Annotated in this window: 421 protein-coding genes, 2 tRNA genes, 1 other RNA gene, 1 pseudogene and 1 riboswitch (2 of these 426 cut by a window edge); of the genes and pseudogenes, 222 read left to right on the forward strand and 203 right to left on the reverse strand. The window is 59.7% G+C overall.

What is annotated here, in order from left to right:
* Positions 1-396, reverse strand: the 5' portion of a protein-coding gene (locus ACRWA7_RS16695; RefSeq protein WP_167353903.1) for a pyrimidine 5'-nucleotidase. Its footprint begins 333 nt before the window's first position; only the first 396 of its 729 coding nucleotides appear in the window; the start codon lies at positions 394-396; its stop codon lies beyond the left edge, outside the window.
* A 26-nt stretch (positions 397-422) separates the two neighbouring features.
* Positions 423-1,322 (reverse strand): acetylglutamate kinase, encoded by a 900-nt coding sequence (argB, locus tag ACRWA7_RS16700; protein WP_060817518.1) that lies wholly within the window; start codon positions 1,320-1,322, stop codon positions 423-425.
* Positions 1,323-1,536: 214 nt separating this feature from the next.
* On the opposite strand from argB, the gene ACRWA7_RS16705 reads away from it, so the two are divergent.
* Positions 1,537-1,731, forward strand: a complete 195-nt coding sequence (locus ACRWA7_RS16705) for a cysteine-rich CWC family protein (RefSeq protein WP_438395023.1) — start codon at positions 1,537-1,539, stop codon at positions 1,729-1,731.
* A gap of 65 nt (positions 1,732-1,796) precedes the next feature.
* Here ACRWA7_RS16705 and ACRWA7_RS16710 read toward each other — a convergent pair whose 3' ends face one another.
* On the reverse strand, positions 1,797-3,512 hold the full coding sequence (locus ACRWA7_RS16710) for a tetratricopeptide repeat protein (protein WP_438395024.1): 1,716 nt from the start codon (positions 3,510-3,512) through the stop codon (positions 1,797-1,799).
* Positions 3,513-3,620: 108 nt separating this feature from the next.
* Here ACRWA7_RS16710 and ACRWA7_RS16715 point away from each other — a divergent pair, with 108 nt between their 5' ends.
* Together ACRWA7_RS16715 and ACRWA7_RS16720 are read left to right on the forward strand one after the other, a co-directional pair.
* Complete coding sequence (locus ACRWA7_RS16715; protein WP_438395026.1) at positions 3,621-4,955, forward strand: ATP-binding protein; 1,335 nt, start codon at positions 3,621-3,623, stop codon at positions 4,953-4,955.
* Positions 4,952-5,494 carry a response regulator transcription factor gene (locus tag ACRWA7_RS16720; protein ID WP_060817516.1) on the forward strand — a complete coding sequence of 181 codons (543 nt, stop codon included), beginning with the start codon at positions 4,952-4,954 and terminating at the stop codon, positions 5,492-5,494. The genes ACRWA7_RS16715 and ACRWA7_RS16720 overlap by 4 nt, the downstream gene beginning before the upstream one ends.
* A gap of 77 nt (positions 5,495-5,571) precedes the next feature.
* On the opposite strand, the gene hslU is transcribed toward ACRWA7_RS16720, so the two are convergent.
* The 9 genes from hslU to ACRWA7_RS16765 all read right to left on the reverse strand — a co-directional run bounded on the left by hslU (position 5,572) and on the right by ACRWA7_RS16765 (position 15,134).
* Positions 5,572-6,909 (reverse strand): ATP-dependent protease ATPase subunit HslU, encoded by a 1,338-nt coding sequence (gene hslU, locus ACRWA7_RS16725; RefSeq protein WP_060817515.1) that lies wholly within the window; start codon positions 6,907-6,909, stop codon positions 5,572-5,574.
* Positions 6,910-6,925: 16 nt separating this feature from the next.
* Positions 6,926-7,462: an ATP-dependent protease subunit HslV gene (gene hslV / locus ACRWA7_RS16730; RefSeq protein ID WP_060817514.1), complete on the reverse strand. Its 537-nt coding sequence runs from the start codon at positions 7,460-7,462 to the stop codon at positions 6,926-6,928.
* A 398-nt stretch (positions 7,463-7,860) separates the two neighbouring features.
* On the reverse strand, positions 7,861-8,280 hold the full coding sequence (dksA, locus tag ACRWA7_RS16735; RefSeq protein WP_060817774.1) for an RNA polymerase-binding protein DksA: 420 nt from the start codon (positions 8,278-8,280) through the stop codon (positions 7,861-7,863).
* A 752-nt stretch (positions 8,281-9,032) separates the two neighbouring features.
* Positions 9,033-10,121, reverse strand: a complete 1,089-nt coding sequence (locus ACRWA7_RS16740) for a CobW family GTP-binding protein (protein ID WP_438395027.1) — start codon at positions 10,119-10,121, stop codon at positions 9,033-9,035.
* A 173-nt stretch (positions 10,122-10,294) separates the two neighbouring features.
* Complete coding sequence (locus ACRWA7_RS16745; RefSeq protein ID WP_438395029.1) at positions 10,295-11,500, reverse strand: class I SAM-dependent rRNA methyltransferase; 1,206 nt, start codon at positions 11,498-11,500, stop codon at positions 10,295-10,297.
* Positions 11,501-11,589: 89 nt separating this feature from the next.
* On the reverse strand, positions 11,590-12,510 hold the full coding sequence (gene xerC, locus ACRWA7_RS16750) for a tyrosine recombinase XerC (protein ID WP_438395031.1): 921 nt from the start codon (positions 12,508-12,510) through the stop codon (positions 11,590-11,592).
* Between the two features lies 1 nt (position 12,511).
* Complete coding sequence (locus ACRWA7_RS16755) at positions 12,512-13,231, reverse strand: DUF484 family protein (RefSeq protein WP_060817773.1); 720 nt, start codon at positions 13,229-13,231, stop codon at positions 12,512-12,514.
* Between the two features lie 29 nt (positions 13,232-13,260).
* Positions 13,261-14,145: a diaminopimelate epimerase gene (dapF, locus tag ACRWA7_RS16760; RefSeq protein ID WP_438395033.1), complete on the reverse strand. Its 885-nt coding sequence runs from the start codon at positions 14,143-14,145 to the stop codon at positions 13,261-13,263.
* 104 nt (positions 14,146-14,249) lie between these two features.
* Positions 14,250-15,134, reverse strand: a complete 885-nt coding sequence (locus ACRWA7_RS16765; protein ID WP_060817509.1) for a lipid A biosynthesis lauroyl acyltransferase — start codon at positions 15,132-15,134, stop codon at positions 14,250-14,252.
* Positions 15,135-15,423: 289 nt separating this feature from the next.
* Between ACRWA7_RS16765 and metK the strand changes: the two genes are divergently transcribed.
* Entirely contained in the window at positions 15,424-16,611 is a 1,188-nt protein-coding gene (gene metK, locus ACRWA7_RS16770; protein ID WP_060817508.1) for a methionine adenosyltransferase, read from the forward strand.
* A gap of 825 nt (positions 16,612-17,436) precedes the next feature.
* Positions 17,437-18,201 (forward strand): phytanoyl-CoA dioxygenase family protein, encoded by a 765-nt coding sequence (locus tag ACRWA7_RS16775; RefSeq protein WP_060817507.1) that lies wholly within the window; start codon positions 17,437-17,439, stop codon positions 18,199-18,201.
* A gap of 1 nt (position 18,202) precedes the next feature.
* On the opposite strand, the gene ACRWA7_RS16780 is transcribed toward ACRWA7_RS16775, so the two are convergent.
* The gene (locus tag ACRWA7_RS16780) at positions 18,203-18,409 is read right to left on the reverse strand and encodes a DUF3185 family protein (RefSeq protein ID WP_438395035.1); all 207 of its coding nucleotides are present in this window, start codon (positions 18,407-18,409) and stop codon (positions 18,203-18,205) included.
* Between the two features lie 74 nt (positions 18,410-18,483).
* A complete protein-coding gene (locus tag ACRWA7_RS16785) occupies positions 18,484-19,320 on the reverse strand; it encodes a mechanosensitive ion channel family protein (RefSeq protein ID WP_438395037.1) in 837 nt (278 codons plus the stop codon).
* A gap of 262 nt (positions 19,321-19,582) precedes the next feature.
* On the opposite strand from ACRWA7_RS16785, the gene mgrA reads away from it, so the two are divergent.
* The 4 genes from mgrA to ACRWA7_RS16805 all read left to right on the forward strand — a co-directional run bounded on the left by mgrA (position 19,583) and on the right by ACRWA7_RS16805 (position 25,099).
* Positions 19,583-20,626 carry an L-glyceraldehyde 3-phosphate reductase gene (mgrA, locus tag ACRWA7_RS16790; protein ID WP_060817771.1) on the forward strand — a complete coding sequence of 348 codons (1,044 nt, stop codon included), beginning with the start codon at positions 19,583-19,585 and terminating at the stop codon, positions 20,624-20,626.
* A 484-nt stretch (positions 20,627-21,110) separates the two neighbouring features.
* Positions 21,111-21,881, forward strand: a complete 771-nt coding sequence (locus ACRWA7_RS16795; protein ID WP_060817505.1) for a ferredoxin--NADP reductase — start codon at positions 21,111-21,113, stop codon at positions 21,879-21,881.
* Positions 21,882-22,249: 368 nt separating this feature from the next.
* Positions 22,250-23,647: an amino acid permease gene (locus ACRWA7_RS16800; protein ID WP_438395039.1), complete on the forward strand. Its 1,398-nt coding sequence runs from the start codon at positions 22,250-22,252 to the stop codon at positions 23,645-23,647.
* A 432-nt stretch (positions 23,648-24,079) separates the two neighbouring features.
* Complete coding sequence (locus tag ACRWA7_RS16805) at positions 24,080-25,099, forward strand: XdhC family protein (protein ID WP_438395040.1); 1,020 nt, start codon at positions 24,080-24,082, stop codon at positions 25,097-25,099.
* A gap of 68 nt (positions 25,100-25,167) precedes the next feature.
* On the opposite strand, the gene ACRWA7_RS16810 is transcribed toward ACRWA7_RS16805, so the two are convergent.
* From ACRWA7_RS16810 to ACRWA7_RS16830, 5 genes are all read right to left on the reverse strand, one after another.
* The gene (locus ACRWA7_RS16810) at positions 25,168-25,923 is read right to left on the reverse strand and encodes a glycosyltransferase family 2 protein (protein ID WP_438395041.1); all 756 of its coding nucleotides are present in this window, start codon (positions 25,921-25,923) and stop codon (positions 25,168-25,170) included.
* Between the two features lie 822 nt (positions 25,924-26,745).
* A complete protein-coding gene (cas7c, locus tag ACRWA7_RS16815) occupies positions 26,746-27,618 on the reverse strand; it encodes a type I-C CRISPR-associated protein Cas7/Csd2 (RefSeq protein WP_438395043.1) in 873 nt (290 codons plus the stop codon).
* The gene (gene cas8c / locus ACRWA7_RS16820; protein ID WP_438395044.1) at positions 27,618-29,429 is read right to left on the reverse strand and encodes a type I-C CRISPR-associated protein Cas8c/Csd1; all 1,812 of its coding nucleotides are present in this window, start codon (positions 29,427-29,429) and stop codon (positions 27,618-27,620) included. The genes cas7c and cas8c overlap by 1 nt, the downstream gene beginning before the upstream one ends.
* Entirely contained in the window at positions 29,426-30,100 is a 675-nt protein-coding gene (gene cas5c, locus ACRWA7_RS16825; RefSeq protein ID WP_438395045.1) for a type I-C CRISPR-associated protein Cas5c, read from the reverse strand. The genes cas8c and cas5c overlap by 4 nt, the downstream gene beginning before the upstream one ends.
* Before the next feature lie 100 nt (positions 30,101-30,200).
* A complete protein-coding gene (locus tag ACRWA7_RS16830; RefSeq protein WP_438395047.1) occupies positions 30,201-31,523 on the reverse strand; it encodes a CRISPR-associated endonuclease Cas3'' in 1,323 nt (440 codons plus the stop codon).
* A gap of 638 nt (positions 31,524-32,161) precedes the next feature.
* Here ACRWA7_RS16830 and ACRWA7_RS16835 point away from each other — a divergent pair.
* A complete protein-coding gene (locus ACRWA7_RS16835) occupies positions 32,162-33,283 on the forward strand; it encodes a PepSY-associated TM helix domain-containing protein (protein ID WP_438395049.1) in 1,122 nt (373 codons plus the stop codon).
* A gap of 69 nt (positions 33,284-33,352) precedes the next feature.
* Here the strand turns inward: ACRWA7_RS16835 and ACRWA7_RS16840 are convergent, their stop codons facing one another.
* The 3 genes from ACRWA7_RS16840 to ACRWA7_RS16850 form a co-directional block, all read right to left on the reverse strand.
* Positions 33,353-34,078 (reverse strand): PepSY-associated TM helix domain-containing protein, encoded by a 726-nt coding sequence (locus ACRWA7_RS16840; RefSeq protein ID WP_438395051.1) that lies wholly within the window; start codon positions 34,076-34,078, stop codon positions 33,353-33,355.
* A gap of 108 nt (positions 34,079-34,186) precedes the next feature.
* Positions 34,187-35,248, reverse strand: a complete 1,062-nt coding sequence (locus ACRWA7_RS16845) for a serine/threonine protein kinase (protein ID WP_438396863.1) — start codon at positions 35,246-35,248, stop codon at positions 34,187-34,189.
* A gap of 116 nt (positions 35,249-35,364) precedes the next feature.
* Positions 35,365-35,577: a hypothetical protein gene (locus ACRWA7_RS16850; protein ID WP_060817770.1), complete on the reverse strand. Its 213-nt coding sequence runs from the start codon at positions 35,575-35,577 to the stop codon at positions 35,365-35,367.
* Between the two features lie 340 nt (positions 35,578-35,917).
* Between ACRWA7_RS16850 and ACRWA7_RS16855 the strand changes: the two genes are divergently transcribed.
* The 4 genes from ACRWA7_RS16855 (at position 35,918) to ACRWA7_RS16870 (ending at position 39,787) form a co-directional block, all read left to right on the forward strand.
* Positions 35,918-37,153, forward strand: coding sequence for an MFS transporter (locus tag ACRWA7_RS16855; protein ID WP_438395053.1), 1,236 nt, complete (start codon positions 35,918-35,920; stop codon positions 37,151-37,153).
* 235 nt (positions 37,154-37,388) lie between these two features.
* Positions 37,389-37,574: a hypothetical protein gene (locus tag ACRWA7_RS16860; protein WP_047895389.1), complete on the forward strand. Its 186-nt coding sequence runs from the start codon at positions 37,389-37,391 to the stop codon at positions 37,572-37,574.
* Between the two features lie 294 nt (positions 37,575-37,868).
* Positions 37,869-38,651, forward strand: coding sequence for a DUF1295 domain-containing protein (locus ACRWA7_RS16865; protein WP_438395055.1), 783 nt, complete (start codon positions 37,869-37,871; stop codon positions 38,649-38,651).
* Between the two features lie 23 nt (positions 38,652-38,674).
* A complete protein-coding gene (locus ACRWA7_RS16870; protein ID WP_438395056.1) occupies positions 38,675-39,787 on the forward strand; it encodes an SAM-dependent methyltransferase in 1,113 nt (370 codons plus the stop codon).
* Between the two features lie 4 nt (positions 39,788-39,791).
* Here ACRWA7_RS16870 and ACRWA7_RS16875 read toward each other — a convergent pair whose 3' ends face one another.
* A complete protein-coding gene (locus ACRWA7_RS16875; RefSeq protein ID WP_438395057.1) occupies positions 39,792-41,264 on the reverse strand; it encodes an amidase in 1,473 nt (490 codons plus the stop codon).
* 70 nt (positions 41,265-41,334) lie between these two features.
* Positions 41,335-42,030, reverse strand: coding sequence for a dienelactone hydrolase family protein (locus tag ACRWA7_RS16880; protein ID WP_438395058.1), 696 nt, complete (start codon positions 42,028-42,030; stop codon positions 41,335-41,337).
* A gap of 611 nt (positions 42,031-42,641) precedes the next feature.
* Between ACRWA7_RS16880 and ACRWA7_RS16885 the strand changes: the two genes are divergently transcribed.
* Positions 42,642-43,787, forward strand: coding sequence for a branched-chain amino acid ABC transporter substrate-binding protein (locus ACRWA7_RS16885; protein ID WP_060817487.1), 1,146 nt, complete (start codon positions 42,642-42,644; stop codon positions 43,785-43,787).
* 106 nt (positions 43,788-43,893) lie between these two features.
* Here the strand turns inward: ACRWA7_RS16885 and ACRWA7_RS16890 are convergent, their stop codons facing one another.
* Entirely contained in the window at positions 43,894-45,117 is a 1,224-nt protein-coding gene (locus ACRWA7_RS16890) for an MFS transporter (RefSeq protein WP_438395061.1), read from the reverse strand.
* 180 nt (positions 45,118-45,297) lie between these two features.
* On the opposite strand from ACRWA7_RS16890, the gene ACRWA7_RS16895 reads away from it, so the two are divergent.
* The 3 genes from ACRWA7_RS16895 to ACRWA7_RS16905 all read left to right on the forward strand — a co-directional run bounded on the left by ACRWA7_RS16895 (position 45,298) and on the right by ACRWA7_RS16905 (position 48,052).
* A complete protein-coding gene (locus ACRWA7_RS16895; RefSeq protein WP_438395063.1) occupies positions 45,298-45,963 on the forward strand; it encodes a HugZ family protein in 666 nt (221 codons plus the stop codon).
* Positions 45,964-46,337: 374 nt separating this feature from the next.
* On the forward strand, positions 46,338-46,643 hold the full coding sequence (locus tag ACRWA7_RS16900; RefSeq protein ID WP_060817484.1) for an H-NS histone family protein: 306 nt from the start codon (positions 46,338-46,340) through the stop codon (positions 46,641-46,643).
* A 215-nt stretch (positions 46,644-46,858) separates the two neighbouring features.
* Entirely contained in the window at positions 46,859-48,052 is a 1,194-nt protein-coding gene (locus ACRWA7_RS16905) for a cation diffusion facilitator family transporter (protein WP_438395064.1), read from the forward strand.
* A gap of 67 nt (positions 48,053-48,119) precedes the next feature.
* On the opposite strand, the gene ACRWA7_RS16910 is transcribed toward ACRWA7_RS16905, so the two are convergent.
* The 3 genes from ACRWA7_RS16910 to ACRWA7_RS16920 all read right to left on the reverse strand — a co-directional run bounded on the left by ACRWA7_RS16910 (position 48,120) and on the right by ACRWA7_RS16920 (position 49,964).
* Entirely contained in the window at positions 48,120-48,578 is a 459-nt protein-coding gene (locus ACRWA7_RS16910; RefSeq protein ID WP_031357026.1) for an Lrp/AsnC family transcriptional regulator, read from the reverse strand.
* Positions 48,579-48,672: 94 nt separating this feature from the next.
* Positions 48,673-49,323 (reverse strand): exonuclease, encoded by a 651-nt coding sequence (locus ACRWA7_RS16915; RefSeq protein WP_438395066.1) that lies wholly within the window; start codon positions 49,321-49,323, stop codon positions 48,673-48,675.
* A complete protein-coding gene (locus ACRWA7_RS16920; protein WP_438396864.1) occupies positions 49,320-49,964 on the reverse strand; it encodes an MBL fold metallo-hydrolase in 645 nt (214 codons plus the stop codon). The genes ACRWA7_RS16915 and ACRWA7_RS16920 overlap by 4 nt, the downstream gene beginning before the upstream one ends.
* Before the next feature lie 673 nt (positions 49,965-50,637).
* Between ACRWA7_RS16920 and ACRWA7_RS16925 the strand changes: the two genes are divergently transcribed.
* On the forward strand, positions 50,638-51,267 hold the full coding sequence (locus ACRWA7_RS16925; RefSeq protein WP_438395067.1) for a septal ring lytic transglycosylase RlpA family protein: 630 nt from the start codon (positions 50,638-50,640) through the stop codon (positions 51,265-51,267).
* A gap of 79 nt (positions 51,268-51,346) precedes the next feature.
* Here the strand turns inward: ACRWA7_RS16925 and rsmI are convergent, their stop codons facing one another.
* A complete protein-coding gene (gene rsmI, locus ACRWA7_RS16930) occupies positions 51,347-52,246 on the reverse strand; it encodes a 16S rRNA (cytidine(1402)-2'-O)-methyltransferase (RefSeq protein ID WP_438395068.1) in 900 nt (299 codons plus the stop codon).
* On the opposite strand from rsmI, the gene ACRWA7_RS16935 reads away from it, so the two are divergent.
* The 6 genes from ACRWA7_RS16935 to ACRWA7_RS16960 all read left to right on the forward strand — a co-directional run bounded on the left by ACRWA7_RS16935 (position 52,245) and on the right by ACRWA7_RS16960 (position 55,555).
* Entirely contained in the window at positions 52,245-52,673 is a 429-nt protein-coding gene (locus tag ACRWA7_RS16935; protein WP_438395069.1) for a YraN family protein, read from the forward strand. The genes rsmI and ACRWA7_RS16935 overlap by 2 nt on opposite strands.
* Before the next feature lie 169 nt (positions 52,674-52,842).
* Positions 52,843-53,430 (forward strand): SIS domain-containing protein, encoded by a 588-nt coding sequence (locus ACRWA7_RS16940; RefSeq protein ID WP_060817477.1) that lies wholly within the window; start codon positions 52,843-52,845, stop codon positions 53,428-53,430.
* Between the two features lie 19 nt (positions 53,431-53,449).
* Positions 53,450-54,256, forward strand: a complete 807-nt coding sequence (locus ACRWA7_RS16945; RefSeq protein WP_060817768.1) for a BON domain-containing protein — start codon at positions 53,450-53,452, stop codon at positions 54,254-54,256.
* Between the two features lie 74 nt (positions 54,257-54,330).
* Positions 54,331-54,615 carry a c-type cytochrome gene (locus tag ACRWA7_RS16950; RefSeq protein ID WP_438396866.1) on the forward strand — a complete coding sequence of 95 codons (285 nt, stop codon included), beginning with the start codon at positions 54,331-54,333 and terminating at the stop codon, positions 54,613-54,615.
* Positions 54,616-54,683: 68 nt separating this feature from the next.
* Positions 54,684-54,759: transfer RNA gene (locus tag ACRWA7_RS16955), tRNA-Ala, on the forward strand.
* A gap of 475 nt (positions 54,760-55,234) precedes the next feature.
* Positions 55,235-55,555, forward strand: coding sequence for a hypothetical protein (locus ACRWA7_RS16960; RefSeq protein WP_438395071.1), 321 nt, complete (start codon positions 55,235-55,237; stop codon positions 55,553-55,555).
* A 277-nt stretch (positions 55,556-55,832) separates the two neighbouring features.
* Here the strand turns inward: ACRWA7_RS16960 and ACRWA7_RS16965 are convergent, their stop codons facing one another.
* Positions 55,833-57,512 carry a Na+/H+ antiporter gene (locus ACRWA7_RS16965; RefSeq protein WP_060817443.1) on the reverse strand — a complete coding sequence of 560 codons (1,680 nt, stop codon included), beginning with the start codon at positions 57,510-57,512 and terminating at the stop codon, positions 55,833-55,835.
* 430 nt (positions 57,513-57,942) lie between these two features.
* Between ACRWA7_RS16965 and ACRWA7_RS16970 the strand changes: the two genes are divergently transcribed.
* Positions 57,943-59,262, forward strand: coding sequence for a sensor domain-containing phosphodiesterase (locus tag ACRWA7_RS16970; protein ID WP_060817764.1), 1,320 nt, complete (start codon positions 57,943-57,945; stop codon positions 59,260-59,262).
* 78 nt (positions 59,263-59,340) lie between these two features.
* On the opposite strand, the gene ACRWA7_RS16975 is transcribed toward ACRWA7_RS16970, so the two are convergent.
* Positions 59,341-62,910: an indolepyruvate ferredoxin oxidoreductase family protein gene (locus ACRWA7_RS16975; RefSeq protein WP_438395072.1), complete on the reverse strand. Its 3,570-nt coding sequence runs from the start codon at positions 62,908-62,910 to the stop codon at positions 59,341-59,343.
* 255 nt (positions 62,911-63,165) lie between these two features.
* Here ACRWA7_RS16975 and ACRWA7_RS16980 point away from each other — a divergent pair, with 255 nt between their 5' ends.
* Positions 63,166-63,789 carry a glutathione S-transferase family protein gene (locus ACRWA7_RS16980; RefSeq protein ID WP_060817763.1) on the forward strand — a complete coding sequence of 208 codons (624 nt, stop codon included), beginning with the start codon at positions 63,166-63,168 and terminating at the stop codon, positions 63,787-63,789.
* Here the strand turns inward: ACRWA7_RS16980 and ACRWA7_RS16985 are convergent.
* The 9 genes from ACRWA7_RS16985 to ACRWA7_RS17025 form a co-directional block, all read right to left on the reverse strand.
* Positions 63,786-64,031 carry a hypothetical protein gene (locus ACRWA7_RS16985; protein ID WP_060817441.1) on the reverse strand — a complete coding sequence of 82 codons (246 nt, stop codon included), beginning with the start codon at positions 64,029-64,031 and terminating at the stop codon, positions 63,786-63,788. The genes ACRWA7_RS16980 and ACRWA7_RS16985 overlap by 4 nt on opposite strands.
* Before the next feature lie 90 nt (positions 64,032-64,121).
* The gene (locus ACRWA7_RS16990; protein ID WP_060817440.1) at positions 64,122-64,352 is read right to left on the reverse strand and encodes a hypothetical protein; all 231 of its coding nucleotides are present in this window, start codon (positions 64,350-64,352) and stop codon (positions 64,122-64,124) included.
* Between the two features lie 91 nt (positions 64,353-64,443).
* Positions 64,444-65,364: a carbohydrate kinase family protein gene (locus ACRWA7_RS16995; RefSeq protein ID WP_438395074.1), complete on the reverse strand. Its 921-nt coding sequence runs from the start codon at positions 65,362-65,364 to the stop codon at positions 64,444-64,446.
* Positions 65,361-66,635: an AGE family epimerase/isomerase gene (locus ACRWA7_RS17000; protein ID WP_438395076.1), complete on the reverse strand. Its 1,275-nt coding sequence runs from the start codon at positions 66,633-66,635 to the stop codon at positions 65,361-65,363. The genes ACRWA7_RS16995 and ACRWA7_RS17000 overlap by 4 nt, the downstream gene beginning before the upstream one ends.
* Entirely contained in the window at positions 66,632-67,663 is a 1,032-nt protein-coding gene (locus ACRWA7_RS17005) for a LacI family DNA-binding transcriptional regulator (RefSeq protein ID WP_438395078.1), read from the reverse strand. The genes ACRWA7_RS17000 and ACRWA7_RS17005 overlap by 4 nt, the downstream gene beginning before the upstream one ends.
* 201 nt (positions 67,664-67,864) lie before the next feature.
* Positions 67,865-68,470 (reverse strand): class I SAM-dependent DNA methyltransferase, encoded by a 606-nt coding sequence (locus ACRWA7_RS17010; protein ID WP_438395079.1) that lies wholly within the window; start codon positions 68,468-68,470, stop codon positions 67,865-67,867.
* Positions 68,467-69,255, reverse strand: a complete 789-nt coding sequence (locus ACRWA7_RS17015) for a PIG-L deacetylase family protein (protein WP_438395081.1) — start codon at positions 69,253-69,255, stop codon at positions 68,467-68,469. The genes ACRWA7_RS17010 and ACRWA7_RS17015 overlap by 4 nt, the downstream gene beginning before the upstream one ends.
* On the reverse strand, positions 69,243-70,292 hold the full coding sequence (locus tag ACRWA7_RS17020) for an acyl-CoA dehydrogenase (RefSeq protein WP_438395082.1): 1,050 nt from the start codon (positions 70,290-70,292) through the stop codon (positions 69,243-69,245). Before ACRWA7_RS17020 ends, ACRWA7_RS17015 begins: the two co-directional genes overlap by 13 nt.
* 320 nt (positions 70,293-70,612) lie before the next feature.
* The gene (locus tag ACRWA7_RS17025) at positions 70,613-71,632 is read right to left on the reverse strand and encodes a bile acid:sodium symporter family protein (RefSeq protein WP_438395084.1); all 1,020 of its coding nucleotides are present in this window, start codon (positions 71,630-71,632) and stop codon (positions 70,613-70,615) included.
* Between the two features lie 511 nt (positions 71,633-72,143).
* Here ACRWA7_RS17025 and ACRWA7_RS17030 point away from each other — a divergent pair.
* Positions 72,144-72,590, forward strand: a complete 447-nt coding sequence (locus ACRWA7_RS17030; protein WP_438395086.1) for a hypothetical protein — start codon at positions 72,144-72,146, stop codon at positions 72,588-72,590.
* A gap of 779 nt (positions 72,591-73,369) precedes the next feature.
* Positions 73,370-74,392, forward strand: coding sequence for a porin (locus ACRWA7_RS17035; protein WP_244163945.1), 1,023 nt, complete (start codon positions 73,370-73,372; stop codon positions 74,390-74,392).
* A gap of 88 nt (positions 74,393-74,480) precedes the next feature.
* Here ACRWA7_RS17035 and ACRWA7_RS17040 read toward each other — a convergent pair whose 3' ends face one another.
* A complete protein-coding gene (locus tag ACRWA7_RS17040) occupies positions 74,481-75,446 on the reverse strand; it encodes an NAD(P)H-dependent flavin oxidoreductase (RefSeq protein WP_438395087.1) in 966 nt (321 codons plus the stop codon).
* 194 nt (positions 75,447-75,640) lie between these two features.
* Here ACRWA7_RS17040 and ACRWA7_RS17045 point away from each other — a divergent pair, with 194 nt between their 5' ends.
* A complete protein-coding gene (locus ACRWA7_RS17045) occupies positions 75,641-76,534 on the forward strand; it encodes an alpha/beta fold hydrolase (protein WP_438395089.1) in 894 nt (297 codons plus the stop codon).
* 197 nt (positions 76,535-76,731) lie between these two features.
* On the opposite strand, the gene ACRWA7_RS17050 is transcribed toward ACRWA7_RS17045, so the two are convergent.
* The 5 genes from ACRWA7_RS17050 to ACRWA7_RS17070 are packed head-to-tail and all read right to left on the reverse strand — an operon-like array spanning position 76,732 to position 80,685.
* The gene (locus tag ACRWA7_RS17050) at positions 76,732-77,640 is read right to left on the reverse strand and encodes an MBL fold metallo-hydrolase (protein WP_438395091.1); all 909 of its coding nucleotides are present in this window, start codon (positions 77,638-77,640) and stop codon (positions 76,732-76,734) included.
* The gene (locus ACRWA7_RS17055) at positions 77,637-78,239 is read right to left on the reverse strand and encodes a DUF1289 domain-containing protein (protein ID WP_438396869.1); all 603 of its coding nucleotides are present in this window, start codon (positions 78,237-78,239) and stop codon (positions 77,637-77,639) included. Before ACRWA7_RS17055 ends, ACRWA7_RS17050 begins: the two co-directional genes overlap by 4 nt.
* A complete protein-coding gene (locus ACRWA7_RS17060) occupies positions 78,239-78,739 on the reverse strand; it encodes a YbaK/EbsC family protein (RefSeq protein WP_438395093.1) in 501 nt (166 codons plus the stop codon). Before ACRWA7_RS17060 ends, ACRWA7_RS17055 begins: the two co-directional genes overlap by 1 nt.
* A 57-nt stretch (positions 78,740-78,796) precedes the next feature.
* A complete protein-coding gene (locus ACRWA7_RS17065; RefSeq protein ID WP_438395094.1) occupies positions 78,797-79,720 on the reverse strand; it encodes a hydroxymethylglutaryl-CoA lyase in 924 nt (307 codons plus the stop codon).
* Positions 79,721-79,743: 23 nt separating this feature from the next.
* The gene (locus tag ACRWA7_RS17070) at positions 79,744-80,685 is read right to left on the reverse strand and encodes a 2-hydroxyacid dehydrogenase (protein WP_438395096.1); all 942 of its coding nucleotides are present in this window, start codon (positions 80,683-80,685) and stop codon (positions 79,744-79,746) included.
* Between the two features lie 223 nt (positions 80,686-80,908).
* On the opposite strand from ACRWA7_RS17070, the gene ACRWA7_RS17075 reads away from it, so the two are divergent.
* Both ACRWA7_RS17075 and ACRWA7_RS17080 read left to right on the forward strand, forming a co-directional pair.
* Entirely contained in the window at positions 80,909-81,529 is a 621-nt protein-coding gene (locus ACRWA7_RS17075; protein ID WP_438395097.1) for an RBBP9/YdeN family alpha/beta hydrolase, read from the forward strand.
* Between the two features lie 92 nt (positions 81,530-81,621).
* Complete coding sequence (locus ACRWA7_RS17080) at positions 81,622-82,620, forward strand: sulfate ABC transporter substrate-binding protein (RefSeq protein ID WP_060817760.1); 999 nt, start codon at positions 81,622-81,624, stop codon at positions 82,618-82,620.
* Positions 82,621-82,697: 77 nt separating this feature from the next.
* Here the strand turns inward: ACRWA7_RS17080 and bioB are convergent, their stop codons facing one another.
* The 15 genes from bioB to ACRWA7_RS17155 form a co-directional block, all read right to left on the reverse strand.
* Positions 82,698-83,747: a biotin synthase BioB gene (gene bioB / locus ACRWA7_RS17085; RefSeq protein ID WP_438395099.1), complete on the reverse strand. Its 1,050-nt coding sequence runs from the start codon at positions 83,745-83,747 to the stop codon at positions 82,698-82,700.
* A 35-nt stretch (positions 83,748-83,782) separates the two neighbouring features.
* Positions 83,783-84,508, reverse strand: a complete 726-nt coding sequence (gene bioD / locus ACRWA7_RS17090) for a dethiobiotin synthase (RefSeq protein ID WP_438395101.1) — start codon at positions 84,506-84,508, stop codon at positions 83,783-83,785.
* Positions 84,505-85,725 carry an 8-amino-7-oxononanoate synthase gene (bioF, locus tag ACRWA7_RS17095; protein WP_438395103.1) on the reverse strand — a complete coding sequence of 407 codons (1,221 nt, stop codon included), beginning with the start codon at positions 85,723-85,725 and terminating at the stop codon, positions 84,505-84,507. Before bioF ends, bioD begins: the two co-directional genes overlap by 4 nt.
* Positions 85,722-87,113, reverse strand: coding sequence for an adenosylmethionine--8-amino-7-oxononanoate transaminase (bioA, locus tag ACRWA7_RS17100; RefSeq protein WP_438396870.1), 1,392 nt, complete (start codon positions 87,111-87,113; stop codon positions 85,722-85,724). Before bioA ends, bioF begins: the two co-directional genes overlap by 4 nt.
* A gap of 48 nt (positions 87,114-87,161) precedes the next feature.
* The gene (locus tag ACRWA7_RS17105) at positions 87,162-87,947 is read right to left on the reverse strand and encodes an enoyl-CoA hydratase/isomerase family protein (protein ID WP_438396871.1); all 786 of its coding nucleotides are present in this window, start codon (positions 87,945-87,947) and stop codon (positions 87,162-87,164) included.
* Positions 87,948-88,286: 339 nt separating this feature from the next.
* A complete protein-coding gene (locus tag ACRWA7_RS17110; RefSeq protein WP_438395105.1) occupies positions 88,287-88,565 on the reverse strand; it encodes a hypothetical protein in 279 nt (92 codons plus the stop codon).
* Positions 88,565-89,461 carry a hypothetical protein gene (locus tag ACRWA7_RS17115; RefSeq protein ID WP_438395107.1) on the reverse strand — a complete coding sequence of 299 codons (897 nt, stop codon included), beginning with the start codon at positions 89,459-89,461 and terminating at the stop codon, positions 88,565-88,567. The genes ACRWA7_RS17110 and ACRWA7_RS17115 overlap by 1 nt, the downstream gene beginning before the upstream one ends.
* Positions 89,462-90,655: 1,194 nt before the next feature.
* A complete protein-coding gene (locus ACRWA7_RS17120) occupies positions 90,656-91,909 on the reverse strand; it encodes a dienelactone hydrolase family protein (protein WP_438395109.1) in 1,254 nt (417 codons plus the stop codon).
* A 368-nt stretch (positions 91,910-92,277) separates the two neighbouring features.
* Entirely contained in the window at positions 92,278-92,697 is a 420-nt protein-coding gene (locus tag ACRWA7_RS17125) for a YchJ family protein (protein ID WP_438395111.1), read from the reverse strand.
* A complete protein-coding gene (locus ACRWA7_RS17130) occupies positions 92,694-93,302 on the reverse strand; it encodes a glutathione S-transferase family protein (protein ID WP_438395112.1) in 609 nt (202 codons plus the stop codon). Before ACRWA7_RS17130 ends, ACRWA7_RS17125 begins: the two co-directional genes overlap by 4 nt.
* 48 nt (positions 93,303-93,350) lie before the next feature.
* Positions 93,351-94,028, reverse strand: a complete 678-nt coding sequence (locus tag ACRWA7_RS17135; protein WP_438395114.1) for an SDR family oxidoreductase — start codon at positions 94,026-94,028, stop codon at positions 93,351-93,353.
* 10 nt (positions 94,029-94,038) lie between these two features.
* Complete coding sequence (locus ACRWA7_RS17140; RefSeq protein WP_438395115.1) at positions 94,039-95,232, reverse strand: acetyl-CoA C-acetyltransferase; 1,194 nt, start codon at positions 95,230-95,232, stop codon at positions 94,039-94,041.
* Complete coding sequence (gene can, locus ACRWA7_RS17145; RefSeq protein ID WP_060817413.1) at positions 95,225-96,010, reverse strand: carbonate dehydratase; 786 nt, start codon at positions 96,008-96,010, stop codon at positions 95,225-95,227. Before can ends, ACRWA7_RS17140 begins: the two co-directional genes overlap by 8 nt.
* A 5-nt stretch (positions 96,011-96,015) precedes the next feature.
* Positions 96,016-97,839, reverse strand: coding sequence for a bifunctional isocitrate dehydrogenase kinase/phosphatase (aceK, locus tag ACRWA7_RS17150; protein WP_438395117.1), 1,824 nt, complete (start codon positions 97,837-97,839; stop codon positions 96,016-96,018).
* Between the two features lie 111 nt (positions 97,840-97,950).
* Positions 97,951-98,403 (reverse strand): MerR family transcriptional regulator, encoded by a 453-nt coding sequence (locus ACRWA7_RS17155; protein ID WP_438395119.1) that lies wholly within the window; start codon positions 98,401-98,403, stop codon positions 97,951-97,953.
* A gap of 110 nt (positions 98,404-98,513) precedes the next feature.
* Here ACRWA7_RS17155 and ACRWA7_RS17160 point away from each other — a divergent pair, with 110 nt between their 5' ends.
* The gene (locus ACRWA7_RS17160) at positions 98,514-99,593 is read left to right on the forward strand and encodes an MBL fold metallo-hydrolase (protein WP_438395121.1); all 1,080 of its coding nucleotides are present in this window, start codon (positions 98,514-98,516) and stop codon (positions 99,591-99,593) included.
* A 49-nt stretch (positions 99,594-99,642) separates the two neighbouring features.
* Here ACRWA7_RS17160 and ACRWA7_RS17165 read toward each other — a convergent pair whose 3' ends face one another.
* Entirely contained in the window at positions 99,643-101,229 is a 1,587-nt protein-coding gene (locus tag ACRWA7_RS17165; RefSeq protein WP_438395122.1) for an ABC transporter substrate-binding protein, read from the reverse strand.
* 247 nt (positions 101,230-101,476) lie between these two features.
* Positions 101,477-101,652: riboswitch (yybP-ykoY riboswitch) on the forward strand.
* Between the two features lie 97 nt (positions 101,653-101,749).
* Here ACRWA7_RS17165 and ACRWA7_RS17170 point away from each other — a divergent pair.
* Positions 101,750-102,760 (forward strand): sodium:calcium antiporter, encoded by a 1,011-nt coding sequence (locus ACRWA7_RS17170; protein ID WP_060817409.1) that lies wholly within the window; start codon positions 101,750-101,752, stop codon positions 102,758-102,760.
* A 107-nt stretch (positions 102,761-102,867) separates the two neighbouring features.
* Here the strand turns inward: ACRWA7_RS17170 and ACRWA7_RS17175 are convergent, their stop codons facing one another.
* From ACRWA7_RS17175 to ACRWA7_RS17185, 3 genes are all read right to left on the reverse strand, one after another.
* The gene (locus ACRWA7_RS17175) at positions 102,868-103,167 is read right to left on the reverse strand and encodes a flagellar protein FliT (protein ID WP_438395124.1); all 300 of its coding nucleotides are present in this window, start codon (positions 103,165-103,167) and stop codon (positions 102,868-102,870) included.
* Between the two features lie 12 nt (positions 103,168-103,179).
* The gene (gene fliD, locus ACRWA7_RS17180; protein WP_438395125.1) at positions 103,180-104,709 is read right to left on the reverse strand and encodes a flagellar filament capping protein FliD; all 1,530 of its coding nucleotides are present in this window, start codon (positions 104,707-104,709) and stop codon (positions 103,180-103,182) included.
* A 182-nt stretch (positions 104,710-104,891) separates the two neighbouring features.
* The gene (locus ACRWA7_RS17185; RefSeq protein ID WP_438395126.1) at positions 104,892-106,457 is read right to left on the reverse strand and encodes a flagellin; all 1,566 of its coding nucleotides are present in this window, start codon (positions 106,455-106,457) and stop codon (positions 104,892-104,894) included.
* A 285-nt stretch (positions 106,458-106,742) separates the two neighbouring features.
* On the opposite strand from ACRWA7_RS17185, the gene ACRWA7_RS17190 reads away from it, so the two are divergent.
* Positions 106,743-107,690: an aldo/keto reductase gene (locus ACRWA7_RS17190; protein ID WP_438395127.1), complete on the forward strand. Its 948-nt coding sequence runs from the start codon at positions 106,743-106,745 to the stop codon at positions 107,688-107,690.
* Between the two features lie 363 nt (positions 107,691-108,053).
* Entirely contained in the window at positions 108,054-108,266 is a 213-nt protein-coding gene (gene rpsU, locus ACRWA7_RS17195) for a 30S ribosomal protein S21 (RefSeq protein WP_031357080.1), read from the forward strand.
* Between the two features lie 155 nt (positions 108,267-108,421).
* Here the strand turns inward: rpsU and ACRWA7_RS17200 are convergent, their stop codons facing one another.
* The 3 genes from ACRWA7_RS17200 to ACRWA7_RS17210 form a co-directional block, all read right to left on the reverse strand.
* Positions 108,422-108,781 carry a hypothetical protein gene (locus ACRWA7_RS17200; RefSeq protein WP_060817404.1) on the reverse strand — a complete coding sequence of 120 codons (360 nt, stop codon included), beginning with the start codon at positions 108,779-108,781 and terminating at the stop codon, positions 108,422-108,424.
* Positions 108,782-108,891: 110 nt separating this feature from the next.
* Positions 108,892-109,317, reverse strand: coding sequence for a hypothetical protein (locus ACRWA7_RS17205; protein WP_060817403.1), 426 nt, complete (start codon positions 109,315-109,317; stop codon positions 108,892-108,894).
* Positions 109,318-109,788: 471 nt separating this feature from the next.
* Entirely contained in the window at positions 109,789-110,436 is a 648-nt protein-coding gene (locus ACRWA7_RS17210; RefSeq protein ID WP_438395128.1) for a DNA-3-methyladenine glycosylase I, read from the reverse strand.
* A gap of 172 nt (positions 110,437-110,608) precedes the next feature.
* Here ACRWA7_RS17210 and ACRWA7_RS17215 point away from each other — a divergent pair, with 172 nt between their 5' ends.
* Positions 110,609-111,511, forward strand: coding sequence for a BadF/BadG/BcrA/BcrD ATPase family protein (locus ACRWA7_RS17215; RefSeq protein ID WP_438395129.1), 903 nt, complete (start codon positions 110,609-110,611; stop codon positions 111,509-111,511).
* A gap of 40 nt (positions 111,512-111,551) precedes the next feature.
* Complete coding sequence (locus tag ACRWA7_RS17220; protein WP_438395130.1) at positions 111,552-112,358, forward strand: Cof-type HAD-IIB family hydrolase; 807 nt, start codon at positions 111,552-111,554, stop codon at positions 112,356-112,358.
* A gap of 110 nt (positions 112,359-112,468) precedes the next feature.
* Here ACRWA7_RS17220 and ACRWA7_RS17225 read toward each other — a convergent pair whose 3' ends face one another.
* Complete coding sequence (locus ACRWA7_RS17225; protein WP_438395131.1) at positions 112,469-112,753, reverse strand: PXPV repeat protein; 285 nt, start codon at positions 112,751-112,753, stop codon at positions 112,469-112,471.
* Positions 112,754-113,100: 347 nt separating this feature from the next.
* Positions 113,101-113,820, reverse strand: a complete 720-nt coding sequence (gene aqpZ, locus ACRWA7_RS17230; RefSeq protein WP_060817398.1) for an aquaporin Z — start codon at positions 113,818-113,820, stop codon at positions 113,101-113,103.
* Between the two features lie 293 nt (positions 113,821-114,113).
* Between aqpZ and ACRWA7_RS17235 the strand changes: the two genes are divergently transcribed.
* A complete protein-coding gene (locus ACRWA7_RS17235) occupies positions 114,114-114,419 on the forward strand; it encodes an H-NS histone family protein (RefSeq protein ID WP_060817397.1) in 306 nt (101 codons plus the stop codon).
* 193 nt (positions 114,420-114,612) lie between these two features.
* On the opposite strand, the gene ACRWA7_RS17240 is transcribed toward ACRWA7_RS17235, so the two are convergent.
* On the reverse strand, positions 114,613-115,677 hold the full coding sequence (locus tag ACRWA7_RS17240; RefSeq protein ID WP_060817396.1) for a glycosyltransferase family 4 protein: 1,065 nt from the start codon (positions 115,675-115,677) through the stop codon (positions 114,613-114,615).
* Positions 115,678-116,376: 699 nt separating this feature from the next.
* Between ACRWA7_RS17240 and motA the strand changes: the two genes are divergently transcribed.
* The 13 genes from motA to ACRWA7_RS17305 all read left to right on the forward strand — a co-directional run bounded on the left by motA (position 116,377) and on the right by ACRWA7_RS17305 (position 129,492).
* The gene (gene motA / locus ACRWA7_RS17245; protein ID WP_060817395.1) at positions 116,377-117,237 is read left to right on the forward strand and encodes a flagellar motor stator protein MotA; all 861 of its coding nucleotides are present in this window, start codon (positions 116,377-116,379) and stop codon (positions 117,235-117,237) included.
* A gap of 42 nt (positions 117,238-117,279) precedes the next feature.
* Positions 117,280-118,251, forward strand: coding sequence for a flagellar motor protein MotB (motB, locus tag ACRWA7_RS17250; protein ID WP_438395134.1), 972 nt, complete (start codon positions 117,280-117,282; stop codon positions 118,249-118,251).
* 48 nt (positions 118,252-118,299) lie between these two features.
* Positions 118,300-118,680, forward strand: a complete 381-nt coding sequence (locus ACRWA7_RS17255) for a response regulator (RefSeq protein WP_438395136.1) — start codon at positions 118,300-118,302, stop codon at positions 118,678-118,680.
* Positions 118,681-118,758: 78 nt separating this feature from the next.
* Positions 118,759-120,993, forward strand: coding sequence for a chemotaxis protein CheA (gene cheA / locus ACRWA7_RS17260; protein WP_438395137.1), 2,235 nt, complete (start codon positions 118,759-118,761; stop codon positions 120,991-120,993).
* Between the two features lie 44 nt (positions 120,994-121,037).
* Positions 121,038-121,568: a chemotaxis protein CheW gene (gene cheW, locus ACRWA7_RS17265; protein WP_060817391.1), complete on the forward strand. Its 531-nt coding sequence runs from the start codon at positions 121,038-121,040 to the stop codon at positions 121,566-121,568.
* Between the two features lie 50 nt (positions 121,569-121,618).
* The gene (locus ACRWA7_RS17270; protein ID WP_438395139.1) at positions 121,619-123,415 is read left to right on the forward strand and encodes a methyl-accepting chemotaxis protein; all 1,797 of its coding nucleotides are present in this window, start codon (positions 121,619-121,621) and stop codon (positions 123,413-123,415) included.
* A 56-nt stretch (positions 123,416-123,471) separates the two neighbouring features.
* The gene (locus ACRWA7_RS17275; protein ID WP_438395141.1) at positions 123,472-124,398 is read left to right on the forward strand and encodes a CheR family methyltransferase; all 927 of its coding nucleotides are present in this window, start codon (positions 123,472-123,474) and stop codon (positions 124,396-124,398) included.
* Positions 124,395-125,114, forward strand: a complete 720-nt coding sequence (gene cheD / locus ACRWA7_RS17280) for a chemoreceptor glutamine deamidase CheD (protein ID WP_438395142.1) — start codon at positions 124,395-124,397, stop codon at positions 125,112-125,114. The genes ACRWA7_RS17275 and cheD overlap by 4 nt, the downstream gene beginning before the upstream one ends.
* Positions 125,115-125,116: 2 nt before the next feature.
* Complete coding sequence (locus tag ACRWA7_RS17285) at positions 125,117-126,226, forward strand: protein-glutamate methylesterase/protein-glutamine glutaminase (protein ID WP_060817387.1); 1,110 nt, start codon at positions 125,117-125,119, stop codon at positions 126,224-126,226.
* A 79-nt stretch (positions 126,227-126,305) separates the two neighbouring features.
* Complete coding sequence (cheY, locus tag ACRWA7_RS17290; RefSeq protein WP_060817386.1) at positions 126,306-126,701, forward strand: chemotaxis response regulator CheY; 396 nt, start codon at positions 126,306-126,308, stop codon at positions 126,699-126,701.
* A 12-nt stretch (positions 126,702-126,713) separates the two neighbouring features.
* A complete protein-coding gene (gene cheZ / locus ACRWA7_RS17295; protein WP_438396677.1) occupies positions 126,714-127,412 on the forward strand; it encodes a protein phosphatase CheZ in 699 nt (232 codons plus the stop codon).
* A 235-nt stretch (positions 127,413-127,647) separates the two neighbouring features.
* On the forward strand, positions 127,648-128,178 hold the full coding sequence (locus ACRWA7_RS17300) for a DUF2844 domain-containing protein (RefSeq protein WP_374728602.1): 531 nt from the start codon (positions 127,648-127,650) through the stop codon (positions 128,176-128,178).
* Positions 128,179-128,205: 27 nt separating this feature from the next.
* Positions 128,206-129,492: a DUF3443 family protein gene (locus tag ACRWA7_RS17305; protein ID WP_438396679.1), complete on the forward strand. Its 1,287-nt coding sequence runs from the start codon at positions 128,206-128,208 to the stop codon at positions 129,490-129,492.
* Positions 129,493-129,612: 120 nt separating this feature from the next.
* Here the strand turns inward: ACRWA7_RS17305 and ACRWA7_RS17310 are convergent, their stop codons facing one another.
* Complete coding sequence (locus tag ACRWA7_RS17310) at positions 129,613-130,458, reverse strand: helix-turn-helix domain-containing protein (protein WP_438395144.1); 846 nt, start codon at positions 130,456-130,458, stop codon at positions 129,613-129,615.
* Between the two features lie 316 nt (positions 130,459-130,774).
* Between ACRWA7_RS17310 and ACRWA7_RS17315 the strand changes: the two genes are divergently transcribed.
* The 4 genes from ACRWA7_RS17315 to ACRWA7_RS17330 all read left to right on the forward strand — a co-directional run bounded on the left by ACRWA7_RS17315 (position 130,775) and on the right by ACRWA7_RS17330 (position 134,424).
* Positions 130,775-131,473 (forward strand): serine O-acetyltransferase, encoded by a 699-nt coding sequence (locus tag ACRWA7_RS17315; protein WP_438395146.1) that lies wholly within the window; start codon positions 130,775-130,777, stop codon positions 131,471-131,473.
* Between the two features lie 4 nt (positions 131,474-131,477).
* Positions 131,478-132,257, forward strand: coding sequence for an alanyl-tRNA editing protein (locus ACRWA7_RS17320; protein ID WP_060817382.1), 780 nt, complete (start codon positions 131,478-131,480; stop codon positions 132,255-132,257).
* 146 nt (positions 132,258-132,403) lie between these two features.
* Positions 132,404-133,498, forward strand: a complete 1,095-nt coding sequence (locus tag ACRWA7_RS17325; protein WP_438396680.1) for an MFS transporter — start codon at positions 132,404-132,406, stop codon at positions 133,496-133,498.
* Positions 133,495-134,424: a PLP-dependent cysteine synthase family protein gene (locus ACRWA7_RS17330; RefSeq protein ID WP_438395148.1), complete on the forward strand. Its 930-nt coding sequence runs from the start codon at positions 133,495-133,497 to the stop codon at positions 134,422-134,424. Before ACRWA7_RS17325 ends, ACRWA7_RS17330 begins: the two co-directional genes overlap by 4 nt.
* 48 nt (positions 134,425-134,472) lie before the next feature.
* On the opposite strand, the gene ACRWA7_RS17335 is transcribed toward ACRWA7_RS17330, so the two are convergent.
* The 4 genes from ACRWA7_RS17335 to argS form a co-directional block, all read right to left on the reverse strand.
* The gene (locus ACRWA7_RS17335) at positions 134,473-135,264 is read right to left on the reverse strand and encodes an SDR family oxidoreductase (protein WP_438395149.1); all 792 of its coding nucleotides are present in this window, start codon (positions 135,262-135,264) and stop codon (positions 134,473-134,475) included.
* A gap of 4 nt (positions 135,265-135,268) precedes the next feature.
* Complete coding sequence (locus ACRWA7_RS17340; RefSeq protein WP_438395150.1) at positions 135,269-135,922, reverse strand: thiol:disulfide interchange protein DsbA/DsbL; 654 nt, start codon at positions 135,920-135,922, stop codon at positions 135,269-135,271.
* A gap of 150 nt (positions 135,923-136,072) precedes the next feature.
* Positions 136,073-136,831: an SPOR domain-containing protein gene (locus ACRWA7_RS17345; protein WP_060817755.1), complete on the reverse strand. Its 759-nt coding sequence runs from the start codon at positions 136,829-136,831 to the stop codon at positions 136,073-136,075.
* A 117-nt stretch (positions 136,832-136,948) separates the two neighbouring features.
* Positions 136,949-138,733 carry an arginine--tRNA ligase gene (argS, locus tag ACRWA7_RS17350; RefSeq protein WP_438395151.1) on the reverse strand — a complete coding sequence of 595 codons (1,785 nt, stop codon included), beginning with the start codon at positions 138,731-138,733 and terminating at the stop codon, positions 136,949-136,951.
* Between the two features lie 378 nt (positions 138,734-139,111).
* On the opposite strand from argS, the gene ACRWA7_RS17355 reads away from it, so the two are divergent.
* Entirely contained in the window at positions 139,112-139,438 is a 327-nt protein-coding gene (locus tag ACRWA7_RS17355) for a DUF1840 domain-containing protein (RefSeq protein ID WP_060817376.1), read from the forward strand.
* Between the two features lie 99 nt (positions 139,439-139,537).
* Here ACRWA7_RS17355 and ACRWA7_RS17360 read toward each other — a convergent pair whose 3' ends face one another.
* The 6 genes from ACRWA7_RS17360 to ACRWA7_RS17385 form a co-directional block, all read right to left on the reverse strand.
* A complete protein-coding gene (locus ACRWA7_RS17360; protein WP_438395152.1) occupies positions 139,538-139,753 on the reverse strand; it encodes a hypothetical protein in 216 nt (71 codons plus the stop codon).
* Between the two features lie 139 nt (positions 139,754-139,892).
* Complete coding sequence (gene metH / locus ACRWA7_RS17365) at positions 139,893-142,610, reverse strand: methionine synthase (RefSeq protein ID WP_438395153.1); 2,718 nt, start codon at positions 142,608-142,610, stop codon at positions 139,893-139,895.
* 49 nt (positions 142,611-142,659) lie between these two features.
* Positions 142,660-143,748 (reverse strand): homocysteine S-methyltransferase family protein, encoded by a 1,089-nt coding sequence (locus tag ACRWA7_RS17370; protein WP_438395155.1) that lies wholly within the window; start codon positions 143,746-143,748, stop codon positions 142,660-142,662.
* Positions 143,749-143,917: 169 nt separating this feature from the next.
* Positions 143,918-144,175 (reverse strand): BTH_I0359 family protein, encoded by a 258-nt coding sequence (locus ACRWA7_RS17375; RefSeq protein ID WP_056358215.1) that lies wholly within the window; start codon positions 144,173-144,175, stop codon positions 143,918-143,920.
* Between the two features lie 534 nt (positions 144,176-144,709).
* The gene (locus ACRWA7_RS17380) at positions 144,710-145,912 is read right to left on the reverse strand and encodes a DUF3108 domain-containing protein (protein WP_438395158.1); all 1,203 of its coding nucleotides are present in this window, start codon (positions 145,910-145,912) and stop codon (positions 144,710-144,712) included.
* 212 nt (positions 145,913-146,124) lie between these two features.
* Positions 146,125-146,979, reverse strand: coding sequence for an IclR family transcriptional regulator (locus tag ACRWA7_RS17385; RefSeq protein ID WP_438395160.1), 855 nt, complete (start codon positions 146,977-146,979; stop codon positions 146,125-146,127).
* A 105-nt stretch (positions 146,980-147,084) separates the two neighbouring features.
* Between ACRWA7_RS17385 and ACRWA7_RS17390 the strand changes: the two genes are divergently transcribed.
* The 4 genes from ACRWA7_RS17390 (at position 147,085) to ACRWA7_RS17405 (ending at position 150,920) form a co-directional block, all read left to right on the forward strand.
* On the forward strand, positions 147,085-148,083 hold the full coding sequence (locus tag ACRWA7_RS17390) for a fumarylacetoacetate hydrolase family protein (protein ID WP_438395162.1): 999 nt from the start codon (positions 147,085-147,087) through the stop codon (positions 148,081-148,083).
* Between the two features lie 89 nt (positions 148,084-148,172).
* Complete coding sequence (locus ACRWA7_RS17395) at positions 148,173-149,354, forward strand: ABC transporter substrate-binding protein (protein WP_438395163.1); 1,182 nt, start codon at positions 148,173-148,175, stop codon at positions 149,352-149,354.
* 22 nt (positions 149,355-149,376) lie between these two features.
* On the forward strand, positions 149,377-150,204 hold the full coding sequence (locus ACRWA7_RS17400) for an enoyl-CoA hydratase/isomerase family protein (protein ID WP_438395164.1): 828 nt from the start codon (positions 149,377-149,379) through the stop codon (positions 150,202-150,204).
* A gap of 47 nt (positions 150,205-150,251) precedes the next feature.
* Positions 150,252-150,920 (forward strand): PhaM family polyhydroxyalkanoate granule multifunctional regulatory protein, encoded by a 669-nt coding sequence (locus ACRWA7_RS17405; RefSeq protein ID WP_438395165.1) that lies wholly within the window; start codon positions 150,252-150,254, stop codon positions 150,918-150,920.
* Between the two features lie 39 nt (positions 150,921-150,959).
* Here the strand turns inward: ACRWA7_RS17405 and ACRWA7_RS17410 are convergent, their stop codons facing one another.
* From ACRWA7_RS17410 to ACRWA7_RS17425, 4 genes are read right to left on the reverse strand one after another with little or no spacing between them, the layout of a single operon-like run.
* The gene (locus ACRWA7_RS17410) at positions 150,960-151,466 is read right to left on the reverse strand and encodes a chalcone isomerase family protein (protein ID WP_438395167.1); all 507 of its coding nucleotides are present in this window, start codon (positions 151,464-151,466) and stop codon (positions 150,960-150,962) included.
* Positions 151,467-151,516: 50 nt separating this feature from the next.
* Complete coding sequence (locus tag ACRWA7_RS17415; RefSeq protein WP_438395168.1) at positions 151,517-152,806, reverse strand: class I SAM-dependent methyltransferase; 1,290 nt, start codon at positions 152,804-152,806, stop codon at positions 151,517-151,519.
* 7 nt (positions 152,807-152,813) lie between these two features.
* The gene (locus ACRWA7_RS17420) at positions 152,814-153,659 is read right to left on the reverse strand and encodes a DUF1365 domain-containing protein (protein WP_438395170.1); all 846 of its coding nucleotides are present in this window, start codon (positions 153,657-153,659) and stop codon (positions 152,814-152,816) included.
* A gap of 17 nt (positions 153,660-153,676) precedes the next feature.
* Entirely contained in the window at positions 153,677-154,969 is a 1,293-nt protein-coding gene (locus ACRWA7_RS17425; RefSeq protein ID WP_438395171.1) for an NAD(P)/FAD-dependent oxidoreductase, read from the reverse strand.
* Positions 154,970-155,259: 290 nt separating this feature from the next.
* On the opposite strand from ACRWA7_RS17425, the gene ACRWA7_RS17430 reads away from it, so the two are divergent.
* From ACRWA7_RS17430 to rfaE2, 3 genes are all read left to right on the forward strand, one after another.
* Complete coding sequence (locus ACRWA7_RS17430) at positions 155,260-156,261, forward strand: MerR family transcriptional regulator (RefSeq protein ID WP_438395173.1); 1,002 nt, start codon at positions 155,260-155,262, stop codon at positions 156,259-156,261.
* A 462-nt stretch (positions 156,262-156,723) separates the two neighbouring features.
* Positions 156,724-157,596: a ferritin gene (locus tag ACRWA7_RS17435; protein ID WP_060817365.1), complete on the forward strand. Its 873-nt coding sequence runs from the start codon at positions 156,724-156,726 to the stop codon at positions 157,594-157,596.
* Positions 157,597-157,737: 141 nt separating this feature from the next.
* Complete coding sequence (rfaE2, locus tag ACRWA7_RS17440; protein ID WP_438395175.1) at positions 157,738-158,220, forward strand: D-glycero-beta-D-manno-heptose 1-phosphate adenylyltransferase; 483 nt, start codon at positions 157,738-157,740, stop codon at positions 158,218-158,220.
* A 12-nt stretch (positions 158,221-158,232) separates the two neighbouring features.
* On the opposite strand, the gene ACRWA7_RS17445 is transcribed toward rfaE2, so the two are convergent.
* The 3 genes from ACRWA7_RS17445 to ACRWA7_RS17455 are packed head-to-tail and all read right to left on the reverse strand — an operon-like array spanning position 158,233 to position 160,255.
* On the reverse strand, positions 158,233-158,472 hold the full coding sequence (locus tag ACRWA7_RS17445) for a hypothetical protein (protein WP_060817363.1): 240 nt from the start codon (positions 158,470-158,472) through the stop codon (positions 158,233-158,235).
* 35 nt (positions 158,473-158,507) lie between these two features.
* Positions 158,508-159,311: a type III pantothenate kinase gene (locus tag ACRWA7_RS17450; RefSeq protein ID WP_438395177.1), complete on the reverse strand. Its 804-nt coding sequence runs from the start codon at positions 159,309-159,311 to the stop codon at positions 158,508-158,510.
* Positions 159,308-160,255 carry a biotin--[acetyl-CoA-carboxylase] ligase gene (locus ACRWA7_RS17455; RefSeq protein WP_438395178.1) on the reverse strand — a complete coding sequence of 316 codons (948 nt, stop codon included), beginning with the start codon at positions 160,253-160,255 and terminating at the stop codon, positions 159,308-159,310. Before ACRWA7_RS17455 ends, ACRWA7_RS17450 begins: the two co-directional genes overlap by 4 nt.
* A 183-nt stretch (positions 160,256-160,438) precedes the next feature.
* Here ACRWA7_RS17455 and ACRWA7_RS17460 point away from each other — a divergent pair, with 183 nt between their 5' ends.
* The 9 genes from ACRWA7_RS17460 to ACRWA7_RS17500 all read left to right on the forward strand — a co-directional run bounded on the left by ACRWA7_RS17460 (position 160,439) and on the right by ACRWA7_RS17500 (position 168,472).
* A complete protein-coding gene (locus ACRWA7_RS17460; RefSeq protein ID WP_060817360.1) occupies positions 160,439-161,572 on the forward strand; it encodes an MlaE family ABC transporter permease in 1,134 nt (377 codons plus the stop codon).
* Positions 161,572-162,450 carry an ABC transporter ATP-binding protein gene (locus ACRWA7_RS17465; RefSeq protein ID WP_060817359.1) on the forward strand — a complete coding sequence of 293 codons (879 nt, stop codon included), beginning with the start codon at positions 161,572-161,574 and terminating at the stop codon, positions 162,448-162,450. The genes ACRWA7_RS17460 and ACRWA7_RS17465 overlap by 1 nt, the downstream gene beginning before the upstream one ends.
* 63 nt (positions 162,451-162,513) lie before the next feature.
* Complete coding sequence (locus ACRWA7_RS17470) at positions 162,514-163,473, forward strand: MlaD family protein (protein WP_060817358.1); 960 nt, start codon at positions 162,514-162,516, stop codon at positions 163,471-163,473.
* A 90-nt stretch (positions 163,474-163,563) separates the two neighbouring features.
* Positions 163,564-164,202 carry an ABC-type transport auxiliary lipoprotein family protein gene (locus ACRWA7_RS17475; protein ID WP_438395180.1) on the forward strand — a complete coding sequence of 213 codons (639 nt, stop codon included), beginning with the start codon at positions 163,564-163,566 and terminating at the stop codon, positions 164,200-164,202.
* A 46-nt stretch (positions 164,203-164,248) separates the two neighbouring features.
* Positions 164,249-165,415: a VanZ family protein gene (locus tag ACRWA7_RS17480; protein ID WP_438395182.1), complete on the forward strand. Its 1,167-nt coding sequence runs from the start codon at positions 164,249-164,251 to the stop codon at positions 165,413-165,415.
* A 67-nt stretch (positions 165,416-165,482) separates the two neighbouring features.
* Positions 165,483-165,815 carry a (2Fe-2S) ferredoxin domain-containing protein gene (locus ACRWA7_RS17485; protein ID WP_060817356.1) on the forward strand — a complete coding sequence of 111 codons (333 nt, stop codon included), beginning with the start codon at positions 165,483-165,485 and terminating at the stop codon, positions 165,813-165,815.
* A 10-nt stretch (positions 165,816-165,825) separates the two neighbouring features.
* A complete protein-coding gene (locus ACRWA7_RS17490) occupies positions 165,826-166,458 on the forward strand; it encodes an alpha/beta hydrolase (RefSeq protein ID WP_060817355.1) in 633 nt (210 codons plus the stop codon).
* A gap of 433 nt (positions 166,459-166,891) precedes the next feature.
* On the forward strand, positions 166,892-168,103 hold the full coding sequence (locus ACRWA7_RS17495) for a D-alanyl-D-alanine carboxypeptidase family protein (RefSeq protein WP_060817354.1): 1,212 nt from the start codon (positions 166,892-166,894) through the stop codon (positions 168,101-168,103).
* A 96-nt stretch (positions 168,104-168,199) separates the two neighbouring features.
* Complete coding sequence (locus ACRWA7_RS17500) at positions 168,200-168,472, forward strand: DUF493 family protein (protein WP_438395185.1); 273 nt, start codon at positions 168,200-168,202, stop codon at positions 168,470-168,472.
* On the opposite strand, the gene ACRWA7_RS17505 is transcribed toward ACRWA7_RS17500, so the two are convergent.
* The gene (locus ACRWA7_RS17505; RefSeq protein WP_438395187.1) at positions 168,456-169,442 is read right to left on the reverse strand and encodes a transcriptional regulator GcvA; all 987 of its coding nucleotides are present in this window, start codon (positions 169,440-169,442) and stop codon (positions 168,456-168,458) included. The two genes, ACRWA7_RS17500 and ACRWA7_RS17505, sit on opposite strands and share 17 nt — an antisense overlap.
* Before the next feature lie 125 nt (positions 169,443-169,567).
* On the opposite strand from ACRWA7_RS17505, the gene ACRWA7_RS17510 reads away from it, so the two are divergent.
* From ACRWA7_RS17510 to ACRWA7_RS17535, 6 genes are all read left to right on the forward strand, one after another.
* A complete protein-coding gene (locus tag ACRWA7_RS17510) occupies positions 169,568-169,894 on the forward strand; it encodes a DUF2917 domain-containing protein (protein ID WP_060817352.1) in 327 nt (108 codons plus the stop codon).
* Between the two features lie 61 nt (positions 169,895-169,955).
* On the forward strand, positions 169,956-170,729 hold the full coding sequence (gene lipB / locus ACRWA7_RS17515) for a lipoyl(octanoyl) transferase LipB (protein WP_438395189.1): 774 nt from the start codon (positions 169,956-169,958) through the stop codon (positions 170,727-170,729).
* Positions 170,730-170,742: 13 nt separating this feature from the next.
* Positions 170,743-171,744: a lipoyl synthase gene (gene lipA, locus ACRWA7_RS17520; protein WP_438395191.1), complete on the forward strand. Its 1,002-nt coding sequence runs from the start codon at positions 170,743-170,745 to the stop codon at positions 171,742-171,744.
* 445 nt (positions 171,745-172,189) lie between these two features.
* Positions 172,190-173,497 (forward strand): dicarboxylate/amino acid:cation symporter, encoded by a 1,308-nt coding sequence (locus tag ACRWA7_RS17525; protein ID WP_060817349.1) that lies wholly within the window; start codon positions 172,190-172,192, stop codon positions 173,495-173,497.
* Between the two features lie 46 nt (positions 173,498-173,543).
* The gene (locus ACRWA7_RS17530) at positions 173,544-175,577 is read left to right on the forward strand and encodes a sensor histidine kinase (protein WP_438395192.1); all 2,034 of its coding nucleotides are present in this window, start codon (positions 173,544-173,546) and stop codon (positions 175,575-175,577) included.
* A 24-nt stretch (positions 175,578-175,601) separates the two neighbouring features.
* Positions 175,602-176,942 (forward strand): sigma-54-dependent transcriptional regulator, encoded by a 1,341-nt coding sequence (locus ACRWA7_RS17535; RefSeq protein ID WP_060817348.1) that lies wholly within the window; start codon positions 175,602-175,604, stop codon positions 176,940-176,942.
* A gap of 105 nt (positions 176,943-177,047) precedes the next feature.
* Here ACRWA7_RS17535 and ACRWA7_RS17540 read toward each other — a convergent pair whose 3' ends face one another.
* Complete coding sequence (locus ACRWA7_RS17540; RefSeq protein ID WP_060817347.1) at positions 177,048-177,584, reverse strand: peroxiredoxin family protein; 537 nt, start codon at positions 177,582-177,584, stop codon at positions 177,048-177,050.
* 220 nt (positions 177,585-177,804) lie between these two features.
* Here ACRWA7_RS17540 and ACRWA7_RS17545 point away from each other — a divergent pair, with 220 nt between their 5' ends.
* A complete protein-coding gene (locus tag ACRWA7_RS17545; RefSeq protein WP_060817346.1) occupies positions 177,805-178,392 on the forward strand; it encodes a hypothetical protein in 588 nt (195 codons plus the stop codon).
* Between the two features lie 378 nt (positions 178,393-178,770).
* Here the strand turns inward: ACRWA7_RS17545 and ACRWA7_RS17550 are convergent, their stop codons facing one another.
* On the reverse strand, positions 178,771-180,348 hold the full coding sequence (locus tag ACRWA7_RS17550; RefSeq protein ID WP_438395195.1) for a YifB family Mg chelatase-like AAA ATPase: 1,578 nt from the start codon (positions 180,346-180,348) through the stop codon (positions 178,771-178,773).
* A 102-nt stretch (positions 180,349-180,450) separates the two neighbouring features.
* Complete coding sequence (locus tag ACRWA7_RS17555; protein ID WP_060817344.1) at positions 180,451-180,717, reverse strand: accessory factor UbiK family protein; 267 nt, start codon at positions 180,715-180,717, stop codon at positions 180,451-180,453.
* Between the two features lie 469 nt (positions 180,718-181,186).
* Here ACRWA7_RS17555 and ACRWA7_RS17560 point away from each other — a divergent pair, with 469 nt between their 5' ends.
* The 7 genes from ACRWA7_RS17560 (at position 181,187) to ptsP (ACRWA7_RS17590) (ending at position 188,839) form a co-directional block, all read left to right on the forward strand.
* Entirely contained in the window at positions 181,187-181,525 is a 339-nt protein-coding gene (locus ACRWA7_RS17560) for a P-II family nitrogen regulator (protein WP_031364354.1), read from the forward strand.
* 35 nt (positions 181,526-181,560) lie between these two features.
* Positions 181,561-183,048 carry an ammonium transporter gene (locus tag ACRWA7_RS17565; RefSeq protein WP_060817343.1) on the forward strand — a complete coding sequence of 496 codons (1,488 nt, stop codon included), beginning with the start codon at positions 181,561-181,563 and terminating at the stop codon, positions 183,046-183,048.
* Between the two features lie 286 nt (positions 183,049-183,334).
* Positions 183,335-184,624 carry a glutamate--cysteine ligase gene (gshA, locus tag ACRWA7_RS17570; RefSeq protein ID WP_438395198.1) on the forward strand — a complete coding sequence of 430 codons (1,290 nt, stop codon included), beginning with the start codon at positions 183,335-183,337 and terminating at the stop codon, positions 184,622-184,624.
* 159 nt (positions 184,625-184,783) lie between these two features.
* Positions 184,784-185,758: a glutathione synthase gene (gene gshB, locus ACRWA7_RS17575; protein ID WP_438395200.1), complete on the forward strand. Its 975-nt coding sequence runs from the start codon at positions 184,784-184,786 to the stop codon at positions 185,756-185,758.
* Positions 185,759-186,058: 300 nt separating this feature from the next.
* On the forward strand, positions 186,059-186,547 hold the full coding sequence (locus tag ACRWA7_RS17580) for a PTS sugar transporter subunit IIA (protein WP_060817339.1): 489 nt from the start codon (positions 186,059-186,061) through the stop codon (positions 186,545-186,547).
* A gap of 52 nt (positions 186,548-186,599) precedes the next feature.
* Positions 186,600-186,869: an HPr family phosphocarrier protein gene (locus ACRWA7_RS17585; protein ID WP_060817338.1), complete on the forward strand. Its 270-nt coding sequence runs from the start codon at positions 186,600-186,602 to the stop codon at positions 186,867-186,869.
* Positions 186,870-187,078: 209 nt separating this feature from the next.
* A complete protein-coding gene (gene ptsP / locus ACRWA7_RS17590; RefSeq protein WP_208603240.1) occupies positions 187,079-188,839 on the forward strand; it encodes a phosphoenolpyruvate--protein phosphotransferase in 1,761 nt (586 codons plus the stop codon).
* Here the strand turns inward: ptsP (ACRWA7_RS17590) and ACRWA7_RS17595 are convergent.
* From ACRWA7_RS17595 to gpmA, 4 genes are all read right to left on the reverse strand, one after another.
* A complete protein-coding gene (locus ACRWA7_RS17595) occupies positions 188,827-190,053 on the reverse strand; it encodes an autotransporter strand-loop-strand O-heptosyltransferase (protein ID WP_438395203.1) in 1,227 nt (408 codons plus the stop codon). The genes ptsP (ACRWA7_RS17590) and ACRWA7_RS17595 overlap by 13 nt on opposite strands.
* A gap of 115 nt (positions 190,054-190,168) precedes the next feature.
* On the reverse strand, positions 190,169-190,927 hold the full coding sequence (locus ACRWA7_RS17600) for a HesA/MoeB/ThiF family protein (protein ID WP_438395204.1): 759 nt from the start codon (positions 190,925-190,927) through the stop codon (positions 190,169-190,171).
* Positions 190,928-191,060: 133 nt separating this feature from the next.
* Positions 191,061-192,638 carry a S41 family peptidase gene (locus ACRWA7_RS17605; RefSeq protein WP_060817334.1) on the reverse strand — a complete coding sequence of 526 codons (1,578 nt, stop codon included), beginning with the start codon at positions 192,636-192,638 and terminating at the stop codon, positions 191,061-191,063.
* Positions 192,639-193,076: 438 nt separating this feature from the next.
* Positions 193,077-193,823 carry a 2,3-diphosphoglycerate-dependent phosphoglycerate mutase gene (gene gpmA / locus ACRWA7_RS17610; protein ID WP_438395205.1) on the reverse strand — a complete coding sequence of 249 codons (747 nt, stop codon included), beginning with the start codon at positions 193,821-193,823 and terminating at the stop codon, positions 193,077-193,079.
* Positions 193,824-194,024: 201 nt separating this feature from the next.
* Here gpmA and ACRWA7_RS17615 point away from each other — a divergent pair, with 201 nt between their 5' ends.
* From ACRWA7_RS17615 to ACRWA7_RS17630, 4 genes are all read left to right on the forward strand, one after another.
* Complete coding sequence (locus tag ACRWA7_RS17615) at positions 194,025-194,450, forward strand: rhodanese-like domain-containing protein (protein ID WP_438395206.1); 426 nt, start codon at positions 194,025-194,027, stop codon at positions 194,448-194,450.
* Entirely contained in the window at positions 194,447-194,707 is a 261-nt protein-coding gene (grxC, locus tag ACRWA7_RS17620) for a glutaredoxin 3 (protein WP_056358080.1), read from the forward strand. The genes ACRWA7_RS17615 and grxC overlap by 4 nt, the downstream gene beginning before the upstream one ends.
* 90 nt (positions 194,708-194,797) lie before the next feature.
* Positions 194,798-195,271 (forward strand): protein-export chaperone SecB, encoded by a 474-nt coding sequence (secB, locus tag ACRWA7_RS17625; RefSeq protein WP_056358077.1) that lies wholly within the window; start codon positions 194,798-194,800, stop codon positions 195,269-195,271.
* 22 nt (positions 195,272-195,293) lie between these two features.
* Entirely contained in the window at positions 195,294-196,292 is a 999-nt protein-coding gene (locus ACRWA7_RS17630) for an NAD(P)H-dependent glycerol-3-phosphate dehydrogenase (protein WP_438395207.1), read from the forward strand.
* 21 nt (positions 196,293-196,313) lie between these two features.
* Here ACRWA7_RS17630 and trmL read toward each other — a convergent pair whose 3' ends face one another.
* Both trmL and ACRWA7_RS17640 read right to left on the reverse strand, forming a co-directional pair.
* The gene (gene trmL / locus ACRWA7_RS17635) at positions 196,314-196,784 is read right to left on the reverse strand and encodes a tRNA (uridine(34)/cytosine(34)/5-carboxymethylaminomethyluridine(34)-2'-O)-methyltransferase TrmL (RefSeq protein ID WP_060817330.1); all 471 of its coding nucleotides are present in this window, start codon (positions 196,782-196,784) and stop codon (positions 196,314-196,316) included.
* An 18-nt stretch (positions 196,785-196,802) separates the two neighbouring features.
* A complete protein-coding gene (locus ACRWA7_RS17640) occupies positions 196,803-197,519 on the reverse strand; it encodes a ComF family protein (protein WP_438396682.1) in 717 nt (238 codons plus the stop codon).
* 232 nt (positions 197,520-197,751) lie between these two features.
* On the opposite strand from ACRWA7_RS17640, the gene ACRWA7_RS17645 reads away from it, so the two are divergent.
* The 9 genes from ACRWA7_RS17645 to ACRWA7_RS17685 all read left to right on the forward strand — a co-directional run bounded on the left by ACRWA7_RS17645 (position 197,752) and on the right by ACRWA7_RS17685 (position 206,975).
* A complete protein-coding gene (locus ACRWA7_RS17645) occupies positions 197,752-198,723 on the forward strand; it encodes a methyltransferase domain-containing protein (RefSeq protein ID WP_438395208.1) in 972 nt (323 codons plus the stop codon).
* A gap of 305 nt (positions 198,724-199,028) precedes the next feature.
* A complete protein-coding gene (locus tag ACRWA7_RS17650) occupies positions 199,029-199,505 on the forward strand; it encodes a DUF2244 domain-containing protein (RefSeq protein WP_060817328.1) in 477 nt (158 codons plus the stop codon).
* A 102-nt stretch (positions 199,506-199,607) separates the two neighbouring features.
* Positions 199,608-201,227 carry a cytochrome c oxidase subunit II gene (coxB, locus tag ACRWA7_RS17655; RefSeq protein WP_438395210.1) on the forward strand — a complete coding sequence of 540 codons (1,620 nt, stop codon included), beginning with the start codon at positions 199,608-199,610 and terminating at the stop codon, positions 201,225-201,227.
* 90 nt (positions 201,228-201,317) lie between these two features.
* On the forward strand, positions 201,318-202,943 hold the full coding sequence (gene ctaD / locus ACRWA7_RS17660) for a cytochrome c oxidase subunit I (protein WP_060817326.1): 1,626 nt from the start codon (positions 201,318-201,320) through the stop codon (positions 202,941-202,943).
* A 100-nt stretch (positions 202,944-203,043) separates the two neighbouring features.
* Complete coding sequence (locus ACRWA7_RS17665) at positions 203,044-203,181, forward strand: cytochrome oxidase small assembly protein (protein ID WP_438395212.1); 138 nt, start codon at positions 203,044-203,046, stop codon at positions 203,179-203,181.
* A gap of 477 nt (positions 203,182-203,658) precedes the next feature.
* Positions 203,659-204,987: a group II intron reverse transcriptase/maturase gene (gene ltrA / locus ACRWA7_RS17670; RefSeq protein ID WP_438395213.1), complete on the forward strand. Its 1,329-nt coding sequence runs from the start codon at positions 203,659-203,661 to the stop codon at positions 204,985-204,987.
* 195 nt (positions 204,988-205,182) lie between these two features.
* Positions 205,183-205,755 carry a cytochrome c oxidase assembly protein gene (locus tag ACRWA7_RS17675; protein WP_075643234.1) on the forward strand — a complete coding sequence of 191 codons (573 nt, stop codon included), beginning with the start codon at positions 205,183-205,185 and terminating at the stop codon, positions 205,753-205,755.
* 80 nt (positions 205,756-205,835) lie between these two features.
* Positions 205,836-206,042 carry a DUF2970 domain-containing protein gene (locus ACRWA7_RS17680; RefSeq protein WP_099050486.1) on the forward strand — a complete coding sequence of 69 codons (207 nt, stop codon included), beginning with the start codon at positions 205,836-205,838 and terminating at the stop codon, positions 206,040-206,042.
* Positions 206,043-206,117: 75 nt separating this feature from the next.
* Positions 206,118-206,975, forward strand: a complete 858-nt coding sequence (locus ACRWA7_RS17685; RefSeq protein WP_060817323.1) for a cytochrome c oxidase subunit 3 — start codon at positions 206,118-206,120, stop codon at positions 206,973-206,975.
* Positions 206,976-207,258: 283 nt separating this feature from the next.
* Here the strand turns inward: ACRWA7_RS17685 and ACRWA7_RS17690 are convergent, their stop codons facing one another.
* Complete coding sequence (locus tag ACRWA7_RS17690) at positions 207,259-207,468, reverse strand: twin transmembrane helix small protein (protein ID WP_060817322.1); 210 nt, start codon at positions 207,466-207,468, stop codon at positions 207,259-207,261.
* On the opposite strand from ACRWA7_RS17690, the gene ACRWA7_RS17695 reads away from it, so the two are divergent.
* The 6 genes from ACRWA7_RS17695 to ACRWA7_RS17720 are packed head-to-tail and all read left to right on the forward strand — an operon-like array spanning position 207,467 to position 211,758.
* On the forward strand, positions 207,467-207,601 hold the full coding sequence (locus ACRWA7_RS17695) for a hypothetical protein (RefSeq protein WP_438395215.1): 135 nt from the start codon (positions 207,467-207,469) through the stop codon (positions 207,599-207,601). The genes ACRWA7_RS17690 and ACRWA7_RS17695 overlap by 2 nt on opposite strands.
* The gene (locus ACRWA7_RS17700) at positions 207,598-208,341 is read left to right on the forward strand and encodes an SURF1 family protein (protein ID WP_438395216.1); all 744 of its coding nucleotides are present in this window, start codon (positions 207,598-207,600) and stop codon (positions 208,339-208,341) included. The genes ACRWA7_RS17695 and ACRWA7_RS17700 overlap by 4 nt, the downstream gene beginning before the upstream one ends.
* A 48-nt stretch (positions 208,342-208,389) precedes the next feature.
* Complete coding sequence (locus ACRWA7_RS17705; RefSeq protein ID WP_438395218.1) at positions 208,390-209,052, forward strand: SCO family protein; 663 nt, start codon at positions 208,390-208,392, stop codon at positions 209,050-209,052.
* A 46-nt stretch (positions 209,053-209,098) separates the two neighbouring features.
* On the forward strand, positions 209,099-210,250 hold the full coding sequence (locus tag ACRWA7_RS17710; protein ID WP_438395219.1) for a COX15/CtaA family protein: 1,152 nt from the start codon (positions 209,099-209,101) through the stop codon (positions 210,248-210,250).
* Between the two features lie 6 nt (positions 210,251-210,256).
* On the forward strand, positions 210,257-211,162 hold the full coding sequence (gene cyoE / locus ACRWA7_RS17715) for a heme o synthase (protein ID WP_438395221.1): 906 nt from the start codon (positions 210,257-210,259) through the stop codon (positions 211,160-211,162).
* On the forward strand, positions 211,159-211,758 hold the full coding sequence (locus ACRWA7_RS17720; protein ID WP_438395223.1) for an SCO family protein: 600 nt from the start codon (positions 211,159-211,161) through the stop codon (positions 211,756-211,758). Before cyoE ends, ACRWA7_RS17720 begins: the two co-directional genes overlap by 4 nt.
* 82 nt (positions 211,759-211,840) lie before the next feature.
* On the opposite strand, the gene ACRWA7_RS17725 is transcribed toward ACRWA7_RS17720, so the two are convergent.
* Positions 211,841-212,743, reverse strand: a complete 903-nt coding sequence (locus tag ACRWA7_RS17725) for a bifunctional helix-turn-helix transcriptional regulator/GNAT family N-acetyltransferase (RefSeq protein ID WP_438395224.1) — start codon at positions 212,741-212,743, stop codon at positions 211,841-211,843.
* A gap of 666 nt (positions 212,744-213,409) precedes the next feature.
* Between ACRWA7_RS17725 and nagA the strand changes: the two genes are divergently transcribed.
* From nagA to cyoD, 9 genes are all read left to right on the forward strand, one after another.
* Positions 213,410-214,513 carry an N-acetylglucosamine-6-phosphate deacetylase gene (gene nagA / locus ACRWA7_RS17730; protein WP_060817315.1) on the forward strand — a complete coding sequence of 368 codons (1,104 nt, stop codon included), beginning with the start codon at positions 213,410-213,412 and terminating at the stop codon, positions 214,511-214,513.
* Positions 214,506-215,513, forward strand: a complete 1,008-nt coding sequence (locus tag ACRWA7_RS17735) for an SIS domain-containing protein (protein ID WP_060817314.1) — start codon at positions 214,506-214,508, stop codon at positions 215,511-215,513. Before nagA ends, ACRWA7_RS17735 begins: the two co-directional genes overlap by 8 nt.
* Positions 215,514-215,527: 14 nt before the next feature.
* The gene (gene ptsP, locus ACRWA7_RS17740) at positions 215,528-218,119 is read left to right on the forward strand and encodes a phosphoenolpyruvate--protein phosphotransferase (protein WP_438395225.1); all 2,592 of its coding nucleotides are present in this window, start codon (positions 215,528-215,530) and stop codon (positions 218,117-218,119) included.
* Positions 218,120-218,225: 106 nt separating this feature from the next.
* Entirely contained in the window at positions 218,226-219,995 is a 1,770-nt protein-coding gene (gene nagE, locus ACRWA7_RS17745) for an N-acetylglucosamine-specific PTS transporter subunit IIBC (protein ID WP_060817312.1), read from the forward strand.
* Between the two features lie 339 nt (positions 219,996-220,334).
* Entirely contained in the window at positions 220,335-221,723 is a 1,389-nt protein-coding gene (locus ACRWA7_RS17750; RefSeq protein ID WP_438395227.1) for a DUF1996 domain-containing protein, read from the forward strand.
* A gap of 252 nt (positions 221,724-221,975) precedes the next feature.
* Complete coding sequence (gene cyoA, locus ACRWA7_RS17755; RefSeq protein ID WP_060817310.1) at positions 221,976-222,869, forward strand: ubiquinol oxidase subunit II; 894 nt, start codon at positions 221,976-221,978, stop codon at positions 222,867-222,869.
* Between the two features lie 15 nt (positions 222,870-222,884).
* Positions 222,885-224,876, forward strand: coding sequence for a cytochrome o ubiquinol oxidase subunit I (cyoB, locus tag ACRWA7_RS17760; RefSeq protein ID WP_060817746.1), 1,992 nt, complete (start codon positions 222,885-222,887; stop codon positions 224,874-224,876).
* Positions 224,876-225,484 carry a cytochrome o ubiquinol oxidase subunit III gene (gene cyoC, locus ACRWA7_RS17765; protein WP_060817309.1) on the forward strand — a complete coding sequence of 203 codons (609 nt, stop codon included), beginning with the start codon at positions 224,876-224,878 and terminating at the stop codon, positions 225,482-225,484. The genes cyoB and cyoC overlap by 1 nt, the downstream gene beginning before the upstream one ends.
* The gene (gene cyoD / locus ACRWA7_RS17770) at positions 225,485-225,817 is read left to right on the forward strand and encodes a cytochrome o ubiquinol oxidase subunit IV (RefSeq protein WP_060817308.1); all 333 of its coding nucleotides are present in this window, start codon (positions 225,485-225,487) and stop codon (positions 225,815-225,817) included. It abuts the gene before it with no gap.
* Positions 225,818-225,973: 156 nt separating this feature from the next.
* On the opposite strand, the gene rpoH is transcribed toward cyoD, so the two are convergent.
* Positions 225,974-226,909: an RNA polymerase sigma factor RpoH gene (gene rpoH / locus ACRWA7_RS17775; RefSeq protein ID WP_438395228.1), complete on the reverse strand. Its 936-nt coding sequence runs from the start codon at positions 226,907-226,909 to the stop codon at positions 225,974-225,976.
* A gap of 395 nt (positions 226,910-227,304) precedes the next feature.
* Between rpoH and ACRWA7_RS17780 the strand changes: the two genes are divergently transcribed.
* Positions 227,305-227,871, forward strand: coding sequence for an acyloxyacyl hydrolase (locus ACRWA7_RS17780; RefSeq protein ID WP_060817306.1), 567 nt, complete (start codon positions 227,305-227,307; stop codon positions 227,869-227,871).
* A 46-nt stretch (positions 227,872-227,917) separates the two neighbouring features.
* Positions 227,918-228,313: a nuclear transport factor 2 family protein gene (locus tag ACRWA7_RS17785; protein ID WP_060817305.1), complete on the forward strand. Its 396-nt coding sequence runs from the start codon at positions 227,918-227,920 to the stop codon at positions 228,311-228,313.
* 121 nt (positions 228,314-228,434) lie between these two features.
* Here the strand turns inward: ACRWA7_RS17785 and leuA are convergent, their stop codons facing one another.
* Entirely contained in the window at positions 228,435-230,093 is a 1,659-nt protein-coding gene (gene leuA / locus ACRWA7_RS17790) for a 2-isopropylmalate synthase (protein WP_438396684.1), read from the reverse strand.
* Between the two features lie 443 nt (positions 230,094-230,536).
* Positions 230,537-231,496 carry a DNA-binding protein YbiB gene (gene ybiB, locus ACRWA7_RS17795; RefSeq protein WP_438395230.1) on the reverse strand — a complete coding sequence of 320 codons (960 nt, stop codon included), beginning with the start codon at positions 231,494-231,496 and terminating at the stop codon, positions 230,537-230,539.
* A gap of 239 nt (positions 231,497-231,735) precedes the next feature.
* Here ybiB and ACRWA7_RS17800 point away from each other — a divergent pair, with 239 nt between their 5' ends.
* Genes ACRWA7_RS17800 through ACRWA7_RS17810 form a run of 3 tightly spaced genes read left to right on the forward strand, consistent with a single transcriptional unit; the run spans position 231,736 to position 233,708 of the window.
* The gene (locus tag ACRWA7_RS17800) at positions 231,736-232,434 is read left to right on the forward strand and encodes a fumarylacetoacetate hydrolase family protein (RefSeq protein ID WP_060817304.1); all 699 of its coding nucleotides are present in this window, start codon (positions 231,736-231,738) and stop codon (positions 232,432-232,434) included.
* Positions 232,435-232,455: 21 nt separating this feature from the next.
* Positions 232,456-233,100: a maleylacetoacetate isomerase gene (gene maiA, locus ACRWA7_RS17805; RefSeq protein ID WP_438395232.1), complete on the forward strand. Its 645-nt coding sequence runs from the start codon at positions 232,456-232,458 to the stop codon at positions 233,098-233,100.
* The gene (locus tag ACRWA7_RS17810; RefSeq protein ID WP_438395234.1) at positions 233,097-233,708 is read left to right on the forward strand and encodes a LysE/ArgO family amino acid transporter; all 612 of its coding nucleotides are present in this window, start codon (positions 233,097-233,099) and stop codon (positions 233,706-233,708) included. Before maiA ends, ACRWA7_RS17810 begins: the two co-directional genes overlap by 4 nt.
* Positions 233,709-233,753: 45 nt before the next feature.
* On the opposite strand, the gene ftsY is transcribed toward ACRWA7_RS17810, so the two are convergent.
* A complete protein-coding gene (gene ftsY, locus ACRWA7_RS17815) occupies positions 233,754-235,025 on the reverse strand; it encodes a signal recognition particle-docking protein FtsY (protein ID WP_438395236.1) in 1,272 nt (423 codons plus the stop codon).
* A 328-nt stretch (positions 235,026-235,353) separates the two neighbouring features.
* Between ftsY and rsmD the strand changes: the two genes are divergently transcribed.
* From rsmD to ACRWA7_RS17830, 3 genes are all read left to right on the forward strand, one after another.
* Positions 235,354-236,046, forward strand: coding sequence for a 16S rRNA (guanine(966)-N(2))-methyltransferase RsmD (gene rsmD, locus ACRWA7_RS17820; RefSeq protein ID WP_438395238.1), 693 nt, complete (start codon positions 235,354-235,356; stop codon positions 236,044-236,046).
* 156 nt (positions 236,047-236,202) lie between these two features.
* The gene (gene coaD, locus ACRWA7_RS17825; protein WP_060817300.1) at positions 236,203-236,706 is read left to right on the forward strand and encodes a pantetheine-phosphate adenylyltransferase; all 504 of its coding nucleotides are present in this window, start codon (positions 236,203-236,205) and stop codon (positions 236,704-236,706) included.
* Between the two features lie 566 nt (positions 236,707-237,272).
* Positions 237,273-239,255 (forward strand): putative bifunctional diguanylate cyclase/phosphodiesterase, encoded by a 1,983-nt coding sequence (locus ACRWA7_RS17830; RefSeq protein ID WP_438395239.1) that lies wholly within the window; start codon positions 237,273-237,275, stop codon positions 239,253-239,255.
* Here the strand turns inward: ACRWA7_RS17830 and ACRWA7_RS17835 are convergent.
* The gene (locus tag ACRWA7_RS17835) at positions 239,244-240,830 is read right to left on the reverse strand and encodes an FAD-dependent monooxygenase (protein WP_438395241.1); all 1,587 of its coding nucleotides are present in this window, start codon (positions 240,828-240,830) and stop codon (positions 239,244-239,246) included. The genes ACRWA7_RS17830 and ACRWA7_RS17835 overlap by 12 nt on opposite strands.
* Before the next feature lie 364 nt (positions 240,831-241,194).
* On the opposite strand from ACRWA7_RS17835, the gene ACRWA7_RS17840 reads away from it, so the two are divergent.
* The gene (locus ACRWA7_RS17840) at positions 241,195-242,181 is read left to right on the forward strand and encodes a site-specific integrase (RefSeq protein WP_438395242.1); all 987 of its coding nucleotides are present in this window, start codon (positions 241,195-241,197) and stop codon (positions 242,179-242,181) included.
* 146 nt (positions 242,182-242,327) lie between these two features.
* Here the strand turns inward: ACRWA7_RS17840 and ACRWA7_RS17845 are convergent, their stop codons facing one another.
* Positions 242,328-242,513 (reverse strand): hypothetical protein, encoded by a 186-nt coding sequence (locus tag ACRWA7_RS17845; RefSeq protein WP_187619207.1) that lies wholly within the window; start codon positions 242,511-242,513, stop codon positions 242,328-242,330.
* Between the two features lie 112 nt (positions 242,514-242,625).
* The gene (locus ACRWA7_RS17850) at positions 242,626-243,864 is read right to left on the reverse strand and encodes a hypothetical protein (RefSeq protein ID WP_438395244.1); all 1,239 of its coding nucleotides are present in this window, start codon (positions 243,862-243,864) and stop codon (positions 242,626-242,628) included.
* A 248-nt stretch (positions 243,865-244,112) separates the two neighbouring features.
* On the opposite strand from ACRWA7_RS17850, the pseudogene ACRWA7_RS17855 reads away from it, so the two are divergent.
* Positions 244,113-244,316, forward strand: a pseudogene (locus ACRWA7_RS17855) (IS30 family transposase); the annotation flags it as partial.
* Positions 244,317-244,332: 16 nt separating this feature from the next.
* Here ACRWA7_RS17855 and ACRWA7_RS17860 read toward each other — a convergent pair.
* Together ACRWA7_RS17860 and ACRWA7_RS17865 are read right to left on the reverse strand one after the other, a co-directional pair.
* Positions 244,333-244,776, reverse strand: coding sequence for a DUF6641 family protein (locus ACRWA7_RS17860; RefSeq protein WP_438395246.1), 444 nt, complete (start codon positions 244,774-244,776; stop codon positions 244,333-244,335).
* A gap of 160 nt (positions 244,777-244,936) precedes the next feature.
* Positions 244,937-247,366 carry a hypothetical protein gene (locus ACRWA7_RS17865; RefSeq protein WP_438395248.1) on the reverse strand — a complete coding sequence of 810 codons (2,430 nt, stop codon included), beginning with the start codon at positions 247,364-247,366 and terminating at the stop codon, positions 244,937-244,939.
* Between the two features lie 476 nt (positions 247,367-247,842).
* Here ACRWA7_RS17865 and ACRWA7_RS17870 point away from each other — a divergent pair, with 476 nt between their 5' ends.
* Positions 247,843-248,409 carry a tyrosine-type recombinase/integrase gene (locus ACRWA7_RS17870; protein ID WP_438395250.1) on the forward strand — a complete coding sequence of 189 codons (567 nt, stop codon included), beginning with the start codon at positions 247,843-247,845 and terminating at the stop codon, positions 248,407-248,409.
* A 472-nt stretch (positions 248,410-248,881) separates the two neighbouring features.
* On the opposite strand, the gene ACRWA7_RS17875 is transcribed toward ACRWA7_RS17870, so the two are convergent.
* Entirely contained in the window at positions 248,882-249,229 is a 348-nt protein-coding gene (locus ACRWA7_RS17875) for a winged helix-turn-helix domain-containing protein (RefSeq protein ID WP_438395252.1), read from the reverse strand.
* A gap of 98 nt (positions 249,230-249,327) precedes the next feature.
* Here ACRWA7_RS17875 and ACRWA7_RS17880 point away from each other — a divergent pair, with 98 nt between their 5' ends.
* Positions 249,328-249,876: a hypothetical protein gene (locus ACRWA7_RS17880; protein WP_438395254.1), complete on the forward strand. Its 549-nt coding sequence runs from the start codon at positions 249,328-249,330 to the stop codon at positions 249,874-249,876.
* A 15-nt stretch (positions 249,877-249,891) separates the two neighbouring features.
* Here the strand turns inward: ACRWA7_RS17880 and ACRWA7_RS17885 are convergent, their stop codons facing one another.
* Positions 249,892-250,650, reverse strand: a complete 759-nt coding sequence (locus ACRWA7_RS17885; RefSeq protein ID WP_438395255.1) for a hypothetical protein — start codon at positions 250,648-250,650, stop codon at positions 249,892-249,894.
* 580 nt (positions 250,651-251,230) lie between these two features.
* On the opposite strand from ACRWA7_RS17885, the gene ACRWA7_RS17890 reads away from it, so the two are divergent.
* Both ACRWA7_RS17890 and ACRWA7_RS17895 read left to right on the forward strand, forming a co-directional pair.
* The gene (locus ACRWA7_RS17890; protein WP_438395256.1) at positions 251,231-251,905 is read left to right on the forward strand and encodes a hypothetical protein; all 675 of its coding nucleotides are present in this window, start codon (positions 251,231-251,233) and stop codon (positions 251,903-251,905) included.
* A gap of 109 nt (positions 251,906-252,014) precedes the next feature.
* A complete protein-coding gene (locus ACRWA7_RS17895) occupies positions 252,015-252,878 on the forward strand; it encodes a hypothetical protein (protein WP_438395257.1) in 864 nt (287 codons plus the stop codon).
* Between the two features lie 306 nt (positions 252,879-253,184).
* Here ACRWA7_RS17895 and ACRWA7_RS17900 read toward each other — a convergent pair whose 3' ends face one another.
* From ACRWA7_RS17900 to ACRWA7_RS17930, 7 genes are all read right to left on the reverse strand, one after another.
* Positions 253,185-254,081: a hypothetical protein gene (locus ACRWA7_RS17900; RefSeq protein ID WP_438395258.1), complete on the reverse strand. Its 897-nt coding sequence runs from the start codon at positions 254,079-254,081 to the stop codon at positions 253,185-253,187.
* A gap of 424 nt (positions 254,082-254,505) precedes the next feature.
* Positions 254,506-255,270 (reverse strand): hypothetical protein, encoded by a 765-nt coding sequence (locus ACRWA7_RS17905; protein ID WP_438395259.1) that lies wholly within the window; start codon positions 255,268-255,270, stop codon positions 254,506-254,508.
* On the reverse strand, positions 255,267-256,013 hold the full coding sequence (locus ACRWA7_RS17910; protein ID WP_438395260.1) for a hypothetical protein: 747 nt from the start codon (positions 256,011-256,013) through the stop codon (positions 255,267-255,269). Before ACRWA7_RS17910 ends, ACRWA7_RS17905 begins: the two co-directional genes overlap by 4 nt.
* Positions 256,014-256,078: 65 nt before the next feature.
* Positions 256,079-256,663: a hypothetical protein gene (locus ACRWA7_RS17915; RefSeq protein ID WP_438395262.1), complete on the reverse strand. Its 585-nt coding sequence runs from the start codon at positions 256,661-256,663 to the stop codon at positions 256,079-256,081.
* A gap of 126 nt (positions 256,664-256,789) precedes the next feature.
* On the reverse strand, positions 256,790-257,113 hold the full coding sequence (locus ACRWA7_RS17920; protein ID WP_438395264.1) for a hypothetical protein: 324 nt from the start codon (positions 257,111-257,113) through the stop codon (positions 256,790-256,792).
* Positions 257,097-257,807: a nucleotidyltransferase domain-containing protein gene (locus ACRWA7_RS17925; RefSeq protein ID WP_438395265.1), complete on the reverse strand. Its 711-nt coding sequence runs from the start codon at positions 257,805-257,807 to the stop codon at positions 257,097-257,099. The genes ACRWA7_RS17920 and ACRWA7_RS17925 overlap by 17 nt, the downstream gene beginning before the upstream one ends.
* Positions 257,804-258,682, reverse strand: a complete 879-nt coding sequence (locus ACRWA7_RS17930; protein WP_438395266.1) for a pentapeptide repeat-containing protein — start codon at positions 258,680-258,682, stop codon at positions 257,804-257,806. The genes ACRWA7_RS17925 and ACRWA7_RS17930 overlap by 4 nt, the downstream gene beginning before the upstream one ends.
* Positions 258,683-258,984: 302 nt before the next feature.
* Here ACRWA7_RS17930 and ACRWA7_RS17935 point away from each other — a divergent pair, with 302 nt between their 5' ends.
* From ACRWA7_RS17935 to ACRWA7_RS17945, 3 genes are all read left to right on the forward strand, one after another.
* On the forward strand, positions 258,985-259,362 hold the full coding sequence (locus tag ACRWA7_RS17935) for a hypothetical protein (protein WP_438395268.1): 378 nt from the start codon (positions 258,985-258,987) through the stop codon (positions 259,360-259,362).
* A gap of 32 nt (positions 259,363-259,394) precedes the next feature.
* Positions 259,395-259,700, forward strand: a complete 306-nt coding sequence (locus ACRWA7_RS17940) for a hypothetical protein (RefSeq protein WP_438395269.1) — start codon at positions 259,395-259,397, stop codon at positions 259,698-259,700.
* A gap of 287 nt (positions 259,701-259,987) precedes the next feature.
* Positions 259,988-260,245, forward strand: a complete 258-nt coding sequence (locus tag ACRWA7_RS17945; RefSeq protein ID WP_060817297.1) for a YfhL family 4Fe-4S dicluster ferredoxin — start codon at positions 259,988-259,990, stop codon at positions 260,243-260,245.
* A gap of 17 nt (positions 260,246-260,262) precedes the next feature.
* Here ACRWA7_RS17945 and hisC read toward each other — a convergent pair whose 3' ends face one another.
* The 8 genes from hisC to ACRWA7_RS17985 all read right to left on the reverse strand — a co-directional run bounded on the left by hisC (position 260,263) and on the right by ACRWA7_RS17985 (position 267,464).
* On the reverse strand, positions 260,263-261,327 hold the full coding sequence (gene hisC / locus ACRWA7_RS17950) for a histidinol-phosphate transaminase (RefSeq protein WP_438395270.1): 1,065 nt from the start codon (positions 261,325-261,327) through the stop codon (positions 260,263-260,265).
* 27 nt (positions 261,328-261,354) lie between these two features.
* Positions 261,355-261,957: an aminoacyl-tRNA hydrolase gene (gene pth, locus ACRWA7_RS17955; protein WP_060817295.1), complete on the reverse strand. Its 603-nt coding sequence runs from the start codon at positions 261,955-261,957 to the stop codon at positions 261,355-261,357.
* Positions 261,958-262,108: 151 nt separating this feature from the next.
* Positions 262,109-262,738 (reverse strand): 50S ribosomal protein L25/general stress protein Ctc, encoded by a 630-nt coding sequence (locus ACRWA7_RS17960; RefSeq protein ID WP_060817294.1) that lies wholly within the window; start codon positions 262,736-262,738, stop codon positions 262,109-262,111.
* Positions 262,739-262,900: 162 nt separating this feature from the next.
* Complete coding sequence (locus ACRWA7_RS17965) at positions 262,901-263,854, reverse strand: ribose-phosphate pyrophosphokinase (protein ID WP_060817293.1); 954 nt, start codon at positions 263,852-263,854, stop codon at positions 262,901-262,903.
* Between the two features lie 49 nt (positions 263,855-263,903).
* Positions 263,904-263,980, reverse strand: a tRNA-Gln gene (locus ACRWA7_RS17970).
* Between the two features lie 55 nt (positions 263,981-264,035).
* Positions 264,036-264,911: a 4-(cytidine 5'-diphospho)-2-C-methyl-D-erythritol kinase gene (ispE, locus tag ACRWA7_RS17975; RefSeq protein ID WP_438396686.1), complete on the reverse strand. Its 876-nt coding sequence runs from the start codon at positions 264,909-264,911 to the stop codon at positions 264,036-264,038.
* A gap of 52 nt (positions 264,912-264,963) precedes the next feature.
* Complete coding sequence (gene lolB, locus ACRWA7_RS17980; protein ID WP_438395271.1) at positions 264,964-265,584, reverse strand: lipoprotein insertase outer membrane protein LolB; 621 nt, start codon at positions 265,582-265,584, stop codon at positions 264,964-264,966.
* Between the two features lie 11 nt (positions 265,585-265,595).
* Positions 265,596-267,464, reverse strand: a complete 1,869-nt coding sequence (locus tag ACRWA7_RS17985; RefSeq protein WP_438395272.1) for a tetratricopeptide repeat protein — start codon at positions 267,462-267,464, stop codon at positions 265,596-265,598.
* Positions 267,465-267,549: 85 nt separating this feature from the next.
* Between ACRWA7_RS17985 and mutM the strand changes: the two genes are divergently transcribed.
* Positions 267,550-268,380 carry a bifunctional DNA-formamidopyrimidine glycosylase/DNA-(apurinic or apyrimidinic site) lyase gene (mutM, locus tag ACRWA7_RS17990; RefSeq protein ID WP_438395274.1) on the forward strand — a complete coding sequence of 277 codons (831 nt, stop codon included), beginning with the start codon at positions 267,550-267,552 and terminating at the stop codon, positions 268,378-268,380.
* A gap of 5 nt (positions 268,381-268,385) precedes the next feature.
* On the forward strand, positions 268,386-269,444 hold the full coding sequence (mutY, locus tag ACRWA7_RS17995) for an A/G-specific adenine glycosylase (protein ID WP_438395276.1): 1,059 nt from the start codon (positions 268,386-268,388) through the stop codon (positions 269,442-269,444).
* A gap of 18 nt (positions 269,445-269,462) precedes the next feature.
* On the opposite strand, the gene ACRWA7_RS18000 is transcribed toward mutY, so the two are convergent.
* From ACRWA7_RS18000 to kdsD, 11 genes are all read right to left on the reverse strand, one after another.
* Positions 269,463-270,095, reverse strand: a complete 633-nt coding sequence (locus tag ACRWA7_RS18000; protein ID WP_438395278.1) for an LON peptidase substrate-binding domain-containing protein — start codon at positions 270,093-270,095, stop codon at positions 269,463-269,465.
* Positions 270,096-270,129: 34 nt separating this feature from the next.
* Positions 270,130-271,026: an RNase adapter RapZ gene (gene rapZ / locus ACRWA7_RS18005; protein WP_438395280.1), complete on the reverse strand. Its 897-nt coding sequence runs from the start codon at positions 271,024-271,026 to the stop codon at positions 270,130-270,132.
* Positions 271,027-271,115: 89 nt separating this feature from the next.
* Positions 271,116-272,084, reverse strand: a complete 969-nt coding sequence (gene hprK / locus ACRWA7_RS18010) for an HPr(Ser) kinase/phosphatase (protein ID WP_031357600.1) — start codon at positions 272,082-272,084, stop codon at positions 271,116-271,118.
* Between the two features lie 162 nt (positions 272,085-272,246).
* Positions 272,247-272,702 (reverse strand): PTS IIA-like nitrogen regulatory protein PtsN, encoded by a 456-nt coding sequence (gene ptsN / locus ACRWA7_RS18015; RefSeq protein WP_056357931.1) that lies wholly within the window; start codon positions 272,700-272,702, stop codon positions 272,247-272,249.
* Positions 272,703-273,157: 455 nt separating this feature from the next.
* Complete coding sequence (gene hpf / locus ACRWA7_RS18020) at positions 273,158-273,511, reverse strand: ribosome hibernation-promoting factor, HPF/YfiA family (protein ID WP_060817284.1); 354 nt, start codon at positions 273,509-273,511, stop codon at positions 273,158-273,160.
* A 173-nt stretch (positions 273,512-273,684) separates the two neighbouring features.
* Positions 273,685-275,202: an RNA polymerase factor sigma-54 gene (locus tag ACRWA7_RS18025; protein ID WP_438395281.1), complete on the reverse strand. Its 1,518-nt coding sequence runs from the start codon at positions 275,200-275,202 to the stop codon at positions 273,685-273,687.
* 175 nt (positions 275,203-275,377) lie between these two features.
* The gene (gene lptB, locus ACRWA7_RS18030) at positions 275,378-276,145 is read right to left on the reverse strand and encodes an LPS export ABC transporter ATP-binding protein (RefSeq protein WP_200945735.1); all 768 of its coding nucleotides are present in this window, start codon (positions 276,143-276,145) and stop codon (positions 275,378-275,380) included.
* A gap of 11 nt (positions 276,146-276,156) precedes the next feature.
* Positions 276,157-276,855 (reverse strand): lipopolysaccharide transport periplasmic protein LptA, encoded by a 699-nt coding sequence (gene lptA / locus ACRWA7_RS18035; RefSeq protein ID WP_060817282.1) that lies wholly within the window; start codon positions 276,853-276,855, stop codon positions 276,157-276,159.
* Positions 276,856-276,903: 48 nt separating this feature from the next.
* Positions 276,904-277,503 carry an LPS export ABC transporter periplasmic protein LptC gene (gene lptC / locus ACRWA7_RS18040; RefSeq protein ID WP_438395282.1) on the reverse strand — a complete coding sequence of 200 codons (600 nt, stop codon included), beginning with the start codon at positions 277,501-277,503 and terminating at the stop codon, positions 276,904-276,906.
* Positions 277,504-277,508: 5 nt separating this feature from the next.
* Positions 277,509-278,072, reverse strand: a complete 564-nt coding sequence (locus ACRWA7_RS18045) for a KdsC family phosphatase (RefSeq protein ID WP_438395284.1) — start codon at positions 278,070-278,072, stop codon at positions 277,509-277,511.
* Positions 278,072-279,055: an arabinose 5-phosphate isomerase KdsD gene (gene kdsD / locus ACRWA7_RS18050; RefSeq protein ID WP_060817279.1), complete on the reverse strand. Its 984-nt coding sequence runs from the start codon at positions 279,053-279,055 to the stop codon at positions 278,072-278,074. Before kdsD ends, ACRWA7_RS18045 begins: the two co-directional genes overlap by 1 nt.
* A 172-nt stretch (positions 279,056-279,227) precedes the next feature.
* On the opposite strand from kdsD, the gene ACRWA7_RS18055 reads away from it, so the two are divergent.
* The 5 genes from ACRWA7_RS18055 (at position 279,228) to purU (ending at position 284,560) form a co-directional block, all read left to right on the forward strand.
* A complete protein-coding gene (locus ACRWA7_RS18055; RefSeq protein ID WP_060817278.1) occupies positions 279,228-281,231 on the forward strand; it encodes a monovalent cation:proton antiporter family protein in 2,004 nt (667 codons plus the stop codon).
* Between the two features lie 18 nt (positions 281,232-281,249).
* Positions 281,250-281,825, forward strand: a complete 576-nt coding sequence (locus tag ACRWA7_RS18060; RefSeq protein WP_438395286.1) for an adenine phosphoribosyltransferase — start codon at positions 281,250-281,252, stop codon at positions 281,823-281,825.
* Between the two features lie 18 nt (positions 281,826-281,843).
* On the forward strand, positions 281,844-282,458 hold the full coding sequence (locus ACRWA7_RS18065) for a LysE family translocator (RefSeq protein WP_438395288.1): 615 nt from the start codon (positions 281,844-281,846) through the stop codon (positions 282,456-282,458).
* 364 nt (positions 282,459-282,822) lie between these two features.
* The gene (locus ACRWA7_RS18070) at positions 282,823-283,707 is read left to right on the forward strand and encodes a DUF4743 domain-containing protein (protein ID WP_438395290.1); all 885 of its coding nucleotides are present in this window, start codon (positions 282,823-282,825) and stop codon (positions 283,705-283,707) included.
* Positions 283,691-284,560: a formyltetrahydrofolate deformylase gene (purU, locus tag ACRWA7_RS18075; protein WP_438395292.1), complete on the forward strand. Its 870-nt coding sequence runs from the start codon at positions 283,691-283,693 to the stop codon at positions 284,558-284,560. Before ACRWA7_RS18070 ends, purU begins: the two co-directional genes overlap by 17 nt.
* A 61-nt stretch (positions 284,561-284,621) precedes the next feature.
* Here the strand turns inward: purU and ACRWA7_RS18080 are convergent, their stop codons facing one another.
* Positions 284,622-285,695, reverse strand: a complete 1,074-nt coding sequence (locus tag ACRWA7_RS18080) for an AI-2E family transporter (RefSeq protein ID WP_060817273.1) — start codon at positions 285,693-285,695, stop codon at positions 284,622-284,624.
* An 88-nt stretch (positions 285,696-285,783) separates the two neighbouring features.
* On the reverse strand, positions 285,784-288,657 hold the full coding sequence (uvrA, locus tag ACRWA7_RS18085; protein ID WP_438395294.1) for an excinuclease ABC subunit UvrA: 2,874 nt from the start codon (positions 288,655-288,657) through the stop codon (positions 285,784-285,786).
* Between the two features lie 296 nt (positions 288,658-288,953).
* On the opposite strand from uvrA, the gene ACRWA7_RS18090 reads away from it, so the two are divergent.
* The 7 genes from ACRWA7_RS18090 (at position 288,954) to ACRWA7_RS18120 (ending at position 298,771) form a co-directional block, all read left to right on the forward strand.
* Entirely contained in the window at positions 288,954-290,156 is a 1,203-nt protein-coding gene (locus ACRWA7_RS18090) for an MFS transporter (protein ID WP_438395296.1), read from the forward strand.
* A 70-nt stretch (positions 290,157-290,226) separates the two neighbouring features.
* Positions 290,227-290,751: a single-stranded DNA-binding protein gene (locus ACRWA7_RS18095; RefSeq protein ID WP_060817270.1), complete on the forward strand. Its 525-nt coding sequence runs from the start codon at positions 290,227-290,229 to the stop codon at positions 290,749-290,751.
* A 693-nt stretch (positions 290,752-291,444) separates the two neighbouring features.
* Positions 291,445-292,092 carry a response regulator transcription factor gene (locus tag ACRWA7_RS18100; protein ID WP_060817269.1) on the forward strand — a complete coding sequence of 216 codons (648 nt, stop codon included), beginning with the start codon at positions 291,445-291,447 and terminating at the stop codon, positions 292,090-292,092.
* A gap of 157 nt (positions 292,093-292,249) precedes the next feature.
* Positions 292,250-292,927 carry a response regulator gene (locus ACRWA7_RS18105; RefSeq protein ID WP_438395297.1) on the forward strand — a complete coding sequence of 226 codons (678 nt, stop codon included), beginning with the start codon at positions 292,250-292,252 and terminating at the stop codon, positions 292,925-292,927.
* Positions 292,928-293,007: 80 nt separating this feature from the next.
* Positions 293,008-293,652: a response regulator gene (locus ACRWA7_RS18110; RefSeq protein ID WP_438395299.1), complete on the forward strand. Its 645-nt coding sequence runs from the start codon at positions 293,008-293,010 to the stop codon at positions 293,650-293,652.
* A gap of 206 nt (positions 293,653-293,858) precedes the next feature.
* Entirely contained in the window at positions 293,859-294,617 is a 759-nt protein-coding gene (locus ACRWA7_RS18115) for an aquaporin (protein WP_438395300.1), read from the forward strand.
* 29 nt (positions 294,618-294,646) lie between these two features.
* Positions 294,647-298,771: an ATP-binding protein gene (locus ACRWA7_RS18120; RefSeq protein ID WP_438395302.1), complete on the forward strand. Its 4,125-nt coding sequence runs from the start codon at positions 294,647-294,649 to the stop codon at positions 298,769-298,771.
* Between the two features lie 32 nt (positions 298,772-298,803).
* Here the strand turns inward: ACRWA7_RS18120 and ACRWA7_RS18125 are convergent, their stop codons facing one another.
* On the reverse strand, positions 298,804-299,724 hold the full coding sequence (locus ACRWA7_RS18125; protein ID WP_438395304.1) for a LysR family transcriptional regulator: 921 nt from the start codon (positions 299,722-299,724) through the stop codon (positions 298,804-298,806).
* Between the two features lie 471 nt (positions 299,725-300,195).
* Here ACRWA7_RS18125 and ACRWA7_RS18130 point away from each other — a divergent pair, with 471 nt between their 5' ends.
* From ACRWA7_RS18130 to ACRWA7_RS18140, 3 genes are all read left to right on the forward strand, one after another.
* Positions 300,196-301,332: a porin gene (locus ACRWA7_RS18130; protein ID WP_060817264.1), complete on the forward strand. Its 1,137-nt coding sequence runs from the start codon at positions 300,196-300,198 to the stop codon at positions 301,330-301,332.
* A gap of 183 nt (positions 301,333-301,515) precedes the next feature.
* Positions 301,516-301,971 carry a CHRD domain-containing protein gene (locus tag ACRWA7_RS18135; RefSeq protein ID WP_438395306.1) on the forward strand — a complete coding sequence of 152 codons (456 nt, stop codon included), beginning with the start codon at positions 301,516-301,518 and terminating at the stop codon, positions 301,969-301,971.
* Between the two features lie 51 nt (positions 301,972-302,022).
* Positions 302,023-302,958: an alpha/beta hydrolase gene (locus tag ACRWA7_RS18140; RefSeq protein ID WP_438395308.1), complete on the forward strand. Its 936-nt coding sequence runs from the start codon at positions 302,023-302,025 to the stop codon at positions 302,956-302,958.
* 4 nt (positions 302,959-302,962) lie between these two features.
* Here ACRWA7_RS18140 and ACRWA7_RS18145 read toward each other — a convergent pair whose 3' ends face one another.
* Complete coding sequence (locus tag ACRWA7_RS18145) at positions 302,963-303,805, reverse strand: EcsC family protein (RefSeq protein WP_438395310.1); 843 nt, start codon at positions 303,803-303,805, stop codon at positions 302,963-302,965.
* A 104-nt stretch (positions 303,806-303,909) separates the two neighbouring features.
* Between ACRWA7_RS18145 and ACRWA7_RS18150 the strand changes: the two genes are divergently transcribed.
* Together ACRWA7_RS18150 and ACRWA7_RS18155 are read left to right on the forward strand one after the other, a co-directional pair.
* Complete coding sequence (locus tag ACRWA7_RS18150) at positions 303,910-305,508, forward strand: MDR family MFS transporter (RefSeq protein WP_438395311.1); 1,599 nt, start codon at positions 303,910-303,912, stop codon at positions 305,506-305,508.
* Between the two features lie 49 nt (positions 305,509-305,557).
* On the forward strand, positions 305,558-306,028 hold the full coding sequence (locus ACRWA7_RS18155) for a MarR family winged helix-turn-helix transcriptional regulator (RefSeq protein WP_060817259.1): 471 nt from the start codon (positions 305,558-305,560) through the stop codon (positions 306,026-306,028).
* Here ACRWA7_RS18155 and ACRWA7_RS18160 read toward each other — a convergent pair.
* Positions 306,025-307,299 carry an amino acid deaminase gene (locus tag ACRWA7_RS18160; protein ID WP_438395312.1) on the reverse strand — a complete coding sequence of 425 codons (1,275 nt, stop codon included), beginning with the start codon at positions 307,297-307,299 and terminating at the stop codon, positions 306,025-306,027. The genes ACRWA7_RS18155 and ACRWA7_RS18160 overlap by 4 nt on opposite strands.
* A gap of 157 nt (positions 307,300-307,456) precedes the next feature.
* Here ACRWA7_RS18160 and ACRWA7_RS18165 point away from each other — a divergent pair, with 157 nt between their 5' ends.
* The 3 genes from ACRWA7_RS18165 to ACRWA7_RS18175 are packed head-to-tail and all read left to right on the forward strand — an operon-like array spanning position 307,457 to position 310,243.
* On the forward strand, positions 307,457-308,362 hold the full coding sequence (locus ACRWA7_RS18165) for a MurR/RpiR family transcriptional regulator (protein ID WP_438395313.1): 906 nt from the start codon (positions 307,457-307,459) through the stop codon (positions 308,360-308,362).
* Between the two features lies 1 nt (position 308,363).
* On the forward strand, positions 308,364-309,845 hold the full coding sequence (locus tag ACRWA7_RS18170) for an N-acyl-D-amino-acid deacylase family protein (RefSeq protein ID WP_438395315.1): 1,482 nt from the start codon (positions 308,364-308,366) through the stop codon (positions 309,843-309,845).
* A 17-nt stretch (positions 309,846-309,862) separates the two neighbouring features.
* Complete coding sequence (locus ACRWA7_RS18175; protein WP_438395316.1) at positions 309,863-310,243, forward strand: RidA family protein; 381 nt, start codon at positions 309,863-309,865, stop codon at positions 310,241-310,243.
* Positions 310,244-310,294: 51 nt separating this feature from the next.
* On the opposite strand, the gene queF is transcribed toward ACRWA7_RS18175, so the two are convergent.
* From queF to ACRWA7_RS18195, 4 genes are all read right to left on the reverse strand, one after another.
* Positions 310,295-311,122 (reverse strand): NADPH-dependent 7-cyano-7-deazaguanine reductase QueF, encoded by an 828-nt coding sequence (queF, locus tag ACRWA7_RS18180; RefSeq protein ID WP_438395317.1) that lies wholly within the window; start codon positions 311,120-311,122, stop codon positions 310,295-310,297.
* Complete coding sequence (locus tag ACRWA7_RS18185; RefSeq protein ID WP_060817253.1) at positions 311,119-312,024, reverse strand: 5'-nucleotidase; 906 nt, start codon at positions 312,022-312,024, stop codon at positions 311,119-311,121. The genes queF and ACRWA7_RS18185 overlap by 4 nt, the downstream gene beginning before the upstream one ends.
* A gap of 7 nt (positions 312,025-312,031) precedes the next feature.
* Positions 312,032-313,555, reverse strand: coding sequence for a threonine ammonia-lyase, biosynthetic (gene ilvA, locus ACRWA7_RS18190; RefSeq protein WP_060817252.1), 1,524 nt, complete (start codon positions 313,553-313,555; stop codon positions 312,032-312,034).
* Between the two features lie 222 nt (positions 313,556-313,777).
* Entirely contained in the window at positions 313,778-314,848 is a 1,071-nt protein-coding gene (locus tag ACRWA7_RS18195; RefSeq protein ID WP_438390622.1) for an IS30 family transposase, read from the reverse strand.
* Positions 314,849-315,819: 971 nt separating this feature from the next.
* On the opposite strand from ACRWA7_RS18195, the gene ACRWA7_RS18200 reads away from it, so the two are divergent.
* From ACRWA7_RS18200 to aspS, 12 genes are all read left to right on the forward strand, one after another.
* Positions 315,820-319,911, forward strand: coding sequence for a DUF3683 domain-containing protein (locus ACRWA7_RS18200; RefSeq protein WP_060817251.1), 4,092 nt, complete (start codon positions 315,820-315,822; stop codon positions 319,909-319,911).
* A gap of 35 nt (positions 319,912-319,946) precedes the next feature.
* Positions 319,947-320,378: an HIT family protein gene (locus tag ACRWA7_RS18205; protein WP_060817250.1), complete on the forward strand. Its 432-nt coding sequence runs from the start codon at positions 319,947-319,949 to the stop codon at positions 320,376-320,378.
* Between the two features lie 27 nt (positions 320,379-320,405).
* Complete coding sequence (locus ACRWA7_RS18210; RefSeq protein ID WP_060817249.1) at positions 320,406-320,816, forward strand: gamma-butyrobetaine hydroxylase-like domain-containing protein; 411 nt, start codon at positions 320,406-320,408, stop codon at positions 320,814-320,816.
* A gap of 93 nt (positions 320,817-320,909) precedes the next feature.
* Positions 320,910-321,641, forward strand: coding sequence for a bifunctional demethylmenaquinone methyltransferase/2-methoxy-6-polyprenyl-1,4-benzoquinol methylase UbiE (gene ubiE, locus ACRWA7_RS18215; protein ID WP_438395320.1), 732 nt, complete (start codon positions 320,910-320,912; stop codon positions 321,639-321,641).
* Between the two features lie 26 nt (positions 321,642-321,667).
* Positions 321,668-322,684, forward strand: a complete 1,017-nt coding sequence (locus ACRWA7_RS18220) for a Tim44 domain-containing protein (RefSeq protein WP_060817247.1) — start codon at positions 321,668-321,670, stop codon at positions 322,682-322,684.
* A gap of 163 nt (positions 322,685-322,847) precedes the next feature.
* Positions 322,848-323,549 carry a ubiquinone biosynthesis accessory factor UbiJ gene (locus ACRWA7_RS18225; RefSeq protein ID WP_438395322.1) on the forward strand — a complete coding sequence of 234 codons (702 nt, stop codon included), beginning with the start codon at positions 322,848-322,850 and terminating at the stop codon, positions 323,547-323,549.
* A gap of 11 nt (positions 323,550-323,560) precedes the next feature.
* Positions 323,561-325,141 carry a ubiquinone biosynthesis regulatory protein kinase UbiB gene (ubiB, locus tag ACRWA7_RS18230; RefSeq protein WP_438395323.1) on the forward strand — a complete coding sequence of 527 codons (1,581 nt, stop codon included), beginning with the start codon at positions 323,561-323,563 and terminating at the stop codon, positions 325,139-325,141.
* Positions 325,142-325,144: 3 nt separating this feature from the next.
* The gene (locus ACRWA7_RS18235; protein WP_438395324.1) at positions 325,145-325,792 is read left to right on the forward strand and encodes a methyltransferase; all 648 of its coding nucleotides are present in this window, start codon (positions 325,145-325,147) and stop codon (positions 325,790-325,792) included.
* A 1,286-nt stretch (positions 325,793-327,078) separates the two neighbouring features.
* Positions 327,079-328,779: a group II intron reverse transcriptase/maturase gene (gene ltrA, locus ACRWA7_RS18240; protein WP_438395325.1), complete on the forward strand. Its 1,701-nt coding sequence runs from the start codon at positions 327,079-327,081 to the stop codon at positions 328,777-328,779.
* Between the two features lie 133 nt (positions 328,780-328,912).
* Positions 328,913-329,299: an FmdB family zinc ribbon protein gene (locus tag ACRWA7_RS18245; RefSeq protein ID WP_438395326.1), complete on the forward strand. Its 387-nt coding sequence runs from the start codon at positions 328,913-328,915 to the stop codon at positions 329,297-329,299.
* Between the two features lie 210 nt (positions 329,300-329,509).
* Positions 329,510-330,166 carry a DUF502 domain-containing protein gene (locus ACRWA7_RS18250; protein WP_438395327.1) on the forward strand — a complete coding sequence of 219 codons (657 nt, stop codon included), beginning with the start codon at positions 329,510-329,512 and terminating at the stop codon, positions 330,164-330,166.
* A 77-nt stretch (positions 330,167-330,243) separates the two neighbouring features.
* Positions 330,244-332,046 (forward strand): aspartate--tRNA ligase, encoded by a 1,803-nt coding sequence (gene aspS / locus ACRWA7_RS18255; RefSeq protein WP_060817241.1) that lies wholly within the window; start codon positions 330,244-330,246, stop codon positions 332,044-332,046.
* Between the two features lie 81 nt (positions 332,047-332,127).
* Here the strand turns inward: aspS and ACRWA7_RS18260 are convergent, their stop codons facing one another.
* On the reverse strand, positions 332,128-332,439 hold the full coding sequence (locus tag ACRWA7_RS18260) for a helix-turn-helix domain-containing protein (protein ID WP_438395329.1): 312 nt from the start codon (positions 332,437-332,439) through the stop codon (positions 332,128-332,130).
* The gene (locus tag ACRWA7_RS18265; RefSeq protein WP_438395331.1) at positions 332,436-332,642 is read right to left on the reverse strand and encodes a hypothetical protein; all 207 of its coding nucleotides are present in this window, start codon (positions 332,640-332,642) and stop codon (positions 332,436-332,438) included. The genes ACRWA7_RS18260 and ACRWA7_RS18265 overlap by 4 nt, the downstream gene beginning before the upstream one ends.
* Before the next feature lie 441 nt (positions 332,643-333,083).
* Between ACRWA7_RS18265 and nudB the strand changes: the two genes are divergently transcribed.
* The 7 genes from nudB (at position 333,084) to ACRWA7_RS18300 (ending at position 342,089) form a co-directional block, all read left to right on the forward strand.
* Positions 333,084-333,560, forward strand: coding sequence for a dihydroneopterin triphosphate diphosphatase (nudB, locus tag ACRWA7_RS18270; protein WP_438395332.1), 477 nt, complete (start codon positions 333,084-333,086; stop codon positions 333,558-333,560).
* The gene (locus tag ACRWA7_RS18275) at positions 333,560-334,837 is read left to right on the forward strand and encodes a phospholipase D-like domain-containing protein (RefSeq protein ID WP_438396688.1); all 1,278 of its coding nucleotides are present in this window, start codon (positions 333,560-333,562) and stop codon (positions 334,835-334,837) included. The genes nudB and ACRWA7_RS18275 overlap by 1 nt, the downstream gene beginning before the upstream one ends.
* Positions 334,838-335,021: 184 nt before the next feature.
* The gene (locus ACRWA7_RS18280; RefSeq protein ID WP_060817239.1) at positions 335,022-335,621 is read left to right on the forward strand and encodes a TetR/AcrR family transcriptional regulator; all 600 of its coding nucleotides are present in this window, start codon (positions 335,022-335,024) and stop codon (positions 335,619-335,621) included.
* Between the two features lie 83 nt (positions 335,622-335,704).
* Entirely contained in the window at positions 335,705-337,492 is a 1,788-nt protein-coding gene (locus ACRWA7_RS18285) for an acyl-CoA dehydrogenase C-terminal domain-containing protein (RefSeq protein WP_438395334.1), read from the forward strand.
* A 76-nt stretch (positions 337,493-337,568) separates the two neighbouring features.
* Positions 337,569-340,004 carry a 3-hydroxyacyl-CoA dehydrogenase/enoyl-CoA hydratase family protein gene (locus ACRWA7_RS18290; RefSeq protein WP_438395335.1) on the forward strand — a complete coding sequence of 812 codons (2,436 nt, stop codon included), beginning with the start codon at positions 337,569-337,571 and terminating at the stop codon, positions 340,002-340,004.
* Positions 340,005-340,048: 44 nt separating this feature from the next.
* Positions 340,049-341,248 carry an acetyl-CoA C-acyltransferase gene (locus tag ACRWA7_RS18295; protein WP_438395336.1) on the forward strand — a complete coding sequence of 400 codons (1,200 nt, stop codon included), beginning with the start codon at positions 340,049-340,051 and terminating at the stop codon, positions 341,246-341,248.
* Between the two features lie 76 nt (positions 341,249-341,324).
* Positions 341,325-342,089: an enoyl-CoA hydratase gene (locus tag ACRWA7_RS18300; protein WP_438395338.1), complete on the forward strand. Its 765-nt coding sequence runs from the start codon at positions 341,325-341,327 to the stop codon at positions 342,087-342,089.
* A gap of 48 nt (positions 342,090-342,137) precedes the next feature.
* On the opposite strand, the gene fdhD is transcribed toward ACRWA7_RS18300, so the two are convergent.
* Positions 342,138-342,974: a formate dehydrogenase accessory sulfurtransferase FdhD gene (gene fdhD, locus ACRWA7_RS18305; RefSeq protein ID WP_438395339.1), complete on the reverse strand. Its 837-nt coding sequence runs from the start codon at positions 342,972-342,974 to the stop codon at positions 342,138-342,140.
* Between the two features lie 194 nt (positions 342,975-343,168).
* Here fdhD and ACRWA7_RS18310 point away from each other — a divergent pair, with 194 nt between their 5' ends.
* Positions 343,169-343,645, forward strand: a complete 477-nt coding sequence (locus ACRWA7_RS18310; RefSeq protein ID WP_060817233.1) for a nitrate reductase associated protein — start codon at positions 343,169-343,171, stop codon at positions 343,643-343,645.
* Positions 343,646-343,813: 168 nt separating this feature from the next.
* A complete protein-coding gene (locus tag ACRWA7_RS18315; protein ID WP_438395340.1) occupies positions 343,814-347,002 on the forward strand; it encodes a sensor domain-containing protein in 3,189 nt (1,062 codons plus the stop codon).
* Here the strand turns inward: ACRWA7_RS18315 and ACRWA7_RS18320 are convergent.
* Positions 346,948-347,358 carry an acyl-CoA thioesterase gene (locus tag ACRWA7_RS18320; RefSeq protein WP_099050483.1) on the reverse strand — a complete coding sequence of 137 codons (411 nt, stop codon included), beginning with the start codon at positions 347,356-347,358 and terminating at the stop codon, positions 346,948-346,950. The genes ACRWA7_RS18315 and ACRWA7_RS18320 overlap by 55 nt on opposite strands.
* Before the next feature lie 288 nt (positions 347,359-347,646).
* On the opposite strand from ACRWA7_RS18320, the gene ACRWA7_RS18325 reads away from it, so the two are divergent.
* The 7 genes from ACRWA7_RS18325 to ACRWA7_RS18355 all read left to right on the forward strand — a co-directional run bounded on the left by ACRWA7_RS18325 (position 347,647) and on the right by ACRWA7_RS18355 (position 355,561).
* Positions 347,647-349,521, forward strand: a complete 1,875-nt coding sequence (locus tag ACRWA7_RS18325) for an ABCB family ABC transporter ATP-binding protein/permease (protein WP_060817740.1) — start codon at positions 347,647-347,649, stop codon at positions 349,519-349,521.
* 262 nt (positions 349,522-349,783) lie between these two features.
* A complete protein-coding gene (locus ACRWA7_RS18330; protein ID WP_060817232.1) occupies positions 349,784-350,752 on the forward strand; it encodes a LysR family transcriptional regulator in 969 nt (322 codons plus the stop codon).
* A 109-nt stretch (positions 350,753-350,861) separates the two neighbouring features.
* Positions 350,862-352,178: a Glu/Leu/Phe/Val family dehydrogenase gene (locus tag ACRWA7_RS18335; protein ID WP_438395341.1), complete on the forward strand. Its 1,317-nt coding sequence runs from the start codon at positions 350,862-350,864 to the stop codon at positions 352,176-352,178.
* 279 nt (positions 352,179-352,457) lie between these two features.
* Entirely contained in the window at positions 352,458-353,351 is an 894-nt protein-coding gene (locus ACRWA7_RS18340; RefSeq protein WP_060817230.1) for a glutamate/aspartate ABC transporter substrate-binding protein, read from the forward strand.
* Between the two features lie 70 nt (positions 353,352-353,421).
* The gene (locus ACRWA7_RS18345) at positions 353,422-354,162 is read left to right on the forward strand and encodes an amino acid ABC transporter permease (RefSeq protein ID WP_060817229.1); all 741 of its coding nucleotides are present in this window, start codon (positions 353,422-353,424) and stop codon (positions 354,160-354,162) included.
* Positions 354,162-354,839 (forward strand): glutamate/aspartate ABC transporter permease GltK, encoded by a 678-nt coding sequence (gene gltK, locus ACRWA7_RS18350; RefSeq protein ID WP_060817228.1) that lies wholly within the window; start codon positions 354,162-354,164, stop codon positions 354,837-354,839. Before ACRWA7_RS18345 ends, gltK begins: the two co-directional genes overlap by 1 nt.
* Complete coding sequence (locus ACRWA7_RS18355) at positions 354,836-355,561, forward strand: amino acid ABC transporter ATP-binding protein (RefSeq protein ID WP_060817227.1); 726 nt, start codon at positions 354,836-354,838, stop codon at positions 355,559-355,561. The genes gltK and ACRWA7_RS18355 overlap by 4 nt, the downstream gene beginning before the upstream one ends.
* A gap of 87 nt (positions 355,562-355,648) precedes the next feature.
* Here the strand turns inward: ACRWA7_RS18355 and ACRWA7_RS18360 are convergent, their stop codons facing one another.
* Positions 355,649-355,993, reverse strand: a complete 345-nt coding sequence (locus ACRWA7_RS18360; protein WP_060817226.1) for a YegP family protein — start codon at positions 355,991-355,993, stop codon at positions 355,649-355,651.
* A gap of 59 nt (positions 355,994-356,052) precedes the next feature.
* Positions 356,053-356,955, reverse strand: coding sequence for a class II glutamine amidotransferase (locus ACRWA7_RS18365; protein ID WP_438395343.1), 903 nt, complete (start codon positions 356,953-356,955; stop codon positions 356,053-356,055).
* Between the two features lie 247 nt (positions 356,956-357,202).
* On the opposite strand from ACRWA7_RS18365, the gene pyrC reads away from it, so the two are divergent.
* The 3 genes from pyrC to rnpB all read left to right on the forward strand — a co-directional run bounded on the left by pyrC (position 357,203) and on the right by rnpB (position 359,648).
* Positions 357,203-358,297 carry a dihydroorotase gene (pyrC, locus tag ACRWA7_RS18370; RefSeq protein ID WP_438395345.1) on the forward strand — a complete coding sequence of 365 codons (1,095 nt, stop codon included), beginning with the start codon at positions 357,203-357,205 and terminating at the stop codon, positions 358,295-358,297.
* A gap of 34 nt (positions 358,298-358,331) precedes the next feature.
* Positions 358,332-359,186, forward strand: coding sequence for a DUF3025 domain-containing protein (locus ACRWA7_RS18375; protein WP_438395346.1), 855 nt, complete (start codon positions 358,332-358,334; stop codon positions 359,184-359,186).
* A 44-nt stretch (positions 359,187-359,230) separates the two neighbouring features.
* Positions 359,231-359,648: RNase P RNA component class A (rnpB, locus tag ACRWA7_RS18380), an RNA gene on the forward strand.
* Positions 359,649-359,711: 63 nt separating this feature from the next.
* Here the strand turns inward: rnpB and ACRWA7_RS18385 are convergent.
* Entirely contained in the window at positions 359,712-360,134 is a 423-nt protein-coding gene (locus ACRWA7_RS18385) for an OsmC family protein (protein ID WP_438395347.1), read from the reverse strand.
* Between the two features lie 646 nt (positions 360,135-360,780).
* Here ACRWA7_RS18385 and rplM point away from each other — a divergent pair.
* The 3 genes from rplM to erpA all read left to right on the forward strand — a co-directional run bounded on the left by rplM (position 360,781) and on the right by erpA (position 362,212).
* Positions 360,781-361,209 (forward strand): 50S ribosomal protein L13, encoded by a 429-nt coding sequence (rplM, locus tag ACRWA7_RS18390; RefSeq protein WP_031357525.1) that lies wholly within the window; start codon positions 360,781-360,783, stop codon positions 361,207-361,209.
* A gap of 11 nt (positions 361,210-361,220) precedes the next feature.
* Positions 361,221-361,613: a 30S ribosomal protein S9 gene (gene rpsI / locus ACRWA7_RS18395; protein ID WP_056355701.1), complete on the forward strand. Its 393-nt coding sequence runs from the start codon at positions 361,221-361,223 to the stop codon at positions 361,611-361,613.
* Positions 361,614-361,846: 233 nt separating this feature from the next.
* Positions 361,847-362,212, forward strand: a complete 366-nt coding sequence (erpA, locus tag ACRWA7_RS18400; RefSeq protein WP_031357523.1) for an iron-sulfur cluster insertion protein ErpA — start codon at positions 361,847-361,849, stop codon at positions 362,210-362,212.
* 109 nt (positions 362,213-362,321) lie between these two features.
* Here the strand turns inward: erpA and ACRWA7_RS18405 are convergent, their stop codons facing one another.
* The gene (locus ACRWA7_RS18405) at positions 362,322-363,476 is read right to left on the reverse strand and encodes an anhydro-N-acetylmuramic acid kinase (RefSeq protein WP_438395349.1); all 1,155 of its coding nucleotides are present in this window, start codon (positions 363,474-363,476) and stop codon (positions 362,322-362,324) included.
* Positions 363,477-363,861: 385 nt separating this feature from the next.
* Between ACRWA7_RS18405 and tyrS the strand changes: the two genes are divergently transcribed.
* From tyrS to ACRWA7_RS18420, 3 genes are read left to right on the forward strand one after another with little or no spacing between them, the layout of a single operon-like run.
* Positions 363,862-365,118, forward strand: a complete 1,257-nt coding sequence (gene tyrS, locus ACRWA7_RS18410; RefSeq protein ID WP_438395350.1) for a tyrosine--tRNA ligase — start codon at positions 363,862-363,864, stop codon at positions 365,116-365,118.
* Between the two features lie 4 nt (positions 365,119-365,122).
* Complete coding sequence (gene dtd / locus ACRWA7_RS18415) at positions 365,123-365,581, forward strand: D-aminoacyl-tRNA deacylase (RefSeq protein WP_438395352.1); 459 nt, start codon at positions 365,123-365,125, stop codon at positions 365,579-365,581.
* Positions 365,582-365,628: 47 nt separating this feature from the next.
* On the forward strand, positions 365,629-366,291 hold the full coding sequence (locus tag ACRWA7_RS18420) for a histidine phosphatase family protein (RefSeq protein WP_438395354.1): 663 nt from the start codon (positions 365,629-365,631) through the stop codon (positions 366,289-366,291).
* 5 nt (positions 366,292-366,296) lie between these two features.
* On the opposite strand, the gene ruvB is transcribed toward ACRWA7_RS18420, so the two are convergent.
* From ruvB to dusB, 6 genes are all read right to left on the reverse strand, one after another.
* Positions 366,297-367,361 carry a Holliday junction branch migration DNA helicase RuvB gene (ruvB, locus tag ACRWA7_RS18425; protein WP_060817221.1) on the reverse strand — a complete coding sequence of 355 codons (1,065 nt, stop codon included), beginning with the start codon at positions 367,359-367,361 and terminating at the stop codon, positions 366,297-366,299.
* Between the two features lie 125 nt (positions 367,362-367,486).
* Positions 367,487-368,077: a Holliday junction branch migration protein RuvA gene (gene ruvA, locus ACRWA7_RS18430; RefSeq protein WP_060817220.1), complete on the reverse strand. Its 591-nt coding sequence runs from the start codon at positions 368,075-368,077 to the stop codon at positions 367,487-367,489.
* 21 nt (positions 368,078-368,098) lie between these two features.
* A complete protein-coding gene (gene ruvC / locus ACRWA7_RS18435; RefSeq protein ID WP_060817219.1) occupies positions 368,099-368,641 on the reverse strand; it encodes a crossover junction endodeoxyribonuclease RuvC in 543 nt (180 codons plus the stop codon).
* 117 nt (positions 368,642-368,758) lie between these two features.
* Positions 368,759-370,324 carry a bifunctional phosphoribosylaminoimidazolecarboxamide formyltransferase/IMP cyclohydrolase gene (gene purH, locus ACRWA7_RS18440; RefSeq protein ID WP_438395355.1) on the reverse strand — a complete coding sequence of 522 codons (1,566 nt, stop codon included), beginning with the start codon at positions 370,322-370,324 and terminating at the stop codon, positions 368,759-368,761.
* 105 nt (positions 370,325-370,429) lie between these two features.
* Positions 370,430-370,663, reverse strand: a complete 234-nt coding sequence (locus ACRWA7_RS18445; RefSeq protein ID WP_056355686.1) for a Fis family transcriptional regulator — start codon at positions 370,661-370,663, stop codon at positions 370,430-370,432.
* Positions 370,660-371,772 carry a tRNA dihydrouridine synthase DusB gene (gene dusB / locus ACRWA7_RS18450; protein WP_060817217.1) on the reverse strand — a complete coding sequence of 371 codons (1,113 nt, stop codon included), beginning with the start codon at positions 371,770-371,772 and terminating at the stop codon, positions 370,660-370,662. The genes ACRWA7_RS18445 and dusB overlap by 4 nt, the downstream gene beginning before the upstream one ends.
* Between dusB and ACRWA7_RS18455 the strand changes: the two genes are divergently transcribed.
* Positions 371,771-372,046 carry a hypothetical protein gene (locus ACRWA7_RS18455; protein WP_438395357.1) on the forward strand — a complete coding sequence of 92 codons (276 nt, stop codon included), beginning with the start codon at positions 371,771-371,773 and terminating at the stop codon, positions 372,044-372,046. The two genes, dusB and ACRWA7_RS18455, sit on opposite strands and share 2 nt — an antisense overlap.
* On the opposite strand, the gene ACRWA7_RS18460 is transcribed toward ACRWA7_RS18455, so the two are convergent.
* Genes ACRWA7_RS18460 through ACRWA7_RS18470 form a run of 3 tightly spaced genes read right to left on the reverse strand, consistent with a single transcriptional unit; the run spans position 372,043 to position 376,021 of the window.
* Complete coding sequence (locus ACRWA7_RS18460) at positions 372,043-373,260, reverse strand: UbiH/UbiF/VisC/COQ6 family ubiquinone biosynthesis hydroxylase (RefSeq protein ID WP_060817215.1); 1,218 nt, start codon at positions 373,258-373,260, stop codon at positions 372,043-372,045. The two genes, ACRWA7_RS18455 and ACRWA7_RS18460, sit on opposite strands and share 4 nt — an antisense overlap.
* Positions 373,250-374,653: an aminopeptidase P N-terminal domain-containing protein gene (locus ACRWA7_RS18465; protein ID WP_438395358.1), complete on the reverse strand. Its 1,404-nt coding sequence runs from the start codon at positions 374,651-374,653 to the stop codon at positions 373,250-373,252. The genes ACRWA7_RS18460 and ACRWA7_RS18465 overlap by 11 nt, the downstream gene beginning before the upstream one ends.
* A gap of 30 nt (positions 374,654-374,683) precedes the next feature.
* The gene (locus ACRWA7_RS18470; RefSeq protein WP_438395359.1) at positions 374,684-376,021 is read right to left on the reverse strand and encodes a THUMP domain-containing class I SAM-dependent RNA methyltransferase; all 1,338 of its coding nucleotides are present in this window, start codon (positions 376,019-376,021) and stop codon (positions 374,684-374,686) included.
* Between the two features lie 270 nt (positions 376,022-376,291).
* Between ACRWA7_RS18470 and ACRWA7_RS18475 the strand changes: the two genes are divergently transcribed.
* On the forward strand, positions 376,292-376,666 hold the full coding sequence (locus ACRWA7_RS18475) for a type II toxin-antitoxin system RelE/ParE family toxin (protein WP_438395360.1): 375 nt from the start codon (positions 376,292-376,294) through the stop codon (positions 376,664-376,666).
* Complete coding sequence (locus tag ACRWA7_RS18480; RefSeq protein WP_438395361.1) at positions 376,659-376,964, forward strand: helix-turn-helix domain-containing protein; 306 nt, start codon at positions 376,659-376,661, stop codon at positions 376,962-376,964. The genes ACRWA7_RS18475 and ACRWA7_RS18480 overlap by 8 nt, the downstream gene beginning before the upstream one ends.
* 98 nt (positions 376,965-377,062) lie before the next feature.
* Here ACRWA7_RS18480 and ACRWA7_RS18485 read toward each other — a convergent pair whose 3' ends face one another.
* The 3 genes from ACRWA7_RS18485 to ACRWA7_RS18495 are packed head-to-tail and all read right to left on the reverse strand — an operon-like array spanning position 377,063 to position 379,984.
* Positions 377,063-378,505 carry an NAD(P)(+) transhydrogenase (Re/Si-specific) subunit beta gene (locus ACRWA7_RS18485; RefSeq protein ID WP_438395363.1) on the reverse strand — a complete coding sequence of 481 codons (1,443 nt, stop codon included), beginning with the start codon at positions 378,503-378,505 and terminating at the stop codon, positions 377,063-377,065.
* On the reverse strand, positions 378,502-378,831 hold the full coding sequence (locus ACRWA7_RS18490; protein WP_060817210.1) for an NAD(P) transhydrogenase subunit alpha: 330 nt from the start codon (positions 378,829-378,831) through the stop codon (positions 378,502-378,504). The genes ACRWA7_RS18485 and ACRWA7_RS18490 overlap by 4 nt, the downstream gene beginning before the upstream one ends.
* Before the next feature lies 1 nt (position 378,832).
* Positions 378,833-379,984, reverse strand: coding sequence for a Re/Si-specific NAD(P)(+) transhydrogenase subunit alpha (locus tag ACRWA7_RS18495; protein WP_438395366.1), 1,152 nt, complete (start codon positions 379,982-379,984; stop codon positions 378,833-378,835).
* Positions 379,985-380,210: 226 nt separating this feature from the next.
* Here ACRWA7_RS18495 and ACRWA7_RS18500 point away from each other — a divergent pair, with 226 nt between their 5' ends.
* The 4 genes from ACRWA7_RS18500 to ACRWA7_RS18515 all read left to right on the forward strand — a co-directional run bounded on the left by ACRWA7_RS18500 (position 380,211) and on the right by ACRWA7_RS18515 (position 384,285).
* Positions 380,211-380,696 (forward strand): NUDIX hydrolase, encoded by a 486-nt coding sequence (locus tag ACRWA7_RS18500; protein WP_438395367.1) that lies wholly within the window; start codon positions 380,211-380,213, stop codon positions 380,694-380,696.
* A complete protein-coding gene (gene mnmA / locus ACRWA7_RS18505) occupies positions 380,609-381,886 on the forward strand; it encodes a tRNA 2-thiouridine(34) synthase MnmA (protein WP_438395369.1) in 1,278 nt (425 codons plus the stop codon). Before ACRWA7_RS18500 ends, mnmA begins: the two co-directional genes overlap by 88 nt.
* 243 nt (positions 381,887-382,129) lie before the next feature.
* Entirely contained in the window at positions 382,130-382,705 is a 576-nt protein-coding gene (locus tag ACRWA7_RS18510) for a TetR/AcrR family transcriptional regulator (RefSeq protein WP_060817208.1), read from the forward strand.
* A gap of 554 nt (positions 382,706-383,259) precedes the next feature.
* The gene (locus tag ACRWA7_RS18515; protein WP_438395370.1) at positions 383,260-384,285 is read left to right on the forward strand and encodes an alpha/beta hydrolase; all 1,026 of its coding nucleotides are present in this window, start codon (positions 383,260-383,262) and stop codon (positions 384,283-384,285) included.
* 72 nt (positions 384,286-384,357) lie between these two features.
* Here the strand turns inward: ACRWA7_RS18515 and ACRWA7_RS18520 are convergent, their stop codons facing one another.
* From ACRWA7_RS18520 to ACRWA7_RS18540, 5 genes are all read right to left on the reverse strand, one after another.
* The gene (locus ACRWA7_RS18520; RefSeq protein ID WP_060817206.1) at positions 384,358-384,969 is read right to left on the reverse strand and encodes a glutathione S-transferase C-terminal domain-containing protein; all 612 of its coding nucleotides are present in this window, start codon (positions 384,967-384,969) and stop codon (positions 384,358-384,360) included.
* A gap of 164 nt (positions 384,970-385,133) precedes the next feature.
* Entirely contained in the window at positions 385,134-385,838 is a 705-nt protein-coding gene (locus ACRWA7_RS18525) for a PqiC family protein (protein WP_438395372.1), read from the reverse strand.
* On the reverse strand, positions 385,835-387,514 hold the full coding sequence (locus tag ACRWA7_RS18530) for an intermembrane transport protein PqiB (RefSeq protein ID WP_060817204.1): 1,680 nt from the start codon (positions 387,512-387,514) through the stop codon (positions 385,835-385,837). The genes ACRWA7_RS18525 and ACRWA7_RS18530 overlap by 4 nt, the downstream gene beginning before the upstream one ends.
* Positions 387,507-388,202, reverse strand: coding sequence for a paraquat-inducible protein A (locus ACRWA7_RS18535; RefSeq protein WP_082850353.1), 696 nt, complete (start codon positions 388,200-388,202; stop codon positions 387,507-387,509). Before ACRWA7_RS18535 ends, ACRWA7_RS18530 begins: the two co-directional genes overlap by 8 nt.
* A complete protein-coding gene (locus tag ACRWA7_RS18540) occupies positions 388,199-388,963 on the reverse strand; it encodes a paraquat-inducible protein A (protein ID WP_438395375.1) in 765 nt (254 codons plus the stop codon). The genes ACRWA7_RS18535 and ACRWA7_RS18540 overlap by 4 nt, the downstream gene beginning before the upstream one ends.
* Before the next feature lie 446 nt (positions 388,964-389,409).
* Between ACRWA7_RS18540 and ACRWA7_RS18545 the strand changes: the two genes are divergently transcribed.
* The 4 genes from ACRWA7_RS18545 (at position 389,410) to ACRWA7_RS18560 (ending at position 392,789) form a co-directional block, all read left to right on the forward strand.
* On the forward strand, positions 389,410-389,970 hold the full coding sequence (locus ACRWA7_RS18545; RefSeq protein WP_060817203.1) for a cytochrome b: 561 nt from the start codon (positions 389,410-389,412) through the stop codon (positions 389,968-389,970).
* A 156-nt stretch (positions 389,971-390,126) separates the two neighbouring features.
* Complete coding sequence (locus ACRWA7_RS18550; protein ID WP_438395376.1) at positions 390,127-390,699, forward strand: YceI family protein; 573 nt, start codon at positions 390,127-390,129, stop codon at positions 390,697-390,699.
* 37 nt (positions 390,700-390,736) lie between these two features.
* Complete coding sequence (locus ACRWA7_RS18555; protein WP_438395378.1) at positions 390,737-391,321, forward strand: YceI family protein; 585 nt, start codon at positions 390,737-390,739, stop codon at positions 391,319-391,321.
* A 193-nt stretch (positions 391,322-391,514) separates the two neighbouring features.
* Positions 391,515-392,789 carry an MFS transporter gene (locus ACRWA7_RS18560; protein ID WP_438395379.1) on the forward strand — a complete coding sequence of 425 codons (1,275 nt, stop codon included), beginning with the start codon at positions 391,515-391,517 and terminating at the stop codon, positions 392,787-392,789.
* Positions 392,790-392,806: 17 nt separating this feature from the next.
* On the opposite strand, the gene ACRWA7_RS18565 is transcribed toward ACRWA7_RS18560, so the two are convergent.
* The 7 genes from ACRWA7_RS18565 to queA form a co-directional block, all read right to left on the reverse strand.
* A complete protein-coding gene (locus ACRWA7_RS18565) occupies positions 392,807-393,064 on the reverse strand; it encodes a BrnA antitoxin family protein (protein WP_060858835.1) in 258 nt (85 codons plus the stop codon).
* A 42-nt stretch (positions 393,065-393,106) separates the two neighbouring features.
* Positions 393,107-393,385, reverse strand: coding sequence for a BrnT family toxin (locus ACRWA7_RS18570; RefSeq protein WP_438395381.1), 279 nt, complete (start codon positions 393,383-393,385; stop codon positions 393,107-393,109).
* A 180-nt stretch (positions 393,386-393,565) separates the two neighbouring features.
* Positions 393,566-394,516, reverse strand: coding sequence for a protein translocase subunit SecF (gene secF / locus ACRWA7_RS18575; protein ID WP_060858837.1), 951 nt, complete (start codon positions 394,514-394,516; stop codon positions 393,566-393,568).
* A gap of 17 nt (positions 394,517-394,533) precedes the next feature.
* Positions 394,534-396,609, reverse strand: a complete 2,076-nt coding sequence (gene secD, locus ACRWA7_RS18580) for a protein translocase subunit SecD (protein WP_438395382.1) — start codon at positions 396,607-396,609, stop codon at positions 394,534-394,536.
* A gap of 122 nt (positions 396,610-396,731) precedes the next feature.
* Positions 396,732-397,055, reverse strand: a complete 324-nt coding sequence (yajC, locus tag ACRWA7_RS18585) for a preprotein translocase subunit YajC (RefSeq protein ID WP_056356232.1) — start codon at positions 397,053-397,055, stop codon at positions 396,732-396,734.
* 172 nt (positions 397,056-397,227) lie between these two features.
* Positions 397,228-398,388: a tRNA guanosine(34) transglycosylase Tgt gene (gene tgt / locus ACRWA7_RS18590; protein WP_438396689.1), complete on the reverse strand. Its 1,161-nt coding sequence runs from the start codon at positions 398,386-398,388 to the stop codon at positions 397,228-397,230.
* A gap of 144 nt (positions 398,389-398,532) precedes the next feature.
* On the reverse strand, positions 398,533-399,582 hold the full coding sequence (gene queA, locus ACRWA7_RS18595) for a tRNA preQ1(34) S-adenosylmethionine ribosyltransferase-isomerase QueA (protein WP_438395384.1): 1,050 nt from the start codon (positions 399,580-399,582) through the stop codon (positions 398,533-398,535).
* 160 nt (positions 399,583-399,742) lie between these two features.
* Between queA and recG the strand changes: the two genes are divergently transcribed.
* From recG to ACRWA7_RS18630, 7 genes are all read left to right on the forward strand, one after another.
* Entirely contained in the window at positions 399,743-401,971 is a 2,229-nt protein-coding gene (gene recG / locus ACRWA7_RS18600; protein WP_438395386.1) for an ATP-dependent DNA helicase RecG, read from the forward strand.
* A 145-nt stretch (positions 401,972-402,116) separates the two neighbouring features.
* Positions 402,117-403,076 carry a hydrogen peroxide-inducible genes activator gene (locus tag ACRWA7_RS18605; RefSeq protein ID WP_060858841.1) on the forward strand — a complete coding sequence of 320 codons (960 nt, stop codon included), beginning with the start codon at positions 402,117-402,119 and terminating at the stop codon, positions 403,074-403,076.
* Between the two features lie 345 nt (positions 403,077-403,421).
* On the forward strand, positions 403,422-404,906 hold the full coding sequence (locus ACRWA7_RS18610; RefSeq protein WP_438395388.1) for a catalase: 1,485 nt from the start codon (positions 403,422-403,424) through the stop codon (positions 404,904-404,906).
* 69 nt (positions 404,907-404,975) lie between these two features.
* On the forward strand, positions 404,976-405,137 hold the full coding sequence (locus ACRWA7_RS18615) for a hypothetical protein (RefSeq protein WP_438395389.1): 162 nt from the start codon (positions 404,976-404,978) through the stop codon (positions 405,135-405,137).
* 182 nt (positions 405,138-405,319) lie between these two features.
* Positions 405,320-405,811 carry a Dps family protein gene (locus tag ACRWA7_RS18620; RefSeq protein WP_060858843.1) on the forward strand — a complete coding sequence of 164 codons (492 nt, stop codon included), beginning with the start codon at positions 405,320-405,322 and terminating at the stop codon, positions 405,809-405,811.
* Positions 405,812-405,958: 147 nt separating this feature from the next.
* A complete protein-coding gene (gene ubiA, locus ACRWA7_RS18625; RefSeq protein WP_438395390.1) occupies positions 405,959-406,819 on the forward strand; it encodes a 4-hydroxybenzoate octaprenyltransferase in 861 nt (286 codons plus the stop codon).
* 146 nt (positions 406,820-406,965) lie between these two features.
* The gene (locus ACRWA7_RS18630) at positions 406,966-408,255 is read left to right on the forward strand and encodes an NCS2 family permease (RefSeq protein ID WP_438395391.1); all 1,290 of its coding nucleotides are present in this window, start codon (positions 406,966-406,968) and stop codon (positions 408,253-408,255) included.
* On the opposite strand, the gene ACRWA7_RS18635 is transcribed toward ACRWA7_RS18630, so the two are convergent.
* The 3 genes from ACRWA7_RS18635 to guaD all read right to left on the reverse strand — a co-directional run bounded on the left by ACRWA7_RS18635 (position 408,250) and on the right by guaD (position 412,189).
* Positions 408,250-409,461 carry an MFS transporter gene (locus ACRWA7_RS18635; RefSeq protein ID WP_438395393.1) on the reverse strand — a complete coding sequence of 404 codons (1,212 nt, stop codon included), beginning with the start codon at positions 409,459-409,461 and terminating at the stop codon, positions 408,250-408,252. The genes ACRWA7_RS18630 and ACRWA7_RS18635 overlap by 6 nt on opposite strands.
* A gap of 98 nt (positions 409,462-409,559) precedes the next feature.
* Complete coding sequence (locus ACRWA7_RS18640) at positions 409,560-410,828, reverse strand: MFS transporter (RefSeq protein ID WP_438395395.1); 1,269 nt, start codon at positions 410,826-410,828, stop codon at positions 409,560-409,562.
* Between the two features lie 56 nt (positions 410,829-410,884).
* A complete protein-coding gene (gene guaD, locus ACRWA7_RS18645) occupies positions 410,885-412,189 on the reverse strand; it encodes a guanine deaminase (RefSeq protein ID WP_438395397.1) in 1,305 nt (434 codons plus the stop codon).
* Between the two features lie 262 nt (positions 412,190-412,451).
* On the opposite strand from guaD, the gene ACRWA7_RS18650 reads away from it, so the two are divergent.
* A complete protein-coding gene (locus tag ACRWA7_RS18650; RefSeq protein WP_438395398.1) occupies positions 412,452-412,949 on the forward strand; it encodes a MarR family winged helix-turn-helix transcriptional regulator in 498 nt (165 codons plus the stop codon).
* A gap of 42 nt (positions 412,950-412,991) precedes the next feature.
* Here ACRWA7_RS18650 and proC read toward each other — a convergent pair whose 3' ends face one another.
* From proC to ACRWA7_RS18680, 6 genes are all read right to left on the reverse strand, one after another.
* Complete coding sequence (proC, locus tag ACRWA7_RS18655; RefSeq protein ID WP_438395400.1) at positions 412,992-413,804, reverse strand: pyrroline-5-carboxylate reductase; 813 nt, start codon at positions 413,802-413,804, stop codon at positions 412,992-412,994.
* An 18-nt stretch (positions 413,805-413,822) separates the two neighbouring features.
* Positions 413,823-414,524, reverse strand: a complete 702-nt coding sequence (locus ACRWA7_RS18660) for a YggS family pyridoxal phosphate-dependent enzyme (RefSeq protein ID WP_438395401.1) — start codon at positions 414,522-414,524, stop codon at positions 413,823-413,825.
* 81 nt (positions 414,525-414,605) lie between these two features.
* The gene (glcF, locus tag ACRWA7_RS18665; RefSeq protein WP_438395403.1) at positions 414,606-415,832 is read right to left on the reverse strand and encodes a glycolate oxidase subunit GlcF; all 1,227 of its coding nucleotides are present in this window, start codon (positions 415,830-415,832) and stop codon (positions 414,606-414,608) included.
* Between the two features lie 17 nt (positions 415,833-415,849).
* Positions 415,850-416,938, reverse strand: a complete 1,089-nt coding sequence (glcE, locus tag ACRWA7_RS18670; protein WP_438396690.1) for a glycolate oxidase subunit GlcE — start codon at positions 416,936-416,938, stop codon at positions 415,850-415,852.
* A gap of 194 nt (positions 416,939-417,132) precedes the next feature.
* Positions 417,133-418,626: an FAD-linked oxidase C-terminal domain-containing protein gene (locus tag ACRWA7_RS18675; protein ID WP_438395404.1), complete on the reverse strand. Its 1,494-nt coding sequence runs from the start codon at positions 418,624-418,626 to the stop codon at positions 417,133-417,135.
* Between the two features lie 136 nt (positions 418,627-418,762).
* Positions 418,763-420,178 carry an FAD-binding oxidoreductase gene (locus ACRWA7_RS18680; RefSeq protein WP_060858877.1) on the reverse strand — a complete coding sequence of 472 codons (1,416 nt, stop codon included), beginning with the start codon at positions 420,176-420,178 and terminating at the stop codon, positions 418,763-418,765.
* A gap of 181 nt (positions 420,179-420,359) precedes the next feature.
* Between ACRWA7_RS18680 and ACRWA7_RS18685 the strand changes: the two genes are divergently transcribed.
* Positions 420,360-420,911 (forward strand): cob(I)yrinic acid a,c-diamide adenosyltransferase, encoded by a 552-nt coding sequence (locus ACRWA7_RS18685; RefSeq protein WP_438395405.1) that lies wholly within the window; start codon positions 420,360-420,362, stop codon positions 420,909-420,911.
* A 42-nt stretch (positions 420,912-420,953) separates the two neighbouring features.
* Here ACRWA7_RS18685 and aroG read toward each other — a convergent pair whose 3' ends face one another.
* The 4 genes from aroG to ACRWA7_RS18705 form a co-directional block, all read right to left on the reverse strand.
* Entirely contained in the window at positions 420,954-422,027 is a 1,074-nt protein-coding gene (gene aroG / locus ACRWA7_RS18690) for a 3-deoxy-7-phosphoheptulonate synthase AroG (RefSeq protein ID WP_438395407.1), read from the reverse strand.
* 391 nt (positions 422,028-422,418) lie between these two features.
* Entirely contained in the window at positions 422,419-423,885 is a 1,467-nt protein-coding gene (gene tldD / locus ACRWA7_RS18695; protein ID WP_060858856.1) for a metalloprotease TldD, read from the reverse strand.
* Between the two features lie 138 nt (positions 423,886-424,023).
* Positions 424,024-424,857, reverse strand: coding sequence for a carbon-nitrogen hydrolase family protein (locus tag ACRWA7_RS18700; protein ID WP_438395409.1), 834 nt, complete (start codon positions 424,855-424,857; stop codon positions 424,024-424,026).
* Between the two features lie 87 nt (positions 424,858-424,944).
* A complete protein-coding gene (locus tag ACRWA7_RS18705; protein ID WP_438395411.1) occupies positions 424,945-429,207 on the reverse strand; it encodes a YhdP family phospholipid transporter in 4,263 nt (1,420 codons plus the stop codon).
* A gap of 206 nt (positions 429,208-429,413) precedes the next feature.
* Here ACRWA7_RS18705 and glnE point away from each other — a divergent pair, with 206 nt between their 5' ends.
* The gene (glnE, locus tag ACRWA7_RS18710; protein ID WP_438395412.1) at positions 429,414-432,212 is read left to right on the forward strand and encodes a bifunctional [glutamate--ammonia ligase]-adenylyl-L-tyrosine phosphorylase/[glutamate--ammonia-ligase] adenylyltransferase; all 2,799 of its coding nucleotides are present in this window, start codon (positions 429,414-429,416) and stop codon (positions 432,210-432,212) included.
* Positions 432,213-432,264: 52 nt separating this feature from the next.
* On the opposite strand, the gene recN is transcribed toward glnE, so the two are convergent.
* Together recN and ACRWA7_RS18720 are read right to left on the reverse strand one after the other, a co-directional pair.
* Positions 432,265-433,920, reverse strand: a complete 1,656-nt coding sequence (recN, locus tag ACRWA7_RS18715; protein ID WP_438395413.1) for a DNA repair protein RecN — start codon at positions 433,918-433,920, stop codon at positions 432,265-432,267.
* A gap of 7 nt (positions 433,921-433,927) precedes the next feature.
* Positions 433,928-434,830: an NAD kinase gene (locus ACRWA7_RS18720; protein WP_060858861.1), complete on the reverse strand. Its 903-nt coding sequence runs from the start codon at positions 434,828-434,830 to the stop codon at positions 433,928-433,930.
* Between the two features lie 231 nt (positions 434,831-435,061).
* Between ACRWA7_RS18720 and hrcA the strand changes: the two genes are divergently transcribed.
* The 3 genes from hrcA to ACRWA7_RS18735 all read left to right on the forward strand — a co-directional run bounded on the left by hrcA (position 435,062) and on the right by ACRWA7_RS18735 (position 437,728).
* Positions 435,062-436,078, forward strand: a complete 1,017-nt coding sequence (gene hrcA, locus ACRWA7_RS18725) for a heat-inducible transcriptional repressor HrcA (protein WP_056356176.1) — start codon at positions 435,062-435,064, stop codon at positions 436,076-436,078.
* A 165-nt stretch (positions 436,079-436,243) separates the two neighbouring features.
* Entirely contained in the window at positions 436,244-437,311 is a 1,068-nt protein-coding gene (gene hemH, locus ACRWA7_RS18730) for a ferrochelatase (protein WP_438395415.1), read from the forward strand.
* Positions 437,312-437,320: 9 nt separating this feature from the next.
* Positions 437,321-437,728: an RNA-binding S4 domain-containing protein gene (locus tag ACRWA7_RS18735; protein ID WP_060858863.1), complete on the forward strand. Its 408-nt coding sequence runs from the start codon at positions 437,321-437,323 to the stop codon at positions 437,726-437,728.
* On the opposite strand, the gene ACRWA7_RS18740 is transcribed toward ACRWA7_RS18735, so the two are convergent.
* Positions 437,700-437,861 (reverse strand): hypothetical protein, encoded by a 162-nt coding sequence (locus ACRWA7_RS18740; protein ID WP_167353950.1) that lies wholly within the window; start codon positions 437,859-437,861, stop codon positions 437,700-437,702. The two genes, ACRWA7_RS18735 and ACRWA7_RS18740, sit on opposite strands and share 29 nt — an antisense overlap.
* 455 nt (positions 437,862-438,316) lie before the next feature.
* Here ACRWA7_RS18740 and grpE point away from each other — a divergent pair, with 455 nt between their 5' ends.
* The 5 genes from grpE (at position 438,317) to pabB (ending at position 444,740) form a co-directional block, all read left to right on the forward strand.
* Entirely contained in the window at positions 438,317-438,898 is a 582-nt protein-coding gene (gene grpE / locus ACRWA7_RS18745) for a nucleotide exchange factor GrpE (protein WP_060858878.1), read from the forward strand.
* Between the two features lie 27 nt (positions 438,899-438,925).
* Entirely contained in the window at positions 438,926-439,327 is a 402-nt protein-coding gene (locus tag ACRWA7_RS18750; RefSeq protein ID WP_438395418.1) for a thioredoxin family protein, read from the forward strand.
* Positions 439,328-439,518: 191 nt separating this feature from the next.
* Entirely contained in the window at positions 439,519-441,471 is a 1,953-nt protein-coding gene (gene dnaK, locus ACRWA7_RS18755; RefSeq protein WP_060858865.1) for a molecular chaperone DnaK, read from the forward strand.
* A gap of 331 nt (positions 441,472-441,802) precedes the next feature.
* Positions 441,803-442,942 (forward strand): molecular chaperone DnaJ, encoded by a 1,140-nt coding sequence (dnaJ, locus tag ACRWA7_RS18760; protein WP_060858866.1) that lies wholly within the window; start codon positions 441,803-441,805, stop codon positions 442,940-442,942.
* Positions 442,943-442,946: 4 nt separating this feature from the next.
* The gene (gene pabB / locus ACRWA7_RS18765) at positions 442,947-444,740 is read left to right on the forward strand and encodes an aminodeoxychorismate synthase component I (RefSeq protein ID WP_438396692.1); all 1,794 of its coding nucleotides are present in this window, start codon (positions 442,947-442,949) and stop codon (positions 444,738-444,740) included.
* A 4-nt stretch (positions 444,741-444,744) separates the two neighbouring features.
* Here pabB and panB read toward each other — a convergent pair whose 3' ends face one another.
* From panB to hda, 6 genes are all read right to left on the reverse strand, one after another.
* A complete protein-coding gene (gene panB, locus ACRWA7_RS18770) occupies positions 444,745-445,560 on the reverse strand; it encodes a 3-methyl-2-oxobutanoate hydroxymethyltransferase (protein WP_438395421.1) in 816 nt (271 codons plus the stop codon).
* Positions 445,561-445,618: 58 nt separating this feature from the next.
* Positions 445,619-446,323, reverse strand: a complete 705-nt coding sequence (locus tag ACRWA7_RS18775; protein WP_060858869.1) for a deoxynucleoside kinase — start codon at positions 446,321-446,323, stop codon at positions 445,619-445,621.
* 39 nt (positions 446,324-446,362) lie between these two features.
* Positions 446,363-446,890, reverse strand: coding sequence for a 2-amino-4-hydroxy-6-hydroxymethyldihydropteridine diphosphokinase (gene folK / locus ACRWA7_RS18780; protein ID WP_438395422.1), 528 nt, complete (start codon positions 446,888-446,890; stop codon positions 446,363-446,365).
* Positions 446,891-446,962: 72 nt separating this feature from the next.
* Positions 446,963-448,543: a polynucleotide adenylyltransferase PcnB gene (gene pcnB / locus ACRWA7_RS18785; protein WP_438395424.1), complete on the reverse strand. Its 1,581-nt coding sequence runs from the start codon at positions 448,541-448,543 to the stop codon at positions 446,963-446,965.
* Entirely contained in the window at positions 448,536-449,222 is a 687-nt protein-coding gene (locus tag ACRWA7_RS18790) for an HAD family hydrolase (protein WP_060858872.1), read from the reverse strand. Before ACRWA7_RS18790 ends, pcnB begins: the two co-directional genes overlap by 8 nt.
* Positions 449,223-449,296: 74 nt before the next feature.
* The gene (gene hda, locus ACRWA7_RS18795; protein ID WP_438395425.1) at positions 449,297-450,016 is read right to left on the reverse strand and encodes a DnaA regulatory inactivator Hda; all 720 of its coding nucleotides are present in this window, start codon (positions 450,014-450,016) and stop codon (positions 449,297-449,299) included.
* A 236-nt stretch (positions 450,017-450,252) separates the two neighbouring features.
* Between hda and purM the strand changes: the two genes are divergently transcribed.
* Positions 450,253-451,323 (forward strand): phosphoribosylformylglycinamidine cyclo-ligase, encoded by a 1,071-nt coding sequence (purM, locus tag ACRWA7_RS18800; protein WP_060858874.1) that lies wholly within the window; start codon positions 450,253-450,255, stop codon positions 451,321-451,323.
* A gap of 197 nt (positions 451,324-451,520) precedes the next feature.
* On the forward strand, positions 451,521-452,591 hold the full coding sequence (locus tag ACRWA7_RS18805) for an IS30 family transposase (RefSeq protein ID WP_438390622.1): 1,071 nt from the start codon (positions 451,521-451,523) through the stop codon (positions 452,589-452,591).
* Positions 452,592-453,206: 615 nt separating this feature from the next.
* On the opposite strand, the gene ACRWA7_RS18810 is transcribed toward ACRWA7_RS18805, so the two are convergent.
* Together ACRWA7_RS18810 and ACRWA7_RS18815 are read right to left on the reverse strand one after the other, a co-directional pair.
* Entirely contained in the window at positions 453,207-456,512 is a 3,306-nt protein-coding gene (locus ACRWA7_RS18810; RefSeq protein WP_438395427.1) for a DEAD/DEAH box helicase, read from the reverse strand.
* Positions 456,513-456,582: 70 nt separating this feature from the next.
* On the reverse strand, positions 456,583-456,803 hold the end of the coding sequence (locus ACRWA7_RS18815; protein WP_438395429.1) for a CinA family protein. It continues 280 nt past the right edge of the window; only the last 221 of its 501 coding nucleotides appear in the window; the start codon falls outside the window, past its right edge; its stop codon occupies positions 456,583-456,585.

Raw genomic sequence — 456,803 nt, forward strand, 5'->3', positions numbered from 1 at the left:
CGACAGCACCGCGCGCGCGTAGATGGACGGCGCGTTCGTCAGCACGATCTTGCGCCCGGGCAATCTGCGAATCATGCGCGCGAGGCCGCGTTCGGCGCGCACCATGGAAGCCAGATCCGTGAAGGTATGGACGACGTGGAGAAAATCCGCGGCATCGACTGGATGATGTCGCACCAGTCCGAGCAGCGTGGCGCCATAACGCTGCGTATAGCCGGTGCGCAGCCGGTTCGCTTCGTCAATGTCGACGCCCAGCCGGTCGATGATGTACTGCGTCATCCCGCGATTGATTGCCGGAAAAATCTCGTGCGACGCGTGATGCAAGGTGTTGTCGAGATCGAAAAGCCAGACGGGCGCGCCGCGCGTGGTCACGCGGCGGCGGCTGGAACGCGCTGAGATAACGCGTGTACTTGCTGAATCCACGTTTAATGCGAGCGGATCATCGTCCCGAACGGCTGTTCGGTCAGAATCTCGAGCAACACGGAATGCTCGATCCGCCCGTCGATGATATGAACCGAGCGCACGCCGCTCTTCGCGGCATCCAGAGCCGACGAAATTTTCGGAAGCATGCCGCCGGAAATGGTGCCATCGGCGAAAAGCGCGTCGATTTCGCGCGCCGACAGGTCGGTCAGCAAATTGCCTTCCTTGTCCATGACGCCCGGAATGTTGGTCATCATGACCAGTTTCTCGGCGTTGAGCACCACGGCAAGCTTGCCCGCGACCAGATCCGCGTTGATGTTGTACGACAAACCGTCTTCGCCAAAGCCGATAGGCGAGATCACCGGAATAAACGCGTCGTCCTGCAGCGCCTTTACCACGGCGGGGTTGATGGCTTCGACTTCGCCCACCTGTCCAATATCGATGAATTCGCCCGGATTGTCGCGATCCGGCATCTGCAGCTTGCGTGCGTGGATCAGCCCGCCGTCCTTGCCTGTCAGACCGACCGCCTGACCGCCGAAATGATTGATCAGCGTAACGATGTCCTGTTGCACTTCCCCGCCCAGCACCCACTCGACCACTTCCATGGTCTCTTCGTCGGTGACGCGCATGCCTTGAATGAACGTGCCCTGCTTGCCGATTTTCTTGAGCGCCTGATCGATCTGCGGACCGCCGCCGTGCACGATCACCGGATTGATGCCGACCAGTTTCAGCAGGATCACGTCGCGAGCGAAGCCTTGTTTCAGGCGCTCCTCGGTCATCGCGTTGCCGCCGTATTTGATCACGATGGTCTTGCCGTGATACTGCTTGATATAGGGCAACGCCTCAGCCAGGATTTCGGCTTTCAGGGTCGGTGCGATCTGCGTAAGGTCGGGAAGCTCGGACATGGCGGCGAAGGGGCGAGGAGCAGTTTAAACAGGCGGAATTGTACAGGACTGACGCGCTGCATCAGGCGTTTGGCGTTGTATTCATCATTGCATTCCTGCAACGGGTGCAAGGCGATGCGCGCTCGCTCCAGTATGGGATTGGTGCGTGAAATAATAATGTTCGCGCAGATGCGCGACGTGCTTTCAATGAAGTTTCATCGTGATCGTGACAGACATGCTTTCCAGATCGGTTGAACGGCAAAATTGCGCTCGCTGCGGCGCGCAATTTCATTGCGGCCAGCAAGCAGGCGACGCCGCATGCTGGTGCACGCTTTTGCCTCCCTTGCCGGTTACGCGGCTGGAGCCTGATTTGGCGTGTCTATGTCCCGCGTGCCTTCGCGAGGAAACCGAGCGCGCTGCCCCCAAATAAAAAACGGCGATCCGGTTGACCGGATCGCCGTTTGCGCGCGGATCAAAACCGCGCGACGCTTTAACTTAAACGGCGGTTTTCTTCGCTGCGGCACGCTTGCGCGGTGCCGCGCCGGTGTGCGTGGCCGCGAGCATAGCCAGATCGCGCGCCACGTCGGTCATGACCGGCTCCCACTGCCCGAAGTTTTTCTGCCGATACAACCTGGCGGTCGGATACCACGGGCTGTCCGTGCGCTCCAGTTGCCAGACCCAATGCGGGTTGACGTCGAGCAAAATCCACGTCGGCTTGCCGAGCGCGGCCGCCAGATGCGCCACGCTCGTGCACACGGTAATCACGAGATCCAGCGAATCGATGAACGCCGCAGTGTCATCGAATGTTTCGAACTTGCCCGTGCGATCGGCGATTTCGAATCCGCCGTCGCGAGCCGTCGATACCGCGCCCGACGCTTCCTTCTGCAGCGAGAAAAACGCGACGTTTTCGATGCCCTTGAACGCCTGCGCATACCGTTCAATGCCTACGCTGCGGAACATATTGCGTTGATGGCTCTCGCTGCCGCTCCAAACGAGACCGACACGCAGGCGTTTGTCGGATGCGAATTCGGTGCGCCATTCAGCGGCGAGATCGGCATCGGTGGACAGATACGCGCGTTTCGACGGAATGGTGTCCTCTTCAATGCCGAAGTGCAGCGGCAAGCTCAGCATCGGAAAATGGAAGTCGAATTCGGGCAACGGGCCATCATGCGGGATGCATTCGACGGACTTCGGCGCCATGCGCGCCATCAGCGGATATACGGCCTTGAACGCCGCCCAAACGAGCTTGCCGCCCTGTGCGCTGACCTTTTTCGCCAGCATGGGCACGAAGCGCGAGAATTGCAGCGCGTCGCCGAAACCCTGTTCGCCCCATAACAGCAAAGTCTTGCCTTTCAGCGGCTCGCCGTTCCAGCGCGGCACGTTGAATTTGGGATGTGAGTTGACCAGTTCGCCTGAGCCGTCCCAGCGCGATTCGAAGTTCGCCCAGCCGCGCGCGTAATTGCCTTGCAGGAGATCGAGAATGGACAGGTTGAAGGGAAGGCGCGCCATGTGCGGCGCAACGTTCACGGCTGAATCCGCCACCGCGGTGGATTCCTCCCAGCGCTGAGCCTCTTTGAGCGCCAGGCTGTAGTTCGAGAGCGCAAGTGCATTGGACGAATCGATCTGCACGGCGCGCTTGCCCGCGGCGAGCGCATGCTCGAGTTCCCAGCGGCGCGGATACATGCGCGCCAGATTTGTCCACGCTTCAATATCAGCGGAATTTGCGGCTACGGCTTCTTCCAGCAGCTTCAGCGCGTCGGTTGCCCGGCCCGTCAGCTCGTAGGCGACCGCCAGATTGTTGCGCAGCGACGGGACGGCTGCATTGATGCGATGCGCGCGTTCGTAGAACGGGATTGCATCGGCGTGACGGCCCGCACACTGAAGCACGTACCCCAGATACCAGAGTGCGAGTGCATGCTGCGGATGGGTATCGACGAGTTGTGCGCCAAGCTTGACGGCCTCGGCAACGCGGTGCTGCTTCAACAGCGAGTCAATACGCTCCAGCACGGTTTCCACGCGAGCGGGCTCAAGCAGTGTAGCGGCGTGCAGCCAGACGGCGCACTCGGCCTGCTGACCCTGCGAATCGGCAATCCTGGCGTTCTCCAGGAATGCGGGCAGAACACGCGAGATAATGGAATCCTGATTGGCGTCTTGAACGTGCGTTGCTCTTTTGGGATGAGTATCGGGACGGGACGACTGGCTGCGGTTCATATGAGTGTGCGGCCGAGCCGCCCTTGTACGAGACAACGTCCGATGGTGCGGCAATTCATCCATCGAGGCCATTAGACTATTCTGAAATTACGGGCGACGATTACTGAAATGCATCGAATCACGACCACGGGGCGCGTCAATCTCGGTCATCTTTTCTGGCTTCGCAGTCTTGCGATCATTGGTCAACTGGTGACGATTGCTGTCGTACAGGCTTTTTATGGCGCGCATCTGCCAATGGCGGCAATGCTCACCATCATTTCGCTCGAAGTCATGTTCAACGCAATGACGTGGGTTCGCGTCATGCGCGCCCAGCCTGAAACGAACCTCGAATTGTTCGGACAACTTTGGGTTGATCTCGGGGCGTTGTCGGCGCTGCTGTTCCTGAGCGGCGGCGCGACAAACCCCTTCGTCACGCTGTATCTGCCGTCGCTTGCCATTGCGTCCGCCGTGCTGCCGTGGAACCTCATGGTCTGGCTGGCGTTGTTCGCCGTGGTTTGTTATGCGCTCCTCACCGTGAGTTATGTGCCGCTGAACATGGAAGATCCGCTGAACCTGTTCGAGTATTTCCGGACCGGGCTGTGGGTGAACTTCATGGTGAGCGTGGGCTTGATCGGATGGTTCGTCGCGCGGATGTCGCGGGCGTTGCGCGCGCGAGATTTTGCCCTGGCCGATGCCCAGGAGCGCCTTCTGCGCGACGAGCGCGCCGTGGCGCTGGGTGTTCAGGCAGCCACCGTCGCGCACGAGATAGGCACGCCGTTATCCACCATCGCCATGCTCGGCGAGGAACTGCGCGATTCGGCGCGTCACGACCCGCATCTCGCGCCGTATGCCGCCGACATCGAATTGCTCGAGCAGCAAATGAGCTTGTGCACGTCCGCACTCGCGCGCCTGCGCAGCCGCGCGAGCGAGCCCGTGCCCCGGCAATCGCTGGACGACTGGCTGCATGGGTTTGTCGAACAATGGCGCTTGCGGCATCCGCACGTGCGCTTCGAACTGATTGAAGCCGAGGAACACAAGTGCGCCAGCTTATTCCTGAGTGATCCAGTCGCGGTCGGCCAGATCCTGACCATTCTGCTGGATAATGCGGCCCGGGCCAGCCGCGATTCGGTGACGCTCGCGACATCGGCGGCGCGGCATCTAGGCGAACCCGTGATTCAATTCGATGTACGCGACCAGGGTCCCGGCATTCCCGCCGGGCTGCGCGGCTCGCTTGGCGCAGCGCCCGTCGACAGCACGCAAGGCGGTCACGGCGTTGGCTTGTATCTGGCATTCTCAGCAGCAGCGCGGCTCGGCGGATCGATCGAGCTGACAGCGGCAAGCCCTCGCGGCACGCACGCCATCCTGCGTCTCGCCGACACAAGCGCCCCGGAATCGCGTGACACAGCAGCAAGGACGGATCGCGGCGTCGTCGCGACTTCCGTCTCCACGGAGAAAAGAGCATGAGCGACAAGAATTTTTTGGTTATCGACGACGATGAAGTTTTCTCGGGCATCCTCGCGCGCGGCCTGACACGGCGCGGCTATACGCCGCATCAGGCGCACGACGCCGCCACGGCGTTGCGTCTGGCGAACACGCAGAAATTCGGGCAAATCACGGTCGATCTGCACCTTGGCAACGATTCCGGATTGACGCTCGTCGCACCGTTGCGCGATCTGCAACCCGATGCGCGGATTCTGGTGCTCACCGGATATGCGAGCATCGCGACGGCGGTGCAGGCCGTGAAAGACGGCGCCGACAACTATCTTGCCAAGCCGGCGAACGTCGAGACGATCCTGTCCGCGCTGCAGGAAGAGGCCAGCGAGCAGACGGCGGAAGAAGCGATCGAGCACCCCGCGCTGTTGTCCGTGGCGCGGCTGGAGTGGGAGCACATTCAACGCGTGCTGGCTGAAAACAGCGGCAATATATCGGCGACGGCCCGTGCGCTGAACATGCATCGGCGCACGCTGCAGCGGAAGTTGGCGAAGAAGCCGGTCCGGCAGTAAATGCGCGTGATGAAAAAAGACGGCACGCCTCTTCGATACTTCGAAATGGCGTGCCGCCCTTTGCTTGCTGAGCCCGGTTACAGCACGTAGCGCGACAGGTCCTCGTCTTCGGCCACATCGTTCAGGGCTTTATCGACATAGGCTGCGTCGATTTTCACGGGTTGTCCCGCGTGATTGCCCGCTGCGAACGACACTTCTTCCAGCAGCTTTTCAATTACGGTATAAAGCCGCCGTGCACCGATATTCTCGGTCTTCTCGTTCACTGAATACGCAATTTCGGCCATCCGGCGAATACCTTCGGGGCTGAAATCGAGCTGGACATCTTCGGTTGCCAAAAGCGCCGTGTATTGCTTGACCAAGCTGGCGTCGGTGGTATTGAGGATGGCTTCGAAGTCTTCCACCGACAGCGAATCCAGTTCAACGCGAATCGGAAAACGTCCTTGCAACTCTGGAATCAGGTCGCTCGGCTTGGCCAGATGAAACGCGCCGCTCGCAATGAACAAGATGTGATCCGTCTTGATCATCCCGTATTTAGTGTTGATTGTGGTTCCTTCCACCAGCGGCAGCAAATCGCGCTGCACGCCCGCGCGCGATACTTCCGCGCCGCCTGCTTCGCTGCGCGACGCAATCTTGTCGATCTCGTCCAGAAACACAATACCGTTCTGCTCGACGTTCTGAACCGCCTTCGTCTTGACCTCTTCGTCGTTGAGCAGCTTGCCGGCTTCCTCGTCGGTGAGCAGTTTCAGCGCTTCCTTGACCTTCACCTTGCGCTGCGTCTTCTTGCCGCCGCCGATATTCGCAAACATGGAACGGATCTGGTCCGTCATCTCTTCCATGCCCGGCGGCCCCATGATGTCCATGCTCGCTTGCGGCGCTTCCACGTCGACCTCGACTTCCTTGTCGTCGAGCAGTCCTTCGCGCAGGCGTTTGCGGAAAGTCTGGCGCGTGCTGTTCGCGCTGTCATCGTGCGATTCGCCGGCGCCAAAACCCACGGCGCGCGCGCTCGGCAGCAGGATGTCGAGAATCCGGTCTTCCGCGCGATCGATCGCCCGCGAACGCACCTTGCGCATCTCCGTTTCACGCGTCTGCTTGACCGAAATCTCGATCAGGTCGCGCACGATGCTGTCCACGTCGCGCCCCACGTAGCCGACTTCGGTGAACTTCGTGGCTTCTATCTTGATGAACGGGGCGTCGGCGAGTTTTGCGAGACGCCGCGCAATTTCCGTCTTGCCGACGCCAGTCGGTCCAATCATCAGGATGTTTTTCGGCGTGATTTCCTGGCGCAACGGCTCGGCGACTTGCTGGCGGCGCCACCGGTTGCGCAACGCGACGGCAACAGCCTTTTTCGCGCGGCCCTGGCCGATGATGTGTTTATCGAGTTCCGAGACGATTTCGGCGGGAGTCATGGTTGTCATCGTGTGTCCTTGTCTGTTACTCGATCGTCTCGATGACGCGATTGTGGTTCGTGTAAATACACATGTCGCCGGCAATGGTCAGCGCTTTTTCGACGATATCGCGCGGCGAGAGTTCGGTGTTTTCCGTCAACGCCTGCGCCGCAGCTTGTGCGTAGGCGCCGCCTGAGCCGATTGCGCAGATGCCGTTTTCCGGATCGAGCACGTCGCCGTTACCGGTGATGACGAGCGTGGTTTGCGCGTCGGCGGTGATCAGCATGGCTTCCAGCCGGCGCAGCATGCGGTCCGTGCGCCAGTCTTTTGCAAGTTCGACGGCAGCGCGCGTCAGATTGCCCTGATGTTTTTCGAGCTTCGCCTCGAAGCGGTCGAGAAGCGAAAACGCGTCGGCCGTGCCGCCTGCGAATCCAACCAATACCTTGCCGCCATAGATACGGCGCACTTTCTTGGCGCCGCCTTTCATTACGATGTTGCCCAGCGTCACCTGACCGTCGCCGCCTAGTGCGACCTTGCCGTCCCGTCGCACGGAGACGATGGTCGTGCCGTGAAATTGTTCCATGTGCATTCCTTTGAAAGCTGAGTGGGCGCCGGAGCCGCCGGAATCCTTGGGAGCGCGGGAGAGGCCGGGCGCGTGCGGCATTGCGCTCGACGGCGCTCTCGTCACGTCCGCGCTACAAAAGCGCGTCCTGTTCATTTTAGGGCGCAGGAGGAATTATCAAGCGGTGCCCGACGGCATCTTGCGTTCAATGGCTTTGGACAAACGGAATGTCTTACGAAACAAGCGTCACCGCGCTCAGAAAGCGCGCGACAAAACAAAAAGGCACACGATTTTCGTGTGCCTTTTATCCACCTTCCAAGTAGCGTGATGCAAGCTTGCCGTCGGCGTTTCCAGTCGACTCTCACAGCCGACATGTTTCCCGCCGCGGTCGAAGCCGCAGCGCGGGCCGGCCTCGCGTCTCAGTCGCCGAATAACTTCTGGCGCAATTCGCGTCGTTCCTGGGCTTCGAGCGAGAGCGTTGCTGTCGGCCGCGCGATCAGGCGCGGAATGCCGATGGGTTCGCCGGTTTCCTCGCACCAGCCGTAGTCGCCGGACTCGATGCGCGCCAGCGACTGCTGTACTTTCTTCAGCAGCTTGCGCTCGCGGTCGCGGGTACGCAGTTCGAGGGCGTGCTCTTCCTCGATCGTCGCGCGATCCGCCGGGTCCGGGACAATGACGGTTTCCCGCAGGTTTTCCGTCGTCTGGCCCGCATTCTTGAGAATATCGGCCTGCAACTGCTCCAGTCGGACCCTGAAGAACGCGAGTTGATCGTCGTTCATGTAATCCTTGTCGCTCATCTTCAGGATTTCGTCTTCGGTCAACAATCGATTCGTCGTCATCTGGCTTGCTTCTTCAATGTGGGGCGATGTCGTTCGCCATCTTCGCGGTCGCTCGCCGCGCTCGCCGCCGCCGTTGTCGGGATTTCCCCGGGTTCCGGCGATACTCGCCAACAACTACTCCAGTCACCTCTCAGGCCAAAAGCCTGCACCTTCTGCGGTGCAAAACGCACCTTACGGCCAATTCCCTTGGGACTGATTTTCAAGCGAATCGCCCGCCGTCCGATGTTCGGAACAACACCTACCGTGCACTTCCACCTTTTTGCCCGGGCGCCAGGTGGTTGGCCGTGCCAAATCGCCGTCGGCTTGTGCAGTCAGCGGAGGCACTTTCGTGCGCCTGGGTGAGCCTTGTGCGGGCAAACCCTTGACATCCGATGCTGGACCGTTTCCCCGGCCGGGCCAGTGGGGGCTGTATTGTAACTGAATCGCAATCGCGCACTACGCTCGCGCAAAACACTCCAGCGATTCGTTCGTTATCTCAAAAATATAACGCGGCGACGTTTAAAAAGCGATGGTTCTTGATGGCTGCGAGCACATATTGCAACGAGGACATCGCCAAAAATCGCCGGCCGCAGGTGTGGCTGCCGAAGCGCAGCGATTTTAGCCGCGTCGATGCGGTGAATTGGGTGCGCTGCGGGCGAGAAATAGCGAGAAAGGTGCCAAAAACGTGCGTTTTCGGAATTGAATCTGTAAAAAATGCGCAAAGCCGGATGAGGGCTTCGCGCCGATGTCAAATCAGACCGGACTGACGCGGATTAAACCAGACAGGCGGTGAGCCCGTCGATAATCAGATCCTGCGGCAATTCGATACCGATAAACACCATCTTGCTGTTCTTCTTTTCGATGGGTTGCCATTTTGCGGCGAGGTCGCTGCCCATCATCTGATGCACGCCCTGGAAGACGACCTTGCGATCGACGCCCTTCATATAGAGCACGCCCTTGTAACGCAGCAGGCGTTCGCCGTAGATCTGCAGGATGCCGCCGAGAAAATCCTCGAGCCGGTTCGGGTCGAACGCGCGGTCGCTGCGAAATACGAACGACTTGATCTTGTCGTCGTGATGCGCGTGGTGGTGGTTCGTGTGCCCGTGGCCGTGCTCGTGATCATGGCTGTGGTCGTGGCCGCAGGTTGCGTGATCGTGGTCGTCGTCATGAGCATGGTCGTGACCGTGACCGTGATCATGGTCATGGTCGTCCTCCGCGAGGAAATCCGGATCGATTTCCAGCTTCGAATTCAGGTTGAAGCCGCGCAAATCGAAGATTTCCTTGATGTCCGCGTCGCCGAAATTCACCACCTTGATGGCCGCGCGCGGGTTCATGTGCACGAGACGATGCTTGAGTGCCTCGAGCGCGGTGGCATCGACGAGATCCGACTTCGTGACGAACAGGCGGTCAGCGAAACCCACCTGGCGCTGCACGACTTCGTGTTCGTCGAGCTGATGGTTGGCGTGCTTGGCGTCGACCAGCGTGATGATGGCGTCGAGCAGGAATTCGTCGGCGATGGTGTTGTCCATGAAGAACGTCTGCGCGACCGGACCTGGATTCGCGAGACCCGTTGTCTCGATCACCACGCGGTCGAAATTCAGCGTGCCAGCCTTCTTGCGCTCGGCAAGATCTTCCAAAGCGCGCGCCAGATCGCCGCGAATGGTGCAGCAGATGCAGCCGTTGCTCATCTGGATGATCTGCTCGTTCGTTTCCTGGACAAGGATCTCGTTGTCGATGTTTTCTTCGCCAAACTCGTTTTCGATCACGGCGATCTTCATGCCGTGCTGGTCATTCAGGATGCGCTTGAGCAGGGTGGTTTTGCCGCTGCCCAGAAAGCCGGTCAGGATGGTAACGGGAATCATGATGGTCGCCTGTTCTCTGGAGTCAAAGGTTGTTCGTGCAGCGTGGTTTCTTGCCGGCGCGGGATGCCGGGATACGGAACCGGCCTCGAAAACACGCAGTCAGCCAATTATTGAAACATACTTGTCAAGAGGGTGCTTTTTATCGGATTGTCTGAGCTATCAACTATGGCTGCTCAAGCGATTTGCAACAATAGGCCTTTCAGGTATTCCCCTTCGGGAAACGCGGTCAAAAGCGGGTGATCGACGCCCGCGCCGAGGCGCTTCAGAATCCGCGCGTCGACCTTCGCATCGGCGGCGGCGCCCGCCACGATCTTCTGGAACAAATTGGCGTCGATTGCGCCCGAGCACGAATACGTGAACAGCAGGCCGCCCGGGCGCAACAGCTTGAACCCGGTCAGGTTGATGTCTTTGTAAGCGCGCGCGGCCCGGTCCACATGCTCTCGCGATGGTGCGAACTTGGGCGGATCAAGCACGATCAGGTCGAAGCGCTGGCCTTCCTCATGCAATCGACGCAAGGTCTTGAAGGCATCGGCGTCCAGCCATTCGGCGCGTGCCGGGTCGAATCCGTTCGCCGCGACATTGCGCTGCGCGAGGGCGAGCGCGTCGCCGGAAGAATCTATCGAGACGACGCGTTTTGCCCCGCCTTTCAATGCGGCGAGCGAAAAACCGCCCGTGTAGCAAAAGCAGTTGAGGACGTCGCGCTCGGCGGCATATTCCCGGACGAGCGCGCGGTTGTCGCGTTGGTCGATATAGAAGCCCGTTTTATGGCCGCGTTCCACGTCGATGTGATAACGGACGCCGCCCTCGTTCGCGATCATGAGCGCCTTCGGCGGAGAATCGCCGGCCAGCACGCCGGTAATGGGCTCGAGGCCTTCCTTTTGTCGAATGGAGACGTCGGAGCGTTCGTAAGCGTTCGGGCAACCCGTTGCGCCAACCAGCGCCTGTACGATCGCTTCCTTCCACATTTCCACGCCGGTCGCCATGAACTGGCAGACCAACTGGCCGCGCCGGGTTTCATCGTCGGCAATGTAGTAGTCGACAATCAACCCCGGCAGCCCGTCCGCCTCGCCGAAAATCAGCCGGGTGGCGCCGGTGCCGCGCACCATCGTTTGACGATGGGCGATCGCCCGCTGGACGCGCCGCTTGAAAAACGCGTGATCGATGGGCTCCGTTTCGTCGAAACTCCAGACGCGCGCGCGTATCTGTGACACAGGACTGTACGACCCGCGCGCCAGGAACCGGCCCTCATGCGAGCAGATCAGCACGGTCGCACCGGCTGCGGGCTTGCCCTCCACATGCTCTATGGCATTCGCGTAAATCCACGGATGGCGGCGCGCGAGCGACTTGTCTTTCGCCGGTTTCAGCGTAATGGTGTTCATTCGACCTTCTTGTGAACGCGCTGACGGGTAGGGAGCAGTCACGCTTTGATGTATCTGGCCACTTGTGCAGGCCAGCGGGCAGCGTTGCGTTAGTCTCGCTTTTTAGCGCGAGGATGGGCCTGGTCGTAGACGCGCGCCAGATGCTGAAAGTCGAGAGACGTATAAACCTGCGTCGCCGTGATGCTTGCGTGGCCGAGCAGTTCCTGCACGGCGCGCAGATCGCCGCTGGATTGCAGCACGTGAGTGGCGAACGAGTGCCGCAGGACGTGGGGATGCACGTTCGAAGGCACGCCGGCGAGCAAGGCCATGCGCTTCACGCGGTCGCGCACCACGTTCGGCGTCATCCTGTTGCCGCGCACCGACAAAAACAGCGCATGCGGGTCGAGCTTCACAAACTGCCCGCGCACCTCGATCCACGCGCGCAATGCGGTGATCGCCTTGCTGCCGACCGGCACGGAGCGTCGGCGGTTGCCCTTGCCGAGCACATTCACTTCGGCGCTCGCCAGGTCGAGCCAGCCCGCCGACGAATACCCTTCGGATTGCACGAAATGAACATCGAGCCCGACCAGTTCGGCAAGACGCAGACCGGACGAATAAAACAGTTCGAGTATGGCGTGATCGCGCAATGCCTCGGGCGTATCCGCTTGAGGCGCTTCCATGAGGGCGTTGGCGTCGTCGACGGAAAGCGCCTTGGGCAAGCTCTTCGCGCGTTTTGGCGCTCGCACCGTGGCAACGGGGTTTGCCGGCATTTCCACGCGCTCGGCGAACCATCGGTAAAACGCCCGCCAGGCCGATAACCGGTGCGCAATCGAGCGTGCCGACAGTCCGCCGCCGTGAGCGCGGGCGACGGCGCTGCGCATATCCGTTGCGGTGAGGGATTCCAGTGCACGGCCGTTGGCGAGCTTCTTCAACTCGTCGAGTTCGTGCGTATAGCCGCGCAGCGTGTGTTCCGATAACCGCCGCTCATGTTCGAGCATTGACAGATAGGCGGCTACCGGATCGGCGATCATGTCAGTGGGGCAGCAAGCGGCTAAGGGCGGCGCTGCCAAGCGTGCCGATCTGCGACAGGAAGTCCGTGGCCATGCCTTCGTGGAAACGGCGAGGGTCGGGCGAACCCATCACCAGCAGGCCGAACGCGGGCGCCTCCGGGCCGGCCGACGGATCGCGCAACGCAATCAACGCGATGGACTCGGTTGTGTTCGCGGTATCGACAACGCCGTCCGTGGTAGCCGAAGCCACCGACGCCGAACTCGCCGAGGTCAACCACTGCGCGGCTTCGAAGCCGGTGTTCGCGCCACAGTACGGCGTTGTCAGGCCGCTGGTAAAGGCGCGCACTTCTTCGCTTGTCGTCCTTGCGAACTCGGCTTGCGCGTACGGTTCCGCTACGTCCCACACGCGCAGCGCCGCCTGCGGAACTTCGAAGATTTCACAGAGGCCCGCGGGAATGGTCTTTGGCAGGGCGTGCGGATCGCGTTCGGACATGACGCGGATTGTCCACCGATGAAATTTCGCCGCAATGCTGTCGTTCTCGTGTCCGTAGCGCAGCAATTCGGCGAGCCGGCGCTCCATCTGCTTGTTTTTGTCGCGCAGCATTTCCATCTGCCGTTCCTGCAGCGACACGGCCGACTTGCCGTGCGGATTGGACAGCCTGATGGTTCCCAGCAGTTCAGCGTGAGCCGCGAAGAAATCTGGATTGGCCAGCAAATAGTCAGCGACTTCTCGTTCGGTCATGGTATCGGGCAACATCGGGTTCCTGGCGGTCAGTCGGCTGTGGCAAGGTCGGAGTGAAGCTCGATCTCGCCTTGAAATACGGTGGTGGCCGGGCCGGCCATGAAAAGCGCAGCGTCCGGATTGCGCGCGCCGTCCCAGGTGATGGTCAGCATGCCGCCGCGTGTCTGGACCCGCACCGGCGAATCGAGCAGACCGCGGCGGATGCCCGTCGCAACGGCCGCACACGCGCCGGTACCGCAAGCAAGCGTTTCGCCCGCACCACGCTCGAAGACTCGCAACTTTACGGCTCCCTGGTCCACTATCTGCATGAAGCCCGCGTTCACTCGATTCGGAAAACGCGCGTGATGTTCGATCAAAGCGCCTTCAGTCAGTACCGGCGCAGTCTCTACGTCTGCAACGACTTGCACAGCGTGGGGGTTACCCATCGAAACGGCAGAAATCCAGCGTGTCTCGTTTTGCACGTCGAGCGGCCAAAGCGTATCGGCGCCTTCGGTGCGGCCTTCCAGTCCTTCAGCATTGAACGGCACCCGCGCGGGTTCGAACTCGGGACGTCCCATGTCCACCACCACGTCGCCGTTTTCCTGCATGGTCAATACGATCACACCTTGCTGCACCTGGACGCGCACGCTCATCTTGCTTGTAAGCTTGCGGTCGCGAACAAACTTCACAAAACAGCGAGCGCCGTTGCCGCAATGTTCGACCTCGCCGCCATCGCAATTAAAGATGCGGTACTTGAAATCCACACCGTCGATGTCCGGCTTTTCAACCAGCAGCAACTGGTCCGCGCCCACGCCGAAGTGCCGGTCCGCGAGCGCGCGCACTTGCGCCGCACTCAATGAGAGCGGTTTGGAGTAGCCGTCGAGCACGACAAAGTCGTTGCCCGCGCCGTGCATTTTCGTGAATTCGAGTTTCATGTCGCTATTGTAAGTGACTCGAAGGATACGCATACACTAGGCCGAATGGGGGATGGGCCCGGATTCATGCAGCAATCACGGGCCGTTTCCCCGATACTGAATCGTCAGTAAAAGCCGGGTTCGCCCGGTGGCCGCGTTTTGAAGCGCTTGTGCACCCAGTAGTACTGCTCGGGCATGAGGCGTACCTGTTCTTCCAGGAACGCGTTCATTCGGCGCGCGTCCGCATCGTCGTCGCCGGTCGGGTAGTTGTCCCACGGCTTGAACACCTTGAGCTTGTAACCCTTGTAGTTCGGCAGTACTTCGCCCACGAACGGCATGATCTGCGCGTGGCCGGTCTTGGCCAGTCGGCCAACGGCGGTAAGCGTGCAGGCCTGCACGCCGAAGAACGGCACGAAGGTCGAGTTGCGCATGCCGTAGTCCATATCGGCGCCGAGCATCACGGGCTTGCGATCACGCAACCAGCGCAGCACGATCCGGGCGCTGTCGGCGCGGCTTGCCATTTCGGCATCGAAACGACCACGCTGTTTCTTCGCCACGTCGTCGAGCATCTTGTTGGACATCGGTTGATACAGCGATCCGCAGGTCCGGTGCAGTTCGTGGTTGATCCAGACGGACGCCGCTTCAATGGCGACAAAGTGAAAACCGAGCAGCAAGGTCGGTGGCATGTCGGGGTCGAGCAGATCGACTTCGCTTTCCACCTGGATCAGCTTCGCGAGCTTTTCGGCCGAGCCGAACCATTGCACGCTGCGCTCCACATAACTGCGGATCGCGTGCCTGAAATGTTTTTGCGCGACTTCTTCGCGGCGTTCGGGCGTCCATTCCGGGAAGCACAGCGTCAGATTGATGTGCACGATCCGTTTCCGATGGCTCGGAATCTGATAAAGCAGCCAGCCGAGTGCGTCGCCGAAACGCGCGGTGATACCGTACGGAATGAGCGCCAGCAGCTTCAGCAAACCGACCGCGAGCGCGACCCCTATGCGACCTGCCATGCGACGCTCCCGAGAGTCGTGAGGACAAATCTTTCACCGTACCGGGAAGCGTTCCGGACATTTCGTGGATGAGGGTTTATCTTGATTGGCAGCAAACGGTCGGCCTGTGACAAATTAGAGAAGCCGCTATAATAAAACCTTCGCCGAGTTAATGGACAACTTGCGGGGCGAAGCCGGAACGTGCTTGACGGTGCGTTTCGGACCATGTTTTCCGCTAAAGCGTCGCCGCTTCAGACTCCAAACGAAGTCGGCTACGTGAGCTAACCCGTATCTAACTGGAGTCTGAAGCGTGTCAAACAATTACTTCTTTACCTCTGAGTCCGTCTCTGAAGGCCATCCCGACAAGGTAGCCGACCAGATTTCGGACGCCATCCTCGACGCCATCCTGGCGCAAGACAAATACTCGCGCGTCGCGGCCGAAACGCTTTGCAACACCGGGCTTGTGGTGCTCGCGGGCGAGATCACCACGCAAGCGAACGTCGACTACATCCAGGTCGCGCGTGACACAATCAAGCGTATTGGTTACGACAACACGGATTACGGTATCGACTATCGTGGTTGCGCCGTGCTTGTGGCCTATGACAAACAGTCGCGGGATATTGCGCAGGGTGTCGATGCCGCGCACGACGACAACCTCGACCAGGGCGCAGGCGACCAGGGCCTGATGTTCGGCTACGCATGCGACGAAACGCCCGAATTGATGCCGCTGCCTATTCATCTGTCGCATCGTCTGGTGGAGCGTCAAGCGAATCTGCGTCGCGACGGCCGCCTGGACTGGCTGCGTCCGGACGCGAAGTCGCAAGTCACCGTGCGGTATGTGGATGGCAAGGCGCACAGCATCGATACAGTCGTGCTCTCCACCCAGCATTCGCCGGATATTGAATTGAAGGCGCTGCGCGAAGCGGTGATTGAAGAGATCATCAAGCCTGTGCTGCCGGCCGAGTTGATCAAGGGCGACATCAAGTTCCTGGTGAATCCGACCGGACGTTTCGTGATCGGCGGTCCGCAAGGCGATTGCGGCTTGACGGGGCGCAAGATCATTGTCGATACATACGGCGGCGCAGCGCCTCACGGCGGCGGCGCATTCTCGGGCAAGGATCCGTCGAAAGTGGACCGTTCGGCTGCGTATGCGGGACGTTATGTCGCGAAGAATATTGTCGCGGCTGGCTTGGCTTCGCGATGCCTGATCCAGGTGTCGTACGCCATTGGCGTCGCGCGGCCGACGTCCGTCATGGTGAACACGTTCGGCACGGGCCGCGTGTCGGATGCCAAGATCCAGGAACTCGTGCTCGAGCATTTTGATCTGCGTCCGAAGGGCATCATCCAGATGCTCGACCTGCTGCGTCCGATCTACGAAAAATCGGCGGCATACGGTCACTTCGGCCGCGAAGAACCGGAATTCACGTGGGAAGCGACCGACAAGGCGCTGTTGCTGGCAGAAGCTGCCGGTACGGAACCGGTGACGGAAACGGCCTAAGAAATCGTTGCATAAAAAAGCCCGCCGGAACGCTGCAGCGTTCCGGCGGGCTTTTTTTACTTTGGCTTAAGCGCGTCTTACTCTTTCGATTCCAGAAACGATCAACGTGCGGCAAATGCAAACCACCCGGCGCTGGCGGAAAGCCTGCGCGGCCGGCGGCTCGACATATTTATTGCGCCAGGCACTGGTTTAGGTTTTGAAACCGGTGCGCGTAATTGCACTCGCTTTCGCAATAAAGCTTTAAGCGCCGATTGTCGCGATGCAGCCCTTAATCGAAGATTTGAAAAGAAACCATGAAACCAGGAACGGATACCATCGACTGGATGGGAATTTTCAAACCGTCCTGCAAGTAATTGGGTACGCGCCGAATGGTGGCGCAAGGCGCGAACGACTCGGCGTCCTGCGGGGCGTGCCGCGCGAACGGCAGCACGCGTAAGACGATTGGCGAAACGGATATTCATGGGTCTCACATACTCGGGTTTGCCAAGGCGATACCCGACAGTAGTCGTATCAAAAAAAGCGTTCAACAGTTCGAGCAATTGAACACAAGAAAAGTTGCTGAGTTGAATCGCGCACTTATTTAATAGATTTTCATCGAAAGCGGTTTTCGATGTGCTCTCTCAATGCACGGCAGGTTATCGAAGAATTGTTACTGCCGGAAGTCGGCACTTTCCCGCAGGGCTAAATGATCGGTGGGCGGCGCGTTGCGCCACGCTGGACTTGCCGTGGCGATTTACAATCGGCGTATTCGCCCTAATTTGCCGGTTCCTCGCTGTCTGTTTAAACGGCGGCCAGCCGGCAAAGTGTATTCCCCTGTGAGCCGATATGCCGAATCAATCGAAGTTGGAGCAAGTCCGCGAGTTGCGGGAAAACGGTTACGTCGTGGTGCCTGGGCTTGTCACGCCCGAGCGTTGCGAAGCCATGCGCGAAGCCGCGCGGTTGCAACTGGCGCAAGCGGTGGCTCCGGTAGAGTTCGAAGCCGACCTGCAATATCCCGGCGCACCGAATTCGAAAGACGCGCCGGGCGGCCATACCGTGCGCAGGCTGCTCGACGCGTACAGCCGCGATCCGTTGTTTGCAAACTGGGCGACCTCGCCCGACGTGCGCGGCTGGATGGAAATCTATTTCGGTGAGACGCCGACGCTTTCGCGCGCGCACCACAACTGCGTCATGACGAAACATCCCGCATACGGCAGCCTGACTGGCTGGCATCGCGATGTCAGGTACTGGAATTTTGAGCGGGACGATCTGGTTTCGGCGTGGGTCGCGCTCGGTCAGGAAACCGTGGAAAACGGCGGCTTGTGGTTCGTGCCGATGTCGCACAAGTTGCCGTTTACGTCGGATCGCTTTGACAGCGCCAAGTTCTTCCGCTCCGACCTGCCCGAGAACGCAGCGCTGATCCACAGCGCGGTATCGCCGAAACTGAACGCTGGCGACGTGGTGTTTTTCCACTGCAACACGCTGCATTCCGCCGGCAAGAATCTCACCGATGCCGTGAAATTCTCGCTCGTTTACACCTATCGCGGCGCGAGCAACCTGCCGTTGCCGGGAACGCGTTCGGCATCGAAGGAAGACGTGCCGCTGATCTAGCTTAGCGGCGCTTGCCCGGAATCGCGAGGCCGATAAACCCGGCAAGCATGGCGACCATGCCGCCGGCGATCAGCCAGATGGTCTTGTTCGTGGGCGATCCGGTGAAGAAGCGCGACACGTCGTTGCTTAGCGAGTGGAACGACTGGCCGCCAAAATACAGCAGCACAATGCCGCCCACGAGCAGCGCAATGGAAATCGCCTTGGTCATAAGAGTCTCGTCAATGTCTGGACCGGAAGCTTATTGAACCTCGCCGGATGCGTCCAGCGCCGTGGCAAACACCATCAGGCCGGCGCGGCGCCGGGCGATATGCCGGCTGGCGCATCGGCTGGCGATTCTGCTGGCTTGATCCCCGGCTTGATCTGGCGCAGCAAGTCGGCTTGCACGTTGGCATAGTCGGCCCGGCTCGTCCATACGCCGACGTTCAGTTTCACGCCGGTATCGGTGTATTCGGAGACGGCAATCCACGGTTTCGTCTTTTCGTCGTTGATGATTCGTGGGTCGGTTGCGACGATCCGGTTCAGTGAAGCCAGCGATTCCTCAATGTTCTGATCTTCCGGAATGACCACGTTTAGCACCACGCGCCTGCGGTCGTTCGAGGTGAAGTTTGTGACCGGATTCGCCCAGATCGTGCTGTTCGGTACGAACATGATGACGCCGTCGCTTTTGGTCAGGCGCGTGGTGAACAGGCCGATCTCGTTGACGGTTCCCGCCGTCGCGCCCACGCCTTCAATGTAATCGCCTACCTTGAAAGGCCGCAGCAGCAACAGCATCAATCCGGCCGCGATGTTCTGCAATGTGCCCTGCAGCGCCAGGCCGATCGCCAGTCCGGCCGCGCCGAGCACGGTCAGGATGCTGGCCGCGGCGACCCCGAATTTACCCAGGGCCGCGACAATCGCGACGACGCGAATAGACCATTGCACGAGACTCGCCATCACGGGCGTGAACGTGGCGTCGGCGTTGGTGCGCCCGAGCGCGCGCTTGACCGCGTTGGCAACGCGGTTCGAAATCCACCAGCCGACCAGCAATATCAGTATGGCCATCAGCAAGTCGATGCCATACGACACGCCCGCGGTCATCAGGAAGTTGTAGACGGGGCGTAGTTTGTCGAGCGGGTCCATGAAACCTCTCCTTGTTTTAGTGAAGAGGGTTGGGCTCAAGCGGCAGGTAAATCGTTCCCCGCGTTAGCCATGCGGCCAGGGTTCCGAATATCGGGATAGCCTTGGCGTCTTTCAGGTCAAGGCCAACACGAGTTCCCACGATTCGATAACATGGCAGACCCGGCGCATGTCAGACGACATGATCCCGCTGACGCGCTGCGCGATCGTTTCTCGTTTGTGCTTGCAAAACCCTTTCCCACATCATCGATTCGAGGATTACGTCATGGCTTACGAAGCAGCTTCCGAGCGCTATTCGCAGATGGCTTACCGCACCTGCGGCAAAAGCGGGCTGAAGTTGCCGGCGTTGTCGCTGGGTCTTTGGCACAACTTCGGCGACACCACGCCGATTTCCACGCAGCGCGACATCCTGCGCACGGCGTTCGATCTCGGCATCACGCACTTCGATCTGGCGAACAACTACGGGCCGCCGTACGGCAGCGCCGAGACCAATTTCGGGCGTTTGTTCAAGGACGATTTCAAGCCGTATCGCGATGAATTGCTGATTTCGTCGAAGGCGGGCTGGGACATGTGGCCGGGCCCGTACGGTCAGGGCGGCGGCTCGCGCAAATATGTGCTGGCGTCGCTGGATCAGAGCCTGCAGCGCATGGGGCTGGACTACGTGGATATTTTCTATTCGCATCGTTTCGATGCCGACACGCCGCTTGAAGAAACCGCCGGCGCACTCGCGACCGCCGTCCATTCGGGCAAGGCGCTGTATGTAGGGATTTCGTCGTATTCGCCGGCGAAGACGCGTGAGATGGCGAGATTGCTGGCCGAGCACAAGGTGCCGCTCCTGATTCATCAGCCGTCGTACAACATGCTGAACCGGTGGATCGAGGAAGAGCTGCTCGATACGCTCGACAACATCGGCGCCGGCAGCATTGCTTTCACGCCGCTGGCGCAAGGGCTGCTGACGGGCAAGTACCTGAACGGCGTTCCCGCGGACGCGCGCGTGAACAAGCCGGGCGGCGGATCGCTGAAACAGGAGCATTTGAGCGCGCAGAACATCGAGCATGTGAGAAAGCTCAATGACCTCGCGCAGCGGCGCGGTCAAAGCCTCGCGCAAATGGCGCTGGCGTGGGCGCTGCGCGGTGGCCGCGTGACTTCGGTGCTGATCGGCGCGAGCCGTCCGGAACAGGTGACGGAAAACGTCGGCGCGTTGAAGAACCTGGAGTTCACGAAGGAAGAACTCGCGGAAATCGATCAGCACGCGACAGAAGGCGGCATCAACTTGTGGGAAAAACCATCGACGGATCAGCGCGTTTAACGCGCCTGGGGACGTATCCGCCCACGAAGCCGTGGCAACTCAGCGCGGCTTTTTCTCGCCATAACGCCAGCCTCGACGCTTGGGCAACCTGCCCGTCTGCTGGCGCGTCCCTGGCGTCTTCGAACGACGCCGGCAGCCTGATGGCAGCAGGGCTTTTGCCTTGCACGGCGCATCCAGTTGCTATCATGCGGCTCCAAACGTCTTGATATCCGCTCTCGAACCCTTGGTTCCCGTGTGCGGTAAAATAGCAGATTACGCGTGCGGCAGCGGGGAATGCGGAACATTCGCTCCGGGCGCGCGGGCCTTTGCAGTTACAGGCCCGGTTGGCGCGTGCCGCCGGAATTTTGCGTGTGCACGTCCGGCCACCCGCAGCATTGCTTTCGTTGCGCCTTTCCGGTGTTGTCGTCGCAATTGCGCCCAGTTGTCCGAACGGCCGCCGGCACGCACTACTGCGCCGCCCTGATTCCGCACTATCCATGAAGCCATGAGCAACCTTAATCCTCAAACCGTTCTGAGCGTCCATCACTGGACCGACACGCTGTTCAGCTTCACCTGCACGCGCGACGCCGCGTTCCGTTTCGAAAACGGCCAGTTCACCATGGTGGGTCTCGAAGTCGAAGGCAAGCCGCTGTTGCGCGCTTACAGCCTCGCGAGCGCTAACTACGAAGAGCATCTCGAATTCCTCAGCATCAAGGTGCAGGATGGCCCGCTGACATCGCGTCTGCAGCACCTGAAGGTGGGCGATCCGGTTCTGATCGGCAAGAAGCCGACAGGCACGCTTGTCGCGGACAATCTGTTGCCGGGCAAGACGCTGTGGCTCCTTTCAACGGGTACGGGTCTCGCGCCGTTCATGTCGATCATCAAGGACCCGGACGTCTACGATCGCTTCGACAAGATCGTTCTCACGCACACTTGCCGTTTCGTCGATGAACTCGCGTACAAGGATTTCATCACCGAGCACCTTCCGGCACACGAGCATCTGGGCGAGTTGATCCAGGAAAAGCTGGTCTATTACCCGACGGTGACGCGCGAAGAATTCGCGAACCGTGGCCGGATCACGGATCTGATCGAAACCAAGAAGTTGTTCGCAGACCTGGACGTGGCGCCATTTTCGGTCGAAAACGATCGCGTCATGCTTTGCGGCAGCCCACACATGCTGCGTGACACGCGTCAAATCCTCGATGAAATGGGCTTCCAGGAAGGCAGCAACAATCATCCGGGACATTACGTGGTGGAGAAAGCTTTCGTCGGCTGAGTTAGCGGCTGGCCTGCAGGGAGAACAAAAACCGAAGCCTCGCGCTTCGGTTTTTTCGTTTGACGGCGTCAATTCGCTTCATTGACTGCGCGCGGGAACTTGGCGCAATACGCAACTCACCGTTGCGGCGAAATGCCTCCAAAAGCGGCTTTTGCCATCGATTCAAATTACAAAAGTTAAATTGGTTTAATTTATATAAATTTGCGCAATTTTTATAAATTTCGACTCCAAGCATGCTGCCAAAAAGAAGTCAAAAATCCATTGTTCGCAACGTTTTGCAACGCGAATTCTCCGCGCTCCGATAAAATCTCCGGTTTTCCAATTGTTTTTGCGCCTGCCTGCGCCCGAGATTTAGGAGTTTTCTGTTCATGTCCCTGTTCCGTAAGAAAAGCATCGAGCACATGCTCGCCGGCGCGCAACGCGCCGGATTAAAAAAGACGCTCGGCGCGCTCGACCTGACATTCCTCGGCGTGGGCGCGATCATTGGCACGGGGATTTTTGTGCTGACCGGAACCGGCGCGGTTCAAGCGGGGCCGGCGCTGATGGTGTCGTTCATCCTCGCGGCGATTGCGTGCGGACTCGCGGCGCTCGCATACGCGGAGTTTTCATCGACAATTCCTGTGGCCGGATCCATTTACACGTATTCCTACGCCACGCTTGGCGAGTTGGCCGCTTGGGTCATTGGTTGGGATTTGATGCTGGAATACGGACTGGCGACTTCGGCGGTGTCCGTTGGCTGGTCGGGCTATTTGCAGTCGCTGTTATCGGGCTTTGGCATTTCGCTGCCGGTCATTCTGAGCGCCGCGCCCGGCGCCGTCCCCGGGCAGTTCACCCTGTTCAACCTGCCCGCGTTCCTGGTGATGATGGTGATCACGGCGCTGTTGTCGATTGGGATCAAGGAATCGGCGCGCGTGAACAACATCATGGTCGCGATCAAGGTCGCGGTCGTGCTGATGGTGATCGGCGTTGGCGTGTTTCATGTGACGCCGGCGAACTGGCATCCGTTCATGCCGAACGGATGGGACGGCGTGTTTGGCGCGGCCGCCGTGATGTTCTTTGCGTTTATCGGCTTCGACTCGGTGTCGTCGGCGGCTGAAGAGGTCAAGAATCCGAAACGCGATTTGCCGATCGGCATCATCTCTTCGCTGGCGGTGTGCGCCGTGCTTTATGTGGCGGTCGCGGCAGTCGTGACGGGCATTGTGCCGGCGGCGCAATACGCCAGCATCTCGCATCCGGTTTCTTACGCGCTGCAGGTCGCGGGGCAAAGGTGGGTGGCGGGTTTCATCGATCTGGGCGCGGTGCTTGGCATGTTGACCGTGATCCTGGTCATGAGCTACGGCCAGACCCGCATCATCTACGCAATGTCGCGCGACGGCTTGCTGCCAAAGCGACTGTCGACGGTGCATGCGAAGTTCGGAACGCCGTTTTTCACGACGTGGCTCGTGGGCATTTTCTTCGGCCTGATCGGTGCGCTCGTGCCGCTGAATGTGCTGGCGGAACTGATCAATATCGGCACGCTGGCCGCATTTTCGATGGTATCAATCGCCGTGCTGGTCCTGCGCCGCACGCATCCGGATTTGCCGCGTGCGTTCCGGTGCCCGGGCGTGCCGGTCGTGCCAGTTCTCGCCGTGGCGGCATGCCTGTTCCTGATGCTGAATTTGAAGGCTGTAACGTGGGTCGCGTTTGTGACGTGGCTCGCGATCGGCCTGGCGATCTACTTTGGATATTCTCGCAAGCATTCGAAACTGGGACTTGGAACGGAGTGAACGTCGCGCGATGAAAATTCATATCCGTAGTCTTGCCGCTGGCCGGCGTGGCGGCGGTTTTATGCCGCTCACCGCAGTGAACTCAAACGGCATAACACCGTACGTGGGCTGACCTGCGCGCCAGAGCCTTCGGAACCGTGCGTTCGGGCGATGACCGAGGATCGGAAAATTACCGGAAAGTGTGTAACACCGGCCCCTTCGCGGCTTCTCGCTAGTGATTTCTGGTCCGATGAGCGCATATTCCAGCGCTATGCTCTACTTCTATCATGTGATGGCGACCGGAAGTCACCCCGAGACATCGCGCGGCGAGGAGAGTCCCGGGTGAGTTTTCAAGCGGTTCAGCGCGTGACTGGCTCAGAATGACGGGCCTGCCGGCAAGCTTGAACAAACGGCGGCCGGCGGTGAAGGTGAAGAGAAGAAGGGGAAGAAATCATGGACAGCGTGGATCTCGAAGTCCTGAGAAACAGTGCGCGATGGCTCGAACGCGGGCATCGCGTATTGCTGGTGACGGTGGTGAAGACGTGGGGCTCGTCGCCCCGGCCCGAGGGCGCGATGCTCGCCGTGCGCGATGACGGGGCGGTGATGGGATCGGTGTCGGGCGGCTGTATTGAAGACGACTTGATCGAGCGCGTGAGGCAGCGCGGTATTGAGCAGACGAAGCCCGAAAGCGTGAAGTACGGCATCTCGGCGGAAGAAGCGCATCGATTCGGACTGCCTTGCGGTGGAACCATCCAGCTTGTGCTGGAACCGTTGTCGATGGAAAGCGGCATCGCGCAATTGTGCGAAGCGGTGCTCGCCGGAAAACTGGTGACGCGCACGCTCGATATGAATACGGGCGCCGTCAAACTGGAGCCGGCAGAGGAAACAGACGGTGTTACCTTCGAAGAAACCACGCTTTCGACTATTCACGGGCCGCGGTATCGAATGCTGGTGATCGGCGCGGGGCAGTTGTCGCGATATTTGTGCAGCATCGCGGTCGGACTGGATTACCACGTGACAGTTTGCGATCCGCGCGAGGAGTACACGGACGAGTGGGACGTGCCCGGCACGAAAATCGTGCGTACCATGCCCGACGATACCGTAATCGAAATGAAACTGGATGAGCGTTGCGCCGTCATTGCATTGACGCACGATCCGAAACTCGATGATCTCGCGTTGATGGAAGCGTTGAAGACGCCGGCGTTTTATGTCGGCGCATTGGGATCGCGGAAAAACAATGCGGCGCGTCGCGAGCGCCTGAAAGAATTCGATCTCTCCGATGCCGAGTTATCGCGCCTTCATGGTCCTGTCGGGATTTATATTGGCAGCAGAACGCCGCCTGAGATCGCGGTATCGATTCTCGCGGAAGTGACGGCCGCGAAAAACGGCGTTTCTTTACCAACGATCTTGCAGGTTGAAGGCGCGAAGGCGGCGCGGGAACTTGAGGGAACCGGAGAGATTTGCGGAATCTGAGATTGGATGTTGGGATATTACCGCGCTTTAAATTGGCCGGACTGCTTTAAGCGCGGCGAATAAAGCATTCAAGCAATATTGCCGCGAAGTTTCATGGCCTGTAGCCATTGTCCTGAAACTTCCGACATACCGTAATGAACGACGGTGGAGTCGATGAGCGCCCAAACCGATAGCCCGGCCTGACGGGCTCGCATGCAGAACGAGATATCTTCTCCCTGATAAACCCCTTTCTCTTCGACCGTCTCGAAAAATCCGTAGAACTTATTATTTGCGATCATCGATGCGTATTGTTGCGGAGGCGCGAAGCATTCGGTGAACGGTATTGTTGCCTCGAACGCCTCACGTTGCGCAAGAAAAACACCCGTCCCAACGTGTTCGGCTTCAATGAATCCATTTGTGAAACTCACGCTTCCGTCCTTGTCCGTGAGTGGACTGACAGTGTAGTCCGCGTGCTTTTGAAGCCAGTCGCTCATGCTCAGGCCAATATCGTCTGCCGATATTGTTCCCTCTAGATTCATTCTCCGGAAAGGATAGGCAACGCCTGCGATCGCTTTGTCCGCGGCCAGCAGTTTCAGGACAGATGAAGCCGGGAACTTCATGTCTGTATCGAGGAATAGCAGATGCGTGAAATTCGGATGATTCAGGAAATAATTGGCAAAGAAGTTCCGTGCTCGAATGATCTGCGATGACGCTACGTGCAATGTTTCGTAAGTCGATCCGGAATCGGTTAATGCCCGCGTCAGGTCGAGCAATGAGAAAGCGAAGTTGATGTGAACTTCTTCACCGTAAGTAGGAAGGCAGATTAGGACGTGGTGGGAAGGCATGAGATCTGTCAGTCTTTATGGTGGTTGATTTCGCGCTCGATAATGAATTGGCGATATAGTTAGGATTGTTAAAATTATTTTTACGGCAATGACGGATTGGCGATGAATGTAATGGTACATGGCGCTGGGCCAAGTGAGAACAGTGATTAGGCTCGATATTGCCAGGCGTCGTGATGTTTTCGATTCGCGCGCCCACGAAGGGCGCGACAAGGTCCGCAACAGCATCTTTGTCATTTTTGAAGGGTTTCAACCCACGCGCCCGTGAGGAGCGCGAAATGAATTGCCCAACAGCGCGGCAGCGTTCCAAGTTGTTTCAATCCGTGCGCCCGCAACGGGCGCGACCACATCCCGCCAGGCGTGAAACTGTTCGACACGATGTTTCAACCCGCACGCCCGCAAAGGCGCGACGTTGTAGCGCAAAGAATTGAGTTTTCACCCATTAGTTTCAACCCGCGCGCTTACGAAGAGCGCGACCACACCTCACTCGACGTCCTGATTTATCTACCTAAAATTCTGCGATTCCGCGAACCATCGTCTGTCGATAAACCAATCTCTTGCGATCTCCAAACTTCCCGCCACAATTAGAAGGATTCCGAACAAAATCAACGCCATTTGACTTGTGCAAACCTCGCCGCAAAACCCCGGTCACCTCAGGTTCGCAGCCGCTCAAATATCCGACCAAACACCGACCAATCAACCAATCAACCAATCAAAGGCGCATTAAAAATCCACGGACTCTTTCGCGCCAACGTGTTCGATCCTGCGCTCCCGACTATTCCCAACAAAGTAAAACCTCCGGAGAAGGGCGCGCTTGTCATCGGATCAAATTCGATGGATAACTTCTACACCATTCGCAACCTTCGTTTTATCGATAGAAACGGTGTAATCGGCGAAACGTCGCGCCGGAAGTTCAGAGCCTTCTGTCACTCGGTCTACCTTCACTGCATCGAAAAGCATATGCGCCGGCGCATTGCCCAATGCGCTTTCGTGCTTGAAAACGATAAGCTTGCGCGCAGCCATTTCACCGCGTGCAGCAGAGCGGTCGTGCTCAAACATATTGGTCAACGAACGCCACACGAGTTCGAGATCGTCCTCGGTGAAACCTGTGCGCTCCGCGAGTTTCGCCGATATGAATCCATGCGCCCGATATAAACCGTAAGGGAGAATATGCTTGCGGCCCATGGTGCGGTCCGAGTTTTCCGCATCCTTCTCGTTCGTCACACACATGCGCGTAATGGAAACCTCCATTGGCATGACCGGTTCGATGGACTTGGCAAAGGCTAACTGGATCGGACCGCGGACCTGCCCGCAATTCACGCCGGTGCTCATGACTGCACCAAACGCGCGGATGTCGAAGAAATTCGTGCACATCCATTTGGTCAGCGCTTCGGCGTCTTTGGGATCCTTGGGTAACTTCTTGTCCGCTGGAGTCAGGTTAAGCGCTTCGTATGCCAGTTTATTCTGCAGATTCAGAACCGCCTTCTCTTGCATGTAAATAGCGTGGCCCGCCTTGTTATCTTTTTCCAGCGTAACGTAATTCCGGATCTTCCGTTTCAGGCAGACATCAGTAACCAGTCCCAGATTGGTCTCAGGATCAAGACGCGGAAGATTACCCGCATCGGGATCGCCGTTTGGGTTGCCGTTGGTGACGTCGAATAGATAAACGAATTCGTAGCGGTTTGCGATAATGGTCATTAAATTGTCTCCAATGTTTCGTCCAACGGGTTCCGGGTTTCGTTCTTGTCCGCTTTTGACCGGAAGCGCTCATTGCGCTGGTGGTAATAACCAATAGCGAAGCGCCGCTGATCTTCTAGCCGGAGCGTCTTCGGAAGTTCAGAGCTCAATCCCTCGATAATCTGCTGCGCTTCTTTTTCCAGCGATACCGCAAGTCCTTTGCTCTTGGGATCTTTCAGCGCCTTCGACAGGTGATTCTGAGCACCTCGCATTAAAAGAGGAAAGACGCCTGCAGGCATGGCTGAAGCTGAACCGTAATATCGATCCTTGATGCTTGCGTTGACCGAGTGCAATGCAGCCTCCTGAATGCTTTCCAGTACCGAGAAAAGCCGCCCGAGTAAATAGCCCGGCGTGGTGACATTTCTATCTAGACTCACAGGTACCTCCTGATGGTGATTCTTGTCATCGAGACGCTGATCCCGGGTTAAAACGGCTTTGCACAATGCAACGCGCAATCCGGAAATATCGTGGTCGGCTCGCATGCGCATGATCGTCGCGCTTAACAACGTGCGCGGATGGCATTCTCCACTTAGTACCGAACGCATCAATGAACCCGCGAGCAATGGCGGGACGTTTTCAGTTTTTTCCTGCGCAGCGATCGATGCCAGCAAACGCCAGGCAGCGGGAGGCGTTTTCCACGGCGACGGCTCTATGGCAAGGTCGCCGTAGTGCTGCGCGAGTCGTTGTGCGAATTTGCCGAGGCCCTCGGTGAACCAGTAGCGCACTGAAAGCCGTGAGGCATTCGGTGACAAGCCGAGCACAAATATTTTGGTAGCGGGATCCAGATCCACATTGAGGTAATGCATGGCGCGTCCCGCCGCAACCGCGTCAAGAGCCTGCAAAAGTTTCGAAGCTTCGGTGGAATCACTTGGCGGCGGTTCCAGCGCACTAAAGAAAAGGTTTTCGGCAACGTCCTGTTGCTGCTGATCTTTGGCTTCGGCCCAGAAAACGACACTTGCATCGCCGATCTGCACGCATTGACGATGATGCGGATCACGCATCAACAAGTAATTCAATACGGTTGTATAGGCAAAAGCAGCGTGTACGGATACAGGCGCGTTCGCGCCACGATCTTTGCCATATGAATCGAAAGCGTCGAGATTGAACGATACAATTGACGCGCCAGCCGACTGCGCGCCCCAAACACCCTTGATAGCCGGATGAAGCCGCGCTATGGGTTGCGTCTCACCACTCACCAGACACAGGCCGAGCGGCGAGTCATCTGTTGCGCTGTATCGCTTGATCAATTCCTGCGCGGCGGCACACTCGTGGATGTACTGCTGTTCACCGTCGAGCCGAAACACGATGTTCGCGCTAAATATGGCCGAGCCATGTTTGACGAGAGCCTCACACTGCTGCCATTGTTCGGGAACCCATTCCTCCACGAACTTGCGTAACGCAATGAGGCCCGCATCAGTGGCATTGGCGAGACGCTCCAGATGAAGCGCCTTGAACGCACCATGCGACCGGGCATTCACTGAGGGTACGTCGGAATCTTTTTTTTGCTCCACGCCGAGCACAAACGCCGATTTGTCCCACAAGAAGAACGGTGGCGGTGCGGTACCCGAGCGCTTGAAAGATGCCGGAACTGTCAGCATCAGCCACTTCGATTTCTTTTCTGCTGGATCGCTTAGATTGACGATGTCCCGAACCTTGCCATCATGGTCCAAGAGGATCGAATAGCCGATCTTCTCCTGTGTCAAACCAAAGGCCGGGACCTTGCCCTGTGCCGCGAGCCGTTCGTAATACTCGGCAAGTGATTTGATAATCATGCCGCACGCTCGGCGAACGGGAGCGCCGGAATTTCAATCCAGCCATCTTTTATAGAAGCGCGGAAAAAATGCGGTGTCATGGCGTTATCGAAATCAATGTCGTGCAGCATCCAGCCGAGATCTTTTTCCGCGATCAACGATTCATGTGGCGAGTGCGTCTGCTCGTCGTCTTCGAGTAACCGGAAATTCGCCGGGAATTCACGCACGCCGAAACTGGGCATGTGGAAACACTGGCCTTTGCGCGCTCGTCGATTAAAGATATCGAGGTGCTTACCTATTGAATCACCTTCTTCTGCTTTATTGGTGAGCACGAAATGCGCTTCAATTACATAGGCGACGTTCTTGAGAATGGACGCTGCGCGTTGTTGGCGGTCCACATCGACATAATTGACGAGGCCGTCGAGCGTATTCTTTTTCATGGCCGAACGTGCGTTCGATGCCGGAATCTTGCTGGCTACTTCATTGCGACGTATGGTTTCGAAGCGAATTTCGTTAAGCACGCGGATTCGATCAATGACCCAGCGAATGGCCGGCTTCCAGTGAATTGCCTCCACAATACCTCGTGCTGCCGACGGCGTGATGACGTCGTAAGATACACGTTCAACCTTCATCTCCGGGCGCGTAAACAACGCCCTTTCGCCTTCTACCAACAAACGGACTCCGTATGCCACGGTTGTCTCCTTTATATAAAGCTGTGTGTCGTTGCCTGAGGCAACAGATTGGAAACCGGGTTATTGAATGAGACTGTTTGGATCAAGCAGCATTGAGCCGTCAAGCTGAAAACAAAAACGGTCGCTGTACATATCCATGGTGATCAATTGCATGAACTGTGTGCCGTATTTGTATTCGGCAACTGGCTGTATGGCGCCGCTCTTGGCAAGCGCGCTGTACGGTCCATGCGAAATCTGAATGAGATACGGCTGAAGCTTGCGCGCTATGCCGCCACAGTTTTCCGTGTGTTCGAGGTCTTTCAGCAAGGCTTTGCATTCGGCGTCGGCGGGAATGATCACCGGCATTTGTATGCTGCCGATCATTTGAAACAGTTGATCGATAAGATCGAATTTGAAACCCGCAATTCCGTCGCACCGATGTCGTGACGATTACCGGCGCATCCCAATTGTCCATTAAGACGCGTAACTTCGCCGCAGCCTCGGCATCATTGCCAGGCGTTGGAACGAAGGCGCTGTGATGCTCCAGCACGGCAGCATCGCCGAGGTTGCCGAAGGCTTTCTTGAACACAGCGGCGTTTTGCTCAACGACACTTGTGAACGGAATCAAGAAGATGACGCGGTCGAGACCGTGTGCAATAGCGTGATCGAGTGCGAATGCCAGCGACGTCAACGTCTTTCCGCCGCCCGTTGGGACCGTCAGCGAAAACATGCCAATGCGATCGTTTGCATGCGATCGGGCGTGCGTGAGGATTTGGGCGCGGGTTGCGTCGATGGGATTGACGACCTTGAATGCGCTTAAATAAGTATCCAGCTTCGCACGTAATTCGATAAGCGTGGGCTTTGGAGTATCGCGGTTGAATGGCCGGTTTTCGGTTCTGGAATAGAAGCGGTCGGTATCGAGATAATCGCCGTCAACAACACACGAGAAGATCATTCGGGTTAGCAAGGAAAGCTGGAATTGCAGACGTTCCTTGTTTGGCCGCCACGCGGTTGGCTCCATCTCCTTTGCTGCTGGCAACGTCAGGTCTTTCATATAGTCGTTGAACAGCACGGGAAGGTCTGCAGCCAGCCGGCCGTCGAGCGGGGTACGTGTTCCGGGGTTGCATCCATTTGCCATTCCTGCGTGGTGGCCGGCGATGCCGTAGGCCAACATCCGCCCTAACGCGCCATACCTCTCGCACGCGACTTTTGCTCCCCAAGTGGCATGGTCGACGCATGGACCGCCTCGGATCCGCTGTTGGTACGCATCTGTGTATTTACCAAGGTCGTGGAGTTTTCCAGCGGTTTCCGCAAGAACGGCTGCGCCAAAATGTCTGGCCGATTGGCCCGCGAGTTTGCCCACCGCGTTGAGATGATCCGGAAGTGTTTGCCAGTCGCTTTCGTCAGGACTCGACGTCGAGTGTGCGTGGAAGACCTGTGTCACGGGCGCTGGCCTCTCGAATAGTTGGCGGGCTTTATTTATTGGAAACGAGCGGGTTGGATTGACGTTTCCGGTGTTAAGTCAGCATTTAGAACAGCTTAATATCAGCGCTATCTTAAAATTAGGTTTAATGGTAATAATTTGTATGCGTGGTCGAGGCGCGGGTCGTCCGGCGTAGATTTTGAGATATCTCAATTTGATGCAGGTTGTATCCGCGAATCAATGTGGACGCGGCCTCTTACCGCGTCGATATGTGGCGCGGCATCGTGTTTCTGCATACTGGACCGCAACGACGAGACTCGGCCGTATCGAAAGAAGTCGACGTGCCAGAAGCGTCAACCCGCGCGCCCGTGAAGGGCGCGACCCCATCCCATCCAACCACCTGTTTCCCCGCTATAAATCCATTACTTTCCGCGAACCTCCCCGGAAAAAGCTGGCCGCTACCGGTTCGCGTTTCCACGGACTTCCGATCAATCGGCTTCACACCATCCTTGGCAACCTGCCCAACGACCGCGCCAGATGTTACCCCATCCCAATGTGACCGAAGTAATGCTAAGCAAACCGAAACACTGCCCAATTGCAGTTACAATAATGATTCTCATTTGAGTCCACATTACCGCGCAAAAGCCTTACTTGATCTCATGCTGTCTCCAAAGTCCCTCCGCACTTGGTCGTTCGTCCATCGATGGACGAGCATCGTGTGCACGGCCTTCATGCTGTTGCTGTGCCTCACCGGCTTGCCGCTCGTGTTTGGCCACGAACTCGATGTGCTTCTGGGCGATGCCATCGAAGCCCCCGAACTCCCCGCGAGCCAGGCAAACGCGCGCGCAAGCTACGACTCCGTCCTGAAATCCGCGCTGGCGAAGAATCCCGGCCATGTGCCGCAATACATGATCTGGGAGCCGGACGAACCCATGCTGCCGATCATCGTCACCGCGCCGCGGGCCGATACCCCGCCCGACGACACCCAAAGCACGACCATCGACGGCCGCACTGCTCAGGCCTTAGGCGCGCCGCCCGGCAAGGGATCGCTGAAATTCGTGCTGCTGAAACTGCACGTCGATATGTTCGCGGGCCTGCCCGGCAAGCTGTTCCTCGGCGCGATGGGCATGACATTCGTCGCCGCGATCGTCTCAGGTGTGGTGGTCTATCTGCCGTTCTGGAAGAAGGTCGGGCTGGGCCGCGTGCGCATGAAAAAATCGTGGCGCATTGCATGGCTCGACAGCCACAATGCGCTCGGCATGTTGACGCTGATCTGGGCGCTGCTCGTCGGCGCTACAGGTTCCATCAACACGCTCGCCGATCTTCTGCTAGACGCATGGCGCAACGATCAACTCGCGCAAATGCTGGCGCCCTATCAAGGCAAGCCGCCGGTCGCGGCAACGGCGTCCGTCGATGAAGCGATACACACCGCGCGCAATACAGCGCCATCGATGATTCCATCGTTCGTCGCGTTCCCCGGCACGCGCTTCAGCAGTCCGCACCATTACACCGTGTTCATGCGCGGCGACGGCATTTTGACGACGCGAATGCTGCGCCCGGTTCTTATCGATGCTGAAACTGGCGCGCTCACCGATTCACGTGAACTGCCGTGGTATCTGAAATTGCTGCTCGGTTCCCAGCCGCTGCACTTTGGCGATTTCGGCGGCATGCCACTAAAAATATTCTGGGCAGCGTTCGATGTACTCACGATTATCGTTTTGGGAAGCGGCCTGTATCTCTGGCTTTCGCGAGGCAATAAAAACAGAGCAAAGCCTGCTTGACGAAACCAGCCCACAATAAAAAGCCCCGCACGAAGCGGGGCTCTACTTGGAATCAAGCAACACAGGACGTTACATCAACGCCATCCAGACCAAAGCAACAATCGACGCGCCTACGATCACCGCGCCCACGGTCTTGCGTTTGTTCAATTCGGTCCACAGCAACACGCCCGTCAGCGAAAGCAAGATGATGCTGCCCGCGAGCGTATCGATCAGCAGTACCCATCCCACGCTCAATCCCACGCCTTTGTGCAGGTTGCTCATGGTTGAGAGAAAGCTGTTCTCGGTTTTCTTCACCGATACAAACCCATTCCCCACCCAGTATTCCGCCGATACCGACCCGCCCGGCGACGCCACCGCCACCGTCCATTGCTCAGGCTGCATGGTTTTCTGGTCGCCCCAGCCCACCGCATGCGCCGGTTCGCGTTTTGCGCGGCCAAGATTGCCGTCGATCTTGAGTTCTTTCTTGAGCCATTTGCCGAGTTCCATCGGCGACTTGAGGCCTTGTGGTGGCAAAGCCAGTTGCATTTGCGAGACCTGCGGTTCGCCGCTCGAAATCCTCAGCGGCCCCGCACGATGATTAAGCAGGAAGCCTGTCGAGCCGAACAGCAACCCAAGCACCGCGCCCCACAAACCCACCCAGCCGTGCACCTTGCGCAGCCATTTGATAAACGTGGCGCGGCGTGAGCGCTGCTTGCGGGATATTTGCTCGGCGTCGTCAATGAGCCTGCCGCTGTGCGGCGCATATTGCATTGTGATTGCGTTGGACGCGGGTTCAAGGGTGTCGGGCGCGTTCACGCGTCTCTCCAGTCGTGCATCGATAATGAGAATTGTTATCATTGCACGACGAAACGAATTCTTCAACGAATTTGTAAGGCAGCCCGCGCGCTGTTTAAATACGGAGCATTACACCGGCCAAAGCGGGCCTTCGTCCATTGCGCCAACCTGCTCGCGCAATTCCAGAATCCGGTCTTCCCAATACCGTTGCGTGTTGAACCAGGGAAATGCTGCCGGAAAAGCGGGGTCGTTCCACCGACGCGCGAGCCACGCGGCGTAATGGATCAGCCGCAACGTGCGCAGCGCCTCGACCAGATGCAGTTCGCGCGGCTCGAACTCGCAGAAATCCTCGTAGCCGGCCAGCAAGTCGCCGAGCGCCCGCGATGCCTCCGCGCGTTCGCCCGGAAGCAGCAGCCACAAATCCTGAATGGCGGGCGCCATGCGGCTATCGTCGAAATCCACAAAATGCGGCCCCGCGTCGGTCCATAGCACATTGCTCGGATGACAGTCGCCGTGAAGCCGGATGTTTTTGATATCGCCGGCACGCTCGTAGCAGCGCTCAACGCCTTCCAGCGCCATCTTCACCACGGTTTCATAAGCTTCGCGAACATCCGCCGGCACAAACTCGTGCGCGAGCAGGAAGTCGCGCGGCTCATAGCCGAAGGTCTGGATATCGAGCGAAGGCCGTTCAACGTACGGCTCGATCTGCCCGACCGCGTGAATCCGCCCGATAAACCGTCCCAGCCATTCCAGCGTTTCCGGCCGGTCGATATCCGGCGCACGCCCGCCACGCCGCTCGAAAATGGAGAACCGATACCCCTCGAAGCCATGAAGCGTCGCGCCGTTTATCACGCGTGCCGGCACGGCTGGAATTTCGCGTTCGTAGAGCGTGGACACGAATGCGTGCTCTTCGAGAATGGCGTTGTCCGACCATCGATTCGGCCGATAAAACTTCGCGACCATCGGCGGCCCGTCTTCCATGCCGACCTGATACACGCGGTTTTCGTAACTGTTGAGGGCGAGCATGCCACCATCCGTGCGCTCGCCAAGGGGCATCAGGACGCTGTCGAGCGCATCGAGCACGCGCTCGGGCGTGAGATCGGCGAAGGGCGGGGCGGGTGGATTTGAGCGGCCGTCCGGGGCGGGTGGATTTGCGCGGCCGTCAGCGGAGTTGGCGTTCTCGTCTGGCATACGCGATGCATCGGAATGGTTCGGGTTCATTCCAGCATTGTGACGCGCATCGCCGGGAGAAGCATGAGCGATGCGCGCTTAATTCGCGTTATTTCATATCGGCTTCGGGAACGCGCTCAATGCATGAGCGCGTTGGTGGGTCGGACGTGTTCGCCGGTATCGATCAGATCTTCGAGGAAGAACGGTTCCGTATTGAGCAGTTCGGACGTGCCGGGCTCGTCGGCATACCAGGCGACCATGGCCATGTCGCCAAGAATTCGCATGACAATGCCGCGTGCGCCTTGCGGCACGGCGATATGGACGGAGCGAACGATTGAACCGATTTGCATGATGACTCCCCGAAATGTGCCGGCAGAAACGTGCGTGATGTGATGCGTGCCGGTCGGTTCTGGATGAAGCACAGGATTTAAGGCCTGTGCACGAGACTGCAATGCCGCGCGTGAACCCTGCAGATGCCTTATGAATTGCGGCATATTCCAATGATTTCGGCTCAATGGTTGCTCTACTTTAGCGCATCGATGAGGTTGAGTTGAATCACCCGTCGTTTCTAAACGACGCAAACGCGACACAACGAATCATCGAAAGTTGCTTGAAAGCATTTGCGCCACGCTTCGGCAAAATGCGATTGTTCCCGGTATCGTTGCGCGTTTCGCTACTGGAAATCCATTCGTGACTTCATCGCCGGCACCCAGGCAATCAACCGATTCCACGCCTTATCTGGAACGCGGATCGCGCGCTTACTGGCACGCTTCGATTGCGTTGCTGTTTGCAGGCTACGCCACCTTCTCGCTGCTTTACTGTGTGCAGCCGCTCCTTCCCGAGTTCACCAAAACGTTCGGCGTCAGTCCGGCGCAGAGCGCGCTGTCGGTATCCGTGGCAACTGCCATGCTTGCGATTGCGATCTTCGTAGCGGGCTTCGTTTCCGAAGGATGGAGCCGGCACAAATTGATGACGTTGTCCCTGACCGCGGCGTCGCTCCTGACGATCATCGCGGCGTTCTTGCCGAGCTGGCACGGTCTGCTGGCCGTGCGCGCGCTCGAAGGGCTGGCGCTCGGCGGCGTGCCGGCGGTCGCCATGGCGTACCTCGCGGAGGAAGTGCATCCCGATGGCCTTGGCCTCGCGATGGGGCTTTATGTCGGCGGGACGGCCATAGGCGGAATGTCGGGGCGCGTGATCAGCGGGATTCTTGCGGACTTCTTCTCCTGGCGGGTGGCGATTGGCGGGATCGGAGTGTTGGGGCTGCTCGCCACGCTCGCATTTCGCGCGCTGTTGCCGCCGTCGCGGCGCTTCGTGCCGCGCGCGGGAATGGGTTTCGCGCATCATCGGACGGCATTGTCCGGGCATCTTAAAAATCGCGGCCTGCCGTTCCTGTTCCTGATGGGTTTCGTGCTGATGGGCAGCTTCGTCACCCTCTATAACTACGTGGGGTATCGGCTGATTGCCGCGCCGTTCAACTTGAGCCAGACGGAAATCGGCGCGATCTTCGTGGTGTACCTCACGGGCGTGGTGGCGTCGCCGTGGTCCGGAAAAATGGCCGATGTCTTCGGACGCGGCCGCGTGCTGATAGCGGCGCTCGCCTTGATGATCGCGGGCGTGGCGATGACATTGTCGACATCGTTGCCCATGGTGATCGTAGGAATTGCGTGCATGACCTTCGGATTCTTCGCCGGCCACGCGGTTGCAAGCGGCTGGGTTGGCCTGCTGGCAAAAGGTGCGAAAGGGCAGGCCGCCGCACTGTATTTGCTGGCCTATTACATTGGCTCAAGTGTGCTTGGTTCGTGGGGCGGCTATTTCTGGACCATCGATGGCTGGCGCGGCGTGACAGGTCTTGTCTTTGTATTGCTGGTTATCGGTTTGGGCGGCGCGGAATATTTGCGTCGACAAGAACGGCGGACAATCATTTAAATTCACGCGTGAAGGTATCGAAAGTTATTCGTAAATATCTTCATACAAGGGTTTTTCCGTATCTGCTTAAAAGATCGTCGCGCCAAGCCCCGTCAGGTAAGGCGAGCGATTATCGGCGCGCCGCTGTTGCGCAATGCAGCATGTTTAAAGCGAAAAGCGCGGCCTATACTCAAGTTGAACGTGCGACGTTCCACGCATTCAGGTGGACGCTGAGCACGGACGATGGGAGACGAGTATGACCACCTACTTCACGATCGGCGACTTCATTCTGATCATCCCGATGGCGCTCGCGGGGATTCTCTTTCTTGGAGCAGTTCCTTGCGCCACGCAGTTCCGCAAAAACACATTGCGCGTATTTGGCGCGCTGCTCGGCGTGCTTGTCGCGTTTTTGTTGGTCGAGGGATTACCGGCGCTTGTGTAGACGTCCGAAATTTCAAATCGCGCGGTAAATCGAAATCAATCGGTTGTCCGTGCACGCTGGACAGGAATTCGACGCTTTAAAAGCGTCGTTTCTGTGTTCCTGCTTAACTTCCCGTCTAACTCATTCGGGAATGTCCCATGCTCACGTTCCTCGTATCTGCCTGGAACGCTGACCGTTGATACGCCATCTTGAATGCCTTTGCGCATCCGTCCGTTCACGACGCGCGTAAATAGAGCCAGTCACTGTCCCAGTCGATGCCAATTCAGTTTCAAGATAAAAGGACATCGAGATTCCATGCCACTGCTCACTGTTGCCGTGATTGCATTTGTTGCGCTGATCGCCATTTTTTCAGCGGTCTGGGCGTGGCAGGTCAAATCGAAGAATGCCGGGATGATCGATCCCATCTGGGCCATGTCGCTCGGCCTGCTCGCGGTGTTCATCGCCGTATTCGCTCGGGGCGATCCGGATACGCGAGTTATCGTGGGAATTGGCGGGCTTGTGTGGGGCATGCGGCTTGGCGTTCATTTATGGAAACGCAATGCCGGCCACGACGAAGACCCGCGTTATCACAAGTTTCGCGTGCAGTGGGGAGCCAACGCCAACAAGAAAATGTTCTGGTTCTTCCAGTTGCAAGTCGTCATTTCGATGCTGCTTTCCATCGCGTTTTTTGTCCCCGCTTATCGCTTGACGCCGCCAAGCGGCATATGGGTTGCATTGGCGGTGCTGATTTGGGTTGTATCGATTGCGGGCGAAGCGCTGGCCGATCATCAATTGCGGATATTCAAGGCCGATCCGTCCAATCACGGCGAGGTATGCCGAGCGGGTTTATGGAGATATTCGCGTCATCCAAATTACTTCTTTGAATGCGTGCATTGGGTGGCGTACATTCCGCTCGCCGCTGGTAGTGGACCATGGATATTCGCCATGCTTTTGCCACCGGTTTTGATGGCGTGGCTCTTGATGAAAGTGTCGGGCGTGCCTATGGTGGAAGCGGAGTCGGCTAAAAAGCGCGCGGGATATGCCGATTACATGCGTACGACCAGCGCATTGATTCCGTGGCCGCCGCGTCAGCCATAAACAATAATAGCCAGGAGTATTTCATGAGCGACCTGTCATCCCAAGCGGCCATGCCACAGCCGCAAGAACAAAAAGCGCCTGCGGATAGCTGGCTGATCGACTGGTGCGAGCGCGGCCGGATTCCAGATGCCCTGGTGCGCCTGGGAATGCGCCGGCTAATGAGACAGCGTCTGCGCGATGAAGGCATAAACGATGGCGAAGCGCGGTCCAGGCGTTTTAATCGTTTAATCGATGAATTGCGCGCAAGCCCCATCGCGATAGAAACGCAGGCCGCCAATTCACAGCATTACGAAGTGCCGGCCGGTTTTTTTCACGCTCATCTGGGTGAGCATTTGAAGTATTCATGCTGTCTATACAGAACGGGTTCGGAAACGCTCGATCAGGCCGAAACCGCGATGCTCGAAGAATACGCCGTGCGCGCTCAACTCTACGATGGCCAGCGCATTCTCGACCTGGGTTGCGGCTGGGGATCGCTTTCATTGTGGCTGGCCGAAAAGTATCCGCGCTCGAAGATTGTCGCGCTGTCGAATTCACAGGGGCAACGCGAGTCCATTCAAGCGGCGGCGGCCGAGCGCGGCCTGGCGAACTTGAATGTGGTGACGGGCAATATCGTTGATTATGAGTTTGAGCCGGGATTGCTCGGCGAGGGCTTTGATCGTGTGCTGTCGATCGAGATGTTCGAGCACATGAAGAACTACCGGTTATTGCTGAGCAAGATTTCGGGCTGGATGCGCGAAGATGCCAAGCTTTTCGTGCATGTGTTCGCGCATCGGACGCTGGCTTATCACTTCGAGGTGAAGGACGGCAGCGACTGGATGTCGAAGTACTTTTTCACCGGCGGAACCATGCCATCGGAATCCTTGTTGCTGCATTTTCAGGATGATCTGACGATCGACCGGCAATGGTGGCTGAGCGGCACGCATTACGAGAGGACCGCGAATCACTGGCTTGAGAATCTCGATGCGGCACGCGATGAGCTGATGCCGCTGCTGGTTCAGACGTACGGCGCGGCCGATGCGCCGGTGTGGTTCCAGCGCTGGCGCATGTTTTATATGGCCGTTGCCGAATTGTTTGGCTATGCGAAGGGCATTGAATGGGGCATCGCGCATTATCGGTTTACCCGGCGAAGCGTGTAGCAAGTCAACGCGCGGCGATCAGCGTCGGCCGCTTGTTGAACCACGGCCGCGCCGCTTCCAGTTGCGCGGCCAGCGTGAACAACGCGGCGTCCCCGTTGCGCCGCCCGGCGAACTGCACGCCAATTGGCAAGCCGCGCGCGTTCCAGTACAGCGGCACGGACATCGCGGGCTGGCCGGTAAAGTTGAAAAGCTCGGTGCAACCGGCCCAGTCGAACGCCTTCTTTGCCGATACCGCCAACATTCTCCGCAGCAACGATTCCACCGGAACCGCCGTCAACAGACCCATCTGAAAACGCTCGAATTGCGTTGGCTGCTTCGCGCCGATCTTGAACGGCGCGGCGGCGAGCGTGGGCGTGAGCAGCACGTCGTAGCGCGTCATCAGCGCGTCCATCTTCGCCGTGATCTGACGCTGCAACTCGAGCGCTGCCGGCAGATCCTTCTCGCCGATCGAGCGGCCAATATGCGCCATTGCCCACGACGCAATCTCGAACTCGCAGCGCTTCGGTTTCTGCCCGCTGATCTTGTCGGCTTGCAGCACGATTTCTTCGGCCAGCACCGACCACATCACCAGGAACGCGTGCGCGATGGCATCGAAATCAAGCCCGAACGACGCCGGTTCAACGTGATGACCCAGCGATTCGACGAGCTTGCCGGCATCGTCGAGCGCGGCTTTTACGTCCGCCGATAACCCCGCCGCCAGTTGCGGCTCGGCCATATAGCCAATGCGTAAAGGCGTGCACGGCTCGCTGAGCGCACGGGAAAACGCGCCGGCATGTCCTGAGGACGTGAGGTCGAGCAGCATCGCGCTATCGCGCACACTGCGCGACACGGCATGATCCACCGATAGAACTCCGGGCGCCGGCAGCGGTTGCGGCTGGACGTCGTTGGACGGCTTGAAGCCGAACAAACCACAACACGACGCCGGAATGCGGATCGAGCCGCCGCCATCGGCTGCATGAGCGAGCGGCACGACACCGCCCGCCACGGCCGCCGCCGCGCCGCCGCTGGAACCGCCCGGCGTGTAGTCGAGTCCCCAAGGGTTGCGCGCCGGGCCGAACAGATCGGGTTCTGTGTACGGCATCTGGCCAATTTCCGGCGTGTTCGTCTTGCCAAAGATATTGAGTCCGGCGGCTTTCGAGCGCGCGACGATGGGCGAATCTTCCTGCGGAATGTAGTGCTGGAAATGGCGGCTGCCCATGGACATGCGCAAGCCCGCGACCGGCGCGCCAAGATCCTTGATGAGGTAGGGAACGCCCGCGAGCGGACCGTCGCCGAACGAGTTGGCGCCGTCGCGCACTGAGCGGCTCGCGCGATTGCGGGCCGCCTGATAATCCTTCAGCACGATGGCGTTGATCGCCGGATTGACCGCTTCCGCGCGCGCGATGGCGGTATCGATCAGTTCGCGCGCGCTTACCTGGCCCGTGTGCACAAGCTCCGCCAGGCCGATGGCGTCATAGTCGAGATACTCGGACTGCACGGTTTCCCCTTGTATTTTTGTTCCGTCTTCGTCAGGCGGCCGTGCAGTCCAGGGCGCCACTCGCGCCGTGTTACGAATGCTCGCCGAGGAACGTCAGCGTGCGGCCGTGCGCAAGCGCCGCTGCCTTCTGATTGTACGACGCGCGATCCGTGCAGTTGAAGCCGTGATCCGCGCCCGGGTACGTGAAGACCTGCGCGTCCTTGCCGGCGAAGCGCTGCTTCACGGCGTCGACTGCGTCGGCGGGAATGTGCGCGTCGAGTTCGCCGTAGTGGAACTGGATCGGCGCCTTGACGTTATCGGCCTGGTCGAGTTGCGTGTGAATGCCGCCGCCGTAGTAGGCCACGGCGATATCGAACGAACCCTTCGCCGCCGATAAATACGCAAGGCGCCCGCCCAGGCAAAAGCCCACGGCCGCGACCTTGCCGGTCACTTCCGGCAGGGCGCGCAATGCATCGGCGGCGGCGCTGACGTCGGCGACTGCCAGATTGAGGTCGAACTTGCCGAGCAGTTCCATGGCCTTGTCGCGATCCGCGCCGTCATAGCCGAGCTCCACGCGCGGCTGGATGCGCCAGAAGATGTCTGGGGCAAGCGTCACGTAGCCATCGGCGGCGTACTGGTCGGCCACGGCGCGGATATGCGAATTCACGCCGAAAATTTCCTGGATGATCACCACGCCCGGGCCTTTGCCTGCCTTGGGCAACGCGAGATAGCCCTGGAAGCTGTCGCCATTGGCGGGGATGTCGATCCATCGGGATGAGACGGTCATAGTGAAGCTCCTGACTGGATGCCTGAATAGTCAAGCGTAGTAGGCGGCGAAAACCAAGCCGGAAAACGAGTGAAAAACGCAGCATGGCAGTGTGCCACCATTCCATGCGGCTTGCTCGCGGAGGGCCGCCCTGTAACGCGTCTGTAGGAATCGGCCCGAGAAATTGGCTTGACCGGGCTGCGGTTTGGAACGCTCTAGAGTTAATGTTCTTTTAGGTGCCTGAATCGATACGATTCATATAGGCGGATATTATCGGCACTATCCGATAAAACCAGCCGGCGCCCGCGCCCGGGTCAACCGGCAAACCGCCCGCTCTCTGAAGAACCGCATGAACAGGACGTTTGCGCACTGCACCAGCACATTTCCAGTCGCTTCTCAACTATTCTCTTATTAGTAGCAACACCACTATCCTAAAAAACTTCCCCAAATTAATTTGACAACCCTACACTTGCGCGCAGTACGGATGACGGCTGTCAAAAACGGCTGGCTGAAGGACTTGCCAAGTGCATGACGATGCATCCGGCGTGGTCGTCCACGGGGCTGAACCACCGTGATGAAAGGCGGGGCACAGGGCGACACCGTTGTTTTTGGGACCGAAACTGGAGACTTACATGAACACCAAGCTTCACAAACTGTTGCCGATCAGCGCCGCAGCGCTGCTGTTCGCCTCGATGGCAACATCCGCTACGGCTGACGAGGTCGTCAAGATCGGCCACGTTGCACCGCTGACCGGCGGTATTGCTCACCTGGGCAAGGACAACGAAAACGGCGCGCGCCTCGCAGTTGAAGAAATCAATGCCAAGGGTCTGACGATCGGCGGCCAGAAGATCACGCTTCAACTCGATCCGCAAGATGACGCGGGCGACCCGCGCACGGCAACGCAAGTTGCCCAGAAGCTGGTCGACGACAAGGTCGTTGGCGTGGTCGGTCACTTGAACTCCGGCACGAGTATCCCGGCGTCGAAGATCTACAGCGACGCGGGCATTGTCCAGATCTCGCCGTCGGCTACCAACCCGACCTACACGCAGCAAGGTTTCAAGACCACGTATCGCGTGGTTGCGACCGACGCCCAGCAAGGTCCGGCGCTCGCCAACTTCGCCGCGAAGACGATGAAGATGAAGAGCGTGGCGATTGTCGACGACTCGACGGCTTATGGCCAGGGTCTCGCGAACGAATTTGAAAAGACCGCCAAGTCGCTCGGCCTGAACGTGATGTCGCACGACGCGACCAACGACAAGGCTGTCGACTTCCGCGCCATCTTGACGAAGATCAAGGGTGAGAATCCTGACGCGGTGATGTACGGCGGCATGGACGCAACCGGCGGCCCGTTCGCGAAGCAAGCCAAGCAACTCGGCCTGCGCGCGAAGGTTCTGGCGGGTGACGGCGTATGTACGGAAAAGCTGGCCGACCTGGCAGGCGACGCGGCTGACAACGTAGTCTGCTCGGAAGCCGGCATGGCGCTCGAGAAGATGGAAGGCGGCCCGGCGTTCGCGGCCAAGTTCCAGAAGCGTTTTGGCGCGCCGATCCAGATCTACGCGCCGTTCACGTATGACGCGGTGTACATCATTGTCGATGCAATGAAGCGCGCCAACTCGACCGATCCGGCGAAGATCGTTGCGGCAATGCCGAATACGGATTACAAGGGCGTGATCGGCGAAACGACCTTCGACTCGAAGGGCGACCTGAAGCACGGCGTGATCTCGCTGTACGACTACAAGGCAGGCAAGAAGACGCTGCTGGACGTGGTCAAGATGTAATCTGGCGGGCGGCGTGGTTGATCGCTTGATTTCGATCTGTTGATCGCGCCGCCGTCGAAGTTCGCAGATGTTGAAAACGCGCTGATCGCAAGGTCAGCGCGTTTTTTTATAGCTTGAGCTGCTTCATTATCCTCGGCCCCACGAGCGCGATCAGCGCCGCGCACGCGGCCACCACCGACAACCCGATCGGCAAGGTGCTGATTTGCGCCACGCCGCCGATCAGCACCGGCCCGAACAGCAAGCCGAAGTAAGCCAGCCCGGCGACCTGCGCCAGCCCCTCAGCCGGGCTTACGCCATCCACGCGCGCCGCTGCTGCGAACAGAACCGGCATCATATTGGCGAGTCCCAGGCCCATCAGGGTGAAGCCGGCCATTGTGACCAGCGCACTCGGTACGACGAGCGCCGCCACCATGCCGATGAACGCCAGCGCCGCGCTCGCAAATATCAATTGCGGCGCGCCGAAGCGGGCGCGCACGGCGTCGCCGCCGAAACGTCCTGCCGCCATGCCGCCTGTAAAGGCTGCGTACGCCGCGCTCGAAAGCGCCGGCGTTGCCAGCACGACGTCGCGCATATACACGGTCGCCCAGTCGTACATCGCGCCTTCGGCAATCAACGCAATCAACGCCAGAGCGCCGAGCGCCCACAAGGCCCGCGAGCGCCATCGATTCGACGACGATCCGCCATGTGCGCTGGCGGCGTGGGGAACATGCGGCAGCACATTGGGCATCGACACAAGCAGCACAACCAGGCTCACCGCGCACGCGAGAGCGAGATGCGCAACCGGCGGCAGGCCGTGCGCAAGCATCGCGCCGCCGGCAGCAGCGCCCGCCATACCGCCAACGCTGAACATGCCGTGCAGCGACGACATGATCGGGCGCTCCAGCGCCTCCTCGACCGCGCTCGCTTCGGCGTTCATGGCGACGTCGAGCGTGGCCATGCTGAAGCCAAACAGCGCCAGCACGAGAACGAGAAGCCAGTAAGACGGCGCCAAGAGAATCAGCGACCCGAACACCGTCATGCCGATCCCGCCCGCAAGACACGCGCGGCGCGTGCCCACGCGGCTGATCCACGGCCCGTTGGTGAGCATTGCGATGATCGAACCGGCCGCAACCGCCAGCAACGCGATGGACAGCGCGCCTGGGCTCAGGTGAAACTTGTCGCGCACGGTGGGAACATGAACGCCCCACGACGCGTATAACATTCCCGCGATAAAAAACACGGCCATGGTGGCGTATCGGGCGCGCTCGCGCTTTGCGACCGGCAGCCGCCGATGCACGGCTTGCACGGCGTCCCGGCCGGTTGCATTGGCGCTGCAAACTGATTCGGACACTGAAATTGCTCTCTCGTTATTTTTCGTTTTGAAAGCCGGGTCAAAGCGTATGGATGCGGTTTTCGCCCGGCGAAGATTTCGATTCTATAGAACGGTTCCGCGCCCTGCATGTCTGCTGCATTAAGATTCCAGAGGTAGGTCCGCCATCTTTAGCTCCGTTGCTCTGTTGTGAGGTTCGCCTTGAATATCCCGTCGCACGCGCCGTTGCACCTCCTGCATCAAGCGCCCAATGGCACGCTTGCCACGCATTCCCGCGAGCCGCATGGCTATCCGTATCCCACGGCATTACCGTTTGCGCCCACGGCCGGACACGTGCCCATGGTTTTGATCAGCCATCTGGCCGAACACACGCGAAATCTGCAGTCCGACGCGCGGGCCGGTTTCCTGATCGCGCATTCATCCTCCAATGCGGTTCTCGAAGGCCAGCGTCTTACCATGCTCGGTTCGTTTTCTCCCGCACCCGCCGATTCCGTGACTCAATTGTCGCAGCGTTATCTGCGATATCACCCCGATGCCGCCCGATACCTCGAACTCGGTGACTTCACTTTCTGGGTGATGTCTATTGAGCGCATGCGTTATATAGGTGGCTTTGGCGCGATGGGCTGGCTGGATGGAAGCGTGCTTGACGAGCTTGAGCCATTATCGGAACAAAGTGAATCGGAATTGCTGGCATTATTTTCCGATTCATCTGAAAGACCGCAGGAACTTGAACTACTTGGAGTCGACAAATACGGTTGTGACCTCAGAAGCTCAGGAGTGCGCAATCGTTTCACCTTCGATAAACCGAAAGAGACGCAAGCCGAATTGAACGCAGCGCTAATTGATTGTATTGAACGGCATAGGTGATTGTCTGAAGGGCCGAACAACATTCATGTGCATTTATGTCGCGCGATTACAAAATGTGAGCGCGGTGTGAAGGGTTTTCTGCGAAACCTTTCATCAAATGGAAGTTCGAGGCGACACATTTTAACAGTATTCTCATTTTGTGAAAGATTTTCCGGATTCATTCAAAGATGTAAGTAGGATGAATGGAAGACTTTGCACCATTTAAAGAATCGCACCAAATGTTACGCACGCCCGTTCGGCTGAACTGATTTAAATCGAATGTGTTGAAACGCGCATAAAGCCGTGGTTGTGTTAATCTGCGTTCTATTGAGAGGCTTTACAATATATCCCAAGCGGGCGCTTGACTCGTACACTGCAAACCAAAGGAAAACACCATGCCGTCTTACAAGGAACTTCTCGCACAGCGCGAGAATCTCGAACGACAAATCGAAGAAGCGAAGTCGCGGGAATATGCTGAAGTTCTCAATGAAATCAAGCAGAAAATGACCGACTACGGAATTACGCTTGCCGAACTGGCGGGCGGTCGCGGCGGTAAGAATCTGAAAAACGCTGCACGTCCTCGTGCAGGCGTGGCGCCGAAGTATCGTGATCCGGACAGCGGCAGCACTTGGTCGGGCCGTGGCAAGCCGCCAAAGTGGATTGCCGGGCAAGAGCGCGACAACTTCTTGATCCAGAAATAAGTCTTTCCATATTAAAAAAGCCGCATGCGTAAAGCAGTGCGGCTTTTTTTGTATCTGATCTGCTAATGAAAGCGTCGAGCGAGTGCTTCGAGTTTGAGTGAGAACGCGTCCCGTTTCTTTTAAATCGATGATTTAAAAGGATTTTATTGCGGCGAGACCGCCTGTTGAAGGGACATCTTGGTAAGATTACTCATGCCAGGACTTTGAGCAATGAAATGTCTCTCTCGACAGCACGCACCGCCGACCGGCAGGAGGTGGCGCGTAAAACCACTTTCACCAGCATCGCGCTGAATAGCGTGTTGATGGCTGCGCAGATTGTCGTAGGCGTATTCGCGCATTCACAGGCGCTTATTGCCGACGGTGTTCATTCGCTGGCCGATTTGGTGTCCGATTTCGTTGTCCTTCTGGCTAACAAAAAGAGTGCGGCGGCGCCCGATCAGGATCATAACTACGGTCACAGCCGTTATGAAACAGTTGCTTCATTATTTCTCGGCGCGTTGTTAATCGCGGTCGGGATCGGCATGTTATGGCGGGCGGGCGAACGTATCACCAATCTTCAAGACATTCCCGAAGTTCATGTAAGCGCACTGGTTGTCGCGGTCATCGTTCTTGTTTCCAAAGAAGCTTTATTTCGTTATATGTTGCGCGCGGCCGAGCGTGTCCGATCCGCCATGCTAATTGCAAATGCGTGGCACGCGCGTTCGGACGCGGCGTCTTCGCTGGTCGTGGCAATCGGGATTATCGGCAGCATGGCGGGTTGGCGCCTGCTTGATCCGATCGCGGCGGCAATCGTGGGATTTATGGTGGCCCGAATGGGTTGGACTTTCGGATGGGACGCGTTGCAGGATTTGTCCGATCGCGCTTTGGATCAGGCTGAAACAGCGAAATTGCGTACATTGTTAATGGAAACCCCGGGTGTGCGCGACGTGCACGAATTGCGCACACGAAAAATGGGTGACCTCGCTATTGTCGATGCCCATATTCTGGTCGATCCGCTGATTTCGGTTTCGGAGGGCCACTACATTGCGGAATCCGCGCGTGCGAGCTTATTGATGAGTAATCGCGTGGTCGACGCGCTGATTCACGTGGATCCGGAAAACGACGACATTAGCCCGGTCTCATCGCGATTGCCAACGCGTTTGGCGGCGACCGGCGCCGTGCGCGTGGCACTGAGCGCGCAGGAGATTGGTTTCGATCATCTGAATCTGCATTATCTGAGCAGCGGATTTGAAATCGATGTGCTGCTTCCCGCCAATTTGAGCAACGACCAACTCACGAAACTCAGGCAAGTCGATTTCAACGCACTCAAGCAAAAACTTGGCGCACGCCGAATTCGCCTTGCGAAGAGTTTGCAGCCAGAGCTATCGGCGCCCGAGAAGGCGCATGCGGCCGACTTTCGGGCCGATTGACGCGTTGCCCATGCCTCCTACCGGCCGAGCGTGGCCGCGAGTACCGGTGCGATGCGCGACTACAGATTCAGAGCGGCAATTGGGTGTCGAATTTGATTTCACGCAGTACCACGCTGGTCCGTACTTGCGCTACGGCTGGAATCTTGAAAATGCGATCATGCAGAAATGCGTCATACGACTTGATGTCCGGCGCGACGATTTTCAGAATGTAATCGGCTTCGCCTGTGGTGCTGTAGCACTCGGTTACTTCGGGGCACGTAGTGATTTCGCGTTCGAATTGCTCGACGCCGCCCTCGGTATGACGTGTCAGATGGATATGCGCGAGCGCGCAGACGTGCAGACCAAGCTTCTCTCGATCCAGCAGCGCCGTATAGCGCTGAATCACGCCCGATTGCTCCATATCCTTGATGCGCCGCCAGCAAGGTGTGCTGGACAGCCCCACTTGGTCGGATATTTCTTGAACCGAACGGCGGGCGTCCAATTGCAGGAGACGCAGGATTTTTTGTGAGAACGTATCGAGAGTCAACTGCGCCTCCTTTCGGCCGTTACCAACTCCAATAGTAGAGGCGGCAGAAAGGATGCGCAATCTCAAACGCCAGTCGTGAGCAATATTCCCTAACTCACTGCCCGGACTGCGCGTTTTGTCCTTCGTCGTCGTTGCTGCCGGACGTTTCGCCCGCGGTTTTCAGCGATGCCCGTGTGGCTCGCTGCGCGCGCAATTCAGCCAGCATGTTGCAGAAGAGCGCGCCCTGTTCTACAGCATCGTCCAGCGCCACGTGGGTGTGAGGGAGTTCGTCGAACCAATGCTTCGGCAAGCGCGGCTTGATGGCTTTCCGATAGGGAAGATCGGTAAGCGCAAAAGCAAGCGTCTTGATGTCGAGCGCCGACCACGAGAACGGGCAGCGTTCAGCAAAGCGCATCATGTACCAAAACATGTAGGTGAAGTCGAACCCCGCCGGGTAAGCAACGAACACAGGCTTGCCGGGTAACGCCTCGACCCATTTCACATACGCCTGCATCGCCGCGAGCGGTTGCTGCAAGTCTGTCCGGCACGCGGCCCACGCCTCAGGCTGCGTTTTCCACCATGCGGCCTGAACAGGGTGCGGCGCGGCGCCCTCAAGCGTTTCGAGATTGGCCGAAAACGTGCCGATCAGTTCCTTGTGTTCCGTATAAGCCGCCGATGCAAAACTGAGCATGGAATGAGGCCCTGGGATAGGTCCGTCCGCTTCCACGTCTGTGCTGACATAGATTTCGGGGATCACAGCATTCATGCGGTTTTCCTGTCGCCGACATAAGGATTCGTCCGGCGTTCGTGGCCAATGGTTGAAGTGGGACCGTGACCCGGCACGAACGTCACGTCGTCGCCGAGCGGCCAGAGTTTTTCCTGAACCGAGCGCACCAGGTCCGCATGATTGCCACGCGGAAAATCCGTTCGCCCTATTGATCCCGCGAAGAGGACATCGCCTACCAGCGCAAGCCGGTTTGCTCGACTGAAGAACACGACATGACCCGGAGTGTGGCCGGGACAGTGATAGACCTCCATGACCTCTTCGCCGAACTGCACCGAATCGCCTTCTTGCAGCCAACGTTCCGTTGTGAAGGCGTGTGCCTCACCGAAGCCGAAACGTCTGGTTTGCTCGGGCAACTGGTCGATCAAAAAAGCATCTTCCTTGTGAGGTCCATGAATTCCGACGCCAAAGTGATCGGCAATTGCCTTCGCACCTCCGCAATGATCGAGATGGCCGTGGGTAAGCAGCACCTTCTCCACGGTCACATTAAGCGTGGCGACCGCCTCAATGATTTGATCAATATCACCGCCCGGATCCACGATCGCCGCGCGCCGGGTTGCCTCGCACACAACAATGGAGCAGTTCTGCTGAAACGGTGTCACGGGAATCAGGGTGACCTTCATAGGTGGCGACCGGGCGCGTGTAAAACGTTCATTGTAACGGGCGCAAACCGGGGCTGCGCCGCCGCACTTTGCGCTAGCCGAACGGATAAGATGTTGCCTAAAAAACGAGCAATTTACGTAATTTTTACGTTTGTCGAGAGAATAAGTAACAAATTGTGCGCAGACAGAGGACCCGCAGTCGTCTTTAGGTATAATCCGCTTAGTTGTGCATGGTTTGAGCATGCCATCAATGGGCAGCTAAGAAGCGCCAACAGCGTTTTTTACAACTGCCATCAAGTACGCAGTTCGAAGCATCTGCTTTGAAATCGCAATCAAGCGTCGATCCGTTCGACGCACACGTCTTGTCCAGCCGGGTGCGATGTACCCGCCAACGGCCATAGCTGCCGTAATGCTGGATGGGGCCTACGCCGCCGTTCCTGTGCAGTTCATCGCGCAAGAGCGTGTTTGCCACGTTCGATGGCGGCATGTGGGGTCTGGTCAGGCTGCCGGGGACAGGTTGCGCCAGACGTGAAAAATAACCGGGCATTTGCGGCGAGGTACGCCGTTCCCGTGGATAAGCACGTCGTTCGAATTTGCGAGCGATGTTTGCTGTCGCGTGGAAAGCCTTGAGCCGCCTAGTGCTGTCCGAAAATTGTCGGATGGAAGGGCGGCTCGAACCGTTGATTACACGTCTATGAATTTACGACTCACTCGGCATCTCGGGAGTCTTTTTGTCGCAGCAATCCTGACGGGTTGCGCGATGCCACCGACCGGTGGTGACCAGGCCAGCGCCCTGAAAACCGGAGCGCAGGTCGCTGGCAGCACGGCAACTCCGAAGTTCAGCTCCGCTCGCGTCTCGGCACCCCTTGCTTACGATTCCCAACTGAACTCGGTTCCTTCGGCGACCAGCAAGTCGTCCGATGCATCGACGCTTGCCAACGCGGAGCCGATCACTGCGGGTCCGAACATCGGTGAATTCGAGCAGCAGGGCCGCGCGTCCTGGTACGGCCGTGGCTTTCATGGCCGCAAGACCGCCAGCGGCGAACGTTATGACATGCACGCAATGACCGCGGCGCATCGCACCTTGCCGCTCGCGTCATGGGTTCGTGTGACGAATGAAAGCAATCAAAAGTCGGTGGTCGTCAAGATCAACGACCGTGGTCCGTACGTGGGCAACCGCGTGATTGATCTGTCCTATGCCGCTGCCGCTGCTCTCGGCATGCGCAGTTCCGGTGTTGGAAAAGTGAAGATCGAAGGCTTGACGCAGCAGGAAGCGCGGTTGGCACGCGAACAATCGCTCGCGTCCATTTCGACGACTGATTAAGCAGCGTTATGCTTTGAGCAGAACCCAAAACGGGCCGTTTTCCACGGCCCGTTTTTTTATTTCACCACCCTCAGAAGCGTTATTCGCGTTCATCTTTCTTGCGGTTGCGTGCCTTATCCATGGCGAGCGCGCGCGTGTACAGCACGTTGCGCGATGTGCCCGTCAACGTGGCCGCCAGCCGCGCTGCGCTACTTACCGATAGTTCTTCCAGCAAAGTCTCGAGCAACGCATCGTGCGCGTTCTCGGCGGCTTCCTGGTGCGGCGCGCCTTCCACCACCAATACGAATTCACCGCGTTGCCGGTTGGCATCGGCGGCTAACCACGTTGGCCCTTCGGCCAGGGTGCATTGATGGACGCTCTCATGTAACTTGGTCAGCTCACGGGCAATCAGCAACTTCCGGTGGCCACCGAACACGCGTTCAAGGGCCTGCACCGTTTCCACTATCCGATGCGGCGCCTCATAGAAGACGAGTGCGGACGCGTGCGTGAGCAACGACTGCAACTGCGTGTCGCGCTGGCGGGTCTTGGTTGCAAGGAAGCCGATGAACGAAAACGTGTGAACCCACGCGCCGGCTACGCTCAACGCAGTCGTAAGCGCGCTTGCGCCCGGCAACGGAATGACTGGAAAACCGGCTTCGCGCACGGCGTCGACGAGTTTTGCGCCTGGATCCGATATGCCTGGCGTTCCGGCATCGGAGACACATGCAATGCGTTCGCCGTTCCGCAGATGCGCGATCACATGCTCGGCGGCAGTGCGTTCGTTGTGTTCGTGTACAGCGATTGTCGGCTTCGAAATGCCGTAGCGCGAAAGCAGTTGCGACGTATTGCGCGTGTCTTCCGCGGCCACCCGGTCGACCAGCCCAAGCACGTGCAGCGCGCGCACCGTGATGTCCGCGACATTGCCGATAGGCGTCGCGACAATATAGAGCGCGCCAGCCGGAAACTGCTGGCCATGGGCCAGTTCGGAGAGTGGAGTCATGAGGGCGGGTGGCAGGCGAAGAGCGTCATTGTGCCATGCGCAGCGAGACAACTTTTTTGGGGGCGGAGTGTCGAAAACAATCGGAGACGCGTTCGAGCAGCGCTCGCTGGAATATCTGCAACGCCAGCGGCTGCGCTTTGTCGCGCGCAACTTCGTGTGTCGCGGTGGCGAGATCGACCTTGTGATGCGCGAGATCGGCAGCACGCGGGCGCTCGTATTCGTGGAAGTGCGCGCGCGACGAAGCCGCCAGTTTGCTGCTGCTGCGGCGAGTATCGGTGCGCATAAGCAGCGGCGGCTCGTGCTTGCCGCGCAGCATTATCTGATGACGTGGCGAGGTGCGCTGCCCGCGTGCCGCTTTGATGTCATTGCCTTCGACGCGGGCCGGATAGTCTGGTTACGCGATGCTTTTCGTGCCGACTGCTGGTGAAGCCTGCTTACATCTTTAGGTGATGCGGACAACGAGTGCGGTAAACTGCGCGGAGCTTGGGGCAATGGTGGATTGGCGCAAAGAGGCGCTGGGACACAGGGCTCGCAAATCGCTGAAGCAATCCATCACTGAACCACCGCGCTTAGTTGCGGCCGATAACCGAGAGTCGATGTCTGTCGAACGTATCCAGCAGCATTTCCGCGAAAACGCGGCCGTCCAGCGCGAAGCAATCGACACGCTTGCGTTCCCCATTGCCGCTGCCATCGACGTGTTGTTCGGCGCCCTTGCCAATGGTTCGCGCATTCTCGCGTGTGGTAACGGCGGCTCGGCGGCCAACGCGCAGCGGCTCGCCGCCACGCTTGTTGGTCATTTCGAGCGCGAGCGGCCGGGTTTGCCCGCCATTTCGCTCGACGCAAACGCGCTGACGCTGACGGCCATCGGGAACAGTTCCGCGTTTGAAGAGATCTACTCGAAGCAAGTGCGGGCGCTTGGCCAGGCGGGTGACGTGCTGGTTGTCATCTCGACTTCGGGCAACTCGGTCAACTTGCTGGCCGCAATCCAGGAAGCGCATGAGCGCGAGATGTTCGTCATTGCGCTGACTGGTGGTGGAGGCGGCGTGATCAGCGAAGTGCTCGCCGATACCGACATCCAAATCTGCGTGCCGTCCGAGCGGGCGGCGCGAATCCAGGAAGTCCATCTGTTAACCATTCATTGCCTGTGCGATGGCATCGACGCGATGCTGTTGGGCGACGAATGATCTCAAGGGGAACGAGTTGATGAACACGACACGCGTCAAATCGACGCTTGCCAAGGCCACGTTGCTGGCTGGACTGATATCGGGCGTCGCGCTGAGCATGCAGGGTTGCGCGCTTCTTGCCATCGGCGCGGTGGGTGGCGCGGTTGGCGGCGGCACGCTGGTCGCAACCGACCGGCGCACGCTCGGCGCGCAAACCGAGGATCGCGAGATCCAGGTCAAAGCGAAGTCCCGCATTGGCGAAAGCCTGCCCGATCAGGCGCACGTAAGCGTGACCGTGTTCAACCGGCGTGTGCTGCTGACCGGCGAAGTGCCCGCCGAGCAATGGAAGCAAAAGGCCGAGGAAGTCGTGCGTAACATCAACAATGTAAACAGCATCGTGAACGAGCTTGCTGTTCAGGGAGCAAGTTCGTTGTCGTCGCGGACCAACGACGCTTATCTCGAAAGTCGCGTGAAGGGTGCGCTGGTTGGCGAGAAGGATCTGCGCGCGAATTTCTACAAGGTCGTGTGCGAGCGTAATACGGTCTATCTGATGGGACTTGTCACTCGCGATGAGGGCGCGGCCGGTGCGAATGTCGCGGCACAAGTGCCGGGCGTGGATCAGGTCGTGAAGGTGTTCCAGTACATCAAGCCGGAGGATGCGCAAGCGTTGTCGGCGGCGGCTGCGTCGGGCGCGAGCGCGCCGGTGGTCACGCCTATCGACGATAACCCGACGGTCGGCGCCGTTCCGGATTCGTCGGTGAGCTCGAAGCCGCTTGATGGAACGTCATCCGCGCCTGTGAAAAACTCGGACGTGCATCCGGGCAATCCTGCGCCGGCGGCAAAATGAAGCGGTGGTTTTTGGGGAGCGTGGCCGCTGCGGTTGTTCTGATTGTGGCGGCGCACGGTACTGTTGCTGCTGATATGCCAACGTCTGCTGTTTCTCCCGCCGATGCCATGAACATCGCGCGCAAGAATGCCTGCATGGGATGTCATGCGGTGGACCGGAAGCTTGTCGGGCCATCGTTTCAGCAGATTGCGGAGAAATACAAGGGCGACGCGAAGGCTCCGGCGCAGCTTGAAACCAAGGTGAGGGATGGCGGCAGCGGCGTGTGGGGCATGTTGCCCATGCCGTCTCATCGTTCGATGGACTCGGGTGATATCAAGAAGGTGGTTGGCTGGATTCTGGCTGGATCGCCTTCAAAGTAACGCATCGGTTTGCAGGGTCGGATGCTTGTCAGACGATCCTTAGGCTGTGCTAGAATCTTTTCCACGATGGGGGGGTAGCTCAGCTGGGAGAGCGTCGCGTTCGCAATGCGAAGGTCGGGAGTTCGATCCTCCTCCTCTCCACCAAGGAATTCATAAGTGTTCAAACGCCTTTAAGCAAAAGCCGTATTTTTGCAGCAAGGATAGTCTTGACTCACGAAGTGCAACGATATCCTTTCCGACTAAGCCGACCTAGGGTCGGCTTCGTTGTTTCTGGACGTCGGCCGTAGCGGTCTGTTTGTCCCGACCAAGCGAATAGGGTGCCGCTAAAAAGCATCGGCCTTCTTTGCACGGGAACTGAAATGAGTCACCGGTAGTTGCCCCTTCCAACGAGAGACCTTAACGGTCAATTACATCTGCCCAGTTCTGCCCAGCGTAGAAAACGCACGCGGCGCTGTTGAACAACGCAACGGACTCGCGAAACGCAGATTAAAGTCGCGCACGCTCCAACACTAAACAATGTTGCGATAAATACCCGCGGCACGGTAACTGCTCCCATCATGCTCAAGCAGGCGATGACCGTCTGTGGCTGAATTCCATTCCAATCAAGGAGGGACGGATCATGAACAAGGCAATGAGTATGCTAATCGCGGCCGTCGCCGCACTTGCGCTGTCGGGAAGTGTTTATGCACAGGCGGGCGGCGGATCAGGTGGCGGCACGTCGGGCAGCACGGCCAGCCCGGCAAATCAGACGAATAGCGCAACAGGCGGGTACGGCACACCGGGCGCGACTAACTCGGACAGCGGCATGGGCAACCGGTCGCCGAATTCAGGTTTGCCGAGTAGCACGAACAGCAACACGACCTCTGGCTCCAGCGCGCCGCCCAAGAGCAACAATACTTTGGCCACGCCGAGCGTAGTATCGCCGGCCGCTGGCCAGTAATAGTTGCAAAGCTGACGCCCAGCCGTGAATAGTGGTAAGCGCAGGTCGAGAGCGACATGCGCTTACCTTGCATAGCGCTGTGGTAATTGCTACAAGTGCACAACTTTACGGCTGGTTTGCCTAAAGTCTTTACATCTCAATTATTGAGAAGTCGAGTCAGCGTTCTATCTTAAAACGCTGAAACGGCCATTAATCCCATTAATGAATTGCAACAACCGTTGAAAGCGATGGCTCCGCGATCATCGTATCGAATCTTCGATCCAATCAAAACCTTCCCTCAAGCCCCCGCCCCTTTCTTCCGAGTCACGATTGCGGTCTCGGACAAATCAATCTCGCGCATCAGCTTGTTAAGCGTTTCATCGTTGATAGCCTGACGTGTACGCAACTTAAGTAACTCCGCCCGCTCCGCACGCAACGCAGCCATTTTCAGCTTCGTTTCCACCATCTCGCTTTGTCGAGCGGCACGGCGGGACTCTTCTTCATCGCCGAGCCCTTCAAGACGCCGCCGATACAAACTCATCACGCGCGCCGTCGAATCCGCGCAGTGTGCCGCGCCGGTTTCATCCATTTGGCCAGTCAGATTTTCCTGCGCTGCGTCAATTGCGCGGATCGCTGCCTGCGCCGCGTGGCGACGCGCGATGCGCTCCTCGGCTGCGTGCGGATCGCCGCGGCGCTTGAGTCCATTGATCAACAACGGCAAGCCGATCACGCCGATCAGCAGCGACATCAAGATCGTGCCCGATGCAATGAAAATGGCAAGATCGCGTCCCGGCAACGCCGTCCCGTTTGGCAGAACCTCGGGCAAGGACAAGACGCCCGCGAGCGTGACCGCGCCCCGCACGCCGCCAATTGTCGTCATGGCAAGCGTGCGCGCGCCCGGCACCGCGTTCGCTACGCCGTGCTTCGCGGCGCCGCGGCTCGCGACCCAGCGCAGCACCCAGACCCACGCGAAGCGCAACCCGTAAAGCGCGATGACCACTGCTGCCACATACCCCAGCAGCAATCCGACTTGATAGAGACCATCGTGATGCGCCTCGATCAACGCGCGTCCAATGATGTGCGGAAACTGCAAGCCAAGCAGAATGAACACCATGCCGTTGAAAACAAATTCGATCATCGTCCAGGTGCTCGTCATGCGAATGCGCGACGCCGTCGGGACGATTTCACGCAGGCTCTGGAAGTTCATCATCATGCCGGCTGACACTGCCGCGAGAATGCCCGAGCAGCCAAGTTTCTCCGCGATCAGATAGGCCGCAAACGGAATGAGCAACGTAAGGATGACGCCGGCGGCAGGGTCATCGTCTTCGGACATCTTCACGATCCGCCGTGGAATGGTGGTCGCAAGCCAGCTGATCGCCGCGCCGATCACAAGGCCGCCGACGGCGATCACTACGAAACTGATCGATGCCGCCCGCAACGAGAACACGCCCGTCAGCGCGGCCGCGATGGCGAACTTCAGCGCGACGAGACCGGAGGCGTCGTTCATCAGCGCCTCCCCTTCGAGAATGTGCATCAGGTTCGCCGGAATGCGTCCTTTGCCCGCTATGCCGCTGAGCGCGACTGCATCCGTTGGAGACAACACTGCCGCGAGCGCGAACGCAACGGGCAAAGGCATGACAGGAATCATCACGTGGAGAAACCAGCCGAGCGCTCCCACCGTCATGAACACGAGGCCGAGCGCGAGCAGCAGGATCGCGCGTCGTTGCATGAAGAACTCGCGCTTCGGGATACGCCAGCCATCGGCGAACAAAAGCGGCGGGATGAAGAGCATCATGAAAAGCTCGGGATCGAACGTGACGTGCAAGCTGAAACCCGGCCACGCGAGGCATGCGCCAATTGCGATCTGGATCAGCGGCAAGGGCAATGTGAACGGCAGCTTGCTCGCAAGCGCGCTCGTGATGTAGCCGGACAACGCCACAGCCAGCATCAGGATGAGAACGGTGAAAACGATATCCATAGGTTCAGAGCAGTAGGCGCGCGGGTACTTCATCCCGACACGCTCTTGTGATAACAAAGGACCAAAGTTTATCTTGGACGTGTTTCTTGGGTCTGAACCAGGCTGAGACCGCAAAAACTGAAATGTGCACTGCGGTGGTGCGGATCGCACGCCGTTCCGTGTAGCAGGCGTCTCGCCTCGGTGCACATCGCCGTGAAAGATCGGCAAACCTGTGAGGGCGCGTGAGCACGGAGCTTGCTTTATCGAAAGAGACGGGACACGTAGATTCCCCGCTTAAAGATAATCGAGGGCAGTGTATGAAATCAGGATTCAAGGCGCGAGTGGAGCGAGTGGGAACGCAATCGATTGCGGTAATAAAAGAGGACGGAGTGCGAGAGGATGGAATGCGCGAACGGAAAACGCAGACGTGCATCCGCGCGGGGACGGCAAGATGGCAATAGCGAATCCGGAAAAGATCAAGCCAGTATCGCCACGCAATTTTGAATTGAGCGTGACGTCGGGGTTCGACCGCTATTCGGTCGAGCATGCGAATTTGACGCTGTCGAGCGTGTTTCAGCCGGTGTTCAGCCTTTCACACATGCGGGCAGTCGGCTACGAAGGGTTGTTGCGCGCACATGATGCGCTTGACCGCGTGGTGTCGCCGCTCGATGTGTTCGGCCAGGCCGCGCGCGTGGGCGAGGCAATGCAGCTCGATCGTCTGGCTCAGGCGCTGCATCTCGAGAATTTCAACGTGCTGGGCGCGCAGAATGAATGGCTGTTCCTGAACGTACATCCGGGCGCGTTGACCGAGCCGTATCACATGGCAGCGCTGTTGGCGAATCTCAAGCGGCTGAATATTGAGCCGCGGCGCGTGGTGCTCGAAGTGCTGGAGGATCGGGCGGACGACATCGAGAAACTCGCCGAAGCCGTGCAGCATTTTCGCGATCACGGCTTTCTGATCGCGCTCGATGACTTTGGCGCGGGGCATTCGAACATTGAACGGATCTGGCAACTGGATCCGGACATCGTCAAGCTGGATCGGGTGATGTTGTCGCATGCCGCGCAGTCGGCGCATACGCTACATGGAGCGAGCCATGCGAAGTATCGCCGGAACATGGAGGCCATCTTGTGCGGCGTCGTTTCGCTGCTGCACGAGGCGGGGAAGCTGGTGTTGATCGAAGGCGTGGAAACCGAGCACGAGGCGCAACTTGCGCTCGCAAGCGGCGCGGACTTCGTGCAGGGTTTTTTCTTCGGCCGGCCCAATCCGGGTCTCGCCGATGCGCCTCAGGCGCACACGTTGATGAGCGAACTGACTGAGCGGTTTCGCCTGCAGACCGAGGCAAAGGAGCGGCGCGTCGCGACCCGCCTGCAACCTTACGTGCGCGCTTTCGAACGCGCGGCCGAGCGTCTGGCCGCGGGGGAGCCGCTGGAGGAAGTCTGCTGGAATTTCCTCGCGCTCGATAACGCCGCACGATGTTTTCTGCTTGATGCCAATGGGCGGCAAGCAGGCCGGAACGTGGTGCTCCGGGCGGATCGAGCGGCACACGAGGCGCGACTGCTGCCGTTGATCGACGCACAGGGCGCGAACTGGCTGCGGCGGCCTTATTTCCGGGAAGCGCTTGGCGCGCCGGATCGCGTACATGTGACGAAGCCTTATTTATCGATCAATGAGGCGCTGCCTTGCGTGACGCTGTCGGTGGAGACGCGCATGGGCGGGCAACGGGTCGTGCTTTGCGGGGATATCGACTGGGAGCCAGTGGAGGACGAGTAAGTCGAGCCTTTACGAAACAGCCCGTGGGTGCGATCGGATCGCCCGCACGGGCTGTTTGATTTTCGGCTCACGCCTGTTTCACTTCGCCACCACGACCGGGATTCCCCTTAGCGCGCCAGCGCCCTTGACTTCATCCAGCGATGCCTTCACGTGGCGTCCCGTCTGAACCGTAATTCCCAGCTTCGCTGCCAAGTCGCGTTCGCGGCGCTTCACCATCGACAGATTCGCGAGCTTCACATGCCCGTATCCCCGAACGCGTTCGTGCATCAGCGCGAGCGTTTCGACATCCCTGGCGTTCTCCGGCGTCAGCGCCTTCAGCGCGCGTTGAATGGTGATTTCATAGTCGCCCGGAAGCTCGCGCTCCATCTTGCGTTCCAGCGACCGGCCGAACGGATCGAAAGCCGTACCCCGCAAGCCACGCACCTTCGATATCATGCCGAGCACCGGCCACAACCACTGCCCGAACGTCATCTTGCGCGGCGCACTGCCATTTTTCGCCTTCGATAAAACCGGCGGCGCCATATTGAATTTCACTGCAAAGTCCTTCCCCGCGGTTCCTTCGAACTGCGCTTCCAATGCCGCGCGGAACGCCGGGTCGGTATGAAGCCGCGCGACTTCGTATTCGTCTTTCACGGCGAGCAACTTATAAAACGTCGTGGCGACGGCGCGCGTCACGGCATCGTTTCCTGAGGAGGCAGCAGCCGAAACCAGCGACCGGTATCGCGTCACATAGTGCGAACCACCGTATGCCAGCAACCGCGCTTCGCGATCCGCGATCAATGCGTCAAGCGGCATTGCATTCATCTCGACACGGGGCGCAATTGCGGTTTTACGCAGTGATTCGAGCGCCTCGATATCCGCTGCGGCCAGGCGCCCGATGTTGAACGCGAGCGTGTTCATGGGCACAGCAACGTTGTTCAGCTCGATAGCGCGCATCAACGCCGCGTGCGACACGGGCACGAGCCCCAACTGCCATGCATAGCCCAGCATCAAGATATTCGCGCCGATGGTGTCGCCAAGAAAACGCGTCGCCAGCGCCTGGGCATCGCACGTGTTCATGCGCTCCGCGCCCGCCGCGTGCTGCATCTTTTCCAGCAAGGATCCGGCGTGAAGATTCGCGTCCGGATTCTGCACAAACGTGGCGTTGGGGATTGCGTGCGTGTTCACGACAATGCGTGTGCGCCCATGCCGGACAGTTTGCAAGGCATCGGCGCTTGCACCCACGACCATGTCGCACGCGAGCAGCACGTCGGCTTGCTGGGTATCGATGCGAACCTGGTTCAGCAAGGCATCGGTGGCGGCGAAGCGCACGAATGAAAGCACCGCGCCGCCTTTTTGCGCAAAGCCCATGAAATCGAGCACTGACGCGCTCTTGCCTTCAAGATGCGCCGCCATGCTGATGAGCGCGCCGACCGTCACCACGCCCGTGCCGCCAACGCCGGTAATCAGGATGTCGTATGGCGCGTTATCGAGTGTGAGCGTGGGTTCCTCCAGCGCATCGACGCGGGCCGCAAGCGCATCGGGATCGAAGCCGCTGCCGGCTGCCTTCCTGAGCTTCGCGCCTTCCAGCGTGACAAAGCTCGGGCAAAACCCATTCACGCATGAGTAGTCCTTGTTGCATGACGACTGGTCGATGCGCCGTTTGCGTCCGAGTTCGGTTTCAACCGGTTCCACCGACAAACAATTGCTCTGCACGCCACAATCGCCGCAGCCTTCGCACACGGCTTCGTTGATGAACAAGCGCTTGTCCGGATCGGGAAATTCGCCTTTCTTGCGGCGACGCCGCTTTTCCGCCGCGCAAGTCTGGTCGTAGATAAGGACCGTCACGCCTTGGATGTCCCGCAAACGGCGTTGGACGTCGTCGAGTTCGCTTCTGTGGTGGAACGTCGTGCCTTTTGGAAACTGATCGTGATGACCGTCGTATTTCTCGGGCTCGTCGCTGACCACGACCAGCGTCGCGATGCCTTCTGCTTCGACCTGCCGCGCGATTTGCGGCACGGAAATGCTGCCATCCACGGGCTGGCCGCCGGTCATCGCCACGGCGTCGTTGTACAGGATCTTGTACGTGATATTGGCCTTCGCCGCGACCGCTTGGCGAATAGCCAGAATTCCCGAATGAAAGTACGTGCCGTCGCCAAGGTTCTGGAAGACATGCGGCGTCTTCGTGAACATGGAGTGCGATGCCCAATCCACGCCTTCGCCGCCCATCTGGATCAGGCCGGTCGTGTCGCGCTCCATCCATGAGGCCATGAAGTGGCAGCCGATTCCAGCCTGCGCGATCGACCCTTCAGGCACTTTGGTGGATGTATTGTGCGGGCAGCCGGAGCAAAAATACGGCGTGCGTTTGACGGTATCGGCGGCATTGGAGAGGATTTGCGGTGCAACCAGGTCAACGACCCTGTCGCGCCGGTCCAGCGCCGGTTTGTGCCGTGCAAGCCACTCGGCGAAAACAGGCAGCACGCGCGACGGGCGCAATTCGCCTAGTGCGCTCAACAACGTGGCGCCATCCTGCGCGTTCTTGCCGATCACAATCGGCCGCGCGCCTTGTGTCCGGTTATACAAATGGTCCTTGATCTGCTGCTCGATCACCGGCCCTTTTTCTTCGATGACCAGCACTTCCGACAAGCCTTCCACGAACGTGTCGAGCCGCGTGGTTTCGAGCGGAAACGACAGACCCACCTTATAGATCCGCACGCCGGCGGCGTCGAGGTCAGCAACGCTCAAGTCGAGACGGCGCAACGTCTCCATCAAGTCAAGATGCGCCTTGCCGCACGTCACAATGCCAACGTTCGCGTGGCGGCTTGGGGCGATCCATTTGTCGATGGAATTGACGCGCGAGAAATAGCGCACCGCCTCGAGCTTCGCGGCGAGACGCGCTTCGATGGTCAGGCTCGGCAAATCGGGCCAGCGATTGTGCAATCCGCCTTCGGGCGCGACGAACCCTTCCGGCGCGGGGAAAATGGTCTGCAGCGCATCGAGGTCGACGGTCGAGCCGGATTCCACCGTCTCCGATATCGCCTTGTACCCCACCCACGCACCCGAGAAACGCGACAACGCCCAGCCGAAGAGACCGAATTCGAGCATATCGGCGATGTTCGATGGATTTACCACGGGCATGTGCCAGCCGATCATTGCCTGGTCGGACTGGTGCGGCATGGACGACGAAACGCAACCGTGATCGTCGCCAGCCACGACGAGCACGCCGCCGTGCGGCGACGAGCCGTATGCGTTGCCGTGCTTGAGCGCATCGCCGGCGCGATCGACGCCCGGACCCTTGCCATACCACATTGCAAACACGCCATCGACCGTGCGCTCGGAATCGGATTCGACCCGCTGCGTGCCTAGTACAGCCGTGCCGCCGAGTTCCTCATTGATTGCGGGAAGAAAGCGCACGTCGTGTGACGCTAGCAATTTCTTTGCTTTCCACAACTGCTGGTCGACCATGCCGAGCGGAGACCCGCGATAGCCGCTTACAAAACCGGCGGTGTTCAATCCGGCGGCGCGATCGAGTTGCCTTTGCATCAGGACGAGGCGGACCAGCGCCTGCGTTCCGGTGAGGAAAATTCGGCCCTGGCTTGCGTTGAGGTTATCGGTGAGTTGATAGGCGGCAAGCGGCGGATGTTCTGCAAAAGGCACACGCGCGTTCATGAAGTCTCCGGCGTTTTATCGTTGGATTTGAGGGATATCTTCATTCTTCCTCGACATAAACGGAGTTTTTTTGCGTTTATCAAGCCCATGCGCGCTTCAGCGCAATGAAACCGATCTTAATTGCCGCGGATGAGCAGAAAAAGCTGACCGAATGGCTAACGTGTGGTTAACCCGCACGGCAAAGCGTTCGGGAGCGGGTAATCTCAATGCTCTTGCTGCGGGACAATGCGGCGCCACGAAAAGGACCATTCGCTCATGAAGCTCTATTACTGGCCGAAAACACGCGCGTTTCGTGCGCTATGGATGCTTGAGGAATTAGGCGTGCCTTACGAGTTCGCTTACGTGAACATCCGCGCGGGCGAACAAAACGAGCCGGCGTTCTGTGCAGTGAATCCCATGTCGAAGCTGCCTGCGCTGGACGACAACGGCACTTGTGTTGCGGAGTCGGGCGCGGTGCTCCTCTATCTCGCCGATAAATACCCTCAATCCAACTTGGGCATTGCGTCCGGCGACCCGCTGCGCGGCCGTTTTCTTCAATGGATGTTTTTCACCGGCGCATGCCTGGAACCCGCGATGGCCGAAAAGATGATCGGGGCGCCGGGAAACAGCGTGAGTTTTGGCTGGGGCGATCTCGGCCGCGTGGAGAAGGCAATTGAGTCGGCGCTTGCGCATGGGCCGTGGCTGCTTGGCGAACGGTTCACAGCCGCCGATATCCTCGTTGCAAGCACGCTGCAGATTGCGTACATGGCAAAACTGATAGAGCCGGGCGGCGTGTTGTCCGAGTATGTCGAACGGGCGAGTGCACGCGAGGCGCACGAGCGCGCGGTATCGATTGATAAAGCAGAAGCGCAGAAAGCGGCGGCTGCGTCCAGGAGTTAAGGAAACGTCTTTGGCTTGGGGATTCCCGCGCCGGCTTCAATGTCAGCAACGGCTTGCACGTGCGCGGCGTCTATGGCGTCGGTTGGACTTGATAAACCATTGTCACCGCCGACGGTTTTCCACGACTGCACGGCCTTGTCGAGATGACGGATTTCGTATTCGGCATCCCAGCGCGTTCCCTGCAATTCAATGGGACGAACGTGGATGGAGTAAACGCCATAGAGAAAGAGTTGTTCCGACATGCTGAGTCTCCCGTCCAAACAGATCTAAACGGATTCAAACGGATTCAGGCAGAAAGGGCGGCATGGAAAATCCCGGGCCGCCGCACACGTTCAGAGTTCGATTTCGCCCAAGATCCGATGCGCGAGCGCGCGGGCCTCTTCAAGAGCCTCTTCTTCGGAAAGCGATGTGGCGGCGACATCGTAGGTTTTCGGCTCCGAATCCTCACCGTCCCCGCCGTCGTCCCGCACGAGCGTGACCACGCCCTGGAACTGACCGTCGTCCGTGGGACGAACGCCTATGGTCGCGGTGTAAATGCCTTTCGTGTAGATCGTGTCTTCCATGATGCGCTCCCGGCCGAAGGTTGAAATCGATGCTAGCACGCGTGTTTATCGCGCGTATTACCGTCTCGAGTTCACCAGGCAGGCGCACGTTTCAGGCCAGCAAATCCTCGACCTCTTCCAGTGAGGGCGAATGCGCGCCCGACATGCGGCAGGCTGCGGCGCCAGCGGCCAATGCAAAGCGCAGATGCTCGGGCCAGCCGCCCGGGCGCTTCATCAAGCTGTAAAGCAGGCCGCCGATGGACGCGTCGCCCGCGCCGACCGTATCGGCGACCTGGACTTTCGGCGGCGTTGCATTCCAGCTTTCTTCGCCGGCGTGCAGTGTTGCCTGTGCCGAGCCGCGCGTGACGAGCACGGTGGCTTGCGGATTCATCGCGCGGATTTTTGCGAGCGCGTCGGCTTCGTTTGCAATGTCGGGGAAAAGGCGTTGCAGGTCTTCGTCGGAGACCTTGATCAGGTCGGCGAGCGCCGCCATTTTGCGCAAGGTCGGTTCGTAGCCGTGCTCCATCAGGTTCCGATAGTTCGGGTCGAAGCTGATTTTCACGCCGTGTTCGCGCAGTTGCGCGGCGAGCTGCGCGAGCGTGTCGCCAAGCGGCTGGCGCACGAGGCTGATGCAGCCGAAGTGCGCCCACTTGACTGAGTCCATCCAGCCGGAGGGCAACAGCGCCGGATCGAACGCGAGGTCCGCGCCGTTTTCGCCCATGAAGTAGTAGGTCGGCGGTTGCGTCTTGTGGACGATCGCCAAAAGCGGCGGCCGTTCCGCGCGCTGCATGAAGCGCATGTCGAGACCTGCGGCCACGCTCGCGTCCCAGAGTTCATCGGAGAAATTGTCGGTGCCGAGCGAGCCGGCCGATGCCGTCGGCAAACCGAGCCGCGCGACGGCGCGTGCCACGTTCCATCCCGCGCCGCCCGGACGCGAAAGCCAGTTGGACGGGCCGGTGCGGATCAGGTCGGTGAGAATATCGCCGGCCGAGACGAATTGAGGGAAGGCGGAGGTCGAGGTCGTCGCGTTCATTGTTTGGCCGTCTCTTTTTCGGCGGTGTCGTCAGTCTGGGGCGCAACGGCCGGAGCGAGTGCGTTCAGCACTTCGTAGCACGCGCCCATGGTGTGGTAATCGGTCTTTCCGGCAGGGCTTTTTTCGTCGCCGTATTTGCGGTTGTCGCATGTCAGGATGCGGAACCACGCGCCATGTTTGTGATCGACAAAATGCGCCCAGCAATAACGCCAGAGTTCGTCGTAGCAATCCCAGAAGCGTTCCAGGCCCGTGCGCTTGCCGAGCAGCGCGGCTGTGGCAAAGGTTTCGGCTTGCACCCAGAAATATTTATCGTGGTCGCAGATGGAATCGTCGGGGCCAAATCCGTAGTAAAGGCCGCCGTGCTGTTCGTCCCACGCGCGGTTGAAGCCGGCGTCGAACAGTTCTATGGCGCGCGGCGCCAGCCAGGGCAACGCCCTGTGCCGCTCCAGTATCAGCAGCAGCTTCGCCCATTCGGTCTGGTGGCCGGGCTGGAAACCCCACGGGCGGAAAATATTGGAACTGTCGGACTCGTTGTAATGCCAGTCGACAGACCAATCCGCATGAAAGTGTTCCCAGACGAGACCATGGGCGAGACGCGCCTGGCGCAGCGTGATGTTCCCGGCAATCTTCTCCGCGCGATCCAGATAGAGCACGTGGCCGGTCGCCTCGTACGCGGCGAGCAGCGCTTCGGTTGCGTGCATGTTCGCGTTCTGCCCGCGATACGGCGACAACTGCCAGTCGGGCGTGGCTTCGTCGGCGTAAAGGCCAGCGTCGGCGTCCCAGAAATGCCGGTCCATCAACTGGAAGGTTTCATCGATCAAAGGCTTCGCTTCGGCAATACCGGCCATGGCGGCATGCGCGCAAGCGAGCAGGACGAATGCGTGGCCGTAGCAATGCCGGGTGCCATCGAGCGTGCGTTTAGCGCCGTCGCGCCACTCGATTTCCCAATCGTAGCCTTGGTTCGCCGCGTCCCAATGGGCATTGCGTAAAAACGCGAACGCGTGACGCGCGTTGTCCTGGTGATGCTGGCCGCCGAAATGGCGAAAGGCCATGGCGTGATTGAAGACGAAGCGCGTGCTGCTGACCAGATGGCGCGTGGTGTGGTCGTAGACCGTGCCGTCGTCCTTGAAGAAATGATAGAAACCGCCCGACGGATCGCGGGCCGTGCGCTCATAAAACGCGAGGGTGTGGCGCACGTGATCGAGCAGGAAATCGCGGCTGCGGAAATCCGGTTCGGCCCGGTCCGCCACCTGGAACGCGGTTGAGTTCATACCGATGTCTGTGTCCGTGTTGTCGCCGAGCTCGCGCGGGGAATCAGGCGCACGGGCACAAGCGTGTCGGTGGTGATGTTCGTGTCCGCGTCGCTGTTTTGCGCGGTTTCCAGCAGCAGGTCCACGCCGCGCCGGCCGAGCGCTTCCTTGTCTACCGTGACGGTGGTCAGGGGCGGCGTGCTCTGCGCGGCGGCGGGGATATCGTCGAAACCGACGAACGCGACGTCTTCCGGAACCCGCAGCCCGTGCGCCAGACAGACGCGCATGGCGGCGAGCGCCGCTGCATCGTTATAGGCGAAAACCGCGTCCGGCAGCGGCCTGGATTGCTGGTGAGCTTGCGCGATAAGCCGCTCCATGGCGTCGGCGGCGGCGATATCGGACTCGATGGCCGGTTGCGTGGTCATCTCCAGCGTGGGATCGAAAAGCATGCCGGCTTCGAAATACGCGAGCCTGTACCCCATCGCCCGTTGCGCAATGCTGTAATGCGCCAGCGATCCGCCAATGAACGCAATGCGTTTTCGGCCCATCGCGAAGAGATGCTGCATCGCGAGCGCCGCGCCGCGCGTGTTGTCCACGTTCACGGAACGAAATCCTGGCGCGTGCAGATCAATCAGCACGACCGGCCGGTTCATGGAACGCAAGTGAGCAAGCAATTCCGGTTCGATAAACCCAGCGACCGCAACAGCGTCAGGCGCATGAAGCCGCATTTGCTGCGCGAGGTCGTGTGTTGGACCGGCGGTCAGGACGGACGGAACCAGCCGCCGCTCACGGCACGCTTCCTCGAAACCGTGCAGGACATGCGAGAAGAAGGGGCTGACCGCGAAGTTATTGTGCTGACGATGCAGCAAGAAGGTCACGCGCCGGATGCGCGTACGAAGCTGGGCGGCGTCATAGCCGAGTTGCCGGGCCGCTTCCACGACGCGTTCGCGCGTTGCCTCCGACAAACCCGGCTGATTTTTCAGCGCCCGCGATACCGTGCCAATCGACACGCTGGCCGCGCGCGCGACATCACGAATGGTTGTACCCATCTGTCTTTCAATCTCCGCATGCGTGTTCTATGGTTTATGAAATCTCACGTGCCGGATGTTTACCGGCGAAGTGAGATTCGCATGATCGTGGCGATTGTATAGTAAACCGATGGACGCTTTTCCCGGACAGGTGCTAGAGAAAACCCGTAAACGTTTATTCGATAAGGCTTTCGGTTGTCTTCTTTGTTTAGTAAATGAAATTCAGCGCGCTTCCCGCTGATGTACGGATGCCTTGTTCGACGACCACACGTCAAGCACCAGGTCGTCGTCCGAATAGTGCGATAGCGCCGGGAGCAGAAGCTTTGCATGAAATTCGGCGTGAACGTGATCGCCGGCATGAGGCCAGCCTTCGATAGGCCGCCGCCAGTGGCACGCAATGACCGTCCCGCCCTCTGCCAGCGATGAAGTCACCCGTTGGGCAAGCAGGTTCAACTGATCTGGGGTGAGGTAATACGCCACTTCGCTGATGACGATCAGATCGAACTCGCCGTCTGGCCAGTCGTCGGGCATCGCGCGTTGTTCGACTTCTACGTGACGTAGATGCGCCACCCGGCGGCGCGCGAGATCCACGGCGGCGGGATTCAGATCCGCCGCGAGAAGCGAGTCGCAGCGCGCCGCCAGTTCCGCCGTGAATTCGCCATTTGCGCAGCCCGGTTCATACGCACGGCGGTAGTGTTCGTCGGGTAAAGCGGCGAGGGTCAATGCCCGCTTGCGGCGTTCGTACCAACGCTCGCGCAGCAGCCACGGGTCGTCGCTGCGTTGATAAAGCCCGGCGAAATATTCGCGAGCGTTCGGCTCAGTGGTCATATCAGGACAACCTCGTAGGGCCGCGTGAGACGTTCCAGTACATGCTCGGGAAGAATCGCGTCGCGGCCCGTGGAGCCATCGGCCTCTATCTGGCTGCGAAACGCCTTCAGCGCGTGAACTTTGCGGGCGAGTGTCGCTTCGTCCAGCACGATACGGCGCGCGCGGCTCCAGGGCACGCGCGAGTCATCGGGCGTGGCCCAATGCCATGTCCACACTGGCACCTCCACGAATGGCAGGTCCAGCGCAGCCGCAACGGCCGTTACCGCGCGACCCACCGATTCATGATCCGGATGGCCGTCATAGCGCCACGTTCCGAACACTACGTCCCCGGGCGCCAGATGCGCCTCCAGCGCTCTCGACAGGTCTGATTCGAAGATTTCGCCCCCGCCATCCGGCAGATGCAGCCGGACCAAAGCGACATGGCGCATGCGCAGGCGTTGCAGGGCGTCGCGCGTTTCCTGCGGCCGCGTGGCGGCGAGGCGCGCGGCCGGCCATTCAGGTGAATCGGGATGGCTCGCCGTGCCGTCCGTGACCGCGATGATCAGCACCTTGCGGCCCAGGTCGGACAGGCGTGCGAGCAACCCGCCGGTGCCGAGGATTTCATCGTCGGGATGCGGGGCCACGATTACAGCGCGCGCACCAACCGGCACAAGCGTTTCTGGCTCGACTTCGGGCAGGGTCGAAAGCTGGTCCGTGCTTTGCCACGCGGCTTCTGACGTGCCACGTCCCTTGATTGCCCGGTCGTTTTCCTTTTCGTTTGGCACGTGAGTCACTACAGGTTCCATGCGCTGCTTTCCTCTTTGACAATCCGTTCTGCAAGCGCGGCTTCGTCGCGTTCGGCATGACTCTGCCGGATAAAGACGGGTAGATCGGACATCAAGCTGGCCAAATGGCGGTTACGGCAAAGTGGCGCAGCGCCAAGGGCACGTCCCGCACGTTCGATGACTTCGGCTGCTGCCTTTTCCGCCGCCAGCCGCGCGCGAAAAACGCCTGGCATGGCGTCCGCATACGGCTCGCGGTCAATCTGCGCGGCCGTTTCTCGCAGGAGGCTGGCCGTGCCGGAAAGCGCGGTGTCGATGGCGCCAAGATGGGCGAGCTTGTAGGGATCGGCGCGGCGCGTTGCTTCCTGTTTCACGAAGTTGCCGATAGCCGCCGCGGCGCCAAACCAGCACGCTGCAATACCTCCGCCGCCATGCCAGAACCCCGCGCGTTCCAGATACGCGCGCGGCGCGCCGATTCGCGTGGCGCGGGCGTTGTCGAAGTGAACATCGACGCTAGCGCTTGCGGACATTCCCACCGCCATCCAGCCCTCGTTCGTGACACGGACGCCGGGCTGGCGCAGATCGACGGCGGCGAGGATGGGTTCGTCCCGTTCGTTCCATGCGGTAACCAGCGCGTGGCTCAACGCCGCCGCGCCCGAGCACCACGCTTTGGTGCCGTGAAGCGTGAGGTTTTCCCGCTGCTCATTCGATGCTGCCTTTGCGGCGAGTCGTGCTGCCGGCGGTTCGGCGGCCCAGACGCCCCATGCCTGGCCATTCGCTGGAACAAATCCATCACCAATTTCCGCCATGATCGCGAGCGCGTCAGTGTGACCTTCGAACAGTTTGACCAGCGCGAGGTCGCACGCGGCGACGGCGGCAAGGGCGCGCCAGCGCTCGAGCGTTGCGCCTTGGCCGGGAAGCGGCAGGCGGTCGAGGCCCGCGTCGATCAATGCCTGGAGCGCGTGCGCGGTATCGTCAGGGGAGCCTCGCTTGAAGCGAAGTTCGCGCAAAAACGGATCGAGCGCGGACAAAGTCGCGATGCCGTCAGTCATTCTTTGCATGGTGAATCCTGGGCGCTTCGATGAATAAGATGGGAATCGCTTCGGGCCAATCCCTGGCTGTAACGTGTGTTGTCAGCAAGTGTGGCAAGCCACATGCCCGGCCACCAGTCCGCCAAACGGCATATGACTTGAGCAGGAGCGAAACGCTCGTTTATTTGAGACTTCTTCAGTTCATGGCCGTCCGGCCGAGTCGACAGGACGTCTAAACACGTCCTAAATAGCAAAAAAGCCGCACGTGGCGGCTTGATGCTTAAGCTTTTCAGGGAGACGTCATGCAACGGGTCGTCGCATTGTTCCCGGCTGACGCGCGGGTCCTGCTTTTATTGGCGAACCTGCGCGCCGGTTGCCTGAGGCTGGTCCGCGTGCTCGTCGGAGGTATCGCGTGCTCCCCAGCGCTGAGCGAGGACCGCACACGTCATCAACTGGATTTGATGGAACAGCATCAAGGGCAGCACCACCGCGCCCACCGTGTGCGAAGCGAAGATGACTTTTGCCATGGGAATGCCCGACGCCAGGCTTTTCTTCGATCCGCAAAAGATGATGGTGATCTGGTCGGCGCGGCTGAACCCGAGCCGCCTGCTGGCAAAAGCTGTTACCAAGAGCGCCAGGGCCAGCAGCACGACGTTTGCCACAACCAGCCCGCCAAGGGTCTTGAGGGAAATCGTGTGCCAGATGCCTTCGTTGACGGCTTCGCTGAACGCAACATACACAACAAGCAGGATCGAGCCCTGGTCGACGAAACGCAGGACACTGCGATTTTTGTCGAGCCACTTGGCTATTACCGGGCGCAGCAACTGACCCGCTATGAACGGCACCAGCAATTGCAGCACGATATTGCCGACCGTATGCCACGCCGAACCCGCGCGGCCGGCGTTGTCAGTTACCACAAACCCCACGAGGGCCGGCGTGATGAAGATGCCAAGCAGGCTGGACGCGGACGCCGCGCACACCGCCGCGGGTACGTTGCCTTTGCCGATAGAAGTGAATGCAATGGACGACTGAACGGTGGAAGGCAGCGTGCAAAGGAACAGGATGCCCATATAGAGCGCGGGCGTGACGAGCGGCGTGAGAACAGGTTTCAGCGCGAGCCCGAGTATGGGAAACAGTGCAAACGTGCTCAGTAGCACCACGATATGCAAGCGCCAGTGCGTCATGCCCGAAACAATGGCTTCGCGCGACAGCTTTGCCCCGTGCAGGAAAAACAACAGTCCGACCGCGATGTTCGTCAACCAGTTGAAGCCGACCGCAGCGGCGCCACGGCATGGCAGCAGGCTGGCGAGGATCACTGTGCCAACGAGTGCAAGGGTGAAATTATCGGGAAGGAACTTAGGGCGGGTCATCGGAAATTCTTGGAAGTTTGCAGTGCGTGAAGTTGCATAACGGCTACGGGAAGAAGGCTGCCGCCGCATGCAGGCGACCGGAGCCGCTCGAAAACGCGTCGAGACAGCTATTTTCGCCGGATAGCGATTCAATAAGCAAATTCATTTAAGTGATTTATTAATGCCATTTATGCATGAATTTCGACGTTTCGTGGCATCTGATGGAGCCAGAAGATACCCGCGGTTCTACAGCAAATTGGAAAGAGTTTGTTCATACAAACTGGGGCTCGCACCGACCTCAAATCGGCAAAAAAGTGTGAAGTAACATGGTGTTACAACCATCAGGAAGACCTAACACTTTTTGGCTCGACGCCGGTCTTCGAGCACAATAAATTGAGCGATAGACCGGTTGGCAGGGCGTGGTTGGAAGACTGCAATGTCCTGAACATCCGACAACAGCCGGTCAGCGATGCAAAGAGGCGCCACCTCCAAAAGCACGCTCGAACCGAGTCGGACGTTTTGCAGTATCAACATGTCGCTCATCCGAAATCGCCACGCCCGTTGCTTGATGCTTGTCGCCGCAGCCGGCCTGGTTGCGGCGTCGACCATGTATGCGCCGGTGGCATCTGCCGGCGGCGTGGGCTCGAACGACGCGGCGGTTACGCGCGGCGTCTTCAGTCACGGCGTGGAAACTCCCGGCCCATGGCAAGCGGTGAATCAGCGCGCAATGCGCGTCGAAGATGCCGATAACGGTGTTCAGCCTTTCGGCTATCAGCGGGTAGCGGCTGGATCGGGACTCACACCCATCAGTGCCGAGGTTCGCGGCGGTCCTCGTGCCGAGCAAGGCGCACAGTTGCGTGGTGGTGGCTCGATCCGGGCGGACATCGCGCGTTACAACGAAGAGCGGAGCACCCCGCGTGCATCCGGCCACCAATCCGACGATTCGCGTTCGCCAGCAAATTCCACTTACCGGAATTAATCGTTAAAGCTGTTCATTGAGTGAGCCAGCGAGACGCAATAAAAACGTCCGTGATAGTGCATAAGCACATTAATCGATGAGCATGTCTATTCGTTTGTGAATCTCAATTCATGAATGCAGCGATTAACTTCGCTCCCTTTCCGGTCCGAAACAAAAAACAATTCCTCCGTCTACTTGCAGCCAGGCAATGACGTAATGACGCCACAGTTTTTATCTGCGGGTCACAGCACCCTTCCTCCCAAAATTGTCTGCACTAACAATGTGCTTATCTGATTTTTCTACTCTTATTTAAATGTCTGCTTTAGGTCGAATGGCGCTTGCGCACCGTGCCGTATGCCGCGCGGGGCTATTACCGCATGCGTTCGAGTACCGCGTTCAGAAGCTGGAGACGGGCAGGAATGCGCGTCATGTAAGTCCATCACGCGCAATGTATTCGAATCGCTATACGCGGCATAAGCAAAGTTATTTTTGTCCGGAAAAATGATCCGTAAAGATGGTCCCGCCCTGAGAGAGCTCTATCGGCGCACCCCTTGGGCAAGAGCAGTTTAGCGGGAGCCAACAGTAATGCCCTTATGCCGCATCACGAGTCAGACATCGAGTCATTCGATTTGAGTCATACCGTGAATCGGGCTGTCCATAACGGACATTTAAAAAACAGTCCAAAGCGAGGCAACCATTGCTCGTCGCCCGGTTTTAACGTCGATACAACAGGAGAGTCCATGAAGCCAACCGTGAACCGTGTGCTGAAAGCCGCGGCCAAGGCGACCGTTACCGCTGGCATGTTCGGCTTGCTTGCCGCCAGTTCCGTCCACGCGCAGTCGAGCGTCCAGTTATATGGGCAGGTTGACGAATGGGTGGGCGCAACGAAGTTTCCAGGCGGCGACCGGGCCTGGAACGTGGGCGGCGGCGGTATGTCGACGTCGTACTGGGGCATGAAAGGCAGCGAAGACCTGGGTAACGGATACAAGGCCATCTTCACGTTGGAAAGCTTCTTCCGGGCGCAAAACGGTCAGTACGGCCGCTTCCAGGGCGACACCTTCTTCGCACGCAATTCGTATGTCGGTATTCAGTCGCCATACGGTACCGTCACCGCAGGCCGGCTGACGACACAACTGTTCGTATCGACGATTCTGTTCAATCCGTTCATCGATTCCTACACGTTCTCGCCAATGGTGTACCACGTGTTTCTCGGCCAGAGCACGTTCCCGACGTACACGACCGATCAGGGCGTAGTCGGCGATTCAGGCTGGAACAACTCGGTCCAGTATACCACGCCGGATTTCAGCGGCCTGTCGGGTAGCGTGATGTATGGGCTTGGCAATCAAGCCGGAGAGAACGGCGCGAAGAAATACAGTGCGCAGTTCCTCTACTTCCACGGTCCGTTCGCTGCGACCGGCGTCTATCAGTATGTGAACTTCAGCTCCGCGCCGACCGACCTGTCGACCTTCGTGCCGGGCTACAAGAGCCAGAGCGTGGCGCAACTCGGTGCGTCCTACGACATGAAGTACGTCAAGTTCTTCGCGCAGTACATGTACACGAAGAACGATATCGATCCGGGTACGTTTCACGTCAACACCGGACAAGGCGGCGTGACGGTTCCGGTCGGCGTGGGTTCGATCATGGCGTCATACGCCTATTCGCGCAGCAACGGCGGACTCGATCAGACGCATAAAAGCTGGGCGATCGGCTATGACTATCCGCTGTCGAAGCGCACGGATGTCTACGCGGCCTATCTCAACGACAAATACACGAGCATGTCGAGCGGCAACACGTACGGCGTAGGGGTTCGCGCGAAGTTCTGACGCGAGCAAGCCGCAGGAACAAAAATCCCCGCCCGGCGTGCAGTTCAACGCCGGGCGGGGATTTTCTAAATCAACACGTAGCAGTCAATCAGCCCGCAATCCCCAGCCGCTCTTTCGCGCCCTCGTATTCCTGCTTGAGACGCGCGACGAGTTCCGCCACGCTCGGCACATCGTCCATCAGTCCGACGCCTTGTCCCGCGCCCCAGATTTCCTTCCATGCCTTGGCCTTGATCGCGGCATCGCCGAAATTCATGGCGTTTTTATCCGATGCCGGCAGCGCATCCGGATCGAGCCCCGCGTTCAAGATGCTCTGGCGAATGTAGTTGCCGTGCACGCCTGTGAACAGGTTCGTGTAAATGATGTCCGCCGCCTTCGATCCAACAATCGCCGTCTTGTACTCTTCCAGCGCATGCGCCTCGCGCGTGGCAATAAAACGCGTGCCGATATACGCAAAATCGGCGCCCATCGCCTGCGCGGCCAGGATCGATCCGCCATTGGCGATTGCCCCGGACAGCGCTATGGGTCCATCGAAAATACGCCGCACTTCACCCACGAGCGCAAATGGCGACGTCATTCCCGCGTGGCCGCCGGCGCCTGCAGCGACCAGGATCAGGCCATCGACACCCGCTTCCAGCGCCTTTTCCGCGTGGCGCAGATTGATCACGTCGTGCAGCACAATGCCGCCGTAGCTATGCACCGCGTCGATCATCTCCTTCACCGGCGCGCGCAAACTGGTGATGAAAATCGGCACGCGATGCTGCACGCACACGCGCACATCCGCCTCAAGCCGCGCGTTCGAGTGATGCACGATCTGGTTCACCGCAATCGGGCCGACCGGCGCGCCCGGATGTGCCGCCTTGTGCGCCTCGATACCCTCGTTGATCTGCGTGAGCCATTCATCGAGCAACTCGGCCGGCCGGGCGTTCAACGCCGGAAACGACCCGACAATACCCGCCTTGCACTGCGCGAGCACGAGTTCCGGATAGCTGACAATAAACATGGGCGACGCAATGACGGGCAGGGCGAGGTGTTGCAAAGCGGCGGGAAGGGCCATGGCACAAGTCTCCTGAATGATATGAATTTCATGCGAACGATCGTTCGATTATAGGCGAAGCTTCAAGGCACATGATCGCGTCGAATTGAAGAAGTCTTCAGGTTCTACGCCGGTATGGGCTTTAGCGCAGTCTAGTATTGTCGAGGGCGCCTACAATCGTTTTCCCGTTCATCGGATCATCGGATATTGACGCCATGTCGTTCGAAGACTACCAACCGTTTACCTTCGATGCCGCCGGCGTCGACATTGCCGGCGTCAAGGGCGGCGACGGACCGCCGCTATTGCTGCTGCACGGCCATCCGCAGACGCATGAGATCTGGCATAGGCTCGCGCATGATCTGGCGCAGCATTTCACGGTGATCGCCACGGATCTGCGCGGTTATGGCGCGTCTGGCAAGCCGCCGAGCGACGAACACCACACGCCGTACTCGAAACGCGTCATGGCCGCCGATCAGATTGCCGTTATGCGGCACTTCGGCTTCGAGCGCTTCATGGTCTGCGCGCACGATCGCGGCGCGCGCGTGGCTCACAGGATGGCGCTGGATTATCCGCAGGCCGTCGACCGCCTGATGCTGCTCGACATTGCGCCGACGCTCGCCATGTACGAAGCAACGGATCGTGCTTTCGCAACCGCCTATTTCCACTGGTTCTTCCTGATCCAACCGGAGCCGCTGCCCGAGTTGCTGATCGGCGCTCATCCCGACGCTTATGTGGAGCGTGTGATGGGCAGCCGTCACGCGGGCCTCGCGCCATTCGCGCCGCACGCGCTGCAGGCGTATCGCGATGCACTGCGCCAGCCCGGAGCCGTGCACGCCATGTGCGAGGACTACCGGGCGTCGGCGAGTATCGATCTGGAGCATGATCGCGCGGATCTGGAGTGCGGCAACAAGATCGCGTGTCCGCTGCGTGTGCTGTGGGGGCAGGAAGGCGTGATCGAACAATGTTTCGAGCCGCTCGCCGAGTGGCGGCGCGTGGCGCGCGATGTCAGCGGTCGCGCGCTGCCTTCCGGGCACTACATTCCCGAAGAAGTCCCCGAAGAGTTGCTCACGGAGATACTCGCGTTTTTCGAGGCAACCGAGCGCGCATGACGTGTCATCCCGCGTTCATGTGGGCGTTATCGGTCTGTAGGGAAAGCACCGATGCATCGCAAAAAGTGGCGCGTTAGGATGCATCAGGCGCTGATCACGTCGACGAAATTCCGCCGCTTGGACCTGCTTCTCGATACTCAATCGATTGCGGACAAGCGGCTTTCTTTTGATGTTGGCGTCGGTTCAAGCGACGCGTTTCAGACGACCGTCACCGTCTCGCCTTCCACTTTCACCACGCCGCTTGCCTGCAATTCGCCGAGATATTTGCGTATCAGTTGCGTGCGGTCGCCGGAGAGCATGTTTGCGGCAGCGCGCATGGCGCGCGCCTGATCGGCCATCAGCAAGAGCGCGCCGATCTGCATGGAACGCAACTCCATCAGCTTGAATACGATCAACACCTTCAGCGCGTTCTTCGCGTTGCGCTCAGGATCTGCACGCAAGTAATCGATGCGCGATGACGCCATATCCAGCGCCTTCGCAATATCAGTGAACGGCGCGCCGTGGCCCGGGATGACCGCGCGCGCGTCGAGCGTCGCGATCAGGTCGAGCACCGCGCGTTGTTCCGCAAAGCCGCTTTCGCCTTCCAGTTCTGGAAAGATCACGCCGAAGCCGTTCTCCCAGAGGGCATCGGCGCTAATCAGCAAGCGCTCCTCCGCCGAATAAAGCATCAGCGAATGCGGATCGTGGCCGGGCGCGCCGAGCACGGACCAGTCCATGCCGCCAAGTTTGAGCGTCGCGCCCGGAGCAATCGTGCCGGTGAAACTGAAGCGCTCGCAGGTTTGTCCGGTTGCGCGAAACGTGAGTTTCTCTTCGTCCCAGTCGCGCACGGCTTGCGCTTCGGTGTGCGGAATCAGCGTTTCGCACGCAAAGGCCGCTTGCAGCATCGCGTTGCCGCCGCAATGGTCCGAGTGCAAATGCGTGTTCACTATCAGATCGAGCGCGCGTCCGGAGCCAAGCGCGTTGCGCACGAGCGCGAGCGTCTGCGCCGCGTGCGACGAATAGCCGGAATCGATCAGGGCAGTGCGGTTTTCATCGATGAAAAGCACATTGTTCGACGATAACCAGCCGCGCTCGAACACGCGCATTGAAGCCGGAAACGGGATCATTCGCGCTTCTCCAGCTGCGCTGTTGTGGGCATCACCACGATAGTCGCCGTCGCCTTCACCACCGTCTCGCCAAGCTGGTTCTGCGCCTCGCCTTCGAGCTTCACGAGGTCACCGTTGAGACTGGTTTTCCATTGGGCGTCGATCACTCGCCAGCGCATTGTCAGCACGTCGTTCGCCCTCACCGCCCGCACGAGCTTGATGCCGAATTCGAGGCCGAGCGGTTGCGCGTAAGCCGAAAAATGCGTTGCGAGCATCGCCATCAAATGCGCGGTGGGCTGCGTGCCCGATGCAATCAGCGAACCGAAGCGGCTGGCCTTGGCGTAGGCGTCGTCGTGATGCAGCGGGTTTTGGTCGTTCACTAACGTGGCGAACGACTTGATGGAATCCGGCGGCAAATCCAGCGTGGCTTCCAGGCGCTCGCCCATGCGCACAACCCGCGGACGCCGGGACGCCAGATTCAACACGGCGCGTTTTTGCGTGTCATCGAAGGACGACCATCCGGCGATTTCATCGATCGTGCGAAAACAGCCGTCGCACAGTTCGGTGCGCGGATTCATCCTGCACACGTCCGTGCATGGCGACGCCACGGCCTGGCTCATCATGCCGTCTCGCGCAACGCGACGTCCACGACCGGCGCGCCCGTCAGCGCGACAAGTTCCTGCGGCGTCAGGTTAAACACCGCGTGCGGATGACCGGCGGCGGCCCAGAGGCTTTCGAGCGCGAGCAGGTCTTCATCGATCAACGTCACCGGCGGCGTGACATGGCCAATCGGACAAACGCCGCCGATTGCATAACCCGTCTTTTCGCGGACGAACTTTGCATCGGCGCGGCCGAGAGCGCCCACGCGCGCCGCGACCTTCTTTTCATCGACGCGATTTGCGCCGCTCGCAATCACGAGCACGGGCGCGTCGTCTTCCTTGCGTCGAAACAGGATCGACTTGGCGATTTGCGCGACCGAGCAGCCAAGTCCGGCTGCCGCTTCCGCCGATGTCTTGCCGGTTTCCGCCAGCATGACAATGGGTTTGGCATGGCCGCGTTCGCTGAGCAACCGGGCTACGCGGCGGGCGGATTCGGGCAGGGCGTCGAGTGTTTCGTTCATTAGGTTCAGTTCCAGAATGTTCGAGGTGACGGGTTACGCGCCGTCAAGCACGCGCAATCAAACGCAAGGCGTCACGCCGTCGCGCTTCTTCGCGAGCAGCGCGCGTCCCACGCGAGACGCGCTCGGTTTGCCGATTGCCCGCGATATGAAGTCGCCTATATCCACGAGTTGATCCAGGTCCACGCCGGTTTCAATGCCGAGTCCGTGCAGCAGGAAGACCACGTCCTCCGTCGCGACGTTGCCGGTCGCGCCTTTTGCATACGGACAACCGCCGAGACCCGCCACCGACGCATGGAATATCCCGATGCCTTCCTGCAGCGCCGCGTAGACGTTCGCAACGGCCTGGCCGTAGGTATCGTGGAAATGGCCAGAGAGGCGTTCGCGCGGAAATACCTTCGATACCGCCGCCATCACCTCGCGCGTGAGCCCGGCCGTTCCCACGCCGATGGTGTCGGCAATATCGATTTCATCGCAGCCCAGTGCTTTCATGCGTTCGACGACATCGACCACGGAGGCCACCGGCACCCTGCCTTGATACGGGCAGCCGAGCGCGCAGGAAATGCTGCCGCGCAGGCGCAATCCGGCTTCTTTCGCCGCCTTCGCCACCGGTTCGAATCGCGCGATGCTTTCCGCGATGCTGCAATTGATGTTCTTCTGCGAGAACGCTTCGCTCGCCGCGCCGAAGATCACGATCTCATCGGCTTTCGCTTCGAGCGCGGCCTCGAAGCCGCGCATGTTCGGCGTGAGCGCCGAGTAAATGGTGCCCGCGCGCCGGTCGATGCCGGCCATGACAGCGGCGGCATCGGCCATTTGCGGCACCCATTTCGGCGATACGAACGACGTCGATTCCACGTTCTGCAATCCCGCTTTCGCCAGCCGGTTGATCAGTTCGATCTTGATCCCGGTTGCAACAAATTCCTTCTCGTTCTGCAGGCCGTCACGCGGCCCGACTTCGACGATTTTCACTTTAGGCGCAAGCATGCCTGTCTCCTTTTTGGCTGGCGTCAGTAGCCGCGATTCGCGTCGACTATGCCGGATATGGGTTCACCGCGCGTGAGGGCCCGGATCTTCGCCGCGATCTGTTCGATGCTTTCTTCACGCAACGTAACAGCGGCGACATGCGGCGTGATCGCGATGCGCGGCGTGGTCCAGAACGGATGATTATCGGGCAAAGGTTCCTGATGGAAGACATCGAGCGTGGCCGCCGCGATCTGGCCGGATTGCATGGCGTGCAGCAAATCGCTATCCACCACATGCGCGCCACGCGCCAGGTTCACGATATACGCGCCGCGCGCAAGTCGCTCGAACACGCGCGCGTTCAGGATGCCTTCCGTGTCCGGCGTATGCGGCAACAGATTGACGAGCATCTTCGCGCCATCGATAAAAGCATCGAACTGCTCTGCGCCCGCGAACGTCTGCACGCCCTCAATCTCGCGTTTCGTGCGGCTGAAACCGCGAACCGGCACGCCAAGCGTGGTCAGCGTTTGCGCCACGCGCGCGCCCAGCACGCCCATGCCCAGCACGCCCACGGCGAATTCGCCGCGCGCATGCGGTTCGAGTTTTTCCCAGCGGCGGTCGCGCTGGAGTGCATCGTATTCGTCCATTCGGCGCAGATAACGCAGCACCGTGTAGTTCGCGTATTCCACCATCTGCTGCGCCATGCCGCTGTCTTCCAGACGCACGAGCAAGGCATTGGGCGGCAACGTTCCGGGTTCCTTGCGCTCGATATCGAGAATTGCATCCACGCCCGCGCCGAGGTTGAACACGGCCTTCAAATCCGGCCGGTTCGCGAACAGTTCACGCGGCGCGCGCCAGACGACGGCGTAATCCGCGGGATCGGCGTCGCCGGGTTCCCACAGACGGATATCGGCTTCCGGAAGTGCGCGGGAAAGATCTTGAAGCCAGATCGCGGTATCGGCGTTGTGCTCGTAGAAAAGGATCTTCATTGAAGGTTCGTGTTCACTGGAGAAAGGCGCGGGTGGCTAAAAGGCGCGAATTGCACGCGATTCAGGGCATTTTACGGTCTCGCCGGCGAAAACGCGCTGCGGCAATAACCGGCCGTGTACGCCCGCGCCGATAACCAAATGACGATAAGTTGGTTCGCGCGAACGCCGGCTCGCAGCAGAATGGATCCTCACCATGCGGGCTTTTGGCCGCAGCGAGGTTCATATGAGTTCATGCAGCACATCCGCCTGGCCGCCGCGACTCGTCACCGTGCCGGGTTTGCACGGCAGCGAAGGCGCGCATTGGCAAACGTGGCTCGAGCGGCAATTGCCGAAATCGCGCCGCGTGGTGCAGGGCGACTGGGACGCACCCCAGCTCGATACATGGGCGCAAGCCGTGGCAGATACCGTGTCGAGCGTCCGCGGCCGCGTCATTCTTGCCGCGCATAGTTTTGGTTGCCTCGCGGCGGCGCATGCGATTGCAGAAGGGTTGACCGGCGACGCTGTAGTGGGCGTCCTGTTCGTCGCGCCGGCGAGTCCGGACAAGTTTCGCTTTGCGGGTGCGTTCGAGCCGCGGCGGTTGAACGTGCCGTCGGTGTTGATCGCGAGCCAGACCGATCCGTGGATGCCGTTCGATGACGCATTGCGCCTTGCCAGCCAGTTTGGCAGCGCGCTGGTCAATCTTGGCGATGCCGGCCATATCAACACGGCGGCAGGTTTCGGTCCGTGGCCGCGCGCGAAGTATTTCGTCGATACGCTGATTCATTGCGCCGCGCCGTCGCATTTCGAGAAGAAAGAAGTGGAGCGCGATGTATTCGAGCGCTTCGAACAACCGGCGTATGGATAACGCGTCCGACGCCTTGCGGTCCGACCCTTCGAATGTTTTCGATAGAATCGCCGCTGGCGGCGGTTTTTACTATTCGAACAATCGGGGGCTACATGGCGGGTTTGAAGCATTGGGCTGCAATCGCGGCGCTGGGTTTGACCACGTTCGCATACGCGGACACATCGTTGCTGAACGTTTCATACGACGTGACGCGCGAGTTGTACAAGGACATCGATACAGCGTTTATTGCCGACTATAAGCAGAAGAACGGCGAGACGCTGTCCGTGCGCCAGTCGCACGGGGCGTCGAGCGCGCAGGCTTTGTCGGTGATGCAGGGCCTGCAGGCCGACGTGGTGACGATGAACCAGCCTAACGATATCGACCTGCTGGTCGAGCGCGGCGGCCTGGTGCCGGCCAACTGGCGCACGCATTTCCCGAACAACGCGGTGCCGTACACCACGACCATGGTGTTTCTCGTGCGTCGTGGCAACCCAAAGAACATCAAGGACTGGAGCGACCTCGCGCGCCCGGGCGTGCAGGTGGTGATCGCGAATCCGAAGACATCGGGCAATGGCCGGTATGCGTATCTCGCGGCGTGGGGCTACAAGAAGCAGCAAGGCGCTACCGACGAGCAGACTCAAGCGTTCGAGAAGGCCATCTTCAAGAACGTGCCCGTGCTCGATACGGGCGGGCGTGGAGCCACGACCACGTTCACGCAGCGGGGCATTGGCGACGTGCTCGTGACGTTCGAAAACGAGGTTGCGCTGATGGATACGGGCGCGGGCGGCAAGGATTTCGACGCGGTGTATCCGTCGGTGAGCTTGCTGGCTGAGCCGCCGGTTGCCGTGGTCGACAAGGTCGTGGACAAGCGCGGCACGCGCAAGCAGGCGCAGGCATATCTGGAATATTTGTGGACGCCGGCGGCGCAGGAAATCATCGCGCAACATCATTTGCGTCCGCGTAATGCGGAAGTGCTGGCGAAGCACGCAAGCGAGTTCAAGCCAATCAAGACGTTTACGGTGGAACAGGTTTTTGGTAACTGGCAGAAAGCCCAGCAAACCCATTTCTCCGATGGCGGGACGTTCGATCAGGTGATCGTGGACAGGAATTAAGAGCCGCAACGGGGAAGAAAAAAGAGGCGTTCCAACGCAAGTTGGAACGCCTCTTTATTTACTGGCGGATGCGCGTGTTACTGCACCTGCGCATGCGCGCACTTCGCGTCGCAGGCGTCCGCGGTTTCCATCTGCTGTGAAGCCTCGGCGCGCATTCCCAGGCGCTCCAGCAATTTCCTGTCGGCTTCCGCTTGCGGGTTGCTCGTGGTCAGCAACTGGTCGCCGTAGAAAATCGAATTCGCGCCGGCCATGAAGCACAGCGCCTGCAGCGCTTCATCCATCTGCTCCCGTCCCGCCGATAACCGCACCATCGCCTTCGGCATGGTGATGCGCGCAACCGCGATCGTGCGTACGAATTCGAACGGATCGAGCGGCGGGGTGCCCGTGAGCGGCGTGCCTTCCACCTGCACCAGATTGTTGATGGGCACGGACTCCGGATACGGCTCCATGTTCGCCAGTTGCGTAATCAATCCCGCGCGCTCGCGCCGCGATTCGCCCATGCCCACAATGCCGCCGCAACACACGTTGATGCCTGCATCGCGAACGTGTTCGAGCGTGTCCAGACGATCCTGGTACGTGCGCGTGGAGATGATCTGGCCGTAGAACTCCGGCGATGTATCGAGGTTATGGTTGTAGTAGTCCAGGCCCGCGTCGCGCAGACGCGTGGCCTGATGCGCTTCCAGCATGCCGAGCGTCACGCACGTTTCGAGACCCATCGCCTTCACGCCGCGAATCATGTCGGCAATCGGCTCCAGATGCTGATCCTTCGGATTGCGCCACGCCGCGCCCATGCAAAAACGCGTCGCGCCGTTGGCCTTCGCGATCTCCGCGGCCTTCAGGACTTCATCGACGGGCATCAGCTTGTCGGCTTTCAAGCCCGTGTCGTGATGCGACGACTGCGGACAATACGCGCAATCTTCCGGGCAACCGCCGGTCTTGATCGAGAGCAGCGTGGAGAGCTGAACGGTGTTGGCATCGAAATGTTCACGGTGCACGGTCTGCGCGCGAAACAGCAAGTCATTGAAGGGCAGGTCGTACAGCGCGACGATATCGGCCACGCGCCAGCGCGCCAGCGTTTGCGGTGCGGCGGCTTGAGACGGGGTATCGGCGGTTTGCAATTGCGTCATGTGATGATCCTTTTCGTTGTGCGGATAACGATGAATTACTGGCCGGGCGCTGCTGAACGCAATGTGTCCAGCAGCAGGGATGTATCGATATATGTCGTCGCCGTCAGCGCATCGGGCGGTGAGAGGCGAGGAATGGTGCCGAGCAGCGGCGCGTTGTACTGGCTGTCGAGCCGCAACCGGATTGCTTCGATATTCTCTGCGGGAAACAGCATGTCCGGATCGATCTGGTTCGCGACCCAGCCGACGAGTTGCAACCCGCGCGCCGCAATGGCCTCGGCGCTCAGCAATGCATGGCTGATGCAGCCAAGCCGCATGCCGACCACGAGCACGACCGGCAGATGCAATGCGAACGCAAGGTCGGCGGTATCGTGGACGTCGGTGAGCGGCACGCGGAATCCGCCCACGCCTTCCACCACGACCACGTCCGCCTGCTTGACGGCGAACTGGTGCGCGTCAACAATCCGCGCAATATCCAGCGATACGTTCTCGCGCGCCGCCGCAATGTGCGGCGCGGCGGCGTCCTTGAGCATGAACGGCGTGCGTATGGATGGCGGCAGCGCGACGTTCGCGGCGGCGTCGAGCTGATCGGCGTCCTCGTTATGCCATTGCCCGTCGCGTTCGACCGCGCCCGCGGCTATGGGTTTCATCGCGGCGGCGCGTAGCCCGAGCGCGGCGAATCCGTGCAGCAACGCGGCTGAAACGAGCGTCTTGCCGATCTCGGTATCGGTGCCGGTGACAAAGAGTGAGAGTGGCGCGGTCATGATCGATTGCTCAGGGTTTGCAAGGCTTGGTCGAGCGCCGCGAGGTCTTCGTGACTGTGCGCCGCCGACAACGAAATGCGCAGCCGCGACGTGCCCACGGGAACGGTAGGCGGCCGGATCGCCGGAACCCACATGCGGTGTTCGTCGAGCGCGGCGGCGAGTTGCAGCGTCTTTTCATTGCTGCCGATGATCAACGGCTGAACCGCGGTATGCGAGTCCACCGGAAGCCATTGTGTGCGTTTCAAAATTGCGCGCGTACTGTCGATCAGCGTGGCGAGATGCGCCCGCCGCGCGTCGCCTTCTTCTCCGCCGATAATCCTCAAGCTCGCCGATACCGCATGCGCCACCGCCGGCACGGACGCCGTCGTGAAGATATACGGTCGCGCGCGCTGCACGAACCATTCGATCACGGTCTCATGCGCGATCACGAACGCGCCCGACACACCGGCCGCTTTTCCCAGCGTGCCGACATAAACCAGATGCGGCGAGCGCAGCGCGGCTTCCGCCAGCGCGCCGCGTCCGTGCGGGCCGAGCACGCCGAAGCCGTGTGCGTCGTCGACCACGAGCCACGCGCCGTATCGTTCTGCGATTTCGAGCAGGCGCGCGAGCGGCGCAATGTCGCCGTCCATGCTGAACACCGAATCCGTGACGATGATCTTCGCGCCGCTCTCATTGCGCGGTGCATCGAGCATGGCGTCGAGCGCGCCGGCGTCGGCATGAGGATAGATGCGAATGTCAGCACGCGATAAACGCGCGCCGTCGATCAGCGATGCATGGTTCAACGCGTCGCAGAACATCAGCGTGTCGCGGCCGCCTGACGTGCCCAAGGCGCCGAGCGTGGTCAGCGTGGCGAGATTCGCCATGTAGCCGGTGCTGAAGTAAAGCGCGCGCGCCTGATTCACGAAGCCGCCGGAGAACGCCGCGAGGTCGTCTTCGAGCTTCGCGTGCGCGCGCGAATGGCCGCCGAGCAAATGCGATCCGCCGCTGCCCGCGCCGTATTTGCGCGCGCCTTCGGCCAGGGCTTCGCGCAAGGTTTCATGCGCCGCGAGGCCAAGATAATCGTTGCTCGCAAAGCCGATGATCTCGCGTCCATCCACCGTCATGTGCACGGCGCAGGCGGTATCGGCAATGCGACGCCGGCGACGCAATCCATTGCGATCGATATTGGCGAGACCTTGTTTCAGCGTGTCGAACAACGCAGCCGATGTCTCACTCATGCGGCCTCCGCGAGCGTTGCATCGAAAACCGCGCGCGTGCGTTCGGCGAGCAGCGAGAGTTCGTCGTCGCTGAGAATGTATGGCGGCATCAGGTAGACGGTCGTGCCTATCGGACGCAATAAAAGCTCCTGTTTCAAGGCGTTTTCGAAGAAACGCCGTGAGAACGTGCGTGCTTGCGCCGGGTCTTTGATGACAGCGTCGAACGCGAAGATCGTCCCTTGCTGGCGCAGGTTTTTCACTTGCGCATGATCCTGCAACGGACTCAACGCGGCACGCAACGCCGACGATTTCCGATGATTTTCTTCAAGCACGTTTGCTGTATCGAAGAGATCCAGAGTCGCTACGGCCGCGCGGCAGGCAAGCGGATTTCCCGTGTAGGAGTGCGAGTGGAGGAAGCCGCGCGTCATATCATTGTCGTAGAACGCGGCGTAGATTTCATCGCGCGTGAGCACGATCGACAACGGTAAATATCCGCCACTGATTCCCTTCGACAAACACACAAAGTCCGGCCATATTCCGGCTTGCTCGCACGCAAAGAAGGTTCCGGTGCGGCCGCAGCCCACTGCAATTTCATCGGCGATTAGATGCACGCCGTATTCGTCGCAAAGTGCACGAAGTCCCTTCAAATAGGCAGGATCATGCATGGCCATGCCCGCCGCGCACTGAACCAGCGGCTCCACGATAACGGCCGCGAGTTGCGAAGCCTTGGCGTTGAAGAGCGTCTTCATGTCGGCGAGCGCACGCTGAGCGACATCGTGCGCGGTCTCGCCTTCGCGCGCATTGCGTGCATCCGGCGATGTCGCCACGTGCGCATTGCGGATCAGCGGATCGTACGCGTCCTTGAACAAGGCGACATCGGTTACGCCGAGTGCGCCGATGGTCTCGCCGTGATAGCTGTTCGCCAGACACACGAACTCGCGTTTCTCCGCGTGGCCGCCGTTGCGCCAGAAGTGGAAGCTCATTTTCAGCGCGATTTCCACCGCCGACGCGCCATCGGATGCGAAGAAGGCGTGGCCCAGCGTGTTCTGCGTGAGCGCGCTCAGACGTTCGGCGAGCAGGACCGCGGGTTCATGCGTACAGCCCGCGAGCATGGCGTGTTCGAGCGTGTCGAGTTGATCCTTCAGCGCGGCATTGATGTGAGGATTGGCGTGTCCGAAGAGGTTGACCCACCAGGAACTGATGGCATCGAGATAACGGTTGTCTTGGTGGTCATACAGCCACGGACCCTTGCCGCGCGCGATGGGCACGAGCGGCGTGCGCTCGTGGTGCTTCATTTGCGTACACGGATGCCATACGGCGCGAAGAGAGCGGGCAACCCAGTCATCGGTTGCCGGCGTTGGTTGGTTGTTCAGATTCAAAACGACTCCATGAGAACTATCCGGCTGCATTGCGCGATACGGCGCGATTCGCAGCTCGGGCGGCGTTCCCGATTGCATTCACGCAAGCCACGACGGCTTGCGTTTTTCCAGAAAACTGCGCACGCCGTCGCGGCCTTCATCCGAGGCGCGAATTCGTGCAATACGGTCGGCGGTGTCCGAGATCAGCGTGTCGTCGATGGGTTTGTCGGCCAGATCGACCACCAGTTGCTTGCACTCGCGCACGGCGTTCGGACTGTTCGCCGCGATAGCCGCGGCGACTGCGTCCACGGTTGCATCCAGGTCTTCGGCCGTGACGACTTGATGCACGAGGCCGATGCGCAGCGCTTCGGCGGCATCGATACGTTCCGCCGTCACGAAATACCGGTGCGATGCGCGCGCGCCGATTGCCCGGATGACGTACGGCGCGATGGTCGCGGGTATCAGGCCGAGTTTTGCTTCGGAGAGGCAGAAGTGGGCCGAATCCGCGGTGATGGCTATATCCGCGACGGCGACGAGACCCATGCCGCCGGCATAGGCGTCGCCCTGGACGCGTGCGATTACCGGTTTATTGCATGTGTGGATGGCGTTGAGCATGGTTGCCAGGCCGAGTGCATCGGCGCGATTTTCCGCGTCCGAGTAATCCGCCATGCGTTTCATCCAGTTGAGGTCGGCGCCGGCGCAGAACGCGGGGCCATTTGCGGCGAGGACGATTACGCGAACTGAGGCGTCGTCGGCGAGGGCGCGGAATGCGGCGGTCAGTTCAACGATGGTGGCATCGTCGAAGGCGTTGCGCACGTCGGGCCGATTGAGCGTGACGCGCGCCACGTGGCCTTCGGCGGTGACGGTTAGGCGCTGCAGGTTCATATCGGGCATGGTGGCTTCGCCAGGGGTGTTTCGATGTGTCGATTATCTCTAAATTTTTGGTGGGGGTTTTGAATTGCGGTTTTTGGGGAGAGTGCGGGGCGCGGTGCGCGGGAAGGGGTTTTTTGTCTTTGGTGCTAACTTCGTAGTAGTGGTCGGCTTCGCGGAGGGATTTGCTCGGAAGTTCGCGGTTTGTGGGGGGCGGCGGGGTCCTGCTTTTTAGGGCTTCGCGCGTTCTGTTTTAGCTGTCATTTTTAGCACTGTTAGCCACTGTCCGTGGCGGGACTTCATTTCTTTGTCAAACGAAGTAAGGCCCGCGAACATGCGAAGCTAAAGAGACACTTACTCTTTTAATCGAGTTTCGGTACTGTTTCCTGTTGTGATAGCAAGATGGTCTTTTAAAAACTGCGATCTGGATGCGAGCGCAAGCAATATCATTCCGCCGAAACGGCGCGCGAAATCGTCATCGATTCGGTTGTGAAAATCATCGAGTGGTACATCAAAACTTGTGTGTTTTGCCAACACCCCGGCAATAGCATCCAGAGGAACGTGAAACGTAGAAATTGCGTTTGTTTCTTCGTTATAGATGGACACGCTGCACGTCTGACGTTTTGATTGCATCAATAACTCCTGCATTGCTGATAGTTGGCGAAAGCGCGAGCTTTACATTCAGTATAGTAAGCGGGACTCTGGAACATAGCGCGGCCCGCAGCACACAAGTCCATATCTGTTTCGTAATTTGCGAAGCATTCCGCTTCATGCGCCTCACTAACCCCACGCGCCGCAATCGACATTACATCATTGCTGGTCGCGTTTTTGACGTACTCGAACGGCGCGGCGTCGCCTAGCGGTGTGCTGCCCGAGCCAATCTCCGACACTTCGCCCAAGTCAAAAACATCGTCATCGCGCGACGGCAACGAAGATGCGACCATAGACGCCGCCGAAGCGAGCGCAGCAAGTGCGTCGCGCTTCGCCCACGCGGCCAGATTGCGTTCCCCCGCCTCGGTGACTGTTTCGATATGCCGGTACGGTTTTAGCGCGTTCGCTTCGCGCCTAATACGGTCATCGATTGACTTGTTATACGCCTTCAGGTCATCGGAGTACGCTTTCGAACGCGCCATGTAAGCACGACCGCGTTCGTCCTGGTCGCGTTTATACGCCGCGTAATCGAACTCGCGCTTTGGAACGAAGCCATCATGCGCAATGTATTCTGGCTTGGCGCGCACGATTACAGCTGCTTCGTTTCGCACTTCCCAGCAGAGCGCCTTGATGATGTCGCCGGGGCGATCACCGTAGGGACTGGCCCGGTAGGAGGGAATGGACTCGACAAGGAACTTTTGAATGCGTGCAACCAGTTCTGGCTGGCTCGCCCAATGCTCGAAATTGGCGGCTTTGAACAGCGCTTTACCGGCTTCAAGCGCTTTCGTTTGTTCTGGGGTTCTGCCATTCGGCGCGTAGTCCCATTTCTTATAAAGCAAGAATCGATGGCCCTCGTATCTCATGAGTTCCGTTGTCATTCTCGTTATTTTCGTTGTTTCGACAGCCGCTACGCTAACGTACTTTTCCGCGCGTTCATCTCATAAAAGAGCGCGCGGCTTGATGGTCAGGACTTCAGATTTTGGAGTAGTGCGCGGATATCATCGACGCGCCGAAAAACCGACTTATGCGAGACACGCACGCCAGCGCGGGAAAAATCCCTTTTCTCACGCCGCGCCGCCACGTCAAACCAAGACCGGAGCTAACGCCGACACTTGAGCGACGGTTAGCAATTGATCGGATGGTAGGCATTCGAACGTTAGACGCGCCGCGTCGGGCACGGCGGCGCGTGATCGTGGCATCGGGTCAGCATCGGGCGGCGCGGCACGTCTGCTTGGCTTCTGGTTCTTCAACATCGTCTTCGAGCCTCATATTGTTACCAGCGGGGTAACGGGAACAAGAGCCGGGACGCGTTTAGGCGTTGCGCATGTTTGAGTATGACGCGATCCCATAACCAAAAGCCTTGCGCGGTACGTGATAGCGCAGCCGCCCCAATAGATATAGGCGCGTGGTTATGTACTGCTTGCAACGAAGGCAGCAAATCAAGATTCCGGGTTAGAAAATTGACGAACAGCGGGTCTAGCGAATAAACGTCATGGTCGGTTGTAAAGGTTACTACTCAATAGCTTTCAAAGGCTATCCGGTACTGCGTAGCCGGAATCAAGCAACCTACAGTACAGCGCACGCTGCACCGTTTTCGCGCGCGATACGCGCGTCCTAACGCTGCGTCGCTTCTCGACTCCGTGTCCTGACTAAGCAAGCGCCGCGCGACGAAATCCAAGATGGCTTGTGCGTCCATTGTGGTCAACTGTTCAACGATCGGATACCCACACGCTTCGCCGTCGGGGTGTTTGGCCGTACTGGTTTCGTGGGATTCTGTGCTTGCCCGAGAACGCTGGTGGCGAAGCGTGTGGATGTAGGGGTTCGGAGGGGGAGGGTTTCAGGTGTTGTTGGTTATGGCGTCGAGGGTTCTTTTGAAGTCCCAAGCAGATGTCACTGCACGCTCGGGACACTTAAGAGTTAGCGGTTGGAAGGCGTTTTCTTTGCTTCGTTTCTTTTTCGCCGTTGGAAAAAGAAATGAAGTCCCGCCACGGATAGTGGCTAACAATGCTAAAGAGGAACAACGAACAGGGAACGCGCAAAGCCCTAAAAAGCAGGCCCCCCAACCCTGCCCCCTACCTCGATGCAGTCTGCGTCTGCGCCGCACTGCGCTCACTCCAGACCACTGCATTATTCACCGCATAAAGCCTGCACGGCTCCGTGCTCTGCTTCTGACATCCATCGAGCGCAACGGCCATGGGATCATCGCCGCCCTCGGCCCACGACCATGCTCCCGAATCCGACACGGCAAACGCGCGACTCGAATACTGATGCAGGAAATTCTCATACCCCTCGCGGCCGCGTTCATCGAGAAAAGGCACCGCCGCCACGGCATCCACATTCGCATAACCCGTCGGCGACGGCGCCTGTGGATACGTAACCTGATACTGCAAGTCCGTTGGCATGCCAATATCGGCGAGGAACGCCTTCACCCGCGGCCACCAGATCGGCACGCCATCGCGATCACCCACCAGCCGGTGCGCATCGTTCTTGTACGCCCCAAAATCCACCATGTCCGCCCGTGCGCCATGCGCTGTGTACGACGCAAACATGTCGTCGGGAAGCGATCCCTGCCAGACCGAATCATTGCTGCCGTACATCCACAGCGACGGCAACTTCACATGCTCGCCGTACTCGCCAAACGCACTGGTCAAATTCTTCTGCCAGTTCGGACATTCATCCTGCCGAAGACCACCCGAGAAATTTATCAGACCACGCACGCCAATATCCGAACGTGCATCGCGCGCACCGTAAGCCATCGTGACCAGACCACCGTGCGACGCGCCCGCCACGACCACATGCTTGCTGTCCACAAACGGCTGCTTGTCCATGTAAGCTACAGTCGCGGCCACATCCCGCGCCTGCGTGAAACCGTTGGCTTCGACGTTGCATCCGTTCCCGGTGTATTCGCCACCAGACTGGGCGAAACCGCGACGATTCGGCACGACGACCACATACCCGTGGCGCACGAATTCACGCGCCAGCGCAAGCGGACGCGCGCGCGGCTGGTCATGTGCGTTGCCAGGAAGTTTGCCGTGGTTGAAAACGACCATCGGGAACGGGCCCACGCCGTTGGGCTTGAACAGCGTGGTTTCGAGCGTCACATCGCCCGACGGGATTTCGATGACCGACTCGTTGAGGCTCGCATCGACAACCGGAAGCGACGGATCGAAGGCAGGCGTCACCGTGCCAAATGCCGGTGCTTCGAGCGACGCATATTGCTGCGCGCCGGGAAACGGTTCTGCGGACGCCCGAGTGGACATTGCCACCAGCGTTGCCGCCACCGCACATACCGCTAAACAACCCGACACCGCTTCCCTGAATGCCATCCCCGAAACTCCGCCTGCTTTCGACCCCGCTGCTGATTAGCTAAAACGCGGGCCGGCTTATTGTCACAATCCATCAGTTCCGCGCGCTCTGACTGCAGAGAACAGTATTGCCTGGCGGTCCGTGAAGTCATGCCCCGAACAGGCATGACAATGGGCTTCAATATGCAACGTCAGTCCGTGGGCCGGTAATTAGCTTATGAAACAATAGCTTGCTACCGATTCGCCAACGGCTGGCTAAAAGACAGGGTACCCGGACAAAATCATTTGGCGCAATTAGAAAGTACCCGTGCGCCACACTAATTTTTCGACGAAAGCAGCCGTTAAGGAAATATTTGCCGCGATGTCCGGCCAAGGCCGCGCGCGTTGTTTTAGTCGCGAAGATCGCCGTCGATATAACGCCAATGGCCGGCGTTATCGCGCTCGAACCGGCTGGTTTCATGCAGCCGATGCGCCCGTCCGCCAGTCTTGTAACGGGCAACGAATTCGACCTCGGCGCGATTTGAATCGATGGACGTATGGCGTTTGATCTGCAGGCCAAGCCAGCGCGTGTCGCGATCAGCGGACGCGTCGAGGTCGGGCGGACAGGTGGCGTCGCCCCACGTTGCGCGCAGATAGCCCGTGTCGCCGATTACGTAAGCGGTGTAGCGCGAACGCATCAGTTCCATTGCCGTGGCCGGCGCTTCGCCGCCTTCTATGAAGCGTCCGCAACATTGAGCGTAGCTCGGCGCGTGCTTGACGCTTGCTCCGGGCGACGCTCCGCCGCACGGACATTCCACCGGCGGGTTCATGCGTCGACACCCGGCATCTCGATGTGACCCGGCTGCGCTTTCACCCGCGCGAGCCACGCGCGAATGGCGGGATATGGGCCGAGATCGAGGTTGGCTTCATCGGCGACATGGGTGTATGCATAGAGCGCAATGTCCGCGATGCTGTATTGCTCATCGACGAAAAAAGTGCGCGTGGCCAGATGCGTTTCCATCACGTCCAGTGCCCGATACGAACCCGCGGTCTTCTCGGGCAAGCGCGGATCGTCGGGCCGCCTGGTGAATTGAAGGATGAAGCGCGCGACCGCCACGTTGGGCTCGTGGCTGTATTGCTCGAAGAACATCCACTGCAGCACGCGCGCCCGGGAGAGCCGCTCCGTGGGCAGCAGCGGCGTGCCTTCGGCGAGGTAAAAGAGAATGGCGTCGGACTCGAAGAGGCACGTGTTTGCATCGATCTGCAGAACCGGGACCTTGCCATTCGGGTTCATCTGACGAAATGTCTCGGTGCGCGTGGCGCCGTTCATCATGTCCACTTCGTGCCACACATACGGCAGCTTCAGTTGTTCGAGCGCGAGCCGCACCTTGTAGCAATTTCCCGACGACGCCACGCCATGCACTTGATACGTCACTTCATGTCCTCGTTCGTGTGATTGAAACATTCGCCGTGGAACCGCGTGTCACCACTTGATCGGCGTGCCGTCGTACTGCACGAAACTGCCATTGAACCGGGCGCGATCTGCAGCCGCCGCCGCAATCACCGCGCGCATGCCGGCCACGCTGTGCGCCGGATCTATTGCGGCGGTCGACCCGCCCATATCCGTGCGAACCCAGCCCGGATGCAACGCAATGCACGTCGCGCCGCGCGCTTCCTGCGAAGCTGCTTTCAGCGCCGCATTCAACGCGGCCTTGCTCGCCCGATACAACCAGCCCGCCGTGCCGTTCATCTCCGCAATGCTGCCCATCTTGCTGGACACGACCGCGAGCACGCCGTGGGCGGTGTTGGTAAGCGGCAGGAGAATCGGAAGCAACTGCATGGGACCGCGGACGTTCGTGTGCATGACTTCATCGAAATCTTCCGCAAGGATAGTTTCCACATGCTCCGTTCGCGGACCATAAACCCCGGACACGATGATCGCCGCATCCAGCTTCTCGCCGTCGAGTTGCCAGCCGAGCGCGGCAATCTGCTCTGGTTTGGTTGTGTCGAGCGAGAAGGTCGTGGCGCCCATTGCTTCAAGACCGCTGATGGCCACCGCGTCGCGCGCCGTGGCGAGTACGCGCCAGCCATCGCGCCTGTATGCGCGCACGAATTCATGCCCGAGTCCGCGCGATGCACCCACGATCAATGCCGTTTTCATGGCGTCACCTTCAAGTCAATTCGATGCCCATTGCCGTCGCTTCTCCACCGCCAATGCACAAGCTCGCCACGCCGCGCTTCAAGCCGCGTTGCCGCAACGCGCCGATCAGCGTGACAAGAATCCGCGCACCCGATGCGCCAATTGGATGTCCGAGCGCGCAGGCGCCGCCGTTGACGTTCACTTTGTCGTGAGGGAGATCGTGTTCGCGCATGGCCGCCATTGCCACGACGGCAAACGCTTCGTTGATCTCGTACAAGTCGACTTCGCTTGCGCGCCAGCCGTTCTTCTCGAACAGCTTGCGGATTGCGCCAACGGGCGCCGTGGTGAACAGCGCCGGTTCCTGCGCGAAGGTGCTGTGGCCAACCACGCGCGCGAGCGGCGTGACGCCGAGCCGTTTGGCCGTGGATTCGCGCATCATGACGAGCGCGGCGGCGCCATCGGAGATGGACGATGCATTGGCGGCCGTCACCGTGCCGTCCTTGGCGAAGGCGGGTTTGAGCGTCGCAATCTTGTCGATGTTCGCCTTGTACGGCTGCTCGTCATGATTAATGACGGTATCGCCCTTGCGCCCCGCGACCGTCACCGGCGCGATCTCCCATCCGAACGATCCGTCTTCGTTCGCGCGCTTGGCGCGCGTCAGGGATTCGATGGCAAACGCGTCCTGCGCCTCCCGCGTGAATTTGTACGACCCCGCGCATTGCTCGGCGAACGTGCCCATCAGCCGGCCTTTTTCATACGCGTCCTCGAGGCCGTCGAGGAACATGTGATCGAGCACCTGACCGTGGCCCATGCGCATGCCGCCGCGCGCTTTCGGCAACAAGTACGGCGCTTGCGTCATGCTTTCCATTCCGCCCGCCACGATCACGTCGGCCGAACCCGCGAGCAGCATGTCGTGCGCGAACATGGCGGCGCGCATGCCCGAGCCGCACATCTTGTTGACGGTCGTGCTACCGGTGGATAACGGCAAACCCGCGCCGAGCGCGGCTTGCCGTGCAGGCGCTTGCCCGAGGCCCGCGGGCAGCACGCAACCCATCACGGCTTCTTCTATTTGATCGGGCTTGAGCCCCGCGCGTTCTACGGCGGCGCGGATTGCAACCGAGCCCAGTTGCGGCGCGGTGACGCTGGCGAAATCGCCCTGGAAAGCGGCCATCGGCGTGCGCGCAGCCGAGACGATCACCACGGGATCAGCTACGAGATCATTCATGTTTCAGCTCCTTGATCACACCTTTCACAATAGCCGGCACGTCACCAAGACCGGCGGCGTCCGACGTAAGCACGTCGTTCTCCAGCGAATGCGTACCGCCGCGCGCGAGCGCCGCGATGCAATGCTGATAGGTCGGCTCGACCTTTTCCGGGCCGCCGATCATCATGCCCAGGTTGCGCACGCGGCCGTCGTGCACGCCGTAGGTCAAGCCGTGCACGGTGATTTCCTGGCCGCGCGCCCACGCATCGCGCAGGATGGTCGTGTGACACACGTTCACCGTTTGTTCGATGGTATTCAGTTCCACCAGGCGGCGATTTCGCGCCACGCCCATCGGCCATTCGTCGAGCAGCGCCGCGTGCTTGTCGCGCACGTCCTCTACGTGGCGCAGCCAGTTATCGGCGAGACCGACACGCCTTCCCTCCAGCGCCGCGCCCACGCCGGAACAGCCGTAGTGCCCGACGACCATGATGTGCTTTACCTTCAGCAGATCGACAGCAAACTGAATCACCGACAAACAATTGAGGTCCGAGTGCACCACCACGTTCGCGATGTTTCTGTGCACGAACACTTCGCCCGGCGGCAAGCCGATGATCTGGTTCGCCGGCACGCGCGAGTCGGAGCAGCCGATCCACAAATACTCCGGCGCCTGCTGATGCGCGAGGCGGGAAAAATACTCCGCGTCTTCGGAGAGCTTGCGCTCGACCCATTGCAGGTTGTTGTTGAACAGATGCGCGAGCGGGTTGTTATCGGGACTTTCGGGTTTATCGATGTTGGACATGGCATTCAATGCGGGTAGGTGTCGCGGATTTCATGCAGCGCGAGAGCAGGTGCGCCGTCGGGAAAACGCTCGGGATAATGAACGATGAAACGGATGCTGCGTTCGTAGGGAAAAAAATCGGCGAGTTCGCCGTTGAGGATCTGTTCCTTATGCTTTTGCCAGAGAGCCGGATCGAAGAAGTCGGCATGGTGTTTCATGAAGACGTCGCGCACGCGAGGATCGCCGAGCAGGAACGTTCCATACGTTTCCGGGAAGATGTCATGCGGGCCTACGGTGTACCACGGCTCGCCCGACATCTCCTCTTCCTCGGTGCGCGCCTGCGGCACGCGGCGCACAGTGCAGTCAGTCAGGTATTCGATTTCGTCGTAATCGTAGAACACCACGCGGCCATGGCGCGTCACGCCAAAATTCTTGTACAGCATGTCGCCGGGAAAAATGTTCGCCTGTATCAGTTGCTTGATGGCGTCACCGTATTCCTTGATGCCGTGTTCTATTTCGTTCGGCGAGCCGTTCTGCAAATACAGGTTCAGCGGCGTCATGCGGCGCTCTATATACACGTGCCGGATCACGAGCTTGTCGCCTTCGTATTCGATCATCGACGGCGCTTCTTTCATCAGTTCCTTGAGCAACGCGTCGTCCAGACGCGAGAGCGGCAACGCCACGCTGGAGTATTCGAGCGTGTCGGCCATGCGTCCCAGGCGATCATGCCGCTTGACCAGCCGATACTTGTCCTCGACCTTCGCGCGCGTGGTGTCCTTCGGCGGCGGAAAGTTGTCCTTGATCAGCTTGAACACATACGGAAAAGACGGCAGCGTGAACACCAGCATCACCATGCCCTTGATGCCCGGCGCAATGACGAATTTATCGCTGGAATGCGAGAGATGATGCAGCAGGTCCCGATAGAACAGATTCTTGCCCTGCTTCTGCAAACCGACCGATGTATAGATCTCGGCCTTCGGCTTGCCCGGCATGATGGTGCGCAGGAACTGCACATACGCCGACGGCACTTCCATGTCCACGAGAAAATACGAGTGCGAAAAGCTGAAGATGATCAGCAGTTGTTCGCGTTGCAGCAGGACGGTATCGAGCGCGAGCACGCCCGGTTGCGCGTGACGCACGGGCATGGCGAATGGCGCGATCAGATCGCCGTTGATGATTCGCCCGACTATATACGCCGCCTTGTTGCGAAAGAACAATGAGGACAACACGTGAATCTGAAAATTCGGCGCGGCCTTGAACTCCCCGAATGCTTCGCTAATGGCTTGCATCACGCATTGAACATCGCGTTCTAGGTCTTCAAACGCAGGCTCGAGCTGGAAGTTCGTGACAATGCGCATGAGCGTGGCGGCAAGGCCATCCTTGCCGGGATAATACGCACGATACGTCGGCTTGGCCGCAGGTTCGTCGTTCTCTATGTATTCGGTCGATATAGCCGGTCGCACGAAAATGAAGTCGTTATTGAAGTACGACCGATGCAGGATCTTGCAGCACACGGAATTGAAGAACGTCTCCGCGCATTCGGGTTGGCGGTGCGCCGTCAACAGGCCGATGTAATGCAGTTTGATCTGCTGCCACACTTCGTCGTCTATATTTTCGGCGTCGTATTCATCCTGCAGACGCGTCACGCATTCTTCCACGCGATCGTCGTACGACGTAATGCGTTCCCGCGCAAGCCGCTGCAGCGCATGCCAGTCGCCTTCCTCGAACAAATGCTTCGCCGCGATCGCCGCATCGCGGAAAACGCGATAGTGACGATCGAATCCTTCGAGCAGCGTTTGCGCGACGTCGAAGCCGATCTGCGACGACAGCAACTTGGGAAAGTGATTCATATCGACCCTGCACTACGTGTGGTGTCGCGTGATGCGCATTATTCCTGTGCCTTCAAACCGGGCGATATTGTATCGCCATGACCGTTCACGATTGTTCACGAGCGCCGCGCGTCAAGCAGCCTTCACGGTTTTCTGCGTCGGCGAACAGGATGAGGCCAGCTTGCGCGTCCGTTTTTCAGCATTCGCCGAAAGCAGCGCACGGCCTTGCATTTCGTACGCGGCAAGTTCGCCAAGCGTTGCGTTCAGATCTTCCAGTTGCCGTTCCAGAACCGCGCGATGTTCCGCGATGGTGTCCAAAAACGCGTGCAGCTGCGCAACCGTACCGGTGGGTGAATCGTAGAGATCGAGCAACCGGCTGATCTCCGACAGCGTGAATCCAAGCCGTTTGCCACGCAGCGTAAGCCTCAGGCGCGTGCGGTCGCGTGGCGAATACACGCGCCGCACGCCGTTCGTGCCTTCGCGCGCCGGCGCGAGCAAACCCTGATTCTCGTAGAAGCGGATCGCGCGTGGCGTGATCTCGAACTCGCGAGCCAGTTCTGTAATGGTGTAACGCGTGTCTGTCATTTGAACCTGGAAGTGCGCTGAACGGCTTTAAGAATCGCTGTAAAATGCAGGTTAACGTTAGCGTCAACTTGGCGGTATTGCAAGAATCGACAACCCGGAGACCGACCCGCATGAATTCGCTCGAACAGCAACTGGACTACGTCTTCGCCGACCGGCTTCCCGAATCCGGCCACGCAATGGAAGTCACGCCTGGCGTCTTCTGGGTACGCATGCCGTTGCCGTTTGCGCTCGATCACATCAATCTCTGGGTCATGCGCGATGAAATCGATGGCGTGAAAGGCTGGACCATCATCGATTGCGGTATTTCCGACGAAACCATCCGCGCCAACTGGGAGCGCGTCTTCAGTTCATTGCTGGACGGCTTGCCGGTGCTGCGCGTGATCGTCACGCATTGCCATCCGGATCACCTCGGTCTTGCCGACTGGATCTGCAACGGCGGCGAGAAGAAACGCTGGGGTCCAGTCAGGCTCTGGATGTCGCACGGCGAATACGCAATGGGCCGCGTGATGTCGAGCGGCGACGGTTCTGACGCAGGCGGCGAACGCGCCGCGCAGCACTTCGCGCGGCATGGCATGCGCGATCCGGCATCGCTCGAAGCCCTGCGCAAACGCGATACGTATTACCCGAAGCTCGTGCCGTCCATACCGCCGCATTTCCGCCGTCTGCGCAATGGCGACACCATCAGGATTGGCGGCCGCGACTGGGAAGTGATTACTGGCTTCGGCCATTCGCCCGAACATTGCGCGTTCTACTGCGCTGAGAACAATGTGCTGATTTCCGGCGATATGGTTTTGCCGCGTATATCGACCAACGTGTCGGTGTTTGCCATTGAACCGGAGAGCAATCCGGTGGCGCTGTTCCTGGAATCTCTCGGCCGATACGAAACCTTACCCGCCGACGCGCTTGTCCTGCCTTCGCACGGCAAGCCGTTTCGCGGCATGCATACGCGCATTGGGCAGCTTCGCGATCATCACGCCGCGCGCCTGGCGGAAGTGCGCGAGGCCTGCGCGATCAAGCCGCAAAGCGCGGCGGATATTGTGCCGATCATGTTCAAGCGTCCTCTCGATGTACACCAGATGACGTTCGCGCTCGGCGAAGCGTTGGCGCATTTGCATCTGCTATGGCTGCAAGGCGAACTCGTGCGGAGTACGCGGGAAGCTGACGGTGTGATCCGTTTCGCGCCAGCGTAAAAAAGCCGGGCGCTTTTAAAAGGGCGCCCGGCTTTTCAAGGAACAACAATTACTGCACGGACACGCTGACGAAGTTCTGTCGTCCAAACGGACTGACACGATATCCGCTGACATTGCTTTGCGTGAGCGCGGATGCGGTCGGATAACCGAGCGGAATCCACAGCGCCTGATCGTGGATGATCTGCTGCGCCTCGGTGTAAGCCTTGGTGCGCTTGCCGATATCCGCCGATCCCTTGCCTTCGTCGATCAAACGATCCAGCGTCGGATCGCAGAAGCGCGCGAAGTTGATGCCCGAGCGCACCGCGGCGCAACTAAAGAGCGGCGAGAGGTAGTTATCCGGATCGCCGTTGTCGCCGGCCCAGCCCATGAACAACATGTCGTGCTGGCCTTGCTTCGCTTCCTTGATCAGCTCGCCCCATTCGATCACCTTGACTTGCGCCTTCACGCCGATCTTCGCCAAGTCCGCCTGCAGCAATTCCGCGCCGGCTTTCGGGTTGGGATTCAGCACGCTGCCGTTCGGACGCACCCAGATGGTTGTATCGAAACCATTGGGATAGCCTGCATCGGCGAGAAGTTTTTTCGCGCGATCGACCGAATACGTATACGGCGTGACCTGTTTGTCATAGCTCCATGTGTTCGGCGGGAACGGATTCACGGCGGGCGTCGCCGTGTTCTCGAAAACGGTCTTCAAGTACGTCGTGCGATCGAATGCTTCGTTCAGCGCCTGGCGGACCTTGGGGTTATCGAGCGGCTTTTTCTGCGTGTTCAGCGCCACGAACGCCGTCATGAATGCCGGCGTTTCGACCACCTTGATCGAGCCTCCTTTCTTGGCGTCGATCACGTCCTGCGGCTTCGGGGACAACGCGATCTGGCATTCACCCGCCTTGATTTTCTGCGCGCGCACGGAGGCATCGGGCGTGATCGCGTAGATCAGGCGGTCAACCTTCGGCTTCGCGCCCCAGTACGCGGGGTTCACGTCATAGCGAATCACGGCGTCTTTCGTATAGCTTTTCAACACGAATGGACCCGTGCCGATGGGCTTCGCGTTCAGGTCGGTATCCTTACCCGCCTTGAGCAGCTGATCGGCATATTCAGCCGAATATATCGATGCAAAACCCATCGTCAAGATGGGCACGAAGGTCGCGTTCGGCGTGTTGAGCACGAACGTCACGGTGTTGTCATCGACCTTTTGCACCGACTTGATCAGCTTGACCAGGCCCATTGATTGCGCGTGGGGAAAGCCGCTTGCTCCGGCTACCTTGTGCCATGGATTGCTGTCCGAGAGCATGCGGTCGAACGAGAACACCACGTCGTCGGCCGTCAGTTTCCTCGATGGCTTGAAGTAATCCGTGCTCTGGAACGCCACGTTCGGCCGCAGATGGAACGTGTAGGTCAGCCCGTCCGCGCTCACGTCCCACTTTTCGGCGAGTGCCGGCGTGACTTTTTTCGCGACTTCATCGTAGGAAACGAGCGTGTTGAAAATCACGTCCGCCGACGCGTTGGTCGTCACGAGGGAATTGAACTGCACGACATCGAAACCGTCCGGACTCGACTCCGTGCACACGGTAAGCGGTTTTGCGATCGCGAGCATTGGCGCGATGGCCAGGACTGCGGCTGCGAGCATTCTGAAGCGCATGAGATCTCCCGTTTTGACGGTGTCGTCGGTTAATTGGTCATTTTTTGATGCGGCGGCGTTCAGGCGGTATTGCGACTGCATTGCAACTTATTGTACGGCGCGTTCTGGCATACGGTTCCGTGCAACAAAGGCGCGTCGCCGTAGCTTACTGAAACGTTATTTCCGCTACAACGACCGATTCGGGATATCGATATGGACACGATTCACGCCGCCGCGCCGCCTTGCCTAATCGGCGGGCGCACGCTAAACTCGTGCCCGTCTTTGGGGAGTAGCCTTCCTTCCGCAATGGGAGGAGGACGCGTCAACATACTCGGCTGGTGCCGTGGCGCGTTCGACCGGTCAGGTTTGGCGAGACCATGGGTGCATCTTGTCGTTCACGGTCGGACGGCGCGGGATAGCACCCTGGTTTGCTGACGTCCGACCGTGAAATCATCGTGTCTCCAAAACAAAAACACCCTGCATCGGTCACAAGCCTCTCCTTGCGTTGCTATTGCCAGTACGCCTCATTGCGAGGTGCGGCATGACACTGCTATTCCTGCAACTCGCCATCATGCTCGTGGTGATTCTGGCGGCATCGGAATTGTTCACCAACGCGCTGGAGCATCTCGGCGAAAAACTCGGCATATCCGAAGGCGTCACGGGTTCGCTGTTCGCGGCCATTGGCACTGCGTTGCCTGAGACCACGGTGCCGATCATCGCGTTGATGGGCGGCACGGCAAGCCGTGCGGTCAACGAGGAAATTGGCGTGGGCGCCATTCTTGGCGCGCCGCTGATGCTCGCAACGCTGTCCACCTGCCTGATGGCGGTCGCCGTTCTCAAGATGCGCGGCCTCAAAGGTCTCGTCACGCCCGAACATACCGGCTTTACCCGCGATCTCAACTTCTTCCTGTGTGCATTCCTGATCGCGGCCGGCGCGATGTTCGTCCCGCATCACGCGTGGGAAGTGCGCGCCTTGTTTGCCGCAGGTCTGGTCGGCGTATACGTGGTGTATGTGATCACGACGTTCCGCGCGTCCGCGGGTCTGGTGGAAAAGGGGCACGGCACGGAAGCGCCCGAGCGGCTGTTGATCGCGCGCCTGGGTTTGCCTACCACGCTTGCGACCATCGTGTTGCAGATGGCGGTCGGCACTGCGCTGCTGGTTGGCGGGGCGAAGGGGTTTATTGCGGGCGTGGAGGGCGTGTCGCATGTACTGGGGATATCGGCGCTGCTGCTTTCGCTGATCATCATCCCGATTGCAACCGAATTGCCCGAAAAGGTGAACAGCATCATCTGGGCGCGGCGCGGCAAGGATACGCTCGCATTCGGCAACATTACCGGCGCGATGGTGTTCCAGGGCACGCTGCTGCCAGGTATCGGCATCATGCTGACGCCTTGGGAGCCGCGCGTCGAAGTGCTGACCGGCGTGCTGATCACGCTCGCCGCCGCCGCATGGCTGCGGCTCAATGCGAAGAAAGGCGGAATCGTGCTGTGGGCGCTGCTCGTGAACGGCGGGCTTTATGCGTTCTACCTTGCGCTGACACTGGGGCGCTAGGGCTATCCGGCGCGCAAAAAAAGCCCGCCGAAGCGGGCATCAATCACATTGCGCGTCGTGCTTACCGCGCATCTGTTGTTGTTCTGCGTTGTCTCTTTATTGCGGCGTCAGAACCGCGCCGCTTGCTGATATCGGCTGGCGGCGTTCGCCTGGTTCATCGCTTGCCGGTGATTCCTCATCAACGCCGTTTCCGCCGATGTCGCCGCGTGCATGATCGCGGCAATGCTCGCCTGGATCCGGCGAATCGTGACCATCGAGTCGGCGGACTGATTGGCTTGTAATGACATCAAAAGCGGCGAGCGTGTGTTCGTCAGTTCCGCGGCGCGCGGCCAGTCGTTATCGGCGGCTGCGCTTTCTATGGCTTCCGTCAGCACCCATGCCCGGGCGATCAGTTCTTCCTGGTTCATCGTCTGGCTCCGTTACTTGTTGGTCGCAAGCGCGCCCGCGCTGTTTGTACCGCCGAAGAGCGCCGTCAGATAGTTGGCGTTGCTTTGGGATTGCGACATCAGCGTGTTCAGCGCCGTAAATTGCGCGTTATACGACGTCGTCAACTGCGCCGCGTAGGCGGTGAGCTGGGTTTGCTGGTCCGTCAGGCTCTTCAGGTCGGCTGTCAGCGCGCTCGAGCGCGTATCCATGATGCCGCCGGTCGCGAGGAACGACGTCAGGTCGCTGTTCATATTCGCGGCGACGCCATTTTTCGAGTTGAACAATGTCGCGACGGTTTGCGGATCGCTGGTGAGCGCGGCGTTCAGCGCGTCGGTGTCGGTCTTAAGCGTTCCGTCCGGCTGCAGCGTAATACCAATGGAAGCAAGGTTGACCGATGACGCGCCCGTGCCCACGCCGGCGCTCAGGGCGCTCGAAAGCGTGTTGCGGATTGTGTTCATCATGGAGTCACCAAGCAGCGCGCCGCCTTGCGAGCCTGTCGCCTGGGTCGAATCGAACGAAGTCAGCGACTGCACTGTGCTCATGTAGTTGTTGTACGCGGTGACGAAGGCGGTAATGGCGGTTGCCTGTCCGCTTGTATCAGGCGCGACTGTCAGTGTTTGCGTGGTGCCGACCGAAGTCGAATCCAGCGTCATGGAAACACCGCTGAGCGCCGTGGTGATCGTGTTGCTTGCGCTGGTCCCCGGCGTGCCCGCGATCGAGAAGTTCGCGTCTTCGCCGGCTACGCTCTGCGTCCAGCTACCCGATGCAACCGTGGTCACCGACCCCGTGTAATTACCGGTGGTTTCCGTGCTGTTTGCGGGTGCGGGGGCCGTGCCCGATGTCACGGCGAGGCTGTTCAACGCGTCGCCCGATGCCGTTCCCGAGATCGTGACATTGATTCCGTTCGATACACCCGTCGCCGACGAACGCAGCACCAGATGCGCGCCGTCCGTACCGTTCACGATAGCGGCCGTCACGCCTGGATTGCCCGATGCCGAATTGATCGCCGATGCAATGCCTGCCAGCGTGTTGTTGCTCGATGTGACGGGGATCGACATGTTCTTGCCGCCGACCGAGATAGTCATCGTGCCGGTGCCGAGCGTGTCGGTCGACTTGAATGCGCCCGAAGTGATCGATTGCGACGTCGCGATATTCGAGACCTGCACGGAATAGGAGCCCGCCACTGCGCCGGAGGTGCCCTTTGCGGTGATGCCCTTGCCGTCGCCGGTCGCGGTGAAGGCTGAAAGCGTCGTGCCGTCCGAGAGCGCCGCAAGAGACGACTGCAGCAGGGACATGACGGATTTCAGCGTGCCGAGCGCCGTGACCTGCGTGTTGTCCGCTGTGGTCTTGTTATTGAGGGTATCTGTCTGACCCGCGATTTTCGCGTTGACGAGCGCGGTGACCAGGGAGTTCACGTCCATTGTCGACCCGGTCGAGCCGCTAATGATCGACTGTGCGGCCTGCTGGACCGCGCTGTTCGGGTCAACGGTGGAACCGGTTGACGAAATGGGTATCGTGCTCATGCATTGCTCCGTTCGGGCGTGGGCCGGAAATCACTCGATAAATCCCGGAAACGCGAACTGGGAGGCAAGCCTCCCAGCGGTTTTATGCTTCTTTTTTGCTGCAACTACCGCTGTGATGCGGGTGTTTCAGCCGGCGCGCATTGTAGCGTCGCGCGCGCCGGTTAGCTCGCTGTCAAAAATGCTTAGCCGAGGAGCTTCAGGACTTGTTGCGGCAGCGAGTTGGCCTGTGCCAGCACCGAGATACCTGCTTGCTGCAGCACTTGCGCCTTGCTCAGGTTCGCGGTTTCCTGCGCAAAGTCTGCGTCGGTGATTTGCGACTGAGCCGACGACAGGTTCGTCGATTGAGCCGTTTGCGTAGCTGAGATCGACGTGAAGCGGTTTTGCGCTGCGCCGAGGTTAGCCTGGATACCGTTGACCGTTTGCAGTGCGTTGTCGATCGACTCGATGGCAAGGTTGGCGCCGTTCGGTTGCGTCAGGTCGATGCCGGACACTTGTGGCGGGGTATTTTGAGCGTTAGCCGTCGCGATGCCAGTTGCTGCAGCCGCAGAATTTGCGTCGCTGAAGCCCGTCGGGGTCGTGCCGTTCAGTGCTCCGGTCGTGTTGAACGTCAGGGTTGCACCCGTGTCGCCGGTCGCCGGTGTTCCCGGTGTGGCGATGCTGGTAGTGTCGATCGAGAACAGTTTGCCAGCGGTCGTCGAGTCGATTGCCGAACCGTTTTGATCGGTAAATTTGAATGAACCCTTGCCATCTGCAAGAACGTTGATGGACGTTATAGCGGGTGTTGTACCGGCTGCTGCCGCAGCACCCGCGCTGGTCAAATTCAGGTTGCTGATCGTGCCAAGGTTGGTGTCGGCAGCAGCAAAAGGAGGGGTGTCGCCAAACTTCGTGTCGCCGTTGGTAGCGCTGATCGAGCTAAGGGCCGTTGCGGCTACGCCTTGTGCGGCGGTTTGGACAGTTGCGGGGTCAAACGCACCGCCGACTGCAGCCGTCAGCGTAAGGGCTTTGGGCGAGGTCTTCGAACCCGTGGTGGTAGCCGGATCGCCGAACAACTTGGTCGATACCGATGCCGACAATGCCTGGTTATTCTGATCCGTAAAGGTAAAGCCGCCATTGCCGTCAGCGAGAACGTTGATTGTTGTAATGGCTGCCGTGTCGCCGGCTGCTGCAGCAGTACCGTCGCTCTTCAGGCTGATGCCCGTGATAGAGCCGATGGTCGAGCCGATTTGCGGGACACCGCCGCCAAGCTTTGCTGCCGACACGCCGTTGGTCAGGTCGATGCTGATGGTCTGGCCGACGTTGGCGCCAACTTGGAAGCTGACGTTGCCAGCCGAGCCGTCCAGCACGTTCGTGCCGTTGTACGTGGTTTGCGAAGCAATACGGTTCACTTCAGCAATACGCTGCGTCACTTCTTTTTGCAGTGCTGCCTGATCCGACGCTGACAGCGAACCGCTCGATGCCTGCACGGCCAGTTGACGAATACGTTGCAGATTGTCCGTAATCTGATTCAAGCCGCTTGATGCCGTTTGCGTCATCGACACACCATCGTTCGCGTTCGAGACGCCCTGGTTCAGACCGTTGATCTGCGACGTCATGCGTGAGGCGATCGCTTGACCTGCTGCGTCGTCTGCTGCGCTGTTGATGCGTTTGCCTGATGACAGACGGGTGATTGCCGACGACAGCGCGCTCTGCGTGCCGTTCAGGTTCTGCTGGGCGACCAGCGAGTTGATATTGCTGTTAATACCGATCATTTTGGATTTCTCCTGAAGAAGCTGTGTGAGCTAAAGGGCTGTTTTTGGCTACTACGCCGTCCTGTTGCCTGGCGGTTCCGAGCGTGTTAGCCGGCCGCCTACTTGGGTTAGCGGCCCCTCGGAAAAAAACTTGAGGAATTAGAAAACGATTTGTAGAAGGAATAGCGAAAACATGGAAAAACGTTTGCCGTAAGGGTTTTGCAATGGGTCGCCGCCTGCGCGCATGAGGATTCACGGGTATTCTTTTTCGAGGACTTCTCTCAACCGCACACATCAGGAGCCGCCATGCAACACCGCACCATCGGTACTTCGGATCTCAAGGTCGCGCCGCTCGTCTTCGGTGGCAACGTGTTCGGCTGGACCGCCGACGAGCGCACGTCGTTCTCGCTGCTCGACGCGTTTGTTGACCACGGCCTCAATTTCATCGATACCGCCGACGTCTACTCCGCCTGGGTCGACGGGCATCAGGGCGGTGAATCGGAGACGATCATCGGCAAGTGGCTAAAAGAAAGCGGCAAGCGCGACAAAGTCGTGCTTGCCACGAAAGTCGGCATGCTGAGCACGCGGCCGGGGCTGTCGGCGGCGAACATCGAGGCGGCGGTGAACGACTCGCTCAAGCGGCTGAAGACGGACTACATCGACGTCTATTTCTCTCATCGCGACGATGATAAAACTCCGCTCCTCGACACGCTGGGTGCTTACCAGAAGCTGATTGCGGCGGGTAAGGTGAGGGTTATCGGCGCTTCAAACTACACGGGAGAACGCCTGGAAGAAGCGCTGAAGATTTCCGCGAAGGAGGGGATTGCGGGCTATCAGGTGTTGCAGCCGGAATACAACCTGTACGACCGCGCGGGTTATGAAGGTGATCAGGAGCCGGTTGCCACGGCGCACAAGGTTTCCGTTGTGACGTATTACAGTCTGGCGAGCGGTTTTCTGAGCGGGAAATACCGCTCGAAAGCCGATACCGAACACGCAGCGCGCGGCGCCAAGGTGACGGGTTACCTGAACGATCGCGGTTTGGCGATCATCGAAGCGCTAGTCAAGGTCGCCGATCGTCACGGCGTGGCGCCCGCTACAATCGCGCTCGCCTGGCTGATCGCCCGTCCCAGCGTGACCGCGCCGATTGCCAGCGCGACGTCGGTCAAACAACTGGAAAGCCTCGCCGAAGCCACGCGCATCACGCTTTCTCCAGAAGATGTCGCGCTGCTGAACGAGGTCAGCGATCCAGCGTGAGTTTTTGCATAAAAACCTGAAAAACCGCGGATTTTCATGGAGTTGCGCCCTGCAGAGCGGCTTTGCGGGGTTGGCGACACGTCAGCGATCTGATAACATCTCGCCCGAATCGAGATTTTTGCCCGATGACGCCGCATTTTTCGCGACGTCTGGCGGCCCGAAGTGCGCTGTTCCGGATTCCAGGGGAATGCGCATGCCGTGATCGGCGGTGAAATCCCACCTCTCTCTTTTCCGGCCTCCGTGGCCGCTTTGCTCGTGTCTGCTGCGTTGGGTGGACGATCGGAGTGCCGGCGCGCGGTGTAAGCCTGTTTGGTTACGCTTCGCCGCGCAGTCAGAAAAACGTATTAGCGATTTAGGACTTCCATGACCACTATTGTTTTGAAAGAAAACGAGCCGTTCGACGTTGCGATCCGTCGCTTTCGCCGGACCATCGAAAAGAACGGCCTGATCGCCGAACTTCGCGAACGCCAGTCGTACGAGAAGCCGACGACAGCACGCAAGCGCAAGAAAGCGGCGGCAGTTAGCCGCCTGCGCAAGCGTCTGCGCAGCCAGATGCTGCCCAAGAAGCTTCACTGATTCCTGGCATGTCGCGGCCCTGTTGCGGGGTTGTGACAAAGCAAAGCGGCGATGCCGCCCCGCATGGGGTTGCATCGCCGCTTTGCTTCTGCATATTTCATTCGCGTTTTGCGTCCTGATCGTCCGCGGGTTGCGCGGTCCTTACTACACGCCGATCAGACGAATGCGTGCCGTTCTGCCAGTCGAGCGAGCAATTGGGGCCATTCGTCCACGCCGAAGTCGTCGTGGACTTCTTCCAGTTCGATCAGCAATTCGGCAATCTCGGGGTCGTAAGCATTCACGTTCGACGCATATAGCGCCCGCAACAACGACCCGTCTCTCGCATTTTTATAATACGAAATGCCGACGCCCTCGATATCCGGGCGGTACACATCGTCTGCGATCAGTGAGCCAATAGCGCATTTGCGGCCGTCGCTGCTGCGTAGCCGGCACGAACCGTTGTCATCTTCCGACACAGCCCGCTGCGTGAGCAAATGCGCGCTCACGCGTTCGTAGATGTCTCTTGCCGTTAACATTGCGTGACTCGTTGTTCTAAATAATGCGTTGCTTGACCGCTGGTACTCGTGCTCGGCGCTACCCGCGCAGGGCCGGCCGGACCTCGACGGAGCCGGCCGCATTCTTTACTTCAAGCCGCCGACTTCAACCGGTCCGCCGACAAGTTGAACTGGCGCGCAATCGATGCAAAGCGCTCGCGCCACTCCCATTTGCCGAAGACGTCGTGCACGTTTTGCAGGCAACTGAGCAACTCGACTGTGGTCGGATCGTAGACATTGATGTTCGAGCGCAGCAACGCGCGTTTCAACGCTGCCACGCCGACATCCATGTACGAAGGAACCGCCTCCGGACCTTTGTCGATGAAACGGATAGGTATTCCTTCCATTGCCGTCATGTAGTCGCGTGGCTTGATGAAACTGCCAACAGGACATCCGCCGCAGTATCCGCGGTATGCGCCGCCGCCTCGCGGCAATAACGCAGCCTGGCCTTGGCCAAACAAGTGATGCACGGCGCGATCGAAGATTTCCTGATGCGTCAAAAAGTTGAGGTTTTTCATTCTGTTTATCCCCCGCACCGACATCGCGGCGCTTCGTGGGTGTCATCAAACAGCGTTATCAGTATCGGACGCGAATCCGATCGTTTTAGCGCGGTCGACCACATAATCCGCATTTTTTGATGCGTTGTTCGCTTCCGGCAATACCGCCCGCCGGGTCTGGGCACGCTTGGCTGAGCTCGCTGGCGAGTTCCAAGATAGCTGGACACTTGCCAAGAGCCGCTTGCACCGAATTTATAGCGTTCTTTCCGGTAAAAAATGGGTGCTCACGCGCAGTAGGCCGCAATTTTGACATGACGCAAGGCTTTGTGCACGAGGGACGACTGGCCGCAAAGTCTTTGTAGTAAAGGCTTCAGAGCGTTATTTACCCATCCCGGAGGCTTCTGGTCGGGATTTTCCCTGAGGCGGCCTAAAACTGCGAAAAACGTTGCGAAAACGCAATATCCAAGTCATAAAACCGTGCCAATCAATTTACTAATTTGGCGCTTTGGCGGCTGTCAAACGCTTCGTGTGCGCAGATTGACGGCTCAAGCGGCAAAAGCAAGCCGCCTCGTGGTCGTTGACCATGCCGGTTGCCTGCATGAAGGCGTAGCAGGTGGTCGACCCGACAAATAAGCAGCCAAACTTCTTGAGCGCGCGACTCAATGCGTCCGATACCTCGTTGAATGCCGGCGCTTGCGAGTACGAGGCGCGCGGAGTGTCGATAGGCGTGCCGCCAACGAATGACCACACGAACGCCGCGAGGGAGCCGTGCTCGGCCTGAATGCGCTGCACCGCGCGGGCATTGGCGATAGCGGCTGCGACCTTCGCGCGGTTCCGGATAATGCGTGGGTCGAGCAGCAGTTTGGCGGCGTCTTCCTCGGTGAAAGCGGCTACACGATCTACGTCGAAGTTGTGAAACAGTGCTTTGTAGCCTTCCCGTTTGTTGAGGATCGTGGCCCAAGACAGGCCGGCCTGCGCACCCTCAAGCACAAGCATTTCGAACAGGTGGCGATCATTGTGCGAGGGGACGCCCCATTCGGTGTCATGGTACTGGGCGAGCGCTGCCGTGCTGACCCAGCCACAGCGGTGCGGTTCGGAGTTTTTGCGAGGTTCCGGAGCTGGTTGCTTTGCATTGGTCATGGCTGATTCTGGAGATGCATGGTTGGCGTTCGATCAGCATAGGCCCAAGGCGTCGGCCGGAATAGTCGGCCGATTGGCCTGGTCAGTGACAGGATGCTCTCCGCGAGGCGGCACACTTGCCAGCCCATTCGGTCGAGTGGCGGTGGCTTCGTCGTGCCGTTAAGCTTGCGGCATGACTACATCAACTTACTCCTACTCTTACCTGATTGGCGTCGACGGCGGCGGTAGCGGCACACGTGTCGTCCTGGCCGATGCAAACGGCATTGAACTCGCTCGCGCCACCGGCGGCCCGTCGGGTCTCGCGTTGGGCGTCGAGCGCGCCTGGCAAGCAATCGATGCAACCATTTCGCGCGCATTCGGCTCCGCCGGCTTGCCGTTCGAGTGGAGCGTATGTGCACTCGGTTGCGGCCTGGCGGGCGTCAACCACGCCGGCTGGCTCGCACAGTTCCATGAAAGTGCGCCGGATGGATGCGCGCTTGTTGTCGAAAGTGACGCGTTGACTACGTTGCTGGGCGCGCACGGCGGCGAGCCGGGCGTGATCGTAGCGTTGGGCACGGGCAGTATCGCGGCGTCGCTTGATTCCCGGGGTCAAGTCCGGATCGCAGGCGGCTACGGTTTTCCGAGCGGCGACGAAGCCAGTGGCGCGTGGCTCGGCATGCGCGCGGCGGTGCATTTGCAGCATGTACTGGATTGCCGCGCACCTGCAGATGACTGGTCCCGCGCTCTGCTTGAATGCACTGGCGTAGTCGATCGTGATGGTCTGGTGGTCTGGTTGAGTGCTGCAAATCAGACTGGTTACGCCGCGCTCGCACCAACGGTCTTCCAGCATCGAAACCATCCGTTTGCCGAGCGCCTGCTTCAGGAGGCCGGTTGCGAAATCGAAAAAATGGTGCGGGCGCTCGATCCCGGCCGAATCATGCCGGTAGCGTTGTGCGGCGGCCTCGCAGCCCCACTCGAACCGTTTGTGCCCGAGACGCTCCGTGCCCGGTTACGCGCGCCGCTCGCTGACTCGGCCGCAGGCGCGCTGCAACTCGCTCGTCGCGCCGCAGCCGGAAAATCCCGTGTCGCGCGCTAGAATGTCAGGTTCCTAACGGTTAAAAGGAAGCGGCTCTCCCATGTATTCGATCATCGCAACCGATCTCGACGGCACTTTGCTCAACAGCGATCATCAGGTCGATCCATTCACCGTCGAAACGGTCCGCGAACTGGAAGCACAGGGCGTGCGCTTCATCATCGCGACTGGGCGGCATTACAGGGACGTGGTTGGAATTCGCACTGTTCTGGGTGTCGACGCATACCTGATCACGTCGAACGGCGCGCGTATTCATGCACCGGACAACGAGCGCATTTACGCACGCGACATTGCGCCTTCGGCGGTACGCCGGCTCGTCCAGCCGGATCTGGCCGGCAGCGAGCGGGTCATCGTGAATCTCTTCGCCGACGACGCCTGGCTGATCGACCGCCACGCGCCCACCTTGCTCGAGTTTCATCAGGACTCGGGGTTCAACTACGACGTGATGGACCTTCGCCGGCACGATGGCGAGAACATTGCGAAGGTGTTGTATATCGGTGAGCCGGAAGATCTGAAGGTGACCGCGGAAAATCTCGAGCGCGAGTTTGGCGAATCCATCTACGTGACGTATTCCATGCCGGATTGCCTGGAGGTGATGACGTCGGATGTATCGAAGGGGCGGGCGCTGCGGTTTGTGCTGGACCGGCTGGATATTGACGCCGCACATTGCGTTGCATTTGGCGACAACATGAACGACGTCGACTTGCTTGAGACAGCGGGCCGGCCGTTCATGATGAAAAACGCAAATCCTGATCTGGTCAAACGCTTGCCGGATATTGCGCGAACCGGCAATAACTTCGAGGCCGGCGTTGCGCATCAATTGCGCAGTTTGTTCAGCATGAGCAATTAACCCCGAGCGGATTTCAGCTCGGATATTTAACGCGAGGAATAAAAAAGGAGCGCCTCGAGAATGGCCGCTCCTTCTTGTTTAAGCTTCACAAAATGCTGGACTTGGAGTTATTACCCGCGATGATTCCATCCGCCGCGATAATCATCCCGATGGTTCCAGCCGGTGCGATCCCAACGTCCGCGATCCGGTCCGCCCCAGCGCGGTTCATCGTGACGATGCCATGAAGGCGCCGCACGGTAATAAGGCGCCGGCTGTACATAGACCGGCGCGGGCCGCGAGTAAACTGGCGCACCCAGCGACAAGCCGATATTCAGGTCCGTATGCGCTTGCGCAACCCCGACCGCGCTCACGGCCAAACCGGCTGCAACCAGCAGATGAGTGACGATGCGTTTCATGGTGTTCTCCTTTTTGGGCGACGCGTGTCGCATGAATCCAATGTACGCATCCGCAGTCTTACGAGTATCGACGAGTTGTTACGGGGTGAAAGTATCGTGAAAGTACGATCGCCGCGTTAAAGCGCTCGTCAAATGGAGGCGCAGACCTTATTGGGTAAAGCTTCAAGAGCACCTGGACAGGAGTATGGCAGCCGCGGCCAGCGTTTCCGAATTTGAAAGGCAGTAAACGCGCATTACATTTGTCGCAAGCATTTCATATTACGTGGCCGCTAAGACCAAGAAATCTTTAAACCAATAAGAAAACGGGCGTCGAGCGCCCGTTTTCTTATCCATCAGATGGCTTTTAATCAGGCGGAAGCGAGTGCCCGATTCTTTGCGCCAGTCAGCAGCGGATAAACCACGCCCGCGATAATCGCGCCGATGATCGGTGCAACCCAGAACAGCCACAGTTGTTCCACCGCCGCGCCGCCGACGAACAGCGCCGGACCTGTCGAACGTGCCGGATTCACCGACGTGTTCGTAACCGGGATCGAAATCAGGTGGATCAGCGTCAGACAAAGGCCAATGGCGATCGGCGCAAAGCCTGCGGGTGCGCGGCTGTCGGTAGCACCCAGGATGACGAACAAGAAGAAGAACGTCATGACCACTTCGCAGACGAGCGCGGCGATCATCGAGTAGTGGCCCGGCGACTGGTCGCCGAAGCCATTGGTCGCGAAACCGCTCGCCACCAGGTCGAAGCCGGGCGCGCCGCTGGCGATCACCGACAACACGTATGCGCCGAGAATGCCGCCGATCACTTGCGCCACAATATACGGAGCCAGTTCGCGAACGGGGAAGCGGCCGGCGACGGTCAAGCCAACGCTCACGGCGGGGTTCAGGTGGCAGCCCGAGATATGGCCGATGGCGTAAGCCATGGTGAGCACGGTCAGGCCAAACGCGAGCGACACGCCCACAAAGCCAATACCAAGTTGAGGAAATCCAGCGGCGAGCACGGCGCTTCCGCAGCCGCCCAGCACGAGCCAGAACGTACCAAACATTTCTGCGCCGAGGCGCTGTCCTAATCGCATGATTCGAAGTCCTAAAAATATATAAAAAACCGAAACGTTTCCGATGCATGTAACCGCTGATATTTTCTGCGATCAATGGAGCGGGTAGGCAGTGTAATCCGAGTGCCGCGACTCGTTGTCAATAATTGTCAAATCAACGAGAACTAAGGCAACTCTTATTAAGATTGCTCTATAGTTTCAAGAATCTTCTCATTTAGTTTCAGACTTTCTGCAATTGCATTGGCTACCGTTGCATCTTTTATTCGATGCCGTTAGTCTTCTCAATAATTGCTGCCTATTAGAGAGGAATAGAAATGTCGCAATACACTGAGCTCAAGGCGCAAATCGCCAAACTCCAGGAGCAGGCTGAAGAAGCGCGGCGCGCGGAGTTGGAAGCGGTACTTGCCGATATCCGCAGAAAGATTGTCGAGTATGGCCTCACGGCACAGGACTTGGGATTGACAGTCGTGCGCCGCGGCAGGCCACCCAAAAAGGAGCCATTGCCGCCGGTTTATCAAGATCCTAAATCAGGTAATACCTGGAGCGGTCGTGGCAAACCACCGAAATGGATTGTGGGTAAAAGCCGTGAGCGGTTCTTGATTAATCAAGATCATTCCTGAGACGGCGTACTGAAGCAGTCAGCGCAAAGATTTTGGCCAGCATGTTCGAAGACGAAAAAAATCCACCCGGAGCGGGCGGATTTTTTCACGTTGCCATACAGATAATTCAAGTAAATTCAATGCATTAAATCCAGCCGATGTCACATTTTTCTAAATGGACGTTGCATCGGCCTATTTGCTCGGCGTTTCCCGTTCAACCTATTGCAACTTGACGCAGCACCGGCCGCTTTGCCGCTTGAAGCAGTGCGGTATAGCTGTCGACATAGTTCTGCGCCATCGTGCTTGCGCAGAAACGACGTTCGAACTGGGCGCGGATTTCAGTACGCGACAATTCTTCAAGCCGTTGCAGCGCGCCGACCGCGCCCTGAACGTCTTCGCAAATGAAGCCCGTCACGCCATGATCGATCACTTCCGGCACTGAACCGCGATTAAACGCGATCACGGGCGTACCGCAGGCCATTGCTTCGATCATTACCAAGCCAAACGGCTCCGACCAGTCGATCGGGAACAGCAATGCCTTGGCGCCCGACAAGAACTCCGGCTTTTGCTGCTCGTTGATTTCGCCGACGAATTCCACATTTGCACTCGACAGCAACGGTTCGATCGTGCTTTTGAAGTATTCCTGGTCGACCTTATCGACCTTTGCGGCAATCTTCAGCGGCAAACCAGTCTGCGCTGCAATCTGGATAGCGAGATCGGCACGCTTTTCAGGGCAGATGCGGCCCAGAAACGCCAGATACTCTGGTTTCTTGTGCGTTTGCGGTGTCAGCAGGTTTTGCGGCAGGCCATGATAGATCGTGTTCAACCAAGCAGCCTGCGGCAATGGCTGACGTTGTGAATCCGAGATCGAAATGACCGGTGCTTCGGGAAAAGCGTCGAAAACCGGTTGCAGTTCTGGCAAATCGAGACGGCCGTGCAGCGTGGTCACAAACGGGGTGTCCATTTGCGAGAACGTCGAGAACGGCATGTAGTCGAGGTGAAAGTGTAGTACGTCGAATTCATGGGCACGGCGACGCACTTTCTCGAGCAGCAGCGCATGCGGCGCGTTCCAGTCGCGAATAGACGGGTCCAGGCGTAGCGCACGCGGCCATGCTGCATCGAGCGTTGCCTTGGTTTCCGAGTCCCCGCTCGCAAAGAGCGTTACGTCATGGCCCAGGTCGACCAGTGCGTCGCTCAAGTACGAGACAACGCGCTCGGTGCCACCGTAGAACTTCGGAGGAACTGCTTCGTGCAAAGGTGCAATTTGTGCGATACGCATAACGTGACTCTCCTGTTCGTTACGGCTTCAAACAACGGAATTCCGATAGAAAACCGCTGAAGCCTTGCGGACCGGCCAGCCTCTATGCTGCCGCCCCCGTTAAATCGGACCCGGGTAAATCGGGTAATCCCTTAAGACCCATTATCAGGATGACTGCGGTCATCGCCGAGTCATTTTTCAAACGCTTAACCTTGTTACAGCGCGAAACACCGTCGGTTACGAAACGCAAACTTAGGCTGAATCCCTTGTCTGGCAGGGTGTTTGAGCAAATATCGACTCGTTTCGAAACGTGCGACGCAAGCCCAGGACGCCTAGGGACGCAATGCCCATGCCAGCGCCATCGAGCCCTTTCCAGACAGGGTTAGCACTTATAACCCGAAATATATGACGCATGCGCGTGAAGTCATTCCGATACGGCGCCGTTAAACCGCGAATGAAACACGCTGTAATAAAACTCCGCCACGACAAGCGGCCGATGACGTCCATTAAACCGGACATTCAGGATAAATCGGCATCTTTGCCCGATTTTTGTCCAACTCTGGCGGGCTTCGAAGGGCGCACACACCTTACACGGTAAACCCCCCGCCAATAAAGACGCGCCAGAAATCCGCGCCTTCCTATTTCCCTTCAAAGTTTTCCAGCCTCGTGCCGTAAACCACTTAACGGCGGTTTCGCCGCTGCAACCATGAGGATTCGACTGTGCTGATTTTCATCGGAACACTAGTGACGCTGTTGTCGGTTTTCGGCGGTTATGCGCTCGAAGGCGGGCATCTGGGCGCGCTGGTCCAGCCGGTTGAAATCCTGATGATTGCGGGCGCGGGCGTGGGCGCATTCATCCTCGGTAACGGCATGAAGACGATCAAGGCCACGCTGCGCGTGATCCCGACGCTTTTCAAAGGCTCCAAGTACAACAAGGACGTATACATGGAGTTGATGGCGCTGCTCTACGTGCTGCTTGCCAAGGCGCGCAAGGAAGGCACGCTGACGCTGGAGTCCGACATAGACGATCCGGCCAAGAGCCCGATCTTTGCGCAATATCCGAAGATCCTTGCTGATCGCCATATCGTCGAATTCCTGACCGATTACCTGCGCCTGATGGTCGGCGGCAACATGAACGCATTCGAAATCGAAAGTCTCATGGACGAGGAAATCGAAACGCATCATGCCGAAGGCGAAGGCCCGGCTCAGGCGCTGCATAAAGTTGGCGACGCCATGCCGGCGTTCGGGATCGTCGCGGCCGTGATGGGCGTGGTCCATACCATGGCGTCGGCCGATCAGCCGCCGGCAATCCTCGGCGAGATGATCGCGCAGGCGCTGGTCGGTACGTTCCTTGGCATCTTGTTGTCGTACGGGTTGATCGGGCCGCTTGCGAGCGTGGTGGAGCAGCGCGTGGCCGAGTCCACGAAGATGTTCCAGTGCATCAAGGTGACGATTCTCGCGAGCCTGAACGGCTATGCCCCGGCGATTGCGGTCGAGTTCGGCCGCAAGGTGCTGTTCTCCACCGAGCGTCCGTCGTTCTCCGAACTGGAAGAACACGTGCGCCGCGTGAAGGCGAAATAACGACACGCCTGCACGCGACCACGCGCTTTCGGAGAATCCATCATGGCCAACAAGAACGACCGCCCAATCTTCATCAAACGGATCATATCGAGCAAGAAAGCGCATCACGGCGGCGCGTGGAAGCTTGCCTACGCCGATTTCATGACGGCGATGATGGCGTTCTTCCTGCTCATGTGGCTGCTGAGCGCCGTGTCGCCGGTGCAGCGCCAGGGCATTGCGGAATATTTCAACATGCCGCTCAAGAACGCGATCATGGGCGGGCAGCGCACCGGCATGGACTCGAGCATCATCGACGGCGGCGGCCGCGATATCTCAAGCCCCGAGCCAGGCACGACGCGCATGAGCGACGGCACGCGGCGCTCGAACCGCATTGACGAGCAGACGCTGAAGGACGCGCAAGGCGAACTGGAGCGGCGCGATCAGGCTCGCCTGCATGACCTGCAGGTGAAGCTGATGTCGGCGATCGAAGCGAATCCGGTCTTGCGTCAGTTCCGGCAGCAGATTCGCATTGATTCGACGCAACAGGGTTTGCGCATCGAGATCGTGGATACCCAGAAGCGCCCGATGTTCGCCCTCGCGAGCAATTCCGTGCAGCCGTATATGCGCGACATCCTGCGCGAAATCGGCAAGGCGCTCAACGACGTGCCGAACCGCATCGTCGTGCAGGGTCACACGGACGCAACGCAATATGCTGGTGGCGAGAAGGGGTACAGCAACTGGGAGTTGTCGGCGGACCGGGCGAATGCCTCGCGCCGCGAATTGATCTCGGGCGGCATGGACGAAGCGAAGGTGCTGCGCGTGATCGGTCTGGCATCGACGCAGAACCTGAACAAGAAAGACGCATTCGATCCCGAAAACCGCCGCATCAGCATTCTCGTTTTGAATCGCAAATCGGAAGAGTCGATGACGCGCGACGACGCTTCAGCAACCACGATCACCAGCAATCCCCTGAATCCTGGCAACGCCACGCCTGACCTGGGCGCGCTTGCGCCGGCCAGGCCGGCGGGCAAGTAGCCAGCTTCGGGACGCGCCTCAAGAACATCGGACCAGGAACGACCAACCATGATCAAGAACATTCTGACCATCGACGACTCCGCTTCCATGCGCAAGGTCCTGTCCGCGACCTTCGTTGCGGCGGGGTATCGCGTCGAAGTTGCCGCCGATGGCGCCGAAGGCTACGAAGCGGCGCTCGCCGAGCAATTCGATTTGATCGTCACGGACCAGAACATGCCAGCCATGAGCGGCCTCGATCTGATCGTGAGGTTGCGTGGGCATCGGGCGTACGCGAACACGCCGATCCTCGTGCTCACGACCGAATCGAGCGAGCAGTTCAAGGCGGCGGCGCGAGAAGCGGGCGCGACGGGCTGGATTGAAAAGCCAATCGATCCCGACATGCTGACCGAGCTGGTGGCGACGTTGTCGGACGCCGAGCAGTCGCACTGAACGTATCAGCATCAACAGCACACAGCACTTACGACGCGCATAGCGACGACAGACAAGGCATCCGGTGGTGACCCAGGCATGACACTCGACATTACGCAGTTCTATCAAACATTCTTCGATGAAGCCGACGAGCTGCTCGCCGACATGGAGCAATTGCTGCTCGCGCTGGATCTGGCGAACCCCGATCCCGAAGATCTGGGCGCGATCTTCCGCGCGGCGCATTCCATCAAGGGAGGCGCGGCCACGTTCGGCTTTTCGGCGCTGACCGAGACCACGCACATTCTTGAGTCGCTGCTCGATCGGGCGCGCAACAACGAGCTGGTCTTGCGCCGCGACATGATCGATACCTTTCTTGAAACCAAGGACGTGCTGTCGGATCAGCTCGGCGCGTATCGCGCGAGCGCGGAACCGGATGCGGCCGCCGCGAAGGCGATCTGCGCGAAGCTTGAATTCCTGCGCGACAACGACGCGGGCGACGACACTGGCCACGCCGGTCACGCACCGCAAGCCGCTGCGGAGCCCACGCCGTCTTTCGCCGATGAAGCCGCTATCGCGCAGGATCTCGCGCAAGTCGCGATGGCGCTGGGGCCGAACGAGCCGCCCGCGCATGTAGTCGAGCAGGCGAACGAAGCCGTGGAAGAAGAAGGCGGCTGGACGGAGTTTGCGTCCGCGCTGGACTCGGCCAATGCAAACGATGAAGCCGATGACGGCCCACATCTGAAAATTACGCTTCGGGGGGTAGGGGAAAAGGACCAGGCTCTGCTGACTGAAGAGCTTGGCAACCTCGGGACTGTTGTCGGGGAAAAGAAGTCGGGCGGTGACCTGACGTTGTGGCTGGACTCGGATGTGTCGGCGGATGACATTGTCGCCGTGTGCTGTTTCGTGATCGATGAATCGCAGATCTCGATTGGCCGGGGTAATGCATCGCAGGCGTCGGAAGTTCAAGCGCCGGCCGCGGTTGCGGCAACAGAACAAACCAGAGAGGTGACGGAAAAAGCACCCGAGGCAGAGAAGACGGAACCGGTGGCGGTCGCAACCGCCGCCGCCGAGCCCCGCGCGAATGTGGCGGCGGCATCGGCTCCGGCTGAAGCGCCCAAGGCTCGCGCTGCTGCGGCGCCGGCGGCGTCTGAAGGCAGTTCGATTCGCGTGGGCGTGGAGAAGGTCGACCAGTTGATCAACCTCGTGGGCGAACTGGTAATCACGCAAGCCATGCTTGCCGAAACCACGAGCACTTTCGATCCCGCGCTGCACGACCGCCTTTTCAACGGCATGGCGCAACTCGAACGCAATGCGCGCGACCTGCAGGAAGCCGTGATGTCCATCCGCATGATGCCGATGGATTACGTCTTCAGCCGTTTCCCGCGCCTCGTGCGGGATCTCGCCGCGAAACTCGGCAAGGAAGTCGAACTCGTCACGTTCGGCCAGGCGACGGAACTGGACAAGAGCTTGATTGAACGCATCATCGACCCGTTGACGCACCTTGTGCGCAACTCGCTCGATCACGGCATCGAAACCGTGGAAGCGCGCCGCGCCGCGGGCAAGGCGGCGGCGGGGCAACTGGTGCTGTCGGCGGCGCATCACGGCGGCAACATCGTGATCGAAGTCAGCGACGACGGCGCGGGCCTGCGCCGCGACAAGATTCTCGCCAAGGCGATGAAGCAGGGCATGCAGGTCAATGAATCGATGTCCGACGACGAAGTCTGGCAACTCATCTTCATGCCGGGCTTTTCCACCGCCGACCAGGTTACCGACATTTCCGGCCGTGGCGTTGGCATGGATGTGGTGAAACGCAATATCCAGGCAATGGGCGGCCACGTCGAAATCCAGTCGCGCGAAGGCCGCGGCACGACCACGAAGATCGTATTGCCGCTGACGCTGGCGATTCTCGACGGCATGTCGGTGAAGGTGGGCAGCGAGATTTTCATCCTGCCGCTGAACTTCGTGATGGAATCGCTGCAACCCGTTGCCGACGATATCTACACCGTCGCGGGCGGCGAGCGCGTGGTGCGCGTGCGCGGTGAATACCTGCCGCTGGTTGCGCTGCATCAGGTGTTTGAAGTGAGCGACGCGCGCACGGAACCCACGCAGGGAATCATCACGATCATTCAGTCCGAGGGGCGTCGTTTTGCCATGTTGATCGATGAACTCGTTGGCCAGCAGCAAGTGGTGGTGAAGAACCTCGAAACGAACTATCGCAAGGTGCACGGCATTTCGGCCGCAACCATTCTCGGCGACGGCAGCGTGGCGCTGATTGTGGACGTGGCGGCGCTCAATCGAGAAAACCGCACGGCGCATGGTGCGCTGACGCATTGACGCACTGATGCATTAACCAGACAACGCAACTCCGGGAGTTAAAAATGGCAGCAGACATCCAATCCATTACATCCGCGGCGCAGCGCCGTGACGTTCAACGTGTCAGCACGCAGGCGGAAGCGGCCGGACAGGAATTCCTCGTCTTCACGCTGGGCGCGGAAGAGTACGGCATCGACATCCTGAAGGTGCAGGAAATTCGCGGCTACGACAACGTCACGCGCATCGCGAATGCGCCGGCGTTCATCAAGGGCGTGATCAACCTGCGCGGCATTATCGTGCCGATCGTCGACATGCGCATCAAGTTCAATCTCGGACGCGTCGAGTACGACAACCAGACGGTCGTGATCATCCTGAACGTGGCGCATCGCGTGGTGGGCATGGTGGTCGACGGCGTCTCCGACGTCCTTACGCTGCAAGCCGACCAGGTCATGCCCGCACCGGAATTCGGCGCGACGCTCACGACCGAATATCTGACGGGACTCGGCACGGTCGACGGCCGCATGCTGATCCTGATGGACATCGAAAAGCTGATGACAAGCAAGGAGATGGAGTTGATCGACTCCGTCGCGGCTTGATCCCACGTTTCACGTAACTGATTGAACTCACGCTGGTCGGGAAGAAAGACATGCTTAAGAACTGGTCGATTCGTACTACGCTGACGCTCGTGGGCCTGCTGTTCGTCGGCTTTGCCGCCGTGGTAGCCGCGCTGTCGCTGAACGGCTTGCACGCGGCCGGCAATTCGCTGTCCGTGCTGGCCGACGGCGACATGGTCTCGACGCGCGCGCTCAACGACGCGTCGTCATACCTGCTGCGGGCCCGCGTGACGCTTGATCGCGTGCGTTCGCTCGATGAAGCTGGCAAGACCGACGAAGCCAAAAAGGCGATCGATCGCGGCCAGGTCCTGCTCGATAAATCCAACGAGAACTGGAAGCTGTTCCTCGCCACGCCGAAGCCGACCTTGCCGCAAGCCATGCTGGACGAAGTCGTCGCCCGGCGCGACGCACTGATGCGCGAAGGCGTGGAACCGGAGTTTGTCGCGATTCGCGCAAACGACCTGCCGGCATATCACGCGATCGCCGACACGAAGATCAGCCCGATGTTCGTGGCGCAGGACGCGGCGGCGTCCGCGGTCGTGGACTTCATGCAGAAACACGCCGATATCTTGCGCGTGGATGCACAGGCGAATATTGCGTTGCTGATCCAGGTGATCGTGGGCGTGATGGTGCTCGCGGTGTTGACCTTGATTGGCACGCGCTTCGCGATGGGCGGCATGATCGTGCAGCCGATCAACGAAGCCGTGGATCACTTCGAGCGCATCGCGCGCGGCGACCTGACCCGCTCCGCGCACACCGATAAAACCAACGAGATCGGCCGCTTGTTCGCGGGTATCGAACGCATGCGCGTGAACCTGACCGCGATGGTCGGATCGGTGCATCACGGCGCGGAATCCATCGACGTCGGCGCGCGCGAGATTGCGAGCGGTAACACGGATCTGTCGCAACGCACGGAAGAACAGGCGGCGTCGCTGCAGGAAACGGCGTCGAGCATGGAGCAGCTCACCAGCACCGTGAAGCAGAACGCCGAGAACGCGCGGCAGGCTTCGCAACTGGCCGTGAACGCGTCGGACATTGCATCGCGCGGCGGTGAAGTCGTTGAACAGGTCGTAAGCACGATGAACGCGATTTCATCGAGTTCGAGCAAGGTGGTGGACATCATCGGCGTGATTGAAGGAATCGCTTTCCAGACGAACATTCTCGCGCTGAATGCGGCCGTGGAAGCGGCGCGCGCCGGCGAAGAAGGGCGCGGATTCGCGGTCGTGGCGGGCGAAGTGCGCAGCCTTGCGCAACGCAGCGCGGCGGCGGCCAAGGAGATCAAGTCGCTGATCGGCGACTCGACGGCGAAGGTCGAAAGCGGCTCGCAGCTCGTGGCGCGCGCCGGCACGACCATGGATGAGATCGTCCAGGCGGTGCGCCGCGTGACGGACATCATGGGCGAGATCAGCGCGGCGTCCGAAGAGCAATCGCAAGGCATTGAACAGGTGAGCCGCGCGGTCGGGCAAATGGACGAAGTCACGCAGCAGAACGCCGCACTTGTTGAAGAAGCGGCGGCCGCTGCGGCGTCGCTTGAGGAGCAGACGCGCAAGCTGAAGGATGTGGTTGGCCACTGGCAAGTCAGTGGCGACACAGCGCAGGAACGCGTTGAACCATCGGTTGCCACGCCGGCCAATGCAACCCACGCCACCACGCCGATAAAAGTTGTTTCGCGGCCTAACGTCGCGGCCAATCGCGCCGTTAATAAGGATAACGAGAAGGTAACTGCGAAGGTTATCGCAGCGACTCCGGCTTCTTCTGAAGAAGCCGCACCTGTGGCGAAAGCACCAAAGCTCGCTGCAACCGCAGCCGGTGACTGGGAAACCTTTTAAGGCAGTGGCAGAAGAGCATGCAGCCCCAACGCACGTTCCAGCAGAACAAAGGCTAGATGATGGCAACGCGCTCACCCGTCGATACTTCCCGCGACCGGACCCGAAACGGTTCGGAAGTGGAACGCGACTTCGAATTCACCAGCGCCGATTTCGGGCGCATTCGCGAGCTGATTCACCGGCGCGCGGGGATTTCGCTGTCCGAGCATAAACGCGACATGGCGTACAGCCGTCTCGCGCGACGGCTGCGCGCGTGCAACATCGATACGTTTCGTCTTTATCTCGATCGCCTCGAAGCGCAGCCGGACAGCGCCGAGTGGGAAGCCTTCACCAATGCGCTGACCACAAACCTGACCGCGTTTTTCCGCGAATCGCATCATTTTCCGATTCTTGCCACGTTCGCGAAGAGCCGGCCGCAGCCGTTCTCGGTGTGGTGCTCGGCGGCGTCGACGGGGGAGGAACCGTATTCCATCGCCATGACGCTGATGGAAACACTGGGCGATTCCGCCGCGCGCCACTGCACGGTGATCGCGACGGATATCGACAGCCAGGTTTTGCAGAAGGCCGACGCGGGCGTCTATTCGCTCGACTCGGTGAAAACGCTCGGCGCGGAACGCCTGAAGCGCTTCTTCCTGAAGGGCACGGGCGCGCACGCGGGCATGGTGAAGATCCGCCCCGAAGTGCGGGCCATGGTGAAGTTCGAGCAGCTGAACCTGACGGATTCCAGGTACGCGCTGCCGGGCCAGTTCGACGCGATCTTCTGCCGCAACGTGATGATCTACTTCGATAAACCCACGCAGGCGCAGGTCCTCGCGCGCTTCGAGCCGCTGATGAAAAGCGGCGGCCTGCTGTTCGCCGGGCATTCGGAAAACTTCACTTACGTGACGCAGGCGTTCAAGCTGCGCGGCCAGACGGTATATGCGTTGTCGCGCGACTCCGTTGCTGCGCCGGCCAGGAAAAAGGCGCTCGCCGGAGAACTGGCATGAGCGCATTGCCGATCGCGACGAACCTTTACTTCGACAACCACTTCAAGCTCCCAGGCGTGAAGCTGTTGCCGAACGAGTTCTACATGACGGGCGAAAACATGGTGCTCGTCACGGTGCTCGGTTCGTGCGTGGCGGCGTGCATTCATGACCGGACGGCGGGCATTGGTGGAATGAACCATTTCATGCTGCCCGACGACGGCGCCGACGCGTCGCAATCCAGTTCGGATTCCATGCGATACGGCGCGTACGCCATGGAAGTGCTGATCAACGAGATGATCAAGCGCGGCGGGCGGCGCGAACGTTTCGAGGCAAAAGTATTTGGCGGCGGCGCGGTGCTGGCGGGCATGACGACCATCAATATCGGAGACCGCAATTCCGAGTTCGTGCGCCGCTATCTCGCGCTGGAAAAGATCCGGATCGTGGCTGAAGACCTGCAGGGCATGTATCCGCGCAAGGTCGCATTCATGCCGCGAACCGGCCAGGCGATGGTCAAGAAACTGATCACGCAACAAGATCCAGGCGTGGTCGAACGCGAGAAGGCGCTCGTGCGGCAAACGCCAGAAGAACGCAGCGAACGGTTGGCAAAGGCGCGTGCGCGCGTCGAGTTGTTCAGCCAGCCGAAAGCGAAAACACCCGATAAACCCCGCATCGAATTGTTCGGTGCCGCAGCCGGCCTGCAGCGAACCGTCCGCGCGAAGACGGCGGAGGAAGCATGACAATGGCCCGGAGCACCGAACCGAAGATCAGCGTGTTATGCGTCGATGACTCGGCGCTCGTGCGCAGCCTCATGACCGAGATCATCAATTCGCAGCCCGACATGCACGTATGCGCGACCGCCCCCGATCCGCTGGTCGCGCGCGATCTGATCAAGCAGCACAACCCGGACGTGCTCACGCTCGACGTGGAAATGCCGCGCATGGACGGCCTCGATTTCCTTGAAAAGCTGATGCGGCTGCGGCCGATGCCGGTGGTGATGGTTTCGTCGCTGACGGAACGCGGTTCGGAAATCACCCTGCGCGCGCTCGAACTCGGCGCGGTGGATTTCGTGACCAAACCGCGCGTGGGCATTCGCGACGGCATGCTGGAATACTCGGAAAAACTCGCCGATAAAATCCGCGCCGCCGCGCGTGCGCGCGTGCGGCAAACGCCTCATGTCGTGCACGCGGCACCAGGTGCGGGCGGCGCGGCCGCTGCGGCCAAGCCCACGCCGAATCTGAACAATCCGCTGGTGAGTACGGAAAAGCTGATTATCGTTGGGGCATCGACGGGCGGCACCGAAGCCATTCGCGAACTCCTGTTGCCGCTGCCGCCCGACGCCCCCGGCGTCATGATCGCGCAGCACATGCCGCCGGGCTTCACGAAGTCGTTCGCACAACGTCTCAACGGCCTGTGCCGGATCGCCGTAAAAGAAGCGGAGCACGGCGAGCGCGTGCTGCCGGGCCACGCGTACATCGCGCCCGGCGACGCCCATCTGGTGCTCGCGAGGAGTGGTGCGAACTACGTCGCACATCTCTCCGATGCCCCGCCGGTCAACCGGCATCGGCCATCGGTGGATGTGCTGTTCCGTTCCGCCGCGCAGCATGCCGGCAAAAACGCGCTTGGCGTGATCCTGACCGGCATGGGCCGCGACGGCGCGCAGGGCATGCTGGAAATGCAGCAGGCCGGCGCCTACACGTTCGCGCAGGACGAAGCGAGCTGCGTGGTGTTCGGCATGCCGCGCGAAGCCATTGCAACCGGCGGCGTGAGCGAGATCGCGCCATTGCAGGAAATGACCCGGCGCGTGATGGCGCGCCTCAATTCCATGGGCGAGCGCACGCAGCGCGTCTGAACCCGCCCGCCAGATTCGAATACCCGTGCGGCGTCTTGCGCCGCCAGAAGAAAACACCGGAATACAAGGAGCAGTGAAGATGGACAAGAACATGAAGATTTTGGTCGTCGACGACTTTCCGACGATGCGCCGTATCGTGCGAAACCTGCTGAAAGAGCTGGGTTTCTCGAATGTGGATGAAGCGGAAGACGGCGCGGCCGGTCTGGCGCGCCTGCGTGGCGGCGGCTTCGAATTCGTCATCTCCGACTGGAACATGCCGAACCTCGACGGGCTTGAAATGCTCAAGCAGATTCGCGCCGACGCGACCCTTTCGCACTTGCCCGTGCTGATGGTGACGGCGGAATCGAAGAAGGAAAACATCATTGCCGCGGCGCAGGCCGGCGCGAGCGGGTACGTGGTCAAGCCGTTCACGGCCGCGACCCTCGACGAGAAGCTCTCGAAGATTCTCGAAAAGATGGCCAAGGCCGGGAGCTGAATCGTGAACCAAATGACGACCCAGGAAGCGCTTACGGTGATCGAGCAAGAAGGGGATGCATCGAGCGATCGCATTTTGGCGCGCATTGGCCAGTTGACGCGCACGCTGCGCGATTCCATGCGCGAACTCGGCCTCGACAAACAAGTGGAAGCCGCCGCCGAAATGGTTCCGGATGCCCGCGATCGCCTGAAATATGTCGCAACGATGACCGAACAGGCCGCGGATCGCGCGCTGAACGCCATCGAACTCGCAAAGCCGCTGCAGGAAACCATGCAGCGCGACGCCCAGGCGCTCGACGCCCGCTGGGAGCAGTGGTACGGCGCGCCGCTGGACAATGCGGACGTAAAGACCTTACTCGCCGATACACGCGGTTTTCTCCAGCAGGTGCCGGTTCACACCGTCGCGACCAACGGGCAATTGCTCGAGATCATGCTCGCGCAGGATTTTCAGGATCTGACCGGCCAGGTAATCAAGAAGATTACTGACGTGGTGTACGTGATTGAACAGCAGCTTCTTGGCGTGCTGCTGGAGAACATTGCGCCCGAACGGCGCGAACAGTTCGCGGCGCAAGCGGCGGCGCTGGCGGCATCGAACGTAATGAGCACGCCGGACACGTTGCTGAACGGCCCGCAAATCAATCCGGAAGGCCGCACCGACGTGGTTCAGGATCAAACCCAGGTCGACGATCTGCTCGCCAGCCTCGGTTTTTGAGCATGCGTTTTTGACGCGCCCGGGCGATGTACATGGATGACATCGGCCCGGAGCGCGTCAAAACGACACCGGTTTCAGCCATTTCACCCAAATTCACGTCGTAACATATCTTCACTTTCCCGAGATCGACGCATTCGGCTGGCATACTTACGTCTCGACAAACGGTTCGCACTGCGTGCGGCGTTTCAGCAGACAAAATTGTGCATCGCTTGAAATAATCGAACGGAGAAGCGAAGTGGATACTTCGATCATTTCATCCGGCTTTCGGCGCGCTCACGCGCTCGTAAGCCTGGCAGCAGGATTGACGTTCGGCTTGCTGGCCGTATCGCCCGCTTACGCGGTGCTCGGCGGCGCGCCCATGACGGCACCTTCCGGCGCTACCGTCACCAATTCGGTATCGCATGCGGCATCGGCGTCAGCAGCTTCGGCGGCGTCATCGGCCTCGGCAAGTTCTTTCACCGTGCGTACCACCACGCTTCCCGTGGGCACCGTTGTCAATGAATACGTTGGCGCGGACGGCACGGTGTTCGGCATTGCGTGGCAAGGCCCGCGAATCCCCGATTTGCCGACACTGCTCGGCAGCTACTTCCCGCAATACGTCCAGGGCATCCAGAACCAGCGCGCCAACGGCGGCGGTCGCGGGCCCGTGAGCGTTGCGGGCAGCGCCCTCGTTGTCCGTTCCGGTGGCCACATGGGCGCGTTCGTCGGCCAGGCTTATCTTCCGCAAGCCCTGCCGGCCGGCGTCAGCGCCAGCGACATTCAATAACGGACGGAGACTTTAACCATGCGTCCGATGTTTTCATCGTCGTCTTTATCTTCGCTCTTGTGCTTCAAGTCGGGCTTGTTCCGCTGGCTCGCCGTGCTCAGCTTGTCCCTGTTTCTTGCGGCCTGCGGCGGCGGAGGCGGTGACTCCGACAACAATTCCGTCAGCAGCCCAGGCGCCAACAACGGCGGCGCGGGTTCCAGCGACACACCCGGTGCGCAGCCCATCGCGGCCACTGCTGCGAACACGGTGCCCATTACTGTTGGCCCCGGCGCACAAAATTTCATCAATATTCCGAACGTGAGCGTGACCGTCTGCGCGCCCGGGACCAGCACGTGCCAGACCATCGACAACATTCAGGTCGATACCGGCTCGTACGGCCTGCGTCTGGCCAGCGACGCCGCCGCGCAAATCATCACGAATCTGCCGATCAACCAGTCGACGAGCGGCGGCCAGCTTGCGCAGTGCACGCAATTCGCCGATGGCTTCACGTGGGGCACCGTGCGCACCGCCGACGTGAAGATTGGCGGCGAAACCGCGAGCGCCATTCCGGTCCAGGTCGTGGGCGATCTGGCCGACTCCACGGTCCCGGCGTCGGGTTGTATCAATGGCAGCAACGAGCGTACGTCGCGGCAACTGGGCGCGAACGGAATCCTGGGCGTAGGTGTATCGCCGACGGATTGCGGGACTGCCTGCACGAATCCAGTGACCAGCAATTACTACTCGTGTCCTTCGGGCACGAACTGTTCGCAGGTGGCCGTGGCGGTCGCGAACCAGGTTGTGAATCCGGTGACGAAGTTCGCTACGGACAACAACGGCGTGATCGTGCAATTGCCACCCGTGGCGAGCGCGGCGGCTTCGGTGACCGGCACGCTGGTGTTCGGGATCGGGACGCAGAGCAACAACACGCTGACCGGCGCAACGTCGTTTCGCTCGTCGGCGTTCGGCAACCTGAGCGGCACGTACAAGGGCGCTACGGTGACGACGATCGTCGATTCGGGCTCGAACGGGCTGTTTTTCAACGACACTTCGTTGCCTGCCTGTACCACGACCTTCACGGACTTTTATTGCCCGGCAAGTTCGCAGACTTTGTCATCGACGGTGCGTGGTCTCGACTGTACAACGGGCACAGTGAATTTCACCGTTGCCAACGCGAAGACGCTGGCGGGCAGTGGCACGAACTACGCGCTCAACGGGCTGGCGGGCAATATCGGTTCGTTCCCGACGCTGTTTGACTTCGGCCTGCCGTTCTTCTTCGGAAGGCACGTGTATTTCGGATTTGGCACGAACGGAAACTCGCCTTTCGTGGCGTTCTGAACGGCTTCGTGCGAGCGCTGCGCGCCAGGAGCGTGACGTCGAAAAGCTCAGCGTGAACCGCACTTGCAATCGTTGAACGGATGTCCAACGTTGCAGAGTCGGTTCAGCGAGCGCGCACGCTTATTTACGCCTCGTCGCGATCGAATCCGACCTGCAACCCATAGCGGCACGCAGACGGCCAGGCGTCACGCCAAGCCGATGCGTAAAAGCGGCCGTCATGTGCGCGTGCGACGAGAATCCCACGGTCAACGCAACATCGCACAGATCGTGCGTCGATGTTCGCAACAGGACGCGGGCATGCGCGAGCCGCCTGTCGATAAGATAGCTGTGCGGGCTCTTTCCGGTAGCGGCCTTGAACGCGCGAATAAAAAATCCTTCCGACAGGCCCAGGGCGACCGCTATTTCCGCAACACGCAGTTCCTGACTGATCCGGGAATCGATAAATTCGTCAATCAGCTTGAGCCGCGCGGGAGTCATCCAGCGGGCTTCCCGGGCTTCCTTCGACGATGCGTTGAGTTCTTTCCGGATCCGCTCGAAGAGCACGCCTGCATTTTCCTCCACCCATAGCGCCTCCCGCGCGCTGCCGAGCAGCGCGCTTCTGATACGTTGTGCCGCGGCGATGGCCGCCGGATCGATAACGTTGTTGAAGTGGCGCAGCGCCTGGTTTTCGATTTGCGAATTTGCCTCGTCAACGACAAGCAGATATTCGCCACCGTTTTTCGACGATGAAAACACCTCGCATTCACGCGGCACAAACGCGAGGCTGTTGGGTTTGGTGCGAAAAGGCGTGACTCTGTCGCTGGCGAACGCGTGAACGCCGGACTGGCTTTCGAACGCGAAACCTATCGCGGATTGATTGGGACGATACGAGACCTCGTACGAACATCGCGGAAGCAATGTTATATAAAACGCACCCGCTTTAGTCGTGCGAATCAAATGGTCAAAATCGCCAACATTTCGAGACAAGGGCATTTCCTTTTTATCATGGTGATTATCCGGGCGACGCCTCACTCAAGGTCAGTTTTCTGATAGCGCGCCAGGCCACGAGGTTTACGATAGTAGACCCTAAGCATCACGTATTAGTTGGCCGCAACATTTTCTGACGAATTTTTGGTTTGTCAGAGAACAAAGGGCGCAGAGGGTAATAAATATTAACTTGCGGCAAAGATCCAACTTCGAGAATCGAGGTCTTACTGCATAAGCGGCCGCCACGTGCCGCAGGAAACCTGCGGTTAAATGAGCAGGCAGGGCCGAACCCAGCGCTTATTTCGCGGGACTAATAATGAGAGAGATCGTCACAAATTTGCTCAAGGCCGCGCTGATGGAGTGCTGCCCACCGCGATTCATTGAAAAGGTAACGCGTCACCCGTGCTTTGCACTCGCAGTTCTAGACGCAGAGCAGGACCTCGAAGCATTTTCGATGAAGGACCCCGCTTCGCAAGGGGCAGCAACAGCGATTGCTTTTGGTTACTCGTCGTACAAGGCGGTCGTGCACTATCGGCTTGCACACGCACTTCTGTTAATGGCGCCAGCGAATCAAGCGGAGCTGATCGAATTTCACGCCAATGCAATGCTGATTTCGTGCCGGGGAAAGTTGATGTCCGGGGCGGAAATCCATATTCGCAGCCAGATCGGCAGACGCTTCGTTCTTGACCACGGCTGCGGAACGGTCATCGGCGAGACGGCGGTGATAGGCGACGACTGCTACATGCTTGGCGGCGTTACGCTCGGCGCAACCGGAATTGCCGGGAATGCATCGAACAAGAGACATCCCACGGTTGGCAATCGAGTTCAGATCGGAGCGTTCGCTCGACTATTCGGGAACGTACATGTTGGCGATGACGTATTCATCGGGCCTCACTGCGTAATCAAGGAAGACATTCCCCCTGGGTCCGTAGTGACGCTCAAAAGTGAATTACAGATCACCCGTAGACGGCAATATCGCCCCGCCTCCAACACACTGATCACAGCACAGGCATAAGAACATGTTCGCCCTTAATCGTAAAACAAATAAGCGTTACTACGAAGATCCATCTTTATGGGAATGCATTGGCCGGGTCGTAAAGGTCGACGCAAATCATGTGGAACTCGATTCGACCGTGGCCTATCCCGAAGGTGGTGGACAGGACGCGGATCACGGAACGTTGACCCTTCCTGACGGCATACAGATTCGCTTCAATCATGCGCGAAAAATGTATGGCAATCGCGCTCGAATCCCGGACTTTCCTGACATTCAGGTAGATGGAATCATTGAGCACGTTGTGCATGAAGACGATGTGCCTCAACTTGCCCTGCTCACCGAGGGTATGGCAGTGGTGGTATGCATCGACCGGTTGCGTCGGGCACGTTTGTCACTGAGCCACACTGCGTCCCACTTGCTTTATCTTGGCGTGGCGAACGTGCGGCCAGATGCGATTGCCGCCACGCTGGGGTGCCATATCCGGCCCGACGCCGCGCGGTTCGACTTTGGGATTGCGGCGCGGTTCACAAGCGAAGAAGTACTGGAGATCGAGCGCTTCGCCAATGCAATGGTTCAGCGTGCAAGCCCAGTACGCGTTTATGCGCATAGTCAGATTCCCGATGCCCGCTATTGGGAATGCGAGGGCAACGTGATCCCCTGTGGCGGCACACATATTTGCTCGACCGAGGCGATAGGACCCATGCAGGTAACGCGCAAAAGCCTTGGCAAAGGCAAGGAGCGGTTAGCCGCAACCTTCAACGAAGCAATATTCGATCTGCGCTCACAAAACAGTCTGAATCGATAACCCGCAAAAAATAAGAGACTTTTTGTATGAGCACTGATCTTCTCCCCGGACAGCGGAAGCTGCCCGTCGAGCGCCTTCCCGGTTCCACCTACGTACTGTTTCTATGTCAGGCCGTCAATCTGACCGCTGCCGTCATTTCCGTTACGGTGGCTGCATTGGTCGGCGCAGAACTGGCTCCGAATCCGGCGCTTGCCACAGTGCCCTATGGCGTTCAGTTCGCGGCGGTTGCGCTGCTCACCTATCCTGCCGCCAACATCATGCGTTGCTTCGGGCGTAAGGCCGGCTTCCTTTTGGGCGCCATTTTGCTGATCGCCGCAGGATGGCTCGGGTATTACGCGGTAAGTCGTTCGAGTTTCATCTTGCTGGTCGCAGCTCACGGCTTGCTCGGCGGTTACGTTGCCTTTGCGAACTACTATCGTTTTGCTGCCGTTGACAATTTGCCTTCTACCTTGCGATCCAAGGGCCTATCCCTTGTTGTAGCTGGCGGCGTTCTCGCGGCCGTCACAGGTCCGGCGATATCGATCGGCTTCCAGAATGTAGCTGGCTTTGCGCCGTTCTCGTTGTGTTACGGGTTCCTGATCGTATTGGGCCTTATCTCCATCGGCCTGATAGGGATCTGGAGGCCGGGGACGTCGCTCGTGCCGTCCGCAGTCCGGTCGACACGTTCGTCTATTGGCTGGACGCCACCCGTTTGTCTTGCCATGTTTGCGTCTGCGAGTGGCTACTTCGTCATGAACCTCTTGATGGTTCAGGCGTCGCTGGTCATGGAAGCAATGTGCGTCTCGTTCACAGCGAGTACGTTTGCTGTGCAAGGACATGTTCTTGCGATGTTCGCGCCATCGTTCTTTACGGGTGCGCTGATTTCAAAGGTGGGCTTCAGAAAGCCGCTGCTCGCGGGCTTCCTGCTGCTTGTTGCCGCGTCGCTTCTGGGAATGTGGAATCTGGGATATGGGGCAATGGTGGTAGGACTGGTTTTACTTGGGGCCGGCTGGAACCTGAGCTACGTGGGCGGAGGCGCACTTCTCGCCGCCAACCTCTCAGACGGGGATCGGTATCGATTCCAGGGAATCAATGATTCCGTTATCGCCATCTGCGCGACCCTTGGCGCATTTGCCCCCTCGATTTTGCAGACGACCATTGGCTGGCGAAATACCAACCTGCTTTGCCTATGTATTACTGCACTTGGCTTTGGCTTGGTGTGGTCGATCCTTCTAAAGCGCAAAACGATTAACGCAACATGACAACCGTGATCGACGCACCCGACGCAAAGGCACCCCCTACGGCAAAACATCAAGTTACGGATCTTTTAGAGGTTCTGCCCGGACTCCTTGCAAAATTCGAGTGCAACAACGCAGGCGGCAGCCACAAGGTTCGTGCGGCGCGGTACATCGTCGACTCGGCGATTGCGACCGGCGCCATTGTTCCCGGACAAACAACCGTAATTGAAAAGACTGGCGGAAACTTTGGGTTCGGACTGGCACTAGCGTGCCGGCCGCACCGGATTCGCGTAGAACTCGCAGTAGGCCTGGGCTTCAGCCAGCTCAAACGGCAATATCTTGCGTTTGTGGGCGCCCGTTTAGTGGGCGCGTCCATGATGGAGAAAGGCGCGACGCCTCGTGACGTCGTGCAATGGCATCTCGAGCATGCGGACGAACTGGGCCGGCACTATTTTTATACAGATCAATTTGCCAACAAGGCAAGTGTCGCCGCGCACGAACTGGAAACAGCGCCAGAGATTGCACATCAGCTCGCGGCGTGGCCACATGTGCGAAAGCTGACTTTTGTGGCTTGCGCCGGAACCGGTGCGAGTCTCACCGGCATAGCGAATGGATTGATCTCGGCTGGATATTGCGTCGATGTCATTCTTGTAGAGCCGGACGGCTGTGACGCGCGAAACGCGGTTTTTGTGGACCACAAGCTGGAGGGTATGTCGGTTGGTGTCGCGCCACCGTTCCTGGACTGGGCCATGATCAAGGAGACACGCGCAGTTGACTACGCAAATGTCGCCGCCGCGAAATCTGATTTCGCACGCCGGACGGGATTCTTGGTTGGCAACACCACGGCTGCATGCTTGTCAGTTGCAATGCCGCTCGCGGCCACCATGCGGGCAGACAGTAAGGTGCTGACACTTGTGTATGACCATGGACTTTGGTACACGCCCGCCTGAAGTTGCTGCGTTGCCGAAAGGCTTTGACGTAGCTCGCCGTTGCCGTCCTTATTTCTCCGGCCGAGGTTTCCTCGGCGCTTTCTCCATCGCCCGGTCGTAGAGCCATCGCGGCACGACATGCAGCAGCGCGCCCGCCACGCGCATCTGCCACGGAAACGTGGCAAATCTCTTCTTGTTCGCGATGGCATCGGCCGTCTTCCTGGCGAATACATCGGCGTCCATGAGAAAGGGCATTGGATAGGGATTGCGGCGCGTCATTTCCGTGCGGATATAACCCGGCGCGATCGTCACCACCGATACCCCCGCAGGCCGCATCTCCACCCGCAAGGCTTCGAGATACTTCAACGCCGCCGATTTCGATGCGCTGTACGCCCCCGATCCCGGCAAGCCCCGCACGCCCGCCACGCTTGCGATACCCACCAGCGTGCCGCGTCGCCCGGCAACCATCCGCGCCACAAACGGCTCGAACGTCGCGACCATGCCGAAGTAGTTGATGTCCATTACTTCGCGAAATACATCGAGATCGCCGTGGCCGGTCAGCGCACCCCGGCTGATTCCCGCGTTGGCGATGACGACATCGGCGCCGCCGTGAAGCGCGCAAAAATGCTCCGCCGCTGCGCTTAGCGCGGCGGCGTCGCGGACGTCGGCGGGATAAAGGGAGATCGATGCAGAAGGAAAGCGCGCGGCGAAAGCCGCAAGTGTGTCGCCGCGACGGGCAACGAGACCGAGCACCGCGCCGCGCTTTAAATATTCCTCGGCGAGTGCGAGCCCAATGCCGCTCGACGCGCCGGTGATGAAAACCCTCAGCCGGGCCGGCGTGTCGTTCGTGGCGGCGTTCACGTTTTTACATCTTCTTCGCGCGAATCTGGTTCACGATGAAATCCATGACCTGAAGCGTTCCCGGCAGGCTGTTTGTTGTCGCCGGACCCGTTTCGTACTTGCCCTGAATGGCGATGGTCGGTACACCGTCGATCTTGTACGCATCGAGCAGCTTCTTGTCGCGCTGCAGATTGCTTTGCGTGGAGAAAGAGTTGTATGCGTCCAGGTATTTCTTCTTGTCGACGCCTTGCGTGGCGAGGAACGTAGCCTGCGCTTCCGGCGTCAGCAAGTAATCCTTCTTCACGTGAATCTCGTTGAACACGGCGGGCGTGAGCTTGTCGGCGAGACCAAGGGCATCGAGCGCGTGAAACATCTTCGAGTGCGGAATGAAGTCATCGCGAAAGGCGACCGGCACACGCTTGAACACCACGTCAGGACCTTGCTTCTTGATCCACGCTTCCAGGTACGGGTCGAATTCGTTGCAATGCGGGCAGCCGTACCACATGAACTCGATCACCTCGATCTTGCCCTGTGCTTCAACCGGTTGCGCTGCTTGCAGCACGGTGAAGTCGGTGCCCGCGACAGGCGCTGCCGGCGACGCGTGGGCGGCGTTCATGACGCTCAGGGAACCGGCCGCGAGGCCGAGGGAAAGAGCGAGGGCGCTGAAGAGTTTTTTCATGGTGACCGAGAATGTGCGTGAGAGGCAAAAGGGGAACACACGACGCTTAAAGGAAGCTTAAGGGCGGTTATGAGCCGGCTGTCCCGGTCAAGTGGCCGCGCCCGCCCGGTAGGTCCGAGGCGGGCGCGGCCCATGAAACCTGCCAATGAATCACTGCTTCGAGAAGCGGATGACGGCGGTATCGACGCCTGCATCGGAGAGACGTTGACGCACGTTGTTCATGTCTTCGAACTTCGTGAACGGCCCGATCCGTACGCGGTAATACGTGACGTTGCCGGCATCGCGTTGCGTGACCTTCGACTCGAACCCCTGGAAGCCGAGACGGGCGCGCTGCTGTTCGGCGTCGGCTTGCGTCTTGTAGGCGCCCACTTGCAGGAAGTAGCCGGTGTTCACGTCGCCGGGAGCGGGCGGCGTGACCTTGGCCGTGGACGAAGCCTGTGTATCCGCTGGCTTCTTGGCCGGCGCGGTGGTCGAGGAACCGCTCGGCGCAGTTGCAACCGGCGGCACGGCGGCCGGCGCGGCGGGCTTCGGCGCGACGGCGGTGCCGTTGGCGCTGGGCGGCACTTCCACGATCTGCGGCTCGTCCAGGATGCCCGACGACTGCGTCTGGTTGTTCGTCTGACCCGGCGCGGTATTCGGCGGCGCCGGCTGTGCGGCTTGCGGCACAGCCTGACCCGGCGTCTTGCCCTGCAGCGGACGGTTCGGATCGTAGGGCTGGCCATTCGCGGGCGCCGATCCGGCGTCGCTCGGGGCAGGCGCTACCTTCGCCACGAACGGGGTGGGCGCGCGCGTGATGTACAACGCCACGATCACTGCAATTGCGAGGCCGACAATCAAGCCCAGCACGATACCGAGAAAAGTGCCCCCGGTTTGCTTCGACTGCTTCGACGTGCTGCGTGGTTTTGCCATCGTATGAATCACCTGCAAAAAGTCTTCTGAATGGGCGTCGATTATAACGGCGGCCTTGGCCGCGCCATGGCTCGAACGGTCGCACAGGCGCCGGGCCGGACCGGCCGGGCGCCTCGATCACATCTTGACGGGAGCCGATACGCCGATCAGCGCGAGACCGTTTTCGAGCACTTGCCGCGTGGCGGCCAGCAGCGCGATACGCGCGTTGCGCACGCCGTCTTCGTCCACCAGCACGCGCTCCGCATTGTAGAACGAGTGGAATTCGCCCGCGAGGTCTCGCAGATAGAAGGCGACGGCGTGCGGCGCGAGTTCGTCGGCGGCGTGGGATAGCATGTCCGGATATTCCGCGAGCTTGTTGAGCAGCGCCATGGCGCGTTCGCTCGAGAGCGGCGTGAGATCCACGTTCGGCAGCGTGGCGAGGTCGCCGGCGTAGCGCGTCTTCCAGTCACCGAGAATCGTGCAGATCCGCGCGTGCGCGTACTGCACGTAATACACCGGGTTCTCGTCGCTTTGCTTCAACGCGAGGTCGATATCGAAGACGAACTCCGTATCGGCCTTGCGCGATATCAGGAAGAAACGCACGGCGTCGCGACCGCGGCGGATCGTGTCTTCATCGATCTGATCGGGCGCCACCTCTTCGCCCGGCGTCATTCCACCCGACCATTCGATCAGGTCGCGCACCGTCACGTAACTGCCCGCGCGCTTCGAGATCTTCACTTCCACCCCATTGCGCATGACCGTGACCATCTTGTGCAGCACGTAGTCGGGATAGCCCTTCGGAATGCCGGTGCCAAGCCCTTGCAGCCCCGCACGGACCCGCGCAATAGTGCCGTGATGGTCCGAGCCCTGCACGTTGATGACCTTCGTGAAGCCGCGCTGCCACTTCGCCACGTGATACGCGACGTCGGGCACGAAATACGTGTACGTGCCGTCGGACTTGCGCATCACGCGGTCCTTGTCGTCGCCGTCGTCGGTCGTGCGCAGCCACAGCGCGCCGTCCTGCTCGTAGGTCTTGCCCGCCGCGATCAACGCATCGACGGTCGCCTGCACGCGGCCTTCGTTATACAGCGACGACTCCAGGTAGAACTGGTCGAACGCCACGCCGAACGCGGTCAGGTCCAGATCCTGTTCATGGCGCAGATAAGCGACGGCAAAGACGCGAATGGCGTCGAGGTCATCCACGTCGCCTTTCGCCGTCACGGGCGCGCCGTCCTTGGCCGCGACCGTCGCGCCGGCCAGATAGTCACGCGCGATGTCCGCGATGTATTCGCCGTTGTACGCGTTCTCGGGCCATTCTTTATCGCCGGGCTTGAAACCGCGCGCCCGCAATTGCGTGGAGGCCGCGAGATTGCCGATCTGCACGCCGGCGTCGTTGTAGTAGAACTCGCGATGCACCTTGTTGCCTTGCGTGGCGAGCAGGTTGGCGAGGGCGTCGCCAAGCGTCGCCTGCCGGCCGTGGCCAACGTGCAGCGGCCCGGTCGGATTCGCCGAGACGAATTCGATCAGCACCTGCTTGCCTTCGTCGCGCGTGCTCTTGCCGTAATTCACGCCTTCGGCAAGAGCCGCCGGCACGACCGATTGTTTCGCCGATGCCGTCAGCCGCAAGTTGATGAATCCTGGACCGGCGACTTCGGCCGTTTCCACCAGACCCTGCGCCGCAGGCAAGCTCAGCACGGCATCCACGATTTGCTGCGCCAACTGCCGCGGATTCGCGCGCAGCGGCTTGGCGAGCTGCATGGCGACATTCGACGCCACGTCCCCGTGCGCCGCGACCTTCGGGCGTTCGAGCACGATGGTCGGCTCGACGAAGTTCGCTTCCGATGCGCCTTGCGACGCCTGTACGACCTGCTTGACCGCATCGGTCAGCAGCGTTTCGAGGGTATGTTTTTGTGCGGGCAGCATGCTGGTTCTCAAATCCGGTGATGTGTTCGTTCGTTTCGCGCGCCGGTATTTCATACCACGTACCGGCAATGAACGCGGCAAACAGAGGTCGGGCAGTCGGACAGGACTGCCTCGCGCGCATGCGCATATTCTCGTCTGGAGGCAAGGCTGGAGCCCGTCCAGGAGGCCACAACGGACCAGGCTTTCTGTATCCGGCGCAACATTTGCTCAGGTAAAACGGGATTTTAGCAGGTGCTAATATGTCGAATCAGGGTCGAGTCGAGGGAAAGAATCAGGAGCCGGAACAATGGACCGCCGCTCTGGGCTGCTTTGGCCGGACATTGCCGCGTACCTCGCTCACTACCAACAACAGGCCAACAAAAGGAAAGGGACCTTGTCATGCTGATCACATTCAAAACCAGCGCTGCACCCGACGTGCAGATGCTCGATAACCTTGCTGACTACTTGCTTGGCATCGTCGGGAAACGGCTTGGAGAGCGCGGCGTCATTACGCACGACGAATTGCCGGGCTGCATTCAGAAACTGGAAGCAGCGGTCGCAGTGGACAAACAGGAACGCGCCGAACACGACGGCCATTTCCATGAAGGCGAAGCCGGCCACGAGCCGCATGAGATTCCGGTGGGACTGTCGCAGCGGGCTTATCCGTTTCTCGACATGATGCGTCTCGCGCATCAGGCAAACAGCGACATTCTTTGGGGCGTCTGAACGCCGTTACTGCAGGTCTTAACACAGCACATAAAAAACCCCGCAATTTTTAAATTGCGGGGTTTTTTTATTCGGATCAATGCAGCACTTCCTGAACGCCTATTGCGAAGCCGGCATATCGCTCATGCCTTTTTTCGCTTTCGGCTTGCGGGGTTTTTTCTTGTGTTCGGTGACCGGCGGCGAATAGCTCGACGCAGTGCTCGAACTCGCGCCCGTACCGGGCTTCGGGGCATTGCCCTGTGCGAAAGCAGCCGGACTTCCCGATGTACATAGCACGGCGACCGCTACGGCGAGGACAGGCGTCAGCTTGATCATTTTCGACTTTCTCCGAGACGTTTAAAGAGTGCGTGACCGTCGCCATGACGACCCTGCGCACACTTCCAAGTGTAAGGAAAACCAAAATAACCGGAACAAAGTTCGCCAATATTGTGCTTTTGTGATTCCCGGTATCAGCCTAGAGCAAAGGCGCCAGCGCCCGCTCGGCGTCGTTCTTCGATATCGCCATGCGTTGCGCGAAACTTTCCACCTGATCGTCGGCGATCTTGCCGACCGAAAAGTAAGTACTTTCCGGATGCGCGATGTAAAAGCCCGAGACACTCGCCGCCGGCAACATGGCAAGTGACTCGGTCACTGTCATGCCGATCTCGTTCGCCTGCAAGACGTCGAACATGTCCTGCTTGACCAAGTGGTCCGGACACGCCGGATACCCCGGCGCCGGACGAATCCCGCGATACTTCTCTTCGATCATCGCCGCGTTATCGAGCGTTTCGCCGGCCGCGTAACCCCACAATTCACGGCGCACCCGCGCGTGCAGCGCCTCCGCGAAGGCCTCGGCGAAACGGTCCGCCAGCGCCTTCAGCATGATTGCGCTGTAGTCGTCGTGATCGGCTTCGAACTGCTTTTCCTTCTTCTCCACGCCCAGACCCGCCGTCACCGCGAACAGACCGATGTAATCCGCCACGCCCGATTCCTTCGGCGCAATGAAATCCGCCAGCGACCGGTTCGCGCGCTGCACGCCGTCCACAACAGGGCGCACCGTTTGCTGGCGCAGATTGCGCCACGTCATGGCGACTTGCGTGCGCGTGTCGTCGGTATAGATTTCAATGTCGTCGTCGTTCACCGTGTTCGCCGGCAACAGCATCACCACGCCGTTCGCCTGCAGCCAGCGGCCCTGGATGATGCGCGAGAGCATGGACTTGCCATCGGAGAAAACACGCCGTGCCGATTCGCCCACGAGTTCGTCGTTGAGAATGGCCGGATACGGCCCGGCGAGATCCCAGGTCTGGAAGAACGGCGCCCAGTCGATGTAATTCGCCAGCTCCGCCAGATCGTAGTTCTTGAACACGCGCCGCCCGATGAACGTCGGCTTTTTCGGCTCGTAACTCGACCAGTCGATCTTCGTCTTGTTCGCGCGCGCTTCGGCGTAAGTGACCATTGGCGTGGCCTTGCGGTTCGCGTGCTGCGTGCGGATGCGTTCGTAGTCCGTCTTCAGGTCTACGAGATATTTGGTCGCGCCGTCATCGGAAAGCAGACTCGACGCTACCGATACCGACCGCGATGCATCCGGCACATAAACTACGGGACCGTCGTAATGCGGTGCGATCTTCACGGCCGTATGCACGCGCGAAGTCGTCGCGCCGCCAATCAGCAGCGGCGTTTGCTTGCCGCGGAAATAATCGTCGCGCTGCATTTCGGATGCAACGTAGGCCATCTCTTCGAGACTCGGCGTAATCAGCCCCGACAAGCCGATGATGTCCGCGCCTTCCTCCTTGGCCTTCGCCAGGATGGTCGCGCAGGGCACCATCACGCCCATGTTGACCACTTCGAAGTTGTTGCACTGGAGTACGACGGAGACGATGTTCTTGCCGATGTCGTGCACGTCGCCCTTCACGGTCGCGATCACAATCTTGCCCTTCGGCCGGACGTCTTCGCCGGCGTCGGCCATGCGCTTCTTTTCTTCCTCGATGTATGGAATCAGATGCGCCACGGCCTGCTTCATCACGCGCGCTGACTTGACCACTTGCGGCAGGAACATCTTGCCCGCGCCGAACAGGTCGCCAACGATGTTCATGCCGTCCATCAACGGGCCTTCGATCACGTTGATCGGACGTCCGCCCGCGGCTTCAATGCGCAGGCGGACTTCCTCCGTATCTTCCACGATGAAATTCGTGATGCCGTGAACCAGCGCGTGTGCAAGGCGTTTGTCGACGTCCTGATTGCGCCATTCCAGGTTCTCTTCTTTCTTCGCGGCGCCGGTCTTGAATTTATCGGCGATTTCGAGCAAGCGGTCCGTGCCGTCTTCACGACGATTCAGCACGACATCTTCCACGCGCTCGCGCAGTTCGGGATCGAGGTCGGCATACACACCGAGCTGTCCCGCATTCACGATGCCCATGTCCATGCCAGCCTGGATCGCGTGATACAGAAACACGGTATGGATGGCCTCGCGCACCGGATCATTGCCGCGAAACGAAAACGACACGTTCGACACGCCGCCGCTGATCTTGGCGAAGGGCAGGTTCTGCTTGATCCAGCGCGTGGCGTTGATGAAGTCGACGGCGTAATTGTTGTGCTCTTCGATACCCGTCGCGATCGCGAAAATGTTTGGATCGAAGATGATGTCTTCGGGCGGGAAGCCGACTTCGTTCACGAGGAAATCGTACGAGCGCTTGCAGATCTGCGTCTTGCGCTCGAACGTGTCGGCCTGGCCGTCTTCGTCGAATGCCATGACGACGGCGGCCGCGCCGTATCGGCGGATCAGGGTGGCGTGATGGCGGAACGCTTCTTCGCCTTCCTTCAGCGAGATCGAGTTCACGACCGCCTTGCCCTGCACGCATTTGAGACCGGCTTCGATCACCTCCCATTTCGACGAGTCGATCATGATCGGCACGCGCGAAATGTCCGGTTCGGAAGCGATCAGGTTCAGGAACCGCACCATGGCCGCTTTCGAATCGAGCATGGCTTCGTCCATGTTGATGTCGATGATCTGCGCGCCGTTCTCAACCTGTTGCCGCGCGACGGCCAGCGCCTCGTCGAACTGGTTGTTGAGGATCATGCGTGAGAACGCCTTCGATCCCGTCACGTTGGTCCGCTCGCCCACGTTGATGAAGAGCGACCCTTCGGTGACGTTGAATGGCTCGAGGCCGGAGAGGCGCATGGTGTGATCGGTCATGGTGTCCCTGAACGTTGCTTCATTGCTTCGCTGTTGTGCCTGGGTCTTGTCAGGCGGCTTCCCGATAATGCGACGGCCACTTCCTCGGCTTCACATCCGCGAGCGCCTTCGCGATTTCCGCGATATGTTCCGGCGTCGTTCCGCAGCAACCGCCTGCAAGATTCACAAGTCCAGCCTGCGCAAATTCCTTCAGCAGGTTCGACGTGACGTCCGGGGTTTCATCGAAACCGGTATCGCTCATTGGATTGGGCAAACCCGCGTTCGGATAGCACGACACGTAGGTGTCGCAAAGCTTCGCCAGTTCCGCGATGTACGGCCTCATCAGCGCCGCACCCAGCGCGCAGTTCAAGCCGAAGGTGAGCGGGCGTGCGTGACGCAGCGAGTTCCAGAACGCCTCGACCGTCTGCCCCGACAAGATGCGCCCGGACGCGTCGGTCACCGTGCCGGAAATCATGATCGGCAGCAATTCGCCGGTGTCTTCGAACAACTGATCGAGCGCGAACAAAGCGGCCTTCGCGTTCAGGGTATCGAAGATGGTTTCGACCAGGAACAGGTCGCAGCCCGCGTCCATCAACGCCTTCGCCTGCGCGTAATAGGCGTCGCGCAGTTCATCGAAGGTGACGTTGCGCGCGGCCGGGTCATTCACGTCCGGAGAAATGCTGGCGGTTTTTGGCGTTGGCCCAATCGCGCCGGCAACAAAGCGCGGCTTGTCCGGCGTGGAAAACGCGTCGCACGCTTCACGCGCCAGTTTCGCCGATTGCGCGTTCATTTCGTCCGCGAGCGATTCCATGCCGTAGTCGGTCTGGGCCACGGTCGTGGCGCCGAACGTGTTCGTTTCGATAATGTCCGCGCCGGCCGCCAGATATTTGTCGTGAATCTCGCGAATCACATGCGGCTGCGTGATCGACAGCAACTCGTTGTTGCCCTTGATATCGCGGTCATAATCGGCGAACCGTTCTCCCCGATACGCGGCTTCGTCCAGCTTGTAGCGCTGGATCATAGTGCCCATTGCGCCGTCGAGAATCAGGATGCGCTGCTGCAAGAGCGCAGGCAATACGGCGCCGCGGGTATAGGGACGGCGTTCAGCGGCCGATTTCGCGGGGACGGACTCAATGGACGGATCAGCAGACGGATTCATGACGGACATGGCTCCAAACAGGCTCGAATAGCCCGACATTGTATCTGTAGAAAGGCGCAAACGCCTTCTGGCGGCACTTTGTAAAACGGTAAAGGACAAAAAACCCCGCCACTTTCGTGGCGGGGTTTTAGCGGTGTCGCGTGTGCGTGCTGCCTGGCCGGGACTGCTTTTAATGAAGAATCACCGGCTGATTCATCAGGATGTCGAACTGGCCGAGAAATTCATCGACGTCTTCGAGCGATTGTTCTTCCTGCATCAACTTCTGGACGTGCTCGCGAAATCGTGCGGCGAGCGCGCCATCAATGAAGATTTCGCGCTGCATGGTCTTGTCCACGATCTCGTAACCACCCGCCTTCATTGCCAGATGATTGTCCTGCGGTGGGAACTCAACTACGCAATAGTTGGGGCTGTTGTAAATCATCTGCATGGCGACACTCCTTATTCCTGTTTGCCCGTAAGGCGTTCTACGTCTTACATTGAGCGTTTGGGTTGGAATTCAAGGGGTGGCCTCGACGTTGGTTCCGAAAGCCCATCGAGGACCTTTGTTAGACATTCTCCCGCAAAAATGTTTCCAGAAGTGCCACGAAACGCAGTATTTCTTCTACGGGGACAGATGTGCGGCGTCAAGTATTTCGTATTTGGCACCGGGTGTTGAACCCGCTTTCGCTTTCGACTGCATAGAGAGAAATCAATATCCCGTTCACCAACAACTGCGAACTCAAGCGGCTCGTTCACTCCAATTGCCCACGCGAATCGAAATACAGCAGGGCCCGGGCCACTTTCATGAAAATTCTGCCGACGGTGCAGCAACCATTTCGTTGCTGCGTCCGACCGCCTCAAGATGCGCCTTCCGTAACGCTCCGTCAGCGCGCTTCTTCACACATTTACCGTCTTAACGGATATTTTCGCCACAATCTTTAACATGCCTGAATGCGTCGAAGCGCAATAAACATGCTGCCATTCATGGCTTGTCGGAATCGTCCGCGCCCGGTGTTGCATCAGGCGTTGCATCTGGCATGCCTGCACCCGGCGTGGACGAAGGTGGTTGCAGCTTCCCGCGCCAAAGCAGCTCCATTTGCATGCCGTTCGGCTCGGTTTGCACAATGCGAACCGGCAGCCAGCCAATAGACGGCGCAAGCCAGATGTCCAGGCGTCGACGGTCGCCATCGCGTCGTGGCAAACGCGTGAAATGGCGCGCCTGCACGTTGCCGTCGCGGGCCTGGACGTTTTCGTCGCCGACTGTTTCTATCGGCCAGATCTCGTTGCTGTCGTTATCTGCAACGCTGAACTGCCGGACCACGCCGGGCTTGTAGGTATCGGGCGAACCGCGCACGAGGCTGGCAAGTTGCATCACGACGCTGAACCGGTCCTGCGCGCCATCGGCTAGCGGCTGACTGGTCGGCGTGCGCGTGTAGACGAGTTGCTTCGTGGCGCGGTCAAAGACCGTGACGTCCGCTGCGCGACGCCCGCGTTGCTCGGAATATTGCTCGGGCGCGACGCCGAATCCATCGATATGGCCCTTGCTCGAATACACGTAAGGACCGACGAACGGCAATGGAATCGATACAACCATCTCGTAATGTTGCGCGGAATTGATCCAGTGGATCGTGCCGGTCTGGTTCATGACACCGTTGATCAGCGTGTCGTAGCGCAGTTCCCCTGTAGGCGGGACGTCGAACTTGTCTCCGGAAGCGGGCGCAGCGGCCTTCGCGGCGACTGAGGCTGCCTGCGCGGCCGCTGCTTCGCTTGCCGCTTTTGCTGCAGCCTGGGCTGCCTGGGCCGCTTGTTCGGCTTGAGCTACCTGCGCCGCTTGAGCTGCTTGAGCCGCCTGTGCGGCTTCTGCAGTTTGCTGCGGTGTCGTTATGGCATGTGCCGGCGGCGCGGCAGGCTTCGGCGCGGGCTTCGGCGGCTGCACTGGAGACGTCGGTGCTTGCGCCACGGGTTTAGGCGTAAGCAGTTCTACCTGCACGGGAACATGCTCGGCGGGAGCAGGATTCGATACGTTGCGGCTCCTGTCCACCCAGCGCCCCGCAACCCAATGCAGAGCCAAAACCGCGAGCAGCACGGCGATCCACAAGGTCCACCGGAAGGATGGAGCCGTGGATGAATCATCGGACGGTGCGCCGGATACGGCGCGATGGCGGCGAAGCAAGGAGAACGGCATCAATTAAGTCGAAAGCGTTCGGGCGAAAAGGTTCGACTAGAAACGGCGTGCATGCGATCAAAGGGCCACAAGATGGACCATCCAGTAAAGGGCACTATTGCTAACGCTACAGCAACCGCTACAACCACGCACGAATCTCATGTGACTCGCCATGTGACTCGCGCGCACGCTTCGACGTTCCGCACGCGCATCAAAAATCGCGCGCTGACATCTTACCGCTCGCCCGCTTTGTACCCGAGTTCGTAGGAAAGCTGGCTGGCGCACGCGCGTAATGCGGTATCGACTTCGCCGCCCCAGCGGGTATCGAATGATCCTTCGTGACCCAGCGCGATCAGTCCGAGCGCAAGGTCGCCGGTCGAATCGAAGACCGGCATGCAAAACGCATGGATGCCGGGCAGCAGCATGCCCTCGACGCGCGATGCGCCGTGCGCGCGGATATCGGCGAGAACAGGCTCGATATCCGCCATGGTCTGCCGCTTGGCCGCGAGTTCGCGGCCAAGCATGTCCTGCGTCTTGCTGCGCGGCAGGCACGCGGCAAACAGCAAACCTGTCGCCGATGACAACAGCGGCATGACATCGCCGAGTTTCAACGATGCCTTCGCCGGATGGCTCGATTCCATCCAGTGCACGACCGTGGGTCCCTGATTGCCCCACACGGCAATCCCTACCGTCTGGTCGAGCTGATCGCGCAAACCGGTCAGCGCGATGCGCGCGAGCTTCACGCCATCCACGCGGGCGAGTCGCGCGAGACCCATCTGCAACGCGAAGCCGCCGAGTTCATAGCGCCCCGAAACGGGATCCTGCGACACCACGCCGAGCCTGAGGAAACTCACCAGATATCGATGCGCCTTCGCCGGGCTCATGCCGGCGCACCGCGCAAGGTCGCGCAGCATCATGGCGCGCGGCTCGTTGGTCAGCACGTCGAGCAGGCGAAATCCCACCTCGATGGACTGGATGCCGGACCGCAACTTCTCCTCGGCGGAATCGGATGAATCCTCGGCTTCAGGCGGTTCGGACGCAGAGAGTGCCAACGGCGAGGACAATGCTGGACGGCTGGGAGAGGACATGAAGAAATCGATACCGGCGCGAACCGGCAGTTAAAAACTAGGTTGGACGCGATTCACCATCGTAAAATAGATTTCCTCCATCGTCACTAAACGTCGAAACGCCCTATGAAACTTGCCACGCTGAAGGACGGTACGCGCGACGGCCAACTGGTCGTTGTATCGCGGGATTTGCGCACGGCCGCCATCGCCGATGCAATCGTGCCCACGCTGCAACGCGCGCTGGACGACTGGAATTTCTACGCGCCGCAATTGCTCGATTTGTCGGATGCGCTGAACCAGGGCCGCGCGCGTCACGCGTTCACCTTCGACGTCAAGGCCTGCATGGCGCCGCTTCCACGCGCGTTCCAGTGGGCCGATGGCTCGGCGTACGTGAACCACGTCGAACTGGTCCGGCGCGCCCGCAACGCCGAGATGCCGCCGGAATTCTGGACCGACCCGCTCATGTACCAAGGCGGCAGCGACGATCTGCTCGGTCCCACGGACGATATCGTGTGTGCATCGGAGGCATATGGGATCGACTTCGAAGCCGAAGTCGCCGCGATCACCACGGATGTTCCCATGGCCGCCGCGCCCGCCGAAGCGCTCAAGCATGTGCGCCTGCTGATGCTTGTCAACGACGTCTCGCTGCGCAATCTGATCCCCGCGGAACTGGGGAAGGGCTTCGGCTTCTTCCAGAGCAAACCCGCCACGGCGTTCTCGCCGGTCGCCGTCACGCCCGACGAACTCGGCGATGCATGGAACGAAGGCCGCGTGCACAGGCCCATGATCGTTCACTGGAACAGCAAGAAAGTCGGCCAGCCCGATTGCGGCACGGACATGGTCTTCGACTTCGGCCAGTTGATCGCGCATGCGGCCAAGACACGCAACGTCCGGGCGGGATCGATTGTGGGCTCGGGCACGATCTCGAACAAGGACGCGAAGCGCGGGTATGCGTGTATCGCGGAAAAGCGCTGCCTTGAAACCATAGAACATGGCGCGCCCGCGACCGAATTCATGAAGTTCGGCGACAGCGTCAGGATCGAAATGTTCGACGATGCCGGCAAGTCGATCTTTGGCGCCATCGATCAGTCAGTGGTCGCGCTGCACGAACATTCCGGCGCATAAAACGCCGCCCGGTAACGGGTTTCGCCCGATGCGCCCGCATGCCGCGCCACCCTACACTTAGCCGCATTGTCCATAACAAGGAGATTTCAATGCATTCAGGCGGCGAATGGGGCGCGGTTTTCAGGCGGTTTGCGGCGGCGGGTGCATTGATCACGTGTTCGGCGGCGGCCTGGGCGCAAACGCCGCCGGTGAAGATCGGGCTGGTGCTGTCGCTGACGGGACCGGCTGCGTCGCTCGGCATTCCGGCGCGCGATACCGTCGCGTTGCTGCCGAAGCAAATGGGCGGACGTCCGGTCGACTACATCGTTCTCGACGATGCCTCGGACACCACGCAAGCCGTCCAGACCACGAAGAAGCTGATCTCCGAAGATCATGTGGACGCGATCATCGGTTCATCGATTACGCCTAATTCGCTCGCCATGATCGATGTCGTCGCCGACGGCAAGACGCCCATGATCTCGCTCGCGTCGTCGTCGAAGATCATCGAGCCTGTCGACGCCAAGCGCCACTGGGTCTTCAAGACGCCGCAAACCGACGCAATGATGGCATCGGCAATCGCCGAACATGCCAGCAATCATGGCGTGAAAACCATGGCGTTCATCGGCCAGGCGGACGCGCTCGGCGAGACGTTCTATGCGGAGGTGTCCAAGTTCGCACAGCTTCACAAGATCGCGATGGTTGCCAACGAACGCTTCAACCGCACCGACACGAGCGTGACGGGCCAGGTGCTGAAGATCATCGCGGCGAAGCCCGATGCCGTGGTCGTGGGCGCGGCGGGCACGCCGGCCGCGTTGCCGCCGAAGACGCTGCGCGAACGCGGTTTCAAGGGCGCGATCTATCATAATCACGGCACGGGGAATCGCGATTTCCTGCGCGTGTGCGGCGCGGATTGCAACGGCACGTTCTTGCCGACAAGTCCGGTTCTGGTTGCATCGCAATTGCCCGACGATCATCCGGCCAAGCGTCTTGCCCTCGATTACATCAAGCTATATGAAACGAAGTACGGCGCGGGCACGGTCTCGGCGTTCGGTTCGTACGCGTGGGACGCGGGCATGCTGCTGAACCGCGCGGTCCCCGTTGCGATGAAAGCGGGCGCGCCCGGCACGCCCGAGTTTCGCACTGCATTGCGCGACGCATTGGAAAACACGAAGAATTTTTCGGACTCGAACGGGCAGGTCAACATGACGCCGAACGATCATATCGGGCTGGATCAGCGGGCTCGCGTGATCGCGGAAATCGAGAACGGCAAGTGGATTTATCAACCGCGCTAAGTTTTCATCCATACAAAAAACCATGAGCGACCTTTCCCTTTACGCCCGTTACACGTCGCTGGAACTGCGCCGGCACGATCACGGCGTGCTCGAAATCATCATGAACGGCGCGGGCGCGAACAAGAGCGGGCTCGCGACAGCGGATGCCGCGACGCATCGCGAACTCGCCGATATCTGGCGTGATATAGATCGTGATCCGGACACGCGCGTGGCGTTGATTCGCGGCGAAGGCAAGGGCTTTTCGGGCGGCGGCGATCTGCATCTGGTCGAGCAGATGGCCGCTGATTTCGATGTCCGCGCGCGCGTCTGGCGCGAGGCCCGCGATCTTGTCTACAACGTGATCAATTGCAGCAAGCCGATCGTTTCAGCCATGCATGGCCCGGCAGTCGGCGCAGGACTCGTCGCGGGGTTGCTCGCGGATATTTCAGTTGCGGCGAAAACTGCGCGCATTATCGATGGCCATACGCGGCTTGGCGTCGCCGCCGGCGATCACGCTGCGATTGTCTGGCCGTTGCTGTGCGGCATGGCGAAGGCGAAGTATTACCTGCTGTTATGCGAACCGGTGAGCGGCGAGGAGGCGGAGCGGATCGGGCTGGTATCGCTGGCGGTGGACGAGAGCGAGTTGTTGCCCAAGGCGTTCGAAGTCGCGAATCGCCTGGCGCAAGGGTCTCAAACGGCGATCCGATGGACCAAGTACGCGTTGAACAACTGGCTGCGATCGGCAGGCCCCGCCTTCGATACATCCCTCGCGCTCGAATTCATGGGCTTTGCCGGGCCCGATGTGCAGGAAGGCATCAAGTCGCTGCGCGAGAAGCGCGCGCCGGATTTTCCGGGCGCCTCGCCGTTTTAGACCGGGCGTTATCCGAATATTTCCCGCAGCACCAAGGAGCAAGTCTCATGACCGATACACCCGGCGGTACGCCGCCCTTTGGAAGCTTCCCCGGCATGTCCGGTTTTCCTCAAGGCGACATGATGGAAAAGATGTGGGACATGATGAAGATGAACCCGTTTGCCTCGGCAGTTGCGCCGGGCGGGTCGCCGTCGCTTTCCATGATGTCGGACATGCTCGCGCCGCTTACGAACGTCGAGGAACTCGATAAACGCATCACGGATATGCGCGCGGTCGAGCAATGGCTCAAGCTCAATCTGAACATGCTGCAATCGGCGATTCAGGCGCTGGAAGTGCAGCGCGCAACGCTCGCCACGCTGCGTGCGTTCGGCGCGTTTGCGCAGACATCGGTTGAGAATGCGAAAAGTTCTGCCGGGGCGTCGGCGTCGTCGTCGGCGGCTTGGCCTGCTTCGTCCGCAAATGAAGCGCGGCCTGCGGCGGATCAGGAAGCGCCGAGCGAAGCAGGCGCGAACGACGCGTCCTTCGATCCCGCTGGCTGGTGGAACCTGCTTCAGTCGCAGTTCAACAATCTCGCTACGCTTGCGATGGCGCAGCAACCGGTGGCATCGGATTCAACGAGTGAGGACAACGAACCGCCAAAAGCCGCCGCGCCCAAAACGCCGAGGAAAACTGCTGCGAAGAAAGCGGCTCCAGCCAAAACGGCGGCGAAGAAATAGCCGCTGTGAAGCGGCGTTGAGCAAGGACTCGGCGTGGCCTTACTGCGCCGCCCCATTCGCCAGCAACTGATTGCGCAACCCCGGCGCCGACGTGCGCGGATCAAACCAGATGGAGAAAAACGCGCGTGCGAAGTCATCGCCGGGAATCGTGCCGATGATTTTATCGTCCGCATAAAAGGTCGTGCCGCGCTCGGGCACGAAAACGCCAACCACGTGATCGCCAGGCTGGACGTCCGGGAAGATCTTTTCCATTTCCTGCTGCCACGCGGCCGTCTGGGATTTGCTGGCGAGTTTCAGGTCGTCCATTTCCTCGCGCCCGCGCTTGGCAATGGACGCACCCTTGAAAGCCCGCGCATATTCAATGTCGAGCGCAAACGGCCGCGCCGTCAACTCCTTGCTCGACAAACCCGTTGGCCCAACGTAAAGCCTTGCATCGTAGATATGAAAACCGTACATGCGCAGTTCGCCTTCGCCCTGAACGCGCGCTTGCGGAATGGTCTGGCGCACGAGCGGCGCGGCATCGAAGGCGAATGCGTGAAGCGGCAAGACCAGCAGCGCGAGCGCAATGGCGCGGCCAGCCTGGTGTATCAGACGTATCAGATGTGTTCCAGCGTGAACTGGATGACGTCGGTGTTCGAGTGCGCGAACGCGGCCTCGCAATAACATAGATAAAAGTCCCACAGGCGGATAAAACGTTCGTCGAAGCGTTGCGCGCGGATTTCGTCGAGGCGCGCCACAAACGCATTACGCCACAGCTTGAGCGTGCGTGCATAATCGCGGCCAAACGAAAGCTGATTGACTACTTTCAGCCCGTGGCGTTCGGCTGCTTGCACGAAGGCCGCCGGCGACGGCAGCATGCCGCCGGGAAAAATATACTGCTGGATGAAGTCGGTGCTCGTGCGGTATCGGTCGAACAACGTGTTGTCGATAGTGATCGTCTGCACGCATGCCCGCCCGCCGCGCTTGAGATTGCGCTTGATGCATTCGAAGTAGCCCGGCCAGTATTCCTCGCCCACGGCTTCAAACATCTCGATGGACGCAATCGCGTCGAACTGGCCGTGAACGTCGCGGTAATCCTGCAGGCGCAGGTCGGCGCGATCAGCGAGGCCGGCGTCCGTCATGCGTTGTTGCGCAAAGGCGAGTTGTTCGGTGGAAAGCGTAAGGCCTGTCACGCGCGCCTTTGCTTCGCTCGCCGCGAGTTCGGCGAAACCGCCCCAGCCGCAGCCGATTTCCAGCACGTTCAGATCGACGCCATCGAGTTGCAATTCGTTCAGGAGCCGCCGGTATTTTGCGCGTTGTGCATCGGCGAGTGTCTGTTCGGGCGAGCCGTCGAAGAGGGCGCTCGAATAGGTCATCGTGCTGTCGAGCCAGAGCTTATAAAACGCGTTGCCGAGATCGTAGTGAGCGCGTATGTTGCGCCGGCTGCCTTCCTTCGAATTCGCGTTGCGCAGATGGCGCAGGCGATTCGTGAGCTTTCCGAACCATGAGCCGTAGATCACGGTTTCTATGACCGTGCGGTTGCGCACCATGATGTCGAGCAGCGCGGCCAGGTCGTCCGTGTGCCAGTCGCCGGCCAGATACGTTTCGGCAAAACCGATATCGCCGCTTTTCAACGCCGCGGCGCACACGTTCCAGTTCGCGAGCACGACGCGTGCGTGCGGCGCGTTCGCGGCAGCGGGTTCATCGGCGGGCTGGCCGTAGCGGCGCGTGGTGCCGTCGGGAAGATGGACATCGAGGACGCCGTACTGCAACTGCCCGAGCAACCTGAGCACCACGCGTGCGGCGGCGGGTTTATAGAGCGCGCGGCGCGTGCGCAGAAGCGGCCGGATAAACCACGACACTGCGGGACTTCGAAGCGATGTAGGAGAGGAGGGCTGTGTCGACATTTGCAAGTCACCTGGTCGGCAGTTCGGCCCGCTCGTGCGAAACGTTCGCTGACGGCGGAGTGGGTTTGCTCAGGAAAGGCACGCGTTTGAGGAACAGCTTCAGCGCCTGCCAGTGAATTTTCGCGACGACGCCAAACGTCATCAGCGGATAACCGAAGAACACGCGCAGCACGTTGCCTGTATCGAGCGGCCGCGCTGTTCCCGCAATGCTCGTGAGCAGCAATGGACCGTCGCCGTCGTCATAGTCGATGCGCGCAAGCGAGCGCATCGACTTGCCGTGTTTGGGTGGCACGAACATGAAGCGAAACGTGTAGCGTCCCTCGACCTTGCAGAACGGCGAGACGTGGAAAACCTTGCGCGCGGTGAGCGGCGCGCCGTTCAGGATGCTGCCGCCCGGATCGAGCAAGTAATAATGGCGTTCGCCGAACGTGTTGTTCACTTCGCAAACGACGGCGCGCAGCGAGCCATTCGCGCGTTCGCAAAACCAGAAGCTCACCGGATTGAATACGTAGCCGAGCACACGCGGGAATGTGTGCAGGTAGATCTCGCCGTCGGCGTCGTGGATGCCGTTTTCATGCAGCATCGATTCGATCCATTGCAGCGCCGTCTGGCCCGCTACGCCGTGATCGATGTCATGAAAGCTCAGCAATCCAAAGCGGTTGTGAGCGAATACGCGCGAGTCGTTCAATGTGCCTTGCGCGAGCCGTTCAGCGCGGGCGCGAAGCGGCAGGCGCACGGTGTATACGCCGTATGCAAACGCGTTGCGTGCCGGGCGCAGACGCTTGTGGCGCACGGAGCCAACCAGCAGCACGTCGGGCGAATCGAACGATGGCGCGTTCATGCGCGTGCTCATGTGTTTGCTCATGTCCTTCATGCCGCAAGCGCCGGTTCGTCGCGATTCAGCGCGATCGCCGTCAGCTTCGCGGCTGCATCGAGCCCGGACTTCAGGCCGTCTTCGTGGAAGCCGTAACCCGTCCACGCGCCCGCGAACCATGTGTTGCGCGCGCCTTGCATTGAAGGCAGCGCGCGTTGAGCCTCGATGGCGGCTTGATCGAAGACGGGATGGCTATACGCAAATTCGCGCAACACGGTCTCGGCACGCGGCTCGCGAACCGGATTGAGCGACACGATCACCGGCGTGCTGAACGGCAGCGGCTGCAGCTTGTTGATGAGGTAATGCACGCACAACTGCGGTTCTGCGCCAAGTTCGCCGGTACGGCTTTCATAGTTCCATGCCGACCAGGCGCGCGCGGACGGCAGCAGCGACGCATCCGTATGCAGCACCGCGCGATTCGGCGCATAGCCAATCGCGCCGAGGGCGGTGGTTTCGTCAGGGGAAGGATCGGCCAGCAGCGCGAGCGCCTGATCGCTGTGGCACGCAAGCACGACATGATCGAAGCGTTCGATACCCCGCGCGCTTTCAATTTCGACGCCCAACGCTCCCCGTCTCACCGATCTCACCGGAAGCTCGACCCTTGCATCGCCGATGGCGGGCAGCATGCGCCGGACATATTCGCGCGCGCCGCCGTTGACCGTGTGCCATTGCGGCCGGTTGTCGACTTGCAGCAGCCCGTGGTTATGGCAAAAGCGGATCAGCGTCCCAACAGGAAACGCCATCATCTGCGAGGTCGAACATGACCAGATCGCGCCGATCATAGGCAGCAGATACCAGTCGCGAAACGCCACGGAATACTTCTCGCGCGCGAGAAAGCGGCTCACTGGCTCGGCGAGTTCGGCGTCCTTGCCCGAAAGCGCCATCGCGGTTGCCGTGCGGTTAAAGCGCAGGACATCGGCGACCATGCGCAGGAACGCCGGACGCAGCAGGTTTCGGCGCTGCGTGAACACTGTGTTCAGGTCGCTGCCAGCCCATTCGAGCCGTTTGTTGGTCACGGCCACGGAGAACGACATGTCGGTCGCGGTCGTTGGTACATCGAGTTCCTGGAAGAGCTTCACCAGATTCGGATAGGTGCGGTGGTTGAACACGAGAAAGCCCGTGTCCACGCCGTGAGTCACGCCGTCCAGCGTTACGTCGACCGTGTTCGTATGGCCGCCGAAATAAGTGTTGGCCTCGAACACCGTGACATCGATACCCGCCTGGGACCTCGCCAGCCGGTACGCGCACGCCAATCCCGAAATCCCCGCTCCAATTACCGCAACTTTCATGACGGTGCTCCGTGTGCCTTTTGTCTTTGTCTTATGCGTCTGCGCGTTTTGTTGTGCCGTGAAAACGTCCAGCGTCGCTCCTCGGCGGTCAATGTGATTTACGCAACCGCCGCCGCGCTGGATGCAGGGCGGCGGAATTAAATGTCCATGTTTTGACCGAATTTGTCCGGTACAAATTGTTGAATTCGTCTATGATCAATCATGTTGATAATCGCTACGAATGTCTATGAATATTGAATTCTAGGGCGATTTCAGTTTTTTTATTTAAACCATTAGGTCGCATTTTGTCCATGACAAATACACCGGAAAACAATCCGTCCCTCAAAAACGGCGCGAGCGATGGCAACGGGTTTGGCGATGCTCCGGCTGAAGAGCGGAGCGACGTGGGAATCGGCATTGGTATTGGCGCGATCTCCCATGAGATCGGGTTGACCAAGGACACCTTGCGCGTGTGGGAACGGCGTTATGGCTTTCCGCAACCCTTGCGCTCGACGGGCGGCGAGCGGCTCTATCCGCAGGAACAGGTGACCAAGCTGAGGCTCGTCAAGCGCCTGCTGGATGCGGGTCATCGGCCGAGCAAGGTGTTGCCGCAATCCATCGCGCTGTTGCAGCAACTTGCCGAAGATTCGGGCATTGGACAGGATGCGCCGGACGTCGAACTGGACCGGCTGGTGGAACTGCTGCGCGTGGGCCGCTACGACGACTTTCGCTTCGAGCTGCTCAAGCGCGCCACGCGGGAAGGACTCGAGCATTTCGTGCTGGACGTGGCGGCGCCGCTGTCGGCGCGTATTGGGAATGCCTGGGCGGCCGGCACGCTGCAGGTCTATCACGAGCATCTTTTCAGTGAGGCAATGCAGGTCACGCTGCGCTCGCTGATGCGCCCGCTGTCCGAAGCGTTGCGCGGCCGGGGTGCGCATCCGCGTGTGTTGCTCACGACCATGCTGGGCGAAGCCCACGGTCTCGGCATCCTGATGGCCGAAGCCCTGTTCACGCTCGCCGGATGCGAATGCATTGCGCTCGGCACGCAAACGCCGGCGCAAGACATTCTCGACGCGATTCCCGCGCACAAGGTCGATATCCTCGCGTTGTCCTTCTCGGCCTCCATGCCGTTGCAGGCAGTGGTCAACGGACTCACCGACTTGAGACAGGCCTTGCCAGCCACGGTCGCTATCTGGGTCGGCGGGAGCAGCCCTGCGCTGCGACGCAAGTTTCCCGACGGCATCCTGATGGTGAAGGGACTTGCGCCGATTGAAGACGCGGTCGCCGAGTGGCGTCATAGCGCCATGCTATGATCGGCGCGGCTGTTTGCCGTGTTCTCCGCTTGTGTATCAGGACTGCATGCAATCCGCGGGTTCATGCCCGCGCACAAGAGGGAACGGTACGCGTCTTGCGGCTGTCATAACTGAAAGGCATGCTCACGCGGCAACTGCACCGCGCGCCGTGGGACAGCTTTTAAGAATGTTCTAAATAGTTTTAATCGAGCTTCATACAGCTCACGCTTCGTACTTACCTCAGGCACAGGGTTCGCTCCTCACCCACGGTAGACATTGCTGACCGCTCCATGCAGCGGAATGGCAACGGGCAAATGGTCGCAAGAAAGACGCGACAGGCGCTTCTTTACCGGTTTTGCATCTGGGCGCCTGATTCCCGCGTAAAATTGAAAGCTTCGCTGCTGGCAGCGCGAATGATCGCGCGAGCCGGCTACAGTTACAACACACAGAATGTCGCACTATGTTGCAAACCAGGGGTGGACTATGAACACGATGCTTTATCCAGAACTGTACAAATCGCTCGAATCGGTTCGTTGGGACATGGAGAAAGACATTCCCTGGGACAAGTTCGATTCGGCGCTCCTGACCGACGAACAGGCCAAGACCATCAAGATGAACGCGATCACCGAATGGTCCGCGTTGCCGGCCACGGAAATGTTCCTGCGCGACAACCACAACGACAGCGACTTCTCCGCGTTCATCAGCGTGTGGTTCTTCGAAGAGCAAAAGCATTCGCTCGTCCTCATGGAATATCTGCGCCGCTTCAAGCCGGAGATGGTGCCGACCGAAGAGGAACTCGACGCGGTGCGCTTCGAATTCGATCCGGCGCCGCCGCTCGAAACCTTGATGCTGCATTTCTGCGGCGAGATCCGCCTGAACCACTGGTACAGGCGCGCGGCGGAATGGCACACCGAGCCGGTCATCAAGCACATCTATGAAACCATTTCGCGCGACGAAGCGCGGCATGGCGGCGCGTATCTGCGCTACATGAAGAAAGCGATGGCGCAGACCGGCGACATTGCGCGTGCTGCGTTTGCGAAGATCGGCGTGCTGATGGCGTCGGCGCGACGCACGGAAAAGCCGCTGCATCCGACCAATCTTCACGTGAATCAGGCGCTGTTCCCGCGCGATACCATCCAGTCACGTCTGCCTGATCCGGAGTGGCTCGAACACTGGCTCGACGAGCAGATTCGCTTTGACGACAGCTGGGAAAAGAAGGTCGTCGAACGGATCCTGCATAACCTGTCCATCCTGTTCGAGCGTTCGTTCCTGACGGCTCAGGAGTTGAACAGGTATCGCAAGGAAGTGGTGTTGCGACTGGCTGCCGCGAAGGGCGCGTCGGAACAACCGGCCTGATCCTCGGCCTGGGTCTGTGCAACTCTTCGTGACCTAACATCAACAGCCCGCCGGTCCACGATCCGCGGGCTGTTTTGTTTTCAAAGCGTCGCCGCGTGCGTGGCACACTACGCACCTTCCAGAATCCTCATTGTTCCCGCCATGGCCGCTTTTTTCGAACGCAAGATCATGACGCGCACGGCGCTTGCCGCGCTGCGCCCGCAACTGACCGCGCCGGTGGTCTTCACGAACGGCGTCTTCGATATCCTGCATCGTGGGCATGTAACCTATCTTGCCGACGCAAAAGCGCTGGGCGCAACGCTAATCGTGGGCGTGAACAGCGACGCATCGGTGCGTCTGCTCGGCAAGGGCGACGACCGTCCGGTCAATCGCGAAGACGACCGGATGGCGCTCCTGGCCGCGCTGGAAAGCGTCGACTGGGTGGTGAAATTCGAGGAGTTCACGCCGCTTGAACTGATCGGCGAGTTACATCCGGACGTGCTCGTGAAAGGCGGCGATTACGACATGGACAGACTCGCCGAGTCCGCCTTGGTGCGCAGTTGGGGCGGCAAGGCGCTTGCCATTCCATTCGAGCACGACCGGTCGACAACCGCGCTGCTCAAGAAGGTGCGCGCGCACGGTTGAGTGCGGCGAGTTTTATTGCGTGAGCGGAGCGGCTTGAACCGCGGCGGCGGGCGCAGGACCACCTACTACGGCCTGATCCGCCGCTTCTTCGGGACCGATCGGACGCACGCGCACGAGTTCAGGATGAATCTGCCGGTCGAGATGCTGCGGTTCGCGTCCGCCGGCGGCCGGCAACGGTCCGAACACGCCTTGCACGACCACGAACATCAGCAGGTTTGCGAGGAACAACAGGGCGATTAGCCAGCGCAGCATGGAAAGCGCTCCATCAGTCAGGGTTCAATCAAGTTTCAATCAGGTGAACGGGTTTCAACCGTAAGCGAAAGGCTCTCGCGCGCGATCAACGCGAGTCCGGCAAGCACCAGCGAGTCGTGACGAGTATGCGGCACCTTTAACGCGCCCGCCACCTCGCTCGCCGCGCCGCCACCCAAGATCAGGCGGAATTCGCCGCGCCATTGCGCGCGCAGATCATGCCACGCGCGTTCGATCAATCCAGCCTGCGCCAGCAAGCATCCAGTCGATAAAGCCGCGCGCGTGTCAGTGGCAAAAATGCTTGCGGAAGATGCGAGCGCGTCGCGGGCGGTATCGGGGAGAAGGGTGGGCAATTGGGCCGTGTGGCTGCCAAGCGATTGCATCATCAATTGCCACCCGGGTGCGATCAGACCGCCGGTAAAGGTGCCATCGGCGAGCAGCGCTTCGAGTGTCGTTGCCGTGCCGAACGTGGCGATCAGCAGGTTTTCGCCCGGATACGCGGCGTGCGCGCCGATCATGCCGCACCATCGGTCGCTGCCAAGCGACGCGGGTTCCGAATAGCTGTTCGTTACGCCCGATTGTTGCGGCCGGGCGTGCACGAACGTGGATGGCAAGCCGGGCCAGCGTTCATGGATCAAACCAGCAATACGTTCACCCACGCCCGATCCCGCCACGTTCGATACCCAGGCGCTCGCCGGCGTCACATTGTCCGGCCAGGCTGGCAGGCTTTGACTGTCGTGTTCGAACGCGCCGTCGTGGCGTGTTTCGCCGGCGGACGTGGTAATCGACCATTTGATCCGGCTATTGCCGGCATCGATGAGCAAAAACGGCGCTTCGTTCACGGCCGCTGCTCCGCGAGCCGGAGCGAGACGTCGCCGGTGGTGGCGGTTCGCAGGCCGGTGGCGGTGTCTATTTGCAACTGACCGTTGTCGTCGATACCAACCGCCAGCCCGCGCGCCACTTCCACGCCCTGTTCCAGCAGCACGACCTCGCGTCCCGCATACGCGTGCGCCGCGAGCCATTGCTGGCGGAACGGGCGGAAGCCGTCGGCGGCGAAACGCGCGAGCGTGGCGTCCAGCGCGTTCAGGACGGCGGCGAGCGTATCGGTGAGATTTGCGTCGGCCCAGGCGCGCGACAACGACGCCGGCGTGTTTCCCGGCGTGGGAAGCGCGTTGCGACGCTGCGCTTCGTCGAGTTCCGCCGCCAGTTCAGCCGCGCCGTGCAGGTTGATGCCAATGCCGATCACCACGGCGCTTGCCCGTGGCGTGTTCCACGCGGTTTCGATCAGGATGCCGGCAAGCTTGCCGTCGTCGAGCAAGATGTCGTTCGGCCATTTCAGGGCGAGTCTCGCCGATGCCGACAGCGGCAACGTGTTCAGCGCCTCGAGGACGGCGGTGCCGACCGCGAGGCTCAGTCCGCCAAGCCCTTCCAGCGGGCGCGACAACACGCAGCCGAGCGAGAACGTGAGCGCATTGCCCGGCTGCGCAATCCACGCGCGCCCGCGCCGCCCGCGCCCGGCCGTCTGCAGATAGGCGACGCGCACGAACGGGGTGCCATCGGCGGCTTTCAGCGTGGAGCGCGCCAAGAACGTGTCGGGCGCCGACGCCGACGTTTTGTTACGCGGCTGCTCCTTGAACTGCGCCATCAGGTCCGCGTTCGTGGAGCCCGTTTCATCGACGATCTCGATGGGCCAGTCGCGCACCGGCCGCGCGGCCAGCGACATGAGCCGCTCGCGGTCGATACGCCAGGCGGCGTCGAGAGGAAAAGACGAATTGGATGAGTTCATACGTGCATTGTAGCGGCGTGGCGAGCGCGGACCGCACGTCGCAAACCGCCTCGACGGTTGTTGCACGGGGCGCAGCGCGCAAATCCTGGCCGAATGGCTAACGCGCTCACCTTTCGCGAGATTCCAGATCAGCTTCGCTACAATGAGTGCTCCCTGAAACCCTACCCCGAGCGTTTTAGAGCCTTGAACTTCGATACTCCGCCGGGCCTCAAGGTCGAGGCCGGCCTGCAGGGCAAGGTGGTCCGGCTTTCCGGCCAGTGGACGGCGCTCGCATTGGCGCGCGATCACGCGAGTGCGCGGCGCGGCGTGGTGGAGCGGCTGCGCGGCGTGGGTCAGGAAGCCATCAGGCAATGGGATTTGCTGGCTGTCGAACGGCTCGATCATGTGGGCGGACAGGCGTTGTGGCGCGTCTGGGGCAGGAAGCTGCCGGAACAGGTTTCCCTTTCAGCCACGCAACGAGAAATCTTCGAGCGCGTCGCATTGCTCGACGCGAATCGCGACGAGCCCGAAGTCGTGGACAGGACGGACCCCATCACGCGCTTCGGGCTGCTCCTGTTTTCGTTCTTCGAGCATCTGTACGGCGGCCTCGCCATGTTCGGCGGCTTTGTGCTGGACCTGATCAGTCTGGTGCGCCGGCCGAAGCGGATTCCGTGGACCGAGATTTCCGCGAATATATACAGCGCCGGTACGCAGGCGCTCGGCATTACGGCGCTGGTCGCGTTCCTGATCGGTATCGTGCTGAGTTATCTGTCCGCGCAACAATTGCGCATGTTCGGCGCGAACCAGTACATCGTGAATATCCTGGGGTTGTCGGTAATACGCGAACTGGGGCCGGTGCTTTCCGCCATTCTGGTCGCCGGCCGTTCAGGATCCGCGATCACTGCGCAGATCGGCGTGATGCGGGTCACCGAAGAACTCGACGCCATGCAGGTCATGGGCATTCCGCACGGCCTGCGCATTGTGCTGCCGCGCGTGCTGGCGCTGGGTATTGCCATGCCGTTGCTCGTGATGTGGACCAATATTGTGTCGCTGCTTGGCGGCGCGCTGGCGGCGAAGCTGGTGTTGGGTATCGACTTGTCTTTTTTTGCGCGCTCGCTGCCGTCGGTCGTGCCGGTCGCGAATTTGTGGATCGGGCTTGGCAAGGGCGTGGTGTTCGGCATGCTGATTGCGCTCGCGGCGTGTCATTTCGGCTTTCGCATCAAGGCGAATTCGCAAAGCCTTGGGGAAGGCACCACGACTTCGGTGGTGTCCTCCATCACTATTGTGATTCTGGCGGATGCGGTGTTTGCGATCCTTTTCCAGAGGGTGGGAATCTGATGTCGGCAACGCTCGCTTCGGCCGTTCGCGACAAGCCGACTCCGGTGACGGCGGAGCCGGTCATCGAAGTGGTGGATGTGACCAAGCGCTACGGCAGCACGGTGATTCACGAGCATCTGAACCTCGAAGTGCGGCGCGGCGAGATCCTGGCGCTGCTGGGCGGATCGGGTTCCGGCAAGACCACGCTCGTGCGGCAGATGCTCGGGCTCGAGTCGCCCACGTCCGGCACGATCCGCGTGCTTGGCGAGGAATGGGCGAAGATGGATCCGGAAACCGCGCGGATGCTGCGCACGCGCTCCGGCATGATGTTCCAGCAAGGCGCGCTGTTTTCGTCGCTGTCGGTCTACGACAACATTGCGCAGCCGTTTCGCGAACTCGGCAAGATTCCGGAAGACCTGATCCGCGAGTTCGTCATGCTCAAGCTCGAAATGGTGGGGCTGTCGTGCAAGAACATGAGCAAGATGCCGTCGGCGTTATCGGGCGGCATGGTGAAGCGCGTTGGCATTGCGCGGGCTATCGCGCTCGAACCCGAACTGCTGTTTCTCGATGAACCCACGGCCGGGCTCGACCCCAAGGCATCGGATGAATTTGTCGACCTGATTGCGACGCTGCACCGCGCGCTGGGTTTGACCGTGGTTCTCGTCACGCATGACCTGGACACCATGGTCGCGCTTTCCAGCCGCGTTGCGGTGCTTGCCGACCGGCGCGTGCTGGTGGCGGCGCCCGTGGAAGAGGCGGTCGCGGTGGATCACCCGTTTATCCGCGAATATTTTCTTGGGCGGCGCGGCAGGCGCGCGTTACAGGCGTTGCCGCCCGAACGCCGCTCAAGATTGCCGGCGGTCGCGCTTGAAGACGCGCCCTGCGGCCCCGCGCTCTAGGCGTTCTCATGAGCGGCATGCGTTGGCGCTCGGGCGGTAAGCAGTAAATAAAGGAACCTGCTGATGGAAAACAAATCCCATGCGTTCTTGGCCGGACTGTTCACTATCGGACTGATGGTCGCTATCGGCGTCGCGGTGTTCTTCTTCAACGTCGACCGCACGGTGCGCGTGCCGTATGACCTGGTGGCGCGGACCAATGTGACGGGGCTGTATTCGGACGCCGACGTGCGCTATCGCGGTCTCGGGGTGGGCAAGGTGCAGTCCATCAAGTTCGACCAGGGCCATCCGGGTCAGATTCGTATCCGCATCATGGTCGATAAAACCGCGCCGATCACGCAATCCACGTTCGCCACGCTCGGTTTCCAGGGCGTGACGGGCATAGCGTTCGTGCAACTCGACGATACCGGCAAGAATCCGGCGCCGCTGCCTTCGTCGGCACAACAGGTGGCGTCGCTGCCGTTGCGCCCAGGGCTGTTCGACCAGTTGCAGCAACGTGGCGACGTGCTGATCAAGAAGTTCGAGCGCATTGCCGACGACGCCGACAGATTCCTGTCCGACGACATGCGCGATCAGGTCATGCAGACGACCAAAAGCCTGCAGGGCGCGGCTGACGGCATTGCAATGTTGAGCAAGCAAGTGGGGCCCGTGGCGCAGCAGTTACCGCGCACGCTGCATCAACTGGACCGCACGCTTGCCTCCACGACTACGCTTGCAAATAACCTGAGCCGCGCCGACGGGCCGTTTGTCACCAACATGAACAAGGCGGGTGAGGCGGCGGAACGCGCCGGACGCGTGCTGAACGAAGTGAACGAGTCGTTACAGGAGATGTCGGCGCGAGTCGGCTATGAAACCTTGCCGCGCGTGAATTCGCTGGCCGACGACGTGGGCAGCGCGGCGCGTTCCGTCGATCACGCCGCGGACACATTCAACCGGAATCCGCGCAGCGTGCTGTTTGGCGCGCCGCAGCCGGCGCCGGGTCCGGGCGAGCCGGGTTTCCAATGGCCGGCGGCGGCGTCGAAATGAGCCCGCTGTTCAATGCGCGGTCAGGGCCTCGGGCCTTGGCTGCGCGGCTTGTTGAGCCCGGTTTTCAAAAAATTCAATCAGGAAATTGAGATGCCACACACGATCTTGCGGGCGCTGCGCTCGCTGCCGCGCGCCCGTGCCGGTCTCATTGCTTTTTCCCTGGCCGCGATGCTGGCCGGTTGCGCATCGGGCCCCCCGGCGGCGGTATCGAATATTCGATACGACCTTGGCGACCCCGCGCCGCTCGCCGGCACCATGACCATGCCGCCGGTGAAGGTGCTGGCGGTGAGCGCATCGAAGAATCTGGATACCGACGCGTTTGTCTATCGCCTGAAATACGCCGATGCACAGCGCATCGGCCGTTATGCCGACAGCCACTGGACCAGTTCGCCCGCCGACCTGCTGACGCAGCGCCTGCGTGCCGCGCTGGCATCGCGCGGTCCCGTGCTGACCGGCTCCGACCCCGTGCGCGCGCCCATGTTGCAGGTCGATCTGACAAACTTCGAGCAAGTGTTCGATGCCCCCGAAAAGAGCCACGGCGAGATATCGGCGCGCGTGACGTTGTCGCAGCATGGGCAGGTGGTCGGTCAGCGCACGTTCGTGGCGCGCGCGCCTTCCTATTCGCCCGATGCCGAAGGCGGCGCGCGGGCGCTCGCGGCGGCGTCCGACGATCTGATCGCGCAAATGGCCGCGTGGCTCGGCGTGCAGCCGCTGGTTGCATCGCAGTGATTGGTGCGTCAGTCAACGCAGCGGCGCACGCATCCAGGCGGCCTGCATGATCCTCAAGCACTGGCAACGCCGGCCTTCGGCGTTGTCGCGGCAGGCGCTTGCCGTCTATACGCTGCTGATTGTCTACGGCTCGCTGTATCCGTTTTCGGGCTGGCGGTCGTTGGGCATCGGTCCGTTCGCGTATCTCACCGATCCGCTGCCGCAATATCTCACCGCGTTCGACGTCATCACCAACGTGCTCGGCTATATGCCGTTTGGTGCGCTGGCCGTGCTGGCGCTGTATCCGCGATACCGCAGCGTGCTGGCCGCGAGTCTTGCGTTTATCGGCGGGGCGATGCTATCCGGCGCCATGGAAGCCGTGCAGACGTATTTGCCCACGCGAGTGTCGTCGAATCTGGATCTGGCGGCGAACGCGCTGGGTGCGTTGCTGGGCGCCGCGCTCACCGCGCCGGCCACGAGCATGCTGCTCGATCGCGGCGCGCTGCGGCGCCTGCGCTTCATGTGGTTCGAACGTGAGGCGGCTTACGTGCTGGGTTTATCGGCGCTCTGGCCTTTTGCGACCATGTACCCCGCGCCGTTCCTGTTCGCCGTCGGCAATCTGCCGCGCCTGCTCTGGCAACAGCTCGACCCGGTCATGCAGGATGCGCTGCTGTCATGGGTTCCGGCCGCGTGGAACGTGACCGCGTGGCCGCTGCGTTTCGGCGGTCGGCTTCCCGACGATGCATGGGAAATGCTGATCACGTCGCTGAACCTGTTTGCCGCGCTCGTGCTCGCGACGTTGCCCATGCGCGTGCGCGCCCCACGCGTGCGTCTGCTGCTGGGCCTCGTGATCGCAACGCTATGCGCGAAAGCTGGCGCGACCTTTCTGCAATCGCGCTCGGGCCTCACCTTCGACTGGGCCACGGACGGCGCCCTATATGGCATCGCGGCTGGCACGGCGGCCGGGCTCCTTTCTTTGCAATGCTCGCGCGCGTGGCGGGCAACGCTCGCGGGCATTGCGTTGATCGTGGCGCTTGTTCTGGTCAACCTGCTGCCGGTGAATCCCTACTTCGATATCGTCGTCGCCGACTGGCGCCAGGGGCGTTATCTGCATTTCAACGGTCTCGCGCACTGGCTTGCGTGGGTATGGCCGTATGCCGCGCTGGGCTGGCTGGCATCGACGGCCGAGCGCGCATTTCTTGCCCGGCGGCGCGGCGGGAGCCTGAAAAGTTGACTGCGGCGGTGCTCGTTATAATCGAAAAAGGTCACAAAAAATCCCCACATCTTCTCCGGCCAAGCTAATGGATCCCTTCTACAAATATCACGTGTTCTTCTGCCTCAATCAGCGCGCGCCTGATGCTCCACGTCCGAGCTGTGCGAATTGCGGCGCGCAGGCCATGCAGGAATACGCGAAGAAACGCGTGAAGCAGCTTGGCCTCGCGGGTGACGGCAAGGTGCGCATCAACAAGGCGGGATGTCTCGAACGATGCGAACTCGGACCCGTGATCGTCGTGTATCCGGAAGGGACCTGGTACACGTACGTGGATGAAGCGGATATCGATGAAATCGTGGATTCGCATCTGGTGAACGGCAAGGTCGTGGAGCGTTTGCTCATCGACCAGCCAGCGGCCTGAGGTTCAAGCGATGAATGCACAGACCGAAAAATTTTTGATCGACGGCCCCGTGGGCAAGATCGAAGTCGCGCTGGACCGGCCCGCTGAAGGCACGGCGCCGCGCGGCATTGCGCTAGTCGCGCATCCGCATCCGCTCTATGGCGGCACCATGGACAACAAGGTCGCGCAGACGCTCGCGCGCACGCTTGTGCAGCTTGGCTACATTACGTATCGATCGAATTTTCGGGGCGTCGGGCAAACGCAGGGCGAGCACGACAACGGCACCGGCGAGCGCGACGACCTGCTGGCTGTCCTTGCCCACATGCGCGCGCAGCCGGGTCAGGCCGACGTGCCGCTCGTACTCGCCGGTTTCTCGTTCGGTACCTTCGTGGTGTCGCACGTGGCAAAGCAATTGCGCGAGTCGGGCGAAGTGATCGAGCGCATGGTGATGGTCGGTACGGCGGCGAGCAACTGGCCGGTCGCCGAAGTGCCCGACAACACGCTCGTGATCCACGGCGAAGTCGACGATACCGTTCCAATCGCCTCGGTCTATGAATGGGCGCGTCCGCAGGAATTGCCTGTGGTGGTGATTCCGGGCGGCGAGCATTTCTTCCACAGGAAGTTGCATGTACTGAAGAAGATCATCGTTGACGCGTGGCGTTGAGACCGCCTCAAAAATTCAGCATCCTCCGATAGATTCAGCGCGCGGCGCAAAGGCTTTCAAACGCTTTGCGCCGCGTCTGTTTTTACATTCGCTTTCACGAATCCCATTTGAATCAAGCCGCTTCTCAGGCAAAAGGCACATGCCGCACGCGTATAATGGCGCAGACTTTTGCGCGGCCAAGGTTGATCGGCCAGCGCTTGCCGTAGTGCATGGAGCACGCGAGTCGCGGCTTGTGCCGGCGGCTTGCGCGAAGCCCATGTGCCGCTTGAGTATCGAAGCGCGCGGAGGTCAGTCCGAACGAATCCCGGCGCCGCGCGTTAAAGCCAGGCGCTCCGCCCGACTGACCTTCCGCCTGTACAACCCGCGAGTCGCGTTTCCCCGGACATCCCGGAGAACGCCGGCTCGCCGATGCCTTTTCTGCCGATCCGAACCTATGCGCTTTTCCCCTTCCGGCTTGTCCTTTGTTGCTCCTTCCTTCGTTCACCGTGCCGTTGCTGCCGCGATCGTTTTGCCCGCGGCGCTCGTTGCGTCCAGCGCGTTCGCCCAGGTCCCACCGCCCGACGTAACGGCCCGTTCGTGGGTTCTCGTCGATGCAACCAGCAACCAGGTGCTTGCTTCCGGCAATCCGGACGAACGCTCGGAACCGGCGTCGCTCACCAAGCTGATGACCGCGTATCTCGTTTTCGACGCGCTGAAGTCGAAGAAGATCAACATGGAGCAGACCGTCATGCCGAGCGAAGCCGTGCGCCGCGTGGGCACGGACGAGTCGCGCATGTTCATCGAGGCGAACAAGCCGGTGACCGTTCACGATCTCGTGTACGGCATGATCATTCAGTCGGGTAACGACGCAGCCATTGCGCTCGCCGAACTCGTGGGCGGAAGCGAAGGGAATTTCGTCACGCTGATGAACGCGGCGGCCAAGCAGATCGGTATGAAGAATACCCATTTCGCCGATGTCAACGGCATGCCCGACCCGAATCACTACACCACGGCGGGTGATCTGGCCGTGCTGTCCACGCGCCTGATCCGAGACTTCCCCGAGTATTACGCCATCTTCTCGGTGAAGGATTTCACCTATAACAAGATCAAGCAGCCGAACCGCAACCGGCTGCTGTGGATCGATTCAACGGTCGATGGCCTCAAGACGGGCCACACGAAAGCAGCGGGCTATTGCCTGATCGCAACCACGAAGCGCCCGCTGGAAGGTGTGCCTGACGCAAGCCGCCGCCTGGTCGCCGTGATGATGGGCGAGCCGAAAGAGCACAATCGTGTGCAGGACAGCCTGAAAATGCTCAACTACGGCTATTCGGCCTATGACGCCGTGCGTCTTTACAAGGCCGGTCAGGTGATCGATTCACCGCGCGTCTATAAGGGCACGGAAAACGCCGTGAAGGCCGGCGTGGAAACGGACCAGTACATCACCGTGCCGAAGGGCATGGGCGACAAGGTCAAGCCGACGGTTGCGCACAACGACACCATCGTTGCGCCGATCAAGAAGGGCCAGCAGATTGGCTCCGTCAAGATGATGGCCGATGGCAAGGAAGTGGCGCAATTTCCGCTGGTTGCGCTGCAGGATGTTCCGCAGGCTGGTTTCGTTGGCCGGACGTGGGATTCGTTGTTGATGATGTGGCAAAAGAAGAAGTAAGCATCAGCCAGCCGAGTTGGAATCGGGCGATCCGGCTCCATCTATGCAAGCTGTAAGACGCCCGGACGGCCCGGGCGTCCTGTGAAGGAGAACACCATGAGCTCACCTGATATCGACGCGCTGTTCGATTTCCCCTGCGATTTTCCAATCAAGGTGATGGGCGCGACGCACCCCGAGTTCCGCGACGCCGTTGTTACCGTGATCCGCGAATTCGACGATCAGTTCGACGTGGAGCGCATCGAAACGCGGCCGTCCTCAGGCGGCAAGTACACTGGATTGACGGTGACCGTGCGCGCCCAAAGCCGCGCGCATCTCGACGATATTTATCGCGCGCTGACCGGCCATCCCATGGTCAAAGTGGTGCTTTGAGATTCTGCTGCGGCTCCAGCAGCGGCTTGGCCGCGCGCCGGGGCCCGCCGCATACTGACGGCGTACTCTCGTACAGTTGCTTGAACTGCATGATTTCATCGACCAACCACGTACGGAACGTCTGCACCCGCTGTGTTGCCAGAAGGGCAGGCGGACATACGAAGTAATAGTTCCACGGACTCGGTCCATCGATATTGAAAAGCCGCACGAGCCGTCCCGCCACGATTTCATGCATGGCGAGCGACCGCCGCACGAGCGCGATTCCCTGGCCTTGAATGGCCGCCTGCAGCAAATTCGACGAATCCTCGTATAAGACACCGCGCTTGGGTTCGGGCAGATCCACCAGCCCGGCTGCGTCGAACCATGGACGCCAGAGTTCGTCGTGCGAGCGCAGCAACGGCGCGTCCGCCATCTCGGCGAGCGTGCGCGGCAGCTTGCCGCCACGGAAATTGGGCGAACACGCGGGGAAAAACACTTCGTCGAGCAATTCCTCCGAATGCAGTCCGGCGTATTTCCCGATGCTGGCGAAGCGGATGGCGACATCCACGTCTTCGCGCGAAAAATCCGTGAGTTGATTCGTCGACAGCAATTCGAGATTGATCTCCGGATGCTGTTCAATAAACCCGCCAATACGCGGCGTCACCCAGCGCGCGGAAAAAGACGACAGCATCGAGACCACCAGCCGCCGGTCGCGATCCCCCGCGCGCACGCGGCGCGTGGCTTCGGCCAGCGTGGCGAGCGTCGTGCGGACCTCCGTGGCGTATTGCCGGCCAATATCCGAAAGCCGCACGCGCTTGCCATCGCGGGCAAAAAGTATCACGCCGAGATCCGCTTCCAGCGCCCGGATCTGATGACTCACGGCGCCGTGCGTGACGAAGAGTTCGTCGGCGGCGCGGGAGAAGCTTTCGTGTCGCGCTGCGGCTTCGAAAGCGCGCAACGCATTGAGAGCGGGGAGTTGGCGTAGGTCCACGATCATCGGCCCGAATGTGTGTATGTGTGAATTTATCTCACAAACCGACGAAAATTGCTCGTTTTGCGTAAAGCCATGCTGAGTCTATCTTCTGCTCATCAACACGATTTTTGGCGGAGGATGTCATGCGAGAAATATCCACAAGCATCATGTTTGAGATCACGGACGGCGAAACGGTGCCGATGCGCATTGGGCGCAGCGTCAAGCTGAGCGTCCAGGGAGCGCCAGTGTGGGCCACGCGCAGCAACGACACCGAAGACTATTGGCTGGTCCCAGGCGACTCGATGAAGCTGCGCGAACGCGAGCGGCTTTGGCTGAGCACCGAGAAGGGCCGCACGGCGCAAGTCGTTTTCACGTTGGCGCCCCGGCCGGATCAGCGCGCGATCGGCTGGCTTGCACGCGGGTTCGAACGGCTGGCCAGCCGGTTCAGGTCCGGATGGCGAACGGTTTGATCGTTGGCCGGGAACTCGTCCTCCGGCGAGGGCGGCGGGATTTCGGTAAACTGGTGAAATCATGTCCGCCACGCCGGTAACAACTTTCCCCTCAATTGTCGCCGAGCGCGCCGCCCCAAGCGCGCTGACGCCCACGGTCAACGTCCTTTGGCGCGGCCTTGAGCCGTACACCGAAAGTTTCGACGCCATGCGCGCATTCACCGAAGCGCGCACGCCGGACACGGCCGATGAAATCTGGCTCGTCGAGCATCCGCCTGTCTTTACGCTCGGTTTGGCGGGAGACCCCGCGCACCTTTTGAATCCCGGCAGCAACATTCCCCTTGTAAAAGCCGATCGAGGTGGCCAGATCACGTATCACGGGCCGGGGCAGGTCGTGGCGTATCTGCTGCTAGACCTGCGGCGGCGCAAGCTGATGGTCCGCGAACTCGTGCAGCGAATCGAGCAGGGCGTGATCGAAACCCTTGCATCGTATAATCTCGATACTGAACGCAAAGCGGGCGCGCCCGGCATTTACGTGGCAGGGGATGTCGATGAGACGGCCACCCGGCAAGCCCACGCGGGCGCGAAGATCGCGGCGCTTGGCCTGAAAATTCGCAACGGCTGCAGTTACCACGGCGTGAGCCTCAACGTGAAAATGGACCTGCAACCGTTCCTCGCGATCAATCCTTGCGGTTACGCGGGACTTGAAACCGTCGATATGTTCACGCTCGGCGTGATGGCCGACTGGAACGACGTGGCTCAAACGCTGGCTGAAAACCTCACTCACCACATCGGCGGACAAAGCGCGACCGCCGCCCAACCGCAGAACGGCGCGCGGACCCCGCAAGCCGTCTGAATGGACCGACCGAATGACTGACGTAACCGCAAACATCGCAGCACAGGGCGCATCGCCCGCTGTTCCCTACGACGCCACCGCCAAGCAAAAGGCGCAAGCAAAAACGGCGCGCATCCCGATCAAGATCATCCCCATCGAAAAGCTGAAGAAGCCGGAGTGGATTCGCGTGAAGGCCGCGACCGGCAGTTCGCGTTTCACCGAAATCAAGCAGATCCTGCGCGAGCACAACCTGCACACGGTGTGCGAGGAAGCGAGTTGCCCGAACATTGGCGAATGCTTCGGCAAGGGGACGGCCACGTTCATGATCATGGGCGACAAATGCACGCGCCGTTGCCCGTTTTGCGACGTGGGCCACGGCCGCCCCGATCCGCTCGATGCCGACGAACCGCTGAATCTGGCTCGCACCATAGGTGCGCTGAAGCTGAAGTATGTGGTGATCACGAGCGTGGATCGCGATGACCTGCGCGACGGCGGCGCCGCGCATTTCGTGGAATGTATCCGGCAGGTGCGCGAGCACTCGCCGTTGACGCGCATCGAAATCCTGACGCCGGATTTCCGCGGCCGGCTTGATCGTGCAATCGGTATCCTGACCGCCGCGCCGCCCGATGTGATGAACCACAATCTCGAAACGGTGCCGCGTCTTTATAAGGAAGCGCGTCCGGGTTCGGATTACGCGCATTCGCTGAAATTGCTGAAGGACTTCAAGGCGCTGCATCCGGAAGTGGCGACCAAATCCGGCCTGATGGTTGGTTTGGGCGAAACGGAAGAGGAAATCCTTCAGGTGATGCGCGACCTGCGTGCGCACGACGTGGATATGCTGACCATTGGCCAGTATTTGCAGCCGTCGGAACACCATTTGCCTGTGCGTTCGTACGTTCACCCGGATACGTTCAAGATGTACGAGGAAGAAGCGTACAAGATGGGGTTCACGCACGCGGCGGTTGGCGCAATGGTTCGTTCGAGCTATCACGCCGACCAGCAGGCGCACGATGCGGGACTGGTCGGAGCGGTCTAGGCTCTTTTTGACCAATGCTTGAAGAACCCACGGAAACGTGGGTTTTTTTATGCCTGTCGGCGTCTGTTTGCCCGGAAATCGCGAGCAATGGAACCGTGAATCCGGATCGCGAAAAACCTCGGGAAAGCCCGTATTTAAAGCCTCTAAGGGATTACCCGAATGCCGTCCGGATCGTCGGACGGTGTTTATACAGGATTCCGGAAACACGGATTCTTATCGTTTCGTGGCGTCTAAAAACCCTTAAAAATCAACGTCTCACGCGGGTTAAAAACTGGCATTGACCTTGCAATATGGAAGGCAGGCCAACTGGCCGCAAAAAAACAGGGAGACGATTCGATGCAACCCATCCCATTCAACCTGACCTGATCATTGCCGACGCCAAACGCGCATCGCCGCAATCGAGCGCCGGCGCGTTTTTGTTTCACCCTTTCGCTATTCGCCGACCATGCCCGCAACCACCGTGACAACCGTCAAGAAACCTTTTTATAAAGTCCTGTATGTGCAGGTGCTGGTGGCTATTGCCATCGGTATTGCGCTCGGGCACTTCTATCCCGCGCTCGCCACCGACATGAAGCCGCTCGGCGATGGATTCATCAAGCTCATCAAAATGGTGATCGGGCCGATCATCTTCTGTACGGTCGTGACCGGGATTGCCGGCATGGAAGACATGAAGAAGGTCGGGCGCGTGGGCGGCAAGGCGCTGCTTTACTTCGAAATCGTCTCCACCTTTGCGCTCGTGCTCGGCCTCGCCGCCACGCACCTGCTGAAACCGGGCGTGGGCTTCAACATCGATCCGGCCACGCTCGACGGCAAGGCGGTTGCTTCGTACGCTGCGAAGGCGCACGGCCAGTCGACGACCGACTTCCTGCTGCACATCATTCCGGACACGATCTCGTCGGCGTTCGCACAAGGTGAAATTCTGCAGATCCTGCTCGTCGCACTGCTGTTCGGCGCGGTGCTGGCCACGGCGGGCGAGAAAGGCCGCGTGGTGACGGGGTTTATCGAAGGGCTGTCGCATATCCTGTTCGGCATTGTGCGCATCATCACGAAGCTGGCGCCGATCGGCGCGTTCGGCGCAATGGCGTTCACCATTGGCAAGTACGGCATCGGTTCGCTGATTCCCATGCTCAAGCTGATCGGCACGTTCTATCTGACATCGGTCGTGTTCGTGGTCGTGGTGCTCGGCATCATCGCGCGGCTGGTGGGCTTCAACATCCTGCGCTTCGTGGCGTACATCAAGGAAGAAATGCTGATCGTGCTCGGCACGAGCTCGTCTGAAGCCGCGTTGCCGCAATTGATGCTCAAGCTCGAAAAGCTCGGCTGCTCGCGCTCGGTGGTGGGCCTCGTGGTGCCGACCGGCTATTCGTTCAATCTCGACGGCACGAACATCTACATGACGATGGCCGTGCTGTTTATTGCCCAGGCGACGAACACCGACCTCACGTGGACGCAGCAACTGACGCTGCTCGCCGTGACCATGCTCACCTCGAAGGGCGCAAGCGGCGTGACCGGCGCGGGTTTCATCACGCTGGCCGCAACGCTTGCCGTGGTGCCGACCATTCCGCTGTCGGGCATGGTGCTGATTCTTGGCATCGACCGCTTCATGAGCGAGTGCCGCGCGCTGACGAATATTGTGGGCAACGGCGTGGCGACCGTGGTTGTGTCGGCGTGGGAAAAGGAACTGGACCGCAACAAGCTGCGCGATCAGCTCAGGCACGGCGCGGTCGATACCGAAGCCGAGACGGTTTCCTGATCGTCGCCACGGCGATTCAGCCGATCGCACTAAGGAACCAACAGCAATGAAAGCGGCGAAGCATTCTCTGGCGGATGCTTCGCCGCGTGCGTTTACCGATGCCAGCGCGGCGGACGCGGGCTTTGCTGAACGTGCGGGGTCCGAGGCGTCGTTCGAAGCGGCGCGTGCCACAATCGGGGGATCCAACCGACTGGAACCCGTTCCCGTGACGCGGCGTTTGCTGGTTTTCCTCGTTCTTCTTGCGGCGCTGTGCGGCGTGTGCGCGCTCACGTGGAGCATTGCGTGGCAGCGCGGCCTGGATGACCTTCGCCAGAATGCGGCGACGCGCGTCGACCGCACAACCGCCGAGCTGAAAAGCACGCTCGACCGGTACGAATATCTGCCGTATCTGTTGTCACGGCATCCGTTCGTGCAGGAAGTTCTCGCCGATCCAAACCCGCGCTACGCGGCCCGGGCGGACCGCTATCTCGAGGACCTGAACACGCACGCGCGCGCGACGGCGACTTACATCATCCAGGCCAACGGGCGCTGCGTGGCGGCGAGCAACTGGAACGGACCGGACAGTTTCGTGGGCGCGGAGTATCTGTTCCGCCCGTATTTCGTCGATGCCCTCAACGGTGGGACGGGCCGGTTTTTCGGGCTGGGCACCATTTCGCGCGAGCCCGGATATTTCATCTCGCAGCCGGTTTTCAGGGAAGGGCCGTCCGCGGGCGCGGCGCGCGAGATTATCGGCGTGGCGGTCGTTAAGCTGAACCTGGAATGGCTGCAAGGAGCGGACGCCACCGAACCGCTGCTCGTGACCGATGACCACGGCGTGATCTTCCTCTCCTCCGTGCCGGAGTGGAAATATCACACGCTGCGGCCGTTGCCGAAGGACGTCGAGGCATCGGTTTATTCGGCGCGGCAATACGCGCAACATCCGGTCACGCCGCTGCCGATGACCATCGTTCGGACGCTTGAAGGCGGCGCGCAGATCGTGCGCGTGGGCGGTGGCCGCGACGCGCCGAGTTATCTCGCGACGCAGCGCGCGCTCGGCGAGCCCGACTGGCACCTGATGACGATGGTGTCGCTCGCGCCAGCCGTGGATGCGGCGCGCAGCGCGACCATTGTTACGGCGCTGCTGTATATCTCGCTATGTTCGGTGGCGTTTTATTGGCGCATGCGCCGCGCGCGCGTGCGCGAAATGATCCGCAGCCGCGCGCTGTTGCAGACGGCTTACGCCGAGCTCAACGAACGCGTGGCGGAGCGCACGGCGGATTTGTCGCAGGCGAATGCGTTGCTGACGAAGGAGGTGAGCGAGCGCACCCGCGCCGAGCAGGACCTGCGCGCGGCTCACGACGAACTCATCCAGGCGAGCAAACTTGCCGCTTTGGGACAAATGGCGGCGGGCATCACGCATGAACTGAATCAGCCGCTTGCCGCGCTGCGCAGTTTCTCCGATAACACCCGCGTGTTTATCGAACGCGGGGATCATGTGGCGGCGAACGAAAATCTGGAAGCGATCGCCGCGCTCACCGAACGCATGGGCAAGATCACGAACCAGCTCAAGTTGTTCGTGGCGAAAGCTCGTCCAAAAAACGCGCGCACCGACGTGCGCCGCGCATTGCGCAACGTGCTCGCCATGCTGCAGCCGCGCTTGAAACATGTGAAAGTCGCGTTGAGCGCGGACGGTCAGCCACCGCTTCACGTGCGCTGCGAGGATCTGCGGCTGGAGCAGATCCTGATCAACCTGATTGGCAACGCGCTGGATGCGGTGCAATCGTGCGATGTTCCGCGTATCGAGATTGAATTGCTCACCCATGAGACCACGGTCGAGATCGTGGTGCGCGACAACGGCCCCGGCATTGCCGCCGATATCCTGCCGCGTCTATTTGAGCCGTTCTTTACGACGAAGGAAATGGGGCATGGATTGGGCCTCGGACTCGCAATTTCGTCGGCGATAGCGCGTGATTACGGCGGCACGCTGGTCGCGCGCAACGTGGCGCGGCAAATCGAAGTCGATGGACCCGAAGGCGGCACGCAAGCAGACGCGGACCGGTCGCAGGGCGCAGAATTCGTCATTACGTTGTTGCGCGCCTAGCGTATCGAGCAGAAACGGGAAACCATGACAACAGGTCTTGAGGTCATCTTTATCGAAGACGACGAACTGGTGCGGCGCGCGAGCGTGCAAAGTCTTCAGCTCGCCGGCTTCGACGTCGCAGCGTTCGGCAGCGTGGAGGGCGCGGCACGGGCCATCGACGCGAGTTTTCCCGGCGTGATAGTCAGCGATATCCGCTTGCCGGGCGCAAGCGGCCTCGAGTTGCTCGCGCAATGTCACGAGCGGGCGCCCGAAGTGCCGGTGATCCTGGTCACAGGCCACGGCGACATATCGATGGCCGTTCAGGCAATGCGCGACGGCGCGTACGATTTCATCGAAAAGCCGTTTGCGTCCGAGCGGTTGATCGAAGCGGTCCGGCGTGCGCTCGAACGGCGCAAGCTCGTGCTCGAAAACCGCGCACTCAGGCGCGAGCTTGCGGGTCAGAGCAGTGTGGCGCCACGGATCATCGGTCGCAGTCCGGCGATTGAGCAGGTTCGCAAGCTGATCGCGAACGTGGCGCCGACCGACGCGTCCGTGCTGATCAACGGCGATACCGGAGCCGGCAAGGAACTGATCGCGCGCAGTCTGCACGATCTCTCGCCACGCCGCGACAAACCCTTTATTGCGGTGAATTGCGGCGCATTGCCCGAGCAGATGTTCGAATCCGAGATGTTCGGTTATGAAGCCGGCGCGTTTACCGGTGCGCAGAAGCGGCGTATCGGCAAGCTGGAGCACGCGTCCGGCGGCACGCTTTTTCTCGATGAAATTGAAAGCATGCCGCTCGCGCTGCAGGTGAAACTGCTGCGCGTGTTGCAGGACGGCGTGCTGGAGCGGCTGGGTTCGAACCAGCCTATTCGCGCAAATTGCCGTGTGATCGCGGCGGCAAAAGGCGACATGGCGGAGCACATCGCGGCGGGCACGTTCCGGCGCGACCTGATGTACCGCCTGAACGTGGTGACGATCACGCTGCCGCCGCTTGCCGAGCGCCGCGAGGACGTGGTGCCGCTCTTCGAACATTTTCTCCTCGATGCCGCCGTGCGCTACGAGCGCGCCGCGCCGCTTTTGAGCGACCGGCAGCGAGCCGAGCTGATGCAGCGCGACTGGCCGGGCAACGTGCGCGAATTGCGCAACGCGGCGGACAGGATGGTGCTTGGAATCATCGATGAAACCGGCGTTCCGATCGATGCCGCCACGCAGTCGCTAAAAGAGCGCACGGAGCAGTTCGAGCGCGCGGTGATTGGCGAGGCGCTGGAGCAATGCGGCGGCGTGGTGGCCGCGGCGGCCGACCGGCTGCAACTGGGCAAGGCGACGCTTTACGAGAAGATCAAGCGCTATGGGCTTGCCGCGAAGGGAGATGGCGAGCGCTAGGGATTCCTGGATGCTTGAAAACAAAAACGCCCGGCTTGGAAACGTCCAGCCGGGCGTTTTGCGGTAAGGCTCTTTAGCCGTTTTGGCTCATGCTTATTCTCACGCTCACGCGGCGTTCAGCGCCTTGTCCAGCAAGGCATCGAGTTCAGCGAACGTCGGCTCGCCCACGTAGCGCTTCAGGATCTTGCCGTCTTTGTCCACCACGAACGTGGTCGGCGTGAGCTGCACATTGCCGAATTGCTTTGCCGCGCTGCCGTCGTCCATGGCGACCTTGAATGGCAGGTTGCGCGTCTGCGCGTAGTTGTTCACGTACATGGGCGCGTCGTAGTTCATGGCGACTGCAACGAACTCGAGGCCGCGGCCCTTGAAGCGGTTGTACGTATTGATCATCTCGGGCATCTCTTTCATGCACGTCTCGCAACTCGTCGCCCAGAAATTGATCAGGTAGACCTTGCCCTTGAGATCCGTCGATGTCGAAACCTTCTGTCCGGACAAGAGCGTGAAGGTCGCATCCGGCACGCGTTGCTGCCCACCAAACGCGAAGTAACCGGTGCACGCGATCACGCCCGCCACGACCGCCATGACGATGTAGCGCAGCGGGCTTTTGCCGCGCGCAGATGAAGCCTGTGAATTCTCTGACATGAAAACCTCGGCCGTACTCGATTGAAAGGCGTCTGTTTGCAGCGGCTTTGCGGCGGATTCGCGCGGTTGCCACGCATTGCTGAATATTGCTGAACTACTGGATGCAGCGCATTTTAGCCCTAATCTCAGAAAAGCGTTTTACCGGAAAAGCGTCCCCAGCATGGCAGCAGCACCATTGAGGCAGGCAGCGGATAATTACGTTTTCTCTCGCTGCTTTCCAATGAACCGATTTTCTGCAACTGCATCCTCACCATACTCCGCCTTGCGTCGCGTGCTGTTCAGAGCCACCGCTTTGCTGTCCACGGCCGCGGTGCTCCTTGCCTGCACGCCGGCCTACGACTGGCGCACGATCCAGAACAATGACGACGCCTACGAAGTGACTTTCCCCGCCAAGCCCCGTTCGGATGCGCGCGACGTCGAAATCGCCGGAAAGGCGATGCACATGAAGATGCAGACCGCCGAAGCAGGCGATGCGGTTTTTGCCGTCGGAACGATTGACTTGCCCAATGGAGAGCCCGCCACGCAGCAAGCCGCTCTCGATTTTCTCCAGCATGGCCTGGCGCGCAACCTGAATGCTGCGCCAGCGGCGCATCCGGTCGAGATCGAAGTCGCTGCGGGAGGGCGGCTGCCAGGCTCGGAAATCGCGGTGAACGGCACGCGCGAAGACGGCCAGAGTCGCGAAACACGCCAGATTCGCGCGCGTTTTATCGCAAAGGGCACGCATGCGTATCAATTGGCGATCGTCTCGACGAACGCGCCGCCAGCGGAGCAAGTCGATCAGTTTTTTTCTTCATTCAAGCTTTATTAAGTATTTGCAGGTGCCGATCCCCCGTTTTTAACCGCCATTTCATTAGTTGATTGACGCCAAAGGGACGTTTCACCTTTAAGAATCTAGACAAGCATGTAAGCCTAAAACTAGGATTTATCTCAGTTTTTTAAACTATCCACAGAGGCTGTGGATAACTTTGTGGAAAAGGTGGTCCGGCAAGCTGCAAGCGCCCGTCCCGTGCGGCTTCCGTTGCTTTGCCTCGATTCTCGGCAATGTTAAATAGTCATTAAAATCAATCGACTACGAGGTGTTGCCAAAATCCGCATTTGATCTGACGTTAAGGAAACAAGGAACGGTCCAGTGTGCATAAGTCAAGTCTTGACACGTGATTTTCTTTCGCCACATAGACTGCCGGCCTTAGGTTGAAGCAAACGCCCGCCTGTACTGAATCGCCTCGGCGAGATGGCCCGCGCTCGGCGATTCCGCATCTGCCAGATCAGCAATGGTGCGGGCTACCTTGAGCACCCGGTAGTACGCTCGCGCTGACCAGCCAAAACGCTCACCCGCTTCGCGCAGCAACGTTTCGCCGGCCGCGTCGGGACGGCACACGTTATCGACTTCGCGGCCGTCAAGTTCGCGATTTGTCTTGCCCTGCCGCTGAAGCTGGCGCTTGCGGGCATCGGCGACACGGCGCGCCACGACGGCGCTTGTCTCGCCCACCAGAGCGCTTCTCGCCGACAGTTCCGCCGGAGACAACGCAGGCAGCTCGATCTGGATATCGATGCGATCCAGCAGCGGTCCCGACAGTTTTCGCAGATAACGCGCGGCGATTTCCGGCGTGCAGCGGCAACGTCCGTTCGGATCGCCTCGCCAGCCGCACGGACACGGATTCATGGCTGCGACCAATTGACACGCTGCCGGAAAATCGGCCTGATGCGCGGCCCGGGATATCGTGATGCGCCCTGCTTCCAGTGGCTCGCGTAGCGTTTCCAGCACTTTCCGGTCGAATTCAGGCAATTCGTCCAGAAACAGCACGCCCAGATGCGCCAGCGTGATTTCGCCCGGCTGCGGCGGATTGCGGCCGCCCACAAGCGCAACCGAACTTGATGAATGATGCGGCGCCCGGAACGGCCGCCGACGCCATTGCGCCGGACTGAATCCCAGCATGCTCGCAGAAAGTATCGCGGCCGAAGTCAGGGCTTCGTCGTCGGTCATTGGTGGGAGGAGGCTGGGCAAGCGGGCCGCGAGCATCGACTTGCCTGCGCCCGGTGGTCCGATCATCAAGAGATGATGTCCACCTGCCGCCGCAACCTCCAGCGCACGCCGCGCGCCGGGATGACCAATGACATCGACAAGATCGGGCAAGGGCACGCGACGATCCAATGGAGAGTCGAGCGCCGCGCTGCGAACAGGCGTGAGCCGACCGTTCTCCGATCCACAAAGATGTGCACACAAAGTGGGCAGATCAGGTGCGCCGAACACTTGAATACCGGGCACAAGCGCCGCCTCCGCCGCGCTCGCCGACGGGAGATATATTTCGGGCATGCGTGTGTCCGTGTCGCGAACGAGCGCGCCTTCCGGCACCACGGCGCTCGCGTATTGCCGCGCGGCGCCGCAAGCCATGGCAAACGCGCCGCGCATTGGCCGGATCGAGCCGGTCAGCGACAGTTCCCCCGCAAATTCGCGATTCAGCAACGCTTCAACAGGAATCTGGCCGCTCGCGGCAAGAATGCCTAATGCAATCGGCAAGTCGAACCGGCCGCTTTCCTTGGGCAGGTCGGCAGGAGCGAGATTGACGGTGATCCGGCGCACTGGAAAGTCGAAACCGCAATTCTGAAGCGCGGCACGAACGCGCTCGCGACTTTCACGGACTTCTAGGTCGGGCAAGCCGACGATTGAAAATGAAGGCAATCCATTGGCGAGATGAACCTCGACGGTCACCTCCGGCGCGCGCCCGGGCGCGGGCGCGCGGCTGCGTACCACAGCAAGCGACATGATTTTTCCCCGCTGCCTGTGCCTCGCAAACGCAAGGCGCCGGCTTTATTGACTCAACATCACGGCTCGCTTGGCCGATGACACGCTTTCAGTTCCTTAAGGTCAATCCTGAACGCTTGAGGACGTTGAACCCGCTGCCTTCGCTTCCAGTTGTGCTACCCGCCGTTCGAGTTCTTCCAGCCGGGTGCGGGTGCGCACCAGCACTTGCGTCTGAGTATCGAATTCTTCGCGCGTAACCAGATCCAGCTTTGAGAAGCCTTGCGAAAGCATCGCTTTCATATTCTTTTCAATGTCCTTGGCCGGCGAATTCTTGAGCAACTCGCTCATCTTGGCCTGGAAGTCATTGAATACATCGTTCGGCTGTTTCATACCGTCATTCCTCTTTCGCACCATAAAAGTGCAGTCGTTGTTAGCTCAGTGCCCCGGCATTACGGATGATCCAATTTGGTGCGCGATGTTTCGCAAAACGAAAGACGGTGCACATTGGCGCGGCGTGTTGCCGCAAATTGGGAAAACCGTCAAAACCAGGCTTTCGTACCGGACCTTGCGTGCACTCTAGCAACGATCCACGGTGCGCGCCAGCACACCCGGGCGCCGTTAGCCACCCGGTCTACGAATTCGGGTCCTGCCCCGCGAGAGCCCTGATGCGCATACCGGACACGCGCATGGCATACGAGTTGCATTAGTGGCCCGGGCCTTGTCCGTGCGCGCTTTTCCGGGCGGCCGGCGTAGAGCGTGATACGCCGCTCGCGGCGGCCACGAGGCGGCGGGGGATCAGGCATGGGACCAGATTGAGGCGCGAAAGCGCCAACTCTGTTCGACACACAGCGAGGGATACATGAAGCTCATTACCGCAATCATCAAGCCGTTCAAGCTCGACGAAGCACGCGAAGCGCTGTCGGCGATCGGCGTCTCGGGCATCACCGTGACCGAGGTAAAAGGCTTCGGCCGCCAGAAGGGCCATACGGAGTTGTATCGCGGCGCGGAATATGTCGTCGACTTTCTGCCGAAAGTGAAGATTGAAGCAGCGGTGTCGGACGATATCGTCGACCAGGCGATCGAAGCGGTCGAGCGCGCGGCACGCACGGGCAAGATCGGCGACGGCAAGATCTTCGTCACCCCGATTGAACAAGTCATTCGCATTCGCACCGGTGAAACCGGCGCGGACGCTCTCTAAGAAAAAACGAACCGGCGATAAGAGGAAACAGAAGAATGCGCAAATTATTGATGTCCTTGTTGATGGCGGGGTCGCTGCTGGGAGTCAGCGCCGGCACCGTGATGGCGCAGGATGCATCGGCGCCGGCGGCTGCATCCGCCGCGGCGGCGCCTGCAAGCGCACCAGATTCCGCATCTCCGGTCAGCGCCAATACGGCGCTGGCGTCCGGCGCCGAAGCAGCCTCGGCCGCCGCCCCCGCTTCGGGCGCATCCGACGCGGCAGCAGCACCGGCTGCGCCGACCGAACCGTTCTCCGTGGATTCATCGAAGATCAGTTCCGGCGACACCGCCTGGATGCTGACCTCCACCGCGCTCGTGCTGTTCATGACGATCCCGGGCCTCGCGCTTTTCTACGCCGGCATGGTGCGCAAGAAGAACGTGCTCGCGACCGTGATGCAGTCGTTCGCGATCTGCTGTCTGGTCACGATCATCTGGACGGTCGTCGGCTATTCGCTGGCGTTCACGCCGGGCAACTCGTTCATTGGCGGATTCTCGCGCGTGTTCCTGCACGGCATGAACTACATCAAGGGCGACAAGGCCACGACGCTGACCGTGAGCCATCTGGCTCCGACCATTCCGGAATCGGTCTATTTCGTCTATCAGATGACGTTTGCAATCATTACCCCGGCGCTGATCGCCGGCGCGTTCGCTGACCGCATGAAGTTCTCCGCGATGCTGGTGTTCATGGCGCTGTGGTCGATCATCGTCTACTCGCCGATCGCGCACATGGTGTGGGAGCCGACGGGCTGGCTGGCGACCGCAGGCATCCTGGACTTCGCGGGCGGCACGGTGGTTCACATCAACGCCGGTATTGCCGGTCTGGTCTGCTGTCTGGTGCTTGGCAAGCGCGTGGGTTACGGCCGCGAAGTCATGGCGCCGCACAACCTGGTGCTCTCGCTGATTGGTGCATCCATGCTGTGGGTGGGCTGGTTCGGCTTCAACGCGGGTTCCGCAGTGGCGGCTGACGGCCGTGCCGGTTTTGCGATGCTCACCACGCAGATCGCAACGGCATTCGCCGCATTCGGCTGGATGTTCGCCGAGTGGCTGGCAAAGGGTAAGCCTTCGGTGCTCGGCATCATTTCGGGCGCGGTCGCGGGCCTGGTGGCGATTACGCCGGCTTCGGGCTTCGTTGGCGTGACCGGTGCAATCGTGATCGGCATCCTGGCGGGCGTGGTCTGCTTCTGGTCGGCAACATGGCTCAAGACGAAACTCGGCTACGACGATTCGCTCGATGCGTTCGGCGTGCACGGCGTGGGCGGTATTCTCGGCGCGCTGCTGACCGGCATTTTCGCGGTCAAGGACATTGGCGGATTCGACGGCAGCATCCTCCTGCAAGCCAAGGGCGTGCTCACGACACTGGTCTACAGCGGCGTGATGAGTTTTGTCCTGTTGAAGATTATCGACATGGTCATGGGTCTGCGTGTCACGGAAGAAGAGGAACGTGAAGGCCTCGACGTGACGCTGCATGGCGAACACGTCGAATAAAAGTTGTTGGACGGGTTGAAACCGGGCGCGAGAGGCCGCGGTTTCGACCCTGAACATCGCTCAAGCATGAGCAGCATGGCTCCGAGACAAGCGCAGCGATTTTGCCCGCCCACAAAGGCGGGCATTTTTTTGTCCCGTTTTTGTGCAAGCTCTGCGCCTTTTCGCGCGTCAGCGGGGGGCGATCGGCGGCACGAACCGTGCGAATAGGCTTGGGAAAAGGGAGTTCATACCCAAATAAGTGAGGCATTTGCTCTACAATCTTTCCTCTTAAGTCCGCGAGTCATCAATGGTTCCGCATCTCGTAACGGCGTTAAACGGCCCCCTGCTCGATCTCGAGCGGAAGATACTCGACGCGACACCGTCCATTGAACGCTGGTTCCGGCTGGAGTGGCAGGAACACACGCCGCCGTTTTATTGTTCGGTGGACTTGCGCAACGCGGGTTTCAAGCTCGCCCCGGTCGATACCAATCTGTTCCCCGGCGGTTTCAACAACCTGCCGGTTGAAGTGCTGCCGCTTGCTGTGCAGGCCGCAATGGCGTCGATCGAAAAGATCTGCCCCGATGCCAAAAACCTTCTCGTGATTCCGGAGCGCCACACGCGCAACGCGTTTTATCTGGAAAACGTTGCGCGGCTCGCGACCATCATGCGTCAGGCTGGATTGAATATCCGTTTTGGCACGCTCGACGAAAACATTCACGGCCCCGTTACCATTGCGCTGGCTGACGGCCAGAAGATCGTGCTCGAACCGCTCGAGCGCACGCCTCGCCGGTTGGGTCTGAAGAATTTCGACCCGTGCTCGATCCTGCTGAACAATGATCTTTCGGGCGGCATTCCGCCCGTGCTGGAAAACCTGCACGAACAGTATTTGCTGCCGCCGCTGCACGCGGGCTGGGCGGTGCGCCGGAAATCCAACCACTTTTCCTGCTACGACGACGTCGCGAAGAAATTCTCGAAACTCGTGGAAATCGATCCGTGGATGATCAATCCGTATTTCGCGCATGTGGAAGGCGTGGATTACGAGGCGCGCACGGGCGAGCAGGAGTTGGCGGACGCCATAGACGGCGTGCTGAAGAAGATCGCGAAGAAGTATCGCGAATATGGAATCAGCGAGAAGCCGTACGTGGTGATCAAGGCCGACGCCGGCACGTACGGCAAGGGCGTGATGACCGTGCACGACGCTAGCGAAGTCGCCGCGCTGACCAAGCGCGAGCGCGTCAAGATGAACGACGCGAAGGACGGCTTGCAGGTCCACGACGTGATTGTCCAGGAAGGCGTGCACACCTTCGAGCGCGTGGAGAACGCGGTCGCCGAGCCGGTGGTGTACATGATCGACCGGTATGTGGTCGGCGGCTTTTATCGTGTGCACGATTCGCGTGACCGCGATCAGAATCTCAATGCGCCGGGCATGCATTTCGTGCCGCTTGGCTTCGAGCACACCGCGCTGCCCGACGCCCAGGCGAAACCCGGCGCAGCGCCGCCGAACCGCTTCTACATGTATGGCGTGGTGGCGCGGCTGGGGCTGCTGGCGGCATCGGTGGAACTGGAAAAGACCGATCCGGAAGCGATTCAGGTTTAAGCTTCATGTCTGGAAGACGACGGCCGCACGAGTTGCGGCCGTTTGCACGTCAGGCGCGAACGCACGCAACGTGTTAAAAATCGCGTACTGCAGGCCGCTCGGATTGCCCTGCGCCGCTTCATTGAATAAACCAAGGCCGAACGGCCGTTCTGGACGCTTATGGACATCCTTTTTATCGCCGATCCGCTCGATCACTTCAAGATTTACAAAGACACGACCTACGCCATGATGGCCGAAGCCGCGCGCCGCGGGCACACGCTCTACGCCTGCGAGCCGCAGCACCTGGCGTGGGTGTCGGGCAAGGTCGAAGGGCTGGTGCAGCGCGTGTCCATAGTGGGCGACGAAGCCGATTCCGCCCGCTCGCCGTGGCATGTGGCGGGCACGCCGGAACTGCGCGACCTGAAACAGTTCGATGCCGTCCTGATGCGCAAGGACCCGCCGTTCGACATGGAATACGTCACGTCCACGTGGCTGCTCGAACTGGCCGAACGCACCGGCGCGCGTATCTTCAACAAACCGCAGGCAATCCGCGATCATTCGGAAAAACTCGCGATTGGCGAATGGCCGCAATTCGTGGTGCCGACGCTCGTGACTCGCGACGCTGACCGTCTGCGTGCTTTTCACGCAGAACACGGCGACGTGATCCTGAAGCCGCTCGACGGCATGGGCGGCATGGGCGTTTTCCGCGTGAAGGCCGACGGCATGAATCTCGGCACGATCGTGGAAATGCTGAGCGGGAACGGCGCGCGCAGTGTCATGGCGCAGAAGTTCATCCCGCAAATTACCGATGGCGACAAGCGCATCCTGCTGATTGGCGGCGAGCCCGTGCCGTATTCGCTCGCGCGGATTCCGCAAGGCAATGAAGTGCGCGGCAATCTGGCTGCGGGTGGACTGGGCCGGGCGCAACCGCTGACCGAGAACGATCGCAAGATCGCAGAGACGCTGGGGCAGACGCTTTTCAGTCGCGGCCTGCTGCTCGTTGGTCTCGACGCGATCGGCGACTATCTCACCGAAGTGAACGTGACGAGCCCGACCTGCTTTCGCGAAATCATGGATCAGACGGGCTTTGACGTGGCGGGCATGTTCATTGATGCTCTTGAGCGTGCTGTCGGAACCAGTGCGTCCAAGAATTAGAGGCGTCTTTCAGGACGGTGCTCCGGCTGTTGATTCCGCCCGGACTGCTACAATCTGCCACTCATGAGATTCGTTTCGCGGTGCGATCCGGCCCCGAAACAGAAAGTGAGAACTTGCCGCAACGCATTTCATATTGCGCTGCGCAAGGCGTGCGAAATCCGACTAAGCTTGCAGTAGGCGGCTGATTCGGCGCTTTCGCATCCGGATCGATGTTGCGTTCGCGTTGTAAATGCGCGCATAAAACAGCAGGTTCCCACGGTTTCCGACGTATCTCGTCGTTTTGGGGCAGCACACTCTGATATGGCTGGCATTCTGATCATTGCTCACGCACCTTTCGCTTCGGCGCTGCGTGAGTGTATCTCCCACATTTACGGCGGTTTGCCCGCGCGCATCGGCGTGATCGATGTGATGCCGGACTGCGATCCGGTCGAGGTCCGCGCCTTCGCGCGCTCCGAGATCGACCGTCTGAAGGAAGAGAACGGCGCCGTGGTTCTCACCGATGTTTTCGGTGCAACGCCCGCGAATATTGCGCAGAGCCTGGCAAGCGACAGCGTTCGCGTGCTCGCCGGCGTCAATCTTCCCATGCTGGTGCGCGCTGTCTGCTACCGCACCACGCCGCTGGAAACGCTGACTGAGAAGTCGCTGCAGGGCGGCTCGAAGGGCATTCAGGAACTGGATGCTTCAACACCCGCCAATCCGTGCGCTATGGCCAGCGCCGCCGCAGCGGCGAGTTGCGCGGTGAAAACGGCGGCAATAGCCAGCGAACCTGAAAAGGCAGTCAGTCACTAATCTTATTAAAGCACCTGCACGAGTCAGCCCCTTTATCTAGCGCCGGAGCATCATGCTGCAACAAGAAACAACGATTGTGAACAAGCTGGGGCTGCACGCGCGTGCTTCTGCCAAGCTCACGCAACTGGCAGGGAGTTTTCAATGTGAGATATGGATGAGCCGCAATGGCCGCCGGATCAACGCAAAAAGCATCATGGGTGTGATGATGCTGGCGGCGGGCATTGGCAGTACGGTAACTATCGAAACTGAAGGCGCTGACGAGGCCGAGGCAATGAAGGCCGTTCTCGCGCTGATTGCCGATAAATTTGGCGAAGGACAATGACACGGTCGTCGCACGAGTCACGAAGAAAGAGCCGCGTTCTACGCGGCTTTTTTTATGTGGCCGTGTTATTCATCGATAAAACTTGCTGCAGTGCAAACGGTGACGGATCGCGTTCGAATTTATAATGAGGCACGCAATCGCATCGCCGGGCATTGCCGGCCGAGACAGACGCGACAGAACAGCGATCAACCATAACCAGAGAGGTGCGCGTGTCGTTCACGCTGCATGGAATTCCAGTCTCCCGCGGCATTGCCATTGGCCGTGCTTATCTGATCGCGGCCGCCGCGCTCGACGTCGATCATTATCTGGTTGAGCCGGATGCTATCGATGGTGAAATTGAACGCTTTCACGCGGCTCAGGCACAAGTCCACGCCGAGCTTGACGCGCTGCGCGAAGACCTTGCCGCCGACGCGCCCAGCGAAATGGGCGCGTTCATCAACGTCCATTCCATGATCCTGAACGACGCCATGCTCGTTCATGAAACCATCGATCTGGTGAGAACGCGCCGCTATAACGTGGAGTGGGCGCTTACCGAACAGCTTGAAATCCTGAGCCGCCATTTCGACGATATTGAAGACGAATATCTGCGCGAACGCAAAGCCGATATCCAGCAGGTTGTCGAGCGCGTGCTCAAGGCGCTGGCCGGCGCGCCGTCAACAGCCGCGCTCGTGGTCGACGGCGCTGCGACCAATGGTCACAACGATATGATCGTGGTCGCGCACGACATTGCGCCGGCCGACATGCTGCAGTTCAAGACCCAGGCGTTCAAGGGGTTCGTCACGGATCTCGGAGGACGTACGTCGCACACGGCGATCGTTGCGCGCAGCCTTGGCATTCCGGCATCGGTTGGCGTGCAGCAGGCGAGCGCGTTGATCCGGCAGAACGACCTGATCATCGTGGATGGCGATCACGGCATTGTGATCGTCGATCCCGCGCCGATCGTGCTGGAAGAGTATTCGTACAGGCAGAGCGAGAAGGTGCTCGAGCAACGCAAGTTGCAGCGCCTGAAGTTCTCGCCTACGCAAACGCTCGACGGCACGAAGATCGACTTGTGCGCGAACATCGAATTGCCCGACGACGCAAAGACCGCGCTCGATGCAGGCGCAATGGGCGTCGGCTTGTTCCGCAGCGAGTTCCTGTTCATGAATCACAAGGACGAGTTGCCGGAGGAAGAAGAGCAATTCGAGGCGTACAAGCGGGCCATCGAATTGATGAACGGCCGGCCCGTGACCATCCGGACAATCGATGTGGGCGCCGACAAGCCGCTTGAGTCGATGGGCGGCGGCGACGGCTACGAGACCGCGCAAAACCCGGCGCTCGGCTTGCGCGCGATCCGCTGGAGCCTGTCCGAGCCGCAGATGTTCATGACGCAATTGCGGGCAATCCTGCGCGCGTCGGCGTTTGGAAGGGCGAAGATCCTGATTCCCATGCTCGCGCACGCGCAGGAGATCGATCAAACGCTGGACCTGATTCACGAGGCGAAGCGCCAGCTTGACGACGCGGGCATTGGCTACGACCGTAACGTGCAGGTCGGCGCCATGATCGAGATCCCCGCCGCCGCGATTGCCGTTCGCCTGTTCCTGAAACGGCTGGATTTTCTGTCGATCGGAACGAACGATCTGATCCAGTACACGCTTGCCATCGACCGCGCGGATAACGCCGTCGCACATCTTTACGACCCGCTGCACCCGGCCGTCCTGCACCTGATTGCATTCACGCTGCGTGAGGCAAAGGCTGCGGGCGTTCCGGTCTCGGTATGCGGCGAAATGGCGGGTGATCCAAGCGTGACGCGCCTGCTGCTGGGCATGGGACTGACCGAGTTTTCGATGCACCCGAGCCAGTTGCTGGTCGTGAAGCAGGAAATCCTGCGCGCGGATTTGAAGGCGCTGCAAAAGCCCGTTGCCGACGTGCTCGCAGCGTATGAACCCGCGGAACTGCTTGCTGCGTTGGCGCTGCTTCAGAAGGCCTGAGCGCCTAGCTTGCGATCGGCGATGAGTTTATCGACGACTCGCATGACAAACTCCGGCGTGATGATCGACGTGCACTGGAACCGTTGCGCCGGGTCCGAGCGGCGCGGACACCACGCGAAGTTCGATGATTCGAATTCGGCGGTGGTGTCGTTGAAGCAGCTGTTGCAGCCATGAAAGTTGATCACGCGATACGGCGTGCGGAATTCCGTGGATGGATGCGAGAACCCGCTGATCATCACCACGGGCGTGCCCGCGGCCCACGCGAGCCACGACAGGCCGCTTCCCAGTCCGATAAAAAAATCCGCATGATGCAGGAGGCCCAAGCGCTCCTGCAAGGGTCGGCTGCCGGTGAAATCCTCGGCGCCTTCGGGCATCGTGTTCATGTATTCGGCGTTGCCGTACGACTTTTCCCGGTCGATGCACAGCACGCGGTAGCCAAGCTTCTTCAAATGTTCGATCAACGTGGGCCACCCGCGCGGGTTGTTCCAGTACTTGCATTGCGCGGTCGACTGCGTCGCGATGCAAACATAGCGCCCGGCGATTTTTCGGGTTTTATCGGCGATGACCACGTTCGGGCGGCGCTCCTCGCAAGGCACGCCGAGAAGATACGCAATCATGTCCTGCATGTTGCTCACGCGCGGATCCGTAGGCTGATGATCGCGCTCGGAAAACGGCTTCAGCAGACCGATGTAATACGTCGCGTAGAACGTATCTGCCTGCTCGTTGAGTTCATCGTCGGTTTCAATATGAAGACGCGGATAACCTTCGCTGAAAAGCGGCTGCAGATGCGCCGGCAGCGGCATGTGGAGTTCGCAACCGTGCTGCTCGCGAAATGCGTCGATGACCGGCAGCCACGCGAGCGAATCGCCGAGCGCAAGCGGCGCCATGCGCAACGCCACCTTCTTGCCTGCGGCATTGAACGCGTGAGAGAAAACAAGGCGCGCGCCATCGAAAACCTCGAGCAGGAAACGCACGAAGTATTTGCGCCGGCTGGTCACAACTGTGTTGGCTTCCACGGCTTCGTCCAGCAGGACATTGAACGTGTCCAGGTCGGTCATGCGGACGCGCCAGCCATCCACCGGCACTTGCACGCGACATCCATAGTTGAAGTCGAATTGGATTCCTTCAGATCCCCTGAACGCGAGCGCGCCCGGACGAGCAAATTCGGTTTCGTTGCGGCCGCGTTGTTTGCTTTGGTTTGCTGTCTCGCTCACGTGTTGCTCCAGTTGCTTGTAAAGTTCAGCGCCCACGATAAGGCGGCCGAACCATCGGCAAAATTGGAGAAGTCTTAAATTTGAGACGCGATGCGCGAGCGTTAAGCGAAAGACGCTATTTCGCCGCGTGCGATCCACATACCGGACAGTCCGGCTGCCGCGCAATGCGCATGGTGTTCCACTCCATGCAGAGCGAGTCGAGCATCATCAGGCGTCCTTGCAGCGTTGTCCCGAAGCCGCCGATCAGGCGTAGCGCCTCGGCCGCCTGCATCGTTCCGATAATGCCGACCGTCGGCGAGAAGACGCCCATGGTGGAACATGCGACTTCCTCGAACGCTTCGTCGGGCGGGAACACGCAGGCGTAGCAGGGCGACTCGGCCGAGCGGAAGTCGAAGGTGCTGATCTGGCCATCGAAGCGCAGCGCCGCGCCCGAGACGAGCGGTACGCCGTGCGCGAAGCAGGCTGCGTTGACGGCGTGGCGGGTGACGAAGTTATCGGTGCAATCGAGCACGACCGTGGCGCTCGGGACGTGATCGGTTAGCCATTGCGGATCGGCACGCATGGCAATCATGTTCACCTTCACGTCCGGATTGAGCGCGGCAAGCGTGTTGCGGGCCGACTCCACCTTGGGTTCACCTAAAGACGCCGTGGAGTGGACGATCTGACGCTGAAGATTGGTGAGATCGACTGAATCGCCGTCCACCAGCGTGATTTCACCGATACCCGCCGCCGCCAGATACATCGCCGCTGGAGCACCGAGGCCGCCCGCGCCAATGATCATCACGTGCGCATCCAGAAAGCGTTGCTGCGCTTCGATGCCGATTTCATCGACGAGAATATGGCGGGAGTAGCGGAGAAGCTGGTCGTCGTTCATCGGGCGCTCATGGCATGACCGGAAAACGCCATTTTAAGCGCGAGACGGAAAAGTCAGGAGTGGCGTTCGAGGGTGAGGCAGAAACGAAAACGCCGCCCACATGGGGCGGCGTTTACTCCAGGCCAAAACGACCTTATTGCGTGGCGGATGCCGGAACCGGCGCCGAAGCGGGCGCTGCTGCGTCCGACCCTGGCGTAGCCGGCAAGGCAGGCTTCACAACAATCGGAGCCGATGCCGACGGCGCCGGCTTGTCCTGCGCAAGCTTGCGCTCGGAATACGACTTCGATTCCTGAACCGGCTTGCCTTCCAGCTTGTTCAAACCCTGGCTCAACATGAAGTCGTCCGCGCTGCCAAACTCGACAGGCTTTCTCTCGCGATCCTTGCGGCGTTGCTCAGGCGTCTTCTTGTCGTTCTGTTCTTCAAGAATGCGCAATTGCTCGAGCCGGTCTGCTTCGCGGGCTTCCTGTTCCTTCTTCTCGTTCGGATCCTGCGTGTTGGCGAGGTGGTTCGAGTAATCCACTTCGCGGGTCACGAGCGCGTCATCGGGATCGCCTTCCGCGTATTGATCGACTGGAACGTCAGGACGAATGCCCTTGTTCTGAATCGACTTGCCGCTCGGCGTGTAGTAATAGGCGGTCGTCAGGCGCAATGCGGTGTCGGCGGTCATTGGCCGGACAGTTTGCACGGAGCCCTTGCCAAACGTGGTCTTGCCAACAATCAACGCGCGATGGTGATCCTGCAGCGCACCCGCCACGATCTCCGACGCCGATGCCGAATACGCATTGGTCAGCACGACCATTGGCACTTTCTTGAAGACATCCGGCAGGTTTTTCAGCGGATCGGTGTCGAATGACGGGAGACGATAGTTGTCGTAGGTATCGCGGAAAGTCTGCTTTGCGTCCGCAATTTGTCCATTGGTCGACACCACGACAGCATTGTCCGGCAGGAACGCGCCGGCTACGCCGACAGCGCTCTGCAACAACCCGCCGCCATTGTTGCGCAGGTCGAGCACGAGACCTTTCAGGTCCGGTTGCTGGCGCGCGAGATCCTGCAGCTTCGCGGCAAGATCCGGCACCGTGCGCTCCTGGAAGCTCGTGATGCGGATGTAGCCGTAACCCGGCGCGGGAATCTTCATCTTCACGCTCTGCACGCGAATGAGCGCCCGCGTAACCGTGATCGGGAACGTCCGGTCGTCGGTTTTGCGGAAGATGGTCAGCGTGACTTTGGTGCCCGGGTCACCGCGCATCTGCTTCACGGCGTTGTCGAGCGTCATGCCGCGCACCGGCTTGTCATTGATACGCGTGATCAGGTCGCCCGGACGAATGCCCGCGCGAAACGCCGGCGTATCTTCAATAGGGGAAATGACTTTGATCAGCCCATCTTCCGACGATATCTCGATACCAAGCCCGGCGAAGCGACCTTTGGTCTGCTCCTGCAGTTCTTCGTAATCGGTTTTGTCGAGATAGGACGAGTGCGGATCGAGGCTTGACACCATGCCCTTGATGGCGGCGGTGAGAAGCTTTTTGTCGTCGACCGGTTCGACATATTCATGCTTGATTTGCCCGAAGACTTCGGCAAACAACCGCAATTGATCTAGCGGAAGAGGCGCGGTGGCGGCTTGCTGGGCGGATGCGGAGAGTTGCAGCGTGGCAAATGCGCCGGTAGCAAGGCCCGCGGCGATCAGGCCGATGTTTTTCAGGTTCTTTCGCATAGAGTCTGTTGCGGTCGGAAGCGGATTAGGCTGCATCGTGGTTGACTGGGCAGTATAACTGCAAGCCCCGGACCACGACTTAAACGCAGCTTAAACGGCTCCAGCCGGCGTAGTGGGGTAGGTTTTTTTTCGATGCCACGGTTTAAAAACGGTAATTCCAGCGCAAATGCCGGGCCCGGTAATTGTCAGCCCGGTTCATGCAGTGACAGCAGCAAAATGACCTGATCGCAGTTTATAGCCATTGATATAAACCGCGCCCAGCGGCGAAAGTGACCCTGCTTATCGCCGGTTCTCCCGATGTAATACCTCACGTCTGAAACAAGATACTGGCCGATTGGCGTGCAGCGGTCGCGCCGTCTGCAGACAGCGCGAACCCGCAACGGGATATTCTCCGCCCATCCTGAATATCCCGCGCAAGAGCCAAGGCGATAGGCTTGCTTATCCCGCCTTGCCCTGTTTAGCAACGGCCGCTTGCGCCTTCGCTATTGCTTCCGGGTCGCCGAGATAATAGTGCTTGATCGGCTTCAGGTTTTCGTCCAACTCATAAACGAGCGGCACGCCATTCGGGATATTCAATCCGACAATATCGTCGTCCGAGATTCCGTCCAGATATTTGATCAACGCCCGCATGGAGTTGCCATGCGCCGCGATCAGCACGCGCCTGCCCGACTTGACGGCGGGCGCAATCGACTCGTTCCAGATGGGCAGTACGCGCGCCACCGTGTCTTTCAGGCACTCGGTCAGTGGCAACTCCTCACGCGGCACCTTGGCATAGCGCGGGTCGTTGAATGACGTGCGTTCGTCCGACGGATCGAGCGCCGGCGGCGGCGTGTCGTAGCTTCTGCGCCAGACCAGCACTTGCTCGTCGCCATATTTTTTCGCCGTCTCGGCCTTGTTCAAACCCGCGAGCGCACCGTAGTGCCGTTCGTTCAGCCGCCACGAATGCACGACGGGCAGATACATTTCGTCCATTTGATCCTGCACGTGCCAGAGCGTGCGGATCGCGCGCTTAAGCACCGAGGTGTACGCAATATCGAAGCTGAAGCCCGCTTCTTTCAGCAGCACGCCTGCTTGCTGCGCTTCGCGCACGCCTTGTTCCGTCAGGTCGACGTCGACCCAGCCTGTGAATCGGTTTTCCTTGTTCCACGTTGATTCGCCGTGGCGGATGAGCACTAGCTTGTACATGATGTCCGTTTAAAGGTCGGTTAGTTGGGAAGCGGTATGAAAGCGGAAAACTGGCATCGATTCTGGGCGGCAACGCGTTCCGGCGCAACTCGGCCGATCGGCTGAGTCCATTGAGGAGAACGGTTATTTTATAATGGCTGGATTGTCCCGATTTTTTTCTGGCTTTTCTTTTCTCCACACACCCAACCCGGCGGTCCCGACGTGAAGTTTTTCACCGATTACACCAACCTTGTACTTATCGCGGTCCTCCTCATTTCTGGTGGGTTGCTGCTGTGGCCAACGCTCATGCGGCGCGGGCGCGGCGCGGTTTCGCCGGCCGATGCGGTTTTGCTGATCAACCGGCGCAACGCCTCCGTCATCGACTTGCGGCCGGCGGCTGAATACACGCAAGGGCACATTCCAGCCGCGAAAAACTTTGGTCTGGCCGAGCTTCAAGCAAAAGTTGGCCAAATCGCGAAGAATAAGAGCAATCCGGTCTTGCTCGTGTGCCAGACCGGGCAACAGTCCCAGAAGGCGAGCCAGATTGTGAGCGATGCAGGCTACGCCGAGGTCCACGTATTGCAGGGCGGGCTGGATGCCTGGCAAAAAGCCGGCATGCCGGTCGTGAAACAAGGAGCCGTAAAGTGAACAAGGTAATCATGTACAGCACGCAAGTGTGCCCGTATTGCCAGATGGCCGAACGTCTACTAAAGTCGCGCGGCGTCGAAAACGTTGAGAAGGTGCTGATCGACCGTGATCCGGCAAAACGTGAAGAAATGATGACACGTACGGGCCGCCGTACGGTGCCGCAAGTGTTTATCGGCGAGACGCACGTAGGCGGTTACGATGATCTGTCCGCACTCGATCGCAAGGGTGGCCTGATGCCGCTGCTCGAGGCGGCCTGAACGCGTAGCACGCAGCCAAGCGGTCCGCGGCGTTGAACCGGAAAAACCGGCAAAGCCCGGACTGCACTTTAAATAATCAAGGGAACCACCATGTCTGACGACAACAACCAGCCATTCTTCAACATCCAGCGCATCTACTTGAAGGACATGTCGCTCGAACAGCCCAATTCGCCGGGGATTTTCCTTGAACAGGACATGCCGTCGGTGGAAGTGGAAGTGGACGTGAAGGCTGAACGTCTCGCGGAAAGCGTCTTCGAAGTGCTGGTGACGGGCACGGTGACGGCCAAGGTTTCGGACAAGGTTGCGTTCCTGATCGAAGCCAAGCAAGCCGGTATTTTCGATATCCGCAACATTCCGGCTGACCAGATCGACCCGCTGGTCGGCATTGCGTGTCCGACCATCCTGTTTCCGTACTTGCGCTCGAACATTGCCGACGCCATCACGCGCGCCGGTTTCCCGCCGATCCACCTCGCGGAAATCAACTTCCAGGCGCTGTACGAACAACGTATTTCGCAGTTGTCGGCTGCCCAGGAAGGCGTGGCCAACGGCGCGACGCTGAACTAAAACCGCTATTCAGGAGCCGGGCATGCAAGTAGCCGTTCTCGGCGCCGGTGCGTGGGGCACCGCGCTGGCTGGCCATCTGGCCACTCGCCACGACACGGTCCTCTGGGCGCGCGATCGCGCGCTTGTCGAATCCCTGTCCGTATCGCATGAAAACGAGCGTTATCTGCGCGGTGTGAAGTTGCCCGCATCGCTCAAGTATGAGCCTGATCTTTCATCTGCATTACGTCACGGCGTGGCGGACGCTGCATTGTGCGTGGTGGCCGCGCCCGTTGCGGGACTACGCGCGTTATGCAGGACAATGCGCGAGTCGGGCATTGTCCCGGCGCATATCGTCTGGTTGTGCAAAGGGTTTGAAGCCGATACCCAATGCCTTCCGAACGAGGTCGTCGCGGCAGAATTGCCTCAGCACACGAGCAATGGGACACTTTCCGGGCCGAGCTTTGCCCGTGAAGTCGGCCAAGGGTTGCCGGTGGCGCTGACGGTTGCGAGCGCGTCGGCAATATTGGGCGAGCGAACGGTCGCGGCCTTTCACCATGGCGCAATGCGAATCTACACCGGCGACGACGTGATCGGCGTCGAAGTAGGCGGCGCGGTGAAGAACGTACTGGCTATCGCCACGGGTATCGCGGATGGTCTTGGTCTTGGTCTGAACGCACGCGCCGCGCTGATTACTCGCGGGTTGGCCGAGATGTCGCGGCTGGGCGTGGCGCTTGGCGGACGCGCGGAGACGTTCCACGGCCTGACCGGGCTCGGCGACCTGATATTGACGGCGACCGGGGATTTATCGCGTAACCGCACGGTCGGCATGCAACTCGCAACGGGCCGCTCTCTTACCGACATTCTTGCCGCGCTGGGCCATGTCGCCGAAGGTGTGCGGTGCGCCAAGGCGGTGTTGGCGCTGGCTGAATCTCATGGCATCGACATGCCGATCACCCAGGCGGTGTGTCGCGTCTTGTTCGATAACATCGCGCCGCGCGACGCCGTTCACGCCCTGCTGAGCCGTGACGCGAAGGCCGAGTAAAAATCGATAACGCGCAGCGCCTCATTCGCCGCCGTCGAAACCAGTCTGCCGCCACGCCTCGAACGTCACGATCGCGACCGTATTCGATAAATTCAAACTCCTGTTTCCCGGGCGCATCGGCAATCTGACGCGGCGCTCGTTCGTGAACTGCCCGAGCACGGTATCCGACAAACCGCGTGTTTCCGCGCCGAACACAAACCAGTCGCCTTCCTGAAACGAATGTCCGAAGAACGGCGTTGAGCCGCGCGTGGTGAACGCGAACATGCGGCTTACGTCCGGCGTTTCTTTTCCGATAAAAGCGTCCCAGTTTGCGTGGACGTGCATTTGCGCGTACTCGTGATAGTCGAGTCCGGCGCGGCGCATCTTGGCGTCATCGAGTGGAAAACCGAGTGGCTCGATCAAGTGAAGGCGCGCGCCCGTATTGGCGCACAGCCGGATGACGTTGCCGGTATTCGGCGGGATTTCAGGTTCGACCAGAACAACGTTGAACATAAGCGATAACTCAGAAAATTAGTCTTGCGGCGTGCGCAGGGCCACGAAATTGGTGACGCGTACCGCGCCGACGCTTTTCAGCGTGCGCGCCAACGCGTCGAGTGTGGCGCCGGACGTCATGACGTCATCGACCACACCGATGTGTTTGCCGCGAACATCGCGCAGCACTTTAAACGCGTCGCCGACATTGTGCCGGCGTGTATCGAGATCGAGCTTCGCTTGCGGCGCCGTGTCCCGGATACGCTCGATCAGTGTTGCGTCTGCCAGCGCGCCAAGCCGGCGGGCGAGAGGCTTGCCAATCGACCACGCCTGGTTGTAGCCGCGTGTTCTGAGCCGCTTGCGCGACAAAGGCACCGGCGCGACGATGTCCGGCGCCGGAACGTTGGCATCTTCGAACACGGCGTGCAACTGGCGCGCAAATTCGCCGGCGCCCGCGAGACGCGCGTGAAACTTCAATTCGAGCGCGAGCGTGTCAAGCGGCGCGCGGTAGTCGGCCAGCGCAATGGTTGCATCGAAATGCGGCAGCTCGGCAATGCAAAGCCTGCAACGCGGTCGAGCGCCCGGGCGATTCTTGCCCGGTCCGGTAAACACCGGCATGGGCAACGCACAAACAGGGCAGCGCGTGCGCGTCTGGTTCCAATACTGTTCATCGCAGCCGACGCACAACACTCGATGCGACAAATTGCCACACAATGCGCACTGACTCGGCAACGCGATGTCGCGCGCGCTGGCCAGCCAGTCTCCAGCACGAACAGAAGCCTTGCGTAACAAGCTTAAACCCGGATTTGAACCTGGGCGCAAACCGCGCAATGTCACGAAAAATTGTCGATTCATAAGCCCGGTCTAAAGACGCGCAAACAACCCGAAATACTGGCTATAACGCCGCCGAACCGTTATGCCGTCTGGTTTTGCTGAACGTTTCAACAATCGACCGAGTATACTTCGCACTCTTAGAAAGCAGGCTGTCATGTCCCCAACTTCCGCTAACGCTGGCCGTCCGGCCTACGATTCGCGCCGTATCCGGCGGATTTTCGATCGCCGTGCCGCGCGTTTTGACGACGTCGCATTCCTGCCCCGCGAAATCGCGGTGCGTATGCGTGAGCGGCTCGAGTACATCAAGGTCGCCCCCATGCGCGTGCTGGACGCGGGCTGCGGCGTGGGCGCTGATCTGCCTGCATTGCGCGAGCGTTTTGCGGAAGCTTCAGTGCTGGGGCTGGATTTATCGGCGGCAATGCTGGCGCGCGCGAATCAGGCCGAAATGGCCGAATCGGAAGCCAATGCGGGCTGGCGCAGGTTTCTGCCCGCCACGCTAGGCAAGGCGTTCGGCGCGCGCGGACCGCAACTGGCTCAAGGCGATTTCGCCGGGCTCCCATTCTCTGGCGGCGCCTTCGAGATGCTCTGGTCGAATCTTGCGCTGCAATGGCACGCGCGGCCGGACCTCGTGTTTCCCGAATGGGCGCGCGTGCTCAAGGCGAACGGCCTGCTGATGTTCAGCACGCTCGGTCCCGATACGTTGAAGGAACTCAGCGGCGCCTATGCGCAGGCGGAAAAGTCACTGGAATTGACGCCGCGGCGGCACACCATCGAATTTGTCGATATGCATGACCTCGGCGACATGCTTGTCGAGAGCGGTTTTGAAATTCCAGTAATGGATCAGGAAGTGCTGACGATCACGTACAAGTCGCCTGAATCGCTGCTGAGAGATGTGCGCGGCTGGGGCGCTTTCCCGCTGGACATGGGCGCGCAACATCATGCGCGCGCATTGCGTGACGCACTTCACGCATCGCTGGAAACACGCCGGCGCGAAGACGGCACGATCCCGCTGACCTTCGAAGTGATTTATGGCCATGCATGGAAGGCCGTGCCCCGAATGACGGCGGAAGGACACGGAATCGTGAGGCTGGAAGATATAGGACGCGGCCCAAAACGGAGCAAGTGAACGAGCGGATTTGCGGCATATGTAAAGCCATAACGAACCTGAAACGACCTTTGCCACCCCTCGGATGCACGCGTCGGCGAGTGTCCAAAAGGATGCGGCAAAAGGGCGCAGAAGCTTGTGCGGCTTGGCTTTGCGGCATGCACCACCTTGCTTGTGGATGCTGGGCAACGCGCCTATAATGCGTCAGTTTGTCGCCGGGCTGGCATGATTTTGGTCAGATTCCTAGCGGTAGACGAGCAACGACCGAATACGACTTTCTTGCTTGATGTAGTGCGAGTGAAGCAATTCTGAAGCGGGAGACGGCGATGCAAGCAACCGATCTGCTGATGGACACCGAGCCAGTCATGAAGGACTGGTTGTTCAAGCGGAACTGTTCGGTTTCGCCACGGCAATTCATCGCGTTTTATATCTCGCTGGCGCTGTTTTCGTTGTTGATCGCCAGTTTGCTGGTTTGGGCAGGCGCTTGGCTGGTGCTGCCTTTTACGGGTATCGAGTTGCTGGCGGTCGGGATCGCGTTCGTCATCTACGCGCGGCATGCTGTCGATTACGAGCGCATCCTGCTGTTTCACGACCGGCTCCTGATTGAACGCATGGACGCGGAAACGCTGACGCAGGTGGAGTTCAATCCGCGCTGGGTCCGGGTTGAACCGGGCGCCAGGCCGAGGGATCCGGTCAAGCTCGTGTCGCGGGGCCAGTCGGTGCCGGTCGGAATTCATCTGGCGCAGCATCGGCGCAGGCAGTTTGCCGTAGAGTTGCGCGCCTGGCTGATGCGCTGCAATTGATCGGCACCGCGGCACGCGCATCAACACGCGTCACCGGGTAAATCGTTTCCGGGGGGAGGCGATGCATGAGTCGGACAGATGCAAACGGGGGTCGAGGTCTGAATGGAAATTTTGGGTAAGGAAGCTATGAAAACAATCAAGCGAGCCCTCTCGGGCGTGCTGGCGTTAAGCGGACTCCTGTTCGCCGGCGCAGCCCTGGCGGTCAGTGACGTTCCCGGCGGTCCTGGAGTGAACGAACTCAACTTCCAGACGCCCGTGACGAAGATCGCCGAGGAGCTCTACGGCCTCCATACGTTCATGCTGATCATCTGCACGGTGATTTTTATCGGCGTGTTCGGCGTGATGTTCTATTCGGTCCTGATGCACCGCAAGTCGAAGGGCCACAAGGCGTCCAATTTCCACGAAAGCACCACCGTCGAAATCATCTGGACCATCGTCCCGTTCGTGATCGTCGTGCTGATGGCGTTGCCGGCTACCAAAGCCGTGGTCGCCATGAAAGACACCACCAATGCCGACCTGACCGTGAAAGTGACCGGTTATCAGTGGAAGTGGGGCTACGACTACGTGAAGGGACCGGGCGAAGGCATCAATTTCCTCTCCACGCTCACCACGCCGCGTAGCCAGACGAACGGCCAGGAGCCAATCGGCGAGCTGTATCTGCAGGAAGTCGACAACCCGCTCGTGGTTCCTGTCGACAAGAAAATCCGCATCATCACCACCGCTAACGACGTGGTCCACTCGTGGTACGTCCCGGCGTTCGGCGTGAAGCAGGACGCGATTCCGGGCTTCGTGCGCGACACGTGGTTCAAGGCGGAAAAAATCGGCACGTTCCGGGGCTTCTGTACCGAGTTGTGCGGCAAGGAACACGCCTACATGCCGGTCGTGGTGGAAGTGCTGTCCGCCGACGACTACACGAAATGGGTCGATGGCCAGAAGAAGAAAATGGCTGCGAGCGCCGACGATCCGAACAAGACCTACACCATGGACGAGCTGAAGGCGCGCGGTGAAAAGGTCTACACGTCGAATTGCGCGGTCTGCCATCAGCCGACGGGCAAGGGCGCGGGTCAGTTCCCGGCGCTCGACGGCAGCAAGATCGCCAACGGTCCTATCGCCGAGCATGTGAGCATTGTGCTGAAAGGCAAGGGCGCAATGCCGAACTGGGGCGCAACGCTCAACGACGTTGAGATCGCTTCAGTCATCACGTACGAACGCAATACGTGGGGCAATCACACGGGCGACATTCTTCAACCGAAGCAAGTAGCCGACGCACGCAATGGCAAGATGCCGGAGGGCGGTGACCATCTGGCGGCAGCGGGTGCAGCAGCGCCGGCGGCGGGCTCGGATGCGGCTGCAAGCGCGGCGCCGGCTGCGTCCGCGCCGGCATCGGACAGCGCTGCTCAATCGGCCGGCCTTCCCGCCAGCATCTACTTCGAAACGGGCAAGAGCGCCTTACCCGCGGACGCGTCTGCGGCGGTCCAGGCCGCCGCTGATTACGCGAAGGCGCATCCGGACGCGAAGTTCAATTTGTCGGGTTTCACCGACGCAACCGGCTCTGCCGCGACCAACGCCGATCTGGCGAAGACGCGCGCGCAGGCCGTTCGCGACGCGTTGAAGGCCGCGGGCATTGCGGAAGACCGCATCATTTTGAAGAAGCCGGAAACGATCACGGGCGGTGCTGACGCGAGAGAAGCACGGCGTGTGGAGATCAGTCCGGCTGCTTGACGTACGTACCCGAACGTCAAGCTTCTTTCTGAAAGAAAGCAGGCGTAGCGTATCGCCCAAGTGCCGCAGTATTCGCTTTAGGAGATTGTCATGTCGAGCATCGGACACGATGTAACCGCGGGCCACGAACACGGTCACGCTCATGATCACGATGAGCACGCGCACGAACTGCCGTACGGCTGGCGTCGCTGGCTATTCGCGACCAACCACAAGGACATCGGTACATTGTACCTGCTGTTCTCGTTCATCATGTTCCTCTCTGGGGGCGTGATGGCGTTGATGATCCGCGCCGAGCTTTTCGAGCCCGGCTTGCAGATCATGCGACCGGAGTTCTTCAACCAGTTGACCACCATGCACGGCCTGATCATGGTGTTCGGCGCGATCATGCCGGCATTCGTGGGCTTCGCGAACTGGATGATTCCGCTGCAGATTGGCGCGTCGGACATGGCGTTCGCGCGCATGAACAACTTCAGCTTCTGGCTGCTGCCGGTTGCCGCCATTTTGCTGATCACGTCGTTCTTCGTTCCGGGCGGCGCGACCGCTGCAGGCTGGACGCTGTACGCGCCGTTGTCCACGCAGATGGGCCCGGGCATGGACTTCGCCATTTTCGCGATCCACCTGATGGGTGCGTCGTCGATCATGGGCGGGATCAACATTGTGGTGACCATCCTCAACATGCGCGCGCCCGGCATGACGCTCATGAAGATGCCCATGTTCTGCTGGACCTGGCTCATCACCGCGTACCTGCTGATTGCCGTGATGCCGGTGCTCGCGGGCGCAATCACCATGGTGCTGTTCGACCGCCACTTCGGCACGTCGTTCTTCAACGCGGCGGGCGGCGGCGATCCGGTGATGTACCAGCATATCTTCTGGTTCTTCGGGCATCCCGAGGTGTACATCATGATCTTGCCGGCGTTCGGGATCGTGTCGCAGGTGATCCCGGCGTTCTCGCGCAAGCCGCTGTTCGGCTATAGCTCGATGGTGTATGCAACGGCATCTATCGCGATCCTGTCGTTCATGGTCTGGGCGCACCACATGTTCGCGACCGGCATGCCGGTTACGGGCCAATTGTTCTTCATGTACGCGACCATGCTGATCGCGGTGCCAACGGGCGTGAAGGTGTTCAACTGGGTTGCCACCATGTGGCGCGGTGCGTTGAGCTTCGAAACACCGATGGTCTTTGCCATCGGCTTCCTGTTCGTGTTCACCATGGGCGGCTTCACAGGGCTGATCCTGTCCATGGCGCCGCTCGACATCCAGATGCACGGCACTTACTACGTGGTGGCGCACTTCCACTACGTGCTGGTGGCCGGTTCGCTGTTTGCGCTGTTCTCGGGCTGGTACTACTGGGCGCCGAAGTGGACGGGCTGGATGTACAACGAGACGCGCGGCAAGATCCACTTCTGGGCGTCGATGATCTTCTTCAACATCACGTTCTTCCCGATGCATTTCCTGGGTCTCGCCGGCATGCCGCGTCGTTATGCGGATTACCCGGCGCAGTTCACGGACTTCAACCAGGTTGCGACGATCGGTGCGTTTGGTTTTGGCCTGGCGCAGGTGTACTTCCTGTTCGCGGTCGCGTTGCCCGCGTATCGGGGCGGCGGCGATCTGGTGAAGGCGGATGACAAGCCGTGGGACGGCGCCGAAGGACTGGAGTGGACCGTGCCAAGCCCGGCTCCGTTCCACACGTTCGAGCGTCCGCCGCAGGTGGAGTAAGGTTTTTGGCGGCGCGTTCCGTGAAACAGCGGGACGCCGCGCTGCGTCCAGCGGCACCATGACAGCGAAATGCATGACTAGCGGAATAAAGCCTGATCGGATGACCCGTAATTCACAGAAGCAACGCACGCCGGCGGAAGTTCGCGCGGGCAACAAGCGGCTCGGATTGATCCTGCTGGCGGTCGCCGCGGTATTTTTCCTGGCTGTTGTTGTGTGTGCCTTGCTAAGGCACGGTTGATTGGTCGGTGCAAATCCGACCCGGCCAACTCTCGCTCCGGCCGGAAGCACAAGGGGCGGTCCAGGAGGTAACAAATGGGCTGAAGCACTCTTTGAAAAGGCCTCGAAGGAGGTCAGCGGGCTCTGCGGGCCGCAACGTGAGTGAACACTGAGCAGGCCTCGAAAGGTCGTTGTGGAAGCCGACTCGCCATAATAACGAGGAAGGCCGATGTCGTCGGAGAAGCGAGCGAGATACGCATCCGGCGGTTCCACCGGGGTAGTGGTGGCAGCACGCAGAGAAGCGATTAACCGTGCAACAAGGGAAGTCCGTGTCGGTGCGTGGCGGGCAGTCGCGCAACGGCAATCTCGTGAGAGATCGAGCCGGCCGCGCGGATGGCGGATGGGGGCGTAGTAGTGATGAAGCCGGGTAACGCTGGTGGAGCCAAGGCCCCCTGTTTCAGAGCGAATGGCGGAAAGTGGAAAGAACCCAAGGATTGACGTGAGTCTACTAACCCTGCTTGATTCGGTTCGGACGCTACAGACCACATTGCAGACGAAAGCAAAGAACGAACCGGCTACGCGGTTCTACAGTCTGTGGGACAAGGTGTGCCGAGAAGATGTTCTGTTCGACGCCTATCGGCGCTGCCGCGCAAACCGCGGTGCGCCGGGAGTCGATCGAGAGCGCTTTGAGGATATCGAAGAACATGGACGAAACGACTGGCTGGAAAGATTGCAGCAAGAGTTAAAGGCCAAGACTTATCGGCCTCAGCCCTTGCTGCGCGTATGGATCCCCAAAGCTAGTGGTGGCGAAAGGCCACTCGGTATTCCAACTGTTCGGGACCGTGTGGTGCAGATGGCGGTATTGCTGGTAACAGGTCCGATCTTCGAAGTGGACTTGTTTCGCTGGCAATATGGCTTTCGGACGGGAGTGGACGCAAAGATGGCGTTACGGCGCATCCATTTCGGCATTGTCGATCGGGGTGCACGGGATGTTGTCGATGCTGACCTGTCTGATTATTTCAACACCATTCCGCATGGCGACCTGATGCGCTGTGTGGCTCGGCGTATAGCCGACGGCTCCGTGCTGTCGGTGATACGTGACTGGCTCAATGCGCCTGTGATCGAACGCACATCGAACGGTGAGCGGCAATCCACGGAAGCAAAGGACAGTCATCGAGGCACACCGCAAGGTGGCGTGATATCGCCACTGCTTGCAAACCTGTACTTCCGACGGTTCATGCTGGCTTGGTATGGCCACGGCTACGCCGATAAGTATCAGGCGGAAATCGTGAATTATGCCGATGACTTTGTGATCCTCTGTCGCGAAGGACGTGGTGAGGGAGCCATGGGAGCGATGCGGCACTTGATGGGAAAACTTGGCCTGACGGTCAACGAGAAGAAAACTCGGCTGGTGAAGTTGCCGGACGAAAGGTTTGACTTCCTCGGTTATACCGTCGGTCGCTTCTATGGTTTGGGAGGCCGTCCGTACTGGGGCACTCGGCCGTCGAAGAAGTCTATCAAGCGGCTGAAGGATGCGGTCCACGACGCCACCACGGGGCGTTGGAACGCCTTTGATGTAGAAAGTCGAGTCACGGAATTGAATCCGTTGTTGCGGGGTTGGGCCGGTTATTTTAGTCAGGGCCCAGTGACGCGGATTTATGAAGATCTCGACCGGTACGTCGCGCGGCGCCTACGGGTCTGGTTGATGCGCAAACGCGGGAAGACGGGAACGGGGTACCGCCAATACTCTGACCAGTTCCTTTACGAATCATTGGGACTGATACGCCTCCGCACGCTTGCCGCCAACCGTTCGAACGCGAAGGTCTGATGTTCTGAAAGAGAGCCGGATGCGGGAAATCCGCACGTCCGGTTCGATGAGCGGGATGTGGAAACGGAGCTATGGTGAGGTTATTCGGGCACCGCCAGACGAAAGGGGCGGCAACAGACAAACCAACCCTACCGCCACCGCGCCACATCTCGACTCTACCGATCAGTACGTGCGTTCAAGGGGCTAGGAAGCAACGTGTCGACGCCTCAAGAGGTAAAGGAAGACCGCGCGTTTAATCGCACGATGATGTTCAAGCTGATCGTCGTGGCCGCCGCCATGTTCGGATTCGGTTTCGCGCTCGTGCCAATGTATCGCGCGATCTGTTCCATTACCGGCATCAACAACCTTGTGCAGCGCGACGTTGGCGCACGGGAAGCGAAGAACACGCAGGTGGACACGAGCCGCAAGATCGCCATCGAATTCGATGCCAACGCGCGCGGTCCGCTGCAGTTCAAGCCGGAGCAGAACACGTTGGATGTGCATCCGGGCGAGGTCATGACGGTGATGTACGAGGTGACCAACCAGCAGGCGCGCACGGTTCAGGCGCAAGCCATTCCAAGCTACGCGCCCATGCAGGCCACCGAGTACTTCAAGAAGATCGAGTGCTTTTGTTTTACGCAGCAAACGTTGAAGCCCAACGAGACGCGGCGCATGCCCGTGGTGTTCGTGGTGGACCCGAAGTTGCCGAAGGACGTGAAGACCATCACGTTGTCTTACACGTTTTTTGAATTGAACACGCCTGCGTCGGTGTCACGAAGCGGCATTTAACAAGGCCGGGCGTGGCGGCAACATACGCGGGCGCAGTTCACCCGGCCGCGTAAAGCCGCATACGGCGGCGGAGAAGCATGATGGTGGAAACACAGAAGCCCGTTCCGAAGAGCAGTTTTCTCCGGTTGCTGAAGGCGGTTTTCTGGTCGTTCTTCGGCGTACGCCGCCGTCGCGATCTGGAAAGCGATGCGTCTTTGAACCCGTTGCATCTGATTGCGGCGGGCGTCATTGGAGCGGCGCTGTTTATCGTCGTGTTGCTGGTGGTGGTGCGGGCAGTAGTGGGATAAATTCGATGGAATCGCGTTCTCGCGATACCCACGGCAGAAAAATTCAAGCAACTGGATCGAAGTGGAGAATCAATAATGAGCGGTCAAAACGAAAGCCCGTACTATTTCGTCCCGCATCCGTCGAAGCATCCGATCATGGCCGCGACCGGTCTTCTGGTCTCCATGGCTTCGCTGGCATCGTGGGTCAATGGTGAACCATGGGCGCCGATCACGTTTGTTGTCGGCCTGCTTTGGCTGTTGTACACGCTGTGGCATTGGTTCGGCGATTCCATCGGGGAATCCGAAGGCGGCATGTACGGCAAGAACGTCGACCTGTCGTACCGGTGGAGCATGAGCTGGTTCATCTTCTCCGAAGTCATGTTCTTCGGCGCATTTTTCGGCGCGCTGTTCTACGCGCGGCAGATCGCGCTGCATGAACTCGGCAGCCTGGATTACAAGCTGATCTGGCCGGACTTTACCGCCGTTTGGCCGAACAACGGTCCGGCCGCGCTGATTTCGCACTTCCGGTCCATGACGCCGTGGCCGTTGCCGACGATCAACACCGCGCTGCTGCTGAGTTCGGGCGCGACGCTCACCGTGGCTCACCATGCGCTACGCGAGAATCATCGTAGGAAAACCATCATCTGGCTTGCCGCGACCGTCGGCCTGGGCCTGCTTTTCCTGTGCTGCCAGGGATACGAATACTTCCACGCGTACAACGAACTGAATCTGACGCTGGCTTCGGGCGTGTATGGCTCGACCTTCTTTTTGCTGACCGGCTTCCATGGCTTTCACGTGTTCCTCGGCGGCACCATGCTCACTGTCGTCCTGGTGCGTGTGATTCGCGGACACTTCACGGCGGAGCATCACTTCGCGTTCGAGGGCGCCGCGTGGTATTGGCACTTCGTGGACGTGGTTTGGCTTGGACTGTACGTAGTTGTGTACTGGCTGTAAGCGCTCGTAATGAAGGACCGCGCCCGTTGGCGCCGTCCTTTCAGGTAGTTTTGAAGTCGACAGAAAAGATGCTTTGCAAAGCGCCGCCTCGACATGATTCGGGCGGCGTTTTGCATTTAATTGCTGATTGGCGAAGTTGAGCAGGCAGCTTGCGATGCGCCGTTTTGCCGCAGGACCGGGCGCGCTGGCGAGTGCGTATTCGGTGACAATCCGCGAACGTCAAGCGTGAATGCTGACTCAAGCCGGCGCGAGCCTGGACGAACCGCGCATGTTTCGAGCAGGATCAGCGGCCGAGCGGGATACCGGTGGACTGGATCCATCCCATCCAGTGCGCGAACAGGATGAACAGAAACAGCGAGATCGACAGCCCGACACGCATGGCAAGTGACCACACCATGCGCTTGCTCTTGCCCTTGTCGGTCATCATGAAGTACAGCGCCGAACCCAGGCTCGCGATGATGAGAATGAATGCAATGGCAACGAATATGTGCATGAAAACAGCCAGTTGGCCTAAGAAGTTCAATCCTGTAATTATCGCACTGCAGGTAATGTGCCGCGTGCTGGCTGAAAGTTTTGCCGCGCTCGCGAAGGCCGCCCTATCCGGAAAAACAGCAGGCGCTCTATGAAGATCCGTTTTTGGCCGGCGTTGATCATCCTGATCGTCATGGCGGTGACAATACGCCTTGGTTTTTGGCAACGCGACCGCGCGCATCAGAAAGAGCAGCTCAACGCGCGGATTGTCGCGTTCGAGAATGCGCCAGCGCAACGGGTGGGCGCTGTGCCGATGGCACTGAAAGATATCGAATTCCATCGGGTGATGGCGCGCGGCACGTTCATGCCCGATCAGGTTGTTTATCTGGATAACCGGCCGTATAACGATCAGCCGGGTTTCTATGTCGTGATGCCGCTCAAGCTCGATGACGGCGGCGTGGTGTTGGTTAATCGGGGCTGGCTGCCGCGAAACCTCTCGGATCGTACGGGCATTGAACCGTACGCCACGCCGGGCGGTGAAGTGGAAATCGAAGGGATTGCGCGCGCGAATGCATCGCAGGCTTTTGAGCTTGGACAGGGCGGCTCGGCGGCGAAATTGAAGATTCGACAAAATCTGAATGTAGCCGCCTACGCTGCCGAAACTGGTTTGCCGCTGCAGCCGTTCGTGATCCAGCAAATGAATGACACCGGCGACAAGCTGGTGCGGGACTGGCCGGCGCCCACAACCGGTGTCGATACGAACTACGGCTACATGCTCCAGTGGTGGGGCATGGCGGCGGCTGCGCTCGGCTTTGGGCTCTATGCCGCGCGTCGTGCGGCGAAAAAAGACGAGTCGAAAGATGGCGCGGCGCGCACGCTCGACAGCAACGCATAAAGTACTGAGCGAACCGACCGGCGCTCCTAAACGAATAGAGGCAACATTTTGTCCATGCAAACTCCCCGTCCTTCGCCGTCCGCCGTCAACAAGGCGCGGGCTCAGCAACAGGAACGCACGCCCGGTTCGTGGAACAAGGGCCGCTGGATGCTTGTGCTGCTCGCGTTCGTGTGCGCGGCGCCCGTGCTTGCATCGTATTTCATGTATTACGTGATCAAGCCAACGGGCGGCACGACGAGCTACGGCGCGCTGATCGAACCTCAGCGGCCGATTCCGGAACAACTCGTCGTCACCGATGAACAAGGCAAGCCGATGCCGCTTTCCGCCTTGCGCGGCAAGTGGCTGATGGTCACGGTCAACAGCGGCGATTGCGACGAGAAGTGCGTGACGCGCCTGTTCTTCATGCGGCAGGTTCGGGTGCTGCAATCGGCCGAGCGCGAGCGGGTGGTCAACGTCTGGCTGCGCACCGATAACAAACCGGTTTCATCCGTCATCCAGACTGCGTATCCGCAGCCGGACATGCGCATGCTTATCGCTGATCCGAAAGCCGTCGCTGCGTGGTTGCCGGCTGGCGCGGATTCGAAACTCACCGATCACATTTTCCTCGTCGATCCAAACGGCAATCTCATGATGCGTTTCCCGAAGGATCCGCAGCCCGAAAAGATCAAGGCGGACCTGGCGAAGCTGCTGAAGTGGTCGCGGATTGGCTGAACGGAAACGGCAATAAAGGCGAGGACGTGTTGAGGACCCTGCAGGCATGACTTACGTTTTACAACTTGGCTTGATCGGCATCTGCATTGCATTGCTGCCGCTGTCGTACGTGTGGGTGAAAGCGGACGACAACAAATTCCGCAAGCTGGTCTGGCTGACGACTTTCCTGACGCTCGACCTCGTGATGTTCGGCGGATTCACGCGGCTCACGGATTCGGGTCTCGGCTGTCCCGACTGGCCTGGGTGCTATGGGACGTCGTCGCCATTTATCGCGCATGCAGCAATCACGGCCGCGCATCAGGCCATGCCCACGGGGCCGGTCAGTATCGGCAAGGCGTGGATTGAAATGATCCACCGCTACTTCGCAATGGCGATCGGCGTGTTGATCATCGCGCAGGTGATCATTGCGTGGACGGCGCGTCTGAAGCGGCGTGCGTTGCATGTCTCGCCGTGGTGGCCCACGTCCATCTTGCTGCTGATCGTGGTTCAGGGCGCGTTCGGCGCGTGGACGGTCACCATGAAACTGCAGCCGGTGATCGTGACGATCCATTTGCTGCTCGGTCTCGCGTTGCTGGGTGCGCTTGGCTGGCTGGCGGCGCGCCAGACGCCGATTCCCGCTATCGACCCAAGAGCCGCGCACTGGCTGCCAGCGGCGCTCGTGGGTCTGTTGTTGCTCATTGTGCAGATCGCGCTGGGCGGCTGGGTCAGCACCAACTACGCGGTGCTCGCCTGCACCGACTTTCCGCTGTGCAACGGCGCCTGGATCCCGCCGATGAACTTCGAGCACGGCTTTCACCTGTGGCGCGCGCTCGGCATGACCGGTGACGGCGATGTCATTTCGCAGGACGCGCTGGTCGCGATTCACTGGACGCATCGAACGTTTGCGGTGGTGGTCGTGCTTTATCTGCTGTGGCTCGCGGCGAAACTGCGTCGATTTGAGTCATTGAGAAGACCCGCGAACGGCGTAATGATCGTGATCGTCGTGCAGTTTCTGACGGGGTTGTCGAACATCGTGCTGCAATGGCCGCTGCCTATCGCCGTGGCGCACAACGGCGGCGCCGCCATCCTGTTGCTACTGCTCGTTATGATAAACTTTCGAATCTCTTCCAGCCGTCACGGCCACGCTCTTAGTCCCGCCGTGGGATCGTCTGCCGTCACCCCACGGGACGCCGCACCACTCCCGCGCCAAGCTCCGTGAGTTCCTATGGACAGCACGACACTGATTTCCCCCTCCGGTAACCGCCTCTCGCAATACATGGCGCTGACCAAGCCGCGCGTGACGCAACTCGCGGTTTTCTGCGCGGTGATCGGCATGTTCCTGTCGACTCCCGGCATGGTGCCCTGGACCGTGCTGGTTGGCGGAACGGTCGGTATCTGGTTGCTGGCGGGCGCCGCGTTCGCGATCAACTGCCTGATGGAACAAAAAATCGATGCCATGATGCGCCGCACCGCATGGCGTCCGTCCGCACGCGGCGAGATCACGCCCGCGCAGATCCTGCTGTTCTCGGCGGTGCTTGGCGGCGCGGGCATGTGGACGCTTTACACATTCACGAACGCGCTCACCATGTGGCTGACCATCGCCACGTTTGTTGGCTACGCCGTGATCTATACGTGCCTGCTCAAGCCGGCAACACCGCAGAACATCGTGATCGGCGGCGCGTCCGGCGCCATGCCGCCGGCGCTTGGCTGGGCGGCGGTGACAGGACATGTCCCCGGCGACGCGTGGATTCTCGTGCTGATCATCTTCGTGTGGACGCCGCCGCATTTCTGGGCGCTAGCGCTTTACAGAAGGAAGGACTACGAGAACGCGGGCTTGCCCATGCTGCCCAATACGCATGGCGAGAAGTACACGCGGCTGCATATCTTCCTGTACTCCATCATCTTGTTCGCCGTGACCATGATGCCGTTCATCTCGGGCATGAGCGGCGTGCTGTACCTTGCGTCCGCCGTTGTGCTCGGCGGCATGTTCCTCGGGTACGCGTGGAAGATTTATCGTGATTATTCCGATGCCCTTGCGCGCAAGACCTTCCGGTTCTCCATCGTGTATTTGTCGCTGCTGTTTGGCGCATTGCTCGTGGATCATTACGTGCGCACGGTGATCGGCGTATGAAGTTTTCAGTTCGCGGGATCGTTGCATGGATGGGATTCGCGCTGGTTGCGGCATTGCTCGCCGCGTGCAACAGCAAGCCGGCGTTCACGAATCTCGACATTACCGGCAACACGCAGTTCGGCAGCGACTTTTCATTGCCCGATACCGGTGGCAAGACCCGTACGATGGCCGACTTCAAGGGCAAAGCCGTGGTCTTGTTCTTCGGTTATACGCATTGCCCCGACGTATGTCCGACCACCATGGCGGAGTTGTCGCAGGCGCTCCAGAAACTCGGCGACGACGCCAAGCGCGTTCAAGTGCTGATGGTCACCGTCGATCCAACCCGCGATACCGCGCCGCTGCTGAGCGAATATGTATCGGCGTTCAACCCATCGTTCATTGGCCTGCGGCCTGCGGATAACGCTCAACTCGTGAAAATCACGAAGGACTTCCGCGTGTACTACGCGCAGGTTCCGGGCAAGACGGCCGGCGAATACACAATGGACCATACGGCCGCAAGCTACGTATTCGACCCGCAAGGACGCTTGAGGTTATTCGCTCGCGACGGGCAGGGCGTCGATATCTGGGTTCATGACTTGAAGCTGTTGCTGGATTAAGACTTGGCGTGCCGCGTTTGCGCGAAAAATGGAGAGCCCGTTACAACGAAAGTTGAAACGGGCTTTTTGCATTCAACGCCGGCTATTTCAGGTATTTCTGCAACACCGCGTCAGTTTCATTTCGCTCTTGAAATCCGCAACCGCGAAGCAGCGGCTCAACCAGTTCGTGCTGAAGATCGGGCACGCAGCCGAGCCGCTCATAGCCTGCTTCGACAGCGAACTCCTCGCACGCTTCGAGTAACCGGTGGCCGATGCCTTTGCGTTCTGCATCGGCGTCGACGAACACGATCGCAATCCGTGCATCGGCTGACGCAGGCGCGCAGATCAGCAAAGCCGCGCCCACGCTTACACCCTCTTTTTCCGCAATCCAGCACGCATTGCGCGTGGGATCGGGCGCCGTCAGGAAATCCGCGACGACCTTCGCGGCGCGCATCTCACGAGCCTGCTTCGCAGCCGGGCCGCCGGTCGCGAGCTCGGCTTCGCGTTCGACGATCCAGCCAAAATCACCCGGGCGGGGACCGCGTAGCCGAACGCACGGCGTCTCGAGCGGCAGGGTGAGCAATTTTTCGACGACTTCCATTGATGCCACCAGTTTCGAACTCTCATCCGGCGTCATGGATTCAAGAGCCATCGACACATTGTTGCGCATGCGGGTGCTGGTTGCCGCGAGCGCGCTTTCGCCCGCAAGGGTTAGCGAAACGCGGTGGCTGCGTGCATCGCCGGCAAATGGCGTTCTCCGGATCAACCCGCTGCGTTCGAACTCGTTGAGCATCCGGCTGAGATAGCCCGTGTTGATCTGAAGCGTGCGCGATAGCTCGGCCGCGATCGTCGTACCCGCGTGCATGACCGCGAAAAGCACGCGCCACTCAGTCGGCGACAACGCACTTTGCTCCACGAGTTCGTGTGGCGCCCAGACGTGTTGTGTATAAAACCATTGAAAGCGGCGCACCGCATCCCTCAGACCCTCGCTTGAGTCTCTCCGCATTTTTTGCCTCGTTCCATGTATTCACGCGTCGCGCCGATTTCCCCGGCGATTCGATCGGAATCATTGTGCCGAAAAATAGGATGGCCGTGCGATCCTTGCGTGATACGGCAACTTGCATAGACGTTCGGACGACTATAGTGTGTAGACCAACTGCATTAAAGTGGGCTGTATCCAAGGGTTAGTACTAGTGCAAATCCAAACATGAAACAACAAAATTTTTTATTTAACCTATTGATAATTAACAAGTTTAACGAACTCTGGAAAAATGATTTCGTAAATTGACTGGTATTATTTTGGTTATATAATGGGCTCGCTGATTTAACGGTTACTTCGACAAATCCTATGCAGAATCTGCATACAAGTCATCGTAGAAATTGATCAAAAAGCGTCAATTAAAGTGTCGTTGATCCGGTGGATGGAAGCTTGATCTTCGTCGGCTGAGATGACGCGAAAGATGTCCATAAAAACAATCCGGGGCAAGAAACGCCGTTGCTGGAAACGCCAGATTTGACGTGTTGTGTCGCTGGCAATGCCAGCCTGCTCGCAGCGGGCGCGGCGGCGGTTCGAGCCTTATCACGCGTTGAGCGCCGCCAGCTGGCACTTCTGTGCGAGCGCCCGCGAGCGCGGCCAAGGCGCGTCATGCTGTACGTTTCACGAGAGAGATTCATGCTGAAAGGAAACATCCTGACGACCGACGGCTGGATACACGGCTCGATCGCGTTCGAGAACGGCCGGGTGACGGCGCTTGAAGGAGCGCGCGTGGACCCGAGGACGAATGACGCTCCGTACATCCTGCCGGGTTTTATCGACTGTCACGTGCATGGCGGTGGGGGCGCCGACATCATGGAAGGCGGCGACGCCGCGGCTACCGTTGCGCGCGAACACGCGAAACACGGCACGACCAGCATGCTCGCCACCACCATGACCGCACCCCGCGACGAATTGATGGCGGTGGTTGCCGGCCTGGGTGAACAGGCCATTCGCCGGGCGCCCGGTGGCGCGCGCGTTCTGGGCGTGCACCTTGAGGGCCCGTACATCAATCCCGGAAAGCTCGGCGCGCAGCCCGATGCCGCCGCCGTCGCCGTGCGCGACGAAGTGTTGAAGTATCTTTCGCTCGCGCCTATCCGCGTGGTGACCATTGCCCCTGAAATCTCCGGCCACATTGAAGTGATCCAGGAAATGGCGGCGCGCGGCGTACGGGTGCAACTGGGCCATTCGCTCGGCACATACGACGACGCGGTCAACGCCCTCAAACACGGCGCGCGTGGTTTCACGCATTTGTTCAACGCCATGTCGCCGTTGCATCATCGCGATCCCGGCATGGTGGGCGCCGCGCTCGCACATGCCGAGTACGCCGAACTCATTCCCGATCTTCTCCATGTGCATCCCGGCGCAATTCGCGCCGCGCTGCGCGCCATTCCGCGCTTGTACGTCGTCACGGACAGCACGTCGGCATCCGGCATGCCCGATGGCGAATATCGCCTGGGCAGCCAGCACGTGACCAAGTGCATGGGCGGCGTGCGTCTCGCCGACGGCACGCTCGCGGGCAGCACGCTGACGATGGATCAGGCGCTGCGCAATCTTGTTTCCATCGGCTTGCCAATGGAAGACGTTTCCAATCGCCTGTCACGCTACGCCGCCGACTATCTCGGGCTCGAGGACCGGGGCCGGATTGCGCGTGGCGCGTGGGCGGACCTCGTCGTGTTCGACCGTGAACTGGCGTTGACAGCAACTTATGTAGAAGGTGAATCAATTGTCGAATATGCTTGATGAAGCGCTGGCATCCGCCGACGTGGTGGTTGCCCAGCTTGCCGATACATCCCACATAGAAGCGCTCGCCGCGCGGCTCGCCGAAGAGCCGCGGCACGTTGCGCTGACGGTGGCGCGCGGTTCCTCGGACCACGCGGCCAGTTACTTCGCAGGCCTGACCATGAGCCGCATTGGCGTGCCGGTCGCCTCGTTGCCCATGTCGGTCGCAACCCTGCAGCAAGCGCCTTTGCGTGTGAAGGGCCAACTGGCCGTGGCGTTCTCGCAGTCGGGCAAGAGCCCGGATCTGATTGGCACCATGCAGGCTTTGCGCGACGCCGGCGCACTGACCGTGGCCGCCGTGAATGCGCCCGGCTCGCCGCTCGCCGAAGCATGCGAGTGGAATCTGCCGCTGCTGGCCGGGCCGGAGTTGTCGGTGGCGGCGACCAAGAGCTATATCGCGATGTTGTCGCTGTCGGCCATTGTCATTGCGCATGTGCAGAAAGATGCCGAGTTGCTCAACGCGCTCAAGTCGTTGCCCGACGCCTTGCGCGCCGCCGGCAAGCTCGACTGGTCTCATGCCGTCAGCGAGCTCAGGGACGTCGAGAGCATGTTCGTGATCGGTCGTGGGCTCGGTCTTGCGATCGCTCAGGAAGCGGCGCTCAAGCTGAAGGAAACATCGGGCATTCAAGCCGAAGCGTTCTCCAGCGCGGAAGTCCGGCATGGCCCAATGGAGCTCATCGGCGAAAACTATCCGCTGCTCGTATTCGCGCCGCGCGGACCGGAGCAGGCTGGCTTGATCCAGCTTGCCCGCGACATGCGCGCCCGCGGCGCACGCGTGCTGCTCGCCGCGCCCGCCGATATTCCCGAAGCCACCTTGCCGCTCGTCGAGACCGCACATTTCGCGCTCGATCCCATCGCGGCGATCCTGTCTTTTTATGTGATGGCCGAAGGCCTGGCTGCCGCGCGCGGGCGCAATCCCGACGCGCCGCGCCATCTGGCCAAAGTCACCGAAACCCGTTAATCGAGAGTAATCCGATGCGCCGTGCCGAGGAGTCCCTGTTGAATCATTCCCCTGAAAACCAGAGCGATTTTGTATTGCTCGCGCCGCTTACCGGGCCAATGGTGCCACTCGTTGAGGTGCCGGATCCCGTATTCGCCGACGGCATGTTCGGCGACGGCATTGGCATCGATCCGCTCGCGGGCGTGATGGTCGCGCCGTGCGACGGCGTCATCACGCACCTCGCGCGTACGCACCACGCGGTGACGTTGCGTACGGCACAGGGTGCGGAAATCCTGGTGCACATCGGTATCGATACGGTGGAACTGGCGGGTAAAGGTTTTACGCCGAAGGTCGAGCAAGGCGCGAGCGTGCGCGCAGGCGACGTACTGATCGAGTTCGATGCCGACTACGTTGCGCAGCATGCGCCAAGTCTCGTCTCGGTGATCGCCGTGGCGAACAGCGATGCGTTCGAGGTGGTCAGCCGCGCCGGGCGCGGCATGTTGCGGGCGGGCGAAAGCCAGTTGCTGGTGTTGCGCGGCAAGGATGGTGTAAAAGCCGACGCAGCGCGCAGCACGTCGAACGTCACAGAAGAAGCGCGCCGCAGCGTCACGCTCGGCCAGTCGGGCGGCTTGCATGCGCGGCCGGCCGCGCGCGCCCGCGAAGCGGCGCGCGGTTTCGACGCCAAGGTCGAAGTGCGTTTCAATGGCCGCAAGGCGCCCATAGAAAGCGTGGTCGGCTTGCTCGGGCTCGGCGCGGGAGAAGGCGCGACCGTCGAGTTGCTTGGCGTGGGCGCTCAAGCTGCCGCTGCGGTGGAAGCGGTCGCGGCAGAGTTGCTGCGCGAAGCGCATGGCGAAGTGGAAGAGAAGCCGGCGCGCACGCGTTCGCCAGCGCCGGTTGCCATTGCGCGCGACACAGGAACGCCGCTCGATCCGAATACGCTTGCGGGCGTATGTGCATCGGCGGGGATTGCGGTTGGCAAGCTGGTCCGCTGGGACGACAACGACATCACGCCGCCCGAACAGGCAACGGGCACATCGGCGGCGGAAAGCCGGCTGCTGGACAAGGCAATTGCCGCCATCGACGCAGAACTCGGCGAGACCGTGCGCACCGCTTCGCAGCGCGGCGCGGTGGGCGAGGCGGGTATTTTCGCGGTGCATCGCGTGCTGCTTGAAGACCCAACGCTGCTCGACGCAGCCCGCGACCTGATCAGCCTCGGCAAGAGCGCCGGGTTTGCATGGCGCGAAGCAATCCGCGCGCAGATCGTGCTGTTGTCGAACGTTGAAGATGCGTTGCTGGCGGAGCGCGCCGCGGATCTGCGCGATATCGAAAAACGCGTGTTGCGCGCGCTTGGACTCACGAACACGGCCGCGCGCCAGTTGCCCGACGAAGCCGTCCTCGCCGCCGACGAATTCACGCCGTCGGATCTTTCATCGCTGGATCGCACGCGCGTGACGGCGCTCGTCATGGCGCGAGGCGGCGCGACCTCGCACGCGGCGATCATCGCGCGGCAGATCGGCATTCCGGCGCTGGTTGCCGTGGGCGATGCATTGCACGCAATCCCCGATGGCACGCAAGTCGTGGTCGACGCATCGGCGGGCCGTCTGGAATACGCGCCAACCGCACTCGATGTGGAACGCGCGCGCCTCGAGCGCCAGCGCCTGGCGGGCGTGCGCGAGGTGAACCGGCAGACGTCGCAGGAAGCGGCCGCCACGAGCGACGGCCGGACCATTGAAGTCGCGGCGAACATTGCGACCATCGACGACGCGAAGATCGCCGTTGAAAATGGCGCCGATGCCGTTGGCCTGCTGCGTACAGAACTCTTGTTCATTCATCGTCAGTCGGCGCCGAGCGCGGCCGAACATGAGGAAAGCTATCAATCGATTGTCGGCGCGCTAAGCGGACGCACGGCCATCATCCGCACGCTCGACGTAGGCGCCGACAAGGAAGTCGATTACCTGACGCTGCCGCCGGAAACCAACCCGGCGCTGGGCTTGCGCGGCATCCGCCTCGCGCAGGTGCGCCCCGATCTGCTCGACGACCAGTTGCGTGGTCTGCTCGCCGTGAAACCGTTCGGCACGGTGCGCATCCTGTTGCCCATGGTGACCGACTCGGGCGAGCTCGTGCGCTTGAGAAAGCGTATCGATGAACTCGCGGCCGAGATCGGCCGTACCGATCCCATTCAGGTCGGCGTGATGATCGAAGTGCCATCGGCCGCGCTCTTGGCCGATCAGCTCGCGCAACACGCGGATTTCCTGTCCATCGGCACGAACGACCTGACGCAATACACGCTCGCCATGGACCGCTGCCAGGCAGATCTCGCGGCTCAGGCCGACGGCCTGCATCCTGCGGTCCTGCGCCTCATCAAGGCGGCGACGGACGGCGCGGCGAAGCACGGCAAGTGGGTCGGCGTGTGCGGCGCGCTCGGCGGCGACCCGGTCGCGGTGCCGTTGCTCGTGGGCCTCGGCGTGACGGAATTATCGGTGGATCCGGTTTCGGTCCCCGGCATCAAGGCGCTCGTGCGCAAACTCGATTACCCACTGTGCCGCCAGCGCGCGCTCGATGCATTGGCGCTCGAATCGGCACAGGCAGTAAGAGCAGCAAGCCGCGAAATCTGGCCGCTGGACTAACACGTCCTTCCGGCGGCCAGCCTTCGCGTTCATTAGTAAAAAGAATCGATCGACACCACGTTTCACCTCACGATCAACGACAAGACACTTTTCTTTGGAGAATTCGATGGACGCCAACCCGTTTGCAAAAATGCAGCGACTCGGCCGCGCGCTGATGCTGCCGATTGCGGTGCTTCCGGTGGCCGGGCTGCTATTGCGCCTTGGTCAGCCGGATGTCTTCAACATCAAGATGATCGCCGATGCAGGCGACACCATCTTCACCAACCTGCCGCTCTTGTTCGCCATTGGCGTGGCAGTGGGTTTCGCGAAGGACAACAACGGTACGGCCGGCCTGGCTGGCGCGATCGGTTACCTGATCGAAATCGCGGTGATGAAGGACATCAACGACAAGCTCAATATGGGCGTGCTGTCGGGGATCGTTGCGGGTTGCGTGGCCGGGTATCTCTACAACCGGTACAAGGACATCAAGCTGCCTGAGTACCTCGCGTTCTTCGGAGGGAAACGCTTCGTGCCGATTGTCACGGGGGTGGCGTGTCTCGTGCTCGGCATTGTCTTTGGCTATATCTGGACGCCCATTCAGGCGGCTATCGATGCAGCCGGCGGCTGGCTGACGGGTGCGGGCGCTATTGGCGTGTTCGTGTTCGGCGTGCTGAACCGGATCCTGCTGGTAACGGGCCTGCACCACATCATCAACTCGCTTGCGTGGTTCGTGTTCGGCTCGTACACGCCAACGGGCGGCGGCGCAGCGGTGACGGGCGATCTGCATCGCTTCTTCGCCGGCGATAAAACCGCTGGCGGCTTCATGACGGGCTTCTTCCCGATCATGATGTTCGGCCTGCCGGCAGCGTGTCTCGCCATGTTCCATGAGGCGCCGAAGGAACGTCGCGCCGTTGTGGGCGGCTTGCTGTTCTCCATGGCGCTCACCGCATTCCTGACGGGCGTGACCGAGCCGATCGAGTACAGCTTCATGTTCCTCGCGCCGGTGCTGTATGCCATCCACGCCGTGCTCACGGGTTTGTCGCTCGCAATCTGCTCGGCCTTGGGCATTCACCTTGGCTTCACGTTCTCGGCTGGCGCAATCGACTATGTGCTGAACTACGGTCTTTCGCAGCGCGGCTGGTTGGCCATTCCAATCGGCCTGGTCTACGGCCTGGTCTATTACGGCCTGTTCCGCTTCTTCATCCGAAAGTTCAACATGGCGACGCCGGGTCGCGAGCCCGCAACGACCGACGCCGAAGTGGAATCGTTCGATAACACCGGCTTCGTTTCGCCGACGGCGGGCGCAAGCGTGCCGCGCGCAGTGCGTTACATCGCAGCCTTGGGAGGCGCGTCGAACCTGACGCTCGTCGATGCCTGCACGACCCGTCTGCGTCTTTCCGTGGTGGATGCAGAGAAGGTTTCGGAGCCGCAATTGAAGGCGATTGGCGCACGCGGCGTGTTGAAGCGCGGCGCGACGAACGTGCAGGTGATCATTGGACCGGAAGCCGATCTCATCTCCGATGAAATTCGTACCGAACTCGAACGTTCGTCGACACGCGGCGCGACGCCGGCCTCGTCCACACCCGCTGCGGCTGTTCCGGTGGCGGCAGTTCCTGTCGGCGAACAAGGCCCGCTCGATCCGGACCCCGTGCGCTGGCTCGCGGTGTTCGGCGGCGCGACGAACGTCGCTTCACTCGACGCCGTTGCTACCACGCGTTTGCGTGTGGTCGTGCGCGATCCGTCGTCGGTTGATCGTCAACGCTTGTCGGCGCTCGACGTGGCATGGGTTTCCGCCGATACGTTTCACATTGTTGTAGGTAACGCGGCTCCGCGTTACGCGGCCACGCTGGCTAAGCGTCTTTCTCCTGGCAATGGAGCTTCGCCGCTGCCGGCGTGATGTCATTGGAATGTCCGGCGATTGATACATAGGCGTATTAATCGTGTATTAATCGCCGAATATGTAAATCTGTGCGCACGGTCAGTGCGCACGTTTCATTTTTCCTCGGATTACTTTCAGACCCGGCATGGCGAAAGCCATGATCCGGGTCTATTATATTTCAGCCACAAAGCCAGTTTTTCAGCGGATTATTTAAAAAAGTTGGCACGCTGCTTTTCATGAATCAAAAAAATTAGAAACCCTGCTGGTGATTCAGATTGAGAAAAAATCAGTTTACCTGATCGATAAATCAATAAAACACGATTCGATTTGCGTTCCAATTCCTGTCAGGAGTCATTCATGAGATTAAAGACCGCTATTTGGATAATGCTGATGTTTATAGCCGGAGTTGCTCACGCTAATCAGTTCAACGCGCAGTGTGCTTACTCACATACTCTGCCAGACGATTCCATTGTGCATCCCGGCAAGCCGGGGCAAGCCATGATGCATGATTTTTTCGGAAATTCAAATACTGACGCCTACAGCACTTACGATTCATTAAACAGCAACAAGGTCATTACATGCGACACAGCCGCGGATCGCTCGGCATATTGGGCGCCGCAGTTGAAACGTGCGTCGGGTATTATCGCGCCCATGTACCAAAAGACGTACTACAAGAATGACCAGCCGGTCGCCGCTTTCCCTGTCCAACCCATTCCAGCAGGACTGGAAATGCTGGCAGGCGATCACATGGGTACGGTGCCGAATCCACATATCAACTTTCTGTGCGCCGGCAGCGGCAACTACACGACAACCATGCCGCAGCGCTGCCCACCCGCCAGCGGCGCCACCACTTCGCAATTCAACATCTCCGTGCATTTTCCGGACTGCTGGGACGGGAAAACCTTGGTACCCGTTCTGGGAGCAAATCAGGCTCAGAAGATGCAAAGCCTTATGCGCGCGGCAAACGGCGCGCTTAATGTAGCGTATAGGAACAGCGACGGCACCTGCCCGGCCGGGTATCCGGTGAAGATTCCAGAACTGCAGATGAACATTGCGTATGACCTCGGTAGTGATCCGGACCTGTCCACCGCGCAGCTTTCGCTTGATCCGATATTGCAAAACGGTCAATGGGTTCCGCAATGGGGAAGCATGTACACCGCACATGGAGATTTTGTGAACGCATGGCACGTGGAGACCATGCAATACTTAGTGGACACATGCATGAACAAAGGAGGGACGTCGGGCGGTCTTCCAGGCGCAACCTGTGACAAAAGTATTCCAGTCTATTATTCAGCGACTGCTGCGAACGTGCAAATGGATGTTAATGGCACCATTAGCCCGACCAGTACGACTTTGGTTTCGGCACCTGGCGACCTTATCTTCATGAAATTTCCCATGCCGGAAAACCTAGATGACTATCCGTACGTCGGCTCTTATCTCCAGACCCTGGGTGGAAACGTAACCGATTCGACCGCGGTTTCCCTCTGGATCTATAGCGCAACCCCGAATTGGGACGATGCATCAAACCCGCCAAACGCCTCTGCATGCAGTACGAGCGATTACATCGGGAAGATCTACGCCGATAACGTCCAGCAAGTGCGCAACAACGATATCAGCGCCTACATAGCGTCGCAAAAACAGGCGGGCGCAAAGCAGATTGCCGTCTGCATCCGCAATTCGACGTCAAAGACCTTTCAATTCTCGTCGCGTCTGGGTATCTGGGCACCGGGGTTATATTTGAAGTAATTATCTTTTGATTAAAAAAAGGCCTGCGGAGTGCAGGCCTTTTATTCTATAAAACCTGCTTTTTATTCTCAGTAACGATGAAAGGTGTCATGTAGTTAACAACTATCTGCGGCAACAAGACGCATCAAATAAAAACAAAATATTTTTCGAGAAATTTCGATTAAGCAAGCTCTTGAAATCGCGATAACCTTCTCCCGAGACCGATAAAAGGTCTAAACGTAATATCTCAAAAACGTTTAAATTGGGCAAGGTATGAAACACAAATCCGGGTCGGGGTTTTGCAAGCGGTTAGCAATTTTCCCTGCTCTCCTTCTCTCAGGTTGCGGCGGCCAGATGGATCTTCTCGATCCAAAGGGCAGTATCGGACTGGCTGAGAAAAATCTTATTCTGACGTCCACGTACGCCATGTTGATCGTGGTCGTGCCGGTTATTTTCCTCACGCTTTTATTCGCGTGGAAATATAGGCAGTCGAATACATCGGCTGAGTATTTGCCGAAGTGGGCGCACTCCACAAAAATCGAGATCGTGGTGTGGCTTGTGCCTGCCATGATTATTCTTTATCTCGGTATTCTGACCTATAAAAGCACGCACGCGCTCGATCCGTATAAGCCCATTCAGTCGGACGTCAAGCCGATCAATGTCGAAGTTGTCGCGCTCGACTGGAAATGGCTCTTTATCTACCCGGATCTTGGTATTGCCACGGTCAACCAGATCCAGTTTCCCGTCGGCACGCCAGTGAGTTTCAAGATCACGTCGGATTCGGTGATGAATTCGTTTTTCATCCCGCAATTGGGTGGCCAGATCTACGCAATGGCGGGCATGCAAACCAAGCTGCACCTGATTGCCGACCACGCCGGGGACTATGCCGGGTTGTCCGCGAACTTTAGCGGTCAAGGTTTTTCGGACATGAAATTCCGCGCTATTGCGACCACGCCCGAAGAGTTCGCGGCCTGGGTGAAGAAGGTGAAAGCGTCGCCGAGCCAGCTTGACGGCATGAATTACGCGGCCGTTGCCTCGCCGACCGAAAAGCATCCGGTCCAGTACTTCTCGAAGGTCGACGCGAATCTGTTCCAGACCATCGTCGCGAAATACAACAACGGGCATGCTCGCAACATACCCGACCCCATCTGCCGTACGAAGGGATAAGCCATGTTTGGAAATTTGTTGGGAAAACTAACGCTGGCGGACATACCGTTCGACCAGCCCATCATCATGGGCGCGGCAGCGTTCATGGCGCTCATTGTGGTGGCCGTGGTCTTCGGGCTGACGTGGTTCAGGAAGTGGGGCTATTTGTGGAGTGAATGGTTGACATCGGTCGATCACAAGAAGATCGGCGTCATGTACATCGTCGTAGCGGTGCTCATGCTGCTGCGTGGCTTTGTCGATGCCCTGATGATGCGCACTCAACTCGCGCTCGCGTATAACGGGCCAGGATTCCTGCCGCCCGAGCACTACAACCAGATCTTCACCGCGCACGGCGTCATCATGATTTTCTTCATGGCGATGGCCTTCATGATCGGCCTGATGAACATTGTCGTGCCGCTGCAAATCGGCGCGCGCGATGTCGCGTTTCCGTTCATCAACTCGCTTAGTTTCTGGATGACCGCGGTCGCAGCGATTCTGATCAACATCTCGCTGGTGATCGGGGATTTTGCACAAACCGGCTGGCTTGCTTATCCGCCGTTGTCGGAATTGCAGTTCAGTCCGGGAGTGGGTGTTGATTACTATTTGTGGAGCTTGCAGCTTTCCGGCATAGGAACGTTGCTCACTGCCGTCAACTTCTTCGTCACGATTGTGAAGATGCGCGCGCCCGGCATGACGTACATGAAGATGCCTGTGTTCACGTGGACGTCGCTGTGCTCGAACGTGCTGATTCTCGCCACGTTCCCGATCCTCACTGCAACGCTTGCATTGCTCGCGCTCGACCGTTATCTGGGCATGCATTTCTTCACGAACGACGCGGGCGGCAACGCCATGCTATATCTGAATTTGATCTGGGCGTGGGGGCATCCGGAGGTGTATATCCTCGTGCTGCCGGCGTTTGGCATCTATTCCGAAGTTGTCGCCACCTTCGCCAAGAAGCCACTGTTCGGCTACAAGACGATGGTCTACGCGACCTGCTCGATCATGGTGCTGTCGTTGCTCGTCTGGCTGCATCACTTCTTCACCATGGGTTCCGGCGCGAACGTGAATGCGTTCTTCGGGATCATGACCATGGTCATTGCCATACCGACCGGTGTAAAGATCTTCAACTGGCTGTTCACTATCTATAAGGGACGGCTGGAATTTTCATCGCCTGTGCTGTGGACAATTGGATTCATGGTCACGTTCACGGTTGGCGGCATGACGGGTGTTCTGCTTGCTGTGCCGGGCGCTGACTTTGTGCTGCATAACAGCTTGTTCCTGATCGCTCACTTCCATAACGCGATTATTGGCGGCGTGGTGTTCGGATATCTCGCCGGTTTCACTTACTGGTTCCCGAAGGCGTTCGGTTTCAAGCTGAACGAAACGCTCGGCAAGTGCGCGTTCTGGTGCTGGTTCGTGGGTTTCTGGACTGCTTTCATGCCGCTGTACGTGCTCGGCTTCATGGGTGCGACGCGCCGCATGAATCATTACGACACGCCGGGCTGGCAGCCGTATATGGTCGTTGCGCTGATCGGCGCCCTGATTATCCTCGTAGGCGTGTTGTTCCAGGTTGCTCAGGTCGTTGTCAGTGTGGTGAAGCGTAATTCGCCTGCGTACAAGGACGTTACGGGCGATCCGTGGAACGGCCGCACGCTCGAATGGGCAACCAGCTCGCCGCCGCCGGTTTATAACTTTGCGGTCTTGCCGGTAGTGCACGATCTCGACGCCTTCGCTCACATGAAGGAACGAGGCCGCACGCGCCATGCGCGCGAGGATTATCGAGACATCCACATGCCGCGCAACACCAGCGCTGGCCTGGTCATCGCCTTGTTCAGCCTGGCGGTTGGTTTCGCGCTGGTCTGGCATATCTGGTGGCTCGCCATGGCCGGATTGCTGGGCGTGATCGTCACGCTGATCATGCGCAGCTACGACAACGACATCGACTACTTCATTCCGGCTGCGACCGTTGCCGGAATGGACGGCTCGCCGGTGCAAACACGCACCCGCGACCTGCAGGAGGCACTGTAATGCTGACTAAAATCATTCCGCACGGTATGCCGGAATCCCACGACGACCACGGTTCATCGAATACGGTGCTTGGGTTCTGGGTGTACCTGATGACCGATTGCATCATCTTCGCGTCATTGTTCGCCGTGTTCGCCGTCATGGGGAACCAGTTCGCGGCAGGTCCTTCAGGCAAGGAGGTGTTCGAACTGCCCGGCGTCATGCTGGAAACCGCTATCCTGCTGTTCAGCAGCATTACGTTCGGCTTCGGCATGCTGGCCGCGTATAAAGGCAAGTCGACCGCGCTGCTCGCGTGGCTCGGCGTCACGTTCCTGCTTGGCGCGGCTTTTATCGGGCTGGAGATCCATGAGTTTCAACTTCTGATCCAGCAAGGGTACGGTCCGGGAACCAGCGCGTTCTTGTCGGCGTTCTTCACCCTGGTGGGAACGCACGGCCTGCACGTCACGGCTGGCCTGATCTGGATGGCGGTGCTTGCCGTGCAGGTTATCGGCAACAAGAAAGTCACTCAACGCGATCTGACGCGCCTCGCGTGCCTCAGCCTCTTTTGGCACTTCCTGGACATCGTCTGGATCTGCGTCTTTACCTTTGTTTATCTGACGAGCGTCGTATAAATGGCACACGCACATTCAATCGATACCGGCGCGGGCCACGGCAGCGTGCGCTCGTATGTCATCGGCTTTGTCCTCTCCGTCGTGCTGACGGCCGCAGCGTTCGGGCTGGTCATGCAACAGTCGCTTGGGCAAACCGACACGATCATCGCGATTGCGGTGCTCGCATTCATCCAGGTCCTCGTGCACCTCGTGTTCTTCCTGCACATGAACACGTCGTCATCGCAGCGCTGGAACGTCGTCGCATTCGGATTCACCATGCTGGTGGCGGTGATTGTGATTGGCGGGACGTTGTGGGTGATGCATAACGTCGGCCACCACATGATGTCGCGCTAAGCCTCAAGCGCTTTTAGCTGTATCAGGACGGCGCCCGGAGGAAACTCCGGGCGCCGTTCCTTTTGATACAAAAGCAAGGAGCAAGGCGTCCCGTGCAGGCAAAAAAATGCCCGCCGTCTTGCGACGGCGGGCATTGCCATTTTCTCTGGCGAGCGCTTACGCGTATTCGTGCAGCGCCGAGCGCATCTTCTTCATTGCGCTGGCTTCGATCTGACGAATCCGCTCAGCCGATACACCAAATTCGTCGGCGAGTTCATGCAGCGTCTTGCCGCCCGAGCCGTCGTCGTCCACTTCGAGCCAGCGCGCCTGAACGATCCGGCGGCTGCGTTCATCGAGCGATTCGAGCGCGGTGGACAATCCTTCGCTTTGCAGCTTGTCGAACTGACGCGATGCCAGCACGTTAGTCGGCTCGTTATGCGAATCCGCCAGATAAGCAATCGGCGCGTACGACTCTTCGCCGTCGTCAATCTGGCCTTCCAGCGCAATATCGCCGCCGGAAAGACGCGTTTCCATCTCCGAGACTTCCTCGCGCTTCACATTCAGTTCTTTCGCAAGGCTATCGACTTCACCCGGCGTGAACGCATTGTGTCCAGTCTTATGGCTGCGCAGGTTGAAGAACAGCTTGCGCTGCGCCTTCGTGGTCGCAACCTTCACCGTGCGCCAGTTGCGCAGGATGTATTCGTGAATCTCGGCCTTGATCCAGTGCATGGCGTACGAAACCAGCCGCACGTTTTGCTGCGGGTCGAAACGCTTCACAGCCTTCATCAGGCCAATATTGCCTTCCTGAATCAGGTCAGCGTGCGGCAGGCCGTAGCCCAGATAGTTACGGGCAATTGAAACGACCAGGCGCAAGTGCGACAGCACGAGCTGGCGAGCCGCGTCGAGGTTGTCGTTCTCGCGAAATTCAGTGGCGTACTGACGTTCTTCCGACGGCGTAAGCATCGGAATCCGGTTGACAGCCGAAATGTAGGCGTCGATGTTGCCGATCTGACCAGTCAACATGGACGACTGCGCAAACGTCAGCGCACCTGCCGAAGCGGCCTTGGCCGACGCCGAGTGTCCAGTATTCGGAAGGGTTATCGCATTGGTCACGCTTGTCTGCTCCTTATCAACAAAAAACCCGATGAAAACCGGGTCCAGCCATGATATTAGCACTCTGCTATTTCGAGTGCTAAAGATTAGAGGGCCGATATGTGCGGGAGTTCCCTAAAAGCTATTAGAACTTGTACTCCAATAGGTAGTAAGTGCTTTCCCGAACCAATTCCTGGGATTTCGCGAAGAGAAACGAGTTCCTTGTCAATTTTACCGAAAGAAACCTGCAAGTCTGCGCACGATTTACTTCTCAAATCCCTTTTCGATGAAACTTAATTCCGTCTTTCCAACAATCCGCAGAACTGTTCTGAGCTTTTTTTTAAGACCGTCTCTAAAATGGCGGCGTGCCGTTCCCTGCGGCGAGTGTGTTCGAGAAACCAGCTCCGGAGTAGTTCATGCAAAAGAACAAAAGTGTTTGGCAAAAACGCTCTTTTTACGGCGCAATCCTGGGAGCCCTCGCTCTTGTATCGGCGAGCGCCAAGGCTGACCAGTTCGGCGTGCAAGTTGCCGGCGGTGTCGCTGACCATGATGTCCGCAAGGCGGACGTCGGCGTTGTCTGGGACCCGAACTGGACATGGTGGGAAATTGGCGGGTTCCATTTCACCGTGGTTGGCGAGGCGCACGTGGCCTACTGGGACATTCGCGAGAGCAACGCGTCGCATCCGAATATCTGGGAGTTCGGGTTGACGCCGGTATTCCGTTTCATCAAGAGTTCGGGCTGGTTTCGGCCATACGTGGAGGCGGGCGTTGGCGTGCGGTTGTTATCGCATGTGCGTGAAACGGAGGACCGCACGTTCTCGTCGTCCTTTCAGTTTGCCGATATGGTGGGCGTCGGGGCGCAGTTCGGCGCGCATCAGAACTATCAGGCAGGCTTCCGGTTTCAGCATTTATCCAACGCCGGTATCGAACACCCGAATCCTGGTATAAATTTCAGCCAGATATATTTGCAGTACAACTTCTGACGAGGACCGCATCAGCCGGTTCCTCAAGCGCAAGAGGAACCGACCCATGCCGGCACAATCCACGGATAAGCCCATCGACGCAATACGCGAACTCGAGCGCGGCCGTTTTCGCGCGATGGTCGACGGCGACGGCGAGGTGCTCGACGCGCTGCTGGCGGACAACGCGAGCTATGTCCACACCAACGGCAAGCGCGAGTCGAAGCGGCAGTTTATCGATGCAATCACGGCGGGACGCCGGCGTTACCGGCAAATCGAGATTCAGTCGCAAGACTTGATGCCGGGCGGCCGGGACACGTGGATCGTGCATGGGCGCGCGTTGATCGAGATGGAGTCGAAAAACGGCGCGCTGTTGTTTCCGATTGCGTACACGGCCGTTCATCTTCATGTCGATGGCAACTACAGGTTGCTCGCGATGCAGGCGACGCGCGTGGCGCTGGATTAGCGCCGGTTTGATACTCGCCGGGTTGAGTATCGCGGGGCCGGTGGCAAAAATGCAGCGTCTTGTGGACGCTGCTCGCCGTGCCGGTCCTGAGCGTCACCTGCTGTGCCTTTCGCCGAAGAGGTCAAGCCGCAACTGCTTCGTTTTCCACTGCCTTGCGTCCGGCCCATCGCGCGCGATTTAACGCGCTGATGATTGCATCGCTTACCGCCTGCATCGCGTTTGCATGCACGGCCACGCCAAAACGGGCGACTTGATCGCCGATCCGGCAACCGACAAACACAGCCGTTTCTCCCTTCGCGGTGACCGCCGTTTCGAACGAGGTCACATCGATCGGGCAGCCCGCTATCTCGGCAAATGCCGCGCCGACGGCCTGCGCATGGGCCTCGTCCGCCGTTTTCGAAACGGGAAGCGCCACATGACGGCCGTTGAAGTGGACCGCGGACGCATCGGCGCGTGACGCCGGTCCTTGCGCGTCGAAGTATTCGCGCTTGAAGAGCGTGCAAATGACGTCGCCGGACACTTCTTCGCCGGATGAATCGGCGACTTTCTGGACAGCGTGACTGAACTCGATTTGCACCCGCCGCGGCGGCGTGAAGCCCAGGCCGCGTTCAATGAGATACGTCGCGCCGCCTTTTCCCGACTGGCTATTCACGCGGATCACGGCGTCATAGCTGCGGCCGAGATCGGCGGGATCGATGGGGAGGTACGGCACATCCCACACCGTACCCGCTTCGCGCTGCGCAAAACCCTTGCGGATCGCGTCCTGATGCGAACCCGAGAACGCGGTAAACACGAGATCCCCCGCATACGGATGACGCGGATGCACGGCGATCTGATTACAGCGTTCCACGACGCGCCGCACGCCATCGATATCCGAAAAATCCAGGCCCGGATCAATACCTTGCGTGTACAAATTCATGGCGAGCGTCACGAGATCCACGTTGCCGGTACGCTCGCCGTTGCCGAAAAGGCAGCCTTCCACGCGATCGGCGCCCGCAAGGATCGCGAGTTCCGCTGCGGCGACCGCCGTTCCGCGATCGTTATGCGGATGCACCGAAAGCACGATGCTGTCGCGAAACCCCATGTTGCGGTCCATCCATTCGACCTGATCGGCGAACACGTTGGGCATGGCGGCTTCGACCGTGGCGGGCAAGTTCACGATCATCTTGTGAGCGGGCGTCGGGCGCCACATTTGCGCGACGGCGTCGCAGACTTCGCGGGAAAACGAAAGCTCCGTCATGCTGAACGTTTCCGGCGAATACTGGTACGTCCAGTGCGTCGCGGGGCGCGCGGCGGCGCATTCCTTGATGATTCGCGTGCCTTCCACCGCCAGCGCTTTGGTTTGTTCCTTCGTCATCCCGAACACGATCTTCCTGAACGACGGCGATATCGCGTTGTAAAGATGCACGATCACTCGCGCCGCGCCTTCCACAGCTTCGAACGTCCTCTCGATGAGATCCCGGCGCGATTGCACGAGCACTTCAATGGTGACATCGGCGGGAATGCGGTTTTCCGTGATGAGCTTGCGCACGAAGTCGAAATCCGTCTGCGATGCCGACGGAAAACCCACTTCGATTTCCTTGAAACCCACCGCCACGAGCATCTCGAAGAATTCGAGCTTGGCGTCGATGCTCATCGGGTCGATCAGCGCCTGATTGCCGTCGCGAAGATCGGTGCTCATCCAGATGGGCGCGCGTTCAATCGTGCGGTTCGGCCACTGGCGTCCTTTGAGCGTGACTTGGGGAAAAGGGCGGTATTTCTCGGAAGGGTTGCGCATCATCATCGTGGGCCTCGGCTGAACGCGTTGTAAGCGTGAAAGCGCAATCGTTGCGAGGCGGGCGCGCTGCCGGCGGCTTGCCAGCAACAGTCCCATGTGCGCTGCGCGAGTTCGCATTTTTCCTGGGCGTGGATGACGCCGGTGACAAACGTGAACGATGCAAATGCAGCGTGCATGTGTTCCTCGCGATTTCGTGGCCGTGGATGAACGGACGAAACCAGACGACTACGGGTGATAAAAAAAGGGGAGCTACGGAACTGCAGGAGGGACCGCGCATTGGGAATGCGCGGCGCCACGTTTAGCGACTTACGCTAGACGTAGCGATAGGGGCCGCGCTAGGCGACCCTGAGTAATTCGAAGGGAGGGGAACTGGGCAAAGCTCATGTCCGCACATTAGCTGACGGCGCGCGCATTTGTCAACCGTGGGCGGATTTTGGCTGACAAATTTATCGCCTGACGATATCCGCGATCAGTTCTGCCTGACGCGCTAGCGCGGCGGGAATTGGCGCCTCGCCGCGCAGCACGGTTTCGATCCAGCGCGCGGTTGTGGCGGCATCGAGCGATTCGGGCAGCGGCACCGCAGGCGCTTCCGGCGAAGAGCGTTCCGGCGACACCAGCGTTTGCGTGTGACCATCGTGGAACCAGTCGACCTGCACCTGGCGGCGTGTATCGGCGACGGCTTCGCCCTCCGTGCCACGGGCGAGCAGGGCGCCGCCGGCAGCCGCATCGGGATGTTCCGTAAAAAGTCCTGTCAGGCTTTCCCGATATTCCGGGTGCGTGTAGTTCACGAGCCGCAAACCCGGCTGCGCGAACGGCTGCAGAATCTTGACAAGCGTATGCGTTGAATTGCGCACGCCCATGATCCGGCGGATCGCCAGGAGGCGGGCCAATTTCGGCGCGAGCACGGTTATCGGGGCGAACGCGAGGCGTCGCGAAGCGAGGTTGTCTTCGATTTCATCATGTGAAGCTGATGCTTCCACGCCCAGTTCCGCGAAAATCGCGGCACTGGTCACGCGGCCCGGATCGTCGGTCACGCCGTGCACGAGCACCGGCACGCCTTCCCGCGCGAGCAGCAGCGCCAGTAGCGGCGTCAGATTGGGTTGCTTGCGCGCGCCGTTATAACTTGGGATGGAAACCGGGCGCGCGTTGTCGCGGCCATTCTGGATGTGCAGCGGCTCGAACGAGCGGTGGGCGGCAGCGAGCATCGCGGCAAGTTCGGCCGCCGTCTCTCCCTTCACACGATACGCAAGCAATACCGCGCCGAGTTCGAGATCGGAGACGCGGTTGTCGAGCATCGCTTCGTAGAGGGCGTACGTGTCCTCGCGGGTCAGCGCGCGCGCGCCGTTGGGCCCACGGCCGATTTCCTTGATAAAACGGGCGCAGGGGAAGGCAGCAGAGTCGGTCATCGAATGGTCCGGGCAGCCGTCTCGCACAAGTGTCTTCATCTCCACTCAGGTTGTGCATGTCGGCCGCTTCAATTGTGAAATGCGGGAAGCACATTCAGTACCGCATTTGAGGCGGCCTTGCAAGCGAAGGCGGCGCGATCGCCTCACCGCCCAGGCCATTCGGCCGAATCGCGGCTGCACACCGTGCACGTTAAACTTGAGTCCTGGGTAGATAGCCAGATCAAACAGGAGAAAGCGCAATGAGTCATGTTTTTGCCGCGGCGCCCGTGGTTGCGGTGCCTGTAGCCGGTTCCAGCGACACATTCCCCGTTCGCCGGATTTATTGTGTCGGCCGGAATTACGAGGCGCACGCGCGCGAGATGGGCCACGATCCGGATCGTGAGCCGCCATTCTTTTTTGCCAAGCCCGCGGACGCCGTGTTGTATGTCGCGCCCGGTGCAACGGGCGAGTTTCCGTATCCATCGCAATCAAAGAACGTTCACTTCGAGATGGAACTCGTCGCGGCCATAGGCAAGCAGGGCAAGGACATTCCCGCCGATCAAGCGCTCGACCACGTCTACGGTTACGCGCTTGGTCTCGACATGACCCGCCGCGACCTGCAAGCCGAAGCCAAGAAACTCGGCCGTCCATGGGATACAGCGAAAGGCTTTGACCATTCCGCTCCGCTCGGTCCAATTCATCCGGTGAAGGAAGTCGGGCATCTGGAGAAAAGCGCGATCTGGCTCACCGTCAATGGCGAGGAAAAGCAGCGTTCGGATATCTCGCAACTGATCTGGTCGGTGGGCGAGACGATTGCATATTTGTCGACGTTGTTCGAACTGTTCCCCGGCGACCTGATTTTCACGGGCACGCCGGAGGGCGTCGGCGCGATCCAGAAGGGTGATTTGATGAAGGGCGGCGTTGACGGAATCGGCGAGTTCTCCGTGCGCGTGGTCTGAGCATAAAAATGGAGGAGACAGATGAAGCTGTATAGCTATTTTCGAAGCTCGGCCGCGTTTCGCGTGCGCATTGCGCTGAATCTCAAAGGGCTCGATTACGACTATGCGCCGGTTCATCTGCTGCGCGACGGCGGCGAGCAACTGAAGCCCGAGTATCGTGAACTGAATTCGGACGGCATCGTGCCGACGCTCGTGGACGGCGCGGACATACTCACGCAGTCGATTGCGATCATCGAATATCTGGAGGAAACGCATCCGGAGCCGGCGCTGTTGCCGGGGACCGCACTGGATCGTGCGTTCATTCGTTCGGTCGCGCTGCAGGTGGCGTGCGAGATTCATCCCATCGACAACCTGCGTGTGCTCAAGTATCTGAAGCACACGCTGAAGGTTGGCGAGCAGGCCAAGGACGCGTGGTATCGGCATTGGCTGGAAACAGGGTTCAGTTCGCTTGAGAAGCGCCTGGCGAACGATCCGCGCGTGGGCGCGCTGTGTTTTGGCAATATGCCCACGCTCGCCGATCTTTGCCTCGTGCCGCAAGTATTCAACGCGCGGCGTTTCAATATCGATATGAGCCGGTATCCGACAATCGAGCGTATTGCCGATCACGCCGGGCAAATCGATGCGTTCGCGCGCGCCGCGCCCGGGCAGCAACCGGACGCCGAATGACGACAGCAGTTTTCTTATCCGGCGCCGGACTTGGCGCAAGTTTGATTATCGCGATTGGCGCCCAGAACGCATTTGTATTGCGGCAGGGTTTGAAGCGCAGGCACGTGGGCCTGGTCGTCACGATTTGCGCGCTGATCGATGTGTTGCTGATTGGGTTGGGCATTGGCGGAATGGGCGCGCTGATTGCACGTGCGCCCGTGTTGCTCGACGTGATTCGCTGGGCCGGCGCGGTGTTTTTGTTTCTGTACGGCGTGCGGGCGTTTCATGCGGCGTGGAAGGGGCCGGGGCATTTGCAGGCCGAGAACGGCGAGTCCCAGACGGCTTTGAAAGCGGCGTCGACCGTGCTGGCTTTGTCGCTGCTCAATCCGCACGTTTATCTGGATACCGTGGTCTTGCTAGGCGGCATTGGCGCGCGATACGGCTGGCCGGGGAACGCCTGGTTCGCGGCAGGAGCCATGTGTTCGTCGATTATCTGGTTTACCGCGCTTGGATTCGGCGCGCGATTGCTGCGGCCGCTGTTCGAGCAGGATGTCTCGTGGCGCGTGCTCGACGTGATCGTGGGCGTGGTGATGTGGTGGATTGCAGGGGCGTTGATCCTGTCCCGGTGAGTGGGCTTTGCGGCAGGCGTCGTGAAACGCCTGCGGCGTCCGGCTTTAATTTCCCAGCAACGCGTCCGCGAATTCGTCGGCGCTGAACGGCTGCAGGTCTTCCACCTTCTCGCCCACGCCAATGAAATAAACCGGAATCGGACGCTGGCGCGCAATCGCTGCAAGAATGCCGCCCTTCGCCGTGCCATCGAGTTTCGTCACGATCAAACCGGTCAGCCCAAGTGCGTCGTCGAAGGCCTTCACTTGCGCGAGCGCATTCTGACCTGTGTTTGCATCGATTACCAGCAAGACCTCGTGCGGCGCGTCCGGCTGCGCCTTGGCGATCACGCGCTTCACCTTGCGCAGCTCTTCCATCAGGTGAAGCTGCGTGGGCAGACGGCCGGCGGTATCGGCCATCATGACGTCGATTTTTCGCGCCCGCGCTGCGCCGACGGCATCGAAGATCACCGCGGCGGCATCGCCACTTTCCTGCGACAGAACCGTGACGTTGTTCCGCTCGCCCCACACGCGCAGCTGCTCGCGTGCGGCGGCCCGGAACGTGTCGCCGGCGGCCAGCAGCACGGACTGGTCGAAGCGCTGCAAATGCTTGGCCAATTTGCCGATGCTCGTGGTTTTACCCGCGCCGTTCACGCCGGCGATCATCATCACGAGCGGTTGAGCGCGGCCGAGCATCAGCGATTTCTCGAGCGGCCGCAGCAAATCCGCGAGGAGCGAACGGAGCGCGGCCTTGACCTGCATGGAGTCGACAAGACGCTCGGTGCGGACTTTTTCGCGCAGCGCTTCAAGCAGATATTCGGTCGCGTCCATGCCCGCGTCGGACATAAGCAATGCTGTTTCGAGCTCTTCGTAGAGATCGTCATCGATCTTCGCGCCGACGAAAATGCCCGTCAGTCCCGAACTCGTCTTCGACAACCCCGTCTTGAGCCGGGTCAGCCACGAACGTTTCGCGGTTTCCTCCGGTTCAGGCGGCGGCACGATGACGGCAGTTTCCTGCGGCGCGGTCCATTGAGACGCCGTACGCCCTTGCCAGTAGGGTTTGGGTTTTGCGCTCGCAGAGCCGTTCGCCGAATCGCCAGGCGAGTCAATGACCGGCTGAGCCGGCGTAACGGGTGTTGTTGCGTGCTCCAGCGGGGCCTTGACGTCCGCAGCCGGCGCAGCTGGACGCTCCGTCTCCACCGGCTGTGCCGGCGTAACCGGCGTGGTCGCATGCCGGAGTTCTTCTTCGGCTTCGGAATCAACGTCGACGGTGTCTTCGGCCTGATTTTCCTCGGGCGCGTCGGTCGATTTGCCTACTAATCGTTTGAAAAAGCTGAACATGGTCTGCAATGGTGGAAGTGGCGTTTCATCTGTGGCGTTGCAACCGCGTTTTTGACTCGAACGCCCGAAAAAACGCGAGACGATGTGGCCGCCGCGCCGCGAAAACCGCCGAGAGCAGCGGGAAGAACCGGGCGAAAGCGCGAAAACGGGAAAGACGCGTATTTTATCAGCCGGCATCCATTGTAGTAGCTGCGTGGCGGCGGACGCTGGCGTGCGCGGCGATGGCGCTGTGGTAACGTGCGCCCATCAGAGAACGCGATTCATGCTCGCGCTCGCTCTTATTACCGGCCCATGCTCGGCTGAACCGCCTGCCCACTTACGTACGTCCATGTCCCGCTCTTCCATTACCCGATCGCTCACGCGAGATCCCGAACGCAGCCGTGAAAAAACGCGCGATCCCGCGCTGGCAGACCGAGCGTCCAAAGTGCGTGAAGCGCCGCTGTCGCGTGGTGGCAAGGCGCATTCCATCCGTATTATTGGCGGCGACTGGAAGCGCACTCCGCTGCCCGTGCTGAGCCTCGATGGTTTGCGCCCGACCCCGGATCGCGTACGCGAGACCCTTTTCAACTGGCTCGGCCAGTCGCTCGATGGCCGCCGATGCCTCGACCTCTTCGCCGGCAGCGGCGCGCTCGGATTCGAGGCCGCGTCACGTGGCGCCGTGCGTGTATTAATGGTGGAGCGCAGCGGCCGCGCGGTTGCGCAGTTGAAGGCCAACCAGACGCGCCTGGCCGCCAAAAACATCGAAATCATGGAAGCCGACGCGCTGCGGCTCGCGGCAAACCTGCCGTCGAAGTCCTTCGATGTCGTTTTCCTCGATCCTCCTTTCGGCGACACCGCCATGCTCCAGCGCGCGCTCGAGCTCGCCGTGCCGCTGGTATCGGTGAATGGCGTGCTTTACGTGGAATCGGGCGAACCCGTCGATCCTGCGCAAATCCCCGCATTGACGGGATGGGCAATTACCCGCGAAGGCAAAGCCGGCGCGGTCCGCTATCATTTGCTGCAGCGCGAAAATGAGGAATAATGCGCCTTCCAAAACGCCGGCCGAGGGTAGGGGAACATGGGATATCGGCGGAGTTACCGAATCAGCATGACCCTGAACGCTAACGACAGGCTACCGTTAGAAGCACTGTCAAATAGTCTCTAAAGCGCCAGAAAAGTATCAGAAGAGGAGATGCCCATGGTTACAGCCGTTTATCCGGGAACGTTCGATCCGCTCACGCGCGGTCACGAAGACCTTGTGCGACGCGCATCGAGTATTTTCGATACGCTGGTAGTTGGCGTCGCCGATAGCCGCAACAAGAAGCCGTTTTTCAGCCTGCAGGAACGGCTGGACATTGCCGACGAAGTATTGGGGCACTATCCAAACGTGAAAGTGATGAGTTTCAAGGGCCTGCTGAAGGATTTCGTGCGCAAGAACAACGCGCGCGTGATCGTTCGGGGTCTGCGCGCTGTCTCCGACTTCGAATATGAATTCCAGATGGCCGGCATGAACCGGTATCTGTTGCCCGACGTCGAGACCATGTTCATGACGCCCTCGGACCAGTACCAGTTCATTTCGGGCACGATCGTGCGCGAGATCGCGCAGCTTGGCGGCGATGTCAGCAAGTTTGTATTTCCTTCGGTGGAAAAACGCCTGCAGGACAAGGTCGGTCCGATCGCGCCCGACCCCGCGGTGCCCTGAGCGCTTTTTGAGCTCAAGAACTCGCTAACGTCCGTTCGTTTAGAACGCGCGCGATTGAAACCGGCTGAAGCGCCGGACCGACGAAGTAAGGCACGGACCGTTCCCAGCGGAACAGTACGCGCAAACCGATTTCCTGTTTTCAGGACGTTTTGATTGACTCAGGACGTCTGTCCGAAGATTTCCTTCTATCGCTTATGCAATGTCAGCGATTCTTTCTTTTATATGGCGTAGAGACCCGATCCGGCGGACGTCTTCCCTCGCAATATCCTTCTGTTTATCGTTGCGCTTCTGCGATGGCGCGAATGGATCATGTCCGCGGTAGAACCCCAGGCAAACAGAATTGCGTAGGCTTTTGCTGACACGCGTGCGATGCAATCCTTGTCTTGACGACCGAATCCACTTTGCACAATGCCGCCCCTTATGTTCGGTCAGGATGTATCCTCATAGTGAAGCGCAATCAGGCTGGCACATCGTATTTTGATAGATCATGCAGCACTCTAAAACGGCATTGACACAGCCGTCGGCCCTTCGAATTGAAGGCGAATAATTCGCCGGGTGACATTTAGATGATCAGAAAAAAATTACGGTACTTTAAGGCTATCAGTTCAATACTCGCTGTCCCTACCAGTGCAGAGCTAAGCCGATCCCAATTCGAAGCATTCTCGCGCCAGATTCCGCTGTTATATGGTCTACTGATTATCAATACCGTGGCGGTTGCTTACACGCATTTCAGAGTTGCGCCGAACTGGTTGTCCATCTACGCGCCCTTCGCGCTGTGTTCCGTGTGCGGGGCGCGGGTCATACTCTGGCTACGAGCACGCAAGATCGAACTATCCGACGTGGCGATCACCAAAAGATTGCGGAGCACGCTCCAGCTTGTGGTCCTGCTCGGAGCGGTCTTCACCGCCTGGGGTCTTTTGCTTTACCCTTTCGGCGACGCATATGCTAAATGCCATGTCGCATTCTATATATCGATCACTGTCATTGGATGCATCTTTTGCTTGATGCATATGCGCACTGCAGCGCTGTCAATGACGTTTATTGTTCTTACACCCTTCGTGGTGTTCTTTCTCGCCAGCCAGAATGCCGTGCTTATTGCGATTGCGATCAACATGATGCTCGTTGCGGCTGTCATGGTTGTGGTTCTTTTAATCTACTACCGGGATTTTGCCGATTTAATCGAATCGCAGCGGAGCCTCTTAATCAAACATGCGGAAACCGAGCGCCTCAGTGCAGAAAATTTTCAACTCGCCAATCTCGATACCCTGACGAGATTACCCAATCGGCGCCGCTTCTTTTCCGATCTCGACGAACTGCTTTTGACCGCTCAGGAAGCTAAACAGGGTGCTGCTCTCGGCGTTGTCGACTTGAACGGGTTCAAAGCAATAAATGACCTTTACGGGCATCATTTCGGCGACCGATTGCTTGAAGAAGTAGGGCGCCGCCTGGCAATTCTTTCGTCACCGTGCATGAGCGCCGCAAGGGTCGGCGGCGATGAATTCGGGTTGCTGTTCCGGGGCGACGTCAGCGAGGCCAGGCTGCTCGAACTGAGCGATGCCATATGCGCGCTGCTTGAACGTCCCTATGAACTGGCGGAGGGCACGGCGCGTTTGTCGGCGTCATTGGGAATTGCGGTGTTCCCTGATGCAGGCACCACCGCGGTGGAGCTTTCCGAAAGGGCCGATTATGCGTTGCTCTTCGTGAAAGATCGCCGTCGTGGTGGCGTGGCGATTTTTTCCAGCGAGCACGAAACGCAGATCAAGCGACACGCCGAAATAGAGCAAGCCTTGAAGCGGCCGGATTTTGGGCACGAGGTTTCTGTGTTCTTTCAGCCGATTTTCGACGTTTCCTCCAGGCGCATTGTGGCGTTTGAAGCGCTGGCGCGCTGGGACAGTCCGACGCTTGGCGCCATATCGCCCGCAGACTTTTTTGTGGTCGCCGAGCGGACCGATCTCATTTACCCGCTGACTGACGTCTTGCTGCGCAAGGCGCTTGAGGCCGCGGCGACATGGCCATCTCAGGTGGGAATTTCGTTTAATCTTTCCGCTCGCGACGTAAGTTCTGCAGAGGCAGTCGACCGCGTGATTCGCACGGCTCTCGCAAGCGGAGTGGCTCCAAACCGGATCAACTTCGAAGTCACTGAAACTGCGCTTATCCAGAACGTTTCCTGCGCGCAGGAAACACTCGGTGCGCTGAAAAAACTCGGGGTGCAAGTTTCCCTTGATGACTTTGGTACCGGCTATTCAAGTCTGAGTTATGTCCATCGACTTCCGATCGATAAACTCAAGGTCGATCGCAGCTTCGTGGCGGATATTGCTGGCGATCCAGTAGCACGCGCAGTTGTGAAAAGCATTGTCGACCTCTGCAAGAATCTCGGCCTTGCATGCATCATAGAAGGCGTTGAAACGGCATCGCAGGCCAACGTGCTCAGAGGACTGGGCTGTACGCTCATGCAAGGGTATTTCTTTGGCAGACCCATCGCGGGAGCGGACGTGCTGGATGCCATCGCGACGAACGGCTTTCCATCGGAAACGTTATTACCCAATTAACCGTTCCAGCCAGCTTTCGATCTCGCCGTCCGAACAGCCGTTGTTTCTCCATCCAATATAGCCGTCCGGTCTGGCAATCCATACTGTGCCGCCGTTTGCGCCATACGTCGCGGCAAACTCTCCCGACGAGTCCGTCACCGTGGTCACGGACTCGAAATCGGACACCTCGCAGCCCGGCGCTATGACAAGCAACGCTGATACAGCATCGGGCAATGCCGTCGACAGCGCACGATAACAGTCGGCGAAAGCTCCATATTGTTCAGCCTTGTCGATATAGCCTATGAGCGTGTGCTTGCCCCGGCCGAGGAATTCGTGCAGCCGCCTTGGGTGACCCACGAACCGCTGTGTCAGGGCGCACACGTCGGGCAGTCGATCGCCCGGCGCGGGGAATGCAGGATCGGCGTCAGTACAGAGATCGGTGACAACTGGGCTGCCCCGATAGGAAATCAGCAACTGGGTCTCGCGCATCGCCGGATTTGCTGCTTGCCGCGCGAGCACTGAATTGAGCGCGGCGCTCGTTGATTTGACTACATCGACGCCAACGGGATGTCGTTCTGCGTGGTAACTGTCGAGCAATGCAGGACGCGCGAGGCCCTTCGCGACGTGGGCCAGTTTCCAGGCGAGGTTGTGTGCGTCCTGCAGGCCCGTGTTCATACCCTGGCCGCCTACGGGCGGATGAATATGCGCGGCGTCGCCGGAAATGAACACGCGGCCGTGCCCGTATGCGGACGCGATTCTATGACTCACCCGATAAACCGACGACCATCGCATTGACGATAGCCGAGTGCCTTCCGGCAAAGACGGCAACAGCAGGTTGCACATTGTCTCGAAGTCTGGATTGTCAGCGCCCGCGAGCGATGACGCATGTTCATCGGGCACGATCATGGAAAGCCGGTAGCGCTTCACGGAGCCGCGAATGGGCACAGCCGCGACGCTCCCTTTCGCCCGAGCCGGATCAGTCCATTCGAACCGGTACATGGGGCCACGCTTGTATGGCCAGTCCACGTCAACATCGGCGAGTGCAAAGGTCTGCGGATATTGCTCCCCCTCAAAACTGGAGCCGATTCCCGAGCGGACCCTGCTGTGCGCTCCATCGCAGCCAACCAGCCATTTGCAACGCACGGTGAGCGCCGCGCCCTGCGGACCCGTCAGAAGTGCTTCGACCGCATCGCCATTGTCGGTAAAGCTATTCAGCGTGTAGCCGTAATTGACCTGACCGCCATGCTCGGCGAGCGCAGCTTCGAGCAGCCGCTCCGTCTCGTACTGCGCAAGCGAAAGCGAGCCATAGGGCAGACCTTCGCCCGGTACGCGCATGGAGCGCGCGGGCACCATTGCGCCGTCGACCCACGTTTCGACGCCGGTAAGCCATGTGCCTGCCTCGATTGCACGATCAACGATCCCGATGTCATCGAAAATCTCAAGCGTGCGTGCTGTAACGCCGAGCGCCTTACAGAAAAAGCCTCTGTCCGGCATCTTGTCGATCACGCTCACCGCGACTCCGTCGCGCTGCAATTCGGTGCTCAGCAGCAAGCCGACCGGCCCCGCACCAATGACAAGTACGTCCACGTCGTCCATATCTTGCTCCTGACAGGTCATTGCGCACCCTGCAAGACGGGCGCGCATAAACAAGAATCTGCGAGCTGGCACAACAAGATACTAGTGCTTGGCGCACGGTAATTCCATTCGCAGCAGGCGAGACTCACTACGGATCAAGCGTATTAGCTGGCCGACGAAGCAGCGCTGCGGATCAAAGCCCGAAAAAGCTATAATGTATTGTTTTTTCTAGCAAAGTTGCGGCAGCATGGCCCTGTTTATTACCGACGAGTGCATCAATTGGCTGTCCTAAGCATTTTTCATGCTAGCCGTGCTTAAAGGCTTCTAGCTTTGCCAATCGCCAGAAATTACCCTCTTGCAACTCAACTGCAACTCAGAGGGAAAAATGGCGACGTTCAGCCAACGCAACGGCCGCTGGCAAGTGAAAATAAGCCGAAAGGGGTTTCCTGCCCAATACAAGTCGTTTTCGACAAAAACAGAGGGGCAGGTTTGGGCTCGCGCAGTCGAAGCTGCGATGGACGATGGAACGTGGGTCGATCCAGCAGGCACAACCGACATTACATTTCGTAATATTCTTGAGCGTTACAAAATGTCGGTCACACCGACAAAGTCCAGTAGGCGCAGTGAGGAATACCGCATCGGCAAAATTATGCGGCACAAGATTGCCGAGTACAGCATGCGCAATCTCACGACCAGCATACTTGCCGAGTATCGCGATCAACGTCTCAAAGAGGCGTCAAACGCATGCGTCTGCCGCGAGCTTGCGACGATCAGTGCTGTTATCACGCACGCGCAACGCGAATGGGGTCTCAGTATCAACAATCCGGCAAAGCTTGTGAAGAAGCCGCGATTACCGCCTGGTCGAAACCGGTTGGTGAAACCTACAGAGCTTGAACGGCTGTTGCATGAACTGAATGCAGAGCGCCACGAATTGCGCAGTAAATGGCTTGTGCCGCTGGCGAAGCTTGCGCTTGAGACAGCGATGCGACAGGGCGAACTGCTGTCCCTTCTATGGAAGCACGTTGATTTCGAAGAGCGGACCGCCTATCTGCCCTTAACAAAGAACGGTAAGAATCGCTATGTTCCGTTGAGCAGCGCAGCGCTCGCGATTCTGGAGAGTCTGGATCGTGTTGACGAGCGCGTTATTCCGATCAGCCAGAATGTCGTGTTGTGTGCGTGGCCGCGAGCATGCAAGCGTGCCGGAGTCGAAGACTTTCACTTTCACGATCTGCGGCACATGGCAACGAGCAATCTTGCAAAGAAACTGCCGAACGTGATCGAACTCGCGTCGGTGACGGGACATTCCAATGTGCAGATGCTGAAGCGCTACTATCACGTATCAGCAAGGGAGCTTGCTCAAAAGCTCGGCTGAGAATGAAACCGGACCTGCTTGTTGTTCGCGTTATGAGTTTGTGTACAGCGTAAACAACGGAAATGAAGCGAGAAGTTGTTGTCTGTGTAAGCCTCGCTGCCCGACCTTCCATTAAGAAACAAAGGGCGACAGCGAGACCATCGGATTTAAATTGGCTTAGCGTTGAGCTTTGCCAGTTGCTGTTGCAGCTTCTGCATCTTATGTTGGATGTCGGCGCGCTTGGCAGCGACCGTCTGGCGCTTGGCCGCTTTCTTTTGCGCGTCGATTCGCTGCTTCTCAAGGTCTGCGATCTCGGAAAGGTTAGGCTGGGCCAGAATTTCTTGGTATCTCATGACTATCGTCTCCATCGTTGTATGCCGGTATTTATGCGGCCGGAGACCGTGATCGACCAACAAGGGGCGTTCGCGTTTTGCGTAAGCGGCCATACAACATCGAGCAGAAGTGTTACTTTTTACTATTCGCGCGGACCATTTTCATCGCAGCAATTACTGGTTCGATGAAGAACATGCGACCGGGCTTGCCATGCATATCCGTTGGCATCAATGGGGTAAGCACTGGGGCGCCTTCTCCATTCGGCCTGGAGATGTTCCACATTACGACCTCGGTTGCACCGGAAGCATCCGCCCCGACTACATGGAGTTGTTCCCCAATAATGGGCAGGGCGCGAATCGGGCGGTCGTTATGTTCTTTGAGATCACGTATCCAAGTTTCGCTTGTCCAGATCATTGCATAAGCCTTGAGATAGAACGCGCGGTCGGCGACATTTCGCCAAAAGAGAAACTTGTCAGCTTGATCGGCAAAGGCGGTCGACATGAAGTCAATTTGCGTCCAATCCTTGTCATAAAGAACAAGCATTGCCATGTGATTTCCATGATGCTCGAATGTGAACTGAGCCATCTTGGCTTGCACCGCCACAACCTCGGCAAGCGATGTGGGCTTCGGAGCCGCCGCCAATTCTTCCTTTAGCCGTAGCAATGCCGGCGGTGGCTTGTAATCCGGGTCTGCGTCCATTCGCACAGTGGAATGCTTTCCGATGCCAGGCTTGCCGAATTTCATGAAGCGGACCCTTGCAACATCGGTCGATGAAGGATCGACCTCGGTCGGATGTGGAATGGAAGCGTCTAGCGCGGAATTCAGGTGTGCAGCAAGATCGCTACAGACTCGATGGAGTTGAGAGTATGCGTACGTGAGTGCGTAGATGAGCTCGCAATCAGGCAGTGAGTTCGCTACCCACAAACGTTGAATCTTGAGTACAGCGGCATCGGCAATTCCGGGCGGCAGCTTGCGGAGCGCCGCCTGAAGCAGCTGCTCGATGTCCGCCTTCAGCAAATCTTTTCGACCAGTCTCAAGAAGCATGTCCTCGTCGGAAACATAGGAGAAGAGCACAGTTGCTCGCAGTGTGCTCTGCATTTCTAAGTCGCCTTCCTTCTCGATAACGTTTCTTGCGTCCTTGGCCCAACACATCACCCGATCGTCTGCCCAAGACTGAAGTACATTTGCCTTATACCACGTATCGAAGTCTGGAATCGTCGCTTTGTTTTTCTGGATGATAAAGGTAACTGTGCGGGATGTTTGGAGAAACTGATTGGTATTCAGTCGAAAGAGATCTGGTGAAAAATAAGCTTCACCGCAGTTGCGCAACAACTGGGCGAGATCACGGAGGCGGCGTTCCCATGGGCGCATGATGCTTTAATGTGGTGCGCTTTTCGGCGCTTGTAGGTGGGCGATATTCTGCGGCATCCTGTGATGCTCCGCAGCCACATTGTCAACGATCTGGCGGAAGACGTCGAGCGACCGAAACTGGCCGGGGTGCCGACTTTGCATCTTGCATGCGTAGCTTCAACCTCCGGGGGCGATCGGCAGCACGCGACGAGGATTCAAGCGGTCGATGCAACACAATGAGCGCTGCATAAGCAGCGGGAGTGTTGCAAATGAAGCAGAGGCGCCGGATATATTACAGCGAGAGCCAGAAAGCGTGGATGTGGGAGCGATGGCGTGCAAAAGAGTCGCTGCAGCATACTGCCGGGCTTTTTAATCGAAATCATTCGTCGGTACAGGGAATTCTGGCGCAAACTGGAGGAATCCAGCCCGCGCCACGGCGACGATCAAGGCTGGCGCTAACGCTTACTGAGCGCGCAAGCCCACCACCAATTACTTCGCGGCGAATCCACTGCGCATAGTCTCGCTTACGGCTTCAATTTGTGCGTCCAATTCGCCCGCCGCGATAGCGGCCTTCAGTGCTTCGAGCGTAGGGATCAGATTGTCGGTTGAGCCAACTTCGATTGCCGTTTTTCCCTTCGCAAGTTCCAGCGTTTTCGCGCCGTAGCGGACCTGGATGCAGAGCTTGCCGTTTTCGGCGGTGAACCACCAGGCGCGAACGCGCTTCTGCACTTCCACGTTACGGCGTTCGCCGGTTTCCACATCCTTCACGGAACGGTACTTCGTGGGCGAGAATGACGTGCCTGCTTGCTGTGCCTTGGCGAGCTCCGTCTGTTCCCAGATCTTCGCGATCAGCCGGTTACGGCGTTGCACGATTTGCGGCAAAGCGCCGGGACGTTTCGTTGCGACAAGCTTCAGGGTGTTCAGCGTGCTCATGTAATCCTCTCCTGTGTGTGTATGCAGGAGAGGATGCGTTCGACCAACTAAGAGATCAAGAAAAGAATGACATACGCTTCGCATTTCTGATCAAGCTTATGACGAAGAACGTAGGAAGGCTGAATCCAATAATAGCAGTCGGCCCTTGCGGCTAGCTCGCTCAACGGATTGTCGTCGACTGAGCCGACTTTAAAACTCCCTTCAGCTCGCTGCGACGTTCCGCTGGGCTATGTGCATACGGCAACTGGTTGCGCATCCGCGTCTCAACCTCATTTGAATCTAGTCCAGCGCGGAAATAGGAACAGGCGAGAACGAACCATTCGTCATGGCCTTCACCGTCAGCGCATTGTTGCCAGCGTGCTTCGGCGCGCTCGATAATACGATCCGCTCTGCTGTTCTCGGTGTCGGCTTCTACGCGTGCAGCGTTCTCGCGGTTCTTTATTGCATCGATCAAAGCCTTCAGTTTTGTGCCTCTGTTGACCGTAGTTTCGACTTCGACATATTCGGGCAGCTCGACGGTTATGTTTTCGATTGCGTGAAGTACGCTCCATACGGGCTGATGCCAGCACCTGATATCGAAGAACGACCACTTTTTGCCGAATACGGACTGGCAAGGGGCATAGTAAAAGCTGTTGGCAGGGCGCTTGCTGACGTCAAGGCCAGAATTTCTAGCTTGCTCTGCTTTATTGGGAGAGCGACCGACGAACCAGCCATCGGAACGTACGCGGTCTGCGAGGACGTCCCAAAGCGCTTCGGCAATCTCAACCGTTACAGGTCTGTCGAATGGGATCACGATACGGAAACGCAGAGTGTTTTCCTTGCCGTTGTTGAAGCTGTTGTAGGTGAAGTGCTTGATGTCGCTGAATATCGCGCTTGCCCGTTGCCACAACAGCATGCCGCTATCAAAGTCAAGCTGGATTCCGGTGACGTATTCGATGTCGGCCTTTCCCTTGGTCCGACTATCGGACCTGAAGGACACGAAGTTCAATAACGAGTTGTCCTTCTTGCCTCCGTACTTAACGTCAAAAGCCTCTTTGAAAAGCGCAAGCACTTCGTCCCAACGAGTCGCTGTTGCAGAAGTGAGTTCGTTGTTACGCGAATAGATCGACGACTCGTGAGTTACGAAAATGCCTTCGTCTATGGTATTTTTTGTAACTTGCTCCAGCGCCAGCAGGTATGCATTCTCCCGCTGCTTGGATTCCTTGTTGCGCTCAGTCTGGCTTTTCTTGATTTGTTGTTTGGGGCGACCTCGTGTCTTCTGCGCTTCGCCCCATGCGCTTTCGACCTGATCGAGGGCGAACACCTTTGCGTTGGGGAACAGTTCGCTAAGAAAGTCAGCCTGATCTTTGTCGCCAACTACGATACGGACGGTTTCCGTTGAGTGTGGCACACGTAGCGATGTTCGCATCACAGCCTGATACATTGTCTCAAGTGCTTTTGCACGCTTTAGACTGCGGTCATCGACGCCAAATCTCCGCGCGACAAATTCGAAGTGTGCAGGGACGTCGTTAAGCGCACTGAGAAAGGCGATGTTATTGACTTCGCGGTATTCGTTGATGCCGTGGCAGATGTTGCTGATACGCGTGCTGTTCTCAACCTTCCATTCGGAATCGTCCACATCGTTGTTTGCGACCCATAGAGACCGCTCGCCTTGGAACAGTTCGTCTACAGAAACGCTAAGGTTGTCAAATCGATTCGATACTCTGTCGCGTAGACTCTTCGACCAACTGCAGCCAGAAAAATAGTGGATTTCGATGCGACGCTTGGCAAGCTCGGTGTGGGCCTTCTTGAGCACGAATTTTTTGTCGTCCTGGAATTCGACGCCGTAGTGTTCCCACAACGCGTACATCATGGATGACTTCGCGTTCGCACCCATGATGCGACACGTATTCCAGCCATGGAATGCTTCTGGCATCAAGATCGTGTGCATCTGCAACTGATATTCGTTGTAGTCGCGTGTGTTCCATCTGGCCTTGTTTAGGTACTTTTTTCGACCCACATCAAGCGCAGCGCCGAGAAAATCGCGAACGTCCTTGCCCTTCAGAAAAATGTCTGTCCCCGCCAAACCAGCTTCGAGCATCTCTTCCAGCAGAACATTGCTGCCCGGTCGGACGCTGAACTCAAGGAGATGGTTGTCGCCGAAGTCGGTTACGTCGAAATGCTGCTCGATGAACTCGTGATGCTTCTTCACATTTAGGTAGGTTGTGCTGTCCACCTGAGGAATTTCATCGAAGAACAAATGAAGCTTGCGGCGGGTGGCGTCGCTCACGTGGTGCTGATTCGCAAAGAACGTATGATGCGTCGTGATGACCACGCCGCCTGTCTTCTGGCCCGCTAGCTTGCGAGCCGCCTGCTGATAGACCGCATATGTTTTGCCGGCCATTTTGGGATCGTCATTTGAGACATAGGTGACGGGAACCCCCAGCGACCTAAGTTGTGTGGCTGTCTCCTCACAGAGCCGTTTTGTCGGTTGTGCGATTACGAACTTGAGGTTAGCGGTATGTGATTCGCTGATGTGTCGGATCATCGCTTGGGTCTTGCCTGAGCCGCAGACTCCATCAACGAGATAGATTTTGGTTGTGCTGTCCATATTTTTATTGTTGTAAGACTGTTAGATGACGGGAGCGCTCCCGACCTACCTATTTAGCAAAGACCGTAGCCAACCAAATCGAATGCGGGGCTGTAACCCCCCGCTTCCGATGCGCTCTAACAGTGTTCAACAATAAGACTGGATTGACCCGAAGCGGGTCTTCAGATTGCTGCAACAGGAATTGCTCCTGCCACATCTATTTATGAAGCCGCAGCGCTACCGATACTGCGTACATATCTGTACGTGTAGGTCAACCGGCATCAGCGTTCGCGCTAGCGTGGCCGCTGATATTTCATTTGCCTGTTCAACGAACGTAACTGTTCGCCGACAGTGCGAAACCAAAGCAAATTACAAAAACCTTTGGTTGTCGCAAGTGCTTGTTTTCGCTGACGTCTGCGCAATGTCAATCTTCTGTTGATCTGTATAACTAAAGAATACATCCTCCGGGCATGGATTTTATTTGCTCAGGGGAATTCATGAAGCAGGCCAAGACATTCACCGAAAAGGAACTCAAGCAGGTACTGACCTACATCTCGTTGCGGCGGCATGCGCTACGTAATCGAGTGATGGTGCTACTGACGCACTGGGCCGGTATGCGTGTTGGGGAGGTCGCCGCGTTGCTCGTGCGCGACGTGCTCGATACCGAAGGTTCGATCAAGTCAGAAATCCGGCTTGCGCCAGAACAGACCAAGGGCCGACATGCACGTACCGTGTTCTTGGGGCAGAAATTGCGGCGCGAGCTGGCTGCGTACGTCGCGAGCTTGAAGAATCCGAAGCCCGATAGGCCGCTGTTCTATACGCAGAAGCGGGCGGGGTTCACGGCCAACACGCTATGTCAGTACTTCCACTGGCTCTACAAGGAAGCAGGAATTCAAGGCGCCAGCAGTCATTCAGGCCGGCGCTCGTTCATCACTAATCTGGCAAGCAAGGGCGTAGGCGTTCGCGTGTTGATGTCGCTTGCGGGGCATCGAGATATTTCGACAACGCAGCGATACATCGACGTCAACGACGATATGCAGCGCAAGGCCGTGGATCTCGTGTGATGAGCCGCGCGAATCTTGCTCAGATAGAAGCACGTCGGCGGTTCGCTCTCGAGTTCAGGCACGAGAATAGGGCCGACCTAACACACATATTAGGTAAAGCATGGTCACTTGGGCAGGACATACATCGCGTCGATGATCAACAGTATTTCGAGAAAGCAGTTCAGCTATTCAATCGGCGCATCGGCATCACCCGGTTCGCGCCGTCTACGAAGCAAGACCTGTTCAGAGTAGCAGGTGTTTAGGATAATGATGGAGAAAGTCTCATGGCAAATTGCGCAGGTCGTATTCGCAATCAGGCAGGGCAACACTCGGCCAATATCTACCGGTGCACCAAATGCGGTGCTGTCGGATGCAGGGATCATCGCTGCTCAAGCCATAACTGGAGCAGCAACGACGGATGCCTGCGTTGCGGCAGTCACGGTACGATGAAGGCCGTCGCCTGATGTTGATTCAACCGACAGTTGGGCGGAAGTCAGATGCCCTTTGCTGCCCTTGAAAAAGCCTCGGCCAGTTTGTCGAAGTGTTTGAGCGCGGCGGGCGTGAGTTCGATCTGCTTGCGTCGTGTGTCCTCTGTATCGCCGAGGGTGAGCCAGCCTTTTTCACGCATCGACTTGAGGCGCGCGTGCAGCGTAGCTGGCGAACCGAGTTCGCTTTGTGCCATCAATTCACGTACTGACAGACGTTCATTGGCCTGCGACATGCGCGCGACGAATTCAAGGATCTTCTCTTCGAGCGGATCGAGCACTGGAAGCGAGGGCAGGCCGCGCAGGGCTTCGGTGAGTTGCAGGAATCGTAGGTAAATATCAGCAGGGCGTGTCATGACTGGCTATACGCTCCGTTGAATGGAAAGCGTTGCGAGGCGAGAAAGCTGGAGCGAATGCATCTAGATCACGCATCGACTTGGGGAATTTTACTGCAATGGCTAACTGGCGCTTGCATCTGCTGTCAATCCTTGGCACGGTCGTGGCATTCGTCTTGTCCCTGTGGATCAATCAGGAAGTCTTCACGCATTCCGAATTCGTGCGCGGCGTGAACTGGATTTATCTGCCGTCCGGTGTCAGGTTGCTTGGCACATTGTTACTGGGCGCAGATGGTGCGATTGGATTGCTCATCGCAAGCTGGCTCGTCGATTTCCTGTACTTCTTCCCCCATGATCCGATTCGATCGATCGCTGGCGGCATTATTGCGACCGTTGCGCCTTATGGGGTCTACCGCTTAGGGCGCGAACACTATGGTCTGCAAGCTTCGTTGATCAATCTCACACCGATACGATTACTGACCCTCGCAGTTGCGTTTTCCGTTGCTAATCCGCTGCTGACTAACATTTGGCTGGTGCTCTGCGGAGCCACCACACACATTGCTGAACGATTCTTCGCCATGTTCGTAGGCGATCTGTCCGGTGCGATCATCGTGCTATATGCGATGAGGGCTGTATTGTCGTTCCTGCCGCGACCGGCTCGACGCTGACGGACGAGCAGATGCTCAGGCAGTGCCTTGGGTAATCTGCTTAGACTCCATCGCAGAAAGCGCCTCGATGAAAATGCTCTGCAAGGCCGGTAACGCGTCTTGGAGGGTTTCATATAGCCCCTTCTCACGGCTCAACTGTTCCAGTCGTATCCGGTACAGTCGAGCGACTTCGCACGGTTTGTCGATCGGAACGAGAAAATATTCTCCGCGTCGGGCTTTGGTTTCTTCAATGTCTTCGACCAGCCCGCGCTCTTGCAGATCGAAAGCGGCTCCGATTGCCTGACCACGGCTGCATCCGAGCAGTTGATGCAGCTTGTCCAACGAGATAGCGCCCGTTGATAACGCAATGTCTAGCGCCCCCGCAGCGAACACCGAAGTGTCGATCGTCTTTGCCAGTGCGTTGGCGTAGCGGCCTTGGTACAGAGACATGAAATTATGGAAGTGGGTGATCGCGAACATCTCTTGCAGTAAGTGGTCGTGCATGGTCCGAGCCGAACGAAGGTTGTCTAGCGCTATAAATTTCATATCTGTTATGGAAATTATAGCGGAAGCGGGGCCAAGCGCAAGAGGCATGCAAGTCGAACGTGGCACCGATTGCCTGACCGCGATTGCTTCGAGCAGCTGCATCTTGCTGAGCGAGTTTCGCGGACGGGACAGCCCGACGTCGAGCGCTTTCGCGGCGAACACGGATGTATTGAGGGTTGTTGCAAGGGCAGTTGTACACCGGCCTTGGTACAGCGACATGAAATTGTGAAAGCGCGTGATCGCGACCATGTGATCCAAGCTACAAGACTTCGTATCGGAGCAGCATCATGTGATGCCGGGGTACAAGGAGGGTAGCGAGGGGGCTTTGGATCATCAAGAAAAGGTTGATGCGGTAGGGTCCTACGAACTCGTTGCTTGGTTCGTGCGCTAGGTTAAACGTAGCGCTGGCCAGGGTACGAGGCCGCCGTCTTGCGAGTAGTCCGACTATCGGACGTCGATGTGCTGACTTACATGCGGGTCCTCAACTGGCGGTAGGTCGCAACGGGTGTCGTCGGCTTTACCACAAATGACCAACCCAACAACGACAATGCAGGCGATGCCAACAATGCCGGGCGAGCAAGCGCTGCCTACTGCGGACACCTACATATCAGACTCTACTTGAGAACATGCTGGCGAACGAGAGCAAGAATCCGATGGCGGGTCTGAGTACTGGATCAATGGGTTACATGCCGCGTTCAGGTGGCATGATGAGCCCTGGCTACATCGTGCCCGGCATGTACTGAAGTCGATTAAATCTACTTCAAGGCACGTTCTTCGATGCCGTAATACAAAGAAGCTGCGTTTGCAGCTTCTTTTCATTGGGTGAAAGATGAGTGACGGGAACGAGATCCAGCTGACGGCAGACGACTTCATAATCCGCGACCCCTATGAGGAAACGTTCGTAGACGTGTACCGGAAGGTCATGGAGCATTTGATCCATCTTTTCTGCAGGGCGATGAACAAGGGCTGGTCGAACGAATATTTCGTTAAGAACGGCCGCGAGCTTTTCATGACCAACATCGCCAAGCCGCTGTTCGACGACAATGATTTTGATCCGAGGTCCATGGAGCCGCCTCGCAGCTACCTGCGTGATGAGCTTCTCTTGGTCTATGTGCGGTTCGCTTGCGCTTGGGCGATTACGGCTAACAGAGCCAATGACGCAGGCGAGGAACGCAAGAGTTGGCTGTGTTTGTGTCGTGCCCAGCATCGGCTTGGGCGTGCGAACCAGATTGCTGATCTTCCAGCAAAAATAAAGCATGTCGCGACGAAGGTTTCCAGTGCCGGTGGTCGTGGAAGAGCCGCCAAACGCAATCCGTTGAAGGAATACGCGAGGAACCTGGCCCTAAAAGGTTCCTACACCTCGCAGAGCCACGCGGCTAAGAGGATCGTCGCGCGCGTGATGGAACACGCGAAGGAAACAGGTGATCCGTGGAATCCCAAAGACCCGGTTCGCTCCGTTGAAAGAATGTTGGAAGGGTTGGACGTGCGACGCACTGTCAAATAACACACCACCTGCTTGGCACGTGGTGTAACAGCAATCTCCCTATCCGGATAATTCGTTTTGTCCCAGCGCTGACGACAAACAACTTAACCCTACGAGGAGATTAAACCAAATGCACACGCGAGTTAATACCGAAACCCAAGAAAACAGCATCGTCGGCGCATCTATTGCAGGTGTTTTGGATACTGACGCGATTCATGGTCCTGAAGCTGAGAATGCGGCATTGATTGAGTTCGCTAGCCAAGATATCAAGAAGGCACCCAAGCCGTTTGATGTTAAAGAGGTTTTTGGTAAGGGTGATCCCAATTACTCGCCCAGCATCGCGCCATTCGATCCGGCAACTGATAAAACTGTGTTGGCATTTCGTGAAACCATCGCAGAATGCGAGAGCAAGGGCGACGGTTATCGCAGCGCTTTGAACGAGACTCTCGCTGTCGCGTATGCCGCGTATTACATGTATGAAGCAAAGGCTGGCAAATACGCGAAAGATGCGATTTTCGAGTTCCTGAAGTCACGCGTCAAGGAATACACGAAGAACAAAACCGGAGCCGAGCACATGATTCTTGAGCTTACTTTCGGTGAAATGACCACGGCAACGAAGTCGCAGCGTGCCCGTCTTTTCCGCCTCGCGTATTCCAAAGCAGAAGGTCACGTGACGCCAGCGCGCTTCTTGAAATGGTTGGACGGGAAGGGCGGGATCGTTAATGCTCTGAAGCCCAAGAATCCGAAAAGCCCTGAGACCATGGCAAAAGAGCGGCAGACACGCCTTGAAAGTACCCGTCTTAAGGTGCATACGTATGTTCTCGGCGAGGTCAAAGATATCCCTGTGAAGGGTCTCGGACCTGCTTCTGACAAAGCGCTCGCTCTTGCTGTTATCGAGCGCAATGCAGACGGTACGTTTGTCGTTCTCGGCTTCACTGACGATGAGTTTGCGCTTAATACTGCATGCAACGCATACGGCAAAACTATCAAGTGAGTGCTGTCGCCCCTCGCCAACTCGATTCAATCTAATTGGCGAAACCGCAAGACGATCAACGCCATGCAGATCAAGCTCGATTTCATGTAAGGCGGCGGAATATGGCACGGCAAGTCGATTCAATCGACTTGCCAGCGTGTTAGGTTTTTCGATGAGTCGCAAAATGTAACGCAGTCGGCGATGTTAGCTGCCGTCTGCGCAGCTCGCAAGAATGTCGCTTTGGCGCGCTTTGTAGGTTTGCACATGCTCCGCGTTGAAGCCGCGCAGCCAGACGCTTGGTGACGTTTCTGGCAGGCCGTAATTACGTTATCCAAACAACAAGGACCAACTGTATGGCTTGAAGGATATCGCTCGAAGGATAGGGTCGTGTTTGACTGGGAGCCATTCAGTTTCGCCGTTGATCGAGATCGAACGGAACTCCGGGGCAACCAAGTAGGCGGTTTTGCTTTCCCGACTGAAAAGTAATTTCAAGAAATAGGATGCGATGCTCATCGTATTTCGCTTTTCGATGACAACGGCTTTCGCGTAGTAGTGAGTGTACCAATCGGTTAGCTGATCGATATTGCCCATTGTGGCGATTCTGTAGTCGACCATGAACGTCTTTTTAGCGACGTTGTCGGCTTCGATCTGAATTTTTACCGTGGCACCTAAGCCCGACAAACCTAAGACGGGTAGGTTATCTGGAAGTGCCGGGGGCATTTTGTATGCCACCACCCCTTCCCCGATCATCGGACTATCGCCGATGTTCAGTTTGGTGACTGTAAAATTCGAGTAGTCAAATTCATCCGTGGAGCTTTGTTCATGCCGCAAATTCTGCGCGGTCATCATGCCTTGATGCGTATAGACTGATTCATCGAAAAAATTCGATGTATGTTTGCCTTGTTTGTCAAAGGCAAATGACAAGACGACATTGTCTAGTCCCTTGTCACCTGAATTTTTAAGATTGAACTCGATCGGTATGAAGATCGAATCAACTTTCGCGATGTCTGCATTCGAAGAGACGAAGATCTCGGTTGTTTGATCCGTGTTAATGGGTGGGGCACCTTCAAATGCAATTTCCACATCGGATTTTTGGAACGTCCCTTGCAGAACGGCTATATGATACACGGCGACAAGGGCTAGAATTCCTGCGATTACACCGACGATCGCGATGACATCGCTTCGTCCAAAGTTTTTAAAGGGGTTATTAAGTTTTATTTTCATGGGAAATGGTGCTTGTAACCTTGGATTGTTCCGGCTTGGCCGGTATAGTATTCAACGGCCGTTTACAGCGAAACTGAAGGCTTTACGAGCGTGGCGGTAAGCCGTCAGCTTGTGATGCGGTGACGCTTTGCACTTGCGCTGCTGTGAAGCAGCGTAGCCAGACGCTTGGCAATTCTTCTGCCAGCCAGTAGGGCAAATTGTCGGTTGCACCGACACCTGCAGGCGATCAGCGACTGGGGCTTGCTGCAACTAGCGCATGTGGTATCGATATCGCTCGGAGCGTAGCTTGCGCCGATGAGTCTCTGGCACGCTCGGCAGCGCTGCCCATGCTCCGCGTTGGAGCTGCGCTGCCAGACGCTTGGTGACGTATCCGGCAGTTCAGCAATTGAATTCGTTGCCGCGCGCAGGGATGATCAAAAGGCTTTTACGCGGATGCAAAATCCTTGCTGCCTGGATAGTCCTTGAGGGCTGCGATGATTTGCGCCCCCAGCTTGAGTGCTTCGTCAGCCTGTTCTGAACTGACTGTTTGCGCGTGCATCGCTGCATTGCAGACCGCGAGCACGTTCCGCAACGGCGACCGCAAGTAATTCAACGTATTGTCCGATCCAGCCAGCAAATCGAACATCTTGTCGATTGATAGAAACTTACGTTGCGATAGTGAAGAGATGTTGCGGTCCGATGAATCAAGCCGACGGCCAAGGATGTTACGAACAAGGCGCTCAATATCGATTCGGACCTTGGCGAGCGCATATGTGACATCGTCCGACTGCAGTTCTGCCTCCACATCATCGGCTCGCTGTCGGCCGGGGGCCTTCAGATTCTCCTCAACCTTCTCCTGCTGTCGCCGGAGTTCATCAGCGCCTGGTAGGTGCACGTTGACGTGCTGACTGATCGCGTTGGTGCTAATAACCGAGACAGTATTGCGAACTTCATTCTTGAACTCGCGAAGCTCTTCTTTCACGGCAGTGGCTTCCTCTTTCGCGTCCTTGATTTCTCGCTCTAACTCGATCAGTGATCCGATCTTGATCTTGCTAAAGAAGGGTAGAAAAAGGAAGAAAAGGGTGAGACCGACGAAAAGCGCATCACCGATAAGAAGATCTCCCTTCGGCGGAAAGCCAGCCTTCGCAACAAAGCCGATGCCGAAGTAAAGCGCCACGATCCAAGAGGGGACTGCGAGCCACCAGTTCATAGTCTTGCGTTCAACAATACGTTGTTTACGAGATCAGTGATTAAGTCCTCGGCTTGCGCTGAAGTGAAGGTCACTGCAGACGGATGCGCAGCCATGTTTCTTCGGTCAAGGCGTTCTTGAAGTATCTTGTATATTGACTTGTCGACGATGGAGGCGGTTCGACAGACATCGATCACTTGTCGCTCACCGTATTCCTGGAAGTCGGTGCGCTTGACGATCTCCGGGAGTTTGGGATGGACTTTCGTCCTGTTCGCGTTGAAAGCCGTCAAGTGAGCGTCGAAGATCCGGTCGCACAAGTGTGAGTACGCCAAGTTCCAGCCCATCACGATCGCGGCGCGATGGGCCTTACCTGTGAAGCACGTAATCGTTTCGTCGAGGAATGTCCGTTGATCTTTATTTGTAACGGATGACAGCAAACCAGTCAGTAGTGCTGTCACTGCCGTGTTCGTCTTTCGACTAATGAGCTTGCCAACCTGCTCGCGTACCGCTGCAGACAGTCGATAACCCTGGCCATCCTTCAGCAAACGAGCAGGACGATCCGTAGACAACCGATGCACTATTGAGTGAATGTTACTCGGCTTCGGTTCATGGGCCGCCTCAAAGCAGCTCAATAGATCGGTGGGGCCGAACTTCGGCTTACCACCGTTCTCGTGCAAATACCAGCCGAAGATTTCAACCTTATCTGTAAAGCTCTTCCCGCCAAAGCCATTAATTTGACTTACGAACGCCAGAAGATCACTCACTGACCGTTGCCCATCTTGGTTGTCACGTAGCCCTCGCCGACGTGGTTGATGGTGTAGTGACCTTTCTAAGCACCTTTGCTGAATCGCTTGTCACGAGTCGCCGCAAGCTCTCTCATCGGCTGAACGGGGTTAGTCGGCAGCGCCCATCCCATTACCTTATATGCGGTGTACATGTGATCGATGCTAACGTCATTGACGGTCTTGTAGGTCTTTAGCCAGAACGCTGCGCAGAGGTACTTCTGCATATCGTTCTTAGGCTCTTTTTGCTCGACGAATTCTGCAAAGGTGGGCGTCTCGTCATCAAACCTGATGTCCACGAGGCTCGGCGCCGCCATCTTCGGTGGCTTTCTCTGCTTTTTGGGCGCGGCAGGAGCGGAAACAGTGGACTCTTCTTCCTGCTCGACCTCTTCGACCTGATCAAGGTCGTCCGACGGCTCACTAGAATCATCCATTACGACCTCAGCAACGCTTCGTGTCGTGCCGACGCGTTGCTGCAGTCGCGGAGCGGCGACAACTGGCGGTCGAGAAAGAGCGGCAGTGATGCTCTTGAGGCTTTCCTGCAGCGACATGTCGCTGCCTTCCAGTTCGAACTCGATGATCCGAACTTTCATCTTTCCGTTCTGATCGGCCTTTGGCGGCTGCTTTCCCATCGCATCCCCTCACATGGACATGATCCCCAAATACTACATCTCTTATGGCACGTCTTGTGACGCGACATAAGGCAACGTGCGTCATCAGTGGCTGTATGACCGCGTTGGTTCTAGAGCTCTTTTCAGTTATCGCCGCGCGATCGCCTGGACACGGCGCGCGCCGATGATTTTTTGAAGCGCAATTCTGGCTCGCTCAAGCGTCATGGCGTCCCGCAGGTAGCCGTCCTCAAAGACCTCACGGCTCTTGTCAGATTCGATGCGACACCGGATTGAGATCTCTTGCAAGCACAACGGGAGCGAGTCGTCTCTTGCCAGTCCGGCTTTGGAGGCCCAGAGGACTATTGCCGATTCTGAGAGACCAAGCAATGGTGCAGGCCATGCGCGCGCTTGATTGACGTCTCGCAAAATACTGCGTTCGAATCGAACCTTCTCTTTAAATGACAGTTTCATCGCATTCGTCCAATGTCCATGCCGCAACAGACCGAATCCAGCGTAAAGCGCGTTCCCCGAGATCAAGAGCGCGTCTCCGATCCAGGTCGGGCGGCGGAGCACCGCGGGTGACCGAATGGCGGGCAGCGATTAATAGCATATATTCGTCATCGCTCAGAGGAAACGGAATGCTAGGGATGGCGACCCGCATGGGAGACCGCGGGCCGAAAATTGGCTTGTTACCCACCCGCGTCGATGCTACCAATGCGGTGTTTCGGCAGCAGACGTACAAGATGCCACCCTCGTAGATAATGGTCGACTCTGGGTCTCGCAGCGAGGCGGCAGCCTCGGTCGCGATTTCCAGCAGTTCCATCATGTCTTTTCTTGCGCCGACGTAACGTGCTGGCCTGCCGAGCGATTCGACGAAACTTCCGGCGGCGTCAGACCACACAGGCTTGGATTCCAGGTATAAGTGCCAAGCGAAAAGATGGCCGGCCTCAAACATTTCGCGCAGCCGCCGCTCGCTGTAGAGCGAAATGTCACTTTTGTTCGCCTGGAGCAGGTCGGAAATCTGAGTGTCCGCCTGCGATCGATCGCCTGCTCGCGAAGTATCGACGACGTATAAAACATCTAGGTCGCTGGCCGCTCCGTCATCGCCGCGAGCGTGAGAACCAAAGAGGCGAATTTCTCGCACATAGGCTGTCTGTAGGCTCATCGATGCGACAGAAAGCGAAAAATCATGTTCGTGAAAAGGCCCAGTGAGACATAGCGAAACGTCGCAATCGCAACAGCGAGCCCGTCTGGCACTTGTTCAGTGAACTTGACCGGTGCGTCGAGAAAGATATAAGTCGCCACGAGAATACCGCGCCATGCCAGATGTAGGTTTTGACCTAACGACTGCGCCAAGTCGACACCAGGGCCAAGGATGAAAACAAGCAACCCGAGCAGAACCACGGTGACAAGCATTGAGCGAAGAAAGCGCCATGGATGTTCGCCGTGGCCCCAGAACCACCAATCACAGGTCAACCAAACAGATCGAAGAAGATGGCCTACCCGTTCCCACGGAGTGTATTTGTCAACGTACCACTGAGTTTCGCCGAACGCCGCTTCAACATGGAACTGCCGTTCCGCCCTTAATTCCTCGCGAATGACCAGCCGGGTCGCGCGGACATCACCTAGACTCCCGGCATTTACGCGAGCTGCAGCCATGAAATCTCGTCGCAAGTTCGGACGAGCGGGCGCGCTCGCAATAAGCTCTTTCGCTTCCAGATGAGTCTCGAAAAATTGCGCATAGTCGAACTTGCACTGGGAAAACACGGCGCCGCGAAAGTTAGACCGGCTACATTTGACGGCCCTGAAGTCGCACTCCTCGAAAGTAGCGTCGCGGAAATAGGCATCTTCAAATTCGCAAAAGGAAAAATCGCAATTTTTAAAGTGGACTTTTCCGGCTGACACATGTTTGAACTTGACGTGCTGGTATTTCCCGTCGGTAACGGTGCCAGAGAACTTCACGCCTTCCGCCCGTCGGATCGGAAACTCGGAATATTGCGCGGGAGGCTCAGTCCCGCCGGTGTGTGGCTGATCGTTCATGGGCTGGCGTTGATGCAATTAGACGGAAACGACTTGCATTGTGCCCCGTTAGTTTAACGTACAGAGTCTCGTCGTACGGCTACTGTGATGTTGGCGGGTTGGACTGCGCCAGTAGTGTGGCTCACAACGGTGCCTGCATCCGCTTGCTCAATCTAAGCATTTCTTCTCGCGGCAAGTGTCGGTCGAACCGACACGCTGTCACTCATCACGCTTCTCATCAACAAATGAGATCACTCCTTTACATCGGGAAAAACATGTCATATGATTCTCTCATTGCCACTCATCAATAGAGGAGAGTCGTGATGAAGGCTTGCATTGAGTTTGATGACGCGCTGCTGGCGAAGGCGCTGAGTGAGTGTATCGAGCGGAAGATTAATTTCGACGCGTTCATTGAAGAAGCGATTCGCGACGCGTTAGACGAGCCAGATGAGAGCGACGCAAGGGATTTGGATATCACTGGGATTGTCGCTAGGGCGGTTGACCACGCTAGGGCCTTGCCAGCGGATGCCACCTTTCATACCGATGGCGTGTGCCTACCGGATGATTGGAAGGCGCTGAACGCTGGTGAGCGCAAAATTTTCGGCAAAGCATTTCGTAAGGCCGTTGAGGGCAGCACGCCGCAGATCGCAGTCCATGTGGGCCGAACGAGCGGAAACAAGGCAATCTATAAGCGCGTGTAGTAAAGGAACAGTCGCCATCCGAAGGGGAAGACATGCAAATCTCAAGAAACGAGCAGAAGAAAGCCGAAGTCCTCGCGTATCTAAACGAGACGGTGTTCAATCCGATTCTCGACTCAGATCATGCTTCTTCGAAGCTCAAGGCTGGCATCCGTATGACGTTGGCGCGAATGAGTGGTCGCGACGCAGCCGGAATCGTCCATTTTTTCTGGGCCGCAGTGACAGGAACGGAAAGGAGTGTGTCGTTTGCGCGTCAGATGCGGGAAGAGGGCTTTACACGCTTTGAAGAGATCATCGAGCCCTTCCGCGAGCGCTTCAATGACAAATGGTTGCGGAGCTGAGCGGGTCACTCATATCGAGTTGTCTGCGCTCGGGTCAAACTCGTCGATTTCCGGGCCCATCGAAATCGCGTCGTTCGGGCACTCGGGCTCGCTGACGTCGCGATTGTGCCCAAACGTCTTGTTACTCATGGCTTGGCGTGCTGCCTGGACTTTGCGCGCTGCAAAATTTGCAACTTCTGTGCAACTCAGCGGCAACACGCAAACATGAATTTCGGGGAATTTTGCATGACCGTGCGGAAGGCTGAAAAGCTATAATGTATTGTTTTTTCTAGCAAAGTTGCGGCAGCATGGCCCTGTTTATTACCGACGAGTGCATCAATTGCGACGTGTGCGAGCCCGAGTGCCCGAACGACGCCATATCGATGGGTGTCGACATCTATGTGATCGACCCGAACAAGTGCACCGAATGCGTCGGACACTTCGACGAACCGCAATGCCAGCAGGTTTGCCCGGTCGAGTGCATTCCGCGCGACCCGGCGCATGACGAAAATCCCATCCAGTTGATGGCGAAATATCACGCGTTGATGAAGGCGAAGGGCGCGTGAACTAGCGCCCGGCGTGGTTACAGCACCGCGCGCAACGCGGCCAGGAGCGCGTCGCATTCGGCGTCGGTGCCAATGGTGATTCGCAGATGCTGATCGATGCGCGGCAGCTTGAAATGCCGCACAAAAATTTCCTTCTCCTTCAGGCTCGCCGCGAGCGCGGCGGCGTCTCGCGCCGGATGGCGCGCGAATACGAAATTCGCAGCCGATGGTACGACATCGAATCCCAAAGCCTTTAATTCCCCCGATAACCGCTCGCGGCTTGCGATCACCTTCGCGCAGGTACTGCGAAAATGCGCGTCGTCCTCGAATGCCGCGATGGCCGCGACTTGCGCCAGCCGGTCCAGCGGATACGAGTTGAAACTGTCCTTCACCCGCGTGAGCGCCTCGATCAGCGCTTCATGACCAAGTGCATATCCCACGCGCATGCCGGCCAGCGAACGCGCCTTCGACAACGTCTGAACGACCAGCAGATTCGGATGTTCATCGACCAAGGCTGCTGCGGATTGCGCGCCGAAATCCACATACGCTTCATCGATCACGACAACCGAATCCGGATTGGCCGCGAGCAGGACCCTAATCTCATCGAGCGGCAAAGCGCGGCCCGTGGGCGCGTTCGGATTCGGCAACAACACGCCGCCATTGGGCGCACGATAATCATCGACATCGATGCCGAAATCCGCGTTCAGCGGCACAGCGTCGAACGCGACGCCATACAACTGCGCGTACACCGGGTAAAAGCTGTAGGTGATGTCGGGGAAGCGGATCGGCGCGTCATGCTTGAGCAGCGCCTGGAACGCATGCGCTAGGACTTCATCGGAGCCGTTGCCAACGAACACCTGTTCCGCGCGCAACCCGTGATGCCGGGCAATGGTCTCGCGCAAGGCGCGCGCGGTTGGATCGGGATATTTGCGCAGCGAATCACCGTCGTTCCCGAGTTCGCGATGAATGGCATCCATAACGCGCGGCGACGGCGGATACGGATTTTCGTTCGTGTTGAGCTTCACGGGACGCGCAAGCGCGGGTTGTTCACCCGGCACATACGGCGTCAGCTTGCCAACAATGTCGCTCCAGAAACGGCTCACGTTTCGCTCCTTGCTGTGCAATGGTGTTCAGCCGGCGCGATGCAGATTCATCATCGCGCGCTCCATCTCGTTGTTGATCGCAAACGGCATGACCGCGAGCGCCCGTTCAATCGATGCATCGATCACGTCCTGTTCTTCGCGGCGCGGCGGTTTCAGCACGAAGTTGGCGACGTCGGGTTTCGCACCGGCGCGCGAAGCTTCGGGAATCAGATCGCGCGGATGCCCGATGCCAATGCGCAACCGCCAATATTGCTGCGACGAAAGATGCGCGGAAATATCCTTCAAGCCGTTATGGCCGCCGCTGCCGCCGCCAAGCTTCAGCTTGACGGTACCCGGCGACAAATCGAGTTCATCGTGCGCGACGAGAATCTCGTCCGGCAGGATCTTGAAGAACTGCGCGACGGCCACGACCGATTGCCCCGATCGATTCATGAACGTCTGCGGCTCGAGCAGATGAATTTCGTTGCCGTTGAGCCGGCCGCGCCCGTAATGGCCGTGAAACCGGCGTTCGTCGCGCAACGAGGCGCCTGCGTCGCGCGCCAGTTGATCGACAAACCAGAAGCCGGCGTTGTGACGCGTCGCGGTGTATTCGGCGCCCGGATTGCCGAGCCCGACGATCAGTTTGATCATGTTCAGTCGTGGTGGTGCACGTGCTCGCGATTGCACAGCAAGCCAGCAACCCAGCTAGAAAAAGGCTAAAAAAAACCCGCCGGAGCAGAGCAACGGCGGGTCGCTTTGTCCACTCCAAAGAGTGGACTCAAGCGTACAGGCTTGGGCGTACTTATGCAGCCGGCTTGTCGCCTTCGCTTGCAGCAGCATCGCCCGAAGCAGCTTCGTCGGACACAACGGCAGCCGGAATGGTCGCCGAAGCGATAACCGGGTTTTCTGCGTCGAGGTGAGCGACCAGCGCCACGCCCTTCGGCAAGACGATGTCCTTCACGTGCAACGCCTGACCCGCTTCGATCTTGGCCAGATCGAGTTCGACGAATTCCGGCAGGTCAGCCGGCAGACATTCGATTTCGATTTCGTTCAGCACGTGGGTGATGACCGCGCCAGCCGTCTTCACGGCCGGGTTCGTTTCCTGATTCAGGAAGTGAACCGGAACCTTGGTGTGCAGCTTCTTCGATGAATCGACACGTTGGAAGTCAACGTGCAGGACCATCTGCTTGAACGGATGGTATTGCACGTCGCGCAGCAGGACTTGTTGCGTCTTGCCGGCCACTTCCAGTTCGAGAATCGACGAATGGAAAACTTCTTTCTTCAGCGCGTGCCAAAGGGCGTTGTGATCGAGTTCAACAGCCAGAGCTTCAGCGTTTGCGCCATATACGATACCCGGCGTCTTGCCCGAGTTACGCAGGCGGCGGCTCGCACCCGTACCTTGCAGATTGCGCTCAAAAGCGACTACTTTCATGATTCAACTCCATAATCTGCCCGCGACCAGGCAGTGAAAACGGGGCTGTCCGCGAAAGCGTCCAGCCCCAGAGCAGCGGTTCAGGCCTTCGTTCGTCTGAACCGATTACGCGATATTGCGAAGCTATTCGCCCCGCTCAACCGCAAATACTTTCAACCTTCTTCAACCTTCTGCGAACAGCGACATGACCGAGTCGCCGCGCCTGATCCGCGAGAACGTTTCGGCCAGCAATCCCGCGCTCGACAGGACACGCACCTTCGAGCACCCGCGCGCTTCGTCCGAGAGGGGAATGGTGTCGGTCACCACGAGTTCATCAAGCTCCGACGCCGAGATCCGCTCACCCGCGCCGCCCGACAATACCGGGTGCGTGGCATACGCGAACACTTTCGTCGCGCCGCGTTGCTTCAAAACCTGTGCTGCCTTGCAGAGCGTGCCGGCTGTGTCGACCATGTCGTCCATGATCACGCACGTGCGGCCTTCCACTTCACCGATGATGTTCATCACTTCAGCGACGTTCGCCTTCGGGCGACGCTTGTCGATGATCGCGAGATCGGTGTTGAGTTGCTTGGCCAGCGCCCGTGCGCGAATCACGCCGCCCACGTCAGGCGACACAACCAGCAGGTTTTCGTGATTTTGCTTGCGCAGATCGCCGAGCAGAACAGGCGTTGCGTAAATATTGTCGACCGGAATGTCGAAAAAACCCTGGATCTGGTCGGCGTGGAGGTCCATGGTGATGACACGATCCACACCTGCAATTTCCAGCATGTTCGCTACGACTTTCGCCGAGATGGCGACGCGAGCTGAACGTGGACGGCGATCCTGGCGGGCATAACCAAAGTACGGGATGGCGGCGGTGATCCGGCCAGCGGATGCGCGCTTGAGCGCATCGACCATGATCATGAGTTCCATCAGCGTGTCGTTGGTCGGCGCGCAAGTGGACTGCAGCACGAACACGTCCTTGCCACGCACGTTTTCCTGGATCTCGACCATGATTTCGCCGTCGGAGAAGCGGCTGACCATTGCCTTGCCAAGCGGGATTCCAAGGATCTTGACGACTTCCTGTGCAAGCGCGGGATTCGCGTTGCCAGTGAATACCATCAGGCCGTCACTGCTCATCGTGCACCTGTTTCTTGGCTGGGGCGAGAGGAAAAACGCGAGAAATTAATGGCAGGGGAAGAAGGATTCGAACCTTCGCATGCTGGAATCAAAATCCAGTGCCTTAACCAACTTGGCGACTCCCCTACACTAACTTTGAGTTCTGCCGGGTAGTGTAGGACAAACCCGTCAAAACAAAACTTTACGACGCGAAAGCAAAGAGAGGATGCGAATCCAGGCTTTCGGTCACAGTGCTTTTCCAGCTTGCCGGGAGTTTGGCTTGCGCCATCTCAGCTTCGGCTTTACTACGAAAAGCGGCAAACACACTCGCTCCAGATCCGGTCATTCGCGCAGGTGCAAGGTTCGAAAACCACTCCAGCACCTGAGCTACTTCCGCGTACTTCTCAACCACAACCGCCTGCATGTCATTTCGGCCGAAAGCGTCAGGCCAATCTGTGTCAGAACTATGTTGTGCAAGGAAGTCCGTTATTGTGAGGACTTTTGAGTCCCTTGTCAACGCTTTCTCTGAAAAAATCGCGGCAGTTGGGACATGCACCGCAGGACTCACCACCAGAAAGAAACGCTTTGGCAGATCGACTACTTGCAGCGCTTCGCCCACGCCTTCCGCAAAAGCATTGCGTCCGAAGATGAAAAACGGCACGTCCGCACCGAGTTTCAACGCCAGGTTTTGCAACGCTTGCCGCGGCAAGTTCACGCCCCATAAGCGATTCAATGCTAGCAGCGTGGTCGCGGCGTCAGAACTGCCACCGCCGAGACCCGCGCCCATAGGCAGTATTTTATCAATTTCTATGTTTACGCCAAGGGGGGTGCCGGTTGCCGACTGCAGCAGGCGCGCGGCGCGAACGACAAGATCGTCGGCTTCCCGCACGCCCGGGACGTCGGTCTTACGGGCAATCACGCCATCGTCACGGCGGGTGAAGTGCAGCAGGTCGCCCCAGTCAAGCAACTGGAATACTGTCTGGAGCGCGTGATAGCCATCCGGCCGACGCCCCGTTATGTGCAGGAAAAGATTGAGCTTCGCCGGCGCGAGGCAATTGCGCAGCGACGCGTCGGCCAGCGGACGCAATGAGCCCGGTTGTGTGGAAGACATGCTTGTAGGTGCAAAAACGTTACTGGTCGAGAACGAGCTTGATATCGAGCGGCGGCTCTTCGCGCGACAGGTTCACGCGTTTCACGCCGGTTGCGGGTGCGTCGGCGTAGGCCAGGTAGTCGACTGTCCAGCCGTCCTGCTTGATTTGCTTCAGGCGATCATTTTGCGACGATGAATCCATGGTCGTGCGCGCCCGGGACGTAGGCGCCGGCGACGGTTGCAGCCAGTAGCGCAAACCTTCCACCGGTAACGCGAAGCCCAGGGTATTGCGCATCAGGTCAGAAACGTTGTCCGCCGTTTGCGGTTCGCGATTCGGCAATTCCAGCGTGGCCGAAGAGGGCGAAGACGTCACGATAGCCATGGTCTGCCCAAGCGGATTGCGCAATTGCAGCGTGACGGTGTCACCTGTTTCCTGCCAGTCGAAGTTTCCGTACGCGTTGCGTTGTTGACCGTTCTGGTCGTCGTACTGGACCGCAAAACGGCCGTGATACGCGCGGCTGGTCTGCGCGGTGATCGCCGTTGCCGCATTCGATGTAGTCGGAACCCGCGGCTTGACCGCGCAACCGGAGAGAACCACGGCACCCGCCGCCATCAACGCCAGGGCGCCGCGTCGGGCGCGCTGGCCATTCAGGACATTCATTGCATTCAATTTCAAAGGTCGTTCACCTGGAATCGTTTGAGCGTTTTGACGAGCGTGTCGTTGCCCGGTTCAAGCTTTTGCGCCTGACGCCACGTGCTGCGCGCCTGGTCCTGCTGCCCCGATTTCCACTGCACTTCACCAAGATGGGCGCCGATTTCGGCGTTCGGCTGAAGATCGTAGGCTTTCTTCAGAATGCTCGCTGCTTCGGCGTCATTGCCCTGCCGGTACTTCGCCCAGCCCAGGCTGTCCATGATGAACGCATCGTTCGGCGCCAGCGACACGGCTTTTTCAATCAGCTTCACTGCTTCGTCGAGCCGCTGGTTGCGATCGACAAGCGAATAGCCGAGCGCGTTGTACGCCTGCGGATTGTCGGGCTGCGTCCTCATCAGCTTGCGAAGCTGCGTTTCCATGACGTCGTAATGGCCGTTTTTTTCCGCAGCCATTGCGTAGTCATAGGTGAGATCGGGGTCGTCGGGGAAAGCCGCCGTGGCCTTCGACAAAGCCGTCTCCGCCTCCGGATAACGCTGCGCCTGAAACAGCAGCGAGGCGTCGGTGCGCGCGAGCAAAGCGAGGTCGCGCGGGTCGGACGTCTGCAGGCCGCCGAGCAACTGACGCGCTTCGTCGACCTTGCCGTGGTTTGCAAGGATCTGCGCGCGCGTCACTTGCGCGGGCAAATACTGCTGGCTTGAACGGGTAATCTTGTCGAGCCACTGGTTCGCCGCGGCGTCGTCTTTTTGATCGAGCGCCAATTGCGCGAGATAGATGTACGCCTGACCCGGATCAGCGCCCGGCGTGCCTTCGGCCGCCTTGGCGTATTGGGTCAGGTAATCCTTCGCCTTGTCCGGCTGCTTCTTCTGGATGTTGATCAACGCGAGCGCCATCAACGGCGTCAGATCCTTCGCGTCGTTCTTGCGCATGATTTCGAACTGCTTCTGGGCGTCATCGAGCCGATCCGCCGATAAATACAGTTGCGCGAGCGCGAGCCGCGCATCATGCGATTTCGGATTCTTGTCGAGATAATTTTCGAACGAAGCGATTCCTTCGTTGCGTTCATTCGGACCCATGCGCGCGAGCGTCAACGCGGCGGGCAAGTAGTCGGGTTTGAGTTGCAGCGCCTTTTCAAGCGATGCCTTCGCGCCCGGCTGGTCGTCGGCGGCGATTTGCTGACGGGCAAGCGCCAGTTGCGTCTCCGGCCGGTCCATGTCGTTCTTGACCAGATCCTTCAACACGTTCAGCCCGCCTACGCGGTTCGGCCCGCGCGAGAGCAGGATCTGCAACGAGATGATCGCGTCGCCGCGTTGCTCGGCGGGAATCTTCGCGAGTTCGCTGGTGAGGATTGGCTCGGCGTCGTCGGGCTTGCCGGACAGGATCAGCAGCGACGCGCTCAACTGCGCCGCGCGCTCCGAATTCGGCGAAAACTGCTGCCAAAGCTGGACGGATGTCAGCGCGTCGTTGGGACTTTGTGCGGCGATTGCAATCTCGGTCGCGCGCTGCGCGAAACGCGGATCATGGGTGTCGCGGGCGAGCGCCAGATAGGTCTGGTACGCCGGCGCGGCCTGGTTACGCTGCAACGCGACTTCGGCCGCGAGCACCTGGAACACGATCTGGCTGGACGTTGCAATATTAGGCAGGTCCTGTGTTTCCTTGCCTGTGGGCGGCGCGGTGATCAGGTCGGCCGCGCTGATCGACGACTGGTCGTCATCCGGAGTGGGAAGTTGCGCGGGACTTTGCGCATGGGCAGGGGCAAGCGCGAACACGGTGACGGCGAGCGCAACGGCTGCCGCCAGCCTGTTCGGGGAGACCGGCTTACCGCGTGCCGCAATCGTTTCAGCCGCTGCTGCACGCTGCTTCGAAAACAACTTAACGAAGGACAAGTTCATGGAAATCCGATCAATGTTTCAGTCGATTGTAACGCGCTCGCTACAATACGCGCACATCCCACAGCAAGTTGCAGACCAGTAAAACATGCCAGAGTTGCCGGAAGTCGAAGTAACCCGACGCGGTATTGAACCGTTCGTGGCCGGACGCCGGGTCGAGCGTGTCGATATCCGCACACCCGCGCTTCGATGGCCCATTCCCGCGCACCTTTCAAAGACGATGAAGGCGCTGAAAATCGACAAGGTCGAACGGCGCGGCAAGTACCTGCTGTTCGAAACCTCTGACGGTTGGCTGATCGTGCATCTTGGCATGACGGGAACGCTGCGGGTTTTGCGCAATGTCCCGCGTCCGCCTGAAGCCGCGAAGCATGATCATATCGATTTGATCTTCGACGACTTCATTTTGCGCTTCCGGGACCCGCGACGCTTTGGCGCGGTGCTCTGGCATGCGCGCGACGACGGCGACGTTCTCGATCATCCGTTGCTTGCGGGGCTTGGCGTCGAGCCGTTCTCCGCCGGATTTTCCGGTTCCTTGATGTACCGCATGACGCGCGGGCGCAAGGTGTCCGTGAAACAGGCGCTGCTCGCGGGCACGATGGTCGTGGGCGTCGGCAATATCTATGCTTCCGAAAGCCTGTTTCGCGCGGGAATCCGCCCGACGGTCGCGGCCGGCCGCGTCTCGCTCGTGCGCTACGATCTCCTCGCCGGCGCCGTGCGCGCGACGCTTGCGGATGCCATCGAAAAAGGCGGCAGCACCTTGCGCGATTTCGTTGGCAGCAACGGTGAGTCGGGTTATTTCCAGCTCGATTATTTCGTCTATGATCGCGCCGGCTTGCCGTGCCACGTTTGCGGAGCGGCCATCAAACACATCGTGCAGGGCCAGCGATCCACGTACTTTTGCCCGCGCTGCCAGCGCTAGCCGACATGCTCCAGCTCACCGACTTCTCCGCGCGCCTGATCGCGTGGCAACGCGTTCACGGCCGCCACGACCTGCCGTGGCAAAACACGCGCGACGCATACCGGATCTGGCTGTCCGAAATCATGCTGCAGCAAACGCAGGTTTCGACGGTGATTCCGTATTACGCGCGTTTTCTCGAACGTTTCCCCGACGTCAACGCACTCGCCGCCGCGCCTGTCGACGACGTCATGGCGCTCTGGGCGGGGCTTGGCTACTACTCGCGGGCTCGAAATCTGCATCGATGCGCCGACGCCGTCGCGACCGAACATGGCGGCGAGTTTCCCCGCAGCGTCGATGAACTCGCTGAATTGCCCGGGATTGGCCGCTCGACGGCGGCGGCGATTGCGTCGTTTGCCTATGGCGCTCGCGCCACGATCCTCGATGGCAACGTGAAGCGCGTGCTTGCCCGCGTGTTCGGCGTGGAAGGATTCCCGGGCGAAAAGAAAGTCGAGAACGCGATGTGGACGCTCGCCGAATCGCTGCTGCCCGATGCGGCCCACAAGGACGAAGTCACGGCCTACACGCAGGGTTTGATGGATCTGGGCGCGACGCTTTGCGTGCGCGGCAAGCCGGATTGCGCGCGTTGCCCGTTCGCGCCGGATTGCGTGGCGAACGTGACGGGACGGCAAAAAGAGTTGCCGGCGGCGCGGCCGAAAAAGACGGTGCCGACGCGCAAGACCTGGATGCTGGTTTTGCAGGACGGCGATACGGTTCTTCTGGAAAAACGCCCGCCGAGCGGCATTTGGGGCGGTTTATGGAGCCTTCCCGAAGCCGCCGACGAAGACGCGCTGGCGGCGGTCGCGCATAGCCTTGGCGGCACGAACGAGCTTCAGCGCCTGAGCCCGTTCACGCACACGTTCACGCATTTCAAGCTGGATATCGAGCCGCGTCTCGGGCGCGCGGACGCTGCAACCGAACTCGCCGATAACCACACGGTCTGGGCGCCGCTATCGAATATCGATGCTTATGGCGTGCCCGCGCCGGTGCGCAAACTCCTCGACGCGCTGCAGGGATCGCTGATTTAAGGCGGTCTTAAAACAGCTTCAAAGCAACTGATGCTGCTGCATGTAGTGATGCACGACATCAATGCGCGCCGCCGCGTCTTCCAGTTCCATCAGCTTTTGCCGGGCGCGCATGGGAATGGGCAGAATCTCCGACAAACGGTTCGATACCCACGTTGGGTCATCGAGCAGGAATGGCTCGTTGAACGGCAGATCTTTCGGATCGCGCGCCTTGATCGCATCGATAATCCGCTCCAGGACCTCCGCGCACGCACCGAACTTCACCAGCGCCTCGGCGTCTTCCAGCGGTGCGTCGTCGCCAATCGTCTCCGCCACGCCGACCAGCAGATTGCTCGGTTCCACACGGTGCGAAAGCAGCCGGAAACGCGTCGTGCCGCGCGCCTGGATCAGCAGCATGCCGAACGTGTCCACGTCGCATTGCGTGATCTCGGCGAGACATCCAATGCTCTCCGGCACCGACGGATCCCCCGGCGACGCGATCTCGTTGCCGCTTTTCAGCAAGCAGACGCCAAACGGCGTGCCTTCGCGCAAGCACGCGCGCGCCATGTCGAGATAGCGCGCTTCGAAGATTTTCAAGGGGAGGCGGCCACCGGGAAACAGCACGGTGTGCAAAGGAAACAGCGGCAGGTCGGCGAGAAGGGGATTGGTGGACATCGCGCGCTTCTTTAAAAAGGCCGCCCGAGGGCGATCAGGTTTGCAAGGGCGCGACGTGGCCATCGAGGGCGATGGGTGCGTCGCGATGCCGCACAATCACATTGGCTTTCTCGCCAAAACGCGCGGCCAGCGTCTGGGCAATGAATACCGAGCGATGTTGTCCGCCCGTGCAGCCGATCGCCACCGTGAGGTAACTGCGGTTGTCTTCCCGGAACTGCGGCAACCATTTTGCAATGAATGTGCCGATGTCATCGATCATCTGGTGAACCATTGGCTGCGCCAGCAGGAAATCGATGACCGGCTGGTCCAGGCCCGTGAGCGGCCGCAGTTCGCGATCGTAATAGGGATTCGGGAGCGTTCGGACATCGAAGACAAAATCGGCGTCGAGCGGCACGCCGCGCTTGAATCCAAACGACTCGAACATCAGCGTGAGGCCAGCCGTTTCCTGCTCCACGAAGCTCTTGACCCAGGCGCGCAAGACGTTCGCGCGCAGATTGCTGGTGTCGATCTGATGGCCGAATTCCGCGAGTCCCGAGACCAGTTCGCGCTCGCGCTCGATCGCTTCGCCAAGCGAAGTGTGCAGCCCGACATCGGCGTCGTGCGTGGGCGAACCCGATAACGGATGACGGCGGCGCGTTTCGGAAAACCGCTGGATGAGCGATTGCGTGCTGGCGTTGAGGAACAGCACGCGAACATCGAACAATTGCGTGAGGCCGTTGATGATGGCCGGGACTTCATCGAGCGAACGGCTCGAACGCGCGTCGATAGCGACCGCCAGGCGTGCTTGTCCTTGTGAGTCGAGATACGCCGCGAGTTCGGGCAAAAAGCGCGGCGGCAAGTTGTCGACACAATAATAGCCGGCGTCTTCGAGCGCGTTCAGCGCGACGGACTTGCCAGAGCCGGAAATGCCGGTAATCAGGATGATGCGCATGAATGGAGGACTCGGTCAGTTGGACTCGTTCGCTTGAGCAAAAGGTTCGGGTCCCGACGGCGCCGGCGCGACCGGTTAGCGTGACCCGGTCAGATCAGCTTGCCGGGGAACTGGCTCTCCGGATCCTGCATGGCAAGGCGCTGACGATCCATGAAATCCCGCAGCGTATCGATACCCCGCAGTTGCAGAATCGTATTGCGCACTGCCGCCTCGACCAGCACGGCGAGGTTCCGGCCGGCCGCGACCTGAATGGTTACCTTGCTGATCGGCAAACCGAGCACATCGACAGCCTGGCTTTCCAGAGGCAAGCGCTGGAATTCGCCGTCCGGACGCCGCACGAGCTGAACGATCAGCTTGAGCTTCATTTTCCGCCGAACCGCCGTTTCACCAAAGATGGTTTTGATGTCCAGCAGGCCGAGACCGCGCACTTCGAGCAAATTCTGCAGCAGCGGCGGGCAGCGTCCCTCGACAAAATCGGGGCCGAGGCGCACGAAGTCTACGGCGTCGTCCGCGACAAGACCATGACCACGGCTGATCAGCTCCAGCCCAAGCTCGCTTTTGCCGAGGCCCGAGTCGCCGGTGAGCAGCACGCCCATGCCGAGGATATCGAGAAATACGCCGTGAAGCGTTGCGCGCGGCGCGAGTATCCGGGACATGTAAAGCCGCAGGCTGTCGATCACGGCCGCCGCGGACATGCGCGTGGTGAAAAGCGGAGTGGACGAACGCGTGCATCGCAAGACCAGTTCGGGCGGTGCGCCGACTTCACCCGCGACCACCAGGAAAGGCGGCTCGAGCGCGATCAGTTCCGCCATGTTGCGCGAGCGGTCTTCGTCGGACTGACGCTGGTAGTAGGTGATTTCGGCGTCGCCGAGTACCTGGATGCGATTGGGGTGAATCAGGTTCAAGTGGCCGACCAGATCGGCGCTCGATGTGGCATTGGCGACTGTCTCTGTCGAGAAACCGCGTTCCCAGCCTTCGTGACCCGTCAGCCAACTGAGTTTCAGCGCGGCGGCGTTGTCGTCGAAAATACTCTGGGCGTTGATGCTGGACGTATCCATGAGGCCGGAACTCCGTGAGGGGCCGCGAGCGCTGGGCAATCGAAGGGGCTGGGTTGGCCCGATCAATGCTCCGCTCAATAGGACTGATTGTGCGCTAGAAGGGCCGCCGGCGCGAGAGGGCTGCTCGCGCCATGTGCGTGGTTTCAAGCAGGTTTGACGGACTTACGGTTGCCATTGCGTGAGAAGCTGATGCAGCGCCTCACGGTTTTCTTCGGTGTTCAGGCGTTCGCGCGTGTCCCGATCGGACAATAACTGCGCGATCTCGGACAGGATTTCAAGGTGCTGTTGCGTGGCCTGCTCCGGGACAAGCAGAAAGATCAGCAGCGACACGGGCTGGCCATCCGGCGATTCGAAAGCGATGGGCTCGGCGAGACGCACGAACGCCGCAAGCGGATGCTTCAGGCCCTTGATACGCCCGTGGGGAATGGCGACACCTTCGCCCAGACCGGTCGAGCCGAGGCGCTCGCGCGCGAAGAGATTGTCGGTGACGGTGCTGCGGCCAATGCCGTTCTGGTTCTCGAAGATCAGGCCCGCTTGCTCGAATACGCGTTTCTTGCTGGTGACGGACAGTCCGAGGACGACATTTTCGAGGGGAAGAAATTTGGCTAAACGATTCATGTTGGCAGGCAGATGCGTGGCCTGAATTCTCCTCACGGTGGCGACTTCAGAAGCTCAAGTGCACTGAGCGCTCACGGTGATTTTGGTTAGGAATGCGCGGAAGACCGAGATCTGGCTTCACTCGCTCGTTTCATTCCGCTCGTTTCATTCCGATGTAAACAACCCCGGCATTATCCGGATCATTATAGAACAGCGTCCTGAGCGATGGTGCGGCGCGCAATACGGTCCGCGCGTTTGGTGCCAGGAACGCAACAGTCAGCAATCGAAGCTTCATCTGCAAACGCCCGGCAAAAGACAACCCGGATTGCCGGAGACAAAAAAGCCGCCTGCTGTCAGGCGGCTCCTCCCGGTTGCAGTCCGGCAATGCTTCGTCCGGACTCCGGCGCATCGGAAAAATCCGTTTTCCCGCTACGCCGGCCAACTTTTGATGCAAACCTCTAAACACGCCCGTCAAATTACGGCGCGGGCGCTTCGCTTTCTTGCGGTGCGTACTTCATTGTTGCATGCGCATGGCCCTGGATCTTGTCCTTATGGCGGATGACTTGCCGATCCAGCTTGTCGACCATCAGGTCGATCGCCGCGTACATATCAACGTCACAACTTTCGATGAAGATGTCCTTGCCTTTCAGGTGCAGGTTGATTTCAACCTTTTGCCGCTTGTCCTTTTCCCTATGATTGTCGACCGAGAGGACCACACTGCCGTCGATCACCTGATCGAAGTGCCGTAGCACTCTATCCAGTTTGGTGATCACATATTCTCGCAACGCAGGCGTCAATTCGAGATGGTGTCCACTGATCTGCAGATTCATAGTTGCTCTCCAAGCTAATGGCCGCCTGGTCGCTTTTCCGCTGCTGAAAACCGGTCGCTGCGCCCGCGGTTGGCCACTCCATGGAACGGCGGAACGGATCGGGAAACGCATTGGCCGGCTCGTTCACGTATTCGCGACGCGGCCGGTAAAGGCCCGCCGCAACATGCAGCGGGCTACAGAGACTTTCGCAGGTTCACTGCCGGAATTTTCAGGGCTTCGCGATATTTGGCCACCGTGCGGCGCGCCACCACGAATCCTTGTTCCGCCAGCAATTCGGCGATGCGGCTGTCTGAAAGAGGAGATTTTGAGTCTTCAGCTCCTATCAGTTGCTTGATGAGGGCCCGGATCGCCGTGGACGATGCCGCGCCACCCGTGTCGGTGGAAACATGTGATCCGAAGAAGTACTTGAATTCAAGCGTCCCGAATGGGGTGAGCATGTACTTACCGGTTGTCACACGTGAGACGGTGGATTCGTGTAAACCCAGCGTATCAGCAATCTCCCTCAAAACCAAGGGCCGCATTGCAATTTCACCATGTGCGAAAAAGTTCTTCTGACGTTCCACAATTGCTTGTGCAACGCGAAGAATCGTCTCGAATCTTTGTTGAATATTCTTGATCAGCCAGCGCGCTTCCTGCAGTTGCTGACGCAACGAGCCACTGCCCGGATCGCCGCGATTGTTGCGTAGAATATTTGCGTACAGGTGATTGATTCGAAGCCGGGGCACGATTTCCGGATTCAATTCTGCAGTCCATCCGCTCGACATCTTGCGCACCAGAATGTCCGGCACGACATAGTCCGCCTCGCTCTTGCCAAATGCCGCGCCCGGAAACGGTTCGAGCGAACGGATCAGCAAGTGCGCATCCCGCAGTGCGTCATCGGAGGCTTTGAGTTGCTTGCGAAGCCGGGTGAAGTCGCGAGCGGCGAGCAACTCCAGATGATGCATGACAATATCCAGCGCGAGCGTCCTGATGGGCGATGGCGCGAGCCGCAACAATTGCAGCTTCAGACATTCCGATGCCGAGCGCCCGCCGACGCCTGATGGATCGAAGCTCTGCAATAGCGCGAGCGCGGCGCTCAGCTCATCAAGATCGACCTCGAGTTCCTCTGGCAGATCGGCTTTGACCTCGTCAAGCGACGAAGTGAGATACCCGTCTTCGTCAAGGGATTCGATCAGAAAGGTAATCAGCGCACGATCGCGCTGATTCGCTTTCGTCATGCGCAACTGCGACATCAGGTGATCGCGCAGCGTGGTGGTGGATTCGTGGATTTGCAGCGGGGGCAGGTCGTCGTCATCTGAGCCGCTGTTCGAGCGGCCATAGTCTTCCAGATTCCACGAACTGGAATCCGGGCCGTTGTCCGACGAACTCATGCCGTTGTATTCATCGACACCTTGAGGGTCGCCATTTTCCGAGCGCTCAGTCGTGCTACTGCTCGACGACGTACCGTTGCTCATCATGGGCTCGGGCGCATTCACCGATGCCCCCGACGTGATCAGCGATCCGTCCGCCGCCACGCGCAGCGGACTGGTGGTCCAGTCGTCCTCGTTTTCGAGCAAGGGGTTCTGCGCGACAGCCATCGCGACTTCCTGCTGCAATTCGAGCGTCGACAACTGCAGCAGCCGGATGGACTGCTGCAGTTGTGGGGTCAGCGCAAGATGCTGCGATAGGCGAAGTTGGAGGCTGGCTTTCATGGCAAGGTTTTAATCATTGTAGAGAGTTTGCCACGGGCGCGAAACCTCGCGGGGATCGGCCAAAAACAAGCGTGCCGCCCGCGGGCGGCACGTAAGAATTGCTTGAGGACGCTTCAAGGCCACGCATTGCCGCCCACAGGGGCTTTGTGGCACCGCGAGGCGTCCGTTCACGCCGTCACATGCGGAAATGTTCGCCGAGATACACGCGCCGCACACTCTCGTTTTCGATGATCTCACTCGGCGCGCCGGCCGCGAGCACGCTGCCGTCGCTGATGATGTACGCGTGGTCGCAAATGCCGAGCGTCTCGCGCACGTTGTGGTCCGTGATCAGCACGCCGATGTTCCGCTGCTTCAGGAACTTCACGATCTTCTGGATTTCCAGCACCGCGATAGGATCGACGCCCGCGAAGGGCTCGTCGAGCAGGATGAAAGCGGGATTGGTCGCGAGCGCGCGGGCAATTTCGACTCGGCGGCGTTCACCGCCCGAGAGCGACAGCGCCGGATTTTCACGCAGATGCGCGATCTGGAGTTCGTCAAGCAATGCTTCCGCCCGGTCCGTGATCGCCTGCTTGGAGAGCGGTTTATCGTTCTCGCCGGTCTGCAATTCCAACACCGCGCGGATGTTCTGCTCGACCGTGAGCTTGCGGAACACCGATGCTTCCTGCGGCAGATAAGACAGCCCGAGGCGCGCGCGCTGGTGGATCGGCAACAAGCTGATTGACGTGCCGTCGAGTTCGATTTCGCCTGCGTCAAGCGGAACCAGGCCGACGATCATGTAGAACGAAGTCGTCTTGCCCGCGCCATTCGGTCCGAGCAGCCCGACCACTTCACCGCTTTTGACGTCGAGCGACACGTCTTTCACGACTGTGCGCGAGCCGTAGCGTTTTTTCAGATTGCGGACGGTGAGCGAACTGCTCGTTCCCTCCGGCTTTCGATGAGGCATGGCGGGCGAATTCACGGCTGCGGCGATCCTTGCATCGTGTTGGACGGGGTGAGCGTGGCCGGCGCGCCGGTCAGCGGCGCTGCACCGCCGTTGCGCGGCGCGAGCATGGCGCGCACGCGGCCCGTGGGGTTGCCGGGACCCGCGACGTCCTTGCCGGCTTTCGCCGTATAGAAGTCTTTCTGGCCGTCGTAGGTGATAACGCTGCCGTGCACTTCGTCCTGAATCTTGGTCAACCCCACGAGACGGCGCACCACTGCGCGCGTGGTGAGCGTGGTGAGGTCCTGTTTGCCGTCGTAGTCGATCCGCACGGCATTGCCTTCGATATATTCATCCAGGCCGTCGCGTTTCTGGCGGAAATACGAGAGATTGCTGCCCGTCGACGTGCCGGTTGCGTACTGATAACCCTGCGGGTCCTGCGTGACGTCCACGCGGTCGGCCTTGATGATGATCGTGCCTTTGGTCGCGACCACGTGACCCGTGAAAATGTTGACCTGCTTCAGGTCGTCATAGGTCATGTTGTCCGCTTCAATGTTCAGCGGCTTGTCGTTGTCGGCGCGTTCGGCGTGCGCTGCCGGGGCGAAACCCGCCAGCGGCAACGCCACGCAAGCTGCCGTAATCCCGAATTGCACGAAGCGTGCGGCGCGGTGCATAAATGCAGCGCGCGCTGCACGCAGACGGCCTGATTCGGGTCGGGGAAACGGTTTGTTCATGCAGTCACACTTGAATGGATTAAGCGCAATTCGTCGGAACTGCCGGGTTTATCTGGACGAGGTGCCGAGCGTGTCGGAGGCGGCAATCTGGCCGCGTACCGTCCCGAAGAGCTTCATTACCCGGGTCGCATTGTTGTAGTTCATGCCGTCGCCCGTCATCACGGACGGACCGCGCTGAAGTTTAACCGGCTTTTCTGTTTCGATGACATCGTCGTTCACGAGGATCCGGAAGTGCTCGGAATCCGCCGTCATCTGCGGATCGCCGAAACCCGCCACGCGCAGCAAATGGGCGTTTTCGTATAAATCGACAATCGATACATCGCCGTTCACCGTCCCGCGCTCCGAAGTCGCGGTGACAGTGGGCTTCAGCGGCTGGAACATGCGCATCGCCGGCTTGACCAGGTCGCTGTTTTCGTCGTCCTCGTAATGCACCATCGAGATCGCCGTCAGCCGGTATTGCGTCGTACCGGTGGTGTCGAGTTCGGAGACCGAAAAGTTGTTGGCGAAGTAGTCGGGCGCGTGTTCTTTCGGGCGTTCCGGCGTTTGCGGCGGCGGCAGCGTGGCCTGCAGCAACCAGTACGTGATGCCGGCAAGGGCCGCCATGGCGACGAGCGGTAACAGCGAGGTCAGTTTGGTCGGGCGCGCCATGGGATTCAGGCTCCAATGGCCGCTGCAAGCAGGCCGTCATAGCGGTCCTGCGCACGCAGGATCGCGTCGCACACTTCGCGCACCGCGCCTTCACCGCCACGTTTCGATGCCGCGAAATGCGCGCGTTGCAGCACTTCTTCGTGCGCGTTCGCCGGCGCGGCGGAAAAACCGCACAGGCGCATGACCGCGAGATCCGGCCAGTCGTCGCCCATGTAGCCGCATTCGCTCGCTGCAATGCCGGTGCCTTGCAGCAGTTCGGCCAGCGCGACGGTTTTATCGGCGACGCCCTGGTGGATGTGCGTGATGCCCAGTTCGCCCGCGCGCGCCGCGACGATGCCCGAGTTGCGGCCCGTGATGATGGCCGTTTGCACGCCCACCGATTGCAGCATCTTCACGCCGTGGCCGTCGAGTGAATTGAAGGACTTCATGGCGTCGCCGGCGGCCGTGAAGAACAGGCTGCCGTCGGTGAAAACGCCGTCGATGTCGAAAATCATCAGCTTCACGCGGCTTGCGCGACTGCGCACGTCTTCCGTTGCGGCAACATCGGGCGTGAAGGAAAGAGTCGACATCAGATTACCTTCTTGGAAAAGAGGTCGTGCATGTTCAAAGCGCCAATCAGGATTGCGTTTTCATCCACGACGAGCATCTGATTGATGCGATAGCGCTCCATCAGTTCCACCGCTTCCACCGCGAGATGGTCAGGACCGATGGTTTGCGGATGGCGCGTCATGACGTCCGCCAGCGGCAGCGCGCGGAAATCGCCGTCGCGCTGGAGGATGCGGCGCAGGTCGCCGTCGGTGAAAATGCCTTCCACGTGATTGTTTTCGTTGACCACGGCCGTCATGCCCATGCGCTTCGCGGTGATCTGGAAGAGGGCGTCGGACACGGTGGCGTCGAGGGATACGACCGGCACTTCGGGTCCCACGCGCATCACGTCGCGAACGTAGGTCAGCAGGCGGCGACCGAGCGCGCCGCCCGGATGCGAGCGCGCGAAGTCGTCCGGACCGAAGCCGCGGGCGTCGAGCACGGCGACCGCGAGCGCGTCGCTCAGCGCCAGAACCGCGGTCGTGCTGGCCGTGGGCGACAGGTTCATCGGACAGGCTTCCTTGTCGACGTGCGCGTTCAAATGCACGTCGGCGAGTTTCGCGAGGCTGGATTCGGGGCTTCCCGTGATGGCGATCAGCTTGGCGCCGAGGCGCTTGATGATCGGCAGGATGGCGACGAGTTCAGAAGTTTCGCCAGAATTCGATAACGCGATAAACACGTCGTCAGCGGTTACCATGCCAAGATCGCCGTGGCTGGCTTCCGCTGGATGAACGAAGAAACCGGGCGTGCCGGTGCTCGCGAGCGTAGCCGCGAATTTGCGGGCGATATGCCCGGACTTTCCGATGCCCGATACCACCACGCGGCCTTTGCATCCGAGCAGGAATTCCACGGCGCCGGTGAAGTTGTCATCGAGTTGAGCAGACAGGCCTCGCACAGCGTCGGCTTCAATTTCGAGCACGGTGCGAGCCAGCGCGAGTGCCCGGTCGCCATTGATTTTCGCTATCATGCGCGGAGTATATCAAAGGCACCTTTATGCCGCGCCGGACGGGCGCCGCAGGGCTTTTGGCCAGCGGCGCTACCGCGCTCATCCGCCCATGCAGGTCGTGCTTCAGCCGCGCTGATTCGAGCGCGCGGGGAGGCCGATCTGCAATCCAACGACCAACGAGGATGCTAGACGGATGACTTCTCCGCTTGAAATGACGTTGCTGTTACTGCTGTGTTCAGTGGGCGGCGTCGTCGTGTTCCGGTTTTTCAACCTGCCGCCCATGCTGGGGTATCTGGCGGTCGGGATCATTGTCGGGCCGCATGCCGCGGGCATTGCCCCGGATAGCGAGCGCGCGCAGCATCTCGCCGAATTCGGCGTTGTATTCCTGATGTTTTCCATCGGGCTTGAGTTCTCGCTTTCGAAGTTGAGGTCGATGCGAAGGATTGTGTTCGGACTTGGCGCGAGCCAGGTCGGCGGGACGATCCTGCTCGCGCTGCTGTTTGGATGGATCGCGAATTTCTGGACCGGCATGTCGTGGGAAGCGAGCATCGCGCTTGGCGGCGCGTTGTCCATGTCGTCCACCGCGATTGTTTCGAAAATGCTCGCCGAACGGCTCGAACTCGAATCCGAGCATGGCCGCAATATCTTCGGTGTGCTGCTGTTCCAGGATCTGGCCGTGGTGCCGCTCCTGATCATCATTGCGGCCTTTGGCAACGGGAATTCGAAGGAGCTGGCGTTCTGGCTCGCCATTGCCGCCGTGAAGATCGTGGTTGCGCTGACGGTGTTGTTGTTCATCGGCCAGAAGTTCATGACGCGATGGTTCAACATTGTGGCGCGCCGGCGTTCGCAAGAACTCTTCATGCTGAACCTGTTGCTGGTGACGCTGGGCGCCGCGTTCATCACCGATAAATTCGGCCTGTCGCTCGCGCTCGGCGCTTTCATTGCGGGGATGCTGATTGCGGAGACGCCTTACCGGCATCAGGTGGAAGAGGACATCAAGCCGTTTCGCGACGTGCTGCTCGGCCTCTTCTTCGTGACGACCGGCATGCTGCTCAATCCGCGCGTGATCTGGGAACATCCGTTTCTCGTGGCCACGTTTTTCGTTGTGCCTATTTTGCTCAAGGCCGTGATGATCACCGGACTGGCGCGGCTTTTCGGTTCGCCGCCGGGTGTCGCCATGCGCACCGGCCTGAACCTCGCGCAAGCCGGCGAGTTCGGTTTCGTGCTGCTGAACCTGATCCTCGACAAACATCTTGTCGAGCCTGTTCTGCTGCAGGCCATTCTTTCTTCGATGCTGCTTTCCATGCTCGCCGCGCCGTTCATCATCCAGAACGCCGACAGGATTGTGCTGCGGCTTTCATCGACGGAATGGTTGCGGCAATCGTTGCAAATGACGCGCATTGCCACGCAAAGCCTGAAGCAGAGTGGCCACGTGATCATTTGCGGCTACGGCCGCGCGGGGCAGAACCTGGCGCGCATGCTTGAGCACGAAGGCTTATCTTACGTTGCGCTCGACCTGGATCCCGATCGCGTGACGGCGGCCGCCGCGGCGGGTGAAAGCGTGGTGTACGGCGACGCCGGGCGGCGCGAGGCGCTGGTCGCGGCCGGTTTGCATCGGGCGGCGACGGTCGCCATCACGTTTGCGAATACGCCGTCCGCGTTGCGTGTGTTGCACAGCATTCACGAACTGGAGCCCACGTTGCCGACCATTGTGCGTACCGTCGACGACGCCGACCTTGAGAAGCTGATTGCATCGGGCGCGACGGAAGTGATTCCGGAGATCGTGGAAGGCAGCTTGATGCTGGCTTCGCATACGCTCGTGCTGATGGGTGTGCCGATGCGTCGCGTGGTGCGTCGTGTGGAAGAGATGCGGGACGAGCGTTACAGCTTGCTGCGCGGCTATTTTCACGGCGCGGATGATACCGATGACGAGGAACGCCGGGAGCAGGTGCGGCTACAATCGGTTCCCGTCGACGAAAACGCCGACGCCGTCGGCCGTACGCTTGACGAACTTGGGCTGGTTGATGATGGCGTCGAGGTGACGGCGATTCGGCGGCATGGGATTCGTGGCGTGGAGCCTGATCCTGACACCAAGTTGCGCGCGAGCGATATTGTCGTGCTGCGCGGTTTGCCTGAAGCGCTGCAGCGGGCTGAAGAGCGGTTGTCGCGCAATCGCCGTGCGGGCGCGGCAGCCTGACGTTTTTCCGGAGAGAACATGTCCTCAATCGCAGCGCCGGCGGCGCCCGCCTTGTCCAATCCCGCGAGTTTCATCCGCGAGCGAATCCGCACCGTTCCCGACTGGCCGCAACCCGGCGTGCAATTCCGCGATATCACGCCTGTGTTGCAGGACCGGCGTGCGTTGCGCACGTTGATTGATCTGCTGGTGCAGCGCTATATAGATGCGCGCATTGACACGATAGCGGGACTTGATGCGCGTGGTTTTATTATCGGGCCGATTCTCGCTTATGAATTGAGTCTGGGTTTCGTGCCGATCCGTAAGAAGGGGAAGTTGCCGTACAAGACCTTGTCGCAGTCGTACGAGCTTGAGTACGGCAGCGCGACTGTCGAGATCCATGAAGACGCGTGCAAGCCTGGCGAGCGCGTGGTGATTGTGGATGACTTGATTGCGACCGGCGGCACGATGATGGCCGGCAAGATCTTGCTGGAGCGGTTGGGCGCGGTGGTGGTGGAGGGTGCGGCGATAGTTGATTTGCCGGCGCTGGGCGGATCGAAATTGCTGCGCGAATCCGGGTTGCCATTATTCACGGTTTGCGAATTCGACGGTCATTGATGGGAGCGTCTTCAAACTATGCCAAATTTCCTTTTGTTTCTTGCGGCGTCCATAGCAATAACGGCTGCGCCGGGGCCCGATAACCTGCAAGTGTTGGCGCGGGGAATATCCCAGGGACGTGCGGCGGGACTGGTCGCGGCATTAGGTTTTGCGGCGGGCATTTCGTTTCACACGACGCTGGCCGCACTGGGTGTGGCGGCGTTATTGAAGTCATCGCCGATTGCTTTTGAGATTGTGAAGTTGGCGGGTGCGGCCTATTTGATCTGGATTGGAATCAAGGCGATTCGGAGCAAGGGGTTATCGAGTGCGCATGAGCGGCCGAGCCAGCCGTTGACGGTGGTATTTCGTCAGAGCGTGATTGGCAATCTGTTGAATCCGAAGGTGACGTTATTTTTCATCGTATTCCTGCCGCAGTTCGTAAATCCGCATGGAGTGCAAAGTGTGATGTTGCAGATGTTCGAATTGGGCGGAGTATTCATGCTCCAGACGGTCGTGGTGTTCTCGGCGTTTGGCGTGGCGGCGGGAATGATTGGAGCATATTTGAAGCGCCGCCCGAAGGTAGGCATATGGTTGGACAGGTTAGCGGGCGCGACTTTCATAGGATTAGGAATCCGCGTAGCGATAAAAGATTAAAGAAAACGCGCAGAAGCACAAGAGCTTGCCCGAGAGCGCTGATGGCGAAGCGTGTGGATGTAGGGGTTCGGAGGGGGAGGGTTTCAGGTGTTGGTGGTTATGGCGGCAACCGTTCTTTTGAGGTCCCAAGCAGATAAAACTGCACGCTCGGGACACTTAAGAATTAGCGGTTGAAAGGCGTTTTCTTTGCTTCGTTTCTTTTTCGCCGTTGGAAAAAGAAATGAAGTCCCGCCACGGACAGTGGCCAAAAGTGCTAAAGAAATGAGTCAAAACGAAACACGCGAAAGCCTGAGCAGCAGAAGAACCTACGCAAGACCACGCTGTACAATCCCCGCCTTTTAATCAGCCGGAGCCTAACAAAAAAATGCTTCTTCCAGCGATCAAAGCAGCGCGCAACTTCGATGCATCGGCGCATTTGCCGTTTTACATCGCTGGGGAGCGAATCGGCTGGATCCGCCGCACGGACGTGTCTGCATTAAACCCATGGCCAGATGTATTCGAGATCAAAGAAACGTCGATCCATCTATCCGAAAACTTCAACACATTAGAAGCCCGAAGCGCCGCGTTAGGCGCGGTAATTGGCATGCTCGCCGCTGACGGCCGCATCCCGGGCTGGCGCAACGAAACCTACGCGATCCGCAATACTTTCGACGCAGAACCCTTGGCATTCATAGAACGTGCGGCCTCGCGCTTCTTCGGCACAATGACATACGCGGTGCATCTAAACGGTATCGTGGAAGAACGGGGCCACGCGCCAAACCTCTGGATAGCGCGCCGCAGCGAGACCAAAGCGACCGACCCTGGCATGCTCGACAACGTGGTGGCGGGTGGTATTGGCTGGGGAATGGGGATTGAAGAAACGTTGATAAAAGAGTGCTGGGAAGAAGCCGGCATGTCGGCGGACCTGGCTGCAAAAGCAATACCCGGACGTGTATTCCATGTGCTGCAATCGCTACCCGAAGGCACTCAGGCCGAACAAATCCACGTCTTCGACCTGACCCTGCCGGCGGACTTCGCGCCGCACAACCAGGACGGCGAGGTCGGCGAACACAGCCTTGCGCGGATAGACGAAGTTGCGCGATGGATAGAAGAGGGCGCGCTTACTGTCGACGCCAGTCTCGCCACGCTCGATTGCCTGCTGCGCCGCCAATGGATAGACGAAGAAGCGTGCGAAGGCATGCAGGCGGTTTTTTCGCCGCCCGTGCTGAAATATTTCAAAGGAGTATCGGTTCATGTCGACCGAACATAGTTTTATCTTGAAGTTGTCGTGTCCGGATCGTCCGGGGATCGTGCATGCGGTGTCCGGATTCCTGTTCGACCTTGGCAGCAACATCCTGGACTCGGCGCAATTCGGCGACAGCCACACCGGCGAGTTCTTCATGCGCGTGCACTTTCAGCAAGTCGGCGGCGACCCGGGGCTTGAAGCATTGCGTACGTCGTTCAGTCCGCTTGCCGATCAGTTCGGCATGAAATGGGAACTGCACGATGCATCGGTCAAACCGCGCGTCATGATCATGGTGTCGAAGATCGGGCATTGCCTGAACGATTTGCTGTTCCGGTATCGCACGGGACAACTCGCGATCGAAATTCCGGCGATTGTTTCGAATCATCGGGAGTTCTATCAACTCGCCGCAAGCTATGACGTCCCGTTTCATCATTTGCCGTTGATAGCGTCGACGCCCGAAGCCAAGGCTTCGCAGGAAGCGCGCGTGCTGGAAATCGTGGAACAGAACAAGATCGATCTGGTCGTGCTCGCCCGCTATATGCAGATACTTTCGCCGGAATTGTGCACCGCGCTCAATGGCCGGGCGATCAATATCCATCATTCGTTCCTGCCGAGTTTCAAGGGCGCGAAGCCTTATTACCAGGCGTTCGATCGCGGCGTGAAGTTGATCGGCGCGACTGCGCATTACGTGACAACGGATCTGGATGAAGGCCCGATTATCGAACAGGAAGTGGAGCGTGTGGACCACAGCATGGCGCCGGATCAGTTGACGGCGATCGGCCGTGACGTGGAATGCGTGACGCTCGCGCGCGCGGTGCGCTGGCACGTCGAGCACAGGATCGTGCTGAACGGCAGCAAGACGGTGGTGTTCAAGTAAATCGAAAAGCTGGCGGAACTTGCATTCAAGCGCCGTCAGTTTCTCGAGTTAAACCATTGAGCTAAACCAGTCTCAGATAAACCAGTTCGCGCTTGATGTAAGCATAGAAAATCGGCGCGGCGATTACGCCCGGAAGGCCGAACGCGGCTTCCATGGCAAGCATTGCCAACAGCAGTTCCCACGCGCGCGCTTCAATCTGCCCGCCAATGATTCGCGCATTCAGGAAGTATTCGAGCTTATGAATGACGATCAGAAACCCGAGCGAAGCCACTGCCGTTCCGAACGACACGGAAAGCGAGATAGCGACGATCAGCGCGTTGGAAATCAGATTCCCGATGACCGGCAACAATCCGACAATAAACGTCACCATCACCAGCGTTTTCGATAACGGCAGCCGCTCGTGAAACAGCGGCAATGCGACCAGCAAATATAAAGCGGTGAATGCGGCGTTAATGGCGGATATTTTCACCTGCGCGAAAACAATACGGCGAAACGCCTCCGAGAACCGCGTCACACGCGTGACGAGCGCCGTGGAAAGCGGCAGCCGATGCGTTGTGCGCGGCGTGCCCACGGCGATGATCGCGCCAATGATCATCCCGATCAGCACGTGTCCGAACCCGCGCGCCGCGTCCTTGCCGCCTTGCTGCAACATGGCGGCGTGCTTCTGCATGAGATCGGTTGCCTTGTCCTTCATCTGCTCGGAATCGACAGGAAGGTAGTTCGCAATCCAGTTTGGCACCTGCAGACGGGCGTGCGACGTGATCATCATGAGTTGATCGAGCAGTTTCTGGACGCTTGGGACATCGCGCTGAAAATGATCGATGGTTGCGACCGTCGCGCCCGCCAGCCCGCCCACTATGACCACAGCCAGAATCACGACCGCGACCCAGCGGGCGCGTCCGCTCGTCATCGTTTTTTCGATGACCGGCGCAATGGTGTGCACGAGCTGGAACACGAGCATGCCGGCCAGCAGCGCGCCGAGCAGTTGCAGATGCAGCACCGCGAACATGCCGGCGAACGCGACAAGATAACTGCCGATTTCCACCGCGGACAGTTTCGGCATGCTCATGTCGCTCGTCAGCCGGACCGGCCGGACTGCGGGCCTGTTCTCGGCCGCTTCGTTGCGCTTTGCCATGAATCCTTCGGTCTCCTGCCGCGAACGGGTTACAGAGTGCTACGGCCCGATAACGGGCCGGCTCAAGGTTGCGGGTTGTGCTTGTGCGTCATGCAGCCGATCTCGGCCGTTGCAGCAAGGGCGCGAGATACCGGCCGGTAAAACTGGCCTTCGATTTGGCAACCTGCTCGGGCGTCCCCTGCGCGATGATCTGGCCGCCGCCCGCGCCGCCTTCGGGACCCAGGTCGATCACCCAGTCGGCGGTTTTGATTACATCCAGATTATGCTCGATGATTACGACAGTATTACCCTGATCGCGCAGGCGGTGAATTACTTCGAGCAGCAGCGCGATATCGTGGAAATGCAATCCGGTCGTCGGTTCGTCGAGAATATAGAGAGTCCGACCCGTGTCACGCTTGCTCAGTTCCAGCGAAAGCTTCACGCGCTGGGCCTCGCCGCCTGAAAGCGTGGTCGCCGACTGGCCGAGGCGGATATAACCCAGACCGACGTCGAGCAAGGTTTTGAGCTTCCGCGCGACGATCGGGACCGGCTTGAAGAACTCGTACGCCGCTTCCACGGTCAGGTCGAGCACTTCGTGAATATTCTTGCCCTTGTACTGGACTTCGAGCGTCTCGCGGTTGTAGCGCTTGCTGTGGCAGACGTCGCAAGGCACGTACACATCGGGTAGAAAGTGCATTTCCACCTTCAGCACGCCGTCGCCCTGACAGGCCTCGCAGCGTCCGCCCTTCACGTTGAACGAGAAGCGGCCAGGATCGTAACCCCGTTCCTTCGATGCCGGTACGCCCGCGAACAACTCACGGATCGGCGTGAAAAGACCGGTATAGGTTGCCGGATTCGAGCGCGGCGTGCGGCCAATGGGCGATTGATCGACGTTGATGACCTTGTCGAAATGCTCAAGCCCTTCAATGGCTTCGTAAGGCGCGGGCTCGGTCGCCGATCCATACAGATGCTGCGAGACGGCGTGATACAGCGTGTCGTTGATAAGCGTGGACTTGCCCGAGCCCGATACGCCGGTCACGCACGTCAGCAAGCCAACTGGCAAGTCGAGCGAAACGTTTTTCAGGTTGTTGCCATATGCTTCGATGATCCGCAGCCGCCGTTCGTCGGGCGGCGTGCGGTCGGTCGAATAGCTGATGCTGCGTTTGCCCGACAAATACTGACCGGTCATTGAGTTCGGGTCGTTCTGGACATGCTTTGCCGTGCCTTGCGAGACAATCTCGCCGCCATGCACGCCCGCGCCCGGACCCATGTCGACCACATAATCGGCCATGCGGATCATGTCTTCGTCGTGCTCGACCACGATCACCGAATTGCCGATGTCACGCAGATGCTTGAGGGTATCGATCAGCCGGTCGTTATCCCGCTGATGCAAGCCGATGGACGGTTCATCCAGCACGTACATCACGCCGGTCAGGCCCGAGCCGATCTGCGACGCGAGCCGGATGCGCTGCGCTTCGCCGCCCGAAAGCGTCTCCGCGCTGCGTTCCAGCGACAAATAATCCAGCCCGACGTTATTCAGGAACGTCAGCCGCGCGACGATTTCCTTGATGACGCGATCCGCGATCTCGGCCTTCGAGCCTTCCAGCCGCAGCGTCTGGAAATAGCCGAGCGTATCGCGCAGCGGCCAGCCGCTCACTTCGTAAATGGCCCGCGCGTGCTCGCCCGTGCCGAGCTTCACGTTGCGCGCTTCCGTGCGCAGCCGCGTGCCTTCGCACGCCGGACACGCCTGATTGTTCTGATATTTCGATAATTCCTCGCGCACCGCCGCGGAATCCGTTTCCTTGTAGCGGCGCTCCAGACTCGGGATGATCCCTTCGAACGCATGCTCGCGAACCGTCGTGCGGCCACGCTCGTTGATGTACGAAAACGGAATCACCTGCTTGCCGGAACCGAACAGCAGGATCTTTCGGACCTTTTCGGGCAGGTCCTCGAACGCGGCATCGAGATCGAATTCGAAGAACGACGCCAGGCTTTGCAGCATCTGGAAATAGAACTGGTTGCGCCGGTCCCACCCTTTTACCGCGCCCGCCGCCAGGGACAATGACGGATGCGCGACCACACGCTTCGGGTCGAAGAACGTGATCTGTCCAAGGCCGTCGCATTCCGGGCACGCGCCCATGGGGTTGTTGAACGAGAACAGGCGCGGCTCGAGTTCCTGCAGCGAGTACGAGCAGATCGGGCAGGCGAATTTCGAGCTATATAAATGCTCGCGCTCCGAATCCATTTCGAGCGCGATTGCGCGGCCATCGGCCAGGCGCAGCGCGGTTTCGAACGATTCCGCCAGGCGCTGCTTCATGTCCGGCCGAACCTTCAAGCGGTCGATGACGACATCGATAGTATGTTTATCGTTCTTTTTCAGCTTCGGCAGCGACTCGATCTCGTAGATCTTCGCAACGCCTTCATTCGCCGTGCCGCCGCCCGAGCGCACGCGAAAGCGGATAAAACCCTGCGCCTGCATGGCTTCGAACAACTCGGTGTGCTCGCCCTTGCGATCCGCGACCACGGGCGCGAGGATCATCAGCTTGGTTTCCTCGGGCATGGCGAGCGCGGCGTCGACCATTTGCGACACGCTTTGGGCTTCCAGCGGGATGTGATGGTCCGGACAGTGCGGCGTACCGACGCGGGCAAACAGCAACCGCAGGTAGTCGTGAATCTCGGTAACGGTGCCGACCGTGGAGCGCGGATTATGCGAAGTCGCCTTCTGTTCGATCGAAATTGCCGGCGACAAACCCTCGATCAGGTCCACGTCCGGCTTTTCCATCAACTGCAGGAACTGGCGAGCGTAGGCCGAGAGACTTTCCACGTAACGGCGCTGGCCTTCCGCGTAGAGCGTGTCAAAGGCGAGCGACGATTTCCCCGAACCTGACAAGCCCGTAATCACGATCAGCTTGTGACGCGGCAAGTCGAGATTGATGTTTTTGAGATTGTGGGTGCGAGCCCCACGAATACGAATTTCTTCCATGAATCCGGGCGGAAAGTAAGGGGGCTAAACCTGCTACTATAACGACTTTTCGAGAGCGCGTTGCCCGCGCTCATCGGCGTCAATCAAGCGTGCAGCGGGTCTGCGAAGGATGTTTTTCGACCTTCGCATGGGGTCGGGGCGCGGTCTCGAAGCACATTGGAAGCTCTTTGGGAAGCACAAATTCCGCCTCGGCCGTCTGTCTCATATAGTGCCGTTCCCGGCAACCACAAGATGGCCGCACTCGTGCTCCGTGTTCGCGCGCATGGCCTGACGCGTATCCACATTACCTCGCCCCGATGTCCAATCCGTCTGCTACGTCCACACGTCTGAGCGCGCCAGAGTTGCGTGCGACCGTGTCGCTTGCCGCAATCTTCGCGCTGCGCATGCTCGGTCTCTTCATGATCATGCCGGTGTTTTCCATCTACGCGAAGACGATTCCCGGCGGCGACAACGTGCTGCTCGTGGGCATTGCGCTGGGCGCTTACGGCGTCACGCAATCGCTGCTTTATATTTTTTACGGCTGGGTCTCGGACAAGCTGGGGCGCAAACCGGTTATCGCGTTCGGACTGGTGATTTTTGCCATCGGCAGCTTCGTGGCGGCGGTCGGGCATTCCATGACGTGGATTATCGCCGGGCGTGTGATCCAGGGAATGGGCGCGGTTTCGTCGGCGGTGATTGCGTTTATCGCGGATCTGACGACTGAAGAAAACCGCACGAAAGCCATGGCAATGGTCGGCGCGAGCATCGGCGTCTCGTTCGCGGTGGCCATTGTGGGTGCGCCGATCGTGTTCCAGTGGGTCGGCATGAGCGGACTGTTCACGCTGATTGGATTTTTATCGATACTCGCCGTGGGCGTGGTGATCTGGGTCGTTCCCGACGCGCCCCGACCGCCCGTTCACGTGAAAGCGCCGTTTGCGGAGGTGCTTCACAACGTCGAATTGCTGCGGCTGAACTTTGGCGTACTTGTCCTGCATGCCACGCAGACGGCCTTGTTCCTGGTTGTTCCGCGTATTCTGGAAGCGGGCGGTTTGCCTGTTGCGGCGCACTGGAAAGTCTATTTGCCGGTCATGGGACTTGCGTTCGTGCTGATGGTGCCGGCAATTATTGCTGCGGAAAAACGCGGCAGGATGAAGGCTGTCATGCTTGGCGCGATTTTCCTTATCCTGATTGGCCAGTTGTTATTGGGCGCGGCTCCTCATACTCTGTGGTCAGTGGCCGCAATCTTGTTTGTCTACTTTCTGGGCTTTAACGTGCTGGAGGCGTCGCAACCGTCGCTTGTCTCCAAATTGGCGCCTGGTACGAGGAAAGGCGCGGCAGCGGGGGTTTACAACACGACGCAGTCGATCGGTCTCGCAATCGGTGGCGTGATTGGCGGCTGGCTGTTGAAAGTAGATGGCCAGAGCGCCGTGTTTTTCGCGTGTTCCGCGCTGGTGCTGGCATGGCTGATCGTGGCAACGAACATGAAGCCGCCGCCGCAGAAGATCCGGCGCACGGCATGATGAATCGGGTTAGCGCTGCATTGAATTGAATCGTATTGAATTGAACTGAATTGAATTAACAGGAGAAATCATGGCATCCGTCAACAAGGTCATTCTGGTCGGAAATCTGGGCGCTGATCCGGAAACCCGCTATCTGCCGAGCGGCGACGCCGTGGCCAACGTCCGTCTCGCCACCACCGATCGTTTCAAGGACAAGACGTCCGGCGAAATGAAGGAAATGACGGAATGGCATCGCGTGACCTTTTTCGGCCGGCTGGCGGAAATCGTCAATGAATACCTGAAAAAGGGCTCGTCCATTTACGTGGAAGGCCGTATTCGTACGCGCAAATATACGGATCAGGCGGGCGTGGAAAAGTACGCGACCGAGATAGTGGCGGAACAGATGCAAATGCTGGGTGGACGCGGCGGCGCGGGCGGCGGCGGTGGCGGCGATGAAGGCGGCTACAGCAGCCGCGCTCCGGCCGAACGCAGCGGCGGCGGTGCGAGCCGTGGTGGTGCATCGGGCGGACGTCCTGCGGCAGGAGGCGGCGCAAGCCGTCCGAGCGCTCCGGCGGGCGGCGGTTTCGACGAAATGGACGACGACATTCCGTTCTGACCTAAAAATCGGCGCGGGACGGTGAAAGCTGGACCCGAAGTTTCTTGCTCATTCAGTCGTGAGCGCGAAACTTCGGGTCTTTTTTCGTTGTAGAGACCAAAACACAAAAATCGAGCGTTGTCATTTCACCACGAACTGATTTGGCTTAAGCAATCGTTTGCGTGCGTGATTTTCGAAAGAGTTGTTCGTTTTTATCGATGAAGGTCCGAAAGCTCATCACCAGATTTAATCCCGCGCGCTTGCTGTAGACGGCGCTTCAGCCGCGTGCTGCAAAACATTCGCGATCTTTAGAACCAATAATGGATGCGGTCTTCTTGGAATGACCTTCCACGTCTTCTCGGTATTAACAGCTCTTTCCTCAATGGAATCAGAGTAGTGGAATGTTTCTAAACAAGCGCGAATAGGACGATTCGTATTGAGCGCCCGGTCGGTTGAAAACTACTCTGAGCACCGTTCGAGTGCGGCATGGCCATGCATTGGACAATTCCACGACGGCGCAGGCGAGCGCCGCACTGAGGGGAAATAAGTCAAATCTTACAAAACGCCCGATTTCGCGAAGCCAACATTGAGAGTGTTCCTATGTTGAGCGGCTTGGCGCCCGTGTTCTTATGCGTAACGGCGTGTTGCCGAATCAATCGTTGCCGGATCGGCCCTGATTTAACCGACGTGCAAACAATAAAATGAGAGGGCGCATTGAAACTGCGAATCGTTCTGGCAGACGATCACCCGTTCGTGTTGCTCGGCATCCGAGCGACATTCAGCACGGATGAAAACCTGGAAGTCGTAGGCGAGGCCGCAAGCGCGGCCGCCCTGCTGCGCTTGCTGGTTACCACGCCTTGCGACGTGCTGGTGACGGATTTCGCCATGCCCGAGCTGGGTTTGCAGGCCGAAGACGGACTTCGTCTGATCAAGCGGGTGCGGCGCGACTGGCCGGAGATCCGCATCGTCGTGCTGACCAGCATGAGCAATGTCGCGATTCTCCGTTCAATCCTGAGCGCCGGTGCAATGGGTCTGCTCAATAAGGTCGAGTCAATGGATGAGCTCGCGGCCGCGGTCAAGTTTGCGGGCGTCGGGCGCCGGTACTTGAGTTCATCGGTTGTCGACGCACTGGCCGTGGCCGGCGCGGAAAACGACCTGCTCGGCGAAGGTCCACGCCTGTCGCCTCGGGAAATCGAAGTCGTGCGCATGTTCGCAAGCGGCCTCTCGATCACCGAGATCGCGCGTTTCATGGAACGCGACGTGCGCACCATCAGCCGTCAAAAACGCGACGCCATGAGCAAGCTCGGAGTCCAGAACGATCCAGGACTGTTCGCGTTCGCGCGCGCTTACGGCCTCACATGATGAGAGTTCTGAACTTGAAAGGCTTTCAGAAGCATCTTATGTCGATGCCGGTGCAGATCAACGATCCTGCAGCGGGCCATGCAAATGCAGGCAAATTGCAACCCGCTGAGAGCGGACGCATCACCCGGGCGGACATCGGGTTTAACGAGGTTAGTAAATGATTGCGTTCACTCAACGAATCAGGTTGGCAGTTGCCGACGATCATCCACTGGTCGTCCTGGCCACCGAGCGATTGATCGCGAATGTGCAGAACATCGAGATTGTGTGCCGCGCGCAGGATTCCACGGGTCTGATTGCCGCGCTGGAAAAGCAGGAATGCGATGTCGTGATCATGGATTTCTACATGCCGGGCGGTACGCACGGCGACGGCATAGACCTGATCAAGTTCATTGTCGAAAATCATCCGAAGACTGCGATCGTCATTTTGTCCATGACAACGGACGCCGATCTTATTGCCCGGGCGCTCGATGCGGGCGCGAACGCCGTGGTCAGCAAGCAGGATCGTCTGGAACTGATCTACGTGGCGATCGTCACGGTGCTCGCGAATGAGGATTATCTCGGGCCGTCGGTGCGCGCGCTTTTGGCGGACGCGACTTCGGCGCATCGCGTGGACATGATCCGGCAAAAGCTCACGCGCCGTGAACTCGACGTAATCGGACGCTACGCACGCGGCGGAAATGTCACGGAAATTGCGCGCGAGCTCGGCCGCAGCGTCAAGACGATCAGCGCGCAAAAATGCGCGGCCATGCGCAAGCTCGAATTGAATACGGATGCCGAGCTATACCGGTTCGCGTTCGACAGCGGTCTGGTTCAGGTGCAACGGCCGGGGCCATAGCCGGAAACTGTACTGGACTACAAGATTCATGAGCCCAGGGGATACACGGGCCGTCACGTAGAGCGCGGAAACAATAAAAAGTGCATTCAAAAATCCGGATTATCCTGGCCGATGATCACGCGGCCGTAAGAAAGGGCATCGGTATCTGGCTTCAACGCGATCCGCGTGCCGAGGTCGTGGCGACTGCCAGCGACACCGAATCCCTTGCCGACCGGATCGACAGGTTCCCGTGCGATATCGTGATCTCGGATATCGGCATGCGAGGCATCGATGGCGAGAGCAATGCCATCGCCTTCTTGCGGCGCTTTCTGAGGCAACCTGAGCGGCCGCGCCTGATCGTCGTCACCATGATTGCGCAACCTCAAATGCTCGCCGGTCTGCTTGACCTGGGGGCGGACGCACTCGTGGACAAGCGTGACTGCATGGAATCCCTGAATCAGGCGATGGTTGCGGTAATCGGCGGAGATCGTTTTGTATCGATGCATGCTGATGCACTGCTGAAGTCTCATATCGAAAATAAACCCAGTCAGGCCGGCGTACTGAGCGCTCGCGAATGGGAAGTGTTGCAGCTATATGCGGGTGGAATGTCATTAATTAGTATCGCTGATCGCCTTGAAAGAAGTATCAAGACAATCGGTACCCAAAGGCGCAACGCCATGCGTAAGCTCGGTCTCGAGACCGAGGTGCAATTGTTGAACTATCTGCGACAGATTGGACTGGCTTGACATAGTCATACTGCAACGCCCTTTCCAAACAGCATCAATAAATCGGACCTTCTGTTAGTCAGAAACGTTTAGGAACGCTCTGATTAATGGGATGCGTCTTTGCGCCCAAACTTGAACGCTTGCTCCCCCGATGCTTGCCGTCCCCGCGACTATCGCCACGCGGCTCGCATCGGCAATGGAGTTCAACCCAGGGAAGCGAAGACGATATGTTCAAGAAACTGCTGGGCGAGTGCCTAGGAACTTTTTCGCTCGTCTTTTTCGGTTGTGGCTGCACGGCGCTTGCCGGCGGATATTTCCGGACGGACGTTGGCCTCATTTGCCAGGCGGTGGCCTTTGGCCTTGCTTCAACCACGCTCGTGTATGTGCTGCGTCCCATTTCGAGCGCTCACTTCAATCCAGCCGTCACGGTTGGATTTGCCATTGCCAATCGCTTTCCCGTGCGTGACCTCATGCCGACTATCGCGGCGCAAGTCGGCGGCGCGATCGCGGGCGCGTGGCTTCTCTATGTCGTAGCCAGTGCGCGGCCCGGCGCGTCTCCCGGTCTCGTCGCGCTTGGCGTGAACGGTTACGGCGCCCATTCGCCCGCGCGCTATCAACTGCATGCAGCGTTGATTGTGGAAGTGCTGATGACCTTCGTGTTCGTGCTCGTGAACCTCGCCGTGACATCTGGCAAACGGATGCGAATTGGCGGCGCGGCGCTGATCGGGTTGTCGCTGACGTTGTGTTCGCTGCTCGCCATTCCTGTCACCAACGCATCCATCAATCCAGCGCGTTCAACCGGGCCAGCGCTTGTCATGGGCGGTTGGGCGCTGGACCAATTGTGGCTTTTCTGGGCTGCGCCCCTGGGCGGGGGCGTGCTCGCGGGCTTCGTTTTCCCCATGCTCCAACGCAATGCATCCGCCAGCAACAGCAAGATGCAAGGCACCAGCCGTATTGGCGGCGCGCTCGACAACCAGCCGCTATGACAAGCGCGCATCGACCATTGCCGTGCGCCATGCGTGCTTCGTGGATAGTCCGCGTGGTTCGCCTGATGGCGCTCCTCGCCCTGGTCATGACGGGAACCGTCGCATGGGCCGATCCCTTGCGCGCGGAGCACGCCAAACAATCGCTGGAGCACTATTCGACGCTTACCGTGGGTGTCCTCGCAAAGGGGACCGCGAAAACGGCGACGATCGCCAACGGAAAACCGGTTGGCGTCAGCGTGGATGTCCTGCGGGAGTTGGCGGGTCCGCACACGAGCCTCGATTCGCGGGTCTATCCGGATATGGCGAGCCTGATCGACGCCGCATGCAACGGCGAAGTCGACATCGTTGTCGACGTGACGCGGGTGGACGACAGAAACTGGTGCCTGACGTTTACCGCTCCTTACCTGGCCAATAGCGAGGCGCGTTTTGCCGTGCCGCTCGGCCGCACCGCGTTACGCGACGACCTGAACTGGCGGCTGGCAAAGTTGGGTCCGGCGCGTATTGAAGAACTCCGGGCGCGATGGCCGCAAGATGCATCGCGACTTGGCGAGATGTCTGACCAGGCTCCGGTTCTGAACCTGAGCGCCGACGAACGCGCCTATCTGCGCTCGCTGCCGCCTCTTGTGCTGGGCGTCGACAGCACGTGGGCGCCGTTTACTTACGCCGATTCCAATGGCCAGACGGGCGGAATTGCGCTGGCGTACACGGCATATTTGTCGAAGGCGCTCGATATCGATTTCGATCACCGCGTGTATCCGGATTGGGCCGCTGTGTCGAACGCGTTTGTGAGCGGACGGGTCGACGTGATCGCCACGACCAGCCGCGATACACCGCGGCTGGCTGGCGGCATAGTGACCGGGCCGGTCGAAAGCTATCCGCTCGTAATGGTCGCGCGCCAGGGGGAAGTGGCGCCCGCTAGCATTGGCGAGGCGTCGTCGCGGCGTGTTGTTGTGACAGCGCGGCTCGCCGCAAGCGGCCGGCTTGGCAATCTTCCATCGAATACGGTGTTCAGCGTCGCGCCGAACCTGACGGCGGGGCTCGACCGCGTCGTGCGCGGCGAAGCGGATGTGTTCGTTGGCGATCTTGCCGCTGTGGATATCGCGCTCGCCGCGCGTTACGAAGATCAACTAAGGATCATCGGGCCGGCGGGCGAGTTCGAACATATCGGCTTCGCACTGCGTCCCGAATTCCGCCGGCTCGCGCCGCTTATTGAGCGCGCGCTGATAGCCATGCCCGCAGTCGACAAGCAAAAGATCCTGTCGGCACGCCAGGCCGCCTTCGATCCTTCGTCTAGCGGATGGAGTGTCAGCGCCATGCGTTTGCTGCCGGCGCTGATTGCCATCGCCGTGATCCTCGGCGTCACGTTGCGCGCGTTCGTCCTCCTTCAGCGCGAAATGGCGCGGCGCGTGGATACGGAGCAGCGCCTCGCGACGCAACTGAGCTTCCAGCAAACCATGATGGAAGTGGTGCCGTATCCGCTCGTCGCGAAGGATCTGGAGAACCGTTATATCGCGGTGAATCGCGCGTTCGAAGAAACGCTGGGCGTGCGGCGGGAGAACATTATTGGACGCACGACGCTCGAGGCTCAGGTCTGGGGCGTCGAAGACAGCAAGCGCCTGCACGATCTCATTGATCAGAGCCTCACGAACGGGCAGCGCGAACAGGTTGAAATCACCTTTCACGATCGTCGCGGGGCATTGCGTCACGGGCTTTTCTGGACCGGTGCATTCAAGGCGGCGAACGGCGCAATGGCCGGAGCGGTCGGCACGATGATCGACATCACCGATATCCGCGACGCCGAAATGCGCGCGCGTGAGAACGAGCTCCGGTTGCACGATGTCACGCGTTCGCTTCCGGCCGTCGTGTTTCAGCTACGGCGCGCGGTGGACGGCACGTATAGCTTTCCGTACGTCGGCGGCGATACACGTCATTTGTTTGGTCTCGATCTTTCGACGTTGAGCAACGACCAGGTCGCCGGGCTGAGCGTGATTCACGCTGAAGACAAGCCCGGCGTGCGGGACGCAATCGAGCGTTCCGCGCTGACGCTGGAGCCGGTCCACACGGAATTCCGCTCGATCGTGGACGAAGGTCGCCGCTGGATTCGCGCCGATCTCGTCGCCCATCGGGAGGCCGATGGCGCCGTGGTGTGGAACGGCTATTGGGTCGACGCAAGCATTGAGCGCGCGCGCGCCGATGAACTCGCCGCAGCGCGCGATGCGGCCGAAGCGGCGTCGCGCGCGAAAGACGATTTCCTCGCCATGATGAGCCACGAAATCCGCACGCCAATGAACGGCGTGCTCGGACTCGTGGAAGTGTTCGAGAACACGCCGCTCAATCCAGACCAATCGCAGATGCTTGGCATGATCCAGGATTCGGCGAGCGCGTTGCTGCAGATCCTTGACGATCTGCTTGACTATTCGAAGATCGAGGCAGGGCGTCTCGCTATCGAATCAATGCCGATCGACTTGCGCGAACTCGTCGACAACGCTGTCGGCCTGCTCGCCGGACGCGCGCACGAAAAAGGCTTGCGCGTGCGCGTGGCGGTGGCGCCGGATGTGGCTGCGAGCTTGCGCGGCGACAGCGTGCGCTTGCGTCAGGTGTTGTTCAACCTGCTGAGCAACGCTATCAAGTTCACGATGAAAGGCGAGGTTACGCTATCGGTGAATCTGGTCGAAAGCACGTTCGGCGTGCAGACGGTGGAGTTGAGCGTTGAAGATACAGGTATCGGCATTGCGGCCGACGCGCAGGCGAGCCTTTTCGAGCCGTTCGTGCAGGCTGAAACTTCAACCACACGCCGCTTTGGCGGCACGGGGCTCGGTCTTACGATCTGCAACAAGCTTGTCGAACTGATGGGCGGGACGCTCGAGCTGAAAAGCGAATTGGGTGTCGGCACGCGAATGACCGTGCGGCTCGCCATGCCCGTCGAAACGCAGAGCTATCAGATCGACGGATTGCGCGGCAAGCGCGGCATCATTGCCATCGACGATCCGCGCGTGGCGCGTGCACTTGTTGATTACGGGCAGGCGCTGGGCCTCGATCTCACCATCTATTCCCGCGACGACCCTGCACTACGCGATCCGTTGACCTTCGGTGGCATCGACCTGGTGTTTCTCAGCGACGCGCACGAGGAAGCGCTGCCGTTGAAAACGCGCGTGATCCACGTCACCGAGAAGCCCAAGCCAACGGGTTATCGAATTCTCGATGACGACATTCGCGTGAGCGTCAATCCGATTTCATGGCGAGGCCTGGGCGCGGCGTGCGTGGCTGCGTTGACCGGGCTGCCGCAGATCGTTTCGCGCGCAACGCGCGGTATGGATACCCACATAGAAGCGCCCGATCGCGAGCGCGCCATTCGCACAGGGCGGCTCGTGCTGGTAGCCGAGGATCATCCGGTGAACCAGGAGTTGATCCGTCATCAACTATCGCTGCTTGGATTTGCTTGCGACATTGTGCCGGATGGCGTCGAAGCGCTCGCGGCGCTGAAACATGGACATTATGGTTTCCTCATTACCGACTGCCATATGCCGAACATGACCGGCTACGAGCTGGCGCGTCGCGTGCGGGCGAGCGAACTGGGACTGTCGAAGAGATTGCCTATATTGGGAATCACCGCGAGCACGGCGCCTGAAGAACTCTCCATGTGCCGCGATGCCGGCATGGACGATTGCTTCGTCAAACCAACCCGTTTGGCTACGTTGCGCGACCATTTGAACCGGTGGCGCGTGATGGAAAACGCATCGTCTGCGGCAGACGCCGATGAAATCGTAAAGCCGGATCCGGACACGGCCTTACACGCGGCGCCCGCTGAAACCGATGAACTCGATCTCGGCTACATGACCCAACTGTGGGGCAGCGAGGCTACCGTGAAGGCGTTGCTCGATGCGTTTGTATCGTCGTTTCGAGACGATCTTCGCACGTTGCGGTCGCTGCTTGACAGCGGCGGTTCCGTGGCGCAATTGCGCGAATGGCATCATCGGGTGATCGGGGCGGCGAGCGTGTTGCAGTATCGTCCGTTGCAGTTGGCGCTCGATGTATTCCGGCGCGATCTTCTAGACAAACCCGCCCCGCGTCGAAACGAAGACGGCGCGTTGCTGATCGCGCGCTGCGAAATGCTGCTGGAAATCATAGAAGGACAGTGCGCAGCGATCGCGTGATCGCGTTTGCGTTTTCTGTTTATGTGACGCGCTTAGAACAGCGCGCCCACGGCCGTATCTTTTCTGAAATGAGTGATCGTGAAGTCCACGAACGATCGCGTTTTCGCCGACACATGCCGGCGTCCCGGATATACCAGCGACACTTCCTTGTCGGCGTTATTGACCGCGTAATCGGTCAGCAGACGAAGCAGATTGCCGCTCTGGAGGTCGTCTGCGACGTGGCTTTCCGGGAGCGCGGTGATACCCATTCCGGAAAGCGCGGCCTGCCGCAGCATTTGCGAATTGTTGACCGTGTAATCCGGGTCGATGACGATATCTTCGCCTTCGCCCGCCGCGCTCGTGAACGACCAGGTGGCGCCGTGTATGTCCGCGGATGGCGACAGGAACACGTGCGCGGTGAGATCGGCGGGGCGTAGTGGCATGCCGTGTTTCGCGAGATAGTCTGGCGCGGCGACAATAACGGGCGTTACCTTGAACAACGGACGATTGATCAGTGTGCCGCTGTTGACCATGCGCGGCACGACAATGCCGACATCGAAACCTTCGTCCACCAGGTCGACAGGCCGGTGCAACACCGTGAGCCGCACTTTCACGTTGGGAAATGCCTCGCGATACTCGCAGAGCAGCGGCGTGAGCCCGAATAACGAAAACGACGCCGATGCCACGAGCTTCAACGTGCCGGACGGATCGAACGATGTTTGCGACACCGTTGATTCAATTGCCTCTACCTGTTCGATGACCGCGCGGCAGCCTTCCGCATAAGACGCGCCTGCTTCGGTAAGCGACACGCTGCGCGTGGTGCGGTTGAGCAGCCGCGTGTTGAGATGCACCTCGAGCAACGCCACATACCGCGTGATAACCGCATTCGAGAGATTGAGCGCAGCCGCAGCCCGGCCGAACGACCCGGTTTCAGCGACCTTCACGAAAACGCGCATGGCTTGCAGATGATTCATTGACTACCGAAGCTCACAAAGTCACCCCGATTGTGCTGCGCTCCAGGGCGGGAAAGACTTGCGCCGAGCGGTTCTCATGGTCCACCACTCGCGTGCGCGATGTTATTCGCATGAAGTTATCCAAGAAATAGGAATAAGCCGAAAGCGGTGGAAAGCATGGTTGTGTCGTGCGGTTGCTACTGTCGCAACGGTGCAACGTGCATAACTAATTAGGTATCCAGATGTTAAATCGAGATAGCGGAAAAGCCTGACGTGACAAGCGTTTGCACGATCGGAAATCTCATTTTTCGACTTATTTAAAAAGCCTTTTGTGTCTGCATCGATGGCCTGCTTAAAAGCCAGCGCCCTAAACTTTGTTCAGCCGAATCGCGGTGTCCGGGAAAGACCGGAGACGAGTCGCCTTGATGTCATGCAGGAAGGCGTCGCGTTATGCAACCAGTCGAGTCGTCAGACTCATTAAAAGGATCAACCATGAAAAAGACCCTGATCGTTGCGGCCGTAGCCGCTTCTTTTGCGACCGCCGCTAACGCGCAAAGCAGCGTCACGCTGTACGGCCTTATCGATGCTGGCTTTACCTATGTGAACAACGAGGTCACGACGCGCGCGGACAAGGGTAGTGCCCCAGCATTCCGCCTGTCGAGCGGCAACATCAACGGAAGCCGCTGGGGCTTGCGCGGCGCCGAAGACCTCGGTGGCGGCATGAAGGCGATCTTCACGTTGGAAAGCGGATTCAGCATGGGCGACGGTTCGTCGCTGCAAGGTGGTCGGGAGTTCGGCCGTCAGGCATACGCCGGTATCTCGACGGCTCAGTTCGGCACGGTAACCCTTGGTCGTCAGTACGACTCCGTGGTTGACTACCTTGGACCGATGACGGCTAACGGTAGCTGGGGCGGTACGTACTTCTCGCATCCGTTCGACAATGACAACACGAACAACTCGTTCCGCGTGAACAATGCGGTCAAGTACCAGAGCGCGAACTATTCGGGCCTGACGTTTGGCGGCCTCTATGGTTTCTCCAACGAAGCAGGCGGATTTGCTGACAACCGCGCCTACAGCGCCGGTATGCAATACGCGAACGGTCCGTTCAAGATTGCTGCTGCTTACTTGCAAATGCAGAACAGCTCCGGCAAGCTCGCCACAGCCAATACCACCAGCAACACCGCGGGCGCTGTAACCGAAAGCTTCCTTCCCAGCCAGACTCAACGTACATACGGCGTCGGCGCCAACTATGCTATCGGCCCGGTGACGTTGGGTGGTGCATGGACGCAAAGCCGCTTCCAGTTCGTGGGCGGAGACTCCACGGTTCGCTTCAACAACTATGAGTTGAATGCGCGCTATGCACTGACGCCGGCATTGGCAGTCGGTGCCGCCTACACGTACACGGACGTCAAGGGCTACCTCCCGACGGCGGATAACAACGACCACGCACGTTTCCATCAAGTCGGTCTGCAGACGGACTACGCGTTGTCCAAGCGTACCGACATCTATGCTGAAGGCGTGGTGCAACTCGCAAAGAATGGCGCAGCAGCCCAAGTGTTTGGTTCGAACGCTCCCGCAGCGCACGGCAACCAGGTTGTGGTTTCGACCGGTCTTCGTCACCGCTTCTAATGCTGTAACGCTGTAAGTTTTGTGCTTTAAGCAAAGGCGCCTTCGGGCGCCTTTTCTTGTTTTGGCACTTCAGGCTCTTTCGACGGCGCGCGTAGATAAGCCCGCAGCAAAAATGTTCTACTATGACCAATCGATGAGACAGACCACTCATCGGCTGATTGGGTCATTTACGAGAGAGCAAAAATGTTCACGAGATCCGGATCGTTGCCAATCAAACGCCTTGCAAGTCTGGCCTTTGCGTTTGTGTCGCTAGTGTCAACATCGGCGTTCGCCGATAGCGTCGCACTGCAGGCCAATCTGCAACCGTCGAGCGAAGTGCCGCCGCGCGTGAGCAAAGGGCACGGAATCCTGAAAGCTACCTTCGACACCACCACCAGAACGCTGCAATGGATCGTGACCTATGCGGACTTGTCGGGCCCGGCGACCATGGCGCATTTCCACGGGCCCGCGCCGGTCGGGCAGAACGCGAAGGTGCAGATCGCCATCGATAAAAACGCGTTGCCAAGTCCAATCAACGGAGAGGCGACGCTCTCTGATGAACAAGCGATCGAGCTGATGGCCGGCAAGTACTACTTCAACATCCACACCGAGAAGAACCCGACAGGCGAGATCCGCGGCCAGGTCAGGCCCGCTGATTGACAAGGCGCGCGCCCGAAAAACCACCGGTTTATATAAAAACGAGGATCGTCCATGAGTTGGCAAAGCGCGCTGATGTGTTGGGTCTTGCGGCACAAGATGCACCCTGCAACTGCAACGCCGGGTATCGATGTTGCCCGGGCACGCGCAATGACATCGAAACGTGCGTGGTCGCCAAAGGTCCCGCGCGGCTGGCATCTTGAAGAACGGTACGCCGATGAAGACGCACCGCTTCGTGGCGAATGGCTTTCGCCCGACACGAGGCCGGACGTTACATCGGACATCACGATTCTCTATCTGCACGGCGGCGGCTATTATTTTTGCTCGCCCGCGACGCATCGCAATCTCGTGTTTGCGTTTGCCCGGCGCTCCGGCGCACGCATCTTTTCGCTCGATTATCGGCTCGCCCCGGAGCATCCGTTTCCGGCTGCGCTCGATGACGCGTTGGCGGCATACAGAAAACTCGTTGCCGATGGCGTGTCGCCGCAGTCGCTGGTCATTGCCGGCGACTCGGCGGGCGGCGGTCTCGCGCTCGCCGTGCTGCTCGCGTTGCGTGATGCCGGTGATCCGCTGCCGGCGGGCGCCGTGGTGTTCTCGCCGTGGACGGATCTGGCGGCAACGGGTGCATCGGTCACGACCAACGATGGCCGCGACGACATGTTCCACGGTCGCGCAATCGCGCCGGCGGCCAAGCTTTACACAGGAAGCGCCGATGTGCGCAACCCGTATGTATCGCCGTTATATGGACGCTTCGACGGCTTGCCGCCGCTTTTCATTCAGGCAGGCGACACGGAAGTGCTGCTCGATGATTCCACGCGCGTGGCCGAGAAAGCGCGAGCGGCGGGCGTAAGCGTGGAATTGGAAGTCTTGCCGAACATGCCGCACGCGTTGCAGATGTTCGCTCCTTTTGTGCCGGAAGCGAATCGGGCGCTGGAGCGCGCCGCAAGGTTCGTCCGCAGGATCGCTGTCCGTCAGCTCGAAACGGCCTGATGCCTCACCGCCCGCCCGAAATATCGATGATCTGAAACGTCCGCTCCACCGCCAGTTGCCCATACTGGCGCTCGAGCCGCCGCACCGTGAAGTGCCCGTGCGCCATCTGCTGGAAGTGATCGATAAACACCGTGTTGACCATGGCTCCAAGCACGGCGCCGATTGCGGGAATCGACTTGGCTGCGACCTGCTCGCTGACCTGCACCGAGAAGCGCGACGCCACCGTCTGCAGGAACTTGAGCAATGCGGTCGAGCCGTGCCCGCTCAATCCCTTCGTCGCAATCTCGCTCGTCGCCTTCGATACCGACTGCGCCAGCGTCCCGCGCACGATGAAATAGCCGATATCGGCGTTGTCGTCGCTGGAACTGGGGCCGCCCATGCCGAGGACCATCAGGCACTGCAACTGGGTATCGATGAGATGAATGTCTTCGCCTTCGCTGCGCGCAATGTCGCAAATCGAACGGAACATCAACGTGGTCGTGACCGGCAATTCCACCGGCAATGCAAACAACCCGAATGCGCCGCCCGCCGCGCCAGTTGTCGCCACGGCAAGCTTGTGCATCAGGTTATGCGGCTTTTCGGGCGGCAATAAAACCCCTTCCACGGTGCTTTTGCTCAAGGTCCGAAGCGCCAGTTGCAGGCATTTCTTGAGCGCGGCCTGCGTGGCGTCATCGATTTTTTCCTGTGCGACGTTCGGCATGCGCGCCATCAGCTTTTCAATAGGCGAGCCGACCACGCTCGCGAGTTTCATCGTCAGAGACGGGCTTTCCAGCGCTTCCTTGGCGCGGCGCAAGGTCGCCAGGTCTTCCGGAGAAAGGGGCGAGGCGGATATTGGCGTCGGTTCCATGATGTTTTCAAAAGGTCCAGGAAGGATTCAGGCTTTGATTTAGAACAATATCGCGTGCTATGATTCCCAGTCTGTTGACAAGTCAATCATTGCGGTATCAAAAAATGGCCGTTCATACTGCCGCGCATCACTCCGCGGGACAAGTGCTCCCTTTCCGAGAATCGCTCATGGCGATGCTCGGAATCTGCTTCGTGACCATGCTGGTCGCGCTCGATCAAACCGTGGTCGGCACGGCGTTGCCGACTATCGTGGCTGAACTCAAGGGCTTCGATCTGTACGCGTGGGTCGCGACCTCCTACTTGCTGACATCGGTCATCACCGTGCCTATTTTCGGGCGGCTCGGCGATTATTACGGACGCAAGCCGTTCGTGATTGCATCCATTGTTGTTTTCACCGCGGCTTCCGCGCTCTGCGGCATGGCCAACAACATGCTGTTTCTCGTGCTCGCGCGCGGCCTGCAAGGCATTGGCGGCGGCATGCTGGTCGGAACCGCGTTCGCCTGCATTGCCGATCTGTTTCCCGATTCCGTCGTGCGCCTTCGATGGCAAGTCATGATGAGCTCGGCATTCGGCATTGCGAACGCTGTCGGGCCGTCACTGGGCGGAGTGTTGACCCAATACTACGGCTGGCGCTCCGTTTTCTACGTCAACTTGCCCGTTGGCCTGATATCCGTGTTTTTCGTCTGGCGTTTCCTGCCGCACCTTCGGCACATCAAGCATGAAGGCAAGATGCGACTTGACTGGCAAGGCGCGGGCCTGATCGCAATTGTGCTTGGATCGCTGCAATTGTTTGTCGAAATGTTGCCGAAGCACGGCGTTTCAGCAGGGACGCTGGCGCTGCTGGGGGTGAGTGTTGCGGGTGGCTACGCGCTCTGGAAGTGGGAACGGCGCTGCGAGTACGCCATTCTTCCCATCGATATGTTCCGCAACAAGAGCCTTTCCGCGCTGTTCACGCTGGCGATTCTTGGCGGTTTCACCATGTTTTCGTTGCTGTTCTACGCGCCGCTGCTGTTTCAGGGCGGGTTCGGCATGTCGCCGAAAGACGCCGGGCTGATCATCACGCCGCTGGTGGTGTTTATTACCATCGGCAGTATTTTGAACGGGCGGATCGTGACGCGTGTGAAGAATCCCAACGCCATGCTTTACGTGGGCTTCGCGTTGCTCGCGATCTCGTGTCTTGGCGTGGTGATTGCAACGCACGCCATGCCGCGTCCGCTCCTGATGGCATTCATGGTGCTCGGTGGCATGGGTCTTGGTTTCGTGATGCCGAACCTGACCGTGTTCGCGCAATTGACGGCGGGGCGCGAACACCTGGGCATTGCGACGGCGTTGCTGCAGTCGCTGCGCATGATTGGCGGGATGGTCGGCACGGCGCTGACCGGCACGCTGATCACGCATCTTTACGCGAGCGGCGTGCAGCTTGCACTCGATAAAGACAACGCCAGCCACTGGTTCGGCGATCTCAGCGATCCGCAAATTCTCATCAACCACGAGGCGCAAACCACGTTGTTATCCCAACTCGTGGCGGCTGGTCACAACGGCGTTGCGCTGCTGGAGTCGGCGCGTGAATCCCTGGTTGCGGCGATCCACATTGGTATTGCGGTGGCGGCGGTGGTTGCGGTCGTGGCCGTGTGGCAATCGCGACGTGTGCCGCCGTTGCGGCTGAAGGGCGCGAAGGTGGAACCGGCCGTCATGGCCGAATGAAGTCATTGCCGGACGCACGGCATTCACGCGAAGCAGGGAATCAATCAGCATGGACGAAACGGAACGCATCGCGGTCATTCAGCAATTCGGACGCACTTATCGTGTGTTCATGCAGGCGTTCGAGTCGCAAGTCGGCCAGCCGATGCCACGCTGGCGCATCCTGCTCGCGCTGCATGAACATTCGGGCGAGCTGTCGCAGAAAAAACTGGTCGAGCGGCTGCGCGTCGATCCGGGCGCGCTCACGCGGCAACTGAAGACGCTTGAGGCACTCGGATGGATTGCACGCAGCGTGGATCAGCGCGACAACCGCATTTCCAACGTGATCCTGACCGATGAAGGCCGCGCGGTCGTGAACGCCGGTCTGCCGCGCCGCAATGCGTTTCTGCATGAAACGCTTTCAACGCTGCCCGACGAAGCCATCACCGCGCTTTCGGGCGCGCTGCGTGTGCTCGAGCAGCGCATCATCGAGGTTGCGTCGAGCGCGAGTTCTGAAACCGCCACCCTCGACGACAACGCTTAAAACGCTGTTTCGACCACTTCCTTCACGCGATATTTCGCATCGACGATCAGAATCTGACGCCATTTGTCGAAGGTGAGACACGGGTGCGAGATATCGAACGCGATCATGTCGCCAACCTTGATGTCATCGCCCGGCTTTATCCGCAAATACGCGTGCTGGTCCATCATGCCGAAGATTTCCCAGCCTTCGCCGGGCGTCACGTCGCGCGGCAGTTGCGTGCCGGGACGGAAATGGCGGGCGGGTTCGGGCATGCCGGCGTCGAAGGCCGCATCGCGTTTTCCCAAACCGATGATCACGCGATCCGGCTCCGGAATCGACTGCACATAAGCCCACAATTGCAGCGCCGGTTTCAGCCCTTCGCCCATCCTTTTCGCGATCGGATTGCGCGCGAAAATCTCGTTCTGCGCTTTTTTGTAGATGCCGACATCGTGCGTCAGATAACAGCCCGGACGCAGGATCACTTCTATGGCGTCGCTGTTCGCTTTCGCGAATTCGTCGGCTACCACGTCGTACCAGGCGGACCCCGCGCCTGACAAGATGGCCGGCTTGCGCTCGATCTCGCCCTGCGCGACGAGCGAGCGCGTCACGTCCACGGCGTGCTGCAGAAAAGCGCGCACCTTCGATTCGTCCTGCAGCACGCCTTCATACAGTTCCACGCCGGTGAGCTTCACGGTATCCGGCCAGCGCGCGATGGCGGCAAGCACCGCGTCGCGCTGCGCGTCGTCGCGAATGCCGGTTCTGCCGCCTTCCACGCCGAGTTCCAGCAACACGTTGATCTGCTTGTTCACATCGCTGAAAAACGCGCCTAGCTGATCCACGTTGTCCGCCGAATCCACGAGGCAATGAAACTCGAAATTCGGGTCGGTGAGCAGTTCCGCGATCATGCCCATATTGCGTTTGCCGACGAGCTGGTTGGCCATCAACACGCGCTGCACGCCGCCGCGATACGCCCCGCGAACCTGATGCGCGGTCGCGAGCGTGATGCCCCACGCGCCGGCTTCGAGCTGGCGGCGAAACAATTGCGGCGCCATGGTCGTCTTGCCGTGCGGCGCGAGTTTGACGCCGTATTCGGCCACAAATGCCTGCATCCACTTCAGGTTGTGCTCCATGCGCTCCGCGTACAGGACGGCGGCGGGCAGGCTCACGTCTTCATCGAGCAGATTCCAGTCGAGGCGCGCGGCATCGGCCAAGTGGACACTGACTCCCGGAACCATGCCGAGACCTTTGCCGAAAGGATCAATTGTCGCTGTCTGATAGTTTGTAACTTTCATGTGCCGCTACTCCATCGTTCGTTTGTATGTCGCCACGTGGTTCTTTTAAGCCGATACGTGCATATTCGAGATTGACTCGCTCATGGTACAGAAAGTACGATGCCTGATAAATTGTTATTTAGTACCACGCTCCGCAAGCCTACGCAAAAGGAGTTTCATGAACGTGTCGTCCGAACCGCCAGCATTCGATATCGTCGCCCGGATTGCCGAGCGCGCGCCCGAATTGCGCGTGGCGGAGCGCAAGGTCGCCGCGCTCATTCTCGACGATCTGACGGGCGCGTCGCGCGCGAGCATTGGTGCGCTCGCGAAAAAAGCGGCGGTCAGCATCGCGACCGTGACGCGCTTTGCGAAGGCGGTCGGCTGCGAAGACGTGCGCGAACTGAAGTTGCGTCTGGCGCAAGCGGCGGCGGTCGGCCAGCGTTTTCTACGCGGTGCGCATGAAGATAGCGACACGGACGCACTTCCCGATTCCCTCGCTTCCCGCATTTTCGACGATATCCACACCACGCTCGCGCACAATCGCGGCGCGTTGCAGGGGGCGCCCATTGGCGCGGCCGCCGATGCGTTGGCCGACGCGCAAATGATCTACGTCTTCGGCATGGGCGGTGGATCGACCGCGCTCGCCGATGAAATGCGGTTCCGGCTCGTGCGGCTGGGCCGGCCCGTGGCGTCGTATCAGGATGGTCTGCTGCAGCGGATGGTCGCCGCGACGCTGTCGAAGGAGCATGTGGTCGTGGCGTTGTCGGTGACGGGAAACACGCCCGAGATGGTCGACAGTTGCCGCATCGCGCGCGAATACGGCGCGCGCGTGATCGCGCTGACCGCGCCGGTTTCGCCGCTTGCGCAACTGGCCGACTGGCTGATCCCGATCATCGCGAACGAAACGGACTTCATCTACAAGCCATCAACGTCGCGATACGCAATGCTGATGGCGCTCGACCTGCTCGTCACCGAACTTGCCGTGAAGCAGGGCGACACCAGCCGCGAGCTTTTGCGGCGCATGAAACACGCGCTCGACGCGTATCGCGGCGGCAGCGACGAACGCCAGCCTTTGGGAGACTGAAATGGCATTGGATCAACAACACGCCGATACCCTGATCAAGGGCGCACGGGTTATCGATGGAACGGGAGCGCCCGCTGTTCAGCTCGACGTGGCGGTGAAGGACGGGAAGATCGCGGCCATCGGCGCGCTCGATGAGTGGACCGCAGAGAACGTGGTCGAGGCGGACGGGCGCGTGCTGGCGCCGGGTTTTATCGATGTCCACACGCACGACGATACTCACGTGATCCGCTCGCCGCAGATGCTGCCGAAGATCTCGCAAGGCGTGACTACGGTGATTGTCGGCAATTGCGGCATCAGCGCGTCGCCCGTGACGCTGAAGGGCGATCCACCCGATCCGATGAATCTGCTCGGCGCGCAAGGCGACTTTCAGTATCCGACATTCGCCGCGTACATCGATGCTGTAAATGAAGCGCGTCCTGCCGTGAACGTGGGCGCGTTGATCGGGCACACGGCGCTGCGCAACAACCATATGGACCGGCTGGATCGCGGTGCGTCAGCGGAAGAAATCAGTGGCATGCGCGCGCAACTCGAAGAGGCGTTGGCGCATGGCGCGCTCGGGCTGAGCAGCGGCCTTGCGTACGGATCGGCGTTCAATGCGCCGCCGGAAGAAGTGATGGCGCTCGCCGAGCCGCTGGCGAACGCCGGTGCGCTGTACACCACGCATATGCGCACGGAATTCGACGCAATTCTCGACGCGATGGACGAGGCGTATCGCGTGGGAAAACATGCGCGCGTTCCAGTCGTGATCTCGCATTTGAAGTGCGCGGGGCCGTCGAACTGGGGGCGCAGCACGGAGATCCTGAAATCGCTCGACAAGGTGCGCGACGGACAGCCCGTGGGATGCGATTGTTACCCGTACAACAGGAGTTCATCGACGCTTGATGTGAAGCAGATTACCGGCGATATCGACATCACCATTACGTGGTCCACGCCGCATCCCGAGATGGCGGGCAAGCTGGTTTCCGAAGCCGCCGCGGAGTGGCAAGTCACGCAGCAGGAGGCGGGCAAGCGCCTGCAGCCGGCCGGCGCGGTGTATCACAACATGTCGGAGGACGACGTGCGGCGGATCCTGTCGCATCCGGCGACCATGGTCGGCTCGGATGGCTTGCCAAACGATCCGTTGCCACATCCGCGTTTGTGGGGCGCGTTTCCGCGCGTGCTTGGGCATTACGCGCGCGACACGTCGCTCGTGCCGCTGGAGGAGGCGGTGCGCAAGATGACGGGGTTATCGGCGCGACGGTTTGGACTGAATGGGCGTGGCCTCGTGAAGGTGGGATATCACGCGGACCTCGTTCTTTTCGATGCCGACAAGATTCGCGATACCGCGACGTTCGCGGAGCCGCGCCAGACGGCGGACGGTATCGATGCAGTTTGGGTGAATGGCGTGCTGTCGTATCTGGATGGCGCTGTGACGGGACAACGGGGGGGACATTTCGTGGCGCGTGGCGAGGATTCGAAACTCGACGCGTCCGGGCATTTTTAACTTCGAGGATTTTGACGATGAAACGATATGGCGTGGAAGGCGGTAAAGGACAAGGCGGTGCGGTCATGCCGTTCGCGCGTGCTGTTGAAGCGGATGGCTGGTTGTTTGTATCAGGCCAGACGCCGATGGAAAACGGCGAAGTGATCGAAGGCGGAATCGTCGCCCAGTCGCACAAGGCGATTCAGAACGTGTTTGCGGTTCTGAAGGAAGCCGGATATGGCGCGGAGCATGTGGTGCGATGCGGTGTCTGGCTCGACGACCCACGCGACTTTGCATCGTTCAACAAGGTATTCAGGGAGTATTTTGGCGAGCATCCGCCGGCGCGCGCTTGCGTGGTTTCGTCGATGGTGATCGATTGCAAGGTCGAAGTGGATTGCGTGGCTTACAAGAAAGCCTGAGGGTTTTATCCGCGCTGGTGAACGGTTGTGTGGTTCCCCAGCGCGAAAAGCTTACTGCCGCGCCAGCCGCGCGTTATCCGGCAGCGGCAGATTGAAATTGGTGCGGAACGGGTTGATATCCAGTCCCCCGCGCCGTGTGTATCGCGCATAGACGGCGAGGCGTTCCGGCTTGCATTCGCGCATGATGTCCATGAAGATTTGCTCGACGCAAAGTTCATGAAAACCCGTGTGTTCACGGTACGAAATAATGTACCGGAGCAAACCAGCGTGATCGATCGGCGCGCCGACATAACGAATCTGCACGCTGCCCCAGTCCGGTTGACCGGTTACCGGGCAATTCGATTTCAGCAGATTGGAAAAGACCGTTTCATCGACCGGCGATTCACCAACTGCCGCGCTCAATAATGAAGGATCGGGCGTATAAATGTCCGCGTCCAGATCGAGCCGATCCAGCGACAAACCTTCGAACTCTTCCATTTTCAGCTTCACGCCAAACTCATAAGGCGCGACAAGCTGAACTGAAACATTTGCGCCGCAAAGCGCTGAAACGTCCTTGCGAATCAAGGCACGAACTTCGTCGATGGAATCAAAAGCCGTCTGCGAGAAAGATCCCAGATACAGCTTGAACGACTTCGACTCAACAATATTCGGTGAATCCGCTGGCACGATAAACGTCGCCACCGCGATCTGCGGCTTGCCCTTGCGATTGAGCCACGAAAGCTCGTAGCCGTTCCAGATGTCCGTGCCGAAAAACGGCAACTGCGCCGCGAGCCCGATTGCCGCGCGGCCCGACGCCCGGTCGATGGGAAAAAGCAGCGTCGGATCGTAGTGTGCGCGGTACTGGACCGGCTTACCAAGGGAAGATTGTTCTGGTGTCATGATGCGTTCGATATGCCATTCGGTACATGCCCGGTCGCCGTCACGACGCGGGCCGATTCGATATGGCCAATTTGGTCGTCGAAGAAAAAATCGGGTTCGAACTCGGCCAGAAACGGGCCTTTGTTCAATCCACCGAGAAACATCGCTTCGTCGATTTCGATGTTCCAGGCCATCAGTGTACGGATCGCGCGCTCGTGCGCGGGCGCCGATCGCGCGGTGACGAGCGCCGTGCGGATGCGCATCCGCGTTGCTTCGTGGCTGAGGTTTTGCAGCTTGTGAAGCGCTTCGAGCAACGGCTTCAACGGCCCATTAGCCAAAGCCAGATCTTTCTTGCCGACTTCGTGTTCCACGAAAGCCGGCAATCCTTGCGCCTGGAAGACCTGCTCGGCTTCGTCCGAAAACAGGACTGCGTCGCCGTCGAACGCGATACGGATTTCGTCAGGATACCGGCTCGCGGCCAGCGGCGCTCGCGGAACCACGGTCGCGGCGGGAAATCCAGCGGCAATGGCGTCGCGGACATCGACCGGATTCGCCGATAAAAACAGCGACGCGCGAAACGGTTCCAGGTATCGGAAGGGCGACTCGCCGCGCGTGAACACGCCGCGTTCGATTGCAAGGCCGTGTTCCTTGCATGAACTGAACGCGCGCAAGCCGCTGATGGGATCGCTGCGTGACAGGATCACGACTTCCACGCGCCGTTCGCCGTCCACGTTGAGCGCGAGCAATTTCTCGATCAGCGAAAACGCGACGCCCGGTTTGGCCGGAACGTTCAGCCGCGAGCGCTGCAGCGCTTCGTATTCCCGCAGGTCGCCTGCTTCGTAGACCTTGTTTTCCTCTTCGAAATCGAACAACGCCCGCGACGAAATCGCGACCACGAGCTTGTCGTCGAGCGTGAACGCCATGCGCGCGTCAGGCGAGGAACAGTTTGTAGACGGGGTTTGCGCCTTCGTCCCACCACTGATAGCCCAGGGAGGCGAGGAATTGCCCGAACGCAGCGTTATCCGACTGCGGCACCTGGATGCCGACCAGGATAGAACTCGTGTCCGCGCCCTGATTCCGGTAATGGAAGAGGCTGATATTCCAGTTGGGCGCCATCGATGAAAGGAATTTCATCAGCGCGCCTGGACGCTCGGGAAATTCGAAGCGCAGCAGACGTTCGTCGTGGGCGAGCGGCGAGTGGCCGCCGACCATATAGCGGATATGCTGCTTCGAGAGTTCGTCGTGACTGAGATCGACTGTATCGAACCCGTGTTCGATAAACGCATTGGCCATCTGCACGGCTTCGCTTCGCGCCTTGATCTGCACGCCGACAAAAATATGCGCGGCGTTCGAATCTGCGATCCGGTAGTTGAACTCGGTCACGCTGCGCGTGCCGACCAGTTCGCAGAAGCGCCGGAAACTGCCGCGCTCTTCGGGAATGGTCACGGCGAACACCGCTTCGCGCGCTTCACCGACTTCCGCCCGTTCCGCGACAAACCGCATGCGGTCGAAATTCATGTTCGCGCCCGACGTGATGGCGATCAGCGTCTTCGCTTCCAGCGCTTCGCGCTCGGCGTAGAGCTTTGCGCCCGCAACCGCCAGCGCACCCGATGGTTCCAGCACGCTGCGCGTGTCCTGGAAAACGTCCTTGATGGCGGCGCAGAGTGCGTCGGTGTCGACGGTGACGACTTCGTCGAGCAGTTCCCGGCAGATCCGGAACGTCTCTTCGCCGACGAGTTTTACTGCGGTGCCGTCGGCGAACAGGCCGACTTCGGCCAGCGTGAGGCGAACTCCAGCGGCGATGGATTGTTTCATCGCGCATGAGTCGACCGACTGGACGCCGATCACGCGGATTTCCGGGCGCACCGCTTTCACGTATGCCGCGACGCCCGCTGCGAGTCCGCCGCCGCCGATGGGGACGAAGATTGCGTGGATCGGGCCTTGATGCTGGCGCAGGATTTCCATGGCGACGGTGCCTTGGCCGGCGATGACGTCGGGGTCATCGAACGGATGGACGAAGGTCAGGCCGCGTTCTTCCTGGAGCTTGACGGCGTGGCCGTAGGCGTCGCTATACGATTCGCCGTGCTGGACGATTTCGACGGTTGGGCCGCCGAAGGCGCGCATGGCGTCGATTTTCACTTGCGGCGTGGTGACCGGTACGACGATTACCGCCTTGCAGCCCAGGCGCGTGGCTGAGTACGCTACGCCTTGGGCGTGGTTTCCGGCCGAGGCGGTGATTACGCCGCGCGCGAGGATATCGGCGGGGAGGTGCACCATCTTGTTGTACGCGCCGCGGATCTTGAACGAGAACACGGGCTGGTTGTCTTCGCGTTTCAGGTAGACCGAATTGCGCAGGCGCGCGGACAGATTGCGGGCGGGTTCGAGTTCGCTCTCGCGGGCGACGTCGTAGACGCGGGCGGTCAGGACTTTTTTCAGGTAGTCAGGGGGAGACATTCTTGAGCCGTTTTGCGCGCGGCTTTGCGCGCCGAGGTTTTGCGGAAAGGGTAATCATAGCCGATGGGGTTTTTGCTGGCGCTTTTGGGGGAACGGCGTGGGGTCCTGCTGCCTAGGCCTTCGCGCGTTCCCTGTTCGTTGATCTTTTTAGCACTGTTAGCCACTGTCCGTGGCGGGACTTCATTTCTTTTTCCAACGGCGAAAAAGAAACGAAGGGCGCTTTCACACTCCAAGTGCAACAGCGGGGTCAATGACAATGCCGTGCTTGGCGCAGTTTTCAATAAAGACCTCACCAGGCGTGCGCCACTGGAGCGTTTTTCGAGGGCGGGTGTTCATGTTCAGCGCGATCGCATCGAGTTGTCGCTGCGAGAATACCGATAGATCGGTCGCCTTGGGTAGAAACTGGCGCAGCAGCCCATTGATGTTTTCGCAGATACCGCGTTGCCACGGACTGTGTGGATCGCAGAAGTAGATCTTGATGCCCGTCGCCTCAGCCAGCTTTTTGTGTAACGCCATTTCTTTGCCCTGGTCGTAGGTCAGGGTTTGACGCAGTCCCTGATCGAGCGGCGCGAACGCGGCACTGTAGGCTTCCAGCGCTGCCTGCGCCGTACTGCCATCGATCTTGACCAGCATCACAAACAACGTGCTGCGATCCACCAGCGTACCCACTGCCGAACGGTTAGCCAGGCCTTTGATCAGATCTCCTTCCCAGTGACCCGGGATGAGCCGGTCGTTGGCTTCGGGAGGGCGTACGTGAATACTGAGCATGTCGGAGAGCTTGCCGCGCCGGTCCTGTCCTCGCGTGCGCGGCCTGCGTGCGCCACGTCCCTGTCGCAACAGGCTGACGAGTTCCCGGCGCAACTCGCCTCGGGGCGCGGCGTAAATGGCTCGGTAAATGGTTTCATGCGAAGCGTTCAAAGCAGGCTCATCAGGGTGGGCAAGTTTGAGTGCGGCTGAGATCTGCTCGGGTGAGTGACACTTTTGCAGATACTGCCGCACTTCGGGCCACAACGCGCCGTCAACGTGCAGTTTGCGCTCGTAACGCGGTTTGCGGCGAAGCCGTCCCGCGCGTCGACCAGCACGGATCGCGCAGTAAGCGCCCGCGATCGCAGGCCGTCCTCTGTCGCCGCGCTCTTCATCGGACTTCCAGCCATTGCGCTTGAGTTCGCGGCTGATCGTACTTGGCGAACGTCGGAGCGCACGCGCGATCGCGCGCGTGCTTTCGTTGGCAAGTTTCATGGCAAATATTGAGCCACGCTCCTCAGCGCTGAGATGTTCATAGCTTTGTCCCATGCAACATATCCTATTTCAAAGGTGTTGCACTTGTACCTTGAAAGCGCCAAGCAAAGAAAACGCCTCCCAACCGCTAACTCTTAAGGAGACCAAGCGTGCACGGACATCTGCTTGGGACTTCAAAAGAACGCTCAGCGAATAACCCCGCACAGTTGAACCCCCCCTCTTCGTTCACGGATACCCACACGCTTCGCCACCAGTGTGAGTAGCCGTCAACAGGAAAGCGCGCCGCGCTTCGCGCGACTGGGTGTTTGGCCGAACTGGTTCTGTGGGTTATGTGCTTGCCCGAGGGCGCTGGTGGCGAAGCGTGTGGATGTAGGGATACGGAGGGGGAGGGTTTCAGGTGGTGGTGGTTATGGCGTCGAGGGTTCTTTTGAAGTCCCAAGCAGATATCACTGCACGCTTGGTCTCCTTAAGAATTAGCGGTTGAAAGGCGTTTTCTTTGCTTCGTTTCTTTTTCGCCGTTGGAAAAAGAAATGAAGTCCCGCCACGGACAGTGGCTAACAGTGCTAAAAAGGACCAACGAACAGGAAACGCGCGAAGGCCTAGGCAGCAGGACCCCGCCCGCCCGCCGCCCAATCCCCAACCAAAAACGCCCGCCCCAAAACCTTTTCACCCCAAAACCGAGTGCAAACGACAACCCTCCCGATGGGTTAGAATCCGTGTTTTCGATACAGGATCGGAAGATGCAACGGCGCTGCCGGATCGGCCTCTCACCGCATGTTCCCCGCAACGCTCAACCCGAGCGCAGCGCGCTGTGCCGCACCACCCGCGCGGCTGCGCAATTAAACGCGCGATCGTGGCGCTGATTCCAGTACCTTCGAAGGCTGTGCATCGCTCGTGACCCGCTACCGGCGAACACCTTCACTAAAAAAGTTTCACTCGAAAAACTGCGCTTCCCCGCGCAATGCCGGCTATTTCGCTGCTTCTGCTTCCAACAGCACGGGCGCCGGCCCACCGAACTGTCGAATATGAACGCACCCCAAGCCTTCGATCCGAACGGCGCCGCGCATGCCGTGGCCCTGGATACCGAGCCGCGCCTGCGCGAAATTCCCTATAACTACACATCGTTCTCCGATCGCGAAATCGTGATCCGCCTGCTCGGCGAAGAAGCCTGGGCCGCGCTCGCCCATCTGCGCAGCGAACGCCGCACGGGCCGCTCAGCACGCATGCTCTACGAAGTGCTCGGCGACATCTGGGTCGTACGCCGCAATCCCTATCTGCAGGACGATCTGCTCGACAACCCGAAACGCCGCGCATTACTGATAGAAGCCCTGAATCACCGGCTGGGCGATATCGAAAAACGCCGCAAAGCCGATCTTTCAGAGCATCAGGACGACGCCGGCCGCGATCGCGCCACGCGCGTGGAATTGCTGATCAGCGCCGCGTGCCGGGCAGTGGAAGACTTCAAGACGGAATTCGAGCAGACCTACGATCTACGCAAGAAGGCATCGAAGGTATTCGGCAAGGTCACCGAGAAAGACAACATCAAGTTCGACGGCCTGTCGCGCGTTTCGCACGTAACCGACGCCACCGACTGGCGCGTCGAATATCCGTTCGTCGTGCTCACGCCCGACACGGAAGCCGAAATCGCCGGCCTGATCAAGGCGTGCTTCGAGCTCGGACTGACCGTGATTCCGCGCGGAGGCGGCACGGGCTACACCGGCGGCGCCATTCCCCTCACGCCGTTTGCCGCCGTCATCAATACTGAAAAGCTGGAGCAACTCGGTCCCGTCGAAATGACGGACCTGCCAGGCGTCGACGGCAAGGTCGCGACCATTTTCTCGGGCGCGGGCGTCGTGACACGCCGCGTAACGGAGGCGGCCGAACAGGCCGGTTTCGTGTTTGCCGTCGACCCGACTTCGCTGGATGCATCGTGCGTGGGCGGCAATGTCGCGATGAACGCCGGCGGCAAAAAAGCCGTGCTGTGGGGCACGGCGCTGGATAACCTCGCCTGGTGGCGGATGGTCGATCCGGAAGGCAACTGGCTCGAAATCACCCGGCTGGATCACAACCTCGGCAAGATTCACGACATTCCCGTGGCGCGTTTCCGGCTCGACTGGTTCGACGGAACCCGCGCGCCGGGCGAAAAACTGCTGCGCACGGAATCGCTGGATATTTCCGGCGCGAAGTTCCGTAAGGAAGGCCTCGGCAAGGACGTGACGGACAAGTTCCTGTCGGGTTTGCCGGGCGTGCAGAAGGAAGGCTGCGACGGCCTGATCACATCGGCGCGATGGATCCTGCACAAGATGCCCGCCCATACGCGCACCGTCTGCCTCGAGTTTTTCGGCCAGGCGCGCGATGCAATTCCGAGCATCGTGGAGATCAAGGATTATTTGTTCGAGACGTCGAAGCAGGGCGGCGCGATCCTCGCCGGCCTCGAGCATCTAGACGAACGCTATTTGCGCGCAGTCGGTTACGCGACCAAGAGCAAGCGCAACGCGTTTCCAAAGATGGTGCTGATTGGCGACATTGTCGGGAACGATCCGGATGCGGTCGCCCAGGCCACGTCCGAAGTCGTGCGCATGGCAAACGGCAAGAGCGGCGAAGGGTTTGTGGCAGTGAACGCCGAGGCGCGCAAGCGTTTCTGGCTGGATCGCTCGCGCACGGCGGCCATCGCCAAGCATACGAACGCGTTCAAGATCAACGAAGACGTCGTGATCCCGCTCAACCGCATGGGCGAATACACGGACGGGATCGAGCGCATCAACATCGAGCTGTCGATCAAGAACAAGCTGCAACTCGTCGATGCGCTCGAAACGTTTTTCAAGGCAGGCAAGCTGCCGCTTGGCAAGAGCGACGACGCCAACGAAATTCCGAGCGCCGAGTTGCTCGAAGACCGCGTGCAGCAAGCGCTCGATCTGCTCAAGCGCGTGCGCGAACGCTGGACGTTCGTCGGCGAAAAGCTGGATATGCCGTTGCGCGAAGCGCAGCATTATCTGGTTCAATTCGGCTATGAAAGTCTTGCCGAGAAATTCGCGGATCGCGTGGATTCGCAGCAAGGCGTTCGCGTATTCGATGTCGCGCAGGACCGCACCATCCGCATTTCCTGGAAGCAGGAACTTCGCGCGGAATTGCGCCATATCTTCAATGGCGGGGAGTTCAAGCCGATCCTCGAAGAAGCGCAGAACATCCACAAGACGGTGCTGCGCGGCCGCGTGTTTGTTGCGCTCCACATGCACGCGGGCGATGGCAACGTGCACACGAACATCCCCGTCAACTCCGATAACTACGAAATGCTGCAGGACGCGCACGTCGCGGTCGCACGCATCATGAAGCTCGCGCGCGACCTGGATGGCGTGATTTCGGGCGAACACGGCATCGGCATCACGAAGCTGGAATTCCTGACCGAAGACGAAATCGGCGAATTCCGCGCGTATAAACAGCGCGTCGATCCGAATGGCCGTTTCAACGCGGGCAAGCTGCTCGCGGGCGCGGATCTGCGCAACGCCTACACGCCGAGTTTCGGGCTGATGGGCTATGAATCGCTGATCATGCAGCAATCGGATATTGGCGCAATCGCCGATTCCATCAAGGATTGCCTGCGCTGCGGCAAATGCAAGCCGGTCTGCGCCACGCACGTGCCGCGCGCCAATCTGCTTTACAGCCCGCGCAACAAGATTCTGGCTACCTCCCTGCTGGTCGAGGCGTTCCTGTATGAAGAGCAGACGCGCCGGGGTGTATCGATCAAGCATTGGGACGAATTCAACGACGTCGCCGATCACTGCACGGTCTGCCACAAATGCGTGACGCCGTGCCCGGTGAAGATCGATTTCGGCGATGTCACCATGAACATGCGCAACCTCCTGCGCAAGATGGGCAAGAAGAAGTTCAATCCGGGCAACGCGGCGGGGATGTTCTTCCTCAACGCCACGAACCCGCAGACCATCAACCTCGCGCGCACGGCAATGATGGGCGTGGGCTACAAGGCACAGCGCCTGGGCAACGACGTGCTCAAGAAGTTCACGAAGAAGCAGACGGCCAAACCGCCCGCAACGGTCGGCAAGCCGGCGGTGACGCAGCAGGTCATCCACTTCATGAACAAGAAGATGCCGGGCAATTTGCCGAAGAAGACGGCGCGCGCGCTGCTTGATATCGAGGACAACAAGATCGTCCCGATCATCCGCAATCCAAAAACGACCACGTCCGATACGGAAGCCGTGTTCTATTTCCCGGGTTGCGGATCGGAGCGTTTGTTCTCGCAAGTCGGCCTCGCGACGCAGGCCATGCTGTGGGAAGCGGGCGTGCAAACGGTGCTTCCGCCGGGATACCTGTGCTGCGGTTATCCGCAACGCGGCTCGGGACAATTCGACAAGGCCGAAAAGATCGTCACCGACAACCGCGTGCTGTTTCATCGCGTGGCCAATACGCTGAATTATCTCGATATCAAGACCGTGGTGGTGTCGTGCGGAACGTGCTACGACCAGCTTGCAGGTTACGAATTCGAGAAGATCTTCCCGGGATGCCGGATCATCGATATCCACGAATTTTTGCTTGAGAAGAACATCAAGCTGGAAGGCGTGAGCGGCACGCGCTACATGTATCACGACCCGTGCCATTCGCCGATCAAGACCATGGATCCAGTCAAGCTGGTGAACGACATCATGGGTTCGGCGCACGATGGCTACAAGATCGAAAAGAACGACCGGTGCTGCGGCGAATCGGGCACGCTCGCGGTGACGCGTCCGGACGTTTCCACGCAGGTGCGCTTTCGCAAGGAAGAGGAAATCCGCAAGGGCGCGGCGAAGCTGCGCGACATTCCGCTCGTGGCCGAAGCGGGCGCAAATGGCATCAATCTGGCCAACGCGTCGGCAGGATCGGCGGGCGCCGCGCCGGGTTCGGTGCTAAAAGCAGGAGACGGCGCGTTATCCACCGGAACCGACGTCAAGATTCTCACGAGCTGCCCGTCGTGCCTGCAGGGGTTGTCGCGGTACAACGAGGACGCGAATATCGAGGCGGATTACATCGTCGTGGAAATCGCCCGCAAGGTGCTCGGCGCGAGCTGGATGGAAGATTACGTCGCGCGTGCCAACGATGGCGGGATCGAGCGCGTGCTGGTGTAATAGCGAACCAGGGTTTGTTTCGCTAGAGGAATACGATGGACTGTGTCTTTTGTCGTGAAGACGGCGGCGAAGTCTTGTGGTCGGACGACGCATTGCGCGTGGTCCTCGCCGACGAGCCGGACTGGCCGGGCTTTTGCCGCGTGATCTGGACGGCGCACGTAGCCGAGATGTCCGACCTCGATCACACCGAGCGGGCGAAGCTGATGTCGGCGGTCAACGGCGTCGAGCGGGCGATCCGGCGCGTGATTTCACCCGCAAAGGTGAATCTGGCGAGCCTCGGCAACCAGGTTCCTCACGTCCACTGGCACGTCATTCCCCGTCATTCCAACGATTCCCGGTTCCCGTTGCCCATCTGGGCGCCGCGCCAGCGCACGGTCTCGTACGCGCTGTTATCGAATCGCCGTGCTCAGGCCACGTTGCTGCGAGACGCTGTGCGCAGCGAAATGGCGGCGGCTTTCGGGCCATAGCCCAAGACTTTCAAATAAAGGCTCAGCATGAGCGGACTTACCAAACAAACGCCGATTCCAACCGGCATCGTCGTGCATTCCAGGACGCGCGCGCTTGAGTTGCAATACGCGAACGATCAGACGTATCGTGTGCCGTTTGAGCTATTGCGCGTATATTCGCCGTCGGCCGAAGTCCAGGGGCACGGTCCCGGACAGGAAACCCTGCAGACCGGCAAGCGCGATGTATCGATTATTTCGGTCGATCCCGTGGGCCACTACGCGTTGCAACTCACTTTCTCCGATGGCCACAACACCGGCATCTACTCGTGGGACATCCTGTACGACCTCGCGGTGCGTCAGGACGCGTTGTGGGCGGAGTATCTGGGCAAACTGGAAGCGGCGGGCGTCGACCGCGACACGCCAATGCCGCAAAAAGCGTCCGGCGGACACTGCCACTGACCGATTTTTATACTGCAGCGGCGATTTGCCGCAGCGCATGGCTGCAAGCTTTGAAGAGCGCAGCCACTACGAATTAAGGCGAGGACAAACGCGATGAGCAAGACCCACTTCGGTTTTGAAACGGTCGACGAACAAGAAAAAGCGAAAAAGGTAGCGGGCGTTTTCCATTCCGTCGCAAGCAACTACGACCTGATGAACGACCTGATGTCGGGCGGTTTGCATCGTGCGTGGAAGCTGTTCACCATCGGTCAGGCGAAGGTGCGTCCGGGTTACAAGGTCCTCGATCTCGCAGGCGGGACGGGCGACCTGGCGAAAGCCTTCGCCAAGCAGGCGGGCGAAAAAGGCGAGGTCTGGCATACCGATATCAACGAGTCGATGCTTCGCGTTGGCCGTGATCGCCTGCTCGACAAGGGCGTGATCACGCCCACCTTGATCTGCGATGCAGAGAAGATCCCGTTCCCGGACAATTATTTCGATATTATTACAGTTGCCTTTGGACTCCGTAATATGACGCACAAAGATGGTGCGTTAGCGGAAATGTACCGGGTTGTGAAACCGGGGGGCAAGGTAATGGTTCTGGAGTTTTCCAAGGTGTGGGATCCGCTAAAAAGAGCCTATGATTTGTATAGTTTCAAGATCTTGCCGTGGCTTGGCGACAAGATAGCCAAAGATGCGGATAGCTATCGTTACCTCGCGGAGTCGATCCGAATGCATCCGGACCAGGAAACTTTAAAAACAATGATGGAACGCGCGGGCCTGGATCAAGTCGAATATTACAATTTGTCAGGTGGCGTGGTAGCGTTACACGTCGGGACCAAATTTTAGTGTTCCACTTTTTAAAAGGATTCGAAATGTCCGATTCGCGCTTACCCCAAACTCGGGGTTTCCTGAAGTCGTTATTCAGGAAAGCCGGGGTCGTTGCGCTGGCTGGCGTAATCATGGCCGGCGCCTTGGTAACAGAAGACGCTGAGGCGCGCCGCATGGGCGGCGGCCGCAGCTTTGGCCGTCAATCCAGCACGGCGACGCAACAACATCAAGCCACGCCGCCGTCGCAGTCCATGCAGCAAGGGCAGGCCGCGAATGCCCAGCGCGCCGCGCCGCCGGCCGCGGCGCCAGCCGCTGGCGCCGCGCAACCTGCGCGTAATCGCTGGATGGGGCCGATCGCTGGCCTTGCAGCGGGTCTGGGTATCGCGGCGCTGCTGTCGCATTTCGGCCTGGGCGGCGCGTTCGCCGGCGCCATGGCGAACATGATCATGATTGCGCTGATCGTCCTGGCTGCCGTGATGATCTTCCGCTTCATCATGAACCGCAGGAAGGGTGCAACGCCGGCTTTCGCCAGCGCCGGTGCGGGGTCGCCGTTTGGCGGCACAGCTCGCACGAGTCTGAACCAACCGGAGCCGAGCTATGTTCCGCCGTCGGCGCCCGGCGGTTACGGTCCGTCGAGTGCCCAGAGCTACGCGAGCCCTGTAGACTCAGCAGCGCCGCAAGTCGCCGTGCCATCCGGTTTCGATACCGACGCATTCCTGCGCAACGCGAAGGTGTATTTCGTGCGGTTGCAGGACGCATGGGATCGCGGCAATTCGACGGACATCCGCGAATTCACCACGCCGGAAATGTTCGCTGAAGTGAAGCTCGATATCGATGCACGCGGTACGCAGCCAAACCGCACCGACGTCGTGCAACTCAACGCCGATCTTCTTGGCGTGGAAGATCGCGGTACGGAAAGCCTCGCAAGCGTGCGTTTCCATGGTCTGATTCGCGAAACGGAAGGTGCTGCGGCCGAGCCGTTCGTCGAGATCTGGAATCTGTCGAAGCAGAAGTATGGCAACGAAGGCTGGCTGCTGGCCGGGATTCAACAAGTTAGCTGACCTGGCCACGCTTCGGAAACCGGACGTCGAGGCTTTGGCGGCTAGACCGGATGGCTAACGTTGCGTTTCGCGTGACCGCGGCCAAACGATAACGCCAGTTGCAAAGGTAGAATAGAAACCCGCACGAGTGACCGCTTGTGCGGGTTTTTTCATCTCAGAGCCGATGACGCACGCAGACGAATTCGCCCAACCCGCAGTCCCCTCTGCCCCCCAGGCCGTAGCCAGAACCGCATCGAAGGCGTTCGCGGCAGCTGCAAACCACGTGCTCGCGCGCGAATCGTGGGCTCGCGCGCGTCTTTCTCCCTACGCGGGCAAGACGGCGTGTTTTGTTCTTTCGCCATTCTCGCTGTATCTAATGGTCCAGCCAGACGGGCTGATCGGCGCTATCGACGAAAACCAGACTTCGTTCGACGTCACGCTCGCCGTTCCGCCCGACGCTATTCCTGCGTTCATGCAGGGTGGCCAGGCGGCGGTCATGAAACACGTGCGCATTGAAGGCGATGCTGAGTTCGCTACAACAATTGCGAAGCTCGCCGAGCATTTGCGATGGGACCCTGAAGAGGACCTGGCGCGCGTGATTGGCGACGGACCCGCGCACCGCATCGGTTCCACCGTGCGTCTGGCCGGCGAACAAGCGCGCCGCTCGGGACGCAATCTGCTTGAATCGGTAGCGGAATACCTGCTCGACGAACAACCTCAACTCGTGCGCCGCAGCGCCCTCGACACATTCAACGCCGAACTGTCGACAGCCCGGGACGCGCTTGCGCGCGTCGAAAAACGCATCGAGCGACTCGAACAAAAAGCCGAAGCCCGAGGCGCATCTGCGCCCGGCGCCGCCGCCTCGGCGCGCGGCACGAGCAAGTAATGGGCTGAACCATGCGCTTTCTGCGTTTTCTCAAGATTTTTTTCACGGTAGTGCGATTCGGGCTCGATGAACTGGTGCTGAGCGGTATCCAGGATCGGCGCGTTCGTTTGCTGATGCGTCTCACCACGTTCGGACGCAAGTTCGACGTTGCGCGCGGTGTGCGGTTGCGTCTTGCGCTGGAAAGCCTTGGGCCGATTTTCGTGAAGTTCGGTCAGGTTTTGTCGACGCGCCGCGATCTTCTGCCCGTCGATATAGCGAACGAGCTTGCGAAACTGCAGGATCAAGTGCCGCCGTTCGATTCGGACGTTGCCATAGCGATTGTGGAGAAGTCGCTGGGCGCGCCTATCGGCGTGCTCTTCGACGACTTCGAGCGCGTGCCGGTGGCGAGCGCGTCCATTGCGCAAGTGCACTTCGCGAAGATCAAGACGGGCGCGCATGCGGGCAAACCGGTCGCGGTAAAGGTGTTGCGTCCGAACATGCTGCCGGTGATCGACTCGGATCTCGCCCTGTTGCGCGACATTGCTTACTGGACCGAGCGTTTGTGGGCAGACGGCAAGCGCCTGAAGCCGCGGGAAGTCGTGGCCGAGTTCGACAAATATCTCCATGACGAACTCGACCTGATGCGCGAAGCCGCGAACGGCAGCCAGTTGCGGCGCAATTTCGCGGGTCTCGACCTGCTGATGGTGCCCGAGATGTACTGGGATTATTCGGCTCCCACAGTGCTCGTCATGGAGCGGATGGTCGGCGTGCCGATCAGTCAGGTGGAAGTGCTCCGGGCGGCCGGCGTCGATATCCCCAAGCTGGCGCAGGAAGGCGTCGAGATTTTCTTTACGCAGGTATTCCGCGACGGTTTTTTTCACGCCGACATGCATCCCGGTAACATCCAGGTGAGTCTGGCGGAAGACACGTTCGGGCGGTATATCGCGCTGGATTTCGGCATTGTCGGCGCGCTTTCGGACTTCGATAAAAACTATCTCGCGCAGAACTTCCTGGCGTTTTTCAAGCGCGACTATCACCGCGTCGCCACGCTTCATCTGGAATCGGGCTGGGTGCCGCCGACCACGCGCGTCGAGGAACTCGAGAGCGCCATTCGCGCCGTGTGCGAGCCGTACTTCGACCGCGCGCTGAAGGATATTTCGCTCGGACAGGTGCTGATGCGGCTTTTTTCCACATCGCGCCGCTTCAACGTCGAGATCCAGCCGCAGCTTGTGTTGTTGCAGAAAACCATGCTGAACGTGGAGGGTCTTGGCCGTTCGCTCGATCCCGAACTCGATTTGTGGAAGACCGCCAAGCCGTATCTTGAACGCTGGATGAACGAGCAGGTCGGCTGGCGCGGCTGGTATGAACGGCTGAAGCTGGAAGCTCCGCAATGGAGCAAGACGATGCCCCAATTGCCGCGGCTTATCCATCAGGTGCTGGCAAGTCAGCATGATTCACCGCGCGGCGGCAACGACGAACTCATGCGCATGATCCTGCTTGAGCAGAAGCGGACCAACCGGTTATTGCAGGCGCTGCTGATTTTCGGCCTGGCGGTGGGCGCTGGCGCTGTGATCGCCGAGTTCTGGCAGGTGTTTGCTTACGGAGGAGGATAGAGCGTGGTCGATGACCCCAAACCAGCCTCACCCACGATTGCACCCGAGTTCGCTACGCGCGATGCCAACTCGCCCGAGTTCTGGGACGAACGTTTCGACCGGTCGTTCATGCCCTGGGATCAGGCTGGCGTGCCCGAGGCGTTTCAGACATTTGCGCTCGAACAGCAGGATACTTTACGGAGCGTTCTGATTCCTGGTTGCGGCAGCGCGTACGAAGCACTTTGGCTTGCGCAGGAGAAATGGCAGGTCAAGGCCATCGATTTCTCTCCGAGCGCTGTGAGCGCGGCTCGCCTGCAACTGGGTGAGCAACATGCGGACGTCGTCGAACAGGCTGACTTCTTCGCGTATCAGCCGCCTTTTGCGCCTGACTGGATCTACGAGCGCGCGTTTCTTTGCGCCTTGCCGCGTGAGCGATGGCCGGATTACGCCACGCGCATGGCTGCGCTGCTGCGCCCCGGCGCGTTGCTCGCCGGCTTCTATTTCCTTGGCGCGACAGCCAAGGGGCCGCCGTTCGGTATCGAAAGAAACGCGCTCGATGCGTTGCTCGTGCCGCATTTCGAACTGGTTGAAGAGCGCGATGTCACCGGCTCGATCAGCGTCTTTGCCGGACGCGAACGCTGGCTGACGTGGCGCCGCCGATCAGAGGTTTGAGGCGGCCGGGCTTTAAAACAGCCGATGCCGCCACAAAATAAGTCCTCGATGCGGCATGTGCGAATTATTCACGCATGTCCCGTTTCAACAATCGAAAACCTGCGCCGACCTGTTGCACAGGGTTGCAAGGCCGCTCGCGCGGGGCCGAATTTAAGGGGCCGCCGATCGTTTGCGGCTATAATTCAAGGCTTTGGTGCGACACGCATCCTCGTGTCCGGGTAGTCCCAACGTAAGGGACATCGACTAGCGGCAACGGTTTGGGCGAAAAGCCTATTCCCACCTGCCGCGACCGTATCGGGTAGTACGACATCAGAAAGGGCGCGAGTCCTGTATGCAACTGTCCGAATGCTGATACTTGCTTGTGAAACGATACCCGGTAGGGCATTTCTGGGTGTCGTCTAACGACGACTACCAGATTGCATGCCTGGTGATCGTCCTGCTTTGACCTGATTACCGTCAGGCCCCGCCTTGTTAGCGGCTTCATCTCCGCTACCAAGCGGAATGAAGTTTGTAGGTCCCGCGCGATTTGCAACGGATTCGCAGCGCGATACGAGCGAGAGCTCGGTGTGTCATGGTTCGGCATGCTTCTGCTGTATGGAAGCGAGTAGTGAACCTGCTATACGACTAGCAGTAGCCTAGGAAGACATGCGTCACTGGCAACAGTGGGGTGTGAAGCTCTTCTGACAAAGGGTCCCCCGGTTTTGGGGCAGACGGCAACCGTGAGGTTGTCGTGTGGATACTCCTAGCAGCGATGGGGTTGAGACTCAAGGCTGGCTGATATGGTTAATGTAAGTGAACTGCTGATAAACCCCGTAAGAATTGAGGTGCCAAAGCTGCTGTTAGGCATCAACCAAAAGGTGTGCGGTCGGTTAACTCGCTCGAAGCTCGGGTTACGTCGTCATTAGACCGCCGGGGGAGAGGTGGAACCTAAGTCAGTCGTGTGACACGCCGGGAACGTGGTAAGCCCGTATGGTTGCCAGTCTTGTTTGGCTGGCAGGCGGACCGCAAGGGACGCTGTTGATTGTGCGGGTATGGGAGGACGGAAAAAGCGAAGGCCGGTCTGTAATGGGTCGGATAGGGGTTGCAACATTACTCCACGTGAAAGCGGGCAGACTTCCGTCTGGTCTACCGTCGCAAGATGGCTGACTACCCTCAACGCTTGAGAAGTTCGGGATGGCTTTTGGTCGTCCATTCATTTTTTTAGCCCCTTGCGGGAGCAAATCGCTCCCACAAGGGGGATGGTTTGTTCTTCGCTCGGGATTCACTTCTTCGAGTAGGAGAGCAGCATGAAAGTATCTGGTCGAAAGACTGGATCTGCGCTTTCCCACGCACCTAACGACTGGTATGCCGTAGATTGGCGTCGAGTTGAACGGAACGTGAGAGGGATGCAGATTCGAATTGCGAAGGCGACGCGGGAAGGCAAATGGCGCAGGGTGAAAGCCTTGCAACGGATGTTGACCCGCACGTTGTCCGCTAAGTTGTACGCGGTACGACGTGTTACGCAAAACCAGGGTGCGCGAACGGCTGGAGTCGATCGCGAACTATGGGATTCGCCCGTAAGTCGACGGCTTGCTGTCGACCGGTTGAAGCGGCGTGGATACCGGCCCCTGCCTTTACGGAGGGTCTTTATCCCCAAGGCCAATGGAAAGGAACGTCCTTTGGGCATTCCGACCATGCATGACAGAGCGATGCAAGCTCTGTACTTGCTGGCCTTGGAGCCGGTGGCAGAGTCCACGAGCGATCCGAACTCGTATGGGTTCAGGAGTCATCGCTCAACGGCCGACGCCATGTCCCAGATTTTCGTTTCTATGTCCCAGAAGGGTTCGGCCCAGTGGGTGTTGGAAGCGGATATCAAAGGATGCTTTGACCACATCAACCATGACTGGCTGGAACGCAATGTCCCAATGGATACGGCGATTCTCCGGAAGTGGTTGAAGGCTGGCCTGATTTATCAAGGTCAGTTGCAGGCGACGGAGGCCGGTACGCCACAGGGGGGCATCATTTCCCCGACGTTGGCCAATGTGACGTTGAACGGGCTGGAGCGAGAGCTGGTGGCGCACCTCAGTGCGAAACTCGGGACCGCGAAGGCCAAGAAGCTGAAGGTTCATGTGGTGCGGTACGCGGACGATTTCGTTATCACCGGGGACTCGCAAGAGGTACTGGTCAACGAAGTCCGACCTTGGGCAGAAGCCTTCCTCGCGGTTCGAGGTTTGCAGCTCTCAGAGGAGAAAACGCGGATCACACACATAGATCAAGGTTTTGATTTCCTTGGGTGGAATTTCCGGAAGTACTCGGGAAAGCTGCTCATCAAGCCAAGCAAGAAAAACGCGCAAGCGTTCTATCGCAAGGTGGCGGAAACGATCAGCGGCAACAAAGCGGTACGGCAGGAGGATCTGATCCGACTGTTAAATCCGATGCTACGGGGCTGGGCGCAGTATCACAGTCCCGTAGTTGCCAAGCAGGCGTACACCCGCATGGAGTATCTGATTTTCCAGAGGCTTCAGCGGTGGGCAGCCCGGCGGCACCCTCAGAAGAACTCCGACTGGGTGAGGTCGAAGTACTTTCATTCGGTCGGCGAACGGAAGTGGGTGTTTGCTGCTCCCATGGTTAAGCGGGACGGCAGTAGAGGTTTGTTTGAGCTGTACCAAGTCAGCGGCACAGTCATCAAACGACACGTGAAGATTAAGGGGGATTTCCATCCTTTTGATCCCATGTGGGAGCAGTACGGCGAGAAATTGCGGCAGGATCGCATGTGGGAGTCGATGCGCTATCGCAAGCAATGGGCGACGCTGTACATGTCACAGGGTGGGTTGTGTGCACACTGTGACACTGCGCTGACGGACGAGACGGGTTGGCACGATCACCATCTGGAGTATCGGATGCATGGTGGCAAAGACACGCTGTCCAACAGAGTTTTGCTTCACCCGCACTGTCACCAGCAAGTGCATGCTGGCAACGTTGTTGTGACGAAGCCGGTCCTGACCTGATCAGGATTTTGTCTGTAGGCTTGAGCTGTATGCGGGGAAACTTGCACGTACAGTTCTTAGGGGGCCCTTCATCCATAAGGATGGAGGGCTACCCTACCAAGCGCCGAAACGTTAATCGTAGGAAGAGAGTGCCATGCCGATCTACGCGTACCGCTGCGAGTCATGCGGCTTTCAAAAAGACGCGCTCCAGAAAATGAGCGATGCGCCGCTCACCACCTGCCCACAGTGCGGGAAGGAAACTTTCGTTAAGCAGGTTACCGCCGCGGGCTTTCAACTGAAGGGTTCGGGCTGGTACGTGACGGATTTCCGCGGCGGCAATAATGGGGCCGCTGCCGCGAAGAAAGACGACGGCGCGAAAGCAGAAACAAAGAGCGAGAGTGCATCGGATCCAGGCGCTTCGAGCAAGGAATCGTCAAAAGGCGATTCGTCCACGGCAAGTGCGCCCGTAACGGATAGCTCGAAGAGCAGCGCGGCGTCCGCACCGGCATCGGCCAAACCGGCCGCTCCTGCATCTAATTGACGCTCGCTGAGTGAAGCTCTTCGAGGCCCCGAAGCAAAGAGCCAAGTCTGAAACGGAAACGAAGCCTGACCCGCGCTAGCTTTTACCGCGCTCAACCGCTCGATCTGTCCGATCGCACGCACGCAGATGTCCGCCCGGAATCAAGCTGTACGTCGGGCGACGAACCAGCCAAACCGTGAATACCAGCGGTGCGGCCTTCCGGCTGTGTAAATGACGACCAAAAAGACAACGTTGAAATCCGTGTTCGCAACCGGCTTGCTGGTGCTGGTGCCGCTCGCTATCACCATGTGGGTGATCGGGCTCGTGATCGGCACGATGGACCAGACGCTGCTGCTCCTGCCGGAATCCTGGCAGCCCGAGCGCGTGTTCGGCTTCCATTTGCCAGGCCTGGGCGCGGTGCTGACGCTCGCATTCATTTTCGTCGTGGGCTTGCTCACGCAGAACTTCGTCGGCCAGAAACTGGTCGAGTGGTGGAATGTGATCGTGCGTCACATTCCCGTGGTCGGACCGCTGTATACCAGCGTGAAACAAGTGTCGGACACGTTGCTCTCGAGCAGCGGCAACGCGTTCCGCAAGGCACTGCTGATCCGTTATCCTCATTCGGGTTCGTACACCATCGGATTCCTGACGGGCGTTCCCGGTGGTGACGTAGTCAATCACCTGACGGAAGATCATGTGAGCGTCTACGTGCCGACCACGCCGAATCCCACCTCGGGTTTTTTCCTGATGGTGCCGAGAAGCGAAGTCATCGAGCTCGACATGTCTGTCGACGCTGCGTTGAAGTACATCGTGTCAATGGGAGTAGTCGCGCCGTCCATGCCGCACGCGCAGGCCGCGCCGCGCCGTCCCGTCGACCCGCCGCTGTAATGCCGGCGTGCTGCAAACACTGTTTCCCACGTGTTCGCGCGCGCCGTTGATCAATGAATAACGAAAGACACAACATCATGTCGATGAGATCTGAATACTGCGGTCTGGTGACCGAAGCCCTCCTGGGCCAAAGCGTTTCGCTGTGCGGCTGGGTACATCGCCGGCGCGATCACGGCGGCGTCATTTTTATCGATCTGCGCGATCGCGAGGGCCTCGTTCAAGTCGTGTGCGATCCGGATCGTGCGGACATGTTCAAGGTTGCCGAAGGCGTGCGTAACGAGTTCTGCGTGCAGGTGAAGGGCGTCGTGCGCAGCCGTCCCGAAGGCACGGCGAACGCCGGCCTGACGAGCGGCAAGATTGAAGTGCTGTGCCACGAGCTGACCGTGCTGAACGCGTCGGTCACGCCGCCGTTCCAGCTTGACGACGACAACCTTTCCGAAACCACGCGCTTGACGCACCGTGTGCTCGACCTGCGCCGTCCGCAAATGCAGCAGAACCTGCGCTTGCGGTATCGCGTGGCTATTGAAGTGCGCAAGTACCTGGACGAGCAGGGTTTTATCGACATCGAAACGCCGATGCTGACCAAGAGCACGCCTGAAGGCGCGCGCGATTATCTGGTGCCGTCGCGTACGAATCCGGGTCAGTTTTTCGCGTTGCCGCAGTCGCCGCAACTGTTCAAGCAGTTGCTGATGGTCGCGAACTTCGATCGGTATTACCAGATCGTGAAGTGTTTCCGTGACGAAGACCTGCGCGCCGATCGCCAGCCGGAATTCACGCAGATCGATTGTGAAACATCGTTCCTGAGCGAGCAGGAAATTCGCGACCTGTTCGAAGCGATGATTCGCCATGTGTTCAAGAAGACCATCGACGTTTCGCTCGATGAGAAATTCCCGGTCATGCTGTATTCGGAAGCCATGCGCCGCTTCGGTTCGGACAAGCCGGACCTGCGCGTGAAACTGGAATTCTCCGACCTGACCGACGCTGTTCGCGATGTCGACTTTAAGGTGTTCAGCACGCCGGCCAACTCGAAGGACGGTCGCGTGGCGGCATTGCGCGTGCCGAAGGGCGCGGATCTGTCGCGTGGGGATATTGACGGGTACACAGAATTCGTGCGTATTTACGGCGCGAAGGGTCTGGCGTGGATCAAGGTCAACGACGTGACGAAGGGCCGCGACGGCCTGCAAAGCCCGATCGTGAAGAATCTGCACGACGCAGCGATTGCCGCTGTGATGGAGCGCACCGGCGCGCAAGACGGCGACATCATTTTCTTCGCGGCAGACCGCGCGAAGGTCGTGAACGACAGCCTGGGCGCGCTGCGCCTGAAGATCGGCCATTCGGAATTCGGCCGCGCGAACGGGCTGTTCGAGTCGGGCTGGAAGCCGTTGTGGGTGATCGACTTCCCGATGTTCGAATTCGACGAAGAAGACAACCGCTACGTGGCCGCGCATCATCCGTTCACGAGCCCGAAGGACGAGCATCTGGAATATCTGGAAACTGATCCGGGCCGCTGTCTCGCGAAAGCGTACGACATGGTGCTGAACGGTTGGGAAATCGGCGGTGGATCGGTGCGGATCTATCAGGAAGAAGTGCAGAGCAAGGTGTTCCGCGCGCTGAAGATCAATGCCGAGGAAGCGCGCATCAAGTTCGGCTTCCTGCTCGACGCGCTGCAGTACGGTGCGCCGCCGCATGGTGGTATTGCGTTCGGTCTGGATCGTATCGTCACCATGATGGCGGGTGCGGATTCGATCCGTGACGTGATCGCGTTCCCGAAGACGCAGCGCGCGACCGACTTGCTGACGCAAGCGCCGAGCGAAGTGGACGAACGGCAGTTGAAGGAACTGCACATTCGCCTGCGTCAGCCGGAGCCGAAGGTGCAGTAAGTAGTCGTTCTGCTGCATCATCCGAAACGAAAAAGGCGCTCGATGCGCCTTTTTCGTTATTCTGCGTAGGAGATCGGCACGCTAAAGCGCGGCGAGATATTCCAGCGTCTCAGGATGTTGCTCAACCAGTCTAATAAGAACGGCGGCTTGGGCATTCGGTCTTGCCGTTCCCTGCTCCCAGTTCTCCAGGGTGCGCGGATTGACACGCAACCTGTGAGCCAACACCGCTCGCGAAACATTCATCTTCGCGCGCAGTTCCCTGATTTCGTCGGCTGAGACCTCGACCGGTGACGGGACGTCCATGTTGACAGACCGGAGCGTCAATTTTCCCTCGCGCTGATCGGCTAATGCTCCGACGCCTTCTTTCAACTCAGCAAACAGATTTCGTTTCATTTCGTGCTTCTCCGGCCCACTTCCGCGGCCAACATGGCTGCCAGTTCCTGGCGTTCGTCGTTCGACAGATCGTCCATTTCATCTTTGCCGTACAGCGTAAGTAACCAGACTTGCCATCCGGAAGCCCAGCAGTAGTAAATGACGCGTATCCCGCCGCGTTTTCCTTTGCCGCGCTTGCTGCTACCGAAACGAAGCTTTCGCAAGCCTCCTGTTCCCTTGATGACGCTGCCTGAAGTAGGACGCGCCAGCAACTCTGCCTGAAGCTTCCGATAATCGTCGTCATCGAGATAATCTTCTCGATAACGACTAAACGCGGGCAATTCGATAAAGATGAGTTTTATTTAATATACGCAAGTTACGTATGCTGGGCAAGGTATCAAATTGACCTCAAGAAACGGGTCAGTCCGCACGCCAAGGCTCGTTATTGCGCCGTGGATAGCCCAATACGGTAGAGGGAAGCGTTCACGAAAAGACTCGCCGCCACGATTTTTGACAACGGGCCGCAATGGCCCGATAGCTTATGATCGATGCAGCCAGCAACCCGTCGGCACCATCCGAAACGAAAAAGGCGCTCGATGCGCCTTTTTCGTTTTTTGGGTTACATTCTTCGGCCAGCTTCCACGAATGGCCGCACCGTTTCCAAAATGCCCAAGCCGCCGAAAATCCCAGAATCTGTTCTCGTTGTCATCCACACGCCCGAGATGGACGTGCTCATCATCGAGCGCGCCGATCGGCCGGGGTTCTGGCAGTCCGTGACGGGCTCGAAAGATCACGCCGACGAACCCTTCGCCCTGACCGCTGCCCGCGAAGTGGCCGAGGAAACAGGGATCGTGGTTGGAAGCCCCGGCGTGCCGGAGCGATCGCTGATCGACTGGCATCATCAGATTGAATACGACATTTATCCGGAATGGCGGCATCGCTATGCAGAAGGCGTTGTGCGCAACGTCGAGCACCAGTTCAGCCTGCTCGTGCCGCACGGCGTGGAAGTGACGCTCGCGCCGCGCGAGCACACCGCGTTTCTCTGGCTGCCGTTTCGCGAGGCCGCCGCGAAATGTTTCTCGTCATCGAATCGTGAGGCAATCCTGCAATTGCCCGAGCGGTTGGCGGAGCACAGCCGGTGATGGGTTTCGGCGGGCCGTCGCGCCGCTTTGCCCGGCTCAAGCAGGCGCTGTTTCGCGGCCGCCGCCCGGGAAGGTTGTGCTTCACCATCAATAACACGGTCAAATTGCTGAAGTCGGGCGACGCATTTTTCCCGGACCTGATCGGGCGCATCAACGCCGCGAAGCACGAGGTCTCGCTCGAAACCTATATTTTTTGCGACGATGCCGCCGGCCGCGCCGTCTCCGCCGCCTTGATGAACGCCGGGCGGCGCGGCGTGCATGTGCGCGTGATCACCGATGGCATAGGCACGGCGAAGCTGCCGCTTTTCGACGAATGGCCGGAAGCGAACGTCGAGCACCGCATCTACAACCCGCATTTGTTCGGGCCGCTGGGGTTCTCGCGGACGCACCGGAAGCTGGCGGTGATCGATCGAGAGATCGCGTTTTGCGGCGGCATCAACATAGTGGACGACTACCATCAGAATGGCGTTCCCATCGAATTCGCGCGATGGGATTTCGCTCTGGAGACGCGAGGGCCGGTGGTATCAGACGTGCGTGAAGCGTTCGATCTCCAATGGCAGCGGATTCGCCTCGGCGTCAAGCCGCGCAGCGCCAGCCCGCAGAATCAGGGCGCGGCGGCGAGCGCCTCGTCCAGAAGCAGCCGGCGCGCATTGCGAGCGCGTTTGCGCGCGCGGCGCGGCATGATCCACGCGGTGGACCGGCCATGCGTGGCCTTCGTTGCGCGCGATAACCTGCTGAACCGGAGGGCGATCGAAAAGGCCTATCTGGCGGCCATTTCGCACGCGGAAAACGAGGTGATGCTGGCGAATCCGTACTTCATGCCGGGCCGCAAGCTGCGTCGCGCGCTGGTTCGTGCCGCGCAGCGCGGTATTCGCGTGACCTTGGTGATTGGCAGGAAGGAGTTTGTGGCGCTGGATTACGCGACGCCGTTTTTGTATCGGAACCTGCTGAAATACGGGGTGCGGATCGCGGAATACGAGAAAACCATGCTGCACGGCAAAGTGGCCGTGGTCGATTCGAACTGGGCGACGGTTGGCTCGTCCAACCTCGACGCGCTGAGCCTCGTGCTGAACAACGAGGCGAACATGGTGCTGGTGAACCACGAGAACGAGATCGTGAAGCTGCGCGACTCGATCCTCGCAGCGTTCGAAGACGCCCGGCCCATCACGCTCGAGCAATACGCGGCGCGCCCGGCCGGTGAGCGTCTGCTTAACTGGCTCGCCTACAACGCGTATCGCACGATGATGAAAATGCTCACCATCGGCCGTTACGATTGAGGTGCCCGGGCCACTCCCACTGGCTGTCAGCCCCTGAACCGGCACAAACTTGAGATACGTCCTATGGCGGAGATCGAAAGTTAGACCCCGGTTTCTAATAAAAAGCTTGTTTCAGGAACGGTCGGCTACAATAATCGTACGGCCGTTCGATTTTATTTTGACTTGATGAGAACGGTAGAAAATCATGCGAAAAGGCGAACAGACACGCGTCGCAATCCTCGACGCCGCGTTGGACCTGGCTAGCCGGGATGGACTCGAGGGTTTGACGATCGGCTTGCTGGCCGAGCGGATGCAGATGAGCAAGAGCGGCGTGTTCGCGCATTTCGGCTCGCGCGAGGATCTGCAGGTCGAAGTGGTGAAGGAGTATCACCGCCGCTTCGAAGACGAAGTGTTTTATCCGAGCCTTCGCGAAGCACGCGGTTTGCCGCGTTTGCGTTCCATGCTGGCGCGCTGGATGGAAAAGCGCATCGAGGAAGTGACAACGGGCTGTATCTACATCAGCGGTGCGGTGGAGTACGACGATCGCGCCGATAGTGCAGTCCGCGAGCAACTCGTGCATAGCGTGACGACCTGGCGGGCAGCGCTTACGCGCGCGATCAACCAGGCGAAGGACGAGGGGCATCTGCGCGCGGATACCGATCCTGCGCTGATGCTTTTTGAACTCTATAGTTTCACGCTCGGCCTGCATCATGATGCGCGTTTCCTGCATTTGCCGGAGGCGGTGCAACTGACGCGGGACGCGCTGGAAAAGACGATTGTTTCGTATCAAAGCAAGGGTCTCTAGACGCAGGCGAATCGGCGAATGCTTTAACGCATCGATTCGGCGGCGCTTTTGATCCAAGCTTCCTGGACACTTGGAGATGAAGAATGGGACAGTACACCGCGCCGCTGCGTGACATGCAATTCGTGCTGCACGAATTGCTCAACGTGGAAAACGAGGTCAAGAACATGCCGAAGCATGCGGACCTCGACGCCGACACGATCAATCAGGTTCTGGAAGAAGCCGGCAAGTTCTGCGCCGAAGTGCTTTTCCCGCTGAATCAGGTCGGCGACCGCGAAGGGTGCACGTACGAAGGCGATGGCGTCGTGCGCACGCCAACCGGCTTCAAGGAAGCCTACCGGCAATACGTTGAAGCGGGCTGGCCGGCTCTCGGCTGCGATCCGGAATACGGCGGCCAGGGCTTGCCCGCGTTCGTGAACAACGCGCTCTTCGAAATGCTGAATTCGGCGAACCAGGCATGGACGATGTACCCCGGCCTGTCGCACGGCGCATATGAATGCCTGCACGCGCACGGCGCACCGGAACTTCAGAAGGCGTACTTGCCGAAGCTGGTCGAAGGCACCTGGACCGGCACGATGTGCCTGACCGAGCCGCATTGCGGCACGGACCTGGGCATGTTGCGCACGAAGGCCGAGCCGAACAGCGACGGTTCCTACGCCATCAGCGGCACGAAGATCTTCATCTCCAGCGGCGAACACGATCTTGCCGAAAACATCGTGCATCTGGTGCTGGCGCGCTTGCCGGGCGCACCGGCCGGCACGAAGGGCATTTCGCTTTTCATAGTGCCGAAGTTCATTCCTACGGACGCCGGCGCTCCGGGCGAACGCAATGGCGTGAAGTGCGGTTCCATCGAACACAAGATGGGCATTCACGGCAATTCAACCTGCGTGATCAATCTGGATTCGGCGAAAGGCTGGCTTGTCGGCGAACCGAACAAGGGCTTGAACGCCATGTTCGTGATGATGAACGCCGCGCGTCTCGGCGTTGGCATGCAAGGGCTTGGCCTGACGGAAATCGCGTATCAGAACTCGTTGACGTACGCGAAGGAACGCCTGCAAATGCGTTCGCTGACGGGGCCGAAAGCGCCGGAAAAGGGCGCTGATCCGATCATCGTGCATCCGGATGTTCGCCGCATGTTGCTCACGCAAAAGGCCTACGCCGAAGCGGGCCGCGCGTTCACGTACTGGGCGGCGCTCAACATCGACAAAGAACTGTCCCACGCCGACGAATCAGCGCGCAAGGACGCCGCCGATCTGGTCGCGCTGCTGACGCCGGTCATCAAGGCTTTCTTGACGGACAATGCATTCGAAGGCACGAACATGGGCATGCAGATTTACGGCGGCCATGGCTTCATCTCCGAATGGGGCATGGAGCAATACGTGCGCGACGCCCGCATCAACATGATCTACGAAGGCACGAATTCGATTCAGGCTTTGGACCTGCTCGGCCGCAAGATTCTTGGCGACATGGGCGCGAAGCTGAAGAAGTTCGGCAAGCTCGTGACGGACTTCGTGGAAGAAGAGGGCGTCAAGCCGGAGATGCAGGAGTTCATCAACCCGCTCGCCGACATTGGCGACAAGGTGCAGAAACTGACCATGGAAATCGGCATGAAGGCAATGCAGAATCCGGACGAAGTCGGCGCCGCCGCCGTGCCGTATCTGCGTACCGTCGGGCATCTGGTGTTCTCGTATTTCTGGGCACGCATGGCGCGCATCGCGCTGGACAAGCAGGCCGAAGGCGATCCGTTCTACGCGGCAAAGCTCGCCACCGCCCGGTTCTATTTCGCGAAATTGCTGCCTGAAACGGCATCGACGATTCGCGCCGCGCGCGCCGGATCGAAGACGCTGATGGAATACGACGAAGCCTTGTTCTAAGTCTCTTTTGCATGGCGCCGCGTCTTCCAAAGACGTGGCGCATGGTCACACCGAATACCTCTCCCGGAGACACAACGTGAGCAATCTGAACATACGCAAGGTGGCGGTTCTCGGCGCCGGCGTGATGGGCGCGCAGATCGCGGCGCACCTGATCAACGCCCAGGTGCCGGTCCTGCTGTTCGACCTGCCGGCGAAAGAAGGCCCGAAGAACGGCATCGCGCTGAAAGCCATCGAGAACTTGAAGAAGCTGTCGCCCGCGCCGTTCGGCGTGAAGGACGACGCGCAATATATCCAGCCAGCGAATTACGACGACGACATCGAGAAGCTCAAAGAGTGCGATCTCGTGATCGAAGCCATTGCCGAGCGCATGGACTGGAAGCACGACCTGTACAAGAAGATTTCGCCGTATATCGGTGAGAAGGCGATCTTCGCGACGAATACGTCGGGGCTTTCGATCACGGAGTTATCGAAGGGTTTTTCGGACGAACTCAAGGCGCGTTTCTGCGGCGTGCATTTTTTTAATCCGCCGCGCTACATGCATCTGGTCGAACTCATTCCGACCCATACCACGCAGCCGCAAATCCTCGATCAGCTCGAAACCTTTCTCACGAGCGTGGTGGGCAAGGGCGTCGTGCGCGCGAAAGACACGCCGAATTTCATCGCGAATCGCGTGGGCGTGTTCTCGATTCTTGCGGTGATCGCGGAAGCGGAGAAGTTCGGACTGCGTTTCGATGAAGTCGACGACCTCACCGGCGCACGTCTTGGCCGCGCGAAGTCGGCGACGTTCCGTACGGCGGACGTGGTCGGTCTCGACACCATGGCGCACGTCATCAAGACGATGCAGGACAACCTGCCCGACGATCCTTTCTTCGCCTTGTACGAGACGCCGGCCGTGCTGGCCGGTCTGGTGAAGAACGGCGCGCTGGGTCAGAAGTCGGGTGCGGGTTTCTACAAGAAGGAAGGCAAGGTCATCAAGGTGCTGGACCCGAAGACGGGAACCTACGTCGATGGCGGCGGCAAGGCGGACGAACTCGTCGGCCGGATCCTGAAGCGTCCGCCGGCGGAACGTCTCAAGCTCCTGCGTGAATCGGAACATCCGCAAGCGCAATTCCTCTGGTCCATTTTCCGCGACGTGTTCCATTACATCGGCGTGCATCTGGAGTCCGTGGCGGACAATGCGCGCGATATCGATCTCGCCATTCGCTGGGGTTTCGGCTGGAACGAAGGGCCGTTCGAAGGCTGGCAAGCGGCTGGCTGGACACAGGTCGCGCAATGGGTGAAGGAAGACATCGATGCAGGCAAGGCGTTGTCGAAGGCGCCGCTGCCATCGTGGGTGTTCGACGGTCCCGTGGCCGAGAAGGGCGGCGTGCATACGGTGGAAGGATCGTGGTCGCCGAGTGCTTCGAAATTCATCCCGCGTTCATCGCTCGATGTCTACAGGAAGCAGGTTTTCCGCGCGCCGCTGCTTGGCGAAGCGGGCGTTGATCCGAAGACCTACGGCAGGACCTTGTTCGAAACCGATGCCGTGCGCGCCTGGGTCGATGACCGCGCGGGCGAGGACGACGTCGTGATCGTATCGTTCAAGAGCAAGATGAACACGATCGGGCCAGCGGTGATCGAAGGCTTGACGAAGGCTATTGAACTTGCCGAAGCCGATTACAAAGGCGTCGTGATCTGGCAAACCTCCGCGTTGAAGCTCGGCAATCCGGGCGGCGCGTTCTCGGCTGGCGCGAACCTCGAAGAAGCCATGCCCGCGTTCATGATGGGCGGTGCGAAGGGCATCGAACCGTTTGTGAAGAAGTTCCAGCAAGGCATGTTGCGCGTGAAGTACGCGAGCGTGCCGGTGGTGGCGGCGGTGTCGGGCATCGCGCTCGGCGGCGGTTGCGAACTCGCGCTGCATTCGGCCAAGCGGGTTGCGCACATCGAAAGTTATATGGGACTGGTCGAAGTGGGTGTGGGCCTCGTGCCTGCGGGCGGCGGCCTGAAGGAAGCAGCGTTGCGTGCGGCGAGCGCGGCCAGCGCTGTCAACGCGACCAGCGACCTGCTCAAGTTCCTGCAGAAATCGTTCGAAAACGCCGCGATGGCGAAGGTCTCGGCATCGGCGCTGGAAGCGCGTTCGATGGGGTATCTCAAGGCATCGGACACGATCGTTTTCAACGTGCACGAACTGCTCGATATTGCGAAGAAGGAAGCGCGCGCCTTGAGCGCCGCGGGTTATCGCGCGCCGTTGCGTGTTACGCAGATTCCGGTGGCCGGACGCTCGGCGATCTCCACCATCAAGGCGTCGCTCGTGAACATGCGCGACGGACGCTTTATCAGCGATCACGATTTCCTGATTGCGAGCCGTATCGCAGAAGCGGTGTGCGGCGGGGACGTGGAAGCGGGAAGTCTCGTCGATGAAGAATGGTTGCTGGCGCTCGAACGTCGTGCGTTTGTCGACTTGCTCGGCACCGCGAAGACGCAGGAACGGATCATGGGCATGTTGCAAACCGGCAAGCCGGTTCGTAACTAAGGCGCGTACGTGACCGCAAATATTGCATGGGACCGGAGTTGCAAATGAGCAAACAAGTGCAGGATGCATACATTGTCGCCGCGAGCCGGACGCCTATCGGCAAGGCGCCGCGCGGCATCTTCAAGAACACACGGCCGGACGAATTGCTGGTTCACGCCATCCGTTCCGCCGTCACGCAAGTGCCCGGGCTGGATACCAGGCTGATCGAAGACGCGATCATCGGCTGCGCGATTCCCGAAGGCGAGCAAGGGCTGAACGTGGCGCGGATCGGCGCATTGCTGGCTGGCTTGCCGAATACGGTCGGCGGCGTGACGGTCAACCGGTTCTGCGCATCGGGCGTAACCGCTTTGGCAATGGCCGCCGACCGCATTCGCGTGGGTGAATCTGACGTAATGATCGCAGGCGGATGCGAGTCGATGAGCATGGTGCCCATGATGGGCAACAAGCCGTCGCTGTCGCCACATATCTTCGATCGCGATGAAAACGTCGGCATTGCTTACGGCATGGGTCTGACGGCCGAGCGCGTCGCCGAGCGCTGGAAGATCAGCCGCGAAGCGCAGGACGCGTTTTCGGTGGAATCGCATCGGCGTGCACTGGAAGCGCAGCGCACCGGCGAATTCAACGATGAAATCGCCGCGTTCACGCTGAACGAACGTCTCCCGGATCTGGCGACCGGCGAGATTCGCGTCAACGCTCGCGAGATCAGGAACGACGAAGGTCCGCGTCAGGACACGACCATGGAAGGGCTTGCCAGATTGCGGCCGGTCTTCGCCGCGAAGGGTTCGGTCACGGCGGGCAACAGCTCGCAGACGTCCGACGGCGCGGGCGCGTTGATCGTGGTCAGCGAGAAGATTCTGAAGCAGTTCAACCTGACGCCGCTTGCGCGTTTCGTGAGTTTCGCGGTGCGTGGCGTGCCGCCGGAAATCATGGGCATCGGGCCGAAGGAAGCGATTCCCGTCGCGCTGAAGGCGGCCGGCCTGACACAGGACGATATCGACTGGATCGAACTCAACGAAGCGTTCGCGGCGCAATCGCTCGCAGTGATCCAGGACTTGGGACTCGATCCGTCGAAGATCAATCCGCTTGGCGGCGCGATTGCGCTCGGCCATCCGCTCGGCGCGACGGGCGCGATCCGTGCCGCAACGGTGGTGCACGGCTTGCGCCGGCGCAACCTCAAGTACGGCATGGTGACCATGTGCGTGAGAACGGGCATGGGCGCGGCGGGCATTATCGAACGGATGTAGGCGCTTATCCTCAAGGCATAACGACGGTTCGCGCGCCTTCCGGTTCGCGAGCCGTTTTCCATTCAGGAGACGAGACATGGACATCATCACGGAACACGCCGACAACGTGCTTTGCATCACGATCAATCGTCCGGCGCGCAAAAACGCGCTGACCGCCGAGATGTACCAGACCATGGCGGACGCTTTCTTCGATGCCGAAAACGATCCTTCAGTGCGCGCGGTGCTGATTCGCGCCGTGGGCGATACATTCAGCGCGGGCAACGATCTCGAGGACTTCATGAAGGCGCCGCCCGCCAAGCCGGACGCACCGGTGTTCCAGTTCCTGCGGCGCATCAGCACTGCGCAGAAACCAGTGGTGGCGGCTGTGAACGGCGGAGCCGTGGGTATCGGTACGACCATGTTGCTGCATTGCGATCTGGTCTACGCGGCGTCTACGGCCAAGTTCGCGTTGCCCTTCGTGCAGCTCGGACTGTGCCCGGAGGCGGCGTCGAGCCTGCTTTTGCCGCGCATTGCCGGTTATCAGCGGGCGGCTGAAAAGCTGCTGCTCGGCGAATCCTTCGATGCAAACGAAGCCGTGAACATGGGCATCGTGAACCGGATTTTATCGGCGGAAGAAGTGGGCGACTTCGCGTTCAGGCAGGCGAAGAAACTTGCCGCGTTGCCGCCTGCGTCGCTGAAGGCGACGAAGGCATTGATGAAAAGCGGCGAGGCCGATGAAGTCAGCGCACAAATGGCTAACGAGGCAGGGCATTTCGCCAGCATGCTGACATCGCCGGAAGCGAAGGAAGCGTTTACCGCGTTTTTCGAGAAACGCAAGCCGGATTTCAGCCGCTTCAATTGAACCGCAACCTGCGCGTGGCGCTTGCTGAGACGTCCACGCGCGCCTGAATCACGCGCCTTGCGCGTGCCCGTATTCCACGAAGCCGTTCTCGCGGGCAAAGCTCACCAGCCGCAGCCCCGCTTTTTCTGCGATGGAAATCGCCAGCGAGGTCGGCGCGGAGATGGTCACGAGCATGGGCACGCCCACGCGCGCCGACTTGCGCACGAGTTCGTAACTTGCCCGGCTCGACAAAAACACGAAGCCTTGCGTGGTATCCACACGTTGCAGCACGAGATGGCCTATCAGCTTGTCCAGCGCGTTGTGGCGTCCCACATCCTCGAACGCGTATTTGACGGCGCCGGTTTCGTCGCACCAGGCGGCTGCATGCAAGCCGCCGGTCAGCTTCGATAGTTGCTGATGCGCCGGCAATTCGCGCGCGGCATGGGCAATGGCGTCGCTGGCCAGACGGCTCAGGAAGCCGGTATCCGGCACGCGTTCCGGCTGCAAGTCGAGCAGATCGATACTCTCGATCCCGCACACGCCGCAGCCCGTGCGCCCGGCCAGCGCCCGGCGTTTTTCCTTCAACGCAACAAACGCCTGCTGCACGACCTGCAGATGCACTTCAGCATGCGGCAAGGTGTCGCCAGCATCGTGGAAAAATACCTCGATGTCGTGAATGTCGCTGCCGCGCTCCACGATTCCTTCGGTCAGCGAAAACCCCACCGCAAAGGCTTCCAGATCGCGCGGCGTACACATCATCACCGCGTGGGAAATGCCGTTGTAGACCAGCGCGACGGGCCATTCCTGGCCGACATCGTCGGCGGTCTCGCGGATTTCGCCGAGTCTGTGACGCCTCACATGGCGTTTCACATAGCCGGGCTGGTCGTCGATGTCTGTGTCGTTCATGATCGGATTCTCTTGCTAATGGCTTACGATGTCGCGTTTTAGCCGCTGCCTATAAGAATTTATAAGAGAAATCTGGGCATAACGCTTGCTGCTTTATGGTGCAACAGACACACTACAAGCCGTTCAAGGCCCTACGATAACCTACAGCGGCCTCACTCGCTTCCCTTGACCTTCTTGCCCACGAGGCACCCGCCATGGCACTTTACGACGCTCCGCGCCTGTTCGGATTCGAACTGGAGTCGACTGAGAATCTGAGCTTCATTCCGCTCGTCGTGCGTTTTAATCTGGATCGCTTCGGCCAGCGCATTTCCCTCGATGAATGGCGCAGATTGCCGCACAGCGACCGCGAACTGCTTGCGCGCTTTCCGGTGGAGGACGACGCCGCCATAGAACCCGCGTTCGATCAGGCGATTGCCGAAATGCTGCGCACGCACGCCGATTCGAAGCCCGAGACATTCACGCCCGACAGCGACCCAATCTGGGCCCATACCGACGTGGTGCCCGAAAGCGTGATCCGCCAGAGCAGCCTGTGCGGTATCGGTTCGCCGAGCCTAGGCCTGTGGTCCGGACTTTCGGCCTTCCAGCGCTACGCGCTCGCAAAGTTGTCGCGCAAGGCCGAAGTGAATCACGATTTTGTCCCCGCCATGCGGGAGTTCGGCCTGGCCGATTAGCTCGCCCGCAAAGCGCTCGAACGCGCGCGGCGCTCGCCAGCCAGGCACGCCGCGCGCATTCGACTAAGCGCTTACTCTAAATTCCCGCGATTTCCTGCCGATAACCCGTATTCGATGCGATGAATCGCGCCCAATCCGTCCAGCGCGCGCTGGACGGTTATCGGAATCATGAAATCACTCTTTTCGCGCCGCCTGCTGGTCAACATCGCGGTCGTCCTCGTGGCGATGGGCGCGAATGCGTTCGTCGCGTACGAGCAGATCGGCCTGCAAGGTGATGCCGATGTTCGCACCCGCCGCTCGCTTAGCCTGATGCGCGACCTCGACGCGTATCGAAGCGCGCTCGGCGACAGCCTTCCCGAAATCGGACGATATGAAGCGACCGGCGTACTCAACCCCGATTCCCGTGAAGATGCCGAATCGCATGTAAACGCGCTGGAAAGCGGGCTGCGCGCGCAGTTCGCATTCGAGCCCGGCATGAAGCACGCCTTCGATGCACTCGCGGAAAACGCGCGCATTGCCAAGCGCGACGCGCATTCGGCGTTCGAGCGCGCCGCCGCCGACCCGCCGGGCGCGCCACGAGACTGGGCGCGCGCCGCGTTCGTGCGCTTGAGTGAAGACCAGGAAGCGCTAGACGTGGAACTGGCGCAATTGCGTGCGCGGGAAGCCGATTCGCTTGCGGCCACGCTCAACGATTCTGCCCGTGCATCGAGCCGCGCGGTGTTCCTGTTGATCGTGTCCATGCTCGCGGGCGGCGCGGCGCTCATGTACACCTTCGCGAGCCATGAGCGTTCGGCGCATGACAAGCTGCGTGTCGCGCGGGCCATGCAACGCAGCAACGAGCGTTTTCGCGATCTCTTCGACGCGCATCCGGTGCCCATGTGGATTGTCGACGCCGATACGTATCGATTCGTCGCGGTAAATCCGGCGGCGCTCGCGCACTATGGCTACAACGAGCTCGAATTCCTGTCCATGACGGTGCGCGATCTTCACGCCGACAACGATTTCCTCGACTTCGTTACATTGCTTGCACGCAGCGCCGGGGATCATCCGGGCAGCCAGCATTCCGCAGGCGTGTGGCGCCACAAGCGGCGCGATGGCGCCGAGGTCAGCGCCGATATCTCTTCGCACTCGCTGACATATTCGGGGCAGCCGGGCATTTTCATGCTGGCGAACGATGTCACCGACCGGATCAACGCGGAGACCGAAGCGCGGCGCTCGAAGCAGATGCTGGAATCGCTCATCGACAATATTCCGCAGCGGATTTTCTGGAAGGATCTAGAGTCGCGCTATCTGGGATGCAACTCGGCGTTCGCGCGCGATGCCGGCCTCGCCAGCAAGGAAGAGATCGTCGGCATGACTGATTGCATGCTGCCGTGGGCCGCCGTTGGGGAAACGCTTCGCACGGAGGACAGGCTTGTTGTCGCGACCGGGCTGCCGGTGATGAACCAGGAGCGCGATCTTTACCATGGCGAGAAATTGCACACTTCGGTGACGAGCAAGCTGCCGCTGCTGGACGGAGCGGGGCGGATTATCGGCGTGTTGGGCACGTACGACGACACAACCCGCCGCAAGCGGGCGGAACTGGCGCTGCGCCTGCAAGGCCGGGCGCTCGATGCCTGCGTGAATGCCGTGCTGATTACCGCGACCACGGCCAAAGGCAACGTGATCGAATATGCGAATCCGGCATTCAAGCGCATTACGGGTTATGACCCGGCGGAAATCGTGGGCCGGGATTGCCGTTTCCTGCAACGCGATGACCTCGACCAGGAAGGACTCAACGCAATCCGCGAAGGGCTCGCCGCGAACCGCGAAGTGAGCGCGGTGCTGCGCAACTACCGCAAGGACGGCGTGTTGTTCTGGAATCAGCTGCTGGTCGCGCCCGTGCCCGATTCGAACGGGGCGACGACCCATCATGTCGGCGTCATCAACGATGTCACCGAAGTGATCCGTTATCAGGAACAACTCGAATATCAGGCGAACTACGACGCGCTCACGCGCTTGCCCAACCGCAATCTGTTGCGCGACCGGCTGCAGGATGCAATCGACCGGGCGCGCGCGGGCGACACCACGCTCGCGGTGGTTTTCGTCGATCTGGATGGCTTCAAGAACGTCAACGACAGTCTCGGCCACAGCGTTGGCGACCGGTTGCTTTCGGTCGTCGCCGAGCGGCTTGCGCGATGCGGCCGTCCAGGCGACACCATCGCGCGTCACGGTGGCGACGAGTTCGTGGCCGTGCTGCCCGACATGGCGTGCGAAAGCGCGCTGATCGGCTGGATGGAGCGTGTGCGGAGCGCGATTTCGGACCCCGTATGGCTCGACGGCGTGGAACTGTACGTGGGCTGCAGCATGGGCGCGAGCCTGTTTCCGCAGGATGGCGCGGACGCGGAAACCGTGCTCACCAAAGCCGATCTCGCGATGTATCGCGCGAAGGACATGGGGCGCAACACCTACCAGTTCTATCAGCCGGAAATGAACGCGAGCGTGGGTGCGCGGATGAACGTCGAGCGGCGTTTGCGGCGCGCGTTGCGCGACGGCGAGTTCCTGCTGCACTACCAGCCGCAGGTCGACCTCGCGACGGGTGAAGTGGTCGGCATGGAGGCGCTCGTGCGCTGGATGGACCCGGAGTTCGGACTTGTGTCGCCGACTTCGTTCATTCCGGTTGCCGAGGAGTGCGGATTGATTGGACCTTTGTCCGAATGGGTATTGCGCGAAGCGTGCCGGCAGAACAAGGCGTGGCAAGACGAAGGGCTGCCGGGCGCGCGGATGTCGGTGAATTTGTCGGCGCGGCAGTTCCAGCAGCGCGATATTCGCGAACTGGTGACTTCCGTGCTGACGGAGACCGGGCTCGAGCCGCAGTTCCTGGAACTCGAACTGACCGAAAGCGCGATCATGCACAACGCCGACGAAGCAGTGACGACCTTGTCGGAACTGGCGGCGCTTGGCGTCGGAATTGCCATCGATGACTTCGGTACCGGATATTCGAGCCTTGCTTATCTCAAGCGTTTTCCGGTGCACCGGCTCAAGATCGATCGCTCGTTTGTTGCGGATATTGGCACGCCAAGCGGCAATGAGACGATCACGTCAGCAATCATCGCGCTTGCTCATTCGCTCGAATTGCAGGTGATCGCCGAGGGCGTGGAGACGGCGGCGCAACTCGACTTCCTGATTGCCCGCGATTGCGACGAAATGCAGGGCTTTTTCTTCTCGCAGCCGCTGCCAGCCGAGGATATCCCGGCGCTTTTGCTCAGTAACCGGGAAACCGGCTGGTCAGCCACTGGTAACGGCGAAGCCGGCGAACCCGGTCAGTCCAAGGCGGGCAGAGCACGCGGACGGCGGTCGCTGTCGGTCGCCACGTAGGTCAGCGTGGCGTCGGTCACTTTCACCACGTCTTGCGTGAGGCTCATGCGCTGCGCGTAGACCTCGACGGATACGGTCACCGACGTGTTGCCCGTCTTCACAATATCCGTATAAAAGCTCAGCAGATCGCCGACGAACACAGGCTGCTTGAACACGAACGAATTGACGGAAATGGTCGCCACGCGTCCGTTCGCACGCCGGCTCGCCGGAATCGATCCCGCGATGTCCACCTGCGCCATGATCCAGCCGCCGAAGACGTCGCCGTGGACATTGGCATCGGACGGTTGCGGTACTACGCGCAGCGCGACCGGCTTGTTCGGGAGTTGCAGTGAGTTGGTCACGAGCTTGAGTTCCATGAGAGTGATCCGGCGGTCTACAGTCCGGCTGTAAGCGCGCCGTTGCGCCTTCTGCGACAATGCAGGATTAAACGATGTTGCCCCGCGCTTGAACGATCTTGATTCGTTTAGCCGGCTTTTGGCGCGTTCTGGCCAGGCGTTGTGCACTTGGCCGTGGCGTTGGTAAGCATCGAATTGTACGGGAAAGCCCGCATTTTGAGACGGGCGCCCGCCCGCGATACATCGTGTGTCCGACGTCGTTTCGTTTTGTTTCGCGAGGCGACGTGGACTTCTGCAGACCTTGAATTCATGCGCCGCAATTCACCCTCCGAACCTGTTCCACTTGTCCAAGGTCCGCGCAACGACTGGCAGACGATCCGCTCGTTGCTGCCGTATCTCACCACGTACAAATGGCGCGTTGCGTTCGCATTGACGTGCTTGATCGGCGCGAAGGTGGCGAATCTGGGCGTGCCTATCGTGATGAAGAAGGTCATCGACAGCCTCAGTTCCATTCAGCATCTGACCGCGCTTGGACGTGCGCAGGATTCGGCGGCGATCATCCTTGTGAGCGGCGTGGGATTGCTCGTGGTGGCATATGCAGTCGTGAGGTTGTCGACGTCGCTTTTCACCGAACTGCGCGAAATCCTCTTCGCCAAAGTCACGGAAAGCGCGGTGCGCCAACTCGCGCTGAAAGTGTTCCGGCATCTGCATTCGTTGTCGCTGCGGTTTCATCTCGAACGTCAAACCGGCGGCATGTCGCGCGATATTGAACGCGGCACGCGCGGCATTCAGCAACTCGTTTCATATTCGCTCTACAGCATTCTGCCCACGCTGGTTGAAGTTGGCCTGGTGCTTGGATTTTTCGTCACGAAATACGAAGCGTATTACGCCGTCGTCACATTGATCGCGCTCGTGACTTACGTGGTCTTCACCATCAAGCTCACCGAATGGCGCACGCATTTCCGGCGCACGATGAACGATCTGGATTCAAAGGCGAATTCGCGCGCCATCGATTCGTTGCTGAACTACGAAACAGTGAAGTATTTCGGCAATGAAGAATGGGAAGCGCAGCGCTACGACGAAAATCTGCTGCGTTATCGCGCGGCGGCGATTCGTTCGCAGCGGTCCTTGTCGGTGCTTAACTTCGGGCAGCAATTCATTATTGGCACCGGACTGGTGTTTATTTTATGGCGCGCGACGCAAGGCGTGATTGCAGGACGTCTTACGCTCGGGGATCTGGTGCTGATCAATACCTTCATGCTGCAGTTGTATATTCCGCTGAATTTTTTGGGCGTGGTGTATCGCGAACTCAAGCAAAGTCTCACCGACATGGACCGCATGTTCACGCTGCTCGGCGCCGGACGCGAAGTGCCCGATGCGCCGGACGCGTTGCCGCTTTCCGTCACCGGCGCGCAAGTGCGCTTCGAGAAGGTGAGCTTTTCCTATGAAAGCTCGCGGCCGATCCTGCATGACATCGACTTCACCATTCCAGCCGGCACCACGACGGCGGTCGTCGGCCACAGTGGTTCGGGCAAGTCCACGCTGGGCCGTCTGCTTTTCCGCTTCTACGATCTCGACCGCGAGCAAGGCGGACGGATCCTGCTGGATGGCCAGGATATTCGCGACATCACGCAGGATTCGCTGCGCGCGGCGATTGGCATCGTGCCGCAGGATACAGTGCTCTTCAATGATTCGATCTACTACAACATTGCGTATGGCCGTCCTTCCGCTTCCCGCGACGAAGTGATCGCGGCCGCGCGCGCGGCGCATATTCACGACTTCATCGAGAGTTTGCCGGCGGGCTACGAAACACCGGTCGGCGAGCGCGGATTGAAGCTGTCGGGCGGGGAAAAGCAGCGCGTGGCGATTGCGCGGACCGTGTTGAAGAACCCGCCGATTCTGATCTTCGACGAAGCCACCTCCGCCCTCGATTCGAAATCCGAGCGCGCGATCCAGCACGAACTCGATCTGATTGCGCGGGAGCGCACGACGCTCATCATTGCGCACCGGTTATCGACGGTCGTGCACGCGCAGCAGATCATCGTGATGGATCACGGACGGATTGTGGAGCGCGGCACGCACGCGGAACTGGTGCGCGCTGGTGGCCTTTTCTCGCAGATGTGGGCGTTGCAGCAGCAGAGGGCGGCGGAACCGGCTGATTCGGCGGAAGCGGTGCGCGCATGAAGGCGAGCCGCATCGCAGCCACTGAATACGCAACGCAAGCACAGAGCCAGACGCAATCACCGCTAGCGCACCGAACGTCGCAGATCCTACCTGATAGCTTCCGGTACGTTCCTTAGCCATGCCCATGATTATCGGCAGGTAAGAAACTCGCGGCGCAGCACCGGCCGTGTGCGGCCAGCGTGACAATGGTGCGGGCGCTTCAGGTGCGACGGTAAAATGCCGATGCGTCCACGACGCACCCCAACCAGCCCGAAGGCGCCGCATGGAACTGAAATGGCTCGAAGATTTCGTCTCTCTCGCGGAGACGCGCAGTTTCAGCCGGTCGGCTGAACTGCGGCATATCACGCAACCGGCGTTCTCGCGCCGCATCCAGGCGCTGGAAGCGTGGCTCGGCACGGATCTGATCGACCGCTCGGTGTATCCGACGCGCCTCACGCAAGCCGGCCAGGTCTTTTACGAACAGGCGCTCGCAATGCTCTCGCAGTTTCACGAGGCGCGCACGCTCTTGCGCGGGCAGACTGGCGTGCCCGACGCGACCATCGACTTCGCGGTGCCTCACACGCTTTCGCTGACCTATTTCCCACGATGGCTGCAGCACATCGAAGCGCGGCTGGGGCGCATCAACACCCGCCTGCGCGCGCTCAATGTGCATGACGCGGTTTTGTCGCTGGTGGAAGGCGGATGCGATCTGGTGATGGGCTATCACCATCCGAGCCACCCCGTTGCACTCGATCCCGCGCGCTACGACATGCTGACGCTCGGCACCGAATTGATCAGCCCGTTTTCATCGGTGAACAAAGGTGGGCGGGCGCGCCATATATTGCCCGGCGCCGCCGATGCGCTCATCCCCTATCTCTCGTACACGCCTAACGCATACCTTGGGCGCATGACGGAGGTGATCATCGCCACATCGCCGGCCCGGCTTTATCTTGAGAAGGTCTACGAAACCGACATGGCCGAAGGCCTCAAGGCCATGACACTCGCGGGCCACGGCGTGGCGTTCCTGCCGCACAGCGCGGTCGCCAATGAAGTCGACGAAGGCCTGTTGATCCGCCTCGACCGGGGAACGCGCGGCACGCCGGCGGGTCAGTTCACGCTGACCATGGAGATCCGTTTGTATCGTGACAAGATGGCGTCAAAGGGCGACGATCCGCGCCAGGCGCTGATGCGCAATCTCTGGGAGGCGGTCGGCGAGGAGATCGCGCGGTCAACCGAAACCCAGTCTCCATAAGGGTTTCAGGCGTTATGCAAGAAAAACATGACGCAATGATGAAACGGCATTGGATTTCAATAAGCGAATTTTCGACAATGAAGTTATTCCACACAACGTTGGAGCTTCAATGTCTTCGCCGCAACAAGAACACCTTCCTGTCGCCGCTGTTCAGCATGCCATTCCGTCCTATCTCGATTCCTCCCATCTCGGCCCCTGGGGCAACTATCTTCAGCAAGTCGATCGCGTCGCGCCGTATCTTGGCTCGCTGTCGCGCTGGATCGAAACCCTCAAGCGCCCGAAGCGCATCCTGATTGTCGATTGCCCCATCGAACTCGATAACGGCACGGTCACGCACTTCGAAGGCTATCGGGTGCAACACAACATGTCGCGTGGACCGGGCAAAGGCGGCGTCCGATATCACCAGGACGTGACGCTCTCCGAAGTAATGGCGCTGTCGGCGTGGATGTCTGTTAAGAACGCGGCAGTGAACGTGCCGTACGGCGGCGCGAAAGGCGGTATTCGCGTCGATCCGCGCACGCTGTCGCGTGGCGAACTCGAACGCCTGACCCGTCGTTACACGAGTGAGATTGGCATCATCATCGGGCCGAATCAGGATATCCCCGCGCCGGACGTCAACACGAACGAGCAGATCATGGCGTGGATGATGGACACGTACTCCATGAACCAGGGCCAGACGGCAACGGGCGTGGTGACCGGCAAGCCGATTTCGCTCGGTGGTTCGCTCGGCCGCAAGGAAGCCACGGGACGTGGCGTGTTCGTGGTCGGCGCGGAAGCGGCGCGGCGGATTGGCTTTGACATCGAAGGCGCGCGGGTCGCCGTGCAGGGTTTTGGTAACGTCGGCGGGATCGCGGCGCGTCTGTTCCAGGAGGCCGGCGCGAAAGTGGTGGCGGTGCAGGACCACACCGGTTCGCTCTACAAATCGTCGGGTATCGACGCAGTCGCGCTTTTCGATCACGTGGCGAAACATGGCGGCGTCAGCGGTTTTGAAGGCGCGGATGTGATCGGCAAGGACGAATTCTGGACCATCGAAAGCGACATCCTGATTCCAGCCGCGCTCGAAGGCCAGATCACGGAAGAAAATGCGCCGAAGATCCGCACGAAGATCGTGGTCGAAGGCGCAAACGGCCCGACCACGACCGCCGCCGACGACATACTCCACGACAAAGGCATTCTCGTGATCCCCGACGTGGTGGCGAACGCGGGCGGTGTGACGGTTTCGTACTTCGAATGGGTTCAGGATTTCTCGAGCTTCTTCTGGACCGAGGACGAAATCAACCAGCGTCTCGAACGCGTGATGCGCGAAGCGTTCGCGGCGGTGTGGACTGTTGCAAGCGAGCACAACGTATCCGTACGCACGGCGGCATTTATTGTGGCGTGTACCCGGATTCTTCAAGCACGTGAAATGCGCGGTCTTTATCCATGATTTCGGCGGCTGAGAACGTTTGCGAGCGGCGGCTTTCATGAAGCCTTGCTAGTGCAATAAAACTCCGAATGCCCGGTGACGTCCTGAACGACGCGCCGGGTTTTTCGCGTAAGACGAAAAAGAATAAAAGAGACAAAGCAAAACGGCGGAAAAGTCGTTAAAGTGCGCGCTGCGCAAGGCGTACAGCGGGTGTCTCAAAATTAGCAAGTGTGGACAACATTCATTCTTTCAAATTTATTACCCTGCTAAAATTGCCCCGTTTTCAAGGAGATCAAAACCATGAAGTTTAAAAAAGCCGCACTGCTTCTCGCAGCACTGGGTGTTTTCGCCTCAGGTGCACAAGCCCAGAACAACGATACGCTCAAGAAGATCAAGGATTCCGGAAATATCTACCTGGGTTTCCGTGAATCGTCGATTCCGTTTTCGTATTACGACGACAAGCAGCAAGTCATCGGTTATTCCTACGAGTTTGCCTTGAAGGTGGTCGACGCCGTCAAGGAAAAGCTCAACATGCCGAACCTGAAGATTCAGCAGAAGTCGGTGACGTCGCAAAACCGCCTGCTGCTCGTGACGGGTAACCAGATCGACCTGGAGTGCGGCTCGACCACGAACAACCTTGAACGTCAGCAACAAGTCGCGTTCTCCAACACCATCTTCGTGATCAGCACGCGCCTGATGACCAAGAAGGATTCGGGGATCAAGGATTTCGCCGACCTGAAGGGCAAGACGGTCGTGACGACCGCGGGCACCACGTCCGAGCGCCTGCTTCGCAAGATGAACCAGGACAAGAACATGGGCATGAACATCATCAGCGCGAAAGATCACGGCGATTCGTTTTTGACGCTGTCGACGGGACGCGCCGTTGCCTTCATGATGGACGACGCGTTGCTGGCCGGCGAACGCGCGAAGTCGAGCAACCCGGGCGACTTCGTGATTGTCGGTACGCCGCAATCGCGTGAAGCGTATGGCTGCATGCTGCGCAAGAACGATCCGGAGTTCAAGAAGGTGGTCGATGACGCCATCGCCAAGGTAGAAACTTCGGGCGAAGGCGACAAGATCTACAAGAAGTGGTTCGAAAGCCCGATTCCGCCGAAGGGCTTGAACCTGAACTTCCCGGAAAGCGACGACATGAAGGCGCTTTTCAAGAGCCCGAACGACAAGGCTATCGACTAATCTCGATCACGTCTGGATTGATGGAAACGGAAGGAGCGCTGCTTCTTCCGTTTTCTTTTGGAGGGAGTCCATGTCCTACCACTGGAACTGGGGCGTTTTTCTAAGCCCCGTCTCGACCGGCGAGCCAACCACGTATCTCGGCTGGCTTATTTCCGGTTTCTGGGTGACCGTGACCGTGTCGCTTGCTTCATGGGTCGTGGCGCTCGTCGTGGGTTCGCTGTTCGGCATTCTGCGCACGGTGCCCAATCGCAAGCTCGCTGGCATCGGCACGGTGTATGTCGCGATCTTTCGCAATATTCCGCTGCTCGTACAGTTCTTCATCTGGTATCTCGTCATACCCGAATTGCTACCGCCGTCCATCGGCAACTGGTTCAAGCAACTGCCGCCCAACGTGCAATTCTATACCTCATCCATTGTGTGTCTCGGGCTGTTCACGGGTGCTCGCGTGTGCGAGCAAGTGCGTTCGGGCATTGCCACGTTGCCGCGCGGACAGCGAGCAGCGGGCCTCGCAATGGGCTTCACCGAATGGCAGACGTATCGGTACGTCTTGATGCCGGTTGCTTACCGGATCATCGTGCCGCCATTGACGTCCGAGTTTCTGAACGTGTTCAAGAACTCGGCGGTGGCGTCCACCATCGGCTTGCTTGAACTGTCGGCGCAGGCACGCCAACTCGTCGATTACACCGCGCAATCTTATGAGTCGTTCATTGCCGTGACGCTTGCCTACATGCTGATCAATCTGGTCGTCATGCAACTGATGCGCTGGGTGGAAGCGAAGACCCGGCTGCCCGGCTACATTGGAGGCAAGTAATGCATCATTTCAACTGGAGCAGCGTCATCAGTTCGCTGCCTACACTTTGGACCGGCGCGATCATCACCTTCAAGATCACGCTGCTCGCGCTGGTGGTCGGCATCTTGTGGGGCACGGTGCTCGCGTTGCTGCGTCTTTCGGGCATCAAGCCGCTCGAATGGTTCGCGAAAGGCTACGTCACGCTGTTTCGCTCAATACCGCTCGTCATGGTTTTGCTGTGGTTCTTTTTGATCGTGCCGCAATTCCTGCAAAATGTGCTGGGTTTGTCGGCGGAAGTCGATATTCGCCTGGCTTCCGCCATGGTCGCGTTCTCGCTTTTCGAGGCTGCGTACTATTCGGAGATCATTCGCGCGGGCATTCAGGCGGTGTCGCGCGGTCAGGTGAATGCGGCATTCGCGCTCGGCATGACCTACATGCAGTCGATGAAACTCATCATCCTGCCGCAGGCGTTTCGCGCAATGGTGCCGCTTTTGCTCACGCAGGCGATCGTGTTGTTCCAGGATACGTCGCTTGTGTACGTGATCAGCCTGGCGGATTTTTTCCGCACGGCGACGAACGTGGGTGACCGCGACGGCACGACCGTCGAAATGGTGTTGTTCGCCGGCGCCTGTTATTTCGTGGTGTGCCTGGCCGCATCCGGTCTGGTCAAAAGTCTTCAGAAAAAGGTCGCTCGATGATCTCACTCAAGAATGTTTCGAAGTGGTATGGCCCGTTCCAAGTGCTCACCGATTGCACGACGGAAGTCAAAAAGGGCGAAGTGGTGGTGGTGTGCGGACCTTCGGGTTCGGGCAAGTCGACGCTGATCAAGACCGTGAACGGACTCGAGCCGTTTCAGAAGGGCGAGATCAGCATCAACGGTCAATCGATCGGCGACAAGAAAACCAATCTGTCGAAGCTGCGTGCGAAGGTCGGAATGGTGTTCCAGCACTTCGAGCTGTTTCCGCATTTGTCGATCGTGCAGAATTTGACGCTGGCGCAGATCAAGGTGCTTGGGCGTTCGAAGGATGAAGCGACGGCGAAGGGTTTGAAGCTGCTCGATCGCGTGGGCCTTGCCGCTCATGCCGATAAATTCCCCGGCCAGTTGTCGGGCGGTCAGCAGCAGCGTGTGGCGATTGCGCGGGCATTATCGATGGATCCGATCGCCATGCTCTTCGACGAACCCACGTCCGCGCTCGACCCGGAAATGATCAACGAAGTGCTCGACGTGATGGTCGAACTCGCGCAGGAAGGCATGACCATGATGTGCGTGACGCACGAAATGGGCTTTGCGAAGAAGGTGGCGCATCGGGTGATCTTCATGGATCGCGGACTGATTGTCGAAGACGACAAGAAGGAAGCGTTCTTCGAAAATCCGAGATCGGATCGGGCCAAGGACTTTTTGGCGAAGATCCTGCATTGAAAATCCGCATGCGCCGGAGCCTTCTCAGGCTCCGGCGCATGCGCGCATGGCGAAAGGCCGTTCTCAACTCATGTTGGAACGGCCTTTTTATTCGTGCGCTTTCGTGTTGTCCTGCGTCACCGCGTCCGCAGCGTTTTTCTTCACGGATTCGATTCCGGCATCGCGAGCCGACGCGCTGCTATACGCCTCGCTCACGCCAATGATTTCATGATTTCCCGCTTTCAGGTTGAAGTACGGCGCGCCGCTTTTATCGGTCTTGCGCTCGTAACGTTCCTCGATCAACGCATTGGCCTTGACCGACGCAATGCCGTGTTCCGCGGAAGCCCGCGTGACATACATTTCGCTTTTGAGGATGGACTCGCCGTTGGCGGCGCGCAGATTGAAATAGAACTGGCCGTTGCGGGCTTTGTCGATGACGAACTTTCCTGACATGGCATGTGCTCCCTATGAGTGGAACGAGCGTGAATGCAGGTTATTCTCAACGCGTAATGCTATTCAATGCCGAGTTCGGTCTCCATGTCGGCAGTCGTCTCGATGGCGTCGGTGCGCAGCACCGATTCAACGCACACCTTGCACAACGGTTCGCGCGCTTTCTCCGCCACGTCAGCCGGCACCGGTACGTTGACCGTTTTCAGCAACGCGCCATGCTGGAACAACGCGAGATCGCCCGGTTCGAAGCGGGTCCAGATTTCGTCGTCGGTCAGCGGTGACGTTGCGATGACCGCCACGCGGTCCTCCGGAGTGGTGTATTTCGCAAAATCGATCGACATGTCGGCGTCGATCAAATGCGCGGTCGAGAACGGCCAGCTTCGCACCAGATAGTACAAATGCGTCGAGCAATGCGAGAACAGCGCCTGTCCATTCGACATCAGGAAGTTGAACACGCCGAATTGCGTGATGTCGCCCGTCAGCTTTTCGAGCGCGGCAAAGAGTTCTTCGAGCGGCGGCTGGCAGCCGGGAAATTCGCGGCGCAGTCCTTGCAGCAATGCGCAGAACGCGAGTTCACTGTCCGTTGTGCCGACCGGCTGATACTGTCCGTTCAGACAGGGCTTGTAATCCTGCAGGTCGCCATTGTGCGCAAAAATCCAGTGCCGGCCCCACAGTTCACGCATGAACGGATGGCAGTTTTCAAGCAGGATGTGCCCTTGCGTGGCCTTGCGGATATGCGCGATCGTATTCTTGGACTTGATCGGATAACGTTTCACCATCTCGGCGAGCGGAGAACTCGCCGACGACTGATGGTCGATGAACAGCCGGCACGCCTTGTCTTCGAAAAATGCAATGCCCCAGCCGTCCGCGTGATGGTCGGTCACGCCGCCGCGCGCCGCGAACCCGGTGAACGAAAAAGTCACGTCCGTGGGTTCCGCGCAGTTCATTCCGAGAAGTTGGCACATTGCTGAGGCTGCAGACTAGGTGAATGGAGCTACCCGTTACAATACGAGTATCCAAAGCATAGCACCGACGAAACTGCCAAAAAATCGCAGCGTCGGGCCGCTGGCGGCATCGTTGTTGATTTTCCACGGTGCGGGCGCCGGCGGCGAGGCAAAGTTACCGGTTTGAGCGGTTCATCAAGAAAGTCACGTGGTTGCCGCGAGCCCGATCCCGTTTTGGTCATCCGATTATTCCATCGTCATTACGCCAATGTCCGCTTCTGCTTCCTCTTCGTCTGCGTTGCCCGCCGCTTCCGGTGATTCCGCTCATTCCGTGACCCTTGCCCGTCCCGATGACTGGCATTTGCATGTGCGTGACGGCGCCGTGCTCGCCGCCGTCCTGCCGCACACCGCGCGCCAGTTCGGCCGCGCGATCATCATGCCGAACCTGCGCCCGCCGGTCACGACAACCGAAATGGCGGCGGCGTATCGCGGACGGATTCTCGCCGCGTTGCCAAAGGACGGTCCAGGCGCGCGGTTCGAACCGCTGATGACGCTTTATCTCACCGACAACACCCCGCCCGACGAAATCCGCCGCGCGCGTGAAAGCGGTTTTGTCCACGGCGTGAAGCTTTATCCGGCAGGTGCAACGACGAATTCCGATGCCGGCGTGACCAGCATTGCAAAGTGCGCAAAAACGCTCGAAGCGATGCAGGAGCATGATTTGCCGCTTCTGGTGCATGGCGAGGTGACTGACCCGGCTATCGATATGTTCGATCGGGAGAAAGTGTTTATCGATCGCGTAATGACGCCGTTGCGTCGCGATTTCCCGGCGCTGAAGGTGGTGTTCGAGCACATCACGACCAAGGACGCCGCTGATTATGTCCGCGACGCCGACGGCCCGACCGGCGCCACGCTGACCGCGCATCATCTGCTGTACAACCGCAATGCGCTGTTTGTTGGGGGGATCCGGCCGCATTACTACTGCTTGCCGGTGTTGAAGCGCGAGACGCATCGCCTGGCGTTGCTGGCAGCGGCTACTTCCGGGAATCCGCGATTCTTTCTTGGCACGGACAGCGCGCCGCACGCGAAGGGGTTGAAGGAGCACGCTTGCGGTTGCGCGGGCTGCTACACGGCGCTGCACGCGCTCGAGTTGTACGCCCAGGCCTTCGATCAAGCCGGCGCGCTCGACAAGCTCGAAGGTTTTGCGAGTTTTCACGGCGCGGATTTTTATGGCCTGCCGCGCGCTATCGAGCAAATCACGCTGCAACGCGAGCAATGGACGTTGCCCGCCGAATTCATGGCCGGCGACCACGAAATCGTTCCGCTGGGCGGTGGTGAATCCATAGGCTGGCGGCTGGTTTAAGGCGAACCGCGCTTATGGCTGTGGAGTTTGTTGAATGTTCAGTCCGGCAAATCCATTGGAGCAACCGTCCGGTTCCCGCGCGATGCCGGGATTCGATGACATCGACTGGTCACGCGCGTGGCTTTCGCCGTTGGCCCATCGCGGTCAACGCTGGCAGAAAGCAGCGCTCGAAAGTTATCCAGCCTATCTCAGCACGCTGAACGCCGACGCGCGCACCGAACCTCGCGTGACCGGGCGCGACAAGCCGCTGTCCTTTATTGCGCAGGACCAGCTGCCGGCGGGAGCGTCGTATGAAGGACATATTGCGGCGACCGGCTGCGTGCCGACGCGCCATAACCTGCACGATTTCTTCAACGGCGCGATGTGGTTCCAGTATCCGCGCATCAAGGCGGCGCTGAACGCGCGCCAGGCCGCGGAAATCGATGCGCTGGGCATCGGTCCAATACGCGGTGCCGCTCGCGACGCTCTGACACTTTTCGATGAAAACGCGGTGTTGCTCGCCTGCGCTGACCCGGCGCTCGCGGCGGCGCTGCGCGCTTTCGATTGGCGGGCGGTGTTTATCGGACATCGGACGGCATGGGGGCGCGCGTGCGAAGCGCGGATTTTCGGCCATGCGCTGCTGGAAAAACTGATCGCGCCATACAAGGCGTGCACGGGGCACGCGTGGATCGTCGAAGTCGAGCCGGCGTATTTTCTCGCCGCCGATACCGAACGCCGCGCCATTCTGGACCGAGAAGTATCGGAGCGCCTCAAAACCGAAGCCATCTCCAGCCGATGCTTCACGCCGCTGCCCGTGCTGGGCGTTCCCGGATGGTGGCCGGAAAACGAAGCGCATTCTTTTTACGATGACCCCCGGGTATTCCGTGCGGGCCGCCGTTTGCGGGCTTGATAGGCGCAATGAGCGCGGTTGGCGCATGTTAAAATCGATGCCGCAAAGCAGGCCAGGCAGTCGCGGCTGATCCGGTTTCGGCCGGGGAGGGCGAGGAAAGTCCGGACTCCAACAGGCAGGGTGATGGCTAACGGCCATCCGTGGCGACACGCGGAACAGGGCAACAGAAAGCAAACCGCCGATGGCCCCGGACGCAAGTCCGGGGATCAGGTAAGGGTGAAACGGTGCGGTAAGAGCGCACCGCGGCTGCTGCAAGGCAGACCGGCACGGTAACCTCCACCCGGAGCAATTCCAAGTAGGCAGGCGCGCATCTTCGAGATGCAGGACGGTGCCTCCGTCTCGTCTGCGGGTAGGGAGCTTGAGCGCGTCAGCAATGGCGCGACTAGAGGAATGGCTGCCACGCGCGTGACACTTTCGGGCGTTGCGGGCGCACAGAATCCGGCTTATCGGCCTGCTTTGTGACTATTTAAAAAGGAAAGCCGGCGTCAGAGCGACGCCGGCTTTTTCCGTTGTTTCCGCGCTTTTTCAGCTCGCGACAATATCGAACGAATGCGTCAGTTCGGCCGTTTTGGCAAGCATGATCGACGCCGAACAGTATTTGTCGTGCGAAAGTGTGATCGCGCGCTCAACGGTCGTCGGATTCAGGTTCTTACCTGTCACCGTAAAATGAAAATGGATCTTGGTGAAGATTTTCGGGTCCTCGCTTGCGCGCTCGGCCTTGAGCGAAACCGAGCAACCGACCACTTCCTGCCGGCTCTTCTTCAGGATCATCACCACGTCATACGCGGTGCAGCCGCCCGTGCCAAGCAAGACCATTTCCATGGGACGCGGCGACAGGTTACGGCCGCCGCCCTCGGGCGCACCGTCCATTGTCACCAGATGTCCGCTGCCCGTTTCCGCAGCGAACGCCATTCCATCTTGTCCCATCCAGCTGACTTTGCATTCCATGAGAAAACTCCAGTGCCGTACGGCACGCATCTATTCGTGCCGATTGTAGCGTTTTAGCCGATTGTGGGAATTGACGCTGGCGTTTCCTTTTCGTCGTTCGAGCGCAGGTGCTGCGGTGCGATCTGGCAGATAAATCAGGGGATTTCCCTACTTTTGATAGGGTGTATTGTAAGTCGTCTACGCGAATCATCACTTGCATATTCGAATCAAGCAATTGATTTTAAAAGAAAATTACGGGTTGATACGTTAATTTCATTATTTTGCATTATGAAATTCAATCTCACAATGCAAATTTACTTGCTTTGCACAAACCCAGTTCATATACTTCCTCCTGTCTCCTCCACCTCCTCCTAGGTGGATTCAGCCCGAGCCCAAGGCTCGGGCTTTTTTTCGCCTGCATTTCTACGCTTGTGTTGGCCGCGGGAGCACAGGAAACCAGAAAACGCGCTTAGGCCGACGACATTTTCGGCTTGTTCGTCGGCCGTATTTCGTTGTTTTGACTTCGGCTTGAAATTTCCCTTATAATTCAAAGTTCTCTATCCGCACCATGCCCGCGGACGAGAACCAGGGAGAGCCCGCACGCGCCTCGATGCGCACGAACATACAAGCGGGACAAAGCAGGGCAGAATTATTTTTTGGATCGATCATGAAGACGTTTTCCGCAAAAGCCCATGAGGTGACGCGTGAATGGTACGTGATTGACGCGACGGATAAGGTTCTCGGACGTGTCGCCAGTGAAGTGGCCGCCCGACTTCGCGGCAAGCACAAACCCGAGTTCACCCCGCACGTCGACACTGGCGATTTCATCGTCATCATCAACGCCAGCAAGTTGCGCGTCACGGGCAACAAGGGTACTGACAAGAAGTACTACCGTCACTCGGGCTATCCGGGCGGCATCTACGAAACGACGTTCAACAAGATGCAAGAACGCTTCCCGGGCCGCGCGTTCGAGAAAGCCGTTAAGGGCATGTTGCCGAAAGGTCCGCTCGGCTACGCTATGATCAAGAAGCTCAAGGTCTACGCTGGCGCAACGCATCCGCATACGGCTCAACAGCCTAAAGCGCTCGAGATCTAAAGGGAGCCCATATGATCGGTAATTGGAATTACGGTACGGGCCGCCGCAAGAGCGCCGTTGCCCGCGTGTTCATCAAGTCCGGTACGGGCGAGATCATTGTCAATGGCAAGCCCATTGCTGATTATTTCTCGCGCGAAACGTCGCTGATGATCGTGCGCCAGCCGCTCGAACTGACGAGCCACGCCACCACGTTCGACATCAAGGTCAACGTGAACGGCGGCGGTGAAACGGGGCAGGCGGGTGCAGTTCGCCATGGCATCACGCGCGCGCTGATGGACTACGACGCAACGCTCAAGCCCACGCTGTCGCAAGCAGGCTTCGTTACCCGCGATGCCCGTGAAGTTGAACGTAAGAAGGTTGGTTTCCACAAGGCACGTCGCCGGAAACAATTCTCGAAGCGTTAAGCTGTCTGGCCGTTTCGCTGCTATTGCGGCGAAATCGCTCAAAAAGCTGCCTGCGTGTATGCGCTGGCGGCTTTTTTCGTTTGCGCAGCATATTGTTCGAACTTCATGGCTCCAACCTGCCGATAGTGAAATCGAGATAGTGTGGCACGATAGCCTATTGATTACATGGGCTTCCAGCACGATATTGAGATCAGCCCTACAATAGGCACTAGAAGCTTTTTTGGAGAGTTCGAATGAACGCTGTCACCGACACCCCCACGACCGAAATGCCGTTGCCGTTCGTCTTCACGGACGCAGCCGCTGACAAGGTCAAGCAACTGATCGACGAAGAAGGCAATCCGGAGCTGAAGCTGCGCGTGTTCGTGCAAGGCGGCGGCTGTTCGGGCTTCCAGTATGGCTTTACGTTCGACGAGGCCATCAACGAAGACGACACCGTCATGGACAAGGCCGGCGTGCAACTTTTGATCGATTCAATGAGCTATCAGTACCTTGTTGGCGCAGAGATCGATTACAAGGACGACCTGAACGGCGCGCAATTCGTGATCAAGAATCCAAATGCAACCAGCACGTGTGGTTGTGGATCGTCTTTCTCGGCCTGATTTCGATCGGAATACGCGGTCAGATGTCATGGTGAAACGGAGCCTTCGGGCTCCGTTTTGTTTTTACAGCCAAAGCCGATGGCGCCATTCGTGATGCCTTTTTTCCAACTCAGCGCGGATAAATCGCCCCTAGAACGCGTTCACCCGCGGCACCCGTGACTGCCGCCACATTCCCGGCTTCACGCGCCATGCACCGCATTGCCAACCATGCGAACGCCAGCGCTTCGACCTGCTGTGGCGGAACACCGAGTGCGTCTGTGGTCATGACAGGAACGCCGGAAACGCCGGTCTCGGCGAGCGCTTGCTGGATTGCATTCATAAGTACCGGATTGCGTGCACCACCGCCGCAGACGTAGACCGCACGACAATCGGATGCATGCCGTTCGATTTCACGTGCAATGGTGATTGCCGTCAGGGAAACGAGCGTTGCCTGTACGTCGGCAGGCGACACCTGCTCGAATCCGACGAGTTTGGCATCGAGCCATGCGGGGTTGAAGAGATCGCGCCCAGTGCTTTTCGGCGGCCGCTGCTCGAAGAACGGTTCGTCGAGCAAGGCATTCAGCAGCGGTCGATGCACTTGTCCTTGCGATGCGAAATGGCCGCCTTCGTCGAAGGGACGATTCAGATGGCGGTACGCCCATTCGTCGAGCAGCGCATTGGCCGGTCCGCAATCGAATCCATATACTCCGCCATCCGCCGAAAGAACGGTGATATTGCTGATGCCGCCCAGGTTGCACACGACGCGCGTTTCATTTTTCGAACCAAAAATAGTCGCGTGAAATGCGGGAACGAGTGGTGCACCCTGCCCGCCAGCCGCGACGTCGCGACTGCGAAAGTCCGCGACTATGTCAATGTTCGTCATCTCGGCCAGTAACGCCGGATTGTTGATTTGCCGCGTGTAACCCTTTTCCGGGCGATGCCGTACCGTCTGCCCGTGGACGCCGATCGCGCGGACTTTCGCGGCCGACTGACCGCTCATGCTCGCGAGTTCGTGACAGCAGACCGCGTAACGCGTAGCCAGCGCATTTGCTACCAGCGCTTCACGTTCGAGTTCGTTCTCGCCGGGAGCCTGAAGCGCGAAAAGCGCTTCACGCAGCCCTTCCGAGAACCCCACATGCGCCTCGCCCAGCACCACAGGCGGCTGGCCAGCCGTAAATTGCACCGCGACACCGTCCACGCCGTCCATGCTCGTGCCTGACATCAGCCCGAAGTACACGCCGTTCGCTGCGCCATCTGTTGCCACTGCCTCGGTACGTCGCGCCACGTTGCCTCTCCTTTTCGATGCGAGTTGTCGCGTGAGCCGCTCGGGCAATCAACGCTTGACTCCTCTGCGGTCAAAATGGCCGCCATGGATGGATTATCCACACATCAAAGCGGCCCGTTAAGCCGTTCGCCGGGACGTTAGCCATTCGGCCATGTTTTATGCGCGAGATTGGCGGACGCGGGCCCCAAAACATGGCCGAATGGCTAACGCAAAGGGGAAAACGGGGCGAAGGCGCACGACATAACGTAAAATCCGATGCCTGAACCAAGCGAAAGCCGCGCTGATTCCCGAGCTTGCCGACCGCAGGCAAGGGCCCGGGCGCCGCGACCATTGCCCGATGCGCGTAAGCCCGCATCCCGAATAAATCACCCGAAAAGTTGCAGGCATGACCACAGAACCGAACGACTCTCCGGCTTCGGCTGCGAAAACCTTACCCCTTACCGACGAAGTGCAGGCTGCGCTTGCCATCGCCAAACGGGGTTGCGACGAACTGCTCATTGAATCGGAGTTCGCGCAGAAACTCGCGCGCAGCGCCTTGAGCGGCAAGCCGCTGCGTATCAAGCTTGGCCTCGACCCGACCGCGCCGGACATTCACATCGGCCATACGGTCGTGCTGAACAAGATGCGCCAGTTGCAGGACCTCGGTCACACGGTCATTTTTTTGATCGGCGATTTCACGTCGCTTATTGGCGATCCGTCGGGGCGTAACGCCACGCGTCCGCCGCTCACGCGTGAACAGATCGAATCCAACGCCAAGACCTATTTCGAACAGGCCGCGCTGGTCCTGGACCGCGAGAAGACCGAGATTCGCTACAACAGCGAATGGTCGATGCCGCTTGGCGCCGACGGCATGATCAAGTTGGCGTCACGTTATACCGTGGCGCGCATTCTAGAGCGTGAGGATTTCACCAAGCGTTATCAGGGCGGCATGCCCATTTCAATTCATGAGTTGCTCTATCCGCTCATGCAGGGATATGACTCGGTGGCGTTGAACGCGGATCTGGAACTCGGCGGCACGGACCAGAAGTTCAACCTGCTGGTCGGACGCGAGTTGCAAAAGCAGTACGGCCAGGAACAGCAATGCATTTTGACCATGCCGCTGCTTGAAGGGCTGGATGGCGTTGAAAAGATGTCGAAGTCGAAGCACAACTACATCGGTATCAGCGAGAAGCCTACTGACATGTTCGGCAAGCTCATGAGCATTTCCGACACGCTCATGTGGCGCTATTTCGAACTGCTGTCGTTCAGAAGCATGGACGAGATCGCGCGATTCAAGAGCGAGGCTGAAGGCGGGCGTAATCCGCGCGATTTCAAGGTGCTGCTTGGGCAGGAAATCGTCTCGCGGTTCCACTCGCCGGCGGATGCCGAGCGTGCGCTCGAAGACTTCAATCACCGTGCGAAGGGCGGGGTGCCGGACGAGATTGCATCGGTGACGCTGAGCGGCGCGCCGCTCGCGGTTGGACAACTGCTGAAGCAGGCGGGACTGGTTCCATCGACAAGCGAAGCGCTGCGCAATATCGAACAAGGTGGGGTGAAGATCGACGGCGCGACCGTGTCGGACAAAGGCCTGAAAATCGACGCCGGTGAGTTTGTCGTGCAAGTGGGCAAGCGCCGCTTCGCGCGCGTCACGCTGACGGCTTGAGCACGTGATTGCGCTCATCCAGCGCGTCCTGCGCGCCGATGTTCGCGTGGGCGGCCGTGTGACAGGGGCAATCGACGCAGGCCTGCTGGCGCTTGTATGCGCCGAACGAGGCGACACGCCGGCGTTGGCCGACAAGCTGCTGGCAAAGATGCTGGCGTACCGGATTTTCAGCGACTCAGCGGGCAAGATGAATCTGCCCGTAAGTGACGTCGACGGAACCGGGCGTGCCGGCGGCGTGTTGCTGGTATCGCAATTCACGCTCGCCGCCGATACATCCAGCGGCTTGCGGCCAAGCTTCACGCCCGCAGCGCCACCGGAAGAAGGCCGAAGGCTCTTCGACTATTTTGTCTCACAGGCGCGCGCCGCGCATCCGATTGTCGAAACGGGTGAATTCGGCGCTGACATGCAAGTGTCTCTGGTCAACGACGGGCCAGTCACGTTCTGGCTGCAGGTGCGCGCCTGAGTTCACTCTTTGCGCTGACTAGCTCCGACGCATCCTTTGGAATCCCGATGACCACGCAAGTCCTATTTATCAGGCACGGCGAGACTGACTGGAACCGCATCAAGCGGATTCAGGGACATATTGATATTCCGCTTGCCGCGAGCGGGGTTGCTCAGGCCGGGCAACTCGCTCAACGCCTGCTGCAGGAGTCGCAAACCGGAGCGCGCCTTGACGCTGTGTATTCCAGTGACCTTCAGCGAGCGCGGCAAACGGCCAAGCCCTTTGCCGATGCGCTTGGTTTATCGCTGAAGCTGAACAAAGGTTTGCGCGAACGTTGGTACGGTGACTTTCAAGGTTGCGACAGCGCCGAAATCCTCGCCAGATTTCCTGCCGAACATGCGGTTTGGCAAAGTCACGACCCCGACTTCACGCCTCCTGGCGGAGAGTCTCAGCGGGAATTTTCGCGGCGCGTGCTGAACGCAATTGAACCGATCGTGGCCGCGCATCCGGGTGGACGCATTGCGTGCGTTGCACATGGCGGCGTGCTTGACTGTATTTATCGATTTGCCCGCGAAATCCCGCTGGAGGCGCCGCGTAACTGGCTGCTGCTGAACACGAGCATCAACATTGTGGACTTTGAGAACGGCCAGGCGAAGGTCGTGTCATGGGGCGACGTGGCTCACCTTGCTGCACCCAGCAGCGACGACGACCTTAAGGAAGTGCCGCGCTAAAGCGACTACTCGGGCAGGTTCGCGTCCCAGAGATCACGAACAGGACCGGCATCGGGAGCCGCGAGACCAAAATGGCGGTAGGTGAGAAGCGTGGCCACGCGTCCGCGCGGGGTGCGCTGCAAATAGCCCTGCTGGATAAGATAGGGCTCGAGCACGTCTTCAATCGTGTCGCGCTCTTCGCCAATCGCGGCAGCCAGATTGTCGACACCGACCGGACCGCCATCGAATTTGTACAAGATGGCTTCCAGCAGCTTCCGGTCCATCAAATCGAAGCCAACGGGGTCGACGTCAAGCATCTTCAGCGCGGCATCGGCAACGTCCGCCGTGATATTGCCGTTTGCCCGCACCTCGGCGTAATCGCGCACGCGCCTGAGCAAGCGGTTCGCAATCCGCGGCGTGCCTCGCGCGCGCTTGGCAATCTCGAACGCGCCCTCGGGAACAATGTTCGCTTTCAGGAGCGAAGCCGATCGCGTGACAATTCGCGCCAATTCTCCCGCCGTATAGAACTCCAGCCGCGACACAATCCCGAAGCGGTCCCGCAGCGGATTGGTCAGCATGCCCGCGCGCGTGGTGGCGCCCACCAGCGTGAACGGCTGCAAATCCAGCTTCACGCTGCGCGCCGCCGGACCTTCGCCGATCATGATGTCGATCTGATAATCCTCGAGCGCCGGATACAGGATTTCCTCGACGACCGGCGACAGCCGATGAATCTCATCGATGAAAAGAACGTCGTTTTTCTCGAGATTCGTCAGCAGCGCGGCAAGATCACCGGCGCGTTCCAGCACCGGCCCCGATGTTTGCCGCAGATTCACACCCATTTCCCGCGCAATGATGTGCGCAAGCGTGGTCTTGCCGAGACCCGGCGGCCCGAACAGCAGGACGTGATCGAGCGCTTCGGAGCGCCTGCGCGCGGCCTCGATGAAGATCTGCAACTGATCCCGGATCTTTTCCTGCCCGACATATTCCTCGAGCTGGCGCGGCCGCAACGCCCGCTCGAACACTTCCTCGTTCGGCGAGACAGGTGTAGCCGAGATGATGCGTTCGGCGGCGAGTTTGTCGGTTTCTATCATGCGTCGATTGTACCGCGTGACGAATACGCCGAAAGCTGGCCGTTCGGCCGACTGTTGGCCGGATCGACGGTGTGGGAGACTCATTCCGTACCAGTCTTGCGACTGGATCGAGCCGCGCTTGAAGGTCAGCGCGAGGGTTGCAACGACAGTGCCTTCAAGGCCAGCTTGATGCCTTCCGACACGCCTGTTCCGGCAGGAACATTCTTTACCGCCATGAGCGCTTCTTTTTCGGAGTAACCCAATGCCAGCAAAGCGTTCAGGATATCGCTCGCGTGATCCGGGCCGGCCACCGTGCCTGCTGCCGTGCCCAGATCCGCGCCGAGCTTGCCCTTCAGTTCCAGCAGCAGCCGCTCCGCCGTCTTTTTGCCAATGCCGGGCGTACGCGTCAGGCGCGCGGCGTCCTGCATGGTCACTGCTTGCGCAAGCTCCTGGACGCTCATGCCCGACAACACCGCGAGGGCCATACGCGCACCGATTCCGCTGATCTTGAGCAGTTCGCGAAAGGTCGTGCGTTCCGGCTGCGTGCCGAAGCCATACAGCAAATGCGCGTCTTCACGCACGATCAACTGGGTCAGCAGGACGATCTTCTCGCCGATGTTCGGCAGGTTGTAGAAGGTGCTCATTGGCACGGCAATTTCATAACCCACGCCGCCGCAATCCACGAGCAGATACGGCGGGTTTTTTTCAAGCAAGACGCCTGCAATGCGACCAATCATGTTGAGGAACTTGTAATGGAGTTAGCCGACAAGGCGGCCGCGCCGAACGCGCAGGCCCTTTTTTGCCAGAGACGGCGCAATGCCGCCCAGGATGGCGGTTGCGCCGCCGGCGTGCGCGTGGCAGATGGCCATGCCGAGAGCATCGGCGGCGTCCGCTCCTGGCACGCCCGAAAGGGCGAGCAGGCGCACCACCATCTGCTGCATCTGGTCTTTGGTTGCGCGGCCGTAGCCCACCACGGCCTGCTTCAATTGCAGCGCGGTGTATTCGGCAACCGGCACGCCGTTCGCGACCAGGCCGCAGATTGCCGCGCCCCGGGCCTGGCCGAGCAGCAGTGTGGACTGCGGGTTGACGTTGACGAACACTTTCTCGATCGCCGACTGATCGGGCGCGTGTTGCCGGACCAACGTGGAGATGCCGTCGAAGATCGTGTTCAGCCGCGACGGCAGATCGGCGTCCGCGGTCTTGATGACGCCGCTGGTCACGTAGGTGAGCGTGTGGCCGGTTTTATCGATAACGCCGAATCCAGTCACGCGCAGGCCCGGGTCAATGCCGAGAATTCTCATGGAATGCCGTTGGAACGTAGTGCTTGCGATACTAACAGCGCGGCGCAGAAAGTAAAAAGCCCGGTGAACCTGCCGGCCGCCGGGCTTTCCGAAGATCAGACGTTCTCAGCGGCTGTCTCAGTGACGGAAGTGCCGCGTTCCGGTGAGCACCATTGCAATGTTGTGTTCGTCCGCGGCAGCCACGACTTCGTCGTCGCGCATGGAACCGCCCGGCTGGATCACGCAGGTCGCGCCCGCGTTGACTACCACGTCGAGCCCGTCGCGAAACGGGAAGAACGCATCCGATGCCACCGCGGAGCCCTCCAGCGACAAACCCGCGTTTTGCGCCTTGATGCTTGCAATACGCGCCGAATCCACGCGGCTCATTTGCCCGGCGCCCACGCCGAGCGTCATGCCGCCGCCGCAAAACACAATGGCGTTCGACTTCACGTACTTCGCCACGCGCCACGCGAACATGAGATCGTCCATTTCCTTCGGCGTCGGATGACGCTTCGTGACCACGCGCAACTCGTGCGGCTGGACGTTCTTCGAGTCGAGCGATTGAACCAGCAAGCCGCCGCCCACGCGCTTCAGGTCGAACGCGTTGTGAGCGTCGCCGAGATCGATTTGCAGCAGGCGCACGTTTTGTTTCGCCGCGAAAATCTGCCTGGCCGCTTCGCTGAAGGAAGGCGCCATGAGCACTTCCACAAACTGCTTTGCAACCGCTTGCGCCGCCGTTTCGTCGACTTCCCGATTGAACGCAATGATGCCGCCGAACGCCGACGTAGGATCGGTCTGGAAAGCCTTCGAATACGCTTCGTGCGCACCTTCACCCACCGCCACGCCGCACGGATTCGCGTGCTTGACGATCACGCAAGCGGGCACATCGAACGTCTTCACGCATTCCCACGCAGCGTCGGAATCCGCGATGTTGTTGTACGACAGTTCCTTACCCTGCAACTGCGTGTAGTTCGCAAGCGCGCCAGCGGGCGTCGCGAGGTCACGATAAAACGCCGCGCTTTGATGCGGGTTCTCGCCGTAACGCAGGTCCTGCACCTTGGTGAAGGCGAGATTGAACGTCGACGGAAACGTATTGCGGCTCTTGTGTTCCAACGCGTCGGTCAGGCTCGTCAGATAGTTCGTGATGGCGCCGTCATATTGAGCCGTGTGCGCGAATACCTTGGTTGCAAGCCGGAAGTTGGTCGGGTAGCTGACCGTGTTGCTGGACGCACGCATTTCATCGAGAACGGTCGCGTAATCCGAAGGATCGACGATCACCGTCACGTCACGATGATTCTTCGCCGCCGAACGCAGCATGGTCGGGCCACCAATATCAATATTCTCAATGGCGTCTTCCAGCGAGCATTCTTCCTTCGAGACTGTCTGCACGAACGGATAAAGATTCACCACTAGCAAGTCGATGGTCGGAATGCCGTGCTGCTCGAGCGCCGCCATGTGTTCGGGCAAGTCGCGGCGCGCCAGAATGCCGCCGTGAACCTTCGGATGCAGCGTTTTCACGCGGCCGTCGAGCATTTCCGGAAAACCGGTGTAGTCGGCGACTTCGGTGACGGGCAGGCCGGCATCGGCGAGAAGTTTTGCAGTGCCGCCAGTCGAAAGCAGGCTTACGCCCAGCTCCGAAAGCGATTTCGCGAATTCAACGATGCCGGACTTGTCTGAAACGGAAAGGAGCGCTTGCTTGATCATGATGGGAACGGCGGGGAGCCGGTAGGGGAGTCGAGGGAATCAGTAAATTCGGATCGACCGCCGTACGCCGCGACGGTCCGGGAGATACATCAATGAGACAAGTGACTAAATCAGGCCGTGCTGCTGGAGCTTCTTCCTGAGCGTGTTGCGATTGATGCCGAGATACTCCGCTGCGAGCGACTGGTTGCCGTCGGCTTGTTTCAGCACGACTTCGAGCATCGGCTTTTCCACGCACGAAATCACCATTTCGTAGACGTCGTGCGGTTTCGAACCGTCCAGGTCCTGGAAATAATTGTCCAGGCTCTGGCGGACGCATTGTTCTATGTTGTGTCTGCTCATGCGGCTAATCGGTCTGTGTGGTTCTGCGCGCCGCACGATTCGAACGCTTCGTTGGTGCCGCCTCCGTCAGCGTCTGTGCCGGGTTCTTCGACATAGACAAGACGGTCGCACAACGCCTTTTGGGCGTCGAAGAATTCGTTCACGGCGAGCAATTGTTCTCGTGTGGAATCCAGCGTGTTCATCCGATGTCTGAACGTGTTGGCGCCGGAAAGGCCGCGAGTGTACCAGCCGATGTGTTTGCGCGCTGTACGAACGCCCGTGAATTCGCCATAGAAATCATAGTGATCTTCGAGATGCGCGTTCATCAGTTGCTGGATCTCGTCGATACGCGGAGCAGGCAAATATTCACCCGTCAGCAGGAAGTGTTCGATTTCGCGAAAGAGCCACGGACGTCCTTGCGCCGCGCGTCCGATCATGATTGCGTCGGCGCCGGTCACGGCCAGCACGTGGCGTGCTTTTTCCGGCGTGCCGATGTCGCCGTTCGCCACGACCGGAATGCGCACGGACGCCTTGACCGCGGCAATGGTCTCGTATTCCGCGTCGCCCTTATAAAGGTCGGCGCGCGTGCGGCCATGAACGGTCAGCATGGAAATGCCGGCGTCCTGCGCAATCCGTGCAATATTCAGCGCGTTCTTATTCTCGCGATTCCAGCCCGTGCGGATTTTCAGCGTGACCGGGACGGCGTCCGGACCCACGCCAACTGCGTTCACTACGGCCTGCACGATCTCGGCAACGAGCGTTTCGTTTTGCAGCAGGGCGGAACCGGCCGCCACATTGCAAACCTTTTTGGCTGGGCAGCCCATGTTGATATCGATGATCTGCGCGCCGTTCGCGACGTTGTGCCGCGCCGCTTCGGCCAGCATTGCCGGGTCAGCGCCCGCGATCTGAACAGAAACAGGCTCGACTTCGCCGGCGTGATTCGCGCGCCGCATGGTCTTTTCGCTTTTCCACAATTGCGCATTCGATGCAACCATTTCGGACACCGCGTAGCCCGCGCCCATGCGTTTGCACAACTGCCGGAAAGGGCGGTCCGTTACGCCGGCCATGGGGGCGACGAACAGGTTGTTGCGCAAGATGTGGGGGCCGATGGCCAGTGTGGAAATAGGCATGAAACTCGCAGCGTCCGTGATTGAAGGGACGCGATCAGCGCTGAAGGAAAACAGCTATTTTAACGCGAACGCGCTGCGTCAATTAGATGCAATCGCACTGCAAGTTGTTAAATCTTCTATGGAAGTTGCCGGCTTCATAGAGGCCTTGCTCGGTTTTTCGCGGCGTAGAACGGCTCGAAATATGCAGTCCGTCGAAGTTGACACAAACGCGCTCAGCGGATTTGGCCGGATGGCGCGAAGTGCGGAGCCGTTTTTGACACAAGCAAACGATTAGCGCCGTTGCCCGAACATCATCTGGCGCGCCAGCGCGGTTTTAACCGGCGGCACGAACTCCAGCGCGCTCAAGGCCAGGCCGCGCACTGTCGCAAGCGGCGCGAAATCGATCGTGAAAACTCGCGCAAGCGTGTCCGTGGCGCCAATTGTCATTCGCCGGTCGAGCGCGCGCCGCTGGGCGAAGAGGCTCAGCGCGACGGTAGTAGGACCATTGGTCGATAACACGTCGCATAGCGCGTGCGCGTCACGCAAGCCGAGATTGAGCCCTTGCCCCGCGACCGGATGCAGCGTTTGCGCCGCGTTGCCAATGGCGACAGTGCGCCGGTCGACGAGCGCATTCAGCGCGTTGAGCCCAAGCGGAAACATCGCGCGGCCGGTGATTTTCGTGAAACGGCCCATGCGTTCGCCAAAAGCCGCGCCGAGTTCGGCGAGAAATGCATTGTCGGAAAGTTGTGAGCGGCGGCTCGCCTCTTCCGGCGCGCAACACCACACGAGCGCGTAGTCTGCCTGGCGCGCGCCGCCCGACGGCAGCAACGCAATCGGGCCTTCTGGCGTGAAGCGTTCCCAGGCAACGCCCGGTTGCGGCGACGACACGCTGACCGTCCCGACAATCGCCGTCTGACCGTAGTCGCGCGTGTTCTTTATGGAAGTCGATGCATCCGATTCCTTGTACAACCCGCCTTCGGCATTCACCAGAATGCGCGCGCGAATGGTGCGGTCGCCCGTGGCCGAAGAATGGATCGGCAACGTCACGCCATCGTGATCGTGCAAGGGCGTGGATGCCGTCGTTTCCGTAAACCAGTGAACGCTGGTTTCGGCCACGGCCCTCGAGAGCGTCGCGACAATCGAGCCGTAACGCACCACATATCCGAGTGCTGGCAAGCCGTGTTCGTCGTGATCGATCAGGGTCCGGCCGAACCGGCCGCGCTGCGAAACATGGATGCGCTTGATCGGCGTGGCATCGGCGGGAAAACCGAGTGACGACTCCAGCATCGCCCGGCTGCCATGCGAGACCGCGATCGCGCGCGGATCGCTCGAGGCCGCGCCGGGCGCGCGGGCATCGATCAACGCCACCGATAAACGCGACGTCGCGCTGCGCTTCGCCAGCCACCCTGCGAGTGCGAGGCCGACCGGTCCGGCGCCGACGATGGCGACGTCGAAGTGATAATCAGCCGGCAATTCATGGCCGAGGGTTTCTGCGGTTTCAATTTGCATCGGGGGCTTGCGCGTTGCGCATCAAGGCTTCGATTTCGTCGGCATCGACGGGAACTTCGCGTGTTGTCAGTTCGCAGCCGTCGGCCGTGACAATGGCGTTGTCTTCAATCCGGATGCCTATGTTCGCGTAGCGTTCCGGGATATCTTCGGCGGCGCGGATGTACAAGCCGGGTTCAATGGTCAGCGCCATGCCCGGCTTCAACGTGCGCCACGCACGCGCGCCGTGGTCGTCCAGCAGCGCGTTGGCATCGCGATAATCGCCCGCGTCGTGCACGTCCATACCGAGCCAATGGCTCGTGCGGTGCATGTAGAAACGCTGGTACGCGCGCTCGGCTATGACGTCATCGACGGTTGCGAATGTGTTCTTGTCGATGATTCCCGTGTCGAGCAAACCTTGCGACAAAACGCGTACCGCGGCTTCGTGCGGCGCGTCGAAACTCACGCCTGCGCGCGTGGCGGAGACGGCGGCGTATTGCGCGGCCAGCACGATGTCATAGATTTCCCGTTGCGCCGATGTGAACCGTCCGCTTGCCGGAAACGTGCGCGTGATGTCGGACGCGTAGCCGTCGAGTTCGCACGCGGCGTCGATGAGAATCAGGTCACCTTCGCGCGCGATCGCGTTGCCCGCCGGGTAATGCAGTACGCACGCATTCACGCCGGCCGCGACAATCGAACCGTACGCGGGCGCTTGCGCGCCGCGTTTGCGGAACACGTACAGCAATTCGGCTTCGATTTCGTATTCGTGCATGCCGGGTCGGCAGGTTTGCATCGCGCGTCGGTGTGCTTCGGCCGAGATCGTGCCCGCGCGGCGCATGATCGCGAGTTCGTGCTCGTCCTTGATCAGACGCATTTCGTCCAGCACGGACAGCAGGTCGACCGCTTTCGATGGCGCCTTCACGCCAATCCTGCTCTGCGCCCGGACGGCCGCGAGCCAGTTGCGGACTTGTGTGTCGAGTTCGGTGGAAACGCCTAGCGCGTAATGCAACGCGGGTTTATCGGCGAGCAGGCGGGGCATTTCGGCGTCGAGCTGATCGATGGGAAATGCTGCGTCCAGACCGAGCGCGAGGCGCGCGCCTTCGGGACCGTAGCGGAAGCCTTCCCACGTCTCGCGCTCGACGTTTTTCTCGCGGCAAAACAAGATGGCCGCCGGCTCGTCGGGGTGCGCGCTTGCGTCCAGAACCAGCGTGGCTTCCGGTTCCGTGAAGCCCGTCAAGTAGTAGAAGTAGCTGTCGTGGCGGTACGGGTAGTCGGCGTCGCGGTTGCGCAAGACTTCGCGCGCGGTTTGCACGATGGCAACGCCGCCGCCCGATTCGCGCAACGCCGCAAGCACGCGCTCACGGCGGTCGCGATAGACGTCGAGACCGATGGATTGGGCTTCATTCGATGAGTTCATGCAGCGATTGTAGCGCCGCTTTGCCTTGCTTTATTCCTTCGCGTCGGGCGTAGCAGGCGCCTGGTCTGCCGTGGGTTCCGCCGCTGCCGGGCGATTGCGCACGCTTCCGGCGATCAGGTCGAAGCGGAACAGGCGGCATTCGAGCGCACCATTGAAAAGCGGTGTTTTCGTTGATTCACGCAGGCGCAGCATGCCCGGCAATTTCCTGTCCGATGTCAGCACGTAAGCGCGCCAGCCCGGAAAGCGCTGCTTCATTGCATTGCCGAACGAGATGAAAAACTCCTGATCAGCCGGATCGGGTTGCGCGCGGTGAAACGCTTCTTCGTCTTCATCGCGGCCACGGTTTTTCGGTTCGCGAAGTTCGCCGCGCGGGCCGCGCCCACGGACTTCGATCCGTTCGCCATACGGCGGATTCGCGACCAGGATGCCGGGATCGCTCGTCGGTGGCGTCATGTTGCGGGCATCGACCTGTTTTAACGACAGTTCCGGCAGACCCGCGCGTTCGAGGTTCGAATAGGCCTTGTCGAGCATGTCGCCGGAAATGTCGCTGCCGTAGATCTGCAAATCCTTGCGCGACGATCGCGCGGCATGTTTTGCATCGAGTGCCGCGCCTTTCAGCTTTTGCCACGCGTTCACGTCGTATTGCTTCAGCTTTTCAAAGCCAAAGCGGCGTTCCACACCGGGCGCGATGTTCAACGCAACTTGCGCGGCCTCGGCGAGGAACGTGCCGCTGCCGCACATCGGATCGAAAAGCGGCATGCCGGGCGTCCAGCCGGTCAGCCGCAGAATGCCGGCTGCGAGGTTTTCACGCAGCGGAGCCGCGCCTTTGTCGAGGCGCCAGCCGCGCTTGAAGAGCGGATCGCCGGAGGTATCGATGTAAAGCGTGCATTCGTTGAGCGTCAGGAACGCGAAGACACGGACGTCGGGCTGGGCGGTATCCACGCTCGGACGATTGCCGGTCAACTCGCGCAAACGGTCGCACACCGCGTCTTTTACGCGCAGGGTCGCGAATTCGAGGCTGCGCAGCGGTGATTTGATCGCGGTGATATCGACTCGAATGGTTTCGTTTGGCGAGAACCATTTTTCCCATTGCTGCTGGTACGCGAGTTCGTAGATGTCGTGTTCGCTTCTGTACGGGCCTTGGGCGAGCTTGAGCAGCACGCGGCTCGCGATGCGCGAATGCAGGTTGGCCGCCATGCCCGCCGCCCAGGAGCCGCGGAAATGCACGCCGCCCGGGACTTCCTTGCCGGTTCTGAATTGGGAGCCTTCCACGTGCTTCGCTCCAATTTCGGCGAGTTCGGCCGCCAGCGGCGCCTCGAGACCGCGCGGGCAAGGGACAAACCAGTCGAAAAGGAAAGTAGTGGCCATGGGGCGGTGCTTTTAGGGGAATCGAAGGGGGATATTGTACGCGGCGGGCGGGGAGGGGACGGAGCGGCCAGAAGAGCAGAGGAGGACGAGCTTTTCAGAAAGTGCGATAGCAGAGGCAGATTCGAATGCGGTCCTAACAGGAGCGGCAGATCATGTTAGCCAATCGGCTAGTTATGTCGTGACCTCAAATTCGATATCGTGGCTCAACAGTAGGAACTCGAACAACACGGGTATCTATAGCACTAAGTGCTATAATTGTTGGAGGAAAATTTGCGCGTTTTCAAGACCAAGTGGTTTGCACGCTGGGCTGATTCGGAAGGCGTGTCGAACGCGGCGCTGTTGAATGCCGTTAGGGAGATGAGCCAAGGTCTGATAAATGCCAATTTGGGCGGGCACGTTTTCAAAAAACGAGTGGGTATCAACGGACGAGGCAAACGAGGCGGATTACGAACGCTATTGGCGTTTCGAACGGATGAGCGAGCATTTTTTGTTTTCGGATTTGCCAAGACCGAGCGGGCCAACGTGAGCGGCACGGGGCTGGTAGCGTTGAAGTTGTTGGCATCACAGTTGTTGGGCTATGACGCGCGCACATTAGTCCAGGCGCTGCATGCAGGCGAGTTAATCGAGGTGGAAAGCAATGAATGACAAACTACTGAAGGCGGTACATGAAACCGCTGAAGGCCTACACCAGGCCGGAACAATGGACGCCATGACATTGCGGGAGTTCGATGCGCTATGTCTGCCACCAATCAAGGATTACAGCGCGGCGCAGATCAAGCGGCTGCGTCAGCGCAGCAGGGCGAGTCAAGCGGTGTTTGCGGCGTGCCTGAACACGAGTGCCTCGACGGTGCAGAAATGGGAGCAGGGCCAAAAGCGGCCAAACGGACCATCGCTGAAACTGCTCGATCTGGTTGACCGTAAAGGCCTGGAAGCAATGTTTTAAAGGTGTGGCAAAAGGGCCGTCGAACGGGCACCGAGCAAAAAAACGCCGATGTCTCTTATGAGTACACCGGCGTTCCGTTCCACCCCGGCAGCGCGCCCTCACTCCACCGCCTTCACCATATCCTCGATAACCTTCTTCGCGTCCCCGAAAACCATCATCGTCTTGTCCATGTAGAACAGTTCGTTATCCAGCCCCGCATAACCAGCTGCCATAGACCGTTTGTTCACGATAATCGTCTTCGCCCGATACGCCTCGAGAATCGGCATCCCGGCGATCACCGATTTGGGATCGGTTTTAGCCGCCGGATTCACCACGTCATTCGCACCAAGCACCAGAACCACGTCCGTTTGCTGGAACTCGCCGTTGATATCTTCCATCTCGTGGACGAGTTCGTAGTCCACCTCGGCTTCGGCCAGCAGCACATTCATATGTCCCGGCATACGCCCCGCGACCGGATGAATGGCATACCTCACGTCGACGCCTTTCTCGATCAGCTTGTCGGTAAGTTCCTTCAGCGCATGCTGAGCGCGCGCCACGGCCAGTCCATAACCCGGCACGATCACCACGGTTTCCGCGTTGCCGAGCATGAACGCGGCGTCATCGGCGGAACCGGATTTCACCGGGCGCTGTTCCTTCGCGCCATCGCCTGCCGCCGCGCCGCCTTCGTTACCGAACCCGCCCAGTAGCACGTTGAAGAACGAGCGGTTCATCGCGCGGCACATGATGTATGAAAGAATCGCACCCGACGAACCAACCAGAGATCCCGCGATGATCAGCATGGGATTGTTCAACGAGAAACCGATACCCGCCGCCGCCCAGCCCGAATACGAGTTCAGCATGGACACGACCACCGGCATGTCCGCGCCGCCGATCGGGATGATGATCAGCACGCCCAGCGCGAACGCGATCAGCGTCATGATCACGAACGGCAGCCACGCCTGCGTAAACATGAAGATGATGCCAAAGCCGAGCATCGCGATGGCGAGCAGCAAGTTGATCATGTGCTGGCCGGGGTATACGACCGGCGCGCCCTTGAACAGCCTGAACTGATATTTGCCCGAGAGCTTGCCGAACGCGATCACCGAACCGGAGAACGTGATCGCACCCACGAACGTGCCAATAAACAACTCCACGCGATTGCCCACGGGAATTGGTTCGCCCAACGCGGCGAGTCCGAATGCGGAAGGTTCCGACACGACGGCATAGGCGATGCACACCGCGGCCAGACCGATCAGCGAGTGCATGGCGGCGACGAGTTCGGGCATCTTCGTCATCTCGACTTTCGCCGCGACATACGCGCCAATCGCGCCGCCGACCACGAGCGCCGCAAACAGCAGCCCGAGGCCCAGCGACAAATCCGATCCGAGCGCCGCCGCCTGCTTCACGATCAACGCGATGGTCGTGAGAATCGCGATCGCCATGCCGGCCATGCCGAACGTGTTGCCCAAACGCGCGGTCTTCGGGTTGGACAATCCTTTGAGCGCCTGGATGAAACACACCGAGGCGACGAGGTACAGGAGGGTGACTACGCTCATGCTCATTGCGCAATCTCCTTCGACGCAGCGGCAATCTGCTTCGGCGCTTTCTTCTTGAACATCTCCAGCATTCGCCGCGTGACGAGAAATCCGCCGAACACGTTGACCGCCGCCAGCAACACCGCGAGCGTGCCGAAGAACTTGCCAGCGCCGCCTATTGTCAATCCTGCCGCGAGCATTGCGCCGACAATCACAATCGCCGAAATCGCGTTTGTCACCGCCATCAACGGCGTGTGCAGCGCGGGCGTGACGTTCCAGACCACGTGATACCCGACGTAAATCGCGAGCACGAAGATGATCAGGTTGATGACCGTGTGATTAACCAGTTCCATGTCAGTCTCCTTTGATCCCGCGCGTGACCTGGCCGTCGCGGCACAGGAGCGTGGCCGCGACAATGTCGTCGGCCATGTCGATGTTCAACGTGCCTTCCTTCGTCACGATCAGCTTGATGAAGTCGAGCAGGTTGCGGGCGTAGAGGGCGGAAGCATCGGTTGCGACCATCGATGCAAGATTGGTGTAGCCGACCAGATGCACGCCGTGTTTCATCACGACCTGATCGGGCTCGGTCAGCGGGCAATTGCCGCCGCGCCGGCCTTCGTATTCGGGACCGCGCCCGGCAGCCAGATCGACAATGACCGAACCCGGCTTCATCTGCTGGACGGTTTCGGCGGCAATCAGCGTTGGCGCGGGACGCCCGGGAATCAGCGCGGTCGCGATCACGATATCCGCTTGCTTCGCACGCTCGGCGACCAGCACGGATTGCCGAGCGAGCCAGCTTGCGGGCATGGGACGCGCGTATCCGCCGACGCCGACCGCGGCTTCGCGCTCTTCATCGGTTTCGTAGGGGACTTCCAGAAACTTCGCGCCGAGCGACTCGATTTGCTCTTTCACGGCAGGGCGCACGTCCGACGCTTCGATCACAGCGCCCAGGCGCTTGGCCGTGGCGATGGCCTGCAAACCCGCGACGCCCGCGCCCAGCACAAGCACGCGCGCGGCTTTGACGGTGCCGGCCGCGGTCATCAGCATGGGCATGAAGCGCTGATAGATATTGGCGGCGACCAGCACGGCCTTGTATCCGGCAATGTTCGCCTGCGACGACAACACGTCCAGGCTCTGCGCCCGCGTGGTTCTCGGCGCGGCTTCGAGTGCGAAAGCGGTGACGCCCGATGCGGCGAGCCGCGTGTTGTTATCGGCGTTGAAGGGGTCGAGCATGCCGGCCAGCACGGCGCCGGATTTCAGTAGCGGCAACTCGGTTTCGTTGGGCGAATGAACCTTGAGGACGAGATCGGCGGCGAACGCGGTATTGGCATCGACAAGCTCGGCGCCGGCGGCGGCGAATGCCTCGTCTATATAGCTCGCCGGCAGTCCCGCGCCGCGTTGCACCGTGACGCGATGACCCTGCGACACGAGCTTCTTGACCGTTTCCGGCGTGGCCGCGACGCGCGCCTCGTTCGCCCGCGTTTCGGCAGGCACTCCGATATGCATCTTCATCCTCCTCACGTTCTAGTTCTGTTATGACCGTGTGCAGCCGCTCGCGCTATTTATTGCTCGATGGAAACGTCCGCACATGAATAAGCGCTTCTTTAAGCTGCTTTTTACGGCTGATTGCCACTGTAACCGAAACATTCGTGAAAAATGACGCCATCGGACAACAACCAGCATGCACGCCGCGAACGGCGGGAAAACGCGCAAAACGGTAAAATACGGTCCCATGAAAACAGAACGCTGGACACCGCGCGTAACGGTCGCCGCCATTGTGGAGCGGGACGGGCGCTTTCTCGTGATCGAGGAGCACACGTCCGACGGGCTCAAGATTAATCAGCCGGCCGGGCATCTGGAAGCGGGAGAAACGCTTGTGGACGCCGTCAAGCGCGAAACGCTGGAAGAAACCGGGCATAACTTCGAGCCGCAGGCGCTCGTTGGCGCGTATCTCACGCATTTCGAGCGGCCGGGGAAGTCGGCGACGTATCTGCGATTCACGTTTTGCGGCACGACTTCGGGCCCGGTGCCGGGCGCGCAACTGGACGAGGGCATCGTGCGCGCCATCTGGCTTACCGCCGGCGAGTTGCGCGCTTGCGCTGACCGGCACAGGTCGCCCGCCGTGCTCGAATGTCTCGATCATTACCTTGCCGGGCGGCGCGTGCCGCTCGACTTCATTCATACGCATTCGGTCGCGCCGGTGCAGGATCGGATTTAGCCAGGCAGAAGCCGCACAGAGAAGACAAGGCAGAGAGCAAAATGAGCAAGGCCGGAAAACAGAAAGTCGTGGTGGGCATGTCGGGCGGCGTGGATTCGTCGGTGACCGCGTGGCTGCTCAAGGAGCAGGGCTACGACGTGATCGGCCTGTTCATGAAGAACTGGGAAGATGACGACGACAGCGAATACTGCTCGACGCGGCAGGACTGGATCGACGTGGTGTCCGTCGCGGATCTGATCGGTATTGACGTGGAAGCGGTCAACTTCGCCGCCGAATACAAGGACCGCGTGTTCGCGGAATTCCTGCGGGAATATTCGGCTGGCCGCACGCCAAATCCGGACGTGCTCTGCAATGCCGAGATCAAGTTCAAGGCTTTCCTCGACCACGCCATGTCGCTTGGCGGCGAAACCATCGCGACCGGACATTACGCGCGCGTGCGTGAACGCGACGGTCTGTTCGAGTTGCTGAAGGCCACGGATCACACCAAGGACCAGTCTTACTTTTTGCATCGGCTGAATCAGGCGCAATTGTCGAAGACGTTGTTTCCGCTCGGCGAGATGCCGAAAACGAAGGTCCGCGAAATCGCGGCGCAGATCGGCTTGCCGAATGCAGCGAAGAAGGATTCAACGGGCATCTGCTTCATTGGCGAACGGCCTTTTCGCGAGTTCCTGAACCGCTATTTGCCAACCCAGCCCGGTCCAATGAAAACGCCCGATGGCAAGGTGATCGGCGAGCATGTCGGGCTGGCGTTCTATACGTTCGGACAGAGAAAGGGCATTGGCCTTGGCGGGAGCAAGGACGGCAGCGGCGATCCGTGGTTCGTCGCGGGCAAGGACATGGCTTCCAACACGCTGTATGTGGTGCAGGGACACGATCATCCGTGGCTGTTGTCACATTCGCTCGTGGCCGGAAATACCAGCTGGGTGGCAGGCGTGGCGCCGGCCGAGGGCCTGGAATGTGCGGCGAAGACGCGGTATCGGCAGTCGGATTCGGCGTGCGTGGTGGGCGCGCCGCAAGCGGATGGTCGGTTCGAGTTGCGTTTCAACGATGCCCAATGGGCCGTTACGCCAGGACAATCGGCGGTGCTTTATCGGGGCGATGTTTGCCTGGGTGGCGGAATAATCGAGCACGCGGCGACTGCGCAGCCGGCGCGGCAAGAGGCGCGGGCTGCGTTGCTGACGTCGCGATAAAGCTGTATGTATCGATGCATCAAAGGAAGCGGGCCGCAGCCCGCTTCCTTGTACATTGTGAAAGACTTCAGAAAAAGATGCGGATATCGGCGTTACATCGCTTGACAATCTATCTTCTAGTAGATAAATTACGGCCATGGCTTAGGTTGAAGTTAGAGCACGACACCGCGAGAGCCTAGGTACAAAATATTAGTGAAGCACATTGGCGCAAAAACGACTGCAGAATCTAAGCAGAATCCCGAAATGAACAACGAGAAAACCCCAGACAAAAACACCGTTCGCGAGCAGTTGCTCGAACACGCGCAAATTCTGTTGATGACGCGCGGGTATAACGGTTTTAGTTATCGGGACCTATCGACGCTGGTTGGGGTAAAGACATCGAGCATTCACTATTACTTCCCGTCGAAGGAAGATCTGGTGCTTGAGGCGGTGAACACGTATAGCGCTGACGTCATGTCATCGATTTACGCCATCGACAGTTCCGCTTCTGCGGAGAAGAAACTCGATCGGTACGTGAAATTGTTCGGCAAGATCGTAGGCGAAGGCGATCAGGTTTGTTTGTGTGGAATGCTGGCTGCGGATATTCAGTCATTACCCGAAGATGTCCGTCATGCAGTGCAGGCTTTTTTTAAAGCGAATGAATCGTGGCTGGCAAAGGTGCTGGCCGAAGGCGAGAAGCAGGAGACCTTGCGAGTCAACGGGAAACCCGATGTGACCGCCCGGGCGCTATTTGCGGCGTATCAAGGCAGTTTGTTGGCGTGCCGCCTGTTTCATTCCAAAGTACGTCTTGATGAAGTCACGCAAACAGTAAAGCGCTGATTGAAATCGCAAGTGCGAGAAGTGTGACGCTGTAATGAAATGCGCGCGTTCCGGGATTGTTCGGAATATTGCTACGAATGAATAACTCTTTATCGATTTTTGTCTATCTTTGAGTAGATAGATTTTGATTTCCGATAGTCGGCCGAAATTGTAGATTCGTGGCGTTTTTATCTTACTTTTTTACCGTATTTGAAGATGGTGTGACAGTGCATAGCGGACCGGTCTGGTTGACGAGTAAACCACTAGCGATATGCATTTGAATTGCGCAAAAGCGGGTAATTCATTGTAAGTGGTTGTCGCCCTTGACCTTTAGCAGTCTGCATCGATCCACGCGGTAACCCATATTTACGTTGACGAAGGCGCTGCAAAGCAGCAAGAAAGGCCGCAAGAAAGGCCGTAAAAATTCTGGAAGCACTGAGTATAGTTGTCTATCTACAAGTAGATGCATTTGAATTCACAGACTTTTTTAGGCATTTCCCGAGCATTTTTAGCCGATTTAACGCTTCACATTATTCATCACTTTATCCACCGCACCGTCACTAACAGGAGTCAACATGTTCAAGCTCAAGTCTCTCGTCATCGCCTCTGCAGTTGCTGCAACGCTCGGCGCAAGCGCCATTGCGCAGGCTGCGCCCGTGCTCGAACCGGCGACACAGCAGTTCATCGACGCGCTCACGGCGCAAAAAGGGCCGCCGATCTACACCCTGTCTCCCGCCGATGCCCGCAACGTGCTCGCCGGCGCCCAGTCGCAGCCAATCCAGAAGGAAGCCGCGCAAATCGAAGACCGCGTGATCGAGGCCGGTCCGACCGGCAAGATCGCCATCCGCGTCGTGCGCCCGGCGCATGCAAAGGGCGTGCTGCCTGTGATCATGTATTTCCACGGCGGCGGCTGGGTTCTCGGCGATAAGAACACGCACGACCGGCTGATCCGCGAAATCGCCAACGGCGCACAGGCGGCCGTGGTTTTTGTCGATTACGACCGCACGCCCGAGGCCAAATTCCCGGTGCCGATCGAGCAGGCTTACGCGGCAACGCGCTATGTGGCCGAACATGCAAAGCAGTTCAACGTCGATGCAACCCGCATGGCCGTGGCAGGTGACAGCGTGGGCGGCAACATGGCGGCAGCCGTCACGCTGATGGCGAAGGAGCAGGGCGGCCCGGCGCTGCGTTATCAGGTGCTGTTCTATCCGGTCACCGACGCGAACTTCGACGACGGCTCATACAACGAATTCGCGGACGGCCCGTGGCTCACCAGGAACGCCATGAAGTGGTTCTGGGACGCCTACGCGCCGAACGCGTCCGATCGGGAGAAGATCACGGCCTCGCCGCTGCGGGCGTCGCTGGATCAATTGAAGGATCTGCCGCCCGCGCTCGTCATCACCGACGAAAACGACGTGCTGCGCGACGAAGGCGAAGCCTACGCGCGCAAGCTCTCGCAGGCGGGCGTCCGGGTGACGGCCGTGCGCTACGAAGGCACGTTCCACGACTTCGTGATGCTCAACGCGCTCGCGAAGACGCCGGCCACGCGCGCCGCGATCGATCAGGCGAACACGGTGCTCAAGAAGGCGCTGGCGAAGTAAGCGGGTTGGAATAAAAAGAAAAGCCCCGGCAAAGGGGCTTTTCTTCGTGACTTCGTGACGCGTGCCGAGAACTCAGACAGGCAGCGTATCGATAAAAGACTGGCGCAGCGACAAACGCTGCAAATGCTTGTCGAGATTGGGGTAATCCTCGCGCCAGTTCAGATCGGGCATCCGGTAGTCGATGTAGCCGAGTGCGCAGCCACAGGCAATGTCGGCGAGCGTGAAGTGATTGGCCGAGCACCAGTTTTTGGCGGCGAGTCCTTTGGACATCGCTTTCAGGCCGTCATCAATCTTGCGCTGCTGCCGCGCGATCCACGCGTCGTTTCGTTGCGCTTCTTCGCGCTGCGTGCCTTCCAGCCGGATCAGCACAGCGGCGTCCAGCATGCCGTCGGCGAGGGCTTCCCAGCATCGGACTTCCGTGCGTTCACGGCGTTCCTGCGGCAAGAGCTTGCCGACCGGCGTAAGCGTATCGACGTATTCGCAAATCACGCGCGAATCGAAAACGGCTTCGCCGTCGTCCAGAATCAGGCACGGCACCTTGCCAAGCGGATTGAAACTATGGATTTTCGAATCAGATGCCCAGACGTTTTCGAGCACCAGTTCGCAGTCAATCTTCTTTTCTGCCATCACAATCCGCGTCTTGCGAACATACGGGCTGTTGAGCGAACCGATCAGTTTCATCATCTGTGTTGTGGATTCTGCAAAAGAGTAGTCATGGAGAGCGATCTTAACCGGCCCGACGCACGCCGACTTAATTTCAAGATGCCGGCGTTGTGGTCGGGCGACAAAAAACCCGGCGCGCCTTTCGGTGCAACCGGGTTGCGTCGGGACCTGGCCGGCGTCTCAGTTCACTGCGCGGGCACCGCGTTCACGGGGCAGGGCAGCAGACGCGGCGCAACGGGCGCTGGCGGTTTCGCACTTTTCGTCGCGACGGATGCCGTCAACGGCGGCGCCGAGCTTACCGTGCGCACGCCTGCGGAAATTGCCTGGGAAAGCGCATCCACGGCTTGCCGATGCCCTGCCACGAGCGCGTCAAAGCCGTCGCCAACCGGTTGTTCGGTGACTGTCCGGCACGTCAGCACAGCCTGATTGCTGACGCCGCGCACGCTCCAGACGGCGTCGATCAACGCGCGTTTTCCCGGCGACGACTCGAAGCGCTGCACATTTACCTTCACACGATAAACCGCCGCGCCCGCCGGATACGGCGTGCCATAGACATCAATTGCGCCAAGCTGCTGCGACAGATCCGCCGACAACGCGCGCCGCACTTCGTCGGCGGGCAGCGACGCCCAGCGCTGATCCTCCAGCACGCGCACTTGCGCCGCGCCGTCCTGCACGACCATCTGGTTCTTGGAAACTTGCGGCGGCATGTCGACCGGCGCCAGTTCCAGATAGAACGAAGCAGGCGCCACCGTTTTCACGGCGGCGTCGCCTGAACCGCCGCCAAGCGTATAGAAACGGGCGGGCGGCGAACTGCTGCATGCGGCGAGCGCGGCCACGAGGCCCAATGCCGCCACGCCGCCAGTGGCCTTGAAAATTCTGGCCAGACTCATGGCTTATCTCCTGGTTTTCCGCGCAGCAACGACTCCGGATGACGTTCCAGATAATCGGAGAGCGCATTGAGCGATTGCAGCGTCCGCGTGAGTTCCTGCAGCGCCTGATGAACGTCCGACTGCAGCGGCGAGTCTTGCTGCAGCGTGCTTTGCGCTTCGCTGAAGGTCTTCTTCGCGGCCGTGAGCGTGTCACGCGCTTCCGGCGCCACCTGGGTATCGAGCTGCTTGAAGAGGCTGTTCGCGTTCTTCAGTGCGCTGTTCAGGTTGTTGCCAATATCGTCGAAAGGAATCTTGTCCAGCTTCTTCGCGATATCCGCCACCTGGAGCTGCAGTTCGTCCAGCGTGTTGGGCACTGTCGGCAATTCGAGCGGATCGGCCGCGACGTTCACCGTGGCCTTTGCCGCCTTCGGGAAGATATCGAGCGCGACATACAGCTGTCCGGTCAGCAGATTGCCGGTCCGCAATTGTCCGCGCAAGCCGTTCGCCACCAGCTTCTGCAGCAGTTCCTGCCCCGCCACGGTGTTCTGGCGCGGCGCCGAATCCCGGAAGCGCTTGCCGAGCCTGTCCGGGTAGATATTCATGGTCACCGGCATCTGGAACGTGCGCGTTTTCGGATCGTAGTCAATCGCGATACCCGTCACGCTGCCAAGCAAAATGCCCCGGAAATCGATGGGCGCACCCACCGACAAGCCGCGCAACGACTGGTTGAAGTTCATGACAACGCGGATTGGCTGGCCGTCCGGATCGCGCATGGCGTCCGATTCGTCGGAACCGAGGCGGAACGTCATGTTGTCCGGCGCCTGCTGACCAGGTTCCTGGTTCGGCGGCGTCTGGAACGCAATGCCGCCCAGTACCACGGTTGCGAGCGATTGCGTGTTGAGCTTGAAGCCGCTGGAATCGAGCCGCAGATCCACGCCGCTTGCGTGCCACCAGCGCGAATTCGTGCCCACGTATTGATCGTAGGGCGCGTTCACGAACACTTGCATGGTGACGCCGGTGCCGTCTTTATCGAGGGAAAAGCCCACGACCTGGCCCACCTGCACACGACGGTAATAAATTGGCGAGCCAATATCGATGGAACCCAGCGACTCGCCGCGCAAGGTGAATTGACGTCCCTTCTGATCGCCCGTCACCGCCGGCGGCGTTTCGAGCCCCACGAAATGGGTCTCGTCTTCCTTCGACTTCCCCGCGTCCACGCCAATATAGGCGCCAGACAACAACGTGCCGAGCCCCGTCACGCCGCTCGCCGCCACACGCGGGCGCACGACCCAGAAACGCGTGTCCTTCACCGCGAAATCCTCGGCGACCTTGGTCAACTGGACATCGACGAGAACCCGCGAATGATCCTTCGACAACGTGATGTTCTTGACCGTGCCAACATCCACGTCCTTGTATTTCAGCTTGGTCTTGCCGGTCTCAAGTCCTTCGGCGCTTACGAAACTGATGGTGATGGTCGGCCCGCGCCCGGCCACGGATTTCACGACCAGCGCAATGCCAATCAGCGCCGCGACCAGTGGAATCACCCATACGAGCGACGGAATCCAGCGACTGCGAGGCTCGATTACAGGATCGGGGAGATTGGGCGGCAGACCGCCGGGTGGCGATCCGCCTGCATTTCGCGAAGGCTCGTTCGGGCCCTTGGCCGTGTCGTTTGAGGGGCCTTGCGGGCTAGTCATATTTCTTTCCTGAAGGTTCGATGTGATCCCACATCAGCCGCGGGTCGAATTGCATGGAGGCGAGCATGGTCAGCACCACGACGCAGCCGAACGCCAGCGCGCCCGGACCCGGCGTGATGACCGCCAGCGACCCGAAGCGCACGAGCGCCACGGTAAGGGTGACGACGAAAACATCGAGCATTGACCATCGGCCGATCTTTTCCACGATCCTGTAAAGCGTCGTGCGCTGGCGCGGACGCCATTTGGACGCGGTTTGCGTGGCCCAGGTGAGATAGGCGAGGGTGCCGAGCTTGAGCATCGGCACGAGGATACTGGCAATGAAAATCACCGCCGAGAGCGGATAGTCGCCGTCGTTCCAGAACATGGCAACGCCGCTCATGATGGTGTCGTCCTCGGAACCGACAATCGATGAGGTATGCAGCACCGGATACAGGTTCGCCGGAATATAAAGGATCGCGGCGGACACCAGCAGCGCCCAGGTGCGCGCGACGGAATCGGGATTGCGCCGGTGCAGCTTCGCGCCGCAACGGGTGCAGCGCTGCGTTTCGACGGTGTGCGCGCGTTTTTGCACGAGACTGCATGCGTGGCAGCCGATCAACCCCGCACGCGCGGCAGTGGTGTAGACCGGCGCGCTTTCGGCCGGCGCTGCGGCGCCGGTCGGTCCGGCAGATTCGGGCAGGTCGTTCATGGCTTTGGCGGTGGAGGAGCTGCGTCCGGCGGCGTGCCCGACGGCATGAGCGGCCGCAGCAAATCAAGCGGCGAATCGGACTGAAGATCGGTCTGCCGGTCCGGGCCCATGCCGGATTGCAGGCCGCCGAACGGGGTGTATCGCAGGGGGCCGCGTTTGGTCAGCCGCTCCGCAATTTCCCATAGTGCGCGGGGATCGAAGGTCAGGATCAACGCGAAAAGCAACGTCAGCGCGCCGAATGCGAACAGCGCCGCCTCGGGAATCACTCGCGCGATGCTGATCATTTTGACCAGCGTGACCAGCACGCCGAGCATGAAGACTTCGATCATTCCCCAGGGCCGCACGAACTGGATCGCGCGCAGCACCTGACTGAATCCGGCGGGGATGAATCCGGCACGCAGCGCGACCACGAGATACAGCATGGCGACAAGCTCGGTGAGCGGAAAGAGGATCGTCGCGCAAAAAACCATGACGGCGATCACTTCCATGTTCTCGCCCCACAACGCGACAATCGCGCCAATCAACGTGGTTTGCGACGTGATCCCGTTCGTTTCGAGTTCGACAATAGGAAACGCCTGCGCAATCAGGAATGTGATCAGCGCGGCGAGCGTGACGGCGCACAGTTTGTCCAGATTCGACGATACGCTGGGGTAGAGCGTGGCGCCGCATCGCGTGCATTTCGCGGAACTGCGCGCGGGCAGCGTACGCTTGTGAAAAAGCGTGTCGCATTCGTGGCAGGCAATCAGATCGTTTTCTTCCATGAGTGCAATGCTGGCTCGCGGGCGTGTTCAGTATCGTGTGTGTTCTGGTTCCGGGGCAGCCGCTTAAAAGAGCAAGGGCCGGGCCAGCGCGCATGGTAACAAACTAACAAACACCGGCGCACGGCGTCGCTCGAGCGCAGCGGCGCCCAGAAACAATCGGTCTTGGCATGCGCCAGATATTCGAGTGTCGAGTCCGATCATTCCATGTTGCTATCGTTTAGTGGACGCGGCTTGCTGCTCCCGATGTGATTTTTCATCGCGGCGTCAGCCTGATGTCAACTACGCAGCAACTGTAGATCGGCAACTATTTCTCTCCTCAAAGCCGTTTTTTACTTGTTCGGGTAGGATGGCGGCCTTAAGACCTGTATCCCGGGTTTACCGCATCTCCCAGCGATAAACCTATGGGTCGGAAACGTCAATTCCGCACTTCTTCTGGTGGACACCGTATGGAACGCAGCCCGAACTTCGCCAGCTCCGAGAGCTACAGCCGCACCGCGATTGGCCTCCACTGGCTCATTGCGCTATTGATCGTCTGCGGTTTCTATCTCGGCTGGATCATGACCGATATCCCCGGTTTCACGCCAACCAAACTCAAGTATTTCTCGTGGCACAAATGGATCGGCGTGACCGTGTTTGCGCTCGCCGTGATCCGTGTGCTCTGGCGCAGCACGCACAAGACGCCGTCAATGCCACGGCGCATGCCGGCATGGCAGAAGGGCGTCGCGCATCTCACGCATTTCCTGCTCTACGTGCTGATGCTGATCATTCCGGTGTCTGGCTATCTGTACAGTTCGGCCGCCGGAATCCAGGTCGTCTATCTTGGCCTGGTCCCGTTGCCGACCATCATCGGCCCGGACGCCGCGCTGAAGGTCACGCTCAAAATGGTCCACATCTACCTGAATTACACGCTGCTGGTGCTGGTCGCCATGCATGTGCTTGCAGCGCTGAAGCACCATTTTGTCGATCGCGACGGCCTGCTTGCGCGCATGATTCCGTTCCTCCGATAATTTCCCTGCGTGCTTTTTTGCGATGTATTCGCCGGAAATCGACAATTATTGATTCCTGTTTGTTGATAGCCAGTTTCTTCGTGGCGGGTTGCACAGACTTGCGTTTGCTCCTCAAATAGCGGCTCGTCCCACTATCCGGATTGCTTCAGGACACACATGAAACACGTGAAAATTTCCCGTTGGTTGATTGCTGGCGTTTCCGCGGCGTCGCTTGTCACTGCGGTTTCCGCGTTCGCCCAAGCCCAGGTCGATACAACCAAAAGCACCGTCACGGCGACGTCCAAACAAATGAACGTGCCCGTCGATGGCAAGTTCAAGAAGTTCTCCGCTACGCTCGACTTCGATCCCGCCAAGCCCACTGCCGGCAACGCCAGCATCACCATCGATACCGCAAGCTACGATCTCGGCGACGACAGCTACAACAAGCAGGCACGGGACAAGGACTGGTTCGACGTCGCGCATTTCCCAAGCGCATCGTTTGCCTCGACCTCCATCGCGCCGGCCGGCGGCAACAAGTACAACGTCGCCGGCAAGCTCACCATCAAGGGCAAGTCGCAGAACGTGACCGTGCCGGTCACCGTCACGCAGCAAGGCGCGACGCAAACCTTCGATGGCGCATTGCCCATCAAACGCACGCAGTTCGACGTGGGCTCGGGCGAGTGGAAAGATACATCGGTTGTCGCCGATGAAGTCGTGATCAAGTTCCATCTCGTCGCGCTCAAGAAATAAACGGTCTTCAACACTCGTCATTCATCCAGGAAAACACATGAAAAAGAACCTTTTGATTGCAGCCGCAGGCGCGTTGTTCGTGGCGGTATCGGCCAACGCAATGGCAGCGGAAGTCACGTACCAGCTCGATCCGAGCCATACGTACCCGAGCTTCGAGACCGATCACTTCGGCGGCATCTCGGTGTGGCGCGGCAAGTTCAACAAGAGCAGCGGCACGGTGACGATCGACCGGGAAGCGAAGAAGGGCACGCTTGAGGCGACCATCGACATGACATCGGTCAACATTGGCAACGAGAAGCTCGACGGTGAACTGAAGAGCGCGCAATTCTTCGATACCGAGAAATTCCCGACGGCAATGTACAAAGGCACGTCGATGAAGTTCAAGGGCGACGTGCCGGTGGAAGTGATCGGCGAACTGACGCTGCACGGCGTGACGAAGCCGGTGAACCTGAAGATCGAGTCGTTCAAGTGCTTCACCAACCCGATGCTGAAGAAGGAAGTGTGCGGTACGGAGTCGACGGCGACGTTCGATCGTGGCGATTTCGGCGTGGATTATGGCAAGACCTACGGCTTCAAGATGAAGACGACACTGCATATTCAAGCTGAAGGCGTGCGCCAGTAAGCAGGCAGCGACTACTTACACGGTCCAATGCTGTGGACCGGAAAAACCGCTTCGCACGAAGCGGTTTTTTTTTGCCCCGGGTTTTGCGAGCATTTCGATCTGGATTTCGGTGTGGCACAGTCGGCAGCGTTTGCAGTTTTGCTTGCGGGCCGAATGTGCGCGGCATCGATATAAAAATTCCAGGAGAAAATGCATGGCCAGTACGCCTGTATCAGCAACTGTTGTCCGGCCGGCCGCGTGGCGCGCGGTGGTGGCGGCGTCCATAGGCAACGCGCTCGAATGGTTCGACCTCGTGGTCTATGGGTTTTTCGCGGTGGTGATCTCGAAGCTGTTCTTTCCGTCGGGCAACGATTCAGTTTCGATCCTGCTGACACTCGGCACGTTCGGCGTGTCGTTTTTCATGCGGCCGCTGGGCGCGATCGTGCTCGGCGCTTACGCCGATAAAGCCGGCCGCAAGGCCGCGCTCACACTGTCCATTCTGTTGATGATGGTGGGCACGTTAATTATTGCCGTGTTGCCGACTTACTCGTCCATTGGCATTGCGGCGCCGCTGATCCTGGTGCTCGCGCGTTTGATGCAGGGCTTCTCCGCCGGCGGCGAATTCGGCAGTGCAACCGCGTTCCTTGCCGAGCATGTGCCCGGGCGGCGCGGTTTCTTCGCGAGCTGGCAGGTCGCGAGCCAGGGCTTGACCACGCTGCTTGCCGCCATTTTCGGTGTGGTTTTGACCGGGAATCTATCGCCGGAACAGATGAATTCATGGGGCTGGCGCATGCCGTTTTTTTTCGGTTTGCTGATCGGGCCGGTGGCGTACTACATCCGCACGCGACTCGATGAAACGCCTGAATTCCTTTCGGCCGTGACGACCGCGACGCCGTTGCGGGACACGTTTGCATCGAACAAGGAGCGCTTGCTGATTGCCATCGGCACCGTGGTGCTGGGAACGGTTGCGACCTATCTCGTACTCTTCATGCCGACTTATGCGATCCGCCAGTTGGGCCTCGCGCCATCGGTGGCGTTCACGGCGATCCTGCTGACCGGCGCAATCCAGATGGTGCTTTCGCCATGGGTCGGCCATCTCTCCGATACCCACGGCCGCACCCGCATCATGCTGATCTCGGCGGTGCTCTTGCTTCTGCTCATTTACCCGCTTTTCACGTGGATCGTCGTGCATCCCACGTTCGGCAACCTGCTGGTCGTGCAGGCAGTGCTGGGCGTATTGATGACGGGGTACTTCGCCGCGTTGCCGGGCTTGCTTTCGGAGATGTTTCCCGTCGCGACGCGCACGACCGGGATGTCGCTCGCTTATAACATTGCGGTGACCGTGTTCGGCGGTTTCGGGCCGTTCATCATCACGTGGTTGATTGCATCGACGGGATCAAAGGCCGCGCCGAGTTTCTACATGATTTTCGCGGCGGCGATCAGCCTCGTGGCGTTGATGGCGGCGAGAAAACGGCTTGGATTCAGGTGACAGGTACGACCGCGTTCTCATGAGTGCCGCTTTTGCTGCGCCTGCATGTAGGCGCGCAAAAGCTTGTTGATGCGCGTCTGGTACCCCTCGCCTTGTTCCTTGAACCACGCCAGCACGTCGGCGTCGAGCCGCATGGTGACGGCTTGCTTGGGCGGTTTGTGCAGTTCGGCGTTCTTGAAGAAATCGTCGCCAAGTTCGGGCATCTCGCTTGTGTCGATGCTGGCGTCCGGCATGGCTTCCAGGCGCTTCCAGTCGGTCTTCGTAGTTTTGCTCATGGTTTTGCTCTGCCCTTAAGTGCCTGGAAGGCGTTGAATGGATCAACGGGAAATGGCGTCCCCATAACGTCTTACTTCGGGACGCGTTGCCTTGCGTGCCGAAATGATCCGTATGGTGTCGCCGTCGCGCTCTACATATACGACCAACGCAACGATCAGTTTCATCCATCCGAGCGCAATCCAGCGGTCTTCGCCAAAGTCTTCCCGGCGATCCGCCGCGGTCAGCACGGGATACTTGAAAATTCCGACCGCGTCATTGAAGTCGATACCGTGTTTCCGGATATTGCTGCGGTTCTTCGCTTCGTCCCACTCGAATTGCATGACGCTTCCTGTATTTACGATTGTACATACATTGTGAGGTGTTAGGAACTCCCGCAGTCGGCTTCCCCGTAGCCGCGTGCGTCGGTTCCACCAAATGTTGCAAATCCCCGCCCCAAAAGCAAAAAGGCCGACTCTTTCGAATCGGCCCTTCCTGCCTTCAAACATTGAATCCCTGGCGCTTTAAACCTCTGCGCCAGCGTTCGGATCGTTGGGATCGAATTTCGGCTTCTTGTCCTTCACCAGATCTTCGCGCTTCACGCCGAGCCACATAGCCAGCGCAGCAGCCACGAACACCGACGAATAAATACCGAACAAGATGCCCACCGTCAGCGCGAGCGCAAAATAATGCAGCGTCGCGCCGCCGAACAGGAACATGGACAGCACCATCATTTCCGTACAACCGTGAGTGATGATGGTTCGCGACATGGTGCTGGTGATTGCGTGGTTGATCACCTCGATCACCGTCATCTTGCGCTGCTTGCGGAAGGTTTCGCGAATCCGGTCGAAGATAACCACCGACTCGTTCACCGAGTAACCGAGCACCGCAAGAATCGCTGCCAGCACCGAGAGCGAAAACTCCCACTGGAAGAACGCGAAGAACCCGAGAATGATCACCACGTCATGCAAGTTGGCGATAATGCCGGCCACCGCGTATTTCCATTCGAACCGGAACGACAGGTAGATCACAATGCCGATCACCACGCACGCAAGCGCGAGCAGCCCGTTGGTGACGAGTTCCTTGCCGACTTGCGGACCGACGAATTCAACACGCTGCAACTGCGCCTGCGCATCCTGGTTCTTCAGCGCACTCATCACCTGATCGCTTTGTTGCGCGGACGTCAATCCTTGCTTCAACGGCAAGCGGATCAGCACGTCGCGCGACGTGCCGAAATTCTGCACCTGGGCGTCGGGATAACCGAGCTTGCTCATGGTGTCGCGCACGGGTTCGAGCGGCACGGCCTGCGGATACTGCACTTCCACCACGGTCCCGCCGGTGAATTCCACGGAAAGATGCAGCCCGCGATGCAGAAGGAAAAACACAGCGGCGAGAAACGTGATGAGCGAAATTGCGTTGAAAAGCAATGCTCGCTGCATCAACGGCAGGTCGCGGCGAATACGAAAGAATTCCATGATTTATTCTCCGGGACTCAGTTGGACGAGCCGGGTTTTTTCGGCTCGATGCCAGGCCCCGAGCGGCGGCGAACAACCGGCTTGCCGTTGCGAAGCGCGGGCGCAGCCTGCTTCTGCTTCTGCGCACGGGCGGGGACTGGCGTCTTGGCGCGGGCGGCGGGCTGGACGATTTCGTCGACGGGAGAATCGTCACCACGCTCGTTCGCCAGATAAGCGGCGGTGGCCGCGGCCGTGTCGCTGCCAGTCGGACGCCAGACCTGACCAATCGCGAGCGATTGCAGCTTCTTCTTGCCGCCGTACCAGAGATTCACGAGACCGCGCGAGAAGAACACAGCCGAGAACATGGACGTCAGGATGCCGATACAGTGCACGACCGCAAAGCCGCGCACCGGACCCGAGCCGAACGCGAGCAGCGCCAGACCGGCAATCAACGTGGTCACGTTCGAGTCGAGAATCGTCGCCCATGCGTGCGAAAAGCCGTTCTGAATCGCGAGCTGCGGCGGCGCGCCGTTGCGCAGTTCCTCGCGGATCCGTTCGTTGATCAGCACGTTCGCATCGATTGCCATACCGAGCGCCAGCGCAATAGCGGCGATACCTGGCAGCGTCAGCGTGGCTTGCAGCATGGACAAAATGGCGACCAGCAACAGCAGGTTCACCGACAGCGACAACATGGAGATCAGGCCGAACAGCATGTAGTACGCGATCATGAAGACGGCGATAGCGGCGAAACCGTACTGCACCGAATCGAAGCCCTTCCTGATGTTGTCGGCGCCCAGGCTCGGGCCGATCGTGCGTTCTTCGATGATGTCCATGGGCGCCGCGAGCGAGCCGGCGCGCAGCAGCAGCGCGAGATCCGTTGCGGCTTGCGGCGAAGGCTGTCCGGTGATCTGGAAGCGGTCGCCGAGTTCGGACTGGATGGTCGCGACCGTCAGCACTTCGCCCTTGCCTTTCTCGAACAGGATCATGGCCATCGGCTTGCCGATGTTGTCGCGCGACACGCTGCTTACCGAACGGCCACCGGCCGCGTCGAGGCGAATGTTCACGGACGGACGCTGATGTTCGTCGAATCCCGCCGATGCGTCGATGATCCGGTCACCCGAGAAAATCACCTGCTTGCGTACGAGCGTGGGCCCAGTGTTGCCCTGCGTGAAGAGTTCGTCGCCGGGAGGAACCGGGTCGTTCGGGCCCGGATGCGTGTTGGTCGGATCGGCGAGGCGGGCTTCGAGCGTTGCCGTGCGGCCGATGATGTCCTTCGCTTTCGCCGTGTCCTGCACGCCCGGCAGCTCGACCACGATCCGGTCGGAGCCTTGTTGCTGGATCACCGGCTCGGCCACGCCAAGCTCGTTCACGCGGTTATGCAGCGTGATGATGTTCTGCTTGAGTGCGCTGTCTTCAACCGTCTTTTGCGCAGCCGGGGTGAACGTGCCGACCACCTGGTAACCGTCGCCGCCTTGGCGCGTCGCCCATTGCAGTTCGTTCAGGCTCGTCGAAAGCACCGTGCGCGCGGAATCGGCGGCAGCCTGGTCGGAGAAGTTGACCACCACAGCCTGATTCACGCGATTCACGCCGCCATCGCGGATGTTTTTATCGCGCAGGAGGGCGCGGGCGTCAGTGGCGTTCGAATCCAGCTTCTTGTTCAGTGCCCCCGCCATGTCCACTTGCAGCAGGAAGTGCACGCCGCCGCGCAAGTCGAGGCCAAGGTACATGGGCAATGCATGCAACGCAGTGAGCCAGCGCGGCGAAGCCGCCTGCAGATTCAGTGCGACGATATATTGCGGATCGTTCGGGTCGCTGTTGAGCGTTTTCTGCAACAGATCCTTCACGCGCAATTGCGTATCCGTGTCTTTCAGGCGCACGCGGATGTTCGCGTTAGCCGACGAGTTGTCGAAGGTGACTTCGTCTGCCGCGATCTTGCTCGCCGACAGGGCGCCCTCGACATTGGCAAGCGTTGACGAATCAAGCTTGACCGTTGCCTTGCCGCTCGATACCTGCACCGCTGGCGCTTCGCCGAAAAAATTGGGCAGTGTATAGACGAGGCCGATGACGAGCGCCACCAGCATCACGGCATATTTCCAAAGTGGGTAGCGATTCATGGGAATGGCCGAACAGGAGAGTTGGCGAGGAGGGGATAAGCGTTTGCGTCCGGCAATGAGCGGGCTGCCGGCTTAAAGGTGCGTAACCGCACGAGCCGCGCCGGACGCAAGAAATATCGGCCTTACAGCGACTTGATCGTGCCTTTCGGGAGGATGGTCGTGACAGACGCCTTCTGGATGGTGATTTCCGTGCCTTCCGCGATCTCGACGCCCACATACGCGTCCGACACCTTCGTCACCTTGCCGACAATACCGCCGTTCGTTACGACTTCGTCACCCTTCGCCATTGCAGCCAGCATGTTGCGATGTTCCTTCTGGCGCTTCATTTGCGGGCGAATCATGATGAAGTACAACACAGCGAACATCAAGATCAGAGGCAGAAAACTCATGATGCTTGACTGTGCACCGTCGGCGCCTTGTCCGAAGGCTCTTGAAATAAAATCCACGTCGGTCTCTCCGTTATAACGATCAGAAAATTAGCCCGCCATTCTAACACCGGGCTTCGCCGCACAAGCGCGGAATGCGCTTTGTGATCAAGCTGTTAAAGGGCGGCGTAAAGCAATTGTAATGTCTATTGCGTGAATCGAAGCGTCGATCAAGCGAACGTTAGCCATCTGGTCAGTCGATTCCACGCGCCCGGTTCTCGTGAAACACCTTCACGAACGCGTCGAACATGTGGTTTTCGATTGAATCGCGGATTTCCTGCATGAGTTGCAGGTAGTAGTGCAGGTTGTGGATGGTGTTCAGTTGCGAGCCGAGAATTTCGCCCACGCGATGCAAATGGTGCAAATATCCACGCGTGAAATGACGGCAGGTATAGCAGCCGCAGCTTTCGTCGAGCGGCCGGAGCGAGTTCTTGTGTGTGGCGTTGCGGATCTTGACATCGCCGAAGCGGGTGAAGAGCCAGCCATTGCGCGCATTGCGGGTCGGCATCACGCAGTCGAACATGTCCACGCCCGAGCCTACGCCCGCGACGAGGTCTTCAGGCGTGCCCACGCCCATCAGATAACGGGGTTTATTGGCGGGAAGCTTCGGGCCGACGTGTTCCAGCAGGCGGATCATCTCTTCCTTCGGCTCGCCGACCGATAAACCACCGATCGCAAATCCATGAAAATCCATGTCCGCGAGACCGGCGAGCGATTCGTCGCGAAGATCCTCGAACATGCCGCCCTGGACAATGCCGAACAGCGCGTTCGGGTTGCCGCCCCGCGCGAATTCATCGAGCGAACGTTTGGCCCAGCGCATCGACATGCGCATGGAATCCGCCGCGTCCTTGTGCGGCGTAGGCACGCCGTTGGTGGCGTAGGGCGTGCATTCGTCCAGTTGCATCACGATGTCAGAGTTCAGCACCTTCTGAATCTGCATCGAGATTTCCGGCGATAAAAACAGCTTGTCGCCATTGATGGGCGACGCGAACGTGACGCCGTCTTCGGTGATCTTGCGCAGATCGCCGAGAGAGAAGACCTGGAAGCCGCCGGAATCGGTGAGGATCGGCCGGTTCCAGTTCATGAAGCGATGCAATCCGCCATGCGCCGAGATTGTTTCCAGCCCTGGACGCAGCCAAAGGTGGAACGTGTTGCCGAGGATGATCTGCGCGTGCATTTCCTCGAGTTCGCGCGGCTGGACGGCCTTCACCGTGCCGTAGGTGCCAACGGGCATGAAGATCGGCGTCTGGACCACGCCATGGTTCAGCGTGACGCGGCCGCGGCGCGCCTGGCCGTCGGTTGCGATCAGGTCGAACGCAAGGCCATTTTCCGGGCGAGTCGTTGTTTCGGCCATATGGGTTGTTTCGTTCATTTCGTTCATTCGAAGCTCCTGCCACCGGAAAGGCCCTGCATTGGGGACGGAGTCAGGCGCTGAAGCGCCAACTCCGGACCGGCGTGTCCGGCGCAAATGGGTAATTTATTGCGTGGGCCGCTGGGTTCAAGACGTTTGCCGCGTGAGCAGCATGGCGTCGCCGTAGCTGAAAAAACGGTATCGCTCTTCAATTGCATGCGCGTAGGCGGCGCGGATCGCGTCCATGCCCGCAAACGCGGAAACGAGCATCATCAGCGTCGATTTCGGCAAATGGAAATTCGTCACAAGCCGGTCGACTACGCGAAACCGGTAACCCGGCGTGATGAAAATATCCGTCTCGGCGCTGGTTTCCGCGAGCGGGCGGCCGGCTTCATCGGCGTCGCGCGCGGCGGCTTCGAGGGCGCGCATGGACGTGGTTCCGACCGCGATCACGCGATTTCCGCGCGCTTTTGCCGCCGCGATCTTGTCGGCGAGCGATTGCGGCAACCTGTACCACTCGCTATGCATCTTGTGCTCCGCGAGATTCTCCACGCGAACCGGCTGGAATGTGCCCGCGCCCACGTGCAGCGTCAGCGTCGCGCGATCCACGCCGCGCGCGTCGAGCGCGGCGAGGAGCGAGGCATCGAAATGCAGGCCCGCGGTGGGCGCCGCGACCGCGCCGGGGTTCGCGGCATAAACAGTCTGGTAGCGAGTTTCGTCGTAGGCGTCGGGATCGTGCTCAATGTACGGCGGCAACGGCAAGCGCCCGTATTGCTCGATCAGCGTGAGGCAATCAGCCGGGAAATGCAGCGTGTAGAACGGTTCCGCGCGCTCGCCGACCGTGACTTCGAAAGCATCGGCGAGAACGATCCTCGTGTCGGGCTGCGGGCTTTTGCTTGCCCGGATCTGCGCGAGCGCGGTTGTCGCGCCCGTCAGACGCTCGATGAGCACCTCGACTCGCCCACCGCTGGCCTTTTGGCCGAGGAACCGCGCCTTCAGTACTTTGGTATCGTTGAACACCAGCAGATCGCCGGGTTCGAGCAGGCCGGGCAACTCGGTGAACTGGCGGTCGGTGAAAGCAGGCGCAGCGGCGCTGTTGTCCACGTCGAGCAGACGGCTCGCGCTGCGCTCGGCGAGCGCCGTTTGCGCGATCAGCTCGGGCGGCAGATTAAAATCGAAGTCGGAAAGCGTGAACATTGGGGAAAGCGAGTCAGTGCGCGATGATTCGCGCGGTATTTTGCAAAAACGCGTGGCAGGGCGGCGCGCGGCGGCGCCGTCGTAAAGAACGCACGGCGAAAAGGGGAACTCCCGCTTCGCCGCGCCGAACGAAGCCGATATTGTACTTTGAAGAGATCAGATGCCCTTGCCCGACCGCCGTTTGCTCGTCGATCCTGAAGCCGGAATTGCTCCTGAAGCAGCGGGCGAACCGGACGCGCCCATCCAGAAGCCCAAGCGCGGCCGTGCAAGAAAACTCGCCGATCTTGAAATCGCGGACAAGGTCCAGCCACTCAAACCCGCTGCGCCGCCGCCCAAACCCGTCGACAAACTCGCGAAGCTCGGCCTGAAATCGGATATCGATCTGGTGCTGCATCTGCCGATGCGCTACGAAGACGAAACGAGCATCACGCCTATTGGCCATCTGATTCCCGGCGACAACACGCAGACCGAAGGCGTGGTATTCGACAACGAGATCGCGTACCGGCCACGCCGCCAGTTGCTCGTGAAAATGCACGATGACGCCGGCGACGAACTCACGCTGCGCTTCCTCAATTTCTACGGCTCGCAGGTCAAGCAGATGGCGATCGGCGTGCGCTTGCGCGTTCGCGGCGACGTGCGCGGCGGTTTCTTCGGCATGGAGATGGTGCATCCGCAGGTGCGTCCGGTGGATGAAGACACGCCGCTGCCGCAAGCGCTGACGCCGGTTTATCCGAGCACGGCGGGCGTGTCGCAGGCGTATTTGCGCAAGGCTATCGACAGTGCGTTGTCGCGGGTTCATCTGCCGGAATTGCTGCCGGAGAAGATTGCGCGCGCGCATCTTCAGCCGCTGAACGTGCCCGGCCTTCTTGACGCCGTGAAAACGCTCCATCATCCCCACGCGGATTCCGATGAAAACGCGTTGATCGACGGCACGCATCCGGCGTGGACGCGCATCAAGTTCGAGGAGTTGCTCGCGCAGCAGTTGTCGCTCAAACGCGCACACGAGGAGCGCCGCACGCGCGTCGCGCCCGTGATGCCGCGCTTGCACGACGCGCCCGGGTCGCTCGTCGCACGCTTTCTGGCGACGTTGCCGTTCAAGCTGACAGGCGCGCAGGAACGCGTATGCGCGGAGATTTCGGGCGAACTGATGCTGCCGCATCCAATGCAGCGTCTGCTGCAGGGCGACGTGGGCAGCGGCAAGACAATCGTGGCGGCGCTGGCCGCCGCGCAGGCTATCGACGCCGGTTATCAGGCCGCGCTGATGGCGCCGACCGAAATCCTCGCCGAGCAGCACGCGCGCAAGCTTCGCGCGTGGCTCGAACCGCTGGGCGTGACCGTTGCGTGGCTTGCCGGCAGCCTGAAGGCGAAGGAAAAGCGCGCGGCGCTGGAGGCGGCGGCGTCCGGAGCAGCGCAACTGGTGATCGGCACGCACGCGATCATTCAGGACGCGGTCGAGTTCGCGCGCCTGGGGTTTGCAATCATCGACGAACAACACCGCTTTGGCGTCGCCCAGCGGCTCGCCTTGCGGGCCAAGGCGCGAAACGCCGGTGACGGTGCGCAGAACTTCCAGCCGCATCAGTTGATGATGTCGGCTACGCCGATCCCGCGCACGCTCGCCATGACGTATTACGCGGACCTGGATGTATCGACTATTGACGAATTGCCGCCGGGGCGCACGCCGATCCTGACCAAGCTCGTTTCCGACAACCGCCGCGACGAAGTCATCGCCCGCGTGCGCGAGGCGGCGTTGACCGGACGGCAGGTGTATTGGGTGTGCCCGCTGATCGAGGAAAGCGAGACGCTGCAATTGCAGACGGCGGTCGAGACCTACGAGACGCTGGCCGCCGCGCTGCCGGAATTGCGCATCGGGCTCGTTCATGGACGCCTGCCGCCCGCGGAGAAAGGCGCCGTCATGGACGCGTTCTCGCGCGCCGAAGTCCAGTTGCTGGTTGCCACGACCGTGATCGAAGTCGGCGTGGATGTGCCTAATGCATCGCTGATGGTGATCGAGCACGCCGAACGGTTTGGCCTCGCGCAGCTTCATCAGTTGAGAGGCCGGGTGGGGCGGGGCAGCGCGGCGTCGGTGTGCGTGCTGATGTACGCTGGGCCGTTGTCGCAGACCGCCCGCGCCCGCTTGCAGACCATGCGCGAAACCACCGATGGCTTCGAAATCGCGCGTCGCGACCTGGAGATTCGCGGCCCCGGCGAGTTTCTCGGCGCACGGCAATCCGGCGCCGCGATGCTGCGCTTCGCCAGTCTGGAAAACGATGGCTGGCTGATCGAACCGGCGCGCGCGGCGGCCGACCAGATGCTTGCCCATTTTCCCGAAGCCGTCACGAATCACCTCGCCAGATGGCTTGGCGCGCGCGAGCAATATTTGAAAGCGTGAACGCAGCGTGGTTTCCCGGGTCTTAAGCGACTGCGTGAAACGGCTTTCTCGTTTTGAGCGCGACTATTCCTGCGCGGGTTGGCGAATCCCCTCTACGGGTGTATAAGTCAAATCCTATCGATTCAATGACTCTGATTGGCCCCTAATGACCCTGACCGAATTGAAGTACATCGTTGCGGTGGCGCGCGAGCGGCATTTTGGCCGTGCGGCCGAGGCGTGTTTCGTGAGTCAGCCGACGTTGTCGGTAGCAATAAAAAAACTCGAAGACGAACTGAACGTACAGATTTTCGAGCGCGGCACGAGCGAAGTCAGCGTGACCCCGATCGGCGAACAGATCGTGACGCAGGCGCAGCGCGTGCTGGAACAGACGCTTGCCATCAAGGAAATCGCCAAGCAGGGCAAGGACCCTCTGGTCGGCCCGTTGCGGCTGGGCGTGATCTACACCATCGGGCCGTATCTGTTGCCCACGCTCGTCAAGCAGATGATCAAGCGCGTGCCGCAGATGCCGCTGATGCTGCAGGAAAACTACACGCTCAAGCTGATCGAACTGCTCAAGCAAGGTGAAATCGATGTCGCCATCATGGCGCTGCCGTTCCCTGAAACCGGCCTGATGGTGCGGCCGCTGTTCGACGAACCTTTTGTGGTCGCCATGCCCGCCGGTCATCCCTGGGAAAACCGCGAGAAGATCGATCCTGACGACCTGAAGCTGGAAACCATGCTGCTTCTTGGCAGCGGCCACTGTTTCCGCGATCACGTGCTCGGCGTGTGTCCCGAGTTGATGCGTTTTTCGCAGAATGCCGATGGAATCCAGAAGACTTTCGAAGGATCGTCGCTGGAAACGATCCGGCACATGGTCGCGAGCGGAGTGGGAATCACCGTGCTGCCGCGCATGTCGGTCATGGAAGTGAAGCCTCACGCGGCGGGCGTGGATGCCGGTCTGCTGAGCTACGTTCCCTTCGATGACCCCGTGCCCGACCGTCGCGTGGTCCTGGCGTGGCGCAAGAGTTTCACGCGGATGCCCGCCATCGAAGCAATTTGCGATGCAATCGCTGCCTGCAACATTCCCGGCGTCACGCGGCTCGAGTTGCCCGCCGCCGTCAACTAAGCACTGAGCATCGCTTCGCCGCGCCGTTCTGGCGCGGCTTCTGTGCTTTCCCCACTGTTTCCGAACGTTGAACCAATCGCGGCATTCGGTCGCCCTATCGGATAGATTGAATTAATTGAATTATCGAGATAGATAGTTTTTGTTAAGCTCCTATCCATGGTTCGGCTCCGTCCGGTCCGACAAAAAAAGGAGAAAGCCATGACATTGATCGCCCGGCAGGCCATGCAACTTACCGCGAATTATCGCGAAGCACGCAGCGTGGTGGTCGACATGCTGGCCAGCTTCGCGCGCACTTGCTGAACACGCCCCGCATAACTGTTTCCGAGCAAATTCCAGGAGTATTCGATGACCAATCGCACCCTTACCACCGCAGCAGGCGCGCCAGTCGGCGACAACCAGAATTCCATGACGGCGGGTCCCCGCGGTCCCGTGGCGTTGCAGGATTTCTGGCTGATCGAAAAGCTCGCGCACTTCGACCGCGAAGTGATTCCCGAGCGCCGCGTGCATGCCAAGGGATCGGGCGCATTCGGCACGCTGACGGTCACGCACGATATCTCCCGTTTCACGAAGGCCAAGGTGTTTGCTGAAGTCGGCAAGCAGACGCCGCTCTTCATGCGATTCTCGACGGTCGCAGGCGAGCGCGGCGCGGCCGATGCCGAGCGCGACGTGCGCGGTTTCTCGATCAAGTTCTATACGGAAGAAGGCAACTGGGACGTGGTAGGCAACAACACGCCGGTGTTTTTCATCCGCGATCCGCTGAAGTTTCCTGATTTCATCCATACGCAAAAGCGCGATCCGTACACAAACATGCGCAGCAACGTGGCGGCGTGGGACTTCTGGTCGCGCCATCCGGAATCGTTGCATCAGGTCACCATCCTGATGAGCGATCGGGGAATTCCGAAAAGCTATCGGCAGATGCATGGCTTCGGCTCGCACACGTACTCGTTCATCAACGCGAACAACGAGCGCTTTTACGTGAAGTTCCACTTCAAGTCGCAACAGCCGCTCGAGAATTTCACCGACGCCGAAGCGTCGGCAGTAGTTGGCAGCGACCGTGAAAGCGCGCAGCGCGACCTGGTGGACAACATCGATCGCGGCAATTTCCCGAAGTGGAATTTCCGCATCCAGGTGATGACGGAAGCGCAGGCGGCGACCTACCGCATGAATCCGTTCGATATCACCAAGGTGTGGCCGCACAAGGATTTCCCGCTGATCGACGTGGGTACGCTCGAGTTGAATCGCAACGCGGGCAACTATTTCGCCGATGTCGAGCAAGCCGCCTTCACGCCGGCGAACGTGGTGCCGGGAATCGGCTTCTCGCCGGATCGCTTGTTGCAAGGCCGCTTGTTTTCATATGGCGACGCGCACCGGTATCGCCTTGGCATCAATCACCATCAGATTCCGGTGAATGCGCCGAAGGCCGCTGTGCAGAATTCCTTCCATCGCGATGGCGGCATGCGCGTGGACGGCAACAGCGGCGGCCGCGTGAACTACGAGCCGAATCGTTTTGGCGACTTTGTTCAGGACGCAAGCGTGAACGAGCCGGCGTTGGCGGCGGGTGCGGTGGAGCGTTACGACCATCGTGAAGACGAGGACTACTACAGCCAGCCGGGTGCGTTGTTCCGCCTCTTCGACGACGCGCAAAAGCAGCGCTTCTTCGGCAACATCGCGCGGCATATCCACGGCGTGCCGAACGAGATCGTCAAAGTGCAGATCGAGCATTTCCGGCGCGCCGATCCGGCGTACGCGGCGGGTGTGGTCGCGGCGCTGGCAGCGTTGGGCCAGGTGATCGAGACTGCTGACGCGGATCTGGAAGCAGTAACGAAGTAAGGCAGGCCGGGACGCTCGAGCAGAAGCGTCCCAATCGATTGAAAACGCAGGACTCAAGGAGAAACGGCGATGACACAAGCGATCATGAATCTCGAACGGGCGGTGAGCGGCATTGAGGCCAAAAGCCTGAACGCCTCGCGTGGCGTGCGGCTCGCGATCGGTTTTGGCATTGTCGCGGCGAGTTACGCGGTGGTGGTTATCGAAGGATTGCATGGCGCGGGTCTGGTCTGACGAACCCGCACCAGAGGTCCGGTGCGCGTCGCATTGACGCGCCCGATAACCCTTCGGACCCGCGCTGCACGGCGGGTCCGGCCGCGTTTCTAAGATAAACTCACGAACGCCCGGCGGAACCCGGTCCACGATCTGGATCAGTCATTCGCCCGCATTGTTCGTATCACTCTCACGGAGTCACTATGGCGAAGAAAATCGCATCACCGGCTGTGAACATCGGTATCAGCGACAAAGACCGCAAGAAGATTGCCGATGGCTTGTCGCATCTGCTGGCCGATACCTACACGTTGTACCTGAAGACGCACAATTTCCACTGGAACGTGACAGGGCCGATGTTCAACACGCTCCACTTGATGTTCGAAGGCCAATACACGGAACTGGCGCTGGCTGTGGACGCCATCGCTGAACGTATTCGCGCGCTGGGCGTGTACGCGCCGGGCAGCTATCGCGAGTTCGCGAAGCTCTCGTCCATTCCGGAAGCCGATGGCATTCCGGTGGCGGAAGAGATGATCCGTCAACTGGTGCAAGGGCAGGAAGCGGTGGTGCGCACGGCGCGCGCGATTTTCCCGTTGACCGACAACGCCAACGACGAGCCGACGGCGGACTTGTTGACGCAACGCATGCAGATTCACGAGAAAACGGCGTGGATGTTGCGCGCAATGCTGGCGGAGTAAGAAGCCGGCTGAACGTGTGAAATGATTGGCAGAAAGCCTCGCGTTTCTCGGAACGCGGGGCTTTTTGTTATCGGCGAAGGGAAAGCGGGGCGCTTCGGCGCGCTGCCTTAAAATACCGTCACCGTGATCCGCCGCAGCCCGAACGCCATGCTCGCTCGTCTTCCGCTCTATCTTCGCCTTGTCCGCATGGACAAGCCTATCGGCAGTTTGCTGTTGCTGTGGCCGACGCTCAACGCGTTGTGGATTGCATCGGGCGGGCGTCCGTCGCCCATGATCCTGCTGATCTTCGTGCTCGGCACCTTGCTCATGCGTTCGGCTGGCTGCGCGATCAATGACTACGCCGATCGCGATTTCGATAAACACGTGAAGCGCACCGAAAACCGGCCGATCACGTCCGGCAAGATTGCCGCGTGGGAGGCCGTGGCGCTGGCGGTGGTTTTATCGGCGATTGCGTTCCTGCTGATCTTGCCGCTTAACGCGCTGACCAAAGAACTGTCGGTGTTCGCGCTTTTTGTCGCGGGTACTTATCCATTCACGAAGCGGTTTTTCGCGATTCCGCAGGCGTATCTTGGCATTGCGTTTGGCTTCGGCATTCCCATGGCTTTTGCCGCCGTGCAGGCTCACGTGCCGCCGCTCGCGTGGATCATGCTCGCCGCCAACGTGTTCTGGTCGGTCGCCTACGACACCGAATACGCAATGGTCGATCGCGACGACGACATCAAGATCGGCATTCGTACGTCGGCGCTGACATTCGGCCGCTTCGATGTCCTCGCGATCATGCTGTGTTACGCCGTGACGCTCGGAATCTATGTGTGGGTTGGCATGGCGCTTGGGTTCGGCGTGCCTTACTGGATCGGATGGGCAGCGGCGGTGGCGTGTGCGATCTACCACTACACGTTGATCAAGGACCGCGAACGCATGGCATGTTTCGTGGCCTTCAAACACAACAACTGGCTTGGCGGCGTGTTGTTTGCGGGTATCGCGGCGCAGTATGCGTTCATGCATTAAGACAGCGTCTTAGGCAAAAATTTTCTTGCGAAGCTTGCGTGGGATCAACTCCGCAGGCGAAGGGCGGCCAAAGGCGTCCGCTATGATTCGACCTCCCCGCATCGGCAAAACGTCAAGATAGCGGGCGACAGTCGCATCGGAATTTCATGCTCGACCAATTTTTCTCCCTGACCGCCAACCGCACCAACGTGCGCACCGAGTGTCTCGCCGGGTTCACCACATTCCTCACCATGTCCGCGATCCTGTTCGTGAATCCGGACATTCTCAAAGCCGCAGGCATGGATCATGGCGCGGCGTTCGTCGCCACATGTCTGGCGGCCGCGATCGGCAGCCTGCTGATGGGACTGGTCGCAAATTATCCGATTGGACAAGCGCCGGGCATGGGCATCAACGCCTTTTTCACATTCGGTCTTGTGAAAGGCATGGGGTTGTCGTGGGAAGTGGCGTTGGGCGCGGTGTTTCTGTCGGGCGTGTTGTTCGTGTTGTTCAGCCTTTTCAAGGTGCGCGAATGGTTTGTGAACGCCATTCCTGCAGGTCTTAAATTGTCGATCTCCGCTGGCGTCGGCTTGTTTGTCGCGCTGGTGGCGCTGCATCAGGCCGGTATTGTCACCGCTAACACGGATACGCTCGTTTCCATCGGCAATATCAAGTCGCCGCAAGCATTGCTCGCCATGGCCGGCTTCCTGTTGATGGTCGTGCTGGACAAGCGGGGCGTGCCGGGCGCCATTCTCATCGGCATTTTGGCGGTCACCGGCGTATCGATTGCGATGGGCATCACGCCTTATGGCGGTATTGCGTCGAGCCCTCCGTCCCTTGCCCCCACATTCCTGCACGCCGATATCAAAGGCGCACTCAACGGCGCCGTGCTCGGCGTGGTGCTGTCTTTCTTTCTGATGAGCTTGTTCGAGACGTCCGGCACGCTGATCGCAATTGCGAGCCGCGGCGGGTTTCTCGATGCCAGCGGCAAGTTGCCGCGTCTGAAACGTGCTCTGCTGGCCGATTCGCTGGCGATCAGCGCGGGTGCGCTGCTCGGGACTTCCAGCACCACGTCCTACATTGAAAGCACCTCCGGCATTGCCGCTGGCGGACGCACCGGACTGACCGCCGTGGTCATTGCCTTGCTGTTCCTGGGCAGCCTGTTCTTCGCGCCCTTGGCGGCAATGATCCCGCCGCACGCGACCGCGCCCGCATTGCTGTTCGTGGCCATCCTGATGCTCAGGAGTTTGGCTGATCTTGATTGGCAGGATCTTACGGAATCGGCGCCCGCCGTAGTCTGCGTCACGGTGATGGCCTTCACCTTTTCAATCTCGGATGGCATCGCTTTTGGCACTATCGCGTATGTTCTCCTGAAGGTGTTGTGCGGCCAGCACCGGAGCCTTGAGGCGCCCATTGTGGTCGTGGCGGCTTTGTTCATGGGGCGCTACCTGTTCCTATGAGCGTTTCGGCTCGGTCGCCAACCAGATAAATAGTGGCAACGCGATCAGCAACATCAATGGCAAAACAGTAAGCGACGTCAGCACGCCGCTGCTGTCCATCAGGCGCGCGGGCATCATCATCATCAATCCGCCCGTCACGAACTGGCTGCCATTCACCAGCGCCGATGCAATGCCTGCCTTGTCCGGCCCAACCAGCGTGCCGGCAATGCTGAAACACAGCATCGACGCGCCCGCAGCCAGCCCAAAGACAAACAGGAGCAGGGCAAGCAGTCCCACGCCGATAGCGCCGCCTCCCAGCAACACGACCAATATGCCCAACTGAAGCAGTACGCCGATAAGCAGCGGCGTTTTAGGATTGCGGCCGGCAACGCGTGCAAACAGCGGCGCGCCGAACGCCATTCCGAGCCAGCAGCACGCCGCAGCAATCCGCGCGGGATGCTGCGCAACGCCATAAGCCTCAACGAGCCGGGGCGCCCATACGACGCCCATCGCCAGCATGCTGCCAAAACTGACCGCGCCGATAAGCAAGTTGCTCAACATGCCCGGGACGTGCGTGACGCTGAACAGGTCGCGTCCCATTTGCCGCAAGAAAAGCCACGGTGCGTCGGGCCATCCGTGATTGCTGTTCCAGCCTGGTGGATCGCGCATCAACAACATCAGCACGGTAAGGCAGGCGGCGACGGCGGCCAGTGAATAGATCACGGCATGCCACGACCACGCGACAAGCGATTGCGTCAACGTAATCTGCGATAAAAACGCGGCAATCGATGCAACGAATTGCACCCAGGCAAACATGACGCCATAGCGTTCCGGCGCAAACCACACGCCGCCCACGAATCCCGCGCCAATAAATGCGAAGGACGCGCCCAGACCCAGCGGCAATTGCGCCAGCAACAGCGCGGGCAGGCTGTTTGCGCTGGCTACAAGTATTGCGCCCAAGGCCAACAACCCACACGCGAGCGGCAGCAAGCGCCGCGCGCCCACGCGATCGAGCAATGCGCCGGAAACCAACTGGCTTACGGCAAAACACCAGGTATAGGCAAAGCCGACCAGGCCGATATCGGCCATGTCCAGACCGAGACTGGACGCCATATCGCCATTGGTGATGGCATAACCCGTTTGGAAACCAAAGACCAGAACCACGAAAGAGACACTGAGCGCCCAGTTGAACCAGGGCTTGCAAGCAGATAAAACACGGGTGTGCATGAGCATGCTCCCGAGAGGATGAGAGCATGGCGATCCACCGGACATCAGGTCGCCATGCCAGAAACGCGCCAGCACGAAGCTGACGCGGCTGCAACGGCTTAACGCTGACGCGCTGGATGAGATTCCTTGACGATGATCGACAGCACACACGACACGGCGAGCAAAGCCGGCATGCTGAGCATGGCGTGCTGGAACGCCGGCAGGTCGCCTGCGGTGCCTTCGAGGAAGCGGCCCGGAAGGTTCATCAACACGCCGCCCACAATGAACATGGCGCCATTGACAACTGATGCCGATGTGCCAATCAGGCGTGGTGGCACGTTATCGCCGGCCATGGTGAATGCGAGCATGTGGCCCGCGTTGGCGAAGCCGACAATGAAGCACAGGCCCATCGCCAGGATGCCCGTAATCGGCAGGTAGATCAGTGCGAGCAGGGCGGCAAGCTGAATGATGGCGGTAATGATCACAGGGCTCTTGCGTGCCTTGATGGCGTCGGACCATTTGTTGATCAGCGGGCTGCCCGCCGCGAGGCCGAGCCACAAGCAGGCGTTTGCCATGTTTGCATCGGATTCGCTGACGCCATGCGCCATGACGAGCTTGGGCATCCAGACCACGCCCAGCGCCAGCATCACGCCGAAGGTAATCGCGCCGGCCAGCGAGATCAGCAGCACCTGACGGTTCTTGAGCACTTCGGTCATTGAACCGATGACGTCGGAGAGGAACCTGCCGGCGGTCAGTCCGCGAGTGTCCGGCGTAACGGGATTACGCACGAAGACGAGCGCCGCCAGCCACAGGAGTACGCCAAAGCCACCGAAGCCCAGCATCAGCTGACGCCACGTCATGACGGACAGGGCGGCATCGAATCCGGCAGCGCCGAAGGCAGAAGACAATGCGGCCACCAGTTGCACGAGGCCAAACATCACGCCGAACTTGGCCATGCCAAACCACACGCCGCCAACGTACCCCGCTCCGACGAAACCGGCGCACGATCCCAGCGCCAGCACGACCTGCGAGAGCAGCAATACTTCAAAGCTGTGAGCCGTGGCGAAAAGAAACACGCCTAGTCCAACCAGGAGAATGGCGGGCAACAATATTTTCCGGGATCCCAGGCGGTCGAGAAGTGCGCCGGAGAATAACTGGGCAATTGCAAAAACCCACGTATAAACCGCGGCGATCAAACCGACTTGATCGAGTCGCAGGCCAATATCGGCCTGGACGTGTGTATTAAGAATTGCGTAGCCGGTTTGAACGTTGAACAACCAGACCACGAAGACGGTAGCCAGTATCCATACCAGCCATGCATAACCGCCGCCCTGCGCCGCTACCGGCGTGGGTGTTACGGTGCTCAGGTCATTGTCGCGAGCACTCATGATTTTGATTCCAGAAAGGTGACTGCCGCTGCGTAGTGCAGCGGAAGGAAATGCGGTTACGGCCGGTCGTACACCTGGCGTCCAGCCACGTAGGTAGCGGCAATGGCGCGGTCGTCGGCCAATGTCATCTGGATGAACAACGACTCTTCGAGGCTTTCGCAATAACGCATGCGGTAATCGATAATCGGCGTCGAATGCAGATCTATCACGGCCAGATCAGCTTCAAATCCCGGGGCTATCGTGCCGATTTTGTCCGCGAGTCCCAATGCTGAAGCTGTGCCCCGGCTTGCCTGATAAAACGCATGGCCCGAGGAAAGTGCATTGCCATTCAACTGCGCGGCTTTATAGGCTTCGTTCAGCGTTTGCAAAATGGAAAAGCTGGTGCCTGCGCCTAAATCGGTTGCAATTCCGACTCGCACCGGATTTTTACGGGTCCTTGCATTTTTCATATTGAAACAACCCGATCCAAGAAAGAAGTTGGACGTGGGGCAATGGGCAATGGCGGCGCCCGTTGCGGAGAACAAATCGAGTTCTTCATCGCTCAGGTGGATACCGTGACCATAAATAGCCCGTTCCCGCAGCAAACCGTATTTATGATAAACGCTGGTATAACTGCTGCATTCCGGATAAAGCGACTTCACCCAGGCTACCTCATTGATATTCTCCGAAACATGAGACTGAATCAGCGCCGACGGTAAATCCGACGCCAACTGGGACAGCATTTCAAATTGCTCTGGCGTGGATGTGGGTGCAAAGCGCGGCGTAATCACATATTCATTGCGCCCGTTACCGTGCCATTTTTTTGCGAGTGCGGCGGATTCGTCGTAAGCGCGTTGCGGTGTATCCAGCAAAGCGCCGGGGGCATTGCGATCCATACAGATCTTGCCCGCCTGCACGCGCATGTTGTATTTGCTGGCGACTTCGAAGAAGGCATCGACGGACTGCGGATAAACCGTACAGTACACGGTGGAACTCGTTACGCCATTGCGTAGCTGCTCGCGCAAGAACACCTCGGCTACGGCGGTGGCGTGCTCTTTTTCGGAGAACTGCTGTTCCGCGATAAACGTGTAATTGTTCAGCCAGTCCAGCAGTTGCTCTCCGTAGGCGCCAATAATCTGCGTTTGCGGATAATGTACATGGCTGTCAATAAAACCGGGGATAATCAGACTGTTTTTATAATTACGAATTTGTGTGTCGGAGGAAAGCGTCCCGATTAGATCTTTTGCCGGCCCCACCGCACTAATCAAGCCGTCTTCCATGACAATAATCGCGTCCGACTCGTAGACCATGCAATCCCGCATATCCCGCTGGAACGGGTCGTCCTTGAACGTGAGCATTGCGCCGCGAATTGCTGTTTGCATCTTGAAACTCCATTTCTACACCTTCGCCAGGCAGTCAAAACGCAAATTGACTGCCGCCTCAGGCCGCGCATTGGGTAATAAGAAAATGCGCTAATCGCCCTTGGTGCAGATATTGTGCGCCGCAGCGCTTTCGCGGGTTTTGCTTTTCATCAAGTATCTTTATATCAAGATAGATCCAGTGAAGAAATCATGATCGAACGCTATGAGCGCTCAGTGCCGATCTGTTTTAATAGCGCCTTTTTCACCTTTATAGATTTCCTTCATGCCAGATCGAACCGACGGCGTTGACCGGATCGTCAGCCGCTGGCGGCGAGTCCGCCCCGACCTGGACCCGTCGAGCACTGAAGTCATCGGGCGCATTGTGCGGCTCGAATACTTCATCACGCGGCGCGTCCTGGTCGACCTCGCGCGTTACCGGCTCACCGTGGGTGAATTCGATGTGCTTGCCGCCTTGCGCCGCGTAGACGAGCCATTTGAACTATCGCCCTACCAGTTGCAGAGCATGGTGCTGATTTCATCGGGCGGATTGACGAACCGGATAGACCGGCTGGAAAAAGCCGGCTTGGTCACGCGCCATCCCGATCCCGCGGATCGGCGCGGTGTCATTGTGCGGCTGACCGAAAAGGGCCTGGAAGTGGTCGACGACGCCACGGAGCATCATCTGAGCGCCGAGGCAGAATTACTTAAACCGCTCGACGCAGTCGAACGTCAGCAACTAGCCGGATTGTTGCGTAAGCTTTTGAGCCGGCACGAGAGTTAGGCGCGCAGGAGCGGGGCGCTCCAGCGCCTTGTTCAAAAAACGTCAAGCGTTGCCAAGTTCAGCGCCCATCTCTTTAGCCCGTGCATTGGCGGCCAGCGCGCCGCGAACGATCGCATCCTTCACGCCCTGGGCGTCGAAGGAAGCCAGCGCTGCTGCTGTCGTGCCGCCTTTGGACGTTACGCGTTCGCGCAGCACGCCGGGCTGTTCACCCGATTGCGCCGCCAGCTGCGCCGCGCCAGTGAACGTGGCTATGGCAAGCGCGCGTCCTTGCTCTTCGTCCATGCCGAGCTGGCGCGCAGCTTCCTGCATGGCTTCGATGAAATAAAACACGTACGCCGGGCCACTGCCCGAAATGGCGGTGACGGCGTCGATCTTCGCTTCGTCCTCGAACCACACGGTCTCGCCAACCGCTTCCAGCACTTTCGACGCCAGCGCCTTCGCCGTATTGTCCACGCCGGGCAGCGCGGCGAGGCCTGTCACGCCCATGCCGATCAATGCGGGCGTGTTCGGCATTGTTCGCACGATTTGCGTGTAGCCGCCGAGCCAGCGCGAGAGATCGGCGGCGCGAATGCCGGCAGCAATGCTGATCACCAGTTGCTTCGACAACACCGGCTGCAACGCACCGGCCACGTCCTTCAAGACCTGCGGTTTGACCGCGAGCAGGATGGCGTCGTAACCGCCGAGCGTGGAATCGATCGATGCTCCTGTCGGCGCGCCGAACTCCTTTTCCACGCGTGTGCGCGCTTCTTCGCCCGGATCGACCACATAGAGATCCGCCGCCGCCACGCCGCGCTTGATCAAGCCGCCGATCAGCGCCGACGCCATGTTGCCGCCACCAATAAACGCAATTTTCATAGTGAGTTCGGTAAGGGTTTAGTGAGAGTAATCACGCGCGCCGAAAATCGCGGTGCCGACGCGAACCATGGTCGCACCTTCCAGGATCGCCGCTTCAATATCCGCCGACATGCCCATGGAAAGCGTATCGAGTTCGAGTCCGTCCGCGCGCAAGCTGTCCATGAGTTCGCGCAAGCGCCGGTGCGGCATGCGTTGTTCATCGAGCGATCCGGCGGGTTCGGGAATCGCCATCAGGCCGCGCAGCTTCAGATTGGGCAGCGCGGCGATTGCGTGCGCGAGCGCCAAGGCATCGCCCGGCGTCACGCCGCTTTTGGATTCCTCGCCGCTGACGTTCACTTGCAGGCAGACGTTGAGCGCCGGCATGCCGGCCGGGCGCTGCGCCGACAAGCGTTCGGCGATCTTCAACCGGTCGACCGAATGGACCCAGTCAAAATGTTCGGCGACCACCTTCGTTTTGTTCGACTGCAACGGGCCGATGAAATGCCACTGGATCTCGTGGCGCAAATCGGCCAGTTCGGCGATTTTTGCGACAGATTCCTGCACGTAGTTCTCGCCGAACGCACGTTGCCCCGCGTTGAAAGCGGCGCGGACATCGTCAGCAGGAAATGTCTTCGATACCGCCAGCAACGCCACCGGGGAAGGATCGCGCGAAGCAGCGGCAGCCGCTTTCGCAATGCGCTGGCGGACTTCGTCGAGATGACGGGCTATGTGTGAGGGCATGGGATCGGACGCCGCAATGAAGGAAGGCAGAGGTCCGATTATACGGACGCGGCGCGGCTGCAAGGCACGCGCCGGCGAGCGTTAGCCATACAGCAGATGTTCTACGAGCTGAATCCAGTGGACCACGGGCGTCGACGTGCCGCTTTGCAAATGCGCGATGCACCCCACGTTCGCCGACAGGATCATCTGCGGTTCCAGCTTTTCGAGCTTGTCGAGTTTCTGGTCGCGCAACGTGTACGATAGTTTTGGCTGCAGCACCGAATACGTTCCGGCTGAACCGCAACACAAGTGGTTATCGGCGGGAAGGTGGACTTCCATGCCGAGCGCCGTCAGCAGATTTTCCACGCGCCCGCGAATCTGCTGGCCGTGCTGTAGCGTGCACGGCGGATGAAATGCCACGGTGTGGACGGCGCGCCGCCGCACCATTGCACTCAGTTCGTCCTCGAATTGCGGCAGGATTTCGGCGAGATCGCGCGTCAGGTCCACAATCCGCGCGGCTTTCTCAGCGTACGCCGGATCGTTGCGCAGCAGATGCGCATATTCCTTCACGGTCGCGCCGCAACCGGAAGCGTTCATCACGATCGCCTCAACGCCGGCTTCAACGTATGGCCACCATGCGTCGATGTTGTTGCGCACGTCGTCCAGCGCATTCTCGTTATAACCAAGATGCAGGCGGATCGCGCCGCAGCATCCCGCGTCCGGCGCAATCAGGATCTGGATGCCCAATGCGTCGAAGACACGCGCTGTCGCCGTATTTACGTTCGGCATCATGGCGGGCTGGACGCAACCCGCGAGCATCAGCATCTTGCGCTCATGGATGCTGGTCGGCATGGCGAGCGGCCGCTGCGGGACAGGCACTTTCGTGCGCAAGGTCTTCGGCAAGAGCGGCCGGAATTGCTGCCCGAGCTTCATGGCAGGCGTAAAGAGCTTGCTGTTCGGCAGGAAATTCGCCAGCAGTTTGCGCTGCACGCGCTGGCCGAACGGCCGCTCGACTTTCTCCTCCACGATCTTCCTGCCAATCTCGACCAGCCTTCCATATTGCACGCCCGAAGGGCACGTGGTTTCGCAATTGCGGCACGTGAGGCAGCGGTCCAGATGAAGCTGCGTGCTGCGCGTGACGGGCGCGCCTTCCATCATTTGCTTCATCAGGTAGATGCGGCCGCGCGGGCCATCGAGTTCATCGCCGAGAATCTGGTAGGTCGGACAGGTCGCCGTGCAGAATCCGCAATGCACGCACTTGCGCAGGATGGCTTCGGCTTCGTCGCCGTCGGCCGTATTGCGCAGGAAATCGGCGAGATTGGTTTGCATTGCGTAGGTCGGTGAGCTTAGAAATCGGGGTAAAGGCGGCCGCGATTGAAGATGCGCGCGGGATCGAATGCAGCTTTGAGGCCGCGGTGGATTTTCATCATGGGCGCGGTAAGCGGCGTGAAGACGCCGGCATTGCGGTCGTATAACGCGCCCGAGCGAAAGATCGTCGCATGGCCGCCTGCCTGCTTCGCGCTGATGCGCACGGTCTGCGCGTCGGTGTCGGTGATCCACCAGCGTTGCGCACCGCCCCATTCCATCAGATGCGGGCCGGCGAGATGCATGGGTTCGGCAATCGATGGCAACGACATTCGCCACAAAGCCGATTTCGGCGGCAGCACCGTGAAAAACGGATCGGACTGTTCGCGCAGGCCGCACCAGAAACGATCGGCTTCGACGGCATCGACCACTTCGCCGCCGAGCGCGGTGCGCGCCGATTTCACCGCCGCTTCCGCTCCGCCCAGCCGCAACGCAAGCGTGTGGTCGCGCCACGCACTGCCGGTCAGCGGCAACGGATGGCCGCCCCATTCGTTGAGCTTGCGCACGGCGTCGGTGTCGTTCATTTCGAACTTGAGCGTGATTTCGGCGACGGGTTTCGGCAGCACTTTCACCGATACCTCCAGGATCATCCCGAGCGTTCCGAGCGACCCGGCGAGCAACCGCGAGACGTCGTAGCCGGCAACGTTCTTCACGACCTGTCCGCCGAAATGCAGCACATGCCCCTGGCCGTTCATTACCACGGCGCCCAGCAGGAAATCACGCGGCGCACCCGTTGCCGCACGCCGCGGCCCGGCGAGTCCGGCGGCAATGCAGCCCCCGATGGTTGCATCGTGGCCAAAATGCGGCGGTTCGAACGGCAGCATCTGGTTGCATTCGTCGAGCCGCGCTTCGATTTCACGCAGCGGCGTGCCGGCCTTCGCGGTGATCACGAGTTCGGCCGGATCATGTTCAATAATCCCGCTGTGGGCGCGTGTATCGATTATTTCGCCTTGCAGCGCTTGCCCGTACCAGTCCTTCGTTCCGCCGCCGCGAATCCGCAACGGCGTGTTGCTCGCGGTCGCGGCGCGCACGCGCTCGGACCAGCTCGCGACAATGTCTTCCTCGATCATGATGTCCCGCGTGTGATGGCTTGCCATAGGGTTGGCCGCATGGGTTGGCCGTATGGCTCGTTTTGTGGTGCCCAAGGTCAGTGTATCGGCGCGTGCTGGTAAGGCCACTCGTATAAACGTGGATATGTTTTCCGCCTCGAAACGCCCGCCGCCGCTGGAAGCGGATGTTTAGACACGGCCCATAAACACGTTGCCTAAAAACGCGGGAGTTCGGGATGCGGCAGCAAACCACTGCGTATGTGCATTTTTCCGTACTCGGCGCAGCGCGCGCGCGTGGGAATGCCTTTGTCCGGATTGAGCAGGCCCGGGGGATCGAAGGCGCGTTTGATCGCATGGAACGTGTCGCGTTCTTCCGGCGAAAACTGCACGCACATGGAATTGATCTTCTCGATTCCCACGCCGTGCTCGCCCGTCACCGTTCCACCCAGTTCTACGCACGCTTCCAGAATGTCCGATCCAAACGCTTCGGCGCGGTGCCATTCGTCGAGATCGTTGCCATTGAAGAGAATCAGCGGATGCATGTTGCCGTCGCCGGCGTGGAACACGTTCATGCATCGCAGCGCGTATTTGACTTCCATTTCTTCGATACGCGCAAGCAACGGCCCGATCTGGCGGCGCGGCACGGTGCCGTCCATGCAGTAGTAATCCGGCGAGATACGCCCGGCCGCCGGAAACGCATTCTTGCGGCCCGACCAGAATTTCAGCCGCTCGGCTTCGGAGCGTGAAATCTGGATGCGATTCGCGCCGAACTCGCGCAACACCGCCGTCATGCGGACGATCTCCTCCGACACTTCGTCTTGCGTGCCATCGGATTCGCACAGCAGGATCGCCTTGGCTTCGAGGTCGTAACCCGCCTTGACAAACTCTTCCACGGCGCGCGTCGCGGGTTTGTCCATCATTTCGAGGCCCGCCGGAATGATGCCCGCCGCGATGATCGCCGCGACCGCGTTGCCGCCCTTCACCACGTCGTCAAAACTCGCCATGATGACCTGCGCCGTCTGCGGCTTTGGAATCAGCTTGACGGTGATCTCGGTGACGATCGCGAACATGCCTTCGCTGCCAATCAGTACCGCGAGCAGGTCGAGTCCGGGTGCGTCCAGCCCGAGCGAACCGAATTCCAGAATGTCGCCTTCCATCGACACAGCCCGCACCCGCATCACGTTGTGACACGTCAGGCCATATTTGAGGCAATGCACGCCGCCGGAATTTTCGCTGACGTTGCCGCCGATCGTGCACGCAATCTGCGACGAAGGATCGGGCGCGTAGTAAAGGCCATAGGGCGCGGCGGCTTCGGAAATGGCGAGGTTGCGCACGCCCGGCTGTACGGTCGCGGTGCGTGCGTACGGGTCCACTTCCATGATCTTGCGAAAGCGCGCAAGGGAAACCACGATGCCATGCCGAATCGGCATGGCGCCGCCGGACAAGCCCGTACCGGCGCCGCGCGGCACGATGGGCACGTCGAGCCGCGCGCAAATCTGCACAACGCGCTGAACCTGTGCTTCTGTTTCCGGCAATGCAACGGCGAGGGGCAATCGTCTATAGGCGGCGAGCCCGTCGCATTCATACGCGGCCGTGTCTTCCTCGCGATACAGCAGGCAATGCGTCGGCAATACGGCCATCAGCGCCTGGACCACTTCGCGCTGACGTTGCGCGAGCACTTCCGGCGAAAGCTCGGCGGGTGCGTTCATGTTTCCTCCCCGGCGGTGTGTGCTTTGGAGCATTTCCAACAGCAGAGCGCCTGATCTTGCACCTCGGCGTCCCCGCCGTCGATTGGGCTAATTACGGGGACGGACCGCGTTTTCCCTAAGGTTCTCAGGGTATCGATCAAGCGTCGAACGCGAAGATCTTGCCCGGATTCATCAGGTTGTTGGGATCGAGCGCGTGTTTGAGCGAGCGCATCACGCTGATGGCGTCCTCGCCGTGTTCCTCGATCATGAACTGCATCTTGTGCAGCCCCACGCCGTGCTCGCCCGTACACGTCCCACCCATGCGAAGCGCGCGCTGCACGATCCGATGGTTGATGCGTTCCGCTTCTTCCAGCTCTTCCGGCCTGGCGGGATCGAGCAGCATGGCGACATGGAAATTGCCGTCGCCGACATGGCCGACAATCGGGCAGGGCAGCGTGCTCGCCTTCAAGTCCTGTTCCGTTTCGATCACGCATTCGGCCAGGCGCGAAATCGGCACGCACACGTCGGTCGTCACGGCGCGGCAGCCCGGTTTCAGTTGCAGCATCGCGAAGTAGGCGTTGTGACGCGCGTTCCAAAGACGGCTGCGATCTTCCGGGCGCGTCGCCCACTCGAAATCCGTGCCGTGGTTTTCCGCGATGATTCCCTGCACCGTTTCAGCCTGCTCCTGCACGCTGTTTTCCGTGCCGTGGAATTCGAAGAACAGCATCGGTGATTCGCGGAAATTCATGTTCGAGTGGCGGTTGATCGAGCGGACGGCAAGCGAATCCAGGAATTCGACGCGCGCCACCGGCACGCCCATCTGAATGGTTTCGATGGTCGCGCGCACGGCGTCGGCCATCGACGGAAACGCGCACACGGCCGCCGACACGGCCTCCGGTTGCGGATAAAGCCGCACGGTGATTTCGACGATCACGCCGAGCGTGCCTTCCGAGCCCACGAACAAGCGCGTCAAGTCGTATCCCGCCGACGATTTGCGCGCTCGCGTGCCGGTCTTGATGACGCGTCCGTCGGCCAGCACAACGGTCAGCCCGAGCACGTTTTCGCGCATGGTTCCGTAGCGCACGGCGTTCGTGCCCGACGCGCGGGTCGCCGACATTCCGCCGATGCTCGCGTCGGCGCCCGGATCGATTGGGAAGAACAGGCCAGTGTCCTTCAACGCCTCGTTCAACTGCTTGCGCGAAATGCCGGGCTGGACGGTGACAGTGAGGTCTTCGGCGTCTATCGATAAAACCCGGTTGAGGCCGGACATATCGATGGACACGCCGCCTTGCACGGCCAGCAGATGACCTTCCAGCGACGAACCGTTGCCGTAGGGGATCACCGGCACGTTATGTTCGGCGCAGAGCTTCACCACCGCCTGGACATCTTCCGTGCTGGTCACGAACACAACCGCGTCGGGCAATTGCGGATCGAACGGCGATTCGTCGCGTCCGTGATGCTCGCGCACGGCGGTCGTGGTCGAGACGCGCTCGCCAAAAGCGGTTTTGAGCGCATCGAGCAAGGCGGCGGGAAAGGCACGGCGGACGGCAATAGGCGGGACGGGATGGTTCACGGCATGTCTCCGGACATCTTTATGGCGGACGTTGGGATGCACGAAATCCGGCGCTGGCATGCGGGATTCATGCGTTTTATGCGTCTATTTTACGCCGATACCCCAAGTCCAGCCGACGCCCGCCCAATGCCATAATGAACGCGGACGCTGACCGGCGTTCGCGTGCAACCTGGAGAACATCATGGGCAATCGCCTGAGCAAGATCGCCACGCGCACCGGCGACGACGGCACCACCGGTCTGGGCGACGGCAGCCGCGTGCAGAAAGACGACGCGCGCATTGCAGCAATCGGCGACGTGGATGAACTGAATTCGCAGATCGGCGTGCTGCTGTGCGAAAAGCTTCCAGACGATGTCCGCGCCGCACTGGTCGACATCCAGCACGATCTTTTCGACCTTGGCGGCGAGCTCTGCATTCCCGGCCATTCCATGATTGAAGAGGCGCATCTTGCGCGTATCGATACATGGATTGGCGAGTACAACGCCAACCTGCCGGCGCTGAAGGAGTTCATTTTGCCGGGCGGGTCGCGCGCGGCAGCGCTTGCCCACGTTGGCCGGACGATCTGCCGGCGCGCGGAACGTTCGATCGTGGCGCTTGGCCGCGTCGACAGGATCAATGCCGAGCCGCGGAAATATGTGAACCGGTTATCGGATCTGCTGTTCGTGCTGGCGCGCGTGCTGAACCGCGCGGATGGCGGATCGGACGTGTTGTGGAATCACGAGCGCAAGCTCTGAAGTAAAAAGGCTGCGAGCCTGTCTTCGCAGCCTTCCTCGTTTTCAGTTGCCGTTCCCACGTGCCACACGGCGCTGCTTCACGGCGGCGGCCAAGCCTTCCAGCACGCCCAGGCTGTCTTCCCAACTGATGCACGCGTCGGTCACGCTCTGGCCGTACGTCAACTCGCAACCTTCCTTCAGGTCCTGACGTCCTGCAACCAGGTTCGATTCCACCATCACGCCGACAATCCGCTCGTCGCCGCCGGCAATCTGCTTGCCAATGTCGGCGCAAACCGGGATCTGGTTCTCATGCTTCTTCGAACTGTTGGCGTGGCTTGCGTCGATCATCAGGCGGGCCGCCAATCCTGCCTTGCCGATATCACTGCATGCCGCGTTGACGCTTTCGGCATCGTAGTTTGGCGCCTTGCCGCCACGCAGGATGATGTGGCAATCCTCGTTGCCAGCCGTCGACACAATCGCCGAGTGGCCGCCCTTCGTTACCGAGAGGAAATGATGCGGCTGCGACGCGGCCTTGATGGCGTCCACGGCGATCTTCACGTTGCCGTCCGTGCCGTTCTTGAAGCCAACCGGACACGACAGCCCCGAAGCCAGTTCGCGATGCACTTGCGATTCCGTCGTCCGCGCGCCGATTGCGCCCCACGAAATCAGGTCCGCGATGTACTGCGGGCTGATCATGTCGAGGTATTCGGTGCCGGCCGGAAGACCCAGTTCGTTGATGTGCAGCAGCAATTCGCGGGCGGTGCGCAGACCGTCGTTGATCTTGAAGCTGTTGTCCATGTACGGGTCGTTGATCAGGCCTTTCCAGCCGACCGTTGTTCGCGGTTTCTCGAAATACACCCGCATCACTATCTCGAGCTCGCCCGCGAAGCGCTTGCGCTGTTCGACCAGCCGGCCCGCGTATTCGATGGCTGCCTTCGTGTCGTGGATCGAGCACGGCCCGATGATCACGATCAGCCGGTCTTCCATGCCGTGCAGGATGCGATGCATCGACTGGCGCGAGTTGTAGATGAGATTCGAAACGGGCTCGGCGCAGGCGAACTCGCGGATCAGGTGAGCGGGGGGCGTCAGTTCTTTCAATTCGCGGATTCGGACATCGTCGGTGTTGTGCGGGGGCATGCTGGTTCTCCAGGAACTCGGTTTAGTGCTGTATTCGAAGTGATGAAACAAAAAGGCATAAAAAAAACCGCCAGACTCGGCTGGCGGTTTTTCGGGAAACTTGGGTTCAGCACAAACGACTCACCCCTCTCGATCCGCCAGCGGCTTGAGATACCAAAAGAAGTAAAAATAAAACTTGGCGGACATGAGGTTTGTGTCGTTTGGTAAAAATTGAACGTCTGGCTTTATAACCTTAAACCTGCCCGGCTGGCAAGTTGCACGGTATCAAAATGCGGACAATCCGCGTCATGAAGGCCATTTCCGCACGAATTGCGTGAATCTCGTGCGGATTTCCCGCATGCCGCGCTCACTTCCAACGTGTGGCGCGGCGCGCGAAAAGTCGCGAAATACATCAAACCGTGCCGCCCACCGTCATTTTCTCGATGCGCAGTGTCGGCTGGCCAACCCCGACCGGCACACTCTGACCTTCCTTGCCGCACACGCCCACGCCGCCGTCCAGCGCCATGTCGTTGCCGATCATGGTCACGTACTTGAGCGACTCTGGGCCACTGCCGATCAGCGTCGCGCCCTTGACCGGATACGTGATTTTGCCGTTTTCGATCATGTACGCTTCCGACGCCGAAAACACGAATTTGCCGTTGGTGATGTCGACCTGGCCGCCGCCGAAATTCACCGCGTACAAACCGTTTTTCACCGACGCCAGAATCTCGCCCGGGTCTTTATCGCCGTTGAGCATGTACGTGTTGGTCATGCGCGGCATGGGGAGCGCCGCATACGACTCGCGCCGCGCGTTGCCCGTGACCGGCATTTTCATCAGGCGCGCGTTGAGCGAATCCTGGATGTAGCCCTTCAGGATGCCGTCTTCAATCAGTGTGGTGCACTGCGTGGGATTGCCTTCGTCGTCTATATTGAGCGACCCGCGGCGGTTGGGGATCGTGCCGTCATCGACGACCGTGACGCCTTTTGCCGCCACCCGCTCGCCAATACGACCCGCAAACGCCGACGACCCCTTGCGATTGAAATCGCCCTCGAGTCCGTGGCCAATCGCTTCGTGCAGCAGCACGCCGGGCCAGCCCGGCCCGAGAACGACGGTCATGGCGCCAGCGGGCGCTGGTCGTGCGTCGAGATTCACGAGCGCCGCATGCACGGCCTGATCAACGTAGGTGGACAGGATTTCGTCGGTGAAATAGCCGTAGTCGTATCGTCCGCCGCCACCGCCGCTGCCAATCTCGCGGCGTCCGTCCTTCTCCGCGATCACCGTCACGGAAACGCGCACGAGCGGACGGATATCCGCTGCCAGCGCGCCGTCGCTGCGCGCGACCAGCACCACGTCGTATTCGCCCGCGAGACCGGCCATTACCTGGACAATGCGCGGGTCACGGCCGCGCGCCATCTGCTCCACGCGTTCCAGCAATTTCACCTTGGCGGTGGCGTCGAGGGAAGAAAGCGGATCGGAGGGCAAATACAGGTCGCGGCCAAACACGCCAGTCAGCGAACTTGCCGACTTGACCTTGTGCTTGCCGCCGCCCGCTTTCGCAATCGCGCGCGTGGCGACGGCCGCCTGGCGGATGGATTCCGCCGATAAATCGTCCGAATACGCGAACGCCGTCCGGTCGCCCGACACGGCGCGCACGCCCACACCCTGATCGATGCTGAAACTGCCCGATTTGACGATGCCTTCCTCCAGGCTCCACGCTTCGCTGCGCGTGGACTGGAAATAGAGATCCGCGTAGTCGACGCGGTGCGTAAAGATCTCCGCCAGCGTGCGGGTAATCGTGGATTCGTCGAGGCCATAAGGCGTCAGAAGAATCTCTTTCGCAGTGGCGAGATTTCGGATGCCGGGTTCGATGATGTTCATTCGTTGCCTGTGGCGAAGTCTGTTGAGATTAAAAGCATTCTAACGTCGGAGTATTTATGCCACACCCTGGCCAAATGGAGGGGTACTCCGGAAAAAACAAGCCAACCAAACAAGCTAGCCCTGTAATCAATCACCGGCTTAGCCCAGCACTCGGTGGCGAAAGGCCGGCAGGCTCTGCCGGACGGATGCAATGCGCGCTTTATCGATGTTTCCGGCAGCCACGCCGGGACCTTCTTCGACCACAGCCACAATCTCGCCCCAAGGGTCGATCAGCATGCTGTGGCCCCACGTCCGGCGGCCGTTCTCGTGCTTTCCGCCTTGCGCGGCGGCGAGCACGTAGCACTGGTTTTCGACCGCGCGCGCCTTGAGCAGGGTTTCCCAGTGCGCCTCGCCGGTTGTGTACGTGAATGCGGACGGCACGACCATCAACGCGCAATCGCCCATTTTTCTGTATAGCTCGGGAAAGCGCAGGTCGTAGCACACGGACAATCCGACCTGTCCGAATGGCGCTTCAAACGTACGCACTTCATTGCCCGGGCAAATGGTGCGGGCTTCGTCGAAGGATTCCGTGCCCTTTTCAAAATTGAACAGATGAATCTTGTCGTAGCGTGCGACCTGCTTGCCGGTGGGATCGAAGACGAGGGTGGTATTCAGCACGCGCTCGGCTTCCTGCGACTCCAGCGGCAAAGTCCCGCCAATCACCCACACTCTATGTTCGTGTGCCGCGTCCGATAAAAACTGCTGGATCGGCCCATGCCCCGGCGTTTCGCGAATCGCGAGCTTGTCCGTGTCCTTGAAACCCATGAAGCAGAAGTACTCCGGCAGCAGCACGAGTTGCGCACCATCGCGCGCCGCCTCGGCGATCAGCCGTCCCGCTTCGGCAATATTGCGCTCGCGATCAGGCGCGCTGACCATTTGCAGCGCGGCGACGCGGAAGGAGTCTGGAGTGCTTTCGCTTGATCTTTCGCTCATGTCAGCCTTCGTGTCGGCCTTCCAAAAAGGGGCGCGATGAATGATCGGCGTTGCTGGCCCACGGCCTCTGAAACGAAATGAATCCGCTCAATTTGCCACGGCTGCAGCGGGAGTTTCGATCTTACCCTGATCGCCTTTGACCCGCTGAATGACGGGTTTCGACCACGGGCCGGTAATGGAATAGTCGATGGTGAACGCCTTGCCAATCGACTTCGACAACACCAGGTCCCCCGCCAGCGTGGCGAGGCCAAGCAGCGGATTGATCACGGCCGCGCCTATCGCCACGGCGCCCGCGCTGATTGTCGGGACAACCTTTGCGTGCATGTCCTGTGTTTGCTTCGGCAAATCGACGAGGCCCGTCAGTTCGACACGCGCCGGCGCCGTGATCATCTTCAAATCGTTCGTGCGCGCGATGCCATCCTGCACGGTTCCCGTCCCTGTGATCTTCTCGAAGGGCAATCCCTTGCCGACGACATCCTGGAAATTCAGCGTGAGAAAGTGCGCGAGACTTTGCAGGCTGAATACGCCGAGCCATTTCGCGGCCGCCGCGTTCTTGACCTTCAGGATCTGGCCATGTTCCAGGTCGACGGCGACTTTTCCGTTGAGCGTAGGCATATCGATCGCGGCAGGGCTGCCGTCCCAGCCGAGTTGGCCCGAGACCGTTCCCTTGCCGTTCTTCACGGTCTGCGGCAAGCCCATGCGCTCGACAAGCGAGCCGGCATCGAGAATATCCAGCTTGAAATCGACTGCGGTGCGACGCGGGCCGTCGTCGTCGGTATCGGTTTGGGTTTGAGCAGGCGATGCGCCCGGGTTCGCGATCGTGCGCCAGTTGGCCGTGGCGGAAAGCTTCGCGTCCGGGTTCGTGAGGTCGAGCTTGTCCAGATGCCAGACCGGCACGCCGTCTTCCACGTCGTTGCGCGCGTTGACTTCCAGGCGTCCAAGCGTCCGCTCACGCACCACCAGTTCGTTCACGATCAAGTCGATGGACGGCATGTTGTTCGGCGGCGGCTTGCGGATCATTTGCCCGACCAGGTCGTTCTCGGTCTTGTTGGGAATCACCACCTTGGCAAAACGCGCCTGCAACGCGCCGGGACTTTCGCGGGTCGCGCCCGGCATCCATTCGACATACCCGGACACCTGATTGGAAGCAATGTTCGCCTGCCATTTCCGGTCGTCCGCGCCAGCGCCGCGCGTGGCGCCCACGGCGACGTTTTCCCAGCGCCGCGCAAGCAGCTTGAGCGTGGCGAAATGCAATGCCACGCGGTCGGGCAGGAACTCCTTCGCGATCGCGGCCGGCGTCTTTCCGCCGGGTAACTGCGCGGGTTGCTGAACTGGTTGCTTAATTGCTTGCGGTGCTGGCATGGGACCCAGATCGGCAATGGTCTTGCGCCAAGCGTCGGCGTCGAGTTCGTCCAGATCGACCGCTGCGGTCACGCCCTCGGCGGGAAGATCCGCAGGCTTGTTCACTCCGATGGCGCCTCGCTCCACGACCGGCGCCGCTTTGCCTTCGCGCCTGAGCAGGTAGTGCGCGTTGATTGGCCCGAGCGTCAGCTTCGCGTCGTGTTCCTGCTGCGATCCGGCAACGGGCGCAAAGGTGAACGTGAATGGCATCGGCGTGCCTTGAGCCTTGTTGAACGGCGCGGGGAAGTCCAGGCCAAGGCCGGTCAGATCGGACTGTGCCTCCACGCGCGGCAACGCGTTTTTCACGCCGCGCACGTGCAGGTCGTAGGGCGCGGTGCCGCTGAGATGTTTCAGGAGCGCGACCGTCTGCGCCTGATTGCGCAAATTGAGGCTCTGGGCCGCGTCCGCGCCAATGCGGCCGGTGACGTCGAACGCGTAGCTTCCGTCGGGTTTCACGCCGCCCGTGCCGCGTACGTCGCCGCCAAGGAACTTGCCCGTGATGCCATCGAGAGAAGCCGTCTTTTCACCGAAACTCGCGCGCCCCTTGAGATTCGATAAAGGCGGAAACGCCGCATATTCGAGATCGTTTCCAGTGAACGTGAGCGAGCCTTTGTAGCCCACGCGCTGGCGCTGGCCGGGCGGCGGAGCGACACGTGGAATCAGCAGTTGCAACGCGAGCGTGGCGTCGCCGGTTGCGCGAATTTTTGTTGCGACATGCTGCGAAAGCGAACCGAGCGAACTGTCTTCCACGTAGCGCAGCATGTCGGTGATCGGGCCATGCGCGTCGGCGTCGATCACGAGTTTCGATTCGCGATTGCCCAGGTCTTCAATGCGTCCGGTCGTCTTGCGCACGCCGACGCCGAGATAATGACCGCGCGTGATATCGAAGCCGAGCTTGTTTTCGGCCAGATGAAATGTCCCGTCTATGCCATCGAAAGCCGGCCATTGATTCGGCGTGCCGTTCGCCATGGTCCGCGGCGGGAAGGGCGTGGGCTCGAACTTGCCGCCGCTGAAAGGCGCGACGATACGGAACTTGCCGGCATCGGGGAAACGGGAATAGGGGAATTTCGTCAGGTCGCCGTGAATCTCGATGGTGCCATTGCGCGAAACGCCTGCCTGCAACGCGTGCCCGAGATAAACCCGTACCTTCTCGCTGATGCTGGTCGGCAGATAGTTGATCAAACGCGTCACGTTCAGATATTCGGCGGTCGCCTTCAGATCGAGCGAACCGCGTCCTTCGCCTTCGTTCCGGTAGTCGGCTGTGGCGCGGGCTTCCGCATCGGCGTTCTTCACGTGCAGGTCGGCAACGTGCGCCGTGATCGCCTTGTGCGGCTTGCCCGGCGCGGCGGCGACGGTCCAGGTCACATGGCCGTCGATCTGGTCCAGAACCAGGCGCGGGTTATCGAAGACGCCGGGAAGGGTGATCGCGGTGTTCTTTGTATCGATGACCGCGCTGCCGTGGTCCTGATCCGCGTCGATTCTTCCCCACAGGTTTTCCACGCCAGGAATCCCGGCGCGCGGATGGTTGTTCACCGTCAGGCCGGGCGGCGGTTCCTGCGCGAGCACGCTCACGCCGTGAAGGTCGCCCTTGATGGTGTATCGCGTGGGCGGCTCCGTGCCTTTCTCGCGCTGCTCCTGCGCTTGAGCCGCCGTAGTGGGCGCGGGACGTTCGGTTTCCAGCGCGTAGTTGGCGATCTGGCCACGCGGATCGAAGCGGATCAGATCGTTCTGCACTTTCGCGGGCAACGGCAGCGCGCGCATGAATTCGCCGAGAATGCCGAGATCCACGAAGTCGCCCGATACGCCGAACTTCTGCCCGAGATTCACGGTTGCCACGCGATATTTGCCGGTCAGCGTATGCATGGCGAGCAGCCGCGACACAGGCGTGCCGTCGGGCATGGGCTTCTGTCCGAGTTCCGCCTGGAGGTTGGCGAGGTGCAGCGTGTACTCGTGGTCCTCGAGCGCCAGATCCCAGTTGAATTTGGCGATGGGCATGTCCAGGCGCGGCTGCGTTGGGCGGACCCGCAGCGCGATATCCGAGCCGGTCAGGTCGCCGCCCGCCGTCTTTAGCTTGCCGCCGGCGAAGTCGAGCCAGATGCGGTTGTCGAAGCGTCCGCTGTAGGTTGCAAACGGCATCTTCACGTAGCGCGCGAGCATGGGCAGGTCGACCGGTCCCGTCGACAGATAAGCGTCTCCGGTCCAGTTCTCCGGACGGCCCGCCACGCTGAACAGCGTGTGGCGGAAATCCGCGCGGAAATCGAGCGGGCCGTGCAGCACGTCGCCGTCCGGCGGTGCTTGCAGTGCAAGCCGGTGACGCTGGCCGTCGGTGAGAATGGCGAGCTTGATGCGCTTGAGCGCGAGTTCCGGCGCGCCGAGTTGCGCGTCGTGCCACCGCAGCGTGCCGTTACGCAGCACGATGGCTTGCTGGCTCAGGAGCCAGGTCATGAACGTATTGTTGCCGGTGCGCTTCGACGGAATCTGCACGCCGGCCACGCTGAACGTGCCGTCTTTATTGCGCGCGATGATGACGTCGGGTCCATCGACGCTCAGGTTGGACAACACCGGAATGGGCCCGAGCAGCGAGCGCCACGCCAGCGTCGCGCTCGCGTGCGGGACAGCGAGGCCGGGCGAACCATCGGCTGCGTCAATACGCAGGTTGTCGATATCGAATGAAGGCTGCAGTCCGGACCATCTCGCCGTGATGCGCCCGAGACGCAATTGCGCGTGAATTTTCGCCGATACCATCTGTTCGATGCGCGGCCTGAACGCATCGATTTCGGGCAGCACGGCGTAACGCAGGACGAGGTAGATGCCGGCGACCGCGAAATACACCACGGCAACGGCCACCAGAAGGACTTTGAGCGCCCGCGCCAAAACGCGCTCGACTCGACCGCCAAGCTTCATTGGTACAGCTTCGGGCAGGTCGGCAAATTCCTTTTGGTCGGACATGCGGCGGTGGGTCGGCGATATGGTAGGTTTTCGAGATTTGACGTGGAAATGTAACACAGCGCGCAGTTCAAAAAACTGCGGGGAGACGCTACCATGCGCCCGCCAAGCCGCGCCGGATGGACCTTTCCCCTTTCGCGCACTTTGTCACAAAAGCCCCGGCGGACTGCCGGACACGTTTTACGAGCAATGACTGAGCCCGACCTTTCATGACCGACGCCGATCCGCCGAATGTGCTGCTGAGCACCAGCGCTTCCAACTACGCGGCGCGCTTGTACGCCGCGCGTCCCGAACTTCCGGTGCAGGTGGCGAAATGGTCGCAGGCGCCGGTTCGCCGCGCGTGGATCGAGGAGCGCCTGGACGCGTTGTGCGACGTTTGCGTTGGCGGCGCCCGGTTCGACGAAGCCAGGCTCAAGACCGCATTGCGCAAGCTCCGGGGCGAAGTTTTCTGCACGGTGATGGAACGCGATCTGGCTGGTCTCGCCGATGTAGCCGAAGTCACCGGCGCCATGACCGATCTTGCCGAGTTGACGATTCAGCGGGCGCTGGCGGTGTTGTCGGCGGATCTGGAAACGACGTTCGGCGAGCCGCGCGGGCCCGATGGACAACGCCTGACGCTCGGCGTGGTGGGCATGGGAAAACTCGGTGGACGTGAGTTGAACGTGTCGTCGGATATCGACTTGATCTTTGTCTACGAAGACGATGGCGAAACGATGGGCGGCGAGCGCGCGGCTTTATCGACGCAGGAGTATTTCACGCGGCTCGGGCGCAAGCTGATCGGCGCGCTGGCCGAGGTGACGGAGGACGGTTACGTCTTTCGCGTCGACATGCGCCTGCGTCCAAACGGCGACGCCGGTCCGCTGGCTTGCGGACTTGGCATGCTCGAAGAGTATTTCTACGTGCAGGGCCGCGAGTGGGAACGCTATGCGTGGATCAAGGGGCGGCTGGTGTCGGAGGGGACAAGCGAAGCGGCGCAACGGCTCGCGAAGCAACTCGAAGCGTTGTCCACGCCGTTCATCTACAGACGGTATCTGGACTATGGCGTGATCAGCGCCATCCGTTCGCTGCATGTCCAGATTCGCCAGGAAGCGCAGCGCCGTGCCTCCATGCGCCCCGACAAAGCCGACGACATCAAGCTCGGCCGCGGCGGAATTCGCGAGATTGAATTCAGCGCGCAGGTTTTCCAGTTGATCCGGGGCGGCCAGATCGCCGATCTACGGATTCGTCCGACCTTGTCCGTGCTGAGCCGGGCAGAGGCGCACGGGCTGATATCGGCGGCGGTGTGCCGCGAACTTACCGAGGCGTACCTGTTTCTGCGCAAGCTCGAACACCGGCTGCAATATAGAAACGACGCGCAGACCCACGCCATGCCGGTCTCGCCAGAAGATCGCGCGGCGGTCGCTGGCGCGATGGATTTCCCTGATTACGATGCCCTCAAGGACGCACTGGAAGCGCATCGGGCGCGCGTCGCGCTCCAGTTCGACCAGATTTTCGCCGACAAGGTGAATGGCGACGGCGGCTGCGCCGTGGCGGAAGATTCGGCGGCATCGTGGGTCTGGAGCAGCGCGCTCGGCGACGACAGCGCCGAAGCGCAATTGCTGGAACGCGTGACGGAACTCGGTTTCACCGACGCGCCCGCTGTGCTCGCGCGCCTGCGCAGCGTGTGGACATCGACGCGATACGAAGGCTTGCCCGAGCGCAGCCGCGAACGCTTCGACATCATCGCGCAGCGCGCGCTCGAATCCGCCCAGAAGGCGCAGCCGCCCGAGCGGCGCGGCGACACCATCGCGCGCCTCTTCGATCTGCTCGAAGCGGTCAGCCGGCGCGGCGCGTACCTCGCGTTGTTGACCGAATATCCGGCGGCGCTCGAGCGCGTGCTGGCGGTGCTGGGCGCATCGCGCTGGGCCGCGGGTTACTTGATCCGGCATCCGCAGCTTCTGGACGAACTGCTCGACGACGAAGTCATTTCCAGCCCATTCGACTGGCAGGCATTCCGCACGGCGTTGCGCGCGCAAATGGCCGCCGCCGATGGCGCCGAGCAGCAAATGGACTTGCTGCGGCATGCGCATCAGGCCGAAGTGTTCCGCATTTTGCTGATCGACTTGAGCGGCAAGATCACGGTCGAACATGTGAGCGACTTGCTGTCGGCGCTCGCCGATGCGGTGCTCGACGTCACCATGGAAACCGTATGGGCGCAGTTCCCGAAGCGCCATCGCGACGTGCCGCGCTTCTCGGTAATCGCTTACGGGAAGCTGGGCGGCAAGGAACTGGGCTATGCGTCGGACCTTGACCTGATCTTTCTCCACGACGACCCCGACGATTCCACAAGCGATATCTACGCCATGTTCGCGCGCCGTCTGGTCACGTGGCTCACAACGGCAACGGGCGCCGGCACGTTATTCGATGTCGATCTGCGTTTGCGTCCGAACGGCGAATCCGGCTTGCTGGTGACGAGCCTGGAATCGTTCCGGCGCTACCAGATTCGTGAAGGCGATGCCGCGAATACGGCCTGGGTGTGGGAGCATCAGGCGTTGTCGCGTGCGCGTTATTGCGCCGGCGACGCCGGGATCGGCGCGCATTTCGAAGCGATTCGCGCGCACGTCCTGACCATGCCGCGCGACGCCAGTGCCCTCGCGCAGGAAATTGTCGCGATGCGCGAGCGCGTGTATGCCGGACATCCGAACAAAAGCAAGCTCTTCGATCTGAAACATGATCGCGGCGGGATGGTGGATATTGAATTTATCGTGCAGTTCTGGGTGCTGCTGCACTCGCGCGAAGACGGCGAATTTGTGCGCAATCTCGGCAATATTTCGCTGTTGGGTCACGCCGCCCGATTTGGCCTGATGAGCGCCGCCGAGGCTGAAACAGTGGCCGCGGCTTATCGGCGCTACAGGAAGTTGCAGCACACGCTCAGGCTCGATGGGATGGAAAAGGCGCGTGTGGAACCGGATGTGGTCGCGGCGGAACGGGAAGCGGTCGGCGGGCTTTGGAGGCGGGTTTTCGGGTAAGTCAGTAAGTTGGTTTGCCGCTCTGACCAGTCGCCATGGCAGAGCGGCAATGTCACGCCGCCAGCATTTCCTTTGCATGCTTGCGCGTAGTGGCCGTGATTTCCAGCCCGCCCAGCATGCGCGCGACTTCTTCCACGCGTTTCGATTTATCCAGCGGCGTAACAGTGCTGACCGTACCGCCCGCCGAATCGCCGGTCTTCGCTACCTGAAAGTGGTGATCGCCGCGCGCCGCGACTTGCGGCAAATGCGTGACGCACAGCACTTGCCGGTCGCGCCCGAGCTGATGCAGTAAACGCCCGACAACTTCCGCGACACCTCCGCCAATTCCGGTATCCACTTCATCGAAAATCAACGTGGGTGTCGGGCTGGCCGTGCTCGCAATGACCGCCAGCGCGAGACTGATCCGCGCGAGTTCCCCGCCCGATGCGACTTTCGCCAGCGGCCGTAGCGTCACACCTGCATGACCCGCCACGCGGAATTCGATCTGCTCAAGTCCGTACGCGCCGCCTTCGGCGAGCGGCACGAGCGCGACTTCGAAACTCCCGCCGATCATCGACAATTCCTGCATTCCCTGGGTGACTGCCTTGCCCAGCGACTTCGCGGCCTTCGCGCGCGCCTTCGATAAGACCGTCGCTTCGGCCAGATAAGCCTCTTTCGCTTTCGATACGGCGGCGCGCAATGCGTCGAGATCGGTGGCGGCATCGAGCGCGGCCAATTGGCTGCGCCGCTGCGCATGTTCTTCCGGCAACGCTTCCGGTTGCATCCGGAACTTGCGCGCGGCCGAATGCAATTGATCCATCCTGTGCTCGACCTGCGCCAAACGGTTCGGATCGAGTTCCAGCCGCTGGGCGTAATGCGACAGCGAATAGGACGCTTCCTGTAGCTGGATTTCGGCAGGTTCGAGCGACGCCAGTACGTCCGCAAGCGCGGGGTCGATGTCAGCCAGGCCGCGCAGCCGGGACACAATGGCGGCAAGCTGCGTGATCATGGCTTCGTCCGACTCTGACAGTGCGTTCAATGCGCCCTGAACGCCATCGATCAAGCTCGCCGAATGCGACAGCCGATGATGCTCCGCGCTCACTTCCTCCCACTCGCCTGGCTGCGGCGCGAGCTTGTCGAGCTCGCTCAGTTGCCACGCGAGGCGCTCGCGTTCCAGTTGCAATTCGCGATCGCGGTTTTGCGCCAGTTCCACGGCGTGGGTTGCGTCACGCCAGACCCGATGTGTCCTGGCCACTTTTTGCGCGGTCTCCAGCAGTCCGGCGTGGGTATCGAAGAGTTCGCGCTGCGCGTCGGGGCGCATCAGAAGCTGATGTGCGTGCTGGCCATGAATATCGACGAGCATTTCGCTCAACTCGCGCAATTGCACAAGGGTAGCCGGCGTGCCGTTGATGAAGGCCCGCGAGCGGCCGCCGGAATCCACCACGCGCCGGAGCATGACCGTGTCGCCGTCTCCCGTCGCGAGCGCATGCTCGTCGAGCCACTGCACGACTTGCTGGTGCGTGGAAAACTCGGCGGTGATGTCCGCGCGCGCTTCACCGGTGCGCACGATGCTGGCGTCGGCGCGAGCACCGAGCGTAAGCGCGAGGGCGTCGATAAGAATCGATTTGCCCGCGCCGGTTTCACCCGAAAACACGGTGAAGCCGCGCTCGAACTCAAGGTCGAGCGCGGAAACAATGACGAAGTCCCGAATCGATAAATGGCGGAGCATGGGCGTCTTAGAGTTTCGAAGCGTCTTCGTGCGAGGGATATTCGTTCCAGTGCAGCTTCTTGCGCAGTGTGGCGTAGTGGCTATATCCCACCGGATGCAGCACGGGCACGGTATGCCGCGAACGCCGCACTTGTATTGTGTCGTTCAGTTCCACGGCGGTGAACGACTGCATGTCGAAGTTCACGTTCACGTCCCGCCCGCCGATGATCTGGATTTCAACGCTCGAATCGTCAGGCAGGACGATCGGCCGGTTGGAAAGCGAATGTGGCGCAATGGGCACGAGCACGAATCCGCCCAGTTGCGGGTGCAGGATCGGGCCAGCGGACGAGAGCGCGTAAGCAGTCGATCCGGTTGGGGTAGCCACGATCAACCCGTCGGAGCGCTGGTTGTACATAAAGCGGCCATCCACGGAAACATGCAGTTCCGCCATGCCTGAAAAGCCGCTTCTATTCACCACGACGTCATTGAATGCCAGCGCGTGGTAGATCGGCAGGCCGTCCCGGACGATGCGTGCTTCGAGCAAGGTCCGCTCTTCGCGCTCAAAACTGCCAGCCAGCATTTGTGGAACGAGTTCCTGCATTTCGGCGAGCGTAATGTCCGTGATGAAGCCGAGCCGTCCGTGATTCACTCCAATGAGGGGTGTGCGGTACGGCGCCAGTTGCCGGCCGATGCCAAGCATGGTGCCGTCGCCGCCCAGCACGACCGCCACATCCGCGCGGGCGCCGATCTCGGGCGCGGTCAACGCCGGATAGTCGGTCACGCCGACTTCCTGAGCCGTTTCGGCTTCGAACACGACGTTGAACCCGCGCTTCACGATGCAAGCGGCGAGCGCCGTCAACGGCTCCCTGATGCCGGGCGTATTGTTGCGCCCTACGAGCGCGACGGTCTTGAATTGGGTGCCAATATCCATGGCGGCATTACACCATAGGTGAGTGTTGAAAAGAACCGTGGGCCAGGTCCGGGTTGCCTTGAGCTTGCCTTGGCGACGGTCCTCCTGTGCTGCGCCCCGGCGTTTCGCAGAATTCTCGTTAGAATGATGTGCAACATGAATTGATGACGAATGAATGAAAAAGGGGCGTTCCCTTTTGTTTCTTCAGTCATCGCGCTCGCTGCGCCCACCACGTTGAGCTAAAATTTCCCCATGCTAGACCCACGTGCCCAGACCCTCCTCAAAACGCTGATCGAGCGATACATCGCCGAAGGTCAGCCGGTCGGTTCTCGCACACTGTCGCGTTACTCCGGCCTCGAACTCAGCCCGGCCACCATCCGCAACGTAATGTCGGATCTGGAGGACCTCGGGCTGGTCGTGAGTCCGCACACCTCGGCGGGCCGGATTCCGACGCCTCGCGGCTACCGGCTCTTCGTGGACACCATGCTGACCGTCGAAACCACCGACGACGAAGCCATGACCTCCGCGGTCAAGATCAAGCTGCAAGGCGGCGAACCGGCGAAGATCGTGGCGGCTGCCGCGAGCGTCCTGTCGAACCTGTCGCAATTCGCGGGCGTCATTCTCACGCCGCGCCGCAGCCACATGTTCAAGCAGATCGAGTTCATGCGGCTGTCCGACAAGCGCATTCTGCTGATCATCGTCACGCCTGAAGGTGACGTTCAAAACCGAATCATGGCGACCCAGCGTGACTATTCGCCGTCGCAACTCACCGAGGCGTCGAACTATATCAACGCGAATTTCGCCGGTTTGTCGTTCGACGAAGTGCGCCGCCGACTTCGCGAGGAAATCGACGCGCTTCGCGGCGACATGACCACGCTGATGCAGGCAGCGGTGGCCGCGAGCGTTGACGAAACCGATCCCGGCGAGACCTTGCTGATTTCCGGCGAGCGCAATCTGCTGGAAGTGGCGGATCTTTCCTCCGACATGGCGCGGCTGCGCAAGCTTTTCGACGTGTTTGACCAAAAGACGAGTCTCCTTCAATTACTCGACGTGTCGAGCCACGCGCAAGGCGTGCAGATATTCATTGGCGGCGAGTCGAATCTCGTGCCAATCGAAGAAATGAGCGTGGTCACCGCGCCCTATGAAGTGAACGGAAAGATTGTCGGCACGCTTGGTGTGATCGGACCCACGCGCATGGCGTACAACCGCGTCATTCCAATAGTCGATATCACCGCGCGGCTTTTGTCCCTCTCGCTCAGCCAACAATAAGACGGTCCCGCAAGGGCGGGTAAATCCCGCCACCTCCGTCCGACAACCCATCTTGCCCCGTCGCAAGCCGCTGCGCCACTAGGCCGTTCGGCCGATGTTGCGTTCCGAAACGCGCCGCTATAATGGGTTTTACTCAATCACGCTGGCTTGCCGAGCTTCTTTTCCATGCGCTACGACCTCGAGTTGCCCTCGCAGCCTTCCGCTTCGCATCGCGTTGCCGTGCTGCTGATCAACCTCGGCACGCCGGACGCGCCCACGCCCAAGGCGGTGCGCAAGTACCTCGCCCAGTTCCTTTCGGACCCGCGCGTGGTGGAAATTCCGGCGCTCGCGTGGCAAGTGATCCTGCGATTGGCGATCCTTCCGTTTCGCGGGCGAGCCTCGGCCAGGAAGTACGCCCAGGTCTGGTTGCCCGAAGGCTCGCCGTTGCGGGTCTACACGGAAAAACAGGTTGAAGCGTTGCGGCGTCTGTTTGCAGTGAACGACTATCACGTGATCGTCGATTACGCGATGCGCTACGGTTCGCCGGGCATTCCGGCCATGCTGAACCAGCTCAAGCTGGAAGGCGCCGAACGCGTGCTGCTCGTGCCCATGTATCCGCAGTATTCGTCGTCGACCACGGCCACGGCGTTTGACGACGCCTTCAACGCGCTGAAGCGCGTGCGCAATCAGCCGGAACTGCGCACTATCCGGCAGTACGCGGATCATCCTGCGTATATCGGCGCACTGGTGGAGCAGGTTCGGGAATACTGGCACCAGCACGGCCAGCCTGACTTCGCGTCGGGAGACCGGCTGGTGCTGAGCTTTCACGGTGTTCCCAAGCGGACCATGGACCTGGGCGATCCTTATCACGACCAGTGTCAACAGACGGGATCATTGCTGATGGCTGGCCTCGGGCTTTCGCCGGTCGAATGCCGGGTAACGTTCCAGTCACGTTTTGGCCGCGCTGAATGGCTGCAGCCCTATACCGCGCCTACGCTTGCGGAACTTGGCGCTGCGGGCGCGAAACGCGTTGACGTGTTTTGCCCGGGATTCACGTCGGATTGCCTGGAAACCATCGAGGAAATTGGAATTGAAGTACGCGATGATTTCCTGAACGCCGGCGGCAGGGAATTTCACCGGATTCCCTGTTTGAATGCATCGCCGGCCTGGATCAAGGCGCTCGGAGAAATCGTGGCTCAGCATCTGCAAGGCTGGCCGGTTCAAGCGCCCCAGACCTTGAGCGCGGCTGCATAAGGTTTCGCCATGAACTACGCTATTTCCACGGATTCCAGCGCGCGACTTCGCATCGATAAATGGTTATGGGCCGCGCGTTTCTTTAAAACACGTTCACTGGCGAGCGACGCGGTGGAGAAAGGCCGCGTCAGGATTGGCGGCGCGAGCGTGAAACCATCGAAGGACGTGCGGGTCGGCGATCTGGTGGAGATCGAGATCGAGCATGTGCTCTGGCAGGTCGACGTGCTGGGGATTTGCGAAGTGCGCGGTCCCGCAACGGTGGCGCAAACGCTTTACAAGGAAACCGATGCCGGGCGGGAAAAGCGCGTGGCGGAGAACGAACGCAGAAAGACTTATCGTGAACCGGCCGCCGCGCTGCAGGGGCGGCCGACCAAACGCGACCGGCGCATTATCGACAAACTTTCAGGTGCTGATTGAACAGGCTGTCCATGGTCGCGGACACACCGCCGTACTCCACGTTGTGATCGTTTACCGCGCCTGACATGCAGATGGTGGTTGTGCCGCCAACGAGCACCAACGCGACCACCGCAATAGCAAAGGTTAGTCTCATGGTGTTCCTCGTGGCAACGCAGCGGCTCGACGTTCAGGCGCTGACGTTGGCTCAAAAGCTCACTTCAGCGATTAAAAAGCTTGGATTCCGGCTTTCGTAAGATTAGGGTTAACTAGCGCTTCCGAAGGCATGATCGAAGTGTAGGCGACGTATTCGAGCGGCTCAATCTGAATCTGATCACCGGTTAAAAATGGTTGTAACGGGCCGTTTCCACACTATAGAAATGACCCCTGAAACACTACGCAACCCCTTGAAAACGCTCATTCGAGCCTCAAGTGCGCTTTTGGGACGAACACATTGAGTCCTCGATCATCTGGACCAATGAGGCGTTGCAGTAGTTGTGTTTTTGCAACGTTGACCGGCAGTTATCATCGGCAGCTTTTTTGATGGGTCGGAGCCGCAACGCTGCTTCCGATTTCATTCGTTTTTCACCCATAGCAAAGATCTCAAGCGACATGGAAAACACGCAAGACAACTCCGCGAGCCAGAACCCCACGCCCGTCGACGAAACGGCGGCTCAGAACACACAGCAGCCGAACACGCCAGAAATACAAGGCGCGGCAACGGACGCCGTCGACGTGAACGAAACCGAGGCGCTTCTCGCCGAAGCCCAGGCCAAGGCTGCAGCGTTGCAAGAAGAGTTCTTGCGCGCGAAAGCCGAGACGGAAAACGTGCGGCGCCGGGCGCAGGAAGACGTCCAGAAGGCACATAAATTCGCGATCGAAAATTTCGCCGAAAATCTGCTGCCAGTGCTCGACAGCCTGGAAGCCGCGCTCGTGCATTCCTCGACGGATCTCGCCAAGGTACGGGAAGGCGTCGAATTGACGCTGCGCCAATTGACCGGCGCGCTGGAAAAGGGCCGCGTCATTGAGGTGAATCCGGTTGGCGAAAAGTTCGACCCGCATCGCCATCAGGCTATTTCAATGGTGCCGGCGGATCAGGAGGCCAACACGGTCGTGTCCGTGCTGCAAAAAGGCTACGTGATCGCGGATCGCGTTTTGCGGCCAGCGCTCGTGACCGTGGCAGCGCCGAAGTAAACGCTCCACTGCGCGAACGCAGCCGTCATGGTCAATATTCCGGTCGACGCCACGGCGTTTTCCGTTTTCGACATGCAGGAATTGAGCGCCGACACGTTCGACGCCGGCCTGGCGTCGGCGGAAGACGAGCTTGCTGTTGTGTTCTTCTGGGGCTTCGAGTGCTTCAATTGCGAGATCGCGAAAAAAGCGATGCTCGCCAAGCCAGGCGAAATCCGGGCGCTCGGATTGAAGTGGTTTCACAGCAATGTCTACGAGCATCGGGAGCTTGGCCGGCGTTTCATGCTGCACGGCGTTCCCACGTGGTTCTTTTTCTACCGCGGCAAGCGTCTTGGACGGGCGACCGGCTGGCATGGACTCGGCCAGTTTGAAGCCGCCGTGGCGGCCGCCCGGGAGAAAATCCGGGTGCTCGACATGAAGCACCCGAGCTGAACGCGCGAAAAAAGTTGCAGACAGGCTGAAAAAAGTCGAGTTTGCGTGGGTTTTTGGTCTTGAAAACCATGCGAACGCTCTTATTTGGCGTACAGGGTTAAATTTTGGGCATCCGGCAGCGTTTATCGATGACAAACGCGTCGAAACGGAAAAACGGATGCGCTGCGATCAAAGTCAGGAGAGTGATAAAAATGGGCAAAATCATTGGGATCGATCTGGGCACAACGAACTCGTGCGTGGCGATCATGGAAGGCAATTCCGTCAAAGTGATCGAAAACGCGGAAGGTACGCGTACCACGCCGTCGATCATCGCTTACGTTGACGACAACGAAATCCTCGTCGGCGCGCCGGCGAAACGTCAGTCGGTGACGAATCCGAAGAACACGCTGTACGCGGTCAAGCGGCTGATTGGCCGTCGTTTCGACGAAAAAGAAGTGCAAAAGGACATCGCGTTGATGCCCTACAAGATCGTGCGCGCCGATAACGGCGACGCCTGGGTTGAAGCCCGCGATCAAAAGCTGGCACCGCCGCAAATCTCGGCTGAAGTGCTGCGCAAGATGAAGAAAACCGCTGAAGATTATCTCGGCGAGGAAGTGACGGAAGCCGTGATTACGGTTCCGGCGTACTTCAACGACAGCCAGCGTCAGGCAACGAAAGATGCAGGCCGTATTGCCGGTCTGGAAGTGAAGCGGATCATCAACGAACCGACCGCCGCCGCGTTGGCGTTCGGCCTGGACAAGAACGAAAAGGGCGATCGCAAGATTGCCGTGTACGACTTGGGCGGCGGCACGTTCGACGTGTCGATCATCGAAATCGCCGATGTCGACGGCGAAAAGCAATTCGAAGTGCTCTCCACGAACGGCGACACGTTCCTGGGCGGTGAAGATTTCGACCAGCGCATCATCGACTACATCATCAGCGAGTTCAAGAAGGAACAAGGCGTCGACCTGTCGAAGGATGTGCTTGCGCTGCAACGCCTGAAGGAAGCGGCTGAAAAAGCGAAGATCGAGTTGTCTTCGGCGGCTCAGACTGAAATCAACTTGCCGTACATCACGGCCGACGCGTCGGGTCCGAAGCACTTGAACCTGAAAATTACGCGTGCGAAGCTGGAGTCGCTGGTCGAGGAACTGATCGAGCGCACCATGGAACCGTGCCGCGTCGCTATTAAAGATGCAGGCGTGAAGGTCGGCGATATTGACGACATCATCCTGGTCGGCGGTATGACGCGTATGCCGAAGGTGCAGGACAAGGTCAAGGAATTCTTCGGCAAGGAACCGCGCCGCGACGTGAACCCGGACGAAGCCGTGGCTGTTGGCGCCGCCATTCAGGGTCAGGTTCTGTCGGGCGACCGGAAGGACGTGTTGCTGCTGGACGTGACGCCGTTGTCGCTGGGTATTGAAACCCTTGGCGGCGTGATGACGAAGATGATCAACAAGAACACGACCATCCCGACCAAGCACGCACAGGTCTATTCGACCGCCGACGACAACCAGAGCGCCGTGACCATCAAGGTGTTCCAGGGCGAACGTGAAATGGCGGCGGGCAACAAGCTGCTGGGCGAGTTCAACCTCGAAGGCATTCCGCCGGCAGCACGCGGCACGCCGCAGATTGAAGTGAGCTTCGACATCGACGCGAACGGCATTCTCCACGTCGGCGCGAAGGACAAGGCAACCGGCAAGGAAAACAAGATTGTCATCAAGGCGAACTCGGGCTTGTCGGACGCCGAGATCGAGAAGATGGTGAAGGACGCTGAAGCGAACGCAGACGAAGATCATCGTCTGCGTGAACTGGCTGACTCGCGCAATCAGGGCGACGCGCTGGTGCACAGCACGAAGAAGGCCGTGGCTGAGTACGGCGACAAGATCGAAGCAGCCGAGAAGGAACAGATCGAAGCTGCGTTGAAGGATCTTGAAGAAGCGCTCAAGAGCACGGCGAGCGACAAGGCCGCAATCGACGCGAAGATTGAAACGCTGTCGACCGCGTCGCAGAAACTCGGCGAAAAGATGTACGCCGACATGGCTGCGGCGCAAGGTGCGGCGGGCGCGGCAGCAGCGGGCGCAGGCGGCCCGGGTGCGCAACAGGCGGCGCCGGAGCAGCACGACGACGTTGTCGATGCCGACTTCAAGGAAGTGAAGAAGGACTAAGTCGATTGAACCGCGCAAGCGTGTCTTCGGCGAAAGTTGAACCGGTCCCGTGCAGCTTCGGCTGCGTGCGGGACCGCGACGGAAGATGTCTTGCGAGACGTTGAGCGCAAGGACAAAGAACGCGCCTGGCGAGCCAAATGGCTCCCCGGGCACGTTGTTTTTTAGAGGGCGCTGCGCTTTGTACGCATCATGCGCGTCGGTTGTTTGCTGACCGGGCGAAATCGCACAAAGGCGGGGCGTCGACAAATCACACGAGTCGCGAGACTCCAGGCATCCAAGAGGGAGCTGTCGGCTTGATCGGAAAGATCGGGCACGGTGGCGCTGAACCGATATGGCGAAACGGGATTACTACGAGGTTATGGGCGTCGCGAAGAACGCGAGCGACGACGAAATCAAGAAGGCGTATCGCAAGCTTGCGATGAAGCATCACCCCGACCGCAATCCGGATAGCAAGGATGCGGAAGAGCGTTTCAAGGAGGCCAAGGAGGCCTATGAAATGCTCTCGGATCCGCAAAAGCGCGCGGCGTACGATCAGTACGGCCATGCGGGTGTCGATCCGAACATGGGCGCAGGCCAGCAGGGTTTCGGCGGATTTGCCGATGCCTTCGGCGATATATTCGGCGACATCTTTGGCCAGGCCGCCGGCGGTGGCGCGGGTGCGGCGCGCGGGCGCGCCGGTCCGCAGGTTTATCGTGGCGCGGATTTGCGCTACAGCATGGAAATCTCGCTGGAGCAGGCCGCGCACGGCTACGACACGCAAATTCGCGTGCCGAGCTGGGTCAATTGCGAAATCTGTAAAGGCTCGGGCGCGAAGCCCGGTACGAAGCCGGAAACATGTCCGACGTGTCATGGACAAGGCACCGTGCGGATGTCGCAGGGCTTTTTCAGCATCCAGCAAACCTGCCCGAAATGTCACGGCACCGGCACCTATATTCCTGAACCGTGCGGTCATTGCCATGGCGCGGGCAAGGTAAAGGAAACGAAGACGCTGGAAGTGAAGATTCCGGCTGGCATTGACGACGGCATGCGAATTCGTTCGTCCGGTAACGGCGAGCCGGGCATCAATGGCGGTCCGAGCGGCGATCTGTACGTCGAAATTCACATCAAGCAGCACTCGGTGTTCGAACGCGACGGCGACGACCTTCACTGCCAGATGCCGATTCCGTTCACCACGGCGGCGCTTGGCGGCGAGATCGAAGTGCCAACACTGGCGGGCCGTGCGAGCTTCACCGTGCCGGAAGGCACGCAGTCCGGCAAGACGTTCCGTCTGCGCAGCAAGGGTATCAAGGGATTGCGTTCGAGCATTGCCGGGGATCTATATGTGCATGTACAGGTCGAGACGCCGGTCAAGCTCACCGACCAGCAACGCGACCTGCTCAAGCAGTTCGAACGTTCGTTGACGGAAGGCGGCGCGCGTCATAGTCCGCAGAGCAAGAGCTGGTTCGACCGGGTCAAGAGTTTCTTCGATTGAGGCACTGACCATGCAGCAACGCAGCGAGGTTTTCGCGCTGCTCGACGATTGCGACTCGACCGCCGAAAGGCGGTCGAGTCGCCTTTACGCCAGCTTCGTGCGCGAACGGGCATGTCACGATGCCGCGCAACTCGACACCGTATGCGCGAGTGTCCAGCACGATTTGCGCGACGGATTGCATGCCGTCGTGCTGGCGGATTACGAATTTGGCCGCAACCTTCAGTTGGCGCAGCCCGGCAATGCCGCGCTGCGCTTTTTGTTGTTCCGCGAGTGCACAAAGCTCTCGCGGAATGAGGCGGATCAATGGCTTGCCGAAAACGACAACGGCTCGGCGGATTGGCCGTCGGTGGCGGGTGTCGCGCACATCGAGTCGAGCGTGACGCCCGATGCGTTCGAGCAGGCCATCGCGCGCGTGCAGGAAGCGCTGCACGCCGGCGACTCGTATCAGATCAATTACACGTTTCGACTCGCCTTCAGTGTGTTCGGCTCGGCAATTGGGCTCTACAGAAGGTTGAGGGAGCGGCAGCCCGTGCGTTACGGCGCGTTGATCGCGATGCCCGATGGGCGGAAGGTGCTGTCGTGCTCGCCTGAATTATTCATAGAACGTGACGGTGATGTGATTCGTGCGCGGCCCATGAAAGGCACCGCGCCGCGCAGCGTCGATCCGGAATGGCTGCGTCTCGATCCGAAGAATCGCGCTGAAAATGTGATGATTGTTGATTTGTTGCGCAACGACATGTCGCGCGTGGCGGTCACCGGGAGCGTTCATGTCCCGAAGCTGTTTTCGGTGGAAGCATACAAGTCGATGTGGCAAATGACCTCGACGGTAGAGGCGCGCTTGCGTCCCCACACGACTTTCGCCGATATTCTGCGTGCATTGCTTCCCTGCGGTTCGATCACGGGCGCGCCGAAACACAAGACAATGCAACTGATCGACGCCCTCGAAAGCACGCCGCGGGGCATTTATACGGGTGCTATCGGCTGGCTGGATGAACGCGATGATTTTTGTTTGTCCGTGCCGATCCGCACGCTCGAAATTCAGCACGGCCGGGGCAGGATGGGTATCGGCGCCGGGATTGTGCTGGATAGCAACGCCGCCGACGAATACGAGGAGTGTCAGTTGAAAGCGCGATTCCTGACGGGTTCCGATCCGGGTTTTCAACTTTTCGAAACCACGTTCGCGACGAAGCAAGACGGGATTCGCCGCTGGGACAGGCATCTGGCGCGGCTGGCTTCGAGCGCCGGATGGTGCGGCTTCCCGCTTGACCGGACGGTGCTGGAGGCGCGTATCGATGAAACCATCGCCAGATTTGAAGCTGACATGCCGTACCGGTTGCGGATTGCGTTGGCGAAGAGTGGCGAAATAAACCTCACGAGCGCGCCGCTTGCGCCGTTGCCGGAGCCAGCGGTGATTGTACTGCTGGCATCGGACTATGGCTTTGGGCCGCGTTCTTCCGGCGATCCATTGCTCATGCACAAGACCACATCGCGCGAAGACTATGACCGCGCGTGGCGTGAAGCCGAAGCGCAGGGCGCATTCGACATGTTGTTCTTCAACGAGCGTGGCGAACTGACGGAAGGCGGACGATCGAACGTGTTCCTGAAGCTTGATGGCCGCTGGAAAACGCCGCCGCTAGACGCAGGCGTCTTGCCTGGAGTAATGCGCGGTGTCTTGCTGGAAGAGTTGAACGCGCAAGAGCACGCGTTGACGGCCGACGACTTGAACCGCGCAGAAGCGCTGATGATTTGCAACGCGCTGCGCGGCGCGGTAGCTGCGCGGTTGAAGCGCAAAAGCTAAACCTTTAAAACGTATGCTCGGGCCCGGGAAAAGTTTTATCTCTCACGGCCTGCACATACGCTTCCACGGCCGCGAAAATACTCGGCTGTCCCTGCATGAAGTCCTTAACAAAGCGCGGACGCTTGCCGGGGAAAATCCCGAGCATGTCATGCAGCACGAGCACTTGTCCTGAACAATCGATCCCCGCGCCAATGCCGATTGTCGGGATAACCAATTGTTCCGTCACCTCGCGCGCGAGCAATGTAGGCACGGCTTCGATCACGAGCAACTGCGCGCCGGCCTGCTGGAACGCCAATGCATCGCGGCGCATCTGCTCGGCGCCGGCATCGGTTTTTCCTTGCACCTTGAAGCCACCGAACGCGTGCACGGATTGCGGTGTCAAGCCAACGTGGCCGCAAACCGGAATGGACCGGTCGACCAGGAACCGCACGATGTCCGCCGACCATTCTCCGCCTTCGATCTTGACCATCTGCGCGCCCGCACGCATCAGCTTCACGGCGTTCGCGTACGTTTCCTCGCGCGAGCCGACGGTGCCGAACGGCATATCCGATACAACCAGCGCATTCCTGTTCCCGCGTGCCACCGAAGCCGTGTGATACGCAATGTCATCGAGCGTCACGGGCAACGTGGTGCTGTGCCCCTGCAACACGTTGCCAAGCGAATCGCCAATCAGCAGCACATCCACGTCCGCGCGGTCCAGCAAGGCAGAAAAGCTTGCGTCGTAACACGTCAGCATCGTGATCTTTTCGCCGGCTTCGCGCATGGTCCGAAGCTTCGGGACCGTGATCGCGGCGCGGCTGGTTTCCTGCAAATACGCCATGGCAATTTCCACATCGACGAGATAGGAGACGGCACGCTGGCGCGCCGCCCGGACGGATTTAGAGTGACGTGCCCTTGACAAAGAATTCCTTGCGCCCGCGCATGGTTTCAATACGGTCGACCAGCAGCGCCAGATCGGCGTCCGATTCCAGCGGATTCAGATGCTCGGCGCTCACCGTCAACAAGGGCGTGGCGTCGTAGTGATAGAAGAAATCATTGTAGGCGTCGCAAAGGGCGCGCAGGTAGGCATCGGGAATCTGCAGTTCCATGGGTATCGCGCGTTTCTGGATGCGCGCGAACAGCGCTTCGGGGCTGGCTTGCAGATACACCACCAGATCGGGCGCGGGCGCCGGCGCATTGAAGCGCGCCGACACCGCGCGGAACAGTTCGAATTCGTCGTCGGGTAGCGTGAGGCGCGCGAAGAGCGCGGTTTTCTCGGTGATGAAATCCGTGATGAGCGGTGCGCCCGCCGTCTGCCCGAGATGCCCGGGACCGCCCACGAGCGCCGCGCCGATTTCCTGCGCCTGCTGCGCGCGCTGCAACGCGAACTGCAATTGCGTGGCAAGCGCGTAACGCGTGTTGTCGCGATAAAACCGCTCGAGGAACTGATTTTCCTGCTGGCGTTCGAAGAACGTGCGCATGGACCAGCGCTCCGCGAGCAGCCGCGCGAGCGTGGTCTTGCCAACGCCAATCGGGCCTTCTATCGCGATGTATCGGTGCGGCGGGCGCAAATGCGGCGCGGTGACGGTAAGCGGCGTGCTCATGGAGTTCTCATGGTTGTGAGGCTTTCCGCCAGAAGGCGTTCAGGCTTCGCGACGCGAAGTGCAGCGGGAGGCGAAAAGCGGGCACTGATGCGTCGCCACTTTTTCGATGCGTTGATCTGCGACGGACGCCAGGAACGCATCGGCGCGGCCGCGTTGGGCAATGACAATCTCGCCATCGAGTTCGATCAGCGGCACGAGCGCGAACGCGCGCTCCGTGAGACGCGGATGCGGAATCACCAGATCGGCTTCCTCGATGCAGGAGTCTCCGAACAGGAGGATATCGAGGTCGAGCGTGCGCGGCGCATTGCGATAAGGCCGCTCGCGCCCGAAGTGTTCTTCAATGGAATGGCACAGCCGCAGCAGATGTCGCGCGGGCAGGGTGGTATCGATCTTGACGACACAATTGAAGTAGTCGTCGCCGCCGGCGTCGATGGGCGCGGTGCGATAGAGGCTCGATTTCGCGAGCACGGTGATTGTGTGTTGCTGAGCAAGACACACCACTGTGTCTTTCAGGGTCTGGCGCGCATCACCAAGGTTTGCGCCCAGGCCCAGATAAGCTACCGTCATGGCATGAATCCTACGACTGTCGTTCGGCGAAACACGACGCGAATGCGTTTTCAAAAACGCGTGCGGGCCGTGTCAATCGTCGCCATGCCGCACGTCGCGCTCTTCGCGCACATCACGTTCTTCACGAGCCGATGTGTCCCCCGCGCTCGCGCCGCCCTCCATTCCGGTGCCCGGCCCGCGGCTTTTGGCGTTACTGCTACGCCGCCGTCGTTTCTTGGGCGCCCGGTCCTTCCCGCCTTGCGACAGCAGTGACTCTCGCGCGGCTGTGTCTCCAGCGATAAAGTCCGTCCACCACTGCCCGACCGATGCATCCAGTTCGCCCGATTCGCACCGGAGCAGGAGGAAATCATAACCCGCTCTAAACCTTTGGTGTTCCAGCAGCTTCATGGCGCTGCGGCCGGAGCGTTTTTCGAGCCGATGTTGCAGGCCCCAGATTTCACGCATATCCGATGAAAACCGCTTATGGATAGCAAGCTTTTCGGTCTGCATGTCAAGCACGTCGTCCATCGCGCGATGCAGCGCGGGCACCGGGAATTCGCCGGCGAGCGTGTATTGCTGCCAGCGCGACTGCATGTCGTTCCAGAGCAGCGTGGCAAACAAAAATCCCGGCGATACACCCTTGCCCGCGCGGACGCGTTCGTCGGTATTGGTGAGCGCCAGCGTGATGAATTTCTCGCCGTGCGCCGATTCGAAGATGACGTCGAGCAGCGGTAATACGCCGTGATGCAAGCCTTCCGCGCGTAGCCGCGTGAGGCACGCGAGCGCGTGGCCGGAGAGCAGCAGCTTGAGCATTTCGTCGAAGAGACGCGCGGCCGGGACATTGCTGATCAGGTCGGCCAGTTCAGCGATCGGCGCGCGCGTGGCCGGCTCGATCTCGAAACCGAGCTTTGCCGCAAAGCGCACCACGCGCAGCATGCGCACCGGATCTTCCCTGTAGCGCGTGGCGGGATCGCCGATCATGCGCAGCAGGCGCGCGCGGACGTCGGCCATGCCGTCGTGGTAATCCAGCACGGTTTGCGTGGCCGGATCGTAATACATGGCGTTGATGGTGAAGTCGCGGCGCGTGGCGTCTTCGTGCTGTTCGCCCCATACGTTGTCGCGCAGCACGCGGCCGCTTGCGTCGACCGCGTGCGTGCGCGTGTCCATCTCGCCGCGTCTCAGGCGTGGCGGAGGCGGCGATGGCGGCGCGTCGGCGGGGGTATCGACGAGTGCGCGGAATGTCGACGTCTCGATGATGTCCTGCGCGAACTGCACGTGCACGATCTGAAACCGCCGGCCAATAATGCGCGCCCGGCGAAACAGCTTCTGCACCTGATCCGGCGTGGCGTCTGTTGCAACGTCGAAATCTTTTGGCGCCACGTTCAGCAGCAGGTCGCGCACCGCGCCGCCTACAATGAACGCCCGATGCCCGGCTTGCTGCAGCCCTTCTGTCACGCGAATCGCGTTCTTTGAAATCAGCGACGGGTCGATGCCATGCACATCCGCCGGCAGAATCACCGGCACGTTGGGGTCGCGCCTGGCCGCGGCTGGCGCAGCCTTCTTGCGCGTGCTCTTGCGGGCGGGTTTTACATCGTCGGAGAGCGGGGCGGTCGCCGGAGCGTCCTCTTTGGCGCTTTCCTGGCCGAACAGCTTGCGGATGAGTTTTTTAATCACGTGGGGAGAAGATTTCCAGGATGCGCCAGCCGCGGGCTTGCGCGTGAGCGCGCAGGGTGTCGTCAGGATTGGTCGCGATCGGGTCGGTGACTTTCTCGAGCAGAGGAATGTCGTTGTGCGAGTCGCTGTAGAAGTAGCTGTGTTCGAAGTCGCTCAGGCTTTTTCCCATGGAAGCCAGCCACATTTCGGTACGCACGATCTTCCCTTCGCGAAAGCTCGGCGTGCCGGTTGGACGGCCGGTCAGCTCGCCGTTCGGGATATTGTCGACTGTTTCGACTTCGCACGCGATCAGCGCGTCAATACCGAACGCCTGGCCGATCGGCGCGGTGATGAACGCGTTTGTTGCGGTGACGAGGCAGCACAGGTCGCCCGCTTCCTGGTGTTTGCGCACCAGTTCCAGCGCGGCGGGCTGGATGGCCGGCGTGATGACTTCGCGCATGAATTGTGCGTGCCAGTCGTCCAGTCGCGTGCGCGGATGCAGCGCCAGCGGGGAAAGCTGGGCGTTCAGGTACGCGTGGATATCGAGCGTGCCGGCCTTGTATTGTGCATAGAACGCGTCGTTTTGCTTCGCGAACTTTTCAGCATCGACAATGCCGAGCCTCGCCATGAAGCGACCCCATTCGTGGTCGCTATCCGTCGGGATGAGGGTGTGATCGAGATCAAATAGGGCTAGGTTCATGGAAGCGCATTTTACTTGAAGCGGATGGAAGCGTTCTTGGGCCGCTCGTGAGCGCGTGGAGTGACGGTGCGTGCTCAAAAAAGCTCGGTTTGCGGGCGCGGTGTTTCGTCGTCTTTCTTGGCGAGCATCGTGCGCAACAAAGGCAGCGTGACCGCACGCTTTTGTTCCAGCGAAAACCGGTCGAGTTCGTCGAGCAGTTTCATCAGGCTTGGCATGTCGCGCCGGAAATGGGTGAGCAGGTAGGCCGGCACGTCATCCGCCAGATCGATACCGCGTTCGCGCGCCGCATGTTTCAGAGCGGCGCCCTTGCTTTCGTCGGAGAGCGGCGTGAGCTGGAAGACCAGTCCCCAGCCCAGGCGCGTGCGCAAGTCCTCTCTCACCGACAACCCCAGCGGCGCCACATTACCGGTTGCCACGAGCGCGCTCGCCGGATGGGCGCGCACTTCGTTGAACAGGTTGAAAAGCGCGATTTGCTGCGCGCCGGACAGGCGTTCGCAGTCGTCGACGGCGTAGAGGGTCGCTTTCGGATCGAAGGTGAACGCGGCCAGCGGCGCTTGCGGGCTCAGGAAACGCCCGCGGCCGTTTGCTTCGTGCATCAGCGCCTGCAGCAGGTGACTGCGGCCGCTGCCCGCTTCGCCCCAGACGTAGAACGTGCGGTCGGCCACGGGGCCTGCGGCGAGTTCGCCTTCGAGTCCGCGCAGGCGGGTGACCAGTTCGTGGTTGCCGGAGGCGAAGAAGTTGTCGAAGGTGGCAAGCGGCGGCGTGCCGAGATCGAGCGTCAGTTGGCGTTGCACGGGCAATCGGTTCCGTCAGGGCGTGTCTTGAAAAACGGCTCGCTCAGCTTGGCCGATGTCCGGCATGACCGGGGTAAAAGGCGTTGAGCGCAGGGTTGAGACACGCGCCGAAGGGACGCGGGTCTCAAAAAAAGTGGAGCGGTGCTTTTGAGCCGGCGACGCGAAGTGCGGGAAATCCGGCTGGGCGGCTGGCATCGGTTAAAATCTCATTTTACCGACCTTCTCGCCGATCCCCCATGAATCAACCGAAATCCGCCCCAGAGCGCACGGGCGCCCCCGCCCAAGGTTTGTCCTATCGCGACGCGGGCGTGGACATCGATGCCGGCGACGCGCTTGTCGACCGGATCAAGCCTTTTGCCAAGAAAACCATGCGCGACGGCGTGTTGGGGGGAATCGGCGGATTCGGCGCGCTGTTCGAAGTGCCCAAACGTTATAAGGAGCCGGTGCTCGTATCCGGAACGGACGGCGTTGGCACGAAGCTGCGTCTTGCGTTTCAGCTGAACAAGCACGATACGGTTGGCCAGGACCTGGTTGCCATGAGCGTCAACGACATTCTCGTGCAAGGTGCTGAACCGCTGTTTTTCCTCGATTATTTTGCTTGCGGCAAGCTCGATGTGGATACGGCCGCGACCGTGGTGCAGGGCATTGCGCAAGGTTGCGAGCTGGCCGGTTGCGCGTTGATCGGCGGTGAGACGGCTGAGATGCCGGGCATGTATCCCGATGGCGAATACGATCTGGCCGGGTTTGCGGTTGGCGCGGTGGAGAAGAGCAAGATTATCGATGGCTCGACCATCAAGCCGGGCGATGTGGTTTTGGGGCTGGCATCGTCGGGGATTCATTCGAATGGGTATTCGCTGGTGCGCAAGATCATTGAGCGGGCGCAGCCTGATTTGAATGCTGATTTCGATGGCCGGACGCTTGCCGATGCGTTGATGGCGCCGACGCATATTTATGTGAAGCCGTTGTTGTCGTTGATGTCGCAGATTGCTGTGAAGGGTATGGCGCATATTACGGGCGGCGGATTGGTCGAGAATATTCCGCGGGTTTTGCGCGATGGTTTGACCGTTGAGCTGGATCATCGGGCGTGGCCGTTGCCGCCGTTGTTTTCGTGGTTGCAGAAGCATGGCGGTGTGGCGGATGCGGAGATGCATCGGGTATTCAATTGCGGGATCGGGATGGTCGTTGTGGTGGATGCTGGCGACGCTGAAGCCGCGACGGGGCTTTTGTCAGCGGCAGGGGAGCAGGTTTGGTCGATCGGGCGGGTGCGGGAGGCCGGGGTGGGCGAGGCTCAGACTATCGTGGTTTGAGGTTTTGCTGGCGCTAGGGGAGGGGGTGCTTTGGGGATCCTGCTTTTTGGGGCTTCGCGCGTTCCCTGTTCGTTGATATTTTTAGCACTGTTGGCCACTGTCCGTGGCGGGACTTCATTTCTTTTTCCAACGGCGAAAAAGAAACGAAGGGCGTTTTCAAGGTACAAGTGCAACACCTTTGAAATAGGATATGTTGCATGGGACAAAGCTATGAACATCTCAGCGCTGAGGAGCGTGGCTCAATATTTGCCATGAAACTTGCCAACGAAAGCACGCGCGCGATCGCGCGTGCGCTCCGACGTTCGCCAAGTACGATCAGCCGCGAACTCAAGCGCAATGGCTGGAAGTCCGATGAAGAGCGCGGCGACAGAGGACGGCCTGCGATCGCGGGCGCTTACTGCGCGATCCGTGCTGGTCGACGCGCGGGACGGCTTCGCCGCAAACCGCGTTACGAGCGCAAACTGCACGTTGACGGCGCGTTGTGGCCCGAAGTGCGGCAGTATCTGCAAAAGTGTCACTCACCCGAGCAGATCTCAGCCGCACTCAAACTTGCCCACCCTGATGAGCCTGCTTTGAACGCTTCGCATGAAACCATTTACCGAGCCATTTACGCCGCGCCCCGAGGCGAGTTGCGCCGGGAACTCGTCAGCCTGTTGCGACAGGGACGTGGCGCACGCAGGCCGCGCACGCGAGGACAGGACCGGCGCGGCAAGCTCTCCGACATGCTCAGTATTCACGTACGCCCTCCCGAAGCCAACGACCGGCTCATCCCGGGTCACTGGGAAGGAGATCTGATCAAAGGCCTGGCTAACCGTTCGGCAGTGGGTACGCTGGTGGATCGCAGCACGTTGTTTGTGATGCTGGTCAAGATCGATGGCAGTACGGCGCAGGCAGCGCTGGAAGCCTACAGTGCCGCGTTCGCGCCGCTCGATCAGGGACTGCGTCAAACCCTGACCTACGACCAGGGCAAAGAAATGGCGTTACACAAAAAGCTGGCTGAGGCGACGGGCATCAAGATCTACTTCTGCGATCCACACAGTCCGTGGCAACGCGGTATCTGCGAAAACATCAATGGGCTGCTGCGCCAGTTTCTACCCAAGGCGACCGATCTATCGGTATTCTCGCAGCGACAACTCGATGCGATCGCGCTGAACATGAACACCCGCCCTCGAAAAACGCTCCAGTGGCGCACGCCTGGTGAGGTCTTTATTGAAAACTGCGCCAAGCACGGCATTGTCATTGACCCCGCTGTTGCACTTGGAGTGTGAAAGCGCCAAGCAAAGAAAACGCCTTCCAACCGCTAATTCTTAAGTGGACCGAGCGTGCAGTGATATCTGCTTGGGACTTCAAAAGAATCCTCGACGCCATAACCACCGTTAGCTGAAACCCTCCCCCTCCGAATTCCTACATCCACACGCTTCGCCATCAGCGTCACACGCTTCGCCATCAGCGTTCTCGGGCAAGCACAAAACCCCACGAAACCAGTACGGCCAAATGGACGCGCGCGGCGCGCCGCGTTTTCCTGTTTGACGGCTACTCACATTGGTGGCGAAGCGTGTGGGTAGGCGTGAACGGAGCGGGAGGGGTTCAACTGTTGGTGGTTTTACGCTGAGCGTTCTTTTGAAGTCCCAAACCGATGTAATTGCACGCTCGGGCTCCTTAAGAATTAGCGGTTGGAAGGCGTTTTCTTTGCTTCGTTTCTTTGTCGCCGTTGGACAAAGAAATGAAGTCCCGCCACGGACAGTGGCTAACGGTGCTAAAAAGATCAACGAAAAACGACTGCGCGCAGGCGCAAAAAGCAGGACTCGAGCATAACCCCAACACCGCACCCCCCCAAATCCCTCCCTCGCCCAGGGCGCTAAAAAGCGTCCAAAAAACACACATCACCCCTGTGGCATTGGGGCCAGCAACGCCTCAATATCCTCCGCCGAGAACTTGGCCCCGGCCTTTGCGTCCTCACGCAAAATACTATCGGCCAGAGCGGCCTTCCGGTCCTGCATGGCCACGATCCGCTCCTCAATACTCCCCGCCACGATCAGCTTGTACACAAACACCGGCTTCAACTGCCCCAACCGATGCGCACGGTCCGTCGCCTGGTTCTCCGCCGCCGGATTCCACCACGGATCGTAGTGAATCACCGTATCGGCTGCAGTCAGGTTCAAACCCACTCCGCCCGCCTTCAAACTGATCAGGAACAACGGCACTTCACCATCCTGAAAACGCTTCACCGGCGTCACGCGATCCCGCGTATCGCCAGTCAACGTCACGTACGGCAAACCGGCTTTATCGAGCGCGCCAGCAATGATCGCAAGCATCCCCGTGAACTGCGAAAACAACAGTACGCGCCGCCCTTCTTCAAGCAACTCCGGCAACATATCAAGCAGCAAATCCAGCTTCGCCGATTCCTCCACGCGCTTGACCCGCGTGAGCTTCACAAGCGATGGATCGCAACACACCTGCCGCAGCTTCAGCAACGCCTCGAGCACGACAATATGACTGCGCGCCAAACCCTGATCGGCCACTGCGATGCGCACTTTTTCCTGCATCGCAATCCGCACGGTCTCGTATAAATCACGCTGCGAACCTTCAAGCGACACCGTTCGCACAATGGTCGTCTTCTGCGGCAATTCCTTCGCGACTTCATCCTTTCTTCGACGCAGCATGAAAGGCCGAATGCGCCGGACAAGCAGATCGCGCCGCACCGGGTCTTCATACTTCTCGATCGGCGTGCGCCAGCGCTTGGTGAAATCCTTTTGCGTGCCAAGAAAACCCGGCAGCAGAAAATCGAATTGCGCCCACAATTCGCCCAAGTGATTTTCAAGCGGCGTACCCGTCAAACACAGCCGGTGCCGCGCGCTCAAATCACGAATCCCCTTCGCCGCCTTGGTCGCCACGTTCTTCACGGTTTGCGCTTCGTCAAGAATCAGCAAGTGGTATTCATGCATGGAAAGCATCGCCTGATCGCGCCACAGCAGCGGATACGTGGTCAGCACAAGATCGTGCTCGCTGATCTGATCAAAACGATCCTTGCGTTGCGGGCCGTGAAGATCGAGCACACGCAGCGCGGGCGCAAACTTCCTGGCTTCCTCGCGCCAGTTATGAACGAGCGTTGTTGGCAGCACGACCAGAGCCGGACGGTCCAGCCGTCCCGATTCCTTTTCGACCAGAATATGCGCCAGAGTCTGCACAGTCTTGCCAAGGCCCATATCATCGGCGAGAACGCCGGATAGATTGCGCTCGCGCAAAAACTGCATCCAGTTGAGCCCTTCACGCTGATAAACACGGAGTTCCGCATTCAGGCCGCGAGGGATCGGAACGTCACGCAATCCGGGCCCTTCCTGCAACCGCTGCGCGAGTTCTCGAATGGATACATCGCCGTGAAACTGCCAGCGGCCCGAGTCACCGAGCGCTTCCAGCCGGCCAGCGTCCTTCTCGGAAACGCGCAGCGGTTGCGTACCAAGGGTATCGAAGAGATCGATCAGGACGCGCACCACCGGCTTGATCCGCGATGCACGCAGGCGCAGCCGCTCGCCTTTGTCGGTATTCAGCTCGATGCCTTCGTCATCCGGTATCGAATCGATAGCGCCAGCAAGCCACCGCCGGTCGCGCTGGAACAGGTCGGCGAGCAGCGGCTCGAGCCTTACGCTCCGGTCCCCCACGGCAATGCCGAGTTCGAGGTCGAACCAGCCGTCAGTGCCGTGGCGCGCAGTGCCCTGGATATCGTCGATCTCGATGAAATCGAAACGGAATTCCGGCGACATGGAAATGCGCCAGCCGTCTTCGCGCAGCGTGGGCACCACGTCGCCGGTGAACAACGCCCACGCAGCCGATGCCGGCAAACCGAGCACGCCCGTTGGAATGGGTTTCGGGCCGAAACGCTGGTGCGCGGGAATCTTTCGAAAGCCGAGTTCGTAAAGCTGGTTTGAATAGCGCGTCTCCACGTCGTGGCGGCGCTTCACCTGGATCATGTCGCCGGACTCCGAACGCATGATGGTGGTGGCCTGCGTGGGATCGACACTGAGGCCGTCGTAATCGAAACTCAGGAGCGCGAAATCCAGCACGCTCGCCGCCGAGCGCTCCTCACGCGGGCGCCATGTGCCGCTGATGGGCTGCGTGTCGAGCACGAGCACAGGCACGGGTTCTACATCGACAACATGCACGGTCAGCGCTTCATGCCCCGGCGGCGGCGGCAGGTCGGACGCAACCTCGCGCAACATTGCGCCGACGAGCGGCGCTTCGTCGAGCGAGATGGGCGGCATTGCCAGGTAATCGACCAGTTGGCGCGCGGGCTGCGGCATGTCGACAATACCGGCTTCGCGCGTTTGCGCGTCGGCGAACCAGAGCGGTTCGGTGGTGATGACGAGCGTCGATGCCGGCTCTGTTTGCAGCACTGGACGCACACGGTCATCCGCGTCGGGCGTCCACTCTATGCTTCCCGGGCGCGCCTCGCCGCTGGTCAATGGCCGGCGCGGTTCACCCACATCCTGCGACGACGGTGTCGCCGTGAAGAGGCGCCCGGTCGCCAGCATCCGCTGCATGAGGTCGGCGCCTTCTTCGCCGTGCAGCGCGAAGCCGCCGACGTCGTTGCGCGTGCGTCCAATGATCAGCGCCCGAAGGATCGTCAGGTCGTCGTCGCTCACGAACTTCGGCTGTTTGACGAGCGCCGCGTCGAAATTGGTCCACGGCCGGTCGAGCTTCTGAAGCGAACCGTCAGGGCCAAGACGCACCTTGTGCAGCGCGACTTCAGGGGCGCGCATGACGCGCGACATGCCGAGCACGTAAGCAAGCGCGAGCGTGCCATTCGGTTCGGCGGTTTTTTTCGCGGCCGTAGTGCGTGTCGATGCAAACCGCGAGCGGAATCCTTCCAGCCAGCCCGCGACTTCGGCGCGTACCGTGTCGGGTTCCACGGGTTTGTCGCTGGCGGTCGCAAGCAGCACCGCGGCGGCATGCTTGCAGTGCAATCCGACCGGGCACGAACACCGGCCGTGCGCCTTGAGCGCGCCACGATCGTGGCTGAATACCACCTCGACACGATAAGGCTGGCGCTGAGTGCCCTTGACCTGGGCGCACAGCACGTTGTTGTCCCAATGCAGATGCCTGACTTCGTCGACATACCCGCGCGCCTTGGCGACGGTATGTGCGCCGAGCCATTTGATGATCTGGGCCGTGTCGTAAGCAAACTCCGGCATCAGTGCATCCACTCGCGCATGACTGTTCCGGGTTTGGCAGCTTCAGCTTGTCTTTCCCACATCCGCTTGTTCACCGTTCCCTTCGTTCGAGTAATTCCAGCAGGCCGCGCAATGCGTGCGCGGCCGCCTGGGTGCGAACCTGTTCGCGATCGCCCTTGAATAGCTGTGTCGCCACCGTTGTATGCAGCCGGTTGCTCCACGCAAACGACACCATGCCGACTGGTTTCGTTTCCGTGCCGCCGCCCGGACCGGCGACGCCGGTAATGGACAGCGAAATCTGCGCCCGGCTGT

The sequence above is a fragment of the Caballeronia sp. DA-9 genome (assembly GCF_051615025.1).
Classification (GTDB): domain Bacteria; phylum Pseudomonadota; class Gammaproteobacteria; order Burkholderiales; family Burkholderiaceae; genus Caballeronia; species Caballeronia sordidicola.

Coding starts and splice junctions, on each gene's coding strand:
- ACRWA7_RS18660 (WP_438395401.1), bottom strand. CDS start 414,524: ATGCCCTCACACATAGCCCGTCATCTCGACGAAGTCCGCCAGCGCATT.
- ltrA (WP_438395325.1), top strand. CDS start 327,079: ATGAAAGTATCTGGTCGAAAGACTGGATCTGCGCTTTCCCACGCACCT.
- ACRWA7_RS17235 (WP_060817397.1), top strand. CDS start 114,114: ATGTCGCAATACACTGAGCTCAAGGCGCAAATCGCCAAACTCCAGGAG.
- xerC (WP_438395031.1), bottom strand. CDS start 12,510: ATGATCGCCGATCCGGTAGCCGCCTATCTGTCAATGCTCGAACATGAG.
- ACRWA7_RS17915 (WP_438395262.1), bottom strand. CDS start 256,663: ATGGGAAAGCAGCCGCCAAAGGCCGATCAGAACGGAAAGATGAAAGTT.
- ACRWA7_RS17035 (WP_244163945.1), top strand. CDS start 73,370: ATGTTCGGCTTGCTTGCCGCCAGTTCCGTCCACGCGCAGTCGAGCGTC.
- guaD (WP_438395397.1), bottom strand. CDS start 412,189: ATGCAAACAGCAATTCGCGGCGCAATGCTCACGTTCAAGGACGACCCG.
- ACRWA7_RS17220 (WP_438395130.1), top strand. CDS start 111,552: ATGTATTCGATCATCGCAACCGATCTCGACGGCACTTTGCTCAACAGC.
- lipB (WP_438395189.1), top strand. CDS start 169,956: ATGTCCGCCACGCCGGTAACAACTTTCCCCTCAATTGTCGCCGAGCGC.
- ACRWA7_RS18500 (WP_438395367.1), top strand. CDS start 380,211: ATGAAAACAGAACGCTGGACACCGCGCGTAACGGTCGCCGCCATTGTG.
- ACRWA7_RS16920 (WP_438396864.1), bottom strand. CDS start 49,964: ATGAAGGTCACCCTGATTCCCGTGACACCGTTTCAGCAGAACTGCTCC.
- ACRWA7_RS17065 (WP_438395094.1), bottom strand. CDS start 79,720: ATGCTTGCGCCTAAAGTGAAAATCGTCGAAGTCGGGCCGCGTGACGGC.
- dapF (WP_438395033.1), bottom strand. CDS start 14,145: ATGAAACTCGAATTCACGAAAATGCACGGCGCGGGCAACGACTTTGTC.
- ACRWA7_RS18480 (WP_438395361.1), top strand. CDS start 376,659: ATGAATGACAAACTACTGAAGGCGGTACATGAAACCGCTGAAGGCCTA.
- mgrA (WP_060817771.1), top strand. CDS start 19,583: ATGGCTTACGAAGCAGCTTCCGAGCGCTATTCGCAGATGGCTTACCGC.
- ACRWA7_RS18335 (WP_438395341.1), top strand. CDS start 350,862: ATGTCTTCGCCGCAACAAGAACACCTTCCTGTCGCCGCTGTTCAGCAT.
- ACRWA7_RS18195 (WP_438390622.1), bottom strand. CDS start 314,848: ATGGGACAAAGCTATGAACATCTCAGCGCTGAGGAGCGTGGCTCAATA.
- ACRWA7_RS17355 (WP_060817376.1), top strand. CDS start 139,112: ATGCTGATCACATTCAAAACCAGCGCTGCACCCGACGTGCAGATGCTC.
- ACRWA7_RS17545 (WP_060817346.1), top strand. CDS start 177,805: ATGAACCGATTTTCTGCAACTGCATCCTCACCATACTCCGCCTTGCGT.
- lptB (WP_200945735.1), bottom strand. CDS start 276,145: ATGCCTCATCGAAAGCCGGAGGGAACGAGCAGTTCGCTCACCGTCCGC.
- ACRWA7_RS17080 (WP_060817760.1), top strand. CDS start 81,622: ATGGCGGGTTTGAAGCATTGGGCTGCAATCGCGGCGCTGGGTTTGACC.
- ACRWA7_RS17530 (WP_438395192.1), top strand. CDS start 173,544: ATGAAAGCGGCGAAGCATTCTCTGGCGGATGCTTCGCCGCGTGCGTTT.
- aspS (WP_060817241.1), top strand. CDS start 330,244: ATGTCGATGAGATCTGAATACTGCGGTCTGGTGACCGAAGCCCTCCTG.
- ACRWA7_RS18810 (WP_438395427.1), bottom strand. CDS start 456,512: ATGCCGGAGTTTGCTTACGACACGGCCCAGATCATCAAATGGCTCGGC.
- folK (WP_438395422.1), bottom strand. CDS start 446,890: ATGACGGTAGCTTATCTGGGCCTGGGCGCAAACCTTGGTGATGCGCGC.
- mnmA (WP_438395369.1), top strand. CDS start 380,609: ATGTCTCGATCATTACCTTGCCGGGCGGCGCGTGCCGCTCGACTTCAT.
- purM (WP_060858874.1), top strand. CDS start 450,253: ATGAATCAACCGAAATCCGCCCCAGAGCGCACGGGCGCCCCCGCCCAA.
- bioF (WP_438395103.1), bottom strand. CDS start 85,725: ATGAGTGAGACATCGGCTGCGTTGTTCGACACGCTGAAACAAGGTCTC.
- ACRWA7_RS17920 (WP_438395264.1), bottom strand. CDS start 257,113: ATGAAACTGTCATTTAAAGAGAAGGTTCGATTCGAACGCAGTATTTTG.
- ACRWA7_RS18250 (WP_438395327.1), top strand. CDS start 329,510: ATGACGACCAAAAAGACAACGTTGAAATCCGTGTTCGCAACCGGCTTG.
- ACRWA7_RS16710 (WP_438395024.1), bottom strand. CDS start 3,512: ATGAACCGCAGCCAGTCGTCCCGTCCCGATACTCATCCCAAAAGAGCA.
- motB (WP_438395134.1), top strand. CDS start 117,280: ATGGCCAACAAGAACGACCGCCCAATCTTCATCAAACGGATCATATCG.
- ACRWA7_RS17115 (WP_438395107.1), bottom strand. CDS start 89,461: ATGACAACGGAACTCATGAGATACGAGGGCCATCGATTCTTGCTTTAT.
- ACRWA7_RS17465 (WP_060817359.1), top strand. CDS start 161,572: ATGTCGGCAACGCTCGCTTCGGCCGTTCGCGACAAGCCGACTCCGGTG.
- ACRWA7_RS17845 (WP_187619207.1), bottom strand. CDS start 242,513: ATGAGATACCAAGAAATTCTGGCCCAGCCTAACCTTTCCGAGATCGCA.
- ACRWA7_RS18630 (WP_438395391.1), top strand. CDS start 406,966: ATGCTCGACCAATTTTTCTCCCTGACCGCCAACCGCACCAACGTGCGC.
- mutY (WP_438395276.1), top strand. CDS start 268,386: ATGCTCCAGCTCACCGACTTCTCCGCGCGCCTGATCGCGTGGCAACGC.
- ACRWA7_RS16965 (WP_060817443.1), bottom strand. CDS start 57,512: ATGGATATCGTTTTCACCGTTCTCATCCTGATGCTGGCTGTGGCGTTG.
- ACRWA7_RS17345 (WP_060817755.1), bottom strand. CDS start 136,831: ATGGCAAAACCACGCAGCACGTCGAAGCAGTCGAAGCAAACCGGGGGC.
- ACRWA7_RS18360 (WP_060817226.1), bottom strand. CDS start 355,993: ATGTCAGGAAAGTTCGTCATCGACAAAGCCCGCAACGGCCAGTTCTAT.
- ACRWA7_RS18165 (WP_438395313.1), top strand. CDS start 307,457: ATGAACGTGTCGTCCGAACCGCCAGCATTCGATATCGTCGCCCGGATT.
- ACRWA7_RS16780 (WP_438395035.1), bottom strand. CDS start 18,409: ATGACCAAGGCGATTTCCATTGCGCTGCTCGTGGGCGGCATTGTGCTG.
- lptC (WP_438395282.1), bottom strand. CDS start 277,503: ATGGCGCGCCCGACCAAACTGACCTCGCTGTTACCGCTCGTCGCCATG.
- proC (WP_438395400.1), bottom strand. CDS start 413,804: ATGAAAATTGCGTTTATTGGTGGCGGCAACATGGCGTCGGCGCTGATC.
- ACRWA7_RS17430 (WP_438395173.1), top strand. CDS start 155,260: ATGACAAATACACCGGAAAACAATCCGTCCCTCAAAAACGGCGCGAGC.
- ACRWA7_RS16745 (WP_438395029.1), bottom strand. CDS start 11,500: ATGAACACCATTACGCTGAAACCGGCGAAAGACAAGTCGCTCGCGCGC.
- panB (WP_438395421.1), bottom strand. CDS start 445,560: ATGGCGTATTTGCAGGAAACCAGCCGCGCCGCGATCACGGTCCCGAAG.
- cheA (WP_438395137.1), top strand. CDS start 118,759: ATGACACTCGACATTACGCAGTTCTATCAAACATTCTTCGATGAAGCC.
- ACRWA7_RS17550 (WP_438395195.1), bottom strand. CDS start 180,348: ATGTCGCTTGCTGTGGTACGCAGCCGCGCGCCCGCGCCCGGGCGCGCG.
- ACRWA7_RS17810 (WP_438395234.1), top strand. CDS start 233,097: ATGACGACAGCAGTTTTCTTATCCGGCGCCGGACTTGGCGCAAGTTTG.
- cheZ (WP_438396677.1), top strand. CDS start 126,714: ATGACGACCCAGGAAGCGCTTACGGTGATCGAGCAAGAAGGGGATGCA.
- maiA (WP_438395232.1), top strand. CDS start 232,456: ATGAAGCTGTATAGCTATTTTCGAAGCTCGGCCGCGTTTCGCGTGCGC.
- hprK (WP_031357600.1), bottom strand. CDS start 272,084: ATGGATACGTCCAGCATCAACGCCCAGAGTATTTTCGACGACAACGCC.
- hslU (WP_060817515.1), bottom strand. CDS start 6,909: ATGACAACCATGACTCCCGCCGAAATCGTCTCGGAACTCGATAAACAC.
- ACRWA7_RS17680 (WP_099050486.1), top strand. CDS start 205,836: ATGGTGGAAACACAGAAGCCCGTTCCGAAGAGCAGTTTTCTCCGGTTG.
- bioB (WP_438395099.1), bottom strand. CDS start 83,747: ATGACGCAATTGCAAACCGCCGATACCCCGTCTCAAGCCGCCGCACCG.
- ACRWA7_RS17190 (WP_438395127.1), top strand. CDS start 106,743: ATGCAACACCGCACCATCGGTACTTCGGATCTCAAGGTCGCGCCGCTC.
- ACRWA7_RS17005 (WP_438395078.1), bottom strand. CDS start 67,663: ATGGGTACAACCATTCGTGATGTCGCGCGCGCGGCCAGCGTGTCGATT.
- ACRWA7_RS18515 (WP_438395370.1), top strand. CDS start 383,260: ATGTTCAAGCTCAAGTCTCTCGTCATCGCCTCTGCAGTTGCTGCAACG.
- ACRWA7_RS18545 (WP_060817203.1), top strand. CDS start 389,410: ATGGAACGCAGCCCGAACTTCGCCAGCTCCGAGAGCTACAGCCGCACC.
- ACRWA7_RS17165 (WP_438395122.1), bottom strand. CDS start 101,229: ATGCGCTTCAGAATGCTCGCAGCCGCAGTCCTGGCCATCGCGCCAATG.
- ACRWA7_RS18120 (WP_438395302.1), top strand. CDS start 294,647: ATGCGTGCTTCGTGGATAGTCCGCGTGGTTCGCCTGATGGCGCTCCTC.
- ACRWA7_RS17600 (WP_438395204.1), bottom strand. CDS start 190,927: ATGAACGACGACCAGCTTCTCCGCTACTCCCGCCATATTCTCGTCGAT.
- ACRWA7_RS17510 (WP_060817352.1), top strand. CDS start 169,568: ATGCGAGAAATATCCACAAGCATCATGTTTGAGATCACGGACGGCGAA.
- trmL (WP_060817330.1), bottom strand. CDS start 196,784: ATGTTCAACGTTGTTCTGGTCGAACCTGAAATCCCGCCGAATACCGGC.
- ACRWA7_RS16900 (WP_060817484.1), top strand. CDS start 46,338: ATGCCGTCTTACAAGGAACTTCTCGCACAGCGCGAGAATCTCGAACGA.
- cheW (WP_060817391.1), top strand. CDS start 121,038: ATGGCAGCAGACATCCAATCCATTACATCCGCGGCGCAGCGCCGTGAC.
- ACRWA7_RS17045 (WP_438395089.1), top strand. CDS start 75,641: ATGTCGTTCGAAGACTACCAACCGTTTACCTTCGATGCCGCCGGCGTC.
- ACRWA7_RS18175 (WP_438395316.1), top strand. CDS start 309,863: ATGAAACGATATGGCGTGGAAGGCGGTAAAGGACAAGGCGGTGCGGTC.
- ACRWA7_RS18460 (WP_060817215.1), bottom strand. CDS start 373,260: ATGCAAATTGAAACCGCAGAAACCCTCGGCCATGAATTGCCGGCTGAT.
- ACRWA7_RS17175 (WP_438395124.1), bottom strand. CDS start 103,167: ATGAACCAGGAAGAACTGATCGCCCGGGCATGGGTGCTGACGGAAGCC.
- rpsU (WP_031357080.1), top strand. CDS start 108,054: ATGACCACTATTGTTTTGAAAGAAAACGAGCCGTTCGACGTTGCGATC.
- argS (WP_438395151.1), bottom strand. CDS start 138,733: ATGCTGCCCGCACAAAAACATACCCTCGAAACGCTGCTGACCGATGCG.
- ACRWA7_RS17305 (WP_438396679.1), top strand. CDS start 128,206: ATGTTTTCATCGTCGTCTTTATCTTCGCTCTTGTGCTTCAAGTCGGGC.
- ACRWA7_RS18620 (WP_060858843.1), top strand. CDS start 405,320: ATGGCGAAGAAAATCGCATCACCGGCTGTGAACATCGGTATCAGCGAC.
- ACRWA7_RS17905 (WP_438395259.1), bottom strand. CDS start 255,270: ATGAACTGGTGGCTCGCAGTCCCCTCTTGGATCGTGGCGCTTTACTTC.
- metH (WP_438395153.1), bottom strand. CDS start 142,610: ATGACCGATCACACCATGCGCCTCTCCGGCCTCGAGCCATTCAACGTC.
- ACRWA7_RS17695 (WP_438395215.1), top strand. CDS start 207,467: ATGAAAACAGCCAGTTGGCCTAAGAAGTTCAATCCTGTAATTATCGCA.
- fdhD (WP_438395339.1), bottom strand. CDS start 342,974: ATGAACGACACAGACATCGACGACCAGCCCGGCTATGTGAAACGCCAT.
- ACRWA7_RS18470 (WP_438395359.1), bottom strand. CDS start 376,021: ATGGCCACTACTTTCCTTTTCGACTGGTTTGTCCCTTGCCCGCGCGGT.
- ACRWA7_RS17315 (WP_438395146.1), top strand. CDS start 130,775: ATGAGAGAGATCGTCACAAATTTGCTCAAGGCCGCGCTGATGGAGTGC.
- lolB (WP_438395271.1), bottom strand. CDS start 265,584: ATGAATGTCCTGAATGGCCAGCGCGCCCGACGCGGCGCCCTGGCGTTG.
- ubiA (WP_438395390.1), top strand. CDS start 405,959: ATGCTCGCTCGTCTTCCGCTCTATCTTCGCCTTGTCCGCATGGACAAG.
- ACRWA7_RS17445 (WP_060817363.1), bottom strand. CDS start 158,472: ATGCTGCGCTGGCTAATCGCCCTGTTGTTCCTCGCAAACCTGCTGATG.
- ACRWA7_RS18465 (WP_438395358.1), bottom strand. CDS start 374,653: ATGAACTCATCGAATGAAGCCCAATCCATCGGTCTCGACGTCTATCGC.
- secD (WP_438395382.1), bottom strand. CDS start 396,609: ATGAATCGCTACCCACTTTGGAAATATGCCGTGATGCTGGTGGCGCTC.
- ACRWA7_RS18610 (WP_438395388.1), top strand. CDS start 403,422: ATGACCAATCGCACCCTTACCACCGCAGCAGGCGCGCCAGTCGGCGAC.
- ACRWA7_RS17850 (WP_438395244.1), bottom strand. CDS start 243,864: ATGCGCCCATGGGAACGCCGCCTCCGTGATCTCGCCCAGTTGTTGCGC.
- ACRWA7_RS18205 (WP_060817250.1), top strand. CDS start 319,947: ATGGACTGTGTCTTTTGTCGTGAAGACGGCGGCGAAGTCTTGTGGTCG.
- gshA (WP_438395198.1), top strand. CDS start 183,335: ATGGTTCCGCATCTCGTAACGGCGTTAAACGGCCCCCTGCTCGATCTC.
- ACRWA7_RS18000 (WP_438395278.1), bottom strand. CDS start 270,095: ATGTCCACCAATCCCCTTCTCGCCGACCTGCCGCTGTTTCCTTTGCAC.
- ACRWA7_RS17415 (WP_438395168.1), bottom strand. CDS start 152,806: ATGTCGACACAGCCCTCCTCTCCTACATCGCTTCGAAGTCCCGCAGTG.
- ACRWA7_RS18080 (WP_060817273.1), bottom strand. CDS start 285,695: ATGGCAAAGCGCAACGAAGCGGCCGAGAACAGGCCCGCAGTCCGGCCG.
- ACRWA7_RS17155 (WP_438395119.1), bottom strand. CDS start 98,403: ATGACAGACACGCGTTACACCATTACAGAACTGGCTCGCGAGTTCGAG.
- ACRWA7_RS18065 (WP_438395288.1), top strand. CDS start 281,844: ATGCCAAATTTCCTTTTGTTTCTTGCGGCGTCCATAGCAATAACGGCT.
- ACRWA7_RS18310 (WP_060817233.1), top strand. CDS start 343,169: ATGGCACTTTACGACGCTCCGCGCCTGTTCGGATTCGAACTGGAGTCG.
- ACRWA7_RS18640 (WP_438395395.1), bottom strand. CDS start 410,828: ATGAGTGCTCGCGACAATGACCTGAGCACCGTAACACCCACGCCGGTA.
- ACRWA7_RS16935 (WP_438395069.1), top strand. CDS start 52,245: ATGAGGGCGGGTGGCAGGCGAAGAGCGTCATTGTGCCATGCGCAGCGA.
- ACRWA7_RS18570 (WP_438395381.1), bottom strand. CDS start 393,385: ATGCAATTCGAGTGGGACGAAGCGAAGAACCGCAGCAATATCCGGAAA.
- ACRWA7_RS18135 (WP_438395306.1), top strand. CDS start 301,516: ATGTTCACGAGATCCGGATCGTTGCCAATCAAACGCCTTGCAAGTCTG.
- ACRWA7_RS17055 (WP_438396869.1), bottom strand. CDS start 78,239: ATGAGCCAGGCCGTGGCGTCGCCATGCACGGACGTGTGCAGGATGAAT.
- ACRWA7_RS17710 (WP_438395219.1), top strand. CDS start 209,099: ATGACTTACGTTTTACAACTTGGCTTGATCGGCATCTGCATTGCATTG.
- ACRWA7_RS17835 (WP_438395241.1), bottom strand. CDS start 240,830: ATGGACGACGTGGACGTACTTGTCATTGGTGCGGGGCCGGTCGGCTTG.
- ACRWA7_RS18320 (WP_099050483.1), bottom strand. CDS start 347,358: ATGGAACTCAAGCTCGTGACCAACTCACTGCAACTCCCGAACAAGCCG.
- ACRWA7_RS18775 (WP_060858869.1), bottom strand. CDS start 446,323: ATGAGCACGCCGCTTACCGTCACCGCGCCGCATTTGCGCCCGCCGCAC.
- ACRWA7_RS17105 (WP_438396871.1), bottom strand. CDS start 87,947: ATGAACCTGCAGCGCCTAACCGTCACCGCCGAAGGCCACGTGGCGCGC.
- ACRWA7_RS18045 (WP_438395284.1), bottom strand. CDS start 278,072: ATGTCGACTCTTTCCTTCACGCCCGATGTTGCCGCAACGGAAGACGTG.
- ACRWA7_RS17945 (WP_060817297.1), top strand. CDS start 259,988: ATGGCCCTGTTTATTACCGACGAGTGCATCAATTGCGACGTGTGCGAG.
- ACRWA7_RS16950 (WP_438396866.1), top strand. CDS start 54,331: ATGCCAACGTCTGCTGTTTCTCCCGCCGATGCCATGAACATCGCGCGC.
- ACRWA7_RS18420 (WP_438395354.1), top strand. CDS start 365,629: ATGACCACGCAAGTCCTATTTATCAGGCACGGCGAGACTGACTGGAAC.
- ACRWA7_RS17485 (WP_060817356.1), top strand. CDS start 165,483: ATGGATCCCTTCTACAAATATCACGTGTTCTTCTGCCTCAATCAGCGC.
- ACRWA7_RS18160 (WP_438395312.1), bottom strand. CDS start 307,299: ATGAAAGTTACAAACTATCAGACAGCGACAATTGATCCTTTCGGCAAA.
- ACRWA7_RS18245 (WP_438395326.1), top strand. CDS start 328,913: ATGCCGATCTACGCGTACCGCTGCGAGTCATGCGGCTTTCAAAAAGAC.
- ACRWA7_RS16715 (WP_438395026.1), top strand. CDS start 3,621: ATGCATCGAATCACGACCACGGGGCGCGTCAATCTCGGTCATCTTTTC.
- ACRWA7_RS16805 (WP_438395040.1), top strand. CDS start 24,080: ATGGACAGCGTGGATCTCGAAGTCCTGAGAAACAGTGCGCGATGGCTC.
- ACRWA7_RS17435 (WP_060817365.1), top strand. CDS start 156,724: ATGAACACGATGCTTTATCCAGAACTGTACAAATCGCTCGAATCGGTT.
- argB (WP_060817518.1), bottom strand. CDS start 1,322: ATGTCCGAGCTTCCCGACCTTACGCAGATCGCACCGACCCTGAAAGCC.
- rsmI (WP_438395068.1), bottom strand. CDS start 52,246: ATGACTCCACTCTCCGAACTGGCCCATGGCCAGCAGTTTCCGGCTGGC.
- ACRWA7_RS18615 (WP_438395389.1), top strand. CDS start 404,976: ATGACACAAGCGATCATGAATCTCGAACGGGCGGTGAGCGGCATTGAG.
- ruvB (WP_060817221.1), bottom strand. CDS start 367,361: ATGATAGAAACCGACAAACTCGCCGCCGAACGCATCATCTCGGCTACA.
- ACRWA7_RS17540 (WP_060817347.1), bottom strand. CDS start 177,584: ATGTCAGAGAATTCACAGGCTTCATCTGCGCGCGGCAAAAGCCCGCTG.
- ACRWA7_RS17555 (WP_060817344.1), bottom strand. CDS start 180,717: ATGAAACAGCCGAACGATGTATTCAATGACTTCCAGGCCAAGATGAGC.
- ACRWA7_RS17535 (WP_060817348.1), top strand. CDS start 175,602: ATGACAACAGGTCTTGAGGTCATCTTTATCGAAGACGACGAACTGGTG.
- ACRWA7_RS18555 (WP_438395378.1), top strand. CDS start 390,737: ATGAAAAAGAACCTTTTGATTGCAGCCGCAGGCGCGTTGTTCGTGGCG.
- ACRWA7_RS17630 (WP_438395207.1), top strand. CDS start 195,294: ATGCAAGTAGCCGTTCTCGGCGCCGGTGCGTGGGGCACCGCGCTGGCT.
- ACRWA7_RS18025 (WP_438395281.1), bottom strand. CDS start 275,202: ATGAAAGCCAGCCTCCAACTTCGCCTATCGCAGCATCTTGCGCTGACC.
- ACRWA7_RS18090 (WP_438395296.1), top strand. CDS start 288,954: ATGTCCAATCCGTCTGCTACGTCCACACGTCTGAGCGCGCCAGAGTTG.
- ACRWA7_RS18295 (WP_438395336.1), top strand. CDS start 340,049: ATGAGCAAACAAGTGCAGGATGCATACATTGTCGCCGCGAGCCGGACG.
- nagE (WP_060817312.1), top strand. CDS start 218,226: ATGGACGCCAACCCGTTTGCAAAAATGCAGCGACTCGGCCGCGCGCTG.
- ACRWA7_RS17215 (WP_438395129.1), top strand. CDS start 110,609: ATGACTACATCAACTTACTCCTACTCTTACCTGATTGGCGTCGACGGC.
- ACRWA7_RS17900 (WP_438395258.1), bottom strand. CDS start 254,081: ATGAAAATAAAACTTAATAACCCCTTTAAAAACTTTGGACGAAGCGAT.
- queF (WP_438395317.1), bottom strand. CDS start 311,122: ATGACACCAGAACAATCTTCCCTTGGTAAGCCGGTCCAGTACCGCGCA.
- ctaD (WP_060817326.1), top strand. CDS start 201,318: ATGTCGAGCATCGGACACGATGTAACCGCGGGCCACGAACACGGTCAC.
- ACRWA7_RS17270 (WP_438395139.1), top strand. CDS start 121,619: ATGCTTAAGAACTGGTCGATTCGTACTACGCTGACGCTCGTGGGCCTG.
- ACRWA7_RS17750 (WP_438395227.1), top strand. CDS start 220,335: ATGAGATTAAAGACCGCTATTTGGATAATGCTGATGTTTATAGCCGGA.
- ACRWA7_RS18365 (WP_438395343.1), bottom strand. CDS start 356,955: ATGTGCCAACTTCTCGGAATGAACTGCGCGGAACCCACGGACGTGACT.
- purH (WP_438395355.1), bottom strand. CDS start 370,324: ATGATCAAGCAAGCGCTCCTTTCCGTTTCAGACAAGTCCGGCATCGTT.
- ACRWA7_RS17885 (WP_438395255.1), bottom strand. CDS start 250,650: ATGGTCGCGATCACGCGCTTTCACAATTTCATGTCGCTGTACCAAGGC.
- queA (WP_438395384.1), bottom strand. CDS start 399,582: ATGTTCACGCTTTCCGACTTCGATTTTAATCTGCCGCCCGAGCTGATC.
- ACRWA7_RS18720 (WP_060858861.1), bottom strand. CDS start 434,830: ATGGATATTGGCACCCAATTCAAGACCGTCGCGCTCGTAGGGCGCAAC.
- ACRWA7_RS18700 (WP_438395409.1), bottom strand. CDS start 424,857: ATGAGCGAAAGATCAAGCGAAAGCACTCCAGACTCCTTCCGCGTCGCC.
- ACRWA7_RS17960 (WP_060817294.1), bottom strand. CDS start 262,738: ATGAAAGTAGTCGCTTTTGAGCGCAATCTGCAAGGTACGGGTGCGAGC.
- ACRWA7_RS16960 (WP_438395071.1), top strand. CDS start 55,235: ATGAACAAGGCAATGAGTATGCTAATCGCGGCCGTCGCCGCACTTGCG.
- ACRWA7_RS17135 (WP_438395114.1), bottom strand. CDS start 94,028: ATGAAAACGGCATTGATCGTGGGTGCATCGCGCGGACTCGGGCATGAA.
- ACRWA7_RS16985 (WP_060817441.1), bottom strand. CDS start 64,031: ATGTCGGAACAACTCTTTCTCTATGGCGTTTACTCCATCCACGTTCGT.
- ACRWA7_RS18225 (WP_438395322.1), top strand. CDS start 322,848: ATGACGCACGCAGACGAATTCGCCCAACCCGCAGTCCCCTCTGCCCCC.
- hpf (WP_060817284.1), bottom strand. CDS start 273,511: ATGAATCTGCAGATCAGTGGACACCATCTCGAATTGACGCCTGCGTTG.
- ACRWA7_RS17605 (WP_060817334.1), bottom strand. CDS start 192,638: ATGCGAAAGAACCTGAAAAACATCGGCCTGATCGCCGCGGGCCTTGCT.
- ACRWA7_RS17000 (WP_438395076.1), bottom strand. CDS start 66,635: ATGAACTCAACCGCGTTCCAGGTGGCGGACCGGGCCGAACCGGATTTC.
- ACRWA7_RS16720 (WP_060817516.1), top strand. CDS start 4,952: ATGAGCGACAAGAATTTTTTGGTTATCGACGACGATGAAGTTTTCTCG.
- ACRWA7_RS18790 (WP_060858872.1), bottom strand. CDS start 449,222: ATGAACCTAGCCCTATTTGATCTCGATCACACCCTCATCCCGACGGAT.
- ACRWA7_RS17470 (WP_060817358.1), top strand. CDS start 162,514: ATGGAAAACAAATCCCATGCGTTCTTGGCCGGACTGTTCACTATCGGA.
- ACRWA7_RS16740 (WP_438395027.1), bottom strand. CDS start 10,121: ATGATTCCCGTTACCATCCTGACCGGCTTTCTGGGCAGCGGCAAAACC.
- ACRWA7_RS18375 (WP_438395346.1), top strand. CDS start 358,332: ATGTTCAGTCCGGCAAATCCATTGGAGCAACCGTCCGGTTCCCGCGCG.
- glnE (WP_438395412.1), top strand. CDS start 429,414: ATGACCGACGCCGATCCGCCGAATGTGCTGCTGAGCACCAGCGCTTCC.
- ACRWA7_RS17840 (WP_438395242.1), top strand. CDS start 241,195: ATGGCGACGTTCAGCCAACGCAACGGCCGCTGGCAAGTGAAAATAAGC.
- ACRWA7_RS17525 (WP_060817349.1), top strand. CDS start 172,190: ATGCCCGCAACCACCGTGACAACCGTCAAGAAACCTTTTTATAAAGTC.
- ACRWA7_RS18210 (WP_060817249.1), top strand. CDS start 320,406: ATGAGCGGACTTACCAAACAAACGCCGATTCCAACCGGCATCGTCGTG.
- ACRWA7_RS17370 (WP_438395155.1), bottom strand. CDS start 143,748: ATGAATCCGTCTGCTGATCCGTCCATTGAGTCCGTCCCCGCGAAATCG.
- ACRWA7_RS17205 (WP_060817403.1), bottom strand. CDS start 109,317: ATGAAAAACCTCAACTTTTTGACGCATCAGGAAATCTTCGATCGCGCC.
- ACRWA7_RS18260 (WP_438395329.1), bottom strand. CDS start 332,439: ATGAAACGAAATCTGTTTGCTGAGTTGAAAGAAGGCGTCGGAGCATTA.
- cas8c (WP_438395044.1), bottom strand. CDS start 29,429: ATGATTATCAAATCACTTGCCGAGTATTACGAACGGCTCGCGGCACAG.
- ACRWA7_RS17160 (WP_438395121.1), top strand. CDS start 98,514: ATGAATTCGCTCGAACAGCAACTGGACTACGTCTTCGCCGACCGGCTT.
- ACRWA7_RS17015 (WP_438395081.1), bottom strand. CDS start 69,255: ATGGAACCTGTAGTGACTCACGTGCCAAACGAAAAGGAAAACGACCGG.
- ACRWA7_RS17210 (WP_438395128.1), bottom strand. CDS start 110,436: ATGACCAATGCAAAGCAACCAGCTCCGGAACCTCGCAAAAACTCCGAA.
- pyrC (WP_438395345.1), top strand. CDS start 357,203: ATGTCCGCTTCTGCTTCCTCTTCGTCTGCGTTGCCCGCCGCTTCCGGT.
- ACRWA7_RS16795 (WP_060817505.1), top strand. CDS start 21,111: ATGAGCAACCTTAATCCTCAAACCGTTCTGAGCGTCCATCACTGGACC.
- ACRWA7_RS18455 (WP_438395357.1), top strand. CDS start 371,771: ATGAAACTCGCAGCGTCCGTGATTGAAGGGACGCGATCAGCGCTGAAG.
- ACRWA7_RS18750 (WP_438395418.1), top strand. CDS start 438,926: ATGGTCAATATTCCGGTCGACGCCACGGCGTTTTCCGTTTTCGACATG.
- aceK (WP_438395117.1), bottom strand. CDS start 97,839: ATGAATCACTTTCCCAAGTTGCTGTCGTCGCAGATCGGCTTCGACGTC.
- ACRWA7_RS18635 (WP_438395393.1), bottom strand. CDS start 409,461: ATGCACACCCGTGTTTTATCTGCTTGCAAGCCCTGGTTCAACTGGGCG.
- ACRWA7_RS17645 (WP_438395208.1), top strand. CDS start 197,752: ATGTCCCCAACTTCCGCTAACGCTGGCCGTCCGGCCTACGATTCGCGC.
- ACRWA7_RS17560 (WP_031364354.1), top strand. CDS start 181,187: ATGAAGCTCATTACCGCAATCATCAAGCCGTTCAAGCTCGACGAAGCA.
- ACRWA7_RS18490 (WP_060817210.1), bottom strand. CDS start 378,831: ATGGAACTGGTTAATCACACGGTCATCAACCTGATCATCTTCGTGCTC.
- ACRWA7_RS18200 (WP_060817251.1), top strand. CDS start 315,820: ATGAACGCACCCCAAGCCTTCGATCCGAACGGCGCCGCGCATGCCGTG.
- ACRWA7_RS18355 (WP_060817227.1), top strand. CDS start 354,836: ATGATCTCACTCAAGAATGTTTCGAAGTGGTATGGCCCGTTCCAAGTG.
- leuA (WP_438396684.1), bottom strand. CDS start 230,093: ATGATGCGCAACCCTTCCGAGAAATACCGCCCTTTTCCCCAAGTCACG.
- ACRWA7_RS17685 (WP_060817323.1), top strand. CDS start 206,118: ATGAGCGGTCAAAACGAAAGCCCGTACTATTTCGTCCCGCATCCGTCG.
- ubiB (WP_438395323.1), top strand. CDS start 323,561: ATGCGCTTTCTGCGTTTTCTCAAGATTTTTTTCACGGTAGTGCGATTC.
- ACRWA7_RS18510 (WP_060817208.1), top strand. CDS start 382,130: ATGAACAACGAGAAAACCCCAGACAAAAACACCGTTCGCGAGCAGTTG.
- cyoC (WP_060817309.1), top strand. CDS start 224,876: ATGCTGACTAAAATCATTCCGCACGGTATGCCGGAATCCCACGACGAC.
- ACRWA7_RS17360 (WP_438395152.1), bottom strand. CDS start 139,753: ATGATCAAGCTGACGCCTGTCCTCGCCGTAGCGGTCGCCGTGCTATGT.
- ACRWA7_RS17455 (WP_438395178.1), bottom strand. CDS start 160,255: ATGAACTCATCCAATTCGTCTTTTCCTCTCGACGCCGCCTGGCGTATC.
- ACRWA7_RS16800 (WP_438395039.1), top strand. CDS start 22,250: ATGTCCCTGTTCCGTAAGAAAAGCATCGAGCACATGCTCGCCGGCGCG.
- ACRWA7_RS18560 (WP_438395379.1), top strand. CDS start 391,515: ATGGCCAGTACGCCTGTATCAGCAACTGTTGTCCGGCCGGCCGCGTGG.
- coxB (WP_438395210.1), top strand. CDS start 199,608: ATGGAAATTTTGGGTAAGGAAGCTATGAAAACAATCAAGCGAGCCCTC.
- ACRWA7_RS18495 (WP_438395366.1), bottom strand. CDS start 379,984: ATGCATATCGGAGTGCCTGCCGAAACGCGGGCGAACGAGGCGCGCGTC.
- ACRWA7_RS18285 (WP_438395334.1), top strand. CDS start 335,705: ATGGGACAGTACACCGCGCCGCTGCGTGACATGCAATTCGTGCTGCAC.
- nagA (WP_060817315.1), top strand. CDS start 213,410: ATGCTGAAAGGAAACATCCTGACGACCGACGGCTGGATACACGGCTCG.
- gltK (WP_060817228.1), top strand. CDS start 354,162: ATGCATCATTTCAACTGGAGCAGCGTCATCAGTTCGCTGCCTACACTT.
- ACRWA7_RS17200 (WP_060817404.1), bottom strand. CDS start 108,781: ATGTTAACGGCAAGAGACATCTACGAACGCGTGAGCGCGCATTTGCTC.
- ACRWA7_RS16835 (WP_438395049.1), top strand. CDS start 32,162: ATGCTGTCTCCAAAGTCCCTCCGCACTTGGTCGTTCGTCCATCGATGG.
- ACRWA7_RS16765 (WP_060817509.1), bottom strand. CDS start 15,134: ATGGCAGGTCGCATAGGGGTCGCGCTCGCGGTCGGTTTGCTGAAGCTG.
- ACRWA7_RS16995 (WP_438395074.1), bottom strand. CDS start 65,364: ATGAACGCGACGACCTCGACCTCCGCCTTCCCTCAATTCGTCTCGGCC.
- ruvC (WP_060817219.1), bottom strand. CDS start 368,641: ATGAGAATTCTCGGCATTGACCCGGGCCTGCGCGTGACTGGATTCGGC.
- ACRWA7_RS17110 (WP_438395105.1), bottom strand. CDS start 88,565: ATGCAATCAAAACGTCAGACGTGCAGCGTGTCCATCTATAACGAAGAA.
- ACRWA7_RS17405 (WP_438395165.1), top strand. CDS start 150,252: ATGACCGATACACCCGGCGGTACGCCGCCCTTTGGAAGCTTCCCCGGC.
- ACRWA7_RS18155 (WP_060817259.1), top strand. CDS start 305,558: ATGGACGAAACGGAACGCATCGCGGTCATTCAGCAATTCGGACGCACT.
- secF (WP_060858837.1), bottom strand. CDS start 394,516: ATGGAATTCTTTCGTATTCGCCGCGACCTGCCGTTGATGCAGCGAGCA.
- ACRWA7_RS17170 (WP_060817409.1), top strand. CDS start 101,750: ATGACACTGCTATTCCTGCAACTCGCCATCATGCTCGTGGTGATTCTG.
- ACRWA7_RS17020 (WP_438395082.1), bottom strand. CDS start 70,292: ATGCAAAGAATGACTGACGGCATCGCGACTTTGTCCGCGCTCGATCCG.
- rapZ (WP_438395280.1), bottom strand. CDS start 271,026: ATGCGCATCATCCTGATTACCGGCATTTCCGGCTCTGGCAAGTCCGTC.
- ACRWA7_RS17060 (WP_438395093.1), bottom strand. CDS start 78,739: ATGAACGAAACACTCGACGCCCTGCCCGAATCCGCCCGCCGCGTAGCC.
- ACRWA7_RS17925 (WP_438395265.1), bottom strand. CDS start 257,807: ATGAGCCTACAGACAGCCTATGTGCGAGAAATTCGCCTCTTTGGTTCT.
- ACRWA7_RS18650 (WP_438395398.1), top strand. CDS start 412,452: ATGCCAGATCGAACCGACGGCGTTGACCGGATCGTCAGCCGCTGGCGG.
- ACRWA7_RS18300 (WP_438395338.1), top strand. CDS start 341,325: ATGGACATCATCACGGAACACGCCGACAACGTGCTTTGCATCACGATC.
- ACRWA7_RS16850 (WP_060817770.1), bottom strand. CDS start 35,577: ATGCAAATCGGTTCAATCGTTCGCTCCGTCCATATCGCCGTGCCGCAA.
- ACRWA7_RS18535 (WP_082850353.1), bottom strand. CDS start 388,202: ATGAACGACCTGCCCGAATCTGCCGGACCGACCGGCGCCGCAGCGCCG.
- bioA (WP_438396870.1), bottom strand. CDS start 87,113: ATGCAGCCGGATAGTTCTCATGGAGTCGTTTTGAATCTGAACAACCAA.
- tldD (WP_060858856.1), bottom strand. CDS start 423,885: ATGAACATCATCGAACCCGGCATCCGAAATCTCGCCACTGCGAAAGAG.
- ACRWA7_RS17240 (WP_060817396.1), bottom strand. CDS start 115,677: ATGCGTATCGCACAAATTGCACCTTTGCACGAAGCAGTTCCTCCGAAG.
- ACRWA7_RS18145 (WP_438395310.1), bottom strand. CDS start 303,805: ATGGAACCGACGCCAATATCCGCCTCGCCCCTTTCTCCGGAAGACCTG.
- ACRWA7_RS16990 (WP_060817440.1), bottom strand. CDS start 64,352: ATGGAAGACACGATCTACACGAAAGGCATTTACACCGCGACCATAGGC.
- ACRWA7_RS18095 (WP_060817270.1), top strand. CDS start 290,227: ATGGCATCCGTCAACAAGGTCATTCTGGTCGGAAATCTGGGCGCTGAT.
- mutM (WP_438395274.1), top strand. CDS start 267,550: ATGCCAGAGTTGCCGGAAGTCGAAGTAACCCGACGCGGTATTGAACCG.
- ACRWA7_RS17040 (WP_438395087.1), bottom strand. CDS start 75,446: ATGGCCCTTCCCGCCGCTTTGCAACACCTCGCCCTGCCCGTCATTGCG.
- cheD (WP_438395142.1), top strand. CDS start 124,395: ATGAGCGCATTGCCGATCGCGACGAACCTTTACTTCGACAACCACTTC.
- ACRWA7_RS17125 (WP_438395111.1), bottom strand. CDS start 92,697: ATGAACCCGCCGGTGGAATGTCCGTGCGGCGGAGCGTCGCCCGGAGCA.
- ACRWA7_RS17860 (WP_438395246.1), bottom strand. CDS start 244,776: ATGAGCACGCTGAACACCCTGAAGCTTGTCGCAACGAAACGTCCCGGC.
- ACRWA7_RS17330 (WP_438395148.1), top strand. CDS start 133,495: ATGACAACCGTGATCGACGCACCCGACGCAAAGGCACCCCCTACGGCA.
- ACRWA7_RS18330 (WP_060817232.1), top strand. CDS start 349,784: ATGGAACTGAAATGGCTCGAAGATTTCGTCTCTCTCGCGGAGACGCGC.
- cyoE (WP_438395221.1), top strand. CDS start 210,257: ATGGACAGCACGACACTGATTTCCCCCTCCGGTAACCGCCTCTCGCAA.
- ACRWA7_RS17225 (WP_438395131.1), bottom strand. CDS start 112,753: ATGAAACGCATCGTCACTCATCTGCTGGTTGCAGCCGGTTTGGCCGTG.
- ACRWA7_RS18325 (WP_060817740.1), top strand. CDS start 347,647: ATGCGCCGCAATTCACCCTCCGAACCTGTTCCACTTGTCCAAGGTCCG.
- ACRWA7_RS17475 (WP_438395180.1), top strand. CDS start 163,564: ATGCCACACACGATCTTGCGGGCGCTGCGCTCGCTGCCGCGCGCCCGT.
- ACRWA7_RS17650 (WP_060817328.1), top strand. CDS start 199,029: ATGCAAGCAACCGATCTGCTGATGGACACCGAGCCAGTCATGAAGGAC.
- ACRWA7_RS17580 (WP_060817339.1), top strand. CDS start 186,059: ATGGCTGGCATTCTGATCATTGCTCACGCACCTTTCGCTTCGGCGCTG.
- ACRWA7_RS16880 (WP_438395058.1), bottom strand. CDS start 42,030: ATGACCGTCTCATCCCGATGGATCGACATCCCCGCCAATGGCGACAGC.
- ACRWA7_RS17940 (WP_438395269.1), top strand. CDS start 259,395: ATGCAAATCTCAAGAAACGAGCAGAAGAAAGCCGAAGTCCTCGCGTAT.
- ACRWA7_RS18735 (WP_060858863.1), top strand. CDS start 437,321: ATGAACTACGCTATTTCCACGGATTCCAGCGCGCGACTTCGCATCGAT.
- dksA (WP_060817774.1), bottom strand. CDS start 8,280: ATGACGACGAATCGATTGTTGACCGAAGACGAAATCCTGAAGATGAGC.
- ACRWA7_RS17565 (WP_060817343.1), top strand. CDS start 181,561: ATGCGCAAATTATTGATGTCCTTGTTGATGGCGGGGTCGCTGCTGGGA.
- ptsN (WP_056357931.1), bottom strand. CDS start 272,702: ATGAATCGTTTAGCCAAATTTCTTCCCCTCGAAAATGTCGTCCTCGGA.
- ACRWA7_RS16810 (WP_438395041.1), bottom strand. CDS start 25,923: ATGCCTTCCCACCACGTCCTAATCTGCCTTCCTACTTACGGTGAAGAA.
- ACRWA7_RS17735 (WP_060817314.1), top strand. CDS start 214,506: ATGCTTGATGAAGCGCTGGCATCCGCCGACGTGGTGGTTGCCCAGCTT.
- ACRWA7_RS17585 (WP_060817338.1), top strand. CDS start 186,600: ATGCTGCAACAAGAAACAACGATTGTGAACAAGCTGGGGCTGCACGCG.
- ACRWA7_RS18185 (WP_060817253.1), bottom strand. CDS start 312,024: ATGGCGTTCACGCTCGACGACAAGCTCGTGGTCGCGATTTCGTCGCGG.
- ACRWA7_RS18445 (WP_056355686.1), bottom strand. CDS start 370,663: ATGAGCAGACACAACATAGAACAATGCGTCCGCCAGAGCCTGGACAAT.
- cas7c (WP_438395043.1), bottom strand. CDS start 27,618: ATGACCATTATCGCAAACCGCTACGAATTCGTTTATCTATTCGACGTC.
- ACRWA7_RS17935 (WP_438395268.1), top strand. CDS start 258,985: ATGAAGGCTTGCATTGAGTTTGATGACGCGCTGCTGGCGAAGGCGCTG.
- lptA (WP_060817282.1), bottom strand. CDS start 276,855: ATGAACAAACCGTTTCCCCGACCCGAATCAGGCCGTCTGCGTGCAGCG.
- kdsD (WP_060817279.1), bottom strand. CDS start 279,055: ATGATAGCGAAAATCAATGGCGACCGGGCACTCGCGCTGGCTCGCACC.
- recN (WP_438395413.1), bottom strand. CDS start 433,920: ATGCTCCGCCATTTATCGATTCGGGACTTCGTCATTGTTTCCGCGCTC.
- ACRWA7_RS17185 (WP_438395126.1), bottom strand. CDS start 106,457: ATGATCGGTATTAACAGCAATATCAACTCGCTGGTCGCCCAGCAGAAC.
- ACRWA7_RS18115 (WP_438395300.1), top strand. CDS start 293,859: ATGTTCAAGAAACTGCTGGGCGAGTGCCTAGGAACTTTTTCGCTCGTC.
- pth (WP_060817295.1), bottom strand. CDS start 261,957: ATGATCAAACTGATCGTCGGGCTCGGCAATCCGGGCGCCGAATACACC.
- ACRWA7_RS17380 (WP_438395158.1), bottom strand. CDS start 145,912: ATGCCGTTCTCCTTGCTTCGCCGCCATCGCGCCGTATCCGGCGCACCG.
- ACRWA7_RS18315 (WP_438395340.1), top strand. CDS start 343,814: ATGAAATCACTCTTTTCGCGCCGCCTGCTGGTCAACATCGCGGTCGTC.
- ACRWA7_RS16980 (WP_060817763.1), top strand. CDS start 63,166: ATGAAGCTCTATTACTGGCCGAAAACACGCGCGTTTCGTGCGCTATGG.
- ACRWA7_RS18605 (WP_060858841.1), top strand. CDS start 402,117: ATGACCCTGACCGAATTGAAGTACATCGTTGCGGTGGCGCGCGAGCGG.
- hrcA (WP_056356176.1), top strand. CDS start 435,062: ATGCTAGACCCACGTGCCCAGACCCTCCTCAAAACGCTGATCGAGCGA.
- ACRWA7_RS18550 (WP_438395376.1), top strand. CDS start 390,127: ATGAAACACGTGAAAATTTCCCGTTGGTTGATTGCTGGCGTTTCCGCG.
- ACRWA7_RS17895 (WP_438395257.1), top strand. CDS start 252,015: ATGCACACGCGAGTTAATACCGAAACCCAAGAAAACAGCATCGTCGGC.
- hslV (WP_060817514.1), bottom strand. CDS start 7,462: ATGGAACAATTTCACGGCACGACCATCGTCTCCGTGCGACGGGACGGC.
- ACRWA7_RS17785 (WP_060817305.1), top strand. CDS start 227,918: ATGCCGGCACAATCCACGGATAAGCCCATCGACGCAATACGCGAACTC.
- ACRWA7_RS17800 (WP_060817304.1), top strand. CDS start 231,736: ATGAGTCATGTTTTTGCCGCGGCGCCCGTGGTTGCGGTGCCTGTAGCC.
- ACRWA7_RS17865 (WP_438395248.1), bottom strand. CDS start 247,366: ATGGACAGCACAACCAAAATCTATCTCGTTGATGGAGTCTGCGGCTCA.
- ACRWA7_RS18740 (WP_167353950.1), bottom strand. CDS start 437,861: ATGAGACTAACCTTTGCTATTGCGGTGGTCGCGTTGGTGCTCGTTGGC.
- bioD (WP_438395101.1), bottom strand. CDS start 84,508: ATGACCGCGCCACTCTCACTCTTTGTCACCGGCACCGATACCGAGATC.
- ACRWA7_RS17480 (WP_438395182.1), top strand. CDS start 164,249: ATGATCCTCAAGCACTGGCAACGCCGGCCTTCGGCGTTGTCGCGGCAG.
- ptsP (WP_438395225.1), top strand. CDS start 215,528: ATGCGCCGTGCCGAGGAGTCCCTGTTGAATCATTCCCCTGAAAACCAG.
- ACRWA7_RS18705 (WP_438395411.1), bottom strand. CDS start 429,207: ATGTCCGACCAAAAGGAATTTGCCGACCTGCCCGAAGCTGTACCAATG.
- ACRWA7_RS16925 (WP_438395067.1), top strand. CDS start 50,638: ATGAATTTACGACTCACTCGGCATCTCGGGAGTCTTTTTGTCGCAGCA.
- ACRWA7_RS16915 (WP_438395066.1), bottom strand. CDS start 49,323: ATGAATGCTGTGATCCCCGAAATCTATGTCAGCACAGACGTGGAAGCG.
- ACRWA7_RS17780 (WP_060817306.1), top strand. CDS start 227,305: ATGCAAAAGAACAAAAGTGTTTGGCAAAAACGCTCTTTTTACGGCGCA.
- can (WP_060817413.1), bottom strand. CDS start 96,010: ATGTCCAACATCGATAAACCCGAAAGTCCCGATAACAACCCGCTCGCG.
- ACRWA7_RS18805 (WP_438390622.1), top strand. CDS start 451,521: ATGGGACAAAGCTATGAACATCTCAGCGCTGAGGAGCGTGGCTCAATA.
- ACRWA7_RS18105 (WP_438395297.1), top strand. CDS start 292,250: ATGATTGCGTTCACTCAACGAATCAGGTTGGCAGTTGCCGACGATCAT.
- ACRWA7_RS17880 (WP_438395254.1), top strand. CDS start 249,328: ATGGCTAACTGGCGCTTGCATCTGCTGTCAATCCTTGGCACGGTCGTG.
- ACRWA7_RS17720 (WP_438395223.1), top strand. CDS start 211,159: ATGAAGTTTTCAGTTCGCGGGATCGTTGCATGGATGGGATTCGCGCTG.
- nudB (WP_438395332.1), top strand. CDS start 333,084: ATGCCCAAGCCGCCGAAAATCCCAGAATCTGTTCTCGTTGTCATCCAC.
- ilvA (WP_060817252.1), bottom strand. CDS start 313,555: ATGTCTCCCCCTGACTACCTGAAAAAAGTCCTGACCGCCCGCGTCTAC.
- ACRWA7_RS18130 (WP_060817264.1), top strand. CDS start 300,196: ATGAAAAAGACCCTGATCGTTGCGGCCGTAGCCGCTTCTTTTGCGACC.
- ACRWA7_RS18220 (WP_060817247.1), top strand. CDS start 321,668: ATGTCCGATTCGCGCTTACCCCAAACTCGGGGTTTCCTGAAGTCGTTA.
- ACRWA7_RS17255 (WP_438395136.1), top strand. CDS start 118,300: ATGATCAAGAACATTCTGACCATCGACGACTCCGCTTCCATGCGCAAG.
- ACRWA7_RS17320 (WP_060817382.1), top strand. CDS start 131,478: ATGTTCGCCCTTAATCGTAAAACAAATAAGCGTTACTACGAAGATCCA.
- ACRWA7_RS17140 (WP_438395115.1), bottom strand. CDS start 95,232: ATGAATGATCTCGTAGCTGATCCCGTGGTGATCGTCTCGGCTGCGCGC.
- hemH (WP_438395415.1), top strand. CDS start 436,244: ATGCGCTACGACCTCGAGTTGCCCTCGCAGCCTTCCGCTTCGCATCGC.
- ACRWA7_RS16705 (WP_438395023.1), top strand. CDS start 1,537: ATGCTTTCCAGATCGGTTGAACGGCAAAATTGCGCTCGCTGCGGCGCG.
- ACRWA7_RS18530 (WP_060817204.1), bottom strand. CDS start 387,514: ATGACTAGCCCGCAAGGCCCCTCAAACGACACGGCCAAGGGCCCGAAC.
- ACRWA7_RS17870 (WP_438395250.1), top strand. CDS start 247,843: ATGAAGCAGGCCAAGACATTCACCGAAAAGGAACTCAAGCAGGTACTG.
- ACRWA7_RS18275 (WP_438396688.1), top strand. CDS start 333,560: ATGGGTTTCGGCGGGCCGTCGCGCCGCTTTGCCCGGCTCAAGCAGGCG.
- ACRWA7_RS16940 (WP_060817477.1), top strand. CDS start 52,843: ATGTCTGTCGAACGTATCCAGCAGCATTTCCGCGAAAACGCGGCCGTC.
- ACRWA7_RS17050 (WP_438395091.1), bottom strand. CDS start 77,640: ATGATCCCGTTTCCGGCTTCAATGCGCGTGTTCGAGCGCGGCTGGTTA.
- ACRWA7_RS18060 (WP_438395286.1), top strand. CDS start 281,250: ATGTCCTCAATCGCAGCGCCGGCGGCGCCCGCCTTGTCCAATCCCGCG.
- ACRWA7_RS18340 (WP_060817230.1), top strand. CDS start 352,458: ATGAAGTTTAAAAAAGCCGCACTGCTTCTCGCAGCACTGGGTGTTTTC.
- glcE (WP_438396690.1), bottom strand. CDS start 416,938: ATGATCGAGGAAGACATTGTCGCGAGCTGGTCCGAGCGCGTGCGCGCC.
- ACRWA7_RS18565 (WP_060858835.1), bottom strand. CDS start 393,064: ATGAGCAAAACTACGAAGACCGACTGGAAGCGCCTGGAAGCCATGCCG.
- ACRWA7_RS17985 (WP_438395272.1), bottom strand. CDS start 267,464: ATGAACTTGTCCTTCGTTAAGTTGTTTTCGAAGCAGCGTGCAGCAGCG.
- ACRWA7_RS17420 (WP_438395170.1), bottom strand. CDS start 153,659: ATGAGCACGCGCATGAACGCGCCATCGTTCGATTCGCCCGACGTGCTG.
- lipA (WP_438395191.1), top strand. CDS start 170,743: ATGACTGACGTAACCGCAAACATCGCAGCACAGGGCGCATCGCCCGCT.
- ACRWA7_RS17070 (WP_438395096.1), bottom strand. CDS start 80,685: ATGAAGATCCTTTTCTACGAGCACAACGCCGATACCGCGATCTGGCTT.
- tgt (WP_438396689.1), bottom strand. CDS start 398,388: ATGGCCGAAACAACGACTCGCCCGGAAAATGGCCTTGCGTTCGACCTG.
- ACRWA7_RS18070 (WP_438395290.1), top strand. CDS start 282,823: ATGCTTCTTCCAGCGATCAAAGCAGCGCGCAACTTCGATGCATCGGCG.
- rplM (WP_031357525.1), top strand. CDS start 360,781: ATGAAGACGTTTTCCGCAAAAGCCCATGAGGTGACGCGTGAATGGTAC.
- ACRWA7_RS16860 (WP_047895389.1), top strand. CDS start 37,389: ATGACCACCTACTTCACGATCGGCGACTTCATTCTGATCATCCCGATG.
- tyrS (WP_438395350.1), top strand. CDS start 363,862: ATGACCACAGAACCGAACGACTCTCCGGCTTCGGCTGCGAAAACCTTA.
- ACRWA7_RS16755 (WP_060817773.1), bottom strand. CDS start 13,231: ATGACCGAACGAGAAGTCGCTGACTATTTGCTGGCCAATCCAGATTTC.
- uvrA (WP_438395294.1), bottom strand. CDS start 288,657: ATGGAAGAAATTCGTATTCGTGGGGCTCGCACCCACAATCTCAAAAAC.
- fliD (WP_438395125.1), bottom strand. CDS start 104,709: ATGAGCACGATACCCATTTCGTCAACCGGTTCCACCGTTGACCCGAAC.
- ACRWA7_RS17285 (WP_060817387.1), top strand. CDS start 125,117: ATGGCCCGGAGCACCGAACCGAAGATCAGCGTGTTATGCGTCGATGAC.
- ACRWA7_RS18345 (WP_060817229.1), top strand. CDS start 353,422: ATGTCCTACCACTGGAACTGGGGCGTTTTTCTAAGCCCCGTCTCGACC.
- ACRWA7_RS16975 (WP_438395072.1), bottom strand. CDS start 62,910: ATGAACGCGCGTGTGCCTTTTGCAGAACATCCGCCGCTTGCCGCCTAT.
- ruvA (WP_060817220.1), bottom strand. CDS start 368,077: ATGATTGGTCGCATTGCAGGCGTCTTGCTTGAAAAAAACCCGCCGTAT.
- ACRWA7_RS16775 (WP_060817507.1), top strand. CDS start 17,437: ATGCCGAATCAATCGAAGTTGGAGCAAGTCCGCGAGTTGCGGGAAAAC.
- ACRWA7_RS17500 (WP_438395185.1), top strand. CDS start 168,200: ATGAGCTCACCTGATATCGACGCGCTGTTCGATTTCCCCTGCGATTTT.
- ACRWA7_RS18525 (WP_438395372.1), bottom strand. CDS start 385,838: ATGAGTCTGGCCAGAATTTTCAAGGCCACTGGCGGCGTGGCGGCATTG.
- rpsI (WP_056355701.1), top strand. CDS start 361,221: ATGATCGGTAATTGGAATTACGGTACGGGCCGCCGCAAGAGCGCCGTT.
- ACRWA7_RS18140 (WP_438395308.1), top strand. CDS start 302,023: ATGAGTTGGCAAAGCGCGCTGATGTGTTGGGTCTTGCGGCACAAGATG.
- cyoD (WP_060817308.1), top strand. CDS start 225,485: ATGGCACACGCACATTCAATCGATACCGGCGCGGGCCACGGCAGCGTG.
- ACRWA7_RS16905 (WP_438395064.1), top strand. CDS start 46,859: ATGTCTCTCTCGACAGCACGCACCGCCGACCGGCAGGAGGTGGCGCGT.
- ACRWA7_RS18170 (WP_438395315.1), top strand. CDS start 308,364: ATGGCATTGGATCAACAACACGCCGATACCCTGATCAAGGGCGCACGG.
- dnaJ (WP_060858866.1), top strand. CDS start 441,803: ATGGCGAAACGGGATTACTACGAGGTTATGGGCGTCGCGAAGAACGCG.
- ACRWA7_RS17340 (WP_438395150.1), bottom strand. CDS start 135,922: ATGAAAAAACTCTTCAGCGCCCTCGCTCTTTCCCTCGGCCTCGCGGCC.
- ACRWA7_RS17030 (WP_438395086.1), top strand. CDS start 72,144: ATGTCGCTCATCCGAAATCGCCACGCCCGTTGCTTGATGCTTGTCGCC.
- ACRWA7_RS18685 (WP_438395405.1), top strand. CDS start 420,360: ATGGGCAATCGCCTGAGCAAGATCGCCACGCGCACCGGCGACGACGGC.
- erpA (WP_031357523.1), top strand. CDS start 361,847: ATGAACGCTGTCACCGACACCCCCACGACCGAAATGCCGTTGCCGTTC.
- ACRWA7_RS16885 (WP_060817487.1), top strand. CDS start 42,642: ATGAACACCAAGCTTCACAAACTGTTGCCGATCAGCGCCGCAGCGCTG.
- ACRWA7_RS17010 (WP_438395079.1), bottom strand. CDS start 68,470: ATGACCACTGAGCCGAACGCTCGCGAATATTTCGCCGGGCTTTATCAA.
- ACRWA7_RS17965 (WP_060817293.1), bottom strand. CDS start 263,854: ATGAGCAGTGACGGCCTGATGGTATTCACTGGCAACGCGAATCCCGCG.
- aqpZ (WP_060817398.1), bottom strand. CDS start 113,820: ATGCGATTAGGACAGCGCCTCGGCGCAGAAATGTTTGGTACGTTCTGG.
- dusB (WP_060817217.1), bottom strand. CDS start 371,772: ATGCCTATTTCCACACTGGCCATCGGCCCCCACATCTTGCGCAACAAC.
- ACRWA7_RS17665 (WP_438395212.1), top strand. CDS start 203,044: ATGACCCGTAATTCACAGAAGCAACGCACGCCGGCGGAAGTTCGCGCG.
- ACRWA7_RS17490 (WP_060817355.1), top strand. CDS start 165,826: ATGAATGCACAGACCGAAAAATTTTTGATCGACGGCCCCGTGGGCAAG.
- ACRWA7_RS17385 (WP_438395160.1), bottom strand. CDS start 146,979: ATGTCCTCTCCCAGCCGTCCAGCATTGTCCTCGCCGTTGGCACTCTCT.
- ACRWA7_RS16970 (WP_060817764.1), top strand. CDS start 57,943: ATGGCAATAGCGAATCCGGAAAAGATCAAGCCAGTATCGCCACGCAAT.
- ACRWA7_RS18540 (WP_438395375.1), bottom strand. CDS start 388,963: ATGGAAGAAAACGATCTGATTGCCTGCCACGAATGCGACACGCTTTTT.
- ACRWA7_RS17275 (WP_438395141.1), top strand. CDS start 123,472: ATGATGGCAACGCGCTCACCCGTCGATACTTCCCGCGACCGGACCCGA.
- ACRWA7_RS18280 (WP_060817239.1), top strand. CDS start 335,022: ATGCGAAAAGGCGAACAGACACGCGTCGCAATCCTCGACGCCGCGTTG.
- grpE (WP_060858878.1), top strand. CDS start 438,317: ATGGAAAACACGCAAGACAACTCCGCGAGCCAGAACCCCACGCCCGTC.
- ACRWA7_RS17390 (WP_438395162.1), top strand. CDS start 147,085: ATGAAACTTGCCACGCTGAAGGACGGTACGCGCGACGGCCAACTGGTC.
- ACRWA7_RS18385 (WP_438395347.1), bottom strand. CDS start 360,134: ATGGAATGCAAAGTCAGCTGGATGGGACAAGATGGAATGGCGTTCGCT.
- coaD (WP_060817300.1), top strand. CDS start 236,203: ATGGTTACAGCCGTTTATCCGGGAACGTTCGATCCGCTCACGCGCGGT.
- ACRWA7_RS17875 (WP_438395252.1), bottom strand. CDS start 249,229: ATGACACGCCCTGCTGATATTTACCTACGATTCCTGCAACTCACCGAA.
- ACRWA7_RS17425 (WP_438395171.1), bottom strand. CDS start 154,969: ATGAAAGTTGCGGTAATTGGAGCGGGGATTTCGGGATTGGCGTGCGCG.
- ACRWA7_RS17075 (WP_438395097.1), top strand. CDS start 80,909: ATGAGTTCATGCAGCACATCCGCCTGGCCGCCGCGACTCGTCACCGTG.
- purU (WP_438395292.1), top strand. CDS start 283,691: ATGTCGACCGAACATAGTTTTATCTTGAAGTTGTCGTGTCCGGATCGT.
- rsmD (WP_438395238.1), top strand. CDS start 235,354: ATGTCCCGCTCTTCCATTACCCGATCGCTCACGCGAGATCCCGAACGC.
- recG (WP_438395386.1), top strand. CDS start 399,743: ATGCCCTTGCCCGACCGCCGTTTGCTCGTCGATCCTGAAGCCGGAATT.
- rfaE2 (WP_438395175.1), top strand. CDS start 157,738: ATGGCCGCTTTTTTCGAACGCAAGATCATGACGCGCACGGCGCTTGCC.
- ybiB (WP_438395230.1), bottom strand. CDS start 231,496: ATGACCGACTCTGCTGCCTTCCCCTGCGCCCGTTTTATCAAGGAAATC.
- ACRWA7_RS17495 (WP_060817354.1), top strand. CDS start 166,892: ATGCGCTTTTCCCCTTCCGGCTTGTCCTTTGTTGCTCCTTCCTTCGTT.
- ACRWA7_RS18675 (WP_438395404.1), bottom strand. CDS start 418,626: ATGAACGCACCCGCCGAGCTTTCGCCGGAAGTGCTCGCGCAACGTCAG.
- ACRWA7_RS18150 (WP_438395311.1), top strand. CDS start 303,910: ATGGCCGTTCATACTGCCGCGCATCACTCCGCGGGACAAGTGCTCCCT.
- glcF (WP_438395403.1), bottom strand. CDS start 415,832: ATGCAAACCAATCTCGCCGATTTCCTGCGCAATACGGCCGACGGCGAC.
- ACRWA7_RS17830 (WP_438395239.1), top strand. CDS start 237,273: ATGATCAGAAAAAAATTACGGTACTTTAAGGCTATCAGTTCAATACTC.
- aroG (WP_438395407.1), bottom strand. CDS start 422,027: ATGCCCCCGCACAACACCGACGATGTCCGAATCCGCGAATTGAAAGAA.
- gpmA (WP_438395205.1), bottom strand. CDS start 193,823: ATGTACAAGCTAGTGCTCATCCGCCACGGCGAATCAACGTGGAACAAG.
- ftsY (WP_438395236.1), bottom strand. CDS start 235,025: ATGTTCAGCTTTTTCAAACGATTAGTAGGCAAATCGACCGACGCGCCC.
- ACRWA7_RS17395 (WP_438395163.1), top strand. CDS start 148,173: ATGCATTCAGGCGGCGAATGGGGCGCGGTTTTCAGGCGGTTTGCGGCG.
- ACRWA7_RS18055 (WP_060817278.1), top strand. CDS start 279,228: ATGACTTCTCCGCTTGAAATGACGTTGCTGTTACTGCTGTGTTCAGTG.
- ACRWA7_RS17375 (WP_056358215.1), bottom strand. CDS start 144,175: ATGCAGATGATTTACAACAGCCCCAACTATTGCGTAGTTGAGTTCCCA.
- ACRWA7_RS16785 (WP_438395037.1), bottom strand. CDS start 19,320: ATGGACCCGCTCGACAAACTACGCCCCGTCTACAACTTCCTGATGACC.
- cheY (WP_060817386.1), top strand. CDS start 126,306: ATGGACAAGAACATGAAGATTTTGGTCGTCGACGACTTTCCGACGATG.
- ACRWA7_RS18520 (WP_060817206.1), bottom strand. CDS start 384,969: ATGATGAAACTGATCGGTTCGCTCAACAGCCCGTATGTTCGCAAGACG.
- secB (WP_056358077.1), top strand. CDS start 194,798: ATGTCTGACGACAACAACCAGCCATTCTTCAACATCCAGCGCATCTAC.
- ACRWA7_RS17930 (WP_438395266.1), bottom strand. CDS start 258,682: ATGAACGATCAGCCACACACCGGCGGGACTGAGCCTCCCGCGCAATAT.
- ACRWA7_RS16845 (WP_438396863.1), bottom strand. CDS start 35,248: ATGCCAGACGAGAACGCCAACTCCGCTGACGGCCGCGCAAATCCACCC.
- ACRWA7_RS17400 (WP_438395164.1), top strand. CDS start 149,377: ATGAGCGACCTTTCCCTTTACGCCCGTTACACGTCGCTGGAACTGCGC.
- ACRWA7_RS18485 (WP_438395363.1), bottom strand. CDS start 378,505: ATGAGCATGAGCGTAGTCACCCTCCTGTACCTCGTCGCCTCGGTGTGT.
- ACRWA7_RS16865 (WP_438395055.1), top strand. CDS start 37,869: ATGCCACTGCTCACTGTTGCCGTGATTGCATTTGTTGCGCTGATCGCC.
- ACRWA7_RS17890 (WP_438395256.1), top strand. CDS start 251,231: ATGAGTGACGGGAACGAGATCCAGCTGACGGCAGACGACTTCATAATC.
- ACRWA7_RS16870 (WP_438395056.1), top strand. CDS start 38,675: ATGAGCGACCTGTCATCCCAAGCGGCCATGCCACAGCCGCAAGAACAA.
- ACRWA7_RS17120 (WP_438395109.1), bottom strand. CDS start 91,909: ATGGCATTCAGGGAAGCGGTGTCGGGTTGTTTAGCGGTATGTGCGGTG.
- ACRWA7_RS17700 (WP_438395216.1), top strand. CDS start 207,598: ATGAAGATCCGTTTTTGGCCGGCGTTGATCATCCTGATCGTCATGGCG.
- dnaK (WP_060858865.1), top strand. CDS start 439,519: ATGGGCAAAATCATTGGGATCGATCTGGGCACAACGAACTCGTGCGTG.
- ACRWA7_RS17725 (WP_438395224.1), bottom strand. CDS start 212,743: ATGCGGAGAGACTCAAGCGAGGGTCTGAGGGATGCGGTGCGCCGCTTT.
- gshB (WP_438395200.1), top strand. CDS start 184,784: ATGGACATCCTTTTTATCGCCGATCCGCTCGATCACTTCAAGATTTAC.
- ACRWA7_RS17690 (WP_060817322.1), bottom strand. CDS start 207,468: ATGCACATATTCGTTGCCATTGCATTCATTCTCATCATCGCGAGCCTG.
- cyoA (WP_060817310.1), top strand. CDS start 221,976: ATGAAACACAAATCCGGGTCGGGGTTTTGCAAGCGGTTAGCAATTTTC.
- ACRWA7_RS16945 (WP_060817768.1), top strand. CDS start 53,450: ATGAACACGACACGCGTCAAATCGACGCTTGCCAAGGCCACGTTGCTG.
- ACRWA7_RS17025 (WP_438395084.1), bottom strand. CDS start 71,632: ATGACCCGCCCTAAGTTCCTTCCCGATAATTTCACCCTTGCACTCGTT.
- ACRWA7_RS18125 (WP_438395304.1), bottom strand. CDS start 299,724: ATGAATCATCTGCAAGCCATGCGCGTTTTCGTGAAGGTCGCTGAAACC.
- ubiE (WP_438395320.1), top strand. CDS start 320,910: ATGAGCAAGACCCACTTCGGTTTTGAAACGGTCGACGAACAAGAAAAA.